Below are 452,172 nucleotides of genomic sequence, written 5' to 3' on the forward strand. Positions count from 1 at the left end.
CTACCTGCCCGAATACAACGCGACGCGTGCGCGCGCCGGCAGCTTCCTCGGTCTCGCGAAGAATCCCGACTACGCGACCGAGGTGACGCTGCAGCCGCTCGAGCGCTTCCCGCTCGACGCCGCGATCCTGTTCTCGGACATCCTGACGATTCCGGACGCGATGGGGCTCGGCCTCGATTTCCAGGTCGGCGAAGGGCCGAAGTTCGCGCATCCGGTGCGCACCGAGGCCGACGTCGCGAAGCTCGCGGTGCCGGACATCGAGGAGACGCTCGGCTACGTGACGGGCGCCGTGCGCGAGATCCGCCGCGCGCTCACCGACGGCCAGGGTCGCCAGCGCGTGCCGCTGATCGGCTTTTCGGGCAGCCCGTGGACGCTCGCGTGCTACATGGTCGAAGGCGGCGGGTCGGACGATTTCCGCACGGTGAAGTCGATGGCGTATTCGCGCCCCGACCTGATGCACCGGATTCTCGACGTGAACGCGCAGTCGGTGGCGGCGTACCTGAACGCGCAGATCGAAGCGGGCGCGCAGGCCGTGATGATCTTCGACACGTGGGGCGGCGCGCTGGCCGACGGCGCGTACCAGCGCTTCTCGCTCGACTACATCCGCCGCGTGGTGTCGCAGCTCAAGCGCGAGCACGACGGCGAGCGCGTGCCGGTGATCACGTTCACGAAGGGCGGCGGGCTGTGGCTCGAAGAGATCGCGGCGACGGGCGTCGACGCGGTCGGGCTCGACTGGACCGTCAACCTCGGCGCCGCGCGCGAGCGCGTGGCCGGGAGTGTCGCGCTGCAGGGCAACCTCGACCCGACGATCCTGTTTGCGCCGCCGGCCGCGGTGCGCGAACAGGCGCGTGCGGTGCTCGACAGCTACGGCAACCATCCGGGCCACGTATTCAACCTCGGGCATGGTATCTCGCAGTTCACGTCGCCCGATCACGTCGCCGAACTCGTCGACGAAGTACATAGCCACAGCCGCGCGATCCGTAGCGGCGCCGCCGACTGAACGCAAGCGCTGTCATGCTGCATTGCGGGGTGACAGCGTTTCGTTGCGCGCACTAAACAGGGCGCAACCCCGCACCGGTTGCCGATTCGGTGCTTGTCAAGACTTGACTTATACACATTTTCCACGTTGCAGCGCGGTAGAGCCCCGTATCGGTCAAATTGTCTCGCTATGGTTTGGTAATTTGAATAGCAGCCTTATGGAATAAGGCTCCGCGGGGCGCTGCAGCAAGCGGCGAAAAACAGCGGAAAGCACGGCCCCGCGCGCGTTGCGGCCATTGGGCGGCGAGTTCTCAACAAAGTTATCCACAGGCTGGGCAGGGTATACGGCGATTCCTAATGCGAATCCAAAACTTAGCGCCGAATCTGACGTTTTACTTTAAGTTCGCCGCCGCGATGCGGGCGCGGATGCAAGCCGCCTGTACTTCGCGTATCGCTGCCGCCGGAGCGCCGCAATGAGCGGCACCTACCTGCGCGTCGCGCTCGACCATCCGCTCGCGACCCTGTTCGACTACCGCTGCGATGCGCAGCCGACACCCGTGCCCGGCACGCTCGTGCAGGTGCCGTTCGGCAAGCGGCAGGCCGTCGGGCTCGTCTGCGAAGTCACGACTCACACCGATGTCCCGCCGTCGCGGCTGCGCGCGGTCGATGCGATCTGCGCCGACCTGCCGCCGCTGTCGGCCGACTGGCTCGCGCTCGTGTCGTTCGCTGCCGACTACTATCAGCGCGGGCGCGGCGAGGTCGCATTGCCGGCGTTGCCGCAGGCGCTGCGCGATGCCGGGCGCTGGGGGCGGCTGCTCGCGCCCGAAGTGCGCTACCGGCCGACCGAAGCCGGCCGTGCGGCGCTGCCCGATGCGTTGCCCTCACGCGGCGCGGCGCTGCGGCGGCTCGCGCAGGCGCTCGTCGATACCGGCTCGCTGACGCTGCCCGACGCGCGCGCGCTTCACCCCAAGGCGGCCGCGACGCTCGACGACTGGGCGGCGCGCGGCTGGGCCGATATCGAGGAAATTGGCTGGGCCGATGCGCCTGTGCCCAAAGCTGTGGATAACCTGTCGACAACCGGTGGACGAACTGTGCCGCCGGCGCTGACCGACCAGCAGGCCGAGGCGCTCGACGGGATCCGCGCGGCGGAGGGCTTCGCGCCGTTCCTGCTGCACGGCGTGACGGGCAGCGGCAAGACCGAGGTTTATCTGCATGCGCTTGCGTCGCTGCTCGACGCGCGGCCCGACGCACAGGCGCTCGTGCTCGTTCCCGAAATCAACCTGACGCCGCAGTTCGAGGCGGCGTTTCGCGCGCGCTTCGCGGGCGCGCTCGCCGACGATGCAATCGTCACGCTGCACAGCGGGCTCGCCGAGGGCGAGCGGGCGCGCAACTGGCTGGCCGCGCACACGGGCCGCGCGCGGATCGTGCTCGGCACGCGGCTCGCGGTGCTTGCGTCGATGCCGACGCTCGCGCTGATCGTCGTCGACGAGGAGCACGAGCCCGCGTACAAGCAGCAGGAAGGGCTGCGCTATTCGGCGCGCGATCTGGCCGTGTGGCGCGCGAAGCAGCTCGGCATCACGGTCGTGCTCGGCTCGGCCACGCCGTCGCTCGAAAGCTGGTGGCAGGCCGAGCAGGGGCGCTACACGCGGCTCACGCTGTCGCGCCGCGCGGTGGCCGACGCGACGCTGCCGACCGTGCGGCTGATCGATCTCGAAGAGGAGCGGCGGCGCGGCCGCGCGTCGATGGGCGGGCTGTCGGGGCCGCTCGTCGCGGCGCTGAAGGCGCGGCTCGAACGCGGCGAGCAGAGCCTCGTGTTCCTGAACCGGCGCGGCTATGCCCCGCAGCTCGCGTGCGACGCATGCGGCTGGGTTGCCGGCTGCCCGCGCTGCAGCGCGTATGTCGTGCTGCACAAGCCCGAGCATGCGCTGCGCTGCCATCACTGCGGCTGGGAATCGCGCATTCCGCGGTCGTGCCCCGAGTGCGGGAACGTCGACATCGCGCCGCTCGGGCGCGGCACCCAGCGTATCGAGGAAGCGCTGGCCGAGGCCGTGCCGGGCGCGCGCGTGCTGCGGATCGACGCGGACAGCACGCGCCGCAAGGGCAGCGCGCAGGCGCTCTTCTCCGACGTGCACGCGGGCGAGGTCGACATCCTGGTCGGCACGCAGATGATCGCGAAGGGGCACGACTTCCAGCGCGTGTCGCTCGTCGGCGTGCTCAACGCCGACACCGCGCTGTTCTCGCACGACTTCCGCGCGAGCGAGCGGCTGTTCGCGCAGCTGATGCAGGTGAGCGGCCGCGCAGGCCGCGCCGGGCTGCCGGGCGAGGTGATGGTGCAGACGCGCTACCCGCGTCACGCGCTGTACCACGCGCTCGGGCGGCAGGATTACGTCGGCTTCGCGAATTCGACGCTCGGCGAGCGCCGCGACGCGCACCTGCCGCCGTTCGTCTATCAGGCGCTGCTGCGCGCCGAAGGGCGCACGCTCGACGCGGCGCTCGCGTTTCTGCTGCAGGCGGCGGCGGCGTTGCCCGGGCTGCCGGGCGCCGATCGCGTGACCGTCTACGACGCGGTGCCGATGACGATCGTCAAGGTCGCGAACGTCCATCGCGCGCAGTTGCTGCTCGAAAGCGCGTCGCGGGCGGCGCTGCAGCATGCGCTGCAGGCCTGGCAGCCGGAGCTGCGCGCGCTGAAGGGCGTGCTGCGATGGAGCGTCGAAGTCGATCCGCTGGATATCTGAGCGGCGCGCTGCCGTATTGAAGACGCCCGGCCCGCCAGGCGCCACCCAACTGTCTGTCGTCGCGCCCGAACCGGGCGCCGCACCCGCGTCTCTCCCCCAGTGCAACCCGTTTTCGGCCGCTTCCGCGCGCGCCGAAGGTTGCACACGCGTGCCGAATCGGCCCGATCAGGGAAAACACCGATCCTCCGACCACGGGCAACCCCTAGGTTGCAACCGCATAAGTGGCTGATTATATTGACTAACCTGTAGGTGCAACCTATCTCGCAATCTGGTTGCACCTTTTTATTGCGTGCCGTAGGATTTCGCGCATCCTCTCACACCCTATTGCCGGGCTCGCACCGGCGCACGAACCCACCATGGCAAGCACGACTCTCGGCGTCAAAGTCGACGACCTTCTCCGCTCGCGCCTCAAGGACGCCGCCGCGCGTCTCGAGCGCACTCCCCACTGGCTGATCAAGCAGGCGATCTTCGCGTACCTCGAGCGGATCGAGCACGGCCAGCTGCCGCCCGAGCTGTCGGGCCACAGCGGCGTGACGGAGCTCGCCGACGGTCAGGCGGCGGACGGCGACGACGACAACTCGCCGCATCCGTTCCTCGAGTTCGCGCAGAACGTGCAGCCGCAATCGGTGCTGCGTGCGGCGATCACGGCCGCGTACCGCCGCCCCGAACCGGAATGCGTGCCGTTCCTGCTCGGCCAGGCGCGCCTGCCGGCCAACCTGCAGGCTGACGTGCAGGCGCTCGCGACGAAGCTCGTCGAGGCGCTGCGCGAGAAGAGCTCGGGCGGCGGCGTCGAAGGGCTGATTCACGAGTTCTCGCTGTCGAGCCAGGAAGGCGTCGCGCTGATGTGCCTCGCCGAAGCGCTGCTGCGCATTCCCGATCGCGCGACGCGCGATGCGCTGATCCGCGACAAGATCAGCAAGGGCGACTGGCGCTCGCACGTCGGCCACGCGCCGTCGCTGTTCGTGAACGCGGCGACCTGGGGGCTGATGATCACCGGCAAGCTCGTGACGACCAACAGCGAAGCGGGCCTGTCGTCGGCGCTCACGCGCCTGATCGGCCGCGGCGGCGAGCCGCTGATCCGCAAGGGCGTCGACATGGCGATGCGCCTGATGGGCGAGCAGTTCGTCACCGGCGAGACGATTTCCGAAGCGCTCGCGAACAGCCGCAAGTACGAAGCGCGCGGCTTCCGCTACTCGTACGACATGCTCGGCGAAGCGGCGACGACCGAAGAGGACGCGCAGCGCTACTACGCGTCGTACGAACAGGCGATCCACGCGATCGGCAAGGCGGCCGGCGGCCGCGGCATCTACGAAGGCCCGGGCATCTCGATCAAGCTGTCGGCGCTGCACGCGCGCTACTCGCGCTCGCAGCAGGACCGCACGATGAGCGAGCTGCTGCCGCGCGTGCGCGCCCTTGCGCTGCTCGCGCGCCGCTACGACATCGGCCTGAACATCGACGCGGAAGAAGCCGACCGTCTCGAACTGTCGCTCGACCTGCTCGAGGCGCTGTGCTTCGATCCGGATCTCGCGGGCTGGAACGGCATCGGCTTCGTCGTGCAGGGCTACCAGAAGCGCTGCCCGTTCGTGATCGACTACCTGATCGATCTCGCGCGCCGCAGCCGTCACCGCCTGATGATCCGCCTCGTGAAGGGCGCGTACTGGGATACCGAGATCAAGCGTGCGCAGGTCGACGGCCTCGAAGGCTATCCGGTCTATACGCGCAAGATCTACACGGACGTGTCGTACCTCGCGTGCGCGAAGAAGCTGCTCGCGGCGCCGGATGCCGTCTATCCGCAGTTCGCGACGCACAACGCGCACACGCTGGCCGCGATCTACCAGCTCGCGGGCCAGAACTACTACCCGGGCCAGTACGAATTCCAGTGCCTGCACGGGATGGGCGAGCCGCTGTACGAGGAAGTCACCGGCCGCGACAAGCTGAACCGCCCGTGCCGCGTGTATGCGCCGGTCGGCACGCACGAGACGCTGCTCGCGTACCTGGTGCGCCGCCTGCTGGAGAACGGCGCGAACACGTCGTTCGTGAACCGCATCGCCGATAAGGCGGTGCCGGTGAAGGAACTGGTCGCCGATCCGGTCGACGAAGCGTCGAAGGTCGTGCCGCTCGGCGCGCCGCACGCGAAGATCCCGCTGCCGCGCAACCTGTACGGCGACGAGCGTCCCAACTCGATGGGCCTCGACCTGTCGAACGAACACCGCCTCGCATCGCTGTCGTCCGCGCTGCTCGCGAGCGCGCACTTCCCGTGGCGCGCGGCGCCGATGCTCGACGACGACACGCTCGCCGACGCACCGGCACGCGACGTGCGCAACCCGGCCGACCAGCGCGACCTGGTCGGCACGGTCAGCGAAGCGACGGCCGAACACGTGAGCGCGGCGCTCGCGCATGCGGTGGCCGCTGCGCCGATCTGGCAGGCGACGCCGGTGGACGCGCGCGCCGACTGCCTGGTGCGCGCAGCCGACCTGCTCGAAGCGCAGATGCACACGCTGATGGGCCTGATCGTGCGCGAAGCCGGCAAGTCGCTGCCGAACGCGATCGCCGAGATCCGCGAAGCGGTCGACTTCCTGCGCTACTACGCAGCGCAGATCCGCGACGAATTCTCGAACGACACGCACCGTCCGCTCGGGCCGGTGGTCTGTATCAGCCCGTGGAACTTCCCGCTGGCGATCTTCATGGGCCAGGTGGCCGCGGCGCTGGCAGCAGGCAACACGGTGCTCGCGAAGCCGGCCGAACAGACGCCGCTGATCGCCGCCCAGGCCGTGCGCCTGCTGCGCGAGGCCGGCGTGCCGGCCGGTGCGGTGCAACTGCTGCCGGGCGACGGCGAGACCGTCGGCGCGGCGCTGGTCGCCGATCCGCGCACGCGTGCGGTGATGTTCACCGGTTCGACCGAAGTCGCGCGCCTGATCAACAAAACGCTGTCCGCGCGCCTCGACCCGGACGGCAAGCCGATTCCGCTGATCGCGGAAACGGGCGGCCAGAACGCGATGATCGTCGACTCGTCGGCGCTCGCGGAGCAGGTCGTCGCGGACGTGATGCAGTCGTCGTTCGATTCGGCCGGTCAACGGTGTTCGGCGCTGCGCGTTCTGTGTCTGCAGGACGATGTCGCGGACCGCACGCTGACGATGCTGAAGGGCGCGATGCACGAGCTGGCGCTCGGCAACCCGGACCGGCTGTCGACGGACGTCGGCCCGGTGATCGACGGCGAAGCGAAGCAGACGATCGACACGCACGTCGCGACGATGAAGGACAAGGGCCACGCGGTCACGCAACTGCCGTCGCCGGAAGCCTGCGCGCACGGCACGTTCGTGCCGCCGACGCTGATCGAGATCGGCACCATCGACGAGCTGAAGCGTGAAGTGTTCGGCCCCGTGCTGCACGTGGTGCGCTACCGCCGCAGCCAGCTCGACAAGCTGCTCGAGCAGATCCGTGCAACGGGTTACGGGCTGACGCTCGGCATCCACACGCGGATCGACGAGACGATCGCGCACGTGATTTCGAATGCGCACGTCGGCAACATCTACGTGAACCGCAACGTGATCGGCGCGGTGGTCGGCGTGCAGCCGTTCGGTGGCGAAGGGTTGTCGGGCACGGGCCCGAAGGCCGGCGGCGCGCTGTACCTGCAGCGCCTGCTCGCGACGCGTCCGTCGGGCCTGCCGCGCTCGCTCGCGCAGACGCTGATCGCGGACGGTGCGGTTGAAGGCGATGCGCGCGGCAATCCGGCGGCGGCACTCACGACGCTGCGCGACTGGCTGATCGAGCAGCGCGAGCCGGCACTGGCGGCACGTTGCGACGGCTATCTGGCACAGGTGCCGGCTGGCGCGACCGCCGTGCTGACCGGGCCGACGGGCGAGCGAAACACGTATACACTCGGCCCGCGCGGCACGGTGCTGTGTGTCGCGGCGACGCCAAGCGGCGCGCGTGCGCAGTTCGCGGCGGTGCTGGCGACCGGCAACCGTGCGCTGTTCGCCGGCGCGGCCGGCGAGGCGCTGGTCGCCGCGCTGCCCGCGTCGCTGAAGGCGCAGGCAACCGTGCGCAAGCAGGCCGACGTGCCGTTCGACGCGGTGCTGTTCGAAGGCGACAGCGACGAGCTGCAGACGCTGGTCAAGGACGTCGCGCAGCGGCCGGGCCCGATCGTGTCGGTGCAGGGCGTGTCGGTGGGCGCGTTCGAGAACGGCGATGCGGAAGATTACGCGCTGGAACGGCTGTTGACGGAGCGCTCGGTGAGCGTGAACACGGCGGCGGCCGGCGGCAATGCGAATTTGATGACGATCGGCTGATCATCCTTGCCGTTCGGATCAAACAAAGGAAGCGGCAAGGCGATCCCGAAGCCGCTCCATTTACCCTGGTACCAAGGAGATGCTATGCAACACACGATGAAAAAGCTGGCAGGCGCGACGTTCGTCGCGGTCATGTCGCTGGCGGGGACGGCCCATGCGGATGACGTGAAGATCGGTTACGCAGGGCCGATGACGGGCGCGCAGGCGCACTACGGCAAGGATATGCAGAACGGGATCGTGCTCGCGCTGGAAGACTTCAACGCGACGAACCCGAAGATCGGCGGCAAGCCGGTGAAGTTCGTGCTGAACACGCAGGACGACCAGGCTGACCCGCGCACGGGCACGACGGTCGCGCAGAAGCTCGTCGACGACGGCATCAAGGGCATGCTCGGCCACTTCAACTCGGGCACGACGATCCCGGCTTCGCGCATCTACGCGAACGCGGGCATTCCGGAAATCGCGATGGCGACGGCACCGGAATACACGCAGCAGGGCTACAAGACGACCTTCCGCATGATGACGTCCGACACGCAGCAGGGCTCGGTGGCCGGTACGTTCGCGTCGAAGGATCTCGGCATGAAGAAGATCGCGATCGTCGACGACCGCACGGCCTACGGCCAGGGTCTTGCCGACCAGTTCGAGAAGGCCGCGAAGGCGGGCGGTGCGACGATCGTCGACCGTGAATTCACGAACGACAAGGCAGTCGACTTCAAGGCGATTCTGACCAAGATCAAGTCGACGAAGCCGGACCTCGTCTACTACGGCGGCGCGGATTCGCAGGCAGCGCCGATGGTCAAGCAGATGAAGACGCTCGGCATCGCCGCACCGCTGATGAGCGGCGAAATGGTGAAGACGCCGACGTTCCTGAAGATCGCCGGCAACGCGGCCGACGGTACGATCGCTTCGCTGGCCGGCCTCCCGCTGGAAGAAATGCCGGGCGGCAAGACCTACGCCGACAAGTACAAGAAGCGCTTCGGCGAAGACGTGCAGACGTACTCGCCGTACGCGTACGACGGCGCGATGGCGATGCTGAACGCGATGAAGAAGGCCGATTCGACCGATCCGGCGAAGTACCTGCCGGTGCTCGCGAAGTCCGACATGGCGGGCGTGACGTCGACGCACGTCGCGTATGACGCGAAGGGCGACCTGAAGAACGGCGGCATCACGATGTACAAGGTCGAGAAGGGCGAGTGGAAGCCGCTGAAGAGCATCGGCGGCAAGTAAGCAGCCTGTCGTGATGTTTTGACGCGCGGGCGGCGGCGAAGGTCGCTGCCCGGTCGCTCATGACAAAAAGCCACCGGGCCGTTGAGGCCGGGTGGCTTTTTCATTGGCGTGTGCAGGCGTCAATCCCGGCGCACGCGCAGCAGGAATTTCTGCAGCTTGCCGGTCGGCGTGCGCGGCAGCGCCTGCGCGAACGTGAACTCGCGCGGGACCTTGTACGCAGCGAGCCGCTCGCCGCAGAACGCGCGCAGCGCATCCGCGTCGGGCGCCGCGTTCGCGCGCAGCACGACGTGCGCGACGACCGTCTCGCCCCAGTCGGGATGCGGGGCGCCGACGACGGCCGCCTCGGCGATGTCCGGGTGCGCGCCGAGCACGTCCTCCACTTCCTTCGAATAGACGTTCTCGCCGCCCGTGACGATCATGTCCTTCAGCCGGTCGACGATGAACAGATAGCCATCCTGATCGATCCGCGCGATGTCGCCGGTGCGATACCAGCCGTCCGGCGCGAACGCGGCGCGCGTCGCGGCCGCGTCGTCGAGATAGCCGAGCATCATGCAGTCGGTCTTCAGCCAGATCTCGCCGGTCTCGCCCGGCCGCGCATCGGCGCCGTCCATCCGCACGACGCGCAGGTCGACGCCCGGGCCGCCCTGGCGGCCGATCGAGCCGGCCTTCGCGATCTGCTCGTCCGGATACAGCGTCGTGCCGGCCGGGCCCGTTTCGGTCATCCCGTACACCTGGAAGAACGCGTGGCTGCGATACGCATGTGCGAGCCGTTCGGCCTGCGCGGCGCCGATCGGCCCGCCGCCGTACAGCCACGCGCGCACGCTCGACAGGTCGAACGCCGCGAAACCGTCGATCGTGTCGAGCGGCAGCGTGTACGACACCGGCGCGCCGAAATACATCGTCACGCGCTCGCGCTCGATGGCCTGCAGGAAGCGCAGCGGATGGTATTCGCGCAGCAGCACGACGGTGCCGCCCGCGAACAGCGTGCCGCCGAACCAGTTGTTCAGCGGCGACGAATGCCAGATCGGCATCGCCATCAGCGTGCGCTCGTTGCGGCCGATGCCGGTCGCGAGCGCCGCCTGCATCGCCGCGAGCGTCACGGTGCGATGACTGTGCACGCAGCCTTTCGGGCGGCCGGTCGTGCCGGACGTGTAGAGGATCTGCGCGATGTCGCCGTCGGCCGGCTCGATGCCCGCGAGGCCGTCCCGCGTCGCGCACATCGTGTCGAAGTTCGGCACGCCGTCGAGCTCGCCCTCGGTCACGATCCGCCGCGCCGGATGCACGAGGCGCTCGACCACCGGCGCGAGCGCCACGTCGAACAGCAGTGCCTTGCTGCGGCTGTGTTCGAGCACGTAGTCGACTTCCGGCGCCTGCAGCTTGTGGTTGATCGGCACGAACGCCGCGCCGAGCCGCCAGGCGCCGAACATCAGGTCGACGAAGGCCGGCGTGTTGAAGCACATCGCGGCGACGCGGTCGCCGGCCGCGACGCCGAGCGCGCTCAGCACGGCCGCCGCACGGTGCGAGCGCTCGCGTGCGGCGGCATACGTGATCGTCGCGGATTCGCTGACGAGGAACGGCTTGTCGGGCGTCGCACGGGCGGCGCGGTCGAGGGCGGCGACGAGGTTCATCGAGGCTCCGGGCAGGACGGGGGGCGGCGCCGATCAGGCCGGGTACGCGCGCTGCAGCAGCGCGGCGACGTCGATCGCATGCGGGTCGAAGCCGCCCGCAACGCGGCCCCAGTCGGGCGCGGCGAGCCGCGTCGCGACGAACGCGTCGGCGACGGCCGCCGGTGCATCGCGGCGCAGCAGGCAGGCCTGCGCGACGAGCGCGAGCCGCTGCGCGAACACGCGGCCCGATGCTTCGAGCGTGTCGGCCGGCGCCGCGAGCATCGCGCGCAGCGCGTCGAGCGCCGCACGGATGCGCGGCTCGCCCGCGCCGAGGCCGGCGAGTTCGTCGAACAGCGCGGCGGCCGCGTCGGGCTCGCGCGATATCGCGCGCAGCACGTCGAGGCACATCACGTTGCCCGAGCCTTCCCAGATCGAGTTGACGGGCGCTTCGCGGAACAGCCGCGCGATCGGGCCGTCGTCGACGTAGCCGTTGCCGCCGAATACTTCCATCACCTCGCCGGTCAGCTCGACCGCGCGCTTGCAGACCCAGAATTTCGCGGCGGGCGTGACGATCCGCTTCCATGCGCGTTCGCGCGGCGAGTCGTCGCGTTCGAACGCGTCGGCGAGGCGCATCGCGAGCGACAGCGCGGCTTCGCTTTCGAGCGCGAGATCGGCGAGCACCGTGCGCATCAGCGGCTGTTCGGCGAGCGCGCGGCCGAACGCGTGGCGCTGGCGCGTGTACGCGATCGCCTGCACGACGCCCTGGCGCAGCATCGCCGCGCTACCGAGCACGCAGTTCAGCCGCGTGTAGGTGGCCATCTCGATGATGGTCGGAATGCCGCGGCCTTCGTCGCCGAGCATGATGCCCCACGCGTCGTTCAGCTCGATTTCGCTGCTGGAGTTGCTGCGGTTGCCGACCTTGTTCTTCAGCCGCTGGATCTCGACCGCGTTCTTCGTGCCGTCGGGCCGCCAACGCGGCACGTAGAAGCACGACGGGCCGCCGGCTTCGGTGCGTGCGACGACGAGGTGCGCGTCGCACATCGGCGCGGAGAAGAACCACTTGTGGCCGCGCAGCCGGTATTCGCCGCCGCGCCCGCCCGCGCCGACCGGCGTGGCGAGCGTCGTGTTCGCGCGCACGTCGGAGCCGCCCTGTTTCTCGGTCATCCCCATGCCGAACCAGATCGCGCGCTTGCCGGCGACCGGGACGTCGCGGGGATCGTAATCGTCGCTGTAGAGCTTGTCGCGCAGCAGGTCCCACAGTGCCGGCTCCTTCTGCAGCACGGGGATCGCGGCCTGCGTCATCGTGGCCGGGCACAGCGTGCCGGCCTCGATCTGGCCATGCAGGTAGAAGCCCGCGGCGGTCGCGGCCCAGCGGCCGCGGCGAGACTCGCGGAACGCGAGCGACACGAAGCCTTCGTGGCGATACTGGCCGAGCAGCGCGTGCCATGCGGGGTGGAAGTCGACGCGGTCGATGCGCCGGCCGCGCCGGTCGAACGTGTTCAGTTCCGGCGGATGGTGGTTCGCTTCGTCGGCGAGCCGCGCGGTGTCGGCGCTGCCGAGCCGCGCGCCGTACGCGTCGAGCTGCGGCACGGCCCAGTCGGCGCCTGCCCGGGCGAGCGCGTCGCGCAGCGCGAGATCCGTCGCGAAGAGGTTATAGTCGACGAGTTCGTCGAACTGGTTCGCGACGGCGTGAGTCGATTCGGTCATCGAGCGTGTCTCCGGTCTCAGGCTTCGCGGGCAGCCGGCGCCATGCCGTACGGACGGCGCGTCGGCGCGGGGTCCGGCGCCCGGTAAAACGTATTCCCTGCTGATTTCAGAGTAGCAAATATGCCGCCGCGACATGTTCAGGTTCCGGCGCCGCCCGGCCAGCCGGCGGCGCAACCCGCGCCCGCCTTGCGTCGCCGGCCGCGCCAGTCGCGCGCGCAGGCGAGTTCCGACGCGCTGCAGCAGGCCTTCGTTCAGCTTTTGCTCGAACGCGGCTATGCAAAGGCGACGATCCGCGAGATCGCGGCCGTCGCGGGCGTCAGCATCGGCACCTTCTACGAGTATTTCGGCGACAAGCAGAGCCTTGCCGCGCTCTGCATCCACCGCCGCGTGCTGGCGCTGGCCGACCGGCTGCGCGACACGGTGCAGCGGTTGCGCGGCGTGCCGCGGGCCGAACTGGCCGCCGCGCTCGTCGATCTGCAGGTCGACGCGATCGCCGCCGACGCGGCGCTGTGGGGCGCGCTGTTCGTGCTGGAGCGGCAGGTGTCGCCGCTGGCCGCGTATCGCCGGCATTACGACGCGTATGTCGCGCTGTGGCGCGACGCGCTGGCCCATACGGCCGATCCGCCGCCGGCCGGGCGGCTCGACGGGCTCGCACGCATGGCTCACGCGATCTGCTACGGCGGCCTGTCGCAGGCGTTGCTGACGCTCGGGCCTGCGCTCGATTTCGCCGCGCAACGCCGCGAACTGCGGGCCGTGCTGCTCGCGTACCTGGCAGCGGTGGATGCGTAGCATTCCGTAGGGGAAATGCCTGATTCGCATGTCAGGCCCGTCGGTCTGCCTTGTCGCTGCGTGCTTCTCTCCTTGAGCCATGAGAAAAATGCATGGCCGCCATGACGAACTTTCGATTGTCCGCCGATATTGGCTGGGGCTAAATCATGCGGCAGATGCAGGGCCGCACACGCCGCGCGGCCCCGCCCGAAGGACATCAGAAGGAGGAGTCATGCGAAGCGCCACCGCGCCCCGTTCGAAACTGCCCGACGTCGGCACGACGATCTTCACGGTGATCGGCCAGCTGGCCGCTCAACACGATGCGTTGAACCTGTCGCAGGGCGCGCCGAATTTCGCGCCCGATCCGGCGCTCGTCGAAGGCGTTGCGCGCGCGATGCGCGACGGGCACAACCAGTACGCGCCGATGGCGGGCGTCATGGCGCTGCGCGAGCGGCTCGCCGAGAAGACGGAAGCGCTGTACGGCGCACGCTATGACCCCGCGACCGAAATCACGGTGATCGCGAGCGCGAGCGAAGGGCTGTACGCGGCAATCAGCGCGCTCGTGCATCCGGGCGACGAGGTGATCCATTTCGAGCCGTCGTTCGACAGCTATGCGCCGATCGTGCGGCTGCAGGGCGCGACGCCGGTCGCGATCAAGTTGTCGCCCGGGCATTTCCGCGTGAACTGGGATGAGGTCGCCGCCGCGATCACGCCGCGCACGCGGATGATCATCGTCAACACGCCGCACAACCCGACCGCGACGGTGTTCTCGGCCGACGATCTCGAGCGGCTCGCGCAGCTCACGCGCGACACGGGCATCGTCGTGCTGTCCGACGAGGTCTACGAGCACGTCGTGTTCGACGGCGCGCAGCACCAGAGCGTCGCGCGCCACCGCGAGCTGGCCGAGCGCAGCGTGATCGTGTCGTCGTTCGGCAAGTCGTTCCACGTGACCGGCTGGCGGGTCGGCCATTGCCTCGCGCCGGCCGAACTGATGGACGAGATTCGCAAGGTGCACCAGTTCATGGTGTTCTCGGCCGACACGCCGATGCAGTTCGCGTTCGCGGAGATCCTCGCGCGGCCGGACAGCTATCTCGGCCTGTCGGCGTTCTACCAGGCCAAGCGCGACCTGCTCGCGCGCGAGCTGGCCGATTCGCGTTTCGAGCTGCTGCCGAGCGAAGGCTCGTTCTTCATGCTCGCGCGTTTCCGCCACTTCTCGGACGAAAGCGACAGCGATTTCGTGCTGCGCCTGATCCGCGACGCGCGGGTCGCGACGATTCCGCTGTCGGCGTTCTATACCGACGGCACCGACGCCGGCGTGATCCGGCTCAGTTTTTCGAAGGACGACGCGACGCTGGTCGAAGGCGCGCGGCGGCTGCGTTCGCTGTAAGAAACCGGCGACGGGCACCCGGCGACGGGCATGTCGCATCGACCAGTCACAGGAGATCACGATGAAGCACACGGCCACCCTGAAACTCGCGTTTGCGCTCGCATGCGCAATCGGCTCCGGCGCCGCGCTCGCCGATACGCAGACGCTGCGTTTCGGCCTCGAAGCGCAATACCCGCCGTTCGAATCGAAAGCGCCGAACGGCGACCTGCAAGGCTTCGACATCGACGTCGGCAATGCCGTCTGCCGGACGGCGAAGTTGTCGTGCAAATGGGTCGAGACGTCGTTCGACGGGCTGATTCCCGCGCTGAAGGGCCGCAAGTTCGACGCGATCAACTCGGCGATGAACGCGACCGAGCAGCGGCGCCAGGCGATCGACTTTACGACGATCGTCTATCGCGTGCCGACCCAGCTGATCGCGCGCACCGGCAGCGGCCTGCTGCCGACGCCCGAATCGCTGAAGGGCAAGCGCGTCGGCGTGCTGCAGGCGTCGATCCAGGAAACCTTCGCGAAGGCGCACTGGGAACCGGCCGGCGTCGCGATCGTCGCGTACCAGGACCAGAACCAGGCGTATGCGGACCTTGTAGCGGGCCGCCTCGACGCGACGCTCGTGCTCGCACCGTCCGGCCAGCGCGGCTTCCTGTCGCGCCCGGACGGCAAGGGCTTCTCGTTCGTCGGCCAGCCGGTGCACGACGACAAGATCCTCGGCAGCGGCATCGCATTCGGCCTGCGCAAGGGCGACGACGCGCTGAAGGCGAAGCTCGACGCGGCGATCGACAAGCTGAAGGCGGACGGCACGGTGAAGTCGCTCGGCCTGAAGTATTTCGGCGATATCGACATTTCGACGAAGTAAGCGGGGCCGCGATGCAGAACCGGGAGACGGTTGCCGCAGGCGGCGAGGCGCGCGGCGATGCGCAGCCGGGCGAGGCGCTCGACGCCGTGCTCGTTGCCGAACTGGGCGACGCGCTCGTCACCCGTGCCGCCGACATCGATCCGCGGTACTTCACCGCGTACAACGAGCCGGCCGGCGTGCGGCCGCGTGCGCTGGTGCGCCCGCGCAGCGTCGACGACGTGTCGCGCACGCTCGCGCTGTGCGCGCGGCTCGGGCAGCCGGTCGTGCCGCAGGGCGGGCTGACGGGGCTCGCGCGTGGCGCAGTCGCGCTCGGCGGCGAGGTCGTGCTGTCGATGGAGCGCTTGGCCGGTATCGAAGCGATCGACGCGGCGGCCGGCACGATGACCGTGCGCGCGGGGACGCCGCTGCAGACGGTGCAGGAAGCCGCGGAAGCGGCGGGGTTCACGTTCGGCGTCGATCTCGGCGCGCGCGGCTCGTGCCAGATCGGCGGCATGCTCGCGACCAATGCGGGCGGCACGCGCGCGATCCGCTACGGGATGATGCGCGAGCAGGTGCTCGGGCTCGAGGCGGTGCTCGCGGACGGCACGGTCGTGTCGTCGATGAACCGGATGCTGAAGAACAACGCGGGCTACGACCTGAAGCAGTTGTTCATCGGCAGCGAGGGGACGCTCGGCGTCGTCACGCGCGCGGTGTTGCGGCTGCATCCGCTGCTCGCCGCGCCGGCCACGGCGCTCTGCCGTGTGCGCGACTACGGCGCGGTGGTCGCGCTGTGGAACCGGGTGCGCACGCTGCCGGAAGTCGTCAGTTTCGAGGCGATGTGGCCGGCGTTCTACGACTACGTCGCGCGTCATACGCCGGGTGTCTCGGCGCCGTTTGTCGGCGAAGAGGGTTTCGCGGTACTGATCGAATGCGCGACGAGCGCACCGGGCGGCGACGCGCACCAGGCGCTGGAAACCGGTCTCGCGGCGGGGTTCGACGCAGGGCTCGTGGACGACGCGGTGCTCGCGGCATCGGAGCGGCAGGCGCGCGACCTGTGGACGCTGCGCGAAGGTCTCGCGATCGATGCGCTGCCGCATCTCGTCAACTTCGACGTGAGTTTGCCGACCGGCGAACTTGGCGCGTTCGCCGAACGCTGCGAGGCGGCGTTGCGGGCGCGCTGGCCGGACGTCACGTGCCTGTTCTTCGGCCATGTCGGCGACGGCAACGTGCATATCGGCGTGTCGCTGGCCGGGATGACCGACGCGGACCTCGATGCGCTCGATCACGGCGTGTACGCGGTGGTGCGCGACATGGGCGGCTCGGTGTCCGCCGAGCACGGGATCGGCGTGCTCAAGCGTCCTTATCTCGCGCATACGCGCAGCGACGCGGAAATCGGGCTGATGCGGCGCCTGAAGGCCGCGCTGGACCCGCGCGGCATTCTCAATCCCGGCAAGGTGCTTTGACAGCGCCGATTCCCGTGACGTGCGGGAATCGACCTGCCTGATGCTTCAGCCGTCCACCCAGCGCAGCGCGCCGATCTTCAGGTGTTCGACGACGCTGCGTGCCCAATCCAGCTCCGCATTGAGCAGCACCAGCGCATGTTCGTTCTGCAGCAGGAACAGGCGCGGCACCTGGTCGGCTTGCGCGGTGGCGCGCAGCGCTTCCAGCCGTTCGCGTTCGGCGTCGAGCCGCGCAATCCGCAGTTCGAGCTGGTGACGGGCATCTTCGGCGTCGAGCAGCGGCAGGAACGCGAGACCGGCGCCGAACACCGGGAATTCACGTGCGGGCTCCGCGAGCAGCGCATGCAGCCACGCCTGCCCCGCCGTATGCCCGGCTTCGGTCAGCGCATACAGCGTGCGCTCCGGAAACGCGCCGTCGCGCTCGGTGTCGTGCACGGCGATCATCCCGTCGCGCAGCAGCCGGTCGATCGTCTGGTAGAGGCTCGTGCGCTGCCGCACGTTGACGACTTCGTCGTATCCGCGGGCCTTCAGTTGCTGCAACATCCCATACGGATGCATGGGCGTTTCGGTGAGCGTCGCGAGGACGGCCAGCGCAAGCGGGGACGGGCGGCTCGTAGGCATGAATAGTTAGAGTATATCTAGTAAGAATATAACTATTCTCAATCAGACTATCTTATTTCACAAGGGTTTCAGCCGAGGTGCGAACGCTTCGCGGCCGGTGCGACGGTTTCCATCGTCGCGAGACCGTGCACGATTCCGCAATCCTCGACCGAATGCTCGCCGACGCACTGGCGGCGCAATTCGGTGAGCTGGTCGCGCAGATGCGTGAGTTCCGCCAGGCGCGCATCGACGTGTCCGATGTGATCGTCGAGCAGCGAATTGATCGAATCGCAGCGGTCGGCCGGCGTGTCGGTGAGCTGCAGCAACGCGCGGATTTCGTCGTGCGCCATGTCGAGCGCGCGGCAGTTGCGGATGAAGCGCAGCCGTTCGACGTGCACGTCGGTGTAGTTGCGGTAGTTCGAGTCGGTGCGCTCCGCATCCGGCATCAGACCCTCTTTCTCGTAGAAACGGATCGTCTCGGGGGTGCAGCGGGCCGCTTTGGCCAGTTCGCCGATCTTCATGCCTTTCTCCCGTGTAAGGGTTGACCTTGTAGTGGCTTCAGGGTGTTAACTCTACACCGTCAAGCCACAAAGGAGGTTGTCATGACCGACGCCAAGCGTACCCACGACCCACGACACCGTCATGCCGGCGGCGCCGATGCGTGCTGCGCCGACCCGCGCGACACGCAGACGGCGACCGTTGCCGACGCGGCGCCGGCGGCCGGCGAGCGCGCGCACGGCGAGGCTGCATCGCGCGGCCGCGACCATGATCACGATCATTCGCACGACGACGGGCATCGGCACGGCGCGACGGGCGCGCACGATCATGCGGCGCACGACGAAGCGGGTCACGATCGTTCACCCGGCGATGCGCATGTACACGGCGCGGCGTGCTCGCACGACCACGCCGCGCACGACCATGCCGGTCACGACCACGACCACGACCACGACCACGACCACGCGGCCGGCGACTGCTGCGCGCCCGCCGCGCTGACGCTCGCGCCGCTGCCGGTCGCGCAGGCGACCGCGTCGGGTCACGTGCGCTCGGCGTTCCGGATCATGCAGATGGACTGCCCGACCGAGGAAACGCTGATCCGCAAGAAGCTCGGCGGGATGAACGAAGTGTCGGCGCTCGAATTCAACCTGATGCAGCGGATGCTGACCGTCGAGCACGTGCCCGGCGCGCAGCCGGCGATCGAAAGCGCGATCCGCACGCTCGGGATGACGCCCGAGGCCGCGACGGCCGGCGCACCGGCGGCGCGTGTCGCGGACGCGCCCGCGAAGCCGTGGTGGCCGCTGGCGCTCGCCGGCGTCGCCGCGATCGCGTCCGAAGGGGCGACGTGGGCCGGGCTGCCGGTGTGGCTGTCGGCGGCGCTCGCGCTCGCCGCGGTGCTCGCATGCGGGCTCACCACGTACAAGAAGGGGTGGATCGCGATCCGCAACGGCAACCTGAACATCAACGCGCTGATGAGCATCGCGGTGACGGGCGCGATGGCGATCGGCCAGTGGCCGGAAGCCGCGATGGTGATGGTGCTGTTCACGATCGCCGAATTGATCGAAGCGAAGTCGCTCGACCGCGCGCGCAATGCGATCCAGGGCCTGATGCAGCTCGCGCCGGATACCGCGACCGTGCAGGACGCGGACGGCTCGTGGCGCACGATCGAGGCCGCGCAGGTCGCGCTCGGCGCGGTCGTCCGCGTGAAGCCGGGCGAACGGATCGGGCTGGACGGCGAAGTCGTCGCGGGCCGCTCGACGGTCAACCAGGCGCCGATCACCGGCGAGAGCCTGCCCGTCGAAAAGACGGCCGGCGACGCCGTGTATGCGGGCACGATCAACGAATCGGGCTCGTTCGAATATCGCGTGACGGCCGTCGCGGCGAACTCGACGCTCGCGCGGATCATCCACGCGGTCGAGGAAGCACAAGGTGCGAAGGCGCCGACGCAGCGCTTCGTCGACCAGTTCGCGCGCGTGTACACGCCGATCGTGTTCGCGGTCGCCTTGCTGGTCGCGGTGGTGCCGCCGGTCGTGATGGGCGGCGCATGGCACGACTGGATCTATCGCGCGCTGGTGCTGCTCGTGATCGCATGCCCGTGTGCGCTGGTGATCTCGACGCCGGTGACGATCGTGTCGGGTCTCGCGGCCGCGGCGCGGCGCGGGATTCTGGTGAAGGGCGGCGTCTACCTGGAAGAAGGGCGCAAGCTTGCCTGGCTCGCACTCGACAAGACCGGCACGATCACGCACGGCAAGCCGGTGCAGACCGACTTCGACGTGCATGCGGACGGCGCCGATGCGGCACGCGTGCGGCATCTCGGCGCGAGCCTCGCGGCGCGCTCCGATCACCCGGTGTCGCAGGCGATTGCTGCCGCGGCCCGCGATGCCGGCACGACGGCATTCGCCGATGTGCAGGACTTCGAAGCGATCGTCGGGCGCGGCGTGCGCGGCACGATCGACGGCACGCGCTACTGGCTCGGCAACCACCGGCTCGTCGAGGAGCTCGAGCGCTGCTCGACGGCGCTCGAAGCGAAGCTCGACGCGCTGGAGCGGCAGGGCAAGAGCGTCGTGGTGCTGGTCGACGAAGCGCGCGTGCTGGGCATCTTCGCGGTGGCCGACACGATCAAGGACACGAGCCGTGAAGCGATCGCCGATCTGCACGCGCTCGGCATCCGCACCGCGATGCTGACGGGCGACAACCCGCATACCGCGCAGGCGATCGCGAAGCAGGCCGGCATCGACGACGCACGCGGCAACCAGTTGCCGGAAGACAAGCTCGCGGCGGTCGAGGAGCTGTCGGCCGGCGGCGCGGGCGCGGTCGGGATGGTCGGCGACGGGATCAACGATGCCCCGGCGCTTGCGCGTGCCGACATCGGTTTCGCGATGGGCGCGATGGGCACCGACACGGCGATCGAGACGGCCGACGTCGCGCTGATGGACGACGACCTGCGCAAGATTCCCGCGTTCGTGCGGCTGTCGCGTGCGACGCACCGCGTGCTGGTGCAGAACATCGGCTTCGCGCTCGGCGTGAAGGTCGTGTTCCTCGGCCTCACGGTCGCGGGGCTCGGCACGATGTGGATGGCGGTGTTTGCAGACGCGGGCGCGAGCCTGATCGTCGTGGCCAACGGCTTGCGGCTGCTGTCGTCCTCCGGGGCGTTCGGCGGTGCACAGGCCAAGCGTTGAGGAGCGGGCGATGAGCTTTCTGAAACGGATCCTGGGCGGCCACGGCGGTGGCCATGGCAGCGGGCACGGCAGCGGTGGGAGCGGTAGCGGTAGCCACGGCGGCGGGCATCACGGCGGGCAGCGCCGCGACGCGCACGGCGGCCACGACGCACGCGGCCGCGATCGCTACGGCTGGGGCTGGCAGGCGCCGGCCGACGCCAGTGCCGGGCACGGCGGCAACGTGCCGCTGAGCCAGCTTGCGTGCGCAGGCTGCGGCGCGCTCAATGCGGCCGATGCGCGCTTCTGCGCGCAGTGCGGCGCGGCGCAACGCAGCCGGGCCTGCAGCCGTTGCCACACGGCGCTGGCGGCCGACGCGCGCTTCTGTCCCGGGTGCGGGACGCAGGCGGCGTAACAGGCGTGCCGCTCATTCGCGCCGGCCGGGCATGACCATCGGCCGGCGCGTGTCGTTTCACGGCCGGCGCACCGGCTCGTCGCTCAGCGCAGCGGCAGGTGAATCTCGGTGCGCAGGTCGGCCGGCGCCGTGTCCATCGGCGTATTGAGGTACAGCTCGAACGGCGGCGCGTCCGCCGCTTCGCGGCCCGAGTGGCGCAGCCAGTCGCCGTAGAGCCACTGGTAGGCCGTCTTCAGGTCCGCATACGGCCCCGTATGCAGCAGCACGGCGTACTCGCCGCCCGCCACCGACGCGCGCTCCACCGGCGGCACGGGTTCGACGTCCGGCGCGTCGTCGGCCGGCATGAAGCAGGCTTTCGCGCGCAACTGCGCTTCGGGCGTCGTGTCCGGATCGTCGTAAAAAATGCCGATCATCTTCGCGCCGGGGCCGATCAGCCCATGCTGCCCGACCCACGCGCCGATCCGCCCGAACGCATCGCCGACCTTCATGTACGCGCCGATATGCGCGACCGCGTAGCCGCTCAGTTCCGGCAGGCGCCGGATCTCGACCTCATGCTTGAACATGTCTTCCTCTCCTCGCTGCAGTGGATAAACCGGCCGGTGCGTGCCCGTGCGCCGGTGCTGCGCGGGCGGCACGCCATAAGCATCGCGAAACGCCCGCACGAACGCGTGCGTCGAACCGTAACCCGCACGCCGTGCGATCTCGTCGATCGGCCGCGCCGTGCACACGAGATCCTCGGACGCGCGCACGATCCGCATCCGCCGCACCGTCAACACGATCGACTCGCCGTACAGCGCGCGGTAGACGCGCTGCCAGTGATACGGCGACAGGCACGCGACTTCGGCGAGCCGGTTCAGGTCGAGCGGGCCGTCGAGATGCGCGCGGATGTATTCGTGAACGCGCGCCACGCTCGCCGCATAGCGGACCCACGCGGGTTTGTCGGGTTTCGTTTCGGCTGTCATCGACGTGTCCGGGCAAGAACCGACGCCACGGTAGCACGGCCCGAATGAACAAATCTTGCGGAAATACGTAGCCGTCATTAATCCGCCCCTTTTTTATATTGCTGAAATGGGGTCTTGTCCCTCTGCGATCAATGACTAAAGTTAAAGACGGTGAAATCGGGTGATCGCGTCATTTTTCTCGGGTAAGTTGCTCGGACGGGGCAGCACGCTTTTCGAAGTACGCAGGTAGTTCGTCGATGTTCAATCGCAACACCACGTTTTTCGGGAGAAGAAGAAATGGATGCTTCCAGCTTCATCACGTCGCTGCAGACCACGCTAGGCGGATACTTGCCCAAGATCGCCGGCGCGATCGGCATCCTGGTGATCGGCTGGCTGATCGCCGTGGCGGTGCGGGCCGGTGCGCTGCGCCTGCTCAACGCGCTGAAGGTCGATCAGCGGATCACCGACAGTACCGGCCAGGGCGCCTGCGTCGAGCGCATCATCGCCGGCGGCCTGTTCTGGCTCGTGCTGCTCGTCACCGCGGTGGGCATCTTCAACGTGCTCAACCTGTATGCGGTCTCCAATCCGTTCTCGCTGCTCGTCACGCACATCGTCAACTACCTGCCGAACCTGATCGGCGGCGCGGCGCTGACGCTGATCGCGTGGCTGATCGCGTCGCTGCTGCGCAGCCTCGCGAACCGCGCGCTGAAGGCCAGCAAGATCGACGACAAGCTGTCCGAAGGCGCCGGCATGCAGCCGATGAGCGGCTATCTCGGCGACGTGCTGTTCTGGCTCGTGATCCTGATGTTCCTGCCGGCGATCCTCGCGTCGTTCGCGCTGTCGGGCCTGCTGTCGCCGGTGCAGGGGATGGTCGACAAGCTGCTCGCGATCGTGCCGAACCTGTTCGCGGCCGCGGTGATCGGCTTCGTCGGCTGGGTCGTCGCACGCGTGCTGCGCGGCCTCGTGACGAACCTGCTGATCGCCGCCGGCGCCGACCGCCTCACGCAGGGCATCGACAGCCCGACGCCCGTGCGCGTGTCGAGCCTGGTCGGCACGATCGTCTACGTGTTCGTGTTCGTGCCGACGCTGATCTCCGCGCTCGACGCGCTGAAGATCGACGCGATCTCGATTCCGGCGACCAACATGCTGAACCAGTTCCTCGGCGCGGTGCCGGACATCTTCGCGGCGATCGTGATCGTGCTCGTCACGTTCTATTTCGCGCGCTTCGTCGCGTCGCTCGCGCAGAAGCTGCTGGAAGCCGCCGGCGCCGACGGGCTGCCGGCCGTGCTCGGCGTCGAGCGCGTGTTCTCGGGCATCCTGCAGCCGTCGGTGCTGGTCGCGCGGTTGATCGTGTTTTTCGCGATGCTGTTCGCGTCGGTCGAAGCCGCGAACCGGCTCGGCTTCTCGCAGGTGCGTGACGTCGTCACGCTGTTCATCGAGTTCGGCGGCCACGTGCTGATGGGCGGCGTGATCCTCGTGATCGGCGTGTGGCTCGCGGGCCTGGCGCGCCGCGTGATCGAGCAGGCCGATCGCGAGCACAGCGTGCTGTTCGCGCGGATCGCGCAATTCGCGATCCTCGGCCTCGTGTTCGCGATGGGGCTGCGCGCGATGGGCATCGCGAACGAGATCGTCCAGCTCGCGTTCGGCCTCGTGCTCGGCGCGATCGCGGTGGCCGTCGCACTGTCGTTCGGCCTCGGCGGCCGTGAAGCGGCCGGCAAGCTGCTCGACCGCTGGTTCAACCAGCGCGGCGGCAGCCAGTAAGTGCCGCCGATCCGGCCGCTTCGTGCGGCCGGATCGCCGTCGCAACGAACGCGGCCGGCGTTTTCGCAAGCGAAACGTCAGCCGCGATCTTTGCCGAATTTCGATAACACGTCGTTTAATGACTCTCTAGCATCGATTCTCAGTCGCGCTGGCCGGCAGGCCCGGCGCCTTTGAGGAGAGAGTCCGATGAAAGCAGAGTCGAATGGCCGGCCCGCCGCCGGCGCCAAGTCGTCCGGCCAGCCCGCGCTGCAGCAGACGCTCGGGACCTGGCAACTGTGGGGCATCGCGGTCGGCCTCGTGATTTCCGGCGAATACTTCGGCTGGAGCTACGGCTGGGCGAGTGCCGGTACGCTGGGCTTCGTCGTCACCGCGCTGTTCGTCGCGGCGATGTACACGACCTTCATCTTCAGTTTCACCGAGCTGACGACGTCGATCCCGCACGCGGGCGGCCCGTTCGCGTATGCGCGCCGAGCGTTCGGCCCGACCGGCGGCTATCTCGCCGGCGCCGCGACGCTCGTCGAGTTCGTGTTCGCACCCCCCGCGATCGCGCTGGCGATCGGTGCGTACCTGCACGTGCAGTTCCCGGGCCTCGAGCCGAAGCATGCGGCGATGGGCGCGTATCTCGTGTTCATGGCGCTGAACATCGTCGGCGTGCAGATCGCGGCGACCTTCGAGCTCGTCGTCACGCTGCTCGCGATCTTCGAGCTGCTGGTGTTCATGGGCGTCGTGTCGCCGGGCTTTGCGTGGAGCAACTTCATGAAGGGCGGCTGGTCGGGCGCCGATCATTTCAGCGTGGGCGCGTTCCACGGGATGTTCGCGGCGATCCCGTTCGCGATCTGGTTCTTCCTCGCGATCGAAGGCGTCGCGATGGCCGCCGAGGAAGCGAAGAACCCGAAGCGCTCGATTCCGATCGCGTACGTGGCCGGGATCCTGACCCTCGTTGCGCTCGCGATCGGCGTGATGGCGTTCGCCGGCGGCGCGGGCGACTGGACCAAGCTCGCGAACATCAACGATCCGCTGCCGCAGGCAATGAAGTACATCGTCGGCGCGAACAGCGGCTGGATGCACATGCTCGTGTGGCTCGGGCTGTTCGGGCTCGTCGCGTCGTTCCACGGGATCATCCTCGGTTATTCGCGCCAGATCTTCGCGCTGGCCCGCGAAGGCTACCTGCCCGAATGGCTCGCGAAGGTGCATCCGCGTTTCAAGACGCCTTACCGCGCGATCATCGCGGGCGGCGTGGTCGGCATCGCGGCGATCTACAGCGACGAGCTGATCCAGTTCGGCGGGCAGACGCTGACCGCGAATATCGTGACGATGTCGGTATTCGGTGCGATCGTGATGTATATCGTGAGCATGGCGTCGCTGTTCAAGCTGCGCCGCTCGCAGCCGAACATGGCGCGGCCGTTCCGCGCGCCGCTGTACCCGGTTTTCCCGGCCTTCGCGATCCTGGCGGCGTTCATCTGTCTCGGTACGATGGTGTACTTCAACGGGCTGGTCGCGCTGGTGTTCGTCGGCTTCCTCGCGCTCGGCTACGCGTACTTCCTCGCGACGCGTTCGCAGCGCGCGAGTGCGCCCGGCGACGCGCTGCTGGAGGAGTGAGCGGGGTGAAGGTGAAGGTGAAGGTGAAGGTGAAAGTGGCAGGCCGTTTCTGACGGCATCCGGCGCGCCCCGTCGAACGGGCGCGCCGTCGGCTTTTGGTTTGGATGGGCAAGGAGGCTCGCACGATGTCCTATACGGAGACGATCGGTCCGCGCACGTACCGCTTCGCGGACCTGAAGACGCTGCTCGCGAAAGCGAGCCCGCTGCGTTCCGGCGACCAGCTCGCCGGTGTCGCGGCGGCGAGCGAGGAGGAGCGCGTGGCCGCGAAGATCGCGCTCGCGGGCGTGCCGCTGAAGGCGTTCCTGAACGAAGCGGTGATCCCGTACGAAGACGACGAGGTCACGCGCCTGATCATCGACGATCACGACGCGCGGGCGTTCGCGGAAATCTCGCACCTCACCGTCGGCGATTTCCGCAACTGGCTGCTGTCGCCCGCGGCCGACGGCGCGGCGCTCGAACGGATCGCGCCGGGCCTCACGCCCGAGATGGTCGCGGCCGTGTCGAAGCTGATGCGCAACCAGGACCTGATCGCGGCCGCCCGCAAGCGCCGTGTCGTCACGCGCTTTCGCAACACGGTCGGGCTCGCCGGCCGGATGTCGGTGCGGCTGCAGCCGAACCACCCGACCGACGACGTGAAAGGCATCGCCGCATCGATGCTCGACGGGCTGATGTACGGCTGCGGCGACGCGATGATCGGCATCAACCCGGCCACCGACAGCCTCGCGGCGATTGTGAAACTGCTCGCGATGATCGACGGGTTCCGCGAACGCTACGGCGTGCCGACGCAGTCGTGCGTGCTCACGCACGTGACCAACACGATCGCGGCGATCGAGAAGGGCGCGCCGGTCGACCTCGTGTTCCAGTCGATCGCGGGCACCGAGAAGGCGAACGCGAGCTTCGGGATCTCGCTCGCGCTGCTCGGCGAGGCGCACGAGGCGGCGTTGTCGCTGCGGCGCGGCACCGTCGGCAACAATCTCATGTACTTCGAGACGGGCCAGGGCAGCGCGCTGTCGGCGAACGCGCACTTCGGCGTCGACCAGCAGACCTGCGAAGTGCGCGCGTATGCGGTCGCGCGCAAGTTCGAGCCGTTCCTCGTGAACACGGTGGTCGGCTTCATCGGCCCCGAATATCTTTACGACGGCAAGCAGATCATCCGCGCGGGGCTCGAGGATCACTTCTGCGGGAAGCTGCTCGGCGTGCCGATGGGCTGCGACATCTGCTACACGAACCATGCGGAAGCCGACCAGGACGACATGGACACGCTGCTGACGCTGCTCGGTGCGGCCGGCATCAACTTCATCATGGGGATCCCGGGCGCGGACGACGTGATGCTGAACTACCAGAGCACGTCGTTCCACGACCAGCTCTACGTGCGCGAGGTGCTCGGGTTGCGCCGCGCACCGGAATTCGAGGAGTGGCTGGAGACGATGGAGATCGCCGACGCGCATGGCGCGCTGCGCGCGGCGACGTCGCGCGTGCCGCTGCTCGCAGGCGCGAACGACTGGATGGGGATTTCGGCATGAGCGACGCCGTCGAAAAGAACCCGTGGGCGCAGCTGAAGTCGTTCACGAATGCGCGGATCGCGCTCGGTCGCGCAGGCAACAGCCTGCCGACCGCGCCGCTGCTCGCGTTCAACCTGTCGCATGCGCAGGCGCGCGATGCGGTACACCAGCCGCTCGATAGCGACGCGCTGCGACGCGCGCTCGATGCGGCCGGTTTCGCGACGCTCGGCGTGCAGAGCGCGGCGCCCGACCGTCAGCATTACCTGCGCCGGCCCGATCTCGGCCGCAAGCTGTCCGACGAAGGGCGTGCGCTGCTGGCCGGCCACGGTGCGGCGCTCGACGATGCGCCCGACGTCGTGTTCGTGGTTGGCGACGGGCTGTCGGCGTTCGCGGCCGCGAAGCAGGCATTGCCGTTGCTGCAGGCCGTGCGGCCGCGGCTCGACGCGGACGGCTGGCGGATCGGCCCGGTGGTGGTGGCGACGCAGGCGCGCGTCGCGCTCGGCGACGAGATCGGCGAGCTGCTGCGCGCGAAGGTCGTCGCGATGCTGATCGGCGAACGGCCGGGGCTCAGCTCGCCGGACAGCCTTGGCGTGTACCTGACGTGGGCGCCGAAGGTCGGCTGTCACGACGCGCTGCGCAACTGCATCTCGAACGTGCGGCCCGAAGGGCTGCCGCACGCGGCCGCCGCGCACAAGCTGCATTACCTGATGACGCATGCGCGCAGGCTTCAGCTGACGGGCGTCGGGCTGAAGGACGACAGCGATGCGTTGCTGCCGCCGGCGGAAGCGGAGCGGATCGGGACGACGTGATTACCTGAACAGCCGTTCGCACAGGAAATCGACGAACACGCGCAGCTTCGGCGACAGCTGCCGGCTCGACGGCCACACGATCGAGAACTGCCCCGGCGCGATCCGGTAATCGTCGAGCACGGTGACGAGCGCGCCCTGTTCGAGCGCGTCGCGCGCGAGGAAGTCGGGCATGTAGCCGATGCCGAGCCCCGCGAGCACGGTGCCGCGCAGCGCCTCCATGTTGTTGCAGGTCATCGCGGTGCGCAGCTTCAGCGGCGTGCCGTCGTCGGCTGCGAGCGCCCAGTCCTGCAGCTTGCCGGTGGTCGGGAAGCAGTAGCGCACGCAGTCGTGCGCTTCGAGATCGTGCGGCGTGCGCGGCGTGCCGGCCTGCGCGAGATAGGCGGGCGTTGCACACAGCACGAACGCGAACGGGCCGAGCCGCCGCGACATCAGGCTCGAATCGGTCAGCGGCCCGCTGCGGATCACCGCGTCGAACCCGCCTTCGACGACGTCGACCATCCGGTCGTTGAAATCGAGATCGAGCTCGACGTCCGGATAGCGCTGCCGGAATTCGGGCAGTACCGGCAGCAGGAAGCGGTAGCCGATCACCGGCAGGCTCACGCGCAGCTTGCCGCGCGGGCGCTGCGCCGACGCCGTCACGGTCGCTTCCGCATCGCGGAAATCCTCGAGGATCCGCTGGCAGCGTTCGTAAAAGTGCCGGCCCTCTTCGGTGAGCGTGACGCGTCGCGTCGTGCGGTTGAACAGGCGCACCCCGAGCGACTGTTCGAGCTTCGCGATCGTCTTGCCGACCGCCGACGCCGAGATGCCGAGCGCGCGGCCGGCCGCGACGAAGCTCAGCGCGTCGGCGGTGCGGACGAAGGCGACGATGCCGGACAGGTTTTCCATCGAATCGAAGAACGTGCGCCGACGCACGCGATTGAGTCAATTGCGGAATTTTAGTCCGTTATATGCGGAAATTTGCGTGGTTTTTCGCGAATTGAATCGGATTTATCTTCTGTCGCTCTGACGGTGCATCCGCGCCGGCTTTTCGAGGAGCGATGATGGATCACCCCGTTTCAGCCGTTTCAGCCCGGTCGGCACGCCGGCGTGCATGGGTGCTGGCCGCCGTGTGCATGGCCGCCGTCGCACTGCCGCTGTCGTTTTCGGGCGGCGCGGTCGCGACGCCGGCGATCGGCCGCGACCTGCACGGCAGCCCGGTCGCGATGAACTGGATCACCAACGCGTTCATGCTCGCGTTCGGCAGTTTCCTGATGGCATCGGGCGCGCTCGCCGATCAGTTCGGCCGCAAGCGCCTGTTCGCGATCGGCGTCGGCGGTTTCACGCTGATGTCGGTCGCGCTTGCGTTCGCGCCGTCGATGCTCGCGGTCGACCTGCTGCGCGCCGCGCAAGGACTCGCGGCGGCCGCGGCGCTCGCCGGCGGCACGGCCGCGCTCGCGCAGGAGTTCGACGGCGCGGCGCGTACGCGTGCGTTCAGCCTGCTCGGCACGACCTTCGGCATCGGGCTCGCGTTCGGGCCCGTGCTCGCCGGCGGCCTGATCGGGCACTACGGCTGGCGTGCGATCTTCGTGACGAGCGCGGTGGCCGGCGTGCTGTCGCTGGTGGTCGGGCTGCCGCGCATGCACGAGTCGCGCGACCCGCATGCGACGGGGCTCGACTGGCCCGGCACGGCCGCGTTCACCACCGCGCTGACGCTGTTCACGTTCGGCGTGATCGAGGCGCCCGCGCGCGGCTGGTCGAGTGCGCTCGTGATCGTGCTGCTGGCCGGCGCCGCGCTGGGCGCGGGCGCATTCGTGATGATCGAGACGCGCGTCGCGCGGCCGATGCTCGACCTGTCGCTGTTCCGCATCGCGCGCTTCGTCGGCGTGCAGGTGCTGCCGGTGTCGACCTGCTGCTGCTACATCGTGCTGCTCGTCGTGCTGCCGCTGCGCTTCATCGGCATCGACGGCTTCAGCGAGATCGACGCCGGCTGGCTGATGCTCGCGATTTCCGCGCCGATGCTGGTCGTGCCGTTCGTCGCGGCGACGCTCACGCGCGGGCTGTCGGCCGGCGTGATTTCCGCCGTCGGGCTCGTGATCGCGGCGGCGGGGCTCGTGTGGCTGAGCGTCGCATTGCGCGGCGGCGCGGGGCCCGCGGCGATCGCGCCGATGCTTGCGATCGGCGTCGGCGCCGGCATGCCGTGGGGGCTGATGGACGGGCTGTCGGTGAGCGTCGTGCCGAAGGAGCGCGCCGGGATGGCGACCGGCATCTTCAGCACGACGCGGGTGGCGGGTGAGGGCATCGCGCTCGCGATCGCCGGCGCGGTGCTCGCGACGCTCGCGCAGGCGGGGCTGCGCGCAGCGTCCGTGGCGGGCGCGACGCCAGAGGCTATCGTCCGTGCGTCCGCCCGGCTCGCGACCGGCGACCTTGGCGGCGCCGCCGCGGTGTGGCCGCAGGCCGGGCGCGCGGTGTTGCAGCAAAGCTACGCGCAGGCGTTCGACCATCTGCTGATCGGGCTGGCCGTCGTCACGTTGCTGTGCGCGGCAGTCGTGTTCGTGTTTCTCGGCGGGCGGCGTGGCGTGGAGTCCGGCGATGCATGCGCGCGGCGAGCCTGACTGACGGGCCGCTGCTCGCGAGCCGACGCGTCGTGCCGGCACCGGCGGCGCGTCGCGTCGCTCGACCGTTGCGCATCGTCGCATTCGCAACTTTCGCTTGATTTTCCTGCATCTGCTCCGAAACTCTAAGACGACCGCGCCACGTACACATCGATCTTTCGGTGAAGGGGATACGCAGCGTCTCGAAGCGCCGTAGAAAGCCACAGGAGAATCGGAATGAATGAGCAAGTCAGTGACGACGTCGTTCAAAACACCATCAACTTTGCGATTTTTCGTGCCGGAGGAGGCGAGGGGGACATCGTGGAGCAGGTGCGCCGCGCATTTCGATCGTTGCAGTTGCTCCGTCGTACGGACAGCCCGAATGACATCAATCTCGCCGCCGCCGAGCACTACATGTACGCCCGGTTCCTGGCGGGGGCGACGGGCGACCCGTTGGTCAAGGCAACGCCGGCGCTTTACGGGGCGAAGAAACGGGTCTATTTCGCGCTCGGCATTCAGGACAGGATGGCGACCAGCGCTGGCAATCCCGTGTTGGCCCCGAACAGGTCGGTCGAACGTTGGGGACTCAAGGGGGCAACGGACGGTTTGCGCGACTACTCGACCGTCAACGACGGACAACGCGCCAACCGTTTCGGCGCGTCGCTCAGCTCGTTGAGCGGGGAAGCATTGCGATACAAGCGAGGCTGATGCGCCACGTGCCGCACGCCGCTGTCCCGAATTGGCACAGCATGACGCGTGCGAACCGCTCAGGGTGTTCCGAATCTGCGCATTCGCCGAGATGGCGCGCGCGCGGCGCGTGCGTGGGCGAGGCCGTGCAAGATGGCACGCATGTTGCGTAAACGGGTGCAGCGCATTCCAACCGGCGCTGTACTCACACAAGCACGATGAACAGGAGACATGTATGAACCCGTTTGACCTGAAGCAACTGGGCCTCGACGTCGAATACCCGTACCGTCAGCAGTACGACAACTACATCGGCGGCAAGTGGGTGGCGCCGGTGAAGGGCGAGTATTTCGAGAACGTGTCGCCGATCAACGGTCAGCCGTTCTGTCGCGTGCCGCGCTCGGGCGCCGACGACATCGAGCTGGCGCTCGACGCCGCGCATGCCGCGCGCCGCAAGTGGGGCAAGACGTCCGTGGCCGAGCGTGCGAACCTGCTGCTCGCCGCCGCCGAGCGGATGGAAAAGAACCTGAAGCTGCTGGCCGTGGCCGAGACGATCGACAACGGCAAGCCGCTGCGCGAGACGATGGCAGCCGACCTGCCGCTCGCGATCGACCACTTCCGCTACTTCGCGGGCTGCATCCGCGCGCAGGAAGGCGGTATCTCCGAAATCGACGACAACACCGTCGCGTACCACTTCCACGAGCCGCTCGGCGTGGTCGGCCAGATCATCCCGTGGAACTTCCCGCTGCTGATGGCCGCATGGAAGCTCGCACCGGCGCTCGCGGCCGGCTGCTGCGTCGTGATGAAGCCGGCCGAGCAGACGCCCGCGTCGGTGCTGGTGCTGATGGAGCTGATCGGCGACCTGTTCCCGGCCGGCACGATCAACATCGTGAACGGCTTCGGCAAGGAAGCGGGCGAGGCGCTCGCGACCAGCAAGCGGATCGCGAAGATCGCGTTCACGGGCTCGACGCCGGTCGGCAAGCACATCCTGCGCGCGGCGGCCGACAGCCTGATCCCGTCGACGGTCGAGCTGGGCGGCAAGAGCCCGAACATCTTCTTCGCCGACGTGCTCGACCAGGACGACGCGTTCCTCGACAAGGCGCTCGAAGGGCTCGCGATGTTCGCGCTGAACCAGGGCGAAGTGTGCACGTGCCCGTCGCGGATCCTGATCCAGGAATCGATCTACGAACGCTTCATCGAGAAGGCCGTCGCGCGGGTCGAACGCATCAAGGCCGGCCACCCGCTCGACCTGCAGACGATGATCGGCGCGCAGGCGTCGCAGCAGCAGCTCGACAAGATCCTGTCGTACATCGACATCGGCCGCGGCGAAGGCGCGCAATGCCTGACGGGCGGCGAGCGCACGGCGCCGGCTGCCGAACTCGGCACGGGCTACTACGTGAAGCCGACGATGCTGCTCGGCAACAACAAGATGCGCGTGTTCCAGGAAGAGATCTTCGGGCCGGTCGCGTCGGTGATGACGTTCAAGGACGAGGCGGACGCGATCGAACTCGCGAACGATACGTTCTACGGGCTCGGCGCAGGCGTGTGGACGCGCAACGGCACGCGTGCGTACCGGATGGGCCGCGAGGTCGAGGCCGGCCGCGTGTGGACCAACTGCTACCACCTGTACCCCGCGCACGCGGCGTTCGGCGGCTACAAGCAGTCGGGGATCGGCCGCGAGACGCACAAGATGGCGCTGTCGAACTATCAGCAGACGAAGTGCCTGCTGGTCAGCTACCAGGCCGAGGCGCTCGGGTTCTTCTGATAGCCGACGCGGGGGCGAAGCGCCGGGGCCGGTGGGGCCCGGCATTTCGCCCCGTTCGATTTCGACATTCGACGCAGGCTGCGCTTGTTGCAGCCTGCGCCGGAAACGATACCGGCAGCCGCGTGCGCGCGGCGGCACGGTGCGCCGATGCGTGCGACCACCCCCAGCATGGCTGAGCAGCCCCGATCCTTTCCGCGCCATCCCGTCTTTCACGCGGGCGAACTCCGAACTCGATTCGCAGCGCCGCTTCGGCGTGGCCGACGAAGCCGAGCGGATGCGTGACGTCGTGACGACGCGCCTGAACATCGGCGTGCGGCAGTTCGTCGAGTCGCAGCCGTTCATGTTCGCCGGCACCACAAGCGGCGCACGCGCATCCGTGACCTGCGACATCGTGCAGAGCCTGCGCGACGCGATCGGCGATCTGCTGCCGGTGGTGCGCGTGATCGACACGAAGACGCTGCGGTTCGCGTTGCCCGCGCATGGCGGCGACGGTGGCCGCATCGACGCGGCCGCGTGCGACGGCAGCGGTATCGGGTTGCTGTTCGTCGATTTCGTGCGCGGGATCCGCTACCGGATCAACGGCCGCGCGACGCTGCGGGCCGATCTGCCGGACGCGAATGCGCAGCCGTGGGCGGCGGGCAGCGCGATCGTGGCGCTGGCGATCGCGCTGGCGTACGGCAACTGCGGCACACGGGGTGCGCGGCCGAAGCCGGCCGGGTAGCCGGTATCCGGGGGCCATCCGCCCGCGGCGGCACATGCGCGGTTGCAGCGCGGCTCGCACCGGCGGCGTGCGCGGCACGCCGCCTTCGGGTGCGCCCGCATGGCGCGCGCCGGCCGGGCAGCGTGGCATGGCGGGCGGTTCGCGGGGCCGGGCGGTTCGGCACGGGACTTGCGTGACAGGCGCGGTTCCGCGCAGGTGAGGGAGGACACGATGGATCAACACGTGGCGTGTATTGAAGAACCGACCGCCGAAGACACGCGGCGCAACGCGCAGGGCGACGACGCACAGGCCGGGCAGGCCGTCGTCAGCGTCGCGCACGATGCCGACGAGCAGGCGCGCAACCTGATCGGCTGGCGGCAGACCTACGACCAGCTCGCGGCCGGCCGCTTCGTCGGCACGCTGACCGAGCTGCCGCTCGACACGATGAAGCTGTTTCGAGAATCGACGAGCCACCTGCTGCGCCAGGCGTGCGAAGTCCGCGGCGATGCGTACTGGTTCGGCATCCCGCTCGTGTGCGACGGCACCGCGCGCGTCGATGCGTGTCGCATCGGGCCCGGCGCCCTCGCATTCCGGCCCGGCAACGTCGAATTCGAACTGGTGACGCCCGCGCAGTTCTCGATCTACGGCGTCGTCGTGCGCGGCGACGTGCTGCGCCGCTATGCCGACGAAGTCGAGCGCCGTGCGCTCGACGAGCGGCTCTTCACACAGCGCGTGATGCAGGTCGGCGATGCGCGGCTCGCGCGCCTGTGCGCGCTGCTCGGCCGCCGCCTCGACGGCGCGGTGGCGGCGGCCGGTCCGCTGCCCGATGCGCAGCGCGACGACCTGCAGGCCGACGTGCTGGCCGCGCTGTTCGATGCGTGCGCGCAACCGGGTGACGACGGCGGCGGCGCCGCGCCGTCGACGCGCCGCTGGATCGTCGAGCAGGCGCGCGACTACGTGCTTGCGCACCGCACGCGCCCGGTCGGCGTGCCGGAGCTGTGCGAGCAGCTGCTCGTGAGCCGGCGGACGCTGCAGTACTGCTTCCAGGACGTGCTCGGGATGGCGCCCGCGACCTACCTGCGCACGCTGCGTCTGAACGGCGCGCGGCGCGACTTGTGCGGCCGCGCGGCCGGTTCGGTGCAGGATGTGGCCGAGGCGTGGGGCTTCTGGCACCTGAGCCAGTTCGCGACCGATTACCGGCGGCTGTTCGGCAAGCGGCCGTCGGAGACGCTGCGCGATCGTGCGGTGCGGGTCGCGGCGGGGTGAGGCGGGTCGCCGGAGGCGGCGCCGCGTCGGCGCTGGCTGCGTGCGCGGCTACGTGTTCGAGCGCTTTGCGGACGGCCGTATCGGGTTTGCTCAGCGGGCCGTCGCCGTTGCCGTCGCCGTCACGTCGCGCGGTGCGGGCCACGCCAGCGCGTCCCAGTCGACTGCGCGGTAAGCTGCTTCAACGGCAGCCAGATCGTCCGGCCGCTCGCTGCGATGGAGTCCGCGCAATTCGGCGGGCAAATCGAGCGCGACCGGCACGCAATGCGGATAGTCGCGCACGCGCAGCGCTGGCGCGATCGTCGTGAAGCATGCGAGCGTCGGCACGTCGAAACCGTCGGCGAGATGCAATGCCGCCGTGTCCGGCGCGAACAGCAGGCTGGCGCCCTTGACCCAGGCGATGAAGCGCGCGGTGTCGGTCGCGTCGCTGCTCACGTCGACGTAAGCGGGATGCGCGACCGGGCCGAAGCCGACCACCGGCAACCCGTAGCGCTGCACGAGCCTTTCCACGAACTCCGCGCGCAGCACAGGCGGCACGCTGCGCACCGCGGTGCTCGCGTTCGGGCAGAACAGCACGTATGGCCGCTGCCACGCGGCCGGCAGCGCTGGCAGCGGCAGCCGCGCGAGCCAGCGGTTGCGCTTCGCGGCGGCCGGCACGGCGGCCGGGTCGACGCCGAGCGCGGCGAGGAAGAAATCGATCATCGGCAGCCGCGAGAACGCGGGCCAGTACAGGTGATTGCCAACGTCGATGCACGGTGCATCGGCGGGCAGCGCTGCCACGGGACACGGCAGCGTGAGCGACGGCGCGACGACGTCGGCCGCGAGCGCATACAACGCGTCAACATAGCGCGGCGCGCGGGTTGGCCGGTACAGCGTGAAGCGCAGGCCCGGATGGGCCGCTCGCAGCGCGGCGAGGGCGGTCAGCCCGATCGCCGAATCGCCGAGCGTGACGCCCATCCCGTTGATCACATGCACATGCCGCGCATCGTCGTAGTCGAGCCGGAACGGCCTGTGTGCGGCATGCAGCAGGCCGAGTGCGGGCGCAGCCGGCACGTGGCCGTCGGCTCGCCCGCCACCGTGCTCGACGTCGTACGGCGCGACGAGCGTGCCGTCCGGCGCGAGCAGCGTGCCGGGGCAGGCCAGCGCATCCTCGTGCGACAGCGCGACGTCAGGCGGCGCGGTGTGCGTATCCACCGCTATCCGCCGCGCGCGCGGCGGCCCTGCTCGCGGATCTGCTCGAGCGTCGCGGCCGGCGTGCTGGCGTCCTGCGGGATGCGGATCTCGATCACCGCAGGCAGCCCGCAAGTCAGCGCGCGTTCGAGCGCGGGCGCGAAATCGGCGGTGCGCTCGACCGTCTCGCCATGCGCGCCGAACGCGCGCGCATACGCGGCGAAATCGGGGTTCGTGAGCCCCGTGCCGTGCACGCGGCCCGGGTAGTTGCGCTCCTGATGCATGCGGATCGTGCCGAAATGGCCGTTGTTGACGACGATCGCGACGATGTTCAGCCCGTACTGCATCGCGGTCGCAAGCTCGTTGCCGGCCATCATGAAGCAGCCGTCGCCCGCGAGCGCGACGACCGCGCGCGACGGGTACAGCGATTTCGCGGCGAGCGCGGCCGGCAGCCCGTAGCCCATCGCGCCGCTGGTCGGGGCGAGCTGCGAACGGAAGTGCCGGTACGCGAAGTGGCGATGCAGCCAGATCGCATAGTTGCCGGCGCCGTTGGTCAGGATCGCATCGTGCGGCAGGCGTTCGCGCAACTGCACCATCACGTCGCCGAGCTGCACGTCGCCGGGCATCGGCAGCGGCGCATGCCATTCGCGGTACGCGCGGTGCGCATCGGCGGCCGCGCCGGCCCAGACGGGACGTTCAGGCGGTTCGAGCGCGGCAAGCGGCGCGGCGATCTCGGGCATCCCCGACACGATCGGCAGGTCGGCCGCATATACGCGGCCGAGTTCATCGGCGCCCTGGTGCACGTGGATCAGCGTCTGGCGCGTCTTCGGGATGTCGAGCAGCGTGTAGCCGCCGGTCGTCGCTTCGCCGAGGCGCGGCCCGATCACGAGCAGCAGGTCGGCGTCGCGGATGCGTTTCGCGAGCGCGGGATTGATCCCGAGCCCGACGTCGCCTGCGTAGTTCGGGTGCGCGTTGTCGATCGTGTCCTGGAAGCGGAAGGCGCACGCGACCGGCAGTTGCCAGCGTTCGACGAAGGTGCGCAGGTTCGCGCAGGCGTCGGGCGTCCAGCCGCTGCCGCCGACGATCGCGAACGGCCGTTCCGCGCGTGCGAGCCGCTCGCGCAGTTCGTCGATCTGCGCGGCCGACGGCGCGGCCGCGATGCGTTTCGCGGCCGGAACGACGGGCTGCGCCGCGCACGCTTCGGACAGCACGTCCTCCGGCAGCGCGAGCACGACCGGGCCGGGGCGGCCGGACGTCGCGACGTGGAACGCATGGCTCAGGTATTCGGGGATACGGCGCGGGTCGTCGATCTGCGCGACCCATTTCGCCATCTGGCCGAACATCCGGCGGTAGTCGATTTCCTGGAAGGCTTCGCGGTCGAGGTGCTCGCGGGCGCACTGGCCGACGAACAGGATCATCGGCGTCGAATCCTGGAACGCGGTGTGCACGCCGATCGACGCATGGGTCGCGCCGGGCCCGCGCGTGACGAAGGCGACGCCGGGGCGGCCCGTCAGCTTGCCGACCGCTTCGGCCATGTTCGCGGCGGCCGCCTCGTGACGGCAGACGACCGTCTGGATGCGCGCGGTGTCGTCCGCCAGCGCATCGAGTACGGCGAGGAAACTCTCGCCCGGCACGCAGAACACGCGTTCGACGTGATTGGCGAGCAACGCATCGACGAGCAGTCGCGCACCGGTGGTGGCGCGCGGCTCGAGATCCTTGGAATGCGACATGGGCTGCCGTCTCCCTGGGTAGCGGGACGTACAGCTTACGCCCGTTGGCGGGGCGCTGAAAAGTGTCGGAACGCTGGGTGGTTCGGGGCACGCGCCAGAACTTCGGTTGGCCGGACGGCCAGCTTGTGCGTGTACGCCCAATGGTGAAAAGTGAGCGCTATGGATGTCGAGCGCGAATCTCCGCCTGCTCACCCGGGCGCAGGCGGGGCAGTGTCCGGAACTGAAAGACTGCGGGGCGGCGCTCACATGAGAATCGATATCCGGGTGGTGCACGATGTACACACATGGATTTACATTGCCCGCTGCATAGTATGATGTACATCCATCGTACATCCGATTGTGGGAGATCGACGTGCATACCACCAGGGTATTTCGGAACGGTAACTCGCAGGCCGTGCGGATTCCTGCGGACCTTGCCTATGAGCGCAGCGACATGGAACTCGAAATCGAGCGGGTGGGCGACGAAATCCGTATTCGGCCCACTCGGAGACCTTTGACCCACGTACTCGAGAAGTTCGCGAACTTCGGGCCGGATTTCATGGCCGAGGGGCGCGGCGATCAGGAGCAGGCCGAGCGCGAGGGCTTGTGATGCCGCGTTACATGCTCGACACCAACATGTGCATCTATCTGATCAAGAATCAGCCGGAGCAGGTCGCGAGACGGTTCGTGCAGTGTTACAGCGGAGATGTCGTGATGTCGGCGATCACCTATGCCGAACTCGAGTACGGTGTCGCGGCGTGCGCGAATCCTGTCCGCGAGCGTCGCAATCTTGCTGCGCTGATCGAGGACATCCCCGTTGCTCCGTTCGACACGGCGGCCGCGCAAGCATACGGCCCGGTTCGGGAAGCGCCGCGCGAGCGGAAGAAGGATCATCTCGACAAACTGATCGCCGCGCATGCGGTGTCGCTCGATGTGGTCCTGGTGACCAACAACGAACGGGATTTTGCGAGTTATCCGGGATTGCGGCTGGAGAACTGGTTGAACGATTGATTCGTGCCAGCCGCCGTCAGGCGGTCATGCGGGACTTCGGAGTGTCCCGCATGACCGCCTGATCCGGTATCAGCACTCGACGATATTGACGGCCAGCCCGCCGCGCGACGTTTCCTTGTACTTCGTCTTCATGTCGGCGCCCGTCTCGCGCATCGTCTTGATCACGGAGTCGAGCGACACGTAGTGCGAGCCGTCGCCGCGCAGCGCCATGCGCGCCGCGTTGACGGCCTTCACCGACGCCATCGCGTTGCGCTCGATGCACGGGATCTGCACCATCCCGCCGACCGGGTCGCAGGTGAGGCCGAGGTTGTGTTCCATCCCGATTTCGGCTGCGTTCTCGACCTGCTGCGGCGTGCCGCCGAGCACGGCCGCGAGCGCGCCGGCCGCCATCGAGCACGCGACGCCCACTTCGCCCTGGCAGCCGACTTCCGCGCCCGAGATCGAGGCGTTGAGCTTGTAAAGAATGCCGATCGCGGCGGCCGTCAGCAGGAAGTCGATCACGCCCTGTTCGTTCGCACCGGGCGTGAAGCGCGTGTAGTAGTGCAGCACGGCGGGGATGATGCCGGCCGCACCGTTGGTCGGCGCGGTGACGACGCGGCCGCCGGCGGCGTTTTCCTCGTTGACCGCGATCGCGTACAGGTTGATCCAGTCGATCATCGACAGCGGATCCTGCAGCGCGCGCTCGGGGCTGCCCGTCAGCGTGCGGTACAGCTGCGGCGCGCGGCGCTTGACCTGGAACGGGCCGGGCAGGTTGCCGTCGGCATCGGGGTTGCCGATCCCGCAACCGCGCGACACGCACGACTGCATCACGGCCCAGATCTTCAGCAGCCCGTCGCGCGTTTCCTCCTCGGTGTGCCACGCGCGCTCGTTGTCCCACATCAACTGCGCGATCGACTTGCCGGTCGATTCGGTCAGCGCGAGCAGCTCCGCGCCGGTGCGGAACGGGTGCGTCATCTGCTCGGCCGCGCTCAGCACCTTCGTGTTCGGCGCGCCGGCCGTCACGACGAAGCCGCCGCCGACCGACAGGTAGGTGCGCTCGACCAGTACCTCGCCGTTCGCGTCGGATGCGCGCAGTTTCATCCCGTTCGGATGCTCGGGCAGCGCCTGGCGGTAGAACGCGATGTTCTCCTTCAGCACGAACGGCACCGGATGTGTGCCCAGCAGCGCGAGTTTCTTCGACTTGCGGACTTCTTCGAGCCGCGCGTCGATGGTTTCGGGATCGACGGTGTCGGGCGCGTCGCCGAGCAGGCCGAGCATCACGCCGCGGTCGGTGCCGTGGCCCTTGCCGGTGGCGCCGAGCGAGCCGTACAGCTCGACCTTCACGTGCGCCGTCGCATCGAGCTGCCCGTCGCGCTCGAGGCCCTGGACGAACATCAGCGCCGCGCGCATCGGTCCGACCGTGTGCGAGCTGGACGGACCGATGCCGATCTTGAAGAGGTCAAATACGCTGACTGCCATTTCGATACCTGCCTTGCTATAAGAATAATGCTAGCGCGCCTGCAATGGCAGGCACGCGGCGAGCCATGCGGGTGGCGTTGGGGAAAGCTGCTGCGCGACGCGGGCATAGCGCCCGTCGAGCCGCGCGGCCAGATGAAAGAGTTCGGTGGCGTTTTTCGGGTCCCACTGCCCCGTGTAGCCCGGCAAGCCGGCCTCGCGGCGCTTCGCGTCGAACGGCACCGGCGAATTCACGAATTCCTCGTGCGTCTTCTCGCCGAGTGCATACGGCACGAGCCAGTCGAGCGCGGCCGCAAGCGTCGCGCCGTTCGCGCCGCGTTCGCGCAGCCAGTTGCGGTTGAAGCGGCGCGCGGCGAGCGCAGCCGTCACCAGCGGCTGCAGATCGTAGACCGCGTAATGCAGAGCATCGCGTTCCTCGAAGTCCCACGTCTTGCCGTCCGGGCCGATGTTGTCGGCGAGATGCTCGACGAACAGCCGCTGCGCGGCGTTCATCATCTTGCGGTCACCGAGCGTGAACGCGGACAGCGCGATCAGCTTGATCCGGTGGCTCTGCCAGTTGTTGCGCCAGGTGCCGGCGAGCGGGCGCGTCTGCGCATCGATCTGCGCGACATAGCCGGCGCCGAGCTTCGCGATGAACGCGGCCGTCGCGTTGCGGGTCTTCACCGGCAGTGCGCTCGCGGTCATGTCGTACGCGATGATCAGGCTGTCGAAGCGCGTCTCGTCGATCGGGTTGAAACTCGGCTGGTAGGTCGCGACCCACGCGGACAGGAAGCGGTCGACGAGCTGCAGGTAGCGCGGCGCGTTCGTCACGCGCCACGCCAGCGCCGCGTCGCGCATCAGGTCGAGATCCTTCAGCGCGGCCGCGCTCTGGTCGTAGATCCCTTCGTGCGGCAGCGTGCCCTCGGTGTGCACGCGCGCCATTGCCTTCGGCTGCTCGCCGATGCGCGCGTCGACACTGCGGATCAGCGCCTGCACGCCCGGTTCGGCCTGCGTCGTCTCGCTCGCCTGCAGCGCCGGCGCCGCGCAGAAATTCATCGCGGCGCGCGCATGGCCGGATGCGCCGAGGCCGGCGGCGGCCAGCGACAGGGAGGCGACGAGCATCGGCACGAACCGGCCTGCGCGCGTGCGCGGCCGCCACTTGACTGCACCATGGCCCGGAAACATCGGACGCACCATGCGGAACTCCTTCATTGGCTGGATCGCGTGTGATGTTAGCCGGATTGGCGGGGGAACGTGAACCGGTTCGCCCGGCGAACGCAAAAACCGCACGCAACCCCGGGTTGCGTGCGGTGCGGTCACCATCGGGCGGCTCCGGGCCTGGCGTGCGTTATGCGTATTCCGACATCGGCACGCACGAGCAGAACAGGTTGCGGTCGCCGTACACGTTGTCCGCGCGGCCGACCGGCGGCCAGTACTTGTTCGTGCCGAGCGATGCGACCGGGTACGCAGCCTGCTCGCGCGAGTACGCGTGCGGCCATTCGTTCGCGGTGACGACAGCCGCCGTGTGCGGTGCGTGACGCAGCGGGTTGTCCTCGCGATCGGCGCGGCCTTCCTCGACTGCACGGATTTCGTCGCGGATCGCGATCATCGCGGCGATGAAGCGGTCGAGTTCTTCCTGCGATTCCGATTCGGTCGGCTCGACCATCAGCGTGCCCGGCACCGGGAAGCTCATCGTCGGCGCGTGGAAGCCGTAGTCCATCAGGCGCTTCGCGACGTCGTCGACGCTGATGCCGCTCGATTCCTTGATCGGACGCAGGTCGAGAATGCACTCGTGCGCGACCAGCCCGCCCGGGCCCGAATACAGCACCGGGTAGTGCGGCGCGAGGCGCTTCGCGATGTAGTTCGCGTTGAGGATCGCGGTTTCCGTCGCGGCGGTCAGGTTCTTCGCGCCCATCATCGCGATGTACATCCACGAGATCGGCAGGATCGACGCCGAGCCGTACGGGGCGGCCGACACCGCGCCGATGCCGTTTTCGTCGCGCGAGTAGCCGGTCGAACGCTGGTTCGGCAGGAACTTCGCGAGGTGCGCGCCGACCGCGACCGGGCCGACGCCCGGGCCGCCACCGCCGTGCGGGATGCAGAAGGTCTTGTGCAGGTTCAGGTGCGACACGTCGCCGCCGAACTGGCCCGGTGCGGTCAGGCCGACCATCGCGTTCATGTTCGCGCCGTCGACGTACACCTGGCCGCCGTGCGCATGGACGATCTCGCAGATCTCGCGGACGTTCTGCTCGAACACGCCGTGCGTCGACGGATACGTGATCATGATCGCCGCGAGGTCCTTCGCGTGCTCGTCGGCCTTTGCCTTCAGATCGGCGATGTCGACGTTGCCCTGTGCGTCGCACGCGACGACCACGACCTTCATGCCGGCCATGTGCGCGGACGCCGGGTTCGTGCCGTGCGCGGATGCCGGGATCAGGCACACGTCGCGATGCGCTTCGCCGCGCGATGCGTGGTAGGCGTGAATGATCAGCAGGCCCGCGTACTCGCCCTGCGAGCCGGCGTTCGGCTGCAGCGACACGGCCGCGTAGCCGGTGGCCGCGACGAGCATCTGCTCGAGCTGGTCGATCATCTCGCGGTAGCCGACGGTCTGCTCGGCCGGTGCGAACGGGTGGATGCCGCCGAACTCGGGCCACGTGACCGGCAGCATTTCCGACGTCGCGTTCAGCTTCATCGTGCACGAGCCGAGCGGGATCATCGAGCGGTCGAGCGCGAGATCCTTGTCCGACAGGCTGCGCAGGTAGCGCAGCATTTCGGTTTCGGAATGGTGGCGGTTGAACACGTGGTGCGTCAGGTACGCGCTCGTGCGCTCGAGGCCGGCCGGCAGCGCGGCGACGCCGGCAAGGCCTGCGTCCAGCGCGTCGACGGCCGGTGCGGTGCCGCCCGCGGCCTGCGCGAACACGGCGAGCAGATCGGCGAGGTCATCGCGCGTCGTCGTTTCGTCGACCGATACGCCGACTTGCGTGTCGCTCACGCGGCGCAGGTTGATGCGCTTGGCCTTCGCGAATTCGTGGACCTGCGCGGTGCGCGCGCCGGTGTCGATCGTCAGCGTGTCGAAGAACGTGTCGTTGGCGGTCGTGAAGCCGAGCTGCTTCACGCCGGCGGCGAGCAGCGCCGCGATGCGGTTCACGCGCAGCGCGATCGTCTTCAGGCCGTGCGGGCCGTGGTAGACCGCGTACATGCTGGCCATGATCGCGAGCAGCGCCTGCGCGGTACACACGTTCGACGTCGCCTTTTCGCGGCGGATATGCTGTTCGCGCGTCTGCAGCGCGAGGCGCAGCGCGGGCTTGCCCTGCGCGTCGACCGTCACGCCGACGAGGCGGCCCGGCATCTGGCGCTTGAATTCGTCACGCACCGCGAGATACGCGGCGTGCGGGCCGCCGAAGCCCATCGGCACGCCGAAGCGCTGCGTGTTGCCGATCGCGACGTCCGCGCCCCATTCGCCGGGCGGCGTCAGCACGGTGAGCGCGAGCAGGTCGGCCGCGACGACCACGTGGCCGCCGGCCGCGTGGATCGCTTCGGTGAGCGCGCGGTAGTCGCGCACGTCGCCGTTCACGCCCGGGTATTGCAGCAGCACGCCGAATGCGTTTGCCTGCGCGGCGTCGGCGGCCGGGCCCGTCTTGACCTCGATGCCGACCGGCAGCGCGCGCGTGCGGATCACTTCGAGCGTTTGCGGCAGCACGTCGTCGGCGACGTAGAACACGTTCGACGCCGGCTTGCCGGTACGCTGCAGCAGCGTCATCGCTTCGGCCGCGGCGGTTGCTTCGTCGAGCAGCGACGCGTTCGAGATCGCGAGGCCCGTCAGGTCGGCGACCATCTGCTGGAAGTTCAGGAGCGCCTCGAGGCGGCCCTGGGAAATTTCAGGCTGGTACGGCGTGTAGGCCGTGTACCACGCCGGGTTTTCGAGCACGTTGCGCAGGATGACGGCCGGCGTGTGCGTGTCGTTGTAACCCTGGCCGATGTACGAGCGGAACACCTGGTTCTTGTCCGCGAGAACCCGCAGCGCGGCGAGGGCTTCGGCCTCGCTCTTCGGCTGCGCGAACGGGCCGAGCGGCAGCGTTTCGGCGCGGCGGATCGAGGCCGGGATCACGGCGTCCATCAGGGCGGCGCGCGACGCAAAGCCGAGCGTGTCGAGCATGGCCTGCTGGCTGGCGGCGTCGGGGCCGATGTGGCGTTCGGCGAACGCGTCGTGCGTTTCGAGCGCGGCGAGCGAGAGGGGCGTGCGATTCATCAGGCGGTCCGGGTGTTCGAGCTTCATGGCGTGACTCTGGTCCCGCGCGGGACGGGGCGGCTGACCGGCCCCGCGCGGTTCGGGTAAGGAAATTAGTCGATCAGCTTGGAGTAGGCGGCAGCGTCGAGCAGGCTGTCGGTCGATGCGCCGGCCGCGAGCTTGATCTTGAACAGCCACGTGTCGTACGCGTCGCTGTTCACCTCTTCCGGCGTGTCGACTGCGTCCGCGTTGATCGCGACCACCTCGCCCGACACCGGCGAATAGATGTCCGACGCGGCTTTCACGGATTCGACGACGCCGATCGCGTCGCCTGCCTTCACCTGCTTGCCGACGGGCGGCAGTTCGAGGAAAACGATGTCGCCGAGCGTGTTCTGCGCGTGATCGGTGATGCCGATCGTCAGCGTGCCGTCGGCTTCAGTGCGGATCCACTCGTGTTCGTCGGTGTACTTCAGATCGGCCGGGACGTTGCTCATCGGATGCTCCTGATAAAAAGGGTTTGTTCGTTTTGCTGGCACGCCGCCGGGGCGCGCCGGATGTGGTTGCGCCGGGCGCCATCTCCCGGCTTACCGGGAGGGGCCCCCCGGCCGTTACGCAGCGAGGACCTTGCCGTTGCGCACGAACGGCAGTTTTACCACGCGCGCGGGAAGATTCTTGTCTCGAATTTGCACCTGGATCAGGTCGCCGATCTGGACGGCGGCCGGCACGCGGGCGAACGCGATCGATTCCTGCATCGACGGCGAGAACGTGCCGCTCGTGATCTCGCCTTCGCCGTGCGGCGTGATGACCTTCTGGTGCGCGCGCAGCACGCCGCCCGCCTTGCCGTTTTCCTTCTGCAGGATCAGGCCGACGAACGCGGCGCGCGTGCCGTTGGCTTCCAGGGCGGCGCGGCCGACGAAGTCGCGCGGCGCAGTGAGGTCGATCGTCCATGCGAGGCCCGCGTCGAGCGGGGAGACGGTGTCGTCCATGTCCTGGCCGTACAGGTTCATGCCGGCCTCGAGGCGCAGCGTGTCGCGCGCGCCGAGCCCGCACGGGCGCACGCCGTTTTGCTGCAGCGCGGTCCACAGCGCTTCGACGTGCACGGCCGGGACGATCACTTCGAAACCGTCTTCACCGGTATAGCCGGTGCGCGCGACGGTGAGATCGCCGAACGGCGTGGCGGCGACCTGCGCGGCGTTGAACGGCTTCAGCTCGCTGGTGGCGGCGCGTGCGGAAGGCACCGTGGCCCACACTTTTTCGCGGGCGTTCGGGCCCTGTACGGCGACGATCGCGAAATCGCGGCGCGGCGCGATCGTGAGGCCGTAGCCGCCTTGCTCGTTCAGCTGGTTGAACCACGCGATGTCTTTCTCGGCGGTGCCGGCGTTGACGACCACGCGGAAGAATTCTTCGGTGAAGTAATAGACGATCAGATCGTCGATGACGCCGCCCTGCGGGTTGAGCAGGCACGAGTAGAGTGCCTTGCCGGGCGTCTTGAGCTTGCCGACGTTGTTCGCGATCGCATGCTCGAAGAATGCGCGCACGCGGCTGCCGGTGAAGTCGACCACGCACATGTGCGACACGTCGAACATGCCGGCGTCGGTGCGCACGGCTGCGTGTTCTTCGATCTGCGAGCCGTAGTTGACGGGCATGTCCCAGCCGCCGAAGTCGACCATGCGGGCATTGAGCGCGCGGTGCGCGGCGTTGAGCGGGGTGTGATTCAGTGCAGTCATCGAGGCCTCAGGCAAGGCGCTTGCGCGCGGATCAGAACGGCCATGTGCCGACCGCCGCGGCCGATGGCCTCAAGCGATCCGGTACATGCCCCTCTGTCCTCGATACCTGAGAGATTGCGCTGCGGGCAAAGCCCGGCGAACGCGCGCCCCTTCGGTGGGCAGCTTGCCCGCGCAGCCAATGCGCTGCGGGCTACTGCCGCTCTCCAGAGTGCGGGGAGTGTGTGGCCCGCGCAATGCGCGGACGCAATTCCCCGACGCGGTCGGTCCTTTTGCCTGAGAGTTTGCGGGTGTGCCCCTTCGGCGGCGCAACCGGTGGCGAAACCACCCGGTCACACGCTCTCCCGACGCGTGCGGGCGACTGTACGCGAGCAGGTGGGCCTTGTCAATTTGGGCAAAAGAATGTCGCTTCGCGACAAGCGGCGGCAGCCGGTGCCGCCGCTTTTCTCCGCGCCGGCCGGCGCCGGCACCGGCGCGTTACTCGCCGATCGCGCGTGCGGCCGTGTCGAGTTCCTGGTTCAGCACGCGCTGCTCGTCGCCGGACAGGCCGCCGTTGTGCTGGGCCGACATGTCGCTCGCTTCCTGGCGGATCACGTCGAGGCGGTGGTGCAGCTGTGCGCCGTACGGCGGCGGGTAGTAGCCGCCGTTCACGCGCGCGTCGATGCGGCGGTGCAGGTTGTCGATCCGGCCCTGGACCTCCTGCATGCGGTCGTTCGCGACGACCTGCGGATTCGGTCGCGGCGGGGGCGGAGGCGCCTGTCGGACCGGCCGCTGCGGCTGCACGATACAGGCCGCGAGCGAGGAAACCAGGACGCAGCATGCTGCTGCGCGAATCAACCGTTGCATCACATTCTCCTGACGGATTGGTGTCGGATCGACTTTTTGAGAAACGCATCAGACCGGGCGACCGCTGACTTTCGTTCCCGCACCATTTGTAACGGAATGTTCGGGACCGTGCCGGCGCGGCGGCTGACGCAGGGCCGCTGCCCGCGTGCGGCGCGGGATGGTGGCAGTGGCCGGGTCGGCACCGACCCGGCCGGCGGCCATCATACGGTGCGGCGCACGAACGGCAGCCGTCGGCCGTCGTGCTCGCTCTGCGCGGCGAGCTCGATGATCGTCATCACGTCGACGGCATCCTGCGCGGTGACAGGGAACGGCGCGCCGTCGCGGATCGACGCGGCGAGCGCGCGGTAGAACTCCGCGTACTGGCCGTCGAGCGTCGGTACCGGGCGTTCGACCTCGACGTCGCCGTCGAGCACGCGCAGCAGGCCGGGCGGGTTGCCGCCGCCGAATTCGACGTCGTCCGCGGTGAGGCCGGCCTTCAGCTGGTCTTCCTGCGTGTCGAGTCCGAACTTCTGGTAGCTGCCGCGCGTGCCGTGCAGCGTGAAGCGCGCGGGCTCGATCGCCGACAGCGCGCTCGCATGCAGCGCGACGTCCTTGTCCGGATAGCCGAGCAGCAGGTGGACGAAATCGGGCGCCGTGCCGTTGTCGCGGCGCGTCTTGACGGTGGCGCTCACCGTTTCCGGCAGGCCGAACAGCGCGAGCGCCTGGTCGATCAGGTGCGGGCCGAGGTCGAGCAGCAGGCCGCCGCCGCGGGCCGGTTCCTCGCGCCAGCGCGTGCGCGGCGTCGGCCGGAAGCGGTCGAAGTGCGACGCGAAGTAGGTGAGGCGGCCGAGTTCGCCCGATTTGACGATGTTGCGCACGGTGAGGAAGTCGCCGTCCCAGCGGCGGTTGTGGAACGGCGCAAACAGCCGGCTGCGCGCGTTCGCGAGGCGTGAGAGCGCGAGCGCCTCGTCGGCGGTGAGCGTGACGGGCTTGTCGACGACCACGTGGCGGCCGGCTTCGAGCACCTGGCGCGCGAGCGTGAAGTGCGTGTCGTTCGGCGTGGCGATCACCACGCACTCGATGTCGTCGAGGCCGAGCAGCGTGTCGAGATCGGGGACGACGCGCGCGCCCGGATACGCGGCCTGCGCGCGATCGGGCTGACCCGTCGCGATCGCGGCGACTTCAGTGCGGCCGCTTGTGGCGATCACCGGCGCGTGGAACGTCGCGCCGGCGAAACCGAAACCCATCAAACCAATCCTGAGCAATGACGACATGGCAATCCCTGGCTGCGAAGGAAACTAAAGGATGGCGCGCCGAAACGGCGCGAAGACGACCGGCTATTTTGGCATGGCGCCGCCGCTTGCACAGACGCGTTGGGCGAAACGCGCGATGCGATGCGGCGCTTGCGCAAGGAACGGCGGCGTTTTGCGCAGGCCCGCGCACCGTGCCCGATATGGCCGCCTGCCCGGGGGCGGACGAACGACCGGCGCGCGGCCATCGAGCCGCGATCGAGCCGCGTCATCCGGCCGCCCGCTGCCGCACGGACGCCGCGACCTGCGCGGCCCACGTCGCGCATGCGGATGCGCCGGGATGAAAGCCGTCGGCGGCCATCAGGTGGCGCTCGAGCGGCAGGTCGACCCGCAGGAACGTGCAATGCGGCTGCGCGCCCGCCCAGCCGGCGAGTGCCGCGTTGAGCCGCTTCGCGCGCAGCCCGAGGTACCACGCGAGCGGCTGCGGCAGCGCCGGGAAGCGCTCCATCGGCGGCACTGCCGACAGGATCGCGTGCCCGACCCGGAAGCGTGCGGCAAGCAGGCGGACCAGCTCGGCCTGCTGCGCCAGCCAGCGTGCCGGCGGCACGCCGCCCGTTACGTCGTTGACGCCGAGCGACGTGACGGCCACGTCGAACGGTTCGGCCGGTTCGGCGGCGAGCCAGTCGACGAGTTCCCGCGTGGTCAGGCCCGTGCGTGCGAGCAGCTTCCAGCTCACGCGGTGCGTGGCCGCCAGCGCGTTCACCAGTTGCCCGGACAGCGCGTCGCGTTGCGTGGCGACGCCGACGCCCGCGGCGGCCGAATCGCCGACCACCAGTACGCGCAGCGGCGGGCCGTCGCCGGCTACGCCGTCACGCGGGCCAGCCGCCTCGGGCAACCGCGGCGTGACGCGGCGCACGTAGCGGCCTTGCGCGAACAGCAGCGGGCCGAGGGCGGCGGTGGCGAACGGGTATCCCATGAGGTCGATCCGGTAGTGGTTCAGGCGAATGAAATCGGGCCGGAGCGGGCGGCGCCGGGGGAAACATATTGTGGCCGATCGGTGCGCGAACGGGGCCGGATTGGCCGGACGGACAGGGCGCGCCCGGCCGGTCGGCCTGCGCGGCCCCGTCCGGCGGCGCTCCCGAAATACGCGCCGCCGACGTGTTAACATGCGCGTCCTGCCCGCGTGTCCGCCTGCTTCGCCAGCCTGCCGCGCACGGCATCCTCCCGGCGCTCCGCCGTCAACCGCAACACCATCCGCCATCATGTCAGCAGGCCTCAATCCCGCTCAGAACGAAGCGGTGCGCTACCTCGACGGTCCCTGTCTCGTGCTCGCCGGCGCGGGCAGCGGCAAGACCCGCGTGATCACGCAGAAGATCGCGCACCTGATCGAAGCCAAAGGCTTCGAGCCGCGCCACATCGCGGCCGTCACGTTCACGAACAAGGCGGCCGCCGAAATGCGCGAGCGCGTGTCGAAGCTGCTCGAGGGCAAGACGCTCACCACGCCCGGCAAGGAAGGCCGCAAGGTGCCCGTCAACCAGCTCACCGTCTGCACGTTCCATTCGCTGGGCGTGCAGATCCTGCGGCAGGAGGCCGAGCACGTCGGGCTGAAGCCGCAGTTCTCGATCATGGATTCGGACGACTGCTTCGGGATGATCCAGGAGCAGCTCGGTACGACCGACAAGGGGCTGATCCGCAAGATCCAGAGCATCATCTCGCTGTGGAAGAACGGTCTGATCATGCCCGACGAGGCGATGGCGATCGCGGCCAACGAGGACGAGCACCAGGCTGCGATCGTCTACCGCAACTACGTCGCGACGCTGCATGCGTACCAGGCGGTCGACTTCGACGACCTGATCCGCCTGCCGGCCGAGCTGTTCGCGAAGAACGAGCAGGTGCGCGACCGCTGGCAGAACAAGCTGCGCTACCTGCTGATCGACGAGTACCAGGACACCAACGCGTGCCAGTACGAGCTGGTGAAGCTGCTCGCAGGCCCGCGCGCCGCGTTCACGGCGGTCGGCGACGACGACCAGGCGATCTACGGCTGGCGCGGCGCGACGCTCGAGAACCTCGCGCAGCTCGGCAAGGATTTCCCGAAGCTGCACTTGATCAAGCTCGAGCAGAACTACCGGTCGACGGTGCGGATCCTGACCGCCGCGAACAACGTGATCGCGAACAACCCGAAGCTGTTCGAGAAGAAGCTGTGGTCCGAGCACGGGATGGGCGATTCGATCACCGTCACGCCGTGCAACGACGAGGAGCACGAGGCCGAATCGGTCGTGTTCCGGCTGTCCGCGCACAAGTTCGAGCGGCGCGCGCAGTTCCGCGACTACGCGATCCTGTATCGCGGCAACTTCCAGGCGCGCATCTTCGAGCAGGTGCTGCGGCGCGAGCGGATCCCGTACGTGCTGTCGGGCGGCCAGTCGTTCTTCGACAAGGCCGAGATCAAGGATCTGTGCGCGTACCTGCGGCTGATCGCGAACGCCGACGACGATCCCGCGTTCATCCGCGCGATCACGACGCCGCGTCGCGGGATCGGCAACACGACGCTCGAGGCGCTCGGCTCGTTCGCCGGGCAGGCGAAGGTGTCGCTGTTCGAGGCCGTGTACATGGGCGGGATCGAGGCGCGGCTGTCGGCGCGCCAGGTCGAGCCGCTGCGGATGTTCTGCGATTTCATCCAGCGCCTGACCGAGCGCGCGGACAAGGAGCCCGCGACCGTCGTGCTCGACGACATGATGGAGGCGATCCACTACGAGGCGTACCTGTACGACGCGTTCGACGAGCGGCAGGCGCAGTCGAAGTGGCAGAACGTGCTCGAATTCCTCGAATGGCTGAAGCGCAAGGGCACCAAGCCCGAGACGGAGGCCGTCGACGGCGAGGCCGAAGGCTTCCACAACGCGGACGGGCTTGCCGATACGGGCAAGAACCTGCTCGGCCTGATCCAGACCGTCGCGCTGATGTCGATGCTCGAGGGCAAGGAAGAGGATCCGGACGCCGTGCGGCTGTCGACCGTCCATGCGTCGAAGGGGCTCGAGTATCCGCACGTGTTCCTGGTCGGCGTCGAGGAGGGCATCATGCCGCACCGAGGCGGCAGCGAGGACGACGGCCCGATCGACAGCGAGCGGATCGAGGAAGAGCGCCGGCTGATGTACGTCGCGATCACGCGCGCGCAGCGCAGCCTGCACCTGAACTGGTGCAAGAAGCGCAAGCGGGCGCGCGAGACGGTGGTGTGCGAGCCGTCGCGTTTCATCCCGGAGATGGGGCTCGACGAAGCGCCGCCGCCGACGCCGGAAGAGGCGCCGATGTCGCCGAAGGACCGGCTCGCGAGCCTGAAGGCACTGCTGCAGAAGTGATGCGGCGGTCCGGTGGACCGGAAAGACAAAACCCCCGCGATGCGCGTGCGTCGCGGGGGGTTTTTACGGATGGCCCGGCGCGGCTACTTCGACGCGTTGACCATGTAGTCGACGGCCGCCTTCACGTCGGCGTCCGACGCGTTCGACCCGCCCTTCGGCGGCATTGCGCCCTTGCCGTGCAGCGCATAGTTGTAGACCGAATCCATCGAGTCCTTCAGGCGCGGCGCCCAGTCCTCCTTGCTGCCGAACTTCGGTGCGCCGAGTACGCCGGCCCCGTGACAGGCCACGCAGGTCGACGAATACAGCGCCTTGCCGGCCGTTGCCGCATCGGCGGCCGGAGCGGCGGCGGGCTTTTCGCCGGCCTTCGGGATCGCGGCGATCGCGGCCATTGCAGCGGCAGCCTGCGCGTTCGACGCGTCGGCGCCCGATGCGGCGGCGCCGGCGGCGGGCGCTGCATTGGCGGCCGGCGCGGCCGGTTCGGGGAAGTTCGCGCCGTCGTTGTTCGCCATGTAGACGATCGCGCGGGCGATTTCATAGTCGCTGACGTCGTCGGGGCTCGTGCCGCCGCGCGGCGGCATCGCGCCCTTGCCCGCGAGGGCCGTCTTCAGCAGCGTGTCGAAGCCTTGCGAGATGCGCGGTGCCCAGTCGTCCTTGTTGCCGAACTTCGGTGCGCCAGCGGCACCCGTGCCGTGACAGGTCACGCAGACAGCCTTGTAGACGTCCTCGCCGGTCTTGTACGTGCGGGGCGCGTTGGCGTCCTTCACGTCGACCTTCGCGAATGGCGCGATCCGCGCGGCGACCTGCTCGTCGGATAGCGCGTCCGTGCCGGCGCCGGAACGGAACGCATGGTTCGCATAGTTGGCGAACAGGACGATCAGGATGATCGGAATCGCGAACGACGCGATGATGACGGCAATCAGCTGCCCGGGTGTTTTGACGGGGGATTCGTGGGGTGCTTCGCTCATGCTTGCCTCGTCTCCATGAATAGGAATTGTGAGCGCGGTGCAACGGCAAAATGGCAGTCCAATGAAGCACGGACGATTATAGACGGAACGTTTACATCACGGCGAGCGGTCCGATGGCGCGTGTTTACCCGCACGCAGCATGGCCCGGCGGCGATTCGTCGGGCAAGGTGGACGCGTCTTGGGAAACCGGGTATCCTTGCCGTCTTGCCAATCGTGGGCGGCCTGTAATATGGGGTCGCTTCACTGTCTCACGCGCCCGTAGCTCAATGGATAGAGTACTGCCCTCCGAAGGCAGGGGTTGCTGGTTCGATCCCAGCCGGGCGCGCCAAGCCTGATCAGGTTTTCAGCGGTTTTCCCCCATCGTCTTGCAGCACCGTTGCAGCTAAATTGCAGCCGGGATCGGCATCGGCTCGGCCGTCAGCGGCGCGACCCATTGCGCCAGATGATCGGCCGACAGGTGCGCGTACCGCTGCACCATTTCCATCGTTTCCCATCCGCCCAGTTCCTTCAACACCTGCAGCGGCGTGCCGCGCTGCACGTGCCAGCTCGCCCAGGTGTGGCGCAGGTCGTGCCAGCGGAAGTCGTGCAGGCCGGCGCGCTGCAGCGCCTTGGCCCAGGCGGCCGTGGCCGTCTGGTGAACCGGCTTGCCGCGATAGACGAACACGCTGTCCGTGCAGTCCGGCGCCCGCGGGGTCGCGCGCTGACGATGCAGCACGGCGATTGCGGTGTCCGACAGCGGCACCGTGATCGCCTTCCTGGCCTTGGCCTGATCGGGATGGATCCAGGCGACGCGCCGCGCGAGGTCGACCTGCGACCACTGCAGCCCGGTCACGTTGGCGCGGCGCAAGCCGGTTTCGAGACTGAAGCGCGCCATGTCGGCGAGGTGCGCGGGCAGTTCGGCGAGCAACCGCTCCGCCTCGGCCGGCGTCAGCCAGCGGATGCGTTTCGAGACGACCTTCGCGCGTTTGGTGACCGGCGCGCGCGCCAGCCATTCCCATTCGACGGCCGCGTTCAGGACGGCTTTCAGCACGCCGATCACGCGGCGCACGGTGGCGTCGCTGACGGGCCGGCCGGTCTCGACGACACCGTGGCGCGTGCGCACCGTGCGCGGCTCGCGACGCTTGGCGAGCGCAATCGCATCGACGCGGCTCCGGTCGATATCGGCCAGCGCGACGCCGGACAGGTGCCGGTCGAGCCAGCGCAGATGGATCTTCGACGTCTCCAGGCTCGCGAGGCCCGAGCGCTCGCCCACGTAACGGACGACCGCATCGTTCCACGAATGGCGCGGCTTCGTGCCGAGCCGCGCCTGGTTCCACAGGTCGACCTTCAGCCGGTCGTGGAATTCCTGGGCCTGCGCTTTGTCGCGGGTGCGAGTGCTTCCCTGTATCGGCGTTCCGCCGCCAGGGGGGTACAGCTTGTATTGCCAGTTCGGGCTGGTTGTTCGTTTGTAGAGCGACATGGGCGGGTTTCCTGTTGCTGTTGCCGATCGTCCTGCGCGGCGCTCGGGAGCCATTCCCCGGCGAGGTAGCGCTGCAGGGCCATGATGGAAAAGATCCAGCGCTTGCCGACCTTGCGGCCCGGCAGCATGCCGGCCCGGGCCTTCAGGCGCACCGTTTCGGGATGCGCGCCGAGCAGGGCCGCGGCGCCGGGCAAGTCGACGGTCGCCGCGTTCGCGTCGTCGGCAGGCCGTGCGCCGGGCTGGCACGCAGCGCAACTCGTGGAATGATGGATGGCGTGTGAAGTGCGCATAACACGTTGATATTCAAGAGATTTGATTGCCATCGGTTGCCATCATTCACGCGTGGCGGCCGCGCCGGACCCGTGGCGCGAAACGGCGGCATCGATCGCGACCGATGGCAGCGCGCGCCCGACTCGTGGTGTGCGATGGCGGCCGGTTGCTGCGGCTTCCGCGTCCTCTTTCTTCTTTTCTTTCAATACTTTGAAGAGAGAAGAAAAGGAGGCCGCCGCGGCCCGCGGGTCAGCCGGACTCATGGCAAAAGCGGTGTGACTCGTGGCGATTGCCGTGCAACGCAAGGCGGCAGTTCCCTCGACAATCAAGGACTTGCGAGCATCGACCGCCGAAATCCACGACTCGCATGCGCTGCCTGCCGGCTCCCCGTCGCATCCGGAGCCCGCCAGCCGGGTTGCCGGGGCGCGGGTCATGCGCGGCCTCCTTGCAGCGCGTCGGTCGCCAGGTCCTCGCGAACCGACACGTGCAGGCCGAATGCGGCCAGGCGCTCGAGCGACACCGGCGTCAGATACGGCACGCGGCGCATGTAGATGCGGCGCTCGACCTCCTTCTCGCCGACCACGACACCGGCGTGCTTGAGCTGCGCCTTGAACACGCGGTCGGACTTCACGGGCAGGCCGTTCCATTTGTCGCGTAGCGCGCTCGTGTGCGCGAGGTGATCCATCACGTGCCCGGTGCGCAGCAGCAGGCAGAACTCGCCGTCGACGGTGTCGAACGTGTACGGATGCTTGTAGTTGCCGCCGTCGATTTCGGACAGCACCGTCTCCATGATCCAGACCCACGGTTCGCGGTCGGCGCTCGTTTCCGCGACGTGGCCGTTCATCTCGGCGATCAGGTCGCGCGGGAAATCGCCTTCGCTCGGGTCCATGCCGGCGAACTCGCACAGGTAGCGCCATGCGAGTCCGACCGCGGCGTAGTTGCCGGCCATGCGCCGCGCGCCGTCGTCCTCGCCGCTGGCGCGGCAGCCGGCCAGCGCCTTGTCGCGCAGCGTCGCGTATTGATCCAGCGCCGCACGCCGGTCGAGCCCGGTCAGGAAGTCGAGCCATTGCCGGACCGGGAAGCGCGGCAGGTCGTCGGGCAGCAGCGGCCCGCGCTTGCCGGTCAGCGTCGTGCGCACGAGCTTGCCGAGCAGGCTGCGCACCGGCACGTCCTCGCCGGCGAGCATCACGGGTGCGCACAGCAGGTATTCGGTCATGTCGGTGCCGCGCCGCGTCACCGTGTACTGGTAGTTCTCCTGCAGCAGCCCGACCGCCTTGTCGATCACGTCCTGCCGGCGGGCCGACAGCTCTTCCCAGCCGACCGGGTGGCTCGTGTGGCCGATGCTGGTCAGCAGCCGGAACTCGGTCTGCAGCGACTGCCCCGAGAACATCGTGAACGCGAGCGAGCGCTCGAGCCGCTTGATGAGCGTCGACTTGCCCGCGCCCTTGTTCGCCTGGATCGTGAGGTGCGGCCAGAAGCCGAGCAGCGCCTTCAGATGGCCGCCGAGCGCCCACACGAGCGGGATCGTCGCGGCGTTCTGCCGGAACGTCGTCTGGTAGGCCGAGATCACGCGGCGTGCATCGCTCACCGGGCCGCCCGGGAACGTCAGGTTGTGGTACGGGCACTGCTTGTCCGCTTCGGTGAAGTAGCAGTCGGGGCCTTCGTTGACGATCAGCCGGCCGTCGCGCCACGCGAGCCCGACGAAGTTCGCGGCGCGGCGCGCGCCCAGGTCGGCGCCGCGCTCCAGGATGTTCACCATCCGCTTGAACGGCGCAGGCGCCCAGATCGGGCCGAACTTGCCCCACTGGTCGACGTTGTGCAGCTGGTCGTCGAGCATCACGCGGCGGATCAGCTGCGCGCCGTGCCGCGGCGCCTGCACCGACACCGCGAAGTAGACGGTGGGCGCCTGGTCGGCGTCGCCCGTCATCGTCGAGGTGGCGCTCGCGACGGCCACGCGGCTGATGCCGGCGATGCGAAAGCCGCACAGATCCGTCGTCACGGGCGTGTCGACGCCCGATTCCTCGTTGCGATCCATCTTGGTGATGTAGCTCGTGAAATCCGGCCGCACGCGAAACCGCCAGTACTGCGCGAAGTCGTGCGGCGGCAGGAAGATGCGCGGCCGGCCGCGGCGCGACGCGTCGCCGGGCAGGCCGGCGACCAGCCAGGGTTCGAGCTGGTCGAGCGCGCGCGCCAGGCCGGCCGGGCCGCGCAGTTGCAGGTAGTCGTTCACGTCGTTGATCGGCGTGCGTGCGGCGTCGCCGTCCGCCAGATCCGCGAGCCAGTCCGACTGGTCGACCAGCACGGCGCTGATGTCGAGTGCCGTCAGCCGTTCGTGAAGAGCCCACGCGGCCTCCGGGCCGGGGCGCTGCCCGGCGCGCGGGTGGCCGTCCGCGAACGGCTCGTCGTTGTCCAGGCAGATCGTGACCTGCTTGCCGCGCAGGAACGTGAAGTCGATGCGCTCGACGTTCGCCAGGCCGCGCAGCGCGAGCGCGGCCGTGCCGGGCAGCGCGCAGGTGTCGATCGACAGCGCGTTGATCGCGCTCTCGACGACGACCACGCGCTTCGCGCGGTCGAGCCGGCGCGCGTCGGCGGTCCACGCGTAGCCGGCCTTGTCGCCCTGGGTCTGCGTCTTGACGTCACCGTTGAGGGCGGGATCGACGTAGCGCATGTCGACGGCGACGACGCGTGCGTCTCCTGGTGCGCGCACGATGAAGGCGGCCGCAGGGCCGCCGTGGCCGACTTCGCCGGCGGCGATCTTCGGGCTTGTCCACGAATTGAAGCCGAGGGTGCGCGCGGCAAGTGCCGCGTCGATCGCCGCGGCGGCAATGCCGCGGCCGCCGAGGTAGTCGCGCACGCGCTCGCGCTCGGCCGCGCACCGGTCGGCGATGTACTCGACGGTCGATTTCTCGCGACGCTCCGCCGGTGCCGGCCGCTCGGACGGGAGGCCGTACGTGTCGTGGAGATAGCGGACGGCGTCGGCGACGGTGCCGCCGCGCGCGTGGATCACCAGGTCGATGCAGGATCCGCCGGCATCGGCGCTGTGGTCGCGCCAGCCGGTGCCGTACTTCGGGTGGTTCGCATAGATCGACAGCGACGGGCTGCGGTCCGCGTGCTGCGGCGAGTGGTAGAGCGCGCGGTCGCCGCCGCGGCCGCGCTTCAGGCCGAGACGGCCCGCCAGGTCGTGCAGGTCGATGTGTCGTTTCAGTTCGTCGATCGAAGCCATCGTCGTCATTGCTGCCGTTCGGGTTGCGGTTGTGCGGGGTGCGCGGGATTGCCCGTCGTGGCCGGTGACGCGGCGAGCGCGCGCAGCGCGGCGGCGGATTGCGGGAAGCCGAGCGCGAGGCGATCGGCGAGCGCCGACACGAAGCGGCCGAGCGTGCGCTGACGCGTGACGCTGCCGGGCGCGTGATCGAAGCACAGCGTGTCGGCGGCCGCCGCGATCGCGGCCCGGAGCGCAACGTCATGCGGTGCGGGTTCGGCGTGGCGGTTCATGCCGGGTGCCTCCGGGCCGCGGCCCGCGCGGTTCGAGATCATGAGGAATCCTTTCAATGGCAAAAGCGATCCCTCGCGCCGTACAGGCACGATGCGAGGGAAGCGGAAGAGGGTGACGGGTTAGGGCGTCAGACGGGCAGCTCGAGCTGCGCGGCGAGGCGTTCGCGCACGTGCGGCGAGAGCGGCAACTGCAACGACAGGTTCGGGATCGCAGACGGCGACAGCGTGCGCGCGAATTCCATGTTGACGACGTACGTGTGGCCGCACTCCGGATTCGAGCACTGGAACGTGATTTCGCGGAAGGTCAGCGACATTTCACGGCTGCTGCGTGCGGTGGCGCGCGTGCGGCAGTGCGGGCAGCGGTTCAGGATGCGCATGAGGGCTCACTCCGGGCGGGAGACCGCGCACGGCCGGTCCGGTCGCGGGGCGTGCGGCCGGCCAGGCTGCAGCGTTGGCCGGACGGCGGATGGATGCGGGCGCTCGCGCAGCTCACAATCGACGCTGCGGGCGCGGACGGTCGGGTGCATTCGAAAGCAGCGGACATGAAGGCGTTCCGGCTCAGTGGCGCGCGCCGCGGGAGCGGGGTGCCGCGATCGCGCGCAGATGGCTGGCGCCGATGCGGATCAGTTCGCGCGCCATGCTCGAGATCGAGCGGTTGCGCTGCGCCGCGAGCTGCTCGAGCTCGCCGCGCTCGACGGGCGTCAGCCCCACGTAGACGGGCTTGTCCGACATCGTGCCGCGCGGCGAACGGCGTGGGCCTTTGGAAGTGGTCATGGTCGGTATACTTTGCGGAGTTAGTCTTGCGTTACGGTGAGGCTAGTCTAATGAGCAAAAAACAGCGCGTCAATTGTTAATGGGTAATTTATGACACAAATCGGGAGTCGCTTGCGGGACGAGCGCTTGCGGATCGGGCTCAGCCAGGACGAGTTTGCGACCGTGGGCGGTGTCGCGAGACGCTCGCAATCGGCGTACGAGTCGGATGAGCGCGCTCCCGACGCGACCTATCTGCTGGCCGTCCGCGCGATCGGCGTCGATATCGGTTACGTGCTGACCGGCGAGCGGCTCGTTGCCGGCGAGGCGGCGACGGAGGCGGGCACCCGTGACGCGGACGAAGCCGACGTGCTCGCGATGTACCGGCAGCTCAACGACGCCGGCAAGGCATCGCTGCACGCGTTCCTCGCGAGCTGCATCAGCACGGGCGCGATGGTGCAGGCCGCGGCGCCACGGCGTGCGAAGCGCGTGCCGGAGAAGCGCCGCGCGGCGCTCGATCAGCGCACGGCGGAAAACGTCGATCGTGCGATGGCCGAAATCGAACGGCTGAAGGCCGAACGCGCGACGAAGCAACCGAAGAAGTAACGCGGCGGCGTGGCGACGCTCCGCAACGCCATCAGGCACGCGTGCACGCGGCGCGACACGCGCGGCCGGCCCCTACCCGATTCAATCCGTTGCATGTACGACGGCAGCGGCGATCCATCTCCCCGTTTCTCGATGCCGCGGCGGCGCCCTCGGCGCACCGCGCAAGGGCATCGGATAAAATCGGACGAAACACTGTATATCCATACAGTATTGGTTTAGCATTCTGAAAGCCGGTGAGCTGGCGGCGGGGCGTTCCGAGGCGCCTCGTCGTGTCAGGCGGCCCCCGGTTGATGACTGAGTTTGCGGAGACCGGAAAAATGGACACCAACAGGAAGCACGACAACGGGACGATCGGCGCGTCGGCGCATGCCGACCATCGCGCGGACGCGCGTGGATTGACGATGGGCCCGCCGCGATATCGTTCGGACCTGACCGACGACGAGCGGGCCGACGCGCACGCCGCGATCGACAACGCGATGCTGTCGGTCGGGCAGGTGCTCGAGGCCGCGCTGCAGGCGATGGCCAATCTGCGCGATGCGCGTGCCACCTTGCAGCAATGCGGCGACGCGCGCGACGTGCGCATGACACTCGGCGGGCGTCAGCAATCGAGCTGAACCGCGACCACCCCTGATCCTCGCAGGCCGGCATTCGCTCCGGCCGCCGCAGCGAATCCGAGCCGCGCCTCCCGCGCGTTGCCTCGCCTCCCATCCCGCCGAAATCCCGAATGCGCCGCCGCGATCGACGACGTGCGATCGCGCATGGCGGCCGTTCCGCCGCCGGCCCGCCGGTCAGCGCTTGCCGGAGCGGGACTGTTTCTTCGGCGCGTCGCGCACTTCGAGTTCGAGCGCGGTCGTGAACCCGCCTTCGCCGATCGTATGCGTCGCTTTCTTCACCAGCCACGGTGTGTTGTCGATGTCCGGCTTGAACCCCGTCACGGTGACGGGCATCTCGGGAAACAGCTCGGGCCGGCCGAGCGCGAGCGTATAGCTCAGCGTCGACTGGCCGCGCTGCGTGCGCGCATAGTCGGCCTGCGCGGCCGCGCGGGCCTCGGCCTCGGTCGCATAATCCTCGGGCAGTACCTTGGCGTTCTTGCCTTTGGCATCGCCGACGACCACCGACAGTCGCTTGGCGCTGCCGTTCGAGTGATAGTGCGCGCGCACCGACGTGTAGCTGTCGCGCTGCGCGACGTGATAGCGATGCTGGTCGCCGCTCGCGCGCGTGATCGCCAGCACGTCGAGCGATTTGCCGCCGGCCGTCTTGCCGCTGCCGATCGGCGTGAACAGCAGGTGCTTGTCCTTCACCGTCATCACCGCGTCGTAGCGCCTGGCGAGGCGCGTCAGGAACGACATGTCGGACTCCTGCGTCTGGTCCACATGGTCGATCCGCGTCGCGGCGAGGGTCGCGTCGACGGCGGCCGTGAGCCCATAGCGTGCGGCGATGGTTCGCACGATTGCGCCGATCGTCTGCCGGTGCCAGCTTTTTTCGCGGCGTTCGTGCATGTCGTTCGTCATCGATGCCGAGCGTGCGCGGATCGTGATGACGTCCGGTGCGCCGCTGTGCTCGACTTCGTCGACCGTGAACGCGCCCTTGTCGACGAGCGGTTCGCCGACCCATCCGATCGACAGCTTGATGCTGGCGCCGCGCTTCGGAATCGCGAACGTGCCCTGTGCATCGTCGAGCACCAGGTCGAGCATGTCGGCCTCGTCCGCGCGCGATTCCGACAGCGACAGGCTGATGAGGTTGGGCGCGATCAGGCGCGACAGGTCGCGGCCGTCGAGCGTGATGCGATAGTCGGCCTGCGGCTGCACGCGGCCCGCGCGGGCCTGCGCGTCGCCCGGCTTGCGTTCCTGCGTGCTCATTGCTCGGCTGCTCCGCTTTCGTCGTCCTGCTGCGCTTCGGCGAGCACGCCGTCGTCGACGCGCTTCAGCGTCAGCGTGAACGCGATCTTGCGCGGAATGCCTTCCTTCGTGTGATACGTGGCCGTTTCGTTGAGGCTGTCGATGACGTATGCGCCGTACACGTTGCCGTTGCCGTCGACGAGCACGTACGCGTCGCCGGCGTCGCCCATGCGGGCGAGCGCGTCGATCGACGCGATCTCGCCGATGCCGTTGTCGGGCGCGACGATGCCGGTGAGCGTGATCGTGTCGTCGCCGGCGCCGGTGAACTGGCTCGCGTCGCGCACGCCGATGCGCGAGCTGGTGCGGTGCTTCCAGTTGCGCTGGCGCTGAAGCTCCTGGTAAGGCGTGGTCGCCAGGCTGAAAACGAACTGGTCGAGCGACATCATCATGGGCGGGTTTCCTTCAACGAACGATCAATCGGACAGGCGCGAGCCGGCGCGCGACGCCTTCGCGCGTTCGGCGCGTTCGAGCTCGGCGCGCACCATGCGCGCGATCTCGGCCGCATCGGCGCCCGGCGGCGGCGCGATGTTGATGGTGACGGGGCCGGCCGCGGGGGCGGCGCTGCTGGCAGCGGCGGCCGGCGTCGTGAGCGGCGGGCGGTAGTCGAGCGACACGCTGTAGCGCGCGAGCGGGGCGGCAGCGGCGATCGCCGGGCTCGCGGCGAACGCGGGCGGGCCGACCAGCGCGGCGGTGGTCGTGAGCGCGGCGGCGGTGCGGGTCATGAGCGACGGGGCGCCGGCGGCTGCGCCTGCCGTGCCGTCGTCGGGCGTGGTCGAAGCCTGCATGCCGAGTTTTTCCTTGACCCAGCCGAGCATCGAACTGCCCAGGCCGCCGACCGTCTCCTTCAGCGCGGCGAAGCGGCTCTTGATGCCATCGACGAGCCCCGACACCAGGCTGGCGCCGATTTCCTGGAAGCGCGTGCCGAGGTCGCCGAACCAGTCGCCGATGCCGCCGAGCGCGGTCTTCACCCACTCGACGGTGGCGTCCCATTTTGCGGTGATCCAGTCGCTGGCCGCGCCGAACGCGTCCTTGATGGTTTCCCACAGCGCGAGGAACTTCGGGCCGAGCGTGTCCCAGTTCTGCCAGACGTAGAGGGCGGCCATGGCGATCAGCGTGATCACGGCCAGCAGCGGGTTCGCCAGCGCGAGCCGGCCGAGCAGCATGAATGCCTGCCCGACAAGCCTGAACGCGCCGACCATCGACGTCGCGAAGCGGAGCACGTTCACCGACCCGAGCACGTTGCCGAAGACGCTTGCCAGCGTGCCGGCAACGGTGAGGACGCCGCTCAGCCCTGCGAAGGCCGTGACGAGGATGCGGGTGGCCGTGCCGTGTTCGCGCACGAACTTCACGATCTTCCCGAGCACGGTGGCCGTGACGTCCAGCGCCGCGTTGTACATCGGCGTGATCTTCTCGCCGATCTCGAGCTTCAGGTCGCGCAACTGCGCGAGCACGGCGAGCTCGCGGCCCGCGGTCGAATCCGCGGCCTTCGCCCGCATTCCGGTGATGCCGTCGGCGGCGGCGCTTTGCCGCTCGGTGTCGTGGATCTGCTCGCGCTGGTCGTACATCGTCGTGAGCAGGTTACCCGCGGCCTTGTCGGGAAACAGTTTCGCCAGCTCGGCCTTTACCTTGTCGGGGCGCGTGATCCCCTTGGCGGCCAGCTTCGGCAGCAGCACCTTTTCGAGCCACTCGAACGGGGACGCCTGCAGCATGTCGCTGCCTGCCAGCGCGCCCGGCTTGAGCCCGCCGATCGCACCGTTCTTCCGGTGCGTGAGCCCTTTCGGATCGACCAGGCCGAGTGCCGCCAGCCGTTGCGCGGCGAGCGCGGTCGCCTTGCCCTCGAGCGCGCTGCCGGACAGCGCGGCCAGGCCTGCGCCGGCCGACTTGCCGCCAAGCTTCTCGATGAGCGGCTGCATCTGGTAATAGAACGCGTCCGTGCGCAACTTCTTCGCCGCGTTACCGCCCGATTCGGCGAAGTTGTTCCACTCGTCGCCGCTGACCTTGCCGCCGGTCGCCGTCTGCATCTTCTGCACGATGTTCGCTTCGGCGCCGAACGCCGCTTCGCTCTTCGTGCCGCCGCGCAGGTCGATCACCTTCAGCATGCTCATGAACTTGTCGACGTTCGCTTTCGCGTCGTCCTTGCCGTACAGCGCCTCGTTCGCAAATTTCATCGAGGACATGAGCGGCAGCGCGACCCGCGCATGCTGTTCGTCGCCGCCGAGCGCGGTCAGCGATTCGCGCATCAGCGCCAGGTTGTCGACGGTCGACTGACCCCGGGCCTGCTGCGCGCGCGCGAACTTCACGGCGTCGGCCGATGCGCCTTGCGCACGCATGCGCAGCGTTTCGCTTTCGGCCTGCTTCGCGGCGTCGAGCGGATCGGACAGCATGCCGAGCATGTTCTTGCCGACGCTTTTGACCGACTCGCCGCGCTTCGCCCACTTCTCGCCGATGCCGCTCAGCGCGTCGATCTTCGCGCGCCTGGCTTCGGCGCGCTTGCGGCGCGCGTCGTCGAACGCGTCCGTGTCGGCCGTCATCTTCGACCTGCGTCGCGCGCTGTTCGTGGCCAGCGCGAATTCGTGCTGGTCGAGATGGCGCGTGTCGATGCCCGCGCCGACGAGCTGGGTGCGCAGTTCGCGGATGCGCGAGACCTGCCTGCCTTGCGTGGCCGTCAGATCCGTGGCGGTGCGTTGTACCCTGGCGAAGTCGTCGATCATCTGGCGCGACGGTGGACCGAACTCGCGCAGCGACACGCGCAGCTCCCCGGCGCGCATCTTCGCCGCCTTGAGGTCGGTCGCCGTTCGCGCCACACCGCTGCGCAGGTCGCGAAACTCGCTGATGCGCTTCTGCGTCTTCGCCATGTCGTCCAGCTCGCGGCGGGTGGCCCGCAGCGAATCGGCCAGCCCCCGGTTGCCGGTCAGCATCATTTGCAGGGGCTTCGTCATGTTGTCGACCATGTCGAACATGACGCGCAGTTTCGTGGTGTTGTCCATCGTCGATCGTTTCGCTCATTGGGCGCCGGCACGCACTCGCGCGCGCTCGCGCCAGTCCATCAGCTCGGCCAGGCTGAAGGCGTCCATCACGGGCGGTGTCCAGCCGAACACCGTCGCGATGTCCGCCATCGGGTCTTCTATGCGGTCTGGGAGGCCAGTCGGGATTTCACGGCCTTCGGCATCAAAAAACCGGCGAAGATGCCTCCCAGTTGCACGAGGTCGGCCGGGTCGATGTTGGCGACGTCGGCTTCGGTCAGCATCGGCGAGCTGATGCGCGGCAGCACCTTCGACAGTGCAGCCACGTCGAGGCTGACGAGGTCGGACAGCGACACGCCGCGCAGTTCGCCCGATTTCGGCTTGCGCAGCGAGATCGACGTGATCGTCTGGTTGCCGCGCACGAGCGGCGTATCGAGCGTGTGGGTGGCCGGATCGTCCTGTTCGGGCGTCGCGGTGGCGGCCACGGCGGGCGCATCGGCCTGCAGGTCGTTCGCGGCGGCGTCGGGTTGCATCGGATTCATGGTGGTCCTGTGTGTGATCTGTCGGGGGGAGGGCGCGGGCCGGCCCGGCCGGCGTAACCGGCCGGGCGGCGGATTACAGCCCGATCGCGTTGCGCAGCGCCGCGAACAGGTCGTTGCCGTTGACCTTCTCGATCATGTTGACGAAGTCGATCTCGATCACGTCCTGGCCGTTCACGGACAGCTTGTAATAGCTGGCGACCGTCGTGACCTTGAACGCGGTGTCTTCCTTCGACTTCGCGGTGCCCGGGTCGATTTCGCTATGGCGGCCGCGGATCACGATCTCGATCGCGTCGACCTGGGTCGAATCCTCGGATTGATAGCCGCCGGCGAAGCGCAGCAGCACGCCGTCGTGCTTCGTGATCGCGTATTGACCGAGCACGGAGCGCATGAAGCCGCCGCAGGTCCATTCGAGCTGGATCCCTTCCTGCCCGAAGTCGATCTTGATCGGACCGCTCATGCCGCCGCCCTGGTAGTCCTCCATCTTGCGCGTGAGCTTCGGCAGCGTGACTTCGACAACCTGGCCGACGAAGTTCTCGCCGTTCTGGAACAGGTTGAATCCCTTGAGTTTGCGAGGCATACCCATCGTGTTTGACTCCTGGTGAGGCCGGTCGTTACGCGCTCACGCGCGCGGCGAAATCGGCGAAATAACGGTCGGTGATGCGCTGGCGCAGCATCAGGTTTTCGAGCGGCGGAACCGGCGTGTATTCGTAGTCGAGATACGCCTTGCCGGACTTCAGCACGTCCGTCGTGTTCGGCTCCGGGTCGTACCAGGCCGAGCCGCCGATCAGGTAGCCCTGCGAGATCCATTCGCGGAACTTGGCGTTGATCGTTTCGATGATGTCGCGCGGCAGCGACGGGTTGAGCGGGCCGTCGATGATGGCCATCTGCGCTTCGGCGATCGAATCGGCGATGACCTGCGCGGTGCGCGTGTAGTTCTCGAACGCGAACAGCGGATCGTCCGAGCACGTGCGCGAACCCCAGAAGCGGAAGCCGTTGCGGTTCACGAGCGTCGTCACGTCCTGCTCGTTCAGGAAGCCCGCGTCCGTCGCCGGATCCTGAAGGTCCCACGACACGTCGGCGCTGATGCCGGTGACGCCGTTCACGCCGACGTTCGACAGCGTCTTGTGCCAGCCCGTGTCGTTGTCGATCTTCGCGCGCAGGCCGGCCGCATACGCGGTGGCCGGCACGACGACGGTCTTGTTGGTCGTGTCGTCCCACGCGAGGAAGTCCGGCCAGACCACCATCAGCTCGCGCTGGCTGAACTGCTTGCGATAGGCGACGGCTTCCTCCTTCGTCTTGGCGCCGTTGGCCGAGACATACGCGAACGCGCGCAGCGATTGCGCGATCGACGCCAGTGCGGCGGCGACGGGTTGCGTGTCGAGGCCCGGCGTCGCGAGGATGCGCGGCTTCACGCCGAAGCGCGCCTGCGCGCCGAGCAGCGCCTTCATCCCGGTGTACTTGCCGTCGGCGGTGACGGCGCCGATCACGTTGGTCGTCGTTTCCGCGGCGTCCTTGCCTTCGGCGACGCGCACGACGATCGTGACGGGCTTGGTCTGCCGGCCGATCGCGTCGAGGGTGCGGCGCAGCGTGCCTTTGGTGCCGGCCTTGCCGAGTGCGGCAACGACGTTGGTCAGAAGAACCGGCGTGTCGAGCGGGAATGCGGTGGCGTCGGCGTCGGACGCCGTGCAGACGATGCCGACGACAGCCGTCGACACGGTGCGGATCGGGCGCGAGCCCTCGTTGATTTCGATGACGCGTACGCCGTGGTGATAATCCTGCGGCATGGTGTGTGGCTCCTTTGTGTGCAGATGAAAGAGAACGGGAGGAATCCCGTGCGGATCAGGCCGCGGGGTCCGCGACCGGAGCTGCAGGTGCGCTTGGCTCGTCCGGCTGGGGCTTCGGCTCCGGCTCCGGCGTCGGCTCCGGTTTCGGCTCGGGCTTCGGCTCGGGCGTCGGCTCGGGCGTCGGCTCCGGCTTCGGCGTCGGCGTCGGCTCCGGTTTCGGCTCGGGCTGCGGAGGCGGTACGTACGGCGAGGGCGTTGCCGGCCACGTCACCGCATCGGGGAACGTGTCGGCCTGGATGACCGAAACGAGCGCCATCTGGTAGGCCGACCAGGCTTTGAAGTAGTAGATGCCTTCGTCGTCGAGCAGGCCTGCCGCGTAGGCATCGGCCTTGCCGGCGTTGGCCTTGCGCGCGGCGTCCAGCCGGCGCTCGAACTCGGCCATCGCGGCGTCGCGTTTCTCGCGCTCGAGCAGCGCGGCGGGGATGACCCACGCGCCGTTGATCCACGCATGGCGAGGCGACGGCTGCGCTTCGGTCGTCAGGCCGAGCTCGTCGGGCGTCTTGCCGGCGGTCGCGATTTCGACGGCTTCACCGGTGTCGGTGCGATAGCAGATCCGGCCGCGGAAGTCAGGCCGCAGCGCCCACGCGCCGTCGCGGTAGAACGGCCAGGTCGTCGGCGTACGCGCCGGCGGCTCGTCGAACGTGGCCCATGACGGAACGAGCCAGCGTTCGGCGTTGCGCGGATCGGCGTCGGGCTGGCTGCTGCTCAGGTATTCGCCGGTCTGTGAGTTGTAGTGGTGAATCAACATAGGTTGAAGTCCGAGAGTTAGTAAGCGCGGATCATCGCGAGCAGCGCGATATTGCGCGGCCGTGCTTCGTTCCCGCCGTCCGCGTTGACGGTGATGGCGTGGCTGTGATTGCCGGCGCCGCCGATGCCGACGTTGTGGCCGTGATTGCCGGCGCCTTCCGTGTTGAATTCGTGGCTGTGACCGCCAGCCGGACTCGTCATCCCCCACACGTTGTCGCCGTCGCTGCTGCCGGAGCCCGTGTTGTTGGCCGCGCCCCAGGTTCCCCATGGCGGGCGGTAGACGGAGACGCTTTCGCCCCACGGCGACACGTGCTGGTGATCGCCCACGCCGGCCGTCCAGCCGTGGTGGCCGTGCCAGCCCTGTGCATCGGTCCATGCGGAGTGCGCGTGGTCGCCGACCGCGGCCGCGCTCGCGCCGTGCGCATGCGATCGGTTCTGGGGGGCCTGATACGTACCGATGGCGCGTTGCGGGTCGATGTCGTCGCGGCCGTCGGCCCAGCAGCGGATGAATTCGCCGCGCAGTTCCGGAAGGCGGAACGTCGTCGAGCCGTCGCCGGTGGAGAAGCAGCCCCAGCGCTCGTTGCGCCATTCGTCGTCCGAGACGAGCGTGCCGCTGGCCTCCGCATACGCCCACAGGGCCGGATAGTCCGCACGATTGACGAGGGTGCCGTTGGCTTTCAGGAAGCCGGCGCGCGGCAGCGTGCGCGGCTCGAATACGATCTGGCCGACCGTCGCCTTCGAGAGGGCGGCCAGCACCCATTCGGTCGTGGCGAGCGAGGTCGAGCGGTCGCCTGCCGCGGGTGTCGGGCCCTTCACGGGCGTCTGGAAGGTCGTTCCGCCCGGCGTGAACGAAACCTGCGGAATGCCGTTGCACGTGACGCCGAACGAACCGTCGTTGATGTGGTACAGGCCGGTGTCCGGCGCGCCGTCGTTGATGAAGGTGAGCGACGGTGCCTGCGCACTGCCTTCGGACAGGTAGATCCGTTTGCCCGGATCGAACCAGAGATCGCCCGACATCGTGCCGCCCTTCGTGCGATCGAGCGGCGTCAGGTTGCCCGAGTGCCATACCGGATTGCCGTTGATGCGGAAGGTGTGATCGTCCAGGATGTACTGGAACGAGTCTGCTTGACCCCACCAGCCGACCGAATGGGCGTTGGCGTAGAAGTGACCGTCGACCGGCCCCAGCCGGATGTGCCCTTCGTTCGTATTCCTGCCAATGGCGAGATCGCCGCCGATGTTCGTCAAGGCCCCGCTGTCGCTGATGCGGACGATCCCGTCGGCGAGCGACCACGCGAACGGGCGGAAATCGTTCCACTGACCTTCCGGATTGCCCTTGTTCGTCGACAGCAGATACACGTTCGTGCCGTCGTTGCGCAGGAAGGCGCCGTAGTCGTTGGAGATCGCACGGAAATGGGCGCCGTTCACGTCCATTTCGCGTGTGGTCAACCCGCCCTTGAAGGCTGCGTTTCCGCCGACCTGGAGCGCGTTCTTGCCGTCGTCGCCGACATCGCCGACGGTCAGACGCTTCGCGACCGAAAACGTCTGGGTGCCGCGGTCGACGCGGAACGCGGAGAACTGCGTGGCGCCGTCGTCCGCAAACGCGTTCAGTCCGAAGTTGTTGCCGCCGTTGCCGCCCGTTGCGACGCCATCGCGCTTGAACAGCGACCAGCGGATCTTGCCGCCGTCGGTAAAGAACAGCGTGGAGAAGTTGCCGGCACCGCCGTCGATCGACGCCGCCTTCGCATAGCTCGTGCCTTCGGCCGCAATATCGCCGCCGACCCGCAGGCGCGAATTCCCGTCGTCGTTCCTGACGTCGCCCACCAGCACGCGGCCGCCGTAGGCGATGCGCAGGGCGCGCGCCTGGTTCGCGTCGACCTGGTTATCGTTGCCGGTACGGTTGAGCCACAGGTCCACGTACTCGCGGCCCCAGGCGCCGTTGTCGAAGCCGGAGCGGATCGTGGCGATCAGGCGCGTCCCGGTATCGGCGTGGTTGCCGCCGAACGTGCCATGCAGGCGTACACGGCTTTCACGGCCGTTCTTGCCCGACGGAGGGCGAACCAACACATGCGCGGTTTCCGGACCCGCATCGAAATCGGTGATGACCGGGCCGGTGAATGTCGCGCCGCTCAACGCCGCGTATCGTGTCGCGGCCGTCTTCGGCGTGACTGCGCGCGTGTCGTCGCTGCCCGCGTTCACTTCCGCCTGCGTCGCCAGCTCGACCACGCCTTGCCGCTCGGTGGTCGCAGGCGGATTGAGGAACGATGCGTCGCCGAACACGAGTTTCGTTGCGTCGATCGCCGTGAACTGCATGTCGGACGACAGCAGCAGCAACGCGGCCGGCGACTTCTCCATGATCGGCGTCGCCTGGCCATACGCGGCCAGCAGCACGCCGTTCTCGAGATAGAGGCCGAACCCGTAGAGCGAGTACTGGTCCGCGGAGTCGTCCTTCAGTGTCGTGTGGATCGTGTCCGGCGCGATGTTGGCGCCGCCGAAGGACTTGATCCGCTTGAGCTCGTTCGGCAGCTTCGTGAGCCCCTTGTCGGCGACGAACGGCGCGTTCGCCAGGCCGATTTCCACGACCTGGTGGGCATTCGTGCCGCCGTTGCCGGCGGCGACGAGCGCGGCACGGCCGGCGTCGGTGATGATGATCTGGGTTGCCATGTGCGATCAGTAGTCGGTGAGGTTCAGGCGGCGATAGGCCGCCACGCGCGCGGCAGCGCCGACCGGTTGTCGGCACCGCATCTCGAAGCCCTGCGTGAACGTGTAGTGCGCCCGGACCGGCTTGGTCCGGTCGATTTCCGCGAGGATGTCGGCAACGTACGCGGCGGTCGGCGGCTCGCCTTCCTGTGCGCTGACCGTCATCACGAGGTCGAACGTGCCGGGCGGGCCCGGCGGGCGCTGCTCGAACCATTCGCGCAGGACGATGTTTCCGCCGAAGGTCGCGACGACTTCGCGCACCGAAGCCGCGGTGCCCTTGCGGCGGGCGATCGGAATCGCCTGGCCGACGCGGGCACGCTTCACGTACTCGGGCCAGTAGTCCTTCCACGCATCGACGCCGAGGTGCCAGGCGAGCCACGGCAGCAGGTCGGACCGGATCGCGTCCGGACTCGTTAGCGTCGCGAGCGGCGTCGGCACGTCGTCGATCCGGGCGTTCGTCGCGGCGAGCCGGCGCTCGAGCCGCGTCGCGTTCGGCGGCAGGATGTCAATCATTGCTGTACACCCCGCCATCGATCAGTTCGATCCCGGTGCAGTAGGGCGCCTGCTGCTTGCTCGCGGGCAGGCCGGCGAGCGGGCTTTCGAGGATCACCTTCTGCACGCCGGCCGCGCGGGCGGCCGCGTAGATCCCGTCGAGCGTGACTTCCATCCCGAGGCGGTGCATCGATTCGGTGTATTGCTTCATCGCGCGGTTGGCTTGCGCGAGCGCCACCGCGCGGTCCGGACCGGCGAAGAACACCAGCCGCGCGCGGACCTGGTAGCGCAGGATTTCGGCGCCGCGCACCGTGACCTTGTCGGTCAGCGGCCGCACGTCGTCGGCCTGCAGCGCCGACGCCACGGCGTCGATCAACGCCGGAGCCGCCGTGCCGTCGCCATCGCGCGCCAGCACCGTGACGAGGACTTCGCACGGGGCCGGGCTGATCGCCGAGGCGTCGAGCACACGGCCGTCCGCATTGCGCGCGTGCGAGACATACGCGCCTTCGGGGCCGGCAACGGAGAAGCTCTGCGGTGCGAGCTGCGTGCGGGCGCGCAGGTCGGTGTCGCTTTCCATCACCGCTGCGAGATCGTGTTCCGGATCGGCGGGCGAGATCGTCAGGCGCCGGATGCCGAACAGCGCCGCGAGGTGGTCGAGGTCCGTGCCGATCGCATACGCGAGCATCACCGCACGCGCGGCGTCGTTCACGCGCTGCCGCAGCACGATCTCGCGATACGCGCTTTCCTGCAGGAGCTTGACGAGCGGCTCCGACTCGAGCGCGAGCGTCGCGGCGATTTCGGCCTGTTCGGCAGCCGGGTAGAGCGACACGAGCCGGGCCTTGCGCGCGGCGAGCAACGTCTCGTAGTCGATCGTGTCGACGACGTCGGGCGACGGCAGCTGGGAGAGGTCGATCGGCGTCACGCTCATGCCGCGCTCCCGTTCGCGACCGGCACGCGGGTCGACACGGCGGTGCCGCTTTCGTTGGTCCAGCCTTCGATGTCGAGATAGAGCGAGCCGGCAGCCGCGTTCGCGTCGTCCGCGGCGAGGACGACGCGGGTCAGTGTCAGGCGCGGCTCCCAGCGCATGAGCGCCGTGGCGACGGCTGCATACAGCCGCGTGCGCACGGTGCCGTTGCCCGGCGCGTCGATCAGGTCGGGCAGCTCGGAGCCGAATGTGCGGCGCTTCACGCACGACGCGAGCGGCGTCGTCACGATGTTGCCGATCGACTGGTAGAAATGGTCCAGGCCCGAGATCGAGCGGCCGGTGTTCGCGTTCATGCCTTTCATTGCGGTGCGCTCACGAGTTGTCCATCGCCTTGTTCGCGATGCGTGTGATGCGGGAGGCTGATGCCCTGGGATGTCACTTCGCGGGTAAAGGTGGCCGCGCCGTCGATCTGCATCGTGGCGCCGCCGCCGGCGCCGCCCGTGCCGGTCATGCCCGATTCGAACGCGAACGGGCCCTTGACCGTCATCGCACCGGTGCAGGTCGTCTGCTGTGCGTCGAGCGTGATGCGCTCGGCCTGCACGGTTGCGTCCCGGGTCTGTACGACGACCGATCCCGGCGCGACGATGCGCAGGGTCGCGCCGGCGGGCAGCTCGGCGGTGAGCGCATGCGCGGCGTGGTCGTACGTGATGCTTGCGCCGTCGGGGTAGACGCGCGCATGGGTATCCGGGCTCGAGGCCGGCGCCGGTGCGGCGTTCGAATAGACGCCGCGCAGCGCGACACCTTGTGCCGGGTCGCCCATCGGGCAGAGCAGCACGACCTGTTCGCCGGGCGTCGGCGGCAGCCAGTCGCGGGTTCCGCCGGCGGTGCCGGCGACCCACGGAATCCAGTTGGTCTGCAGTCCGCTGCCGTCGGATTCGGCGTCGCCGACCGAGACGCGGCACAACGCTGCCGCATGGTCGACCGTGAGGATCGTTCCCTTGCGCACCGCGTTGCGTGCCTGCCGTTGAATTTCATTAGCGTCCATGCATTCATGGTGCCGACCGGGCGCTCGCGGCGCGAGCGATCGCCTGTGTCGTCGCGACGAAGACAGCACGCACCGGATGCCGGCACGAAGACGAGCGTCGACAATCGCAGCACCGGTTTGCGTGAGGATGGAGTCGTGCGTGCCGGCGAGACTGCCGAGAGGCGGGAATGCGTGAGCCGATCGAAGCGGGAACGGAAGGACGTGGCGCGGTGGTCCGGCGGATCGCGTGGACGCGCAGCGCCGACGGATGGTCGGGACGCGTGCCGCATGGCGACGGTGTCGTGGACGTCGCCGTCGGCGACAGGCGCGCCGTCGACGCGGGCTGATTCGCAGGGGAAGCGCGACCGGACGATCGGCGTCTTGATCGCGGCGTGCCGCTCCGTCGCCTCGGGCGAAGCGGCCGGCTGCGACGCGCGGTGGCCGCGGCGGCGAAAGGCGACGCGTGCGCGATTTGCGGCAGGAAGGCGGGCCGGCGCCCGCCGGGTTCATCGGATCTGCGGCAGCGCGACCCAGGTGAGGGTATCGGCCGGATCGACCTGTGTGTCGTCGACGTGCGCGATCACGTGTCGGCCGTCCGGCCCGGTCGTCACGGCGACGCTTTCCGTCAGCGCCAGCCGGATCGACAGGTCGAGCGCCGCCGGGTCGCGGATGCCGACCTCGAAGGTGATGCCGCTTGCCCGCGCGGCCGGGTTCGTCACGAGATCCGGCTGGTTCGCGCGCACCCACTCGACCAGTGCGACGAATACGGGATCGGTGTCGCCGGAGAAGTTCGTCGCGAGGACGTGCGCCGTATACCGGTATTCGAACGACGGCGTCAGCGTGCCGGTCGTCGCGATCGACCCTTGCTCGACGAGCACGGTCAGCGCGCCCGGTTCGGCGGCGAGCGACGGGATGGCGGCGACGAGGGCCCGCCGCAGGCTGTCGGGCTTAATCATGCGGATGCGCTCCGTGGTCGGGAATGGACGTGCCGGCCTGGCACGCCGCGATCATGTCGACGGTTGCCGCGCACGCCGCCCAGGCCGCCTTGGCGAGCGTGAGCGCGCCGTCGAGCTCACCGTTGGTGCGGGGCGCGAGCATCGGCAGCGTGCACGGTGTCACCGTCTGGCACGTGTTCGACATAATCGTCGGCGCCGGCGAGAGCGGGATTGGCTTGCAGGCGGACAACGACATCAGGCAAAGGAGTGTCAGCCCAGGCGCGAAGCGCGGCGTTTTCATCGGTCAATCTCCGGTTTTCAAGTCGAATGGCGTCGAGCTTTGACGCGATCGCGGTGTGTGAGCGGTCGAGCCGCGCCTGCTGCCGCGCGCGGGCGGCGGCATCCTGCTGCAGGCGCGCAATGACGCCGTCGCGCGCGGCGAGCGCCTGTTGCGCATCGACGCGTCGCCGTTGCGCGGTCGCCAGATCCGCACGCAACGCATGCAGGTACAGCGCCGCGACGGCGCACGCGGCCAGCGCGACGCCGCCGGCGGCGAATTTCGCGGCGAGGCCGTTCATGCAAGGCGCGCGGCGCCGGCCGGCCCGGGTGCGGCCTGCGTCGGCGCAGCCGGTTGCGACGCATAGCGGTCGAAGGCGCGCGCGAGCTTGACGTCGTAGAGGTTCGCCGCGTAGTCGGGCCCGTTGTACGCGCGTGCGAATGCGGCCCACTGGCGTGCGCCGAGTGCGCGGCGCAGCGCGTCGTCGGCCGCGATGTAGCGGACGAATGCGTCGAGGTGCTGCGCTTCGCCGCTTTCCATGCAGGCGACGAATTCGTCGATGCCCGCATAGCCGAGGCGTGCCCAGTGATAACCCATCACCTGGAACGATCCCCAGCTCGCGGATTCCCACGCGGCGCCGGCATCGATCGACTCGGCCGCGGCGAGGCGCGTGTATTCCGCGGCACCGCCGCGATAGCCGCCGCGTGTGCGCGAGACGATGTCCGGCTGCCGGGCCGCGAACGGCGCAGGGTCGATGCCGCGCGCCTGCAGCCGCTTCCAGAACACATGACGTTCGAACAGGATGACGGGCCGGCCGTCGGTCAGGAAGCCGGCGCCGCGCGACTCGACCTCGTTGACCGCGCGAATGCACGCGAGCGGCACGTCGAGCGTGCGCGCGGCGCGTTCGAGGTCGGCCAGTGCCAGGTGTTTCGGATCGCGCACGCCGGTCGCCAGCGCGGCATAGGTCTTCGGGCCGGCGATGCCGTCGTCGACGAGGCCGGTCTTGCGTTGCAGCGTGATGACGGCGGCTTCGGTCGCCGTGTCATAGAGGTGCGTGACCGGCACCGCATAGCCGGCGCGGAGCAGCCGGCGTTGCAGCAGGCCCACGTCGTCGCCGTGGTCGCCGAGTCGGCGGGTTTTCATGATTCATTCACTCCTCAGGAGGCGCGCGACGTTGCCGCGCGTGCCGCAGACGAACATCGCCAGGAATACCGAGGTGGCCGCGTCGAAGAAGCCGACGGAGCCGGTGTGCAGCAGCAACTCGATCGACGCGCCGCCGGCGACGGCGACGAGCAGCCACGCGAACCACGATGCGTGGCGCCGGTGCCGCGCGCCGTTGCGTCGATAGGTGAGCACCCGCACGAGCACCGCGACGTGTGCGCAGAGGGCGATCAGCGCGAACGGGAGATGCATGTCATCCCCCTTTGCGGAACAGCGCGAGCAGGTCCAGCGTCTTGATCCGCTCGATCAGCTGCAGCGTGACGGTGATCACGAGCGCGGCCGCGAAGAACGCGGCGACGCCGGTCGAGCGGATCGGCGTGGCGCCGACGATTTCGGGCGCGGCGAGATAGCCCATCACGAGCGAGATCAGCAGGTAGGCGGCACGCCGTGCGACGCCGATCTCCTGCGAGGTGACGACCACGAGCGCGGCGCCCGTGAACGCGCCGATCAACGCGTTGCCGTCGATGCCGGGCGCGAGCCCGGCGACGCCGATCGCGGCGGACAGCATGGCGGCGGTGGTGAGGTTCGGTTCGGCCATGACGGCGATTCCAGGGTCAGTCAAACAGGTGCAGCAACGGCCGTGCGCTCGTCACGGTGTCGAACGGCGGAAGGTAGACGGGCGTGCCGGCGGGCAGCACGACGCCGAGGCTGGCGAGCGCGGTGTTGGCCTCGAGCACGGTCTCGACGGTGCCGTCGGTCCGGCCGTAGTGACGCCAGCACAGCGCGTCGACCGTGTCGCCCTGCAATGCGCGCGCGATCATGGCTGGACCCTCCGGTGCGGAAGGGGCTGGTTGCCGGCGGCGATGCCGGCCGGCGCGCCGCGAAGGCGTGTCGAAGTCGTGCTGCTTGCCATGGCGAGGTCTCGAGCCGTGAGGCGGTGAAGAGGGTTCTCATGGTCGAGCTTCGCGAGGCGGGGTTCAACGAGGTGCGTGCGTGGTTCGCCCGGACACGCAGCGCGGCGCGTGGCGCGACGCGCATCGCGCTTTACGCTTGACGGACTGGCGCGTGATGCTCGCGGGCGGGTGCCATGCGTGCCGTGCAGCGGAATTGCAGCCTGGGTGAGCCGGGGCGGCCTTGATCGATCTTGCGCAGCCTTGGTTTTGCCGTGCGCGTGGCCTGCGGGGCCTTGCCGGGCAAGGGGCGGGCAGGCGTAGGTAAAACTCCGAAGGCAGGGGTTGCTGGTTCGATCCCAGCCGGGCCGTTGCCGCCACGTGAGGGTTCGGCGCGGGCATGCCGGCGTACTTGCCGCTGTGCGAGAATCCCCGTAACGACCACTCCAAGCGTCGATCGCGGCGGCCGTCCGCGCATCGCGCCGACTCCCGATGGCTGCCATTCCGACACCCTCGACCGCAGTCGATGCCTGCGCGCTGACCGATGCGCAGCAGGCGCTGCTCGCGCGTCTGCACGCGTATTCCCCCGACGATCCCGACGCGCCGCTGCCGTACAGCCGGCGCCTCGCCGAAGCCGAAGGCTGGACGCACGACCACGTGCTCGCCGTGATCGACGAATACAAGCGCTTCGCGTTTCTCGCGCAGGCGGCCGGGCATCCGGTCACGCCGTCGGTCGCGGTCGATGCCGCGTGGCATTTCCACCTGCAATACACGCTCGAATACTGGGATGTCTTCTGCGCCGGCGTGCTGCGTGCGCGGCTGCATCACATGCCCGGCACGGGCGCGCCGGACGAGGGCCGCGTGTACGCGCAGCGCTATCGCGACACGCTCGACAGTTATCGCCGGCTGTTCGGCAGCGAGCCGCCGGCATCGATCTGGCCGCGCCCCGCCGACCGGCCGGCCGAGGCCGGAGCACGGCAGGCCGACGCGGATACCGCGGCGGTCGCGGCGCCGCGCCGCGCGTGGCGCAACCTGCTGCCGAAATGCGTGTGGCCGGCGGCTGCCGCGAGCGTCGCCGCGACCTGCGCGTCGGCGCAGGACCTCGACGTGCTGAACTACACGGGCCCGCAGTTTCTCGCGTTCTACGTGCCGGCCTGCGTCGTCGCATTGCTGCTGATCGTCGTGCTCCAGGCCGTCGAATTTCGCGTCCGCCGCTGGGGCCGGCGTACGCGCAAGGGCGCGTCCGACCTGAGCGCCGATGAAGTCGCCTATCTCACCGGCGGCGAAGCACGGGTTGCGCAGGTCGTGACGATGTCGCTCGCGCATGCGGGCGCGGTCGATCTGTGGACCGTTCCGCGGCAGGGCGGCTACGTGAAGATCGCGGATCCGGACCGGGCGGGCCGGCACGACGACCACTGCGCGTGGCTCAAGGAGCAACCGTCCGGCACCGTCCGCTACGGCGTGTTTCGCGAGCGGCTTGCCAGGTACGCGCAGGAGGTCGCCGACGGGATGCGTGCGCAGGGCTGGCTCTGGGCGCCCGGCGAGTTGCGCGTGTCGCGCCTGGCCGCGCGCGCGATCGTGCTGCTCGTGCTCGGCACCGGTGCGGCAAAGCTGGCGGTCGGCCTGAGCCGCGGGCGGCCCGTGCTGCTGCTCGTCATCTGCATGGCCGTGTTCGCGATCGCGTACCGGATCGTTGCGCGGCGGCTGACCGGCTTCGGGCGGGGCGGCCCCACGGCGGCCGGGCGCGCCGCGCTGCTCGCGCGCCGGATCGCGCACGATCCGCGGGCCGGGCGCGATCCGCACCCGGCACGCGACGCGGAGGGAACCCACGGGGCACGTCGTGCCGAGCGCGACGATCCGGACCCGTTGCTCTGGACCGCCGCGCTGTTCGGCGCGGGCGCGCTGGCCGGCACCGCGTGGTCGGCGTATTCGGGCACGGTGCTGGCCGCATCGCGGATGTCGTCGCTCGCCGCGGCGAAAGCGGGCGGCGGTTCGTTCGACGGGTCCGACAGCAGTTGCTCGTCGTCGAGCTGCAGTTCGTCGAGTTCGTGCAGTTCCAGCTCGTGCAGTTCGAGCAGTTGCGGAGGGTGCTCGAGCAACTGACGCCGAGCGAACGGGACGCGGCGCCGTCGATGCGGAAGGCCGGCGGCACGGGGGCGTGGCGCATCCCGCCCGCCGATGCGCGACCGTGCCGGGCCGATCGGCGGAACAGAAGTCAGAACGCCGCTCTTATCCGTTGTCGATCGTTCCCGCGCGCTTTCTATACTGCATCGTCCACGATCGCGGCCGATGCGCTGCGTCGTCTCCCAATCCTGTCCCGGGCGGTCTCGGCATCGAGCCGCTGCGCCGGCAAACCTGCGACCGCATATGAACGTTACGACCTCCGACGACTGTACTGGCGTGCTGTCCGACCATCCGTGGGCGAAGCAATTCATCGTGCTGGGCTACCGGGACGGCGCCTTTTCGGCGATTCCGAACAATTTTTTCCGTAACTGGCTCGATGAGGAGGCGCAGGTCGGTACGTTTCATATCGGCCGGTGCTCGAGCCTCGGCGTGGGCTCGATCGTGAAGTACGACCAGGGGTATCAGAAGCTCGTGGTCGGCAACAACGTGGCTGGCGGCATGCGCCTGCGGTTCCTGCTGAACGGCCAGCACGAGACCCGGACCATTTCCACGACCCTGTTCAGCCTCTACGGGAACGGCCTCACCAATGTGTCGATGCCGCAGTATGCGGATACCGTGATCCACAACGACGTCTGGATCGGCGACGAAGCGTTGTTCCTCGGCGGCAGCCAGATCGAGAACGGCTGCGTGGTCGGCGCGCGGTCCGTCATTCCGCCGAACTTCCGTACCGAAGCCTATGGAATCTATGCAGGGTCGCCGGCGCGCCTGATCCGCTTCCGCTTCACGGAGAAAGTGCGCGAACGGCTGTTGCAGCTCGCGTGGTGGGACATGCCGCTCGACTGGATCAAGCAGCACAACGACGCGTTTCTCGTCGATCTCGCGGCCGACGAAGGGCATGCGCTCGACACGCTCGCCGCACTCCAGGAGGCCAAGGACCGTGCCACGGGCAAGTCCGGCCGCCCGGCCGTCAATCCGGCGGCCGTCTGACCGTCCGTTTGCGGTGCGCGCCGCGCATCGCCGCATGACATGACACCTGCTTCAGACGAAACCGCGCGCGTTCAACACGCCGCGACCCTGTGCCAGAGCGGACAGTTTGACGCCGCGTTGTCGCACGTCGCGCCGCTGCTCGACCGGCCGGCGCCGGCCGTTGCGGCGCTGCATGTCGCGGCCGTGTGCGCGCTCGGCCTGAACCGGCTGGCCGACGCGGAAGCGTGGTGGCGGCGCGCGATCGACGCGATGCCGGCGTTCGATCCGCCGTACGAGGGCCTTGGCGCGCTGCTCATGTCGCAGGGGCGGCTGCCCGAAGCTGACGCGATCGTCCGCCGGCAATTGGCGGCCGTCGCGCCGCTGCGGGCGTCGCATCATCACCGGTCCGGCAAGGTGCTCGAAGCGCTCGGCCGGCTCGACGAGGCCGAACAGGCGTACGGGCAGGCGCTGCTGATCGAGCCGCAGTCCGCCGACGTGCTGAACGATCTCGGCAACGTGTTGCGTGTTCTCGGCCGACCGGCCGAGGCGGAACTCGCGTACCGGCTCGCGATCGCCGTTCGCGCCGACCACACGCTCGCACACGCGAATCTCGGCGCGGTCCTCGTCGACCTGCAGCGGTTGCCGGAAGCGGAAGCGGCCAGCCGGCAGGCGCTCGCGCTGTGTCCGGACCATCCGGAGGCACACTACAACCTCGGCGTCGCGCTGCAGAATCTCGATCGCCTGCCCGAAGCGGAAGCCGCCTATCGCGAAGCGATCCGCTGTCGTCCCGGCCTGCCGCAGCCGCGCAACAACCTGGGCTGCGTGCTGCGCGCACAGGGCCGCCACGACGAAGCGGCGGCCGCGTTTACCGATGCGCTCGCGCTCGCGCCGGACATGGCCGAGGTGCACTACAACCTCGGCACGACCTTCGCGCATGCGGGCCGCCTCGAGGACGCCGAACGCGCATACCGCCGCGCGCTCGACCTGCGCGCCGACTACGACGACGCGCGGTTCGGGCTGGCGACGCTGCTGCTCGGGCTCGGCCGGTTCGAGGAAGGCTGGCGCCGCTACGAATCCCGCTACGAGCAGTCGACCTTCGTGCACCGCCGGACCCGCGAGGTGCTGCGGTGCGCGCAGTGGCAAGGCGAGCCGCTGGCCGGCAAGACGCTGCTCGTCTGGCAGGAGGACGGCCTTGGCGACATGCTGCAGTTCAGCCGCTATTTCACGGCGTTTCGGGCGCGACAGCCCGCGCGCGTGGTCTTTGCGTGCCAGCCTGCGCTGCATCGGCTGATGGAGACGGTCGACGGCGTCGACGCGGTGCTCGACCACGAGACAGCCACGGCGCAGGCCGCACAGTTCGATTACTGGACGAGCCTGTTGAGCGCGCCGATGCACGCGGGCACGACGCTCGACACGATCCCGCCGCCGGCGCGGTTCGCCCCCGACCCGGCGCGCGTTGCGCACTGGGGCACGCGCCTCGATGCGCTGCCGGCCGGCCCGCGCGTCGGCCTCGTATGGAAAGGCAACCCGAAGCATCACAACGATGCGCACCGCTCGCTGCCGTCGCTCGCGTTGCTGACGCCGCTCTGGAGCGTGCCGGGCGTGAATTTCGTGAGCCTGCAGAAGGGGCAGGGCGAGGACGAGGCGCGCCAGCCGCCGGGCGGGCTGCCGTTGCTGCACCTGGGTTCGGAGCTGGACGATTTCGCCGATACGGCCGCGATCGTCGCGCAACTCGATCTCGTGGTGTGCGTCGACACGTCGACCGCACATCTGGCCGCATCGCTCGGCAAGCCTTGCTGGGTACTGTTGCCCAATCAGGACGTGGACTGGCGCTGGATGCACGGCCGCGAGGATTCACCCTGGTATCCGGGCACGGTGCGGCTGTTCCGGCGCGGGCGCGACGACAGCTGGATCCGGCTGGCCGAGCGCGTGCGGGTGGCGTTTGCCGCGCAGTTTGCCGCCGGTTGCATGACGGCGGACGATACGGTGCGTACCGTCTGACCTGACGGCGCACGCCGCGCGGGCGCGGCGACACGGCATACTGCGGGGAACGCGGCGATGCCGCTCCTGCTTTTCAGATCAATCGAGGCCCTCGTGGAAAACATCGTCATCGTCGGCTCGTCCGGTCACGCCAAGGTCGTGATCGACATCGTCGAACAGGCCGGCCGGTACCGGATCGCCGGGCTGATCGATTCGTTCCGGCCCCGCGGCGAGGAAACGCTCGGCTACGCGGTGCTGGGCGCCGAGCGCGATTTGCCGGATCTGGTCGATGCGCACGGCATCGCCGGGCTGCTGGTCGCCATCGGCGACAACCACGCGCGCGAGAACGTGACGGCCGCCCTCGCGACGCTCGTGCCGGGCCTGCCGTGCGTATCGGCGGTGCATCCGGGCGCGCGCGTCGGCAACGCATCGACGATCGGCGCGGGCTCGGTCGTGATGGCCGGCGCGGTGATCAACCCGTGCTGCACGATCGGCGAAGGATGCATCGTCAACACCCAGGCATCGCTCGACCACGACGGCGTGATGGCGGACTTCTCGAGCCTCGCGCCGGGCGTCGTCACGGGCGGCAACTGCCGGATCGGCCACGGCGCGGCGATTGGCCTCGGCGCGATGCTGCGGCACCGGATCGTGGTCGGCGAGCACAGCGTCGTCGGTGCGGGCGCGGTCGTGCTGCACGACGTCGAGCCGTACACGGTCGCGTACGGCAACCCCGCGCGCCGGATCCGCGCGCGCGCGGCCGGCGAGCGCTACCTGTAGGCGCCGCGCGTCAGGCGGCGATCAGCCCGACGATGCGGCGCACCATGTCGTCGGTGAGCGCCGGATAGATCGGCAGGCACAGCACCTTGCGCGCCGCCTCGGTCGCGACGGGCAGGTTGTCGCGGCTCGCGGACGGCAGCCCGCGGTACATCGGGAAATCCGAAATCAGCGGATGGAAGTAGCGGCGCGCGTACACGTCGTAGTCGCGCAGCTTCTGGTACAGCGCGTCGCGGTCGAGCGGATAGTCTTCGTCGACGAGGATCGCGAAATACGCATGGTTCGCGACGGTCTGGCCGCCGAGCGGCACGCAGCGGATGCCGCGCACGTCGGCCAGCAGCGTGCGGTACAGCGTGTCGATTTCGCGGCGGCGCGCGAGTGCGCCGTCGATGTGCTGCAACTGCAGCATCCCGAACGCGGCGTTGATTTCGCTCATCTTGCCGTTGATGCCGGGCGCGACGACCGTGACTTCGTCGACGAAACCGAAGTTCTTCAGGTGATCGATCCGCTGCTTGGTCTTCGCGTCGGGGCAGATGATCGCGCCGCCCTCGAACGTGTTGAACACCTTCGTCGCGTGAAAGCTCAGCACCGACAGGTCGCCGTGGGTCAGCACGCTGCCGGTGGCGTTGCGCACGCCGAACGCATGTGCGGCGTCGTAGATCACGCGCAGGTTGTAGTTGTCGGCGATCTTCTGGATCGCGTCGACGTCGCACGGATTGCCGTAGCAGTGCACGGGCATGATCGCCGTGGTTTGCGGCGTGATCGCCGCCTCGATGCGTGCCGGGTCGAGATTGAGCGTGCCGGGCGCGACGTCGACGAAGACCGGCTTGATGCCGTTCCACAGCAGCGAATGCGCGGTCGCGACGAACGAGTACGGCGTCGTGATGACCTCGCCGGTGATGCGCAGCGCCTGCAGCGCGGTGACGAGCGCCAGCGTGCCGTTCGCGAACAGCGACAGGTGCGGCACGCCGAGGTACTCGCACAGCGCGCGCTCGAACTGCTGGTGGAACGGGCCGCCGTTGGTCAGCGTGCGGCTTTCCCAGATTTTCTCGAGGTACGGCACGAATTCCTCGAGCGGCGGCAGATGCGGTTGCGTGACGTAGATGCGTTCGTGCGGCAGTTGCGCGACGGACGACGCGGGCAGGCTGGCGGTCATGATGGTCTCTCTCGATCTGGCGTGGCGTTCAGGCCTCGGCCGCGGCCTGTGCGGTGGCCGTGTCGTCGAACAGCGGCGTGTCGAATGCGGTGACCGGTTCGTTCGCGCACCAGCGGGCCCACATCGTGCGCAGCGCCGACGACAGCCCGGCCGCGACCACGTCTGGCCGGAACGCGGCCGATTGCGCGCAGCGCGCGCGCAGGCCCGTGCGCAGTGCCTGCAGCGCGGCGGTGTCGTGCCCGAGCGCCAGCGCCTTCGCAACGAAATCGTCCTCGTCCGTCGCGATGTACGCATCGAGCCCGACGTGCTGCAGCCAGCCCGCGCTGCCGCGCCCGGCCATCGTCGCGCCGGGGATCGTCACGGTCGGCACGCCCATCCACAGCCCGTTCAGCGTGGTCGTCGAACCGGTATACGGGAACGTGTCGAGGCAGAGGTCGACACCGTGATGCTGCTGCATGTAGACCGGAATGTTCGAGCGCCGGTGGAACGTCAGGCGATCGACACCGATGCCCGCGGCGGCGAACCATTCGGTCAGCGCGGCCTGATCGCGGTCGTTGCTGATCGCGCCGAGCGCCATGCGCGCGGTCGGGTCGGCATGCAGCACGCGCGCCCAGACCTCGATCACGTGCGGGCTCAGCTTGTTCAGGCGGTTGAAGCTGGCGTAGGTCGTGTAGCCGTTGTGCAGCGCCGGCAGCACGTTGACGGGCGGGCAATTGGGCGGCGGCATGAACGGCGCGATCGCGGGCAGCCGCACGATCTGCTCGACGAACTGGTCGTCGAATGCGCCGTGCGGCGCGACGAAGCGATCCGTCAGGTAGTAGTCCATCTCGGCGAGGCCGGTCGTGGCCGGATAGCCGATCCAGGATGCCTGCACCGGCGCCGCCCGCTGCGCCAGCGCGACGAGGCGGTTGCGGCCCGTATGGCCCGACAGGTCGATCACGATGTCGATCCGGTCGTTGCGCACACGCTCGAGGAAGGCCTGGTCGCTCATGCCGGCGACGTTGCGCCAGGTCGTCGCATGGGCCTTGAAGCGTTCGGACGTGTGATCTTCCTCGAAGTGATTGTGATAGAAGTGCATCGCGATGCCGGGATCGGTCGCGAGCTGCTCGATCACGGGCACCGCGTAGGAGGCGACTGCGTGGCTGAACAGGTCGCCCGATACGAAGCCGATCTGCAGCTTGCGCGCCGGGTCGCGCGAGTTCGAGAACACGGCCGCGCGCTTGCGCTTGTGGTTGTCGTAGCGCTGGCCGAACTTGCGATGTTCGGCGACGAGCGCCTGCGGATCGAAGTCGCTGCTGTGCGCGATGCAGAACAGCATGCTGCTGTGCGTCACGCTGTCGGTCGGGTCGATTTCGATCGCGCGCTTCAACCAGCCCACCGCTTCCTCCGTGGCGCCCTGTTCGAGCAGCACGAAGCCGAGCGTGCTCATCGGGGCGGCCGCGCCCGGCGCGAGTTCGACCGCGCGCCGGCAGGTCGCGAGCCCTTCTTCGATGCGGCGCATCGCGAACAGCACGAGGCCGTGGATCCGCAGTCCCTCGGTGTGATCGGGCTGGAGCTCGAGCAGCCGGCGGCATTGGACGTCGGCTTCCGCGAGCCGGTTGACGGCGCGCAACGTATCGGCGAGCAGGATGCGCACGAGCACTTCGTCCGGCAGCAATTCGACCGTGCGAAAGCCGGCTTCGATCATCTCCGCGAAGCGGCCTTCCCGGTGATGCGACGCGGCCAGCGTACGCCAGCAGGCGCCGTCTTCCGGGTAGTCGGCGACCAGTTGCTTCGCGAGCGCGGTGGCTTCCGCATGCTTGTTCTTGTTGAACAGGGCGGCGTGCTTTTGCAGCAGGGCCTGGTTCGGGCGTCGAACCGGCTTGCCGGCGTCGTTCCGCACGACGGCGGCAGAAGCGGCTTCCAGGACGATCGCCGTTCCGATGCTGCTCGTGGCGACGGGCACCGCCGCGGTCGCAAGCACGATGTCGGGCGATGCCATCTGCCCGATCAGCCCTTCGAGCGCGGGGCCGCGGATGCCGCGCTGCTGCGCGATCTCGACGGCGATCCACGCGGCGGCCGTCTGTCCGCTGCGATGCAGCGCGTGAATGTAGCTGACCCAGTAATAGCCGTTGGCCGGGTTCGCGCCGATGGCGGCTTCGAAATGCGGCACCGCGTCGGCCGGACGGCCCGTATCCACCATCAGCACCGCGAGGTTGTAGTGCGCGTCGGCATGTGCCGGTACCGCGTCGAGAATGGCCTCGTACAGGGCCTGCGCGTCGTCGAATGCGCCGCTGCGCTGGCGCTCGAGCGCGTTGTCCATGACGAGCGCAATGTCCTGCGCAAGCTGCTGTTCGGGCGTGAGCGTGGCGGGGGCGGACAGTTCGAACGAGGGCATGATGAAATCTGCGGAAAGTCGGTCGATACCATTATGGGTAGCGTGCCGCCGCGCCGATGCCGCGAGATGACGGTAAAAGCCCGGTCAGTTTGGGCGATTGAACGGGCGGTCGCGACGCGACCGGCCGCGCGCAAAAAAAACGCCCGCACGAGGCGGGCGGAGGCGAACGAGCACGCCCTCACATCAGCGTGTAGTTCTTGTTGTCGGGTGGGCGCGCGCTTGCGGCGGCGCCAGGGACGGATCAGCGGTTCGCGATGCTCTGGTACTGGCCGACGGCCTGCACGCGGCTCATGGCCGCCTGGTATTCGTCGGTCAGGTCCTGCTGCGCGCGTTGCGCGTCGGCGAAAATGCGGTCGTTGCTGGTCTGCATGCGGCGGATCGCGGCGATGCCGGCCGGCGGCTGGTCGGCCGCGAGCGACGCGACGAGTGTCCAGCGCGCATCGACGAGGCGCACCGCCTCGGTCCAGTCGGCCATCGAGGCTGCGTGCTCGATCGCGTCGGTGAGCGCGTCGAGCTGCGCAATCAGTTCGGTCTGTTCCATCTGGACTCTCCTGTCCGGCTAGCGGTCAGCTCTTGTTGTTCGACATTGCGCCGGCGCTGTTCGCGCCGCCGAACAACTGCGTCAGGTACTGCGAGTTGCTGTTCATCGTCGCCATCAGCGTGTTGAGCGCGGTGAACTGCGCCTGGTACTGGGTGGTCAGCTGTGCGACATAGTTCGACAGGTTCGACTGCTGTTGCGAGACGTTCTTCAGGTCGTTGCTGAGCGCCGTCGTGCGCGCGGCGATCAGCCCGTTCGTCTTCGTGTAGTTCGTGATGTTCGTCGTCAGCTGCTCGCCAATCCCGTTCGTCGAGTTGAACAGCGATGCGACGCCCGTCGGGTTGTTCTGCAGCGCGCCGTTGAGCGCCGTGTTGTCGACCTGCAGCGTGCCGTCGGCCTGCAGCGTGACGCCGATCGACGCGAGGTTGACCGTCGAGCCGTTGCCGTTCACGCCGCTTGCGACGATCGACGCGAGCGCGTTCTTGATCGTGTTCAGCGTGGAGTCGCCGAGCAGCGGGCCTTGCGACGACGCGCCGGACGTGAAGCTCGACAGCGAGCCCATCGTCGTGACGAGCGTGTTGTAGAGCGTAGCGAAGTTGTTGATCGCGGCGGCCTGGGTTTTCGTGTCGGTGGCGACCGTCAACGTTTGCGGCTGCGTTCCGCTGACGGCGGCGCTGGTCAGGTTCAGCGTGACGCCGGTGATCGCGCTCGTCACGGTGTTGCTCGCGCTCGTGCCGGCGATCCCGTTGATCGTGAACGCGGCGTCCTGCGCGGCGGTGCTTTGCTTCCATGCGGCGCTGCCGTTCGCGGACGTGAACGTCGACTGCCCGCCCGTCGTGCTGGGCGTCGACGTGACGCCGAGGCTGGACAGGCCGTTGTCGCCGGCGACGTTGCTGAGCGCGACGCTGATCGTGTTCGCCGCGCCGGTCGGCGTCGAGCTGAGCACGAGGTGCGCGCCGTCGCTGCCGTTGACGACCGACGCGACGATGCCCGGGTTGCCGGCCGTGTTGTTGATCGCGGCGGCGATGCCGGACAGCGTGTTGTTGGTACCGTTCACGTCGACCGTGAACGACTTGCTGCCGAGCGACAGCGTCATCGTGCCGGTGCCGAGCGCCGTCGACGAACCGAACGCGGCCGACGACAGCGACTGCGACGTCGCGATCTGCGTGACGCCGACCGAATAGCTGCCGGCCACCGCGCCGGCGCCCGCGGTCGCGGTGAGGCCGGTGCCGCTCGCGGTGGCGGTGAAGGTGTTCTGCAGCGAGCCGTTCGACAGCGTCGTGATGCTGGCCTGCAGTGCGCTCAGCGCGGCCGAAAGGGCGCCGAACGCGGAAATCTGGGTGTTGTCGCTGCTTTGCTGCGCGCTGAGCGCGGCAGCCTGACCGGCGGTCTTCGCATTGACGAGTGCCGTCACGAGCGAGTTGACGTCCATCGACGAGTTGCCGGTCGAACCGCTGATGATCGATTGGGCAGCCTGCTGCAGCTGGCTGTTGGCCGAGGCGGTGGCGGAATTGACGGCGGAATTGATCGTCGACATCGTGTTGCTCCGTGCGGCGGATGATCCGTGAGATTCTGGATGAAGACCTGGCTGCGGGGCAAGGCCCCGCGCGCCAAGTGCCTGCGGCCGGGCCGCGCGTTACGCGGAGCCCGGCCGTGGGTTGCTACGCGATTACTGCAGGAGCTTCAGGACCTGCTGCGGCAGCGAGTTCGCCTGTGCGAGCACCGAGATGCCTGCTTGCTGCAGCACCTGGTTCTTCGACATGTTCGCGGTTTCCTGCGCGAAGTTCGCGTCGGTGATCTGCGACTGTGCCGACGACAGGTCGGTCGATTCCGCTTGCTGCGCCGTGGCGATTGCCGTGAAACGGTTTTGCGCCGCGCCGAGTGCTGCCTGCAGGTTGTTCACCGTCTGCAGCGCGTTGTCGATCGACACCATCGCGACGTTCGCACCGCTGACCGTGCTGATGTCGAGGGTCGACACGGTGGACGGCTTGTTGACGGCGTTGATCTGCGCAACGGCGTTCGAGATCGCGGTGAGCGATGCTGCCGACATGCTGGAGCTGGTCGCGCCCGCGCTGATCGAGATCTGCGTGACGGCCTGGCCGTTGGACGCGGTACCTGCCGACGTCGTGAAGACTGCCGATGCTGCGGTGCTCGACAGCGTCGAACCGTTCTGGTCGGTGAACGTGAAGCCGCCCTTGCCGTCCGACGTCACGTTGATGGCCGTGATCGTTGCGCCCGACGACGTGTATGCGCCGCTTGCGTTGAGGCTCAGGCCCGTGATCGTGCCGACCGTCTGGCCCGTCTGAACGACGCCGCCGCCGATCTGGGCTGCCGACATGCTTTGGCTCAGGTCCAGCGAGATCGTCTGGCCGACGTTTGCGCCGACCTGGAACGACACGATGCCTGCGTTGCCGTTCAGGATGTTCGTGCCGTTGTACGTCGTTTGCGACGAGATACGGTTCACTTCCTGGATCTGCTGCGCAACTTCCTGTTGCAGTGCGGCCTGGTCGGTCGTGGACATCGTGCCCGTCGACGCCTGGACGGCCAGCTGGCGGATACGTTGCAGGCTGTTCGTCAGCGACGACAGTGCGCTCGATGCCGTTTGGATCATCGACACGCCGTCGTTCGCGTTCGACACGCCCTGGTTCAGACCGTTGATCTGCGTCTGCATCCGGGTCGAGATCGCGAGGCCTGCTGCGTCGTCTGCTGCGCTGTTGATGCGCTTGCCCGACGACAGGCGCGTGATGGCCTGCGACAGGGCGTTTTGCGAGCCGCTGAGGTTCTGCTGTGCAACCAGCGAGTTGATGTTGCTGTTAATTCCGAGCATGGAAATTCTCCTGTTTAAGCCGAAAGCCCTGGAAAGCCGTTTTGGCGTCGGCGGAAGCACTCGTTCATTGCTGGCCGCCTCAGAGCAGGATTTCGGCGCACCAAAACAAAACTTGAGGGGCGCGTTGAGATTCGGCCCGATTTTTTATCCATATTTGTCATTTCAAACGGGCGCGACGCGATGCCGGCATTAACGGGGGCAGAGACCGGCCCGGGCACGCAGTCGTAACGCTGTGCACACGCGACCGACAAAGGGGTGGTTTTGTCTGTGATTCCCTGCTATGATGGCGGGCTGAATTGAGATTTCTGTCAAGCCTCTGCCGTTTTCGGCATGTCTGCTGGCAGTCAAACGCGGCGCTGCACGCGGCTTGTGAAGCGTACTCGCGGTGCTTTCCGCCTCTCATTTCCGGCCTCCGAGGCCGTATTTCCGCTCGTTTCGCCTGTTGTTGGGGGACGCTCGGATGGCCGGTGCGTGGCGCTTGGCCGCTACGTTTTTGACCGTTTAAGCAATTTAGGAACGACATGACGACGATTCTTCTGAAAGAAAACGAGCCGTTCGAAGTGGCGATTCGCCGCTTTCGCCGTGCTATCGAAAAAAATGGCCTGATCGCTGAACTGCGTGAGCGCCAGTCTTACGAAAAGCCGACCGCAGTCCGCAAGCGCAAGAAGGCAGCAGCCGTCAAGCGCCTGCACAAGCGCCTGCGCAGCCAGATGCTGCCGAAGAAGCTCCACTAAGAGCGTCTGACGGTTCGCCGCGAAACGGCGGAGTGTGCCTCGCAAGAGGCCACTCCGCCGTTTTGCTTGTGGGGTCCAGGAAAATCCCGAGGCCGCCGCGGTGCGGCTTTGGCGGGCGTTCCGACTGATCGCCGGCGGCCGCCAACCGCCGGCGCGGCGCTCAGAAGTCGATTTTCGCGCTCAGGCTCACCGTGCGCGGGTCGCCCGGTTTGACGTAGTCCGCGTACTGGTATTCCCAGTAGCGGCGGTTCAGCACGTTGTCGATCGACGCGCGCAGCGTCACGTCGTGGCGGCCGACCCGCGTCAGGTAGCGCGCGCCTGCGTTGACGACCAGAAAACCCGGCGCATCGAGGCCGCCGGCCGCGCGCAGCGGCGTCGCGCCGGTGAATTTCGCGTCGACGCCGAGCGTCAGCCCCGGCACGCCCGGCACCGCATAACCGAGGTCGCCGGCCAGCACGAAGCGCGGCGCGCCTGCAACACGGTTGCCGTTGTTGCCGATCCCGTTCGCGTACCACGCGTCGAGCAGCATCGCGTCGACCCCCGCGTTCCAGTGCGCGCCGAATTTCGCGCGCGCACCGACCTCGATGCCCTGGATGATCGATTCGCCGTCCTGCACGTAGACGTTCGCGGCGTTCGCATATTCGGCGCTGCGCTCGATGCGGAACAGCGCGGCCGTCGCGCTCCCGCGCGCGTGCTCGCTCTTGATCCCGAGCTCGTATTGCTTGCTGCGCAACGGCTTGAGCACCTGGCCCGCGTTCGCGTAGACGTCGTTCACGCGGCTGCCCGGCTCGAGCGATTCGGCGTAGCTTGCGTAGGCCGTGGTCGTCGGCGCGAGCTTGAACATCACGGCGAAGGTCGGCGTCACCACGCCGTTCTGGCGATAGCCGGGGTCCTCGGCGCCGCTCGCCTGGAACGAGCGCTGCTCGTAATTCATGTAACGCACGCCGGCGAGCACCGACCAGCGCCCGGTGAGCTGCACGGTGTCGCTCGCGAACAGCGATTTCTGCACGATCTCGCTCGTGCGGTACTGGATGAAGCCGTGCGGGCTTTCATAGCGGTACGGATTCGGCGCATAGAGGTTGCCGGCGCCGAGCGGCACGAACACGCTGTTCGCCGAGTAGTCGTTCGCCTGCTTCTGCCACGATGCGCCGAGCACGATCTGGTGGCTGAACGGGCCCGTGCGCACCTTGCCCTCGACCATCGCGCGCCATTGGCTGAAGCGGTGATCCTCCATGCCGACGTAGCGGCTGTCGGTGTAGTTCCCGGCTGCGTTCTGCAGGTACAGCGTGCTTTCGTTGCGGCGGCGCGTCGCCTTGCTGTAGCTGTACGCGACGTCGAGCTGCCAGTCGGGCGCGAGCTGGTATTGCAGCCCGGCCGTATAGAGCTGCAGGTTCGTGTTCAGGTACTGGTCCTTGCCGCCGAGGTTCGTCGACCCGCCGCTGATCGTCGCGGGCAGCGCGCCGCCCGGATAGCTGCCGGTAAAGATCGACGGCGTCTGGCCGGTCGTGCGGCGGTCCTGGTACAGCGCGCCGAACGATACCGACAGGTCGCGCGTCAGGTTCGCCTGCAGCGCGAGCGATACGCTGTCGCGGCGGATGTTGCCGTCGTTGTACGTCTTGCCTTCCTCGTGCGTCGCGTTCAGCCGCGCGCCGAACATGTTGTTCGGCCCGAAGCGCTGGCCGAGATCGACGTGTTCGGTCCACACGTTGGTGCTGCGGTAGCCGACGTCGACGCTGCGCACGGGCTCGGCGCCCGGCTGCTTCGTCACGTAGTTCACGACGCCGCCCGGCGTCACGAAGCCGTACAGGAAGCCGCCGAGCCCCTTCAGCAGCTCGACGCGTTCGAGCTGCTCGTACGGCATCGTGATCCCGTACGTGACGAACGGCAGCCCGTCGATCTTGAAGCCGTTCTGCCAGTCGAGCTGCATGCCGCGCACGGTCATGTAGCTTGCCCATGCGCCGTACGCGCCGCTGTTGTCGGACACCGCTGCGTCGTTCGCGAACACGTCGCCGAGCTTGTATGGCTGGCGCGCCTCGAGCTCTTCCTGCGTGACGATCGTCGTCGAGAACGGCGTGTCGAGCTGGCGGCGCGTGCCGAGTGCGCCGGTCGAGATCGTGTCGGTCAGGTGTTGCGGCGAATCGTGCGCGGCCGTGATGTTGAGGGCCGGCAGCACCGCGGCGTCGCCGGGTGAATCGTCCGCGTGCGCGAGCGAGGCGGCAAGGCAGGCGAGGGCGGCGGCCACACGGCGTGGACGGACGGGAGGACGGGCGAGGCTGGCGATCATGACGGGTGAGCAAAAATGCAAGTAAGAATCATTCGCATTGAGTTAAAATGTTGCGCATCGTATCAAAACCCGCCGACCGCGCAACATTTCCACGCCGCGCACAAGGGCATCCGGCCTCGCCTGGGCGCGGCCGGACGGCGCTTGCGCGGCGTTTGACATCACATGACCTGTCTTCCGTCGAACCGGGGCCGCCGCATCTACCGGCCCGCCTTCCTGTCGCTGCGCACGCGATGAATGCGTTCCTGCGACCGTTTTTCGTCCGCCTGCATCGCTGGTTCGGGCTCGCCATCGCGCTGTTCCTGTTCGTCGCGGGGCTCACCGGCGCGCTGATTGCGTGGGACCACGAGCTCGACGCGGCGCTGAATCCGGATTTCTACGCCGCGCGCAGCGGCGCCGCACCGCTTGCACCGCTCGAACTCGCGGCGCGCATCGAGGCCGCCGATCCGCGTGTGCAGGTGACTTATCTGCCGCTCGCGGTCGAACCGGGGCACACGCTGCAGGCGAGCGTGATGCCGCGTACCGATCCGGCGACCGGCCAGCCGTACGCGCTCGGCTTCAGCCAGGTCGCCGTCGATCCCGCGACCGGCGTGGTGCAGGGCCGCCGCGAATGGGGCGCGCTGTCGCTCGCGCGGCTCGACCTGATGCCGTTCATCTACCGGCTGCACTACTCGCTGTTCCTGCCCGAGTACCGCGGGATCGACTTCGGGTTCTGGGCGATGGGTGTCGTCGGCATCGTGTGGGCGGCCGACTGCCTGATCGCGCTGGTGCTCGCGTTTCCGAACCTGAAAAGCTGGCGCAAGTCGTTCGCGTTCCGCGTGCGGCGCGGCGGCTATCCGCTCGTGTTCGACCTGCACCGCTCGGGCGGCGTGTGGGTGTGGGGGCTGCTGCTGGTCGTTGCGGTCACATCGATCTCGATGAACCTCGCCGTTCCGGTCGTGCGCCCGCTGGTCTCGCAGGTTTCGCCGCTCGCCGAGACGCCGTATACGAATCCCGAACATTTTCCGCCGGCCCCGCCGGGCAGCCAGGTGCTGTCGCGCGAGCGGATCGTCGAGATCGCGCGCTCGGCCGGGCGCGACGCGGGGATCACCGCGCCGCCCGGCGCGCTGCTGTTCGCCCCGGCGATGAACGCCTATGCGGTCGGGTTCTTCACGCCCGGCAACGACCACGGCGACGTCGGGCTCGGTAACGCGTGGCTGTACTGGAGTGCGGTGACCGGCAAGCCCGTCGCGGCCCTGGTGCCGGGCCGCGGTTCGGCCGGCGACCTGTTCATGCAGGCGCAGTTTCCGCTGCACTCGGGGCGGATTGCCGGTGTGGCGGGACGGATCGCGGTGAGCGTGCTCGGCGTCGTGATCGCGATGCTGAGCGTGACCGGGATCTGCATCTGGGTGAAGAAGCGCAGCGCGCGCGCGCGGGCCGCGCGAAGCGCGCGGCCGGTCGTACCGGCGTCATCGCGCGCCGCGCGGTAAGCGGGCGGCGCCCCACTGCCGCGAGGCAGCCGTGCCGGATGGGCCCCCGGCTTGCGCCGGCGCCCTCAGCCCGCGTTGCGCTTCCGTGCCGGCTGCTTGCCGCCGAGCGCCGCGCATGGCGCGTGGCACGGGCAGTCGACCTCGTGGTCGTTGACCATGCCGGTCGCCTGCATCAGCGCATAGCAGATCGTCGAACCCACGAACTTGCAGCCGTACGCCTTCAGCGCCTTGCTGAGCGCGTCGGACTGCTCGGTCGACGCGGGCGCGTCGCGGTATGACTGCCACGCATTCTGGACCGGCGTGTTGCCGACGAACGACCACAGGAACGCGGCGAGCGACCCGTGCTCCTCGCGGATGCGCTGCACGGCGCGAGCGTTGGTCACCGCCGATTCGACCTTCGCGCGGTTGCGCACGATGCCCGGATTCTCCAGCAGCTTCTCGATGCGCTTCGGCGTGAAGCGCGCGACGGCGTCGACGTCGAAATCCGCGAACGCTTCGCGATAGCCCGAACGCTTGTTCAGGATCGTCGACCACGACAGCCCGGCCTGCGCACCCTCCAGGATCAGCATTTCGAACAGGTGGCGATCGTCGTGCGACGGCACGCCCCACTCGGTATCGTGATAGTGAGCGTCCGCTTCCGTCTTCACCCAGTTGCACCGCTGCGACATCGTCTACCTCGTTTTCAGTGTCGATTCGATCGCGCCAGCATAGCGGAAGCCCTTTTCGCGGGATAGCAGGCCGAACGGCAGATGGGCGCGCGGCGCCGATCCGGTTAAGCTTGGCGCCTGTTCGAATCAGCAGGATGAAGGCATGGCGGCATTACTTTTTGCGATCGGCATCGACGGCGGCGGCACGGGTACGCGCGCGGTGCTGGCCGACCGGCACGGGCGCGAGCTCGCTCAGGGGCGCGGCGGCCCGTCGGGTCTCGGCCTCGGCATCGAGCGCGCATGGGCGTCGATCGGCGCCGCGTGCGCGGATGCGTTCACGCAGGCCGGCTTTGCGTTCAACTGGCCGCAGTGCGCGCTCGGCTGCGGGCTCGCGGGCGTCAACAACGCGGCGTGGCTGGCCGCGTTCCGCGCGCAGGCGCCGCTCGGCGCGCTCGCGATCGAGAGCGACGCATATACGACCGTCGTCGGTGCGCACGGCGGCGCGCCGGGGCTCATCGTCGCGCTCGGCACCGGCAGCATCGCGGCGGCGCTCGACGCGGCCGGCGCGTGCCGGATCGCGGGCGGCTTCGGCTTTCCGTCCGGCGACGAGGCGAGCGGCGCGTGGCTCGGCGTGCGCGCGCTCGCGTACGCGCAACAGGCGCTCGACGGCCGCGTGCCGCGCGACGCGTTTGCCGATGCGCTGCTCGCGGAAACGGGCGCGCAGGATCGCGACGCGCTCGTCCAGTGGTCGTGCGATGCGAACCAGACAATCTACGCGCGCCTCGCGCCGATCGTATTCGCGCATCGCACGCATCCGGTCGCCGGCGCGCTGATCGCGCAGGCCGGCGACGAGATCGGCAAGATGATCGATGCGCTCGATCCGCAGCAGGCGCTCCCGGTCGCGCTGTGCGGCGGGCTGGCCGACGCGCTCGCACCGGTCGTGCCGGCGCGTCACGCCGCCCGGCTGCGCGCGCCGCTCGACGATTCGGCGCATGGCGCGCTGCGGCTCGCGCTGCAGGCGCTGCGGGCGGCGGAAGGCGGCTGAAGCCGGGATGGGGCGGGGTGGCGGCGCGTCGCAGCAGCCTCGAAGGCGGCACCTGGCGGGGAACCGTCCGGCGCGCCGCCGGGCACGACGTTAAAATGGCGATTCCGCAGAGCCCTGAGCGCCATTCTCCCGTCCCATGTACAAAGTTATCGCCACCGATCTCGACGGTACGCTGCTGAACAGCGACCACCAGCTCGACCCGTACACGATCGACACCGTCCGCCGGCTCGACCGCGACGGCCTGCAGTTCGTGATCGCGACGGGGCGCCATTATGCGGACGTCGCCGGCATTCGCGACGTGCTCGGCATCCGGCCGTACCTGATCACGTCGAACGGCGCGCGCGTGCACGCGCCGGACGACACGACGATCCACGCGCAGGACATCGATCCCGCGATCGTGCGCGGCCTCGTGCAGCCGGACGTCACCGGCGCGCACGGCCGCGTGATCGTCAACCTGTTCACCAACGACGGCTGGCTGATCGACCGCGACGCGCCGCACCTGCTCGATTTCCACCAGGATTCGGGCTTCCGGTACGACGTGATCGACATGGCCGCGCATGACGGCGCCGATATCGCGAAGGTGCTGTATATCGGCGAGCCGGCCGATCTGGCCGTGGTCGCCGAGCAGATGCGCGTGCGTTTCGGCGATGCGCTGTACGTCACGTACTCGCTGCCCGACTGTCTCGAAGTGATGACCGCGAACGTGTCGAAAGGCCGCGCGCTGCGTACGGTGCTCGCGCGGCTCGGCGTCGATACCGGCCACTGCATCGCGTTCGGCGACAACATGAACGACATCGACCTGCTCGAAACCGCCGGTCACGCGTTCATGATGAACAACGCGAACCCCGACCTGGTCGCGCGGCTGCCGCACATCCCGCGGATCGGCAACAACTTCGATGCGGGCGTTGCCCGCCACCTGCGCACGCTGTTCTCGCTCGAGGGCAACGTCGCCGCTTCCTGAGCGCCCAGCCCCGCGCGCGTTTCCCGAGCGGAAATGAAAAACGGGCGCCAGGGGCGCCCGTCGAAATTGCCTGCCTCGATGTTCTTGGACAGCGTGAGGCTCGCTGCTCTGCTCGCTTGACCCCGTAGTGTTTTATTCGCTTGTGCGAGCCGATGCCGGCAGCAGGTCGACGGCGTCGTCACGCCCGGCGACCAGCGGGTAAATGATCCCTGCGAGTACCGCGCCGATCAGCGGCGCCACCCAGAACAGCCAGAGCTGGCCGATCGCGTCGCCGCCGACGAACAGCGCCGGGCCGGTCGAGCGCGCCGGGTTCACCGACGTGTTGGTGACCGGGATCGAGATCAGGTGAATCAGCGTCAGGCACAGGCCGATCGCGATTGGCGCAAAGCCGGCCGGCACACCGCGCTTGTCGGTCGCGCCGAGGATCACGAACAGGAAGAAGCCCGTCATCACGACTTCGCAGATGAACGATGCGGTCAGCGAGTAGTGGCCGGGCGAGCGATCGCCGAAGCCGTTCGTCGCAAAGCCGCTGCCGACGACGTCGAAGCCCGGCTTGCCGGTCGCGATCAGGTACAGCACGAACGCGCCGAGCGTCGCGCCGACGACCTGCGCGACGATGTACGGCGCGAGATCGCGTGCCGGGAAGCGGCCGGCGACCGTCAGACCGACGCTCACCGCCGGATTCAGGTGGCAACCCGAGATGTGGCCGATTGCGAATGCCATCGTCAGCACGGTCAGGCCGAAGGCAAGTGCGACGCCGGCGAAGCCGATGCCGAGGCCCGGAAAGGCGGCAGCCAGCACGGCGCTTCCGCACCCGCCGAGCACCAGCCAGAACGTGCCGAATACCTCTGCAGCGAGACGCTGAGAAAGATTCATGTAAGGACCTCGTCCAAGTGGGTTGAAGACCGCCGGACGACACTGCGGATTTATTCCATCGCCCGGAATTGGTCTGGATTATAGGAAATGAATCGGGTCCGGGAGGGTCAACGATTGTTAAATTTGAATGGCTGACGAATGCCTTTTATTAGAATAAGTCCGCATTCTCGATATAGACGATTCGGTTAAAGATGACAGCATTTATTTCGAAGGGCAGGGCGGCAGTGCGGATGGCGTAACGGATGTTGGTGTCCCGGCCGGATTCGCCGGGGCCGCATCATCGAAAAGGGGAGTCGAAAAATGTCTCAATACGCGAAACTCAAGGCGCAGATCGCCGATCTGCAGGCCCAGGCGGACGACGTACGCCGCCAGGAAGTGGCGGCGGTGATTGCCGACGTCCAGCGAATGATTGCCGAATACGGCCTGACGGCCCAGGACCTGGGGTTCGCGGAGCGGGCACGGCGCGGGCGCCCCCCGAAGAAGGCGCCGCTGCCGCCGAAGTACCGCGATCCGAAGTCGGGTGCAACCTGGAGCGGGCGCGGCAAGCCGCCGAATTGGATCGTCGGGAAAAACCGCGAGCGTTTCGCGATCGAATGACTGAAAGCCAAATAGAAAGAGCCGCATCGACGATGCGGCTCTTTTGTTTTGCGCGCCGATTTCGGCGCGGATTTTACCGAATATTTCGGCGCGGATTTCCGTATCAGGCGCCCGCGACCCGGCGCAATACCGGTTGCTTGGTCGCCGTGCAAAGCGATTCGTAAGTTTCCACATAACGCTGCGCCATTGCCTTCGAGCTGAAACGCGTGTCGAAACGCTGGCGGATCGCGGTGCGCGACAGCGTGTCGATCCGGTGCAGCGCACCGACCGCGCCCTGCACGTCCTCGACGATGAAGCCGGTCACGCCGTCCTCGATCACTTCCGGCACCGAGCCGCGATTGAACGCGACGACCGGCGTGCCGCAGGCCATCGCCTCGATCATCACCAGGCCGAACGGCTCCGGCCAGTCGATCGGGAACAGCAGCGCCTTCGCGCCGGACAGGAACGCAGGCTTCTGCGCCTCGTTGATCTCGCCGATGAACTCGACGTGCGCCTCGCCGAGCAGCGGTTCGATCACTTCCTTGAAATAGTCGGCGTCGGCCTTGTCGACCTTCGCGGCGATCTTCAGCGGCAGCCCGCTTTGCGCGGCGATCCGGATCGCGGTGTCGACCCGCTTTTCGGGGCAGATCCGGCCGAGGAACGCGAGGTATTCGGGCTTCACGCCCGGCTGCGGCGTGAGCAGCGTGTCGGGCAGCCCGTGATACACGGTGCCGGCCCACGCGGCCTGCGGCAGCGGCTTGCGCTGGTTGTTCGAGATCGACACGACCGGCGCGTCCGGGAACGCGTCGAACACCGGCTGCAGCTCCGGCAGGTCGAGGCGGCCGTGCAGCGTCGTCACGTACGGCGTATCGAGGCGCGACATCAGCGGGAACGGCAGGTAGTCGAGGTGGAAGTGCAGCACGTCGAATTCGTGCGCGACCCGGGCGACCTGCTCGAGGAGCCGCATGTGGGGCGCCATCGAATCGCGGATCGACGGGTCGAGCCGCAGTGCGCGCGGCCACGCCGCCTCGAGACGGGCCGACGTGACGGAGTCGCCGCTGGCGAACAGCGTCACGTCATGGCCGAGTTCGACGAGCGCCTCGGTGAGGTAGGACACGACACGCTCGGTGCCGCCGTAGAGTTTCGGCGGAACGGCTTCGTAAAGCGGCGCGATCTGGGCAATTCGCATGGGTGTTCTCCGGTTTCGATCCGTGGGCGCCGTGGCGCCGCTGTGGATCCCATCCAACGTTGCGGAACTCGCCGACGCCCGCGTTTGGCGGAACTCGCCGACGCCCGCGTTTGGCGGTACGTGGCCGGGCCCTGGGCGGGGTGCGCGGGGCGCCGGACGGCAAGCTGCGGGGCGGGCCGGCACGGCTCGCGCCGCCGCCCATTGGAGTCCATTATCGATATCGCCCTGAAGGGTTCGAGTGTTTTTTCAAACACTTAAGGCTTGTTACACGATGAAATACGCGAAAACCCCGAGAAAAAGGGCGCGGAATCGTGAAGCGAGATGGCCGCAACTATTGTTGCGCTATCGTGAAAAAGCACTATAATTTTTACCGATCCGATTGTCGGCAGCCTTGCCGGCAAGCCTTCCGCCACCGCGCGGCGGCCATCGGGCGCCTCGCAACCGAATCCGCGTTGCAACCCGTTTTTCCGATTGCTCCTTTCAATTCGCTTTGTCGGAAAAATTCCTACACGGTTTACAGACAAATCCTGCATGGCATACGCCACTTCGCTGATACCGGCATAAATGCCGTTTGGCCAAAATTCGCCCTGTAAGACTATAAACGAGCCGACCGAGCGCCAAGAGCGCTCCGAACGAGCAAACGTTTTCATAACACGAATGGCCAAAGCAAAGCTCTTTAACGGGGGAATCATGAGCGCTACCAGCGAAATGCTCAGTGAGATCAAAGAGGTCAACCTGTCGTACCTCCTCCTCGCGCAACGACTGCTGCGGGAAGACAAGGCGATGGGCATGTTCCGCATGGGCATTTCCCAGGAACTCGCCGACGTGCTCGCCAACCTCACGCTCGCACAGACCGTGAAGCTGGCTGCGTCGAACCAGATGCTGTGCCGTTTCCGCTTCGATGATCACGCGCTGCTGTCGTCGCTCGCCGACAAGGGCCGCAGCGATGTCGTCGCGCACGCCCACTCGGCCATCCTGATGGCCGGGCAGCAGGTCGAAGGCGTCCGCTGATCCATCCCGCCTTGCGTTGTGTCCCGGCGTGCCGCGCCGGCAGGCAGCGTATTGGCCATCCATCCGAACAACGTCAAGCGGACGGTTATCACCATGGCAAGCAAAAGCGTCGTGATCGAGGTGAAGGAAATCACCCTCGCCATCGAACTGATCGAACTGGGCGCCCGGCTGCAGCTGCTGGAAGCGGAGACGAGCCTGTCGCGGGACCGTCTGATCAAGCTGTACAAGGAACTGAAGGGCGTATCGCCGCCGAAGGGGATGCTGCCGTTCTCGACCGACTGGTTCATGACGTGGCAGCCGAACATCCACTCGTCGCTGTTCTACAACATCTACCGGTTCATGCAGGACCACGGCCGTTGCGAGCCGATCCAGTCGATCGTGAAGGCGTACCGGCTCTATCTGGAGCACGTGAACCTGTCCGGCGACGAGGCCGCGCTGAGCCTCACGCGCGCATGGACGCTCGTGCGCTTTTTCGATTCGGGGATGCTGCAGATGACCCCGTGCACGCGCTGCGGCGGCCACTTCGTCGCGCATGCGCATGATCCGCATCAAGGTTTCGTGTGCGGCCTGTGCCAGCCGCCGTCGCGCGCGGGCAAGACCCGCAAGGCTGCCGCCGCACGCGCCGAACTGGCTGCTGCCGCGGCCTGAGGGCCGCCGGGCGGGGCGCTCAGGCGCCCGCGGGCCGCGCGAATCGTCTGCGAATTGCTGGTAAACACCGTCGGGCCGCCGCCGGGCGGCCGCGAAAGTTTTCCTGCCGACTGCCGTAAACCTGTTTAACGGCGGTCTTCCCGCCGGTCTATCGTGAGGGACAGGCAGTGCTGATTATCGTGGGAACTCTCGTGACGCTGTTGTCCGTCTTCGGCGGTTATGCGCTGGCAGGCGGGCATCTGGGCGCCTTGATCCAGCCCGTCGAGATCCTGATGATCGCGGGCGCCGGCGTCGGCGCGTTCATCCTCGGCAACGGCGGCAAGACCATCAAGGCGACGCTGCGCGTGCTGCCGACGCTCTTCAAGGGCTCGAAGTACACGAAGGACGTCTACATGGAGCTGATGGCGCTGCTCTACGTGCTGCTCGCGAAGGCACGCAAGGAAGGCACGCTGACGCTCGAGGCCGACATCGACGATCCGCAAAAGAGCCCGATCTTCACGCAATACCCGAAGATCCTCGCCGATCATCACATCGTCGAATTCCTGACCGACTACCTGCGCCTGATGGTGGGCGGCAACATGAACGCGTTCGAGATCGAGAGCCTGATGGACGAGGAGATCGAGACGCACCACGCGGAAGGCGAAGGCCCGGCGCACGCGCTGATGCGCGTCGGCGACGCGATGCCGGCGTTCGGGATCGTCGCGGCCGTGATGGGCGTCGTGCACACGATGGCCTCGGCCGACAAGCCGCCCGCGGTGCTCGGCGCGATGATCGCGCAGGCGCTGGTCGGCACGTTCCTCGGGATCCTGCTGTCGTACGGGCTGATCGGGCCGCTCGCGAGCCTCGCGGAGCAGCGCGTCGCCGAGTCGACCAAGATGTTCCAGTGCATCAAGGTGACGATCCTCGCGACGCTGAACGGCTATGCGCCGGCGATTGCGGTCGAGTTCGGTCGCAAGGTGCTGTTCTCGACCGAGCGCCCGTCGTTCTCGGAGCTCGAAGAGCACGTGCGCCGCGTGAAGGCGAAGTGACGCGGAGCGCCCGATGAGCAAGAGCAAGGATCGCGCGATCGTCGTCAAGCGGGTGGCCCCGGCGAAGAAGGGCCATCACGGCGGCGCATGGAAGCTCGCGTATGCGGACTTCATGACCGCGATGATGGCGTTCTTCCTGCTGATGTGGCTGCTGAGCTCGGTCACGCCGGTGCAGCTGAAGGGGATCGCCGAATACTTCAACACGCCGCTGAAGGCCGCGCTGCTCGGCAGCGGCGACCGCAATTCGCAGGACTCCAGCATCCTCAACGCCGGCGGTCGCGACCTGTCGAGCGCCGACGCCGGCACGCTGCGCCGCACCGACGGCACGACGCAGCTCGCCGATCGCATCGCGAAGACCGGCGACAACAACACGCGCTCGCAGGCGCAGGGCGCGCAGGACCGGCTCGAGCAGACGCGCCTGCACGACCTGCAGATCAAGCTGATGGCGGCGATCGAGGCCAACCCGACGCTGCGCCAGTTCAAGCAGCAGATCCGCATCGATTCGACGCTGATGGGGCTGCGCATCGAGATCGTCGATACGCAGAAGCGGCCGATGTTCGCGATGTCGAGCGACCGCGTCGAGCCGTACATGCGCGACATCCTGCGCGAGATCGGCAAGACGCTGAACGACGTGCCGAACCGGATCATCGTCCAGGGCCATACCGACGCCGTGCCGTACGCGGGCGGCGAGGGCGGCTACAGCAACTGGGAGCTGTCGGCCGACCGCGCGAACGCGTCGCGCCGCGAGCTGATTTCCGGCGGCATGGACGAGGCGAAAGTGCTGCGCGTGCTCGGCCTCGCGTCGACGCAGAACCTGAACAAGGCCGATCCGCTCGATCCGGAAAACCGCCGGATCAGCGTGATCGTGTTGAACCGTAAATCCGAAGAGGCGCTGATGCGCGACGACGCAACGACCACGACGCTGTCGGCCGACGCGGCCGGCTCGAAGCAGCTCGCGCAGCAGCTCGGCAGCGCGGCGCCGGCCGTGCGCCCCGCGCTCGCGGCATCCGCCGTCGCCGTACCGAAACCCTGACATCGACAAGACCAGCTTCCGAGACAGACATGATCCGAACCATTCTCGCCATCGACGACTCCGCGACCATGCGCGCACTGCTGCAGGCGACGCTTGCACAGGCCGGCTATGACGTGACGGTGGCGCCGGACGGCGAAGCCGGCTTCGACATGGCCGCAACCGCGCCGTACGATCTGGTGCTGACCGACCAGAACATGCCGCGCAAGAACGGGCTCGAGGTGATCGCCGCGCTGCGCAAGCTGACCGCGTATGCGGACACGCCGATCCTCGTGCTGACGACCGAGGGCAGCGATGCCTTCAAGGACGCCGCGCGCGACGCGGGCGCGACCGGCTGGATCGAAAAGCCGATCGACCCGGCCGTGCTGGTCGACCTGGTCGCGACGCTGTCCGAGCCGGCCGCCTCCTGACATGAACGCGACGAATTCAACCGGTGACCGGGCATGACTCTCGACATCACTCAGTTCTACCAGACCTTTTTCGACGAAGCGGACGAGCTGCTCGCGCAGATGGAGCAGCTGCTGCTGAACCTCGACGTCGACTCGCCCGACCCCGAAGACCTGGCCGCGATCTTTCGCGCCGCGCATTCGATCAAGGGCGGTGCGGCGACGTTCGGCTTTTCCGCGCTGACCGATACGACGCACATCCTCGAATCGCTGCTCGACCGCGCGCGCAACCATGAGCTGACGCTGACCAAGGACATGGTCGACGCGTTCCTGGAAACCAAGGACGTGCTGTCCGACCAGCTCGCGGACTACCGCGCGAGCGCCGAACCGGACGCGGCCGCCGCCGCGACGATGTGCGCGAAGCTCGAGCGGCTGAAGGCCGAGAGCGGCGCGGGGGCACCGGCGGCGGTCGCCGCGCCCGCGCCTGCCGCGCCGGTCGCCGCGCCCGCGCCTGCCGCGCCGGTCGCCGCGGCCGTGGAACCTGCTGCCGGCAGCGACCGCGCGCCCGACCATGTGGTCGAGCAGGCCGTCGCGGCCGCGCATCCGGCGGATGACGCCGGCGGCCCGCACCTGAAGATCACGCTGGTGGGCGTCGACGCGAAGGACCAGGCGCTGCTCACCGAAGAGCTCGGCAACCTCGGCCGGATCGTCGGCCGCGAGGAAGCGGGCGCCGACCTGTCGCTGTGGGTCGAGTCGGACGTGCCGTCCGACGACATCGTCGCCGTGTGCTGTTTCGTGATCGACGAAAGCCAGATCCGCGTTGCGCACGGCACGGCGCCGGCCGCACCGGCGGCACCGGCCGCCGCGCAGGACGCCGCGGCCGTGGCTGCGGAACCGCCCGCCGCCGCGCAACCCGCGCGCGTCGAGGTGTTCGCGCCGCCGGCCGCCGCGCCGCAGCCGGCCGCACCGGCACCGGCACCGGCCGAGCCGGCCGCCGCCGCGCAGCCGCAGCAACACGCTCAACCGCAGCCGGCCGAACACGCCGCACCGGCCGCCGCGCATCACGACGACAAGCGTGCGCGTCCGGCCGCCGCGGCCGCATCGGGCGCCGAAGGCAGCTCGATCCGCGTCGGCGTCGAGAAGGTCGACCAGCTGATCAACCTCGTCGGCGAACTCGTGATCACGCAGGCGATGCTCGCGGAGACCGCGAGCGCGTTCGATCCGGCGCTGCACGACCGCCTGTTCAACGGGATGGCGCAGCTCGAGCGCAACGCGCGCGACCTGCAGGAAGCCGTGATGTCGATCCGCATGATGCCGATGGACTACGTGTTCAGCCGCTTCCCGCGCCTCGTGCGCGACCTCGCCGGCAAGCTCGGCAAGCAGGTCGAGCTCGTCACGTTCGGCCAGGCGACCGAGCTCGACAAGAGCCTGATCGAACGGATCATCGATCCGCTCACGCACCTCGTGCGCAACAGCCTCGACCACGGGATCGAAACCGTCGACAGGCGCGTCGCCGCCGGCAAGGACGCGGTCGGCCAGCTCGTGCTGTCGGCCGCGCATCACGGCGGCAACATCGTGATCGAGGTAAGCGACGACGGCGCGGGCCTGAACCGCGAGCGGATCCTCGCGAAGGCCGCGAAGCAGGGGATGCAGGTGTCCGACAACATCAGCGACGACGAAGTCTGGCAGCTGATCTTCGCGCCGGGCTTCTCGACCGCCGAGACGGTGACCGACGTGTCGGGCCGCGGTGTCGGGATGGACGTCGTGAAGCGCAACATCCAGTCGATGGGCGGCCACGTCGAGATCACGTCGCTGGCCGGCCGCGGCACGACCACGCGGATCGTGCTGCCGCTCACGCTCGCGATCCTCGACGGGATGTCGGTGAAGGTCGGCAACGAGATCTTCATCCTGCCGCTGAACTTCGTGATGGAGTCGCTGCAGCCGTCGACCGACGACATCTACACGGTCGGCAACGGCGAGCGCGTGGTGCGCGTGCGCGGCGAATACCTGCCGCTCGTCGCGCTGCACGAGGTGTTCTCGGTGGAGGACGCGCGCACCGACCCGACGCAGGGGATCGTCACGATCATGGAAACCGAGGGACGCCGCTTCGCGATGCTGATCGACGAACTGGTTGGCCAGCAGCAGGTGGTCGTGAAGAACCTCGAAACCAACTACCGCAAGGTGCACGGCATCTCGGCGGCGACCATTCTCGGCGACGGCAGCGTCGCGCTGATCGTCGACGTCGCGGCGCTGAACCGTGAAACCCGTGCGACGCACGGCGCCCGTGCCGGCGCCGAGCTCGCGATGTTCTGACTCTCGCCATCAACCGATTGGGGGCAACCGTGTCTGCTGAAGTCCAAATGATCAATCCGGCCGCGGCGAACGCGGCAACCAGCCGCCGCGACGCGGCGCAAGGCGACGCGACGGGCCAGGAATTCCTCGTGTTCACGCTCGGCGACGAGGAATACGGGATCGACATCCTGAAGGTGCAGGAGATCCGCGGCTACGACAGCGTCACGCGCATCGCGAACGCGCCGGAGTTCATCAAGGGCGTGATCAACCTGCGCGGGATCATCGTGCCGATCGTCGACATGCGGATCAAGTTCCATCTCGGCCGCGTCGAGTACGACCACCAGACCGTCGTGATCATCCTGAACGTGTCGAACCGCGTGGTCGGGATGGTGGTCGACGGCGTGTCGGACGTGCTGACGCTGCAGACCGACCAGATCATGCCGGCGCCGGAATTCGGCGCGACGCTGACGACCGAGTACCTGACGGGTCTTGGCACGGTCGACGGCCGGATGCTGATCCTGATGGACATCGAGAAGCTGATGTCGAGCCGTGAAATGGCGCTGATCGAGACGCTCGGCGGGTAAGCGCGCCGCGCGCGCAGTAATTTCGGGAGAAGCTGCAATGTTGCATAACTGGTCGATTCGCACGACGCTCACGGCGGTCGGACTCATCCTCGTGTGCCTGGCCGCTGCGGTCGGCGGGCTCGGCCTCTACGCGCTGAATCACGCGAGCCGCTCGCTCGACGAGATTGCGCACGTCGACCTGCCGGCGATCCATACGCTCGACGATACGTCGTCGTACCTGCTGCGCGCACGCGTGTCGCTCGACCGCTTCCGCTCGCTGACGGAAGCCGGCAACACGGCCGAAGCGGCCAAGGTGCTCGACCGTGCGCAGGAGCTGTACACGAAGTCGAACCAGAACTGGCAGGCGTTCCAGTCGACGCCGAAGCTCGGCGTCGAGCAGGGGCTCGTCGACGAGCTCACCGCACGCTATACGACGATCGTGAAGGAAGGCGTCGAGCCCGAGTTCGCGGCCGCGCGCGCGGGCGACATGGCCGGGTACCACGCGATCGCCGACACCAAGATCAGCCCGATGTTCGTCGCGTACGACCAGGCCGCGTCGGCCGTGGTCGCGTCGCTGCAGAAGCGCGCGGAAGAGCGCCAGGCCACGACGCAGTCGCAGATCTCGCTGATGGTCGCGCTGATCGCGGCCGGCATCGCGATCGCGTTCGTCGTCGTGATCGCGATCCGCTTCGCGCTGCGCGGGCTGATCGTGCAGCCGCTCGAGGACGCGATCGCGCACTTCGAGCGCATCGCCGGCGGCGACCTCACGCAGCCGGTGAACGTGTTCAGCACGAACGAGATCGGCCGCCTGTTCGGCGGCATCAAGCGGATGCAGGACGCCGTCACGACGATGGTGCAGGCCGTGCATCGCGGCACCGAGTCGATCGACGTCGGCGCGCGCGAGATCGCGACCGGCAACATCGACCTGTCGCAGCGTACCGAGGAGCAGGCCGCGTCGCTGCAGGAAACCGCGTCGAGCATGGAGCAGCTGACGGGCACCGTGCGGCAGAACGCGGAGAACGCGCGGCAGGCGAGCCAGCTTGCGGTGAATGCGTCGGACATCGCGACGCAGGGCGGCGACGTGGTCGGCCAGGTCGTGTCGACGATGCAGGACATCGCGGCGAGCTCGGGCAAGGTCGTCGACATCATCGGCACGATCGAGGGCATCGCGTTCCAGACCAACATCCTCGCGCTGAACGCGGCGGTCGAAGCCGCGCGCGCGGGTGAACAGGGCCGCGGCTTCGCGGTCGTCGCGGGCGAGGTGCGTTCGCTTGCGCAGCGCAGCGCGAGCGCCGCGAAGGAAATCAAGCAACTGATCGGCGATTCGGCCGGGAAGGTCGAAAGCGGGTCGGCACTCGTGTCGCGCGCGGGCTCGACGATGGACGAGATCGTGCAGGCCGTGCGCCGCGTGACCGACATCATGGGCGAGATCAGCGCCGCGTCGGACGAGCAGTCGACCGGCATCGAGCAGGTCAACCGCGCGGTCGGCCAGATGGATTCGGTCACGCAGCAGAACGCGGCGCTCGTCGAGCAGGCGGCCGCCGCGGCCGCGTCGCTCGAGGAGCAGACGCGCCAGATGAAGGCGATCGTGTCGGGCTGGCGTGTCGCGGGCGGCATCGTGCTCGCGCCGGCGCGCAGTGTCGCGCGGCCGGTCGCGCACGAACCGGCGGCCGCGCCCGCGTTGCCGCTGGAGCCGCGTTACGACGCGGCGCCCGTCGCCGCGCTGCCGGCCCCGCAGGCGGCGGCACAGCCGGCACGCCGCGCCGCGCCGGCCTCGCGTGCCGCTGCATCGGGCGCCAGCCACGAACCGAAGCGCGCGGCCGACACCGCCGCACGCACGCAGAAGGACGCTCCGGCTTCCCGTGGCGCTGCCGCGGGCGGCTATGGCCCGCGCCTCACGAAGTCGGCCGCACCGGCGGACAAGCCGGCGGCGAAGCCCGCGCTCGTGCGCCCGGCGCTGAACGGCGAGAAGCCGGCGCTGGCGGCAGCCGGCACGTCCGACGACGACTGGGAGACCTTCTAAACCATGCCGCACGCGCGCGCGCCGTTTCGACCCGATGCACCGGATGCCTCGCCCCGCGCGGGCGAGCCGGGGCGCGACTTCGCGTTCACGGGCGCGGATTTCGCACGCATCCGCGCGCTGATCCATCAACGCGCGGGGATCTCGCTGTCCGAGCACAAGCGCGACATGGCGTACAGCCGTCTCGCACGGCGGCTGCGTGCGCGCGGCCTCGACACGTTCCGCGACTACCTCGACCTGCTCGAGCAGGAAGACGATCCGCTGGAGTGGGAAGCGTTCACCAACGCGCTGACGACGAACCTGACCGCGTTCTTCCGCGAGTCGCACCATTTCCCGATCCTGTCGGATTTCGTGAAAGGGCGGCCGGCGCCGGTGTCGGTCTGGTGCTCGGCGGCGTCGACCGGCGAGGAGCCGTATTCGATCGCGATCACGCTGATCGAGGCGCTCGGCGACTCGGCGGCACGCGGCGCATCGATCCTCGCGACCGATCTCGACACGCAGGTGCTCGCGAAGGCGGAAGCCGGCATCTATACGTACGACCAGGTCAAGCACCTGTCGCCGGAGCGGCTCAAGCGCTTCTTCCTGAAGGGCACGGGCCCGCAGGCCGGCCGCGTGAAGGTGCGCCCCGAGCTGCGCGCGATGATCCGTTTCGAGCAACTGAACCTGACCGATGCGGACTACGGGATCGCGAAGCCGTTCGACGCGATCTTCTGCCGCAACGTGATGATCTATTTCGACAAGCCGACGCAGGGGCAGGTGCTGTCGCGCTTCGAGCCGCTCGTGAAGCCGGGCGGGCTGCTGTTCGCCGGCCATTCGGAAAACTTCACGTATGTGACGCAGGCGTTCCGGCTGCGCGGACAGACGGTGTACGAACTGACACGCGACGCCGCGCAGGGCATGCGGCCCCGTGTCGCGCAGGCACCTGCGGCGGCCGCGATGCCGTCGCCCGTGCATGCGCGGGCTGCGGGCGCTGCGCCCGCCTATGGAGATCGCGGATGAGCGCACTGCCGATCGCGACCAATCGCTACTTCGACAACCACTTCGGCCTTCCCGGCGTGAAGTTGCTGCCGAACGAGTTCTACACGACGGGCGAGGACATGGTGCTGATGACCGTGCTCGGCTCGTGCGTCGCCGCGTGCCTGCACGATCCGTATGCGCGCATCGGCGGGATGAACCACTTCATGCTGCCCGACGACGGCGCCGATCCGGGCGCGGCCGCGTCGGAATCGATGCGCTACGGTGCATATGCGATGGAAGTGCTGATCAACGAGCTGATCAAGGCCGGCGGGCGGCGCGAGCGCATCGAGGCCAAGGTGTTCGGCGGCGCGGCCGTGCTGGCCGGGATGACGACGATCAACATCGGCGATCGCAACGCGGATTTCGTGCGCCGCTACCTCGCGCTGGAACGCATCCGCATCACGGCGGAAGACCTGCAGGGCGTGCATCCGCGCAAGGTCGCGTTCATGCCGAACAGCGGGCGCGCGATGGTGAAGAAGCTGCGGCTGCAGGTGCCGGGCGTCACCGAGCGCGAAGCCGCGCTTGCCCGCGAGGCCGATCGCGCCCGCGCGGCACGGCCGCGTCCGCAAGTCGAGCTGTTCACGGCGAAGCGGCCGGCGGCGCCCCAGCCGGCGCGACCGCGCATCGAGCTGTTCGGCGCGCGCGGCGCGGCGCCGGCCGGCGGCGTGCGGGCGGCGAGCCCGTATGCCGGGAGCCCGGGCGCGGCGAACCTATCAAGAAAGCAGGAGGCATGACCGCTGTGCAGAAGATCAAAGTATTGTGCGTCGACGATTCGGCGTTGATTCGCAGCCTGATGACCGAGATCATCAACAGCCAGCCCGACATGACGGTGTGCGCGACCGCGCCCGATCCGCTCGTCGCGCGCGAGCTCATCAAGCAGCACAACCCCGACGTGCTCACGCTCGACGTCGAAATGCCGCGCATGGACGGCCTCGACTTCCTCGAGAAGCTGATGCGCCTGCGGCCGATGCCGGTCGTGATGGTGTCGTCGCTGACCGAGCGCGGCTCGGAAATCACGCTGCGCGCGCTCGAACTCGGCGCGGTGGACTTCGTCACGAAGCCGCGCGTCGGGATTCGCGACGGGATGCTCGACTACGCGGAAAAGCTCGCCGACAAGATCCGCGCGGCGTCGCGCGCGCGCGTGCGCCAGGCGCCGCAGCCGCAGGCCGTCGCGCGTGCGGCGGACAGCCCCGCGGCCGCGCCGATGATCAACAACCCGCTCGTCAGTACCGAGAAGCTGATCATCATCGGCGCGTCGACGGGCGGTACCGAGGCGATCCGCGAAGTGCTGACGCCGCTGCCGCCGGATGCGCCGGCCGTGCTGATCGCGCAGCACATGCCGCCGGGCTTCACGAAATCGTTCGCGCAGCGGCTGAACGGCCTGTGCCGGATCGCGGTGAAGGAAGCCGAGCACGGCGAGCGCGTGCTGCCGGGCCACGCGTATATCGCGCCGGGCCACGCGCACCTGTTGCTTGCGAGGAGCGGGGCGAACTATATTGCGCAACTGTCGGACGAGCCGCCGGTGAACCGGCACCGCCCGTCGGTCGACGTGCTGTTCCGCTCGGCGGCGACGCATGCGGGCAAGAACGCGATCGGCGTGATTCTCACCGGGATGGGCCGCGACGGTGCGGCCGGCCTGCTGGAAATGAAACGCGCGGGCGCCCACACGTTCGCGCAGGACGAAGCAAGCTGCATCGTGTTCGGGATGCCGCGCGAGGCGATCGCGCTCGGCGGCGCGGACGAGATCGCGCCGCTCGCCGACATGAGCCGCCGCGTGATGGCGCGCCTGGCGACGATGGGCGACCGCGTGCAGCGCGTTTGAATGGAATGTCACGGGGCGCGTGCCACGATACGCGTCCCGATGGAAACGAATCTGGAAAGGAACGACGATGGACAAGAGCATGAAAATCCTGGTGGTGGACGATTTCCCGACGATGCGCCGGATCGTCCGCAACCTGCTCAAGGAACTGGGCTATTCGAACGTCGACGAGGCCGAGGACGGCCTGGCCGGCCTCGCGCGGCTGCGCGGCGGCGGCTACGACTTCGTGATCTCGGACTGGAACATGCCGAACCTCGACGGCCTCGCGATGCTGAAGGAAATCCGCGCGGACGCGACGCTCACGCACCTGCCGGTGCTGATGGTCACGGCCGAGTCGAAGAAGGAGAACATCATCGCGGCCGCGCAAGCCGGCGCGAGCGGCTACGTCGTGAAACCGTTCACGGCCGCGACGCTCGACGAGAAGCTGAACAAGATCATCGACAAGATGGCGAAAGCCGGGAGCTGACGTGAACGAGCCGATCCATGCGGCGCTCGCCGGCGCGGGGTTCAGCGCCGACAGCCACCCAGAAGGCGCCGATTTCCCGAGCGACCGCATCCTCGCCCGCATCGGCCACGTTACGCGCACGCTGCGCGATTCGATGCGCGAGCTCGGGCTCGACAAGCATGTCGAGCGCGCGGCGGAGGCCGTGCCCGATGCGCGCGACCGGCTGCGCTACGTCGCGACGATGACCGAGCAGGCCGCCGTGCGCGTGCTGAATGCGATCGAGATCGCGAAGCCGATGCAGGAGCGCGTCCAGAACGAGGCCGAGGCGCTCGACGCGCGCTGGGCGCAGTGGTACGCGGCGCCGATCGAGCACGCGGAAGTGCGCGAACTGATGGACGATACGCGCAAGTTCCTGCGCGCGCTGCCGGAGTCGACGTCGGCGACCAGCGCGCAGTTGCTCGAGATCATGCTCGCGCAGGATTTCCAGGATCTCACCGGGCAGGTGATCAAGAAGATCATGGACATGGTCTACCTGATCGAGCAGCAGCTCCTCACCGTGCTCGTCGAGAACATCGCGCCCGAGCGGCGCGAACAGTTCGCGGCGACCGCGGCCGCGCTCGCGGCCGAGCAGATGAGCCCGACCGGCAGCCCCGAGTCGCTGTTGAACGGCCCGCAGATCGCGCCGGAAGGCAAATCCGACGTGGTCCAGGACCAGGGGCAGGTCGACGATCTGCTCGCGAGCCTCGGCTTCTGACCCTGCCGTAGTGCATCGGCGCGCCCCGTCCCGCGGGGTTCCCGATGCGCCCAATTCCCGTTCCCGTCCGGTTTCCCCGTGCGCGCCGCGTCCCGGCGGCGCGGCGCGATCCTGCGCCGGATTGACACTTCGCCACACTCAGCAGGCATACTACGCGTCAGCAGCAACGTAGCGTCATTCGTACGATTCATAAGTTGGCTGACGGCGCGGACCCGACGGCGGCGCCGCCGGCAACGAAGCCAGTCCCTTGGGGGGGAACGTGAAGCTGAAACGCTTGGGCTGGACCGTCGCGCATGCGACGGCTGCAATGGGTGTGCTGTGGGCCGTCCACGCACACGCGGAACTGGGTGGCGCACCGATGTCGCCGCCGGCGGACGACCAGGGCGCAACCGTGCGCGCGCTGCAGCGCGCGATGCGGTCGGCAGACGGCGTGCAGGCGAGCACCGCCAGCTATACCGTCCGCGAAATCACGCTCGGATCGGGCACCGTCATCCACGAATACACGTCGGCCGCCGGCAGCGTGTTCGGCCTCGCGTGGCGCGGGCCGACGATGCCGGACCTCGCGTCGCTGCTCGGCAGCTATTTCCCGCAATACACCGCCGGCGTTCAGGCCGCCCACAAGGCGCGCGGCTGGCGCGCGCCGGTGGCCGTCGACACGAGCGGCCTCGTGATCCGGACGGGCGGCCACATGGGCGCCTTCTCGGGCCAGGCATGGCTGCCGGCGGCGCTGCCTGCCGGCCTGGCCGGCACCGACATCCAGTGACAGCGGGAGAGCGATCTTGAGCATTCATCGTACATTCAAGCGCTGGCTCGGCGTGCTGGGCCTCGCAGCGGCGACGGCCGTGCTCGTGACGGCCTGCGGCGGCAGCGGCAACGGCAACAACTCGGGCAACAACGGCAACAGCGGATCCGACGGCAACAGCGGGAACACGGCCGTCATCACGGTCGGCACCGGCGTTGCGAACGTGATCAACATCCCGACCATCAGCGTGAAGGTCTGCGCGCCGGGCACGTCGAACTGCCAGGTGGTCAGCAACGTGCTCGTCGATACCGCGTCGTACGGGCTGCGGCTCGTCGGCAGCGCGGTGTCGGGCGTGCTCGGCAACCTGCCGCAGGTGACGAGCGGCGGCGCACCGGTGGCCGAGTGCGGCAAGTTCGTGTCGAGCTACACGTGGGGGTCGGTGCGCACGGTCGATCTGTCGATCGGCACCGAGCAGGCGACGTCGCTGCCCGTGCAGATCATCGGCGACCTCGGGACGACGAACGTGCCGAGCTCGTGCACGAACGGCGGCGCGTCGGCCAACTCGGCGAGCGCGCTCGGCGCGAACGGGATCCTCGGCATCGGGCCGGCACCGTACGACTGCGGCACGACCTGCGCGACGTCGACGTCGTCGAGCAACAACTACTACGCGTGCCCGAACGGCAGCAACGCGAATTGCGCCGTCACGCTCGTGCCGCTGGCGCAGCAGGTGGCCAACCCGGTGCATCGTTTCGCGAACAGCGACGGCGTGAGCGTGCAGATGCCTGACATTTCGCCCAATGGGCAGGCGAATGCGACCGGCACGCTGACGTTCGGCCTGCCGAACCTGAGCGGGAAGACGGTGATGACGTCGACCACGACGGGTGACGTCAGCGCGACGTTCCAGGGGCGCAACGTGACCGCGTTCTTCGATACGGGCTCGAACGCGTATTTCTTCAACGATTCGGCGCAGACGGTCTGTTCGCGGAACACGGAGTTCTACTGCCCGGCGTCCGCGACGACCTATTCGGCGACGCTGAGCGGCCAGAACGGCGTGTCGGGCGTCGTATCGATGCCGGTCGCGAACGCCGATTCGCTGTTCTCGAACCCGTCGACGTTCGCGTTCAGCAACATCGCGGGCCCGTTCGGTTCGTCGAGCTGGCTCGACATCGGCATGCCGCACTTCTACGGCAAGACGATCTACTTCGGGATGGACAAGACCGCGAGCGGCGGTGCACAGCCGTTCGTCGCGTTCTGACGACGCGGCGCGGCCGCAGGCAGGAACAAAGGGGGCGATCGATCGCCCCCTTTTTTTATCCAGCCGCCGTGCGTGCGCCTCGAGCGGATTGCCGCCATGCGCCGGCGCAGCGCCTACGATGTAAGACCGGCACCGGTGCCGGCACGATATCGAGGAGACAGCGCCATGAGCCCGCGCATACAACGCATCACGCCGTTCCTGTGGTTCGACAGCGACGCCGAGGTCGCGGCCGGTTTCTACGTGTCGGTGTTCGACAACGCGCGCATCGTGCACGTGGCGCGCTACGGCAAGGCCGGCGCGCACGCTTCCGGGAACGCCGAGGGCGCGGTGATGACCGTCGCGTTCGAGCTTGACGGGCAGGCGTTCGTCGCGCTGAACGGCGGCCCGGTGTTCCAGATCACGCCGGCCGTCTCGTTCGTCGTCAACTGCCGCGACCAGGACGAGATCGACCGCTACTGGGCGCGCCTGTCCGAAGGCGGCGACGAGCGCGCGCAGCAGTGCGGCTGGCTGCGCGACCGTTTCGGCGTGTCGTGGCAGGTCGTGCCCGCGCAGATGGCCGAACTGATGACCGGCGACGCGGCGCGCGCCGAGCGCGTGATGGCGCAGGTCATGACGATGAAGAAGCTCGATCTCGCCGCACTGCAGCGGGCGGCGGCCGGCTAGGCGCCGGCCGGGGCTGGCCGGCGCGCGTCAGGCCGCGCGAACCCGTTCCGGCGGTTCGCCGCGCGTCTCGGCCCAGCGGAACGGGCGAACGACGGAGCCGCGCGGGATCCGGTGGCGATCGGGAATGGCGCAGGGCGGCGCGCCGCGCGCATGGGCGCATTGCCGGCCAGTTAATCGAATGCCGTGCGCTCGCGGCGATTATCGCCGGTGCCGGTTTTCATTCGGTTGTAATCAAACGCTGGATTATCGAGGTCGCGGTTTCTGTCAGGTCTTCAAGATTATTAAAATGACGTGGCATGCAAGCCTGCAGCGCTGCATTATGCTGCAGCAGCCTTTCCCGCGTCGCGCCGGCGTGTCGTGCGAACGGCCTGGCGCGCCGGCCCGCACGCGAAAAGAATTGGAATCCGGGGAAATTCAAACATATAATTCCGGCGTTGTTTCCGGGGTGCCAATATAAAACAGGAGGGTAATAAGATGGGTTTTTCCGAAGCCGTTCGTACCGTACTCAATAAATACGCGACATTCGAAGGCCGTGCGCGTCGTGCCGAATACTGGTATTTCACGCTGCTGAGCGTCATTCTTTCGATCGTGGCCCAGGTCATCGGCGCGGGTGGCCGTGATGGGGGGCTGATCACGCTGCTGCTGCTCGGCATCCTCTGCCTGGTTTCGCTGGCGCTGCTCATTCCGGGCATCGCGGTCAGCGTCCGCCGCCTGCACGATACGGGCCGTTCGGGCTGGTTCCTGCTGATTGCGCTGATTCCGATCGTCGGCGGCATCCTGCTGCTCGTGTGGATGTGCTCGCGCGGCACCGAAGGCCCGAACCGCTTCGGCGCGGATCCGATCCCGGCGGCCTGACCGACGCCTGCCCCGGCGCGCGGCCGTCGCGCCGGGGCCTGAACGTCCCGCCTGTCGTTTCACCGTTTCTCCGCCTCCCGCCGTCGCCGTCCCGCCCGGGACCGACACCTCGCCATTGCGCCGACCGGCACGTTTTTCCGCCGCGCCGCGCGTCGTTCCGCCCCCGATCCAGCCGCGTTTGCGGCGGCTCGCCCGATTCCCCGAAATACCCCCCTTTCCCGGCTTTGCTCGACCGATCGGCGTTTGACGCCTCCATGAATAATCGGTGTCACTGGAAAGCGGCATTCCGCCGTACCCGACTGGAGGCCCCGTGGCAGACGAGAGCGATCTCGACAAGACCGAAGCCGCCACTCCCAGGCGCCGCGAGAAGGCGCGCGAGGAGGGGCAGGTCGCGCGTTCGCGCGAGCTGGCTTCGTTCGCGCTGCTCGCGGCCGGGTTCTACGGCGCATGGCTGCTCGCGGGCCCGTCGGGCGCACATCTGCAGGCGATGCTGCGCGGCGCGTTCACGTTCGATCGTGCGACCGCGTTCGACACGAACCGGATGCTGTCGGCCGCCGGCAGCGCGAGCCTCGAAGGCTTCGCCGCGCTGATGCCGATTCTCGCGCTCACCGGCGTCGCCGCCCTGCTCGCGCCGATGGCGCTTGGCGGCTGGCTGATTTCGCAAAAGACGTTCGAGCTGAAGTTCGACCGCCTGAACCCGATCTCGGGCCTCGGCCGGATCTTCTCGATCCAGGGGCCGATCCAGCTCGGGATGTCGCTCGCGAAGACGCTGGTCGTCGGTCTGGTCGGCGGCATCGCGATCTGGCGCAGCAAGGACGAACTGCTCGGCCTCGCGACGCAGCCGCTCGGCGCCGCGCTGCCCGATGCGCTGCATCTGGTCGCCGTGTGCTGCGGCACGACGGTCGCCGGGATGCTGGTGGTCGCCGCGCTCGATGTGCCTTACCAAATCTGGCAGTACAACAAGAAGTTGCGCATGACGAAGGAAGAAGTGAAGCGCGAGCATCGCGAGAACGAAGGCGATCCGCACGTGAAGGGGCGGATCCGCCAGCAGCAGCGCGCGATCGCGCGCCGCCGGATGATGGCGGCCGTGCCGAAGGCCGACGTGGTCGTCACGAACCCGACGCACTTCGCCGTCGCGCTGCAATACACGGACGGCGAGATGCGCGCGCCGAAGGTCGTCGCGAAGGGCGTGAACCTCGTCGCCGCGCGCATCCGCGAACTCGCGGCCGAACACAACGTGCCGCTGCTCGAAGCGCCGCCGCTCGCGCGTGCGCTGTATCACAACGTCGAACTCGAGCGCGAGATCCCCGGCACGCTGTACTCGGCCGTCGCCGAAGTGCTCGCGTGGGTCTACCAGCTCAAGCGCTTCCGTTCGGAAGGCGGCGCGTTCCCGGCGGTGCCGGTCGATCTCGACGTGCCGGCCGAACTCGACAAGGGCACGTCGGTGGCCGCCGAAGACGAACGCGAAGAAGCCGAAGACACGCTCGGCAAGCAAGGAGCCTCCCGGTGATTAGCCCCCACGCTCACATGCTTGGCATGGGACCGGAGTACGCGCTGAAGCGCTACGCCGGATCGACACGTTCGCGGCTGTCCGAGGGGGCGGCTGCCGTCCACGGCCGGCTTTGCAAAGCCGGCCGGCTGCGCGGGCGCGGAGCGATGCTCCGCGAATTCCCCGCTACGCCCCTTGGGTCGGCCCGGAGGGAGGTGGCATGAGCACCCCGACCGGCCTGTTCGCGAAGCGCCCGAACCTGCTGGCAGGCACGAACCTGCGCGCGCTCGCGGGCCCGATCCTCATCTGCATGATCCTGGGGATGATGATCCTGCCGCTGCCGCCGCTGCTGCTGGATCTGTTGTTCACGTTCAACATCGCGCTGTCGGTGATGGTGCTGCTCGTCAGCATGTACACGATGAAGCCGCTCGACTTCGCGGCGTTCCCGAGCGTGCTGCTGTTCTCGACGCTGCTGCGCCTGTCGCTGAACGTCGCGTCGACGCGCGTCGTGCTGCTCGAGGGCCACACGGGCCCCGATGCGGCCGGCCAGGTGATCGAGGCGTTCGGCCACTTCCTCGTCGGCGGCAACTTCGCGGTCGGCATCGTCGTGTTCGTGATCCTGATGATCATCAACTTCATGGTGATCACGAAGGGCGCGGGGCGGATCGCCGAAGTGTCCGCGCGCTTCACGCTCGATGCGATGCCCGGCAAGCAGATGGCGATCGACGCCGACCTGAACGCGGGCCTCATCAACGAGGAACAGGCCCGCAAGCGCCGCCAGGCCGTGTCGCAGGAGGCCGAGTTCTACGGGTCGATGGACGGCGCGTCGAAGTTCGTGCGCGGCGACGCGATCGCCGGCCTGATCATCATGGCGATCAACGTGATCGGCGGGCTGATCGTCGGGATGGTCCAGCACGACATGAGCTTCGCGGCGGCCGGCACGAACTACACGCTGCTGACGATCGGCGACGGCCTCGTCGCACAGATCCCGTCGCTCGTGATCTCGACCGCGGCCGGCGTGATCGTGTCGCGCGTCGCGACCGACGAGGACATCGGCACGCAGATCACCGGCCAGCTGTTCACGAACCCGCGCGTGCTGGCGATCACCGGCGTGATCATCGTGATCATGGGGCTGATCCCCGGGATGCCGCATTTCGCGTTCCTCGGGCTCGGCGGCGGCGCGATCTGGCTGGCCCGCACGCAGACCAAGCGCGCGGCGGCCCGCAAGGCGGCCGGCGACGTGAGCGACATCGCACCGCCCGCCGTGCTGCCGTCCGACAGCCACGAGGCGACCTGGGACGACGTGCAGCTGATCGACCCGCTCGGCCTCGAAGTCGGCTACCGGCTGATCCCGCTCGTCGACAAGAACAGCGACGGCGAGCTGCTCAAGCGGATCAAGAGCATCCGCAAGAAATTCGCGCAGGAAATCGGCTTCCTGCCGCCGGTGATCCATATCCGCGACAACCTCGAACTGCGGCCGAACGCATACCGGATCGCGCTGAAGGGCGTCGAGATCGGCGTCGGCGAAGTGTTCCCGGGCCAGTGGCTCGCGATCAACCCGGGCCAGGTGACGGCCGCGCTGCCGGGCGCCGTCACGCAGGATCCCGCGTTCGGGCTGCCGGCCGTGTGGATCGACGTCGCGCTGCGCGAGCAGGCGCAGGTGTACGGCTACACGGTGGTCGACGCGAGCACGGTCGTCGCGACGCACCTGAACCATCTCGTCGTCCAGCACGCGGCCGAGCTGCTCGGCCGCCAGGAAGTGCAGGCGCTCGTCGAGCGCACCGGCAAGGACGCACCGTCGCTCGTCGAGGACCTCGTGCCGAAGACGATCTCGCTGACGACGCTGCAGAAGGTGCTGCAGAACCTGCTCGAGGAAGGCGTGCCGATCCGCGACATGCGCACGATCCTCGAGGCCGTGTCCGAGCATGCGGGCCGCGGCGATGCGTTCGAGATCACGGCCGCCGTGCGGCTCGCGCTCGGCCGCGCGATCACGCAGCAGTGGTATCCGGGCGCCGGCGAAATGCAGGTGATGGGCCTCGACGCGAATCTGGAGCGCGTGCTGTCGCAGGCGCTCGCCACCGGCGCGAACCCGGGCCTCGAACCCGGCCTCGCGCACAACCTTCTGACCGGCACGCAGCAAGCGATGCTGCGTCAACAAAATCTTGGGCTGCCGCCCGTGCTGCTCGTGCAGCACGCGCTGCGCGCGATGCTCGCGCGTTTCCTGCGCCGCAGCCTGCCGCAATTGAAAGTGCTGTCGTATGCCGAAGTGCCGGACACACGCACGATCAAAGTCGTTAACGTCATCGGGGGTTCCGCTTGAACATTCGCAAATTCACCGGCGCAACGAGCCGCGACGCACTTCGTCTCGTGCGCGAGGCACTCGGCGCCGACGCGGTCGTGCTGTCGAACCGCACGCTCGATGACGGCAGCGTCGAAATCGTTGCACTCGCCGATTCGGACCTCGCCGCGGTGGCGCCCCCCGCCGCCCGCCCGCGCCTCGCCACGCCGCGCCTGCCGGAATCCGTGCCGGCGGCCGCCGTGCCGGGCATCGTGTCGCGCCCGGGCGCCGTCCCGGCTCGCCCGGCCATCAATCCGTACGCGGCCGGCGAAGGCGGGCTGCCGGACGTGTTCTCGTCCGTGTTCGGCGCGAGCGCTGACGCGGAAGAGCTGGACGCGCATCCTTCGCTGCCCGACGCGGACGCGGCATCGCCGTCGATCGCCGCGCCAGCCGCCGGAGCGCCGGCCGCCGGAGCGCCGGCCGCCGCTTCCGAACCCGCGCCGTGGCTGGTCGAGCACGCGAAGCGCCTGACGCAGCAGCGCGACGCGCTGATCGCGCGTGCGCAGGCGCCTGCCGCGCCGCAGCCCGCACCCGCGCCGCAGGCCGCCGCCAGCACGACGCCGCCCGACTGGGCGCGCGACATCGTGCGCGACGCCGAGCGCCGGATCCCGGCCGCCGCGACTCGCACGCCCGACACGGGCGCCACGTCCGCTGCCAAGGCGGCCGAACGCGCGCGCCTGTCCGCCGATGCGGCCGCCGCGGTGGCCGATGCGGTGAAGTCGCGCATCGAGCGGATCGTCAACGACACGGTGATGCAGGAGCTCGGCGCGCTGCGCGGGATGATGGAAGAGCAGTTCGACAGCCTGAGGTGGCACGACCGCCAGCGTCGCAGCGCCGTGCATGGCGCGCTGACGAAGCACCTGTTTGCGGCCGGCTTCTCCGCGCAGCTCGTGCGGATGCTGGTCGACAACCTGCCGTCCGGCGACGGCGCGCAGACTTTCGAGCAGGCCGCCGAATGGGCGCAGTCGGTGCTCGCGTCGAACCTGCCGGTGCTCGACAGCGAGGATGCGCTGATGGAGCGCGGCGGCGTGTTCGCGCTGATGGGGCCGACGGGCGTCGGCAAGACGACGACCACGGCGAAGCTGGCCGCGCGCTGCGTGATGCGCTTCGGCGCGAGCAAGGTCGCGCTGCTGACCACCGACAGCTACCGGATCGGCGGCCACGAGCAGCTGCGCATCTTCGGCAAGATCCTCGGCGTGCCGGTCCACGCGGTGAAGGATGCGGGCGATCTCGCGCTCGCGCTGTCCGAACTGCGCAACAAGCACATCGTGCTGATCGACACGATCGGGATGAGCCAGCGCGATCGCGCGGTGTCCGACCAGATCGCGATGCTGCACGGCGCGAACACTCCGGTGCAGCGCCTGCTGCTGCTGAACGCGACGAGCCACGGCGACACGCTCAACGAAGTCGTGCAGGCGTACCGCAGCGCGGGCGAGCATCCGCATGCGGCATCCCCGGACCTCGCCGGCTGCATCCTCACGAAGCTCGACGAGGCGACCCACCTCGGCGGCGTGCTCGATACGGTGATCCGCTACAAGCTGCCGATCCACTACGTGTCGACCGGCCAGAAGGTGCCGGAGAACCTGTACGTCGCGTCGACCAAATTCCTGCTGAAGAGCGCGTTCTGTGTGCCGCGCGACGGCTCGCCCTTCGTGCCGCAGGACGAGGACATGCCGACGCTGCTGTCCGCATTGACCGCACGTTCCACTGCCGAGCTGCACGAGGTGCGATTTGGATAAACGGATCATCGATCAGGCCGAAGGGCTGCGGCGCCTGCTCGCCGGGCGCGCGTCGCGCATCGTCGCGGTGACGGGCGGGCCGGCGGGTGTCGGCTGCACGTCCACCATCGTGAACCTCGCGGCGGCGCTCGCATCGCTCGGCAAGGACGTGCTCGTCGTCGACGAACGTGCCGACGTGCACTCGGCCAGCGCGACGCTGGCCGGCGCATGGCTGCGCGACGGCGAACGCACGCGGGTGGCGGCCGGCTTCGGCCTGTGCGCCGCCGCGCGGCTCGCGCGGGCCGGCTACAGCGACGCGCAGCTGAGCGATTTCATCGACGGCCCGGCCGATATCGTCCTCGTCGACGCGCAGCTCGGCGCCGACGGTTCGTTCTCGGCGCTCGCCCGCGAAGCGCACGACGTGCTGGTCGTCACGCGGGTCGCCGCGCAGGCGATCACCGAGGCGTACGCGTGCATGAAGCGGCTGCATTTCGCGCATGCGTTCGCGCAGTTCCGCGTGCTGACCAATCACGTCGGCAGCCATGCGGACGCGAAGACCGCCTTCGACAACCTCGCGGGCGTCGCGAGCCGCTACCTGACCGTGTCGATCGCCGACGCGGGTTGCGTGAGCGCCGATCCGCTCGTCGAGCATGCGCGCGAACTGACGCATGCGGTGGTCGATGCGTTCCCGTCGTCGGCCGCCGCGCGCGACTACCGGCAGATTGCCGCGGACCTGCTGTACTGGCCGATGCGCCCGCGTTCGGGTGCGGGTCGCGCCGTCCACGCGGGTGGCAAGCCGTCGTATGAGGCGGGCGCGGCACACGCCGCGTGAGCGCCTAAGGAGAGAGCCATGATGTACAACGCTCAAGGAAAGATGTCCCAGGCCGACGTGCTCGCGCAATACGCGCCGCTCGTGCGCCGCCTCGGGCTGCAGCTCGTCGCGAAGATGCCGGCGAGCGTCGATCTCGACGACCTGATCCAGGCTGGCATGATCGGCCTGATGGACGCGGCCGGCCGCTACAAGGAAGACCAGGGCGCGCAGTTCGAGACCTACGCGACGCAGCGCATCCGCGGCGCGATGCTCGACGAGCTGCGCAGCAACGACTGGCTGCCGCGCAGCCTGCGCAAGACGTCGCGCGAGGTCGAGCACGCGGTGCACCAGGTCGAGCAGCATCTCGGCCGCTCGGCGAGCGAGACCGAGATCGCGGAACACCTGAACATGCCGCTCGACGAATACCAGGGGATGCTGCAGGACCTGCACGGTAGCCAGCTCATCTACTACGAGGATTTCGACCGCGCGGCCGACGACGAGCCGTTCCTCGACCGTTATCGTGTCGATCACGCCGATCCGCTGTCGGCGCTGCTCGACGAGCACCTGCGCGAGGCCCTCGTCGAGGCGATCGAGCGGCTGCCGGAGCGCGAGAAGCTGCTGATGTCGCTGTACTACGAACGGGGTCTGAATCTGCGCGAGATCGGCGCGGTGCTCGAAGTGAGCGAGTCGCGCGTGTGCCAGCTGCACAGCCAGGCCGTCGCGCGCCTGCGTGCGCGGCTGCGCGAACAGGCGTGGGTCGGCGCGGAATCCTGACCCTTTGCTGACGGCCGCGCGCGCCGACGCCGCGCGCTCGTGCCAGGGTTGCGCGGTGCTTGCGCATTCCGCGCGCCGATTTGCTACAATCCCCTCCGTTTTCCGAGGAGCGTTGCGACGGACATCTGTGTCCGCCAGGCTCGGAAGGCTTCACCAAGCAGCCGTGCGGCGATGTCGCGCCGGCCCCGCTTCCTGAACGGCGCTCACGTCACCAATCTAGAAACTTTTTAGAAAGGAGGGCGTGATGAACGCCATTATCGATTCCAAGGCTTCCCACGATTACGTCGTCGCCGACATGGCGCTGGCCGGCTGGGGCCGCAAGGAACTCAACATCGCCGAGACCGAAATGCCGGGCCTCGTGCAGATCCGCGACGAATACAAGGCAGAGCAGCCGCTGAAGGGCGCGCGCATTGCCGGTTCGCTGCACATGACGATCCAGACGGGCGTGCTGATCGAGACGCTGAAGGCGCTCGGCGCGGACGTCCGCTGGGCGTCGTGCAACATCTTCTCGACGCAGGATCACGCTGCGGCCGCGATCGTCGAAGCCGGCACGCCGGTGTTCGCGTTCAAGGGCGAATCGCTCGACGAATACTGGGAGTTCTCGCACCGCATCTTCGAATGGCCGAACGGCGAATTCGCGAACATGATCCTGGACGACGGCGGCGACGCAACGCTGCTGCTGATCCTCGGCTCGAAGGCCGAGAAGGACCGTTCGGTGATCGCGAAGCCGACCAACGAGGAAGAAGTCGCGCTGTACAAGTCGATCGCGAAGCACCTCGACATCGACGCGACCTGGTACTCGAAGCGCCTCGCGCACATCAAGGGCGTGACCGAGGAAACCACGACCGGCGTGCACCGCCTGTACCAGATGGAAAAGGACGGCCGCCTGCCGTTCCCGGCGTTCAACGTGAACGATTCGGTCACGAAGTCGAAGTTCGACAACCTGTACGGCTGTCGCGAATCGCTGGTCGACGGCATCAAGCGCGCGACCGACGTGATGATCGCGGGCAAGGTAGCGGTCGTCGCGGGCTACGGCGACGTGGGCAAGGGCTGCGCGCAGTCGCTGCGCGGCCTCGGCGCGACCGTGTGGGTCACCGAAATCGATCCGATCTGCGCGCTGCAGGCGGCGATGGAAGGCTACCGCGTCGTGACGATGGAATACGCAGCCGACAAGGCCGACATCTTCGTGACGGCCACCGGCAACTTCCACGTGATCGGCCATGACCACATGAAGGCGATGCGCCACAACGCGATCGTCTGCAACATCGGTCACTTCGATTCGGAAATCGACGTTGCGTCGACTCGCCAGTACCAGTGGGAAAACATCAAGCCGCAGGTCGACCACATCATTTTCCCGGACGGCAAGCGCGTGATCCTGCTGGCGGAAGGCCGCCTCGTGAACCTCGGCTGCGCGACCGGCCACCCGTCGTTCGTGATGTCGAACTCGTTCGCGAACCAGACGCTCGCGCAGATCGAGCTGTTCGTGCGCGGCAACGAGTACGAGAACAAGGTGTACGTGCTGCCGAAGCATCTCGATGAAAAGGTCGCGCGCCTGCACCTCGCGCGCATCGGCGCGAACCTGTCCGTGCTGTCGGACGAGCAGGCTTCGTACATCGGCGTGCAGAAGGACGGCCCGTTCAAGCCGAACCACTACCGCTACTGATGTACGGCCGCCGCCGTGCCGTGCACGCCCCGCTGCGGGGCGTGCGGCGCGGCGGCGGCGATTGATCGTACCGATCGACCACCGAACCGGAGCACTCCATGAGCGTCATCCTCACCTGGGTCATCAACGCGCTCGCGCTGCTGATCATCACGTACCTCGTGCCGTCGATCCACATCAAGAGCTTCGGCACCGCGCTGATCATCGCGGTCGTGCTCGGGCTGATCAACACGGTGATCCGCCCGGTGCTGATCCTGCTGACGCTGCCCGTCACGATCGTCACGCTCGGGGTGTTCATCCTCGTCGTGAACGCGTTGTGCTTCTGGTTCGCGTCGTCGCTGCTGAAGGGCTTCGAGGTGTCGGGGTTCTGGTCCGCGTTCTTCGGTTCGATCCTGTACAGCATCGTGTCGTGGCTGCTGTCCGCCCTGATCTTCGGCCAGCGCGACATCGGCTGAGGGCGGGCGGGCGCAGGCCCAACCCCATCGAATCATGAAACCGATCGAACTCTCGTTTGAATTCTTCCCGCCGAAGACGGCGGACGGTGTCGAAAAGCTGCGCGCGACCCGTGCGCAGCTGCTGCCGCTGAAGCCGAAATTCGTCTCCGTGACGTTCGGCGCCGGCGGTTCGACGCAGCAGGGCACGCTCGATACCGTGCTCGACATGCAAAAGGACGGCCTCGAGGCCGCGCCGCACCTGTCGTGCATCGGCTCGTCGCGCGACAGCCTGCGTGCGATCCTCGACCAGTATCGCTCGCACGGCATCCGGCACATCGTCGCGCTGCGCGGCGACCTGCCGTCGGGGATGGGCGAGGTGGGCGAGCTGCGCTATGCGTCCGAGCTCGTCAGCTTCATCCGCGCCGAGCATGGCGACTGGTTTCACATCGAAGTCGCCGGCTATCCGGAGTACCACCCGCAATCGCGCTCGCCGAAGGCCGATCTCGAGAATTTCGCGCGCAAGGTGAAAGCCGGCGCGAATTCCGCGATCACGCAGTATTTCTTCAACGCGGACGCGTATTTCCGCTTCGTCGACGATGCGCGCAAGCTGGGCGTGGACGTGCCGATCGTGCCGGGCATCATGCCGATCACGAACTTCTCGCAACTGATGCGCTTCTCCGAGATGTGCGGCGCCGAAGTGCCGCGCTGGGTCGCGCGCCGGCTCGAAAGCTTCGGCGACGATCGCGAGTCGATCCGCGCGTTCGGCGCGGACGTCGTCACGGGCCTGTGCCAGCGCCTGATCGATGCGGGCGTGCCGGGTCTGCACTTCTATACGCTGAACGCAGCGACCGCCACGCGGACGATCTGCGAACGGCTCGTCGTGTAAGCGCGGTCACGCGGTTGCATGCGCAAAAGCCCCGCCGGGTTCGCCGGCGGGGCTTTTTTTATCGTGACGCGTGACGCGTGACGCGTGGTGCGTGGTGCGTGGCGCAGGCGCGTGCGCGCGTCAGCGCTGCGCCTGCATCAGCGGCGGGCGGCGGTCGAACCACGGCCGCGCTTGTTCGAGCTGCCGTGCAAGCCTGAGCAGCAGCGCTTCGTCGGCATGACGCGCAGCGAACTGCACGCCGATCGGCAGCCCGCGCGCATTCCAGTAGAGCGGCACCGACATCGCCGGCTGGCCGGTCAGGTTGAACAGCTCGGTGCAGCCGGCCCACGCGAACGCCTTCTCCGACGACCTTGCGAGCATTTCCTTCAGCAGCGGCTTCACCGGCAACGCGGCGAGCAGCTTCATCTGCGCGGATTCGAACGGCGTCGGCTGCAGCTCGCCGATCTTCACCGGCGGCGCCGCGAGCGACGCGCACAGGATCGCGTCGTAGCGCGACACGAGGCCGGAAACCTGCACGGTCAGCTGACGCTGCCATTCGAGTACGTCCGGCAGGCGCGTGCGCGCGAGGCGCCGGCCGACCACCGCCATTGCCCAGGTCGCGGCCTCGAATTCGCCGCGTCGCGGCGTGCGGCCGGTCAGTTCGCGTGCGCCGAGCACCATTTCCTCGGCGATCGTCGCCCACAGCGTGAGGAAGGTTTCGGCCGCGCGCGCGTAGTCGACATGCAGCGTCGCCGGTTCGACGTGATGGCCGAGCGATTCGAGCAGTGCGGCCGCATCGTCGAGCGCCGCGCGCGTGTCGTCGGCGAGTGCCGGCGCGAGCATCGGATCGACGACGAGGCCGATCCGCAGCGGGCCGGGCGGCGTGTCGAGTGCGCCGAGGAACGTGCCGGGCGCGCCGTGCGGCAGCGTCTGGCCGGTTGTCACGTCGAGCAGCAGCGCGCTGTCGCGCACGCTGCGCGATACCGCATGCTGGACGACGAGCTCGCCGTTCGACGGCAGGTCGACGAGCACCGGGTTGCGGCTCGGTTTCAGGCCGAACAGCCCGCAGCACGATGCGGGGATGCGGATCGAGCCGCCGCCGTCGGACGCATGCGCGAGCGGCACGATGCCGGCCGCGACGGCTGCCGCCGCGCCGCCGCTCGAGCCGCCGGGTGTGTGGTCGAGATTCCACGGGTTGCGGCACGCGCCGAACAGCTCGGGTTCGGTGTACGGCATCTGGCCGATTTCCGACGTGTTGGTCTTGCCGAACACGTTCAGGCCCGCCGCGCGGCTGCGCGCGATCACCGGCGAATCGTCGGCCGGCACGAAGTAGCGGTAGTGCCGGCTGCCCATCGACAGCGGCAGCCCGGCCACCGCCGCGCCGAGATCCTTGACGAGATACGGGACGCCCGCGAACGGCGCATCGGCGCCGGATTCCGTTGCGGCGGTCGCGCGCTGGCGCGCGGCTTCGTAGTCCTGCAGCACGATCGCGTTGATCGCGCTATTGACCGCCTCGGCCTGGCCGATCGCGGCGTCGAGCAGTTCGCGCGGGCTCGCCTGGCGGTCGCGCACGAGCGCCGCGAGGCCGATCGCGTCGTGCGCGAGATAGTCCGAGTGCATCGCAGTCACCCCCGTTGTGACGCGTGGCGATGATGGGAGCATAACGCGGACCCGGCGCACCGGGCCCGCAGCCGGGCGCTTTTTACAGGTGCTCGGCGAGGAACGTCAGCGTGCGGCCGTGTGCGAGCGCCGCTGCGCGCTGGTGGTACGACGCGCGGTCCGTGCAGTTGAAGCCGTGCTCGGCGCCCGGATAAACGTGGAAGGACGCGTGGCCGTGGCCGGCGAACGCGGCCTTCACCTGGTCGACGGCCGTGAGCGGGATCCCGTGGTCGTTTTCCGCGTAGTGGAACAGGATCGGCTGCGTGACCTTGTCGGCGAGGTCGAGTGCATTCTGGATGCCGCCGCCGTAATAGGACACCGCCGCGTCGAGCTTGCCGGTCGCGGCCGCACGGTACGCGAGCTGGCCGCCGAAGCAGTAGCCGATCGCGGCGACCTTGCCGGCCACTTCGGGGCGTGCACGCAACGCGTCGGCTGCCGCGCCGATGTCGGCAACCGCGAGACCCACGTCGGTCTTCTTCATCAGTTCGATGCCCTTGTCGCGATCCGCGCCTTCGTAGGTCAGCTCGACGCGCGGCTGCGTGCGCCAGAACACGTCCGGCGCGAGCGCGACGAAGCCGTCGGACGCGTACTGGTCGGCGACCGCACGGATGTGCGAGTTCACGCCGAAGATCTCCTGGATGATGATGACGGCTGGGCCCGTGCCGCGCTTGGGCAGCGCGAGATAGCCGCCGAAGCTGTCGTTACCGGTCGGGATGTCGATCCATTGGGCAGTCACGTTCTGAACTCCTGGCGAACGGGATGCGCGATGCGCACCCCGGGGTGAAAGAGGGCGGCCTAGTGTGCCACCAATCGTCGGGTGATGCAGGGCGCGCGCCCGCTTCTCGCGCAGCGATCGTTTCGATCTCGATTATTCATTTTTCGGCGCTGCGCCGCTTCGATAGAGTCGATGTGCCGGCCTTTACAAAGCGCTTTCGCGCATCGTCATCGAAGGATTCGCCATGTCTGCCCGTCAGTTTTCCACCCCCTTTTCCGAACGCTTCGGCCTGCGCCTGCCGCTCGTGCAGGCGCCGATGGTCGGCGCGACCACGACCGCGATGGTCGCCGCCGCATCGAACGCCGGCGCGCTCGGCAGCCTCGGCGCCGCCGCCTTCGCGCCCGAGCGCCTCGCCACCGAAGTCGACGCCATTCGCGCGGCGACCGATCGCCCGTTCGCGGTCAACCTGTTCGTGCTGCCGGACGCCGCGCCCGATGCGGCGACCGTCGCGCGCGCATTGGCGGCGATCGACCCGCTGAACGCGGCGCTCGGCTTGCCGCCGGGTACGGCGCCTGCCCGCTACGCGCCCGATTTTCGCGCGCAGCTCGATGCACTCGTCGCATTGCGCGTGCCGGTCGCGAGCTTCACGTTCGGCGTGCTCGACGCGGCCGACGTCGCGCGGCTGAAGGCGGCCGGCACCTATGTGATCGGCACCGCGACGCACGTGGCCGAAGGGCTCGCGTGGCAGGCGGCCGGCGCCGACGCGCTGTCCGCGCAGGGTGCCGAGGCGGGCGGCCATCGCGGCACGTTCATCGGTTCCGCCGACGATGCGCTGATCGGCACGCTCGCGCTCGTGCCGCAGCTCGTCGATGCGACCGGCCTGCCCGTGCTCGCCGCGGGCGGCATCATGGACGGCCGCGGGATCGCGGCCGCGCTCGCGCTCGGCGCGCAGGGCGCCCAGCTCGGCACCGCGTTTCTCACCTGTGCGGAAAGCGCGATCGCGGCAGACTGGAAGGCGCGCCTGCTCGCGAGCACCGATACGTCGACGCAGGTCACGCGTGCGATCACCGGCCGCCATGCGCGCGGGCTGCGCAACACGCTGATGGCGCGGCTCGGCGAACACGTGGCCGTCGTCGCACCGTACCCGGTGCAGAACGCGCTGACCCAGCCGCTGCGCCAGGCCGCCGCGCGTGCGAACGACGGCGACTACCTGTCGCTGTGGGCCGGGCAGGGCGCGCCGCTCGCGCGGCGGCGCGGCGATGCGCTGACGACGTCGCAACTCGTCGCCGCGCTCGATGCCGAATGGCGCGCAACGGCCGCTTGAATCGTTCATATCGGACGACGAAACGCGCGTGTTGTCACGCGCGTTTCATTCAATGATCCCGGGCACAAAATACCGAATCGAAATGCCCCGGGAATCTTTTAAAACGACCTTTCGGCGGGTCGCCCTGAATTAGCGGAAACCCTTATCCGGCGGGGCTTGCGGCGATATTCGAGTGGTTGCTCCAAAGTGCGCATATCAGTAGTGTTACCACTACCCCAAAAAAGTCCCACAAATTAATTTGATCACCTACACTTGCGCGCAAGTACGGACGGGTGGCTGCTAAAAGCGGCTGTTTTCACGTGCTTGAGGCCAAGTGCATGAACGATGCAACCGGCGAATCGTCCAGTGATTGCAAACACAGGGATGGCAGCGGGGCACCGGGCGATGGCGTTTATTGGGACCGAAACTGGAGACTTACATGAATATCAAGATGCAAAAGCTGTTGCCGATCACCGCCGCGGCGATGCTGTGCGTTGCAGCTGCAAGCAACGCGGCCGCCGATCAAGTCGTCAAGATCGGCCACGTCGCGCCCTTGACGGGCGGTATTGCACACCTGGGCAAGGACAACGAAAACGGCGCACGTCTCGCAGTCGAGGAGATCAACGCGAAGGGTCTCACGGTCGGCGGCCAGAAGATCACGCTGCAACTCGACCCGCAGGATGACGCCGCCGACCCGCGGCAGGCCACGCAGGTTGCGCAGAAGCTCGTCGACGACAAGGTCGTCGCGGTGGTCGGCCACCTGAACTCGGGCACGTCGATCCCGGCCTCGAAGATCTACAGCGATGCGGGCATCGTACAGATCTCGCCGTCGGCGACCAACCCGGCGTACACGCAGCAAGGCTTCAAGACCACGTACCGCGTGGTCGCGACCGATGCGCAGCAGGGCCCGGCACTGGCGAACTACGCGCACTCGAAGGGCATCAAGAGCGTGGCGGTGGTCGACGATTCGACCGCCTACGGCCAGGGTCTCGCGAACGAGTTCGAGAAGAAGGCGAAGGCGCTCGGCCTGAAGGTGATGTCGCATGACGCGACGAACGACAAGGCGGTCGACTTCCGCGCGATTCTGACCAAGATCAAGGGCGAGAATCCGGACGCGATCATGTACGGCGGCATGGACGCCACCGGCGGCCCGTTCGCGAAACAGGCGAAGCAGCTCGGCCTGCGCGCGAAGATCTTCGCAGGCGACGGCGTGTGCACGGAAAAGCTGGCCGACCTGGCTGGCGATGCGACCGACAACGTCGTGTGCTCGGAAGCCGGTGCGTCGCTCGAGAAGATGCCGGGCGGCGGCGCGTTCAAGGCGAAGTACGAGAAGCGTTTCGGCCAGCCGATCCAGATCTACGCACCGTTCACGTATGACGCCGTGTACATCATCGCCGATGCGATGAAGCGCGCGAACTCGACGGACCCGGCGAAGATCCTCGCGGCCATGCCGGCGACGAACTACACGGGCGTGATCGGCACGACGACCTTCGACTCGAAGGGCGACCTGCAGCACGGCGTGATCTCGCTGTACAACTACAAGGGCGGCAAGAAGTCGCTGCTCGACGAAGTGAAGATGTAACGCAACAAGCGGTCAACAGAAGGGGTGAAAGCGCGCATGCGGCAACGCATGCGCGCTTTCTTTTTGGCCGTTCGGGCCGGCGTGGGCCGGGTGGTCAGATCTTCAGGTGCGCGAGCACCTTCGGCGCGATGGCCGCAACGAGCGCCGCGCACAGCGCGACGACCGACAGGCCGATCGTCAGGTTCGCGGCCTGCGCGACCGCACCGATCACGACCGGACCGAACAGCAGTCCGAAATACGCGAGCCCGGCCACGTGCGCGAGCCCTTCGGCCGCGTGGATGCCCTTCACGCGCGCGGCGGCCGCGAACAGCACGGGCATCATGTTGGCCAGGCCGAGGCCCATCAGCGTGAAGCCGGTCAGCACCGCGACCGGATTCGGCAGCAGCAGCGCGCCGATCATCCCCGCGCATGCGAGCGACGCGCTCGCGAACACGAGCTGCGGCGCGCCGAAGCGCGCACGCACGGCGTCGCCCGCGAAGCGGGCGATGGCCATCCCGCCCGAGAACGCCGCATACGCGACGCTCGCGAGCGCAGGGCTCGCCGCAACGACGTCGCGCATGTAGACCGTCGCCCAGTCGTACATCGCGCCTTCGGCGATCAGTGCAATCAGCGCGATGCCGCCGAGCATCCACAGTGCGGGCGAGCGCCAGCGGTTGCCGCCGCCGTGCGCCTGTTCGTGGTGCGGCACATGCGGCAGCACGGCCGGGCCTGCGGCCACGAGCACCGCGGCGCTCACCGCCGCCGCGAGCGCGAGATGCGCGGCCGGCGCCATGCCGGCCGACAGCAGCGCGCCGCCGGCCGCTGCGCCCGACATCCCGCCGATGCTGAACATCCCGTGCAGCGACGACATGATCGGCTTGCCGAGCGCGATCTCGACCGCGCTGGCCTCGGCGTTCATCGCGACGTCGAGCGTCGCCATCGAAAAGCCGAACAGCGCGAGCACCGCGAGCAGCATCCAGTAATCGGGCACGACGAGGATCAGCGCCGCGCACGCGGACATCACGAGCCCGCCGGCGAGGCACGCGGTGCGCGAGCCGACGCGGGCGATCCAGCGCGCGATGGTCAGCATCGCGGCGATCGAGCCGCCGGCGACCGCGAACAGCGCGATCGACAGCAGGCCGGGGCTCAGCGCGAACTTGTCGCGCACGGTCGGTACATGCACGCCCCATGACGCGTACATCATGCCGGCGACGAAGAACAGCGCCATCGACGCGGTGCGCGCCCGCTGGCGGGCCGGCAGCGGCAGCACGCGGTGCGCGTCGGGCGGCGCGGCGAACGGGGACGACGATTCGGGAGAGGAGGATTCGGACACGGGAAGGCTCGTCAAAAAATGCACGGACGCGCGCGGCGCCCGCCGGAATCGTCCGATTCTATCGAACCGCTTACGATCCTGCCGGACGCCGGACGCCGGACGCCGGACGCCGGACGCCGGACGCCGGACGCCGGACGCCGACCGTTCGGCCGTTCGGCCGATGCGCGGCGCGTTGCGCCGGCGGGTAACATCGAAGCGCGCACGGCAAGCCCGGCGTACCGCCCTTCGACCGCAGGAGTCCTCTTGAACATCGATCCCGCCCTTGCCCTGCATCTGGTGCACCGCTGCGCGCTCGGCACGCTCGCCACCCATGCGCGCGATCCGCAGGGTTTCCCGTATCCGACGGTCGTTCCGTTTGCACCCGATGCAAGCCATCGGCCCGTCATCCTCGTGAGCGGCCTGGCCGAGCACACCCGCAACCTTGCCGCCGATCCGCGCGCGGGCTTCCTCGTCGTCGATGCGCCCGATGGCGACGTCCTGAACGCCGAACGCGCAACGCTGCTCGGCCGGTTCGTGCCGCTGGGAGACGATCCGCACGTCGCGGCGCGCTATCTGCGCTACGAACCGGACGCCGCGCGCTATCTCGCCCTCGGCGATTTCGCGTTCTGGGCGCTCGATGTCGAACGGCTGCGCTATATCGGCGGTTTCGGGCGGATGGGCTGGGTCGACGGCACGCATCTCGATGCACTGCCGTCGCTTGCGTTCGACGACGAACAGGCGCTGTGGGAGGCCTACGACGGGGGCGCGGCACGTCGCGACGGGCTCGATTTGCTCGGTGTCGATCGCCACGGTGCCGACTGGCGTTGCGACGGCCGCCGCGTGCGCACGCCATTCGACGCGCCGTCGGCCGATACCGGGGCGCTGCGCGACCGGCTGATTGCATGCGCACGGGATGTGACGTGACGTCGCGGGTCAGTGATTTGTCCGTTTAGCAAACCGCGTCATGTGGTTTTTGCAAAGCTGTCGTCCGATGAAAGCTTCGATTTTCCCGAATAGAGGGTAATTGCGTATGTTGATAGCCCGAATAGGCAATCACTAATGTCCTAATCTCTGTGTACGCGCGTAAAAATTTGAGAAAAGGCCGCAGCCGGTCAAAATGACATGCGCGAATTACAATGGGTCTCGGGATTTTCATGAATCTCTCTTCTATCAAATCTTTTTTGTGCTAATCTCTGCCTTCGAAAATCCGAGGCACATATATTTCATGAATGGTGAGCTGGCTGCAGACCGGCGCCATTGGTCAGATAGAAAGGGAAACTATGTCTTCTTACAAGGACCTGCTGGCCCAGCGGGAGAAGCTGGAGAAGCAAATCGAAGAAGCAAAGTCGCGTGAATACGCTGAAGTGCTGAATGACGTGAAGCAGAAAATTGCCGACTATGGCTTTTCGCTCGCCGAACTCGGTCTCAGCCGCGCGAAGGCAGGTAAGGTTGGCCGTCCGCGCGCAGGCGTGGCCGCGAAGTACCGCGATCCGGAAACGGGCGCAACGTGGTCGGGCCGCGGCAAGCCGCCGCGCTGGATTGCCGGCAAGAACCGCGAACAGTTTGCGATTTAAACGTTTGTTTAAGTCGCCTGTGCTTCAAAAAAGCCGCGTGTCCGTTCAGGAGCGCGGCTTTTTTGTTTCCGGGCACCGCCGGCGCGCAAACATTGTCATAAAAATGTAAGAATCCGGTGTGAATGAAAATGCGACACGTTCGTATAAGCGGTTGATTTAAATGAGAAATTTGTGGGTATTGGAAGGGGTTGCGGAGCGCTTTTGATAGAATTGCGTATCGCACACCGATATCTCATATTTCATGTCCACCTTTTCCGGCGACGCGCAGAGTGCAGATAAGCACGCCGTTGCGCGCAAGAGCACGCTTGTCAGTATTGTTCTGAATGTCGTCCTGGCGACATTTCAGATCGCCGTTGGTGTGATTGCGCATTCGCAGGCATTGATTGCTGACGGTGTGCATTCGATATCCGATTTGATCTCGGATTTTGTCGTGCTGGTTGCGAATCGCCATAGCGGCGCATCGCCGGATGCCGACCACAATTACGGCCATAGCCGCTACGAGACGGTCGCGTCATTGTTTCTCGGCGCGATCCTGATTGCGGTCGGGATCGGCATGCTCTGGCGCGCCGGCGACCGCCTCGTTAATCTCGAAAACATCCCGGCCGTGCATTTTTCCGCGCTGATTGTTGCGTTGACCGTGCTCGTGTCGAAGGAGGCGCTGTTTCGCTACATGCTGCGCGAGGCGCGGCGCGTGCGCTCGGCGATGCTCGTCGCGAACGCCTGGCATGCGCGTTCGGATGCCGCGTCGTCCCTCGTGGTCGCGATCGGTATCGTCGGCAGCCTGGCCGGCGTGCGGTTGCTCGACCCGATCGCCGCGGCGATCGTCGGCTTCATGGTCGCGCGCATGGGCTGGACGTTCGGCTATGACGCGTTGCAGGACCTCTCGGATCGCGCGCTCGATACGGCCGACACGGCCGAGATCCGCGCGCTGCTCGCCGCGACACCCGGCGTGCGCGATGTGCACGACCTGCGGACGCGCAAGATGGGCGATGCCGCGCTCGTCGATGCGCACATCCTCGTCGATCCGAAGATCTCCGTCTCCGAAGGGCATTACATCGCCGAGACCGCGCGGGCGCGCGTCCTGTCCGACCCGCGCGTGCTCGATGCGCTGATCCATGTCGATCCCGAGAACGACGCGGCGCGCCGTCCGGCGCTCGCGCTGCCGCCGCGCGGCGAGATTGCCGCACGGCTCGAGGCCGCGCTCGCGCGGCGCGGGCTGCGTGCGGCGACGATCAACCTGCATTACCTGAGTACGGGGCTCGAGATCGACGTGACGCTCGCCAGCGATCCGCGCGATACCGACGCGGCGCTGGCCGGCCGGATCGACGTCGGCGCGCTGGAGCGCGAGTTCGGCGCACGCCGGATCGGCTTTACGCGCGCGATGCCCGCGCAGGTGTAACCCGCGGCCGGTAACTGCGAACGCGGCGAACCGGCCGTGCCGGCCCGTGTGTTACAGCGGCAGTTGCGTGTCGAACTTGATTTCGCGCAGCACGACGCTCGTGCGCACCTGCGACACGGCCGGGATCTTGAAGATCCGTTCGTGCAGGAACACGTCGTAGGCCTTGATGTCCGGTGCGACGATCTTGAGGATGTAATCGGCTTCGCCGGTCGTGCTGTAGCACTCGGTGACTTCCGGGCAGGTCGCGATCTCGCGCTCGAACTGCTCGACGCCGCCTTCGTTGTGGCGCGTCAGGTGCACGTGCGCGAGCGCGCAGACGTGCAGCCCGAGCTTCTCGCGATCGAGCAGCGCCGTGTAGCGCTGGATCACGCCCGACTGTTCCATGTCCTTGATGCGGCGCCAGCACGGCGTGCTCGACAGGCCGACCTGGTCGGAGATTTCCTGTACGGAACGGCGCGCGTCGAGCTGCAACAGGCGAAGGATTTTTTGCGAAAAGGAATCGAGCGTCACCTGCGCCTCCATGCGGCAGCAACAACATGCTGAATGTTAGAGGGCCGGGAAAGGAAACGCAATCTGGTGTGGCGCTGCTGAGCGAGATTCGCTAATTTGCCCGCGGATCCGTGGGATTTTGCCCCGCCCCCGCGTTTTCCGACCGATCGGTGTCCGACACGGCGAGGCCCGCGAGCGCGGCCTGCTGCCGGCGCAGGTCGGCGAGCATGTTGCAGAACAGCGCGCCTTGTTCGATCGCGTCGTCGAGCGCGACGTGCGTATGCGGATGGTCGTCGAACCAGTGCTTCGGAAAGCGCGGCTTGATCGCCTTGCGGTACGGCAGGCCGGTCATCGCGAACGCGAGCGTCTTGATGTCGAGTGCCGACCACGAGAACGGGCAGCGTCCCGCGAAGCGCATCATGTACCAGAACATGAACGTGAAATCGAAGCCGGCCGGCATGGCGACGAACACCGGCTTGCCGGGCAGCGCCTCGACCCAGTCGACGTATGCGACCAGCGCCGCCTCCGGCGCCTGCAGGTCGCGCCGGCACGCGGCCCAGGCTTCGGGCTCGGTTTTCCACCAGGCTTCCTGCACCGGGTGCGCCTGCGCGCCGGGCAGCGTCTCGAGGTTCGCCGAGAAGGTCGCGATCAACTGCTTGTCCTCGGTGTAGGCGGCCGATGCGAAGCTCAGCATCGAGTGCGGGCCGGGGATCGGGCCGTCGGCCTCGACGTCGGTGCTGACGTAGATTTCCGGGATGGCAGTCTGGTTCATCCGAACACCTTGTCGGACACGAACGGGTTCGTGCGGCGCTCGTCGCCGAACGTCGACACCGGGCCGTGGCCCGGCACGAACGTGACGTCGTCACCGAGCGGCCACAGCTTTTCCTTGATCGAACGGACGAGATCCTCGTGATTGCCGCGCGGGAAATCGGTCCGGCCGATCGAGCCGGCGAACAGCACGTCGCCGACGATCGCGACGCGATGCTCGCGGCTGAAGAACACGACGTGGCCGGGCGTGTGGCCCGGGCAGTGATAGACCTCGAGCGTCTCGTCGCCGAACTGTACGGTGTCGCCGTCGTTCAGCCACTGGTCGGGCTCGAAGGTGTCGGCGGCCGGGAAACCGAAGCGTTCGCTCTGCATCGGCAGCTTCTCGATCCAGAAGCGTTCTTCTTCCTGCGGCCCCTCGATCGGCACGCCGTAGTGCGTCGCGAGCGTCTTCGCGCCCGCACAGTGATCGATGTGCCCGTGCGTGAGCAGCACCTTCTCGACCTGCACGTTTTGCCGCGCGACTTCCTGCTGGATCCGGTCGAGATCGCCGCCCGGATCGACGACGGCGGCACGACCCGTTTTCTCGCAGACGAGCAGCGAGCAGTTCTGCTGGAACGGCGTGACCGGAATGAGCGTGACTTTCATGAGGGCACCGGCGGCTAAAAGGAGCGATTGTACCGGTCGCGCGCGCCGCCTGCCGCTCGTGCGCCGCGTGCCGAGGCGTGCGGACGAGGGCATTCCCGGAGCATGTCGATTGTTACAGCCATAGTGAGAATCAATGGTCCGCCCGGGGGGCTTTTCGGGACAACGTTTTGATTTATGTATAATGCGCTCCATTGCGCGTGAATTTCACGCCATTCGCTGGTGTTTCGGCCCCGTTAAAAGAGGCGTCCGATTCACCGTCAAGCATCAGCCGCCGGGGAGTCCGGCGGTGTATCCAGCACCGAACATTCGGTGCTCACGTCTTGTCCGGCCGGGTGCTGCGCGCCCGCCTTGCGGCCCTGCTGCCGCGCCGCCGGATGAGGCCTGTGCCGCCGTTCCTGTGCGTTGGTCGTATCGACGCGCGCGAACGTGAAGCCATGTTCGATGGCGGCATGTGGGGTCTGGTCAGGCTGTTGGGGACAGGTTGCGCCAGACGTGAAAACTAATCAGGACGGTTGCGGCATAGACGAAAGCCGCGCCCATGCTAGCCGCCTGCTCGCATCCGAGCGGGGCGTGCACGCATTTGCCGTCCGGGCCGCGTGTCTGCGCAGTAGCGCAGCGTTGTGAAGGAGCGGCCCGAACCAGAAGGCGACACGTCGATGAATTTACGTTTTCCGAGTCGATTCGGGACCATTGCATTGTTTTTTGCGCTGACGGGCTGTGCGGTGCCACCCAGCCAGACCACCAGCAGCGCGAACCAGAAGAAAGCGGTCGACAAGACGGCCGCTGCCGCGAAGGCGGACGACGACAAGCAGCAACTCAATTTCGATTCCGCGCTGGCATCGATGCCGGCGACGGACAGCAAGGACGCGAAGAAATCGTCGCTGGCCGACGCCGAGCCGATCGACGGCAAGGATGTGTCCGACTTCCGCCAGACGGGCCGCGCTTCGTGGTACGGGCGGGATTTCCACGGCCGCCGCACCGCGAACGGCGAGCGCTTCAACATGAACGCGTTCACCGCCGCGCACCGCACGCTGCCGCTGTCGTCGTATATCAAGGTGACGAACTCGTCGACCGGCAAGTGGGTCGTCGTGAAGGTCAACGATCGCGGGCCGTTCAAGCGCGGCCGTGTGCTCGACCTGTCGTATGCGGCTGCCAAGGTGATCGGCCTCGTGCACGCCGGCACGGGCCGCGTGAAGATCGAAGGGCTGTCGCCGCAGGAAGCGCGCGAGGCCCGTGACGAAATGTTCGCGTCGATCTCGGCGAAGTAACGCGGCGGTTCGTCCGCACACGCATCAGGTATCGAGCATCAAGTACAAAGGGCTGCCTTCCGGCAGCCCTTTGTCGTTCCGGCGCGGCGTCGTCCCGCGTCAGCCTTCCTTCAGCGCGAGCGCACGCGCATACAGCGTGTTGCGCGATGCGCCCGTCAGCGCGGCCGCGAGCTTCGCGGCACTCTTCACCGGCACTTCTTCCAGCAGCAGCCTGAGCAGCGCGTCGTGCGCGGTGTCGTCGGCTTCGCCGCTCGCCGCCGGCGCGCCTTCGACGACCAGCACGAATTCGCCGCGCTGACGGTTCGCATCACCGGCAAGCCAGGTCTGTCCTTCGGCCAGGGTGCCCTGGAACAGCTGCTCGTGTAGTTTGGTGAGTTCGCGCGCAATCAGCAGCCGGCGCGCGGGGCCGAACGCATCGGCGAGCGCGGCGACGGTTTCGGCGATCCGGTGCGGCGCTTCGTAAAACACCAGCGCATACGGGTGCGACACCAGCGCCTGCAGCGCGGTTGCGCGCTGCTTGGCCTTCGGCGGCAGGAAGCCCGCGAACGTGAACGCGCCGGCCCAGCCGCCGGCCACGCTCAGCGCGGTCACGGCCGCGCTCGCGCCCGGCAGCGGGATCACCGCGAAGCCGGCGTCGCGCACCGCGTCGACGAGCCGCGCGCCGGGGTCCGAGATGCCGGGCGTGCCGGCGTCCGAGACGTAGGCCACGCGTTCGCCGCCACGCAGCAGCTCGATCACGCGCTGCGCGGCTTCGCGTTCGTTGTGCTCGTGCACGGCCAGGAGCGGCTTCGAGATCCCGTAGCGGGCGAGCAGCTGGCCCGTGTTGCGGGTGTCTTCGGCCGCGATGCGGTCGGCGAGGCCGAGCACGTGCAGCGCGCGCAGCGTGATGTCGGCGGTGTTGCCGATCGGCGTGGCGACCACGTAAAGCGCGGCGTCCGGGTAGTGCTGCGTATGCGCGAGTTCGAGGAGGGCAGTCATGGCAGGCAATGCACGCAATCGCGGCGCAAGCGGAACAAGGTCGGCATTGTGCCACGCGGCGCCGGCCGGCCCGGGCGACGGGCGCGGTTTGCCGCGCGCGGGCGACAACTTTTCCGGCGCGGCGCGATCCAAACCGGTCGGCGCGGCGTTCGAGCAGCGCGCGCGGCAGTTTCTCGAGCGCCGCGGCCTCGGGTTCGTCGCGGCGAACGTGACGATGCGCGGCGGCGAGCTCGATCTCGTGATGCGCGAGCCCGACGGCATGCTCGTGTTCGTCGAAGTGCGTGCACGGCGCAGTGTCCGGCACGGCGGCGCGGCCGCGAGCGTCGGCTGGCGCAAGCGGCGGCGTCTCGTCGCGGCGGCGTTGCAGTTCTGGGCGCGACACGGTGCCGGTGCCGCGTGCCGGTTCGACGTCGTCGCGTTCGAGGCCGGGCGGCTTGCGTGGCTGCGCGACGCATTTCGTACCGACGATGCGTAGCCGCGAGCTGTGACGAGATGTAAAGAGTTCTTGCCGGACCCCCGGAGTGGGTGCCGGAGTACGGTAAACTCGCCGCACCCACGATGTCGCGCGACATGTGCCACGCGCCCAGTTCACCAGGAATCGATGTCAGTCGAACGTATTCAGCAACAATTCCACGACAGCGCCGCGCTTCACGCCGAAGCAGCCGACGCGCTGGCGTTGCCGATCGCAGCCGCGGTCGATGCGATGTTCGCCGCGCTGGCGAACGGCAACAAGATCGTCGCGTGCGGTGACGGCCCGTCGGCTGCCGCCGCGCAGTACCTCGCCGCGTCGCTCGTCGGCGGTTTCGAGCGCGAGCGTCCGGGCCTGCCCGCGATCGCGCTGGCCACCGATGCGTCGCAGGCCGGTCTCATGGGTGCGATGGCCGCCGAGCAACTGTTCGCGCAGCAGGTGCGCGTGCTCGGCCAGACCGGTGACATCCTGCTGGTGCTCGATTCGGGCGGCGCGTCGTCGCGCGTGCTGGCCGCGATCGAAGCGGCGCACGAGCGCGAGATGACCGTCGTCGCACTGACGGGCGGCAACGGCCATGCAGTCGCGGCCGCGTTGTCCGATACCGATATTCCGATCAGCGTGCACGCCGTTCGCGCGGCACGCGTCCACGAAGTCCATCTGCTGACCATCCACTGCCTGTGCGACGGCATCGACGCGATGCTGCTGGGTGAGGATTGAACGAAGGAGAGCCGTCGATGAATCAAAGCCGCGTCAAACAGACGCTCGTCAGAACCACGCTGCTCGCCGCGCTGACGGCGGGCCTCGCCGTGTCGCTGCAGGGTTGTGTGCTCGGGGTCGTGGGCGCAGCGGCCGGCGGCGGCGCGCTGATCGCGACCGATCGCCGTACGCTCGGCGCGCAGACGGAAGATCGCGAGATCCAGGTCAAGTCGCTCACGCAGATCAACAACGGGCTGCCCGACCAGTCGCACGTGAACGTGACGGTGTACAACCGCCGCGTGCTGCTGACGGGCGAGGTGCCGAACGATGCGTCGAAGCAGCGCGCGGAGGAAATCGTGCGCGGCATCAACAACGTGAACGGCATCGTCAACGAGCTGTCGGTCGAGCCGGCGTCGTCGCTGTCGTCGCGTGCGAACGACTCGTATCTCGAAGGGCGCGTGAAGTCGGAACTGATCGCGACGAAGGGCATCTCGGCGAACTACTACAAGGTCGTCAGCGAGCGCGGCAACCTTTACCTGATGGGCCTCGTGACGGTGGACGAAGGCAATCGCGGTGCGGAAGCCGCGAGCCAGGTGCCGGGCGTCGAGAAGGTCGTGAAGGTGTTCCAGTACGTGAAGCCGCAGGACGCGCAGGCGCTGCAGGACGCATCGCCCGCGAGCGGCGCATCCGGCGCGCAGGCTGCCGCCGCGCCGGCGGACAGCGCGACGGTCGGCGCCGTGCCGGACGCGTCGGTGCAGTCCACGCCGCTGCAATCGCCCGCACCGATCTCGAATTCGTCGAGCGTGCATCCGGGCAACCCGAAGGCGAAGGCGCAATGAAGGCCGTGAAGATGACGCAGATGAAACGATGGATCGCGCAGGGCGCCACGGCGGTTGCGCTCGTGGCCGGCACGCTGGGCGCGGCGCACGCGGACGTCGGCGACGGCCTGAAGGTGGCGCGCAGCAACGCATGCATGGGCTGTCACGCGGTCGACCGCAAGCTCGTCGGCCCGTCGTTCAAGGATATCGCCGCCCGCTACAAGTCCGATCCGCAGGCCATCGCGAAGCTGTCGAAGAAGGTGAAGGACGGCGGCTCGGGCGCCTGGGGCGCGATTCCGATGCCCGCGCATCCGCGCATGAGCGACGCCGACGTCCGTTCGGTGGTCGAATGGGTGCTGGCCGGCGCGCCGTCAAAGTGACGCTTCAGGGGGCACGTAACCCCTATTGCCAAGCGCAGAAATGCGTGTGTATGATGATTGACTGATGGGGCGGTAGCTCAGCTGGGAGAGCGTCGCGTTCGCAATGCGAAGGTCGGGAGTTCGATCCTCCTCCGCTCCACCAACGGAATTCGAAAGGCCCGATCGCAAGATCGGGCCTTTTTGTTTTCTGCGGGCCCATAGTCCGGCGGACTAGGTCGCCAACTCGTAGATCACCTTGATCGCCGGCACCGACAACACGGCGAACGCCACCGTGATGGCCGCAAGGATCGCGATCCTCTTCCGCAGCAGCGCGAAGAGGGCGATCGACAGTCCGTAGAACACGCAGGTCAGAATGATGATCCACCAGAGCGCCGCGTAGCCTGCACCGCCTTCGAAATTCGATACGTTCTGCGTGATCCGGGTCGCGGCATAACCCGCAACGGTCATGCTCGCGGGCAGGCACAGCACCGAATACAGGACGAAGACGATGATCTGCCGCGGTGTCGGGTCGGGAGACGTCATGACGAGCGCTTTTCCTTCGGGTGAACGGGGCGCCGAGCCGCCCGCCACGCGGGCCGGCTCAGGCAGCCGGCAGGATGCGGGCGTTTTCCGCGTTTGGCAACAACCGCCCGCCGCCTGCCGCGCTATCACCCGCGCCCGAAACTTGGCCGCTTCGGATCGTACGTCCACCCCGGCACCAGATAGCGCATCGCGATCGCGTCATCACGCGCGGTGCCGCCCACCGCGTTGTACAGCGCATGCGCGGCCTCGACCTGTGCCATGTCGATCTCGATCCCGAGCCCCGGCCGTTCCGGCACGGCCACCTTGCCGCCGACGATCGCGAGCGGTTCGCGCGTGAGCCGCGCGTCGCCTTCCTGCCAGATCCAGTGCGTGTCGATCGCGGTGATCGTGCCGGGCGCGGCCGCGGCCGCATGCGTGAACATCGCGAGCGACACGTCGAAGTGGTTGTTCGAGTGCGAGCCCCATGTGAGCCCCCAGTCGCGACACAGCTGCGCGAGCCGCACCGAGCCCTGCATCGTCCAGAAATGCGGATCGGCGAGCGGGATGTCGACCGCCTGCAGCCGCACGGCGTGATCCATCTGCCGCCAGTCGGTTGCGATCATGTTGGTCGCGGTCGGGATCCCCGTCGCGCGGCGGAATTCGGCCATCACCTCGCGGCCCGAATAGCCGCCTTCCGGCCCGCACGGATCTTCCGCATACGCGAGCAGCTGGCCTTGCCCGCGGCACAGTGCGACGGCTTCGTCGAGCGACCACGCGCCGTTCGGGTCGAGCGTCGCGCGCGCGTCGGGAAAGCGCGCCTTGATCGCGGCGATCGCTTCCATCTCGTCGGCGCCCGCCATCACGCCGCCCTTCAGCTTGAAATCGGTGAACCCGTAGCGCTCGACCGCGGCCTCGGCCTGCCGCGCGATGTCGGCCGGCGTGAGCGCCGCCTCGTTGCGCAGCCGGAACCACGCATCCACTGCGCGCGTCTCGTCGCGATACGGCAGGTCGGTGCGACGCCGCTCGCCGATGTAGAACAGGTACGCGAGCATCGGCACCGCGTCGCGCTGCTGGCCTTCGCCGAGCAGCGCCGCGACCGGCACGTCGAGATACTGGCCGAGCAGGTCGAGCAACGCGGCCTCGATCGCGGTGATCACGTTGTCGAGCCGCAGGTTGATCTCGTGCGGCTGGCGCAGCACCGCAGCCTCGCCAGCCGACGTCACTTCGTGCCGGATCGTGCGGCCCGCACCCGCGTCGGCACCGGACAGCGCCGCGCGCACCGCGTTGAGCGTCGCCTGGTAGCGCCCGATCGGCTGGCCGACCACGCGATCCGTCATGCGCTCGAGCGCGTGGCGGATGCCTTCGCCGCCCGGCACTTCGCCGACGCCCGTATGCCCGCTGCTGTCGTCGAGGATCACGAGGTTGCGCGTGAAATACGGCGCATGCGCGCCGCACAGGTTGAGCAGCATGCTGTCGCGGCCGGCGACGGGAATCACCTGCATGCGCGTGACGCGCGGCGTGCCGGCACGGCTGGGTTCGGACATCGGTTCGCTCCTGGTTCCGGTGGCGCGCGGGCCGCCGGACGCGCCGGCGCGGCCCGCGCCGTTCATTGAAGCTCGACGCGGCGGATCTCGCCGACGACGAACAGGTAGCAGATCACGGCGACGAGCGCGTGCGCGACGACATAGACGAGCGCGCCGTTGAACGAGCCGCTGCGGTCGACGATATAGCCGATCGCGATCGGCGTCGTGATGCTGGAGAGGTTGCCGCACGTGTTGAGCAGCGCGCCGCTCAGCCCCGCGATCTGGCGCGGCGCGGTGTCGGCGTTGACGGCCCAGCCGAGCGCGCCGAGCCCCTTGCCGAAGAACGACAGCGCCATGAACAGCACGACGAGCACGTGCGAATCGGTGTAGTTGCAGACGATCATCGACATCGACAGCAACATGCCGAACACGATCGGCACCTTGCGTGCGACCGACAGCGACCGGCCCTGCTTGAGCAGCGCGTCGGACACGACGCCGCCGAGTATCCCGCCGAGGAATCCGCACACGGCCGGGATCGACGCGACGAGCCCCGCGTTGAGGATCGACATCCCGCGCGCCTGCACGAGATAGACGGGGAACCACGTGATGAAGAAATAGGTGAGCGCGTTGATGCAGTACTGCGCGACGTACACGCCGATCAGCATCCGGTTCCTCAGCAGCGCCTTCACATGATGCATCGACGGGCCGCCGTCGCGTCCGCCGGTCGCCTGGTCGATGTTGACGAGCGCGCCGCCTTCGGCGAGGTAGTCGAGTTCCGCACGGTTGATGTTCGGGTGGTCCTTCGGGTCGTACATCGTGCGGTTCCACACCAGGACGAACGCGAAGCCGAGCACGCCCATCACCGCAAACACCGACTGCCAGCCGAACGCGTGCACGAGCCAGCCCATCAGCGGCGCGAACACGACGGTCGCCGCGTACTGCGCGGCGTTGAAGATCGCCGACGCGGTGCCGCGCTCGGCGGCCGGGAACCACGCGGACACGATCCGGCTGTTGGCCGGGAACGACGGCGCCTCGGCCGCGCCGACCAGGAAGCGCAGCCCGAACAGCAGCGCGAACGCGGCCGCGCCGCCGAAGAAGCCGATCGAGCCCTGCAGCAGCGTGAACAGCGACCAGAAGAAGATGCTGAACGCATAGACGATGCGCGACCCGTAGCGGTCGAGCAGCCAGCCGCCCGGCAGTTGCGCGACCACGTACGACCAGCCGAACGCGGAGAAGATGAAGCCGATCTGCACGTGGCTCAGGTGCAGCGCGCGGGCGAGGCTCGGGCCGGCGATCGCGATCGCCGCGCGATCCGCGTAGTTGATCGTCGTGACCGCGAACAGGACGGTCAGCACGAGCCAGCGCACGCGCGTGCGCCGGGCCGTTGCCGACGCGGACGCCGGCAGCGCGTGAAGCGGATTCATGACTTGTCTCCTCCGAAGGGCGGAAGGTGCCGTCGTGCGGCAGGGGCGTCGATGCGCGCGTTGTGTGCGTGGGTGCCGCCGGTTCGAGGCCGGGCACCGGACGCCGATGCAGGCAGGGCGTCCGGACCATTCTGTCATGTCGAAATTTGCGCTTTCATGCCAATTGCTGACTTGATCGATTCAGCATTTGAATCGATCGGCGAGTCGATCGGTCAGGCGTGCGCGTCGTCCGCGCCGGCACCGTGATGGCGCGCCACGTGTTGCGCGAGAAACTCGACGGCGGCGCGCACGCCGGGCAACTGGCCGCGCCGGTGCGGCATCAGCAGCGTTGTCGTGACGGTGCCCGCGCGCCAGCCGGGCAGCACGCGCACGAGCGCACCGGAGGCGAGCGCGGCGCCGGCGATCCAGTCGGGCAGGCAGGCGATGCCGAGGCCGGCTGTCGCAGCCTGCAGCAGCAGCGTCGATTCGTCGGCCTGCAGGCGGATGCGCGGCGCCACGTCGACGGTGTCGCCCCCGCGCTGCAGCCGCCACGGCTGCTGGCCCGGATGCAGCCCGTCATGCCGCGCGAGATCGGCAGGCTCGTCCGGGATGCCGGCACGCGCGAGATAGGCCGGCGACGCCACGGCGATGATCGGCGAGGCCGCGAGCGGCCGTTGCACGAGCGCGGAATCGGGCAGCGGCGCGAAATGGCTGCGCACCGCGATGTCGAAGCCTTCCTGCGCGATGTCGACGAGGCGGTCGCTCGCATGAATCTGCAGCAGCAGCTTCGGGTGCGCGATCGCCAGCGCCGGCAGGCACGGCGCGAGGATGTGCTGCGCGACCGGCACCGAGCTCGTGATCCGCACGATGCCGGCCGGCTCGGCGGCCTGCCGCAGCACCGCGTCGCGTGCGCTGTCGGCCTCGATCACGGCCGCACGCGCATGCTCGAAGAATTCGGTGCCGACCGGCGTGAGCCGGAAGCTGCGCGACGTGCGATGCACGAGCCGCGCGCCGAGCGTGCGCTCGAGCTCGGCCACGCGCTTGCTGACCGTCGATTTCGGCAGGTCGAGCCGGCGCGCCGCCGCCGACATGCTGCCGGCGTCGACTGCCTGCACGAACAGGTAGAGATCGTTCAGATTCACTTTCAACGTCCACATGAGGAAACGACGGGTTTCAATTTTAGCGGCTACTGCGTCATCGTTCGTCATGGGAGCATGATCGCTCGTTCAACTTATGCGGAATCCTCCGATGTCTCCCATCCTTCTCTACGGCATTCCCGCCGGCTGCTCGTTCGGCTCGATCGTCGCGCTCGAATGGATCGGCCGCCCGTACCGTCTGTCGCGCATCGCGATGCCGAGCGTCGCGACGAGCGACGCGTATCTCGCGCTGAACCCGGTCGCCGAAACGCCGGCATTCGTGACCGCGAATGGCGACGTGCTGACCGAAAGCCTCGCGATCCTCGGCCACATCGGCGCGCAGGCGCTCGACAACGGCCTCGCCTTTCGCCAGGGCAGCACGGATTTCGACCGGCTGAACCGGGTGCTGGCGTGGCTGAACACGACGTTCTTCAACGCGTTCGGCGCGCTCTGGTATGTGTATGAACACGACACCGAGGGCGCCGAGAAAGCGGCGCTGCAGGCGTACGGCCGCGGCAAGGTGCTGAAGGCGCACCGCCAGCTCGAAGCGATGCTCGAGCGCAGCGAAGGCCCGTGGCTGCTGGGCGCGCGGCGCACGCTGGCCGATGCCTACTTCTCCGGGATCGCACGCTGGGCCGACTATCACGCGGTGTTCGAACGCGATGCGTTCCCGCACATCGCCGCGCTGCGCGCACGGCTCGCCGACGATGCGGGCGTGGAGTTCGCGCACGCGATCGAGAAAGAGCTGCCACTGCCGGCGTCGCTGGCGTTCGAAGGGCATGTGTCGCTCGACGACGCGCTGGCAAGCGCACGTGACCTCGCGTTTCCGGCCCGGGTGCTCTGACCGGCGTCGTGGTCGCCCGACGGGGCGGAAGACGGCAACGACAATTTTTACCCGGATAATATTGACATCCAATTAATACCCGGATAAAAATAGCGTCATTCCGATTCCTGCCCACGGGCGACCACGATGACAACTTCTACGCTTTTTCCTTCATACACGGCCTTCGACGGCCACCGGCGGCTCGCGTCAGGCCCGCTCGCGACGGTCGCGCTCGCGGTCCGGCAGGCTGCCGGCGACGCGATGCCCGGCACGATCCTGATCTTCGACGATGCGACGGGCCGCTCGATCGACCTCGACCTGCGCGGCACGGCGGACGACATCCGCACGCGCTACGCGCCGCCGGGCGACGCGCCCGGGGCCGCCGGCGAGCCGGCCGGCGCGGGCGAACAGCGCGGCCGCGGCCGGCCGAAACTCGGTGTCGTGTCGCGCGAAGTCACGTTGCTGCCGCGTCACTGGGAATGGCTCGGCGCGCAGCCGGGCGGCGCGTCGGTTGCACTGCGCAAGCTCGTCGAGGACGCGCGGCGCACGCATGCGGCGGCCGACCGGCACCGCGATGCGCAAACCCGCGCCTACCACTTCATGTCGGCGATGGCGGGCGACTTGCCCGGTTTCGAGGAAGCGGCGCGGGCGCTGTATGCGAACGACGCGGCGCGGCTGGCCGAGCTGGTTGCCGGCTGGCCGGACGACGTGCGCGACCATGCGCTTGCCCTGGCGCGCGGCGACCTGCCGCCGTCTGCCGACGACTGCTGACGGAGCCCCGACGCAATGACCGTATTCGACCTGAACCGCGGCGCGCTCGCGCCGGTCGCCGACGAAACCGATGGCGTCGACCTGCGCGTGACCGGCGCCATTCCGCGCGAACTCGACGGCACGTTGCTGCGCAACGGCCCGAATCCGCCGGGTGGCCGCTTCGAAGGGAGCGACATGCTGTCGTGGTGGCCGGAAGCCGCGATGCTGCATGCGATCGCGTTCGACGACGGCCGCGCGACCGGCTACCGGAACCGCTGGGCGCGCACGCAGCGCTGGGCCGTCGTGCATGCGCCTGAGCAGGTGCCGCATCTGCCCGACACCAATCCGAACGTGAACGTGGTGCAGCATGCAGGCGAATTGCTCGCGCTGGCCGAGGGCGGGGCGCCGCTCGCGATCACCGCCGCGCTCGATACGCTCGGCGCGCCGGCGCGGCACGCGGGCTTCGGCGGCGGGATGACCGCGCATCCGAAGGTCGACCCGGTGACCGGCGAGCTGATCGCGTTCCGCGCGGACTGGCGCGCGCCGTGGCTGCGCTACGGCGTGGCGGATGCGCAGGGCGTGCAACGCGTCGACGTCGAGATCGGCCTGAGCGCGCCGTCGATGATGCACGACCTCGCGATCACCGAAACCCGCAGCCTGCTGCTCGACCTGAACGTCGGCTACGACTTCTCGCTGCTGAAACAGGGCCACCGGATGCCGCTGCGCTGGCACGACGACCGGCCGGCGCGCATCGGGGTGATCGCGCGCCACGGCGGCGACGTGCGCTGGTTCGACGTCGAGCCGTGCTTCATCCAGCACGTCGTGAACGCCTACGACTGCGACGCGTCGTGCATCGTGCTCGATGCGGTGCGCTATCCGTCGTTCCTGCGGCTCGACGCGCGCACGGGCCGCTTCGCCGACAACCCGGTCGGCGAGCTGTGGCGCTACGTGATCGACACGGCGAACGGGCTGATCGACGAAGGGCCGCTCGCCGACGGCGGTATCGAGCTGCCGCGCATCAACGAAAGCCGGACGGGGCGCCGCTACCGCTATCTGTATGCGGTCGAGCAGCCGAACAACGCGGAAATGCGCGGCGTGATGCGCTTCGATCACGTGCGCGGCACGACGATGCACTACGCGGTGCCGGCCGGCGACCAGAACGGCGAGCCGGTGTTCGTGCCGCGTCCGGGCGGCACCGACGAGGACGACGGCTGGCTGCTGGTGATGGTCTACCGTGCGGCGACCGATACGAGCGACGTCGTGATCCTCGATGCGCGCGCGATCGATGCGGGGCCGGTCGCGACCGTGCATCTGCCGCGTCGCGTGCCCGCCGGGTTCCACGGCGCGTGGGTGCCGCGCGCACGCTGAGTCGGGCTGGCCGGCTGGAGGCTTACGAGCCTTGCCGCGTCTTTTCCTGGATCTGGCGCCGGATGACTTCGCAGTAGTTGTCCCAGCTTTGACGGTCGTGGGCCAGATTCAGAAGGTCCAGTGCTCCGGACAGGTTGCCTTGGACCATCTGGTGCCTTGCCTCGTCGGCATAGAACACCGGGTTGCTACTACCCGCGTCGATTTTGGCCATTCGAAGTACGGAGGCTTCCGGGCCGCGCCCCAGTCTTTCGAGGGTATGGATCCGCATGGCGTCGGAGTAGTCGTCCGCGCACTGGCGATCGCCGGCAAGGTCCAGCAACCTCAATGCTTCAGGAGCGTTGTCGTGGTCGAGCTGATACTTGGCTTCGTCGTTATAGAACACGGGGTCGCGGGTGTCGCTGGCAATCGCCTGCTGACGCTGGCGCGACGCTTCGTGTGCGTTGCCGACGAGGCTCAGGCAATCGGCCCGGATGTGATCAACGTGCCCGTCAACCGCCTGCGGATGACGCTTCTGGTGCTCATCGAACCGGCGCAGAAAAGCTTCCGCGCCAGGTTTGCCGCGAGAGAGCAACGCTTTGCCGAGATTGGCCAGATAGGGCGGGAATCCGGGGTGCAGTTCCAGCGCCCGTTCGAAAGCCTGTAACGCTTCGTCGCATGCGTCGCCGCTGGTTACTCGCAGGCATTCTCCGAGAAAACGCAGCGCCTTGTGTTCGCGCGGGTGGATATTGACCAGCAGTTGCAGCACCTCCTGCTGACGGGCGATCGACTCCCCACCGTCACGCCGGCGATGATAAATGGCCCACAGTGCTTCATTGCTCCAGCCGATTTCCTTGCCGGTCAGATGGCCGATCCATTCCTCCATTGCGCCGAGCTCGTTGGCGCAGAGCAGGTGGTAAAAGGCTTCGTTGGCTCGCTGGAAGTTGATCTCTTCCCTCTGGCGGCCGATCTGGCGCTGCCAGCAGCGCGCGATCAATACATGCATATCGGCGACGGCCGGGTCGATGGCATCGGCGTAGTCGATGGCGAGCCCCGAGTCGCGCAGCCCCATTTGCGTCTGGCGCACCCAACTGGCGATGAAGCCGTGCAGGTAGTGATCCCTGTTGTTGTCGAGCGGAAGGAGACCGCGCCCACGCAGCTTTTGCCAGGCATCCTGGACACCGATGCCGTCTTCGAGTCCGTCGGCATGGTCCTGTGGAATCGCCCGGCGGTAAAGCGCAATGACTTTCAGCAGCTTGCGCTCGGCCGTTCCGAGGACCTCGTTGTGCAGGATCCCGAGCAGCCGTTCGTCGAGGCGGTCAATGAGCTCCTTGCGCAGATTCCGATAGACCTGCATGGGCGTGCTGCCCTGCTCTCTGGCGACAGTGGCGAGCAACTCGGCAGCCAGCGTATGGGCCGCGCCTCCATGCCCGCCACCCAGCCACTGGAAGAGGGCCTTGAGATCGGAGCCGGCATATGTCCAGTCGGCCTTCCGATCCGGCGGCGCACTGTTTGCAAGGAGTTCCGCGAGGCCGGCCTTGTCGAGCCCGGGAATTTCGAATGCGGGTGATTCGCTGCCGAAGCTCCCGTCGGCGGGCTTGTCGTTGAACTCGTAGACCCACTTCCAGTTCGGGAAGGCCGCGGACATTGCACGCAGCAGGACTCGAAGCTCCGGGTTGCACCATTGCGCGCCGCTCATCAGCAGGTGCGCGTCGTCGATCCAGACGAACGCTGGCTGGGCATTCGGGTATTGCCGTCTCAGCTCGGCGATCTGCTCCTCGAGCTTGCCGCTGGGCGGGGACGGATCTTCGCGCCGATTCTGCAGCACCCCCAGGAATCTGCGGAAAAACTCGCCGACCACGATCTGGCGGCTGCCGTGCACATCGACGAATTGCATGCCCTGGAATGGCGCGTGCCCGTGCAGTGCCTTGATCAGCGTGGTCTTGCCATTGCCGCTCAGGCCGTGCAGCACCAGGCCGGATTTGTCCTTGAGTCGGGCGACGAGCTGGCCAAGCAGTTTGTCGCGCCCGTACAGCGCTTCTCCGGCCGGACCTGCCGCTTGAGTTGGCGTGGCCGGCGATTGCGAACCGGTCCGGTCCGTGCCTGGCGGCGCGGCGACGAGGTCCGGCGTCAGTCGCACTGACGATTGGAATGGCCACTGCGCCGTCGGCGCATGTTTGGGGACGGGCTGGATCATCCAGCCGCGGTTGTAGCCGAACAGGTGAACCTTGCCTTTGCCGCTCCTCGGATCGAGGTGCACCAGATTGATGCCGAACTGGTCCGGCGTATCGGCGCCTACTGCGCCGGCCGCCAGTTGCGTACAGGCTTCGCTCGTGCGAACCCATGCGGTATGCGTGTGTCCATGCAGCAGGAAATGCAATCCGGTGCTGGCATTCGCATCGGCGTCGTGCTGTTCGGCCGAGTTCAGCCAGTCGAACGGATGATGAATGAGTCCGATCTTCAGGCCGGCGTCGCGCAGCCCTTCGGCCATATGGTTGAACTGCCACTTGCTGGCCAGCCAGATGTGACGATCGTCTTCGTCACCGGCACAGCTCCATGCCGAGTTGAAGCCCGCAATGCCGACACGATATCCGTTCACCTCGAGCGTATGGGCGTACAGATGGAGATCTTCGCGATGCAGTTCGGGGCGGTATTCCTTCACGAACGCACCGTAGTCCTTCAAGCGCTCCATCGCGGAGCGATGGTCCCGAGTGCGATCGGCGAAACGCTGATTGATCGCGTCGACATGAGCGAGCGGGTTGGTCTGCGCCATTTCGAAAAGGCGCGCTTGCTGATCACCCGATATTTCCCTACGGTTCACGTCATGATTGCCGGGCACGATGAACAGCCGATCCTTGGGGAGTTGGCAGCAGGCCAGCAAGTCGTCGAAAAATTGTGCCGCGTCCTTGTATTGCTCGCTGAGCGGGGCGCCGCTGGTTTCGCCGAAGGCGATGTCACCCGTGCAGAACACGAGGTGCGGTCGCGGCAATCCGTTGTCGAACTCGGCACGCAGGAAGTCCAGCAGTTCCCGGCGCGTCGCGTTATCCCTCCACGACGTTTTCGGATGAAAATGAATATCGGAAATGTGCAGCCAGATTAGATCGTTGTTATGTGGCATGACGACTTGCTTGTACGAGAATTGTTTGTGAAGCGCGCTTGATCGACAGCAGGCTTGCAGGTTGGCACCTGATCGAGTTCGATCACCCCGGCTCGCTATCTCGATATTTTGTCACTGCGCGCGCAGCGCGTCGACGATCTTCAGCCGCGCGGCGCGCATCGCCGGCAGGAACCCGCCGACGAGCCCCATCACGAGCGAGAACAGCAGCGTCTTCACGACGATCGCGGGCGTCAGCACGAAGCGGAACGACAGGTCCGCGAAGGTCTGGAAGTTGGTCGTCGAGAACGACGCGAACTGCATCAGCGACGCACACGCGAGCCCCGCGACGCCGCCGACGAAGCCGAGCAGCAGCGCTTCCAGCAGGAACGCGGCGAGCACACTGGTGCGCTTGAAGCCGAGCGCGCGCAGCGTGCCGATCTCGGCCACGCGGTTCGCGACCGACGCGTACATCGTGATCATCGCGCCGATCATCGCGGCGATCGAGAAGATCGTCGACAGCGTGATGCCGAGGATGTTGATGAAGGTCGACAGCGCCTTCGACTGGTCGCCGTAGAAGGTCTGCTCGCGTTTCGCCTCGTCGGTCAGCCGCGGGTCGACGTCGATGTCGGCCTTGAAGCGCGCGAAGCCGTCGGCGCTCGGGATGCGCAGCACCATCGACGAATAGCTGGTGCGCCGGAACGACTGCATCAGCTGGTCGACGTCGCCCCAGATTTCCGAATCGAAGCCGCTGCCGCCCGCGTCGAAGATGCCGACGACGGTCCAGTCGCGCTGCGCGAAATGCAGGCTGTCGCCGAGCTGCGTACCGCTGAAGCCTTTCGCGATCGCGCTGCCGACGATGATCTCCGACGAGCCCGGCGCGAACATCCGGCCGGCCACGAGCTTCACGTGCGGACGCAGCGCGAGCCCGGACTGCGACACGCCGCGGATCACGACGTTCGACGGTTTGCCGGTCGAGGTCTTCACGAGCGAGATCAGCACGACGGCTTCCTTCGACACGAGCGGCCGGCCGTCGGGCCCGAGCGCGACGGCCGGGTGCATCTCGAGCGCGTTGGCCTGCTGGTGGTCGATCGAACTCTGGATCTCGGTCTCGGCGCCCTTGCGGATCACCACCGCGTTGTCGGGTTCGCCGGTCGACACGAGCGTCTGCGTGAGGCCCGCGTCGAGCATCTGCACGGTCGCGAACACGAAGATCACGAGCGCCATCCCGCCGGCGGTCAGCGCGGTGGTGAGCCGCCGGGTCCACAGGTTGCGCGCGATGTAGTTGAGCGGGATCGCCATGTGCAAACCTAACCGATTGCCCTGAGGCCTTCGACCACGCGCACGCGCGCTGCCTGCCACGCCGGCACGATCGCGGCCGCGAGGCCGACCGCGACCGAGCATGCGGCCTGCAGCGCGACCGTCTCCGTCGACACCTTGAACACCGGGAAGATGCCGCCGGCCGCCTGCTTGAACAGGCTCGCGGCGGGCGGCGTCGCGAGGATCCCGAGCCCGCCGCCGGCCACCGCGATCAGGACCGATTCGCCGAACACGATCAGCGCGAGGAAGCCGGGGCCGAAGCCGAGCGCCTTCAGCGTCGCGTATTCGGCCGTGCGCTCGCGCGCGCTCATCGCCATCGCGTTGGCCATCACGGCCATGATGATCAGGATCACCACGTACGACACGAGACGGATCGCCGCGATGATCTGGTTCGACATCGCGACGAAGCCGAGCTGGAACGCCTGCTCGGTCTCGGTCAGCGTCTCGGCGAGCGAGTTCTTGAACACCGCGTCGACGTTGCGCGCGATCGACGCGCCGTCGTCGGGGTTCGCGACGCCGAGCACGAATACCCCGACCTGGTCGGCCTGCTTCGGCGTGCGCTGGCGCACCGTCTCGTTCAGATAGTCCCAGTGGAACACCAGCTGGCGCGTGATCGTCGAGTCGTCGCGGCCGTCGAAGATCCCGCGCACGACGAAATCCCAGGTGCCCGGATAGATCGTGCCCTTCAGCGGGATCACGTCGCCGATCTTGAAGCCGAATTGCGTCGCAAGCTGGCGCCCGACCAGGCAGCCGCGCCGGTCGCGGTTGTAATCGGCGCGCTGCTGATCCGGGACGATGTATTCCGGGTACAGGTCGAGATAGTTGTCCGATACCGCGAAGCTCGCGAAGAAGTTCTTCGGGTCGCGGTAGATGCCGCCGAACCAGTTCGAGCGGACCACGGCCGTCACGCCTTCGACGCCGCGGATCCGGTTCTCGTAGCTGACGGGCAGCGGAAACACGAGCGAGATCGCGTTGCGCGTGACGAGCCGCCCGCTGGACGCGGCGGCCGCGCCCGCGTACCACGCGTCGACCACGGTGTGCAGCAGCCCGAACGCGAGCACGGCGATGGTCAGCCCGAGCACGGTCAGCAGCGTGCGCAGCCGGTGCCGCAGCGCGTTGCGCGCGATCAGCTTCAGCACGTACATCGCGCGCGCTCCCGCCGCCGGTCAGCCGGCGTGCCCATCGATCAGCTCCCCTTTTTCCAGATGCACGAGCGACTGCGCGGCGCCGGCCGCGTGCGCGTCGTGGGTCACCATGATGATCGTCTTGCCGAGCTCGGCGTTCATCCGCTGCAGCATTGCGAGCACATCGGTGGCCGACGCGCGGTCGAGGTCGCCGGTCGGCTCGTCGGCGACGATCAGCACGGGATCGGTGATCAGCGCGCGTGCGATCGCGACGCGCTGCTGCTGGCCGCCCGACAGCTCGGACGGGTAATGGCTGGTCCGGTCGCCGAGGTTCACCATGTCGAGCACGAGTTCGACGCGCTCGCGCCGCTCGCGGCGCGACAGGTGCGTGAGCATCAGCGGCAGCTCGACGTTCTCGAACGCGGTGAGCACCGGCATCAGGTTGTAGAACTGGAAGATGAAGCCGACGTTCGCCGCGCGCCATTCGGCCAGTTGCGCCTCCGCGAGCAGCGAGATGTCGAGCCCGCCCACGCGCAGCTCGCCGCTGTCGGGCCGGTCGATGCCGGCCACGAGGTTCAGCAGCGTGCTCTTGCCGGAGCCGGAAGGCCCCATCAGCGCGACGAAGTCGCCTTCGCCGATGTCGAGCGTGATGTCGGTCAGCACGGGCACGATCTGGTTGCCGCGCCGGTACGACTTCGCGACGTGGCTGAGCTCGACGAGGGGCGGCGATGCGTCGTTCACGCGCGCGCTACTTCTTCGCGACGGTCACTTTCGCGCCGTCCTTCAGCTTCACGCCTGGCGCGAGCACGACCGTGTCGCCGGGTTTCACGCCGCGGATCGCCACCAGTTCGCCGATCCGCATGCCGCGCATCACGGCCACCGCGTGCACGGCGTCGTCCTTCACGACGAACACGACCGGCCGGCCGTCGCGCTCGACCACCGCGCTCGCCTGCACGGCCGTCACGGGCTGCCGGTCCTGCGCCGACACGGGTTTCGACAGGAACGCGATCTTCGCGCTCATGTCGGGCAGCACGCGCTCGTCGCGGTCGACGAAGCGGATCTTCACGAGCACGGTGGCCTTCGACCGGTCGACGGTCGGCACGATGCGCGACACGCGGCCCGCGAAGCGCATGTCGGGCAGCGCGTCGAGCTGGATCTCGCACGGCTGCTCGGCGCGGATCTTCGCGATGTTCGATTCGGCGACGTCGGCCTCGACTTCGAGCGTGTCCATGTCGGCGATCGTCACGACGGCGCCCTTGCTGTCCGACGCGGACGAGAACGGCGTGATGTTGTCGCCGACGTTTGCGTGCTTCGCGAGCACGATGCCGTCGAACGGCGCGCGGATCACCGTCTGGTCGACGGCGACCTGCGCTGCCTGCGCGTTCGCTTCGGCCGACGCGATCGCGGCCTGGTCGCTGCTGAGCGTCGCGCGCGCCTTGTTCACGCGGGCCGTGTCGGTGTCGAGCTGCGCGGCCGGCACGGCGCCGCGCGGCGCGAGCGCGGACGTGCGGCGCAATGCAATCTCGGCGTCCTTCAGCTCGGCCTGTTCGACGCCGAGGTTCGCGCGGGCAACCTTCACCTGCGCGAGCGCCTGCGACAGCGATGCCTCGACGTCGCGGCTTTCGAGGCGCGCGATGATGTCGTCCTTCTTCACGCGCGTGCCTTCGAGCACGCCGAGCCATTCGACGCGCCCCTGGCCCTTCGACGCGACCGCGGCCTTGCGCTGCGGCACGACGTAGCCGGTCGCATTGAGCTGCGTGTCGTTCTGGTACGGGTAGGCGGACGTGACGGACGTGGTTTCGACGGCCGGCCGGCCGGTGAGCGCGAGGCCGGCGACGATCGCGACGACGAGGATCGCGGCGGCCGCCGCATAGCGGACCCACCGGCGCCGGCGGGGCACCGGTGCGATCGGACGCCGGTCGATTTTCAGTTTGTCCAGATTGTGATCGGGCAATTTGAGCGCCTCGAGACGGCGGCGGTCTGGCGACCGGCCGCGATCCGGTTTCCCGGGAAGGGACGGATGGTCGCCAGTATAAGCGTCGCCCCGACGGCGCGCGAGCCGGTTTGCGGCGCCATGCGGCGGCAGTCTGGCCGGGGCGCCGGCGCAGGACGAAGTGCTCGCCCCCGGGGAAACCCGAGGGCGCAAGCAACGTGTCAACTGGCCGCGAAGTCGGCGCGTTATGGAACCAGTGCGTCAGGTTTTGTCGCGACGGAACGGCGAAAGCCGGCCTCGCGGCCTGGGGCTCCGATGCGAATGCCTCGCATCTTTACTTACCGGTACGTTTGATTTTTTCTCCGCTAAAGGAAGAACAATGAAGAAGACGCTCGCTTCGATCATCGCCGCAGCATTCGCACTCGCATCGGTTTCGGCATTCGCACAGGCGTCCGCGCCGGCAGCCGACACGTCGGCAGCAGCTCCGGCACCGGCCAAGAAGGATCACAGCAAGCCGAAGCACACGCTGAAGCACCACGGTTCGGCCAAGGGCAAGGCGAAGGCTGCCGCCGCTTCGGCAGCCGGCACGAACGACGCAGGCGCAGCAAACTAAGCGCTTCGCACCGGGCCGGCACTGCCGGCCACGCGTCGCGGAACCCCGCATGTTTCGGCATGCGGGGTTTTGTTTTTTCAGGCGTCGCGTTCGCCGGGCGGCGGCGGTGGTGCTAGCTGCGTCGGCCGCATCGCGTCGACCACCGCGCGCATGCGCCGCCAGTGCGAGCCTTCCCAGAACACGCGCCGGCACACGTCGCATGCGGCGAAGCGCCGGTGCCGCTGCATGATGCCTGCCGGCACGCGCGGCGCGGCGGCCGCCGCGTCGAGCGGATGCAGCGGCGCATTGCAGCGCAGGCAGAGCCGGAACGGCCGCATGTGCGGCGCGAGATCGAGCCGGTCGAACAGTTCGCGCAACTGGTCGGCCGGCTGCAGCGCATGCAGGTAGCAGCCGCGCACGACTGCGCGCCGCTTGAGCAGTTCGCGGTCGCGCGTCAGCACGATCCGGCCCTCCCGCTCGGCCAGCGCCGCGAGTTCGTCGTCGCGATAATGGTTGTCGTAGCAGGTATCGAAGCCGGCAAGGCGCAGCAATTGCGCGAGGCCACCAAGATGCGCGTCGGCGACGAAGCGCCACCGCGCCGGTTGCGGCGCGGCTGCGCCGTTCGCCGCCGGCTGAGAGCGCTCCGGAAACGCTTCGACGCGGTCGCCGTCGCCGAGCGGCCGGTCGAGTGCGGCCGGCGCGTCGTTCACGCAAAGCCGGCCGATTTCGGTATGCGGGACCCCGAGCGCCTCGATCGCATGCTTCACCGTCGCGTCGCGCGCACACGCGTGCCCGAACGCGCGGTCACGCTGCGCGCGCGGGAGAAAGGCGTTCAGTTCGCCGTGAAAGCGGAAGGTCGCGGTCGCCATCCGTCCAGTATCGCACCGCGCCCGGCCGGCGGCAGGCGCTGCAGGCGGCCGTCATCTGTGGTTAACTCGCGGCTTCACGGAGCGAAGGAGCAGGCAATGGATCTCGGGTTTATCGGGCTGGGCGAAATGGGGCAGGCGATCGCAACGAACTTGCTGAAGGCGGGCCACTCGGTGCGGGTCTGGAACCGCTCGCGCGAGCGTGCCGAGCCGCTCGCGGCGTTCGGCGCGCAGATCGTCGACACGCCGGCCGATGCGTTTCGCGGTGACGCGGTGTTTTCGATGCTCGGCGACGACGCTGCCGCGCGCGCCGTGTTCGACGATGCGCTGCTCGCGCAGGCGCCGCGCGGGCTGATTCACGTGAACATGGCGACGGTGTCGGTCGCGCTCGCCGAATCGCTCGCGCACGCGCATGCGTCGCGCGGCATCGACTATGTCGCCGCGCCGGTGATGGGGCGGCCCGACGTGGCGGCCGCCGCGCGCCTGACGATCATGGCGGGCGGCCCGGCCGAGGCGATCGACCGCGTGCAGCCGCTGTTCGACGCGATCGGCCAGAAGACCTGGCGGTTCGGTTCGCTGCCGCAGCACGCGAACGTTGCGAAGATCGCCGCGAACTTCACGCTCGCGTCGGCAATCGAGACGCTCGGCGAGGCGTCGGCGCTGCTGGGTGCGCACGGCGTCGCGATGCGCGACTTCCTCGACGTGATCACCAACAGCGTGTTTCCGGGGCCCGTCTACGAAGGCTACGGCTCGATGATCGCCGAGCGCCGCTACGAGCCCGCGCGCTTCAAGGCGCGGCTCGGGCTGAAGGACGTCCGGCTCGCGCTGGAAGCCGGCGACGCGACGTCGGTGCCGCTGCCGGTGGCGAGCGTCGTGCGCGACAGCCTGCTCGATGCGCTCGCGCACGGCGGCGGCGACCAGGATTTCGCGGTGCTCGGCGAGGTGGCGCTGCGCCGCGCCGGCCGCTGACGCGCGACAGAAGCGCCGCGCTCACGGCATAATCGGCATTTGGTTTTCCCGACATTCAGGCAGAGGTGGTCATGAACTTGCATACGTGGTGGCTTTTCGTGGCGACGGTGTTCGTCGTATCGGCGATTCCGGGCCCGAACATGCTGCTCGTGATGACGCACGGCGCGCGGCACGGGTTGCGGCGCTCGTCGTCGACGATGGCCGGCTGCCTGACCGCGATGGTGCTGATGCTGTCGGTGTCGGCGGCAGGCCTCGGCGCGGTGCTCGAAGCGTGGCCGGCGATGTTCAACACGCTGCGCTTCGCGGGTGCGGCCTATCTGGTCTACCTCGGCGTGAAGGCGTGGCGCTCGGGTGCCGACGAGGTCCCGGCGGGCGACGCCGAGCCGGCGGCACGCCAGGCGGCCGCCACGTCGCGCTGGGCGCTGTACCGCAACGGCTTCCTGGTGTCGGGCAGCAACCCGAAGGCGATCCTGTTCGCGGCCGCGCTGCTGCCGCAGTTCATCAACGCGGCCGAGCCGACGCTGCCGCAGTTCGGCATCCTCGTCGTCACGTTCGCGGTGATCGAGGTGAGCTGGTATCTCGTCTACGCGTCGTTCGGCACGCGCATTGGCGCAACGCTGAAGAGCCAGAGCGTCGCAAAGGTCTTCAACCGGCTGACGGGCGGGCTGTTCGTTGGCTTCGGCGCGATGATGGCGCTGGTCCGTCACTGATTTCACGCTGACTCCGGCGCGCCGAACGCCCCGTCCCTCGCAAGCGGGCGGGGCGTTCGGTTTTGGGCGGCCGCTTCACGACGCGGCCGCTTACGCCCGCGGGCGCGTCAACGCCGCGGCGCCGATCCGGCGTCCGGCCGCCACCCCGAACACGGCGGCCGCACCTGCGAATGCGAAGCCGACGCCGCACACCGCACCCCATCCGCCCCATGCCCATGCGCTGCCCGCGAGCACCGCGCCGAGCGCGCCACCGACGAAGAACAGTCCGACGAACAGCCCGTTCAGGCGGCCGCGCGCGGCCGGGTTCAGCAAGTTGATCTCGCGGCGGCCGATCGTCTGGTCGACGATGACGCCCGCATCGAGCAGCGCTGCGCCGCCGGCCAGCAGCGCGAGCGCGACACCGCGATGCGCGTGCGCGTCGAAGCCGAACCAGCCGGCACCGGCGATGCCGAGCACGACGAGCGCGGCGAGCATCGTGCCGTGCGCGATCCGCTGCGCGGCCGGGCCGTGGCCACGGTCGCCGGCGCGGCCGGCGAGCGGCGTGACGATTGCGCCGCTGGCGCCGGCGAAGGCGAACAGCGCGATGCCGTGCAGGTCGAGCCCGAACGGCGGTTGCGCGAGCCGCAGCCCGACGGCGGTCCAGAACGCACTGAACGCAGCCATCGCGAGCGCGGCCGACAGCGCATGCCGGCGCAGCACCGGCTCGTCGGAGATCAGGCGCCCCATTGACGCGAGCAGCGCGCGGTAGCCGGCCGTGATCGACGGCGTACGCGACGGCAGGCGCAGCGCGAGGACGACGGCAATCGCCGTGTTCGCGACCGCGGCCAGCAGGTAGAACGCCCGCCAGCCGGCCGAGCCCGCGATCAGGCTCGCGAGCGGCCGCGACAGCAGGATGCCGAGCATCAGCCCGCTCATCACGTTGCCGACCGCGCGGCCGCGCTGCGCTTCGGGGGCCATCGACGCGGCCATCGGCACGAGCATCTGGATCACGCTCGACGCGGCGCCGGCGGCCAGCGTCGCCAGCAGGAATACGGTGCCGGATCGCGTGAACGCGGGCAGCGCGAGCGCGGCCGCACATGCGGCGAGCGTCGCGACGATCAGGCGGCGGTTCTCGAGCAGGTCGACCAGCGGCACGAGCAATACGAGCCCGGCGGCGTAGCCGAGCTGCGGCAGCATCGCGATGAGGCCGGCGAGACCGGGCGGCAGGTGCAGGTCCGCGCTGATCGGGCCCGTCAGCGGTTGCGCGGCGAACAGGTCCATCACGATCACGCCGACCGTCGCGGCGAAGAACAGCGTCATCCCGGCGCTCAGCGCGGGCGGCGCGGCGACAGGCGCGGGAACGGAGGCGGGGCAACGGTTGGCAGGGCAGTTCATCGGAAGCCTGGGAGACGGGTCGAAGGAATCCCCATCGTAGGTGCCCGATGTTTATGCGACAATTGAAATATGTCTAACATGATTATGCGAGTTTGTTTTGAATACGCGTGATCTCCTGGCGTTCGTCGCGGTGGTCGACAGCGGGTCGATGGTCGCGGCGGCCACGAAGCTCCACCTGACGCAGCCGGGCCTGACGCGGCGCGTGCAGAACCTCGAAACGTTGCTCGGCGTGCCGCTGCTCGAACGGCAAAGCAAGCCGCTGAAGCCGACCGCCGCCGGGCGCGACGTCTACACGCTTGCGCGCAACGTGCTGGGCGCGGTCGACGAACTGATGGCGGCGGGCGCGCCGGACAGCGAGCCGTCCGGCGAGCTGCGCATCGGCGTCCCGCCGTTCCTGTCCGAGCTGGCGCTCGAGCGGCCGATCGACCGGCTGCGCGACGCGTTCCCGCGCCTCACGCTGCGCGTGACGGCCGGCTGGTCGCCGGCACTGATGCAGGGCATCGAGCGCGGCGCGCTCGACGTCGCGGCCGTGATGGTGCCGGCCAGTTCGGTGCTGCCCGACGCGTTCACCGCGACGCTGCTCGCCACGCAGCCGACGGTGCTCGTCGCCGCGCGCGATTTCCCGCTGCCGGACGGTCCGCTGTCGCTCGACATGCTGTCGGGCTTTCCGTGGGTGCTGAGCCAGGACGGCTGCGGGATGCGTTCGGCGCTGAGCCGTGCGCTCGGCGCGGCCGGGCTGCCGTTCGACGTCGCGGTCGAGGCGTTCGGCTCGGAGTTGCAGTTGTCGCTGGTCGCGCGCGGCGCCGGCATCGGCATCGCCGCGCCGAATGCGCTGGCGCGCAGCGCGCATCGCGAGGCACTGCGGGTGGTGGAAACGGCCGGGCTGGAAACGCGGATCAACGTGTGGATCGTGCACGGCACGTTGCCGGGCCGGCTGGTGCGGCCCGTCGCGCTGCTGCGCGACGCGCTGGGTGAGGTGCTCGAGCGGGAGAACGGAAGGGGTCAGATGCGGTAATGGCGAACTAGAGGCAGCATTCGAGGGAAAATCCTTATTTTCTCTACGGAAATGTTGCATTGCGGAAACCGATTCGCTATAGTTGCACCTGTCTCCTCCATGTCTCCTCTGATATGGATTCAGCCCGCCTCTTAGGCGGGCTTTTTTTTGCCTGCGATTTTGTCGTGGCTGTCCATTCGCCTGCGCTCGCCGGCGTCAGAACTTGTACGTCATCCCGACGTAGCTGATGATCGGGTCCGCCTTCAGGTCCGATTTCGACTCGGCGAGCACCGAACCGTCGGCCGCCTTGATCGTTACCGTCGACGTCGTCTTCAGCGGAATGTAGGTCACCGACGCAACCAGCCCGAAGTGCTCCGTCATGTTGTACTGCAGGCCCGCGTTGAACACCGGCTGCCATGACGACGACGCCTTCGCCTCCACCGATGTCGTACCCGGCTTGCCCGCGCCCGCCGCGAGGATCGCGCCGAGGTTGTCCTGCGTCTGCTTGATGAAGTTCGTGTTGAGCTGCAGGTCGCTGAACCAGTTGTACGACACGCCGAGACCGAGGAACGGCCGGAACTTCGCGGTGGCCTGCCCGAAGTAGTACTGCAGGATCACCGCGGGGCTCCACTGCCGCACGCTCTTCACGATTGGGTTGACCGACCCCAGCCCGATGTTCTGCGTGCCGAGCGCGCCGGCAGGGCCTGGCGGCTTGATCGTGCCCTGGCCCGACACCTTGAACACCGGCGGCACGCCGGCCACCGACGTGACCGCGATGTGGTCGGTCAGGAAGTGGCTGACCGTCAGGCCGACGGTATCGGCGCCGCTCGTGCGCAGCCCGGTGCCCGGCGACGTGAATGACGGCGGCAGCCGCAGCGGCGTGTTGATCGGCGTCGGCGCGACGTTGGTCGTCATCGGCGTGCTGCTCTGCTGCGGCATCACGTGAAACCAGCCGAGCGTGACGACGTTGCTGCCGGCGCTCTGTGCGTGCGCCGCGAGCGGCGCCAGCACGGCGGCGCCGGCCGCCGCGCAGAGAAGGGTTTTCTTCATCACGGCTTTCCCCTCCGCTTACTGGACGAATGCGCCGATCGTGAAATACGGCGTCGATCCCGCGTTGTCGAGGAAACCGAACACGCCACCCGTGAAGATGAACTTGCCGGTCGGCGACGTGCTGCCCGAACCCGTGTGGATCGTCGTGACCACGCCCGGCACCTTCTGCGTGTAGTCGAGGTCGAGCGCGGTCGCGAGCGATGCCTGCGACGGCTGGAACGGATCGAGCAGCGTGGCCTGGTTGTTGATCAGCGCGGTGGTCCGGTAATTGAACTGGCTGTCGACGCCCACGTACTCGCCGTTCTGCGAACCGGCCGCGATGGCCGTCTGCGGCGCGAGGATCGAGATGCTCGATTCGTCGTCGGCGGTGAGGCCCGGCACGCCGTTGCTGTCGGGCGTCGGGTTCGGGTTCGCGACACCCGTGCGCACGAGGATCGGCACGAGCTGGTTGCGCAGCTTGCCGACGATCATGAAGCCCTTGCCCTGCGGCGTCGCCGACAGCGTCGGCTTCAGCTGGCTCGTGTAGTTGTTCGACTGGAACGCGCCGCTGCCGTCCGCGGACTGCGCGAAGTTCGAGCCCTGCTGCGTGCACGCGCCGCCGGCGAACTGGCCGGTCGAGTCGCACTTGGTCCACGAGCCGTCCGCGTTGATCGTCACCTTCGCGTCGATCGACGCCGGTGCGAAGTTCTGCGACGGCACTTCGCCGAAGCCGACATGGCTGTACGTACCCGCGACCTTCGTGATGTCGGTTTCGATCGACGAGAAGCCGATGAACGGGTAATACGGGAATTTCGTGTCGGGCACCGCGGCCTGGCCGAGCACGCCGTTGAACTGGATTTCCTTGCCGGGGATCGTGCCGCCCGCGACACCTTCGCCGACGAAGATCCGCGCCGGACGCGACGGATCGAGACTCGCGCCGTTCAGCCGGAATGCGCACTGGTTCAGCTTGTTGGTCGGCAGCAGCGTTTCCTGCGTGAGCGTGCCGCTGTCGACGGTGCCCGCGCGGGTCGGCGTGACGGTGCCGGTCGTGCGCGGCACGGCCGATTCCACGTACGTCACCTGCCAGGTCATCTTGGTCGTGTCGAGCTGCACCTTCGCGAGTTCGCCGCTGCCCGCACCGCCCGTAAACACGGTGCTGTAGTCGAGCGAGGCGGGACAGAGCCGGTCTTCGACGAGCGGAGGTGGGTTGTCGCTGCCGCCGCCGCAAGCGGAAAGAAGGGGGGCGGCAAGGGCCGCCGCCAGAATGAGGTTGCGCTTCATGTTGCTCCTCCAGATTTGTCTTGTGCGGCGGCCAGCTCCCTGTCGGCCGCTTCTGTTCGTTGTGCTCGTGCTGCCCGCGCCGTGCCGGACGCCGTCGTTTCGAGCCTTCCCTGCATGCCGCGGCGGCGCATCGTTCGCCGCCGCGTCCTCGACCGTTACTTGCTGATCTGTGCGCCCACGCCGAAGTACGGTGTCGACGAAGTCGTCGAGTTCGCCGACGTCGACGTGACGCCGCCGTTCACCGTGCCCTGGATCAGCGCCGCATAAAGCCCGCCCGTCGCGATCACTACGCCCGATGCCGCCGTGCCGCTCTTCGGTATCGTCGTCGCGTTCAGCAGGCCCGGCGTCGTCTGGCCGTAGTCGAGCGTGAAGCCGTCTTCCTCGGCCTGCGTGGTCGGGTTGATGAACGACGCGTTGCTGCCGCGGATCAGCGCAGCCGTGTACTTGAAGTTCGAGTCCGCGCCCGCGTAGCCGCCGTCGACCGCACCCGACTGGATCGCCGTCGCCGCGCCGAGCACCGCGATGCCCGATTCGTCGTCGACCTTTGCGTCGGCATGCAGCGGCGCCGTGCCGAGGTTCACGTCGCCCGTGCGCACGATCACCGGCACCGTCGCGCCGTTGAGCTGGCCGATCACCATGTGCGCGGTCGCCGACTTGCCGGTCGTGCCGATGAGCGGCAGCGACGTCTGCGGCAGGATCTGCGGTGCCTGCGTGCTGTTGAGATAGCCGCCCGCGGCATTCACCGTCCACGGATTGCCGGTCGTCTGGCAGCTGCCGGAGGTCGACGTGCACGCACCGTTCGCGTCGAACGTCTCGCTCGAGTTGACGCCCTTCGTCGCATAGTTGCCCGACGGCACGAGGTGATAGAGCAGCGCGTTGTACGTGCCCGGCAGCTTCGTGAGGTCGGTCGTCGTGTTCGCGAAGCCGAGGAACGGGTAGAAATCGAAGTGGCGGTTCGGTACCTGACCGACGTTCTTGTACAGCGTGACCGGGCCGAGGGCGATCGTCAGTCCATCGAACTGAACCGTCGCGCCGGGAATGCCGCCGCCCGCGACGCCCATGCCGACCAGCAGCATCGGCGGGTTCGCCGGGTTGAAGTCGGCGGCGGTCGAATACGTCGAGCCGTTCGGCGCGGTACCCGTGCCCGGCGTGAGCACGAACGCGCAGCGCGTCTGTTCGGCGGTCGGCAGCGTGCCGGTCGGCGGATGCATGACCTTGCCGGCGATCGTCGTGCCGACGCGGCTCGGCGTGACCGTGCCGGTCGCGAGCGGAATCGGAGATTCGAGCCACTTGAGCGTGTACGTCATCGCGACCGCGTCGATGTTGACGCTGACGATCTCGCCGCTACCTGCGCCGCCGAGATACGTGCTCTTCACGATGTCGGCATCGGCCGGGCACAGCGCGCCGTTGACGGGCTGCGACGGCGGCGGCCCTTGCGTGCCGCAACTCGATCCGGAACATTGGGGCGCATTGATCGGCGCGGGTGCGCCGCCGTCCCCTCCACCACATGCAACCAGGAAAGGGGCAATGGCAAAGGCCGTTGCCACCCCCTTCGATAAGGCGTGCGACATGCCGCTGTCTCCAATCGTTTAATTGTGCGAGCTAATGTCGCCGCCTTGATTTTTGCTGTCAATTGATGAACCCGTCTAAAAAAGGCGATTGAAACGGGAATCGTGTTTTGAATCCTTGCCGGATAAGGCATTCGGTAAGAATTTAAACGTACGGCAGGCGGCCGGAAGCTGCCGGAGTGGGGGATGTGCGACGCCCGGCACGCTCTCGGAGCGCCTTCCTGCGTATAACGGCAGCGTTTAAAGCGACGGTATCCGGTTTATCCCTATTCGGGATTCACTGGATAAAGGAGGGGTGGGATTAATTCACTGGTAATCGCGCAATGGAAAGCTTGTAAATAATTGTAAATGCGCGATGCGGCCTTTTTTATATATTGCCTGATACGGGTAAATAAAAAGCCGGCCAGTGGCCGGCTTTGCATTGCATGCGATGCTGAATCAGCGTTTGAGACCTGCATCCTCGGCCGCGCCGATGCTCAGGTTCATGCACTGGATCGCGGCGCCCGATGCACCCTTGCCGAGGTTGTCGAGGCGCGCGACCGTGACGAAGCGCTCGGCGTTGCCGAACACGAACAGGTCGACACGGTTCGTATCGTTGTTCGCCTGCACGTCGAAAAAGCCGCCGTCGAGGTTCGCGTCCGCGTCGAACGGGGCGACGCGCACGAAGGCTTCGTCCGCGTAGTACTCGGCGAACACGCGCTGCACGTCCTGCGGCGTTGCGCGCTTCGCGAGCTGCTCGGGCGAGAAGTAGGTCGTCACCGCGAGCCCCTTCAGGAACGGGCCGACGATCGGCGTGAAGATCGGTGCGTTCGCGAGGCCCGTGTGTGCGGCCATTTCCGGCAGGTGCTTGTGCGTGAGGCCGAGCGCATACGGACGCGGGCTCGCGAGCTTGCCGCCCGGCGCCGCATTCTCGTAGTCGGCGATCATTGACTTGCCGCCGCCGCTGTAGCCGGTGATCGAGTAGCTGTGCGCGGCGAACGTCGGCGCGACGATGCCGGCATCGACGAGCGGGCGCATCGCGAGCACGAACGCCGATGCGTGGCAGCCCGGCACCGCGATGCGCTTCGACGTACGAATCTTCTCGCGTTGTGCGCGGGTCAGCTCCGGCAGGCCGTAGGCCCAGTCGGCGCTCGTGCGGAACGCGGTGCTCGCGTCGATCAGGATCGTGTTCGGGTTCTCGACGAGCGAGGCGGATTCGCGCGACGCGACATCCGGCAGGCACAGGAACGTGACGTCCGACGCGTTGATCAGGCGGCGGCGCTCTTCGACGTCCTTGCGCTTCGCTTCATCGATGCGCAGGATCTCGATGTCGCTGCGTGCCGACAGGTATTCGAAGATCTTGAGGCCGGTCGTGCCTTCCTGGCCGTCGACAAAAACTTTGGTGCTCATTTCGCTCTCACTGAATGAAACGCGGGCCCGCGCCCGGAAACCGCCATTTTAAGACGTCATCCGGCGGGCCTGCACCGCGCGCGGCGAAAAAAAGGACGGCCGGCGGGCCATCTTGTGTCCCTTTGACGCCCGCCGGTGCGAGCGCGCGGGCGCAGGGGCGGGCTCAGCGGGCGCCTGCGTCCCAGCGTGCGGCTGCTTCGGCCACGCGCCGGCCGAACGCCTTGCCGGTCTCGAGGTCGCCCGGCAGCGGGCCTTCGTCGGGCGTCGCATCGGCCGGCGATTGCGCGAGCAGGCCCGTGGAGCCGCCGAGGTAGTTGATGTCGTTGCGCGTGGCCGCCTTCGAGTTGGCCGGCATCAGGCTCGTGCCGACCCACACCATCCCATGCTGCATCGCGAGCGTGACGAAATATTGAATCGTCGAGAACTTGTCGCCGTTCATCGTCGCGGAGTTCGTGAAGCCCGCGGCGATCTTGTCCTTCCACTTCTGCGTGAACCACGCTTTCGACGTGGCATCGGCGAATTGCTTGAACTGCGCCGACGGGCCGCCCATGTAGGTCGGCGCGCCGAAGACGATCGCGTCGGCCGCGTCGAGCGCGGCCCAGCCTGCGTCGTCGAGGTCGCCGACGGCGATCAGGCGCACGTTCGCGCCGGCGTCCTGCGCGCCGGCGTGCACGGCCTCGGCCAGTTTCTGCGTGTGACCGTAGCCGCTGTGATAGACGATGACGATGTTCGACATGAAGCGTTCTCCGGAAAGGGACGGGAACGGCGGACCGCAGGCTCGCCGCGTCACGCGTCGCCGGCGGGCGGCGCGACGGATGCGCGGCGGGGGATGCCGCGACCGGTGACGACGAGTCTAGCAAGCCGAAATGACGGGACAACGTGCGCGTGAGACGCACTGAAATTCGCTGCGGCCGGCAATCGCGGCGGCCCAGCCGCCCGGCGGCGCCCGGCGCCCGCTATTGCCCGTACGTGACCGCGAGTTGCGCGGTGCCGATCGCGAGCGTGCCGATCTCGTGTTCGAACATCGGCGCGGGGCGGCCCTGCGACACGCGCAGGTCGGTGCCTTTCAGCGCGTAGACGGTGATCACGTAGCGGTGCGGCTTGCCGGGTGGCGGGCACGGGCCGCCGTAGCCGTCGATTCCGAAGTCGTTGCGCGCCTCGCTCGCGCCGATGCGCCGCAGGAAGCCGGATGCGCTCGCGTCGGCGGGCAGGCTCGTCACGGTGGCCGGGATGCCCGCGACGGCCCAGTGCCACCAGCCGTGCCCGGGCGCGTCGGGATCGAAGAGCGTGACCGCGTAGCCGCGCGTGCCGGGCGGCGGGTTGTGCCAGGTGAGCTGCGGCGAGCGGTTCGCGCCCTTGCAGTCGCCGCGGTCGAATACGTTCGCGGCACGTACGCGAGCGCCGGGCGTCAGGTCGTCGCTCGTCACGGTGAACGGGCCTTCTGCATGCGCGGGCAGCGCCGCGAAGACGGCGGCGCAGAGGAAAACGAAGCGGAGGAACGGAGACGGGCGACCCGATGGCGCAGGCAGAGTGATCCGGCGATCCACTCGCATATGGCGCTTCTCCCGTCACGTGGGCCGGGCCGATGCTCCCGGCGTGGTTGGCGTTGTGCGTTGCCCGTGCCGCTGATGGCGGCGATGGATCAAGTCTAGCATTAGGGTTCGATGAGCGATGCACGCCGCAACCCGCGATTGCGCTCGGTCATCGCGCGGCCGGGCCGAGGCCCGGCGGACGAAAAAAAAGCCGCCTGCGATGAAGCAGGCGGCTTTTTCAGCCAGGACGCCGGCCTGCGGGCCGGCGCGGCGTCAATCCTTCGGGGACGTCGCGCCGCCGTGCGCCGCCGACCACTCGGCCGGTGCGTGCAGGAATTTCTCGACTTCGTCGAGCGTCTTCGTCTCGAAGTAGCCCGAAGCCTTCGCGACGCGCAGCACGTCCCACCACGTCGCCAGTGCATGCAGGTCGACGTCGATGTCCTTCAGGACCGACACGCTTTCCTTGAAGATGTCGTAGTGGAACAGCACGAAGCAGTGATTCACCGTCGCGCCCGCGGTGCGCAGCGCGTTGACGAAGTTGATCTTGCTGCGGCTGTCGGTCGTCAGGTCTTCCACCAGCAGCACGCGCGAGCCTTCTTCCAGATGGCCTTCGATCTGCGCGTTGCGGCCGAAACCCTTCGGCTTTTTGCGCACGTACTGCATCGGCACCATCATCCGGTCCGCGATCCAGGCCGCGAACGGGATGCCGGCCGTCTCGCCACCCGCCACCGCGTCGATCTGCTCGAAGCCGATGTCGCGCGTGATCGTCGTTTCCGCCATTTCCATCAGCGCCCGGCGCACGCGCGGGTACGAGATCAGCTTGCGGCAGTCGATATAGACGGGGCTTGCCCAGCCGGACGTGAAGATGAACGGTTTTTCGGCGTTGAAGTGCACCGCCTGCACTTCGAGCAGGATTTTGGCGGTCGTATCCGAGATCGACTGACGATCGTAGCCTGTCATGGGCATTCCTTGGGTGTTGAGCGAGGAGCGGGCGCGGGCCCGGTGGCGCAGCAAGGGGAACCTGCCCAGGGGGCGGGGGCGCGATCGGAGGGCCAATCGCATCGCTGCGCGCGTAGCCCGCTATTTTACCCGATTCAGGCCGGTTTTCGGCGGAATTCGCGCAGGTTCGCCATGCCGCTCACCACTGGCGAAACAAACGGGGCGCGACCAACCCGACGCTGATGCCAAGGATGCGGCGCTGCACCAACGGACGTCATTTAGGGGGTGTACACTAGGCGACCCTTAGAAATCGTTCAGTACTTTGTACTTTCCTCTTGCCACCCGCCAAGGTTCGATGGCGTGCCGACCCGGCGCGTCGCGTGCCGTCTCGCAGTCGACCATCCCCTCGATCCAAGCAGACGCGGCCGAAGGTGCTGTGTACTGAGCCGTCAATATTTCGCATGTCTCTCGCAGGTCAATCATGGACGAACAACTGAAGCAGGCCGCACTCGCTTATCACCTGAACCCGAAACCCGGCAAGATTTCGGTCACCCCGACCAAGCCGCTGTCGAACCAGCTCGATCTGTCGCTTGCGTATTCGCCGGGCGTTGCCGCTGCGTGCGAAGCGATCCACGCCGATCCGCTCGACGCGCAGAAGTACACGTCGCGCGGCAACCTCGTCGGCGTCATCACGAACGGCACGGCCGTGCTGGGCCTCGGCAACATCGGCCCGCTTGCCGCGAAGCCGGTGATGGAAGGCAAGGGCTGCCTCTTCAAGAAATTCGCGGGCATCGACGTGTTCGACATCGAACTGTCGGAGTCCGACCCCGACAAGCTGGTCGAGGCGATCGCGATGCTCGAGCCGACGCTCGGCGGCATCAACCTCGAGGACATCAAGGCGCCGGAGTGCTTCTACATCGAGCAGAAGCTGCGCGAGCGCATGAAGATCCCCGTCTTCCACGATGACCAGCACGGCACCGCGATCATCGCGTCGGCCGCGATCCTGAACGGCCTGAAGGTCGTCGGCAAGCAGCTGTCCGAAGTGAAGCTCGTGTGCTCGGGCGCGGGCGCAGCTGCGATCGCGTGTCTGGACCTGCTGGTGAACCTCGGCCTGACGAAGTCGAACATCCTCGTCGCCGATTCGAAGGGCGTGATCTACGAAGGGCGCGGCAACCTCGATCCGTCGAAGCAGCGCTATGCGGCGACCACCGACGCACGCACGCTTGCCGACGCGATCGTCGGCGCGGACGTGTTCCTCGGCTGCTCGAGCGCGGGCGTGCTGAAGCAGGACATGGTCAAGACGATGGGCGACAAGCCGCTGATCCTGGCGCTCGCGAACCCGGAACCGGAAATCCGCCCGGAAGACGCGAAGGCCGTGCGCCCGGACGCGATCGTCGCGACCGGCCGTTCGGACTACCCGAACCAGGTCAACAACGTGCTGTGCTTCCCGTTCATCTTCCGCGGCGCGCTCGACGTCGGCGCGACGACGATCACGGAAGAAATGAAGCTCGCGTGCGTGCGCGCGATCGCCGAACTGGCCCAGGAAACCGACCAGAGCGAAGAAGTCGCGAAGGCGTATGAAGGCCACTCGCTCGAATTCGGGCCGGACTACCTGATTCCGAAGCCGTTCGATCCGCGCCTGATCATCAAGATCGCGCCGGCCGTCGCGCAAGCCGCGATGGATTCGGGCGTCGCCACGCGCCCGATCCAGGACATGGACGCGTACCGCGAGCAGCTCGGCGCGACCGTCTACCGCACCGGCATGGTGATGCGCCCGGTGTTCGCGACCGCGAAGCAGAAGCAGGCCCGCATCGTGTTCGCCGAGGGCGAGGACGAGCGCGTGCTGCGCGCCGCGCAGTTCGTGCTGCAGGAAAAGATCGCGAAGCCGATCATCGTCGGCCGTCCGTCGGTCGTCGACATGCGCCTGCAGAAGATCGGCTCGAAGCTGAAGGCCGGCACCGATTTCGAAATCGTCGATCCGGAAGACGATGCACGCTACCACCGCTACTGGCAGGCGTATCAGGAGATCGGCGCGCGTGACGGCGTGACGCCGGAAGTCGCGAAGGCCGCGATGCGCAAGTTCAACACGCTGATCGGCGCGATGCTCGTGCACCTGGGCGATGCGGACGGGATGATCTGCGGGATGATCGACACGTTCCACAGCCACCTGAAGTTCATCGAGCAGGTGCTGGGCCGCGCGAAGGGCGCCGAGCACTTCGCCGCGATGAACCTGCTGATGCTGCCGGGCCGCAACCTGTTCGTGTGCGACACGTACGTGAACGAACTGCCGAGCGCCGAACAGCTCGCCGACATGACGATCCAGGCTGCGGCCGAGATCGAGCGCTTCGGCATCGCGCCGAAGGCCGCGCTGCTGTCGAACTCGAACTTCGGCAGCGCGCCGTCGGCGTCGTCGCGCCGGATGGCCGAGGCCCGCAAGCTGATCGTCGAACGTGCGCCGAACCTGGAAGTCGACGGTGAAATGCACGGCGACGCGGCGCTGTCGGAAGTGATCCGCAAGCAGGCGTTCCCGGGCACGACGCTGTCGGGCGAAGCGAACCTGCTGATCATGCCGAACGTCGAAGCGGCGAACATCGCGTACAACCTGCTGAAGATGGTCGGCGGCGAAGGCGTGACGGTCGGCCCGTTCCTGCTCGGCGCAGCGAAGCCGGTCCACATCCTGACGCCGGCTGCGACCGTGCGCCGGATCATCAACATGACGGCCGTTGCCGCCGCGAACGTGAACACGAAGTAAGTCCACGCCCGCGTGCGCCGCGCTCAAGGCGCGGCGCAATGAAAAACGCCACGGAACCTGCGTTCCGTGGCGTTTTTTTTCGCACGAATCGTAACGGGCGGCGCGGGCGGGGCGTCCTGGCCGCGAACGCCTCGCCCGCCGCGTACCGTTACGCGACCTGCTGGTGCGACTGGCCGCCCGCCGGGGAACGCCACTTCGCGAGCAGCGTGTCCCACTTCAGGCGTACCGCGCGCAGGTTGTTCTCCTTCACGTGGCCGTAGCCGCGAATGCCGTCCGGCAGCGCCGCGAGCTCGAGCGCGAGCGGGCGGTTGGCCGCGTTCAGCTTGGCCATCACCTCGCCGATCAGCGCTTCGTACTCGCCGATCAGTGCGCGCTCGGTGCGACGCTCCTCGGTGCGGCCGAACGGGTCGAGCCCGGTGCCGCGCAGGAACTTCGCCTTCGCGAGCAGCCGGAACGCCGACATCATCCACGGGCCGTACGCCTTCTTCACGAGATGGCCGTGGGCGTCCGTTTTCGCGAACAGCGGCGGTGCGAGGTGGAATTTCAGCTTCCAGTCGCCTTCGAACTGCGCGGTCAGGCGCGCGAGGAACGCGGGGTCGGACTGCAGCCGCGCGACCTCGTATTCGTCCTTGTACGCCATCAGCTTGAACAGGTTGCGCGCGACCGCTTCGGTCAGTTGCTCCTGCACCGTATCGCCGTCCGCCAGCGCGCGCTCGGCGGCGCGCACCTTGTCGACGAACGCCGCATAGCGCGATGCGTACGCGGCGTTCTGGTACGCAGTGAGGAATTCCACGCGCTTCGCGATCAACGCGTCGACCGCCTTCTTCGTGTGCAGCGCGATTACCGTCGCGCCTTGCGCGGGGCGTGCGTCGCCGGCCGCGGCCTGCTTCACGCTGGCCAGGTCGTACGCGGCGCGGCGGCCCCAGTCGAACGCCGCGCGGTTCTTCTCGACCGACACCGCATTCAGCTCGATCGCGCGTTCGAGCGACGCGAGCGTGAGCGGCAGCCAGCCTTTCTGCCACGCGTAGCCGAGCACGAACGGGTTCGTGTAGATCGCGTCGCCGAGCAGCGCGACCGCGAATCGGTTCGCGTCGATGAAGTCGACGGCAACGCCCGCTGCCGCGCGGATGTCGTTCTCCGCGGACAGACCCGGGAACGCCCAGTTCGGGTTCTTGATGAACTCGGCGGTCGGCGTCTGCGCGCTGTTGACGACCACGCGCGTCGTGTCGTGCCGCATCCGCGACGTGCACTCGTCGCCTGCCGTAACGAGCGCGTCGCAGCCGATCACGAGGTCGGCTTCGCCCATCGCGATCCGCGTCGCATGGATGTCGGTCGGCGCGTGCGAGATCTGCACGTGGCTCATCACCGCGCCGCCTTTCTGCGCGAGGCCGGTGACGTCGAGCACGGTCACGCCCTTGTTTTCCAGGTGCGCGGCCATCCCGAGCAGCGCGCCGATCGTGACGACGCCCGTGCCGCCGACGCCGGTGACGAGCACGCCGTACGCGCGGTCGATGTCCGGCAGCGTCGGTTCCGGCATCGGCGGCAGCGCGTTGCCGTCGACCGACACGGCCTTCGGCTTCTTCAGCTGGCCGCCCTCGACCGTGACGAAGCTCGGGCAGAAGCCCTTCACGCACGAGAAGTCCTTGTTGCAGCTCGACTGGTTGATCTGGCGCTTCGTGCCGAATTCGGTTTCCAGCGGCTCGACCGACAGGCAGTTCGATTGCACCGAGCAGTCGCCGCAGCCTTCGCACACCGCGTCGTTGATCACGACGCGCTTGGCCGGATCCGGATACGTGCCGCGTTTGCGGCGGCGACGCTTCTCGGTTGCGCAGGTCTGGTCGTAGATCAGGATCGTCGTGCCTTCGATCTCGCGCAGCTCGCGCTGCACGTCGTCGAGCTGGTCGCGGTGATGGATCGTCACGCCCGGCGCGAGCAGCGCTTTCTGGCTGTCGTACTTCTCCGGCTCGTCGGTGACGATCACGATCTTCTTCGCGCCTTCGGACGCGAGCTGGTGCGTGATCTGCGGCACCGTCAGCACGCCGTCGACCGGCTGGCCGCCCGTCATCGCGACGGCGTCGTTGTAGAGAATCTTGTAGGTGATGTTCGCCTTCGACGAAATCGCCGCGCGCACGGCCAGCAGGCCCGAGTGGAAGTAGGTGCCGTCGCCGAGGTTCGCGAACACGTGCTTCTCGTCCGTGAACGGCGCCTGGCCGATCCACGGCACGCCTTCGCCGCCCATCTGGCTGAAGGTGCTCGTGCTGCGGTCCATCCACACGGTCATGTAGTGGCAGCCAATGCCGGCGATCGCGCGCGAGCCTTCCGGTACGTTGGTCGACGTGTTGTGCGGGCAGCCCGAGCAGAACCACGGCTTGCGCTCGGTCTGCACGTGCGGCTTCGCGAGCGCCATTTCCTTCGCGTTGATCACCGCGAGCCGCGCGGCGATGCGCGCGCGCACGTCGGACGGCAGCTCGAACTTCTCGAGGCGCGTCGCGATCGCCTTCGCGATGATCGCGGGCGACAGTTCGTAGTGCGCGGGCAGCAGCCAGTTGCCCATCGGCACCGACCATTCGCCGCCGGCACCGTCTTTCTCGTCGAACTTGCCGAACACGCGCGGCCGCTGGCCGTCCGGCCAGTTGTACAGCTCTTCCTTGATCGCGTATTCGAGGATCTGGCGCTTTTCCTCGACGACCAGGATTTCGTCGAGGCCGCGCGCAAATGCCTGCGCGCCCTGCGCTTCGAGCGGCCACACGCAGCCGACCTTGTAGAGCCGGATGCCGATCCGCGCGCAGGTTTCGTCGTCGAGGCCGAGGTCGGTCAGCGCCTGGCGCACGTCGAGGTACGCCTTGCCGCCCGTCATGATCCCGAAGCGCGCGTTCGGCGAATCGATCTCGATCCGGTCGAGCTTGTTCGCGCGCACATAGGCGAGCGCCGCGTACCACTTGTAGTCGAGCAGCCGCGCTTCCTGCACGAGCGGCGGGTCGGGCCAGCGGATGTTCAGCCCGCCTTCCGGCACGATGAAGTCGGTCGGCAGCACGATCTCGGTGCGATGCGGGTCGATGTCGACCGACGCCGACGATTCGACGACGTCCGTCACGCACTTGAGCGCGACCCACAGGCCCGAATAACGGCTCATCGCCCAGCCGTGCAGGCCGAAATCGAGATATTCCTGCACGTTGGACGGGAACAGCACGGGCAGCCCGCAGGCCTTGAAGATGTGTTCGGACTGGTGCGCGAGGGTCGACGATTTCGCCGCGTGGTCGTCGCCGGCGAGCACCAGCACGCCGCCGTGCTGCGACGAGCCGGCCGAGTTCGCGTGCTTGAAGACGTCGCCGGTGCGGTCGACGCCCGGGCCCTTGCCGTACCACATGCCGAACACGCCGTCGTGCTTCGCGCCGGGATACAGGTTCACCTGCTGCGAGCCCCACACGGCGGTGGCGGCGAGATCTTCGTTGAGACCGGGCTGGAAGACGATCTGGTGGGCGGCCAGGTGCTGCTTGGCCTTCCAGAGCGACAGATCGAGGCCGCCGAGCGGCGAGCCGCGGTAGCCGGAGATGAAACCGGCCGTATTGAGACCGGCGGCGCGGTCGCGTTCCTGCTGGAGCATCGGCAGGCGCACGAGGGCCTGGATGCCGCTCATGTACGCGCGACCGCGTTCCAGTGTGTATTTGTCATCTAGCGTGACGGACTTCAGCGCGGCTTCTAGCGACGCGCGTTGGCCTGCGTCTAGCGGGGCATTCATTAACTGTCTCCTCCACCCAGTTTGGGATCACCAAAACTCGACTGCTTCGGGCGTCTTGTGGACGCGTCGGCAGTGGCCGGCATATTCGCCGGTTTTAAGCGATGGTAGCACTGGGGCAAACCCGCCGCCCATCGGTTGGAATCCGGGTCAAATTGCGGCGGCGCACCAGAAAACAGGGCGTGATGATGCGTTACATCATGTAAAAGCATGTAAAGCCGCGTCCATCTGCGGGCAATTGCCGTTAATCTTGTCGGCCTGCCGGAGGTGCCCGGTCGCGTTGGTTCGTTTCGACGCAATCGGGGAGGCGCCGGCAGTTTTACAGGAGGTGCAATGAACACACGTCATATCCAGAGTTTTCTGATCGTGTCCGCCGCGTTTTTCGCGATGACCGGCCCGGTGCGCGCGCAAGGTGCGAGCGCACTGGCGGCAGCCGGCGCGCAGATGCGTCAGATCGTGCCGGCCCAGGACGCCGTCGCGCAGCCGTCGGCCGTGCGGCCCGCCGCGTCGAAGGCGAACGCGCGTTGATCCGGTCGCGCGGCCAGCAGGCCGCGCCGGAATGAAAAAAGGGCGGGAATCCTCGGATTCCCGCCCTTTTTCGTTGTACCGCACGGATGATGCGGCCGGCCCGGTTGCCCGCGGCGGCCGCTGGCCGGATGCGTCAGGCCTTGTCCTGCACGACGCCGCGGCGGATCTGGTCGAGTTCGATCGATTCGAACAGTGCCTTGAAGTTGCCTTCGCCGAAGCCCTGGTTGCCCTTGCGCTGGATGATCTCGAAGAAGATCGGCCCGATCTGGTTCTCGGTGAAGATCTGCAGCAGCAGGTCGTCCTGCGCGCCGTCGATCAGAATCTTGCGCTTCTTCAGCTCGTCCAGCGATTCGCCGTGGTTCGGCACGCGGCGGTCGACCAGCTCGTAATACGTGTCGATCGTGTCGAGCAGCTTCACTTCCTTGCCGCGCAGGCCGTCGACCGCCCGGTAGATGTCGCTCGCGCCGAGCGCGATGTGCTGGATGCCTTCGCCGTGATACGCGTCGAGGTATTCCTGGATCTGGCCGGCCGTTTCCGAGCCTTCCTCGTTGATCGGGATGCGGATCTTGCCGCACGGCGACGTCATCGCCTTCGACTTCACGCCCGTCACCTTGCCTTCGATGTCGAAGTAGCGCACTTCGCGGAAGTTGAACAGGCGTTCGTAGAACTCGGCCCATTCCTGCATGCGGCCGCGATGCACGTTGTGCGTCAGGTGGTCGATGTACGTCAGGCCGTGGCCGACCGGGTTCGGGTTCGCGCCGGCGATCGGCTCGAAGTCGACGTCATAGATGCTGATGTCGCCGATCGCGCCCGGCTGCGCGCCGTTCTTGCCGCGCCAGCGGTCGACGAAATAGATCAGCGAATCGCCGATGCCCTTGATTGCCGGGATGTTCAGCTCCATCGGGCCCGTCTTGTTGTCGAAGCCCCACGCGCCGAGGTCGAGCGCGCGCCGGTACGCCTTCGCGGCATCCTGCACGCGGAACGCGATCGCGCAGATCGACGGGCCATGCAGGCGCGCGAAGCGTTGCGCGAACGAATCGGGTTCGGCGTTGATGATGAAGTTGATGTCGCCCTGGCGGTACACCGTCACGTCCTTGTGGCGGTGACGTGCGATCGCGGTGAAACCCATCCGTTCGAACAGTTGTCCGAGCGCTTTCGGGTCCGGTGCCGTGTATTCGATGAATTCGAAGCCGTCGGTGCCGACGGGGTTGTCCCAGTTGGGGATCTGCATGTCGTGTCTCCTGTGCGGGGCGATCGGCCGGGGCGACGTGCGCCTGCCCGACCTGGTTCGATGTCGACGGCCGCGCGTGCGCAGCGAGTCGATACATGCGACAGAGTGTAGCGGGCGGCCGCGAGCGGAAATTTGCGAATTTAATCGCCAGCCCCTACGATGGCGCAATTTCCAGTCTTGAAATAATTATTGGAGGGCAGAAGATGGCGCAAGCCGAATTGGATGCCATCGACCGGCGAATTCTCGCGATTCTTCAGGAGAACGGGCGCCTGTCGAACCAGGAGATCGCCGAGCGCGTGAACCTGTCGCCGAGCCCGTGCCTGCGGCGGATCCGGCGGCTCGAGGAGATCGGCGTGATCACCGGCTATGTCGCGCTGCTGAACCCGCAGAAACTCGGGCTCGACCTGCTCGCGTACGTGAGCGTGCGGCTCGAAAAGCGCGGCGGCCTCGCGCCGGTGCGGGTCGACGAGACGTCGGCGCGCGCGGGCGCGACCCATGCAGAGCTGTTCCGCGCGGCCGTGCAGACCTGGCCGGAAGTGGTCGCGTGTCACGCGATGACGGGGGACATGGATTACCTGCTGCGCGTGCAGGTCGAGGACATGGCGCATTTCTCCCGCTTCGTGCAGGAGCACCTGCTGCATCACCCGTCGGTGATCGACGTGAAGACGAGCTTCTCGCTGGAATGCTTCAAGGAGACGACGGCGCTGCCGATTCGCTCGGTGCGCTAGCGTGGAGGGGAAGGCAGGGGCCGGGCGCGCCACTGGCGCGGCCCGGCTGGCCGATGTTACACCGTCAGCGCGGCAGGCATCAGCGATTCGATGAACTTCGTCGTGCGGCGCGTCTGGCGCTTCATCGCGTAGTCGAACACCGCGGCCTGTTCCTGCAACATCTCGGCGATGATCGTCGAGTGGTCGGCCGGTGGCAGCGACAGGTACGCATCGGCTTCGCCGTACGCGTACTCGATCCGCATCCCGGATTTCTTCGCGATGTGCATCATCGTCGCGTTGCGCGACAGGCAATGCATGTACAGCATCGTCACGCGCGTGTTGCGGCTGCGGATCGCTGCGCGCTCGAACAGCTTCGAGCCGACGCCGCGGCCGCGCGCGCTTTCGAGCACCGACACGCCGAATTCGGCCGTACGCTTGTCGCCCTCGGCCGGCAGGTAGGCCAGGTGGCCGACGCCGATCAGTTCGAGGTCGTGGTCGAACACGCCGAACACGGTGTCGCGACCGAAGTCGATCGTGCGGACGTAGTTCTCGACCACGTGGTCAGGCACCATCTGGCCGAAGCGCAGCAGGCGGTCCTCTTCGTCGAGCGAGAGAAAGTGGGTGAGCATCTGCTCACGGTCTTTGGAAGCCAGTTCCCTGACGAGAACCGGCGCACTACCGGCGTTGCCGACGACATCGGCAGTGCCGTTGAATTGCGTGTTCATCGTGGGTTCCTCAATGTGTGACCGTACAGCGGGTTGTGCAATGCAACAGCATTTTACCCGACTGCGGCCCCTCGGATTGGGGAAAACCCGTATCTCGCGTTGAGGGTGAATTCTAAATCTGCTTAATTATAAGACTATCTATTTGATTTTTAACAGATTTAAAATTCATCATATGAAATGCGCGGCGGGCGGTCGCAGTGTGCCCGTCGCGCAACGCATGCTGCTGCGCGGCAATCAGGCTGCCGTCGACAGCCCGCGCTCGATCAGGTCGATCACCTGCTCGGCGAAGTCGCGGTAGCCGAGACGGCCGCCCGGCTTCAGCCACGTGAAGGTCCAGTTGATCATCCCGAACACCATCATCGTCACCGATGTCTGGTTTTCCTTCGAGATGCGGTCCGGGTACGCGCGGGCGAGCTGCCGCGTGAACGCCGCGACGATGTCGCGCTGGCGGTCGAGCACGATTTCGCGCTGAGCATCCTCGAGATACTTCACGTCGTTGAGCAGCGCGACATGACGGCTGTGCGACGTCTCGTACTCGGCGAGGAACGCGCGCACGAGCTCGGCGAACGCGTCGCGCTCGCTGAGGCCGCGCCGCTGGCTCGCGCCTTCGACCTCGGCGATGATCAGCATCAGCCGTTTCGTGTAGCGGTCGAGCAGGTCGAACAGGATCGCTTCCTTGCTCTCGTAGTAGTGATAGAGGCGTGCCTTCGACGTGCCGCTCGCGGTCGCGAGATCGGACATCGACGTGCTCGGGTAGCTCGTCTGCGCGAATTTCTCGGCGGCCAGATCGAGGATCTGTTCGCGTTGGGATTCGTGATCGGGCGCTCGGGTACGGGCCATGGTCGAATGCGGAAGATTAGCGGTGCGTGGTGGCCGCGCGGGCCGCGCGCACCTGCGTGGAGGAAAGGGCGTCGGGGGTGTCGTCCTGCAGCTCGAGCCGGCCGGCGGCCGCGAGTTCGCGGCAGCGCCACCAGGCGATCGAATCGCTGACGAACAGCCCGCCGCGATCGGCGGCGGCCATGATGCTGCCGACGAGGCGCCGCGCGGGCAGCCAGTCGGTTTCCGCGCGCGCGACGATCAGCGCGTCGAGATCGGCGAAATGGCCGCTCTTGATCGTGTTGCTGACCCAATAACGCAATTCGGCGTTCAGGTGTTTCGCCTCCTGCCATTCGAGCGCGAGGCGGCCGATGCGCAGTACCGAGATCGGCGCGGCCACCGGCCGCTTGCGCGCCAGTTCCGCGGGCGAGAACATCCCGGTCGAGCAGGCCTGGTCGGTGCGCGACAGCGACGCGCGCTGCGCGGTGTCGAGGTCGGCGGCCGACAGCCGCACCTCGTTCAGGCGCTGCGGCACGTTGCGCAGGTGATAGGCGACGCGGCGCAGCAGCAGCTTGTCGCCGACGCTCGGCGCGTGCCACACGACCACCTGGCCCGTATCCATCGCGAGCTGGTCGAGACGCGCGAACTCGCCTTCTATTTCCGCGTTCCAGTCGGGGATCTGGTCGCCGAGCACGTGCTGCCAGAAGGCGGCGCGCGTATCGGGCGTCTCGTCGGCGCCCTTGAGCGGCCCGACGCCGAGATCGTCGAGCAATCCGACGACGTGCTCGTCGCGTCCGGCTTGCGCAAGGGCTTCGCGCAGCGACGCGGCGGCGGTGCCGCCCTGAATCACATGAATGGTACTCATCGGCCTGTCGTCAACAAAAGAAAACCGCCGGCCGGGCGGACGTTGCGACGTCCAGCCGGCCGGCGGCCCCTAGTGTAAGCGAGATGTGTGACGGCGAGAAACCGTCCGGCGCCGCGACGCGATGCCGCTCAACGCTCGTCGTAGCTCACGACGACCTTGTCGCTGATCGGGTGGCACTGGCACGTGAGCACGAAACCGTCCTTCACTTCGTGCTCCTCGAGCGTGTAGTTCTTCTCCATCCGCACTTCGCCTTCGATCACCTTCGCGCGGCACGTGCAGCACACGCCGCCCTTGCACGCGTACGGCAGCGCGAGGCCCGCGCGCAGGCCGACATCGAGCAGGCTCACGCCTTCATACGGCAGGCGCAGCTTGCGCTTCTTGCCGTCGAGCACGATTTCGAGGTCCGCGGCCGGTGTCTGGTCGGTGATTTCGACGACCGGCGTGCCGGCTTGCGGCAGCGGCGTGCCGAAACGCTCGACATGCACCTTCGCCGGCGGCACGCCGGCTGCCTTCAGTGCGGCTTCGGCCGCGTCCATCATCGGCGCCGGGCCGCAGATGAACGCTTCGTCGATCGCGTCGGCCGGCGTCAGCGTGTCGAGGAATTCCGCGCATTTCGCCTGGTCGAGCACGCCGTTGAACAACTCGACGTCCTGCAGGTCGTCCGACAGCACGTGATACAGGACGAAGCGGTTCATGTAGCGGTTCTTCAGGTCCTCGAGCTCCTCCGCGAACATGATCGCGTCGACGCTGCGGTTCCCGTAGATCAGCGTGAACGTGCTGCGCGGCTCGAGCTCGAGCGTCGTCTTCACGATCGCGAGCACCGGCGTGATCCCCGAGCCGCCCGAAAACGCGACGTACTGCTTGCCGTGGTCGGCGTTCAGGTGCGTGAAGAAGCGGCCGTCCGGCGTCATCACGTCGATCGTGTGGCCGGGCTTCAGCGAGTCGAACGCGAAGTTCGAGAAGCGGCCGCCGCGCACGCGCTTGATGCCGATGCGCAGTTCGCCGTCACGGTCGTAGTCCGTCGTGCCGACGCAGATCGAATACGAGCGGCGCGTTTCCTCGCCGTCGATATGGGTCTTCAGCGTGACGAACTGGCCTTGCGTGAAGCGGTACGCGTCGCGCAGCTCGGGCGGCACGTCGAAGGAGACGGTAACGGCGTCGGCGGTCTCGGGTCGCACGTCGCGGATACGCAGCGGGTGAAATTGCGGGGTCGCCATGGTCAATAAGGTTTGAAGTAGTCGAAGGGTTCGCGGCAGTCGACGCAGCGATACAGTGCCTTGCAGGCCGTGGACGCGAATTGCGCGAGACGCTCGGTGCGGGCGGAGCCGCAGCGTGGGCAGGTGGGCGCCGCGACCGGCCGCGGCACGAAACGCACGACGTTTTCCCGCGGCGCGGCGCTGCCGCACTGGCCGACCGGCGGCGCGATACCGTACGCACGCAACTTGTCGCGCGCTTCCTGCGTGATCCAGTCGGTCGTCCACGCGGGCGCGAGCACCGTTTCGATCCGGTGCGGCGGCAGGTCGGCGGCCTGCAGCGCGGCGGCGATGTCCTCCGCGATCTGCGACATGGCCGGGCAGCCTGAGTAGGTCGGCGTGATGACGACTTCGAGCTGGCCGTCGTCCGCGCGGCGGACATCGCGCAGGATGCCGAGCTCGCGGATCGACACGACCGGGATCTCCGGATCGGGCACGGCTTCCAGCACGTCCCACGCGCGGGCGAGCAGCGGATCGTCGTGGCGCACCGCGGATTCGGCGTGGGCAGGGGCAGCGGTCTGGACGGACATCGTCGGGCTCCGTGGCGTGGGCCGGTTACCAGGTCGCGCCGGGATGCTGGCGCGCGAGGCTCTGCATTTCCGCAAGCAGGTAGCCCATGTGCTCCGAGTGCTCGCCCTGCTTGCCGGTCGTCACGTGCTTCACGGGTGCCGGCGGCGTGAGCGTCGCCTCGGCGAGCGCATCGTCCACGTCCGCGCGCCACGCGGCTTCGAGCGCGGCCGGCGCCGGGCCGATGCCCGGCGCGGCGATCGCGTCGTCGATCGCATCGGCCGCGAAGAATTCGCGCGTGTACGGCATCAGGTAGTCGAGCGCGTCCTGCGCACGGCGGTGCGATGCGTCGGTGCCATCGCCGAGGCGCACGAGCCATTCGCGAGCGTGCTGCACGTGATAGCGGGTTTCCTTCACCGACTTCGCGGCGATCGCGGCGAGCTGCGTGTCGGTCGACGTTTCCAGCGCGCTCCACACGTGCAGCATCAGCGCTGCGTACAGGAAGTTGCGCACGATCGTGACCGCGTAGTCCTTGTCGGCGTGCGCGGTGCCGGCGACCGGGCCGTAGTGCGGCAGCTCGGCAAGCGTGAAGTTCGCGAATTCGCGCTCGGTACGGAAGTACGCGTAGTCGTCCTCGGTCTTCGTCGCGCCGTTGAGCTGGCGCTCGAGGTCGGCCGCGTGCGTGTACAGCATGCGCGCCTGGCCGATGAGGTCGAGGCTCATGTTGGTGAGCGCGATGTCTTCCTCGAGGATCGGGCCGTGGCCGCACCATTCGGCGTTGCGCTGACCGAGGATCAGCGCGTTGTCCGCGAGGCGCAGCACGTAGGAGAGGTGTTCGGGCGTGATCGTCATGGCGCGGGCATTACATGTGGTTGACTTCGTCGGGCAGCGTGTAGAACGTCGGGTGACGGTAGATCTTGTCGCCCGCCGGTTCGAACAGTTCGGCCTTCTCGTTCGGGTCCGACGCGGTGATCGCCGACGACGGCACCACCCAGATGCTCACGCCTTCCTGGCGGCGCGTGTAGACGTCGCGCGCCATGCGCAGCGCCATCGTCGCGTCGGCGGCGTGCAGGCTGCCGCAATGCTTGTGGTCGAGGCCCTGCTTGCTGCGCACGAACACTTCCCAGATCGGCCATTCCTTGTTCATCGCTTTCTCCTGATTCCTGAATTCGAGTCTTGCCGCTCAGGCGGCGTGCTGTTCGGCGCGGGCCTGGCGCTTCGCTTCGTGCGCGAGCGCGGCTTCGCGCACCCATGCGCCGTCGTCGTGCGCTTTCACGCGGGTCGCGAGGCGTTCCTTGTTGCACGGGCCGTCGCCGTTGACCACGCGCCAGAATTCGTCCCAGTCGATCGTGCCGTAGTCGTGATGGCCGCGCGCTTCGTTCCATTTCAGGTCGGGGTCGGGCAGCGTCACGCCGAGCACCTTCGCCTGGTCGACCGTCGCGTCGACGAATTTCTGGCGCAGGTCGTCGTTCGAGATCCGCTTGATGCCCCATTTCGCGGACTGGCTGCTGTGGACCGAATCGGCGTCGCTCGGGCCGAACATCATCAGCACCGGCCACCACCAGCGGTCCACGGCCTGCTGGACCATCGCGCGCTGCGCATCGCTGCCTTTCATCATCGACAGCAGCGCGTCGAAACCCTGGCGCTGGTGGAACGACTCTTCCTTGCACACGCGGATCATCGCGCGTGCGTACGGGCCGTACGTGCAGCGGCACAGCGGAATCTGGTTCATGATCGCGGCGCCGTCGACGAGCCAGCCGATCACGCCGACGTCGGCCCAGGTCGGCGTCGGGTAGTTGAAGATGCTCGAGTATTTCGCCTTGCCGGCATGCAGCGCGTCGATCAGCGAATCGCGCGACACGCCGAGCGTTTCGGCTGCGCTGTACAGATAGAGGCCGTGGCCGGCTTCGTCCTGGACCTTCGCGAGCAGGATCGCCTTGCGCTTCAGGCTCGGCGCGCGCGAGATCCAGTTGCCTTCCGGCAGCATGCCGACGATTTCCGAATGGGCGTGCTGCGAGATCTGGCGCACCAGCGTCTTGCGGTACGCGTCGGGCATCCAGTCCTGCGGTTCGATCTTGCCGTCGGCCGCCATCACCGCGTCGAACCGCGCCTGCTCGGGCGACTCGGCTGCGGCGTCGAGCGGCGCGACGTTGCCGGGGATGTCGAGGGATTGCGTGTACATGGCGAGGTTCTCGTCCGGTTGAATGTGTGCGAAGTATAAACCAACCGACCGGTCGGTTAATAAATTTCTTGCGGATTTGCAGTGAGGCTCGGGTAAACGAGAGATGTCGGGGCGCGATCGAGCGGGGCCAGCGTGGTCCCGCACGTGAGTCTCGCGTCTTCTGCGGCACAATGCCCGCTTTCCGATGAGGATTTTGCCGATGTCATTCCGAAGCAGTTTCGCCGCGGCCGTGCTGGGTGCGGTCGTTTTCGTGTCGCCGCTTGCTGCGTCGGCCGCGCCGGCCGGATGGGTTGCCGCGTGGGCAACGGCGCTGCAGCCGATTCCCGACCTTGCTGCGCCGCCGCCGCTTTACCGCGCACCTGACGTGGCCGGGCGGACGGTGCGCCAGATCGTCTATCCGACGGTGTCGGGCCGCGCCGCGCGGATTCGCGTCAGCAATGCATACGGCCGCGCGCCGCTGGTCGTCGAGGCGGCGAGCCTCGCGCGCGCCGGTGAGGGTGCGGCGCTCGCCGGCGGCGCGGCCGTGCCGGTCCGGTTCGGCGGCAAGTCGTCGGTGACGCTCGCGGCAGGGCAGGAGCTCGAAAGCGATCCGGTGGCCATCGACGTGACGTCCGCGCAGCCGTATGCGATCAGCCTCCAGATGGGGCCGAACCAGCGGATGACGGTCTGGCACCGCGTGTCGAACCAGTTCAACTACGTGTCGGCGCCGGGCGATCACGTGAGCGATCCGGGGCCGGCTGCGTTCCGTACCCGTTTTACCCAATATGCCTGGGTGACCGAGCTGGCGGTCGAGGCGGGCCCCGCGCGCGCCAGTGTCGCCGCGATCGGCGATTCGATCACCGACGGCCTGCGCTCCAGCGTGAACCGGAACCGCCGCTGGCCTGACGCGCTCGCGCGCCGGCTGGCGACGTCGGGCGCCGGTTCGATCGGCGTCGTGAATCTGGGTATCAGCGGGAACCGGCTGCTCAGCGATTCCGCGTGCTACGGCACGTCGCTGGCGTCGCGGTTCGAGCGCGATGCGCTGTCGCGTGCGGGCGTGAAGGCGGCGGTCGTGCTGATCGGGATCAACGACATCAACTTCGCGGCGATGCCGCCGCGCGCGGGGCTCGATTGCGACCACCCGCATACGCAAGTCACGGCTGCGTCGCTGATCGACGGCTATCGCCGGTTGATCGAGGCGGCGCACCGCCAGGGCGTGAAGGTCTTCGGTGCGACGCTCACGCCGGCTGCGTTGCCGGCCGGCCGCGAGGCGATCCGGCTCGAGGTGAACCGGTGGATCCGGAGCGGTGGCGGGTTCGATGGTGTGGTCGACTTCGATGCGATGCTGCGCGATCCGGCTCGCCCGAGCGTGCTGCAGCGCCGATACGATAGCGGCGACGGCATTCACCCGAGCGACGCCGGCTACGCGGCGATGGCCGACGCGGTGCCGGTCGAGCAACTGCAGGCTGCCGTGGGCGGCAAGTGACACGCCTCTATATATAGAGGGAAGTGTTGCCGGCGGCGAGGAGGTCAGTGGCGTCACGCGGCCCGCCGAGCCCCAAGCCCCCGTGCGCGGCAGCGCACGGGGGCTTTTTCAAATTTCTTCACAAAGGGGCTTGCGTAGATCGGGGCAGATGCTTAGAATCACGCCTCTTTCGCGCTAACGGAAACGCGGCGCGGGAGGGAAGGGAAGCGGTGCTGTTGAGGTCCGGTGGTAGCGGCCTCGGCGGTGCAGGAAGTTGAGCCCCGCAGTCGCAACGATGTAGTAAAAGAGTTGTTGACGAGCTGCGAAACACGGTTCATAATCTCGCTTCTCTGCTGCTGAAAACGCAGCGCTGCCGGGAAACACGAAGTTCCTCGCAGAAATGCTCTTTAAAAATTAACAGCCGATAAGTGTGGGCGCTTGATGGAAGCGAGCTGATCCTCGGATCAGATAGCGAAAGTATCAAGAGTCTCACACTAAAGTAAGTCAGGTTTATGAAGTGATTCATATTCCTGTCAGCTTTGAGTGAGCGACCGGTTCTTAACCGAACCGAAAACAGTAACAGGTTTAAACTGAAGAGTTTGATCCTGGCTCAGATTGAACGCTGGCGGCATGCCTTACACATGCAAGTCGAACGGCAGCACGGGTGCTTGCACCTGGTGGCGAGTGGCGAACGGGTGAGTAATACATCGGAACATGTCCTGTAGTGGGGGATAGCCCGGCGAAAGCCGGATTAATACCGCATACGATCTACGGATGAAAGCGGGGGACCTTCGGGCCTCGCGCTATAGGGTTGGCCGATGGCTGATTAGCTAGTTGGTGGGGTAAAGGCCTACCAAGGCGACGATCAGTAGCTGGTCTGAGAGGACGACCAGCCACACTGGGACTGAGACACGGCCCAGACTCCTACGGGAGGCAGCAGTGGGGAATTTTGGACAATGGGCGAAAGCCTGATCCAGCAATGCCGCGTGTGTGAAGAAGGCCTTCGGGTTGTAAAGCACTTTTGTCCGGAAAGAAATCCTTGGCCCTAATACGGTCGGGGGATGACGGTACCGGAAGAATAAGCACCGGCTAACTACGTGCCAGCAGCCGCGGTAATACGTAGGGTGCGAGCGTTAATCGGAATTACTGGGCGTAAAGCGTGCGCAGGCGGTTTGCTAAGACCGATGTGAAATCCCCGGGCTCAACCTGGGAACTGCATTGGTGACTGGCAGGCTAGAGTATGGCAGAGGGGGGTAGAATTCCACGTGTAGCAGTGAAATGCGTAGAGATGTGGAGGAATACCGATGGCGAAGGCAGCCCCCTGGGCCAATACTGACGCTCATGCACGAAAGCGTGGGGAGCAAACAGGATTAGATACCCTGGTAGTCCACGCCCTAAACGATGTCAACTAGTTGTTGGGGATTCATTTCCTTAGTAACGTAGCTAACGCGTGAAGTTGACCGCCTGGGGAGTACGGTCGCAAGATTAAAACTCAAAGGAATTGACGGGGACCCGCACAAGCGGTGGATGATGTGGATTAATTCGATGCAACGCGAAAAACCTTACCTACCCTTGACATGGTCGGAATCCTGCTGAGAGGTGGGAGTGCTCGAAAGAGAACCGGCGCACAGGTGCTGCATGGCTGTCGTCAGCTCGTGTCGTGAGATGTTGGGTTAAGTCCCGCAACGAGCGCAACCCTTGTCCTTAGTTGCTACGCAAGAGCACTCTAAGGAGACTGCCGGTGACAAACCGGAGGAAGGTGGGGATGACGTCAAGTCCTCATGGCCCTTATGGGTAGGGCTTCACACGTCATACAATGGTCGGAACAGAGGGTTGCCAACCCGCGAGGGGGAGCTAATCCCAGAAAACCGATCGTAGTCCGGATTGCACTCTGCAACTCGAGTGCATGAAGCTGGAATCGCTAGTAATCGCGGATCAGCATGCCGCGGTGAATACGTTCCCGGGTCTTGTACACACCGCCCGTCACACCATGGGAGTGGGTTTTACCAGAAGTGGCTAGTCTAACCGCAAGGAGGACGGTCACCACGGTAGGATTCATGACTGGGGTGAAGTCGTAACAAGGTAGCCGTATCGGAAGGTGCGGCTGGATCACCTCCTTTCTAGAGCTTCTCGCAAAGTTGAGCGCTCACGCTTATCGGCTGTAAATTTAAAGACAGACTCAGGGGTCTGTAGCTCAGTCGGTTAGAGCACCGTCTTGATAAGGCGGGGGTCGTTGGTTCGAATCCAACCAGACCCACCATTGTCTGGCGGTAGGTACCTGAGGAAATCTGTACTCATGGGGGCATAGCTCAGCTGGGAGAGCACCTGCTTTGCAAGCAGGGGGTCGTCGGTTCGATCCCGTCTGCCTCCACCAATCCTCAATGCTAAGAGTTTGCTGAAAATTCAGCGAGCGCTTTGCATTGGCGATTGAGCCAGTCAGAGGATATCAATAGATATCGGCTGTCGTTCTTTAACAATCTGGAAGAAGTAAGTAATTTGGATAGCGGAAGCGTCTTGAGATGGACGTGAAAACTATCCGGGTTGTGATTGTATCGATGTATCTCAAGATGATTCGAACTCTATGTTTGACTCAATTGGAATACGGCACAAATGCGAGAACTCAACCTGTAGCGACTGTCGACGAGACAGACTCGTTATAGGGTCAAGCGAACAAGTGCATGTGGTGGATGCCTTGGCGATCACAGGCGATGAAGGACGCGGTAGCCTGCGAAAAGCTACGGGGAGCTGGCAAACGAGCTTTGATCCGTAGATGTCCGAATGGGGAAACCCACTCCTTTTGGAGTATCCATGGCTGAATACATAGGCCATGTGAAGCGAACGCGGTGAACTGAAACATCTAAGTAACCGCAGGAAAAGAAATCAACCGAGATTCCCAAAGTAGTGGCGAGCGAAATGGGATGAGCCTTGCACTCTTTATTTGTATTGTTAGCCGAACGCTCTGGAAAGTGCGGCCATAGCGGGTGATAGCCCCGTAGGCGAAAACAGTATGAAAGAACTAGGTGTGCGACAAGTAGGGCGGGACACGTGAAATCCTGTCTGAAGATGGGGGGACCATCCTCCAAGGCTAAATACTCGTGATCGACCGATAGTGAACCAGTACCGTGAGGGAAAGGCGAAAAGAACCCCGGGAGGGGAGTGAAATAGATCCTGAAACCGCATGCATACAAACAGTCGGAGCCTCGTAAGGGGTGACGGCGTACCTTTTGTATAATGGGTCAGCGACTTACGTTCAGTAGCAAGCTTAACCGTATAGGGCAGGCGTAGCGAAAGCGAGTCCGAATAGGGCGTTCAGTTGCTGGGCGTAGACCCGAAACCAAGTGATCTATCCATGGCCAGGATGAAGGTGCGGTAACACGTACTGGAGGTCCGAACCCACTAACGTTGAAAAGTTAGGGGATGAGCTGTGGATAGGGGTGAAAGGCTAAACAAACTTGGAAATAGCTGGTTCTCTCCGAAAACTATTTAGGTAGTGCCTCGTGTCTCACCTTCGGGGGTAGAGCACTGTCATGGTTGGGGGGTCTATTGCAGATTACCCCGCCATAGCAAACTCCGAATACCGAAGAGTGCAATCACGGGAGACAGACATCGGGTGCTAACGTCCGGTGTCAAGAGGGAAACAACCCAGACCGCCAGCTAAGGTCCCCAAATATAGCTAAGTGGGAAACGAAGTGGGAAGGCTAAAACAGTCAGGAGGTTGGCTTAGAAGCAGCCACCCTTTAAAGAAAGCGTAATAGCTCACTGATCGAGTCGTCCTGCGCGGAAGATGTAACGGGGCTAAGCTATATACCGAAGCTGCGGATGCGTGCTTTGCACGCATGGTAGGAGAGCGTTCCGTAAGCCTGCGAAGGTGCGTTGAAAAGCGTGCTGGAGGTATCGGAAGTGCGAATGCTGACATGAGTAGCGATAAAGGGGGTGAAAGGCCCCCTCGCCGTAAGCCCAAGGTTTCCTACGCAACGTTCATCGGCGTAGGGTGAGTCGGCCCCTAAGGCGAGGCAGAAATGCGTAGCTGATGGGAAGCAGGTCAATATTCCTGCACCATTGTTAGATGCGATGGGGGGACGGATCGCGGAAGGTTGTCCGGGTGTTGGAAGTCCCGGTCGCTGCATTGGAGAAGGCGCTTAGGCAAATCCGGGCGCGGAATTCAAGGGTGTGGCGCGAGCTCCTTAGGGAGCGAAGCAATTGGAAGTGGTTCCAAGAAAAGCCTCTAAGCTTCAGTCTAACGATGACCGTACCGCAAACCGACACAGGTGGGCGAGATGAGTATTCTAAGGCGCTTGAGAGAACTCGGGAGAAGGAACTCGGCAAATTGGTACCGTAACTTCGGGATAAGGTACGCCCTTGTAGCTTGATGCCCCTGCGGGCAGAGGGTGAAGGGGTTGCAATAAACTGGTGGCTGCGACTGTTTAATAAAAACACAGCACTCTGCAAACACGAAAGTGGACGTATAGGGTGTGACGCCTGCCCGGTGCCGGAAGATTAAATGATGGGGTGCAAGCTCTTGATTGAAGTCCCGGTAAACGGCGGCCGTAACTATAACGGTCCTAAGGTAGCGAAATTCCTTGTCGGGTAAGTTCCGACCTGCACGAATGGCGTAACGATGGCCACACTGTCTCCTCCCGAGACTCAGCGAAGTTGAAGTGTTTGTGATGATGCAATCTACCCGCGGCTAGACGGAAAGACCCCATGAACCTTTACTGTAGCTTTGCATTGGACTTTGAACCGATCTGTGTAGGATAGGTGGGAGGCTATGAAACCGGAACGCTAGTTTCGGTGGAGCCGTCCTTGAAATACCACCCTGGTTTGTTTGAGGTTCTAACCTTGGCCCGTGATCCGGGTCGGGGACAGTGCATGGTAGGCAGTTTGACTGGGGCGGTCTCCTCCCAAAGCGTAACGGAGGAGTACGAAGGTACGCTAGGTACGGTCGGAAATCGTGCTGATAGTGCAATGGCATAAGCGTGCTTAACTGCGAGACCGACAAGTCGAGCAGGTGCGAAAGCAGGTCATAGTGATCCGGTGGTTCTGTATGGAAGGGCCATCGCTCAACGGATAAAAGGTACTCTGGGGATAACAGGCTGATACCGCCCAAGAGTTCATATCGACGGCGGTGTTTGGCACCTCGATGTCGGCTCATCTCATCCTGGGGCTGTAGCCGGTCCCAAGGGTATGGCTGTTCGCCATTTAAAGAGGTACGTGAGCTGGGTTTAAAACGTCGTGAGACAGTTTGGTCCCTATCTGCCGTGGGCGTTGGATATTTGAAGGGGGCTGCTCCTAGTACGAGAGGACCGGAGTGGACGAACCTCTGGTGTACCGGTTGTCACGCCAGTGGCATCGCCGGGTAGCTATGTTCGGAAGAGATAACCGCTGAAAGCATCTAAGCGGGAAACTCGCCTTAAGATGAGATATCCCTGGGGACTAGATCCCCTTGAAGGGTCGTTCGAGACCAGGACGTTGATAGGTCAGGTGTGTAAGCGCAGTAATGCGTTCAGCTAACTGATACTAATTGCCCGTAAGGCTTGATCCTATAACAAGTCTGCCTTGTAGATGAGCGCCGTGCGATGCACGTGCAGCCATCCGAGAGACTGGTTGGATTCTCGTGTGTGATACACACAACTCAAAATTACTGCTTCTTCCAAGATTGGTTGTGCTGCGAAGCAGCGCAACAACCCTCTTTGCCTGATGACCATAGCGAGTCGGTCCCACCCCTTCCCATCCCGAACAGGACCGTGAAACGACTCTACGCCGATGATAGTGCGGATTCCCGTGTGAAAGTAGGTAATCGTCAGGCTCCCTAAGCCAGAAACCCCCGCCCGAAAGGCGGGGGTTTTTGCATTTGAGCGACGGAAATGTGCGTGCCGGCCACGCGAAATGCGGCCGCGCTACGGCGCCGATGGACCTCGATTCGGACCGAGGTCGCTTCCACGCAATCGGCGCAAATTTACTCCGACGACCTGGGTTGGCCGAGCACCAGCAATTGGTGTTGTCGAGGCTGACATCCTCCCGCCGACTGTTCGAAGTGGTGCCGCTCTCGGTCGGCAACCGGTCTGGTCGAGCGCTCGACCGCCTATCCGCTGCAACTTCCCGCCACGGATTTACGCAATGCCATGCGCGGCCCGGCGTTGTGCGTCCTGCCGCCGGCAATTAGCTATCTCTTCCCATCTGCGCGCGTACTGAGCGCTTCTTCTGCGAAAATTGCCGCTTCCATCCTCTGGTAGCTAGGCGCGCTTTGCGTATCTCGCAACGAGGTTCGCTGCCCGCGTGACGCGCATGCTGCGTTTGGTTTGTCTGAGCTTCGACGTCTGTCGTCGAAGGCGCTGAATGATCGCGGCGCAATGAAACCGCGCGTCAGAATTGCGTCGGATAGAGCGAAGTGGCGCTATTAAACGCCGTTCGTCTCGTAATCTACGAGATATCACTCCCAACCGATTCATCCGAGGCGTAGGGCGCCAGGCCAGGTTCGCCGCAAAGGCAAAGGATGCGACCTCGGTGCAAGTTGAAACGTGTGTGCGCGTCGCCGGGCGGGCGCTTTCAGAAATCCGCGCTGTTCTTTTTGACGAGCATGGGTTGGCCGGCTCGTAGCGCATAGATTTCCTCGATGAGCGAATAGGCCGTGCCGCCGAAGCAATCCCTTCCTTCGCCGATCAGAGCAAAGCGCGCGCCGCTTGCGTCGATGCGGATCGATCGCACCGCGCACGCCGTGCTTGAATCGCTCAGTGCGGAATCGTTGGTTGGCGGAAACCGGCGCGTCGTGTTCCGGCCTTGATCCCGGGTCAGCACGAGCATCGCAGGGCAGCGCATGTCGGACGTCGACGCCGCGGCGTCACAGGCCAGCTTTCCAGCGTCTTCGGAGGGATGCGGCGCGGCGAAAGCGCCCGCATCGAACCCCACGCAGATATTCGCGTTCAACTGAACGAGGCGGGCGTCGTACGGGCATGCAGGATGCCGCGTATACGCGGCGGATTCGCTGCGATAAGCCGACCAGATGCTGACGTTGGCCGGTTTGCACGAAGGGGCGAGGCAATGGGCGCTGCACTGCAGGACGTTCGTCGAGATCGCGGCGCCGAGCTTGTGAGGCAAGCCTGCGCGTGGACGCATATCGTCGCCGAGCAAGGGCTGTAACACGTCCAGGCAGGCCGCGCTGTCGGATATGGTTGGCGGGGCGCCGTCGCCGGCGGCGATGAGGTAGGCGGACGCGTCGTTGAGCAGCCACGCGTAGGCGACCGCGTCCTGATTCATCGGCCGTGCTGCAGGCGAGCTGCTATGTGCCGAGCTCAGGCAGCCGGCATCGAGCGCCGGCTTCAACCTGTCATAAGCAGCGAGCGCTGCAGCTGCCCTTGGACGTCCCTCGGTGCGGCTGTCCTCCAGGGCCTGCTGACGCACTTTCGCAATCGTGCTCGAGCGACACCGGGTGTCTGTCGGTTCGGCCGCATGTGCGGTCAGCGCCGTCAAGGTCGTGAAGGTGATCGCAAGAGCAAGCAGGCGCATGAGGGTTCGTGCGGGAAGATGATGGAAGGCTAGGGATGGTATCGCGACGCCTGCGGAAGTCAGCAGGGGGACACGCTATCGGCACTTCTTCGTGCCTGAGCGGCGGCTCCATTTTCGGGTCCAGCCGCCGGGAGGATCGGAAAAGCCCGCTGCGTACGGCCGGTAGCTCGCGTCAGGCCGGCGCGTCATGGGTAGCGAGAAGCCCCCCTTTCCCGCGAGCAGCGCGAGTCTGAAGCCGCCAAGAACACCGCGGCCGGGGCCGACGAAGTCGTCCGGCACGAAATTTGCGGAATTTTTGCATCTCCCGCTTGGCATAGTGCGAAAGAGGTCGTATGATGGCGGTCTTTCGTTTTTAGCGCAGATGCAGATCGGCGCTAAGGGCGGAGTCTGACGAAGATGTGGCGCCGGTCGGCAACATCTCGCGCTTGCCTTAGCCGGGCAGGGGCGGGGGATCGGTGGTAAAGCAGGAGTCGGGAAGAAAGTGAAAATAATCTTCCGGATGTGCTTGACACGAGTGCGATGCACCCCCATAATCGTCAGTTCTCTACGGAGGGGTGCCCGAGTGGCTAAAGGGGGCAGACTGTAAATCTGTTGGCTTACGCCTACGTTGGTTCGAATCCAACCTCCTCCACCAAGATATCAGCGCAGTGAGCGGTAAGGAATCGTTAGTGGCCCGTGCGGGTGTAGCTCAATGGTAGAGCAGAAGCCTTCCAAGCTTACGACGAGGGTTCGATTCCCTTCACCCGCTCCAGACCGCTAAGTTGAAGCTTAAAGCGCCCATGTGGCTCAGTGGTAGAGCACTCCCTTGGTAAGGGAGAGGTCGGCAGTTCGATCCTGCCCATGGGCACCAGCAGTAAAAAGTCAGTGTCTTGTTTGCGCGCGGCGCAACCTGTGAAATTCCTTTTGGGAGTCGAAAATGGCCAAGGGTAAATTCGAGCGGACCAAGCCGCACGTGAACGTTGGTACGATTGGTCACGTTGACCACGGCAAGACGACGCTGACGGCAGCGATCACGACGGTTCTGACGAAGAAGTTCGGCGGCGAAGCGAAGGCGTACGACCAGATCGACGCGGCACCGGAAGAAAAGGCGCGCGGCATCACGATCAACACGGCACACGTCGAGTACGAAACGGCTAACCGCCACTACGCACACGTCGACTGCCCGGGCCACGCTGACTATGTGAAGAACATGATCACGGGCGCAGCGCAGATGGACGGCGCGATCCTGGTTTGCTCGGCAGCTGACGGCCCGATGCCGCAGACGCGTGAGCACATCCTGCTGGCCCGTCAGGTTGGCGTTCCGTACATCATCGTGTTCCTGAACAAGTGCGACATGGTGGACGACGCTGAACTGCTCGAGCTGGTCGAGATGGAAGTTCGCGAACTCCTGTCGAAGTACGACTTCCCGGGCGACGACACGCCGATCGTGAAGGGTTCGGCGAAGCTGGCGCTGGAAGGCGACACGGGCGAGCTGGGCGAAGTGGCGATCATGAGCCTGGCCGACGCACTGGACACGTACATCCCGACGCCGGAGCGTGCAGTTGACGGCGCGTTCCTGATGCCGGTGGAAGACGTGTTCTCGATCTCGGGCCGTGGTACGGTTGTGACGGGTCGTGTCGAGCGCGGCATCGTGAAGGTCGGCGAAGAAATCGAAATCGTCGGTATCAAGCCGACGGTGAAGACGACCTGCACGGGCGTTGAAATGTTCCGCAAGCTGCTGGACCAAGGTCAGGCAGGCGACAACGTGGGTATCCTGCTGCGCGGCACGAAGCGTGAAGACGTGGAGCGTGGCCAGGTTCTGGCGAAGCCGGGTTCGATCACGCCGCACACGCACTTCACGGCTGAAGTGTACGTGCTGAGCAAGGACGAAGGCGGCCGTCACACGCCGTTCTTCAACAACTACCGTCCGCAGTTCTACTTCCGTACGACGGACGTGACGGGCTCGATCGAGCTGCCGAAGGACAAGGAAATGGTGATGCCGGGCGACAACGTGTCGATCACGGTGAAGCTGATCGCTCCGATCGCGATGGAAGAAGGTCTGCGCTTCGCAATCCGCGAAGGCGGCCGTACGGTCGGCGCCGGCGTCGTCGCCAAGATCATCGAGTAAGCCAGTTATTCGTTGATCGACAGTTTTGGGGCTGGCAACAGCCGGCCCCAACATGGTTTAGGGGTATAGCTCAACTGGCAGAGCGTCGGTCTCCAAAACCGAAGGTTGGGGGTTCGATTCCCTCTGCCCCTGCCAAAAAATAGCCACGTGTCCTACGTGGCATTTGTTTTAAGGTGTTATGGCGAATCCATCCGTCGAAACTGTAAATACCTCCGGCGATAAGCTGATGCTGGCCCTGGGCGTATTGTTGGTCTTGGCCGGATTCGTGGGCTTCTTCTGGCTGGCCAATCAGCAGTGGTATGTCCGCGGTGCCGCGTTGGCGGTAGGTATCATCGCCGGCGTGGCCGTCGGGCTGATGTCCGCCCCTGGCAAGAGCCTCATCGCCTTTGCCAAGGATTCGTACAAGGAAGTCCGTAAGGTCGTTTGGCCCACCCGCAAGGAAGCAACGCAAACCACACTCGTCGTGTTCGGTTTCGTGCTCGTGATGGCGATTTTCCTCTGGTTGAGTGACAAATCGATCGAATGGGTGATTTTCTCGGCGATTCTGGGTTGGAAATGATATGAGCGATACTCCGGCATCCCCGAGCGGAAAGCGTTGGTACGTCGTGCACGCCTACTCCGGTATGGAGAAGAGCGTGCAACGTGCGCTTCAGGAGCGCATCGAACGTGCTGGCATGCAGGACAAATTCGGTCAGATCCTGGTCCCGACCGAAGAAGTGGTCGAAGTCAAAGGCGGCCACAAGGCTGTGACCGAGCGTCGTTTCTTCCCCGGCTACGTGCTGGTGGAAATGGAAATGACGGACGAAACGTGGCACCTCGTGAAGAACACTGCGAAGGTCACCGGTTTCGTCGGCGGTGCGCGTAACCGCCCGACCCCGATTTCCCCGAAGGAAGTCGAAAAGATCATGTCGCAGATGCAGGAAGGCGTCGAAAAGCCGCGCCCGAAGACCCTGTTCGAAGTCGGCGAGATGGTGCGTGTCAAGGAAGGCCCGTTCACGGACTTCAACGGCACCGTCGAAGAAGTCAACTACGAAAAATCGCGCGTGCGTGTGTCGGTCACCATCTTTGGCCGATCCACCCCGGTCGAACTCGAATTCGGCCAGGTCGAAAAAGTTTGATCCCGATTCGGTGGGCAGCCTCGGCTGCCCACCTTCGCGCTTACGGCCCGCGTCATGGCCGTTGAGGAGCGTCAGTAGCCAGCGGCGAACGCGCGTTATTACTCACCGAACGCCTTCTCTGGCGTTCCAATGAGGTTCACAAATGGCAAAGAAGATTATCGGCTTTATCAAGCTGCAGATCCCTGCAGGTAAAGCCAACCCGTCGCCGCCGGTCGGTCCGGCACTGGGCCAGCGCGGCCTGAACATCATGGAGTTCTGCAAGGCGTTCAACGCGCAGACTCAAGGCATGGAGCCGGGTCTGCCGGTGCCGGTGGTCATCACGGCATTCGCTGACAAGAGCTTCACGTTCGTGATGAAGACGCCGCCGGCAACCGTCCTGATCAAGAAGGCGGCGAAGGTGGACAAGGGCTCGAGCAAGCCGCACACCGACAAGGTCGGTTCGATCACGCGCGCTCAAGCCGAAGAAATCGCAAAGACCAAGATGCCGGACCTTACGGCAGCTGATCTGGACGCAGCCGTTCGCACCATCGCTGGTAGCGCACGCTCGATGGGCATCACTGTGGAGGGCGTGTAAATGGCTAAGATCTCCAAGCGCCGTCAGGCATTTGCCGCCAAGGTTGATCGTCAGAAGCTGTACGCGATCGAAGACGCACTGAGCCTCGTGAAGGAATGCGCGAGCGCGAAGTTCGACGAATCGATCGACGTCGCAGTCCAGCTCGGCATCGATGCAAAGAAGTCGGACCAGGTCGTTCGTGGTTCGGTCGTTCTGCCGGCCGGTACGGGCAAGTCGGTTCGCGTTGCTGTGTTCGCGCAAGGCGAGAAGGCTGAGCAAGCACGTGCGGCAGGTGCGGAAATCGTCGGTATGGAAGACCTGGCTGAGCAGATCAAGGCTGGCCAGATGGACTTCGACATCGTGATCGCTTCGCCGGACACGATGCGTATCGTCGGTACGCTCGGCCAGATCCTCGGCCCGCGCGGCCTGATGCCGAACCCGAAGGTCGGTACGGTCACGCCGGACGTCGCAACCGCCGTCAAGAACGCGAAGGCTGGTCAGGTGCAATTCCGTGTCGACAAGGCCGGTATCATCCACGCGACCATCGGCCGTGCATCGTTCGAGCCGACCGCGCTGCGTTCGAACCTGTCGGCGCTGATCGAAGCGCTGCAGAAGGCGAAGCCGGCAACGAGCAAGGGCGTCTACCTGCGCAAGATCGCACTGTCGAGCACGATGGGCGTCGGCGTGCGTGTCGACCAGGCTACGCTGGCAGCACAGTAAGCAAGTATTCGGGCCGCTTCGTTCGCGAAGCGGCCTACATGGGCTTTGGGCGGTTGTTCGTGCAGCAAGGCGAACAACCGGTTATCAAAGACCGTTGGTGGGGCGCAGCAGTCAGGTGATCCCTTAATTCAAGCCAACGCAGATGGCGAACCCGAAAAAGTTTTGCAGTGGTGAAGCCGCAGGCCGTGAAGCGATTCGCGGCGTGAGGTGGAAATACTCCTAACGAGGTCGGACGCCGTTGTTGAACGAGGTACGCGAGGTTTCGTGCCGAACGTATCGTTTCTGGAGGCTAACCGTGCCGCTTAATAGAGAAGACAAGCAAGCCGTCGTCGCTGAGGTTTCCGCGCAAGTCGCGAAGGCCCAGACCGTTGTGCTGGCTGAGTATCGTGGAATTGCGGTTGGCGATCTGACCAAGCTGCGCGCGCAAGCGCGTGAGCAAAAGGTTTACCTGCGCGTGTTGAAGAACACGCTGGCGCGTCGCGCTGTTGAAGGTACGCCGTTTGCTCCGCTGGCAGAGCAGATGACTGGTCCGCTGATCTACGGCATCTCGGAAGATGCAATTGCTGCTGCTAAGGTCGTCAACGACTTCGGCAAGAGCAATGACAAGTTGATCATCAAGGCTGGTTCGTTCGATGGCAAGGTGATGGACAAGGCTGGCGTGCAAGCGCTGGCAAGCATCCCGAGCCGCGAAGAACTGCTCTCGAAGCTGCTGTTCGTTATGCAATCGCCTGTTTCTGGCTTCGCGCGTGCTCTCGCCGCGCTGGCCGAGAAGAAGCAAGCGGAAGCTGCGTAAGCGAACGTGCATCAGCGTTACTGATCGCTGGCTGTATCCGAATTCAATTTAGGAGTATTTCAAATGGCAATCGCAAAAGAAGACATCCTGGCAGCAGTCGAAGGGATGACCGTTCTGGAACTGAACGAACTGGTCAAGGCGTTCGAAGAGAAGTTTGGCGTGTCGGCAGCTGCAGTGGCAGTCGCTGGCCCGGCAGGCGGCGGCGCTGCTGCTGCTGCAGAAGAGAAGACCGAATTCACGGTCGTCCTGGCTGAAGCCGGCGCCAACAAGGTTTCGGTCATCAAGGCCGTTCGCGAACTGACGGGCCTGGGCCTGAAGGAAGCGAAGGACCTGGTTGACGGTGCACCGAAGCCGGTCAAGGAAGGCGTCGACAAGGCTGCTGCTGAAGAAGCCAAGAAGAAGCTGGAAGAAGCAGGCGCGAAGGTCGAAGTCAAGTAAGTTTCGACGCGCTGTGCGAGGGCTGGCGGTATTTTCACCGCCAGCCTTTTTGTGCTTTGTGGGGACGTTATTCTGGCACTCATTCGGGAGCCCGAATAATCGGCCCCAGAAGCCAAAGAAAACCGCCTGATCGTTGCGAACGGTCACTCGCGATTGGCGGTTCTCTTTGTCTTCTGAAGCGACTGCAGAAGGCAAGTTTGGTCGGGTAGCGGGCAACACAGGCATCCGCTGCCGTCAGCCAGCGGTTGGTAGCGGCCAACCACCAAGCTTCTCGGCTCGTTCAAGCCGTCGAACGGCCATCGGGTCTCAGTCGGTGAACACTCGGGTTTGAAACGTCCAGGTATTCCGCCTCGATAGCACCCGCCGTGATTCGGAGATCGTATGCAATATTCCTTCACCGAGAAGAAGCGCATTCGCAAGAGTTTCGCGAAGCGCCCCATCGTTCACCAAGTTCCCTTCTTGCTGGCTACCCAGCTTGAATCATTCAGCACGTTTCTGCAAGCCGATGTGCCGGCGACACAACGCAAGCCTGAAGGTTTGCAGGCCGCGTTCACATCGGTATTTCCCATTGTTTCGCACAACGGTTTCGCGCGCCTCGAGTTCGTGAGCTATGCGCTGTCCTCGCCGGCATTCAACATCAAGGAATGCCAGCAGCGAGGCCTGACGTACTGCTCCGCGCTGCGCGCGAAGGTCCGCCTTGTCATCCTCGACAAGGAATCGCCGAACAAGCCGGTCGTCAAGGAAGTGAAAGAGCAGGAAGTGTACATGGGCGAAATGCCGCTCATGACGCCGACGGGCTCGTTCGTCATCAACGGCACCGAGCGTGTCATCGTCTCGCAGCTGCACCGTTCGCCGGGCGTGTTCTTCGAACACGACAAGGGCAAGACGCACAGCTCGGGCAAGCTGCTGTTCTCGGCACGGATCATTCCGTACCGCGGCTCGTGGCTCGACTTCGAATTCGATCCGAAGGACATCCTGTACTTCCGCGTCGACCGTCGCCGCAAGATGCCGGTCACGATCCTGCTGAAGGCCATCGGCCTGACGCCGGAACAGATCCTCGCGAACTTCTTCGTGTTCGACAACTTCACGCTGATGGACGAAGGCGCGCAACTCGAGTTCGTGCCCGAGCGCCTGCGTGGTGAAGTCGCGCGTTTCGACATCACGGATCGTGATGGCAAGGTCATTGTCCAGAAGGACAAGCGGATCAACGCGAAGCACATTCGCGACCTCGAAGCCGCGAAGACCAAGTTCATCTCGGTGCCGGAAGACTATCTGCTCGGCCGCGTGCTGGCGAAGAACGTCGTCGACGGCGACACCGGCGAAGTGATCGCGAGCGCGAACGACGAAGTCACGGAAAGCGTGCTCGAGAAGCTGCGCGAAGCGGGCATCAAGGACATCCAGACGCTCTACACGAACGACCTGGACCAGGGCCCGTACATCTCGTCGACGCTGCGTGTCGACGAAACGACCGATCGTACGGCTGCGCGCATCGCGATCTACCGCATGATGCGTCCGGGCGAGCCGCCGACCGAAGAAGCGGTCGAGGCACTGTTCAACCGTCTGTTCTACAGCGAAGAAGCGTACGACCTGTCGAAGGTCGGCCGTATGAAGTTCAACCGCCGCGTCAGCCGCGATGAAATCACCGGCCCGATGACGCTGCAGGACGACGACATCCTCGCGACGATCAAGATCCTCGTCGAGCTGCGCAACGGCAAGGGCGAAGTGGACGACATCGACCACCTCGGCAACCGTCGTGTGCGTTGCGTCGGCGAACTGGCGGAAAACCAGTTCCGCGCGGGTCTCGTGCGTGTCGAGCGCGCGGTCAAGGAACGCCTCGGCCAGGCCGAAAGCGAAAACCTGATGCCGCACGACCTGATCAACTCGAAGCCGATTTCGTCGGCGATCCGCGAGTTCTTCGGTTCGTCGCAGCTGTCGCAGTTCATGGACCAGACCAACCCGCTGTCGGAAATCACGCACAAGCGCCGTGTTTCCGCCCTGGGCCCGGGCGGTCTGACGCGCGAACGCGCAGGCTTCGAAGTTCGCGACGTGCACCCGACCCACTATGGCCGCGTGTGCCCGATCGAAACGCCGGAAGGTCCGAACATCGGCCTGATCAACTCGCTCGCACTGTACGCGCACCTGAACGAGTACGGCTTCCTCGAGACGCCGTACCGCAAGGTTGTGGACAGCAAGGTGACCGACCAGATCGACTACCTGTCGGCGATCGAAGAAGGCCGCTACATGATCGCGCAGGCAAACGCCGCGATCGACGAGAACGGCCAGCTGATCGACGAACTCGTGTCGTCGCGTGAAGCCGGCGAAACGATGATGGTCACGCCGGACCGTATCCAGTACATGGACGTGGCGCCGTCGCAGATCGTGTCGGTTGCAGCCTCGCTGATTCCGTTCCTCGAGCACGATGACGCGAACCGTGCACTGATGGGTTCGAACATGCAGCGTCAGGCCGTGCCGTGTCTGCGTCCGGAAAAGCCGGTCGTCGGTACGGGTATCGAGCGCACCTGCGCGGTCGACTCGGGTACGACGGTTCAGGCGTTCCGTGGCGGCGTCGTCGATTATGTCGACGCAGGCCGTATCGTGATTCGCGTGAACGACGAAGAAGCGGTCGCAGGTGAAGTCGGTGTCGACATCTACAACCTGATCAAGTACACGCGTTCGAACCAGAACACGAACATCAACCAGCGTCCGATCGTGAAGATGGGCGACAAGGTCTCGCGTGGCGACGTGCTGGCCGACGGCGCCTCGACGGACCTGGGCGAGCTCGCGCTCGGCCAGAACATGCTGATCGCGTTCATGCCGTGGAACGGCTACAACTTCGAGGATTCGATCCTGATCTCGGAGAAGGTGGTCGCGGACGATCGCTACACGTCGATCCACATCGAAGAGCTGAACGTCGTTGCACGTGACACGAAGCTCGGGCCGGAAGAAATCACGCGCGACATCTCGAACCTGGCGGAAATCCAGCTCGGCCGTCTCGACGAATCGGGCATCGTGTACATCGGTGCGGAAGTCGAAGCGGGCGACGTGATGGTCGGCAAGGTCACGCCGAAGGGCGAGACCCAGCTGACGCCGGAAGAGAAGCTGCTGCGCGCGATCTTCGGCGAGAAGGCTTCGGACGTGAAGGACACGTCGCTGCGCGTGCCGTCGGGCATGAGCGGCACCGTGATCGACGTCCAGGTGTTCACGCGTGAAGGCATCCAGCGCGACAAGCGTGCGCAACAGATCATCGACGACGAACTGAAGCGCTATCGTCTCGACCTGAACGACCAGCTGCGCATCGTGGAAGGCGACGCGTTCCAGCGTCTCGCACGCATGCTCGTGGGCAAGGTCGCGAACGGCGGTCCGAAGAAGCTCGCGAAGGGTACGAAGATCGACCAGGCTTACCTGGAAGACCTCGACCACTACCACTGGTTCGACATCCGCCTCGCGGACGACGAAGCAGCGGCGCAGCTCGAAGCGATCAAGAACTCGATCGAGGAAAAGCGTCACCAGTTCGACCTCGCGTTCGAAGAGAAGCGCAAGAAGCTCACGCAAGGCGACGAACTGCCGCCGGGCGTGCTGAAGATGGTCAAGGTGTACCTCGCGGTGAAGCGCCGTCTGCAGCCTGGCGACAAGATGGCAGGCCGTCACGGTAACAAGGGTGTCGTGTCGAAGATCGTCCCGATCGAAGACATGCCGTACATGGCCGATGGCCGTCCGGCAGACGTCGTGCTGAACCCGCTCGGCGTGCCGTCGCGGATGAACGTGGGTCAGGTTCTGGAAGTGCACCTCGGCTGGGCCGCGAAGGGCCTCGGCTGGCGTATCGGCGAAATGCTGCAGCGTCAGGCGAAGATCGAGGAAATGCGCGCGTTCCTGACGAAGATCTACAACGATTCGGGCCGCCAGGAAGATCTGGAAAGCTTCACCGACGACGAGATCCTCGAGCTCGCGAAGAACCTGCGCGAAGGCGTGCCGTTCGCAACGCCGGTGTTCGACGGTGCGACCGAGGAAGAAATGGGCAAGATGCTCGACCTCGCGTTCCCGGACGACATCGCTGAACAGCTCGGCATGAACCCGTCGAAGAACCAGGTCCGTCTGTACGACGGCCGCACGGGTGAAATGTTCGAACGTCGCGTGACGCTCGGCTACATGCACTACCTGAAGCTGCACCACTTGGTCGACGACAAGATGCACGCGCGTTCGACCGGCCCGTACTCGCTCGTCACACAGCAGCCGCTGGGTGGTAAGGCGCAGTTCGGTGGCCAGCGTTTCGGTGAAATGGAAGTGTGGGCACTCGAAGCGTACGGCGCGTCCTACGTGCTGCAGGAAATGCTGACGGTGAAGTCGGACGACGTGAACGGCCGGACCAAGGTCTATGAGAACCTGGTCAAGGGCGATCATGTTATCGATGCAGGCATGCCGGAATCCTTCAACGTGCTCGTGAAGGAAATCCGCTCGCTCGGTATCGACATCGATCTCGACCGCAATTAATCGGACTACGGAGAGAAAGCAATGAAAGCTCTGCTCGATCTATTCAAGCAAGTCCAACAGGAAGAAGTTTTCGACGCGATCAAGATCGGTCTGGCCTCGCCGGACAAGATCCGTTCGTGGTCGTTCGGCGAAGTGAAGAAGCCGGAGACCATCAACTACCGTACGTTCAAGCCGGAACGCGATGGTCTCTTCTGCGCGAAGATCTTCGGGCCGATCAAGGACTACGAGTGCCTGTGCGGCAAGTACAAGCGTCTGAAGCACCGCGGCGTGATCTGCGAGAAGTGCGGCGTCGAAGTGACGCTGGCGAAGGTGCGTCGCGAACGGATGGGCCACATTGAGCTGGCCTCGCCCGTCGCGCACATCTGGTTCCTGAAGTCGCTGCCGTCGCGTCTGGGCATGGTGCTCGACATGACGCTGCGCGACATCGAACGCGTGCTGTACTTCGAAGCGTATGTGGTGATCGAACCGGGCATGACGCCGCTGAAGGCGCGGCAGATCATGACCGAAGAGGATTACTACAACAAGGTCGAGGAATACGGCGACGAATTCCGTGCCGAGATGGGCGCGGAAGGCGTGCGTGAACTGCTGCGCGCGATCAACATCGACGAGCAGGTCGAGACGCTGCGCACCGAGCTGAAGAACACCGGCTCGGAAGCGAAGATCAAGAAGTACGCGAAGCGCCTGAAGGTCCTCGAGGCATTCCAGCGTTCGGGCATCAAGCCCGAGTGGATGATCCTCGAAGTGCTGCCGGTGCTGCCGCCGGAACTGCGTCCGCTGGTGCCGCTGGACGGCGGCCGTTTCGCGACGTCGGACCTGAACGACCTGTATCGCCGCGTGATCAACCGTAACAACCGGTTGAAGCGTCTGCTCGAGCTGAAGGCGCCTGAAATCATCGTCCGCAACGAAAAGCGGATGCTGCAGGAAGCCGTCGACTCGCTGCTCGACAACGGTCGTCGCGGCAAGGCGATGACGGGCGCGAACAAGCGTCCGCTGAAGTCGCTCGCCGACATGATCAAGGGTAAGGGCGGTCGTTTCCGTCAGAACCTGCTGGGCAAGCGCGTCGACTACTCGGGCCGTTCGGTCATCGTGGTCGGCCCGACGCTGAAGCTGCACCAGTGCGGTCTGCCGAAGCTGATGGCGCTCGAGCTGTTCAAGCCGTTCATCTTCAACAAGCTGGAAGTGATGGGCGTCGCGACGACCATCAAGGCTGCGAAGAAGGAAGTCGAGAACCAGACCCCGGTGGTGTGGGACATCCTCGAAGAGGTGATCCGCGAGCACCCGGTGATGCTGAACCGTGCGCCGACGCTGCACCGTCTCGGTATCCAGGCGTTCGAGCCGGTCCTGATCGAAGGCAAGGCAATTCAGCTGCACCCGCTCGTTTGCGCGGCGTTCAACGCCGACTTCGACGGTGACCAGATGGCCGTTCACGTGCCGCTGTCGCTCGAAGCGCAGATGGAAGCGCGTACGCTGATGCTGGCGTCGAACAACGTGCTGTTCCCGGCCAACGGCGATCCGTCGATCGTGCCGTCGCAGGATATCGTGCTGGGTCTGTACTATGCGACCCGCGAAGCCGTCAACGGCAAGGGCGAAGGCCTGTCGTTCACGGGCGTGTCGGAAGCGATCCGCGCGTACGAGAACAAGGAAGTCGAGCTGGCCTCGCGCGTCAACGTGCGGATCACCGAAATGGTCCGCAACGAGGACACGTCGGAAGGCGCGCCGGAATTCGTGCCGAAGATCTCGCTGTACGCGACGACCGTCGGCCGCGCGATCCTGTCGGAGATCCTGCCGCACGGCCTGCCGTTCTCGGTGCTGAACAAGCCGCTGAAGAAGAAGGAAATCTCGCGCCTGATCAACACGGCGTTCCGCAAGTGCGGTCTGCGCGCGACGGTGGTGTTCGCCGATCAGCTGATGCAGTCGGGTTTCCGTCTCGCGACGCGTGCCGGCATTTCGATCTGCGTGGACGACATGCTCGTGCCGCCGCAGAAGGAAACGATCGTCGGCGACGCCGCGAAGAAGGTGAAGGAGTACGACCGCCAGTACATGTCGGGTCTCGTTACCGCGCAGGAACGCTACAACAACGTGGTCGACATCTGGTCGGCAACGTCGGAAGCGGTCGGCAAGGCGATGATGGAGCAGCTGTCGACGGAGCCGGTGACGGACCGTGACGGCAAGGAAACGCGCCAGGAATCGTTCAACTCGATCTACATGATGGCCGACTCGGGCGCCCGGGGTTCGGCGGTTCAGATTCGTCAGCTGGCCGGTATGCGAGGCCTGATGGCGAAGCCGGACGGCTCGATTATCGAGACGCCGATTACCGCGAACTTCCGCGAAGGTCTGAACGTGTTGCAGTACTTCATCTCGACCCACGGTGCACGTAAGGGTCTGGCTGATACGGCACTGAAGACCGCGAACTCGGGTTACCTGACGCGTCGTCTCGTCGACGTCACGCAGGATCTGGTCGTGGTGGAAGACGATTGCGGCACGTCGAACGGCGTCGCGATGAAGGCGTTGGTCGAAGGCGGTGAAGTCGTCGAAGCGTTGCGCGACCGTATCCTCGGCCGCGTCGCGGTCGCGGACGTCGTGAACCCGGAAACGCAGGAAACGGTGTACGAATCGGGCATGCTGCTCGACGAAACGGCGGTCGAGGAAATCGAACGCCTCGGCATCGACGAAGTGCGCGTGCGCACGCCGCTGACCTGCGAAACGCGTTACGGCCTGTGCGCGGCATGCTACGGCCGTGACCTCGGCCGCGGCTCGCTGGTGAACGTCGGCGAAGCAGTCGGCGTGATCGCGGCACAGTCGATCGGTGAACCGGGCACGCAGCTGACGATGCGTACGTTCCACATCGGTGGTGCGGCATCGCGTGCGGCGGTGGCTTCGTCGGTCGAAGCGAAGAGCAACGGTATCGTGCGCTTCACGGCGACGATGCGCTACGTCACGAACGCGAAGGGCGAGCAGATCGTCATTTCCCGTTCGGGCGAAGCGATGATCACCGACGACTTCGGTCGCGAGCGCGAGCGTCACAAAGTGCCGTACGGCGCGACGCTGCTGCAGCTCGACGGCGTGACGATCAAGGCAGGCACGCAGCTCGCCACGTGGGATCCGCTGACGCGTCCGATCATCACCGAGTACGGTGGTACGGTGAAGTTCGAGAACGTCGAGGAAGGCGTGACCGTCGCGAAGCAGATCGACGACGTGACCGGCCTGTCGACGCTGGTCGTGATCGACGTGAAGCGTCGCGGTTCGCAGGCTTCGAAGAGCGTGCGTCCGCAGGTGAAGCTGCTCGACGCGAACGGCGAAGAAGTGAAGATTCCGGGCACGGAGCACGCAGTGCAGATCGGCTTCCAGGTCGGCGCACTGATCACCGTGAAGGATGGCCAGCAGGTGCAGGTCGGTGAAGTGCTCGCACGTATCCCGACCGAAGCGCAGAAGACGCGTGACATTACCGGCGGTCTGCCGCGGGTGGCGGAACTGTTCGAAGCGCGTTCGCCGAAGGATGCCGGCATTCTCGCGGAAGTCACCGGTACGACGTCGTTCGGTAAGGACACGAAGGGCAAGCAGCGTCTCGTCATCACGGACCTCGAGGGCAACCAGCACGAGTTCCTGATCGCGAAGGAAAAGCAGGTTCTGGTTCACGATGCACAGGTCGTCAACAAGGGCGAAATGATCGTGGACGGTCCGGCCGATCCGCACGACATCCTGCGTCTGCAGGGTATCGAGGCGCTGTCGCGCTACATCGTCGACGAAGTGCAGGACGTGTATCGTCTGCAGGGCGTGAAGATCAACGACAAGCACATCGAGGTGATCGTTCGCCAGATGCTGCGTCGTGTGCAGATCACCGACAACGGTGATACGCGCTTCATCCCGGGCGAACAGGTCGAGCGTTCCGACATGCTGGACGAGAACGATCGCATGATCGCCGAGGGCAAGCGTCCGGCTTCGTACGACAACGTGCTGCTCGGTATCACGAAGGCATCGCTGTCGACCGACTCGTTCATCTCCGCGGCATCGTTCCAGGAAACGACCCGCGTGCTGACCGAAGCGGCGATCATGGGCAAGCGCGACGATCTGCGTGGCCTGAAGGAAAACGTGATCGTCGGCCGTCTGATTCCGGCCGGTACGGGTCTCGCGTTCCACAAGGCACGCAAGGCGAAGGAATCGTCGGATCGCGAGCGTTTCGACCAGATCGCAGCGGAAGAGGCATTCGACTTCGGCACGCCGAGCGCGCCGGCAGAAGAGCCGCAACAACACCCGGCAGCCGAGTAACGGCAGGCGGCGCAAGCCGCCTTGCGTTGCCGACATCGCTGTCACCGAAACCGCCCGGTCCTGCCGGGCGGTTTTTTTTATCCGTCGTTCACGTGCATGACGTGCCTGCACCGCACCGGCGCATGCCCCGCGATCGCTTGCGGAGCGGCCGCGGCAGGCCCGTGATGCACGCGAACGAACCCTGGCCGAACGGCCAACAATGCACGATTGGCCACGCGCCGCGCGAGCGGGTTGTTAAAATCGCGGTCATCGTTTAGCCGTCCCTGTCCTCATTCATGTCCCGCGCCCTCGAAATTCTCGACGAAGTCTTTGGTTATTCCGCTTTTCGCGGCCAGCAGGGCGAGATTGTCGAACACGTCGCCGGCGGCGGCGATTGCCTCGTGCTGATGCCGACGGGCGGCGGCAAGTCGCTGTGTTACCAGATCCCCGCGCTGCTGCGCCGCGAGGCCGGGCAGGGCGCCGGCATCGTCGTGTCGCCGCTGATTGCGCTGATGCAGGACCAGGTCGCCGCGCTGCGTGAAGTCGGCGTGCGTGCGGCCTACCTGAATTCGACGCTGTCGGGCGCCGAGGCCGCGGCAACCGAGCGCGCGCTGCGCGAAGGCGAAATCGACCTGCTGTACGTCGCGCCGGAGCGCCTGATGACGGGGCGTTTCCTCGACCTGCTCGAGCGCGCGAAGATCGGCCTGTTCGCGATCGACGAAGCGCACTGCGTGTCGCAATGGGGGCACGATTTCCGTCCGGAATACATTCAGCTGTCGGTGCTGCACGAGCGCTTCCCGGCGGTGCCGCGCATCGCGCTGACGGCCACGGCCGATGCGATCACGCGCGACGAGATCATCCACCGTCTCGCGCTCGACGACGCACGCGTGTTCGTGTCGAGCTTCGACCGCCCGAACATCCGCTACCGGATCGTCGAGAAGGACAACGCGCGCTCGCAGCTGCTCGACTTCATTCGCGCCGAACATACGAATGCCGACGGCACGACCGACGCAGGCGTCGTCTACTGCCTGTCGCGCCGCAAGGTCGAGGAAACCGCCGAGTGGCTGAAGGCGCAGGGCGTGCGCGCGCTGCCGTATCACGCGGGGATGGAGTTCGAGGTGCGGCAGAAGCACCAGGAGATGTTCCAGCGCGAAGAGGGCATCGTGATGTGCGCGACGATCGCGTTCGGCATGGGCATCGACAAGCCCGACGTGCGCTTCGTCGCGCACCTCGATTTGCCGAAGAGCGTCGAAGGCTACTACCAGGAAACCGGCCGTGCGGGCCGCGACGGGATGCCCGCGAATGCGTGGATGGCTTACGGCCTCGGCGACGTCGTCCAGCAGCGCAAGATGATCGACGAGTCCGATGCGGACGACGCGCACAAGCGCGTGCAGACCTCGAAGCTCGACGCGCTGCTCGGGCTGTGCGAGACGATCTCGTGCCGCCGCGTGCGGCTGCTGAACTACTTCGGCGAAGAGAGCCGCCCGTGCGGCAACTGCGATACGTGCCTCGAGCCGCCTGATTCGTGGGACGCGACGCGCGAGGCGCAGATGGCGCTGTCGTGCGTGTTCCGCGCGCAGCGCGCGAGCGGCTTCAATTTCGGCTCGAGCCACCTGATCGAGATCCTGCGCGGCGGGCGCACCGAGAAGGTGTTGCAGCGCGGCCACGACCAGCTCACGACGTTCGGGATCGGCGCGTCGCTGTCCGAGCCCGAATGGCGCGCGATTTTCCGGCAGCTCGTCGCGTACGGCTACCTGGCCGTCGATCATGGCGGCTTCGGCGCGCTCGTGCTGACCGAGGCCGCGAAGCCCGTGCTGAAGAACGAGGAGAAGGTCACGCTGCGCCGCTACGTGAAGCCGCAGCGCACGCGTCAGTCGTCGAGCCGCAGCGGCACGCGCGTCGACCCGACGGCCGGCATGGGCACGCGCGAGCGCGCGCGCTGGGATGCGCTGCGCGCATGGCGCGCGGAAACCGCCAAGACCGACGGCGTGCCGGCCTACGTGATCTTCCACGACGCGACGCTCGCGGAAATCGCGCGCAACGCGCCGGAGTCGATCGACGACCTGCGCCACATCCCCGGCATGGGCGTACGCAAGCTCGAACGCTTCGGCGACGAAATCATCGACGTCGTCGAATCGGCCTGACACAGATGTTCCGACCCTTCCTGTAAACCGCGCAGTCGACTGGGAAATCACGCAAGCCGTTGACTTAGTTGGCATTTCCGGAATATGATGCTGGGTTCCGGTATTCGGTGGGCCGTGTCGCGTTCGAAAGCTCGCACCCGATTCGCCGGTTCGGAAGTCAACTGTGCGCCGATTCTCGCTTTGCCCGAAATCGATGCGCAGATTTTGTTCAATTTCAGGAATAAACAATGCCAACCATCAACCAACTGGTTCGCAAAGGCCGTCAGTCGGAAACGACGAAGAGCAAGAGCCCGGCCCTGCAGGACTGCCCCCAGCGTCGCGGCGTGTGCACCCGTGTGTACACGACGACGCCGAAGAAGCCGAACTCGGCACTCCGTAAGGTCGCCAAGGTTCGTCTGACGAACGGCTTCGAAGTGATTTCGTACATCGGCGGTGAAGGCCACAACCTGCAGGAACACTCGGTTGTGCTGATCCGCGGCGGCCGTGTGAAGGACTTGCCGGGTGTGCGTTACCACATGGTTCGCGGCTCGCTGGATACCCAGGGCGTCAAGGACCGTAAGCAAGCGCGCTCGAAGTACGGCGCGAAGCGTGCAAAGGCTGCCAAGTAAGCAGTTTTTGATCAGGGATCGCCGCAGGGCGGTCAAGGCGGGAGTGCCGGATTGCCGGTGCTGTCGAGTAAGTGGTCACCCGGCCAAGCTGGTTAGTCGTGAAGATGTGATCGGGTTTGTTGGTGGCCGCGGAGCTGGAACCAGCTCCAACTGAACAAGTAAAGGAAGAATCATGCCGCGTCGTCGCGAAGTCCCCAAGCGGGAAGTGTTGCCGGATCCGAAGTTCGGTAACGTTGATGTTGCCAAGTTCATGAACATGCTGATGCTGTCCGGCAAGAAGTCGGTCGCAGAGCGCATCGTTTATGGCGCATTCGAACAAATCCAGACCAAGGGTGGCAAGGACCCGCTGGAAGTGTTCACGGTTGCGCTCAACAACGTGAAGCCGGTGGTCGAAGTGAAGAGCCGTCGCGTTGGTGGTGCCAACTATCAAGTTCCGGTCGAAGTGCGCCCGTCGCGTCGTATGGCATTGGCGATGCGCTGGCTGCGTGAGGCTGCGAAGAAGCGTAGCGAGAAGTCGATGGCCCTGCGCCTGGCAGGTGAACTCTCCGAAGCGGCCGAAGGCCGTGGCGGCGCGATGAAGAAGCGCGACGAAGTTCACCGCATGGCAGAAGCCAACCGCGCGTTCTCGCATTTCCGTTTCTAAGCGCCTGGCTGGGCTGTTAGCGGAAATAAATTCCGGGCGGGTGCGCTTTTCAGGCGCCTCGCCCGTTTGTGTTGAAGCGTGATGCAGCTGGGCTGCATCACGTCATCCCAGTAGAGGATCAAAGTGGCTCGCAAGACTCCTATCGAGCGCTACCGCAATATCGGTATTAGCGCTCACATCGACGCCGGCAAAACGACGACGACCGAGCGCATTCTGTTTTACACCGGTGTGAACCACAAGATCGGTGAAGTCCACGACGGCGCAGCCACGATGGACTGGATGGAGCAGGAACAGGAGCGTGGCATCACGATCACGTCCGCTGCTACCACGGCCTTCTGGAAGGGCATGGGCGGCAACTATCCGGAACACCGCATCAACATCATCGACACCCCGGGCCACGTCGACTTCACGATTGAAGTCGAGCGCTCGATGCGCGTGCTCGACGGCGCGTGCATGGTGTACTGCGCAGTGGGCGGCGTGCAGCCGCAGTCGGAAACGGTGTGGCGCCAGGCGAACAAGTACAAGGTGCCGCGTCTCGCGTTCGTCAACAAGATGGACCGTACCGGCGCGAACTTCTTCAAGGTCTACGACCAGCTCCGTCTGCGCCTGAAGGCGAACCCGGTTCCGGTCGTGGTGCCGATCGGTGCGGAAGAAGGCTTCAAGGGCGTCGTCGATCTGATCAAGATGAAGGCGATCATTTGGGACGAAGCGTCGCAAGGTACCAAGTTCGACTACGTCGACATCCCGGCGGAACTCGTCGACACGTGCAACGAATGGCGTGAAAAGATGGTCGAGGCGGCTGCAGAGTCGAACGAAGACCTGATGAACAAGTACCTGGAAGCAGGCGAGCTGTCGGAAGCCGAGATCGTGAAGGGTCTGCGCGACCGTACGATCGCGTGCGAAATCCAGCCGATGCTGTGCGGCACTGCGTTCAAGAACAAGGGCGTGCAGCGCATGCTCGACGCCGTGATCGATTTCCTGCCGTCGCCGGTCGATATTCCGCCGGTTACGGGTGAACTCGAAAATGGCGAGAAGACGGAGCGCCGCGCTGCCGACGACGAGAAGTTTGCGGCACTGGCATTCAAGATCATGACCGACCCGTTCGTCGGCCAGCTGATCTTCTTCCGCGTCTACTCGGGCGTCGTCAATTCGGGCGACACGCTGCTCAATGCGACCAAGGACAAGAAGGAACGTCTCGGCCGTATTCTGCAGATGCACGCGAACCAGCGTGAAGAAATCAAGGAAGTTCGCGCTGGCGACATCGCGGCTGCGGTCGGCCTGAAGGAAGCGACCACGGGCGACACGCTGTGCGATCCGGCTCACCCGATCGTGCTCGAACGCATGATTTTCCCGGAGCCGGTGATTTCGCAGGCCGTCGAGCCGAAGACGAAGGCTGACCAGGAAAAGATGGGCCTGGCGCTCAACCGTCTGGCTCAGGAAGATCCGTCGTTCCGCGTGCAGACCGACGAAGAATCGGGTCAAACGATCATTTCGGGTATGGGCGAGCTCCACCTCGAAATTCTGGTTGACCGGATGAAGCGTGAATTCGGCGTGGAAGCGACCGTCGGCAAGCCGCAGGTTGCGTACCGCGAAACCATTCGCAAGTCGGCCGCGGACGTCGAAGGCAAGTTCGTCAAGCAGTCGGGTGGCCGTGGTCAGTATGGCCATGCGGTCATTACGCTCGAGCGCAGCGAACTGGGCAAGGGCTACGAGTTCATCGACGCGATCAAGGGCGGCGTGATTCCGCGCGAATACATCCCGTCGGTTGACAAGGGTATCCAGGAAACGCTGAAGAGCGGCGTGCTGGCAGGCTTCCCGGTCGTCGACGTGAAGGTCACGCTGACGTTCGGTTCGTACCACGACGTTGACTCGAACGAAAATGCGTTCCGCATGGCTGGTTCGATGGCGTTCAAGGAAGCGATGCGCCGTGCCGATCCGGTTCTGCTCGAGCCGATGATGGCCGTGGAAGTGGAAACGCCGGAAGACTTCATGGGTAACGTCATGGGCGACCTGTCGGGTCGTCGCGGCATTATCCAGGGCATGGACGACATGGTGGGCGGCGGCAAGATCGTGCGCGCCGAAGTGCCGCTGTCGGAAATGTTCGGCTACTCGACGTCGCTGCGTTCGCTGACGCAGGGTCGCGCAACGTACACGATGGAGTTCAAGCACTACGCTGAAGCTCCGAAGAACGTTGCAGAAGCGATCATCAGCGCGAAGACGAAGTAATTCGTTATCACAATCGACTATTTTTGAAAGAAGAGAATCATGGCAAAAGGTAAATTCGAGCGGACCAAGCCGCACGTGAACGTTGGTACGATTGGTCACGTTGACCACGGCAAGACGACGCTGACGGCAGCGATCACGACGGTTCTGACGAAGAAGTTCGGCGGCGAAGCGAAGGCGTACGACCAGATCGACGCGGCACCGGAAGAAAAGGCGCGCGGCATCACGATCAACACGGCACACGTCGAGTACGAAACGGCTAACCGCCACTACGCACACGTCGACTGCCCGGGCCACGCTGACTATGTGAAGAACATGATCACGGGCGCAGCGCAGATGGACGGCGCGATCCTGGTTTGCTCGGCAGCTGACGGCCCGATGCCGCAGACGCGTGAGCACATCCTGCTGGCCCGTCAGGTTGGCGTTCCGTACATCATCGTGTTCCTGAACAAGTGCGACATGGTGGACGACGCTGAACTGCTCGAGCTGGTCGAGATGGAAGTTCGCGAACTCCTGTCGAAGTACGACTTCCCGGGCGACGACACGCCGATCGTGAAGGGTTCGGCGAAGCTGGCGCTGGAAGGCGACACGGGCGAGCTGGGCGAAGTGGCGATCATGAGCCTGGCCGACGCACTGGACACGTACATCCCGACGCCGGAGCGTGCAGTTGACGGCGCGTTCCTGATGCCGGTGGAAGACGTGTTCTCGATCTCGGGCCGTGGTACGGTTGTGACGGGTCGTGTCGAGCGCGGCATCGTGAAGGTCGGCGAAGAAATCGAAATCGTCGGTATCAAGCCGACGGTGAAGACGACCTGCACGGGCGTTGAAATGTTCCGCAAGCTGCTGGACCAAGGTCAGGCAGGCGACAACGTGGGTATCCTGCTGCGCGGCACGAAGCGTGAAGACGTGGAGCGTGGCCAGGTTCTGGCGAAGCCGGGTTCGATCACGCCGCACACGCACTTCACGGCTGAAGTGTACGTGCTGAGCAAGGACGAAGGCGGCCGTCACACGCCGTTCTTCAACAACTACCGTCCGCAGTTCTACTTCCGTACGACGGACGTGACGGGCTCGATCGAGCTGCCGAAGGACAAGGAAATGGTGATGCCGGGCGACAACGTGTCGATCACGGTGAAGCTGATCGCTCCGATCGCGATGGAAGAAGGTCTGCGCTTCGCAATCCGCGAAGGCGGCCGTACGGTCGGCGCCGGCGTCGTCGCCAAGATCATCGAGTAACATCGACGATCCGCGGATCCCGACGGGGTCCGCGATTCCGCGGTACGCAGTTGTACCGTCTGAACCGGGTGTCCAGCTTGCGCTGGCACCCGGTTTTGTTTTTCGGCGGCGCGTTGTGTGGCCCGAGAAACTCGCACCACCATTTCAGAATTTCGTGTAGAATCGCGGGCTTAGCAGTGGAAGTACCGTCAGGAACGTGATGTCTCGCTCCCCGCAGGCGTCATGTTTCACGTTCTTTTAGTGTCCGGCGATGCAAGATCGCCTCGCTCTTTTCAAGGAATTGTCATGCAGCAACAGAAAATCCGCATTCGCCTGAAGGCTTTCGACTATCGTCTGATCGATCAATCGGCTGCCGAAATCGTCGATACCGCGAAGCGGACTGGCGCAATCGTCCGTGGCCCGGTGCCGCTGCCGACGCGCATTCAGCGTTTTGACATCCTGCGTTCGCCGCACGTCAACAAGACGTCGCGCGATCAGCTCGAAATCCGCACCCACCAGCGCCTGATGGACATCGTCGACCCGACGGACAAGACCGTTGACGCGCTGATGAAGCTCGACCTGCCGGCTGGCGTCGACGTGGAAATCAAGCTGCAGTAAGGCTTCCAGCGCCGATCGGCTTGCCGGGCGGCGCTAAGTCTTTGATTGCTTGCAGAAAACGTGAGGTCGGGCTATAATGCTTGGCTTTTCGCGTATTCGCGTAAAAAAGTTGGGCCTTGCGTGCCCGGCATTTTGTAAATCAGCCCCGACCAATCGCAGTCGGGAATGGAGAAAATGATGAGCCTTGGACTCGTAGGTCGCAAGGTTGGCATGACCCGTATCTTCACGGCTGAAGGGGATTCGATTCCCGTCACCGTGCTGGACGTGTCGGACAACCGCGTGACGCAGATCAAGACTGTTGAAACCGACGGCTACACGGCCGTGCAGGTTGCATTCGGCTCCCGTCGTGCATCGCGCGTGACGAAGCCGCTGGCAGGTCATCTCGCCAAAGCCGGTGTCGAAGCCGGTGAAATCCTCAAGGAATTCCGCATTGACGCGGCCAAGGCAGCTGAGCTGTCGAATGGCGCCGTGGTCGGTGCTGATCTTTTCGAAGTGGGCCAGAAGGTCGACGTGCAAGGCGTGTCGATCGGTAAGGGCTACGCCGGTACGATCAAGCGTTACAACTTCTCCTCCGGCCGTGCCACGCACGGTAACTCGCGCTCGCACAACGTGCCGGGCTCGATCGGTATGGCGCAGGATCCGGGTCGTGTTTTCCCGGGTAAACGCATGACGGGTCACATGGGTGACGTGACGGTGACGGTGCAGAACCTCGAAATCGCTCGTATCGACGCAGAGCGCAAGCTGCTGCTCGTGAAGGGTGCGATTCCGGGCGCGAAGGGCGGCAAAGTCTTCGTGACGCCGGCCGTCAAGACCAAGGGGGCGAAATAATGGAACTCAAGCTCCTGAACGAAAATGGTCAGGAAGGTGCAGTGGTCAACGCATCGGACGTCGTGTTCGGTCGTGACTACAACGAAGCGCTGATCCACCAGGTCGTCGTCGCTTACCAGGCGAATGCTCGCCAGGGTAACCGCGCACAGAAGGACCGTGAGCAAGTCAAGCACACGACGAAGAAGCCGTGGCGCCAGAAGGGTACGGGCCGCGCTCGTGCCGGTATGTCGTCGAGCCCGTTGTGGCGTGGCGGTGGTCGTATCTTCCCGAATTCGCCGGAAGAAAACTTCTCGCACAAGGTCAACAAGAAGATGCATCGCGCAGGTCTCTGCTCGATCTTCTCGCAGCTGGCCCGTGAAGGCCGTCTGTCGGTCGTCGAGGACATCATCCTCGAAGCGCCGAAGACCAAGCTGCTGGCCGAAAAATTCAAGACCATGGGTCTCGACTCCGTGCTGATCATCACCGACACGGTTGACGAAAACCTGTACCTGGCATCGCGCAACCTGCCGCACGTGGCAATTGTCGAGCCGCGCTACGCTGACCCGCTGTCGCTGATCTACTTCAAGAAAGTGCTGGTCACGAAGGCTGCGGTCGCCCAGATCGAGGAGTTGCTGTCATGAGCGAGATTCGCAAGAACGATCATCGTTTGATGCAGGTCCTGCTCGCACCGGTGATCTCGGAAAAGGCGACGCTGGTTGCCGACAAGAACGAGCAAGTCGTGTTCGAAGTCGCACCGGATGCCACGAAGCAGGAAGTGAAGGCGGCCGTTGAGCTGCTGTTCAAGGTTGAAGTTGATTCCGTCAACGTGCTGGTTCAGAAGGGCAAGCAAAAGCGCTTTGGCCGTTCGATGGGCCGCCGCAAGGACGTGAAGAAGGCGTACGTTTGCCTGAAGCCCGGCCAGGAAATCAACTTTGAAGCGGAGGCCAAGTAATCATGGCAATCGTTAAAGTTAAGCCGACATCGCCGGGTCGCCGCGCGATGGTCAAGGTGGTCAACAAGAACCTGCACCAGGGCAAGCCGTTCGCGGCACTGCTCGACTCGCAGAGCTCGACCGCCGGCCGTAACAACAACGGTCGTATCACCACGCGTCACAAGGGTGGTGGTCACAAGCAGCACTACCGTATCGTCGATTTCCGTCGCACGAAGGACGGCATCCCGGCAAAGGTCGAACGTCTCGAGTACGACCCGAACCGTAGCGCGAACATCGCGCTGGTGCTCTACGCAGACGGCGAGCGTCGCTACATCATCGCCCCGAAGGGCCTGACCGTCGGCCAACAGCTGATGTCGGGTTCGGAAGCGCCGATCCGTGCAGGCAACACGCTGCCGATCCGCAACATTCCGGTCGGTACGACGATCCACTGCATCGAGATGCTGCCGGGCAAGGGCGCGCAAATGGCGCGTTCGGCTGGCACGTCGGCCATGCTGCTGGCACGTGAAGGCGTCTACGCGCAGGTTCGTCTGCGTTCGGGCGAAATCCGCCGCGTGCACATCGAGTGCCGTGCAACGATCGGTGAAGTCGGTAACGAAGAGCATAGCCTGCGCCAGATCGGCAAGGCTGGCGCGAACCGCTGGCGCGGTATCCGCCCGACGGTGCGTGGCGTTGCGATGAACCCGGTTGATCACCCGCACGGTGGTGGTGAGGGCAAGACGGCTGCAGGTCGCGATCCGGTGAGCCCGTGGGGTACGCCGGCTAAGGGTTATCGCACCCGTAGCAACAAGCGCACGACGACGATGATCGTCCAGCGCCGTCACAAGCGTTAAGGAGTAGGCAATGGCACGTTCTGTTAAAAAAGGTCCGTTCTGCGACGCCCATTTGCTGAAGAAAGTTGAGGCGGCTGCAGCTTCGCGCGACAAAAAGCCGATCAAGACCTGGTCGCGTCGCTCGACGATTCTGCCGGATTTCATCGGCCTGACGATCGCTGTTCACAACGGCCGTCAACACGTTCCGGTGTACATCTCGGAAAACATGGTCGGCCACAAGCTTGGCGAGTTCGCACTGACCCGTACGTTCAAGGGTCACGCAGCCGACAAGAAGGCCAAGAAATAAGGGGCAATCAAGATGGAAGTGAAAGCAATTCATCGCGGTGCCCGCATCTCGGCGCAAAAAACGCGCCTTGTGGCTGACCAGATCCGCGGTTTGCCGGTCGACAAGGCGCTGAACGTTCTGACGTTCTCGCCGAAGAAAGCGGCTGGCATCGTGAAGAAGGTTGTGCTGTCGGCAATCGCGAATGCGGAGCACAACGAAGGCGCCGATATCGACGAGCTCAAGATCAAGAGCATCTACGTCGACAAGGCTGCATCGCTCAAGCGTTTCACCGCGCGCGCCAAGGGCCGCGGTAACCGCATCGAGAAGCAATCCTGTCACATCACTGTGACGGTCGGGAATTAAGGAGCCATACGATGGGACAGAAAATTCATCCGACTGGCTTCCGCCTGGCTGTCAGCCGCAATTGGGCTTCGCGTTGGTACGCGAACAACAACAATTTCGCGGCGATGCTGCAGGAAGACATCGGTGTTCGTGAATACCTGAAGAAGAAGCTGAAGAACGCTTCGGTCGGTCGGGTCGTCATCGAGCGTCCGGCGAAGAACGCGCGCATCACGATTTACAGCTCGCGTCCGGGTGTGGTCATCGGCAAGAAGGGCGAGGATATCGAACAGCTGAAGACGGAACTGCAACGCCGCATGGGCGTGCCGGTTCACGTCAACATCGAAGAAATCCGCAAGCCGGAAACCGATGCTCAGCTGATCGCCGACTCGATCACGCAACAGCTCGAGCGCCGGATCATGTTCCGTCGCGCGATGAAGCGTGCGATGCAGAACGCGATGCGTCTGGGTGCTCAAGGCATCAAGATCATGAGCGCGGGCCGTCTGAACGGTATCGAAATCGCTCGTACGGAGTGGTATCGCGAAGGTCGCGTGCCGCTTCATACGCTGCGTGCCGATATCGACTACGCGACCTCGGAAGCGAAGACGACTTACGGGATCATCGGCGTCAAGGTGTGGGTCTACAAGGGCGATACGCTCGGCCGCAACGACGCACCGGTGGTGGAAGAAGTAGCCGAAGACAAGCGTCCGCGTCGCAATGCGCGTCCGGGCGACCGTCGTCCGCGCCGTGACGGCGAAGGCGGCGCTCCGGGTGCTCGTCGTGGCGCACCGCGCCGTGGCGCCGGCAAGCCCGAAGACGGCAAGACTGGAGAATAACGATGCTGCAACCGAAACGCAGGAAGTATCGTAAAGAGCAGAAGGGTCGTAACACCGGCAAGGCGACGCGCGGCAACGCAGTGTCGTTCGGTGATTTCGGCCTGAAGGCGATCGGTCGCGGTCGTTTGACCGCACGCCAGATTGAAGCGGCGCGTCGTGCAATGACGCGTCACATCAAGCGTGGCGGCCGCATCTGGATCCGGATCTTCCCGGACAAGCCGATTTCGCAGAAGCCGGCGGAAGTGCGTATGGGTAACGGTAAGGGTAACCCGGAGTACTACGTCGCCGAGATTCAGCCGGGCAAGATGCTCTATGAAATGGACGGCGTAACCGAAGAACTGGCACGCGAAGCGTTCCGTCTGGCTGCAGCCAAGCTGCCGCTGAAGACGGCGTTCATCGTGCGCCAGCTCGGCGCCTAAGGAGAAAATATGAAGGCTTCCGAACTTCTCCAGAAAGACCAGGCCGCGCTCAACAAGGAGCTGGCGGACCTGCTGAAGGCGCAATTCGGCCTGCGCATGCAACTCGCGACCCAGCAGCTCACGAACACGAGCCAGCTGAAGAAGGTTCGTCGCGACATCGCACGTGTGCGGACCGTCATGACTCAGAAGGCGAACCAGAAATGAACGATAGCGTGAAAACCTCGCTGAAGCGGACGCTGGTCGGTCGGGTCGTCAGCAACAAGATGGACAAGACCGTCACCGTGCTGATCGAGCACCGCGTCAAGCATCCGATCTACGGCAAGTATGTCGTGCGTTCGAAGAAGTACCACGCGCACGATGAAGCGAACACCTACAACGAAGGCGATCTCGTCGAAATCCAGGAAACGCGTCCTGTTTCGAAGACGAAGGCCTGGACGGTGTCGCGCCTCGTCGAAGCCGCTCGCGTCATCTAAGCGGGCAGCGTAGTAGGCAGTAACAGGCACTTCTCCACGAAGTGCTTGAAATCGCAAAGTTTTTGCTTGCGGGACCAGGATTATTTGTTATAATCCTGGTCTTCCCTCTTTATGGGAGCCCCGTCGCGGGCGAAGTTGGTGGGGGAAGCGGACTGGCGCCAGCCTGTCCGAAAGATTCACCGAATTGCGATGGCGGGTTTCGTTTGCCGTCGCTGCTGTTCCAACCCAAGCAGCCGATTGGCTGACGGGACCAAGACTGACCGAGTGCATCATGGTGGTGCATCCGGATTAAGTTGGGAAAGACAAACCATGATCCAGACCGAATCTCGGCTCGAAGTAGCCGACAACACGGGTGCACGTGAAGTCCTGTGCATCAAGGTGCTCGGCGGCTCGAAGCGTCGTTATGCCGGCATTGGCGACATCATCAAGGTGAGCGTCAAAGAGGCAACGCCGCGCGGGCGCGTGAAGAAAGGCGAAATTTACAACGCCGTGGTGGTCCGCACCGCCAAGGGCGTGCGCCGTCAAGACGGCTCGCTGATCAAGTTCGACGGCAACGCCGCTGTGCTTTTGAATAACAAGCTCGAGCCGATCGGCACCCGTATCTTCGGGCCGGTGACGCGTGAGCTGCGTAGCGAACGATTCATGAAGATCGTTTCGCTGGCGCCGGAAGTGCTGTAAGGAGTCGCGATGAACAAGATTCGCAAAGGTGACGAAGTCATCGTCGTCACTGGCAAGGACAAGGGCAAGCGCGGCGTCGTGCTGGCTGTCGGTGCTGAACATGTGACGGTTGAAGGTATCAACCTCGTCAAGAAGCATGTGAAGCCGAACCCGATGAAGGGTACGACGGGCGGCGTGGAAGCGAAGACGATGCCCCTGCATATTTCGAACGTCGCACTGGTCGACGCGAATGGCAAGGCGTCGCGTGTTGGCATCAAGGTCGAGGAAGGCAAGAAGGTTCGCTTCCTGAAGACGACCGGTGCCGTACTGAGCGCCTGACGCAGCGGAGTAAAAAATGGCTCGTTTTCAAGAGTTTTACAAAGAAAAGGTTGTGCCCGGCCTGATCGAGAAGTTCGGTTACAAGTCGGTCATGGAAGTGCCGCGCATCACCAAGATCACGCTGAACATGGGTCTTGGCGAAGCGATCGCTGACAAGAAGATCATCGAGAACGCCGTTGGCGACCTCACGAAGATCGCCGGCCAGAAGCCGGTCGTCACGAAGGCTCGCAAGGCAATCGCAGGCTTCAAGATCCGCCAGGGTTACCCGATCGGCGCGATGGTGACGCTGCGTGGCCAAGCAATGTACGAATTCCTCGACCGTTTCGTGACGGTTGCCCTGCCCCGCGTGCGAGATTTCCGCGGCGTGTCGGGTCGTGCTTTCGATGGCCGTGGCAACTACAACATCGGTGTGAAAGAGCAGATCATTTTCCCCGAAATCGACTACGACAAGATCGACGCACTGCGTGGGCTGAACATCAGCATCACGACGACTGCGAAGACCGACGACGAAGCAAAGGCTCTGCTCGCCAGCTTCAAGTTCCCGTTCAGAAACTGAGGTTACCGTGGCTAAACTGGCACTGATCGAACGTGAAAAGAAGCGCGCCCGTCTGGTCGCGAAGTTCGCAGCAAAGCGTGAAACGCTGAAGGCGATCGTCGAAGACCAAAGCAAGTCGGAAGAAGAGCGCTACGAAGCACGCCTGGAGCTGCAGCAACTGCCCCGCAACGCAAACCCGACCCGCCAGCGTAACCGCTGCGCGATCACGGGCCGTCCGCGTGGCACGTTCCGTAAATTCGGCCTCGCGCGTAACAAGATTCGTGAAATCGCATTCCGTGGCGAGATTCCTGGCCTGACCAAGGCGAGCTGGTAATAGGAGAAACGTAAATGAGCATGAGTGATCCTATCGCCGATATGCTGACTCGCATCCGCAACGCGCAGATGGTCGAGAAGGTATCGGTAGCGATGCCCTCGTCGAAGGTCAAGGTTGCAATCGCGCAAGTCCTCAAGGACGAAGGTTATATCGACGATTTCGCCGTCAAGGCGGAAGGTGCGAAGTCCGAACTGAATATCGCGCTGAAGTACTACGCAGGTCGCCCGGTCATCGAACGCCTCGAGCGCGTGTCGAAGCCTGGTCTGCGCGTGTACCGCGGCCGTAACGACATTCCGCAGGTCATGAACGGCCTCGGCGTGGCTATCGTGTCGACGCCGAAGGGCGTGATGACTGATCGCAAGGCGCGCGCTACCGGCGTCGGCGGCGAAGTCATCTGCTACGTCGCTTAAAGCCGAGGAGAGAGAAACATGTCTCGAGTAGGTAAGAGCCCGATCGCGCTGCAAGGCGCGGAAGTCAAGCTGGCCGACGGTGCAATCACCGTCAAGGGCCCGCTGGGCACCATCACGCAAGCGATCAATCCGCTCGTGAACGTGGCGAACAACGACGGCACGCTGAATCTGTCGCCGGTCGACGAAAGCCGCGAAGCAAATGCACTGTCGGGCACGATGCGCGCGATCATCGCGAATGCCGTGCACGGCGTGACCAAGGGTTTCGAGCGCAAGCTGACGCTGGTTGGCGTCGGTTACCGTGCGCAAGCGCAAGGCGACAAGCTGAACCTGTCGCTGGGTTTCTCGCACCCGGTGGTGCACCAGATGCCGGAAGGCGTCAAGGCTGAAACCCCGACGCAAACCGAAATCGTGATCAAGGGGATCAACAAGCAACAAGTCGGTCAAGTGGCTGCGGAAGTCCGCGGTTACCGTCCGCCGGAGCCCTACAAGGGCAAGGGCGTGCGTTATGCCGACGAGGTTGTGATCCTCAAAGAAACGAAGAAGAAGTAAGGGTGCGCAATCATGGATAAGACTCAATCTCGCCTGCGCCGCGCTCGCCAGACGCGTATCAAGATCGCTGAGCTGCAGGTCGCGCGTCTCGCCGTGCATCGCACGAACACGCACATCTACGCTCAAGTGTTCTCGCCCTGCGGCACCAAGGTGCTCGCCAGCGCGTCGACGCTCGAAGCTGAAGTGCGCGCCGAGCTCGCCGACAAGTCGGGCAAGGGCGGCAACGTTAATGCTGCGACGCTGATCGGCAAGCGTATTGCCGAGAAGGCAAAGGCCGCCGGCATCGAATCCGTCGCCTTCGACCGCTCGGGCTTCCGCTACCATGGCCGCGTCAAGGCGCTGGCTGAGGCAGCTCGCGAAGCTGGGCTCAAGTTCTAAGGAAGGAATTCGTCATGGCAAAGATGCAAGCGAAAGTTCAGGCTGACGAGCGCGACGACGGCCTTCGTGAAAAGATGATTTCGGTCAATCGCGTGACCAAGGTCGTGAAGGGTGGCCGTATTCTCGGCTTCGCCGCACTGACCGTGGTTGGCGACGGTGATGGCCGCATCGGTATGGGCAAGGGCAAGGCGAAGGAAGTGCCGGTCGCTGTCCAGAAGGCAATGGAACAAGCTCGCCGCAACATGTTCAAGGTGCCGCTCAAGAACGGCACGCTGCAGCACGAAGTGCACGGCAAGCACGGCGCTTCGGCCGTCCTCCTCGCTCCGGCGAAGGCAGGTACGGGCGTGATCGCCGGCGGCCCGATGCGCGCAGTGTTCGACGTGATGGGCGTTCAGAACGTTGTGGCGAAGAGCCACGGTTCGACGAACCCGTACAACCTCGTTCGCGCCACGCTGGACGGCCTGCGCAAGCAGTCCACCCCGGCAGACATCGCGGCGAAGCGCGGCAAGTCCGTCGAAGATATTTTGGGCTAAGCCCGGGTGGTCACCATGTCTGAAAAAACTGTCAAGGTTCAGCTCGTCAAGAGCCTGATCGGGACCCGCGAAACGCACCGCGCAACCGTGCGTGGCCTGGGCCTGCGCCGACTCAATTCGGTCAGCGAGCTGCAGGACACGCCGGCGGTCCGCGGCATGATCAACAAGGTTTCGTACCTCGTTAAGGTCATCGCGTAAGCGGCCCTACGGATCAAGGAGTTGATATGGAATTGAATAACCTGAAGCCGGCCGCTGGCGCCAAGCACGCCAAGCGTCGCGTCGGTCGTGGCATCGGTTCGGGCCTCGGCAAGACGGCTGGCCGTGGTCACAAGGGTCAGAAATCGCGTTCGGGCGGCTTCCACAAAGTCGGTTTCGAAGGCGGTCAGATGCCGCTGCAACGTCGTCTGCCGAAGCGCGGCTTCACGTCGCTGACGAAGGAATTCGTCGGTGAAGTGCGCCTGGGCGACCTCGAGAAGCTGCCGGTCGACGAGATCGATCTGCTCGCACTGAAGCAAGCCGGCCTGGTCGGCGAGCTGACGAAGAGCGCAAAGATCATCGCGACGGGTGAACTGAAGCGCAAGATCGTCGTGAAGGGTCTCGGTGCCACCAAGGGTGCGCGCGCTGCGATCGAAGCGGCTGGCGGTTCGTTCGCCGAGTGACACGCGTAGCGCGTCGTCACTTGCATTCATCGGAGAAGGTACTTGGCTAACAGCCCGAGTCTTGCAAAACCCGGTCGAAGCACGGCGAAATTCGGCGATCTGCGCCGGCGAGCGATGTTCCTGCTCCTGGCGCTGATCGTCTATCGCATCGGCGCGCACATTCCCGTGCCGGGCATCGATCCGGATCAACTGGCTAAGCTGTTCCAGAGCCAGGCGGGCGGCATCCTGGGCATGTTCAACATGTTCTCGGGTGGCGCGCTTTCCCGCTTCACGATCTTTGCGCTGGGGATCATGCCGTACATCTCGGCGTCGATCATCATGCAGTTGCTGGCGATCGTTTCGCCGCAGCTCGAGGCGCTGAAGAAGGAAGGGCAGGCAGGGCAACGGAAGATCACGCAGTACACGCGGTATTTCACCGTGGTGCTCGCGACCTTCCAGGCGTTCGGTATCGCGGCTGCGCTGGAAAACCAGCCGGGCCTCGTCACCGATCCCGGCATGCTGTTCCGTCTGACGACGGTCGTGACGCTGGTTACCGGTACGATGTTCCTGATGTGGCTCGGCGAGCAGATTACCGAGCGTGGTCTGGGCAACGGTATCTCGATCATCATCTTCGGCGGGATCGCAGCAGGGTTCCCGAATGCCGTGGGTGGGTTGTTCGAGCTGGTGCGTACGGGTTCGATGAGCATCATTTCGGCGATCATCATCGTCGTTCTGATTGCCGCGGTGACTTACCTGGTCGTGTTCATCGAACGCGGTCAGCGCAAGATCCTCGTGAACTACGCGAAGCGCCAGGTCGGCAACAAGATCTACGGCGGGCAGTCGTCCCATCTGCCGCTGAAGTTGAACATGTCGGGCGTGATTCCGCCGATCTTTGCATCGTCGATCATTCTGTTCCCGGCAACGATTCTCGGCTGGTTCAGTACCGGTCAGCCGACGGGAAGCTGGATTTCCAATACGTTGCATAACGTTGCGGAAGCGCTTAAGCCGGGCCAGCCGGTCTATGTGCTGCTGTACACGCTGGCAATCGTGTTTTTCTGCTTCTTCTACACCGCACTGGTGTTCAACAGCAGGGAAACCGCGGACAACCTGAAGAAGAGCGGCGCGTTTGTTCCGGGCATCCGTCCGGGCGATCAGACCGCACGATATATCGACCGCATCCTCACGCGTCTGACGCTGGCCGGTGCGATCTACATCGTCTTCGTGTGTCTACTGCCAGAGTTTCTGGTGCTGCGCTGGAACGTGCCGTTTTATTTTGGTGGAACGTCGCTGCTGATCATTGTCGTCGTCACGATGGACTTTATGGCGCAGGTGCAGTCGTACGTTATGTCGCAACAGTATGAGTCACTGCTCAAGAAGGCGAACTTCAAGGGCGGCAACATCCCGATGCGTTAAGGACTATGGCCAAAGACGATGTAATCCAGATGCAGGGTGAGGTGATTGAAAACCTCCCGAATGCGACCTTCCGTGTGAAGCTGGAAAACGGCCATGTCGTGTTGGGACATATTTCCGGAAAGATGCGGATGCACTACATCCGCATCCTGCCGGGCGACAAGGTGACGGTTGAGTTGACGCCTTACGATCTGTCTCGTGCGCGGATCGTGTTCCGGGCGAAGTGATTTGAAAAAAGGGTATTATCATGAAAGTGATGGCATCGGTTAAGCGCATTTGCCGCAATTGCAAGATCATCAAGCGCAAAGGCGTCGTTCGCGTGATCTGCAGCTCGGATCCGCGCCACAAGCAGCGCCAAGGCTGACCGCGCGTTTGTTTGCGCTTTTTGTTTGAGGAAAAACAATGGCTCGTATCGCAGGGGTTAACATCCCGAATCACCAGCACACCGAGATTGGCCTGACGGCTATCTTTGGTGTCGGCCGCACCCGTTCGCGCAGCATCTGCGTGGCAGCTGGCGTCGATTTTTCGAAGAAGGTCAAGGATCTGACCGACGCAGACCTGGAAAAGCTGCGTGAAGAAGTGGGCAAGTTTGTCGTCGAAGGCGATCTGCGCCGTGAAGTGACGATGAACATCAAGCGCCTGATGGACCTCGGTTGCTACCGTGGCGTCCGTCATCGCAAGGGCCTGCCGATGCGCGGTCAGCGTACGCGTACGAACGCACGTACCCGTAAGGGTCCGCGTCGTGCAGCGCAAGCGCTGAAGAAGTAAGCGGAACTGACAGTTACAGGAAAACGTAATGGCTAAGGCTTCGAATACCGCGGCGCAACGCGTTCGCAAAAAGGTTAAGAAGAACGTCGCTGAAGGCGTGGTTCACGTTCACGCGTCGTTCAACAACACGATCATCACGATCACCGATCGCCAAGGCAACGCTCTGGCATGGGCGACGTCGGGCGGTCAGGGCTTCAAGGGCTCGCGCAAATCGACGCCGTTCGCTGCTCAGGTCGCAGCCGAGTCGGCTGGCCGCGTCGCGATGGAATACGGCGTGAAGAATCTGGAAGTGCGGATCAAGGGCCCGGGCCCGGGTCGTGAGTCGGCAGTGCGTGCGCTGCATGGCCTCGGCATCAAGATCACCGCGATTTCGGACGTCACCCCGATTCCGCACAACGGCTGCCGCCCGCCGAAGCGTCGTCGTATCTAAGGATGTGCTGGCACGTTCGTGCTAGCGCATTGCCTGTCGCCGCTCAGCGTCGACGGGCGTTGCTTTTTTGATTGACTAAGCCCACCGTTCGCCCCAAAGGGAGCGGACTAGCGCGGATTTCGATCCGCGTGACTGATTGATAAAGGAATGCAAAGTGGCACGTTATATCGGCCCCAAAGCCAAGCTGTCCCGCCGTGAAGGCACCGACCTGTTCCTGAAGAGCGCACGCCGCTCGCTCGCCGACAAGTGCAAGCTCGACAGCAAGCCGGGTCAGCACGGCCGTACCTCGGGCGCACGTACGTCCGACTACGGTACGCAGCTGCGTGAAAAGCAGAAGGTCAAGCGCATCTACGGCGTGCTGGAACGTCAGTTCCGCCGCTACTTCGCTGAAGCCGACCGCCGCAAGGGCAACACGGGTGAAAACCTGCTGCAACTGCTCGAGTCGCGCCTCGACAACGTCGTGTATCGCATGGGCTTCGGCTCGACCCGCGCTGAAGCGCGTCAGCTGGTGAGCCACAAGTCGATCACCGTGAACGGCGTCGTCGCAAACGTCCCGTCGCAGCAAGTGAAGGCAGGCGACGTCGTCGCGATCCGCGAAAAGGCGAAGAAGCAGGCGCGTATCGTCGAAGCGCTGTCGCTGGCCGAGCAAGGCGGCATGCCGAGCTGGGTTGCAGTCGATGCGAAGAAGTTCGAAGGCACGTTCAAGCAAATGCCGGAACGCGTTGAGATCGCAGGCGACATCAACGAAAGCCTGATCGTCGAATTGTATTCGCGTTAATCCGATTGACGGCCGAGGTACCCCGATTGCGATACGCAAGGAGGGGCCTCGGCTGTTTATTTTCTGGTTGTTACCGGTCAGCCTTATCGGTGTAACGAGCCGAGGGTATTGAAAAGGAAAGCCCATGCAAACCAGTTTGCTGAAACCCAAGATCATCGCCGTGGAATCGCTTGGCGAGAACCACGCGAGGGTGGTCATGGAACCGTTCGAACGCGGTTACGGCCATACCTTGGGCAATGCGCTGCGTCGCGTGCTGCTGTCGTCGATGGTTGGCTACGCGCCGACCGAAGTCACGATCGCAGGCGTGGTGCACGAGTACTCGACGCTGGATGGCGTGCAGGAAGACGTCGTCAACCTGCTGCTGAACCTGAAGGGCGTGGTGTTCAAGCTGCATAACCGTGACGAAGTGACGGTTACGCTGCGCAAGGAAGGTGAAGGCGTTGTCACGGCCGGCGATATCGAGCTGGCCCACGATTGCGAAGTCATCAACCCGAATCACGTGATTGCGCACCTGTCGAAGGGCGGCAAGCTCGACGTTCAGATCAAGATCGAAAAGGGTCGCGGCTATGTGCCCGGCAACGTCCGTCGCTACGGCGAAGACACGGCCAAGATCATCGGCCGCATCGTCCTCGACGCATCGTTCTCGCCGGTTCGCCGCGTGAGCTACGCTGTCGAAAGCGCACGTGTCGAGCAGCGTACCGACCTCGACAAGCTCGTGATGAACATCGAGACGAGCGGCGTGATCACGCCGGAAGAAGCGATCCGCCAATCGGCCCGCATCCTGGTTGACCAGCTGTCCGTGTTCGCGGCGCTGGAAGGCACGGAAACGGCAGCCGAAGCGCCGTCGCGTGCACCGCAGATCGATCCGATCCTGCTGCGTCCGGTGGACGATCTCGAGCTGACGGTTCGTTCGGCGAACTGCCTGAAGGCCGAGAACATCTACTACATCGGCGACCTGATCCAGCGCACGGAAAACGAGCTGCTGAAGACGCCGAACCTCGGTCGCAAGTCGCTCAACGAGATCAAGGAAGTGCTCGCTTCGCGCGGTCTCACGCTGGGCATGAAGCTCGAGAACTGGCCGCCGGCTGGTCTCGACAAGTAAGCCCGGTTGTAGCTGTAGTTGGCAAAGATGCGGATTTTCCTTTAAAATCCGCATCTTGCTTTTTTCACTACCGGCCCGTGCACCCGTCGAGGTGCGATAGAAGAGCTGGATCAAAACTTTGAATCAAGGAAACTGAAATGCGCCATCGTCATGGTCTGCGGAAACTGAACCGCACGAGCAGCCACCGTCTGGCTATGCTCCGTAACATGTCCAACTCGCTGATCGAGCACGAAGTCATCAAGACGACGCTGCCGAAGGCGAAGGAACTCCGTAAAGTCGTCGAGCCGCTGATCACGCTCGGCAAGAAGCCGTCGCTGGCAAACCGTCGCCTGGCGTTCAACCGCCTGCGCGATCGTGACTCGGTGGCGAAGCTGTTCGACGTGCTCGGTCCGCGTTTCGCGAACCGTCCGGGCGGCTACCTGCGCGTGCTGAAGTTCGGCTTCCGCGTGGGCGACAACGCACCGATGGCACTGGTCGAACTGCTCGACCGTCCGGAAGTCGACGAAACGGAAAACGTGCAAGAAGCTGAGTAAGCTTCCGGTACGCTGCAGTATCTGAAAGGGGCCGAGCAATTGCTTGGCCCTTTTTGTTTTTGACGCGCCGGCTGCGATCGATTGTCGCAGGCCGGCGCCGGCAGTGTTGCGCGGGCTGCGCTACGATACGGGCAACCGGCGTGATCGGAGGATAGGCAATTCGCGCCGGCAGGAGCCGTTAGACCAGCCAGGAGGGCTCGGATGATAGTGGTGCTGATGCTGACGACGGTGCCGGATGCGGCGACGGCCACGGCCCTCACCGACGGCGCGCTCGATGCGCGGCTGGCCGCGTGCGTGTCGGAGCTCGGTGCGATCAAGTCGCGCTATCACTGGCAGGGCAAGGTCGAAACGGCCGACGAGATCCAGTTGCTGTTCAAGACGAGCCCCGTGCGGGCGCTCGAACTGGAGCGATTTATTCTCGCGCATCATCCTTACGAGACGCCCGAAATCGTCTCGTGGCAGACGACGGCATCGGCCGCGTATGGCCAGTGGGTGACCAGCGAAACTCAACGTCTATTTCATGTTTAACGGTATGGCGCTTTTCGTGCGCGTGCGTGCGCTGCGGTTCCTTGCAGTCCTGTTGTCGTTCGTGTTCGTGCTGGGCGGCCTGTCCGTTGCGCGCGCGGCTGACGATTTCCTCGATCCGTCGGTTGCGTTCAAGTTCAGCGCGAGCGAATCGCCGGGACAGGTGGACATCCGCTTCAAGATCGCCAACGGCTATTACATGTACCGCGAGCGGTTCGCGTTCGCGGTGAAGAGCGGGCAGGCGACCCTCGGCGAGCCGCAATTCCCGGCCGGTCACGTGAAGTTCGACCAGACGTTCCAGAAGAACGTCGAGACCTATCGCGACGAAGTCGTCGTTCACGTGCCCGTGAAGCAGGCGGCAGGGCCGTTCGAGCTCGCGGTGACGTCGCAGGGGTGTGCGGACGAAGGGATCTGCTATCCGCCGGCCGAGCACGTCATGAAGGTCGATGGCGCCGCGCTCGGTGCAGCATCGTCGTCCGGCGGCGACACGGCCGCCGCGGGCAGCTGGTTCGACAAGGTCACGAGCGCCGATTTCGCGCAGTCGCTGCTCGAAGGGCACGGCTTCTTCACGATCGTCGCGCTGTACTTCGTCGCGGGTGTCGTGCTGAGCCTCCTGCCGTGTTCGTACCCGATGATTCCGATCGTGTCCGCGATCATCATCGGCCAGGGCACGCGTGCAACGCACGCACGCGGCTTTGCGCTGTCGCTGACCTATGTGGTCGGCATGGCGCTGGTCTACACGGTGCTCGGCATCGCCGCCGCGCTGGTGGGCCAGAGTCTCGGCGCGTGGCTGCAGAACCCGTGGGTGCTCGGCGCGTTCGGCGTGCTGCTGACCGCGTTCGCGGTGTCGCTGATCTCGGGCAAGGACTTCGCGCTGCCGGCGCGCTGGCAGAACGGCGCGGCGGAGGCTTCGAGCGCACGTCAGGGCGGCCACTTCGCTGCGGTCGCGGCGATGGGCGCGTTGTCGGCGCTGGTTGTCGGCGCGTGCATGACGGCGCCGCTGTTCGCGGTGCTCGCCTTCATCGCGCACACCGGCAATGCGTTGCTCGGTGGGGCGGCGCTGTTCGCCATGGGCCTGGGGCTCGGCGTGCCGCTGCTGGTCGTCGGCGTCGGTGCAGGGACGGTGCTGCCGCGCGCAGGTGCGTGGATGGACGGAGTGAAGGTGTTCTTCGGCATCGTGCTGCTCGCGGCCGCGCTGTGGATCGTGTGGCCGGTGCTGGCGGGCGGCCTGAAGATGGTGCTCGCCGCGTTGTGGCTGCTGATCGCGGCCGCGGCGCTCGGCCTGTTCACGCCGAATGCCGGCGCCGCATCGATCTGGCGCCGCCTGGGCCGTGGCGTGGGCGCCGCGCTCGCGATCTGGGCTGCGACGCTGCTCGTCGGCCTCGCTGCGGGCTCCACCGATCCCGTGAAGCCGCTGGCCGTGCTGGCGGCGCGCACGGTGGCATCCGGCGGGGCCGCGACGGCCGGCGCGGCCGCCGCGCAGGACGGTCCCGCGTTCGCATCGGTGCGTTCCAGCGGCGAGCTCGACGCGCTGCTGAAGACGTCGGGCCAGCCCGTGATGCTCGACTTCTACGCCGACTGGTGCGTGAGCTGCAAGGAGATGGAGCATCTGACGTTCACCGACGCGCGCGTGCAGGCGCGGCTCGCACAGCTCCACCTCGTGCGCGCGGACGTCACCGCGAACAACCCGGACGATCAGGCGCTGCTCAAGCGCTTCAACCTGTTCGGGCCGCCGGGCATCATCTTCTTCGATCGCAGCGGTAACGAGATCGGGCGCGTGGTCGGTTATCAGGCGGCCGAGACGTTCCTGCGCAGCCTCGATCGGGCCGCTGTCCCGACGGTATGACGAACCGGGACGCTCGATACGGCTGCCGCCTCGATCGGCGGTAAGCAAAAAAAACGGCGGAACACCGAAGTGTCCCGCCGTTTTGCATCGTGCCAGCCGGCGCGCGCTCAGCGCTGCGCTTTCAGCAGGCGCGCCGCATCGAGCGCGAAGTACGTGAGCACGCCGTCGGCGCCCGCACGCTTGAACGCGAGCAGCGATTCGAGCACGACCTTGTCGTGGTCGAGCCAGCCGTTCATTGCGGCCGCCTTCAGCATCGCGTATTCGCCGCTTACCTGGTACACGTAGGTCGGGAAGCGGAACTCGTCCTTCACGCGGCGCACGATGTCGAGATACGGCATGCCGGGCTTGACCATCACCATGTCGGCGCCTTCGTCGATGTCGAGGCGCACTTCGCGCAGCGCCTCGTCGCTGTTCGCCGGATCCATCTGGTAGGTCATCTTGTTGCCCTTGCCCAGGTTGGATGCCGAGCCGACCGCGTCGCGGAACGGGCCGTAGAACGCCGATGCGAACTTCGCCGAATAGGCCATGATCCGCGTGTGGATGTGACCGTCGCTTTCCAGCATTTCACGGATCGCGCCGATGCGGCCGTCCATCATGTCCGACGGCGCGACGATGTCGACGCCGGCTTCAGCTTGCGCGCGCGCCTGATCGATCAGGATCTCGATCGTGTCGTCGTTGATCACGTAGCCGTTTTCGTCGAGCACGCCGTCCTGGCCGTGGCTCGTGTACGGGTCGAGCGCGACGTCGGTCAGCACGCCGAGCTCGGGGAAGCGCTTCTTCAGCTCGCGCACCGCGCGCGGAATCAGGCCGTCCGGGTTGGCTGCCTCGCGGCCGTCGGGCGTCTTCACCGACGGATCGATGGCCGGGAACAGCGATAGCACGGGCACGCCGAGTTCGACGCATTGTTCGGCGACGTGCATCAGCAGATCGACGGATACGCGCTCGACGCCGGGCATCGACGGCACCGGCTGCCGTTCGTTGGTGCCTTCGACGACGAACACCGGGTAGATCAGGTCGTCGGTGGTCAGGCGGTTTTCGCGCATCAGGCGGCGGGAGAAGTCGTCGCGGCGCATCCGGCGCGGACGATGAAGCGGATGGAAGCTCATGGGCGATTGGGCAGAAATCAGGGCGGTAAGGACCTTACGGAACCCTTAGGTGATTTTTGGGAGCGTTGGTATATGATAGCGATCGAGCGGCACGCGTAGCGTGCAGCTCCCCGCTTCTCCTCCCTGAGCGGGTGCCTGTCGTTTTTCGATTAGGCTGTTTGACCCGCCGTTTAACGGCGGGTTTTTTTATGAGCCGGCCGAATCCGCAGGCGCCGTCAGGAGCGCGCCGCCGATCCCGGCCGCGCGTTGCCCGATCATTGTGCTACAGGCTCGCTTTTTTCGTCGGCGACCGACGGCCGCAGCCAGCTCTCGATCAGCGCGTGCGCTTCGTCGAGCCCCGTGCGCTTCAGCGCGGAGAACAGCTGGACCGTCAGCTTGCCCTGGACGCCCTGGTCGCGATACGCATCGAGCCCCTTTTGCGTGGTCCGCAGCGCATTGATGCTTTCCTGGCGCGTCAATTTGTCGCACTTGGTCAGCAGCGTGTGGATCGGCTTGCCGGTCGGCGCGAACCACTCGATCATGCGGCGATCGAGGTCGGTCAGCGGACGGCGCGAATCCATCATCAGGATCAGGCCGCAGAGCTGCGAACGCGTCGCGAGGTAGGACGACAGCAGCATCTCCCAGTGCGCCTTGGCGGCGCCGGGCACTTCCGCGTAGCCGTAGCCGGGCAGGTCGACGAGGTTCGCGACGGGCTCGGCGGCCGGGCCGACGGAGAAGTAGTTGATATGCTGCGTGCGGCCGGGCGTCTTCGACGCGAAGGCCAGCCGCTTCTGGTTGCACAGCACGTTGATCGCCGTCGACTTGCCGGCATTCGAGCGGCCCGCGAACGCGATTTCCGGCTGGACCGTCGGCGGCAGGTCGCGCAGATGGTTGACGGTCGTGTAGAAGCGGGCTTGATGGAGCAAAAAGGCCATGGGAACCGGAAGGACGGGCGGCGCGAGCCGCTTGGTGGAGGCGGGGTAGCCCCGATAGGCGCGGGAGCTTTCAACACGATATTGTACAATACGGCGGTTTTACCAAAGGCCACCTGGCGCCTGCCTCGCGCTTTTATGTGGCTTCTGCGGTAGACTGGTCGCCGTCGTTTTTTGCAGAACCTCAAATTCCCACAAGACGAAACAGGGTGTGCGAATGAATCGACTGTGCAAGTCTCTGATGGTGCTTCAGGTTGCAGCAGGGTTCGTAGGTTTCGTAGCGGAGGCAAACGCGGCAGATGCGGCCAAGCCGGATCTCGACCGCGGCAAGGCGATTGCCGGGCAGGTCTGCGCGTCGTGTCACGGCGCCGACGGCAATAGCGCGTCGGGCAGTTTCCCGAAGCTTGCCGGCCAGCATCCCGAATATCTGGTCAAGCAGTTGAACGACTTCAAGGCGCAGCCGGGCGCGAAGGGGCCGGTGCGTAACAACGCGGTGATGGTCGGCTTCGCGAGCGCGTTGAGCGCGGACGACATGCGCAACGTCGCCGCGTACTACGGGTCGCAGACGACGAAGCTCGGTACCGCACGCGATGCGGCGACCGTGCCGGTCGGCCAGAAGATCTATCGCGGCGGCATCGCGGAGAAGGGCGTACCTGCCTGCGCGAGCTGCCACGGGCCGACGGGCCAGGGGATGCCGATCCAGTATCCGCGCCTGTCGGGGCAGTGGGCCGATTACACGGTCGCGCAGTTGACCGCGTTCCAGCAGGGTGCCGGCGCGCGTAACAACAACGAGGCGATGCATCAGATCGCCACGCGCCTGTCGGACAACGAGATCAAGGCCGTCGCGGATTACATCGCGGGCCTGCGTTGACCGGCCGGTCGCGAATGGAATGACCGGTCGCCCGAAGGGCGGCCGGAGTCAGAACAAGAAAAGGGTGGGGCGCCGCACCGTTGCGGCCGCCTTGCCCTTTTTTGTTGGCACTCGCCGGGCCGTCCCGAGCGTGCCGATCGCCCCCTTGGGGGCAGCGAACATAGTGAACGTGGGGGCTGTTTCCCCTGAGTCGGAGTTTGAATGAGCGTTACCACGTCGGGGTTGCAGTCGAAGTCGGGTCAGGGTGCGTCGAAACGCGCGGTCGAGCTGTTGAGCTCGATGCGCTTCGCGATTGCGCTGCTGGTGGTGTTGTCGATCGCGAGCATCATCGGCACGGTCCTGACCCAGGACGATCCGTATCCGAACTATGTGAACCAGTTCGGGCCGTTCTGGGCGGACATCTTCCGCTCGCTCGGCCTGTACAACGTGTACAGCGCGTGGTGGTTCATGCTGATCCTGATCTTCCTCGTCACGTCGATCTCGCTGTGCGTGATCCGCAACGCGCCGAAGATGCTCGCCGACGCGAAGAGCTGGAAGGACAAGGTCCGCGAAGGCAGCCTGCGCGCGTTCCATCACAAGGCCGAGTACACGGCATCCGGTACGCGCCCGACCGTCGCGGCCACGCTCGCCACGTTCGTCACCAAGGCCGGCTACAAGCACGTCGTGCGTGAAACCGACGGCGCGACGCTGATCTCCGCGAAACGCGGCGCGATGACCAAGTGGGGCTATATCTCTGCGCACCTCGCGATCGTCGTGATCTGTATCGGCGGCCTGCTCGACAGCAATCTGCCGATCAAATTCCAGATGTGGATGTTCGGCAAGAGCCCGGTCAACACGAGCGCGACGATCAGCGAGATCTCGCCCGACCATCGCCTGTCCGCGTCGAACCCGACGTTCCGCGGCTACGCGTGGGTGCCCGAGGGCCAGTTCGTGTCGACCGCGATCCTGAACCAGCCGAGCGGCTCGCTGATCCAGGACCTGCCGTTCTCGATCCAGCTCAACAAGTTCATCGTCGACTACTACACGACGGGCATGCCGAAGCTGTTCGCGAGCGACATCGTCGTGATCGATCGCGAGACCGGCCAGAAGATTCCGGCGCGCGTCGAGGTCAACAAGCCGTTCACGTACAAGGGGGTGTCGATCTACCAGTCGAGCTTCCAGGACGGCGGCTCGCAGATGCAGATGACGGCCTACCCGATGACGGGCGGCAATGCGACGACCGTCCCCGTGAAGGGCACGATCGGCAGTTCGGCGCCGCTGCAGGTGCCGGGCGCCGACGGCGACACGATCGAGTTCTCCGATTTCCGCGCGATCAACGTCGAGAACATGGCCGACGCGAGCGGCAAGCTGGACGTGCGCGGTGTCGCGAGGACGAGCTCGCTGAAGGAAGTGTTCGACGAGCGGCTCGGCTCGGGAGCGAAGACGTCGAAGCCGACGCAGCTCCACAACATCGGCCCGTCGGTGCAGTACAAGATCCGCGGCAAGGACGGCCAGGCGCGCGAGTTCAACAACTACATGCTGCCCGTCGACATGAACGGCGAGCGCGTGTTCCTCGCCGGCGTGCGCGCGAGCCCGAACGATCCGTTCCGTTACATGCGGATCCCGGCCGACAGCCAGGATTCGATCGGCGAATGGATGCGCCTGCGCGCCGCGCTGGAGGATCCGGCCGTGCGTGCCGAGGCCGCCGCGCGCTTCGCACAGCGTTCGCTGCCGGGCACCGACGCATCGCTGCGCGGCCGCCTGCAGGACAGCGCATCGAAGGTGCTGACCCTTTTTGCCGCGAGCGACGACAGCGTCGGCCGCGGCGCCGACGGCCAGCCGGTCGGCGGCTTCCAGGCGGTGGCGACGTTCATCGACCGCTCGGTGCCGAAGGCCGAGCAGGAGAAGGCGGCAAGCCTGCTGCTGCGCATGCTCGAAGGCTCGATGTGGGAGGTCTGGCAGATCGCGCGCGAGCGCGCCGGCGAGCCGGCCGCCCAGCAGGGCACCGAGACGATCCGCTTCGTGCAGAACGCGATCAACGCGCTATCCGACAGCTTTTTGTATGGATCGCCGGTCTATTTGCAGCTTGATTCATTCAAGCAGGTGCAAGCTTCGGTATTTCAGTTGACGCGCGCACCCGGCAAGAATCTGGTGTATCTTGGCAGCCTGCTGCTGGTCGCCGGCATCTTCTCGATGTTCTACGTGCGCGAGCGGCGCCTCTGGTTCTGGCTGAAGGACGCCGGTTCGGGCGTCGATGTGGTGATGGCAATGTCCACGGCCCGCAAGACCTTCGATTTCGAGAAAGAATTCGTGCAGACGCGCGACGCGGCCGGTGTCGCCTTGCGCGCCGCACCTCGCGACGCCGCGCCCACCGGTGCGGCTTCGACGGCCCGCCCGCCTGCCGGCAGCGGTTCCGATTCCGAGAATTCCACCCGGTAACATCATGGATCTCACGCAAGTTTCCTCTTCCCGTGCGGCGTCGGCCCAGGCGCCGGTTTCGTCGCCGCTGTTCGACGAACGTCCGTTCTTCGCGCGCCTGTCGCTGTTCGACTGGCTGTTCGCACTGGCGCTCGTGGTAGGCGCGGGCTATGCGCTCGTGCACTACAACGCGCACATGGATTATTACGACAAGGCGGTGATGGTCGGCACCGTGCCGGCGCTGATCGCGCTCGGCTGGCGCTGGAAGCCCGCGCGGCTGATGATGGCGTCGATCGCCGTGCTGTCGCTGCTGTCGATCCAGATCTACCAGGGCGATCTCGCGCGCGCCGATTCGGCGTTCTTCCTCAAGTACTTCCTGTCGAGCCAGTCGGCGATCCTGTGGATGAGCGCGCTGTTCGTGCTCGCGACGATCTTCTACTGGATCGGCCTGCTCGCGCGCTCGGAAACGGGCGCCGCGATCGGCCAGAAGCTCACGTGGGTCGCCGTGCTGATGGGCTTCACGGGGCTGATGGTGCGCTGGTACGAGTCCTACCTGATCGGGGCGGACGTCGGCCATATTCCCGTGTCGAACCTCTATGAAGTGTTCGTCCTGTTCAGCCTGATCACCGCCCTGCTGTATCTGTATTACGAAGGCCACTACGGCACGCGTTCGCTCGGCGCGTTCGTGCTGCTGGTCATCAGCGCGGCAGTCGGCTTCCTGATGTGGTACTCGGTCGCGCGCGACGCGCAGCAGATCCAGCCGCTCGTGCCGGCGCTGCAAAGCTGGTGGATGAAGATCCACGTGCCGGCGAACTTCATCGGCTACGGCAGCTTCGCGCTGTCGGCGATGGTGTCGGTCGCGTACCTGATGAAGGAGCGCGGCGTGCTCGCCGATCGCCTGCCGACGCTCGAAGTGCTCGACGACGTGATGTACAAGTCGATCGCGGTCGGTTTCGCGTTCTTCACGATCGCGACGATCCTCGGCGCGCTGTGGGCGGCCGAAGCGTGGGGCGGCTACTGGAGCTGGGACCCGAAGGAAACCTGGGCGCTGATCGTGTGGCTGAACTACGCGGCGTGGCTGCACATGCGGCTGATGAAGGGCCTGCGCGGCACGGTCGCGGCATGGTGGGCACTCACGGGCCTGCTGGTCACGACGTTCGCGTTCCTGGGCGTCAACATGTTCCTGTCCGGGCTGCACAGCTACGGCAAGCTGTAAGATTCCCGCCGCTCGTCCGACTATCGAACCGCCGGTGCACTGCGTGCCCGGCGGTTTTGTTTTGTAACGGGCGGGCGAACCGGGCGTCGAACGGCGCATGACGGGCCGGGTCGAACGCTCATGAAGCATGCGCGCCGCGCATGCAGGAGGAGCTGCACGATGTGGATCAAACGCCCTTTGCGGAACGTACTGACGGGCGGTGACATTGCGCCCAGCGAGATCACGCCGCGCGCGGTATTCGAGAACCGGCGGCGCGTATTGCAGGCGGCCGGCCTCGCGGCGGCGGGCGGGCTGCTCGGCGGCAGCGGCGCGGCATTCGCCGCCTATGCGTCGCCCGACGCGCGGGCGGCGAAGCTCGCGGCCAGGACGAACCCGAAGTTCGTTGCCGCCGACAAGGTGACGCCGTTCAAGGACATCACGTCCTACAACAACTTTTACGAATTCGGCACCGACAAGAGCGACCCGGCGCAGAACGCCGGCACGCTGCGGCCGCGCCCGTGGCGCGTGAGCGTCGAGGGCGAGGTGCAGCACCCGAAGGTCTTCGATCTCGACGAACTGCTGAAGCTCGCGCCGCTCGAGGAGCGCGTGTACCGGCTGCGCTGCGTCGAGGGATGGTCGATGGTGATCCCGTGGATCGGCGTGCCGCTGTCCGAGCTGATCAAGCGCGTGCAGCCGACCGGCAACGCGAAATACGTGCAGTTCGTCACGCTGGCCGATCCGTCGCAGATGCCGGGCCTGTCGACGCCCGTGCTCGACTGGCCGTATTCGGAAGGGCTGCGGATGGACGAGGCGATGAACCCGCTGACGCTGCTGACGATGGGCGTCTACGGGCAGGTGCTGCCGAACCAGAACGGCGCGCCGGTGCGGATCATCGTGCCGTGGAAGTACGGCTTCAAGAGCGCGAAATCGCTCGTGAAGATCCGCTTCGTCGACAAGCAGCCGAAGACGAGCTGGAACACGTATGCGTCGAACGAGTACGGCTTCTACTCGAACGTGAACCCGAACGTCGATCATCCGCGCTGGAGCCAGGCGACCGAGCGGCGCATCGGCGAGGACGGCTTCTTCACGCCGAAGCGCAAGACGCTGATGTTCAACGGCTACGGAGATCTCGTCGCGTCGATGTATCAGGGCATGGACCTGAAAAAGAACTTCTGAGCGCGACAGTGAGAAACGACATGCCTCCTTCGACGCTCACGCCCGCGCGTGCAGCGGGCGCCGGACCGGCAGCACGCACGACGCGGGCCGGTGCGGTCCGCTCCGCTGCGCCGCGCTGGCTCGCGCCGGCCAAGGTGCTGGTGTTCGCGGCCGGCCTCTATCCGCTCGCGCGTCTCGTGCTGTTCGGGCTGACCGAACGGCTCGGCGCGAATCCGATCGAATTCATCACGCGTTCGACCGGCCTCTGGACGCTCGTCTTGTTGTGCGTCACGCTTGCCGTCACGCCGCTGCGGCGCATGACGGGCTTCGCCGCGCTGCTGCGTTTTCGCCGAATGATCGGGCTGTTCGCGTTTTTTTACGCGACGCTGCACTTCACGACCTACCTGTGGTTCGACAAATGGTTCGACGTGGTCGCGATCCTGAAGGACGTAGGCAAGCGCCCGTTCATCACGGTCGGCTTCGCGGCGTTCGTGCTGCTGATCCCGCTCGCGGCGACTTCGCCGCGCGCAATGGTGCGCCGGCTTGGCCGTCACTGGGCGACGCTGCACAGCGCGATCTACGCGATCGCACTGTTCGGTGTGCTGCACTTTTGGTGGATGCGGGCCGGCAAGCACAATCTTGCGCAGCCGAAGCTGTACGCGGCGATCGTCGCAATGCTGCTCGGCTGGCGGTTGCTCGCGTGGGGATGGCGGCGCGTGCGCGCGTGACGGCGTGGCCCGGAAAAACGAAAGGCGATGACCGGGAAGTCATCGCCTTGTTTCACCAGCCGCGCGGGCGGCGTGGCGTCGTTACTTCGCGGCCGGGCCCGATGCCGGTGCGGGCATGGTCGACGGGCTGCTCGACAGCTCGGGCGACAGCGTGAGCGGCGAACCCGACGTATCGGGTGTATCGTCGGACGACGCGTTTTCATCGGTCGGTTTCACGTCCGACGGCGGCGTATTCTGCTGCTGGAGTGGCTTGGGCATCGGAGGCACGGTGGGCAGATAGAGCGCGCCGCTTTGACCGCAGCCGGCAAGAATCGCCAAAGCCGCTACAATCGCGCTCATCCGGAAAACGACTCGCATGATCGTCCCTGAACAATTGAACCGATAGAGTTTAGCATGTCCGATACCGATTACCTGACCCGTGCCGAGGCCGTGCTGATGGCCGTCGAGCGTACCGTCGACACCGCCAACGACGGCGATCACGACATCGATCTCGAGCGGAACGGCAGCGTCCTGACGCTGACGTTCGAGAACGGCTCGAAGATCATCGTCAACCTGCAGCCGCCGATGAAGGAAGTGTGGATCGCCGCGAAGGCGGGTGGATTCCACTACCGTTTCATCGACGGCGAATGGCGCGATACGCGCACGGGCACCGAGTTCTTCTCGGCGCTCACCGAATACGCGACCCAGCAGGCCGGCCTGCCGATCACGTTCGGCGCGTGACGCGCCGGGGCCCGGATCCCGAGCATCGCAGCCAAAGAAAAAGCGCCCCGCGGGGCGCTTTTTTCATGCCCGGGGCCGGGTGTCAGTGGCCGCGGAACAGGTTCATGATGTCCTGCTTTTCCTGCTCGTCGACGTGCGGCACGGCCTCGTCGACGTTCTGGGCAGCCGGCGCCTGCGGCACGCCGACCGTCGACACGAAGCCGTGGCCTGGCGTGAACTCGGAGAAGTACAGCTCGCCGCCGAGCGATTCGACGCCGTCCGGCACCGTCGGCTTGAACTCGGGCACGCCCTTCAGCGCCGCGCCCATGTACTCGATCCAGACGGGCAGCGACAGGCCGCCGCCGGTTTCGCGATCGCCGAGGCTGCGCGGATTGTCGTAGCCGATCCACGCGATCGCGGCGAGCGTGTGCTGGTAGCCGGCGAACCACGCGTCGTGCGAGTCGTTCGTCGTGCCGGTCTTGCCCGCGAGGTCGGTGCGCTTCAGGATGTTGGTCCGCGCGCCCGTGCCGCGCTGCGCAACGCTTTGCAGCAGGCTGTTCATCACGTATGCGTTGCGTGCGTCGATCGCACGCGGCGCATTCTGCTCGGCGACGAGCGGCTGCGCGCGCGCGACGATCGCGCCGTTCGGATCGGTGACTTCGGCGATCAGGTACGGATTGACGCGGTAGCCGCCGTTCGCGAACACCGAGTACGCGCCGGCCATCTGCAGCGGCGTGACCTGGCCGGCGCCGAGCGCCATCGGCAGGTAGGCCGGATGGCGCTCGGCGTCGAAGCCGAAGCGCGTGATGTACTGCTGCGCGTACTTCGTGCCGATGTGGTTCAGGATCCGGATCGACACGAGGTTGCGCGAGCGCTGCAGCGCGGTGCGCATCGACATCGGGCCTTCGAAGCCGCCGCCGTAGTTCTTCGGTTCCCACGGCTGGCCGCCCGTTTCCGCGGCGCTGAAATACAGCGGGCCGTCGTTGATCACGGTAGCCGGCCCGAGGCCCTTGTCGAGCGACGCCGAGTAGATGAACGGCTTGAACGACGAACCCGGTTGCCGCCACGCCTGCGTGACGTGGTTGAACTTGTTCTTGTTGTAGTCGAAGCCGCCGACGAGCGAACGGATCGCGCCGTCCTGCGGGATGATCGACAGGAACGCGCCTTCAACCTGCGGCAACTGCGTGATCGACCATTTGCCGGTGTCGTTCTTCACGACGCGCACGATCGCACCGGGGCGGATGCGGCGGTTCGGCTGCGCGTTGGCCGACAGCGCGCCCGACGCGAAGCGCAGGTTGTCGCCCTCGATCGTCGCGTTGCTGCCGTCGATGAACGAGACCGTGATCTGGCGCGGGCTCGCGGCCGTGACGACCGCGGCAATCAGCTCGCCGTTGTCGGGATGCTCGAGCAGCGCGTCGTCGATCGCCTGTTCGCGGTCGTCGGCACCGGCCGGCAGCTCGATGAAGCCTTCCGGCCCGCGATAGCCGTGGCGGCGCTCGTAATCCATGATGCCCTTGCGCAGCGCGGTGTACGCGACCTGCTGGTCGGCGGAATCGATCGTCGTGACGACGTTGAAGCCGCGCGTGTAGGTCTCCTCGCGGTACTGCGCGTACATCATCTGTCTGACCATTTCCGCGACGTACTCGGCGTGCACGCTGAAATCGCGGCCCGGGCCCTTGACGACGAGCGGCTGCGCGACGGCTTCGTCGTACTGTTCGCGCGTGATGAAGTTCAGCTCCAGCATGCGCTGCAGGATGTATTCCTGGCGCACCTTCGCGCGCTTCGGATTGACGACCGGGTTATACGCGGACGGCGCCTTCGGCAGCCCCGCGAGCATCGCCGCTTCCGCGAGCGTGATGTCCTTCAGGTCCTTGCCGAAATAGACCCGCGCGGCGCTCGCGAAACCATACGCGCGCTGGCCGAGATAGATCTGATTCATGTAGACCTCGAGAATCTGATCCTTCGTCAGCGCACGCTCGATCCGGTACGCGAGCAGCATCTCGTAGATCTTGCGCGTGTAGGTCTTTTCGCTCGACAGGAAGAAGTTGCGTGCGACCTGCATCGTGATCGTGCTCGCGCCTTGCGACGCGTGGCCGTTCGTCAGCGCGACGAAGCCGGCGCGGATGATGCCGGTGAGGTCGACGCCGCCGTGATCGTAGAAGCGCGCGTCCTCGATCGCGAGGATCGCCTTCTTCAGCGAGTCGGGCACGTCCTTGAAATGGACGACGTCGCGGCGCTCCTCGCCGAATTCGCCGATCAGCACGTGATCGGACGTATAGATGCGCAGCGGCACCTTCGGGCGGTAGTCGGTCAGCGCGTCGAGCGACGGCATGTTCGGCCAGGCGACGACGAGCGCGTAGCCGAGCACGAGGCCGCCGGCCACGACGAGGGCCACGCACATCGCGGCGAAGCCGAGCAGGACTTTTTGCCACCAGGGCCGCTTCTTCGGCTCCGGGGCGGGAGGCGGGGACGTAGGAGTCGTGGATTGCATAGGCATACCGGAAAACAGTCCCGCGATTATAGCTGCCCGGTAAGACCGGTCCTGACGCGGTGGCCGCCCGCGGGAAAGCCGCGGGTTGGCGTGCTGCCAGCATAACCCTTGCGCGGCCGCCGCAAGCCGATGCTGGCCGTTCGGCCGACTGTCGGCCGCGCGCGCCGCTTTGCAGAATCAGGTCTCGGAAACGCGGCATGGGCCGCGACGATTTCGGGAGGCGGGCATGACGGGACGATGGGTGGCGCGGTTCGCGCAGGGCAGGCACCGGTCGACGGGAATCGACGTCGGGGCGAACGAGGTGAGGGTGGCCGTGCTGAGCCGGCGCGGCAGGGACGCGGAGGTGCGCGTCGAGGGGCTCGAGCGGGAGCCGGTCGGGCTGGCGGGCGGGCCGGAAGACGCGCGCTGGGCAGCGGTCGCGCGGTCGCTGGCGGCAGCGGTGTCGCGGTTGTCGGCGGCGGACGTGCGGTGCGACACGCGCGGCGTGATGGCGTTGCACGATGACGAGATGCGTACCGCGACGCTCGACCTGGCCGGGCGGGACGATATCCCGGACGCCGCGCGGCAGGCGGCCGAACGCATCTCGGGGCTGGCGCCGGACAGTCTCGCGTTTGACTGGCGGCACTACGGCGGCGCGCGGTCCGGCGAGATCGCGGTGGCCGTGGCTCCGCTCGTGCTGCTCGGGCGGCGGATCGACGCGGCCGCGCAGGCCGGTATCGACCTGACGGTGATCGATGGCGAGTCGGCCGCCGTGCTGCGGGCGTTGCGCTATGCCGCGCAGTTCGAACTCGATGCGCAGGGCGCCTACTCCGTGCTCTGGTTCTGCGACTCGGGCGTGCGCGCCTGGCGCGTCGAAGGCTCGCTGGCCGTCCCGGTGCTCACGCTGTCCGGCACGCTGCAGGAGGCGCTTCCCGATGCGTTGCGCCAGCGCCCGTTCGGGGCTGTGCGTTGCGTATTCGTCGCCGGGGATGAGCGGTGTATCGCCCGCTTCGAGACGTCCTTCGCCGAGATTGGCGACGTGCTCGGCGCGGCAGTGGTGCCATTCGACTGCACGGGCTGGGACGGGCAGCCGCGCGTGCCTGCCGGCATGCCGGGCGGCCCGGCGTTCGCCGTCGCGTTCGGGCTGGCATTGCGCGGGGTGTGGGAATGATGGCCGGTTGTGCGGCGTCGGCAAGCGTGAGCGACGCGGCTGCGGCCGATCCGGCAGCGCTCGGCGGCTTCAACCTGCTGCCGTACCGCGAGCGGTTGGCGCAGGCGTTGCGGCGTCGCCGGGCCGTGCAGTGCGGCGCGGCGATCCTGCTCGGCGTGCTCGGCACCGGCCTGTGGACGGGCGCTGCCGTGTTGTCGCGGTGGCGGGTGGATGCCGAGCGGTCAAGCGTGGAGGCTCGGCTGCGGCAGTGGCAGCCATTGGTGGCGGCGGCGACGCGTGCCGCCAATGCAGCCGACGCCATCGCGCAGCGCGATGCGCAGGCAACGGCGCTTGCCGCGCCTTACCACCGCGTTGCCGGGCTGTTGGCAACCCTGACGCAGGTGCACACCGATCGTGTCCGGCTTGACGCGCTACGCGTGACATCGACCGGTGCCGTGCTCGATGCGCGCGCCGGGAGTTACCGGGCGGCCGCCCGGTGGCTCGCCGCGGTGGCGCGCGAACAGCGTGGCTGGCGGGTCGATATGGAGGCATTGAAACCTGCTTCGGATACGCCGGCTTCCACGGCCGGGATGCCATTCCGGTTCTCGGTTCAACTGCGCTGGCATGACGCGATGCCGTCGCGGAAGGCGGCGGGAGGTGGCGCATGACGTCGCTGACGCATCAGCCGGCGCTGCGCGGCGACACCCGGCCGGGCGGCAGGCTGCGCGTGTCGCCGGCGGTTGCACATGCCGCCGGTTGCGCACTGGCATTCGCGGCCGTGCTGGCAGGCGGCATTCATCTGGCGAATGCGGCCGACTGGAGCGGGCTGGCGCAGGGTCGCGTGTTGCTGGCCGCCGCGCAGGCGCGTGCGGCCGACGCGCAGCGCGTGCTTGCGTCCGCTGGGCAACGGCGCGACGGACATCGCGCGTCAGCGCGCGACGATCGCTTGCCGCACACGCCGGAGTGGGCCGCGCTGATGCTGGAACTGGCCGATCTCGCTGCGTCGAGCGGGCTGCACGGCGTATCGATCGAGCCGCAGCACACCGATGGCGCGGCGCCGGACGACCGGCGCACCGTGCGCATCGTCGCGGATGGCGGCTTTCGCGCGTTGCTGCATCTGGTTGGCGCGCTGCCGCGCTTCCCGGTACTGGCGGTACCGTCGGCGTTGCGTGTCGAGCGTGGCATGCCGGCGGCGCGGGTGGAAATGTCCGTCGACGTGTTTCCGGCGCTGCCGGCGATACCGGCCGCCGATGGCAACGTGCCGGTTCGCGCCGCTGCGCTCGACGCCGATCCGTTCGGCGAGGCCGGCCAGGTCGAGGCGGCGGGGCGGGCGGCCCGCCTCGCCGGCACGATTCGCGACGCGCATGCCGGTCTTGCGTTGTTCGACGACGGCGACGGCGCGTTCACGGCGATGGTGCCGGGCGAGGTGCTCGGGGCCGCACGCCTGGTGCGTGTCGACCCGGCGGCCGTGACGCTCGCGACGGCGGACGGATCGCGCCGGCTCGTCCTGGACGACGGAGGTCAGCCATGACGAAGCACGGTTGTTGGGTGCTGGCGATCTGGGCCGGCGTGGCGGCGGCCGGAGCCGAAGCATCGTTGCCGCCGCTGCCGACTGCCTGGCCTGCAGGGTCGACGGAGGGGCCGGGTTTGCCGCTGCCGTCCGACGGCATGGCAACCGGTGCGGGAGACGCGGTATCGGATGAAGCCGGCCCGCCGCCGTTCGACTGGATCACCCGCGCGGCCCGTCAGGCGGAAGCCGCTGTGCCGGCCCCCGCGCTGGAGGGGCCGCCGATCCCGCTGGCGCCGCCGGCCCGGATGAGCGACGCCGCGGCGCGCCAACCGGGCGATGCGGACGATGCGCGGCGGATCTCGCTGAATCTGCAGGGCGCCGGGCTCGCGGCCGCGTTCGACGCGTTCGCACGGTTCACGGGGCTCAATATCGTCGTCGGCGAGCAGGTGCGCGGCACGGTGACGTTACGTCTGAACAATGTGCGCTGGCGCGAGGCCTTCGACACGCTGCTCGACACACACGGGCTCGCGATGTCCCGGCGAGGTAACGTGATATGGGTCACACCGGCGGCCGATCTGGCCGCGCGCGAACGCGAGCGCTTCGAAATGCATGCGCGGGCCGCCGATCTGGAGCCGCTCGCGAGCCGGACGTTCGCGCTGCACTATCCGCGCGCGCAGGACGTGCAACGGCTGCTGGCCGGCGCGACCGGCCAGCGCCTGCTGTCGAAACGCGGCGCCGCGGCGGCTGATCCGCGCACGAACCTGCTGTTCGTCACCGATCTTGCGCCGCGCATCGCGCAGATCGCGGGTCTGATCGACGCGATCGACCGGCCGTCCCGTCAGGTCCGGATCGAGGCCCGCATCGTCGAGGGCGAGCAGGGCTTCTCGCGCAACCTCGGCGCTCGAGTCGCGCTGCGTGCGCAGGGGCGGCCGTCGTCGGGCGAGAGCGCCACGTTCACGGCCGACGCGCGCAACGCACTCGACCTGGCCGCGCGTCCGCTCGGCGGCTTCGACGCGGCGACCGCCGGCTTCACGCTGTTCGCCGCGCCGCTCAGCCGGGTACTCGACGTCGAATTGAGCGCGCTGGAGGCGCAGGGGCGGGGCCAGATCGTGTCGCGTCCGCGCGTGGTGACGGCCGACCGCGTCAAGGCCATCGTCGAGCAAGGCTCCGAGCTGCCGTATCAGGCGAAGGTGGGCAACGGCATGAGCGGCGTGCAGTTCCGCCGCGCGACGCTCAAGCTCGAGGTCGAGCCCCAGATCACGCCGGACGGCCGCGTGGTGCTCGATCTCGACGTGACGAAGGACAGCGTCGGCGAGCCGACCGCGGCCGGCCCCGCCATCCATACGAAGCATGTCCAGACGCGCGTCGAGGTCGAGAATGGCGGGACGGTCGCGATCGGCGGCATCTATGAGCAACTGAACCGGAACGATGTGACGCGCGTGCCGCTCTTGGGCAAAATACCGTTTCTGGGCGCGCTTTTCCGGCACCGCGCGCAGCGCGACCAGCGCAACGAACTGGTCGTGTTCATCACGCCGACCGTCGTCGATGCGCGCTGCGATGCGCGCGGCGCGGGCGACGCGGACGCCGATAAAACGGGGCCGGAAGCCGCCGGCGCAGGCTCGACAAGGCAGCCGCTTTGCCAGTAAGCTGCGCCACACACCAGCAAGATTCAAGCAGAGGAAGCCGTTGCAAGCGCGGGACCCACATGCAAACGTATTTTTCGTCGGCCTTATGGGAGCGGGTAAGACCACCGTGGGCCGTGCGGTCGCGCGTCGTCTCGACAGGACGTTCTTCGACTCCGACCACGAAATCGAGGCCCGCACGGGCGCGCGCATTCCCGTGATCTTCGAGATGGAGGGCGAGGCCGGGTTTCGCGATCGCGAAACGCAGGTGATCGCCGATCTCACGCAGCGCGAGAACATCGTGCTTGCGACGGGCGGTGGCGCGGTGCTGCGCCCGGAAAATCGCGACTGCCTGAAAAGCAACGGCATCGTCGTCTACCTGCGCGCCAATCCGCACGATCTGTGGCTGCGCACGCGCAAGGACAAGAACCGCCCGCTGCTGCAGACCGAAGATCCGAAGGGGCGTCTCGAAGCGCTGTACGAAGTGCGCGACCCGCTGTACCGCGAATGCGCGGATTTCGTCATCGAGACCGGCCGTCCGTCGGTCAACGGTCTCGTCAACATGGTGCTGATGCAACTCGAACTGGCGGGCGTCATCGCCAAGCCTCTACAAGCATGATTACTGTCAACGTCGATCTGGGCGACCGCGCCTATCCGATTCACATTGGTGCCGGCCTGATCGGCCGCACCGAGCTGTTCGCGCCTCACATCAAGGGTTCGTCCGTCACGATCGTCACGAACACGACGGTCGATCCGCTCTACGGCGACGCGTTGCGCGCGGCGCTCGCGCCGCTCGGCAAGCGCGTGTCGACGGTCGTGCTGCCGGATGGCGAGGCGTACAAGAACTGGGAAACGCTGAACCTGATCTTCGACGGCCTGCTGACCGATCACGCGGACCGCAAGACGACGCTCGTCGCGCTCGGCGGCGGCGTGGTCGGCGACATGACGGGCTTTGCCGCCGCGTGCTACATGCGCGGCGTGCCGTTCATCCAGGTGCCGACGACGCTGCTGTCGCAGGTCGATTCGTCGGTCGGCGGCAAGACGGGCATCAACCACCCGCTCGGCAAGAACATGATCGGCGCGTTCTACCAGCCGCAAGCCGTGATCGCGGACATCGGCGCGCTGACGACGCTGCCCGATCGCGAACTGGCGGCGGGCGTCGCCGAGATCATCAAGACCGGCGCGATCGCCGATGCGGCGTTCTTCGACTGGATCGAGGCGAACGTCGACGCGCTGAACCGTCGCGAGCCGGCGGCGCTCGCGCACGCGGTGAAGCGTTCGTGCGAGATCAAGGCGAGCGTCGTCGCGGCCGACGAGCGCGAAGGCGGCCTGCGCGCGATCCTGAATTTCGGCCACACGTTCGGCCACGCGATCGAGGCCGGGCTCGGCTACGGCGAGTGGCTGCATGGCGAGGCGGTCGGCTGCGGGATGGTGATGGCCGGCGACCTGTCGGTGCGGCTCGGCCTCTTCGACGAAGCATCGCGGCAGCGTCTCGACGCGGTGATCGCGGCTGCGCACCTGCCGACCCGAGCGCCCGCGCTCGGCGACGCGCGCTACATGGACTTGATGCGCGTCGACAAGAAAGCCGAGGCCGGCGCGATCAAATTCATCCTGTTGAAGCGATTCGGGGATACGCTGATCACGCAGGCGCCGGACGAAGCCGTATTCGCTACACTGGCGCAGACGACCCGCTAACGGCGGCCCGGATGCCCCGGCGCCCCTGACATGGAGGAGACGTGAGCGAGACATCCAGCAGCACACTGCCCGAAGCCAGCCGCGCATCCGCTGCGCCGGTGGCCGAGCCGCCGACGCTGGCGGCGCTGGAAGCCCATCTCGCTCCGTACGCCGCACACGCGTCGCAGTCGCGCGGCCGCCGCCATCCGGAAACCCCGCCGGCGGCGCGCACCGAATTCCAGCGCGACCGCGACCGCATCGTCCATTCGACCGCGTTCCGCCGCCTCGAATACAAGACGCAGGTCTTCGTCAATCACGAAGGCGACCTGTTCCGCACGCGCCTCACGCACAGCCTCGAAGTCGCGCAGATCGCGCGCTCGGTCGCGCGCAACCTGCGGCTGAACGAGGATCTCGTCGAAGCGATCTCGCTCGCGCACGATCTCGGCCACACGCCGTTCGGCCATGCCGGGCAGGACGCGCTGAATGCGTGCATGCGAGACCACGGCGGCTTCGAGCACAACCTGCAGAGCCTGGCGGTCGTCGACGAGCTCGAGGAGCACTACGGCGCGTTCAACGGGCTGAACCTGTGCTTCGAGACGCGCGAAGGCATCCTGAAACATTGCTCGCGCGAGAATGCGCGCAAGCTCGGCGCGCTCGGCGAGCGCTTCCTGCAGGGCCGCCAGCCGTCGCTCGAAGCGCAGCTCGCGAACATCGCCGACGAAATCGCGTACAACAACCACGACGTCGACGACGGCCTGCGTTCCGGCCTGATCACGATCGAGCAGCTCGCGGAAGTCGAGCTGTGGCAGCGTCACTACGAAGCGGCGCTCGCCGAATTCCCGCACCTCGAAGGCCGCCGGCTCGTGCACGAGACGGTGCGGCGCATCATCAACACGCTGATCGTCGACCTGATCGACGAAACCACGCGCCATCTCGCGCGCGTCGCGCCCGCGTCGCTTGACGACGTGCACGCCGCGCCGCCGCTCGTGTCGCACAGCGAGACGGTCGCCGCACAGGCGGCCGCGCTCAAGCGCTTCCTCTTCAAGAACCTGTATCGCCACTACAAGGTGATGCGCATGGCGAGCAAGGCGCAGCGCGTCGTCACGGGGCTGTTCGACGCGTTCATCGACGATCCGCGCCTGCTGCCGCCGCCGTACCAGTCGGAAGACGCGGCACATCAGCCGCGTCTCGTCGCGCATTACATCGCCGGCATGACCGACCGCTTCGCGCTGAAGGAATATCAGCGCCTGTTCGTCATCAGCGACAACTGACTGTCACAAACGATCACTAGACTTCGCCGGTTCAATGGCGACGGGAATGTTGCACACGCTGTTGGTAACGTTTTCATAGGAGAAGGGTCGATGAAGAAGAAGCCTGCGGGGACACTGGTTCGCTCGATCGCGCTCGGCGGCGCGCTGATGTTCGGGGTGCAGCACGTGGCGCTCGCCGCGACGGAAATTCAGTTCTGGCATGCGATGGAGGCCGCGCTCGGCGAGCGGGTCAATGCGATCGCCGACCAGTTCAACGCGTCGCAAAGCGACTACAAGATCGTGCCGGTCTTCAAGGGCACCTACGACCAGGCGCTCGCGGCCGGCATCGCCGCGTATCGCAGCGGTAACGCGCCGGCGATCCTCCAGGTGTACGAAGTCGGCACGGCCACGATGATGCAGGCGAAGAAGGCCGTCGTGCCGGTCTCCGACGTGTTCAAGCAGGCCGGCGTGCCGCTCGACGAAAAGGCGTTCGTGCCGACCATCGCGAGCTACTACAGCGACGCGAAGACGGGCCATCTCGTATCGATGCCGTTCAACAGCTCGACGCCGGTGCTGTACTACAACAAGGACGCGTTCAAGAAGGCCGGCCTCGATCCGAACCAGCCGCCGAAGACGTGGGCCGACGTGAAGGCCGATGCCGAGAAGCTGCGCAAGTCGGGGATGGCATGCGGCTTCACGACCGGCTGGCAGGGCTGGATCCAGCTCGAGAACTACAGCGCGTGGCACGGGCTGCCGTTCGCGAGCCGCAACAACGGCTTCGACGGCACCGACGCCGTGCTCGAATTCAACAAGCCGCAGCAGATCGCGCACATCGCGTTCCTGCAGCAGATGGCGAAGGACGGCACGTTCACGTATGCGGGCCGCAAGGATGAAGCGTCGGCGAAGTTCTACAGCGGCGACTGCGGGATCATGACGACATCGTCGGGCGCGCTCGCGAACGTGCAGAAGTTCGCGAAGTTCAGCTACGGCACCGGGATGATGCCGTACGACGCGAACGTGAAGGGCGCACCGCAGAACGCGATCATCGGCGGCGCGAGCCTGTGGGTGCTGGCCGGCAAGGATCCGGCGACCTACAAGGGCGTCGCGAAATTCCTCGCGTACCTCGCTTCGCCGGCGGTCGCCGCGAAGTGGCACCAGGACACGGGCTACCTGCCGGTCACGACCGCCGCGTACGACCTGACGCGCCAGCAGGGCTACTACGCGAAGAACCCGAGCGCCGAAACGGCGATCAAGCAGATGCTGAACAAGCCGCCGTTGCCGTACACGAAGGGGCTGCGCCTGGGCAACATGCCGCAGATCCGCACGGTCGTCGACGAAGAGTTCGAACAGGTCTGGGCGCAGAAGAAGTCGCCGAAGGACGCGCTCGACTCGGCCGCGTCGCGCGGCGACGAACTGCTGCGCCGCTTCGAGAAGTCGGGCGGCTGAGCACGCGTCGCTTCGTGCCGCCGGCGGCGCCGCGCGTGAGCGCGTGCCGTCCGGCGGCGCGGTTTCCTTTCCGTTTCGCCTGACCGGATCTCCGCGATGCAATCCCGTTCCCGTTTCGGTACGAGCCTGGTGCCGTACCTGCTGATCGCGCCGCAGCTCGCGATCACGGCCGTGTTTTTCCTGTGGCCGGCCGGCGTCGCGCTGTGGCAGTCGACGCAGATGCAGGACGCGTTCGGCACGTCGAGCGAATTCGTCGGCTTCGCGAACTTCACGCACCTGTTCGCCGATCCGCTGTATCTCGATTCGTTCCGCACGACGCTCGTGTTCAGTTCGCTCGTCACGGTGAGCGGGCTCGTCGTGTCGTTGCTGCTCGCCGCGTGCGCCGATCGCGTGATCCGCGGCGCGCGCGTGTACCGCACGCTGCTGATCTGGCCGTATGCGGTCGCACCGACGATCGCGGCCGTGCTGTGGGCGTTCCTGTTCAACCCCAGCATCGGCCTGATCACCTATGCGCTCGCGAAGAGCGGCATCGTGTGGAACCACGCGCTGAACGGCGGGCAGGCGATGTTCCTGGTCGTGCTGGCGTCGGTGTGGAAGCAGGTGAGCTACAACTTCCTGTTCTTCTACGCGGGCCTGCAGGCGATCCCGCGCTCGCTGATCGAGGCGGCGGCGATCGACGGCGCCGGGCCGGTGCGGCGCTTCTTCAACATCGTGCTGCCGCTGCTGTCGCCGACGAGTTTCTTCCTGCTGGTCGTAAACCTCGTCTACGCGTTCTTCGACACCTTCCCGGTGATCGACGCGGCCACCGGCGGCGGCCCCGCGCAGAGCACGAAGACGCTGATCTACAAGATCTTCGCGGAGGGCTTCCAGGGGCTCGACATCGGCAGTTCGGGCGCGCAGTCGGTCGTGCTGATGATCATCGTCGTCGGGCTCACGGTGATCCAGTTCCGCTTCGTCGAACGCAGGGTGCAATACGCATGATCGAAAATCGCAAGGGCTTCGACCTGTTCTGCCACGCGGTGCTGATCGCGGGCGTCGTGCTGATCGTGTTCCCCGTCTACGTCGCGTTCTGCGCGGCGACGATGAACGCGCAGGAAGTGTTCACGGTGCCGCTGTCGCTCGTGCCGAGCACGCACCTGTTCGAGAACGTCGCGTACATCTGGGGGCACGGCAGCGGCGGTACGACGGCGCCGTTCGGCCGCCTGCTCGTGAACAGCTTCGCGATGGCGCTCGGCATCGCGGTCGGCAAGATCGCGGTGTCGATCCTGTCCGCGTACGCGATCGTCTATTTCCGCTTCCCGTTCCGCAACACGGCGTTCTGGCTGATCTTCATCACGCTGATGCTGCCGGTGGAAGTGCGGATCTTTCCGACCGTGCAGGTCGTGTCGACGCTGCACCTGACGAACACGTACGCCGGGCTCACGATGCCGCTGATCGCGTCGGCGACCGCGACGTTCCTGTTCCGCCAGTTCTTCATGACGCTGCCCGACGAACTGATGGACGCCGCGCGCATCGACGGCGCGGGGCCGCTGCGTTTCTTCTGGGACGTCGTGCTGCCGCTGTCGAAGACGAGCATCGCGGCGCTGTTCGTGATTACGTTCATCTACGGCTGGAACCAGTATCTGTGGCCGATCCTGATCACGACGGAAGCGTCGCTGTCGACGGCGGTGGTGGGCATCAAGACGATGATCGCGAGCGGCGACGCCGCGACCGAATGGCAATACGTGATGGCGGCGACGCTGCTGGCGATGATCCCGCCGCTCGTCGTCGTGCTGGCGATGCAGCGCTGGTTCGTGCGCGGCCTCGTCGATTCCGAGAAATGAACCACGGACGGTAACCGGGAGAAGGACCAGGTATGGCTGCGCTGAGCTTGAAGGGCGTCAGGAAATCCTACGACGGCAAGCAGCACGTGCTGCATGGCATCGACGTGGAGATCGCGGACGGCGAATTCATCGTGCTGGTCGGCCCTTCGGGCTGCGGCAAGTCGACGTTGCTGCGGATGATCGCGGGGCTCGAGTCCGTGACGGACGGCGAGATCGCGATCGGCGAGCGCGTCGTCAATACGCTCGAGCCGAAGGATCGCGACATCGCGATGGTGTTCCAGAACTATGCGTTGTACCCGCACATGACGGTCGCGCAGAACATGGGCTACGGGCTGAAGATCCGCGGAATCGAACGCGCGACGATCGATTCGCGGGTGGCCGCGGCCGCGAAGATCCTCGAACTGGAGCCGCTGCTCGCGCGGCGGCCGCGCGAGCTGTCGGGCGGCCAGCGGCAGCGCGTCGCGATGGGGCGTGCGATCGTGCGCGAGCCGTCGGTGTTCCTGTTCGACGAACCGTTGTCGAACCTCGACGCGAAGCTGCGCGTGCAGATGCGGCTCGAGATCCAGCGGCTGCATGCCCGGCTCGGGACGACGAGCGTCTACGTGACGCACGACCAGATCGAGGCGATGACGCTCGCGCAACGCGTGATCGTGATGAACCGCGGCTACGCGGAGCAGATCGGCGCGCCGGTCGACGTGTACGAGAAGCCGGCGACGGTGTTCGTCGCGGGCTTCATCGGCTCGCCGGCGATGAACCTGATGAACGGCCGGCTGTCGGAAGACGGCACGACCTTCACGGTCGCGGGCGGCGGCCCCGCGCTGCCGGTCGCCGGCGCGCCCGGCATCGGCACGGAGATCGCCACCGGGCGCGACTGGGTGCTCGGCGTGCGTCCCGAGCACATGACGCCGCAGCCGGGCGTCGCGCAGGCGACGCTGCCGGTCGACTCGTGCGAGCTGCTGGGCGCGGACAACCTCGCGCACGGCCGCTGGGGCGATCACGACGTCGCGGTGCGCCTGCCGCACGCGGACCGTCCTGCGCGCGGCACGGGGCTGGCGGCCGCACTGCCCGCGCACCGGCTGCATTTCTTCGATCCCGAAACCGGCAAGCGTGCCGGCTGACCCTGTTGTACTTGCCGAGAGACCGACGATGACCCTCCGCACCGACTGGCCCTATCCGCGCGTCGTCGCCCATCGCGGCGGCGGCACGCTCGCGCCGGAGAACACGCTAGCCGCGCTCGACGAAGGCGCGCGGCGCGGGCACCGGATGGTCGAGTTCGACGCGAAGCTGTCGGCCGACGACGTGACGTTCCTGCTGCACGACGACACGGTCGACCGCACGTCGAACGGGCAGGGCGCGGCGGCGGGCATGCGTTATGCGGCGCTGGCCGCACTCGACGCGGGCGCATGGCGCGACGCGCGCTTCGCGGGCGAGCGGATGCCGACGCTCGAGGCGGCGGCGGCGCGCTGCATCGCGCACGGGCTGGCCGCGAATGTCGAGATCAAGCCGTGTCCGGGGCGCGAGCGCGAGACCGGGCAGCGCGTGGCGGCCGACGCGGCCACGTACTGGCGCGACGCCGCGGTGCCGCCGCTGCTGTCGTCATTCTCGTTCGATGCGCTGCAGCAGGCGCGCGCGACCGTGCCGGCGCTGCCGCGCGGGATGCTCTACGAAGCCGTGCCGGACGACTGGCATGCGCAGGTCGTCGGCGCGCTTGGCTGCGTATCGTTGCATGCAGACCACAAACGGCTCGACGAACCGCTCGTGCGCGCGATCAAGGCGGCCGGGCTGCGCATCCTGGTGTACACGGTGAACGACCTCGAACGGGCGCGCGAACTCGCGCGCTGGGGTGTCGATGCGGTCTGCACGGACCGGATCGACCTGATCGCTCCCGATGCGCTGGACGACATCGCCGTGGTCTAGCGGCCAAGGCAGCGCTCGGCGCGGCCTTTTCGGGAGCGTGCCTGATGCAAAAAAACAACGCCCCGGTGGAATTTCCGCCGGGGCGTTTTGCATCGTGGAGACGTTACGTCAGGAAAAATCCGCTACAAATTGCAGCAGGATTAACCATTCCCCAAATATTCGACTACGCTTAGAAGCGGTAGCCGACGTTGAGGTACGTCACGATCGGGTTCAGCGAGATGTGGGCCTTCGACGTTTCCGTCAGCGTCCCGACCGGCGTCCGGCGGGCCGTCGTGAAGGTCGCGGTCACGCTGACCGGGATGTACGACATCGAGAAGCCGGCGAACCAGTGCTTCGTGAAGTTGTACGTGAAGCCGGCGTTGAACACGGGCGCCCACTGGTTGCTGGTCTGCGCGCTGGTCGGGCCGCCGAGCACGCCGTTCTCGAACGCGCTGTTCGTGATCTTCGCGCCGGTAAACCAGATATACGTTGCGCCGACGCCGACATACGGACGGAACTTCGCATTGGCGTCGTTGAAGTAGTACTTGAGGAGGAGCGCGGGGCTCCACTGGTACGCGCGGCCGAGCGTGCCGAAACTTGAGAACTGGCCCTTGCCGGTGATGTCGAACTTCGGCGGGATGCCGGCGATGAACTCGGTGGCGATGTGGTCGGTCACGAAGTAACCGGTCGCCAGCGCGAGCGTGTCGGCGTCGCTGATGCCGGCACCGGTGTTGGGAACCGACTGGTTGATGGGCGTGCCGCCTACGCCGTACAGGAACAGCGGGTCGCTGCTGTCCTGCGGCGCAAGGTGCAGCCAGCCGGTGCTGACGTAGAAATCACCTGCGGATTGTGCATGTGCCGTACCGCCCGCAAACGTGAATGCGAGCGCTGCGGCCCCCGTAATGGCCAGTTTTCGTTTCATTGTGTCTCCTCCGATCAAAGGCGTGCTCATTATGACGACTGCGTTTAAAACCAAACAAGCTCGTAAGTTAGAGTTTTCTCCCTAGGATTCGTACGACCGTACGCTTTCGCGCCCCGCGAGGACAGGCATTCTACGCAGGTGCGCATTTTCGGACCTCCGGGTATTTCCTAACGCGTTCAAACGGACATTCAGCATGGCACGGTTAGCACGACTCTACGTTCCCGACCAGCCGCAGCACGTGATACTGCGCGGCCTGGATCAGCAACCCGCGTTCGTCGACGACCAGGACTACGAACTCTTCATCGATTGCCTGAAGGCCGCCGCACGCGATCATCACCTGTCGGTGCATGCCTATGTGCTGCTGCCGCGCCAGGTGCAACTCCTCGTGACGCCGAGCGACGAAGCCAGCCTGCCGAAAGCGATGCAGGCCGTCGGTCGCCGCTACGTCGCGCATTTCAACCGGCGCTATTCGCGGCGCGGCACGCTGTGGGAAGGCCGCTATCGCGCGACCGTGATCGAAGGCGAGCGCTATTTCCTGCTCGCGAGCCGGGTAGTGGAGATGAGCCCGGTGCGTTCGCAGCTCGTCGCGACGCCCGAGGCCTATCGCTGGTCGAGCTACCGGCATCACGTCGGGCTCACCGTCGACAGCCTGATCACCGACCATCCGCTCTACTGGGCGCTCGGCAATACGCCGTTCGACCGTCAGCGCGCGTACAAGGAGCTGTGCGAGCAGCCGCTCGACGAGCGGCAGGCCGACCAGCTGCAGCAGGCGACGCTCAAGGGCTGGGTGCTCGGCGGCGAGCATTATCGCGAGTGGGCGGCGCGGACCGCGAACCGGCGCGTCTCGCCGCTGCCGCGCGGACGCCCCAGAAAGGTGCGTGAGAACACGCCGCCGATCCAGCAGTAATCCCGGCAAGGCGAGTCAGGAAGCGGCGCTGCGGGCGCCGCTTCTTTTTGCACCAAATCGATGCGGCCCCAATAAAACGGCACCAGATCGATGCATCCGTTTAATTGGGGTTCGATCAAGCGGTTTTTGTTGCTATTCCTTTGATTCGTCGCGTATATTCCGAATTCCGGTGGCCCGGGCGAAGCATGCCCAACCACTGTCGGCCGCGCCGTCTCCCGTCGGGAGCGGGATCGACGGCAACAAGAAAACGGTTCAACGGCCTCCAGGCCCCCTTTACGACGGTGTCCCCATGAACGACCACCAGCAGCCGCTCGCCGCGGTGCCCGCCGCACAAGGTCTGTACGACCCGCAAAACGAACACGACGCCTGCGGCGTCGGCTTTGTCGCTCACATCAAGGGCAAGAAGAGCCACGAGATCATCCAGCAGGGTCTGAAGATCCTCGAGAACCTCGATCACCGTGGCGCGGTCGGTGCCGACCCGCTGATGGGCGACGGCGCGGGCATCCTGATCCAGATTCCGGACGCGTTCTATCGCGAGGAAATGGCCAAGCAGGGCGTGAATCTGCCGCCGGCTGGCGAATATGGGGTCGGGATGATCTTCCTGCCGAAGGAGAACGCATCGCGTCTCGCGTGCGAGCAGGAACTCGAGCGTACGGTGAAGGCCGAGGGCCAGGTTGTGCTCGGCTGGCGCGACGTGCCGGTCGACCATGCGATGCCGATTTCGCCGACCGTGAAGGCGAGCGAGCCGCTGATCCGCCAGATCTTCATCGGCCGCGGCAAGGACATCATGGTGACGGACGCGCTCGAGCGGAAGCTGTACGTGATCCGCAAGACGGCGAGCCACCGCATCCAGGCGCTGAAGCTCAAGCACGGCAAGGAATACTTCGTGCCGTCGATGTCGGCGCGCACGGTCGTCTACAAGGGGCTGCTGCTGGCCGGCCAGGTCGGCGTGTACTACCGCGACCTGCAGGACGCGCGCGTCGTGTCGGCGCTCGCGCTCGTGCACCAGCGCTTCTCGACCAACACGTTCCCGGCGTGGGAACTGGCTCACCCGTACCGGATGATCGCGCACAACGGCGAGATCAACACCGTGAAGGGCAACGTGAACTGGCTGAACGCACGGACCGGCGCGATCGCGTCGCACGTGCTCGCCGACGACCTGCCGAAGCTGTGGCCGCTGATCTACCCGGGCCAGTCGGATACCGCGTCGTTCGACAACTGTCTCGAGCTGCTGGTGATGGCCGGCTACCCGCTCGTACACGCGGTGATGATGATGATCCCGGAAGCGTGGGAACAGCACACGCTGATGGACGAGAACCGCCGCGCGTTCTACGAATACCACGCCGCGATGATGGAGCCGTGGGACGGCCCGGCCGCGATCGCGTTCACCGACGGCCGCCAGATCGGCGCGACGCTCGACCGTAACGGCCTGCGCCCGGCGCGCTACATCGTGACCGACGACGACCTCGTCATCATGGCGTCGGAAGCCGGCACGCTGCCGATCCCCGAATCGAAGATCGTCAAGAAGTGGCGCCTGCAGCCGGGCAAGATGTTCCTGATCGACATGGAACACGGCCGCATCATCGACGACAAGGAACTGAAGGACAACCTCGCGAACGCGAAGCCGTACAAGAGCTGGATCGACGCCGTGCGCATCAAGCTCGACGAAATCGAGCCGAAGGCCGAGGAAGTCGCGGCCGGCCGTACGCAGGGCGCTGCGCTGCTCGACCGCCAGCAGGCGTTCGGCTATACGCAGGAAGACCTGAAGTTCCTGATGGCGCCGATGGCGCAGCAGGGTGAGGAAGCCGTCGGTTCGATGGGTAACGACTCGCCGCTCGCGGTGATGTCGAACAAGAACAAGACGCTCTATCACTACTTCAAGCAGCTGTTCGCGCAGGTCACGAACCCGCCGATCGACCCGATCCGTGAAAACATGGTCATGTCGCTCGTGTCGTTCATCGGCCCGAAGCCGAACCTGCTCGACACGAACAACATCAACCCGCCGATGCGGCTCGAAGTGTCGCAGCCGGTGCTCGACTTCAAGGACATCGCGAAGATCCGCGCGATCGACCAGTACACCGGCGGCAAGTTCAGCGCATACGAACTGAACATCTGCTACCCGGTTGCCTGGGGCAAGGAAGGCATCGAGGCGCGTCTTGCATCGCTGTGCGCGGAAGCCGTCGACGCGGTGAAGTCGGGCTACAACATGCTGATCGTGTCGGACCGCAAGACGGACGCCGAGCACGTCGCGATTCCCGCGCTGCTCGCCACGTCGGCGATCCACACGCACCTCGTCCAGCAAGGGCTGCGCACGAGCACGGGCCTCGTCGTCGAGACGGGCTCCGCGCGTGAAACGCACCACTTCGCGCTGCTCGCGGGCTACGGCGCGGAAGCCGTGCACCCGTACCTCGCGATGGAAACGCTCGCGAAGATGGCCGAAGGCCTGCCGGGCGACCTGTCGCCGGAGAAGGCTGTCTACAACTTCACGAAGGCGGTCGGCAAGGGCCTGCAGAAGGTGATGTCGAAGATGGGCATCTCGACGTACATGTCGTACACGGGCGCGCAGATCTTCGAAGCGCTCGGCCTGTCGAGCGACCTGGTCGAGAAGTACTTCAAGGGCACGGCGTCGAAGGTCGGCGGCATCGGCCTGTTCGAAGTCGCGGAAGAGGCGATCCGCCTGCACCGCGACGCGTTCGGCGACAGCCCGGTCCTGCGTGACATGCTCGACGCCGGCGGCGAGTACGCGTACCGCGTGCGCGGCGAAGACCACATGTGGACGCCGGATTCGATCGCGAAGCTGCAGCACGCGACGCGCAGCAACTCGTACCAGACGTACAAGGAATACGCGCACCTGATCAACGACCAGACCAAGCGTCACATGACGTTCCGCGGCCTGTTCGAGTTCAAGGTCGAGCCGACCAAGGCGATCCCGATCGACGACGTCGAATCGGCGAAGGACATCGTCAAGCGCTTTGCGACGGGCGCGATGTCGCTCGGTTCGATCAGCACCGAAGCGCACGCGACGCTTGCGATCGCGATGAACCGGATCGGCGGCAAGTCGAACACCGGCGAAGGCGGCGAGGACCAGAAGCGCTACCGCAACGAACTGCGCGGCATTCCGATCAAGTCGGGCGAGACGCTGAAGTCGGTGATCGGCGACGAGATCGTCAGCGACATTCCGCTGAAGGACGGCGATTCGCTGCGCTCGAAGATCAAGCAGGTCGCGTCGGGCCGCTTCGGCGTCACCGCCGAGTACCTCGCGTCGGCCGACCAGATCCAGATCAAGATGGCGCAGGGCGCGAAGCCGGGCGAAGGCGGTCAGCTGCCGGGCCACAAGGTGTCGGAATACATCGGCAAGCTGCGTTATTCGGTGCCGGGCGTCGGCCTGATCTCGCCGCCGCCGCACCACGACATCTACTCGATCGAGGATCTGGCGCAGCTGATCCACGACCTGAAGAACGTGAACCCGAGCTCGAGCATCTCCGTGAAGCTCGTGTCGGAAGTGGGTGTCGGCACGGTCGCGGCCGGTGTGGCGAAGGCGAAGGCCGATCACGTCGTGATCGCCGGCCATGACGGCGGCACGGGCGCATCGCCGCTGTCGTCGGTCAAGCATGCCGGCACGCCGTGGGAACTGGGTCTCGCCGAAACGCAGCAGACGCTGGTGCTGAACCGCCTGCGCGGCCGGATCCGCGTGCAGGCCGACGGCCAGATGAAGACGGGCCGCGACGTCGTGATCGGCGCGCTGCTCGGCGCGGACGAATTCGGCTTCGCGACGGCGCCGCTCGTCGTCGAAGGCTGCATCATGATGCGCAAGTGCCACCTGAACACGTGCCCGGTCGGCGTCGCGACGCAGGATCCGGTGCTGCGTGCGAAGTTCCAGGGCCAGCCCGAGCACGTCGTGAACTACTTCTTCTTCGTTGCCGAAGAAGTGCGCGAGATCATGGCGCAGCTCGGCATCGCGAAGTTCGACGACCTGATCGGCCGCGCCGACCTGCTCGACACGCGCAAGGGCGTCGAGCACTGGAAGGCGAAGGGCCTCGACTTCTCGCGCGTGTTCTACCAGCCGGAAGAATGCGAGGACGTCGCGCCGCGTCACGTCGACGTGCAGGATCACGGCCTCGAGCGCGCGCTCGACCACGTGCTGATCGAGAAGGCGAAGGCCGCGATCGAGAACGGCGAGCATGTGTCGTTCATCCAGCCGGTGCGCAACGTGAACCGGACGGTCGGCGCGATGCTGTCGGGCGTGATCGCGAAGAAGCACGGCCATGACGGCCTGGCCGACGACGCGGTGCACATCCAGCTGAAGGGCACGGCGGGCCAGAGCTTCGGCGCGTTCCTCGCGAAGGGCGTGACGCTCGACCTCGTCGGCGACGGCAACGACTACGTCGGCAAGGGCCTGTCGGGCGGCCGGATCATCATCCGTCCGACCAACGACTTCCGCGGCAAGTCCGAGGAAAACATCATCTGCGGCAACACGGTGATGTACGGCGCGATCGAAGGCGAATCGTTCTTCCGCGGCGTCGCGGGCGAGCGCTTCTGCGTGCGTAACTCGGGCGCGACGGCGGTCGTCGAAGGCACGGGCGACCACGGCTGCGAATACATGACGGGCGGCACGGTCGTCGTGCTCGGCGAGACGGGGCGCAACTTCGCGGCCGGCATGTCGGGCGGCCTCGCGTACATCTACGATCCGGATGGCACGTTCGCGGCGAAGTGCAACAAGTCGATGGTCGCGCTCGAGCCGGTGCTGCAGCAGGCCGAACAGGAGCGTACGGTCGACCGCGCACTCTGGCACGCAGGCACGACGGACGAAGCGCTGCTCAAGGGGCTCGTCGAGCGTCATTTCCAGTTCACGGGTTCGCCGCGCGCGAAGTCGCTGCTGGAAAACTGGGACGCGGCGCGCCGCCAGTTCGTGAAGGTGTTCCCGCACGAATACAAGCGCGCGCTGGGCGAGATCGGTGCGAAGAAGGCGGCGAAGGAAGTGCTGGCCGCCTGAGCGACGAACGACATAGCGAATGCCGCGCGCGCCTGACGGCCGCGCGCGGCTCCCCCACCCGATACACCGAACAGAAGAGCACCTTATGGGCAAGGCAACCGGTTTTCTGGAGTTCGAACGCCGCCACGAGGCGTACGAAGCACCGCTCACGCGCGTGAAGCACTACAAGGAATTCGTCGCGGCACTGACCGACGCGGACGCGAAGGTCCAGGGCGCGCGCTGCATGGATTGCGGCATCCCGTTCTGCAACAACGGCTGCCCGGTCAACAACATCATCCCGGACTTCAACGATCTCGTGTACCGCCAGGACTGGCAGCAGGCGATCGAAGTCCTGCACTCGACCAACAACTTCCCGGAATTCACGGGCCGCATCTGCCCGGCGCCGTGTGAAGCGGCGTGTACGCTCGGGATCAACAACGACCCGGTCGGCATCAAGTCGATCGAGCACGCGATCATCGACAAGGCCTGGGCGGAAGGCTGGGTGAAGCCGCAGCCGGCCGAGCACAAGACGGGCAAGAAGGTTGCCGTCGTCGGTTCGGGCCCCGCGGGCCTCGCCGTCGCGCAGCAGCTCGCGCGTGCCGGCCACGACGTGACGGTGTTCGAGAAGAACGACCGTGTCGGCGGCCTGCTGCGGTACGGGATCCCCGACTTCAAGCTCGAGAAGTGGCTGATCGACCGCCGCATGCGCCAGATGGAAGCGGAGGGCGTGACGTTCCGTACCAGCGTGTTCATCGGCAAGGACCCGCTGCCCGAGTCGATCGGCAGCCTCGCGAAGGAAACCATCTCGCCGGATACGCTGAAGGAAGAATTCGATGCCGTCGTGATCGCCGGCGGCTCGGAAACGCCGCGCGACCTGCCGGTGCCGGGCCGCGAGCTCGCGGGCGTCCATTTCGCGATGGACTTCCTGCCGCAGCAGAACCGCGTGAACGCGGGCGACAAGCTGGTCGACCAGCTGCTCGCGAAGGGCAAGCACGTGATCGTGATCGGTGGCGGCGATACGGGTTCGGACTGCGTCGGCACGTCGAACCGTCACGGCGCGAAGCAGGTCACGCAGTTCGAGCTGCTGCCGCAGCCGCCGGAAGAGGAAAACAAGCCGCTCGTGTGGCCGTACTGGCCGATCAAGATGCGCACGTCGTCGTCGCACGATGAAGGTTGCGAACGCGACTGGGCGGTCGCGACGAAGCGCCTCGAAGGCAAGAACGGCAAGGTCGAGAAGCTGGTCGCGGTGCGCGTCGAGTGGAAGGACGGCAAGATGCAGGAAGTGCCGGGTTCCGAGTTCGAGATGAAGGCCGATCTCGTGCTGCTCGCGATGGGCTTCACGCAGCCGGCGGCGCCGGTGCTCGACGCGTTCGGCGTCGCGAAGGACGCACGCGGCAACGCACGCGCGGCGACCGAAGGCGATCGTTCGTACTACACGTCGGTCGACAAGGTGTTCGCGGCAGGCGACATGCGCCGCGGCCAGTCGCTCGTGGTATGGGCGATCCGCGAAGGCCGCCAGTGCGCGCGCTCGGTCGATGCGTACCTGATGGGCCACACGGAACTGCCGCGCTGAGCTGAATACCGCGAGCGGGTTTCGATGAAAACCGGGCGTCCGACAGGGCGCCCGGTTTTTTTACGTGCACGGCAAGCGGGTTGCCGCTTAGCATGCGCGGAACAAGGCGAAGGGCACGGGCCCGATCGACGGCAGGTTTCTGCGTCGACCACGAGCGCGGCTTGCACACCATGTCTCGAGAAAACGCCCCGGAAGTCACCCGACCGTGCTTTGCGGCCGACGGCCAGCAGGTTCGGCTGGCGGAAATCGTTGCGCTGCTGCTTTCACACGGGCGGGGCCTTCACGTCGAAGACCATGCCTTCGTCGCGCAGCAGCGGCAGATCGACGTCGACGCGCACGTTACCGATTCGATCGGCGCGCGGATGACGCTGGAAGGCTTCGCGCAGTTCACGCCGGCCGACGACGTGCGAAGCACCTTTCCGCTTGCCGCGCTGCGCGACATGGTGACGAGCCTCGTGCAGGCCGGCATTCCGCCGGTGTTCGCTTCCGTGTGCGACGAATTCTGGCTGACCTACTGGCGGCTGCAGAAGCCCGACGTGCTGCCCACGGCCTGCCTGCGGCTTGAGAGGATCGCCAAGCAGATTCTGCAATACGCGCAATTCGCGGCGGTCGACCCCGCCAGGGCGCATTTTGCGCGCGTCCTGCTCGCAAGCGGGTTGTCAGGGCTGGTCTTCGACATCCCGGCCGAGTGGCGGCTTCCCTGACGCGTTGAAGGCGCAGTCACCCGGCGCGCCGATCCGGCGGGATCATCGATAGCCAGCGACGGGATCGGCCGCGCGCGGTTCGATGCCGGCAAACGAATGGCCTCGCGGCATCGGCCCGGCCGGTTCGGGCGGCAGCATTTGAAACTTCCCGAAGCCCGTGACGCGGCGCCCGTAATCGATCGTGGCGACGTAGCGTGCTTCGCCCGACTTCAGGTCGAAGCTCCACCAGCCGAACCTGTCGGCGTGATAACGCGGCATGCCGACGAACCCGATTTCGTCCGGGCGCATGCCGCGCGCTGCGGCGAACGCGAGAATGCTTGCCGCGAGTTCCGCGAGTTCCGCGAGTTCCGCGAGTTCCGCGAGTTCCGCGAGTTCCGCGAGTTCCGCGAGCGGCGCGTCGGGGCAATAGCCTGCGTCGGGCGCGTATCTGGAAATCACAGCGACGGCAAGCAACAGCGGGAAGAGTGCGATGGCTGCCGTGACGACAATCGGCGCGAGACGGCTGGCGAAGCGAATGACGGTTGGGATCGTGAGGGCGTGCGGAAACGTCCCGGGTCGGTGACGTTGCATCCCCTTGCGTCCGGTTCGGGCACGCCGGAAGGTCTCCGGACTGGTGTTGGGCGAGCGGCATTCGCAAGACATGTCGACGCCCGGATTTTCCTGCGGTGCGTACTTGAACCTGTTTCCCGACCCCCTGGACCGTCGCGGCAGTGCCCCCGCATTTTCGCGAAGCGTCGTCTAACCTGATGACATCCAGCCACGATTTCTCGCCATCTCAATTCCTTTCGTTTTGTAATAATTATTGAAAACTGTCATATCATGTCGCCCCTCGGGCCGCATTTGCGGTGGCTGCATGTGACTGACCCTATTTACAAGGACTCTGGATGGAAGCATTCGTGCAAGGGCTGATCGAAGCCGTCAACGGCGTGCTGTGGAACTACGTGCTGATCGCGCTGCTGCTCGGCGCCGGCGCATGGTTCACGTTGCGGTTCCGGATGATCCAGCTGAAGGCGTTGTTCCTCAGCATGAAGCTGGTCGGCAGCAAGGGTGAGCCGGGCAGCATCTCGTCGTTCCAGGCGTTCGCGACCGGGCTCGCGAGCCGCGTCGGCACCGGCAACATCGCGGGCGTCGCGGTCGCGCTGACGGTCGGCGGGCCGGGCGCGATCTTCTGGATGTGGATGACCGCGCTCGTCGGGATGTCGTCCGCGTTCGTCGAGGCGACGCTCGCGCAGATCTTCAAGGTGTCGCACCCGGACGGCAGCTTCCGCGGCGGCCCCGCGTACTACATCCAGACGGGCCTGCGCTCGCGCGGCTTCGGCGTGCTGTTCTCGCTGTCGCTGATCCTCGCGTTCGGCTTCGTGTTCAACGCGGTGCAGGCCAACGCGATCGCCGATGCGTTCCATACGTCGTTCGGCTGGAGCCGCGAGACGGTCGGCCTCTGTCTCGTGCTGCTGAGCGCACCGATCATCTTTGGCGGCATCCGCCGGATCGCGATGGTCGCGCAGGTGATCGTGCCGCTGATGGCGATCGGCTACCTCGCGCTCGCGGTCTACGCGGTCGCGACGCACATCGCGCTGGTGCCGGGCGTGATCGTATTGATCGTGAAGAGCGCGTTCGGCCTCGAGCAGGCGGCGGGCGGCCTGACGGGCTATGCAGTCAGCCAGGCGATCGCGATCGGCGTGAAGCGCGGGCTGTTCTCGAACGAAGCCGGGATGGGCAGCGCGCCGAACGCGGCCGCGACCGCGAGCACGCGGCACCCGGTCACGCAGGGGCTGATCCAGATGCTCGGCGTGTTCGTCGACACGATCGTGATCTGCAGCGCGACCGCGTTCGTGATCCTGCTGTCGGGCCAGTACGAACTCGGCACCGGGATGGAAGGCGCGGCGCTCACGCAGCGCGCGATTTCGAGTCACGTCGGCGACTGGGGCGGCATCTACATGGCCGTCGCGATCTTCTTCCTCGCGTTTTCGTCGGTGATCGGCAACTACGCGTATGCGGAAGGCAACGTCGAGTTCATCACGAAGCGGCGCGGCGTGCTGCCGTTGTTCCGCGTCGCGGTGCTCGCGATGGTGATGTTCGGCAGCGTCGGGCAACTGCCGCTCGTGTGGGCGATGGCCGATACGAGCATGGGGCTGATGGCGATCATCAACCTGATCGCGATCCTCGCGCTCGGCAAGTACGCGCACGCCGCGTGGGCCGACTATCGCCGCCAGCGCGCGGCAGGCGTTGCCGATCCGGTGTTCACGCGCAATACGATTCCCGAACTTGCGCGCGTGCTGCCGGACGACGTGTGGGGCGAGCACGGCCCGTTGCCGCAGCGTCCCGTGGCTTCGCCTGGCGCGTCCAGCGCGCCGCGCGGCGCGGTGCGCGAGTCATGAACGGCGACCGGCTCCGTGCGTTCGTCGCGCTGATGCCCGATGCGGCGTCGCGCGATGCGCTGCACGCGTTGCCGGTCACCCGTGGCGCGCGGCGCACGCTGCCCGCGCAACTGCACATGACGCTCGCGTTCATCGGCGCGATCGAACGGGAACGTTGCGACGCGCTGGCCGCGCACCTGCCCGCGCTCGCGGCCGTGCATGCGTTGCCGTTGCTGCCGGTCGAGCGGATCGCGTGGTGGCCGAGCCTGCCGCGCGCGAGGCTGATCGTCGCGGAGCTGGCGGCCGATCCGGCGTGCATCGCGCTGAATGCGGGGTTGTCGGCACTGCTTCGCGAACTGGGCGTGCCGGCCGACCGGCGGCCGTTCCGGCCGCATGTGACGCTCGCGCGGCTGCCGCACGATGCAGTCGGTCAGCCCGCACACGGTGGCGCGCCCGGGCGACAGGTCGTGCTGCGCGTTGAAGCGCTGACGCTGTTCGAAAGCCGGCTGTCGCATGAGGGCGTATCGCATCGGCCGATCGTGTCGGCGCCGATCGCCTGGGCGGAAGGCCGGGCAGCGGGTTGAGCGTTTTTCGCGACGCACCGCGGTGGCCGCGCACGGTGCACTCGCGCCCGCGCATTGCGTCGACAGCGTTGCCCGGTGCCGAGCCTACCGGCCGTAGCGCGCGAGCGTCAGGCCCGACAGGTCGATATCCGGCTCGCGCCCGGTGACGAGATCCGCGAGCACCTTTCCCGAACCCATCGACATCGCCCAGCCCGTCGAGCCGTGGCCCACATTGAGCCAGAGCCCGTCGATCCCGCTCGCGCCGAGCAGTGGCGGCCCGTCGGGCGTCATCGGCCGGCGGCCGACCCAGAAGCGCGCCGACGCGCGATCGGCCGCGTGCGGGAACCAGTCGTCGAGCACCTTCATCAGCGTATCGAGCGCCTGCTGCCGCAGCGCCGCGTGCCGGTTGCCGAGCTCCGCGGTGCCCGCGACGCGCAGCGTCGGGCCGAAGCGCGTGATCGCCGTCTTCAGCGATTCGTCCATCAGCGCGGCGCGCGGCGCTTTTTCGTCGTCGACGACCGCGAGCGTCGCCGAATAACCCTTCACCGGATACAGCGGCACGTCGATTCCGTAAGGCCGCAGCAGGCCGGCGCTGTCGACGCCGAGCGCGACGACGATCGCGTCGGCGGCGAGCAGGGCGTCACTTCGTGCGGTATCGCCCGCTTCGCGCGAATCGACCCGCACGCCGCGTACCGTGCGGCCCGCGACATCGAGCGCGCGGATCCCGGTGCGAAAGCGGAACGTCACGCCGTGCGCCTCGCACAGCGCACGGAGTTCGCGCGTGAAGCGGGCGCAGTCGCCGGCTTCGTCGTCGGGCAGGTAGATGCCGCCGACGGGGGCCTGCCGCGCCCAGCGCAGGCCCGGTTCGATCGCCGTGCAGCCGGCCGCGTCGAGTTCGCGAAACGCGATGCCGGCATCGCGCAGCACGTGCAGTGCGGGCTGCACCATCTCGACGTCGAATGGGCCGCGCAGCAGTTGCAGGTAGCCGCGGCTCGCGCCATAGTCGAACGGATAACGCTCGCGAAACGCATGCAGGCACGCGCGGCTGTAATACGCGATGCGCTGCATCCGCTGCTTGTTCACGCGGAACCGCTCGAGCTCGCATTCGCGCAGCCAGCGCGCGATCCAGCGCCACTGCGCGGCATCGAGCGTCGGCCGGAAGATCAGCGGCGACGCGGGCTTGAACAGGTACTTGAGGATCTTGCCGGGCATCCCGGGCGCGGCCCACGGCGTCACGTAGCCGGGCGCGATCACGCCCGCGTTGCCGAGACTCGTCGCCTGTGCGACGTCGGCCTCGCGGTCGATCACGGTGACGTCGCAGCCTGCTTCGCGCAGGTGCCAGGCGGTGGTGACGCCGATCACGCCGGCGCCGAGAACGATCACGTGCATGCGGGTTCCGAAACGAAGCGGTGGCTCACGATCACGACGCGACGGCCGGATCGTCGACGAGCGACTTGCCGCGCGTCTCCGGCAGCACGAGCGCGGCGACGATCACGAGCAGGTAGCCGCCGCCCGCGACGAGGCCGATCGCCTTCACGAGCGACATCGACTGCGACAGCGAGCCGACGAGGATCGGAAAGAACGAGCCGAGCCCGCGGCCGAGGTTGTAGCAGAAGCCCTGGCCCGAGCCGCGGATCGCGCCCGGATACAGCTCCGACAGGTACGCGCCGATACCGGCGAAGATCCCCTGCACAACGATGCCGAGCGGGAAGCCGAGCAGCAGCATCGCGGTATCGGTGATCGGCAGCATCGTGTACGCCATGCCGAGCGCGAACGAGCCGATCGCGAACAGGATGAACGACGCGCGGCGGCCGAGCCGGTCGGACAGGATCGCGCCGACCACGTAGCCGACGAACGAGCCGACGATCAGCACGACGAGATAGCCGCTCGTGTTGAACACCGACAGGTGGCGGACGGTTTTCAGGTAGGTGGGCAGCCACGTCGTGATCGCGTAGTAGCCGCCGAGCATCCCGGTGCACAGCGCGCTGCCGAACAGCGTCGCGCGCAGGTGCGGCGGCGAGAAGATCTCGAGGAAGTGACCGGACACGCGGCCTTCGTCGCGCGCGCGGCGCGTGGCCGTGTAGATGTCGGGATCGCTGACGTTGCGGCGGATGTACAGGATCCACAGCGCGGGCGCGATGCCGATCCAGAAGCACGCGCGCCACGCGACCTGCTCGGGCAGCAGCGCGAAGAACGCCCAGTAGAGGATCGCGGCCGCGGCCCAGCCGAACGACCAGCTGCTCTGCACGGTGCCGACGGCCTTCGCGCGATGCTCGGGCGAGCGGATCGTCTCGGCCATCATGATCGTCACGACCGACCATTCGCCGCCGAAGCCGAAGCCCTGCAGCGTGCGGGTGGCGAGCAACTGCCAGAACGAATGCGTGAAACCGGACAGGCACGTGAACAGCGCGAACGTCGCGATCGTCCACTGCAGCACGCGCACGCGGCCGTAGCGGTCGGCGAGGATGCCGGCGGCCCAGCCGCCGATCGCCGACGAGATCAGCGAACTCGTCGCGATCATCCCGGCCTCGCTCTTCGACATGCCCCACGTGGCGATCAGCGTCGGGATCAGGAACGAATAGATCATGAAGTCGAACGCATCGACCGCGTAGCCGCCGAAGCCGGCGTACAGCGTCCGGCGCTCGCGCGTCGACAGTTCGGTGAACCACTGGAATGCCTGCATGCTTGCCGCCCCCTCTCGTCTTGTCTCGTCTTGCGCTGCCGCGTGGCGGCTATTTTACGGGCGCGATCCCGCGCGCCAAAAAGGCGGATGCAGGTTCGTGCGGGCAAGCAGGAAAGAGGGGGAGACGCGTCAGAGCGTCAGGCCGCCGTCGACGTGAATGACCTGGCCGGTGATCTGGCGGGCCGCGTCCGACAGCAGGAACGCGATCAGCGCGGCGACGTCGTCGGGCTCGGCGATCCTGCCGAGCGGTGTCGCCTGTTCGGCCTGCGCCCACGCGGCGGCGTTGCCGGCGCTCGGGCCGTGGTCCTTGCGCGTGAAACCCGGCGCGACCGCGTTGACGGTGATGCCGTGCGCGGCGAATTCGGCGGCGGCGGTACGCACGAGCGATTCGAGCGCGGCCTTCGCGGCGGCGGTCGCCGCGAACGGCGCCGCGGCGCGGTAGCGGTGCGCGACGAACGAACTGACCGCGACGATTCGCGGGGCGGCTGACGCTTCGAGCAGCGGCCGCGCGCGGCCCGCGAGCGCGGAGAACGCGCCGGGCATCGCCGCGAAGGCGGCCGCAAGCGCGTCCGCGGAAAGGCCGGAAAAGGATTGCCGCGCGGCGAAGCCGGCGTTCGCGACGAGCTGGTCGAGCCCGCCGAAGCGCGTCGCGGTGGTATCGACCAGCGCGGCGGCAACGCCCGGTTCGCCGAGATCGCCGGTCAGCGTGATGCATGCCGCACCGGCCGCCGTGCACGCTTGTGCGACTTCGGCGAGCCGCGCCCGCGCCGCATCGTCCGCGCCGCGCGCATGCAGCGCCAGCGCGATGCCGGGCGCCGCAATCCGCCGCGCGAGCGCCGCGCCGATCCCCGAGCCTGCGCCGGTGATCAGCGCGATGCGTTCGACGTGCGCGGCGCGTGCGCTCACGCGGCGACCTTGTCGCCGGCGTTCGCGCGTTCGACGTTGATCGTGCCGACGTGGAACGCAGCCAGCGACTCGCGGTGCGCGATGCTGACGATCGCGGCCTTCGGCAGCCGTTCGGCGAACAGGTGATAGAGGCGTGCCTCGTTGTCGGCGTCGAGCGCGCTGGTCGCTTCGTCGAGGAACAGGAAATCCGGCTTGTGCAGCAGCACGCGTGCGCCGGCAAGGCGCTGCTGCTCGCCCGGCGACAGCACGCGCGTCCAGTGCGCGGTCTCGTCGAGGCGCTCGACGTAATCCTCGAGGCGGCACGCACGCAGCGCATCGCGGCAGGCTTCGTCGCTGAACGTGTCGGGCGTCGCCGGATAGGTGAGCGCGGCCTTCAGCGTGCCGATCGGCAGATAGCTCGTCTGCGGCACGAACATCATCCGCGCGCCGACCGGTGCATCGATCGCGCCGTCGCCGAACGGCCACAAGCCCGCGAGCGCGCGCATGAACGTGCTCTTGCCGGAACCCGACTTGCCGATCACGAGCCAGCGCGAGCCCGGCTCGATCGTGACGCTGCCGATGTTCGCGAGCGCGTTGCCGTTGGGCAGCGCGAGCTTCAGCGACGACGTCGACAGCTTCGCGCCGTCGATGTAGTGCAGGTTGATGCCGCCGTGCTCGGTCGCGGGCGACAGGCTTTCCTTCAGGTGCGACGTGCCCATCACGCGCTTGAATTCGCGCAGACGGTTGACGGTGGCGCGCCATTCGACGAGGGTCGAGTAGCTGTTGATGAACCACGAGAACGAATCGCTGACGGTGCCGAACGCGGACGAGATCTGCATCAGCACGCCGAACGAGAACGCCCCCGCGAAATAGCGCGGCGCGGCGACGACGAGCGGGAAGATGATCGCGATCTGCCCGTAGAAGCTCAGCACGAACGTGAGCCGCTTCGTGTACTTCATCACGCGCCACCAGTTGTCGCGGATGCGCATGAAGAGGGTCTGCGCGTTGCCGGTCTCGGTCTTCTCGCCGTCGTAGAACGCGATCTGCTCGGCGTTCTCGCGCACGCGGATCAGCCCGAAGCGGAAATCGGCCTCGACGCGCTGCTGCTGGTAGTTGATCGACACGAGCGGATGGCCGACCTTCTGGATGATCAGCGAGCCGATCACCGCGTACAGCGCGGCTGCCCACACCATGTAGCCGGGAATCGAGATCGGCGTCGCGCCGAGCGTGAACGTCAGCGCGCCGGCGAGCGACCACAGGATCGTGATGAACGACACGAGCGTGACGACCGTCGACAGCAGGTCGAGCGACAGCGCGAGCGTCGTGGTCGCGAACGACTGGAGGTCGTCGGTGATCCGCTGGTCGGGGTTGTCCGCGAGGCGATCGCGTTCGATCCGGTAGAACGCGCGATCGCCGAGCCACTGGCCGAGGAACCGGTCGGTGAGCCACTGGCGCCAGCGGAAGCCGAGCATCTGCCGCAGGTAGCGGCCGTACACGGCGAGGATGATGAACGCGAAGGCGAGCGCGGAGAACTGCATCAGCAGGTTCGGGAAGTCGTGGACGTCCTTCGACTGCAGCGCGTTGTAGAACTGCGCGTTCCACTTGTTCAGCCGGACGTTGATCCAGACCACGCAGAGGTTGATCGCGATGATCGTGACCAGCAGGCCCCACGCGATTTTCCATTCGGACGATACCCAGTAGGGCTTGATGAGGCTCCATGCGGATACCGGGCGCTCGTCCTGCGGCGCGTCGGAGGCGGAGCGGACGGGATCGATCGATTGGGTCATGTGCTTCCTGATGAGTAGCCGGCGCGCGGGCCGGGCGAAGCCGGGCGCGCGCCGCGATACGGCATGCCGGGGCGCGGCGCCGACTGACGGCGGGCGCACGGATGGTCGCCCGCGCGTCTTAAACGGCACTTAAGGGCCGGCGGTGACGCGGCAACCGGCCGCTTGCGGCGGCCGGCCTGCGGGCATTGTGCCAGAGCGGCGCGGGCCGACGGCGAATTTGCCCCGCCGGTGACAGTTTGCGGCGCTTTCCGCTTTTATGGTCTAATGACCGACGACGAAACAGGGGTGCTTTGTGGCGTGGCCGGCGAATGTTCCGGGCAGCGCGGCGAGGCTGAGAAAAACCCTTTGCACCCGATCCGGGTAATACCGGCGAGGGAAGTTTCTGATCCCGCCGGGTCGCGCTGGCTGCCATCCCACATGGTCAGCGCCCGAGTCCGCCCGGCCGGCCTTTGCTGCCGGTTTCGTCCTTTTGGGTACGCGCATTGCGCGTTACGGAAGGAATGATGACCGCACAATCTTCAGTCTTTTGCTTGATTCCCGGCCCGATGTCGCGTGCGTTCGCACGTGGCGGCGCGGGTGCGTCGACGTTCGTCGTGCGCGCTCCCGAGGAGGGCGCGCGATGAACGTTCAGGATGCACGGCCCGATTTCGCAGTGCTCGGCGGCGGCCTCGTCGGCCGCCTGATCGCGTGGCGGCTCGCGGGCGACCGGCATCGCGTCGCGCTCTACGAGCGCGGCGGCCCGGACGGCGAGCAGTCGGCCGCGTGGATCGCGGCCGCGATGCTCGCGCCGCTCGCGGAAGCGGCGAGCGCGGAGCTGCTGATCACCGAGCTCGGCGCCGCGTCGCTCGCGCGCTGGCCGCAATGGCTCGCGGAACTGCCCGAACCCGTTTTCTTCCAGCATCACGGCACGCTCGTCGTCTGGCACCACGCGGATCGCGCGGAGGCGCCGCTGTTCGAGCGGCGCGTGCGTGCGAACGCGCCGGCCGACCTGTTCGACGGCGGCTTCGTGACGCTCGCCGGCGCGCAGGTCGATGCAGCCGAGCCGACGCTCGCGGGCCGTTTCGCACGCGGCCTGCTGCTGCCGCGCGAAGGCCAGCTCGACAATCGCCAGGCGCTGCGCGCGCTCGCGGCGGGCCTTGCCGAACGCGGCGTCGACCTGCACTGGCACGTCGCGATCGACGATGCGAACCTGCCCGCCGCCCATTTCACGATCGATTGCCGCGGGCTCGGCGCGAAATCCGCGCTGCCCGCGCTGCGTGGCATCCGCGGCGAAGTCGCGCGCGTGCATGCGCCCGGCATCGGGCTGACACGGCCCGTGCGGCTGCTGCATCCGCGGTACCCGCTGTACATCGCGCCGAAGCAGGACGATCTCTATGTAATCGGCGCGACCGAGGTGGAGGGCGAGGACATGTCGCCCGTCAGCGTGCGCTCCGCGCTCGAACTGCTGAGCGCGGCGTTCTCCGTGCATCCGGCGTTCGGCGAGGCGCGCATCCTCGAACTCAATGCGCAGTGCCGGCCGACGCTGCCCGATCACCGCCCGGCGGTGATCTGGGACGGCGCGTCGACGCTCGCCGTCAACGGCCTGTACCGGCACGGCTTCATGATCGCGCCGGAAGTCGCGCAGGCGGCCGTCGCGTTCGCGCAAGCCGCGCTCGGCGGCGCGTTCGCTGATGCCGACGCGTTCGCCGCGTGGCGCGACGCCGCTCGCTGGCCGACGCTCCTTCATCACCGTAACGACGCGCGCCAGCCGGCCTGACGCGCGCGCCGACCGAATCCGACCGAGCCTCATGGATATCCAGATCAACCAACAGACCCTGACGCTGCCCGACGGCGCGACGGTGGCCGACGCGCTCGCCGCGTACGGCGCGCGTCCGCCTTACGCGGTCGCGCTGAACGGCAACTTCGTCGCGCGCACGCAGCATGCGGCGCGCGCGCTCGCGGCGGGCGACAAGCTCGACGTCGTGCACCCCGTCGCGGGCGGCTGATCGCCGCCGGTTCGTCCCCGCTCTTCCAGGAAAACGACATGACGTCCCTCACATCCGCCGACGCGCTGACGCTGTACGGCGAAACCTTCGCAAGCCGCGTGCTGCTCGGCACGTCGCGCTATCCGTCGCTGCAGTCGCTGTCCGATTCGATCGCCGCGTCGCGCCCCGGGATGGTGACGGTCGCGCTGCGCCGCCAGATGACGGGCGGCACGGCCGAAGCCGGCTTCTTCGACCTGCTCAAGCGCCACGCGGTGCCGCTGCTGCCGAACACGGCCGGCTGCCAGACCGTCGCCGAGGCCGTGACGACCGCGCACATGGCGCGCGAGGTGTTCGGCACCGACTGGATCAAGCTCGAGCTGATCGGCGACGACTACACGCTGCAACCCGACCCGGTCGGGCTGATCGAGGCCGCCGCGCAGCTGGTCAAGGACGGTTTCAAGGTGCTGCCGTACTGCACCGAGGATCTCGTGATCGGCCGGCGCCTGCTCGACGCCGGCTGCGAGGCGCTGATGCCGTGGGGCGCGCCGATCGGCACGGGCAAGGGCGTCGTGAATCCGTACGGCCTGCGCGTGCTGCGCGAGCGGCTGCCGGACGTGCCGCTGATCGTCGACGCGGGGCTCGGCGTGCCGTCGCACGCATGCCAGGTGATGGAGTGGGGCTTCGACGGCGTGCTGCTGAACACGGCCGTGTCGCAGGCCACGCACCCGGAGATCATGGCGCGCGCGTTCGCGCAGGGCGTCGAGGCCGGCCGTGCCGCGTATCTGGCCGGGCCGATGGATGCGCGCGAAACCGCGCACGCGAGCACGCCGGTTGTCGGGATGCCGTTCTGGCACCAGGACGGGGGCGGCGCATGAGCGCGCGCTTCGCCGATGCATTCTGGCCGCCGGCCGACGAACTGGCCGAAGCGGCCGAACGGATTCGCGCCCGCCTCGGCGACTGGCCGGCCGGCGCGGCGCCGTGGCGGCTCTGCGTGGCGGCGCCCGGCGTGCCGGCCGACGGCGACGTGCTGATCGTGTCGTCCGGCGACCGCGCCGCGCAGGCGCGCGCGTCGGCCGCGTCGCGGCCGGCCTCGCCGGGCGCGGTCGCGATCGAATTCGACGAGCAGGGCGCGGTGCTGCATGCGGCGGGCGCGCGTTACGCGCTCGAAGCCGCGCATCCGCTCGCGGACGACTGGATCGCGGCGCTCGCGGCATTCCTCGATTGCGGCTTCGCGCCGGTCGACGCGCTGGTGCTCGCGCTGGCGTGGCGCGACGGCGACGAGACGCGCGCCGACGACGCGTGGCCGGTCGACGCCGCGCGGTTCCCCCGTGTTGCCGGGCTGCCGCCCGCGCCGGAGCCGGCGTTTGCGCCCTGCCCCGCGCAACTCGGCCTCTATCCGGTCGTACCGGACGCCGAATGGGTCGAACGCGTGCTCGATGGCGGCGCGCGGACCGTGCAACTGCGCGTGAAAGGCGCGACGCCGGACGCGCTGCGCCGGGAAATCGCGCGTGCGGTCGCAGCAGGGCGCCGCTATCCCGATGCGCGCGTGTTCATCAACGATCACTGGCAGATCGCGGTAGATGAAGGCGCGTACGGCGTTCATCTGGGTCAGGAAGACCTCGAAACGGCCGATCTGGCGGCGATCGCGCGCGCGGGCCTGCGGCTCGGACTTTCGAGCCATGGTTATTACGAGATGTTGCGGGCGTTGCACGAGCGCCCGAGCTACCTCGCGCTCGGCCCCGTATACGCCACCGCCACCAAGGCCGTCGCCGCGCCGCCGCAAGGACTGGCGCGGATCGCCCGCTACGCGCGCTTCGCGGGCGCGCGGGCGCCGCTCGTCGCGATCGGCGGGGTGGGGCTCGATGCGCTGCCGGCCGTGCTGGAGACGGGCGTCGGCAGCGTCGCGGTGGTGAGTGCGGTCACGGGCGCCGCCGACTATCGGGCTGCGCTTATTGCGCTGCAGCAATGTTTTGCCGGACAATTTGACAATCATTGACCGCAGGGCCTGGAACGGCGTCACGACATCATTCCAATGCAGGCCCTATAATTCGGCGTTCTGCGTAAAAGGACTGCCAGCTCCGTGAGCCCCACTCCTACCGAGACCCTGCTGGAACTTCGCGACGTCGACTTTGGCTACGGCGACCGCCTCGTCCTGTCCAACCTGAACCTGCGCTTCGGGCGGGGGCAGGTCGTCGCGGTCATGGGCGGGTCGGGTTGCGGCAAGACCACCGTGCTGCGCCTGATCGGCGGCCTCGTGCGCGCGCGTCGCGGCCAGGTGCTGTTCGACGGCGCCGATGTCGGCACGCAATCCCGCGACGGCCTGTATGCACTGCGCCGCAAGATGGGCATGCTGTTCCAGTTCGGCGCGTTGTTCACCGACATGTCGGTGTTCGAGAACGTCGCATTCGCGCTGCGCGAGCATACCGACCTGCCCGAAGACCTGATTCGCGACCTCGTGCTGATGAAGCTCAACGCGGTCGGGCTGCGCGGCGCGCGCGACCTGATGCCGTCCGAGGTGTCGGGCGGGATGGCGCGCCGCATCGCGCTGGCGCGTGCGATCGCGCTCGATCCGCAGCTCATCATGTACGACGAGCCGTTCGCGGGCCTCGACCCGATCTCGCTCGGCATTACGGCGAACCTGATCCGCACGCTGAACCAGGCGCTCGGCGCGACCTCGATCCTCGTCACGCACGACGTGCCGGAATCGTTCGCGATCGCCGATTACGTGTACTTTCTGGCCAACGGCGGCGTGCTCGCGCAGGGGACGCCCGACGAGCTGCGCGCGTCGACCGATCCGAGCGTGCGGCAGTTCATCGACGGCGCGCCGGACGGCCCGTTCAAATTTCATTACACGAGCCCGCCGCTCGCAGCGGATTTCGGGCTCGGCGGAGGGCGCGCATGATCAGCGCGATCGGACGTTACGTCATCGGCGGCCTCGAGCGCGCGGGCTACGGCACGCGGCTGTTCGTGCGCCTCGTGCTGGAATTCTTTCCGCTGCTGCGCCGGCCGCGGCTGGTCACGAAGCAGATCCACTTCCTCGGCAACTATTCGTTCGTGATCGTTGCCGTGTCGGGGCTGTTCGTCGGCTTCGTGCTCGGCCTGCAGGGGTATTACACGCTGAACCGCTACGGTTCCGAGCAGGCGCTCGGCCTGCTGGTCGCGCTGTCGCTCGTGCGCGAGCTCGGGCCGGTCGTCACCGCGTTGCTGTTCGCGGGCCGCGCGGGCACGTCGCTCACGGCCGAGATCGGTCTGATGAAAGCCGGTGAACAGCTCACCGCGCTCGAAATGATGGCGGTCGACCCGATCAAGAACGTGATCGCGCCGCGCATGTGGGCCGGCATCATCGCGATGCCGCTGCTCGCCGCGATCTTCAACGCGGTCGGCGTGCTCGGCGGTTACTTCGTCGGCGTCGTGCTGATCGGCGTCGATCCGGGCGCGTTCTGGTCGCAGATGCAGGGCGGAGTCCAGGTCTGGGCCGACGTCGGCAACGGCGTGCTGAAGAGCATCGTGTTCGGGTTCGCCGTGACCTTCATTGCGCTGTATCAGGGGTATGAAGCGAAGCCCACGCCGGAAGGCGTGTCGCGCGCGACCACCAAGACGGTCGTGTTCGCGTCGCTCGCCGTACTCGGCCTCGATTTCCTGCTGACCGCGCTGATGTTCAGCTAAGCCTCAGCCAAGCCAAATTTTGGGATGACGATGAAAAAGACTGCTCTCGACTTCTGGGTCGGCCTGTTCGTGGTGGTGGGCTTCCTTGCGGTGCTGTTCCTGGCGCTGAAGGTCGGCAACATGAGCTCGCTGTCGTTTCAGCCGACCTATGCAGTGAAGATGAAATTCGACAATATCGGCGGATTGAAGCCGCGCGCGGCCGTGAAGAGTGCCGGCGTCGTGGTCGGCCGCGTGAAGTCGATCGGCTTCGACACGAACACCTACCAGGCGCTCGTGACGATCGATGTCGACGGCCAGTACCCGTTCCCGAAGGATTCGTCGGCGAAGATCCTGACGTCGGGCCTGCTCGGCGAGCAATATATTGGTCTCGATCCGGGCGGCGACACGGAAATGCTGAAGGCCGGCGATACGATCACGATGACGCAATCGGCGATCGTGCTCGAGAACCTGATCGGCCAGTTCCTGTACAGCAAGGCCGCCGATGCGGGCGGTGCGAAGCCGGCAGCCGGTGCATCGGCTGCGCCGGCACCGGTGGCGGTACCGGCGTCGGCGGTGTCCGGCGCGGCGGCCCAATAACCACACGAGAGAAAACAAGAGGGTAATGACCATGCAGACGATCCGCATCAGGCACGCAGCGCTGGCGGTAGCGGCAGTCGCCGCGTTGAGCGGCTGCGCGACCGTGCAGACGCCGACCAAGGGCGATCCGCTCGAAGGCTTCAACCGGACGATGTACAAGTTCAACGACACGGTCGACACGTACGCGCTGAAGCCGGTCGCGCAGGGCTACCAGTACGTGGTGCCGCAGCCGGTGCGCGACAGCGTGACGAACTTCTTCTCGAACATCGGCGACGTCTACATCGCGGCGAACAACATCGTGCAGCTGCGGATCGCGGACGGCGTCGGCGACATCATGCGCGTCGTGATCAATACGGTGTTCGGCGTGGGCGGCCTGTTCGACGTCGCGACGATCGCGAAGCTGCCGAAGCACACGGCCGACTTCGGGGTCACGATGGGCCGCTACGGCGTGCCGTCGGGCCCGTACCTCGTGCTGCCGCTGCTCGGCCCGAGCACGCTGCGCGACACGGCCGGCCTCGGCGTCGACTACGTCGGCAACCCGCTCACCTACGTGAAACCGGATGGCCTGAGCTGGGGCCTGTTCGGCGTCAACCTCGTGAACACGCGTTCGAACCTGCTCGGCGCGGGCGACGTGCTGGATGCCGCGGCGCTCGACAAGTACTCGTTCGTGCGCAATGCGTACCTGCAGCGCCGCCAGATGCTGATCAGCAACGCGCGCGGCGAGGCGGCCGCGACGTCGGGCAACGACGCGCTGCCGAAGTACGACCTGCCGGAAGACGGCGCGGCACCGGCGGCGGCCGGTACGGCGGGCGCAGCGGCGCCGGCCGGCGCATCGGGCGCGGCGGTTGCGTCGCCGGCCTCGGGCACGGCCGAATCGCCGAATCCGGCCAGCGAAACGAACGTGCCGGCGATGCAGGTGGCGCCGCCGTCGCCGGGCGGGTTCCGTTTCCCGAGCATCCGGCTGCACTGACGGATTTACATTCGTTACAGCCGGAAACGATTCATTCGGTAGCGTACGCGAACTTGCGCGTAAGCTACCTGCTCCAAACTTTGCATCGACTCATTCATGCAGGTCACTATGATGAAAAAACTGTTCCTGATCCCCGTTTTCGCGGCGCTGTTCTCGTTCGGCAGCGCAGCTCACGCGCAAGTCGACCAGTCGAACCCGCAGGCGCTGATCAAGACGGCGACGCAGCAGGTGCTCGACGAAGTCAAGCAGCAGACGATCAAGCAGGGTGATACCAACCGCATCATCACGATCGTCAACAAGGACATCCTGCCGTACACCGATTTCCGCCGCACCACGCAGCTCGCGATGGGCCGCAACTGGCGCACGGCAACGGCCGAGCAGCAGCAGCAGGTTCAGGAGCAGTTCAAGCTGCTGCTGATCCGCACGTACTCGGGTGCGCTGGCGCAACTGAAGCCGGACCAGCAGATCCAGTACCCGCCGTTCCGTGCCGACCCTGCCGATACCGATGTCGTGGTCAAGACGGTCGCGATGAACAACGGCCAGCCGGTCCAGATCGATTACCGTCTGTACAAATCGGCGAGCGGCTGGAAGGTGTATGACCTGAACGTGCTCGGCGCGTGGCTGATCCAGACGTACCAGCAGCAGTTCAACGAGAAGATCCAGCAAAGCGGCGTGGACGGCCTGATCCAGTTCCTGACGCAGCGCAACCAGCAACTTGCCGCTGGCAAGCAAGCGTCGTGAGCGGCTTCGAAGCCGGTTCCTCGCTGACCGTCGCGAGCGCGAAGTCCGCGCTCGCGGACGGTCTTGCGCGCATCGGCGCGGGCGCTACCGCCGTCGATTGCGCGGCGCTGACGCAGTTCGACTCGTCCGCGCTCGCCGTGCTGCTCGCATGGCAACGTGCCGCCAAGGCGCGTGGCGCGACCCTCGACATCCTCAATCTCCCTCCGAAGCTCGCCAGCCTCGCGCGCGCCTACGGCGTCGACGCGCTCATCGAAGGCACCGGGCGACATTGACCCTGTCCGACCGGAGCCTGCCGCGCCAGCCGGCGTGCGCATGCTTCAGGCCGCGCGCCTCCGGCGCCGGCTCCACCAGCCGGTTTGCCCTATAATCAAGCGTTTTGCGGGGCAGTCAATCGGCGTCCGGCCCCCATTTTCATTCGCAGCAAGCACAGAATAGGCGTCGCGGCCCTTGCGTCGCGCACAGTCATGTCAGCCATAGAAATCCGTCACGTCAAGAAGCGCTACAAGTCGCTTCAGGCGCTCAAAGGCGTCAGCCTGTCGGTCGAGGAAGGCGAGTTTTTCGGTCTGCTCGGCCCCAACGGCGCAGGCAAGACCACGCTCATCAGTATCCTCGCCGGACTCGCCCGGGCCGACGAAGGCAGTATCTCGGTGCGCGGCCACGACGTCGTCAAGGACTTCCGTGGCGCACGTCGCGCGCTCGGCGTCGTGCCGCAGGAACTCGTCTTCGACCCGTTCTTCTCGGTTCGCGAGACGCTGCGGATCCAGTCCGGCTATTTCGGGCTGCGCCGCAACGACGACTGGATCGACGAAGTGATGGCCAATCTCGACCTCACCGAGAAGGCCGACGCGAACATGCGCGCGCTGTCGGGCGGGATGAAGCGCCGCGTGCTCGTCGCGCAGGCGCTCGTGCACCGGCCGCCCGTGATCGTGCTCGACGAGCCGACCGCCGGCGTCGACGTCGAATTGCGCCAGACGCTGTGGAAATTCATCTCGCGCCTGAACCGCGAGGGTCACACGATCGTGCTGACCACCCATTACCTCGAGGAAGCCGAGTCGCTATGCGACCGCATCGCGATGCTGCGCCGTGGCGAAGTGGTCGCGCTCGACCGCACCGATGCGCTGCTGCGCCGCTTCGCGGGGCTGCAGCTCTACCTGCGGCTCGCGACGGGCGCGCTGCCGGCCGAGCTGCGCGGGCTGGAGTCCGATCCGGCCGCGCGCGCGCCGGGCGAGCACCTGCTGCGCCTCGCGAGCTACGACGATGTCGAACGCATCCTCGCGCAATGCCGCGCGGCGGGCTGCTCGTTCGACGAGATCGAGGTCCGCAAGGCCGACCTCGAGGATGTGTTCGTCCAGGTGATGAACGGGGCCGAGGTGATCGAGGGATTGGCATGAGCGGGTTTCAAACGCTGTTCCACAAGGAACTGCTGCGCTTCTGGAAGGTGTCGTTCCAGACGGTGCTGGCGCCGATCGTCACGGCGCTGCTGTATCTGACGATCTTCGGCCATGCGCTGTCGGGCCGCGTCGAGGTCTATCCGGGCGTCGAGTACGTGAGCTTTCTCGTGCCGGGCCTCGTGATGATGAGCGTGCTGCAGAACGCGTTCGCGAACAGTTCGTCGTCGCTGATCCAGTCGAAGATCACCGGCAACCTCGTGTTCATGCTGCTGCCGCCGCTGTCGTACCGCGACATCTTCGGCGCGTACGTGCTCGCGTCGGTCGTGCGCGGGCTCGCGGTCGGCACCGGCGTGTTCGTCGTGACGATCTGGTTTATCCCGATGCATTTCGCGGCGCCGCTGTTCATCATTGCGTTCGCGCTGCTCGGCTCGGCGATCCTCGGCACGCTGGGCCTGATCGCCGGGATCTGGGCCGAGAAGTTCGACCAGCTCGCCGCGTTCCAGAACTTCCTGATCATGCCGCTGACGTTCCTGTCCGGCGTGTTCTATTCGACGCACTCGCTGCCGCCCGTGTGGCGCGAGATCTCGCGTCTCAATCCGTTTTTCTACATGATCGACGGCTTCCGTTTCGGGTTCTTCGGCGCGTCCGACATCAACCCGTTCGCGAGCCTCGCGATCGTCACCGGTTTCTTCGTGCTGCTCGCGCTGATCGCGATGCGGCTGCTCGCGACCGGCTACAAACTGCGTCATTGATATCGACAGGCAGCGGCCGCCCCCGGGGCGGCGCGCGCCGACAGGAGCCTTACACCATGTTGCCGACTCCCGAACAGGTCAAGCAATACATCGCCGGCGGTCTCGCCTGCACGCATCTGGAAGTCGAAGGCGACGGCCAGCATTTCTTCGCGACGATCGTGTCGGCGGCCTTCGAAGGCAAGCGGCCGATCCAGCGGCACCAGCTCGTCTACGCGGCGCTCGGCGATCGCATGAAGCAGGAAATTCACGCGCTCAGCATGAAGACGCTGACGCCCGCCGAATGGCAGAACGCATAACCGGAAATCACTGAGTGCAAGTCACCGTCAACGAGCGCGACGCCGTCAAGAGCGTCGCCACGGCACACCCGGCCGCCAATGGGGAATCGCAGGGACAGGGGATGGACAAGCTCGTGATCGAAGGCGGCAAGCGCCTGTCCGGCGAGATCGTCGTGTCGGGCGCGAAGAACGCCGCGCTGCCGATCCTGTGCGCGGGGCTGCTCACCGCCGATCCGGTCGACCTCGACAACGTGCCGAACCTGAAGGACGTGCGGACCACGCTGAAGGTGCTGAACCAGATGGGCGTGAAGAGCGAGACCGACGGCTGCCGCGTGCAGCTCGACGCGTCGCGGGTCGACAACCTCGTCGCGCCGTACGAGCTCGTGAAGACGATGCGCGCATCGATCCTCGTGCTCGGGCCGCTGCTCGCGCGCTTCGGCGAGGCGAAGGTGTCGCTGCCGGGCGGCTGCGCGATCGGCGCGCGCCCGGTCGACCAGCACATCAAGGGCCTGCAGGCGATGGGCGCCGAGATCAGCATCGAGCACGGCTTCATCGAAGCACGCGCGAAGCGCCTGAAGGGCGCGCGCATCGTGACCGACATGATCACGGTGACGGGCACGGAAAACCTGCTGATGGCCGCGACGCTGGCAGACGGCGAGACGGTGATCGAAAACGCCGCGCGCGAACCGGAAGTGAGCGATCTCGCGCACCTGCTGGTCGCGATGGGCGCGAAAATCGACGGCATCGGCACCGATCGCCTGGTGATCCAGGGCGTCGAGCGGCTGCACGGCGCGCGCCATTCGGTGATCCCCGACCGCATCGAGGCCGGCACGTTCCTGTGTGCGGTCGCGGCGGCCGGCGGCGACGTGATGCTGACGGGCGTGCGCCCGCACATCCTCGACGCGGTGATCGACAAGCTGCGCGAAGCCGGCGTGTCGATCGAGGAAGGCGACAGCTGGCTGCGCGTGAAGATGGACCGCCGCCCGTCGGCGGTGACGATCCGCACGTCGGAATACCCGGCGTTCCCGACCGATATGCAGGCGCAGTTCATGGCCCTCAATACGGTCGCGACGGGCACCGCGCAGGTCGTCGAAACCATTTTCGAGAACCGCTTCATGCACGTGCAGGAGCTGAACCGGCTCGGCGCGAACATCACGATCGACGGCAACACGGCGCTCGTGACGGGTGTCGAGAAGCTGTCGGGCGCGAACGTGATGGCGACCGACCTGCGTGCATCGGCGAGCCTCGTGATCGCCGGGCTGCGCGCCGACGGCGAAACGCTCGTCGACCGCATCTATCACCTGGACCGCGGTTACGACCGCATGGAAGCCAAACTGACCGCCGTCGGCGCGAACGTGCGCCGCCTTTCCGGGAGCCAAGCATGACCGCGCCGCTGACCCTCGCCCTGTCGAAGGGCCGGATTTTCGAGGAAACCCTGCCGCTGCTGGCCGCAGCCGGCGTGCAGGTGGCCGAGGATCCGGAAACGTCGCGCAAGCTGATCCTGCCGACGACCGATCCGAACCTGCGCGTGATCATCGTGCGCGCGAGCGACGTGCCGACCTACGTGGAATACGGCGCGGCCGACTTCGGCGTGGCGGGCAAGGACGTGCTGGTCGAGCACGGCGGCTCGGGCCTGTACCAGCCGATCGATCTGAACATCGCGCGCTGCCGGATGTCGGTGGCCGTGCCGGCCGGCTTCGACTATGCGAACGCGGTGCGCCAGGGCGCGCGCCTGCGCGTTGCGACGAAGTACGTCGAAACGGCGCGCGAACACTTTGCCGCGAAGGGCGTGCACGTCGACCTGATCAAGCTGTACGGCTCGATGGAGCTCGCGCCGCTGGTCGGGCTGGCCGACGCGATCGTCGATCTCGTCAGCTCGGGCGGCACGCTGAAGGCGAACAATCTGGTCGAGGTCGAGGAGATCATGGAGATCTCGTCGCGCCTCGTCGTGAACCAGGCCGCGCTGAAGTTGAAGCGCGCAGCGCTCAAGCCGATCCTCGACGCGTTCGAACGCGCGTCGCAGAATGGCGGTTGAGCGCATCACCGTAACGGAACTCCCATGTCCATCACCATCCGCAGGCTCGATTCGACGAACGAAGGCTTCGGCGCCGCGCTGCGCGCCGTGCTCGCATTCGAGGCGAGCGAAGACGAAGCGATCGAGCAATCGGTCGCGCAGATCCTCGCCGACGTGAAGTCGCGCGGCGACGCCGCGGTGCTCGAGTACACGAACCGCTTCGACCGGCTGAGCGCGAACAGCGTCGCCGCGCTCGAACTGCCGCAGGACGCGCTTCAGACGGCGCTCGACGGTCTCGCGCCGAAGGCGCGCGCCGCGCTGGAAGCTGCCGCGGCGCGGGTGCGCGCGTACCACGAGAAGCAGAAGATCGAGTGCGGCACGCATAGCTGGCAGTACACGGAAAGCGACGGCACGGTGCTCGGCCAGAAGGTCATGCCGCTCGATCGCGTCGGCCTGTACGTGCCGGGCGGCAAGGCCGCGTATCCGTCGTCGGTGCTGATGAATGCGATTCCCGCGCGCGTCGCGGGTGTCGGCGAGATCGTGATGGTCGTGCCGACGCCGGACGGCGTGAAGAACGACCTCGTGCTCGCCGCGGCGCTGCTCGGCGGCGTCGATCGCGTGTTCACGATCGGCGGCGCGCAGGCGGTCGGCGCGCTCGCGTACGGCACGGCGACGGTGCCGGCCGTCGACAAGATCTGCGGCCCCGGCAATGCGTATGTCGCGTCGGCGAAGCGCCGCGTGTTCGGCACGGTCGGCATCGACATGATCGCCGGGCCGTCGGAAATCCTCGTGCTGTGCGACGGCACGACCGATCCGAACTGGGTCGCGATGGACCTGTTCTCGCAGGCCGAGCACGACGAACTCGCGCAGTCGATCCTGCTGTGCCCGGACGGCGCGTTCCTCGACCGCGTCGCGAAGGCGATCGACGAGCTGCTGCCGTCGATGCCGCGCCAGGACGTGATCCGCGCATCGCTCGAAGGCCGCGGCGCGCTGATCAAGGTGCGCGACATGGCTGAAGCGTGCCGGATCGCGAACGACATCGCGCCGGAACACCTGGAAATCTCGGCGCTGGAGCCTCAGCAATGGGGCCAGCAGATCCGCCACGCCGGCGCGATCTTCCTCGGCCGCTATACGAGCGAGAGCCTCGGCGACTACTGCGCAGGCCCGAACCACGTGCTGCCGACGTCGCGCACCGCGCGCTTCTCGTCGCCGCTCGGCGTGTACGACTTCATCAAGCGTTCGAGCCTGATCGAAGTCAGCGCGGAAGGCGCGCAGACGCTCGGCGAGATCGCTTCCGAGCTCGCGTACGGCGAAGGGCTGCAGGCGCACGCGAAGAGCGCCGAGTTCCGGATGAAGAGCTGACGGGGCGGGGCCGGGGCGGGCGCCGATGCGCCGGCGCCGGCTGCATCCCCCCGGGGCTGGAGACGAGTGCAGGGCGGCAGCCGCCGCCTTGCCGACCATTTGATGCCGGCGCGACGCACGCCGGCTTGAGACCATGACGACGCCACAAGACATCATCCGCCGCGACGTGCTCGCGATGACGAGCTACCCGGTGCCCGACGCGAGCGGGTTCGTGAAGCTCGACGCGATGGAGAACCCGTATCCGCTGCCCGAAGCGCTGGCGGCGGCGCTCGGCGAGCGTCTTGCGCAGGTCGCGCTGAACCGCTACCCGGCGCCGCGCCCGGCCGCGCTGCTCGACAAGCTGCGCCACGCGATGCGCGTGCCGGCCGGATGCGACGTGCTGCTCGGCAACGGTTCCGACGAAATCATCAGCATGATCTCGGTCGCGTGCGCGCAGCCGGGCGCGAAGGTGCTCGCGCCGGTGCCGGGCTTCGTGATGTACGAGCTGTCGGCGAAGCTCGCGCAGCTCGAATTCGTCGGCGTGCCGCTGAAGGCCGACCTGACGCTCGACGTCGACGCGATGCTCGCGGCGATCGCCGAGCACCGGCCGGCGATCATCTATCTCGCGTATCCGAACAACCCGACCGGCACGCTGTACGACGATGCCGACGTCGAACGGATCATTGCCGCCGCGCGGCACAGCCTGATCGTGATCGACGAGGCGTACCAGCCGTTCGCCGAGCGTTCGTGGCTGCCGCGCGCCGCCGAGTTCGACAACGTCGTCGTGATGCGCACGGTGTCGAAGCTCGGCCTCGCGGGCATCCGCCTCGGCTATCTCGTCGGTTCGCCCGCGTGGCTGAACGAATTCGACAAGGTGCGCCCGCCGTACAACATCAACGTGCTGACCCAGGCGACCGCCGATTTCCTGCTCGACCACCTCGGCGTGCTCGATGCGCAGGCGGCCGAGTTGCGTGCGGAACGCACGCGTCTCGCGCAGGCCGTGGCCGCGCTGCCGGGCGCGACGGTGTTCCCGAGCGCCGGCAATTTCCTGCTGGTGCGGGTGCCGGATGCGGCCGCCGTGTTCGATGCGCTGCTCACCGAGCGGGTGCTGGTCAAAAACGTGAGTAAAATGCATCCATTGCTGGCCGAATGTGTGCGGCTGACCGTCGGTTCTCCCGACGAAAACGCCCGCCTGCTGGCCGCCTTGAAACTCGCGCTGCCCGGTTGAGCCCAGGGCGCGGCGCGCGACGATCAATCCCCATTTACATCAGACTCAATCAAGGAATTGCCATGCGTGTGGCGGAAGTCGTTCGCAATACCAGCGAAACGCAGATCCGTGTGAAGCTCGATCTCGACGGCACCGGCCAGCAGAAGCTGGCCACCGGCGTGCCGTTTCTCGACCATATGCTCGACCAGATCGCGCGACACGGTCTGTTCGATCTCGAGGTCGAAGCGCATGGCGACACGCATATCGACGACCACCACACGGTCGAGGACGTCGGCATCACGCTCGGTCAGGCCGTCGCGAAGGCGATCGGCGACCGCAAGGGCATCCGCCGCTACGGCCATTCGTACGTGCCGCTCGACGAGGCGCTGTCGCGCGTCGTGATCGACTTCTCGGGCCGGCCGGGCCTCGAATTCCACGTGCCGTTCACGCGGGCGCGGATCGGCACGTTCGACGTCGACCTGTCGATCGAATTCTTCCGCGGTTTCGTGAACCACGCGGGCGTCACGCTGCACATCGACAACCTGCGCGGGATCAACGCGCACCATCAGCTCGAGACGGTGTTCAAGGCCTTCGGCCGTGCGCTGCGCGCGGCGGTGGAGCTGGACGAACGTGCGGCGGGGCAGATTCCGTCGACCAAGGGCAGCCTCTGAACTTCCGAACGGACGGACGCTAAGGACAACCTCACGGCTTCGGCGCGCGGCGCCGGCTTGCGATGGATCTGCTCAAATCGTTCATTTCGCTGCTGGCGCTGATCAATCCGGTCGGTGCGGTGCCGTTCTTCCTGAGCCTGACGGCGCAGCAGACGGACGACGAGCGGCGTCGCACGATCCGGATCGCCGCGGTGTCGGTGTTCTGCGTGATGACGGTGACCGCGCTGCTCGGGCAGCAGATCATCAACTTCTTCGGCATTTCGGTCGGGTCGCTCGAAGTGGGCGGCGGGATCATCATGCTGCTGATGGCGATCAACATGCTGAACGCGCAGATCGGCAACACGCGATCGACGCCGGAGGAGCGCCACGAGGCCGAGCTGAAGGACAACATCGCGGTCGTGCCGCTGGCGATACCGCTGCTCACGGGCCCCGGCTCGATCAGCACGGTGATCATCTATGCGGCGAACGCGCATCACTGGTATGAACGGGCCGGGCTGGTCGCGATCGGCGCGGTCCTGGCTTTTCTGTGTTTCGTCGCGATGCGGCTCGCCGAGCCGATCGCGAACTGGATCGGCCGCACGGGCATCAACATCGCCACGCGGCTGATGGGTCTGATGCTGTCGGCGCTGGCGGTGGAATTCATCGTCAATGGACTGAGGGCGCTACTGCCTGCACTGAGATGAAAACTTCGATTGCGATTGTGGATTATGGGATGGGCAACCTGCGCTCGGTCGCGCAGGCGCTCAAGAAGGCCGAACCGGCCGCCGACGTGGCGATCGTCGACACGCCGGCTGCGATTCGCGCGGCCGACCGCGTCGTGCTGCCCGGCCAGGGCGCGATGCCCGACTGCATGCGCTGTCTCGGCGAATCGGGCCTGCAGGAGGCCGTGATCGAGGCGTCGCGCACGAAGCCGCTGCTCGGCGTGTGCGTCGGCGAGCAGATGCTGTTCGACTGGAGCGCGGAAGGCGACACGAAGGGCCTCGGCCTGTTGCCCGGCAAGGTCGTGCGCTTCGAGCTCGACGGCCGCCTGCAGGACGACGGCTCGCGCTTCAAGGTGCCGCAGATGGGCTGGAACCGCGTGCGCCAGTCGCAGCCGCACCCGCTGTGGGACGGCGTGCCCGACGACGCCTATTTCTACTTCGTGCACAGTTATTACGTGACGCCGGACAACCCGGCGCATACGGTTGGCGAAACGGCATACGGCGCGCCGTTTACGTCCGCGGTCGCGCGGGATAATCTCTTCGCGACCCAATTCCACCCCGAGAAAAGCGCGGAGGTCGGGTTGCGTCTGTATCGCAACTTCGTACACTGGAAACCGTGAACGTCGCGTGCGTGCCACAGTTGGCGGGCTGGAAAGGCCTGTCGCACGGGGCTCACACGAGGGCCTGTTCCCGCCGATAACGGGCTTGCGCTGGCCGCCAGAAGGGCCGAGCGCAAGGATTGCGACGAAGCGAATACTCGACGTATTCGCGACGAGTATGACGCGGCGATCGGCCTTCTGGCGGCCAGCCCCAAGAAGGATTTTGTTGAATTGCGGGAACGTGCGTTGCCGGCCGTATTGCGGCGTCGATCGTCGCTTGTTTGGCTCGGCCAAACGGCGCTCCTCACTCGTTGCACGACGACCGGCAACGCACGTTCGCAAGCCCGTTATTGGCGGGAACAGGCCCTAAGCGCCGAAAGAGTTGTACTAAACTAGCGAGACGGCGCGGTACCGGATTGGCCGGTACGCGCCGGATTCTTTTCTTTTTCCACGACGACACCCGATTGCTATGTTGCTGATTCCGGCCATCGATCTCAAAGACGGTCAGTGTGTGCGCCTTAAACAGGGCGATATGGACCAGGCCACGATTTTTTCCGAGGACCCGGCGGCGATGGCCCGCAAGTGGGTTGATCTCGGCGCCCGGCGGCTCCATCTGGTCGACCTGAACGGCGCATTCGCCGGCAAGCCGAAGAATCTCGAGGCGATCGAAGCGATCCTCGACGAAGTCGGCGATGAAATCCCCGTACAGCTCGGCGGCGGCATCCGCAGCCTCGAGACGATCGAGAAGTACCTCGATGCGGGCCTGTCCTACGTGATCATCGGCACGGCGGCCGTGAAGGACCCGGGCTTCCTGCAGGACGCGTGCACCGCGTTCGCCGGCAGCATCATCGTCGGCCTCGATGCGAAGGACGGCAAGGTCGCGACCGACGGCTGGAGCAAGCTGACCGGCCACGAAGTGATCGATCTCGCGAAGAAGTTCGAGGACTACGGCGTCGAATCGATCGTCTACACGGACATCGGCCGCGACGGCATGCTGCAGGGCATCAACATCGATGCGACCGTGAAGCTCGCGCAGGCGGTCGGCATCCCGGTGATCGCCAGCGGCGGCCTGTCGAACCTCACGGACATCGAGAACCTGTGCGAAGTGGAAGAGCACGGCGTCGAAGGCGTGATCTGCGGCCGTGCGATCTACTCCGGCGATCTCGATTTCGCGGCCGCGCAAAAGCGCGCGGACGAACTGAACGGCGAACTCGACAACGCGTAACGCGGTTGTCCCGTTCGCCGGGGCTGCCCGCAGGCGGCCCCGACCGGAAGCCTCGCGCGAGGCTTCCGCAACCGGCCGTCCCAGCGCGGCATTTGGCGCAACATCATGGCTCTAGCTAAACGCATCATCCCCTGCCTGGACGTGACAGCCGGGCGTGTCGTCAAGGGCGTCAACTTCGTCGAGCTGCGCGATGCCGGCGATCCCGTCGAAATCGCCCGCCGCTACGACGACCAGGGTGCCGATGAACTGACGTTCCTCGACATCACCGCGACGTCCGACCAGCGCGACCTGATCCTGCCGATCATCGAAGCCGTCGCGTCGCAGGTGTTCATTCCGCTGACCGTCGGCGGCGGCGTGCGTGCCGTCGAGGACGTGCGGCGCCTGCTGAACGCGGGCGCGGACAAGGTCAGCATGAATTCGTCGGCGGTCGCGAACCCGCAGCTCGTGCGCGACGCGGCCGACAAGTACGGTTCGCAGTGCATCGTCGTCGCGATCGACGCGAAGCGCGTGTCGGCCGACGGCGAGACGCCGCGCTGGGAAGTCTTCACGCACGGCGGCCGCAAGAACACGGGCCTCGACGCGATCGAATGGGCGCGCAAGATGGCCGAGCTCGGCGCGGGCGAGATCCTGCTCACGAGCATGGACCGCGACGGCACGAAGTCGGGCTTCGACCTCGCGCTCACGCGCGGCGTGTCGGACGCGGTGCCCGTGCCGGTGATCGCATCGGGCGGCGTCGGGTCGCTGCAGCATCTGGCTGACGGCATCAAGGACGGCCGCGCCGACGCAGTGCTGGCCGCGAGCATCTTCCACTACGGCGAGCACACGGTCGGCGAGGCGAAACGCTTCATGTCCGACCAGGGCATCCCGGTGAGGCTGTGATGAATACGGAAACGAAATCCCTGCCCGCGTGGCTCGACAAGGTCCGCTGGGACGACAACGGCCTCGTGCCGGTGATCGCGCAGGAAGCGTCGACGAACGACGTGCTGATGTTCGCGTGGATGAACCGCGAGGCACTCGCGAAGACGATCGAGACGCAGCGCGCGGTCTACTATTCGCGCTCGCGCAAGCGGTTGTGGTTCAAGGGCGAGGAGTCGGGCCACGTGCAGCACGTGCACGAGGTGCGGCTCGATTGCGACGAGGACGTCGTGCTGCTGAAGGTCGAGCAGGTGTCGGGCATCGCATGCCACACCGGCCGGCATTCGTGCTTCTTCCAGAAATTCGAAGGCACCGTCGACAACGGCGACTGGGTCACGGTCGAACCGGTGCTGAAAGATCCCGAACACATCTACAAATGACGCAATCGACTCAAGACACGCTGCTGCGCCTCGCGGCCGTGATCGATGGCCGCAAGGGCGGCGACCCCGACCAATCGTACGTATCGCGCCTGTTCCACAAGGGCGACGATGCCGTGCTGAAGAAGATCGGCGAAGAGGCGACGGAAGTCGTGCTGGCCGCGAAGGACGTGCGCCAGGGCGGCGCGCCGACCGCGCTCGTCAGCGAGGTGGCCGACCTGTGGTTCCACTGCCTCGTGATGCTGTCGCACTTCGACCTGAGCCCGGCCGACGTGATCGCCGAACTCGAGCGCCGCGAAGGCCTGTCGGGCATCGAGGAAAAAGCGCTGCGCAAGCGCCGCGAGCGCGAGGAAAACGGCGGGTGACAGGCGTTGCCCCGCCGCGGTGGCGACAGTGCGGTAAGCTGTAAGAATTGTCATCTAACGGGGGTAGCATCATGAACGATACGTCGAACCAGTTTCCGACGCCTGCGGTGCCGGGGGCGGCGGATGCCGAGCGCCTGAACGGGCTGCGCACGCTGACTCACGTGCTCTACGGCCTTTATGCATTTCACTGGCTGACGGGCGGCGTCACGGGCATCATCGCGATCATCATCAACTACGTGAAGCGTGGCGATGTGGCCGGCACGCCGTACGCCGATCACTTCGAGTGGCAGATCCGCACGTTCTGGCGCGCGCTGATCGCTTACGTGATCGGGTTCGCGCTGGCGTTCGTGGTGATCGGATTTGCAGTGATGTTTGTCACATGGATCTGGACGCTGTACCGTATCATCAAGGGTTGGCTGTACCTGAACGACAACAAGACGCTCGATCCGCAGGCGTGGTTCTGACCGGCCGCGCGCGGGTGTCTGCAGGAGCAACATGAGTCACGATCCGAATTGCCTGTTCTGCAAGATCGCGGCAGGCGAGATCCCGAGCACGAAAGTGCACGAGGACGACGAATTCGTCGCGTTCCGCGACATCCGCCCGGCGGCCGAGACGCACGTGCTCGTGATTCCGCGCCGGCATCTGCCGACGCTGTCGGCGGCGGGCGAGGCCGATGCGCCGATGCTCGGCCGGCTGATGCTGCTTGTCGCGCGTCTTGCCGACCAGCTCGGCGTCGCGTATACGGGCGGCGAAACCGGTTTTCGCACGGTGATCAATACGGGTCCGGGTGGCGGGCAGGAGGTATACCACCTGCACGCGCATATCCTGGCCGGCCCGCGCCCCTGGCAGCGGATGGGTTGACGACGCGGGGCGTTTCCCCGCATCCGATAGTCGAAGCCGGCGCGTCGCCGGCGATTTGCGCCGCGTAGCGGCGTGGTTGAGGAGAGGTTTCATCATGGGTGGATTGAGCATTTGGCACTGGCTGATCGTGCTGCTGATCGTCGCGCTGGTATTCGGTACGAAGAAACTGCGCAACATCGGCAACGATCTCGGCAGCGCCGTGAAGGGTTTCAAGGACGGCATGAAGGAAGGCGAAACGCCGGCCGACGCGCAGCAACTGCCGCGCACGGGCTCGGTCGACGTCAACGCGAAGGAAACGACGCGTTCCGATTCGAACAAGGCGTAACGCCGGCACGCTGACAGGCATTCGCGATGCTGGATCTCGGTCTTTCCAAGATGGCGCTGATCGGCGTCGTCGCACTCGTGGTGCTCGGCCCCGAGCGCCTGCCGCGCGTCGCGCGTACGGCAGGCGCGCTGTTCGGCCGTGCGCAGCGGTACATCAACGACGTGAAGGCCGAGGTCTCGCGCGAAATCGAACTCGACGCGTTGCGGACGATGAAAACCGATTTCGAATCGGCCGCGCGCAATGTCGAGACGACGATTCACGACAACCTGCGCGAGCACGAGAAAGACCTGAACGACACGTGGCATTCCGCGGTCGGCGGTCTTGACGGGGCTTCCGGCGACGCCGGGTCCTACGGTTCCGGCGCCCCTGCGGCGCCGTCGTGGCGCGGCAGTACGGCCGCGCTTGCGCCGAAGCGCCGCAACTGGCGCGTGAAGCAGGCGGCGACGCCTGTCTGGTACAAACGCACGACCACCCGCCGTACGCATGTGCAGTCGGGCGCCGCGCGTGTCGCGCGCCACCAGCCGGCCAGCCTGCGCCGGCCGACGCGCTTCTTCTGAGCCGAGCGCATGCTCGCTCGTCAATCCTACCGAGGGCCGGCGTGAGCGACCCCCAGCAGAACCCGGGCGACGCCCCGGAAGAAACCTTCATTTCCCATCTCGTCGAGCTTCGCGATCGCATCATTCGCGCGGGCCTGGCCGTGATCGTCGTGTTCCTCGGGCTCGTCTACTGGGCGCCCGACATCTTCCGGCTGCTCGCGCGGCCGCTGATGGAGAACCTGCCGAAAGACGGCAAGATGATCGTCACCGACGTCACCGGCTCGTTCTTCGTGCCGATGAAAGTCACGATGCTCGTCGCGCTCGTGATCGCGCTGCCGGTCGTGCTGTACCAGATCTGGGCGTTTATCGCGCCGGGGCTGTACCAGCACGAGAAGAAGCTCGTCACGCCGCTCGTCGGCAGCAGCTACGTGCTGTTCCTGTGCGGGATGGCATTTGCGTACTTCCTCGTGTTCCCGACGATCTTCCGCGTGATGGCGCACTACAACGCGCCGCTCGGGGCCGAGATGACGACCGACATCGACAACTACCTGAGCTTCGTGCTCGGGATGTTCATCGCGTTCGGGGTGACATTCGAGGTGCCGATCGTCGTCGTGCTGCTCGTCCGGATGGGCGTGCTGTCCTTGAAGAAGCTGAAGGAGATGCGGCCCTACGTGATCGTCGGCGCATTCGTGGTCGCGGCGGTCGTCACGCCGCCGGACGTGTTCTCGCAACTGATGCTCGCGCTGCCGCTGATCGTGCTGTTCGAGATCGGGCTGCTGGCCGCGCGGTTCTTCGTGCCGAAGAAGCCGGCCGAAGAGAGCGAGGCGGGGAACGGCGAAGCCGCGAGTTGACGGCGGCGCGCCGGGTGGCGGGCTGGCCTTCCGGTCAGGCCTGAGCGGCCCGGCGGCGCCGTCAGCCGCCAAGCGTGTGGTGACCACGTTCCCGGCAACGCGAATCGATCGACGCAAAGCAAAAGGGCAGCCGACCGGCTGCCCTTTTTCATTTCCACCGACGGCAACGCGCGTGGTGTCGCGCTGCCCGTCTGTCGACCCTCATTCGGTATCGCTGTCCTGCTCGTCGAGCGCCTGCTTCGGCGGCGGCGGGCGCTTGCCGATCACGACGTTCACGTCCAGCTCCTTGCCCTTGCGCACGACGTGCACCTTGGTCGGCGTGCCGGGCTTGATCTGCGCGACGGTGTTCAGCAGCTTCGTCGTGTCGGTGATCTCCTCGCCGTTCACACTCACGAGGATATCGCCCGGCTTGATGCCGGCCTTGTCGGCCGGGCCGCCCTGCAGCACGCCCGCGACGATCGCGCCCGATTTCTGCTGGAGCCCGAACGACTCGGCGATCTCCGGCGTGACGTCCTGCGGCTCGACGCCGATCCAGCCGCGCGTGACCGAGCCCGTCGTGATGATGCTTTCGAGCACCGTGCGCGCGGTCGACACGGGAATCGCGAAGCCGATGCCGAGCGAGCCGCCCGAGCGCGAATAGATCGCCGTGTTGATCCCGAGCAGGTTGCCGTTCACGTCGACCAGCGCGCCGCCCGAGTTGCCGGGGTTGATCGGCGCATCGGTCTGGATGAAGTTCTCGAACGTGTTGATGCCGAGGTGATTGCGGCCGAGCGCGCTGATGATCCCCATCGTGACCGTCTGGCCGACGCCGAACGGGTTGCCGATCGCGAGCACGACGTCGCCGACCCGCGACTGGTCGGAGCGGCCGAGCGTGATCGTCGGCAGGTTCGTCATGTTGATCTTCAGCACGGCGAGATCGGTCTCGGGATCGCTGCCGATCACCTTCGCGGTGGCCGTACGGCCGTCGGCGAGCGCAACTTCGATCTGGTCGGCGCCGTCCACGACGTGCTGGTTCGTTAGAATGTAACCTTCAGGGCTCACGATAACGCCCGAGCCAAGGTTGGCTGCCGGTTCGTCCTGCTGCTTGCGGGCGTTGCGGTCGCCGAAGAAGTAGCGGAACAGCGGATCTTTTGCGCGCGGGTCGGGCGGCAGCGAGCCGTCCTTGCTGGAGAACACGTTGACGACGGCCGGCATCGCCTTCTGCGCAGCTTCGGCGTACGACGTGGTCGCCGGTGCGCCGCCGATGCCCGGCGCGACTTCCCGCAGCGCAACGATCGGCGTGGCGAGCTGCTTGCCGAGCTGTCCTTGCCGTTGCAGCCATTGCGGCTTGAGCGTCACGACGATGAACATCAGCGCGAGCAGCACGGTAACCGCCTGCGCGAAGAACAGCCAGAAGCGTCTAAGCATCTGAATGGATTAGAGGTTTATATGGATCGGATCGAACTTGAATTGTACTTGAACAATACCCTTGAAACCGCGCGCTTCAAGGACTATTGCCCGAACGGCCTCCAGGTCGAGGGGCGCCGCAAGATCGAGAAGATCGCCACCGGCGTGACGGCGTCGGTCGCGTTCCTCGAGGCGGCGCTCGAATGGGGGGCAGATGCCGTGCTCGTCCATCACGGCTATTTCTGGCGCAACGAGGCGCCGCAGATCACGGGCCGCAAGTACCAGCGCCTGAAGCTGCTGCTCGCGAACGACCTGAACCTGTTCGCGTTCCACCTGCCGCTCGACGCGCATCCCGAATTCGGCAACAACGCGCAGCTCGGCGACAAGCTCGGGCTGATCGGCGAGCAGCGTTTCGGCGAAGGCGATCTCGGCTGGATGGCGACGCTGCCGATGCCCGTCACGCTCGAGCACTTCGTCGCGAAGGTCGAGCGCACGCTCGGCCGCACGCCGCTCGTGCTCGGCGACCCGGAGATGCAACTGCGCCGCATCGCGTGGTGCACGGGCGCCGCGCAGAGTTATTTCGACGCGGCGATCGACGCCGGCGCGGACGTGTACCTGACCGGCGAGGTGTCCGAATACGTGACGCACACGGCGGCCGAGAGCGGCGTCGCGTTCGTTGCGGCGGGGCACCATGCGACCGAACGTTACGGAATCCAGGCACTTGGCGCCCACTTGTCCGAAGAATTCGATCTCGAACACCTTTTTATCGATATCCATAACCCGGTCTGAACGGCGGATTTGCGGCGGTGCATCGAAATTTCGCAATGAAGCGGTCGCTTAAAAGCGAAATGATTTAATCGCTCCGATAGTGGGGGATAACCCTTAACTATCAATCACTTCGAAGGGATTTTCATCTCCGGGCCTTGTAAATGGCGACTCCATTCGAGCAAACTAGCGGCGGAATGGAAAGTCGTGACGGAAAATCCAACTCAGAAGTGGGGCGTGTGATGCGAGACAAGGAAGAGAAACGCGTCGACAGCGGCCGCCGTACCTGGCTGATTGCGACATCCGTAGCAGGTGGCGTAGGAGGCGTAGCCACCGTTATACCTTTCGCGGCGTCGCTGGCGCCGTCCGCGAAAGCGAAGGCGGCCGGTGCACCGGTCGAGGTCGATATCAGCGGCCTGAAACCCGGCGAAATGGTCACCGTGCCGTGGCGCGGCAAACCCGTCTGGATCCTGAACCGCACCGATTCGATGCTGTCCGACGTGGTCAAGGCCGACAAGGAAGTGGCCGATCCGACCACGAAATCCCCGTATTCGATGCCGTTGCCCGCGTATTGCGCCAACGAATATCGCTCGCGGGCCGATCGCAAGAACATTCTCGTCGTGATGGCCGTGTGTACGCACCTCGGCTGCACGCCTAGCCAACGCTTCACGCCTGGTCCGCAGCCGAACCTGCCGGACGACTGGCCGGGCGGTTTCCTGTGCCCGTGCCACGGTTCGACCTACGACCTCGCCGGCCGTGTGTTCAAGAACAAGCCGGCGCCTCAGAATCTCGACATCCCGCCCTACATGTTCACGTCGGCGACGACCCTCGTGATCGGCAAGGACGAGAAAGGAGAAGCGTGATGGCTGCCGACAACAAAGAAGTCTCCACGACAGGTCTCACCGGCTGGATCGACCAGCGCTTCCCGCTCACGTCCACCTGGAAGAAGCACGTTTCCGAGTACTACGCGCCGAAGAACTTCAACTTCTGGTACTTCTTCGGCTCCCTCGCGCTGCTGGTTCTGGTCAACCAGATCGTCACGGGCATCTTCCTGACGATGAACTACAAGCCCGACTCGACGCTCGCGTTCGCGTCGGTCGAGTACATCATGCGCGAGGTGCCGTGGGGCTGGCTGATCCGCTACATGCACTCGACCGGTGCATCGATGTTCTTCGTGGTCGTCTACCTGCACATGTTTCGCGGCCTGCTGTACGGGTCGTACCGCAAGCCGCGCGAGCTCGTGTGGATCTTCGGTTGCGCGATCTTTCTGTGCCTGATGGCCGAGGCGTTCTTCGGCTACCTGCTGCCGTGGGGCCAGATGTCGTTCTGGGGCGCGCAGGTGATCGTGAACCTGTTCTCGGCGATCCCGTTCGTCGGCCCGGACCTGTCGCTGTGGATTCGCGGCGACTATGTCGTGTCCGACGTCACGCTGAACCGCTTCTTCGCGTTCCACGTGATCGCGATTCCGCTCGTGCTGGTCGGCCTCGTGGTCGCGCACCTCGTTGCGCTGCACGAAGTGGGGTCAAATAACCCGGACGGTATCGAGATCAAGGCGAAGAAGGACGAGAACGGCATCCCGCTCGACGGCATCCCGTTCCATCCGTACTACTCGGTGCACGATTTCCTCGGCGTGTGCGTGTTCCTGATGGTGTTCGCACTGATCGTGTTCTTCTCGCCGGAGATGGGCGGCTACTTCCTCGAGGCGAACAACTTCGTCCCGGCGAACCCGCTGCAGACGCCGCCCGAGATCGCGCCGGTCTGGTACTTCACCGCGTTCTACGCGATGCTGCGCGCGACCACCGACCCGTTCAAGATCGTGCTGATGATCGTGATCGCGCTGCTCGGCGTGCTGGCGCTGATCCGTGCGCGCGGCAAGTGGAAGGCCGGGCTGCCGGTGCTGGCCGCGGCGATCGTCGTGTTCATGTACCTGACGGAGTCGAAGTTCTGGGGCGTCGTCGTGATGGGTTCGGCGGTGATCACGCTGTTCTTCCTGCCGTGGCTCGACCGCAGCCCGGTGAAGTCGATCCGCTACCGGCCGCTGTTCCACAAGGTGTTCCTCGGGATCTTCGTCGCGGCGTTCCTGACCCTCGCGTTCCTCGGCACGCGGCCGCCATCGCCGGCGGCGACGCTGATCGCGCAGGCTTGCGCGCTGATCTACTTCGCGTTCTTCCTCGGCATGCCCGTCTGGACGCCGCTTGGCACGTTCAAGCAGCCGCCGGAGCGGGTGAGCTTCAAGCCCCATTAACGTGAGCGAGGAGAGAACGACATGAAGAAACTGCTTTCGACACTCGCGCTGATCGGGGCGACCGCGTGTGCGCTGCTGGTGGCGCCGGCCGTGCGGGCGGAAGGTAATTTTCCGCTCGACCGGGCGCCCGATAACACGGAAAATCTCGTTTCGCTTCAGCACGGCGCGCAATTGTTTGTAAACTATTGCCTGAACTGCCACAGCGCGAACCTGATGCGCTACAACCGTCTGACGGATCTGGGCATATCCCAGAAGGAGATCGAATCGAATCTCCTGTTCACGACCGACAAGGTCGGGAACACGATGTCCGTCGCGATGCGGCCCGAAGACGCGAAGAACTGGCTCGGCACCTCGCCGCCCGACCTGTCGGTCGAAGAGCGCGCGCGCGGCCGCGACTGGCTGTATACGTATCTGCGGAGTTTCTACCGCGACGATACACGGCCGACCGGCTGGAACAACGCGGTGTTCGAGAACGTCGGCATGCCCCATGTGTTGTGGCAGCTGCAGGGGCAGCGCATTGCCAAATTCGAAGACAAGACGGACGAGGAGACGGGCGAGAAGGTCCACACGCTCGTCGGCTTCCAGCAGGTCACGCCGGGGACGCTCTCGTCGCCCGACTATGATGCTGCGGTTGCCGACCTGGTGGCCTATATGACATGGATGTCCGAGCCGGCCCAGCAGACCCGCAAACGCCTCGGCGTGTGGGTGCTGATCTTTCTCGGTGTCCTGACTTTCCTGGCCTGGCGGCTCAATGCCGCGTACTGGAAAGATATCAAGTAAACACGCCTGACCGGCGTGGGGCCGGCGCAAGGCGGAACCCGTGAAAGGGGCTCCGCCGCGTGCCGGCCCTCGGCTTTTTTGAGGAAATGCAAATATGATGGTTCTGTATTCCGGCACAACTTGCCCGTTCTCCCAGCGTTGCCGGCTGGTGCTGTTCGAGAAGGGCATGGACTTCGAAATCCGCGACGTCGACCTGTTCAACAAGCCGGAAGACATTTCGGTGATGAACCCGTACGGTCAAGTGCCGATCCTGGTCGAGCGCGACCTGATCCTGTACGAATCGAACATCATCAACGAGTACATCGACGAGCGCTTCCCGCATCCGCAGCTGATGCCGGCTGACCCGGTGCAACGCGCACGTGCGCGCCTGTTCCTGCTCAACTTCGAGAAGGAGCTGTTCGTCCACGTCAGCACGCTCGAAAACGAGAAGGGCAAGGCAGCAGAGAAGAATCACGAGAAGGCACGCCTTGCGATCCGCGATCGCCTGACGCAGCTCGCGCCGATCTTCGTGAAGAACAAGTACATGCTCGGCGAAGAGTTCTCGATGCTCGACGTCGCGATCGCACCGCTGCTGTGGCGCCTGGATCACTACGGCATCGAGCTGTCGAAGAACGCCGCGCCGCTGATGAAGTACGCCGAACGGATCTTCAGCCGTCCGGCCTACATCGAAGCACTGACGCCGTCCGAAAAGGTCATGCGTCGTTGATGATGCAATGAAGGCAAGACGGAGCGGGTGGCGCGGCGTGCCGCGCGCCCGCTCCGGGTTCGAGGATTGTGATGCAAGAGATTTCAACGAAGCCTTATCTGCTGCGTGCGTTGTACGAGTGGTGCACCGATAACGGTTACACGCCGCACATCGCGGTGAGAGTCGACAACTCGACGCGCGTGCCGCGTCAGTTCGTGCGTGACGGCGAGATCGTGCTCAACATCAGCTTCGAGGCGACGAGCCAGTTGCAGATGGGCAACGAGTGGATCGAGTTCACGGCCCGGTTCTCCGGGAAGGCGCACAAGATCGAGATTCCGGTGGCCAACGTGCTCGCGATCTATGCGCGCGAGAACGGGCAGGGCATGGCGTTCCAGGTCGATGCGGTCGCGGGCGAAGGTGCGGATTCGGGTGCGTTCGACGAAGAAACGCCAACCGAAGACGTGCAGCGTGACGAGCCTGCGTCGCCGTTGACGCCGGTCGCCGACAGCGGCGCGAACGAGGAACCGTCCGAAGGTGCCGACGAACCGCCGAAAACTGACGGCGACGGCTCGAAAGGCGGCAGCAGACCTCGCCTCAAGATCGTGAAATGAGGTAGAATCTCGCGCTTACGCCGGCTTAGCTCATCTGGTAGAGCAGTTGATTTGTAATCATCAGGTGGCGGGTTCGAGTCCTGCAGCCGGCACCATATCCAGCAAGGGGTTACGCGATGTTTGCGTAGCCCCTTCGCGTTTTCAATACCCCTTGGCATTTCCAATCAACATTAGCCAACAGGCTTGTCAGAGTTGCGTGTCATGTGCGTAGCGTGTCTTCAAGCAAAGGACAGCTATGTTGCAAAGGGCGTCGCCTTGCCATTAATTCTTCGTCGGTCGTCGGACGGGCAAGACGCTCCGAGTGGACATACTAGGATCCAAGATCAACAGGCCGGATAGAACAAAAGCCGTTGTGACGACCCTCTACGGGTAATACATGACGCAGCGTCGAGAAGATCACGATCTGATTCCTCATGAAGTTGTCAGCGCAACGGTCGACGGGGCGACGCCGCTGCGCGCGTGGCGCGAATATCTCGGGCTGACGCAGACCGAAGTCGCGACGCGGCTCGGCATCAGTAAGTCCGCCTATGCTCAACAGGAGAGCAGCGAGAAACTGCGCAAGTCGACGCGCGAGAAGATCGCCGCAGCGCTTGGCATCACGGGCACGCAGTTCGACGTCTGACGAGCTGTTGCCGCAGCAGAAGACCGCCTGACACTTCGGTGCCGGGCGGCTTTTTTTCGCCTGTACTAGTGAACGACGTCGGCGAGTTCCGACGCCCTCAGATCGGCCGGCAACCGGCTCGCGAGGGCAGGTTCATCAGCACACAGCATGCCCGTGGCGGGGCTGCTCACGCGTGGTAGGGGCGGCCCCAGGAGGAGGATCGATCCTGGAAAAGTCTGGCTTGGATCCAGCGCGGGCAGTTGTAGCCCCGCCCCATCTGGCCGCAAAAACGAGTGGTTTTTATGCACGCATGCACCGGCCACTCAGGGCCGACCAGCACGGGCCGCGCGGAACTCGACGGGCCGATTTCGTTAAGCAGTTTTACGCGCTTTGGTTATGCGGTCTATCCACCAAAGTGCTTGATGGAGTTTTCCAGACCCGATGCGAGCGAGATTGCCGTGTTCATTTCTGAATCGTAGTCCTGCTGGGAGATGGTTCCGGATGCCAACAGTTGAACGAGCGATGCCATCAGATTTTTGATGTCCGATAGCCGAATCTCGAGCGCATTGAGCGCGGACTCGATCGCTTGGCGATGCGCAACGGCGCCCGGACTGTTCAGGTCGAGAACATGACTAGCGAATGTTCCGGTAGGAGAGTGCGCGTAAACCTGTCCGGCCGTGTATCGCAAGTGCGAAAACATCACGTGATCACACGGATTCGGAATGAACTCCCCGTTGCGTTGCTGAGACCGGGTCGGCCAGAAAGCTCCCTTATTCGTATTGCATGTTGCGCAGGCGTAATAAAGGTTTTTGTAGTCACACCCTAGGCCCGGAAACTGCGATTTCGGCCGATAGTGCTCGACCGCATAAGTATGTTTGAGGCCAAGATCCGGCGTACGGCAATACACACACTTGTTGCCGAATTCCAATCGAAGGGCGTCCTTGTACGTCTGGTACCGTTTGTACGGCCCCGGCGTCAGGGTCCGACTGTGTTTGACCTTCGGGTAGCTAAATGGAGTCACGCAAGACCGAGCCGCCGCTTCATGGCTTCGATTTCCGCAGATGCGCCCTCGATTGTGTCAGCCGCCACTTTGAGGGCGTTCACTGACTCCGCGGTGACCCGAGGAGCAAGTCGACGTAGCCTGGCAGTGAGCAGTTGCAATCTTGCCTCGTCTTCGTACGAGGTCTCATTTTCAAACTTCGCCACGAGTAGCCGCAAACGGCGGTCTCGAACCGTTTCAACTTCCGTAGAGGCGTTTTCGAGATGTTGTTCGGTAAAGGAATCGGTGCTGGGAGGAGCTTGCAACTCGCTTGACGTCAACGACGTAGCTTGGCGCCGCACTGATCTGGTAACAGCCTCAGAAACTACGAACGGAGTCAGATCAGTGTACGTAGTACGCGGACTAGCCGACGGTATCGGCGTAGTAACGGTCAGATTCATAGCGCGCGATACATTGAGCGGTGTCTGATCACTCGCCGATTGCAAAGAAGTCATGTCTGAGTCCCCGAATCCGTTTGTAAGTATTCGCGTGCCTTGTCACCAAGCGCCCAACTGAACAACGAGAATTCCAGTTCGTGAAGCTTACGAACAGTATCCATCGCTTCGGATACATCCACATCTTCTCGATATAGGTCAAAGTCGAGAATGTAGCTTCGGCTGGCCTGATTTCTTGCTTCGACACCGATTCCGTGCTGGAACAGAAATCCGCCCAGATACGTTTGTCCCCGTGTCTGCTGCCAGTGTTCGCTGACATCTCCGAATACGTTATCGGCTAGAGGGCGCGACAACGAATCGTTCAACCATCCGCCAATCTCATCGATCTTGCACGGGAGCCTGTTGATGTAGCGTAGCCCAACGCGAGTAAAAAAGTCACTATCGATTGTCCGCTCTGCAGCGTCGACGACAATTTTTAGCTGCTGCTCAAACTCGTCGAAGGACGTATAGCGTGACGTCTCGAGCGTGATCGCGGACGGTCGCAGCACGGCTACCCATCGACCTTGCTTGGATCGAAACTGGTGAGCGTTTACCTGGACTACCGAGCTGGGACCGACGTTCACATTGTTGAGAACGTCATGGAGGGGGAAGCTTTGCTTTATTGCCTTCCAGAACATTGCCGGCGGTTTGCGATCCTCGATCTCGAAGATGGTGGGAAAGCGCAATTCGCAGACGGCTTGTCCGATCAGGTTGCGTGGATAGTGCGTTTTGGCAGCAGGCGGGACGTTCAGCACCCGCCTTCCGCTTGGCACGTTCTGCAGATCGTCGATTTCTTCCACTGAGGGATCCTCGTTCATCGGCAACTGCAAGTTCAATCGTCGCGCAATTCTGCCACGTATCTATGATGCGCGAAATCTGCATCTGGGGCTGCACGGCTCGAATGTGTCGACAATTTATAGGGCTCGATTCAAGGGTGACTGGATGTCGCGTCCATTTCGTCGATGGCGAATGGCTATCAAAATTGATAATTGATTGTCGTGATCTATGGAAGATCCAGTCAGGAACGGCAGCGTGTAGTTGGCGGGGTATCGAATGAGCCGGCGTAGATCGGTAGCCACTACGGCTCTGCCGATGACGCGCCCATGCATAATCGCTGCCCCTAAATTTCATCTGAAGAATGCCGATATGCACTGTATCTATGTTAGATGGGGGCATGGTGATATGAGTAGAGGCAACGGTGATGACGGATTGTTCTGGCTGGTCGCGATTGCCGTCTTGGGCGTCGGAGCTTGGGTTTATGTTCAGGTAAAGGCGTTCGCAACATGGGCTGGCTTGGACATGGATTCGACATGGTCTTTGCTCTTGAGAGGCGCGGTGCTGATTATCTTGTTGGGTGTAGCCTGGTGGGGCGGCTGGCTTCGCAAGGCGTCACCTTATGTGCCTTGCGCGTTGGTGGTCTGTCTGAAACCTGCTCTGGACTACTGGTCCGTTAACGTGGTTGACGGCATGGCGATGAGCGAACCTGCTTGGTACGGGCAGACGTGGATTCAGGTGATGGCATTTGTGGGGCTGGCGGCCGTAGGATTCCTTGTTTCGAGGCAGTTCGACTCGTAACCCCCTCTATGAAAAATGGGTTGTGGCAGGCTGCAATCGGACAGATCCTTCGCCGCAGTACCAGACCGTTCGGCGTTTCCAATTCGGCACCGTGGCTTGCCAGATAAGCCTCTGGGAACCGTGAATGTGGCAGTTTCGGAAACGTAAAAATCACATACGTGATTGATATATAAGGAAATTACGGAGGCTTTGTAATCATCAGGTGGCGGGTTCGAGTCCTGCAGCCGGCACCACGTTGAACGAAGGGCCGGGAGATTGATTCTCCCGGCCCTTCGTCTTTTCTGCGCGCGCTTTTCGGTCGAGCGGATTGTTGCCGTGCCGCACGCCAACCCCGATCACATCTGCCTGAACAACCCCGCATACGCACGACTGACCGGCAGCATCTCCCGCTGCCCGTGCACGCGAATCCGCAGCCTGCCCAGCAAGTCACGCTCGACGCGATCGATCGCTGCGTACGCAACGATCACGCCGCGATGCACCTGCGCGAACCGCTCCGGATCGAGCCGCTGCATCAGTTCCTTCAACGGCGTGCGAATCACGAGCCGCTCGCTGGCCGTGACGATTTCCGTGTATTTCTCCGATGCCTGGAAGTACAGCACGTCGTCGACCGACACGAGCCGCGTCGCGTCCTTCACGCCGACGGTCAGCCAGCGGATCGGCGCGGCATCTCGCGCTTGCGCTGCCAGCGCCAGCGCATCCGCATGCGCGACGGCCGGCCCGCCGCGCTGAAGCTTCGCGATGCAGCGCAGCAGCCGCTCGTCCGTCACCGGTTTCAGCAGGTAGTCGACTGCCGCGCGATCGAACGCATCGACCGCATATTCGTCGTAGGCCGTGACGAACACGACATGCACGTCCGGCGCGAGCGCAGCGAGCTTCAGCCCGTCGATGCCGGGCATCCGGATGTCGAGAAACGCGATGTCCGGGCGCGGCGGCGCGTTCAGTGCGGCCAGCGTTTCGACGCCATTGCGCGGCATCGCGACGATCTCCAGTTCGGGCCAGACCTGCCGCAACCGCTGCGCGAGCGAGGCGGACAGGTTCGGTTCGTCGTCGGCGATGAGGGCGGTCGGCATGTCAGTCGATCGGAATCAGCAAGGTGGCGGTGACGCCATGCGCGGCATTGGCGTTCGTTTCGACGGCGACGCGGCCGCGCTCGCCGTGCAGTGCGCGGATGCGCGCGGCGACGTTGGCGAGCCCGACGCCGCCGTGCAGGCTCGAGCCGCCCTTGCCGAGGCCGACGCCCGTGTCGATCACGTTCAATTCGAGCCTGTCGCCGCGCATCCTGCCGCGAATGACGATCACGCCGCCGTCGATCGACGGCTCGATCCCGTGCAGCAGCGCATTCTCGACGAGCGGTTGCAACAGCAGCGGCGAGAACGGCAGCGCGTGCAACTCCGGCGGCACGTCGATCGTATAGGACAGCCGCTCGCCGAGCCGGATCGACGCGATTTTCAGCAACGCGTCGACGAGGTCGAGTTCCTCGCCGAGCGTCGACGTCGCATCGCGCGTGCGCCGCAGGCTGGCGCGCAGATAGCGGTTCAGGCTGTCGAGCATCGTCGATGCACGGGCCGGATCGCGCTCGATCAGGCTTTGCACGTTCGCGAGCGTATTGAACAGGAAGTGCGGCTCGATCTGCGCCTGCAGCAGCGCAAGGCGTGCGGCCGTTTCGGCCTGGCGTGCTTCGGCGGCTTCGCGTCGCTCGGTTTCGAGCGTCGCGCGCATGCGCATCGACTGCAGGAACAGCGACACGCAGACGAACAGCACGGCCGACACGAGGAACGACGGACCGTAGTTGTCCCAGGTTCCGATGCGGGTGTGCCCGAACACGTGCGGCACGTTCCCGTTGACGATGAGCGCTGCGATCTCGAAGCCGGCGAACACGCTGACCGGTGCAATCACGACGGCCTTCAGCACGAGCCCCGGCTTGCGCGGCAGCAGCCGGTCGGCGGCGCGGCTGAGCAGCAGCGCGCAGAAACCGATCGTATTGGCGACGACGACGTAGGGCAGCAGCGGTTCGCCGACATGGATGACCCAGAAGCCCAGGCCGACGACCGAGTTGAAGCAGGCGAACGCGAGCAGCGCGACCGGATCGCGCAGCAGCCGCGGCGCGGCGCCGGCAGGCGGCGGGATCGGCGAAGGGTCGGAGGTGGCTCGCATGGTGTCGGATGAGTATGGGCGCGCGATACGCATGGCGTGACCTTAGCGCCCGATCGGCCGGCGGCACGCGCGTTGCGACGAACGGCGCGCGGCTTCGACGAAGCGCTTTGGCGGACGACGGACGGCCGGCTTCCGTCACGAGTGTAGTGGAACGGGGGGCGGAAGGACACCGGGCGGCGCCGGCTTCGCGTCGTGCCGGATGCGGCGCACGGCCATCGCCGCGATGTGCCACTCGTCCGCGAATTCCGGCCGCTCGTCGCAAGCCGTGCCGTATGGCGCAACCGCGCAGTACGGTGTCGCCGTGTCCACTCCGATCAGGCGACCTCGACCATGTCCGCGCTCCTTCACCTGAAGTCTTACGTGTACGTGATGTTCTGCGTGCTGCTCTATATCGGCATCAAGCGCTGTTTCCCGCGCGAGGTGCCGGCCGCGCGGCCGTTGATCTCGCCGGTCGCGTTCGGGATGCTCGGCATCGTCAGCCTGAACGGGCTTTTCCCGCATGCCGGCATCGACGCGAACGCGATTGCGCTCGCGGCCGTCCTGGGCGGCGCGTCGCTGGGCTGGCTGCACGCGAGCCGGTGGCGGCTCGCGTACCGTGCGGTACCGTCCGGCCTGCGCGTGCGCCTGCCGGGCGACGCGAGCCTGCTCGTCACGCTGATGCTGACCTTCGTCGCCGAAACCTGCATGCATTACGCGGTCGCCGCGCGCGCGCCGTGGGCGGCCACGAGCGGCTTCGTGATGCTGTCGTTCGCGGTATGGGGCGTGCTCGTCGGGATGACGCTCGGGCGTGCGGTGAACGTGGTCGTGCGCTGCATGCGTCACGCGAGCGGATCGGGGGACGGCGGTTTCCCGTATTCGGTCGACCCGCGATGACGCAGGCGAGCGCGATGCAGTCCGGCGTCGATCGGAGCCACATAGGATGACAACGGCGTATCGCGCACGTCGGTTTGCCCCTGTTTTGCTGTCACGGCCGCGTCACGAGGCGCCCCTAAGGTTGCACGTTCCCATCGCGGCGGCATCGCAGGATCGGGGCCGCGCGCAACCTGCTTTCGACGACGTGCCCGCGTCGCGGGCAAGGCAACCGGGATCTCGCTCCCGGCGGCGCAGCGGTCATGCATCGCGCCATTTCATTCGAAAACACGATCGACGCCGGTTCGAACCGGATCGCGGACGATCAGGAGACAGGGACCATGCTGAGCCCGCATGAATTCTCGATGCTGTTGCGCATTGCGCGTGCGCCGGACAGTGTCGATCAATCGAATCCGGCTTTCGCCGTGCTGGTGGAGAAGCGGCTGGTCGACGCGTCGCAGTCGCGCATGAATGCGGTGGCCGCGCGCCCGGCGCTGACGCCGATCGGCGAGATGCTGCTGGCGCGCTTCGACGAAGCGGCCTGAGGCGGCGCGTCACGCCTTCGTCGACACGAAGGGCGTGACGCGTCGTAACGGCAGACCGGGTCGCTTACTGCGCGACCGGCACCGTCACGTCGCTGCCGAACCAGTGCATCGAGATTTTCTTCAACGAGCCGTCCTTGCGCAGCGAATCGAGCGCATCGTTGATCGCCTTCTCGAACTTCGGGTTGCCCTTGCGGAACGGGATCGCCATTTCCTGCTTGCCGCCGTTCAGCACCGCACCGGCGCGCAGCGGCAGGTTCGACGTCTTGATCATGTACGGCAGCATCAGGCGGTCGTCGAGCGTCGCCTCGATCCGGCCCGCGGCGAGGTCGCGCAGCTTCTCCGGCGCGCCCGGATACGTCTGCACCTCGATGCCCGGCACGGTGCGCGCCATCTGGTCGTAGTTGGTGCCGAGCGTCACGCCGAGCTTCTTGCCCTTGAAGTCGTCGAGCGACTTGAAGTTGCGCGTGTCGTCCTTGCGCTGGATCAGCTGCGCGGCCGAGTACGTGTACGGCTCGCTGAAGTCGAGCGCTTCCTTGCGCTGCGGCGTGATCGTGACCTGGTTGACGATCACGTCGAACTTGCCGGCCTGCAAGCCGGCGATGATGCCGCTCCATTCGGTCGGGATGAACTGCGTCTTCACGCCGAGCTTGCCGGCGACCGCATTCGCGACGTCGACGTCGAAACCCTCGAGCTGGCCGGACGTGCCGCGCGAGTTGAACGGCGGATACGTGCCTTCGAGGCCGACGCGCAGCACGCCGGCTTTTTTCACGGAATCGAGCAGGTCGTCCGCGTGCGCGGCGACGGCCGTGAAGCCGAGGGCCGACGCGAGCAGCAGGCCCGACAGCAGGAACTTCGAACGTTTCATCGCAGATCTCCAGTGTTCAGTGTCGTCGTGATGAGCGCCGGGTATCGGTCGAACCCCGGGGGTGGCCGGAATACGGGCACGTAGACACTACTCGCAACCGCGCTGCGCCGAAAGTCGAATTGGCCCTGATTGCAATCGATTTCACCGGAAACCGGTGACGTGCCGGCGCATGCGGAATAATCTGATGAAAGCCGTCTACCGGACGGCGTCGAAGCCGTCAGGCCAGGAGCAGACCGCCATGGATTTCAGGTTTTTCGCCGACGTCGCGACCTACGCGTTCGAGGACGGCGTGCACGTCGTCGGTCTCGCGGATCGCGATCCGCCGGCGAACTACGTGATCCTGCAGCGTGGAACCGAAGACGACGAACAGGGCGAGGCGCTCGGCCTCGACACGTACTACATGGAAGTGTGCGAGAACGGTGTCGCGGGCTATGGCGGTGTCGAATCCGTATCGCTGCGCGGCGAAATGCTGAATATCGAACTGGCGCCGGATGCGGGATGGGCGCAAGGGCTGAGGCTGGTCACGATCGTGGTGCGCGCGACCGGCGACCTGGAGCGCGTGAAGCAGGGGCTGGCGGCGGTTTTCGCGGGGACTCCGGCGAGGCTGCGCATCGACTGACGTGTGCCGGGAGGCGGGCGGGCGAGGAATTGGCATAATCACGGCCTGCCGCGGAAGTCGCGCGGCCGATGCAACGCAATCAATCCGGATACCACCGCAATACCCATGTCGCTCGATTCCACGACCGCAGTGCCGCTGCACCATATTCTCGAACGCCCCGGCGATTTCTCCGGGTGGCTTTACCTGCCGCCGATGCCGTGGACGCTCGATACGGAGGGCGCATTCTCCGACGACACCGACGGCGACGCAGACGCCGCGGTACCCGCCATCGCCCGGCAACCCGGCTGGCGGGTCACGCTGGACGGCGCGACGATCGAGGACATCGTGATCAACGCGCATGACCAGATCGACGAGCCGAGCATGGCCCAGCTGTTCGATGCGTTCGTGTTCTACATCGAAAACGACGCATTCATTCTGTTCTGACGCGATGCCGGCCGCTCGCCGGCGGCATGCCATGTTCAATCGAGAGGGGGCGATGCACGACGTGAATCTGACACCGCTCGCCGAAGCGTTGCGCGATCGCGATTTCGACGAGATCCACGTCTATGCCGGCCATTCCGACGATGGGCCGGTCCACGAGGCGCTTCCGGCTTGCGAGGTCGAGCCGGGCGTTTACGCGCTGCTGGCGTCGCCGGGCCTGACGCTGAATCTCGCACGGGGTGACGTCATTCGCATCGACGACCCCGATCGCCCGGCGACCGTGCTCCGGCGCGGCGGAAACTACTGTATCCAGATCTACGGCGACGTGATTCCGGCCCATGAAATCGACCGGCTCGAACGTGAGGTCGGGAGCGCGCTGGGCGGAGCGCTCGATGGCCGCCACGGCGGTTCGCTGGCGCTATCCGTGCCGGCGAGGGTGGGCGGCGAGCGGATTCGTGCCGTGTTCGACGGCTTTACCGCACGCACCGGGATCGCGTGGTACTACGCGAACATCTACCGGAATTTCGAAGATCCGGACGATGAAACGCTGCTCGACTGGTGGCGCGAATGCGAACCACGAAAGTGATCGAGGAAACCACCGTCGGCACCCGTTCGCACGTGACCGAAGCGCCATGTGACGACACCGCGCAAGTGATCGCGGCCGTCAAAAGACTGAATGGCATCGATCGCTCGACACTCGTTTTCGATGCGAGCGACGCAACGGTCATGACGATCGGCGGCGGCAACGACGGCCGGTATGTCGTCTTCATCGCATCGGAGATCGATGCCGTCCTGCTGAACCTGGCAACGCCGGAAGCGCCGGCCGACGAAACGATCGAACTCGTCACGGGTGGCCAGCGAGGCGGCTATCCGGCGCAGCAGTGCGTCGATCGCGCGACTGCGACGCAGGCTGCCGTCTATTTCGTGTCGACCGGCGGAGCCGATCCACGGCTATGCTGGCAAACCGGTTGACTCGCCGCATGACAGGAAGGGAAATGAACATGGCAGACGATCCCGCGACGCTGCGTGCGCAACAGGAAGCCATTTGCGCGCGATATGGCCTGCATGCCGTCGAGCCTGAAGACCGGGTCGCTGTCGCGATATCGACGCTCGGGCGCATGCCTGTCTACGGCACGCGCATCTCGCTGTCCGAGGGCGAGAACGTCAGCTGGTTCTTCCATTGCGGCGAATACGCCGACGCCGTCGATTTTTATCAACCGCTGCATGCCGCGCATCTGTCGACTTACCTGCCGTTGGTTCTGCCGTATCTGCGGTTGCCGGCCGGTACGCGTTTCATCATCGACGATGCGGGTTATGAAGACGTCTGGATCGAGTGACGTATTGAAACGCGCGCCAATAAAAAAGGACCGCCCGGCGGTCCTTTTTCCATGAAGCAGCGTTAGAACGACGCGCGCTTCTTACGGCAGCGAAATCGTCAGATTGGCCGATTCCGGCCCGACCTTGATGACCTGCGAATAAGGGGCAAGCGCCTGCAGCGTCTTGTCCTTCAGGTACGTGTTGAGCCCGAGAAAACCGAGCAGCGCAACCAGCGCGAACACGGTCCCGATCGCCCAGACCGGCACCTCGCGCTTCAACCGGTGCGCGATCTGATCCGGCAGCGGCCAGTGGGGCGCGAACGGCGCGCGCTTGCCCTTCATGTGCGCGATCTCGTCGCCGAGCCGGGCCGTCAGATACGCGAGCTTCTCCGGCCCTTCGAGCAGATACTTGCCCTGGAACCCGAGCAGCAGGCACATGTGAAACACCTCGAGCGACTGCAGCCGCGCCGCGCCTTGCGCACGCCCCTCCTCGAGATACTGGTAGAACTTCTCGCCCGCGAGCTGCTCGCCGAACAGCACGAGCTGCAGCGGCCGGCGTTCCCATTCGGTCCGGATCTTGAACTGCGACGACAGCACCATTTCGTCGATGGCCGCGCAAAACGCGAACTTCGCGCTGTAGACATCCTCGGCGGCGATATTCAGCTTCTTCGCGCCGCGTTCGAAATCCGACAGGAATTCCTGGATCCGCGTGCTGAATTCGCTGGCGCTGTCCGGCTCCCGCCCGTTCTTGAGCAGGAACAGCATGAAGAAACCGTCGTACAGCAGGTCGAGCAGCGAGCGGGCCTGGAACGCGGAGTCCGTCGACGCCGGGGTATGCAGGGGGGGCGGCGCGTTGTCGCCGAACAGGGAAGGCGCGTAGCTCATGATGTGACCGCGATCAGTTCGAACTTCAGGTCATTGATGCCAGTCGGCGCGTAGATCATCGCGGACTGGGCCTGCAGCATGCGCTCGTACAGCGGGCTGCGCGAATCGAGCGCGAAGTAGCACGCGCCGGGCCGCACGGGAATCGCGGGCGGTACCTGCGGCGTGTACGACAGCCGCACGCCGGGCATGGCCGACAGCACGAGCTTGTCGACGTCGTCGGGCGCGCCGACCTTGAAGCGGGCCGGCACCGCATCGACGAGCTCGACGCTCGGCATGTCTGCCGACACGGCCAGGTAGAACTCGGTCTTGTCGTCGATCTTGCCGGAATCGAGGCGGCCGAGGTGGAACGACGGACGCACCTCGTCGAGCGTGATCGCGAAGTAGCGCGTCGAGATCACGGTGTCGAGCAGTTCGCGCAGCATCAGGTCGAGACGCGCAAAGCTCGGGCCCGGATCGTCGTGGCGGTACACGGGCAGGTCGGCGAGCGCATAACCCTTCGAGAAGGTCATCAACTGGCCGGCAAGGCGCAGCAGTTCCTGGAACAGCCGCTCCGGATGCAGCGCGGCGTGCTGGTGCAGGTGCGCGAGCGTCGCGAACGCGGCATTCGCGGTGTGCAGCAGCCAGAACGACGCGATGTCGCCCGAGCGGAACTCGATGATGTTCTTCGACGGCTCGCGGTGGAAGCCGTACAGCGCGTTCACCTTCGCCTGCAGTGCGTCGATCAGCTGGCGCAGCCGCTGGTGCAGGATCGGCGATGCGTCGATCGCGAGGCACGGCGGCACGAAGCTGTCGTCGATCTCGAAACCGGACGTCGCGGTGCGGCGCACGCGCACGAGCGGTACCGACAGCAACTGGTCGCGCGGTTCGCTGTGCGCGATCAGCTTGACCTGCGTCTTCAGGAACGTGATGTCGGCTTCGGCGGCGTCGGTGAAGTTGTCGGCGACGCTCGTCTGCTCGCTGGCGAAACGCGTCATGAAGCCGGCGGCCGGATCGTCGCTGTAGTTGGTGCCGTTCTCGCGCAGCGGGTGCAGCGCGAGATAGAACACGAATTCGTTGATGCCCTCGGGCAACGTGTCCAGCGCGATCGGCGGCGGCAGGTCGTCGGCCTGCGGCGCGGCATACAGTGCGCCGTCCGGGAACACGAGCGCGAGTTCGGCGACCCGCAGCACGTTGCTGCCGAGCGCGTCGCGGTCGATGCGCACCGAGCGCACGCCCCAGTTGTACGGCTGGATCGCCTGGATGGACTCGAACAGGCGCGCCTCGTGGTACGCGTCCTGCCGCTGAAAGTGTTGAGGCCGGAGGAACAGCCCTTCCCCCCACAGCACCTTGGCCGAATAACTCATGTCAAATCCGGTTAATGTCGCGTTGCGATGTAATCGATTTGTTCGTGCCCGAATTAAATCGCCAATTGTTAACTCTTGTTAATTGACATTCGTGCGTCATGTTTAACCGCAGGACACCGAAGAAAGCAAATTCAGCGGTTGCGAAGGCGCGCCCTGTTGCGGTGCGATGACCGTGCCGTCGGTGACCGTCATCGCGCAATTATGCAGGCCGATGATTATGCCGGATTTCTCCGACTTCACCGGATCGAACGTCAGTTTCCATCGTTGCAGTGCGGGATCGCGGAACAGCGCGACGATCCCGAATGCCTGCGCTTCGCGCGAAACCTTCTCGGTTGCGGTATAGCGCTGGCCGGGAATCAGCGTGATTTCACGCACATTCAGCAGGTCGGCGCCGAGTGCGGCCTTTTCTTTGGCCGGATCGGTAAAAGCGTCGAACGGCGCCTGCTGGAACGAGGTCGGGTCTTTCAGCGCATAGAGCCGGACAACGAGCGCGAGCGGCTTGTTGTCGGTCGCGGCATTCAGGTTCGGCGCGGCGGCCAGCGTGAGCCCGAGATTGCGCGGCGGCTTCTGCGCGTCCGGCAACTCGGGCTTGCCGATGCCGGCCGCGGACATCACGGCGCTCGCGGCCGAGCCGAGCAGCGGAGCGGCCGCGCATCCGGCCAGAAGGGCGCACGCAACCAGCGGCAGCGCGTAGCGAATCATGGACGATCTCATCGTGTTTCCGGCGTGCCGCCTTTATCCCTGTCAAAACTGCCGGGTATTCCGCGTTCGCTGCGTATCCCCGACTTTGCACTGTTCAACTATTAAGCACGCCTCCTTCGTGGCAGGCGTCCGGAAATTTTTTCCGCCGTCCGGGCGGGGCGTCGTGCGATCAGTAAAACTTGCGCATTCCAGCCGTGAGAAAAACCGCTGCGAGCCTGTAGCGAGAGGCCATTCGAGGGGGTAGCGCACGGATTTAAAAGGAATTACTCTTCACACGACGATTGAATTATGAAAAATTGATCGGTACTATACCCGCGCGCTTCTAGCAAAGCAAAAGAACCAGATTCTCAACGATTTAAAACTCACGCGCCGGTGGATATAACGATGAAAGACCGTCTCTTCGCAAAACTGTCTGGGGTAGTGGTGGCTTGCGGCGTGATCGCCGGCTGTGCGAGCCAGCCTCCCGCGCCGCCGACTGCGGAAGTCTTCAACAAGTCGCTGGCCGATGCAGACGCAGTCGCGAAGGCGGGTGACCAGGACAAGGCCCTCGGCCTGTATCAGCAACTCGCGAAGTCGGATCCGACGCGCGAGGAACCGTGGTCGCGCATCGCGCAAATCCAGTTCGCACAGAACCACTACGGCCAGGCGATCGTGGCCGCCCAGGAAGCGCTGCAGCGCGACGCGACCGATCGTCAGGCGAAGAGCGTGCTGGCCGTTGCCGGCCTGCGGATCGCGACGCAGTCGCTTGGCGAACTGCGCCAGGATTCGTCGCTCGCGGGCGACGCGAAGTCCGATGCACAGGCGCTCGCGAAGCAGTTGCGCGACACGCTGGGCGAATCGGCGCTGTTCCCGCCGGAAACGAAGGTGCAGCCGAAGAAGTACACCCGCCGTCCGGTGCATCGTCCGAAGGTCGCGGCAGGGGCCGCGGCAGCCGAGGCGGCCGCAACCACCACGCCGACGCCGCCCGCGGCGCAAAAGGGCGGCGCTGATCCGTTCGGGGCACTGCGCAACTGACCGCACCTGACCCGCAACTGACGCGATAACCACAACTAACCTGGGAGCCGTCGAGATGGCCAAGAAAGAAAGCATTCAGAAAAGCTTGCAGAAAATACGGCCGCCGCGCGTCCAGCTGACCTACGAGGTCGAGAAGGGCGATGCGATCGAGGTGAAGGAACTGCCGTTCGTCGTCGGGGTCGTTGGCGACCTGGCGGGCCAGTCCGAAATCGAGCAGCCGAAGCTGCGCGACCGCAAGTTCGTCAACATCGACCGCGACAACTTCGACGACGTGATGAAGGCGATCGAGCCGCGTGCCGCGTTCCAGGTGGAAAACCGCCTGAGCCCGGAAGGCGGCAAGTTCGCCGTCGACCTGAAGTTCCGCTCGCTGTCGGATTTCAGCCCGGACGAAGTCGTCGAACAGGTCGAGCCGCTGCGCCGCCTGCTCGAGGCGCGCTCGAAGCTCGCCGACCTGCGCAACAAGCTCGCCGGCAACGACAAGCTCGAGGATCTGCTGTCCGAGGTGCTGAAGAACACGCAGCAGCTGCAGGAGCTCGCGAAGGGCACGGGCAGCGACAAAGACGGCGAATGACGACGGAGTATTGAGATGAACCAGCAAACGGCTGCGGCCCAAGCGAGCGGCGCGGAATACGCCGCCGGGACCTCGCTGCTCGACGACATCGTCGAGAAGAGCAAGGTCGCGAAATCCGATTCCGAGCATGCGCGTGCGAAGGACCTGATCGGCGAACTCGTGCACCAGGTGCTCGACGGCACGGTGATCGTGTCGGACAACCTGTCGGCCACGATCGATGCGCGCGTCGCGGAACTCGACCGCCTGATCTCCACGCAGCTTTCCGCCGTGATGCACGCGCCGGAATTCCAGCGCCTCGAGAGCACGTGGCGCGGGATGGACTATCTGGTCAAGGAAAGCAATACGGGCCAGACGATCAAGATCAAGGCGCTGCACGCACCGAAGCGCGACCTCGTGCGCGATTTCAAGGGCGCGAGCGAGTTCGACCAGAGCGCGCTGTTCAAGAAGGTCTATGAAGAAGAATTCGGCACGTTCGGCGGCTCGCCGTTCGGTGCGCTGATCGGCGATTACGAGATCTCGCGCCAGCCGGAAGACATGTACTTCATCGAGCAGATGTCGCACGTCGCGGCGGCCGCGCATGCGCCGTTCATCGCATCGGCGTCGCCGGAGCTGCTCGGCCTCGAGTCGTTCTCCGACCTCGGCAAGCCGCGCGACCTCGGCAAGGTGTTCGATACCGTCGAATATGCGAAGTGGAAGTCGTTCCGCGACGCCGAAGATTCGCGCTACGTCGGCCTGACGCTGCCGCGCTTCCTCGGCCGCCTGCCGTTCAATCCGAAGGACGGCCAGACCGCGGAGAACTTCAATTTCGTCGAGGACGTCGACGGCACCGACCACGACAAGTACCTGTGGTGCAACGCGTCGTGGGCATTCGCGGCACGCCTGACGGCCGCGTTCGACGACTTCGGCTGGTGCGCGGCGATCCGCGGCGTCGAAGGCGGCGGCCTGGTCGAAGACCTGCCGACCCACACGTTCAAGACCGACGACGGTGAAGTCGCGCTGAAGTGCCCGACCGAAATCGCGATCACCGATCGCCGCGAGAAGGAGCTGAGCGACCTCGGCTTCATCCCGCTCGTCCATTGCAAGAATTCAGATTACGCCGCGTTCTTCGCTGCGCAGTCGGTGCAGAAACCGAAAAAATACAGCACCGACAGCGCGAATGCGAACGCCGTCCTGTCCGCCCAGCTTCAGTACATCTTCTCGGTATCGCGCGTGGCGCACTACCTGAAGGCGATGATGCGGGACAAGATCGGCAGCTTCGCATCGGCGCAGAACGTGGAGACTTTCCTCAACCGGTGGATTTCGCAATACGTCCTGCTCGACGACAACGCCTCGCAGGAACAGAAAGCGCAATTCCCGCTGCGTGAGGCATCCATACAAGTGTCGGAGATTCCGGGCAAGCCGGGCTCGTATCGTTCGGTCGCGTTCCTGCGTCCGCACTTTCAGCTCGACGAACTCTCGATTTCTCTGCGACTTGTCGCTGATCTGCCCAAACCGGCAAATTCATAAGCGAGTAAATCGCCCGGGCGGGCCGCCTGGGTAGGACGTTAAAACCACCTCTTTGGGGAGTCGAAGGGCCATGTTACATATGCACTTGCAGTTTGGTAGTCCGGCGGTGAAGGGCGAATCCGCGGACAAAGACCATCAGGGCTGGATCGAACTGAAATCGTGGGATCACTCGATCGTTCAGCCGCGTTCGGCAACCGCATCGACCGCTGGCGGTCACACGATGACGCGTTGCGAACACGGCGACATGATCTTCACGAAGGAAATCGATTCGTCGAGCCCGCTGCTGTACCAGCACGCTTCGGGCGGTACCACGTTCGATGAAGTGACGGTCCATTTCTCGCGCGCAGACGGTGAAGGCAAGCGCGTGCAGTATCTGGAAGTCAAGCTCAAGTACGTGATCATCTCGAGCATCGCCCCGAGCGTTCGCGAGGAAGGTCTGCCGCTCGAGACGTTCTCGCTGAAGTACGCAGCCGTGCAGTGGAAGCAAACCCAGCAGAAGATCGGCGGCAACCAGGGCGGTAACACGCAAGGCGCCTGGAGCCTGACGAAGAACGACAAGACCTACGCGGTCTAAGGTCGGTTGCGGCAACGGGGCGCGTTGCGTCCCGTTGCCGTTTTCGCTGTGCACACCGGCCGATGAAACGATTCGAACCCAGTTTTCTCGACAAGCTGTTCGACGACGAACCGCACCTGCCGGCCTCGGCAGCGATGCGGCAATTGTCGCTGGACGAGCTCAAGAACACGGTCGCCCGCGATGTCGAGGCGATCCTCAACACCCGTATCGCGCACACCGAGAACGAACTGGCGACGCTGCCCGAATGCCAGAAATCGGTGCTGACCTACGGGCTGAACGATTTCGCAGGGCTGAGCCTCGCGAGTCACTACGACCGCGCGTTCATCTGCAAGTCGATCCAGCAGGCCATCGCGCGCCACGAGCCGCGCCTGCAGCAGGTGCAGGTGACGTTCGAGCTGAACGAGCAGGCCACCAACGCGCTCTATTTCGCGATCCAGGCGCTGCTCGTCGTGCACCCGGCCGAGGAGCCGGTGAGTTTCGACGCGATGCTGCAGCCGTCGACGCTGCAGTATTCGGTCACGCGCGCACGCGCCGCGAGAATGCAGTAAATCAAGCCGCCGAGCGGGCCGGACCGCCCGGTGGTAGATCAGGTCCGGCAGGAAATATTGAGGTTCGGGGTCGTCGATGGAAGAATTGCTGCCGTATTACGAGCGCGAATTATCGTTTTTGCGGCGCTATTCGCGAGATTTCGCCGAACGCTATCCGAAAATCGCGGCACGGCTCGCGCTGTCGGGCGAGCATTGCGAGGATCCGCACGTCGAGCGGATGATCGAGTCGTTCGCGCTGCTCGGCGCGCGCATCAACAAGAAGCTCGACGACGACTATCCCGAATTCACGGAAGCGCTGCTGGAAGTGCTGTATCCGCACTACCTGCGGCCGTTCCCGTCGTGCTCGATCGCGCAGTTCACGCCGGCGTCGCCCGGCCAGCAGACCGAACCGGTCGTGATCGACCGCGGCACCGAGCTGAAGAGCCGCCCGATCCGCGGCGTGCAGTGCCGGTTCCGCACCGCCTACGACGTGACGCTCGCGCCGATCCGCATCTCGGAAGCCCGCTACACGCCGGTCGCGCTCGCGCCGAGCGCGACGGTGCTGCCGTCGAACGCGACGGGCGTGATCTCGATCACGTTCGAATCGCTGGCCGCGCAGCTCGATCTCGGCGCGCTGAAGCTGTCGACGCTGCGCGCGCACCTGCATGGCGAGCAGTCGTTCGTCGCCGCGCTGACCGATTGCCTGTTCGTCAACGTGCTCGGCGCGTATGTCGAGCCCGAGCGCAACGGCCGCTGGACCGCGCTGCGCAAGCTGCCGATCGCGCAGGCCGGCTTCAGCGAGGACGACGCGCTGATCGACTATCCGGCGAAATCGCATCCCGCATACCGCCTGCTCACCGAATATTTCGCGTTCCCCGACAAGTTCGATTTCGTCGATTTCGACCTCGCGGCGATCGCGCGCGCGTCGGGCCGCTGCCAGCGTGCGACGCTGCATCTCGTGCTGCAGGACGTGCGCAACGATTCGCACGTCGCGCGCCTGCTCGAGCTGCTGACGGCGAGCCATTTCCGGCTGTTCTGCACGCCGATCGTCAACCTGTTCCGCCAGCACGGCGAGCCGATTCGCATCACGCACCGTGCGGTGTCCTACCCGGTGATCGCCGAGGCGCGCCGCGCGTTCGCGTACGAGGTGTACTCGATCGACTCGGTGAAGCTCGTCCGGCAGCAGGCGCATGAGGAATCGGTGATCGAGTTCCGGCCGTTCTATTCGCTGCATCACGGCGAAGCGGCGCGGATCGGCCACTACTGGTTCGCGCGGCGCAACGACTGGGTCGCGCAGAAGAGCCCCGGCTACGAAACCGAGATCTCGATCGTCGACATCGATTTCGAGCCGACGTCGCCGCAAACCGACACGCTGAGCCTCGACCTCACCTGTACGAACCGCGACCTGCCGGCGATGCTGGCATTCGGCCTCGAAGGCGGCGACCTGTTCCAGGAGGGCGGGGCGCAGACGAGCGGCATTTCGCTGCTGCGCCGCCCGACGCAGAGCGTGCGCTTCGAGCGCGGCCGCGCCGCGCACTGGCGGCTCGTGTCGCATCTCGCGCTCAACCACGTGTCGCTCGTCGCGCATGGCCTCGCACCGCTGAAGGAAATGCTGACGCTGTATGACCTGCGCCGCACGGCCGTGTCGATGCGCCAGATCGACGGCCTCGCCGGCGTCGAGCAGCGCGGCGCCGTGCAATGGCTACCCGGCAAGCCGTTCGCGACCTTCGTGCGCGGCATCGAGATCCGGCTGACGATCGACGAGGAGCATTTCGTCGGCGCGAGCCTCGCATCATTCGTGCGCGTGCTCGACAGCTTCTTCGGGCTGTACGTCCACCTCAACAGTTTCGTTCAACTAGTCGTCGTGTCGAAGCGCACCGGCGAGGAGATCATCCGATGCAAGCCCCGGACCGGCGAATCGATCCTGGCGTAGTCGACGCGCTGCTCGACGAGCCGCACCGCTTCGAGTTCTTCCAGGCGGTGCGCGTGCTCGAAGGGCTATTCGCGCGGCAGGCGTCGGATGCGCCCGGCGCGTGGCGGCAGGGCGACGTCGTCGCGCAGCGCATCGAATTCCGCAACACGCTGTCGCTCGGCTTTCCGCCGAGCGAGATCGAGGGCGCGCGTTCGTTCGACGATGACGGCACGCTGCTCGATTCGGGCGAGCAGCGCGGCGCCGCGCTCGCGGCCGGCGAACTCGGCCACGTCGAGCTGACGCCCGCGTTCTTCGGGCTGCTCGGCGGGCAGGGCGCGCTGCCGCTGCACTACACCGAGCAGATCGTCGCGCGCGAGCACCTGCGGCGCGACCACGCGGCTCGCGCGTTCTTCGACGTGTTCTCGAACCGCGCGACCGCGCTGTTCTATGCGGCGTGGAAGAAATACCGGCTGCCGTTCCATTACGAGCTCGACCGCGACGAGCGCTACCTGCCGCTGCTGCTCGCGATCGCGGGCGTGCCGAGCGACGAAGTGCGCGACAGCCTCGCGGCGGGCGTGGGCGGCGTGCTTGACGAAGCCGTGGCCGGCTATGCGCTGGCCGCGCGGCACCGGCCGATGTCGGCCGCATACCTGCAACGCACGCTGTCCGATTACTTCCGCGTACCGGTGAAGATCGACCAGTTCGTCGGCAAGTGGTACGACGTGCCGCCCGATCAGTTGAGCGTGCTCGGCGAAGTCAACGCGGTGCTCGGCGCAACGGCGCTCGTCGGCGAGCGCGTGTGGCAGCGCGACATGCGCGCGCGGCTCGTCGTCGGCCCGCTGTCCAAGCGCGACTACGAGGCATTCCTGCCCGGCGGCGCGCAGGCCGTCGCGCTCGAGCGGATGCTGACGCTGCTAGCCGGCGTGACGCTCGAGTACGAGGTGAAGCTCGTGCTGAAGCGCACCGAGGTCGGCGCGAGCGTGCTCGGCGCAGGCTCGCGGCTCGGCTGGGACGCGTTCCTCTGCACGCGCGACACGGTCGAGGATCGCTCGGACGCCCGCTACGAGCTGCACGTGATTCACTGATTCCGAACGACAACAAACACGCAATCGAACCTGAGATCGACGCCATGAGCACGCCTCTGAAGACCCTGATCACGAAACTGAACCCGCTGTGCCGCCACGCGACCGAGCGTGCGGCGAGCGCGTGCCTGGCGCGCGGCCATTACGAGGTCGATCTGGAGCACCTGTTCCTCGCGTTGCTCGAGGAAGCGACGGGCGACCTGCCGCTCGCATTGCGCGCGAGCCGCGTCGATCCGCACGCGCTGCGCGCCGATCTGGAGCGCGAACTCACGCGCCTGAAGACGGGCAACACGCGCACGCCGGTGTTCTCCGTGCATCTGATCGCGCTGTTCGAACAGGCGTGGCTGATCGCTTCGCTCGACTCGCAGCTCGGCCGAATTCGCTCCGGCCACCTGCTGCTCGCGCTGCTGACCGCGCCCGATCTCGCGCAGTTCGCGCAACGGATGTCGTCGCAGTTCGCGGAAATGAACGTGACGGACCTGAAGCACAAGTTCGACGAAATCATGGCCGGCTCGAGCGAAGCCGAGCCGCGTCAGGCGGACGACGAGGGCAGCGACGTCGCGCCGGCCGCCGATGGCATGGCACCGGCCGCCGGCCCGTCGAAGACGCCTGCGCTCGACACGTACACGACCAATCTCACGCAGCGCGCGCGCGACGGCAAGATCGATCCGGTGATCGGCCGCGAAGCCGAGATCCGCCAGGCGATCGACATCCTGATGCGCCGCCGCCAGAACAACCCGATCATGACCGGCGAGGCCGGCGTCGGCAAAACGGCGGTCGTCGAAGGGCTCGCGCTGCGGATCGCGGCCGACGACGTGCCGCCCCCGCTGCGCGGCGTCGCGCTGCATGTACTCGACATGGGGCTGCTGCAGGCCGGCGCGAGCGTGAAGGGCGAGTTCGAGAACCGCCTGAAGAGCGTGATCGACGAGGTGAAGAAGAGCGCGCATCCGATCATCCTGTTCATCGACGAGGCGCACACGATCATCGGCGCGGGCGGCCAGGCCGGCCAGAACGACGCGGCGAACCTGCTGAAGCCGGCGCTCGCACGCGGCGAGCTGCGCACGATCGCTGCGACGACGTGGAGCGAATACAAGAAGTATTTCGAGAAGGATGCGGCGCTCGCGCGCCGCTTCCAGGTCGTGAAGGTCGAGGAGCCGAGCGAGCCGCTCGCGGCCGCGATGCTGCGCGGGATGTCGGGCCTGATGGAGAAGCACTTCAACGTGCGGATCCTCGATGATGCGATCACCGAGGCCGTGCGCCTGTCGCACCGCTACATCAGCGGCCGCCAGCTGCCGGACAAGGCGATCAGCGTGCTCGACACCGCGTGCGCGAAAGTCGCGCTCGCGCACAGCGCGACGCCGGCGGCGATCGACGACACGAAGAAGCGCATCGAGCGGATCGACGCGGAAATCGCATCGCTGGAGCGCGAGGCGGCGGGCGGCGCGCCGCACGACGAGCGGCTCGGCGAATTGCGCGGCGCGCGCGATACGGCCCTTGAACAACTCGCGAAGGACGAAGCGCGCTACGAGGCGGAGCGCGTGATCGTCGCCGAGATCGCCGGACTGCGCGACACGCTCGACAAGGCGCGCGGCCCGTCGGAAGACGGCCAGCCGGTCGACGTGCAGGCGACCCGCGACACGCTCGCGGAGCGCGTCGCAGCGCTGCATGCGCTGCAGGGCGGCGAGCCGATGGTGCCGCTGCAGGTCGACGGCCACGTCGTCGCCGAGATCGTCGCCGCGTGGACGGGCATTCCGCTCGGCCGGATGGTGAAGGACGAGATCGACACCGTGCTGAACCTGCAGCCGCTGCTCACCGCGCGCGTGATCGGCCAGGACCATGCGCTCGACGCGATCGCGCAGCGCGTGCGCACGGCCACCGCGAACCTCGAGGATCCGAACAAGCCGCGCGGCGTGTTCATGTTCGTGGGGCCGTCGGGTGTCGGCAAGACCGAGACGGCGCTGGCGCTGGCCGACGTCCTGTACGGCGGCGAGCGCAAGATGGTCACGATCAACATGAGCGAGTATCAGGAAGCGCACAGCGTGTCGGGCCTGAAGGGCTCGCCGCCGGGCTATGTCGGCTATGGCGAGGGCGGCGTGCTGACCGAGGCCGTGCGCCGCAATCCGTATTCCGTCGTGCTGCTCGACGAGGTCGAGAAGGCGCACCCGGACGTGCTCGAGATGTTCTTCCAGGTGTTCGACAAGGGCGCGATGGACGATGCGGAAGGGCGCGAGATCGACTTCCGCAATACGCTGATCATCCTGACGTCGAACGTCGGATCGGCGGCGGTGATGCAGGCCTGCCTGAACAAGCCGGCCGAGGAGCTGCCCGACCCGGACGCACTCGCCGAGACGCTGCGACCGCAGCTGTACAAGACCTTCAAGCCCGCGTTCCTCGGCCGGATGAAGGTCGTGCCGTACTATCCGATTTCCGACGACGTGCTGGTCGAGATCATCGAGCTGAAGCTCGAACGCATCCGCCGCCGGATCGAGGCGAACCACAAGGCCGCGTTCGAATGGGACGAGTCGCTCGTCGAGGCGGTGCTCGCGCGCTGCACCGAGGTCGACTCGGGGGCCCGCAACGTCGACCATATCCTGAACGGCACGCTGCTGCCGGAGATCGCGGGCCACGTGCTCGGCCGGATCGCCGACGGCGCGGCCATCGCGCGCATCGCGGTGCGCGCGGACGAGGCCGGCGAATTCACGTACACCGTCGAATGAGCGCGGCCGCGCAACGCCCAAGCATTGATGAACTGACCGAACCATGCCGATCAATCTCCCCGAGCTGCTGACGCCGATCAGCGATGCGTCGCCCAGCGGCGGCGACCTGCTGTTTTCGAACGAATTCGACGCGATCCAGGACGCGCGGCGCTACGACGACCCGACGCTCGACCAGGGCGAATGGGTGACCGAGATCAAGGAGGCCGACTGGGGCTTCGTCGTCGACCATGCGGGTGAGTTGCTGCGCACGCGCACGAAGGACCTGCGGCTCGCCGTGTGGCTGACCGAGGCGCTCGCGCTGGAGGACGGCATCACCGGTCTCACCGAAGGCTATGCGCTGCTCGAGGGCCTGTGCCGGGAGTTCTGGGACACCGTCCACCCGCTGCCCGAAGACGACGACACCGAGCACCGGCTCGGCAACGTCGCGTGGCTGTCCGGCCGCACGGCCGAGCTGCTGCGCGCGGTGCCGATGACGGACGGCGCGTCGAACGCGTTCAGCACGCTCGACTGGGAAGTGGCGCAGCACGTCGCGCAGTCGATCAAGCGCGACCCCGAACACGCGGACGACATCGCGCGCGGCAAGCCGTCGATCGAGCAGATCGACGCGTCGCGGCGCGTGACGCCGATCGCGTTCTACACGGCGCTGCTGGCGAACCTGAAAGCGTTCGAATTCGCGCTCGATGCGTTCGAGGAGCGACTCGTCGAGCGCGCGGGCGATTCGGCGCCGAGCTTCCGGCAGGCGCGCGACGCGTTCGAGACCGTCTACCGGCTCGCCGAGCGCTTTGCGCGCGAGCAGGGCTATACGGGCAGCGCGCCCCACACGCAGGCAGCGCAGCAGGCGCAACCCGAGCGTATCGAGCCGGTATTCGGCCATCCGGTCCAGACCGAGGAGACTCACGTGCAGCAGCAGACCGCTTCGCGTCCGCCGGTGACGCAGATGATCGCCGGCATCCAGAACCGTGCGCAGGCCGTCGACCAGCTGCGGGCGGTGGCGCGCTATTTCCGCCAGACCGAGCCGCACAGCCCGGTCGCGTATCTCGCCGACAAGGCGGCCGAATGGGCCGACATGCCGCTGCACAAGTGGCTCGAGAGCGTCGTGAAGGACGACGGCTCGCTGTCGCATATTCGCGAGCTGCTGGGCGTGCGCCCCGACGAGCAGTCGTAAACGCACGACGGGCGGCGCATTGCTGCCGCCGCCCGTCGTGTGCCGCGCCGCGCCGCCACGGAGCGGCCGGCCGGTCCGCCGTTACTGCCCCACGCGGAATTCGATCCGCCGGTTCCGGGCCCGCCCGTCGGCCGTATCGTTCGGCGCGATCGGTTGATCCGGCCCGACGCCCGTCGTCGTCATCTGCTGCGGCTGAATGCTCTTCGTGATCAGGTAGCCCTTCACCGCGTCCGCGCGCGCCTGGCTCAGCGCGATGTTCGACGTCCGGTTCCCCGAGTTGTCGGTGTGACCGATGATGTCGACCGTGCGGTTCTGCATCTTCGCGAGCGCGGCCGCCATCTGGTCGAGGATCAGCCGGCCCTGCGGCGTCAGCGTCGCGCTGCCGGTCTCGAACTCGATCGTCCGGTTCGCGAGCGTCTGGTCGAGCACCCCCTGCTCGGACGCCGACACGCGCAGCCCGTTCTTGATCGTATACGTCGGGTTCAGCGTGTTCGCCATGTCGCTCGCGAGCTGCTGGCGTTGCGCCTCGTTGTGTACCTCGCCCTTCACCTCGATCTGCGTGCCGTTGATCTTCAACTGGCCCTTGCTGATCTGCTTGAGCTGCGCGCCGAGCAGCTTCTGCACGTTCGCGCTCCAGTTCGGCGGCGTCGCGACGTCGCCCACCTCGATCTGGTCGACGACGTTGGCCGCGCCGTAGGTATCGCGCAGCTTCTGCAGCACGGCGGCCTTGGTCGCCTCGTCGGGTACCTTGCCGCCGGCCACCACCTGGCCGGGTGTCGCGTTCGCGGGCGGCGGCGTGATCGTGCCGGCCGTGCCGTGCACCACCGCGCCGGACGCGGCGCCGGCGTTCGGGTTCGCCTGCGGCAGCGTGGTCGTCGCGACCGTGCCGTTGCCGACCGGCGTGACGGTCGCGCCGGTGTTTTGTGCGAAGGCCGCGCCGCTTGCGACGAGGCCGGCGGCGAACAGGGCGGCGAGGGCGGGCGAGACGGCGGCCGAAAAGCGTGCGCGCCGGACGTGAATCGTGCGATGCATCCCGTCAGCCTCCGATGAACGCTTCGCGGAACGCGTCGATGGCGACGCGCAGCGAGAGTTGCGGTTGGTCGAGGTAGCTGACGAGCTTGCTGATCTGGTGATCGTTTTGCGCATGGGCGTCGATCCACTCGGGATCGTCGATGTCGATGTTGTGGGCGGCGTAGGTCTGCGGGTCGACGACGCTCAGCAGCGTCTTCGCCGACGCGCCGTTGAAGCCGATGACGAGCCGTTCGCGTTCGGCGATCGTGCCGATGAAGATCGCGAGCTCGAAGTCGGCCTGCGCGACGAACGGCGCGATCAGTTCGAGCCAGAACGCGGCGACGAGGCTGCGGTAGAACGGATCGACCGGCAGCGGCAGCGTGAGGCCGCGTTCGATGTGCGACGAGCCGCTCTGCATCACCGGCCGCAGCAGCGAGCCGAGCGCGAGCATCGCGCCGCGCAGCCGCACCGGATGACCGCTTTCGAGCAGCATCTCCTGCAGGCCGTACAGCGACTGGTGTTCGATGAAATCGTTGAAGGTGCCGTCGTGCGACGTGCCGGGGCCGCCGACGTCGATCGGCACCTGCGTGTCGCCGAGCGCCTGCAGCGCGCCGGGCGGCTCGTCCTTGCCGAGCAGCGGCGGGATCTGCGTGGCGACGCGCGACCACAGCCGCGCGAACGCGAGCGGGCTGCGCGCGAGGAACGCGAGTGGCCGGTCGACCTCGAGCGCGGTTGCGCCGAGGAACGGGAAGCGGCGCATCGACACGTCGTGGCTCGCGACCATGTGGCCCGCGATCGCGAGCTTGCTGCGCGAGCCGAGGAACGCGAAATGCATCGGCTTCGCATCCTCGTAGACGATCTTCCAGCGCGGATCTTCCGCGAGCAGCTCGAGCGCCTGCGCAATCCAGCGATCGAGCGTCTGCAGCAGCTGCGGATTGTGCGCGCTCTTCACGAAGTCGCCGCGCGACGGAATCTTGCCGAAGTAGGCGATCTGCGCCTGTACGGTTTGCGTCATTGCGCCCCCTGTGCATTCGTTGCGTTGGCGGCCGCGACGGCCGGCGCTGCGGCCGGCGCGCCCGTGCCGGCGGACTGGGTCGCGTTCTGCGCGGCGCCCGCGCTCGCGTCGGCGACCGACGACGGCAGTTGCAGGCCGCGCAGGCTTTGCTGCTGCGGCTGGTCACCGCCACCGCCCGACGGCTGCGACGTGCTGATGATGCGCATCGTCACCGACACGTTCACGCTGCCTTGTACCCACGTCAGGTCGAAGGTGCCGTCCGGACGGCGCTTGCGTTGCGCCGAGTTGATCAGCTTCTCGAGACCGTAGCGGCCCGGCTCGTTGACGAGCTGCACCGTGCGGCCGTCGAAGGTCGTCGCGGACAGCGTCGCGCCCGGCGAGCCCTGCGGGTTCGGCCACACGAAGTTGGTCCACTGCGGCGGCGTGTTGCGGTAGCGCAGTTGCTGGCCGTCGATCGCGATCGTGTATTCCGTCGTGCCCGTGCTCGGCTGCGGCAGGATCTGGAACACGGTCTGCGGCTCGGACGACGCGGCCGCGCTGCCGGCGGCACCGCCCGCGAGCGGGGCGACCCAGCGCGCGAAGCCGTTCGTGAAGTCCGGCGTGAGCCCGATGCCCATGTCGCCCCACGTGCGGGCGGCGAGCGTGTCGCCGCGGCGCACCGCGAGCGGCCCGAGCGTCGTGCCGACGAACTTCGCGATCGAGCCGTCCGGACCGAACACCTGCGCGATCTCGCCGGCGCCGGCCTCGACCTTCGCGCTGGCCGCGAACGGGTACTTCGTCGCGAGCGAGTTCTGGAACGGCTGGTAGACCTGCGCGTTCCACACCTTGTTGACTTCGGTGCTGGCCGGCTGGATCACGACCGCGAACGCCTGCATCAGCGGCCGCACGAGCAGCGGACGCAGCGACTTGCGTTGCGAATCGGTGAGGCCCGTCAGCATCTGCTCGTCGACGAGCTTCAGCGAATCGGCGAGTTCCGAACCGTTGCCGTCGAGCGTCTGCTGCATCAGCTGGCGCGCGCCCGGGCCCGGGTCGCCCTGGTTCTTGATCACGTTGAAGCGCGTGCGGACCTTCGACAGCGAATCCATGTAGCCCTTGAGCATCGACGTGCCGTCATGCGTCGCGACGATCCGCGCGAGCCCGACGAACTCCTGGCCGATCGGACCCATCGGCACCTCGGCCGGATTGCCGTTGATGTCGATGTTGGCGGCCGCCACCTGGCCGGCCTGCGAGCGCGAGAACAGCTGCTTGACCCAGTTCACGACGCCGGTCTGCGCCTTCTTGATCGTCACGTTCGCGAGCGACGGGTTGTCCCACGACGTCTGGTCGTACGCAGTCTCGAGGATCTTGCGGATCGGCGAATCCTGCGGGTCGCCGAGGCGGTTCATCCCGTCGACGGCCTGGCCGAAGCTGCTGAAGCCCTGCACCGCGATGCCCTGCATGAACTTCTGCCAGTGCTGCGCGTACTCGGTCTTGTACATGCCGACGAGCGTCTTCTGGATCTGCTCGGGGCTGCCCTCGAGCGTCAGGTCGTCCTGCGTCGACGTGTTCAGCACCCAGTCCTTCGCCTGCAGTTCCTTGGTCGCCGCATCGCGGATCGCCGGCTGCACGTAGTCGAACCACGCTTCGCGCGTGAACGTGCCCGGAATCGCGTAGCTGCCGGCCACGAGCCCCTGGTTGCCGTCGCCGACGATGCGCGCGATGGTCATCGGCGCGAAGCGGGTCGACGCGCGTGCCTTGATTTCCTCGTAGACGCGCTGGCGGGCCGGCATGCCACGCACGACGCGGCGCAGGTTCTCGCGGGTCTGGTCGACGAGCGCGAGGTTCGCGTCGATCATCGGCCAGTCGTTGTCGTTCACGCGGGACAGGTAGAACGAGATCATGCGCTCGGCGCTCTTGATCATCTCGTCACGCGGCATGTTGCCGCGATTCGTCTCGAGCCAGCCGCGCCAGAAGCGGGCGAGCTGGTCGGTCAGATGCGCCTGTTCGACGTGACGTTTGTCGGACAGCATCAGGTACGTCTTCAGCGCGTTGTACGCGTCCTGCACGTTGGTCGGCGATGCATCGCTGTAGAGGCCGCCCTGCGGTGCGGCAGCCTGTTGCGGAGCGGCGGCCGGCGTGGTGCCGGACGCGGCCAGCGCGGCGCCGGCCAGCGGCGCGGCGCCTGCCGCGTTCGTCGAGACCGGCAGCGTGCCGCCCTGTACCGCGCCCGATTCGGGCGGGCGCGTCATCGGCACGAGCTGCTCGGGGTGCGCGTTCACGTCCTTCATGAACGACGCGAGGTTTTGCGACACGGGGACCAGCAGGATCTGGCGCACGCCGTTGTAGTACTCGGTCAGCAGGTGCTGCTCGAGACGGTCGCCCTGGTACAGGCCGAGCGACACCGACAGCGGCTTGTCGCGGCGGAACTGTTCGAGCTGTTCGATCCGGTCTTCGAGGATGTCCATCGCCTGCAGGCGCGACTGCAGGTCGTTGCGGCCCTGCTGCAGGCGCGTGACGTTGTCGAGATCGGCCTGCACGTTCGAGACGAGCTGCTGGTTGCCGATCGTCGACCAGGTCCAGCCGCCGAGCGCGATCGCGAGCGCCGCGACGAAGCCGAAGAAGGTCGCGTAGCGCAGCCGCGTCTTGGTCGGGCTCGCGAACTGGCGCACCGTTTGACGGTCGGCGAAGATCACCTTCGAGAACAGGTCGCGCAGGAAGAAGCCGTTCTTCGAGAACGCGCTGTGCGGTTTCGGCAGCGCGTTCCCGTCGAGGCCGAAGCGGTGCGCGATGCGCTGCGCGGCCGTGCTGTTGGTTTCGCCTTCCTGCAGCGCGCTGGTGAAGTAGAAGCCGCGGAAGATCGGCTTGTACTGGAACGGGTTGTTCTCGAACAGCGTCGCGAGGAACGCGCGCAGCGACGGCTTGATCGTCGAGAATTCGAGCGGGAAGCTCAGCTGGCCCGGCGACAGCTGGTTGCCGCGCGACAGCGACAGCTGCGCGACGCTGATCTCTTTCAGCCCTTCGTAGAGCTCCTCGAAGTGCGTGTCGAATTGCGCGACGACGTCACGCTTGTCGTCGGGCTCGTAGGGCAGGGTGGCGCCCCACACGCGGTCGTACTCGTGCTTGTCGCTGCTGCTGAAGAATTCGGTGAAGCCGGTGATCAGGTCGGCCTTCGTGAACATCACGTAGACGGGCGCGAACACTTCCAGCTTTTCCGTCAGCTCCTGAACGCGCTGGCGGAGGTTCTTCGCGAGGTTGATCGCGAACTCGGGGCGGTTGCCGGTGAGTTCGGCGATGCTCGCGGTGACGATGATGCCGTTGATCGGCGCCTTCGGACGATAGCGCTTGAGCAGGCCGAGGAAGCCGAGCCACTCGCTGCGGTCTTCTTCGTGCACCGAGTAGCGGCCGGCCGTGTCGAGCAGGATCCCTTCGGTCGTGAAGAACCAGTCGCAGTTACGCGTGCCGCCGATGCCGTGGATCACGGCGCTGTTCTTGTCCGCGAACGGGAACTGCAGGCCGGAATTGAGCACGGCGCTGCTCTTGCCCGCTGCCGGGTTGCCGATCACGATGTACCACGGCAGTTCGTACAGCGCGGAGCCGCCCGATACCTGGCCGATCTTCGACGTCTTGATCGTCTTCACCGCGTCCGACAGGCGCGTGCGCAGCACGTCGAGGTCGGCCGTCTTCGCGTCGGGCGCGAGCGCGGCGGCGGCGGGCGCGGTGATCTTGCCGGTTTCCGCCTGCTCTTCCAGTACCTGGCCGAGCTGCTGGTTCGCACGCTTCACGCGCCAGCGGCGCCACAGCGCGACGATGAGCCACAGCGCGAGGATCGCCGCAAAAGCCATTGCCGCCCACAGGAGCGGCAACTGCAGCATGTCGGCGACGATGAAGAGAATGGCCGCTAGCGCGACGATCCCGACAATCGAGAGCGTACGCGGATGAGTCAGCACGTTGAGGATGCGTTGCATAGGACGTTCAGGTTCCGGTGCGATTCGGTGAGGCGACGCAGGCGCGCCGAGCGGCAAGGGTGGCGCCGCGATGTGTCGCCATGCTGTCAAACGGGATGAAGGGGGCTGGCATCAATGCGCCCGCGGCATCGGAGAAGGCGCGCGCATTAATGAAAGGACGCTGTGAGATTTAAAACGGAAGCGGCGGCCGGAAAAAATCGCGCACCGGAATGCCCGAGTTTCTGCGTCGCCCATATCGTTTCCTGCCGGGATATTAAAAAGCCCCATGCCGCCCTCATTATTTCCTGTCCGGCAGCCCTGGCTAGCTGCCGCGTCCCAGTTTAAAACCGGGTTTATGGTATTCCACGTGCCCGAGATCCATCATTTTCCATCGGCCGCCCCAGGTCAGGCCGACTTGCTCGGCGACCTGGCCGTACAACTGATAGCCTCGCATCGCCCACGGATCTTTCTCGGAAATGACCAGCTTGCCGTCGCGCAGGAATGCGTTATCGGCCGCCAGCCCGAATTGGTGATAACTCTGGAAGGCTGCCGCGTTGGTCACGTTGCTGCCCATCTGCGCCAGCCGGTTCTGCCGATCCGGGCTCCGGTAACCTTCCAGCAGCGCCATTTCATAACCGTATTGTTCGTGCATGATCTTGTAGACCAGCAGCAAACGCGTACGGAAATCCGGGTCCAGCAGGTTCCAGTCGCGGCTCGCATCCTTCAGCGCCGGACGGATCTGTTCGACTTCCTTGGTGGCGAAGACTTCCGGCGGCAGCGGCGGGGGCGGTACGAGTTGTTCGCCCTGCAGCAGCGCGGCGATTTTCTCGTCGGGCACGCGCGCCGTGTCGTCGTACTGGAACAATTGCCGGCCGCGTAACGCAATGGCGACCAATGGCGGCGTCGCAAGAATACCTGCCGATACCATAATCATCAAGCGCCGCCGGATCAGTAAATTTTGCACATCGCTTAATGCGCCGCGCGTAACGCTTGCCGATTTAACAATCTGACTCCGCGTCCGGGCGGCGCGATCGTTCGCACGGCGCGTAAGACGGCCGTGAAACTGGGCAACGGATTCGAAAACGGTCGCGCGGATACCCGGTAAAAGCAACAGTGCCGCAACCGCGACGGCAAGGGCGAAATAGGCGACGAGTGCGACGGCAATCAAAGAAATCCCCGGAAATTGGAATTGATTGTGTTTTGCAATGCTTGCTCTTAGAATCAGGCTGCTTCGAGAGGCCGGGCTATATTATCGCGGTGAATTAAACCAGGATTCAATGAGACGCTGAATGAGTGCGCCGGAAAATTCAAATTCGAAAACTCCGCCCAGCCTGCTGTCCGATACTAAACCGGCAGGCGAGGGAGGACCTCGGCAGTCGCGCATTCTCGCGGATCTGGAAGGACGTGTCACGCCGCCCGCCGAGCCGCCGCGCCGTTCGCTGAAGGCGCCGATCGCGGCCGTCGTTGCTTTGGTGGTGGCCGTCGGCGGCTGGGGCGCATGGCGCATGCAGCAGCCGTCGGGCGAGCAACCCGCTGCCGTCGCGGCCGTGACGCCGCCCGCAGCGGCTGCGCCGGCCAAGGCCGCACCGGCCAGCGATACGGCCGTACAGGTCGCGCAGAATGGCGCGTCCGCCGCATCCGCTGTGCAACCGGCCACGATCGTCAACGACGATGCAGCCTCCCAGGCCGTTGCATCCGCATCCGCTTCGTCCGCGTCTGCCGCGGACGGCAGCCGCCTGTCGCGCGCACTTGCCAATGGCGCCGATGACGCGTCGGGCGCGGCCACGGCCGGTGCGGCCGAAACTGCCGCGGCCGCCGCAGCCGCGACGACCAAGGCCGCGAAGGCCGACGCCGCGAAGAGCGCGAAGGTCGCCGCGCACGGCAAGGCCGACACGAAGGCCGATGCGAAGGCGGAAGCCCGCAAGCATCACAAGGAACAGCAGGCCGAACTCGCGCAGGCGAAGAAGCGTCGCGATGCGACGCCGGCCCGTACCGCGAAGGCTGGCGGGAAGGACGATCCGGATGCCGATCTGCTCGCGGCGCTCGTCGCGCGCACGAAGCCGGCCGACAAGAAACTCGCCGCCCAGAAGGGGCAGGCCGTGCCGACCAAGGCGGCCGCGGCGACCGGCGGCTCGCTGGGGGCGCGCGTGAAGGAGTGTTCGGAGCGCGGTTTCTTCGAGGATCAGCTGTGCCGCTGGCGCGTGTGCGACGGCCACTGGGGCAAGGATCCCGCGTGCCCGAGCGCCGCCCAGTCGGAGACGCGGCAGTAACGCGTCCTGCGCATGCCGCCCGGTCTTGTCCGCGCCGCCCGTTGGGCGGCGCGTTGCTTTGGGGGGCGGGGAAGCTGCCGGTATGATGCGGCCTGAGACTGTCACGCGTGCGTCACGCCCGTCGGGCATACGTCTCCTTTCCTTTCCCGGCGCGGGCTCGCGACCCGCGATGCGCGGCGCGGCGCGCGCCGCACGACCTTCGACACGATGGACCTGATCGTACAGACTTACGGCGCGGATACGTCCGGCATGGTGTGCGGATTCCGCTTCGTTCCGGGCGGATCCGGCGCGATGCTCGATGCCGACGCGGCCGCCGCGTGGCTGCGCACGTGCCGCGAGCACGGCGCGGGCGCATCGGGCGATTTCGTCTGGCTGCACTTCAATCTCGCGCACGGCGCGAGCGAGCGCTGGATGCGCACGCATCTCGGGTTGCCCGACAGCTTCTTCGAATTCCTTCACGAAGGCTCGCGTTCGACACGCATCGAGCAGGAAGACGGCGCGTTGCGCGCGATCGTCAACGACGTGATGTTCAACCTCGAGCTGACGCCGTCGGAGATCGCGACGCTGTTCGTCCACGTCGAGCGGCGCATCATGGTGACCGCACGGCTCAAGCCGTTGCGTTCGGTCGACACGCTGCGCGCGTGCGTGCGCGACGGCGAGCAGTTCCGGTCGCCTGCGGAACTGCTCGTGCATCTGCTGCGCGACCAGGCCGACCTGCTGAGCCAGATCATGCGGCGCACGAGCGTCGACGTCGACCGCATCGAGGATCGCTTCCTGTCGCAGCGGCTCACGTCGAGCCGCATCGAACTCGGCGCGATGCGCCGCACGCTGACGCGCCTGCAGCGCATGCTCGCGCCGGAGCCCGGCTCGATCTTCCGGCTGCTCGCGAAGCCGCCCGCGTGGCTGCATATGGAAGACGTGCAGGAGCTGCGCGAATCGACCGAAGAGTTCTCGCTGGTGCTCGCCGATCTCGCGGGACTCAACGAGCGGATCAAGCTGCTGCAGGAAGAGATCGGCTCGCGCCTCGACGAGCAGAACAACCGGACGCTGTTCACGCTGACGCTCGTGACCGTGATCGCGCTGCCGATCAACATCGTCGCCGGCTTCTTCGGGATGAACGTCGGCGGCGTGCCGTTCTCGGAGAACAAGCACGGCTTCTGGATGATGGTGCTGCTCGTTGCGGGCTTCACGGCGCTGGCCGCATGGTGGGCGTTCCGGCGCCGCAACGACCGCTAGCGCAAGCGCCGCATCACCGTATCAACGCAGCAACGCGATCGCGCGTTCGCCGATCACCATCCCGAGCAGGCCGACGAGCGCAACGAGCGGCGGGGCCGGCGAGCGCACGTGCAGCAGCGCGTACAGCACGCCGACGCCGAGGCCCACCGCGAGCGAGGTCACGTAATCCATCATGGCGGTCTCCCGTGCGGTCCGGCGTCAGGGCTTGAGGATCACGCGCTCGCGCGCGCCGGCCAGCACCGCGCGGTAGGCGTCGTGCGCGCGCTCGAGCGGGTACACGTAGTCGTCGCCGATCGGGAACGGACGCAGCGTGCCGTTGCCGAAGCCGGGCGCGAGCGTGTCGAGGATCTGCGCGACCGCGTCGCCGCCGAGCTGCAGCGAATCGATCCCCACGAACGTATGCTGGCCGCGATAGAACGCGAAGATGTCGAACGGTACGCTGCGGTCGATCGTCGAGATGAAGATCTGCCGCGCGCCGATCGCCATCGATGCGTTCGCGGCTTCGAAATACGGGCTGCCGACCGTGTTGTAGACGATGTCCGCGCCGTGGCCGCCGGTGGCCGCGCGTACCGCGTCGGTCACCTGTTCCTTCGACGCGTCGATCATGTGCACGTCGCCCGACGCGTGGCCGCGATAGCCGCCGGCGCTGCGCTCGACGCCGATCACGGTCGCGCCGCGCGCGCTCGCGAGCTGGATCGCGGCCTGGCCGACCTTGCCGTTCGCGCCGAACACGAGCACGACGTCGCCGGCCGCCGGCATGCCGGCGCGGCGCAGGCCCTCGTACGCGGTGACGAACGGCACGCCCACGCCGGCCGCTTCGTCGAGCGTCAGCACGGCCGGCTTGCGGCGCACGTGTGCGGCATCCAGCACGAGCCATTGCGCGTGCGAGCCGTCCCGCCCGACGCCGAGATCGCCGCCCGAACCCCACACCGGCGCGCCGATCCAGCCGTCGGGGCCGCTGCGCACGATGCCGGCCCAATCGCGCCCGGGCGTACGCGGCCACACCGCGTGCGGCATGCGGCCGAGCGCGGCCTTCACGTCGCTCGGGTTCACGCCGGCCGCGCGCACCTCGATCAGCATCTGGGCGCCTGCCGGTACGGGCGTGTCGATTTCCCGGACCCGGGCGTCGAGCGACTCGATGTCGGCGGCGGGGGTGTCGAAGCGGATGCTGCGCATGATGATCTCCGTGACGGATGGCTGCCGCGCGGCCCGGCAGGCCGGCGCGTGCGGCGGATGAAAACGATGCATGCAGTCTAGTAGGCCCGGTTTGACGCGGAAACGTGCAAAGGTGGATGATTGTTTTGCGTTTTCCGCATAGCCCAAACCGAAGGTCACGAATGGACGACTTCCTTTCCCCGCACCTGGCGCTGTTCGTCGACGTGGTCGACCAGCAGAGTTTCTCGGCGGCGGCGCGCCGGCTCGGCGTCGCCGCGTCGTCGGTCACGCGGCGCATCGATCGCCTCGAAGCGCAGCTCGGCATCCGCCTCCTGCATCGCACCACGCACGCGCTGCGGCCGACCGAGGCCGGGCAGCTGCTGTACGGGCGCGCGACGCGCATGCTGGCCGAACTGCGCGGCCTGCAGGAGGATCTGCACAGCCAGCACGACGAGCCGGGCGGGCTGCTGCGCGTCGACTGCCCGGCGCCGTTCGGCCGGCGGCACCTGATGGCCGCGCTGGCCGCGTTCATGCAGCGTCATCCGGCGCTGCAGGTCGACCTGGTGCTGACCGACAGCATGGTCGACCTGCAGGGCGCGCGGCTCGGCTCCGACGTTGACCTCGCGGTGCGCATCGGCCCGCTCGAGGACACGCGCTTCGTCGCGACGACGCTGGCGCCGCAACGGCGCGTGCTGTGCGCGAGCGGTGCGTACCTCGCGCGGCGCGGTGCGCCCGCATCGCCGGACGCGCTCGCCGGTCACGACTGTCTCGCATGGCATGGCACGCCGCCGCCGGGCGCGTGGCGCTTCGGCGAGCGTCGCCACGTGCCCGTGCAGCCGCGGTTTCGCAGCAATCACTCGGAGGCGTTGCTCGAAGCGGCGATCGACGGGCTCGGACTCGCGCACCTGCCGACCTGGCTCGCCGGGGACGCGCTGCGAGACGGACGGTTGCATGCGGTGCTGCCGCAGTACGCAGCGGCGCCCGAACCGGCGACGATCCACGTGTTGCGCCAGCAGGCGCGCGGCAGTGCGCGCACCTCGCGGCTCGTCGCGTTTCTCGCCACGTGGTTTGCGCAGCCGGCGTGGGACGCCGCGTGGGCGTGACGGCGAGCGGGCGCCGCGCGGAAATAAAAAATGGCCTCGCATGCGAGGCCCGTCAAAGGTCGGAGAAGCCGGTACGCCGGCCGGCGCCGCGGGCTGCGCGGCACCGGCCGGAGGCGCACCGTTACTGCGTCACTACCTTGCGCGGCTTGAAGACGCCCTGATAGTGCAGTGCCGGGCGTTCCTTCGTCGTCAGCTCGACGCCGCCGAAGGTCGGCGTCTGGCGCAGCTTCATCGCGGCCGGCGAAGCGACCGAGCCGATCGACGTCGAGCGCGAGGCCGGCGCGAGGTTGTTCGCGACGAGCAGCGCGGCTTCGCTCTTCAGGTTCGACAGCAGCACCGGATCGGTCGAGCCGTTGACCTGCGTGAGCAGCCCGCTCCAGGCCGCGTCGCTGTAGTTCACGACGTAGTAGTCGAGACCGCTCGGGTCGGCGACCACGCCCGTGCAGCCGTCGATCCGCGTCTGCGTCTGCGTGTCCTTCAGCGCGAGCGTCGTGCGTTTCGCGAGACCCTGGCCGTACGCGAGCGTGATCGGCACCGTCCACTGCACGCCCGGATACGCGTTCTTGTTCGGGAACGGCTGCTGTTTCAGCGTGATGACCGTCTGGTTCTTCGTCAGGTCGCACTGCGTGTCGAGCGAGATCAGCGGCACGCCGGTCTGGCGCACGAAGCTGTCGCCGATCGGGCCGATCGCCTGGCCGCTTTCCTTCGACAGGGCATCCCACAGGCGCTTCGGCGTACCGTTGCCGAACGAGTAGTCGACCAGGTACTGCTGCAGGCCCTTGCGCAGCGTCTGCTCGCCGAGATAGTTCTCGAGCGTCTTCAGCACGTGGCCGCCCTTGTCGTACGTGAACGCGCTGGCGCTCAGCACGAAGTCGTTCGACGCCCAGCCGTTGAAGTTCGGCGCGACCGGGAATGCGTTCGGGCCGATGTCACGATTGATCACGCGGTACTTGTTCTTCACCTGGTCGAGCCAGCTGAACTCGTTGGGGAAGAACTGGATCGTCGTCTTCGTCTCGAAGAACGTCGCGAACGACTCGTTGAGCCACACGTTGTCCCACCAGTCGGCCGTGACGAGATCGCCGAACCACTGGTGCGCGACTTCGTGCGTCAGCACCTCGTTGCCGTAGTGCGACATCGGCTGGCCCGGCTGCGGCAGGATGTCGTCGGCGAACTCGAGAATCGATCCCCAGTTCTCCATCCCGCCGAAGTTCAGGTCCTTCTGATCCTTGAACGCGTCGTTCGCGGCCACCGTGTCGAACTTCGTCAGCGGCAGCGCGATGCCCGTGTAGCGGTAGTAGAAGTCGAGGGCCTGCTTGGTGCGATCCATCGCCGGCTTCGCCCAGTCGCTCATGCCCGGCGGCGTGAACACGCGCAGGTGCAGGCCGCCCTTGCCGCCCGGCAGCGGGCTCGTGAAGTCGTCCTCGTAGGTGTCGAACAGGCCGCCGCCGAAGAACAGCAGGTACGACGGCATCGGCGGGGTCTTGTCGAACTGCACGAGCTTGTAGCCGCCGCCGACGTTGGTCGACGGCTTCTCGGCCGCGTTCGACACGACACGCCAGCTCTGCGGCACTTCGGCCGTCACTTCATAGGTCGGGCGGAAGGCCGGCTCGTCCCAGCCGGGGAACCACTGGCGCGACAGGTTGGTTTCGCCCTGGGTCAGGATCGCGCCGCTCGTCTTGCCGTCGGTGCCTTTCAGGTCGACGCGGAAGATGCCTTCCGCGGCCGAGCAGCCCGGATACGGATCGTCGCCGCAGCTGCCGCCCGTCTTCGCGACCGGATCGTCATACGACTTGAAGTTGATGATGCCCGACCACTCCATGTGCAGCGAATAGTTGCCCGGCGAGATCGTGCCGCTCACGGGGCGCAGCTGATAGAAGTCGCCCTTGTCCTGCGGGGTCGCGATCAGCTGGATGTTGCCCGGCTGCAGCGTGATGCGGCCGTTCGTGAACTTGATCCGGTGGCCGGCGATCACGATGTTGTTGACCGGCTTCAGCACCTTGATTTCGACATCGGCGCGGCCGTCGAACGCGTTCAGCGCTTCGTTCGGGCGGAACCACAGCCGGTAGTTCACGGGCACCACGGTGTCCGGCAACTCGACAGGCGACACGCTCTTGTCGACGTTGGACGCGCTCGGCGGCGCGGTGACGGCGGGCGACGAGCCCGTATGCGGCGCGCCGGCGGAGCTGAGCGCGGAAGCGGAGCCTGCACCGCCGTCGTCGCCGCCGCACCCGGCGAGTGCCAGTGCGGCGACGAGCGGCAGATAACGCATCTTGCGAATATGAATCGACATGACTGAAACCTCGATTGTAGAAAGAATCGTTCAGTGCTGCGAAAACGCCGGCAAAAGCAATCCCCTCGCCGTTAATCGACGGCGAAAAAATGGCAATGACGGATTATTCGAAAAGACGGTAGCCGACTACGTGTAGGTAATCATGGCTTACTGCCCCCTCTGGATTTCCGGATATTGGTTAACTTGCCGGTTCAAAATGGCCGGACGCGTGTTGTACTGAATTGATTTCGCGCGCACGACACCGGGCCGCACGCCCGGCGCGGGCGCGCGATCCCTTTGAACCGACGACCTACGGGGCTGGCCGGGCCAGTCCGCAGGACGGAAGGAAGGCGTGTCGCCGTTCCGTAAATTCGCCGTCATGCGGCTTCAAGGTTTGTCGGCTTGCTCCAAGGATGCGTAAATATACTTGATGGTTTTGGGTAAAGGAAACGAAAAATTTAGAAAGAGCATCTATCGAATTCTCCGCGCTTCATTGAATGCTGGAAGTCATTAATTCGCTTTCCGTTTAGCTGGCGATTTCGTAGTTTTAATCTATTAACGATCTGGCGTCGCGGCGAAAACTACGAAATCCGGCGTGAGGCGGCATGCTCGGTACAATGCCTCGACGACCCGCTCACCGATCGCCGCGAGGAGGCCTTCCCATGCCACGTGCCCTGTTCCGTATCGCGCTGCTGCGCGCCATGCCGCTGCTGTTCACCGCCGTGTTCCTGCTCGGCGGTTGCGCGGGGCTGACGCGCGCGCCGTTGAGCGTGACGGTCGTCGGGCTCGACCCGCTCGTCGGGCAGGGGCTCGAGATGCGTTTCAGCCTGAAGTTGCGCGTGCAGAATCCGAACGATGCCCCGATCGACTATGACGGCATTTCGGTCGCGCTCGACCTGAACGGCACGCCGTTCGCGAGTGGCGTCAGCGATCGAACGGGCACCGTGCCGCGTTTCGGCGAGGCCGTGCTCGACGTGCCCGTTTCGGTATCGGCTTTCGCCGCCGCGCGGCAGGCGTGGAACCTGCCCGGCGCGGCCGCGAACGGCGAGCTGCCGTATGCGCTGCGCGGCCGGCTCGCCGGCGGCGTGCTCGGTACCGTGCACTTCAACGACGCGGGCACGCTGCGTCTGCCGGCGATGCCGGGGTGGGGCGGGTAGTTCGTGCGGTCGCGGTCAACATCGGCCAAATATTGCCGAAAATTGACTAATTGACGGTCTTCAACGTTCATTCTGATGCGATCTCGATTTTCTCCGACGATGCCCATAGACTGGCCGGTGTCCGAGGGCCGGACATTCTTCCAGGAGAAAACCATGGCGGCAAAATTCGAGATCAAGCAAGCCACGAACGGTCAGTACTACTTCCACCTGAAGTCGGCGAACGGCGAGATCATCCTCGCGAGCGAGCGGTACCAGGAGAAAAGCGGCGCGAGAAACGGGATCGCGTCCGTGCGTGAAAATGCACAGCTGGACCATCGTTACGAGCGCAAGCTCGCCCACAACGGTGAGCCGATGTTCAACCTGAAGTCCGCGAATCACCAGGTCATCGGTACCAGTGAAACCTACTCGAGCGTGCAAGCACGCGAGAACGGCATTGCGGCCGTCAAGCGCGATGCGCCCGTTGCGGAAGCGTTCGATCTGGCCTGATCGCCGGTTGCGCCGCGACGGGCGCCTTCGGGCCCGCGTCGCGGCGCCTGTTTTGCCGGGTCGGGCAAAGCGCGGTATGGTGTGGTCCGCGCGGTGAATTCCCGCCGCCGTTGAAGCCAACCGTAACCGAGTTCGCGTGACCGATTTCCCCGTTTTCCACTGGGCCGACGCCGACGGCGCCGATCATGCCGTGCGCTGGCGCTCCGAAGCCGGCGTGCAACCGCCGAAGCGTGCGGTGCCCGCCGACGACCGCCTCACGGCCGACGTGGCCTACCGCCTTGCATGCGAGGGCACCGCGCTCGTCTGGCAGGGCGATTTCCAGAATGCGCGCCAGCTCGTGCAGGCGATGGCGCGCCGTGTCGAACGCAAGCCGAAGAAGGCGAAAACCGCGGCCGGCGTCGATGCATTCAACCTGCATCGCCTCGCGCAGTCGCAGCGCGCCCGTACGCTCGGCATGCTGCTGATCCCGCTCGACGCCGATTACACGGTCCCGCTGCGCCGCGCGCCCGACGTGCGCGCCGCCTGCGAGGAAGCGTACGGGCCCGGCGGCGCGCCGTCGGTCGTGTCGCTGCGCGAACTGCTCGGCCTCGTCGGCGCGCATGAGTGGCGCAAGAAGGGGGTGCCGATCCCGGCGCTCGGCGGTGCGCCGATTCACCCGCACTACGGCGTGTTCTCGCCGGTGCGCGGCGAATACGTCGAACTCGTGGCGCGTGCCCCGCTGCCGGCGACGTCGCTCGCGTTCGACATCGGTACCGGCACGGGCGTGCTGGCGGCCGTGCTCGCATCGCGCGGCGTCGCGCGCATCGTCGCAACCGACCAGGATCCGCGCGCGCTGGCCTGCGCGCGCGAGAACGTCGCGCGGCTCGGTCATGCCGGCCAGGTCGACGTCGTCGAGGCCGATCTCTTTCCGGCCGGCCGTGCGCCGCTCGTGGTCTGCAACCCGCCTTGGGTGCCGGCCCGGCCAAGCGCGCCGATCGAATACGCGGTCTACGACCCCGACAGCCGCATGCTGCGCGGCTTCCTCGCGGGGCTCGCCGCGCACCTCGAGCCGGGCGGCGAAGGCTGGCTGATCCTGTCCGATTTCGCCGAACATCTCGGCCTGCGGCCGCGCGACACGCTGCTGCAATGGATCGACGAAGCGGGCCTCGTCGTGCTCGGCCGCGACGACATCCGTCCCGCGCACCCGAAATCGACGGACGCCGACGATCCGCTGCACGCGGCGCGCCAGGCCGAGGTCACGTCGCTGTGGCGGCTCGGCGCGCGAGTCCGAGCCTGACCGCGCATTTTCGGTAAACTGTCGCCATTCCTCACGAATTCCCGCCGCCGGGCCGTGGTCGACCGACCGTGGCCCGGCGCCGCATCACGATGTCGAACCAGACCCACGAAATCCGCCCGGAGCAGTCCGTCGAACTGCTGAAGGAACTGCACATCCTGACCCGCGACGGCAAGCTGAACCAGGACAGCCGCCGCAAGCTGAAGCAGGTCTATCACCTGTTCCAGTTCATCGAGCCGTTGCTCGCCGGCGTGCAGGCCGAAAAAAGCAACGTGACGCTCGTCGATCACGGTGCCGGCAAGTCGTATCTCGGCTTCATCCTGTACGACCTGTTCTTCAAGCAGCAGTCGGGGCACGGCACGCCGGCGTTCGCGTCGCACGTGTACGGGATCGAGACGCGCGAGGCGCTCGTCACGCGCTCGATCGAGCTGGCCGCGCGGCTCGGGTTCGACGGCATGTCGTTCCTGAACCTGTCGGTCGCCGATTCGATCACGTCGCCGCAGCTACCCGAAACCGTCGATGTCGTCACCGCGCTGCATGCCTGCGACACGGCGACCGACGACGCGATCCGCTTCGCGCTCGCGAAGCGCGCGCAGCACATCGTGCTGGTGCCGTGCTGCCAGGCGGAAGTCGCAGGCGTGCTGCGCAAGAACAAGGGCAAGTCGCTCGCGAATGCGCTGACCGAGGTGTGGCGGCATCCGCTGCATACGCGCGAATTCGGCAGCCAGATCACCAACGTGCTGCGCTGCCTGCAGCTCGAAGCGCACGGCTACCAGGTCAGCGTGACCGAACTGGTCGGCTGGGAGCATTCGATGAAGAACGAGCTGATCGTCGCGCAGTACAAGAACCTGCCGCGCCGGCGGCCCGGCGAGCGGTTGAACGAGATCCTCGGGATGTTCGGCCTCGCCGAACTGAACGAGCGCTTCTTCGTGGCGCAAGCCGCGGCAGCGGGCGGCGACGCCGTCGAGCCGGCCGAAGGCTGACGCGCAGCCCGCGCGCCCGCGCAGCGCGTCAGACGTCGTCGCCCGGCCGGCGCATCCATTCGCGCCAGCCGTCGTGGCCGAGGCGGCGCAGTGTTTCCTGATTCTTTTCGTAGATCGCGGACGCGTCCGGGAACGCGTCGACCGCGCGCGCGATGCTGTCTTCGCGCAGCAGGTGCAGGATCGGGTACGGCGCGCGGTTCGTGTAGTTCTCGATGTCGTCGGGCCCGGTGCCTTCGAACCGGTATTGCGGATGGAAGCTCGCGATCTGCAGCACGCCGTCGAGCCGCAGTTGCTGCACGAGCCGCTCGGCAAAGAACAGCGCATCGTTGTAGTCGACGAAATCGGCGAACGCATGCGGGAAGATCACGAGCGTCGTGTCGACCTGCTGCGGGTCCGCTGCGTCGAGCGCGCGTAGCTCGGTTTCGAGTTCGGCGAGTGCGTCTTCCAGCGTCGTCGCTTCGCTGATCGCGTAGCGCACCTGTTCCTTCACATAGACGCTTTTCGCGAACGGGCACAGATTGAGCCCGATCACCGCGCGCGCGAGCCAGTGCCGCGTGGCGGCGAGGATGTCGTCGTGCGATTCGGGGCGGGTATCGGTCATGGTGAAACCAGTCGGGCGGAGGAGCGGCGAGGGCCGCATTGTAGCGGGCCCGCCGCGCTCGGGCGCATGCGCCCGGTCAAGCGCACGCGGCTTCGATCAACTGCGTGACGAGCGCCGGCGCGGTGCCGATCGGCGTTTCGCCGTGCCGGTAGGTCTGGCTCGCCGCGTAGATACCTTCGACCACCAGCGCGAGCGCGTCGGCCAGCGCCTTCGGTTGCCGCGCGCCGGCGCCCTCGCATAGCGCGACGAGCCGCTTCATCAGCTGTTCCTTGTTCTGCGCGACGCGCTCGCGCGCCGGGTGCGACGCGTCCGGAAATTCGGCGGCGACGTTGACGAACGGGCAGCCGCGATAGTCCTTCTGCGTCGCGCGCTCGGCAAGGTCGACGAAATACTGGATCAACTGCGCCTTCGGCTGGCCCGGATGTTTCGCGGCGCTCGTATCGAGGCGCTCGAAGAAACACGCATCCATCCGCTCCAGATACGCGAGGATCAGCTCGTCCTTCGACGAAAACTGGCGGTACAGGCTCATCTTGTTGACGCCCGCGCGCTCCACGACGGCCTCGACGCCGACCGTGCGAACCCCTTCCTTGTAAAACAGCTCCTCGGCGGCGCGCAGCAGGTGCTCCTGCGCGGTGGCGCCGTCCATCGGCCGGCGCGTGCGGCGCGCCAGCGGTTTGGCGATCTCGATGCCCGACATGATGACCCTCGGCTGCATAGTGAATTGCTTGACATGTTACCGACTGGTAACTACGATCGCAACACACTTGTGACCGGTCGGTAACAATCGCGGCCGGATCAACAGACAAATGCCAAGCGTCGGCCCGGGTCAGCCGATGTTGAAATGTGCGGCGGAGGTGGCCTGGTTGGGGCGGAGCGGGCGCGATGGCGCCGGAACCGCCAACTGGAGAACGCGAAGATGAACTGGGCAGTGACACGAATCGGCGGGCGCTTCCATTACGGATGGCTCGCGGCGGCGGTGGTATTCCTGATCCTGCTGGCGGCAGCCGGCACGCGCGCGACGCCGAGCGTGCTGATGGTGCCGCTCGAGCGCGAGCTCGGCTGGAGCCGGGCGGCGATTTCGCTGGCGATTTCGGTGAACATCGCGCTGTATGGCCTGACGGGCCCGTTCGCGGCCGCCGCGATGCAGCGCTTCGGGCTGCGTCCGACGATCCTCACCGCGCTCGTGACGATGAGCGTGGGTGTCGCGCTGTCGTCGATGATGACGCAGAGCTGGCAGATGGTCGTGATCTGGGGCCTGATGGTTGGCTGCTCGACGGGCGTCGTCGCGCTGACGCTGTCCGCGACCTTCGTCACGCGCTGGTTCCATGCGCGGCGCGGCCTCGTGATGGGGATCCTGACCGCGAGCACGGCCACCGGCCAGCTCGTGTTCCTGCCGATGCTCGCGGCGATCGCGCAGCACCACGGCTGGCGGCCGGTCGTGCTGGTCGTCGCGGTGGCGGCTGCGATCGTGATTCCGCTCGTTGCCTTCCTGCTGCCCGAGCGGCCGGCCGACGTGCAACTGCGCCCGTACGGCGAACCGGCCGATGCGCCGGCCGCGCCGGACGCGTCGAAGGAGAACCCGCTCGCGGTTGCGTTCCGCACGCTGTTGATGGCGAGCCGTTCGCGCGATTTCTGGCTGCTGTTCTTCAGCTTCTTCATCTGCGGCGCGAGCACCAACGGTTATGTCGGCACGCACCTGATCGCCATGTGCAGCGACTACGGGATGACCGAAGTGCAGGGCGCATCGCTGCTCGCGGCGATGGGCGTGTTCGACCTGTTCGGCACGACGCTGTCGGGCTGGCTGTCCGACCGCTACGACAACCGCGTGCTGCTGTTCTGGTACTACGGGCTGCGCGGCCTGTCGCTGATCTACCTGCCGCATGCATTCGGGATCGACTTCTTCGGGCTGCCGCTGTTCGCGATGTTCTACGGGCTCGACTGGATCGCGACCGTGCCGCCCACCGTGCGGCTCGCAACCGACGTGTTCGGCAAGGCCGCGGCGCCGGTCGTGTTCGGCTGGATCGTCGCCGGCCACCAGCTCGGCGCGGCGTTCGCGGCGCTCGGCGCAGGGCTGCTGCGTGCGAGCCTCGGCACCTACACGATCGCATCGATGATCTCGGGCGGACTGTGCATCGTCGGCGCGCTGATCGTGCTGCGGATCAACCGCGGTCCGTCGCGCGCGGCTGCGCAGGCAGCCTGACCACGATGAGCCCGGCCGGCCGCACACGCTGCGGCCGGCCAATGCAGGCACGCAGATTTGCATAGCGCGGGAGGATCGGGCGCGCAGCCGCTCAAGCGGGTATGCTTGCGGTTCGCCGGGCGTTCGCGCCCCTTCATCGATGTCAGCGAGGAACCGCATGTCCGTCAAACCTGCTCCCACCACTGTTTCGATTCACGATCTGATCGCAGGCCGCTGGAGCCCGCGCGCCTATTCGGACGAGCCCGTCAGCGCCGGCGATCTGCACGCAGTACTCGAAGCCGCGCGCTGGGCCCCGTCCGCGTATAACGCACAGCCCTGGCGTTTCGTCGTATTCGATCGCGCGCAGGACGAAGACGCATTCAAGCGCGCGTTCGCGACGCTGGTGCCGTTCAACCAGGGCTGGAACGCGCCGGCGCCCGTGCTGATCGCGGTGACCGCGCACACGCTGACGCCGAAGGGCGAGCCGGCGCCGACCGCGTCGTACGACGCGGGTGCCGCCGCGATGTCGCTGGTGCTGCAGGCGCACGCGCTTGGCCTCGCCGCACACCAGATGAGCGGTTTCGACGCGAAGGCGTTTCGCGACGCGTTCGCGATTCCGGCCGACGTCGCGATCCTGTCGATCATCTCGCTCGGCCACTACGGCAACGTCGACAAGCTCGATCCGGTGCTGCGCGACCGCGAAAAGGCGCCGCGTACGCGCCATGCGATCGGCGAAGTTGTCTATGCGGGCGCGTGGAAGAAGAGCTTCGACGCGGCAGCCTGACCGCGCAAGCGGGCGGGCTGCATCGTGCATCCCGTTCGCATGTGTCCCCGGCGCGCCGCACCGCGCGCCGTCGCCATCGGCGCGCGTCGAGCGGCACCGGTGGCCGGCCCCGGTTGTGATCCCGCGGGCTTCATGTTAAAAAGCCCGTCCTTTCCGTTTTCGCGCCGGCCCTGCTGCGGCAACTTCCCATGACTTACTGCGCGATCGATTTCGGCACGTCCAATTCCGCCGTGGCGCTGCCCGACGGCGACGGCATGCGCCTCGCGCCCGTCGAGGGCGACCACCTGACGCTGCCCACCGCGATCTTCTTCAACAACGACGAAGAGACGGTCGAGTACGGCCGTGCGGCGCTGGCTTCCTATATCGACGGCTTCGACGGCCGGCTGATGCGCTCGATGAAGAGCATCCTCGGCTCGCCGCTCGCGGAGACGACGACCGATCTCGGCGACGGCAGCGCGATCGCGTACACCGAAATCATCGCGCGCTTCCTGACGCACCTGAAGCGCAAGGCCGAAGCGCGCGCGGGCGCGCCGATCGGCCGTGCAGTGCTCGGCCGGCCCGTGTTCTTCGTCGACGACGATCCGCGCGCCGACCGCCTCGCGCAGGATCAGCTCGAGGCGGCCGCGCAATCGGTCGGCTTCGCGGACGTGCACTTCCAGTACGAACCGATTGCCGCCGCATTCGACTACGAATCGCGCCAGCAGGCCGAGCGCCTCGTGCTGGTCGCCGACATCGGCGGCGGCACGTCCGACTTCTCGCTGGTGCGCGTCGGGCCCGACCGGATGGCGCGGCTCGAGCGCAAGGACGACGTGCTGGCACACCACGGCGTGCACGTCGCGGGCACCGACTACGACCGGCGTGTCGAACTGGCGGCGATCCTGCCCGCATTCGGCTACCGTTCGCTCGATCCGGAAGGGCGCGAGTTGCCGAACAAGATCTACTTCGATCTCGCGACCTGGCACCTGATCAACACGGTCTATACGCCGAAGCGGGCCGGCGAGCTGACGCTGATGAAGCACCTGTACCAGGACGTGCGGCAGTACGACCGGCTCACGAGCGTGGTCGAGCAGCGGCTCGGGCACGCGCTGATGGCGCGCGCGGAAGAAGCGAAGATCGGTGTTGCGGCGGGCGGGGAGACGATGATCAACCTGAACGACGTGGAAGAAGATCTGCTGATCGCATTCGACTCGGACCGTCTCGTCGATGCGAGCCGCGACGACACCTCACGCATCGTCGACGCCGCGCGCGAGACGGTGCGGCTCGCGGGCGTTGCGCCGCGCGACGTCGGCGCGCTGTATTTCACCGGCGGTTCGACCGGGCTCGCGTTCCTGTCGGGCGCGCTCGCCGGCGCATTCCCGGATGCGCAGCCGGTATTCGGCGACCGCCTCGCGAGTGTCGCGACGGGGCTCGGTATTCACGCACAGCGATTGTTCGGCTGAATGGCGGTCGGCGGTATGGCGTAGCCGCCATGCCGCACCGACGCCCGAAAACAAAAAAGCCCCGCCGAAGCGGGGCTTTTTTACACGAATTATCGCGCCAAGCTTAGACCGGACGGATGTTCGCAGCTTGCAGACCCTTCGGGCCCGTCTTCACTTCGAATTCAACCTTCTGGTTTTCTTGCAGCGTCTTGAAGCCTTCGACGCGGATTTCCGAGAAGTGCGCGAACAGATCGTCGCCGCCGCCTTCCGGGGTGATGAAGCCGAAGCCCTTTGCGTCATTGAACCACTTGACGGTACCGGTTGCCATGTTACTTGTTCCTAAAAAGATAAAACGGGGCCGAGGCCCATGGGGTGCGGAAAATCAAGGAAGGGGTAATAGGACCAACCGGAGTACCGTTGATGGGCGAACTACGAAAGAACCAATTCACTCGCCACTTGAAATCCTGCGAAGTCCTTTATACGGCCAATCGCGTTCATGGTCAACCGTATTCCCATACTCTCAGGGTTATTGCGGAGATCGGGTTTACAAAGCTTGCAAGCGATGCGAATTTTTTGTAGGGGCCGAACGATTTTGGCGGCACGTTTGAGGTGCAACCGTTAAACTACGCGCCGCGTGGACGGGTTGCCCTGATCGGGTGACGCGTCCCCCCAAGAATGCGTGCGCGGTGCTGTCCGAGCCGATCCCGGACCGCAGGCCGACCATGCTTTTTGAGACACAGGAGAGGATGTGAAGAGTTCTATTCAACGGAACATCGGCCCGTTTGCATTGATGCTGACGGGACTGGGTTCGATTATCGGCTCGGGCTGGCTGTTCGGCGCCTGGAAAGCCGCGAAGATCGCCGGTCCGGCGGCGATCTGTGCATGGATTATCGGCGCGGTCGTGATTCTCGCGATTGCACTGACGTACGCGGAACTGGGCGCGATGTTCCCTGAGTCGGGCGGGATGGTGCGCTATGCGCGCTACTCGCACGGTTCGCTGGTGGGCTTCATCAGCGCATGGGCCAACTGGATTGCGATCGTATCCGTGATCCCGATCGAGGCCGAGGCGTCGATCCAGTACATGAGCACGTGGCCATATCCATGGGCGCATGCGTTGTTCGTGAACGGCGAGTTGACCACACCAGGCCTGTTGCTGTCGGCCGTGCTGGTCGTCATCTACTTCCTGCTGAACTACTGGGGCGTGAAGGCCTTTGCGCGTGCGAACACCGCGATCACGATCTTCAAGTTCCTGATCCCGGGCGCCACGATCCTCGGCCTGATGCTGACGAGCTTCCATTCGGAGAACCTCGGCACCGCATCGAATGCGGCCTTCGCGCCGTACGGCTGGTCGGCGGTGCTGACCGCGGTCGCGACGAGCGGCATCGTGTTCGCGTTCAACGGTTTCCAGAGTCCCGTGAACCTGGCGGGCGAAGCGCGCAATCCGTCGCGCAGCGTGCCGTTCGCGGTGATCACGTCGATCCTGATCGCGCTCGTGATCTACGTGCTGCTGCAGATGGCGTACATCGGCTCGGTGAATCCGGCTGACGTCGCGAAGGGCTGGGCGCACTTCAACTTCTCGTCGCCGTTCGCGGAACTCGCGATCGCGCTGAACCTGAACTGGCTCGCGATCCTGCTGTACGTCGACGCGTTCGTCAGCCCGAGCGGCACCGGCACGACCTACATGGCGACGACCACGCGGATGATCTACGCGATGGAGCGCAACAACACGATGCCGAAGATGTTCGGCAACGTGCACCCGATCTACGGTGTGCCGCGCCAGGCGATGTGGTTCAACCTGCTCGTGTCGTTCATCTTCCTGTTCTTCTTCCGCGGCTGGAGCTCGCTCGCAGCCGTGATCTCGGTCGCAACGGTGATCTCGTACCTGACCGGCCCGATCAGCCTGATGGCGCTGCGCCGCGCGGCGACCGACATCGAGCGTCCGCTGTCGATTCCGCTGATGAAGCTGATCGCACCGTTCGCATTCGTGTGCGCGTCGCTGATCCTGTACTGGGCGAAGTGGCCGCTGACGGGCGAAATCATCCTGCTGATGGTCGTCGCACTGCCGGTGTACTTCTTCTTCCAGGCGAAGTCGGGCTGGAGCGGTTGGGGTGCCGACCTGAAGGCGGCATGGTGGCTGGTTGCGTACCTGCCGACGATGGCCGTGCTGTCGCTGATCGGCAGCAAGGAATTCGGCGGTCACGGCTACCTGCCGTACGGCTGGGACATGCTGGTCGTTGCGGCGATCGCGTTGGTGTTCTACTTCTGGGGCGTGAATACCGGCTACCGGACCAAGTATCTCGACGAGCGCGAGTCGCACGACGAGATCCTCGAAGGGATCGGTGCCTGACGCCTGACCTGTTGCCGGATTCGGCGGCGGCAGGATGCAACAACGAAAAGCCCGCCCGAGCATCGCTCGGGCGGGCTTTTTGTTGGCGTCGACGATTGCGTCGCGGCTCAGGCGTCGGCGCTTGCGAACACGTAGTTCGTCATCGCGAGTACGCGCTGGTAGGTGCCGAGCGACTGGATGCCGAGCTGGTAGTCGTCGTCGGCCGCGCCGAGCGCCGTGAAGACCGGCAGCAAATGCTCGTCGGTCGGATGCATCAGCGCCGCGTGCGGCGCCTGCCGGCGGTAGTCGAGCAGTGCATCGACGTCGCGTGCGGCGAGCTTCGCCTCGAACCAGTCGGTGAATTCCGCGACACGCGGGTCCGCATCCTCGGGTGCGGCGCCGAAATCGGCCGCGCGCAGGTTGTGCGTGATCTGGCCCGAGCCGATCACCATCACGCCTTCGTCACGCAGCGGTCGCAGCGCCCGGCCGAGCGCGAAGTGATGCGCGGCGTCCGCGCGCGGCTGGATCGACAGCTGCGCGACCGGCACATCAGCCTCCGGGAACATCAGCAGCATCGGTACCCACGCGCCGTGGTCGAGGCCGCGCTCCGTCGTCGCGGTCGCGATGCCGGCCGCGTCCAGCAGCGTGGCCGCGCGCTCGGCGACATCGGGCGCACCCGGAGCCGGATAGCGGATCTCGTACAGCGCCTGCGGGAAACCGTAGAAATCGTGGATCGTTTCCGGATGCGCGGTGATGCTCGCGACCGGCCGTTGCGTGCCCCAGTGTGCGGACAGCATCAGCACCGCGCGCGGGCGCGGCAATTCGGCGCCGAGGTGCGTGAATGCGCCGGACGGCAGCGTCGGGTCGATCGGCAGCGTCGGGGCGCCGTGGGACAGGTACAGCGAAGGCAAGCGGTTCATGGTGGTGGCCTGCGAAAAGGGTTTGCCTGTGACTATAGGCGTGCACCGTACATTGATAAATCGGCATCCATGAATTTGATTGGTGCCTGTTTGTTGATAATCGGCGCAATGCAATGCCTGTCGGCGCGGGTGGCCGTCAGTGTGCTGGAAATCGAATGAATTGCCGTTTGAATCGGCGAAGATGCGCGAAGAAGGGGGCTGATGCCGCTTACTGCGCGTGCCGGATACCGGCCCACGGTGTCGTCTGCGGGGCGCTGAGCGCGAACAGGTCGAGCACGCGCGTGACGGTCTGGTCGACGAGTTCCTCGATCGTCTTCGGCATCGCGTAGAACGCGGGCAGCGGCGGAAAGACGATGCCGCCCATTTCGGTGACGGCGGTCATGTTGCGCAGATGCGCGAGGTTGAACGGCGTTTCGCGCACCATGAGCACGAGACGGCGGCGTTCCTTCAGCGTGACGTCGGCTGCGCGCGTGATCAGGTTGTCGGACAGCCCGTGCGCGACGCTCGCGAGCGTCTTCATCGAGCAGGGTGCGATCACCATCCCGTCGGTCGCGAACGAGCCCGACGCGATCGTCGCGCCGACGTCGCGCACCGAGTGCACGACGTCCGCGCGGCTTTCGACATCGGCTTTCGGCAGCTTCAGTTCATGCTGGATGTTGAGCCAGCCGGCGTTCGAAATCAGCAGATGCGTCTCGACGCCGCCAGCGGCGCGCAGCAGGTCGAGCAGCCGCACGCCGTAGATCGCGCCGGTGGCGCCGGTGATCGCGACGATCAGCCGGCGTGGCGGCGCGCTGGGAGATGCCATCGACAGGGGGGCGTTACGCGGCGGCGAACAGTTGCTGCAGTTCGCCCGACTGGTACATCTCCATCATGATGTCCGAGCCGCCGACGAATTCGCCCTTCACGTAGAGCTGCGGGATGGTCGGCCAGTTCGAGAACTCCTTGATGCCCTGGCGGATTTCGTCGTCCTCGAGCACGTTGACCGTCTTGAACTGGTCGACGCCGCAGGCTTTCAGCACCTGCACGGCGCGGCCCGAGAAGCCGCACATCGGGAATTGCGCGTTGCCCTTCATGAAGAGCACGACCTGGTTTTCGTCGACGATTTGCTTGATACGTTGTTGGGTGTCCATGACTGACCTTGCGTTTGCGGGGCGTTAGATCGAAATGATAGCGGATTTCAACCGGGCGGGCCGGGCATCAGCCCGGCAGGCGGCCGCCGGTCGTGCGTTCGATGGCGGCGAGATCGGCGAGCGATTCGACCGCGACGAAGCCGTGCGACGCGAGGATCGCACGGACGGCTTCGGCCTGATCGTAGCCGTGCTCGATCCAGAGCGTGCCGCCCGGTTTCAGACAGGTGCCGGCGCCCGCGACGATCGTGCGGATCGCGCTGAGGCCGTCGGCATCGTCGGTGAGCGCGCCGCGCGGCTCGAAACGCAGGTCGCCCTGCGCGAGGTGCGGATCGTGCTGCGCAATGTACGGCGGGTTGCTGACGATCGCGTCGAACACGAGCGCCGGATCGAGCGCCGCGTACCAGTCGCTTTGCAGCCACTGCAGCGGGCCGCCGGGGCGACGTGCGTCGAGCAGCTTGTCCGCGTTGCGTTGCGCGACGGCGAGCGCGGCCGGCGAACGGTCGAGCGCCCACACCCGCGCATCGGGACGTTCGGCCGCGATCGACACGGCGATCGCGCCGCTGCCGGTGCCGAGATCGAGCACGGCCGGATGCGGCAGTCCGTCGATCGCATCGAGCGCGGCTTCGACGAGCAGTTCGGTTTCGGGGCGCGGGATCAGCACGTCGGCGGTCACGTCGAACGGGCGGCCGAAGAACTCGCGCATCCCGACCAGCTGTGCGACGGGCTCGCCGGCGACACGGCGCGCTTCGAGCGCGCGGTAGCGCTCGACCGCGGCCGCATCAAGCGGTGCGTCGCCGCGCGTGATCAACTGCGTGCGGGTCCAGCCGAGCGCATGCGCGAGCAGCACGCGCGCATCGACCGCGTCGAGCGGCGACGCGCGCAGCAGGTCGTCGGCGGTGGTGTCGGACATCGCGGCCTCAGTCGGCTTCGCCGAGCGACGCAAGCAGCTCGGCTTGGTGCTCGGTGACGAGCACGCCGATCAGTTCGTCGAGATCGCCGTCCATGATCGCCTCGAGCCGGTACAGCGTCAGGTTGATCCGGTGGTCGGTCATCCGGCCTTGCGGGAAGTTGTACGTGCGGATCCGTTCGGAGCGGTCGCCGGAGCCGATCAGGCTCTTGCGCGTCGCGGCTTCCTTCGCATGCTGTTCGTGATACTGCTTGTCCTTGATGCGCGCGGCGAGCACCTTCAGCGCGCGATCCTTGTTCTTGTGCTGCGAGCGGTCGTCCTGGCATTCGACGACGATCCCGGTCGGGATGTGCGTGACGCGCACCGCCGAATCGGTCTTGTTGATGTGCTGGCCGCCGGCGCCGGATGCGCGGAACGTGTCGATGCGCAGATCGGCCGGATTGATCTCGACTTCGCCGATTTCGTCGGCTTCCGGCATCACCGCGACCGTGCATGCGGACGTATGGATGCGCCCCTGCGTCTCGGTGGCCGGCACGCGCTGCACGCGATGGCCGCCCGATTCGAACTTCAGGCGCGAGTACGCGCCCTGGCCCGCGATCCGCACGATCACTTCCTTGTAGCCGCCGAGATCCGACGCGCTCTCCGACATCATTTCGACCTGCCAGCGCTGGCGTTCCGCGAAGCGCAGGTACATGCGCAACAGGTCGCCCGCGAACAGCGCCGATTCGTCGCCGCCGGTGCCCGCGCGGATTTCGAGGAAGATGTTGCGGTCGTCGTTGGGATCCTTCGGCAGCAGCATTTTCTGCAGCTCGGTCTCGAGGCGCGCCATGCCGTCACGCGCACTGCGGATCTCGTCTTCCGCGAAGTCGCGCATCGACGGATCGGCGAGCAGCTCCTGTGCGGCCGTCTCGTCGCTGCGCGACTGGCGCCACAGCGCGTACTGCTCGACGACCGGGCCGAGTTCCGCATGTTCACGCGTCAGCTTGCGGTATTGGTCGAGGTCGGCCGTGACGTTTTCGCGGCTCAGCAGATCGTTCAGTTCGGCCAGCCGTGTGGACAGCTGGTCGAGCTTGCGTTGCATGCTCGTCTTCATGGTGTGGAGCGGCGCTCCCGGGCAAAGGGGTATTCGGAAAGGATAGGCCGGCTCGCGGCCGGCGGCAGGGCGACCGGGCGGCGCTAGTGGCCGGACTGGTCGTTCGAGCGCGGCGCGTGCTGGTAGAAGCCGCGCATCAGGTCGATCAGCGAATCGCGATCGGCGCCGTTCACGCGGTTGAGCGCGCTCGTCGGGCCGTGGATCAGCTTGTTGGTCAGCGCCTGCGACAGGGCTTCGAGTACGGCAGCCGGATCATCACCGCGTGCGAGCAGTTTCTGCGCCTTGTCGACTTCGGCCCGGCGCAGCGCATCGGCCTGCGTATGCATGTGACGGATCACGGGCACGACGCTGCGCGTGTCGAGCCATTGCATGAAATTCTGCACGCGCGTCTCGATGATCGCTTCGGCCTGTGCAACCGCGGCCTGGCGCGACGCGTTGCCTTCGCGCACGATCGCGCCGAGATCGTCGACGGTGTAAAGGAACACGTCCTTCAGCTTGCCGACTTCGGGCTCGATGTCGCGTGGCACCGCGAGGTCGACCATGAAGATCGGCCGGTGGCGGCGCGCCTTCACCGCGCGCTCGACCGCGCCGAGGCCGATGATCGGCAGCGTCGACGCGGTGCACGACACGATGATGTCGAATTCGTGCATGCGGGTGGGCAGGTCCGCCAGCGGCATCGCGCGGCCGTTGAAGCGTTCGGCGAGCCGCTGGCCGCGTTCGGCCGTGCGGTTCGCAACGACGAGCTCACGCGGGCTTTGCGCGGCGAAGTGCGTCGCGCACAGCTCGATCATTTCGCCGGCGCCGATGAACAGCACACGCTGATCGGACACCTTTTCGAAGATCCGCTGCGCGAGGCGAACTGCAGCGGCGGCCATCGACACCGACTGCGTGCCGATTTCGGTCGTGCCGCGGACTTCCTTCGCCACTGCGAACGTGCGCTGGAACAGCTGGTTCAGATAGGTGCCGAGCGCGCCGGCTTCCGTCGCGGTGCGGACGGCATCCTTCATCTGGCCCAGAATCTGCGTTTCGCCGAGCACCATCGAATCGAGGCCGGATGCGACGCGGAACGCGTGACGGACCGCTTCCGACTGCGGCAGCGCATAGACGTGCGGCGCGAGCTCGTCGACCGGAATCCGGTGATACTCCGACAGCCAGCGGACCGCCCCTTCGCGGGCCGCACGGTCGTCGGTCGCGCAATACAGCTCGGTGCGGTTGCAGGTGGAGAGGATCGCCGCTTCAGGCGTATTGGGTGCCTGGGGGCCGAGAAACACGTTCTTGAACGTGACGAGAGCCGGCTTGATTTGCTCGAGCGGAAACGCCACGCGTTCGCGCAGGGCGACAGGCGCAGTGTGGTGGTTGATTCCGATCGTGAGGAGTTGCATATCGAGGGCTATCGTTTAGCCCCATATTATAGCGTTTCAGCGATTTCCTCACTCGACGCATACCGGGCATCGGCGTGGCGGGGCCGCGAATTTGGGGGTTCGATCGGCACGCGGTCGAGCTGATAACCGAAGCCGTAGATCGGCAGCAGCCGGTAGCCGCGCTCGGGAAGCAGCTGCAATTTGCTGCGCAGCCGCGACGCGTGCGTGTCGAGCGTGCGCGACTTCATGTCGCGGCGGCGTGCCCACACCGTTTCGAGGATATGGGCGCGGGATATGGGGCGCGACAGGTTCGCGAACAGCAACTGCGCGAAGCGGAACTCCTTCGGCGTGAGTGAAACGATTGCGTCGCCGAAGCGCACGAGGCAATGTGTGGCATCGAATGCGTATTCTCCATACGTTTCGCGCGAGCGGGTCGGCGGCCGGCGTACGCCGGCGCGCCGGCTCAGCGCGTTGACGCGCGCGAGCAGCTCGGGCCCGCTCACGGGGCGCACCAGGCAATCGTCGGCGCCTGCGTGCAGGCACGAGACGATTTCGCTCTCTCGCGGCGATTGCATCACGGCGATGGCCGGCAGGCCGGGCAGGACTGCCTGTGCGCGCGGAATGACTTCCTGGGCTGGCTGGTCGCCGGCCCAGTGGCCGGTGACCAGCATGTCGCAGGTGTTGTCGGCGGCGAGCCACTCGAAGAATGCGGTGCTGGACGGAAACGCGTGGCACACGTGACCGCCCGCGAAGAGCAGGCGGTTCAGGAGTGCGACATGACGCGATTCCGGATCGATCAGAGCGATTCGCATGAGAATTTCTTCAATATGGCAGCCGGTGTGCGCTTGCCATAACGTCGAGTCGGCCCCTACACTCGAATGTTCGCGGCGCCCGGCTGGTCTCGGGTTCGATGGATGAGTCGATGCTAGCCGCTGGCAACGTTCACGCCTATGGGACGAATCTGAATTTATAGAAGGCGTCGAATGAACTGGTTTGGAATCCTTGTCCTGGGAGCGGCCGTCGGGCTGTTCGGCCGCTGGCTGCATCCGATGCGGCGCACGGGCCGGCCGGCGTGGTGGATCGCGGTGCTCGCCGGCATCGTCGGGGCGGTCGCCGCCCGCATGGCCGGCAATCTCTCTGGACTGTTTTACGATGGCGAGACGCTCGAATGGCCGGTCTGCACCGGCGTCGCGTTCCTCGCCGTAGCCGTGACGGTCGCGCTGTCGGCCCGTCGCTGAATGCCCTCAGGTGAAATCATGAATGCCCGTCTTCCCGAAGTCTCGCCGGTGCCGGCCCGCCTCGCGCTGCTGCGCGACGCCATGGCCCGCGAGGACCTGGCCGCCTATCTCGTGCCGTCCGCCGATCCCCATCTGTCCGAATACCTGCCCGAACGCTGGCAGGCGCGCCGCTGGCTGTCCGGCTTCACGGGCTCGGTCGGCACGCTGGTCGTGACCGCGGATTTCGCGGGGCTGTGGGTCGACAGCCGCTACTGGGTGCAGGCCGACGCCGAACTGGCCGGCACGGGGGTGCAACTGATGAAGATGACGGGCGGGCAGCAGAGCGCGCCCCACGTCGACTGGCTCGCGCAGAACGTGGCCGCGGGTGCGACGGTCGGCGTCGACGGCGCCGTGCTCGGCGTCGCGGCCGCGCGCGGGCTGACGGCCGCGCTGAGCGCGCGCGGCATCGCGCTGCGGACCGATCTCGACCTGCTCGATGCGATCTGGCCCGAGCGGCCGGGGCTGCCCGGCGACGCGGTGTTCGAGCACGTCGCGCCGCAGGCCGACACGACGCGGGCGAGCAAGCTGGCCGATGTGCGCCGCGCGATGCACGCGCAGGGCGCGCAATGGCATTTCGTGTCGACGCTCGACGATCTCGCGTGGCTGTTCAACCTGCGCGGCGCCGACGTCAACTTCAATCCCGTATTCGTTGCGCACGCAATGATCGGTGCCGATCGCGCGACGCTGTTCGTCGCCGATGGCAAGGTGCCGCCGGCGCTGGCCGCGTCGCTTGCCCAGGACGGCGTCGACGTTCGCGCATACGACGCCGCGCGCGCGTCGCTCGCGGCGCTGCCCGACGGCGCGACGCTGCTGATCGATCCGCGCCGCGTGACGTTCGGCACGCTCGAGGCCGTGCCGGCCGGCGTGAAGCTCGTCGAGGCCGTGAATCCGTCGACGTTCGCGAAGTCGCGCAAGACCTCCGCCGAGATCGAGCACGTGCGCGTGACGATGGAACACGACGGCGCCGCGCTCGCGGAGTTCTTCACGTGGTTCGAGCAGGCCGTGAACCGCGAGACGATCACCGAGCTGACGATCGAGGAAAAACTCACGGCCGCGCGCGCCCGGCGGCCCGGCTATGTGTCGGCGAGCTTCGCGACGATCGCGGGCTTCAACGCGAACGGCGCGATGCCGCACTATCACGCGACGCGCGAGTCGCACGCGACGATTGCCGGCGACGGCCTGCTGCTGATCGATTCGGGCGGCCAGTACGTGACGGGCACGACCGACATCACGCGCGTCGTGCCGGTCGGCACCGTCAGCGACCTGCAGCGGCGCGATTTCACGATCGTGCTGAAGTCGATGATGGCGCTGTCGCGCGCACGCTTCCCGCGCGGCATCCGCTCGCCGATGCTCGACGCGATCGCGCGCGCGCCGATGTGGGCGGCCGGGCTCGACTATGGGCACGGTACCGGGCATGGCGTCGGTTACTTCCTGAACGTGCACGAAGGCCCGCAGGTCATCTCGCACTACGCGCCGGCCGAGCCGTACACGGCGATGGAAGAGGGCATGATCACGTCGATCGAGCCGGGCGTGTACCGCCCGGGCAAGTGGGGCGTCCGGATCGAGAACCTGGTCGTGAATCGCGCGGCCGGGAAGACGGAATTCGGCGATTTCCTCGCGTTCGAGACGCTGACGCTGTGTCCGATCGACACGCGCTGCGTGCTGATCGAGATGCTGCACGACGACGAGCGGGCGTGGCTGAACACGTATCACGCGACGGTGCGCGAGCGCGTCGGCCGCCACCTGAGCGGCGATGCGAAGGCGTGGCTGGACGCGCGCACGCAGCCGATCTGACGCAACATGCGATAACGGCCGGACCACGGCCGAACGACAAAACCGAGGGCAGCCAATGACGGACACCGCAGTGATCGTGATCGACATGCAGCGCGGGCTGGTGGAGCGGGCGCAGCCCGCCTACCGGCTCGACGACGTCGTGTCGGGCATCAACCGGCTGACGGCGACAGCGCGCGCGGCGAACGCGCCCGTCTGCTTCGTGCAGCACGACGGCGATGCGGACGACGACATCGTCCCCGGCACGCCGGGCTGGGAGCTGCATGCGGGGCTGGTCGTCGGCACCGACGACTGGCGCGTGCGCAAGCAGATGAGCGATTCGTTCCACGACACGCCGCTCGCGGCGCAGCTCGACCGCCACGGCATCCGTTCGGTGCTGATCTGCGGTTATGCGACCGAGTTCTGCGTCGATTCGGCTGCACGCCGTGCCGCGCTGCTCGGCTACCGGACGACCGTCGTGTCCGACCTGCACACGACGAACGAGCGCGCGCACCTGTCGGCCGCGCAGATCGTCGCGCATCACCACTTCATCTGGAACAACAACTCGCTGTCGGGCAACGCGGTGACGCCGCGTCCGCTCGCGGAAGTACTGACTGTGGAGTTCGCATGACGATCAAGGCTGTGGTGTTCGATTTCGGCGGCGTGCTGATCGACTGGAGCCCCGAGTACCTGTACCGTGAACTGATTCCGGACGACGCCGAGCGTCGCTGGTTCCTCACGCACGTCTGCGCGATGGACTGGGTGATCCGCCAGGACGGCGGGCAGACGATCGAGGAAGGCACGGCCGAGCTCGTCGCGAAGTTTCCGGCGCACGAGGCGCCGATCCGCGCGTTCTATGCACGCTGGCACGAGATGATCGGCGGCGTGCTCGAGGAGGGCGCCGCGCTCGTCGACCGGCTGGAGGCGCAGGGGATGCCGCTGTTCGGTCTGACGAACTGGTCCGCGCAGACGTTCCCGTATGCGTGGGACAACTTCCCGGTGTTGCAGCGCTTCAAGGAGATCGTCGTGTCCGGCCGCGTGAAGCTCGTGAAACCCGATCCCGCGATCTATCACGAGATGCATGCGCGGATCGAACCGCACCTGCCGGGCATCGCGCCGCACGAGCTCGTGTTCATCGACGACAACCCGAAGAACGCGGCAGCCGCGACGGCGCTCGGCTGGCACGGCATACACCACACGAGCGCGGCGTCGACCGAGGCGCGGCTGCGCGAACTGGGCGCGCTCGCGTAAGCGTCGGGCCGGGGCCGCGCAGATAAAAAAAGCGGGCCATTGGCCCGCTTTTTCCTTGTACCGCTCCGGAAGCGGCCCCTTCGGCATCCGGCCCCGCGTTGCCGCAGTGCCGGGCGCCCGGGCCGCGCCGCTCAGCGGCTGATCGGCTTGTAGCGCAGACGCTTCGGCTTCGCGGCTTCCTCGCCGAGGCGCGCACGCTTGTCGGCCTCGTACTCCTGGTAGTTGCCGTCGAAGAACGTGACCTGCGAATCGCCTTCGAACGCGAGGATGTGCGTCGCGATCCGGTCGAGGAACCAGCGATCGTGCGAGATCACCATCACCGAGCCCGCGAATTCGAGCAGTGCGTCTTCCAGCGCGCGCAGCGTTTCGACGTCGAGGTCGTTCGACGGTTCGTCGAGCAGCAGCACGTTGCCGCCCGAGATCAGCGTCTTCGCGAGGTGCAGACGGCCGCGCTCGCCACCGGACAGGTTGCCGACGATCTTCTGCTGGTCGCCGCCCTTGAAGTTGAAGCGGCCGATATACGCACGCGACGGCGTTTCGTACTTGCCGACCGTCAGCACGTCGGCGCCGCCCGAGATTTCCTCGAACACCGTCTTCGAGCCGTCGAGCGCATCGCGGCTCTGGTCGACGTACGCGAGCTTCACCGTCGGGCCCATCACGACTTCGCCCGAATCCGGTTGCTCCTTGCCCGTGAGCATCCGGAACAGCGTCGACTTGCCGGCGCCGTTCGGGCCGATGATGCCGACGATCGCGCCGGCCGGAATCTTCAGGTTCAGGTTGTCGATCAGCAGGCGATCGCCGAACGCCTTGCTGACGTTCTTGAATTCGATCACTTCATTGCCGAGGCGGTCGCCGACCGGAATGAAGATTTCCTGCGTTTCGTTGCGCTTCTGGTATTCCTGGCTGCTCAGTTCCTCGAAGCGCGCGATACGTGCCTTCGACTTCGCCTGACGGCCCTTCGGGTTCTGGCGCACCCACTCCAGTTCCTTCTTGATGGCCTTCTGGCGAGCCGATTCCGACGCTTCTTCCTGCTTCAGGCGCTCTTCCTTCTGGTCGAGCCAGCTGCTGTAGTTGCCCTTCCACGGAATACCGTGGCCGCGGTCGAGTTCGAGAATCCACTCGGCGGCGTTGTCGAGGAAGTAGCGATCGTGCGTGACGGCGACGACGGTGCCCGGGAAGCGCACCAGGAACTGCTCGAGCCAGTCGACCGATTCGGCGTCGAGGTGGTTGGTCGGTTCGTCGAGCAGCAGCATGTCCGGCTTTTCGAGCAGCAGCTTGCACAGCGCGACGCGGCGCTTTTCGCCGCCGGACAGGTGTTCGATCTTCGCGTCCCACGCCGGCAGGCGCAGCGCGTCGGCCGCCACTTCGAGCTGCTGCTCGGGGCTGCCGCCGTCGCTCGACGCGAGGATCGCCTCGTACTTCGCCTGTTCGGCCGCGAGCGCGTCGAAGTCGGCGTCCGGCTCCGCGTAGGCCGCGTAGATTTCTTCCAGTTTCTTGTTGGCCTGGAACAGGTCGCCGAGGCCTTCCTCGACGGCTTCGCGCACGGTCTTCGTCGGATCGAGCTGCGGCTCCTGCGGCAGGTAGCCGATGTTCAGGTTCGGCATCGGCGTGGCTTCGCCTTCGATGTCCTTGTCGACGCCCGCCATGATACGGATCAGCGTCGACTTGCCCGAGCCGTTCAGGCCGAGCACGCCGATCTTCGCGCCGGGAAAGAACGACAGCGAGATGTCCTTCAGGATCTGGCGCTTGGGCGGCACGATCTTGCCGACCCGGTTCATCGTGAAAACGTATTGGGCCATTTCGGTGTGAAAGTCAGAAGTGGTTGAGACGGCCGCGCAGCGCGCGGGCGTGGCGGCGTCGGGGGATTCGGTACGGAGCGTGCCGCGCGGGGCGCGGCGGCGTCGCCGCGTGTCGGCGGCGCGAGCGGGTATTGTACTTCGCCGCCGGCTGCCGCTGGCGCGGCGCAGCCATCCGGATGCGCCGCGTTACAGCCACGCGGCGACGCCGCCATGCCCCGAGCACGTGCCGCGCCGGTGGCGGCTGAAGCTGTACGTGCCGTCGCGGCAGCGCGCACTCGCGCCGTCCGGCACGCGGCCCGATTTCGAATGCGCGGGCGCATGCACGGTTTCGCCGTCGCGGTTGCGATACGTGTCGTGACGGTCGAGATCGGCTTCGTTGCCGTAGCCGGGTGACGTGCGATAGGCGTGCGCAGCATGGGGCAACGCGGCGCACGCGACGAAGAGCGCGGCGGACAGGGCCGCGATGTGCGTCGCGCGGCGGAGCAGGGCAGGCATGGTCTCTCCCGGTCGGTCTGTTGTTATCGATGCCGGGCCGATGGCCCGCGCCGCATGTTAGCGGATCGGCGCCGGACAGCCAGGCGACACTACGCCGCGCCGGTCATCGACGCCGCGCCGTCGGCCTGCGCGGCGTCGAGGATCCACCGGCGGAACGCCGCGACCTTCGGCCGTTCGGCGTGATGCGGCGGATAGACGAGGTAGTACGCGAAATCGTCGAGCCACGCGACGTCGGCCAGCTGCACGAGCCGGCCGCTGGCCAGTTCGCCGCGCACCATCGCGGCCGGCAGCAGCCCGGCGCCCTGGCCGGCGACGATCGCCTGCAGCAGCAGGCCCGAGTCGTCGAACGCGGGGCCGCGCGGCGGCCCGAAATCGTCGATCCGCTGCGCGCCGAACCAGATGTGCCAGCCCTTGCGCTCGGCGTCGTGCAAGTGCGGCCAGCCGACGAGGTCGGCCGGCGTCGCCGGCATGCCGAGCCGCGCGACGAGATCGGGCGCCGCGAGCGCGACGATTTCCACCGTCAACAGGCGCTCGCCGCACAGCCCGATGTAGCGCCCGAGGCCGTGGCGGATCGCGACATCGACGCCGTCGCGCGAGAAATCGGCCAGTGCGTGGCTCGTGACGACCTGCAGGTCGACGTCCGGACACGCGTGCCTGAACTGCGCGAGGCGCGGGACGAGCCACGCGGACGCGAAGAACGGCGTGACGCTCACCGTCAGCACGCCGCTGTCGGCGGCGCCCGATACACGCTGCGACGCGTCGGCGATCTGCCGGAATGCGTTGCGCACCGGCGGCAGGTAGTCGCGGCCGGCGGCCGTCAGCAGGATGCCTCGGTTCACGCGCTCGAACAGCTGCACGCCGAGGTGTGTCTCGAGCGTGCGGATCATCTGGCTCACCGCGCCGGGCGTGACCGACAGCTCCTCGGCGGCCGACTTCACCGACAGGTGGCGGGCGGCCGCTTCGAACGCGCGCAGTGCATTGAGCGGCGGCAGGCGGGAACGATTCATTTAGTTTTTCTAAAGCGAAAGGCCGACGAAATATCGTTTGAGGCGATGCATGTGCGCGAGTACCGTTGACGTATCGAGTCGCGTGCTGCGTGGCCGTCCTTTGACGGCCGATGCGATCAACATAGTTCATCTATATCCATGAGGCAATCCGGACGCCGCCCGGCGGCCGGTCGAACCTGAGAGGAGCATCGTCATGAACCGCCCGGGCGCCTCGCGCCTCTTCTACGGCTGGTACGTGGTCGCGGCCGCGTTCGCCGTCACGTTCGTCGGGTTCGGCAGCGCGTATACGTTCAGCGCGTTCGTCGAGTCGCTGCAGCGGGATTTCGCCGCGTCGCGCGGGCAGATCTCGCTCGTGTTCTCGCTCGCCGGCTTCCTGTATTTCGGTTTCGGCATCGTCAGCGGGCCGCTGGCCGATCGCTTCGGCTCGCGGCGGCTCGCCGTCGCCGGGATGCTGCTGACGGGCGCCGGGCTCGCGGCCGCCGGCGCCGCGCAGTCGCTGCTGCAGGTGTATGTCGCGTACGGTCTCGGCGTCGGTCTCGGGGTCGGCTGCGCATACGTGCCGGCCGTCGGCGCAGTGCAGCGCTGGTTTGTGCGGCGGCGCGGCTTCGCGTCGGGGCTCGCGGTCGCGGGGATCGGCGTCGGCACGCTCGTGATGCCGCCGCTCGCGTCCGCGTTGATTGCGCATGTCGGCTGGCGCGGTGCGTATTTCACGCTGGCCGCAATCGCTGTCGTGCTGGGCGCCGGCATGTCGCTGCTGATCGAGAACGACCCGCGCGGGCGCGGATTGTTGCCGGACGGCGATGTCGCCGGCGACGGTGGCCGGCATGCCCGTGCTGCGTCGGCCGGCGCGAACGTGCGGGCCGGCGCGACGGTGCGCGAAGCCGTCACGTCGCGGCCGTTCGCGAGTCTTTATGCGGCTTGCCTCGTCTGCTCGTTCGGCGTGTTCGTCCCGTTCGTCCACCTCGTGCCGTATGCGCTTGATCATGGCGTCGCGCCATCGACGGCCGTGCTGCTGCTCGGCGCGATCGGCGTCGGCAGCACGGCCGGCCGCTTCTTCCTCGGGGGGCTCGCCGACCGCTTCGGCCGCCGCGCGTCGCTGCTCGCGATGTTCGCCGGCATGGCCGTGGCGCTCGTCGCGTGGGCGGGCGCCGGCACCGTCGCGACGCTGGCCGCGTTCGCGCTCGTGTTCGGCGTGTTCTACGGTGGCTGGGTCGCCGTGCTGCCGGCCGTCGTGATGGACTACTTCGGCGGGCGCAACGTGAGCGCGATCATCGGCATCCTGTACACGAGCGTCGCGTTCGGCACGCTGATCGGGCCGGCGGCCGCCGGCTTCATCTACGACGCAGGCGGCGGCTATCTGGTGCCGATCCTCGCGAGCGCCGTCGCGAATGCGATCGCGTTTGCGATTGTCGCGACCACCGGACGGGCGCCGGCGGCCGCGCGCGCAACCGGCGGATAGGCGCACCCGACTGGGCGCATCGTGCGATTTCCGGTAGGGTGGCCGGACCGTCAACCATCGGCGAACGGTCGGGGAGGCATCGTGACATTCGACGAAGTCCGGCAGATCGCGCTCGCGTGGCGCGGTGTCGAGGAGGGCACGTCGTACGGCACGCCCGCGCTCAAGGTGAAGGGCAAGATGCTCGCGCGGCTGCGCGAGGACGGCGACACGCTCGTCGTGAAGGGTGTCGGTCCCGACGAACGCGCATGGCTGATCGAATCGGAACCCGGCGTGTATTACGTGACCGATCACTATGCCGGCTGGCCGATCGTACTGGTGCGCCTGTCGGCCGCGCATCCCGACGCCGTGAAAAGCCTGCTTCTGCGAGAATGGCACGCGATCGTACCTGCGAAGTGGCGGGACGAAGCCGCACGCGACGCGAACTGAGTGCCCTGCGCGCAATGCGGCCGGCATGCCCGTGACGAGCGCACCGGCGCGCGAGCCGTCGCCGAACCGCAGCAAGCGTTGCATCGTTTCGCATCGATGCAACAAGTGGTTCCATCGAAATTCTTCAATTGGTTCTTAGTGAAGAACCGTTTGATGCTTACACTCCTTCGCTTCGAAGGCGGCTGACGACAGCCGACGGAAAGGGCGTACGCGATGCGCCGGCGCCCGGTGCGCTGCATCGCACCCGCAGCTTCGCAGACTGCGCGGGCACACCGATCCGAACGGCCCCATCCGGCCTCATGCCCGCGTGCGACGCACGCGCGGTCGCAGCCGGATTCAAGAACGACAACTCCCCGCGCCGCCTTCACGCGACACCCGGTCGTACCGGAACCGTTTTTTGGAGAGAGACAGATGAGTGGAAGCAACACAGGCCTCGGCACGGGCCTGAAGCAGCGTCACGTGACGATGATGTCGATTGCCGGCGTCATCGGCGCGGGCTTGTTCGTCGGCTCCGGCCACGCGATCGCGGAAGCCGGGCCGGCATCGATACTCGCGTATGCGATCGCGGGCGTGCTGGTCGTGCTGGTGATGCGCATGCTCGGCGAAATGGCCGTCGCGCATCCTGACAGCGGGTCGTTCTCGACCTATGCCGATCGCGCGATCGGCCATTGGGCCGGCTTCACGATCGGCTGGCTGTACTGGTGGTTCTGGGTGCTCGTGATCCCGATCGAGGCGACGGCCGCCGCGACCATCCTCAATGCGTGGTTCCCGGGCATCGCGACCTGGATCTTCGCGCTCGGCATCACGCTGCTGCTCACGATCACCAACCTTTTCTCGGTCAAGAACTACGGCGAATTCGAATTCTGGTTCGCGCTGATCAAGGTCGTCGCGATTGTCGTGTTCCTGTGTATCGGCGGGGCGGCGATCGTTGGAATCATCCCGGCGCCCGCCGTATCGGGGGTGTCGAACCTGTTCGCGCATCAGGGCTTCATGCCGAATGGCGCCGGCGCGGTGCTGGCGGCGATGCTGACGACGATGTTTTCGTTCCTCGGCACCGAGATCGTAACGATCGCGGCCGCCGAATCGGATAACCCGCAGCGCCAGATCGTGCGCGCGACGAATTCGGTCATCTGGCGTATCACGCTGTTCTATCTCGGCTCGATCCTGATCGTCGCGGCCATCGTGCCGTGGAACGATCCGCTGCTGCCGAAGCACGGCTCGTATCAGCGTGCGATGGAACTGATCGGCATCCCGAACGCGAAGGCGATCATCGACGTGATCGTGCTCGTGTCGGTCGCGAGCTGCCTGAATTCGGCGCTGTACACGGCGTCGCGGATGCTGTTCTCGCTGTCGAAGCGCAAGGATGCGCCGGCATTCCTGCATCGCACCGATTCGACCGGCACGCCGCGTGCGGCCGTGCTCGCGTCGACCGCATTCGGCTTCGTGACCGTGATCGCGAACTACCTGATGCCGGAACAGGTGTTCGGCTTCCTGCTCGCAACGTCGGGTGCGATCGCACTGCTCGTGTATCTGGTGATCGCGATCTCGCAACTGCGGATGCGCAAGACGCTCGAATCGACCGGCGCCGACCTGACGCTGCGGATGTGGCTGTTCCCGTGGCTCACGTGGCTCGTGATCCTGTTCATCTGCGGCACGCTGACCGTGATGTTCGTCAGCGAGGATCACCGGATGGAGGTCGGTGCGACGGCCGTGCTGGCGTTGATCGTGCTGTTCGCGTCGTGGCTGAACAAGCGCGGTCGCGATGCGCAGGCGAACGCGGGGCGGCGGGTGTCGGCAACGTGATGCAGTAACGTGACAGCGGGGCGGGGAGCCCCGGTCATGAAAAATGGCCCGATCGGCGTTTGCCGGTCGGGCCATTTGTCTTTTTGCGGTGCGGATGTCGTTGCGGGGGGAGGACGGCGAGATAGGGGCGAAATTTAAGGGCGAAGAATCGAACTCGTCTGATTTCATTGTCGACGGCCCCTGCATACATTGACCACTTCGACAGCCGGAGTGAATCGATGGCGCAATCGATTTGGTGGGCTTTGTTGTGTGCTCAAGTTTCGAAGCGAGCCAAGTTGTGCGTCATCGCACATGACGCACGTCCCTGCCCCGGTGCATTGAGGTCCGGGCAATGACCGGACAACCGACTGCCCGGGTACGTGTCGAGTTTCACGCCGTTGACGGGTACGCGCTTCGAGGAACCTATTTTCCGGCGGAGGCCGGTTCCCGCTCTCCCGTACTCGTCTGTCCTGCTACCGGATTGCGTCAGTCCTTCTATTTCGCATTCGCGGAGTGGCTACGCAATGGTGGTTATCCGACATTCGTATTCGACTATCGGGGGATGGGTGCGTCGCTGAATGGCTGCCACGTCCGTCGATCACGCGTCCGCAAACAGGATTGGGGGCAGCTCGACATGCCTGCCGCGCTCGATTGGCTCCTTGGCGCAACCGATGCGCGTGATGCCCATCTGATTGGGCACAGCGCGGGGGCGCAACTGGTCGGCCTGATGCCGAACCACGCATCGATCCGTTCGCTATGCGCAATATCAGCTTCATCTGGATACGTCGGCAACATCCGGGGGGCGACGCGCATTGCCGCGCTGTTGCTGGCTGATCTCTACGTTCCGGTGACCGCTCGCCTGCTTGGCTATGTCCCCGCCAGGGTGCTCGGCTGGGGCGAGGATCTGCCTGCGCGCGTCGGGCTTCAGTGGGCTCGGTGGTGCCGAAGCCCCGGATACATGGCGAACGAGTTCGGGGTCGGCGTTGCGCATCACTACTACAACGAATTCTCTGCTCCTGTCACGGTAGTCGCAGCGACCGATGACCCCCTTGCGACGCTGGCCAATATCGAGGACTGGCTGCGGTGGTTGCCGAACGCCAGCCGCCACGTCCATTTCATCAGCCCGGAAAACTGTGATGGCCGGGCAATCGGTCACGTCGGCATGTTCCGCCGCACGCATTCGTCGCTGTGGCCGGAACTCACCAGAGGATTGCAGGGTTGACGCTCGGGCGTGCTCGCGTCCTCGTATCAGGAGACCTGGATGGACGATTCAATCGATATGAAAGCGCGTTTCAAGGCAGTGCGAAATGAGGCGAAGGAGACACGCGCGTCGCTTTACCACCTCACGAATCAATGCAATCTACGCTGCAAAGGGTGCTGGTTCTTTGAGAACGCGTTCGACGTCGCATCGGATGAGTTGAACGATTCGTCGCGGCTGGAGGCTCGTGTGCAGGACGAGGCCGCACGCGGAATCAATGCGCCATTGCTGATAGGTGGCGAGCCTGCACTGTTTCTCGATCGGATCAGGATATTCCGGAAGCACATGCCGAAGGTGTCCGTTTCGACGAACGGTCTCCGTCGAATTCCTTTCGAGGGTTTCGAAGATATCACCATCGCGATCTCCGTATTCGGCGGCGGGCCGCTCGATGACGAGTTGCGCGCGATTGGCCCGAACGGAAAGCGTTTCACAGGTCTGTTCGACAAGGTACTTGCGAATTATCGCGACGACGAGCGGGCTGGTTTCGTCTATGCCGTCTCGATCGACGGCATTGCCTATATCGAAGAAACGGTACGCAGGATTCGGGATAACGGAAATCGGCTGCTGTTCAATTACTACAGTGCCTACGATGTTGCAGGACCCCTTCGCCGGCAAGGTGAGGAACAACTCCTGAATGTATTGCTCGAATTGCAGGCGAAATACCCGGAAACCGTGGTGAGCCATCCGTACTATCTGGCCGCACTCATGCGTGGCGAGACCCACTGGGGAACATTCGGTCATGCGAGTTGCCCGAGTGTCAGCGAAGATCATCCGGGGAACGAGGCGCGGTTCGCTTCGGGATGGCCCGCGTTGCCGAAATTCAACGCGTATCGCGCGGACTTCCAGACGCTGGCGCGCTGTTGTACTTCAGGAGAGTGTACGAAGTGTCGCGACAGCCAGGCCGTGATGTCATGGTTGCTGGTCAACGCGAGACACGTGCTGCAGGAAGACGGTGGGCTCAGGACCTGGACCGAAGTGGCAGAGAGCTACTTCAGTCAGTTCGTCTGGTCGAGTTACCATCCACGCAACCGCGCCGGGCACATGCTGGATTGCCAGGTGCAGTGACGCGATGCGGTCGCCGGAATAAAAAAGGTTCATCGCAGGAAACCGTGGAGCCTTGAAGAGCGATTGCGTAACCTGACGCCTGACTTTATGGAGGTCAGGAGGCAGAATTGCTCGATCGCAAGGCACTTCAGGCACTGGGTTGCTGGACAGGCTATCGGCTGGAGCGGGTGGAGTGGCCGCAGGGCGATAGCCGCACGCTGTCGCTGTACTTGAAGCCGGTCAGCAAGGTCATGTACTGCGAGCAATGCGGAGCGCGTTGCCAGCAAATCCACGAGACGACGGTTCGTCGGGTGCGCGATCTGCCGCTGTTCGAGTACCGGGTGGTGTTGCATGTGCCTCGTCGCCGGGTCTGGTGCGAACGCTGCGGCGGGCCGAGGCTGGAGAAGCTGGACTGGCTGGGACGCTACCAGCGGGTGACGGAGCGATTCGCCAAGGCCTGCGAGAAGTTGCTGCAAGCGGCCAGCGTGCAAGCGGTAGCGGCCTTCTACGACCTGGGCTGGCATACGGTCAAATCGATCGACAAGATGCGCTTGCGCGCACGCGTGGCCGAGCCGGACTGGTCAACGATCCGCTATCCAACGATCCGCTATCTGGCGATGGACGAGTTCGCGCTACATAAAGGCCATCGCTACGCCACGGTGGTGGTCGATCCGATCGGCCGGCAAGTGCTCTGGATCGGACAGGGGCGCTCTCGCGAGACGGCCAGGGCCTTCTTCGAACAACTTCCCGCGGGCGTCGCCGAGCGCATCGAAGCGGTCGCGATCGACATGACCACGGCCTACGAGTTGGAGATCAAGGCGCAGTGTCCACAAGCCGAGGTGGTCTACGACCTGTTCCACGTCGTCGCCAAGTACGGGCGCGAGGTGATCGATCGGGTACGGGTGGATCAGGCCAATCAGCTACGCCATGACCGGCCGGCCCGGAAGGTTCTGAAGTCCAGTCGTTGGCTGCTGCTGCGCAACCGCCGCAACCTGAAGCAGGAACAGGCCGTGCATCTGAAGGAACTGCTGGCCGCCAATCAGCCGTTGCTGTGCGTCTACGTGCTACGCGACGAACTCAAGCGGCTCTGGTTCTACCAGAAGCCAGCTTGGGCGCAAAAAGCCTGGGAGCAATGGATCGAGCAAGCCCGGCAAAGCGGGATTGCCGCGCTGCAACTGTTTGCGCAGCGTCTGCAGGGTTACTGGCACGGAATCCTCGCCCGCTGCCGCCATCCGCTCAATACCAGCGTCGTCGAAGGCATCAACAACACCATCAAGGTCATCAAACGCAGGGCCTACGGGTACCGCGACGAGGAATATTTCTTCCTCAAGATCCGCGCCGCGTTCCCCGGTAATCCTCGATGAACCATAAAAAAGCCCGCGAGTGCGGGCTTTTTGAATGCGTATCGAAGCAACACTACACGTTGAACAGGAAGTTCATCACGTCGCCGTCGTGCACGACATATTCCTTCCCTTCGGCGCGCATCTTGCCGGCTTCCTTCGCGCCTTGCTCGCCCTTGTACGTGACGTAGTCGTCGAACGCGATCGTCTGCGCGCGGATGAAGCCGCGCTCGAAGTCGGTGTGGATCACGCCGGCCGCCTGCGGCGCCGTGTCGCCGATATGGATCGTCCACGCGCGCACTTCCTTCACGCCCGCGGTGAAATACGTCTGCAGGCCGAGCAGCTTGAAGCCCGCGCGGATCACGCGGTCGAGGCCCGGCTCTTCCATGCCCATGTCGGCGAGGAACGCTTCCTTGTCCGCGTCGTCGAGATCCGCGATTTCCGCTTCGATCGCCGCGCACACGGCGACCACCGGCGCGTTTTCGCTTTCCGCGTACTTGCGCACCACATCGAGGTGCGGGTTGTTCTCGAAGCCGTCGTCCTTCACGTTGGCGACGTACATCGTGGGCTTCGCGGTGATCAGGCAGAACGGCTTGAGCAGCACCTGTTCGTCGTCCGACAGCGCGAGGCCGCGCACGGCCTTGCCCTGGTCGAGCTGCGCGCGCACTTTCTCGAGCACCGCGACGAGCTTCGCCGCTTCCTTGTCGTTGCCCGACTTGGCAGCCTTCGAATAGCGCGTGAGCGACTTCTCGACGGTGCCGAGGTCGGCCAGCGCGAGTTCGGTGTTGATCACTTCGATGTCGTCGATCGGGCTGACCTTGCCGGCGACGTGAATGACGTTCTCGTCTTCGAAGCAGCGTACGACGTGCGTGATCGCGTCGGTTTCGCGGATGTTCGCGAGGAACTGGTTGCCGAGGCCTTCACCCTTGCTCGCGCCTGCGACGAGGCCCGCGATGTCGACGAACTCGACGACGGCCGGCACGACACGCTCCGGCTTGACGATCTCCGAGAGCGCCTTCAGGCGCGTATCGGGCACTTCGACGACGCCGACGTTCGGCTCGATCGTGCAGAACGGGTAGTTCTCGGCGGCGATGCCGGCCTTGGTCAGCGCATTGAACAGGGTGGACTTGCCGACGTTGGGCAAGCCGACGATGCCGCATTTGAGACTCATGGAATCCTTCGGACGGGTAAGGCGGCGCGGCCGGACAGGGCACGGCGGCGCGGGAAAAAAGGGCGGCCGGCGCGGGGAGCGCGGCGGGCCGACGGTCAAAGACGCTATTGTACCGTGCCGGCGCCCCGGATTCCGGGGTTGCGCCGAACGGCCGATGCGGCGGGCCGCCGCGCCGCATCGGCCGCCTGCGATTCTGCTGATTTCCCGCAAAGTCCGGCCGCGTAAGGGTTTGGCCCCGCGGCTATAATGCCCGCCATGACTGCCCACCACACCTTCGACGTCGCCGTGGTCGGCGGCGGGCTCGTCGGCAAGACGGCCGCGCTCGCGCTGACCCAGTCCGGCTACAAGACTGCCTTGCTCGCCCAGCCGGCCACGCCGCGCCCCGCCGATCTCGCGTTCGACACGCGCGTCTACGCGCTGTCCTCCAGTTCGCAGGCGCTGCTCGAGCGGCTGCGGGTCTGGCAGGCGCTCGATCACAGCCGGCTCGCGCCCGTCTACGACATGCGCGTGTACGGCGATGCGCACGCGGAACTGCATTTCTCCGCTTACCAGGCCTCCGTGCCGCAACTTGCATGGATCGCCGAATCGTCGCTGGTCGAGGCGTCGCTCGATGCCGCGCTGCGGTTCCAGCCGAATCTCACATGGTTCGAGGCGCGCGCCCAGGGCTTCGACGTGCGCGACGACGCGGCCGTCCTCACGTTGTCGTCGGGGCAGGTGCTCGAAGCCGACCTGATCGTCGGCGCCGACGGCGCGCATTCGTGGGTACGATCCCAAATGGGGGCCAAGGTCGAACGGCGCGATTACCGGCAGACGGGCGTCGTCGCGAACTTCAAGGCGTCGCTGCCGCACCGCGAGACGGCCTGCCAGTGGTTCCACGAAGGCGAGATCGTCGCGCTGCTGCCGCTGCCGGACGGCCACGTGTCGCTCGTGTGGTCCGCGCACACTGCGCATGCCGATGAATTGCTCGCACTCGATCCGGCGCAGCTCGCGGCCGAGGTCGAGCGCGTGTCGCACGGCCAGGTCGGCACGCTCGAATGCGTGACGCCGGCCGCCGGCTTCCCGCTGGCGCTGCAGACGGTCGACAAGCTGATCGCGCCGCGCGTCGCGCTGGTCGGCGATGCCGCGCATCTGATCCACCCGCTCGCGGGGCAGGGGATGAACCTCGGGCTGCGCGACGTTGCGGCGCTCGCCGACGCGATCGCGGGCAAGGAAAGCTTCCGCAACCTCGGCGATACGGTGCTGCTGCGCCGCTACGAGCGTTCGCGCCGCGAGGACATCCGCGCGCTGATGGTCGCGACCGACGGCCTGCAGCGGCTGTTCGCGGTGCCGGGCTCGCTCGCGAAGGCGGTGCGCAATGCGGGCATGGCCTTCGTCGGCGCGCAGCCGTTCGTGAAGCGCTGGCTCGTGTCGGCCGCACTCGGCTGATCGAACCTTCTGCCGCTTCGCCGGTCGGAGTCGGTTCCGTTACGGCGTACACTGTGCCGTGGACACCGATTGAGCTGAAGGAAGATTTCGATGAAAAAAACGATCCGCATCGCGTCGCTGGCGCTGGCCGTCACGATGGCGACGCTTGGCTGCACCGCCCAGGCCGACCAGACCACCGACAAGCTGAAAGCCACGCTGCAAGCCCGTCTCGGCAACGACGCGCCGATCAAGAGCGTATCGAAGTCGCCGGTCGCGGGCCTCTACGAAGTGAACCTCGGCTCGCAGATCATCTATAGCGACGCGGCAGGCGATTACGTGCTGCTCGGCGATCTCGTCGACACCAAGACGCACAAGAACCTGACCGACGCACGCCTGTCCGAAATCAACAAGATCGACTTCGCGAGCCTGCCGTTCGCGAATGCGATCAAGGTCGTCAAGGGCAACGGCGCACGCAAGATCGCGGTGTTCTCCGATCCGAACTGCCCGTACTGCAAGAAGCTCGAGACGACGCTGCAGTCGATCGACAACGTCACCGTCTACACGTTCCTGTACCCGGTGCTGTCGCCGGATTCGACCGTGAAGTCGAAGGCGATCTGGTGCGCGACCGACCGTGCGAAGACGTGGGAGGGCTGGATGCTCGACCACCGCGCGCCGTCCGGTGCCGGCACCTGCGATACCAGCGCGCTCGACAAGAACCTCGCGCTCGGCCGCGGGATGAACGTCACGGGCACGCCGACGATCTTCCTGCCGGACGGCCGCCGCCTGCCGGGCGCGGTCTCGGCCGACCAGCTCAACCAGGCGCTCGCCTCGAGCAAGTAACCGACCGATACGCCGGGCCGCATGGCCCGGCCAGCGAGGGGCGCCCGCATGATCTGCCGGCGCCTCTCTTCGTTTTCGCCGCCGTATTCGACCGACCGATTGCCACGATGACCCAGCCGATTCGCTATTCGATTGCCCCGAAAGATCTTGCCGCGCACCTGTTCGAAGTGTCGGTGACGGTTACCGATCCCGATCCCGAAGGCCAGCGCTTCTCGCTGCCGGTGTGGATTCCGGGCAGCTACCTCGTGCGCGAGTTCGCGCGCAACATCGTGACGCTCGGTGCGTTCAACGACGCGGGCCGCAAGGTGCGCGTCGCGAAGACCGACAAGCACACGTGGCAGGCCGCGCCCGTGACCGGCGCGCTGACGCTGCGCTACGACGTGTACGCGTGGGACCTGTCGGTGCGCTCCGCGTATCTCGATGAGTCGGGCGGCTTCTTCAACGCGACGGCCGTGTTCCTGAGCGTCGCCGGGCGCGAGGATGCGCCGTGCGAAGTCGACATCGCTAAACCGGCCGGCGCGGCGTTTCGCACGTGGCGCGTCGGCACCGCGCTACCCGAGGCGCGCGGTACGAAGCGCTACGGTTTCGGCGCGTATCGCGCGGCCAACTACGACGAGCTGTCCGATCATCCGGTGACGATCGGCGAATTCGCGCTCGCGACGTTCGACGCGCACGGCGTGCCGCATGACATCGTGGTCGCGGGGCGCGTGACGCAGCTCGACATGGAGCGGCTGCGTACCGACCTGAAGCGCGTATGCGAAGCGCAGATCGCGCTGTTCGAGCCGAAGTCGAAGAAGGCGCCGATGGACCGCTACGTGTTCATGACGCTCGCGGTCAGCGACGGCTACGGCGGTCTCGAGCATCGCGCGTCGACTGCGCTGATCTGCAACCGCACCGACCTGCCGGTGAAGGGGCGGACGGAAACGACGGAAGGCTATCGCACCTATCTCGGTCTCTGCAGCCACGAGTACTTCCACACATGGAACGTGAAGCGCATCAAGCCGGCGGCGTTCGTGCCGTACGACCTGACGCGCGAGAACTACACGTCGCTGCTGTGGCTGTTCGAAGGTTTCACGTCGTATTACGACGACCTGATGCTGGTGCGCAGCGGGCTGATGTCGCAGGACGAATATTTCACGGCGCTGGGCCGCACGGTCGGCGGCGTGCTGCGCGGTACGGGCCGGCTCAAGCAGAGCGTCGCGGAAAGCTCGTTCGACGCGTGGATCAAGTACTACCGTCAGGACGAGAACGCGACCAACGCGATCGTCAGCTATTACACGAAGGGTTCGCTCGTCGCGCTCGCGTTCGATCTCGCGATCCGCGCGCAGACGCGCAACCGGAAGTCGCTCGACGACGTGATGCGCCTGCTGTGGCAACGCTACGGCCGCGATTTCTACCGCGGCAAGCCGGCCGGCGTCGAGGAGAACGAAGTCGACGCGCTGATCGAAGAGGCGACGGGCGTCGCGCTCGGCCGCCTGTTCACCGACGCCGTGCACGGCACGCGCGACCTGCCGCTCGCCGAGTTGCTCGCGCCGTTCGGGGTGACGCTCGCACCCGATGTCGCACTCGGCGCGGCCGCGAAGCCGACGATCGGCGCGCGCCTGCGCGGCGGCGCGGACTGCACGTTCGCGGCGGTCTACGAAGGCGGCGCCGCGCATCGCGCGGGGCTGTCGGCCGGCGACACGCTGATCGCGGTCGACGGGCTGCGCGTGACGGGCACGAACCTCGATGCGCTGCTCGCGCGCTACCGGCCGGGCGACAAGGTCGAGGTTCACGCGTTCCGCCGCGACGAGCTGCGCACCGCGAAACTCAAGCTCGACGGCCCGGAAGTCACGCGCTACCGGCTGACGGCGGCCGCGAAGCCGGCGGCGGTCGCGAGGGCCCGGGAAGCCTGGCTGAAGGGGTGAACGTAAGGAAGCGGGTATCGGGGCGCGATCGAGTATTGTTCTGCTGCTGCAACAATCCGTCGCCCTGAACCCGCTTTTTCGCGGTCATGCGGCCACGCACAATGGGGTCACTCGCGCTACCGAAGCGCAACCCTACTGGAGCCTGACATGACGACCATTCTGCAAATCAATTCCGCTGCACGTTCGCAAGGTGCGCAATCCACGCTGCTGGCTAACGAACTGACGGCAAAGCTGCAACAATCGAATCCCGGCGCGAACGTCGTGGTTCGCGACTTGCTGGCCGATGCGCTGCCGCACCTCGACGAATCGGTGCTCGGCGCGTTCTTCACGCCGGCCGACAACCGCACCGCGGAGCAGAATGCGATCGTCGCGAAGAGCGACGCACTGATCGCCGAGCTGCAAGCCGCCGACATCATCGTGATCGGCGCGCCGATGTACAACTTCGGCATCTCGTCGCAACTGAAGACGTACTTCGACTGGATCGCCCGTGCCGGCGTCACGTTCCGCTACACCGAGAACGGTCCGGAAGGCCTGATCAAGGGCAAGAAGGTTCACGTCGTGACGGCCCGCGGCGGCAAGTACGCCGGCACGCCGAACGACAGCCAGACGCCGTATCTGCGCACGTTCCTCGGCTTCGTCGGCATGACCGACGTGAGCTTCATCTTCGCGGAAGGCCTGAATCTCGGCCCGGATGCGCAAAGCGCCGCGCTGGCCAGCGCACGCGAAGCGATCGCCGCCGCGTAAGGTCGATGCGGGTGCGACGCACCTGCAGCATCGCCCGATAAAAAAACGCCGCGCCCCCGAAAGGGGCGCGGCGTTTTTTGCATGTCGTCCGGATCCGGGGAAGGAACCGGCGCGGCGCGTTACGCGAGCGTTTCGGCTACGTCCGGTAGGCGCCAGTCGATCGGTTCGCGGCCTGCATCGACCAGATAATCGTTCGCGAGCGCGAAATGGCGGCAGCCGAGGAAGCCGCGATGCGCGGACAGCGGCGACGGATGCGGCGCCTCGAGCACGCAATGCGCGTTCGCGTCGAACAGCGCGCGCTTCGCCTGCGCGTGTGCGCCCCACAGCATGAACACGAGCCCGCGATGGCGGCCGGCGAGTTCGCGGATCAGCGTGTCCGTGCATTGCTCCCAGCCGCGCTTCGCGTGGCTCGCGGCCGCGCCGCGCTCGACCGTCAGCACGGTGTTGAGCAGCAGCACGCCCTGGCGCGCCCACGTGTCGAGACAGCCGTGACGCGGCGTGTCGTGACCGAAGTTCGCGGCGATTTCCTTGAAGATGTTGCGCAGCGACGGCGGCGTGCGAACGGCCGGCGGCACCGAGAACGCGAGCCCGTGCGCCTGCGGCGTGCCGCGATCGTCGCCGTGGTACGGATCCTGGCCGAGAATCACGATCTTGACGTCGTCGGGGCTCGTCAGGCGCAGCGCACGGAACACGTCGGTCGGGTAGACCGTCTTGCCGGCTGCGCGCTCGTCGTCGACGAAGCGGCACAGCGGCGCGTACGCGTCGCTGTCGGTGAACGGTTTCAGCACGTCGCGCCAGACGGTCGGCAGCGCGTCGAATTGCGCGGCGAGATGCGGCACGTCGGCGGCAGCGGGCCGTGGCGGTACTGCGGCGGCTGGGGCCACCGGTTCAGCCGCTTTCTTCGCGGGTTTGCGTCCGGCCGCGGGCGCTTCGGGGGCCGGGGACGGCGTATCGGCCGGTGCCGTTTCCGGCACGGGATCGTCGAACAGCGACGCCTGTTGCGGCGCGCGGGAAGTCTTGCGGGTTGCCATGCGTGATGCGTGTTTATTGCGCGCGCAGCCGATAGCCGCGCTGCGCCTTGCTGATGTTTTCGGGAACGAGGCCCGGCAGCGCTTGCTGCAGTTCGGCGGCGAGCGTCGCGAGCGCCGCTTCCGGGCCGTCGATCAGTTCGAGTTCGATTTCGCTGATCGGTTCGCGGCGCGTTTCGTGTTCCGCCTGGACGACGATCTCGCCGAGGTCCACCGCGGCTTCGACGGTTGCGCCGCCGATTGCGATGCGCCACAGCGTACGCGAAAAATCCGTGCGGAACAGCGCAGATAGCGCGCCGGCCGCATCTTTCAGCGCGGCGGCGGCTTCCGGCACGTCGCAGGCCGCGACGAGCGCGTCGATTTCGAGCGCGTCGCCGGCGACCGGCAGTTCCCATTCATGGCGGCGATGCAGGCCGCCTTCCGCGCTGCCGACCGTCTTGAACGTCTGCAGCCAGCCGTGCGGCGCGCGCCGCACGCGCACTGCGCTCTTCGAGCGTGCCAGCGCCAGATCGGGCGTGTCGTAATAGACGTTCGCGAGCGTGATGTCGTGACCGGGTTCGCCGGTCAGTGTCTCGAAGAAGTGTCGCGCGGCGTCGGCCTGGCCGGCCGGCAGCGTGAGCTTGATTTCCTTTTCGATCGCCATCAGAAGAACATCCGCGCGAGTTCCTCGCCCGGCTGCTCGGCGCGCATGAACGCTTCGCCGACGAGGAACGCGTTCACGTTCGCCGCACGCATCGTGTCGACGTCGGTGCGCGACAGGATGCCCGATTCGGTCACGACGATGCGGTCCGCCGGAATCATGTCGAGCATGTCGAGCGTGGTCTGGATCGACGTCTCGAACGTGCGCAGGTTGCGGTTGTTGATGCCGAGCAGCGGCGTCTTCAGCGTCAGCGCCTGTTCCATCTCGTTGCGGTCGTGCACTTCGACCAGCACCGCGAGGCCGAGCGAGTGCGCGTAGGCCTCGAGATCCTGCATCAGCGGCGTGTCGAGCGCGGCGGCGATCAGCAGGATCGCGTCGGCGCCCATCGCGCGTGCTTCGAGGATCTGGTACGCGTCGACGATGAAGTCCTTGCGCAGCACCGGCAGCGTGCAGGCCGCGCGCGCCTCTTCGAGGTAGCGGACGCTGCCCTGGAAGAACTGTTCGTCGGTCAGCACCGACAGGCACGCGGCGCCGTGCGCCGCATACGAGCGCGCGATGTCGGCCGGCACGAAATGCTCGCGCAGCACGCCCTTCGACGGGCTGGCCTTCTTGATTTCGGCGATCACGGCGGCGTCGCCGGCCGCGTGCTTCGCACGCAGCGCGCCGACGAAGTCGCGCAGGTCGCGCGCCGATGCGTCCAGCTTCAGCGCCTCGAGCGGCGTGCTGCGCATGGCCGCCGCGACTTCTTCGCGCTTGACGGCGATGATTCGGTCGAGAATGTCGCTCATGTGGGTTCCTGCTTGATTCGTAAGGGGAGTCAGCGCTTGAATTGCTGCGTGAAGCGCACGAGTTCGTCGACCTTCGCGCGCGCCTTGCCGCTCGCGATCGCTTCGCGGGCGAGCTGGATGCCGTCCGCGATCGACTCGGCGACGTTCGCCGCATAGAGCGCGGTGCCCGCGTTCAGCGTGACGATTTCGCGTGCGACGCCCGGCTGGTTGTCCAGCGCGCCGAGCAGCATCGTGCGCGATTCGTCGGCATTTTCGACCTTCAGCGTGCGGTTCGACACCATCTGCAGGCCGAAGTCTTCCGGATGGATCTCGTATTCGTGCACCTTGCCGTCGCGCAACTCGCCGACGAGCGTCGCGGCGCCGAGCGACACCTCGTCCATGCCGTCCTTGCCGTACACGACGAGCACGTGCTGAGCGCCGAGGCGCTGCATCACGCGCACCTGGATGCCGACGAGGTCGGGGTGGAACACGCCCATCAGCTGGTTCGGCGCGCCGGCCGGATTGGTCAGCGGGCCGAGGATGTTGAAGATCGTGCGCACGCCGAGCTCGCGGCGCACGGCCGCGATGTTCTTCATCGCCGGGTGATGGTTCGGCGCGAACATGAAGCCCATGCCGGTTTCGGCGATCGACGCGGCGACCTGCTCCGACTGCAGGTCGATGTTCACGCCGAGCGCCTCGAGCACGTCGGCGCTGCCGGATTTGCTCGACACGCCGCGATTGCCGTGTTTCGCGACCTTCGCGCCGGCCGCGGCCGTGACGAACATGGACGCGGTCGAGATGTTGAACGTGTGCGAGCCGTCGCCGCCGGTGCCGACGATATCGACGAAGTTCGAGTTGTCCTGCACCTCGACGTGGTGCGCGAATTCGCGCATCACGGTCGCGGCGGCGGCGATCTCGCCGATCGTCTCCTTCTTCACGCGCAGCCCGGTGATGATCGCGGCCGCCATCACGGGCGACAGGTCGCCGCGCATGATGAGCCGCATCAGGTGCAGCATTTCGTCGTGGAAGATCTCGCGGTGTTCGATCGTGCGCTGCAGCGCTTCCTGCGGGGTAATCGTCATCGTGAGGCTCCCGTCAGGCGGCTTGCGCGGCCGCGGCGCGGGCCAGCTTCAGGAAATTCTCGAGCAGCGCATGGCCGTGCTCGGACAGGATCGATTCCGGGTGGAACTGCACGCCCTCGATCGGCAGCGTCTTGTGGCGCACGCCCATGATTTCGCCGTCGTCGGTCCAGGCGGACACCTCGAGGCAGTCGGGCAGCGATTCGCGCTCGATCGCGAGCGAGTGGTAGCGCGTGACGTCGAAATGCTTCGGCAGGTCGGCGAACACGCCGAGGCAGTCGGTTTCGATCCGGCTCACCTTGCCGTGCATGATGGTCGTCGCGCGCACGACGCGGCCGCCGAACGCTTCGCCGATCGCCTGATGGCCGAGGCAGACGCCGAGGATCGGCTTCTTGCCCGAAAACTCACGCAGCACGTCGAGCGTAATGCCTGCGTGTTGCGGATTGCTCGGGCCCGGCGACAGGCAGATCGCGTCGGGATTCAGGCGCGCGATCTCGTCGAGCGTGATTTCGTCGTTGCGGTAGGTACGCACGTCCTCGCCGAGTTCGCCGAAGTACTGGACCAGGTTGTAGGTAAACGAGTCGTAGTTGTCGATCATGAGCAGCATGGTCAGTCTCCGGTCAGAAGTCGCTATCGAGGCCGTCCTGGACCTGTTCGGCCGCACGCAGCACCGCACGCGCCTTGTTCTCGGTCTCTTGCCATTCGGATTCGGGCACCGAATCCGCGACGACGCCGGCCGCCGCTTGCACATACAGGTTGCCGTTGTGGATCAGGCCCGTGCGGATCGCGATCGCGAGATCCATCTCGCCCGAGAACGACAGGTAGCCGACCGCGCCGCCGTACAGCCCGCGCTTGACCGGTTCGAGCTCGTCGATCAGCTCCATCGCGCGCACCTTCGGCGCGCCGGACAGCGTGCCGGCCGGGAACGTCGCGCGCAGCACGTCGTAGTTCGTCATGCCGGGCTTCAGCTTGCCTTCGACCGAGCTGACGATGTGCTGCACGTGCGAGTACTTCTCGATCACCATCTTGTCGGTCACCTGCACCGAGCCGATTTCCGCGATGCGGCCGACGTCGTTGCGCGCGAGGTCGATCAGCATCACGTGCTCGGCGATTTCCTTCGGATCGTTGAGCAGCTCGGTCGCGAGCTCCGCATCGCGCTCGGGCGTGTTGCCGCGCGGGCGCGTGCCGGCGAGCGGACGGATCGTCACGATCTGGTCTTCGCCGCGCTTTTCCTGGCGCACCAGGATTTCCGGCGACGCGCCGACCACGTGGAAATCGCCGAAGTTGTAGTAGTACATGTACGGCGACGGGTTCAGCGAACGCAGCGCGCGATACAGCGACAGCGGATTGTCGCGATACGGCTTCGTCAGCCGCTGGCCGACCTGGATCTGCATCAGTTCGCCGGCCGCGATGTATTCCTTCGCCTGGCGTACGGCGGCCAGATAGTCGTCCTTCTTGAACTCGCGGAACGTCTCGGTGCGCACGCTCGCCGACGTGACGGGCGGCTGCACGGTCGTGCGCAGGCGCTGCTTCAGCTCACGCAGGCGGTGTTTCGCCTTCGCATACGCTTCGGGCTGGCCCGGGTCCGCGTAGATGATCAGGTACAGCTTGCCGGCGAGGTTGTCGATGACCGCGACTTCCTCGGTCAGCAGCAGCTGGATGTCGGGCAGGCCGAGATCGTCGCGCGGCGCGGTGTTCGCGAGCTTCTTCTCGATATAGCGCACCGCGTCGTAGCCGAAGTAGCCGGCGAGACCGCCGCAGAAGCGCGGCAGGCCCGGGCGCTGCGCGACCTTGAAGCGCCCCTGGAACGATTCGATGAACTGGAACGGGTCGCCGTCGTGCGTCTCGACGACCTGGCCGTCTCGCACGACTTCCGACACGCCGTTGCGGGTGCGCACGAGCGTACGGGCAGGCAGGCCGATGAACGAGTAGCGGCCGAAGCGTTCGCCGCCGACAACCGATTCGAGCAGGAACGAATTGGCGCCCGCGCGTTCGGGCTGGGCCAGCTTCAGGTAGAGGGACAGCGGCGTTTCGAGATCGGCGAGGGCTTCCGCGATCAGCGGGATGCGGTTGTAGCCTTCGTTCGCGAGCGATTGGAATTCGAGTTCGGTCATGTTCCGGTCCTGTTCGGGACGAGCGGCGCGTGCGCCAGGGATCACGTGACGCTGCGCGGGTTGCCGTCGGCGAAAGGGCGGTCGATCGAGAAGTGCCTGTTGCCGGCCGGCACTCCGGGCGTGAACGTCGCGAGCCTGCGGCCGATCCTGAACGCAAGCGTTCGGGCGCGGTGGAACTCGAGGTGGTGCGACGGTCGGCGCGCGGATGCGCAGCGAGATAAAAAACGGCGCTGAAGACGTGCTTCAGCGTACCTCATCGAAGAGGTTAGCGCGACCAGCGACGCCAGGGCCAGGCTCCCCGGTCGATGCTGCTCAGACTCCGTTTTTTATTCAGAAACATGCAGATGGAAGAAATAATCAGAGGGTTGGCCGGCCGGCGTTGTGCGTGGAAATGGCGCGAGCCGCGACCAGCAACGAATCGACTATACCATCCGAATTTATCGTTTGTATAGCTTTGCCGTGGTTGTAGCCATACGGCACCGTCAGCGTCGCCATCCCGGCCGCGCGGCCTGCCAGCGCATCGTTTTCCGAGTCGCCGATCGCGACCGCCACGTCCGGTGCGACGCCGAGCGCATCGCAGGCCGTCAGCATCGGCAGCGGATCGGGCTTCTTGCGCGCGACGCTGTCGCCGCCCAGCACGACGCCGAAGCAGCCGGCCAGCCCGTATTGCTCAAGCAGTTCCACCGCGAAGCGGTGCGGCTTGTTCGTCACGCACGCGAGCCGGATGCCGGCCTCGCGCAGCGCGTCGAGCCCGGCTGCCACGTCCGGATAGAGGCGCGTGTGGCGGCCGTTGATCTTCGCGTATTCGGTCTGGTAGATCGCCAGCGCGTCGTCGAAGCGCGCATGCGCTTCGTCGGCCGGGAAGCGCGGCTTCAGCACGCTCTGGATCAGGTGCTCGGAGCCCTTGCCGACGTAGCCGATCACCTCGTCGCGCGACGTGGCCGGCACGCCGAGCTGCGCGAGCATTCCGTTCAGGCCGGCCGTGAAATCGTCGGCCGTGTCGACCATCGTGCCGTCGAGGTCGATCAGCGCCGCGTCGATGCGCGGTGCGGCGAAGCGGATCGGGGCGGCCCCGGCCGGCGCGTGGCCGGCGAACGACGATTCGGCCACGGCGTCAGCTCCGCTCGACGGTGGCGAGCGCGGCGCGCATCTCGTCGATCACCTTGCGATAGTCGGGCTTGCCGAAGATCGCCGAACCTGCGACGAACGTGTCGGCGCCGGCCGCCGCGATTTCCGCGATGTTGTCGGTCTTCACGCCGCCGTCGACTTCGAGCAGGATCTCGCGGCCCGTGCGCTCGGTGTACGCGTCGATGCGTGCACGTGCTTCGCGCAGCTTGTTCAGCGTCTCCGGAATGAACGACTGGCCGCCGAAGCCCGGGTTGACCGACATCAGCAGCACGAAGTCGAGGCGATCCATCACGTGGTCGAGATAGTTCAGCGGCGTGGCCGGGTTGAACACGAGGCCGGCCTTGCAGCCGTGGTCGCGGATCAGCGACAGCGTGCGGTCGATGTGATCCGAGCCTTCCGGGTGGAAGCTGATCAGGTTCGCACCGGCCTTCGCAAAATCGGGCACGATCCGGTCGACCGGGCGCACCATCAGGTGCACGTCGATCGGCACCTGCACGTGCGGGCGGATCGCCTCGCAGACGAGCGGGCCGATCGTCAGGTTCGGCACATAATGGTTGTCCATCACGTCGAAGTGGATCCAGTCGGCGCCGGCGGCGACCACGTTGCGGACTTCTTCGCCGAGCCGTGCGAAATCGGCCGACAGGATGCTGGGAGCGATGCGGAATTGAGTCATGACAGGGGACCGGGGACGGTGCGGCGCAAAACCGCCATTCTACCGTCCGGCGACCCGGTGCGCGGCGGCAGGCCGTGCGGTTGCGGCCCGATTGCGCATAGAATGCCGAACCAATGCGGCGCGCCCGCGGCCCGGCCGCTCGAGTCGGCGCGCGCGGTTACCTACAGCGGAAACACCATGAGTCAGTATCAGTTCACCGTTTCGGTGAAAACCAGCTACTTGCCGGAACAATCCGACCCCGATCACCGTCAATACGCATTCGCGTACACGCTGACCATCCGCAACACGGGGCAGGTCGCGGCGCAGTTGATCGCACGTCACTGGATCATCACGGACAGCGAAAGCCATGTGCAGGAAGTGAAGGGGCTCGGCGTCGTCGGGCACCAGCCGCTGCTGCAGCCGGGCGAGCACTTCGAATACACGAGCTGGGCCGTGATCGCGACGCCGGTCGGCACGATGCGGGGCGCCTACTTCTGCGTGGCGGAGGACGGCGAGCGTTTCGAGGCGCCGGTCGACGAGTTCGCACTGCACATGCCGCGCACGCTGCATTGAGCGTGCGAAGCGCGTCAGCGCGGCTGGCGGTCGTTGTTGCTGCGGGCGTGCTTCTTTCTGCCCGACGACGTCCACACGACGATGAAGATCAGCAGGGCGAGCGCTACGAAGGCTTCGAGCGCGAAGATGAGCATCGGATATTGGTCGAGAAAATCTGACATGGCGGTTTCCATCAAGAACGGACATTGTATGTGGTTTGGGCCCCGGTTGGCCGGGTGGGTGGCGGCGGCTGCTGCGGCGGCGCTGCTTGCCGCGTGCGGCAGCGCACCGACGCGGACGTCGTCGCTGAAGCCGCCGACCGGCGCGGCGATCGTGCCGGGGCAGATCGCCGCGAAGCGGCTCACGCCGGTCGCGTGGCAGCAGGTGCCGGGCTGGCAGGACGATGCGCTGATCGGTGCGACAGCCGCGTTGCGGCAGAACTGCGTGCGGCTCTCGCGCCAGCCGGCCTGGGCGCGCGCCTGCGCGGCTGCCGACCGGCTCGACGAGCTCGACGTCAGCAGCGCCCGCGCATTCTTCGAAACGTATTTCACGCCGTTCCAGCTCGCGAATACCGACGGGACGCTCGACGGGCTCGTGACCGGCTATTACGAGCCGCTGCTGCATGGTTCGCGCGTGCGCCGCGGCCCGTATCAGTACGCGCTCTATCGCTGGCCTTCCGGCTATCGCGCGGGCGCCGCGCTGCCGGTACGCGCGCAGCTCGAGCGCGCGGGCATTCTGAACGGCAACGAACTCGTGTGGGTCGACGACCCGATCGAGGCGTTCTTCCTGCAGGTGCAGGGCTCGGGGCGCGTGCTGCTCGACGACGGTTCGGTGATGCGGGTCGGCTTCGGCGGCACCAACAACCAGCCGTACCGTTCGATCGGCAAGTGGCTGCTCGATCGCGGCGAGCTGACGCCCGCCCAGGCGACGATGCAGGGCATCAAGGCGTGGGCGAAGGCGAACCCGACCCGTGTCGACGCGTTGCTCGACACGAATCCGCGGTTCGTGTTCTTCCGCGACATGCCGACCAAGGAAGATGCGCCGCATGGCGGCGCGGACGGTCCGATCGGCGCGCTTGGCGTGCCGCTGACGCCGGAGCGTTCGATCGCGGTCGATCCGTCGTCGATTCCGCTTGGTACGCCCGTGTTCCTGCAGACCACGCGTCCGCTGACGAATACGCCGATGAACCGGCTCGTCTTTGCGCAGGATACGGGTTCGGCGATCAAGGGCGGCGTGCGGGCCGACTATTTCTGGGGGCTCGGCGACGACGCGGGCGACCAGGCCGGCCGGATGAAGCAGGTCGGCCGGATGTGGCTGCTGTTCCCGAATTCGTGATGCACGGCGGCTGTGTTGGCCGCCCGCGTGCCGCAGCGCAGGTGGTCGAAGTGCAGTAACTGACGTGATGCGACGGGGCCATGCCCGAAACGAAACAGCCCGACCGGTTTTGGCCGATCGGGCTGTTTTCATTGGGTGCGGCGGATTGGCCGGCTTCGCGCGGGCGATGCCGGGCGTCAGCCCTTGCGCTTGTCGACGACGCGGCGCGCCTTGCCGACCGAGCGCTCGATCCCGTTGACGGGCAGCACGTCGATCACGGCCGTCACGCCGATCAGCGACTTGATGTCGTACGCGAGCGCCTGTTTTGCCGCATGGATCGCCGCGGTATCGGGCGCGGTCTCGGGGCAAGGCTCGACGTTGAGCGTCAGCACGTCGAGCGGGCCTTCCTTCGTCAGCACGATCTGATAGTGCGGCGCGAGCGCACGCTGCTTGAGCAACTGCTCCTCGATTTGCGTCGGGAACACATTGACGCCGCGCACGATCATCATGTCGTCCGAACGGCCGGTGATCTTTTCCATCCGGCGCATCGTGCGGGCGGTGCCCGGCAACAGGCGCGTGAGGTCGCGGGTGCGGTAGCGGACGATCGGGAGCGCTTCCTTCGTCAGCGACGTGAACACGAGCTCGCCAAGTTCGCCGTCCGGCAGCACTTCGCCGGTTTCAGGATCGATGATTTCCGGATAGAAGTGGTCTTCCCAGATGGTCGGGCCGTCCTTGGTCTCGACGCATTCGGACGCGACGCCGGGGCCCATCACTTCGGACAGCCCGTAGATGTCGACGGCATCGATGCCCATGCGCTGTTCGATCGCGACGCGCATGTCGTTGGTCCACGGCTCCGCACCGAAGATGCCGATGCGCAGCGAACTCTGCACCGGGTCGAGGCCCTGACGTTCGATTTCATCGGCGATCGACAGCATGTAGCTCGGCGTGACCATGATGATGTCGGGCCGGAAATCCTGGATCAGTTGCACCTGCTTTTCGGTCTGGCCGCCGCCGAACGGGATCACGGTCAGCCCCGCGCGTTCGGCGCCGTAGTGCGCGCCGAGCCCGCCGGTGAACAGGCCATAGCCGTAGCTGATGTGCACCTTGTCGCCGCGGCGCGCACCGGCGGCGCGGACCGAGCGCGCGACCAGATTCGCCCACGTGTCGATGTCGCCGGCCGTATAGCCGACGACTGTCGGCTTGCCGGTCGTGCCCGATGACGCGTGGATGCGCGAGATCTGGTCCTGCGGCACCGCGAACATCCCGAACGGGTAGCTGTCGCGCAGGTCGCCTTTCGTCGTGAACGGGAAGCGCGACAGGTCGGCGAGCGTCTTCAGGTCGTCCGGATGCACGCCCGCGTCGTCGAACTTTCGGCGATAAACGGGCGAATGGTCATACGCATGCCGGAGCGACCACTTGAGGCGCTCGAGCTGCAGCGCGGTCAGCTCGTCGCGTGAGGCGGTCTCGATCGGCTCGAGCGGTAGCGGGGTAGTCATGCCTGTCTCCAGTGTTTGTTATGTGCGAGCAGTCGACGTCAGCGGTCTTCCGGGATGACCGTGCCCTTGATCTGGGCGGATTTGCCGCGAAACATCGCGACCGTTTCGCCCGTCTGATTCGTGACGCGGATGTCGTAGATGCCGTGGCGGCCGGCGCGCGCCTGTTCGATCGCCTCGGCCGTCAACTCGTCACCGCCGTGCACCGGGCGCAGGAATTCGATCGAGCAGCCGGCTGCGACCGTATTCAGGTTGTACGAATTGCATGCGAATGCGAACGTCGAATCGGCGAGCGTGAAGATGATCCCGCCGTGGCAGGTCTGGTGTCCGTTCAGGAATTCGGGGCGCACGCGCATCTGCAAGCGGGCGTAGCCGGCGCGGACTTCGGCGATTTCCATGCCGAACGCGCGACTGCAGGCGTCGGCGTCGTACATGGCCTGCGCCGTGGCGCGGGCCAGCGAATCGGGATCGAGCGTGGCGGTGGCGTTCGTCATGTCAACGCCCCTCGAAGCGCGGCGCGCGCTTCTCGATGAATGCCCGCACGCCTTCCGCGTAGTCGTGCGACTGGCCGAGCTTGCGCTGAAGGTCGCGTTCCTGGTCGAGTTGCTGGTCGAGCGTGTTCGTGACGCTGTCGCGCATCGATTGCTTGATCGACGCGATCGCGAGCGTCGGCTGCTGCGCGAGCTGGGTAGCGAGCTGACGGACCGTCGCGACGAGCGCGTCGTCGTCGACCGCGCGCCAAATCAGGCCCCATTGCTCGGCCTGTTCGGCACCGAGCTTGTCGCCGGTCAGCGCGAGCCCCAGCGCGCGTGCCATGCCGACGCGTTGCGGCAGGAACCACGTGCCGCCTGAATCCGGTACGAGCCCGATCTTGACGAAGGCCTGGATGAAACTGCTCGAGCGGGCGGCGAACACGAGATCGCAGGCGAGTGCGAGATTCGCGCCGGCGCCGGCCGCCGTGCCGTTGACGGCGGCGATCACCGGAATGGGCAGACGCTGCAGGCGGCGGATCAGTGGATTGAAGTGCTCGTCGATCAGCGTGCCGAGGTCGGTGGACGCGCCTGGCGTGAAGTCGAGATCGGCCAGGTCCTGGCCTGCGCAGAAGCCGCGCCCCGCACCCGTCAGAATCAGCGCGCGTGCGCCGGCTGCTTCGACTTCATCGAGCGCCGACTGCAGTTCGCGATGCATCGCCCGCGTGAAGCTGTTCAGCTTGTCGGGGCGGTTGAGGGTGATCGTGGCCACGCGCGCGGCCTGATCGATATCCAGCTGAATCGCCTGATAGGACATGCAGTGTCTCCTTCATGACTTCGTTATAGGCGCGCGGCGCGTCGGTTACACACGTTCGATCGCGATCGCGATGCCCTGGCCGACGCCGATGCACATCGTACAGAGCGCAAAGCGGCCGCCCGTACGCTCGAGTTGATGAAGCGCCGTGGTCACGAGCCGTGCGCCCGATGCGCCTAGCGGGTGACCCAGGGCAATGGCGCCGCCGTTCGGATTCACGCGCGGGTCGTCGTCGGCGACGCCCAGCATGCGCAGCACGGCGAGGCCCTGCGACGCGAATGCCTCGTTCAGCTCGATCACGTCGAACTGGTCGATGGTCATGCCGAGCTGGCGCAGCAGTTTCTGTGTGGCCGGCGCGGGGCCGATGCCCATCACGCGCGGCTCGACGCCGGCGGTTGCCATGCCGACGACACGCGCGCGACGGCGCAGGCCATACTGGTCGGCGGCCTGCGCATTGGCGAGCAGCAGCGCGCACGCGCCGTCGTTGACGCCCGATGCATTGCCGGCCGTGACCGAGCCGTCCGGTCGCACGACGCCCTTCAGCTTCGCGAGTGCTTCGAGCGACGTCTCGCGCGGGTGTTCGTCGCGCGACACGACGATGGCGTCGCCTTTCTTCTGCGGAATCGTGACCGCGACGATTTCGTCGGCCAGCGTGCCGTCCTGCTGTGCCCGCGCGGCATTCTGCTGGCTGCGCAGTGCGAACAGGTCCTGGTCGGCACGGCTGATGTTGTGGTCGACCGCGACGTTCTCGGCCGTTTCCGGCATCGAGTCGACGCCGTACAGCTGTTTCATCAGCGGATTGACGAAGCGCCATCCGATCGTCGTATCGAAGATGTCGGCCTGGCGTGCGAATGCGCTCGCGGCCTTGCCCATCACGAACGGCGCGCGCGTCATGCTCTCGACGCCACCCGCGATCATCAGGCGCGCTTCACCCGCCTTGATCGCGCGCGCGGCCGTGCCGACCGCGTCCATCCCGGAGCCGCACAGCCGGTTCAGCGTCGTGCCCGGCACGTCGGTCGGCAGGCCCGCGAGCAGCGCCGACATGCGCGCGACGTTACGGTTGTCCTCGCCGGCCTGGTTCGCGCAGCCGTAGATCACGTCGTCGATCGCCGCCCAGTCGACGTTCCGGTTGCGCTCGATCAGCGCCTTGAGCGGCACCGCGCCGAGGTCGTCGGCGCGGACGTCTTTCAGGGCGCCGCCGTAGCGGCCGATGGGGGTGCGAATCGCGTCGCAGATGTAGGCGTCTGTCATGGGCGTATCGATGAGCAACGAACCCGCCGGGTGGCGGATTCGTTCATGGTAGAGAACGTGGCGGCGTTTGCACGTCGGCCATTCGGGTTATGCCGTCTGGCCAGCTTCCGCAGGGACTGCCTTCGGGGCAACATGGACGCGGCTTTGCACCACACGGAACCGGTTGGCGACGAACGCCGGGTCGGCTAGCGCCGCGTTGGCCGCCGGGTTTGCACCGGTGCCGTGGAAATCGGAGAACGCGGCCGACTGGTTGACGAATACGCCGCCCGTCAGGTTGATCGACAGCGCGACACCGCCGCGCACCGCTGCGTCGTGTGCAGCGTCGACGATTGCGTCGTCGGTGCTGTAGACGGAGAGGGTCAGCGCGCCATGTTCTGCCGCGACTTCACCGGCGAGATCGAGCGACTGCGCTGTCGAATCGGTCGCGATCACGAACGAGATCGGGCCGAACCACTCCTGCGTGAATTTCGCGCGGTCGGCCACGTCGAGTTGCAGCACGAGCGGTGTGCGCACGCGGGCATCGGGGAAGGCCGGGTGCTGGAGCGTCAGGCTGTCGGTGAGCACGCGACCAAGCTTGCGCGCGTCGTCGATGCGCGCGGACACGCCTTCGTTCTGGATCGCGCCGATCAGCTCGACCGAGCGTGCCGGGTCGCCGGTAAGCTTTTGCACGGCAACCGCGATGGCTTGTGCGACTTCGTCGAAGCTCGCATGGCCGTCAGCCGTGCGGATGCCGTCGCGGGGCACGTAGATGTTTTGCGGGGCCGTACACATCTGGCCGGAGTACAGCGCCAACGAGAACGCGATGTTCTTGGCGGCGGCCTTCAGGTCGTCGGTCGAGTCGATCACGATCTGGTTGACGCCTGCCTTCTCGGTGTAGACCTGTGCCTGATGGGCATGGCGTTCGAGCCACGTGCCGTTCTGCGTGCTGCCGGTGAAGTCGATCAGCTTGATCTCGGGGCGCAGCGCGAGATCCTGGACGAGGGCGCCGTCGTTGGGTTCGGTCGCGAGGAGCGTGACGACGTTCGGGTCGAATCCGGCTTCGCGCAGCACGTCGCGGGCGATCCGGACCGTGATGGCGAGCGGCAGGATCGCGCCCGGATGCGGTTTGACGATCACGGTATTACCGGTTGCCAGGTCGGCGAACAGGCCCGGGTAGCCGTTCCAGGTCGGGAACGTGCAGCAGCCGAGCACGAGGCCGGTGCCGCGCGGCACGATCGTATAGCGCTTGTGCATCGCGAGCGGCGGGTTCTTGCCTTGCGGTTTTTCCCAGTGCGCATCGGCCGGGATGCGGCGCAGTTCGTCCCATGCATAGGCGACCGCCTCGAGCGCGCGGTCCTGCGCGTGCGGGCCGCCGGCCTGGAACGCCATCATGAAGGCCTGCCCGGTGGTGTGCATCACGCTGTAGGCGATTTCGAAGCTCGCACGATTCAGGCGCGCGAGGATTTCGAGGCTGACACCGACCCAGGCGCTCGGGCCGGCTTCGCGCCACGTGCGTTGCGCGGCCGCTGCGGCAGCGATCAGCGCGTCGGGCGCCGACTTCGGATACTGGATGCCCAGGGCGATGCCATACGGCGAGCGCTCTGCGCCGATCGTTTCACCGGACGCCGGCTGGTCGAGCACGAAGGTCTTGTCGAGGTGCGACTTGAACGCGGCTTCGCCGTCTGCGCTTGCGCTTTCCCCGTACACTTTGGGACTCGGCATTTCGGCGAACGGGCTCCAGTACCCGCGGCTCTCGATGGCGGCGAGTGCGTGCTTCAGCGTGTCTTCGTGCTTCGTGAACAGTGCATGGGTCATGGCGGCAGCCTGATGAACGTTGAGAGGGATCGGATCGATTAATTAACCGACCGGTTGGTCGGAGAATGGTAGCATCAAACTATTCGCATGTGCGAGGCGTTTCTCATTTCATTGATCGAGGAGAAATAGATGGCTTACGAGAACATCCTGGTGGAGACCCGGGGGCGTGTCGGTCTGGTGACGCTGAACCGTCCGAAGGCGCTGAATGCGCTGAACGATGCGCTGATGGACGAGTTGGGTGCTGCGCTGAAGGCGTTCGATGCGGATGACGGCATCGGCGCGATCGTCGTGACCGGGAGCGAGAAGGCGTTCGCTGCGGGCGCGGATATCGGCATGATGGCGACCTACTCCTATATGGATGTTTACCGGGGCGACTACATCACGCGCAACTGGGAGACGGTTCGCGAGATCCGCAAGCCGATCATTGCTGCGGTATCGGGCTTTGCCCTGGGTGGCGGCTGCGAACTCGCGATGATGTGCGACATCATCTTCGCGGCGGACACGGCCAAGTTCGGCCAACCGGAAATCAAGCTGGGCGTCATGCCGGGCGCAGGCGGTACGCAACGTCTGCCGCGTGCGGTGTCGAAGGCGAAGGCGATGGACATGTGCCTGACCGCGCGCTTCATGGACGCCGCCGAGGCCGAGCGTGCAGGACTCGTGTCGCGGGTGCTGCCGGCCGACAAACTGCTCGACGAGGCGATTGCCGCTGCGACGACGATCGCCGAGTTTTCGCTGCCGGCGGTCATGATGGTCAAGGAGTCGGTGAACCGGGCGTACGAGACGACGCTGGCCGAGGGCGTTCACTTCGAGCGCCGGCTGTTCCATTCGCTGTTCGCGACCGAAGACCAGAAGGAAGGGATGGCGGCATTCGTCGAGAAGCGGAAGCCGGAGTTCAAGCACCGTTGATTGTGCAGTGTGGCGGTAGGCGCCTGGCGATTGGTTGGCGGCGGATGCCAGCATGATCGCCGGGCCCGTCGAGCCCCAAGCCCCCGTGCGCGTGAGCGCACGGGGGCTTTTTCAAATTTCTTCACAAAGGGGCTTGCGTAGATCGGGGCAGATGCTTAGAATCACGCCTCTTTCGCGCTAACGGAAACGCAGCGCGGGAGGAAGGGAAGCGGTGCTGTTGAGGTCCGGTGGTAGCGGCCTCGGCGGTACAGGAAGTTGAGCCCCGCAGTCGCAACGATGTAGATGTAAAAAGTTGTTGACGAGCTGCGAAACACGGTTCATAATCTCGCTTCTCTGCTGCTGAAAACGCAGCGCTGCTGAGAAACACGAAGTTCCTCGCAGAAATGCTCTTTAAAAATTAACAGCCGATAAGTGTGGGCGCTTGATGGAAGCGAGCTGATCTTCGGATCAGATAGCGAAAGTATCAAGAGTCTCACACTAAAGTAAGTCAGGTTTATGAAGCAATTCATATTCCTGTCAGCTTTGAGTGAGCGACCGGTTCTTAACTGAACCGAAAACAGTAACAGGTTTAAACTGAAGAGTTTGATCCTGGCTCAGATTGAACGCTGGCGGCATGCCTTACACATGCAAGTCGAACGGCAGCACGGGTGCTTGCACCTGGTGGCGAGTGGCGAACGGGTGAGTAATACATCGGAACATGTCCTGTAGTGGGGGATAGCCCGGCGAAAGCCGGATTAATACCGCATACGATCTACGGATGAAAGCGGGGGACCTTCGGGCCTCGCGCTATAGGGTTGGCCGATGGCTGATTAGCTAGTTGGTGGGGTAAAGGCCTACCAAGGCGACGATCAGTAGCTGGTCTGAGAGGACGACCAGCCACACTGGGACTGAGACACGGCCCAGACTCCTACGGGAGGCAGCAGTGGGGAATTTTGGACAATGGGCGAAAGCCTGATCCAGCAATGCCGCGTGTGTGAAGAAGGCCTTCGGGTTGTAAAGCACTTTTGTCCGGAAAGAAATCCTTGGCCCTAATACGGTCGGGGGATGACGGTACCGGAAGAATAAGCACCGGCTAACTACGTGCCAGCAGCCGCGGTAATACGTAGGGTGCGAGCGTTAATCGGAATTACTGGGCGTAAAGCGTGCGCAGGCGGTTTGCTAAGACCGATGTGAAATCCCCGGGCTCAACCTGGGAACTGCATTGGTGACTGGCAGGCTAGAGTATGGCAGAGGGGGGTAGAATTCCACGTGTAGCAGTGAAATGCGTAGAGATGTGGAGGAATACCGATGGCGAAGGCAGCCCCCTGGGCCAATACTGACGCTCATGCACGAAAGCGTGGGGAGCAAACAGGATTAGATACCCTGGTAGTCCACGCCCTAAACGATGTCAACTAGTTGTTGGGGATTCATTTCCTTAGTAACGTAGCTAACGCGTGAAGTTGACCGCCTGGGGAGTACGGTCGCAAGATTAAAACTCAAAGGAATTGACGGGGACCCGCACAAGCGGTGGATGATGTGGATTAATTCGATGCAACGCGAAAAACCTTACCTACCCTTGACATGGTCGGAATCCTGCTGAGAGGTGGGAGTGCTCGAAAGAGAACCGGCGCACAGGTGCTGCATGGCTGTCGTCAGCTCGTGTCGTGAGATGTTGGGTTAAGTCCCGCAACGAGCGCAACCCTTGTCCTTAGTTGCTACGCAAGAGCACTCTAAGGAGACTGCCGGTGACAAACCGGAGGAAGGTGGGGATGACGTCAAGTCCTCATGGCCCTTATGGGTAGGGCTTCACACGTCATACAATGGTCGGAACAGAGGGTTGCCAACCCGCGAGGGGGAGCTAATCCCAGAAAACCGATCGTAGTCCGGATTGCACTCTGCAACTCGAGTGCATGAAGCTGGAATCGCTAGTAATCGCGGATCAGCATGCCGCGGTGAATACGTTCCCGGGTCTTGTACACACCGCCCGTCACACCATGGGAGTGGGTTTTACCAGAAGTGGCTAGTCTAACCGCAAGGAGGACGGTCACCACGGTAGGATTCATGACTGGGGTGAAGTCGTAACAAGGTAGCCGTATCGGAAGGTGCGGCTGGATCACCTCCTTTCTAGAGCTTCTCGCAAAGTTGAGCGCTCACGCTTATCGGCTGTAAATTTAAAGACAGACTCAGGGGTCTGTAGCTCAGTCGGTTAGAGCACCGTCTTGATAAGGCGGGGGTCGTTGGTTCGAATCCAACCAGACCCACCATTGTCTGGCGGTAGGTACCTGAGGAAATCTGTACTCATGGGGGCATAGCTCAGCTGGGAGAGCACCTGCTTTGCAAGCAGGGGGTCGTCGGTTCGATCCCGTCTGCCTCCACCAATCCTCAATGCTAAGAGTTTGCTGAAAATTCAGCGAGCGCTTTGCATTGGCGATTGAGCCAGTCAGAGGATATCAATAGATATCGGCTGTCGTTCTTTAACAATCTGGAAGAAGTAAGTAATTTGGATAGCGGAAGCGTCTTGAGATGGACGTGAAAACTATCCGGGTTGTGATTGTATCGATGTATCTCAAGATGATTCGAACTCTATGTTTGACTCAATTGGAATACGGCACAAATGCGAGAACTCAACCTGTAGCGACTGTCGACGAGACAGACTCGTTATAGGGTCAAGCGAACAAGTGCATGTGGTGGATGCCTTGGCGATCACAGGCGATGAAGGACGCGGTAGCCTGCGAAAAGCTACGGGGAGCTGGCAAACGAGCTTTGATCCGTAGATGTCCGAATGGGGAAACCCACTCCTTTTGGAGTATCCATGGCTGAATACATAGGCCATGTGAAGCGAACGCGGTGAACTGAAACATCTAAGTAACCGCAGGAAAAGAAATCAACCGAGATTCCCAAAGTAGTGGCGAGCGAAATGGGATGAGCCTTGCACTCTTTATTTGTATTGTTAGCCGAACGCTCTGGAAAGTGCGGCCATAGCGGGTGATAGCCCCGTAGGCGAAAACAGTATGAAAGAACTAGGTGTGCGACAAGTAGGGCGGGACACGTGAAATCCTGTCTGAAGATGGGGGGACCATCCTCCAAGGCTAAATACTCGTGATCGACCGATAGTGAACCAGTACCGTGAGGGAAAGGCGAAAAGAACCCCGGGAGGGGAGTGAAATAGATCCTGAAACCGCATGCATACAAACAGTCGGAGCCTCGTAAGGGGTGACGGCGTACCTTTTGTATAATGGGTCAGCGACTTACGTTCAGTAGCAAGCTTAACCGTATAGGGCAGGCGTAGCGAAAGCGAGTCCGAATAGGGCGTTCAGTTGCTGGGCGTAGACCCGAAACCAAGTGATCTATCCATGGCCAGGATGAAGGTGCGGTAACACGTACTGGAGGTCCGAACCCACTAACGTTGAAAAGTTAGGGGATGAGCTGTGGATAGGGGTGAAAGGCTAAACAAACTTGGAAATAGCTGGTTCTCTCCGAAAACTATTTAGGTAGTGCCTCGTGTCTCACCTTCGGGGGTAGAGCACTGTCATGGTTGGGGGGTCTATTGCAGATTACCCCGCCATAGCAAACTCCGAATACCGAAGAGTGCAATCACGGGAGACAGACATCGGGTGCTAACGTCCGGTGTCAAGAGGGAAACAACCCAGACCGCCAGCTAAGGTCCCCAAATATAGCTAAGTGGGAAACGAAGTGGGAAGGCTAAAACAGTCAGGAGGTTGGCTTAGAAGCAGCCACCCTTTAAAGAAAGCGTAATAGCTCACTGATCGAGTCGTCCTGCGCGGAAGATGTAACGGGGCTAAGCTATATACCGAAGCTGCGGATGCGTGCTTTGCACGCATGGTAGGAGAGCGTTCCGTAAGCCTGCGAAGGTGCGTTGAAAAGCGTGCTGGAGGTATCGGAAGTGCGAATGCTGACATGAGTAGCGATAAAGGGGGTGAAAGGCCCCCTCGCCGTAAGCCCAAGGTTTCCTACGCAACGTTCATCGGCGTAGGGTGAGTCGGCCCCTAAGGCGAGGCAGAAATGCGTAGCTGATGGGAAGCAGGTCAATATTCCTGCACCATTGTTAGATGCGATGGGGGGACGGATCGCGGAAGGTTGTCCGGGTGTTGGAAGTCCCGGTCGCTGCATTGGAGAAGGCGCTTAGGCAAATCCGGGCGCGGAATTCAAGGGTGTGGCGCGAGCTCCTTAGGGAGCGAAGCAATTGGAAGTGGTTCCAAGAAAAGCCTCTAAGCTTCAGTCTAACGATGACCGTACCGCAAACCGACACAGGTGGGCGAGATGAGTATTCTAAGGCGCTTGAGAGAACTCGGGAGAAGGAACTCGGCAAATTGGTACCGTAACTTCGGGATAAGGTACGCCCTTGTAGCTTGATGCCCCTGCGGGCAGAGGGTGAAGGGGTTGCAATAAACTGGTGGCTGCGACTGTTTAATAAAAACACAGCACTCTGCAAACACGAAAGTGGACGTATAGGGTGTGACGCCTGCCCGGTGCCGGAAGATTAAATGATGGGGTGCAAGCTCTTGATTGAAGTCCCGGTAAACGGCGGCCGTAACTATAACGGTCCTAAGGTAGCGAAATTCCTTGTCGGGTAAGTTCCGACCTGCACGAATGGCGTAACGATGGCCACACTGTCTCCTCCCGAGACTCAGCGAAGTTGAAGTGTTTGTGATGATGCAATCTACCCGCGGCTAGACGGAAAGACCCCATGAACCTTTACTGTAGCTTTGCATTGGACTTTGAACCGATCTGTGTAGGATAGGTGGGAGGCTATGAAACCGGAACGCTAGTTTCGGTGGAGCCGTCCTTGAAATACCACCCTGGTTTGTTTGAGGTTCTAACCTTGGCCCGTGATCCGGGTCGGGGACAGTGCATGGTAGGCAGTTTGACTGGGGCGGTCTCCTCCCAAAGCGTAACGGAGGAGTACGAAGGTACGCTAGGTACGGTCGGAAATCGTGCTGATAGTGCAATGGCATAAGCGTGCTTAACTGCGAGACCGACAAGTCGAGCAGGTGCGAAAGCAGGTCATAGTGATCCGGTGGTTCTGTATGGAAGGGCCATCGCTCAACGGATAAAAGGTACTCTGGGGATAACAGGCTGATACCGCCCAAGAGTTCATATCGACGGCGGTGTTTGGCACCTCGATGTCGGCTCATCTCATCCTGGGGCTGTAGCCGGTCCCAAGGGTATGGCTGTTCGCCATTTAAAGAGGTACGTGAGCTGGGTTTAAAACGTCGTGAGACAGTTTGGTCCCTATCTGCCGTGGGCGTTGGATATTTGAAGGGGGCTGCTCCTAGTACGAGAGGACCGGAGTGGACGAACCTCTGGTGTACCGGTTGTCACGCCAGTGGCATCGCCGGGTAGCTATGTTCGGAAGAGATAACCGCTGAAAGCATCTAAGCGGGAAACTCGCCTTAAGATGAGATATCCCTGGGGACTAGATCCCCTTGAAGGGTCGTTCGAGACCAGGACGTTGATAGGTCAGGTGTGTAAGCGCAGTAATGCGTTCAGCTAACTGATACTAATTGCCCGTAAGGCTTGATCCTATAACAAGTCTGTCTCGACAGCCGTTAGCGCTTCAGCGCTTACGGATGTCGAGCGTCGAGTGCAGCGCACTCGACGTACAGCGGTTGAAGTACCGCATATGTGTGAGATACAACCTCACAACCCAACCAAATTACTGCTTCTTCCAAGATTGGTTGTGCTGCGAAGCAGCGCAACAACCCTCTTTGCCTGATGACCATAGCGAGTCGGTCCCACCCCTTCCCATCCCGAACAGGACCGTGAAACGACTCTACGCCGATGATAGTGCGGATTCCCGTGTGAAAGTAGGTAATCGTCAGGCTCCCTAAGCCAAGAACCCCCGCCCGAAAGGCGGGGGTTTTTGCATTCCAGCGACGGAAATGTGCGATGCCGGACACGCGAAATGCGCCCGGCGCTGCCAACGTCACCTTCCCGCCAATGCTATCAAGCAATAGCGGCGTCGAATTCTCTCCATTGCCGCTATCTTTCGCGATTCAATCGATTATTGATCGCATCTTCGATTAAGACCGCAACTCCTTCCCCGTAGACCACCGGCAAACGCAATCGTGTGACCAGCTTTTCGCTCGCCATGACCCGCTGTTTCCTCCACTGGATCTTCGGTCAGAGAACCGGGAATCGACGCGAAATGAGCGCTTTATTCGGCGCGTCCACGTAAAATTTGCGAACCCCCATCTCTGCATTCAAAACGATGAACGCCGCCATTCAGGTAGCCCGGGCCGTCTGCCCGCATGATTGTCCGGACACGTGCGCAATGCGTGTGACCGTCGAGAACGGCAAGGCGATCAAGGTCACGGGCGATCCCGACCATCCGCCGACGCAAGGCGTGTTGTGCACGAAAGTCAGCCGATATGCGGATCGCGTTCATCATCCCGATCGCCTCACTGTCCCGCTCAAGCGCGTCGGCGCGAAGGGCGAAGGGCGCTTCGTGCCGATCAGCTGGAGCGAGGCACTCGACGAGATCGGACGCCGCCTGGGTGAAATCGCTGCGCGTTCGCCGGAAGCGATCGTGCCGTACAGCTACGCGGGAACGATGGGGCTTGTGCAGGGCGAGGGCATCGCCCAGCGGTTCTTCCACAAGCTCGGCGCATCGCGGCTCGAGCGTGCGATCTGCGCGGCAGCCGGCGCGGCAGGGCTGCGATACACCTATGGCGGCAGCCTCGGCATGCACCTCGAGCACTTCGAGGAAAGCGAGCTGATTCTGATATGGGGCGCGAATCCAATCGCGTCGAGCCTGCACTTCTGGACGCGCGCACAGGAAGCGAAGCGCCGTGGCGCGCGGCTTGTCGCGATCGACCCGTATCGTTCGCTGACCGCAGAGAAGTGCCATCAGCACATTGCACTGAAGCCCGGTACCGATGGCGCATTTGCGCTCGGCATGATGCATGTGCTGATCACCGAAAACCTGCTCGATCACGACTACATCGCGGACCACACGCTTGGTTTTGATGCGCTGAAGGCCCGCGCGATGTCCTATCCGCCGGAACGCGTTGCGCAGATCTGCGGCGTCGACGCGTCGGAGCTGATCGATCTTGCGCGCCGCTATGGGGCGACCCGCAAGGCATCGATCCGTCTCAACTACGGCATGCAGCGCGTTCGCGGCGGCGGTAATGCCGTGCGCGCGATTGCGAGCCTGCCTGCGTTGACGGGGGCGTGGCGGGACCGGGCCGGCGGGGTGTTGCTGTCGTCGTCGGAGTCCGCGCCGGTCAACCAGGCTGCGCTGTTGCGTCCGGATCTGATGCCGGGCTGGCCACACAAGCTGCCGCGCATCATCAACATGAACGCGATCGGTGACGCACTGCTGCATCCGGGTGACGCGACGTTCGGGCCGAAAGTCGAAGCGGTGATCGTGTACAACTCGAATCCGGTCGCGGTCGCGCCGGATTCTTCGAAGGTTGCAGCCGGTTTTGCACGTGACGACCTGTTCACCGTCGTTCTTGAACATTTCAAGACAGATACGGTCGATTTCGCCGACCTTGTGTTGCCGGCGACCACGCAGCTCGAACACCTGGATGTCCATAAATCGTACGGCCATACCTACGTGATGGCGAACCTGCCGTCGATTCCGCCGGTCGGCAAGGCGCGGCCGAATACGGAGATCTTCCGTGGCATCGCGCGCAGCATGGGGCTCGACGAGCCCGCGCTGTATCACAGCGACGAAGAGGTCGCGCGTGCGGCGCTTCGCTGGGACGATCCGGCGCTCGATAGCGACTGGGACACGTTGAAGCGGGAAGGTTGGCTGAAGCTCAAGCTGCCGGAGGCGCCGTTCGCGAATGGCGGTTTCCGTACGCCATCGGGCAAGTGCGAGTTCTACAGCCCGCGGCTCGAGCAGATGGGCATCGACCCTGTTCCCGACTACCTGCCGCCGTTCGAATCGGCCGAAGCGGCGCCCGAGCTCGCCGCACGCTATCCGCTCGCGATGATTTCGCCGCCGGCCCGGCACTTCCTGAACAGCACGTTCGTGAACGTCGACAGCCTGCGGACGACGGAAGGGGAACCGCATCTCGATATGCACCCGTCCGACGCGGATGCGCGCGGCATCGCGGAGGGCGACGTCGTCCGCATCTTCAACGACCGCGGCTCGATGCAGGCGCTCGCCCGGATCACCGATCGCGCACGTGTAGGGCTCGTCGTCGGGCTGTCGATCTGGTGGAAGAAACTGTCGCCGGACGGCAGGAACGCGAACGAGGTCACGAGCCAGGCGCTGACCGATCTGGGTAATTCGGCGACGTTTTACGATTGTCTTGTGGAAGTTGAGCGAATTTGATCGAATATCACCGTATGATCAGACAAATCGACGCGGAAGTTCGAAGTGGACATCTAACCCTGTTGTCTCGGGGCGGGGGAGCCGTTACGATGCGTTTTAGCACGACCATTCGAAAATCTGTGAGGAGACGCGCAGTATGGACAAAATTTGGCTGAAATCGTACCCACCCGGCGTTCCAGCCGAAATTGACTCGTCTCCTTATCCCTCTGTCCCGGACCTGCTCGACGAGAGCTTCCGGCAGTATCGCGACCGTACCGCGTTCGTCTGCATGGGCAAGGGCATCACGTACGGCGAACTCGACAAGCTGTCGCGCCAGTTCGGCGCCTGGCTGCAATCCCGCGGTCTGGCCCGCGGCGCACGCGTCGCGATCATGATGCCGAACGTGCTGCAGTACCCGGTGACGATCGCCGCGGTACTGCGTGCCGGCTACACCGTCGTCAACGTCAACCCGCTCTATACGCCGCGCGAGCTCGAGCATCAGCTGAAGGACAGTGGTGCCGAGGCGATCGTCATCCTCGAGAATTTCGCGTCGACGCTGCAGGCCGTCATCGCCAATACGGCTGTCAAGCACGTCGTCGTCGCCTCGATGGGCGACCTGCTGGGTATCAAGGGGTGGCTCGTCAATTACGTCGTGCGCAACGTGAAGAAGATGGTGCCCGCGTGGCAGTTGCCGTCGTTCACGCGCTTCAAGGCTGCGCTGTCGGAAGGCGCGCGGCAGACGTTCAAGCCGCAGAATATCGGCCCCGACGACGTCGCGTTCCTGCAATACACGGGGGGTACGACGGGTGTTGCGAAGGGCGCGACGCTGCTGCACCGGAACATCGTGTCGAACGTGCTGCAGGCTGGCGCCTGGCACCATCCGGCGCACGAGAAGTACCCGGACGTGAAGCAGTTCGTGACGGTTGTCGCGCTACCGCTGTATCACGTGTTTGCGCTGACCGTCTGCGGCTTCCTGACGATGCGCACGGGGGGCATGGGCATCCTGATCCCGAACCCGCGCGACATCGCCGGCATGATCAAGGAGCTGAAGGGCTACCAGATCTCGACGATTCCGGCGGTCAACACGCTGTACAACGCGCTGCTGAACCATCCCGAATTCAATCAGCTCGACCTGTCGAAGCTCGTGATCGCCAATGGCGGCGGCATGGCGATCCAGGAGGGCGTCGCGAAGCGCTGGTATGAAAAGACCCGTACCGCGATCATCGAAGGATACGGGCTGTCCGAAACGTCGCCGGTGGCGACCTGCAACCCCGTGACGGCAACCGAGTACAGCGGGACGATCGGCCTGCCGCTGCCGTCGACCGAAGTCGCGATCCGCGACGATGCCGGTAACGACGTTGCGCTCGGCGAGCCGGGCGAGATCTGCATCCGCGGGCCGCAGGTGATGGCCGGCTACTGGAACCGGCCGGACGAGACCGCGAAGGTCATGTTCCCGGACGGCTTCTTCAAGACGGGCGATGTCGGCGTGATGGACGCGCGCGGTTACGTGAAGATCGTCGACCGGAAGAAGGACATGATCCTTGTGTCCGGCTTCAACGTGTATCCGAACGAAGTCGAGGACGTCGTGGCGTCGCATCCGGGCGTGTTCGAGGTGGCGGCGGTCGGGGTGCCGGACGAGCATTCCGGCGAGGCAGTGAAGCTGTTCGTCGTGAAAAAGGATCCGGCGCTGACCGACAAGGACATCCTTGCCTACTGCAAGGAGCGGCTCACCGGGTACAAGCGGCCGAAGCTGGTCGAGTTCCGCACGGAGTTGCCGAAAACGAACGTCGGCAAGATCCTGCGGCGCGAATTGCGCGACGGTCGCGCGTAACGAAGACGGTTGAACGAAAAAAGCCCGGTAGAAGCCGGGCTTTTTTGTTTGCGGCTACCGGCGGGTGTCCGGGAGCGGTTGCTTCCCTTCCTGCGGAGATCGGCAGCCTTGCATTTCAATCTGATGGCGGTCGCAGCGCGCATGCGCTGCGACCTGCCGACCTGCCGACCTGCCGACCTGCCGACCTGCCGACCTGCCGACCTGCCGACCTGCCGACCTGCCGACCTGCCGACCTGCCGACCTGCCGACCTGCCGACCTGCCGACCTGCCGACCTGCCGACCTGCCGACCTGCCGACCTGCCGACCTGCCGACCTGCCAACCCGCCAACCCGCCAACCCGCCAACCCGCCAACCCGCCAACCCGCCAACCCGCCAACCCGCCAACCCGCCAACCCGCCAACCCGCCAACCCGCCAGCCCGCCGGCGTTGCCGCCACTCCGGAAAAGAAAAAGGCGCCCGAAGGCGCCTTCAATATGCTGCGGCTTGTCAGGCAAGCTGATTAGAACTTGTGACGGATACCGACGCGCGCTGCGACCTGGTTGGCGGAGCTCGAACCTGCGAGACCGTTGATCGCTGCGGTTGCCTTCAGGACGTTGCCGTCCGCGTCGAGCACGCTGCCCGAAGCGTGTTGGTACACGCCGATTGCGTAGACGTCCGTGCGCTTCGACAGGAAGTAGTCGACGCCCAGCGAGCCTTGGTGGTACTTGGCTGCCGAGTTGCCGTCGATCTTGCTGCCTTGCGTGTAGTCGTACGCTGCGCCGAGAATCAGCGCCGGGGTCAGCTGATACTTGAAGTTGATTTCGCCGTTGTTGAACGTCGCGGTCTGGTTCACGAACGGGCCTGCCGAGAAGCCCTTGAACTTCGTGTTCGAGTACGTCGCGCCGATCGTTGCTGCGCCGAACGTGTAGGCGCCGCCTGCACCGATGACCTGGTACGTGTTCGCGTTGTTCGCGTACGCGCCGTAGATCGGCGACGAAACCGACGACGATGCCGAGCCGTTGTTGAACATGCCGCCGAACTGGTTCGGCGTACGTGCGTTCAAGTAACCGACGCCGAGGACCAGCGGGCCGTTGTTGTAGCCTGCGCCGAGCGACCAGACCTGATTCTTCGAGAACTGGCCTGCCTGGCCGCCGAAGCTGTACAGACCGCCGAACGTGATGCCGCCGTAGCTCTGGCTCGTGAACTTGACCGCGTTGTTCACGCGATACGCGTTGTTGAAGTTGTCCAGGTCGCCCGGGTGAGCGGCGATGTAGCCGCCCCACTGGTCGCCTGCCTCGAGCGGGCCGACGAAGTCGACGACGGAGTCGTACTGGCGACCCAGCGTGACCGTGCCGTACGGGCTCGACAGGCCGACGTAAGCCTGACGACCGAACATCAGGCCGCCCTGACCGAGCTTGCCGCTGTTCACGTCAAAACCGTTTTCGAGAGTGAAGATCGCCTTCAGGCCGCCACCGAGGTCTTCGGTGCCGCGCAGGCCGAAGCGGCTGCCTTGCATCACGCCGCTTGCCATGCTGTAGAGGTGCTTGCCGCCTGCGTTGTTGTTGAAGAGCAGGCCTTCATCGATGATGCCGTAAAGCGTCACGCTGCTTTGCGCTTGGGCAGCGCCAGCGAACGCGCCCAGCGCGACGAGCGCGAGAAGCGACTTTTTCATTAACGGATCTCCAAGAATCACTGAATTTTTTTGGCGGGGCAGATAGTTATGTTCTGTTGACGGGCCCCATCAACTTCGCAAGAAGTCGGACGTAATGTAGCAAAACCGTTTTTTGCCACAAAGCGAAATGCCGCAGCTCAAGGCCGCCATGTTTCCTTTATGCAACAATGGTTAAAATCACGGGTTAACCGCAATTTCCGCTGAATAATCAAGTCGGTTACGCAGCGGACTCGTGCCCTTGCCGCTCGCGGCGGCACCAGCAGCCAGGAGAACAGGAACGTGTTGGATGAACTGATCAGCGAATTCGATCGCGGCTTGCGATCGCTGACCGGCATTAGCCGGATGAGCCGCCCGGTGCCCGCGCCGGCCGTGGTGCCGGACGTCGAGCTGACGCCCGCGGAGCGCACGCATGCCGCCGGGCTGATGCGCGTGAACCACGTTGGCGAGGTCTGCGCGCAGGCGCTTTACCAGGCGCAGAAACTCACTGCGCGCACGGCGTCGGCGAAGGCGATGTTCGAGGAGGCCGCGCGCGAGGAGGAAGATCACCTCGCATGGACCGCGCATCGCCTGAAGGAGCTCGACTCGCGCCCGAGCCTGCTGAACCCGCTGTGGTATGCCGGCGCGCTCGCGATCGGCGTGGCGGCCGGCACGCTTGGCGACAAGGTCAGCCTCGGCTTCATGGCCGAGACGGAGCGGCAGGTCGAGAATCACCTGGAAGGCCACATGTCCGAGCTGCCGGCGACCGACGCCGCGTCACGCGCGATCGTCGACCAGATGCGGATCGACGAGGTGAAGCACGGCAAGGCCGCGACCGATGCCGGCGGAATCGAGCTGCCGCTGCCCGCGCGGATGCTGATGCGCGCCGCGTCGAAAGTCATGACGAGCACTGCGTACTATCTCTGAGATTTGCGCCGGGGTGGCGTGGGACGCCGCCCCGGTCCGCCACCCCCGATACCGCCCGCGTACTCCTCGTTTTCCCGCCCCCGAAAGCCCCGTCCGCACGCCTGTCTGGCTCGTCTTTCTCACGTATCACCTTCACAAGTTGCACTAGCTCATTCATTTATAACGGTTTTTGGAATGAGGGGCCGCATGAGCATGTGCGCGTAAGTCCTTGTTCTAACTAACAAAATTCGTCAAAAAAGCGGGCCGCTCCCTTGACCGTGCCACACCCTTCCTCTAAAGTGGGAGACAGTGTGAGAAAGTGTATTTTTGTGTGATTTAGCGGGCTGTTCCGGCTAAATTCTCAGCATTGAGCGGGTGCTTCGGTGCCCTGAACGGGAGAGCGGAAAGTGTTCCAAGGGGCGTCGGCGCTGACGCTCGATGCGAAAGGGCGGATGTCGGTGCCGGCTCGCTATCGCGAAGCGCTGCAAGGACAGGCAGAAGGACGGGTGACTGTGACCAAGCACCCGGACGGCTGCCTGTTGCTGTTTCCGCGCCCCGAATGGGAAGTATTCCGCGCCAAGATCGCCGCGCTGCCGATGGACGCGCACTGGTGGCGGCGAATTTTTCTCGGCAATGCGATGGATGTCGATCTCGACAGCGCGGGCCGGATTCTTGTATCGCCCGAGCTGCGCATGGCAGCCGGACTGGAAAAGGAAGTCATGTTGTTGGGAATGGGTAGTCACTTCGAGCTGTGGGATTCGCAAACCTACAACGCGAAGGAGCAGGCGGCGATGGCGCAGGGCATGCCCGACGCGCTGAAGAATTTCACGTTCTGATTGCGGTGACGGAGACGCCCGCGATGGGAAATGAACTGCGGCATCGGACGGTGCTGTTGGATGAGGCGGTCGAGTCGCTCGTGACGCGGCCGGACGGCGTGTACGTCGACGGAACGTTCGGGCGGGGTGGTCATAGCCGCGCGGTGCTCGCGCGGCTGGCGTCGGCCGGACGGCTGATCGCGTTCGACAAGGATCCGAGGGCGATCGAGACGGCGCAGGGCATCGAGGATGCGCGCTTCTCGATCGTGCATGACAGCTTTGCATCGATGCGCGACGCGCTTGCGGCGCGCGGCGTCGAGAAGGTGTCGGGTGTGTTGCTGGACCTGGGCGTGTCCTCGCCGCAGGTGGACGATCCGGCGCGCGGCTTCAGCTTCCGCGCCGATGGTCCGCTGGACATGCGAATGGATCCGACGCGTGGCGAGTCGGCGGCCGAATGGCTCGCGCGGGCGTCGGTGCAGGAATTGACGGAGGTGATACGGGATTATGGGGAAGAACGGTTTGCTTTTCAGATTGCAAAGGCGCTTGTTGCTCGCCGGGCAGAGTCCGACCGTCTTGGGCCTCTCGACACCACGGGCGAGCTTGCCCAAATCGTGGGTCACGTCGTCAAAACCCGTGAGAAGGGCAAGGATCCGGCAACCCGCACCTTTCAGGCTATACGGATTCACGTCAATCAAGAGCTTGCGGACCTGCAAGTCGTACTAGGCGCGGCACTGTCGTTGCTGGAGCAAGGGGGGCGGCTGGTGGTCATCAGCTTTCATTCACTCGAGGACCGGATCGTCAAGCGATTCATGCAGGCGCACGCGAGTGCGCCTGCGGTCGATCGCCGCCTGCCGATCCGCGCCGTCGACCTCCCGAGCCCGCCGCTCAAGATCATCAGCCGCCAGTTTCCGAGCGACGCGGAAGTCGCGGAGAATCCGCGCGCCCGCTCGGCCGTGATGCGCATCGCGGAGCGCGTCACGCCATGAGCCGCTTCAATATCTTCCTGCTGATCATCGTGATGGGGTGCGCGCTGTCGGTCGTCAACTCGACGAACCAGCAGCGGCAGATCTTCATCCAGCTGCAGCGCGCGCAGTCGCAGGAGCGTCAGCTCCAGCAGGACTACGCGCAGCTTCAATATCAGCAGAGCGCGCTGTCGAAGACGTCGCGCATCGAGCAGCTCGCGAACGATTCGCTGAAGATGCAGCCGATCTCGACCGGCCGCACGCAATACCTGACGCTGGCGCCGGGCGCCGCGAAGGCGATCGACGCGCCGATCCCGGCTTCGGCCGACACGGCAGGCAAGGGCAAGGGGGGCGCGCGATGAAGCCATCCCAGAAGCGCCAGAACGTGAAGTTCTCGTCGAGTCCCGTGCTGGGCGTGCATCTGCCGATGTGGCGCTCGAAGTTTGTCGTGTTCCTGCTGTTCATGGCGTTCGTCGCGCTGGCCGCGCGGGCGTTCTGGATCCAGGGGCCCGGCAACGCGTTCTACCAGAAGCAGGGCGAGAGCCGCTACCAGCGCACGCTCGAGCTGCCCGCGACGCGCGGCAAGATCCTCGACCGTAACGGGCTCGTGCTCGCGACGAGCCTGCCCGTGCGCGCGATCTGGGCGATTCCCGACGCGGTGCCGGACGATCTCGACGCCGACAAGGTCAACCAGCTCGGCAAGCTCCTCGGCATGACGCCGAAGGAACTGCGCGTGAAGCTGTCGGAAGACAAGGGGTTCGTGTACGTGAAGCGCCAGGTGCCGCTCGACGTCGCGGACAAGGTCGCTGCGCTCGACATCCCCGGCATCTACCAGCGCAACGAATACAAACGTTTCTATCCGGAAGGCGAGATCACCGCTCACCTGATCGGCTTCACGAACGTCGAGGACGAAGGGCAGGAAGGCGTCGAACTCGGCGACCAGAAGATGCTGTCCGGCACGTCGGGCGTGCGTCGCGTGATCAAGGACCGGATGGGGCACATCGTCGAGGACGTCGCCGAGCAGATCCCGCCGCACAACGGCACCGACGTCGACCTGTCGATCGACAGCAAGATCCAGTACATCGCGTACGCGAACCTGAAGGCCGCCGTCGAGAAGTTCAAGGCGAAGGCCGGCGCGGCGATGGTCGTCGACGTGCGTACCGGCGAAGTGCTCGCGCTCGTCAACTATCCGACGTACAACCCGAACGACCGCTCGCGCATGACGGGCGAGCAGCTGCGCAACCGGATCATGACCGACGTGTTCGAGCCGGGCTCGATCATGAAGCCGTTCACGGTGTCGCTCGCGCTCGACCTGCATCGCGTGACGCCGAACACGCTCGTCGAAACGGGCAACGGGCATTTCGTGCTCGACGGCGCGCCGATCACCGACGACGCGGGCTTCGGCACGCTGACGGTCGGCGGCGTGATCCAGAAGTCGAGCAACATCGGCGCGACGAAGATCGCGATGACGATGCGGCCCGAGGAAATGTGGAATATGTATACGAGCATCGGCCTCGGCCAGGCGCCGAAGGTCGGGTTCCCGGGCGCGGTGGCCGGCCGCCTGCGTCCGTGGAAGAGCTGGCGCCGCATCGAGCAGGCGACGATGTCGTACGGCTACGGCCTGTCGGTGTCGCTGTTCCAGCTCGCGCGTGCATACACGGCGATCGCGCACGACGGCGAACTGATGCCCGTGACCATTTTCAAGACCGACCCCAATCAGCCGATCGTGGGTACGCAGGTGTTCAACCCGACTACCGCGCGCGAAGTGCGCGCGATGCTCGAGACGGTGGTCGCGCCGGGCGGCACGTCGCCGGATGCGGCCGTGCCGGGCTATCGCGTCGGCGGCAAGAGCGGTACCGCGTACAAACATGAAGGTCACGGCTATACGCGCAAGTACCGCGCGTCGTTCGTCGGGATGGCGCCGATGCCGAATCCGCGCATCGTCGTTGCGGTGTCGGTCGACGAGCCGACCGCCGGCAGCCACTTCGGCGGCCAGGTGTCCGGCCCCGTATTCTCGGCGATCGCCGGCGACACGATGCGGGCACTGAACGTGCCGCCGAACATGCCGATCAAGCAACTCGTCGTGTCTGACGATTCGCCGGCAGCGCCGACCGCAACCGGGCCGCAAAAGCTGGCCGCGGGGAGCGGTGCGAAGCATATGATCGTGTCCAGCACGACGCGTAATTCACCAGGAGTTGTTCGATGAGCGCCGCCCGCAGTTCCCATCCGGCGCATCAGCAGATCGCAGCCGCACTTGCGTGGCTGCGTCAGCATGTGACCCCCGCGGCGCACCTGCATGCCGACACGCGCAGCCTCAAGGCGGGCGACGTGTTCGTCGCGTATGCGGTCGACGGGGCAGACAACCGCGCTTTCATCGGCGACGCCATCGCACAAGGTGCGGCCGCCGTGCTGTATCAGCCGGAAGGGCTGGCCGCCGCGCCGGCCGCGCCCGTCGCGTTCGCGGTGCCGGCGCTCGACCAGCTCGCCGGCGAGATCGCCAGCGGCTGGTACGGCGATCCGAGCGACAGCCTGCTCGCGGTCGGCGTCACCGGCACGAACGGCAAGACGTCGTGCACGCAATGGATCGCCGCCGCGCTGACGGCGCTGCACCAGCCGTGCGCGCTGATCGGCACGCTCGGCACCGGCATGCCGGGCCATCTCGTGCCGACCGGTTTCACGACGCCCGACGCGTCGCAGCTTCAGCGCAGCCTTGCGCAGTTGCGCGACGCGGGCGCGAAGGCCGTGGCGATGGAAGTGTCGTCGCACGCGCTGCATCAGGGCCGCGTGAACGGCACGTCCTTCGATATCGCGGTGTTTACGAACCTCACGCAGGATCACCTGGATTATCACGGCACGTTCGATGCGTACGAAGCCGCCAAGGCGAAGCTGTTCGCGTGGCGCGGCCTGCGCGCGGCGGTGATCAACCGCGACGATGCAGCCGGCCGGCGCCTGCTCGAAAAGCTGGCCGGCCGCGTGCGCACGATCGCATACGGAATCGGCGACGCATCGGCGCCCGAGGCCGATCGTGAGCTGACTGCGCTCGACGTGCGCGCCACCGCGACCGGCACGGCGTTTCGCCTGCGTTCGTCGTGGGGCGACGCGGACGTCGAAGTCGGTACGCTCGGCACGTTCAACGTCAGCAACCTGCTTGCCGTGCTCGGCTCGCTGCTCGCGGCCGACGTGCCGTTCGATGCGGCGCTCGCCGAGATCGAGCGGCTCGAGTCCGTCAACGGCCGGATGCAGCGGCTCGGCGGCCGGCTGCAGAACGACGAGCCGCTCGTCGTGATCGACTACGCACACACGCCCGACGCGCTCGAAAAGACGCTCGACGCGCTGCGCCCGATCGCCACGGCGCGCGGCGGCCGGCTCGTCTGCATGTTCGGCTGCGGCGGCGATCGCGATGCGACGAAGCGCCCGCTGATGGGCGCGATCGCGGAACGGCTCGCCGATGAAACCGTCGTCACCAGCGACAACCCGCGCAGCGAGGATCCGCAGCGCATCATCGACCAGATCGTCGCGGGCATGACCGCGCCCGGTCACGCACGCCGCATCGAGGATCGCGCGAGCGCGATCCTGCAGGCCGTGCGCGGCGCCGCACGCGAGGATGTCGTCGTGCTGGCCGGCAAGGGCCACGAGGCCACGCAGGAAATCATGGGCAAGAAGCGTACGTTCTCCGACCAGGATCACGCGCGGCTCGCGCTGGCAGCGCGCGCAACGCACGGCAAGGGAGGCGGCGAATGACGATGCTCGGTCTCGGCGAAGCCGCCCGCCTGATTCCCGGCGCCACCGTCCACGGCGACGCGGGCGTCACGTTCGACCGCGTGTCGACGGACAGCCGCACGGCCGGCCCGGGCGACCTGTTCGTCGCACTGAAAGGCGAGCGCTTCGACGCGCACGACTTCCTTGGCGACGTCGCCGCGCGCGGCGCTGCCGCGGCGCTCGTCTCGCACGTGCCGGCGGGTGTCGCGATGCCGATGATCGTCGGCGGCGAAACGCGTGCCGCGCTCGGCGCGCTCGCACACGGCTGGCGCATGCGATTTCCGCTGCCGCTCGTCGCGGTGACGGGCAGCAACGGCAAGACGACCGTCAAGGAAATGATCGCGTCGATCTTCGCGGCGGCGGTCGGTGCCGATGCGCGGCTCGCGACGGCCGGCAACCTGAACAACGATGTCGGCCTGCCGCTGACGCTGCTGCGCCTGTCGGCCCAGCATCGTCTCGCGGTGATCGAGATCGGGATGAACCACCCGGGCGAGACCGAAGTCCTCGCGCGCCTCACGGCGCCGACGGTCGCGCTCGTGAACAACGCGCAGCGCGAGCACCAGGAATTCATGGCGACGGTCGAAGCCGTCGCGCTCGAACACGCGGCCGTGATTCATGCGCTGCCGCCTGACGGCGTCGCAGTGTTCCCGGCCGACGATGCGTACGCGGGCATCTGGCGCGTCGCGGCGACCGGCAACCGGATCCTCGATTTCGCGCTGCACGACGCCGACCGGCAGAACGACGCGCAGGTCATCGGCCGCCTGCACGGCGGCGAACTCGCGATCGACACGCCGGCGGGCGCCGTCACGGTGCGGCTGCGCGCGCTCGGCGAGCACAACGCACGCAACGCGCTGGCCGCGACGGCCGCGGCGCTCGGCGCCGGCGTCGCGCTGCCGGCGATCAGGCAGGGTCTCGAATCGTTCGAACCGGTCAAGGGCCGGCTGCAGGTGAAGCAGGCGATTGCCGGCGGCCTCGCGGGCGCGACGGTCGTCGACGATACGTACAACGCGAATCCCGATTCGATGCGGGCCGCGATCGACGTGCTCGCTGCACATCCGGCGCCGCGCGTGCTGGTGATCGGCGACATGGGTGAAGTCGGTGACGAAGGGCCGGCTTTCCATCGCGAGATCGGTGCCTATGCGCGCGATCGCGGAATCGACGCGCTGTTCGCGCTCGGCGACGCATCGCGCGACGCATGCACGGCGTACGGCGCAACCGCCCGTCACTTCGACGACGTCGGTGCGCTCGTGCCGGCGCTGCTCGCGGCCGGCTACGACGCGCAGGCGACGGTGCTCGTCAAGGGCTCGCGGTACATGAAGATGGAGCGCGTGGTCGACGCGCTGACGAACCAACCCGCGGCGGGCACGGCGCCCGCGGCACACTGAGTAGAAGGAAGGAAGCATGCTGCTGGCGCTGGCGCAATGGCTGCAAGGAGACGCAAGCTTTTTGCGCTTGTTCACGTACCTCACGTTCCGGGCGGTGATGGCCACCATCACCGCGCTCGGGATCGGGCTCGTGTGCGGACCGTGGGTGATCCGCAAGCTGACGCAGATGAAGGTCGGGCAGGCCGTGCGCAAGGACGGCCCGCAGACCCACCTCGTCAAGTCCGGCACGCCGACGATGGGCGGCGTGCTGATCCTGATCGGCATCGCGGTCGCGACGCTGCTGTGGGGCGACCTGACGAACCGTTTCATCTGGATCGTGATGCTCGTCACGTTCGGCTTCGGCGTGATCGGCTGGGTCGACGATTACCGCAAGGTCGTCCACAAGGACCCGCGCGGGATGTCGTCGCGCGAGAAGTATTTCTGGCAGTCGGTGATCGGGCTGTTCGCGGCCGTCTACCTGGCCTTCAGCGTGTCCGAGGCGAACAACGTGCGCGTGTTCGACCTGTTCATGGCGTGGGTGAGGAGTGGGCTGTCGATGGGGTTGCCGGCACGCGCCGACCTGATGCTGCCGTTCCTGAAGTCGATCAGCTACCCGCTCGGCGTATGGGGCTTCATCGTGCTGACCTATTTCGTGATCGTCGGCGCGAGCAATGCGGTGAACCTGACGGACGGCCTCGACGGCCTCGTGATCATGCCGGTCGTGCTGGTCGGCGCGTCGCTCGGTGTGTTTGCGTACGTGATGGGCAGCGCGGTCTATTCAAAATACCTGCTGTTTCCGCACATCCCGGGCGCGGGCGAACTGCTGATCTTCTGTTCCGCGATGGGCGGGGCAGGGCTCGCGTTCCTCTGGTACAACACGCACCCCGCGCAGGTGTTCATGGGCGACGTCGGTGCGCTGGCGCTCGGCGGCGCGCTCGGCACGGTCGCGGTGATCGTGCGCCAGGAAATCGTGCTGTTCATCATGGGCGGCATCTTCGTCGCGGAAACGCTGTCGGTGATGCTGCAGGTTTCGTGGTTCAAGTACACGAAGAAGCGTTACGGCGAAGGGCGGCGCCTGCTGAAGATGGCGCCGCTGCATCACCATTTCGAATTGTCCGGCTGGAAAGAAACGCAGGTGGTCGTGCGTTTCTGGATCATCACGCTGATGCTGTGCCTGTTCGGTCTGACCACCCTCAAGCTGCGGTAAAGGAAAGGTAACAAGGATGTCTGGCGAGATGTTTGGAGATCGGCAACGGCCGATGGTGCTCGTACTGGGGCTCGGTGAATCGGGTCTCGCGATCGCGCGATGGTGCGCGAGGCACGGGTGCCGGCTGCGTATTGCCGATACCCGCGAGGCGCCGCCGAACCTTGCCGCACTGCAGGCCGAAGGCATCGATGCGGAATTCGTCGGCGGGGCGTTCACGCCCGCGCTGCTCGACGGCGGTGTCGAACTCGTCGGCCTGAGCCCCGGCCTGTCGCCGCTCGAACCGGCGCTCGCGGCGCTGGTCGCGGCCGCGCACGAGCGCGGGATCGCGGTGTGGGGCGAACTGGAATTCTTCGCGCAGGCGCTGCGCGCGCTCGGCACGAGCGGCTACCAGCCGAAGGTGCTCGCGATCACCGGCACCAACGGCAAGACCACGACGACGAGCCTCACGGGCCTGCTGTGCCAGCGCTCGGGCAAGAAGGTCGCGGTCGCCGGCAACATCAGCCCGGCGATGCTCGACCGGCTCGCGAACGCGATCGACGAAACCGCGCTGCCCGACGTCTGGGTGCTCGAACTGTCGAGCTTCCAGCTCGAGACCGCGCGCACGTTTGCGCCCGACGCGGCCGCGATCCTCAACATCACGCAGGACCACCTCGACTGGCACGGCAGCTTCGACGCGTACGCGCAGGCAAAGGGCCGGATCTTCGGCGCGACGACGACGCGTGTGCTGAACCGCGACGATTCGGCCGTGATGAAGTTTGCGCCGGCGGCCGGCGCGGCCGATGCGCCGCGCACGGTCACGTTCGGCCTGAACGAACCGGTGCAGGACGGCGACTACGGGCTGTCGCGCGACAACGGCATCGCATGGCTGGTGGAAGCCGTCGATCGCGACGCGCCCGATGAAGTGACGACGACCCGCCGCCGCAAGCGCGACGCCGCGCATACGCCCGACATCGCGCAGAAGCGCCTGATGCCGGCCGACGCGCTGCGGATTCGCGGGCTGCACAACGCGGCGAACGCGCTGGCCGCGTTCGCGCTCGCACGCGCGATCGACCTGCCGGCCGCACCGCTGCTGCACGCGCTGCGCGAATACCGCGGCGAAGCGCATCGCGTCGAAGTGATCGCGACGATCGACGACGTCGACTACGTCGACGACAGCAAGGGCACCAACGTCGGCGCGACGGTAGCCGCGCTCGACGGGCTCGCCCAGAAGATCGTGCTGATCGCGGGCGGCGACGGCAAGGGGCAGGATTTCGCGCCGTTGGTCGCGCCGGTCGCGCGCTGGTGCCGTGCAGTGATGCTGATCGGCCGCGACGCGCCGGCGATCCGCGACACGCTTGCCGAAACGGGCGTGCCGCTCGCCGACCACGCGACGCTCGAAGGCGCAGTGCACGCGGCGGCCGGTCTCGCGGAGCCGGGCGACGCGGTGCTGCTGTCGCCCGCGTGCGCGAGCCTCGACATGTTCAGGAACTACGCCCATCGCGCGGATGTGTTCCGCGCGGCGGTCGACGAAATCGCCATCGACAAAGGAGCGACGCCATGAGCTGGTCCGATCGCCTCGTCTCCCGTTTCAACGACCGGCGCGACACCGGCGGCAATGCCGCGGGCGGTCGCGTCGCGTCGGCCACGCGCGCCGCGACGGGCGGCCTCGCGAGCGTCGTCAACGGCGTGCGCCCGAGCCGTTCGCGGATGCTCGACTTCGACTACTCGCTGTTGTGGGTCGCGATCGCGCTGCTCGGGCTCGGCGTCGTGATGGTGTATTCGGCGTCGATCGCGATGCCCGATTCGCCGAAATACGCGTCGTATCACGATTACGCGTTCCTGATGCGCCACTGCATCTCGCTCGCCGTCGCGTTCGTCGCGGCGGTGATCGCGTTCCGCGTGCCGGTGTCGACGTGGGACAAGTACGCGCCGCATCTCTTCCTGATCGCGCTCGTCGGCCTCGTGATCGTGCTGATCCCGCACGTCGGCAAGGGCGTGAACGGTGCGCGCCGCTGGATTCCGCTCGGCATCACGAACATGCAGCCGTCGGAAATCATGAAGCTCGCGGTGACGATCTACGCGGCGAACTACACGGTGCGCAAGCAGGAATACATGCAGAGCTTCGCGAAGGGCTTCCTGCCGATGGCGTTCGCGGTCGGTCTGGTCGGCGCGCTGCTGCTGCTCGAGCCGGACATGGGTGCGTTCATGGTGGTCGCCGCGATCGCGATGGGCGTGCTGTTCCTCGGCGGCGTGAACGGCAAGCTGTTCGGCGGTCTCGTCGCGACGGCGGTCGGCACGTTCACGATGCTCGTGTGGCTGTCGCCGTGGCGTCGCGAGCGGATCTTCGCGTATCTCGACCCGTGGGACGAGCGCTACGCGCAGGGCAAGGCATACCAGCTCACGCACTCGCTGATCGCATTCGGCCGCGGCGAGTGGTTCGGCGTCGGTCTCGGCGGCAGCGTCGAGAAGCTGAACTACCTGCCGGAAGCGCATACCGACTTCATCCTCGCGGTGATCGGCGAGGAACTCGGTTTCGTCGGCGTGCTGGTCGTGATCCTGCTGTTCTACTGGATCGTGCGCCGCGCGTTCGAGATCGGCCGCCAGGCGCTCGCGCTCGACCGCACGTTCGCGGGCCTGATGGCGAAGGGCATCGGCATCTGGTTCGGCGCGCAGACGTTCATCAACATGGGCGTGAACCTCGGGCTGCTGCCGACCAAGGGCCTGACGCTGCCGCTCGTGAGCTACGGCGGCTCGGGCATCCTGCTGAACTGCGTCTCGCTCGCGGTGCTGCTGCGGGTCGACTACGAAAACCGGGTGCTGATGCGCGGAGGGAAGGTATGACCGCGTCGCAACGCACGCTGATGGTGATGGCAGGCGGCACCGGGGGCCACGTGTTCCCGGGGCTCGCGGTCGCGCACCGGATGGAAGCGGCGGGCTGGCGCGTCGTATGGCTCGGCAATCCGGCCGGGATGGAAGCGACGCTCGTGCCGAAGCACGGCATTCCGATGGAATACGTGCGGTTCGGCGGGCTGCGCGGCAAGGGCCTGAAGACCAAGCTGACGCTGCCGGTCAACCTGCTGCGCGCATGCTGGCAGAGCCTCGGCGCGCTGCGCCGCGTGCGGCCGGACGTCGTGCTCGGGATGGGCGGCTACATCACGTTCCCGGCGGGCGTGATGACCGCGCTGTCGGGGCGTCCGCTCGTGCTGCATGAACAGAATTCGATCGCGGGCCTGACGAACAAGGTGCTCGCGAAACTCGCGAAGCGCGTGCTCGTCGCGTTCCCCGGCGCGCTGCCGCACGCGGAATGGACGGGTAACCCGATTCGCGCGGAACTTGCGCACACGGAGCCGCCCAAAGCACGCTATGCGTCGCGCAGCGGCCCGTTGAACGTGCTGGTCGTCGGCGGCAGCCTCGGTGCCGCCGCGCTGAACGAAGTCGTGCCGCGCGCGCTGGCGCTGCTGACGCCGGGCGAGCGCCCGCGCGTCGTGCACCAGGCCGGCGTGAAGCACATCGAAGCATTGAAGTCGAATTACGAAGCGGCCGGTTTCGCGGCCGGCGAAGACGTGCGGCTCGTGCCGTTCATCGACGACATGGCGGCCGCGTATGCGGCGGCGGATCTGGTGATCTGCCGGTCGGGTGCGATGACGGTGTCGGAGATCGCGGCGGTGGGCGTGGCGGCGCTGTTCGTGCCGTTCCCGTACGCGGTCGACGATCACCAGACGACCAACGCCGCGTTCCTCGCCGATGCGGGCGCGGCCGTGCTGGTGCAACAACGCGACCTGTCGGCGGAACTGCTTGCCGACTGGTTGCGCGGCCAGTCGCGGGCGTCGCTCGCGGACATGGCGGAACGTTCGCGCTCGCTGGCGAAGCCCGAGGCCACCGACGAAGTCGCGCGCGTGTGCGCGAAAGCGGCCGGCGCGAACCTGGAAACACTGCAATGAAACACATCGTCAAACACATTCATTTCGTCGGGATCGGCGGCGCGGGCATGAGCGGCATCGCCGAAGTGCTCGTCAATCTTGGCTACGAGGTCAGCGGCTCGGACCTGTCGCGCAATGCGGTGACCGATCGTCTCGAGGCGCTCGGCGCACGGATCGCGATCGGCCACGACGCGGCGAACATCGCGGGCGCGAACGCGGTCGTCGTGTCGACGGCCGTGCGTTCGGACAACCCGGAAGTGCTCGCCGCGCGCCACCAGCGCGTGCCGATCGTGCAGCGCGCGGTGATGCTCGCGGAACTGATGCGCCTGAAGCAGGGGATCGCGATCGCCGGCACGCATGGCAAGACCACGACGACGAGCCTCGTCGCGAGCGTGCTCGCGGCGGGGGGCCTCGATCCGACCTTCGTGATCGGCGGCCGGCTGATCAGCGCCGGCGCGAATGCGCGACTCGGCACGGGCGACTTCATCGTCGCCGAGGCCGACGAGTCGGACGCGTCGTTCCTGAACCTGTATCCGGTGATCGAAGTCATCACGAACATCGATGCCGACCACATGGACACCTACGGCCACGATTTCGCGCGGCTCAAGCAGGCGTTCATCGAATTCACGCAGCGCCTGCCGTTCTACGGCAGCGCGGTCGTGTGCGTCGACGATCCGAACGTGCGGCAGATCATCCCGTTCATCTCGAAGCCGGTCGTGCGCTACGGCCTGTCGCCGGACGCGCAGGTGCGTGCGGAAGACATCGACGCGCGCGACGGCCGGATGCACTTCACGGTAGTCCGCGAAGGGCGTGCGCCGCTCGCGATCGTGCTGAACCTGCCGGGCCTGCACAACGTGCAGAACGCGCTCGCGGCGATCGCGATTGCGACCGATCTCGGCGTGGCGGACGACGCGATCCAGCAGGCGCTCGCGGAATTCAACGGCGTCGGCCGGCGCTTCCAGCGCTACGGCGAGGTGCCGACCGCGGACGGCGGCCAGTACACGCTGATCGACGACTACGGCCATCACCCGGTCGAGATGGCCGCGACGATCGCAGCCGCGCGCGGCGCGTTCCCGGGCCGTCGCCTCGTGCTGGCGTTCCAGCCGCACCGCTACACGCGCACGCGCGACTGTTTCGACGATTTCGTCAACGTGCTGTCGACGGTCGATGCGTTGGTGCTGACGGAAGTCTACGCGGCCGGCGAGGCTGCGATCCCGACGGCGAGCGGCGACGCGCTGTCGCGTGCGCTGCGCGCGGTGGGCAAGGTTGATCCGGTGTTCGTCGCGACGGTCGACGACGTGCCGGCTGCATTGGCGAAGGTCGCGCAGAACGGCGACGTGGTGATCACGATGGGTGCGGGCTCGATCGGCGGCGTGCCGGCGAAGCTCGTGCAACACATTCAACAGAAGGCATGACATGAGCGGGATCGATCCGAAACGTTTCGGCAAGGTGGCGGTGTTGTTCGGCGGCGAATCCGCCGAGCGCGAGGTGTCGCTCACCTCGGGCCGCCTCGTGCTGCAGGGCCTGCGTGACGCGGGCGTCGATGCACATCCGTTCGACCCGGCCGAGCGGCCGCTGTCGGCACTGAAGGATGAAGGCTTCGTGCGCGCGTTCAACGCGCTGCACGGCGGCTACGGCGAGAACGGCCAGATCCAGGGCGCGCTCGATTTCTACGGCATTCGCTACACGGGCAGCGGCGTGCTCGGGTCCGCGCTCGGCCTCGACAAGTTCCGCACGAAGCTCGTGTGGCAGCAGACGGGCGTGCCGACGCCGCCGTTCGAGACGGTGATGCGCGGCGACGACCTGGCCGCACGCGCGACCGACATCGTCGCGAAGCTCGGCCTGCCGCTGTTCGTGAAGCCGGCGAGCGAAGGCTCGAGCGTCGCGGTGCTGAAGGTGAAGACGGCCGACGCGCTGCCGGCCGCGCTCGAGGAAGCCGCGACGCACGACAAGATCGTGATCGTCGAGAAGAGCATCGAAGGCGGCGGCGAATACACCGCGTGCATCGCCGGCGATCTCGACCTGCCGCTGATCAAGATCGTGCCGGCGGGCGAGTTCTACGACTACCACGCGAAGTACGTCGCCGACGACACGCAGTACCTGATTCCGTGCGGCCTGCCGGCCGAACAGGAAGCGGAACTGAAGCGCATCGCGCGCCGTGCGTTCGACGTGCTCGGCTGCACCGACTGGGGCCGGGCGGATTTCATGCTCGACGCGGCCGGCAATGCGTATTTCCTGGAAGTGAACACGGCCCCCGGGATGACCGATCACTCGCTGCCGCCGAAGGCCGCGCGCGCGGTCGGCATCAGCTATTCGGAGCTGGTCGTGAAGGTGCTGTCGCTCACGCTCAACGACTGACGCAGGAACGGAACGACGTATGTGGAACAACGTTCGCCAACTCAACCTTGCCGCCAGCGCGTTGTACGCGCTGCTGCTGCTCGTGTTGGCGGCGGCCGGTTGCTACTGGCTGATCCAGCGCCCGACGTTCGCGCTGCGGGAAATCCGGATCGACGGCGACACCGAGCACATCAACTCGCCGACGGTGCGCGCGGGCGTGGTCGGCCGGCTGAAGGGCAATTTCTTCACGGTCGATCTCGATACGGCGCGCGCCGCGTTCGAGCAGATGCCGTGGGTGCGCCATGCGAGCGTGCGCCGGGTGTGGCCGAATGCGCTGGCTGTCACGCTGGAGGAGTACAAACCGCTCGGGACCTGGGGCAGCGACCAGCTGGTGAGCGTCGATGGCGAGCTGTTCACCGCGAACCAGGGCGAGCTGGAGCAGGAGCTGCCGGCGTTCGACGGCCCGGAAGGCAGTGCGAAGGAAGTCGTCACGCGGTATCGCGACTTCGGGAAATGGTTTGCGCCGCTAAAGGCGGCGCCGGAAGAAGTGACGCTGTCGGCGCGGTACGCGTGGACGGTGAAGCTGTCGAACGGCATGCAGGTCGAGCTGGGCAAGGAACGCAACAGCGACACATTGCATGACCGGAGCCAGCGCCTGGTCGCCGCGTGGCCGGCCGTCACGGAGCGTTGGGGCAACGACATCGAGTACGCGGACCTGCGTTATCCGAACGGATTCGCGATTCGTGCGGCAGGCATGCGGTTCCTGACCGATACCGACAAGCGCAAGAAGTAACGAGAGATCACACGCAAGAGCACTTTATGAGCAAAGACTACAAGGATCTGCTGGTTTCCCTCGACATCGGCACGTCGAAGGTGGTGGCCATCGTCGCCGAGCTGAAGGGCGAGGGTCACTACGAGGTGATCGGTCTCGGCCAGAGCGAGTCGAAGGGTCTGAAGAAAGGTGTGGTGGTCAACATCGAGGCCACCGTGCAGTCGATCCAGCGCGCGCTCGAGGAAGCCGAGCTGATGGCCGACTGCAAGATCACCAACGTGTTCACGGGGATCGCCGGCAGCCACATCCGCAGCTTCAACTCGAGCGGGATGGTCGCGATCAAGGACAAGGAAGTCACGCAGACGGACGTCGCGCGCGTGATCGAGACCGCGAAGGCGATCAACATCCCGACCGACCAGCAGGTGCTGCACATCCTCACGCAGGAATTCATCATCGACGGCCAGGAAGACGTGCGCGAGCCGATCGGGATGAGCGGTATCCGCCTCGAAGTGAAGGTCCACATCGTGACGGGCGCGGTGAGCGCCGCGCAGAACATCGTCAAGTGCGTGCGCCGCTGCGGGCTGGAAGTGAACGACCTGATCCTGCAGCCGCTCGCGTCGTCGCTGGCCGTGCTGACGGAAGACGAAAAGGATCTCGGCGTGGTGCTGGTCGACATCGGCGGCGGCACGACGGACATCGCGATCTTCGCCGAAGGCGCGATCCGCCACACCGCGGTGATTCCGATCGCCGGCGACCAGATCACGAGCGACATCGCGATGGCGCTGCGCACGCCGACGCCGGATGCGGAAGACATCAAGGTCGGTTACGGGATCGCGAAGCAGGCGCTCGCCGATCCGGACGAAATGGTCGAAGTACCGGGCCTCGGCGAACGCGGCCCGCGCACGCTGTCGCGCCAGGCGCTCGCAGCCGTGATCGAGCCGCGCGTCGAGGAGCTGTTCTCGCTCGTGCAGCAGGTCGTGCGCGAATCGGGTTACGAAGAACTGTTGAGCTCCGGCGTGGTCATTACCGGCGGTGCGTCGATGATGCCCGGCATGGTCGAGCTCGGCGAAGACATTTTCCTGAAACCGGTGCGCATCGGCGCGCCGGAATATGCAGGCGGCCTCTCCGACGTCGTGCGCAATCCGCGCTACTCGACGGCGATGGGGCTGCTCGTCGAAGGCAGTGCCCAGCGCATGCGCGGCCGCAAGGTCGCCGTGCAGTCCGGCAACGCGGGGCAGGTGTTCTCGCGGATGAAGGAATGGTTCCTGAGCAACTTCTGACGTAACGAATCGAAATTCGCGCCGGTGCCGGCGGCTGGCGCGCGACAGGGGGTTGCCCGATCTCCTGCCGAATAACGGCCGAGTAGTAGTCATTCTCTTGACGGAGGCAACAATGGAATTCGAAATGCTGGAAACCGAAACCAACGGCACCATCATCAAGGTGGTCGGCGTTGGCGGCGCTGGCGGCAATGCCGTCCAGCACATGATCAACCGCGGCGTGCAGGGCGTCGACTTCATCGTGATGAACACGGACGCTCAAGCGCTGTCGCGTTCGCGTGCATCGTCGGTGATCCAGCTTGGCAACACGGGCCTCGGCGCCGGTGCGAAGCCGGAAATGGGTCGTGCGGCAGCGGAAGAAGCGCGTGAGCGCATCGCCGACGCACTGCGCGGCGCGCACATGGTGTTCATCACCGCCGGCATGGGTGGCGGCACGGGCACGGGCGCGGCACCGGTGGTCGCGCAGATCGCGAAGGAGATGGGCATTCTGACGGTGGGTGTCGTCAGCAAGCCGTTCGAGTTCGAAGGCGGCAAGCGCATGCGCGTCGCTGAAGCAGGTTCGCAGCAACTGGAGGATCACGTCGACTCGCTGATCGTCGTTCTGAACGACAAGCTGTTCGACGTGATGGGCGACGACGCCGAGATGGACAAGTGCTTCCAGTGCGCAGACGACGTGTTGAACAACGCGGTTGCAGGCATCGCGGAAATCATCAACGTCGATGGCCTCGTGAACGTCGACTTCGAAGACGTGAAGACGGTGATGGGCGAGCAGGGCAAGGCGATGATGGGCACGGCGACGGTCGCCGGCGTCGATCGCGCGCGCCTCGCGGCGGAACAGGCCGTGGCGAGCCCGCTGCTCGAAGGCGTCGATCTGTCGGGCGCGCGCGGCGTGCTGGTCAACATCACGTCGAGCCGTTCGCTGCGCCTGTCGGAAACGCGCGAAGTGATGAACACGATCAAGAGCTACGCGGCGGAAGATGCGACGGTGATTTTCGGTGCGGTGTACGACGACGCAATGGGCGATGCACTGCGCGTGACGGTCGTGGCAACGGGTCTGGGCCGTGCGGCGAAGAAGCAGCAATCGGCACCGATGACGCTGCTGCGCACGGGTACGGACAACCAGCCGGTCAGCGCGGTGTCGCACGGCTATGCACCGGCCCATCACGTCAGCACGGCAGACTACGGCGCGCTGGATACGCCGGCAGTGTGGCGCAATTCGCGCGAAACCGCGGCATCGCACGTGCAGGCGCTGCAGGAGAAGGGTGTCGACACGTACGACATCCCGGCTTTCCTGCGCAAGCAGGCTGACTGACGCAAACACAGGCGAAGCCGCGGCGACACTGCCGCGGTATCGCCGGCGTGACGGATGCTACGGACCACGACAGGCCGCGTCGGCTGCGACGCCGGGCCGGGAAACGTGCCCTCTTCGCTTAGGCGGGGCGGGATGGGCCGTGCTGTCCGCGACACGCTGAAAAACCGTATCGCTATGAGGGACCAGCCATGATTCAAGTGGGCGACGCGCTGCCCGACGCGCAACTGTTCGAGTTCATCGACGACGCGCGCGAAGGGTGCACGCTGGGGCCAAATGCCTACAGCGTGCGCGACCAGGTTGCGGGAAGGCGTGTGGTGATCTTCGGATTGCCGGGCGCTTTCACGCCGACCTGCTCGGCGCAGCATGTGCCGGGCTACGTCGAACACGCCGAGCCGTTGCGCGCGGCGGGGATCGACGAGATCTGGTGCGTGTCCGTCAACGACGCATTCGTGATGGGCGCATGGGGACGTGATCTGCACACCGCGGGCAAGGTGCGCATGATGGCGGACGGCAGCGCGGCTTTCACTCATGCGCTGGGGCTGACGCAGGATTTGTCCGCGCGTGGCATGGGAATTCGTTCCCTGCGCTACGCGATGGTGATTGACGGCGGTGTGGTCAAGACGCTGGCCGTCGAGGCGCCGGGCAAATTCGAAGTGAGCGATGCGGCGAGTGTTCTCGCGACGTTGACGTCCTGATCGTGCGGTGCGCCGTTGCCTTCCGGCAACGTTGCTCACCGGCCTCAGGGCAGTTGTAACACGGGCTGATGACCGGAAACGCCTCCGTTCCGGGCATCGGCCCGTCCCGTATCGGCGTGGGTAAACTGTCGAAACAGATTGATACGCAGTTTCAAACAGCGTTGAATAGGGAATTACGCTATAATCCCGTCTATCGAATATAACTCCTGATTGATATCTTCAATCAAGACGAAGAACACCATGTTGAAGCAGCGCACCATCAAATCCATCGTGAAGACCGTGGGTATCGGTGTCCACTCGGGCCGCAAGATCGAGTTGACGCTCCGTCCCGCCGCGCCCGGCACGGGCATCGTCTTTTCACGCGTCGACCTGCCCACGCCCGTCGACATTCCCGCATCGGCGATGTCGATCGGTGACACGCGGCTTGCATCGGTGCTGCAGAAGGATGGCGTGCGCGTGTCGACCGTCGAGCACCTGATGTCGGCGTGCGCGGGTCTCGGCATCGACAACCTGTATGTCGACGTGACGGCCGAGGAAATCCCGATCATGGACGGCAGCGCGGCTACGTTCGTGTTCCTGATCCAGTCCGCCGGCATCGAGGAGCAGAACGCGCCGAAGCGCTTCATCAAGGTGAAGAAGCCGGTCGAAATCCGCGATGGCGACAAGTTCGCGCGTCTCGATCCGTATTTCGGCTTCAAGCTGAAGTTCTCGATCGACTTCCGCCACCCGGCCGTCGACAAGACGGGCCAGGAGCTCGAAGTCGATTTCGCGACCACGTCGTACGTGCGCGAGATCGCGCGTGCGCGCACGTTCGGCTTTGCGCACGAAGCCGAGATGCTGCGCGAGATCGGCCTGGCACGCGGCGGCAGCATGGACAACGCGATCGTGCTCGACGAGTACCGCATCCTGAACAACGACGGGCTGCGCTACGACGACGAATTCGTGAAGCACAAGATGCTCGACGCGATCGGCGACCTGTACGTGATCGGTCATCCGCTGCTGGCGTCGTACACCGCGTACAAGTCGGGCCACGGCCTGAACAACGCGTTGCTGCGCGAACTGCTCGCGCATGAAGACGCGTACGAGATCGTGACGTTCGACGATCCGCAGGCGGCGCCGAAGGGCTTCGCGTTCGACGCGCAGACGGCCTTCGCGTGACCGGCGTTCAGCGCAAGCGATGAAAAAAGCGGCCTTCGGGCCGCTTTTTTGTTGACTGGCCGCCGCCGGGGGCGCGTGCCGGTCAGCGCGACTTCGCGCCGTGCCGTGCCGCCATCCGCGCGAGCGCGTCCTGCAGCGGTGACGGTTCGAGGTGTTCGGCGAGGTCGCGCAGTGCGGCGGCGCCGACCGAGGTCATCCGCGCCTGCTTCACGTGCGGCGGCTCCGGCGCGTCCTTCGGACGCACGCGCACGCGCAGCGTGGTCACGGGCCAGCCGCGCTTCTGGAGATCGCCGAGCAGGCGCGGCTCGACCTGCCGCAGCCGGGCGGCCAGCGCATTGTGCGCGGCAAAGAGGGTCAGGGTGCCGTCCTTGATGAAGCCCGGCTCGATGTGATTGGCCAGGTAGTCGGGCAGGAACTCGCCCAGGTCGCGTTGCAGCGACGCGATCTGCTCGACGCCGGCGCGCAGCGCCGCGAACGCGTCGGTGCGACCGAGCACTTCGGACACGGGTTGCGGGCGATAGACGGCGAGCGGGCCGAAACGCTTGGAAAATCGGTTCATCGAGGCATTCTTCGGGCGCGCACGCGCGCGGACGTTGCTGCCGATTGTACCCGCGCCTGCCCGTGCCCGGGCGGCTTTCGCCCCGCCAGCCCGGCCGTCGGCGTGCAGCGCCCGTCCCGCGGAGACACGGGCGCATGCTTCCCCGCGTGCTAAAATTCGACGTTTGAGTCCACTAATTCGCTAAGCCGCCGAGGCTCGGGCGCCGGGGCGCGCAACACGCGCCGGGCGCCGGTGCTGCGACGCAGGATCCGATCCGATGACAACCGGTTTTCTCCAGAAAATTTTTGGCAGCCGCAACCAGCGGCTCGTCAAGCAATACCAAAAGACCGTCACGACGATCAATGCGCTCGAAACGCAGATCGAGAAGCTGACGGACGACCAGTTGCGCGGCAAGACGGACGAATTCCGCCAACGGGTCGCGGCCGGCGAGTCGCTCGACAAGCTGTTGCCCGAGGCGTTCGCGGTCTGTCGCGAGGCGAGCCGTCGCGTGCTGAAGATGCGGCACTTCGACGTGCAGATGATCGGCGGCATGGTGCTCCACTACGGCAAGATCGCGGAAATGCGCACCGGCGAGGGCAAGACGCTCGTCGCGACGCTGCCCGTGTACCTGAATGCGCTGGCCGGCCGCGGCGTGCACGTCGTGACCGTCAACGACTACCTCGCACAGCGCGACGCCGAATGGATGGCGCGCCTCTACAACTTCCTCGGTCTGTCGGTCGGCATCAACCTGTCCGGCATGGAGCACGACCAGAAGCAGCAGGCGTATGCCGCGGACATCACGTACGGCACGAACAACGAGTTCGGCTTCGACTACCTGCGCGACAACATGGTCTACGAGACCGATGCGCGCGTGCAGCGGGCACTGAATTTTGCAGTCGTCGACGAAGTGGACTCGATCCTGATCGACGAGGCGCGTACGCCGCTGATCATCTCGGGTCAGGCCGAGGATCACACCGAGCTGTACGTGCGGATGAACGCATTGCCGCCGCTGCTCGAGCGCCAGATCGGCGAAGAGAAGGCCGACGGCACGGGCGTCGAGAAGCCGGGCGACTACACGCTCGACGAGAAGGCACGCCAGGTGTTCCTGACGGAATCGGGCCACGAGAAGGCCGAGCGCCTGCTCGCCGAGTGGGGCCTGATCGGCGAGGGCGAGAGCCTGTACGCACCGCAGAACATCACGCTGATGCACCACGTGTACGCGGCGCTGCGCGCACACACGCTGTTCCACAAGGATCAGCATTACGTCGTGCAGAACGGCGAAGTGGTCATCGTCGACGAATTCACGGGCCGCCTGATGGCCGGCCGCCGCTGGTCCGACGGCCTGCACCAGGCGGTCGAGGCGAAGGAGCACGTGAAGATCCAGAGCGAGAACCAGACGCTCGCCTCGATCACGTTCCAGAACTACTTCCGGATGTACGCGAAGCTGGCCGGCATGACCGGTACCGCAGACACCGAAGCGTACGAATTCAACGAGATCTACGGTCTCGAAACGGTCGTGATCCCGACCAACCGTCCGCCGAAGCGGATCGACAAGCAGGATCAGATCTACAAGACGGCCAAGGAGCGCTACGACGCGGTGATCCGCGACATCCGCGACTGCTACGAGCGTGGCCAGCCGGTACTGGTCGGCACGACGTCGATCGAGAACTCCGAACTGCTGTCGCACCTGCTGAAGCAAGCGGGGCTGCCGCACGAAGTGCTGAACGCGAAGCAGCACGAGCGCGAAGCGGCGATCGTCGCGGAAGCCGGCCGTCCGAACCGCGTGACGATCGCGACCAACATGGCCGGTCGCGGTACCGACATCGTGCTCGGCGGCAACGCCGAGAAGCAGGCTGCGTTCATCGAGGCCGACGATGCGATTCCGGCCGACGAAAAGGCGCGCCGCATCCAGCAGCTGCACGACGAGTGGGAAACGCTGCACGAGCAGGTGAAGGCCGCGGGCGGCCTGCACATCATCGGCACCGAGCGTCACGAATCGCGCCGGATCGACAACCAGCTGCGCGGCCGTGCGGGCCGCCAGGGCGATCCGGGCTCGTCGCGCTTCTACCTGTCGCTCGACGATCCGCTGCTGCGCATCTTCGCGGGCGACCGCGTGCGCTCGATCATGGATCGCCTGAAGATGCCGGAAGGCGAGGCGATCGAGGCGGGCATCGTCACGCGCTCGATCGAATCGGCGCAGCGCAAGGTCGAAGCGCGTAACTTCGACATCCGCAAGCAGCTGCTCGAATACGACGACGTGTCGAACGACCAGCGCAAGGTGATCTACCAGCAGCGTAACGAGCTGCTCGAAGCGCACGACATCACCGAGACGATCACCGCGATGCGTCATGGCGTGGTGACCGAAGTCGTCCGCCAGTTCGTGCCGGAAGGCAGCATCGAAGAGCAGTGGGACGTGCCCGAGCTCGAGGAAGCGCTGCGCAACGACTGGCAGCTGGATCTCGCGATCCAGGAAATGGTGAACGAGTCGTCGTCGATCACGGCCGAGGAAATTCTCGACGCCGTGATGACCGCTGCCGACGAGCAGTACGAAGGCAAGGTCGCGATGGTCGGCCGCGAATCGTTCAGCGCGTTCGAGCGCTCGGTGATGCTGCAGACGGTCGACCGCCTGTGGCGCGAACACCTCGCGGCGCTCGACCACCTGCGCCAGGGCATCCACCTGCGCGGCTATGCGCAGAAGAATCCGAAGCAGGAATACAAGCGCGAGGCGTTCGAACTGTTCGCCGCGATGCTCGAGGCGATCAAGCAGGAAGTCACGCGCGTCGTGATGAACGTGCAGATCCAGTCGCCCGAGCAGCTCGAGGAAGCGGCCGAGCAGATCGAGGAGCGCGGCGCCGGTCATCTCGAGAACGTCGAGTACCAGCACGCCGACTACGCGGAATCCGGTGCGCCGGTGGCGAACGTCGCGGTTGCCGCGGCCGCCACGGCGACGGCCGACATGGTCGGCAGCGCGATGACCCACAGCGGCCCCGGCGGCGAGATGCCGAAGGTCGGCCGCAACGACCCGTGCCCGTGCGGCAGCGGCAAGAAGTACAAGCAATGTCACGGGAAGCTGTCATGATCGACGGCGGCGCGCATCGCGCGTGCCGCTTCGTTCGCAGTTTCAAGTCAGTGACGTGAGTTGCGGCGGCCCGCGCGTGCGGCCGCCGGTTCTTCCAATCGATGCCGGCGCATGCCGGCATTTTCCATCCGGCAGGTGTGCCCCATGGCTGTCAATTTTCCGTCGATCGATCCCGCCCAACTGCATCCCGTCGCCGGCGTCACGCTCGGCTGGGCGGAAGCGAACATCCGCAAGCCGAATCGCAAGGACGTGCTGGTCATTTCCGTCGACGAAGGCGCGACGGTCGCGGGCGTGTTCACCGAAAACCGTTTCTGCGCCGCGCCGGTCACGGTCTGCCGCGAGCATCTGGCGAAGGTGCGTGCGGGCGGCGCGGGCATTCGCGCGCTCGTCGTGAATACGGGCAACGCGAACGCCGGCACCGGCGAGCCGGGCCTCGTGAACGCACGTGAAACCTGCACGGAACTCGCGCGCCTCGCGGGCATCGAGCCGGCGCAGGTGCTGCCGTTCTCGACCGGCGTGATTCTCGAGCCGCTGCCGATCGACCGCCTGAAGGCCGGCCTGCCTGCCGCGCTCGCGAACCGCAAGGCCGCGAACTGGTTCGACGCCGCGCAGGCGATCATGACGACCGACACGCTGCCGAAGGCCACGTCGCGCCAGGTGACGATCGACGGTCACACGGTCACGCTGACGGGCATCAGCAAGGGCGCGGGCATGATCAAGCCGAACATGGCGACGATGCTCGGCTTCCTCGCATTCGATGCGAACGTCGCGCAGCCGGTGCTCGACACGCTCGTGAAGGAAGTCGCCGACCGCTCGTTCAACTGCATCACGATCGACGGCGATACGTCGACGAACGATTCGTTCATCCTGATCGCGTCGGGCAAAAGCACGCTGCCGGCCATCACGTCGACCGATTCGCCGGCCTATGCGGCGCTGCGCGACGCGGTGACGGAAGTCGCGCAGGTGCTGTCGCAACTGATCGTGCGCGACGGCGAAGGCGCGACGAAATTCATGACAGTGCAGGTCGAAGGCGGCAAGAGCGTCGCGGAATGCCGCCAGATCGCCTATGCGATCGGTCATTCGCCGCTCGTGAAGACGGCCTTCTACGCATCCGACCCCAACCTCGGCCGGATTCTCGCGGCGATCGGCTATGCGGGCGTCGCGGATCTCGACGTCGGCAAGATCGACCTCTATCTCGACGACGTGCTCGTCGCGAAGGCGGGCGGCCGCAACCCGGCCTACCAGGAAGAGGACGGCCAGCGCGTGATGAAGCAGAGCGAGATCACGATCCGCGTGCTGCTCGGCCGTGGCGACGCGCAGGCGACCGTCTGGACGTGCGACCTGTCGCACGATTACGTGAGCATCAACGCGGACTACCGCTCCTGATCGGGGGCGCTCGAACGACATGGACAAGCTTGAACAGTTTCTGACGCGCGCCGAAGCGCTGCTCGGCCGTCTCGAGGGGATGCTGCCGCCCGCACCGGCGGCCATCGACTGGAACGCCGCCCACGCGTTCCGCTGGCGCAAGCGCCAGGGGCGCGGCTATCTGCAGCCGGTGCCGGCCGTGTCGTCGATCACGCTCGGCGACCTGCACAACATCGATCGCCAGAAAGGGCTGATCGACCAGAACACGCGGCAGTTCGTGCAGTGCAAGCCGGCGAACAACGTGCTGCTGACCGGCGCGCGCGGCACCGGCAAGTCGTCGCTGATCAAGGCGTGCCTGAACGCCTATGCGAACGACGGGCTGCGCCTGATCGAAGTCGACAAGGACGACCTGCACGATCTCGGCGACATCGTCGACCTGATCTCGCAGCGTCCGGAGCGGTTCATCGTGTTTTGCGACGACCTGTCGTTCGAGGACGGCGAATCGGGCTACAAGGCGCTGAAGGTCGCGCTCGACGGTTCGATCGCCGCGCAGTCGGATAACGTGCTGATCTACGCGACGTCGAATCGCCGTCATCTGCTGCCGGAGTACATGAGCGACAACGAGTCGTACAAGCATCTTCCGGACGGCGAGATTCACCCCGGCGAAGTCGTCGAGGAGAAAATTTCGCTGTCGGAGCGTTTCGGCCTGTGGGTCAGCTTCTATCCGTTCAAGCAGGACGACTACCTCGACATCGTCGGGCACTGGCTGCGTCACTTCGGTTGCCCGGACGCGGAGATCGAGACCGCGCGCGGCGACGCGCTCGTGTGGGCGCTCGAGCGCGGTTCGCGGTCGGGCCGCGTGGCGTGGCAGTTCGCGCGTGACTGGTCGGGCCGCAAGGAGCAGGCATGAGCGCGGATCTCGCACAAGGCGCCGTGCACGCGCCGGACGGCCGCAAGGTGACGGAAGTCGCGGTCGGCGTGATGGTGCAGCCGGACGGCCGGTATCTGCTCGCGCAACGCCTGAAGGGCAAGCCGTATGAAGGTTACTGGGAATTCCCGGGCGGCAAGCTGGAGGCCGGCGAAAGCGTCGAGGATGCGCTGGCGCGCGAGCTGCACGAGGAGCTCGGCATCGAAGTCACGGCCAGCCATCGCTGGCACACGCTCGAGCACGACTATCCGCATGCGTACGTGCGGCTCTATTTCTGCAAGGTGACGGGCTGGACGGGCGAGCCGCACAGCAAGGAAGGGCAGGCGTTCGTGTGGCAGCAACTGCCGGTCGACGTCGCGCCGCTGTTGCCGGCGGCGCTGCCGGTGCTGGAGTTGCTCGAGAAGGAAGCGGCGTCGAACTGACGCCGTGACGGCCTGCCGGAAAGGCGGGCCATATCGCTTATCGCCGGCGAGCGGTGCTGCGCGCCGCTCAGCTGTCGCGGCGGCCGTCCGTGCCGTCTTCTTCCGACGAAGGGCCTTCGTCGGAGGCTCCCCCGATCCGGTACTTTTCCGCGGCCCATGCGCCGAGGTCGAGCTGCTTGCAGCGGGCCGAACAGAACGGGCGGAACTGATTTTCAGGCGTCCAGCGCACATCGGCGCCGCACGACGGGCATTTCACAACGGTAGTCATACGAAAGCGATCCGGCACGCGGCCGTTACAGATTGCACAGTGTCAAATGGAACGGCACGTCGATGTCCACCGCGCGCGGCCGTACATCGCCGTCCTGCATGGTGAACCGTACCCACAGCATGTATTTGTTGGCGCTCGCTTCGGGAATGACGCGCAACTCCGGCGGCACGCGTACCTGCATCAGCTGGTAGGTGCGGCCCGACAGCATCTGCTGGTAGCTGCCCTGCATCGCCATGACCTTCGACGCCTGACCCGATTCGCGCGCGAGCCGCAGCACGATCGCCGCGGCGTCGCGCAGCGGCAGCATCGGCAGGATCCACTTCGCGATGTCCTGACGGCGCTGCTCCGCAGGCCATTGTTGCCACGCATAGTACGACGGCAGGTCGAACTTGCACGTGCCGCCGGGAATCACCGCACGGCTGCGGATGCTGGCGAGCCACTCGTTGTCGACGAGGTGCTGGCCGGTCTTGCCCTGCATCTGCGCGAGATTCGCGAGCGTCTGCTCGATTTCGCCGAGCACGGCTTCGAGCGCGTTCTGCTCGATGCCCGGATTGCCGCGAAAGGGGGCGAGCGTCTGGCGTTGACGTTCGAGCTCCTTCATCAGATCCGATTTCAGGTCCGCGCGGCCCGTTACCTCGGCGATTTCGAACAGCGTCGTCAGCGCGACGTGGTGTTCACGCGGGTCCTCCTGAGCCAAAAAGAACGCAAAGCGCTCGAAGAGATCTTCGAGGCGCAACAGCGTGCGAATTCGCTCGTTGAACGGATACTCGTAAAGAATCAAGCGCGCTCGCCTCTTGGGTAGGGATTGAAACAATGCAGGACATTCTAATGCCCACTCTCTACCCTAGCAACGCGCCAATTTCGTACACCATCACGATCGGGCGCGAGTCTCAGTGTGCGGCGGCCGCGAATCCGACATAGCGTTGGTGCAGTGCATCGACCTGCGCGGCGAGCGCGCCGGGCGTGACTGCGTCGTTGACGATCACGTCGTCGGCCGCCGCGAGGCGCGCTTCGCGCGTCGCCTGTCGCGCGATGATCGCTTCGACCTGCTCGCGCGTGAAGCCGTTGCGCCGCATCACGCGTGCGATCTGCGTTTCGACCGGGCAATCGACGACGAGCACGCGATTGCTGCGCGCCTTCCAGTTGCCTGACTCGACGAGCAGCGGCACGACGAACATCACGTACGGGCCCCGCGCCTCGCGGGCCTCGCGATCGGTTTCCGCCCGGATCAGCGGGTGCGTGATTGCTTCGAGCCGCCGGCGTGCAGCGTCGTCGCTGAAGATCAGCGCGCGCATCTTCGCGCGATCGAGCGAGCCGTCGGCGGCAACGAAGTCGCGGCCGAACGCCTGTTCGACTGCCGGCATCGCGAGGCCGCCGGGGGCGGTGATGCGGTGGGCGATCAGGTCGGTATCGACGAGCGACGCGCCGCGGGCGCCGAACAGGTCGGCGACGGTCGTCTTGCCGCTGCCGATGCCGCCCGTGAGTCCTACTGCGAACATGTCAGCCTCCGAGCGCCGAATAGAAAGGGGTGCCGAAAAACAGTGTCGCGACGCCGCCGGCCGCGAGGAACGGGCCGAACGGAATCGGCTCCTCGAAGCGCATGCGGCCGCGCCAGGTCGCGACGAGCCCGACGAGCGCGCCGCTCACCGCGGCGAACAGCACGACTTGCGGCAGCGCGGCCCAGCCCATCCACGCGCCGAGCGCGGCAAGCAGTTTCAGGTCGCCGAAGCCGATGCCCTCGATGCCGCGCAGCCACTTGAACAGCCAGTAGATCGACCACAGGAACAAGTAGCCCGCCATCGCACCGATCACGGCCGAGCGCAGCGACGTGAACGTGCCGCCGAGGTTCAGCACGAGCCCGGCCCACAGGAGCGGCAGCGTCATCGAGTCGGGCAGGTAGCCGGTGCGGATATCGATCGCGCTCATCGCGAGCAATGCCGCGCACAACGCAAACGCGGCGAGCGCGGCGACGGTCGGGCCGAATGCCGCGAGCGAGCCGGCGGCGAGCAGCGCGCAGGCGATCTCGACGAGCGGATAGCGGATACCGATCGCGTGGCCGCAGCGCCGGCAGCGCCCGCGCAGCACCAGGTAGCTGACGAGCGGGATGTTTTCCCATGCGCGCAACACGTGGCCGCAATGCGGACAGGCGCTGCGCGGGCGCCACAGATCGTAGCGCGGCGGATAGCCGTCGTCGGGCGCGGCAGCAGCGTTGCCCGTCGCTTCGGCGATGTCGGCGTGCCACGCGCGCTGCATCATCACGGGCAGCCGGTGCACGACCACGTTCAGGAAGCTGCCGACGCACAGGCCGATGACGACCGCGAACGCGTACTGCACCGCGAGCGGCAGCATTGCCAGCGCGAGCAGCGTGCTCTCGGGCGAATCGGGAACGGCGGACAGGGGCGCTGGCGTCATGAGGCTCACGGTTCGGACTAAAAGGCGACAGAATCGGTTGCGATGCTACACCACGTTGCCGAGCTGAAGGATGGGCAGATACATCGCGATCACGAGGCCGCCGACGAGTGCGCCCAGGACGATCACGATCAGCGGTTCGCCGAGCGCGGCGAGCGTATCGAGCCGCGCGTCGAGCTGGCGTTCACACAGTGCGGCGATGTCGGCAAGCATCGTGTCGAGCGTGCCGGTTTCCTCGGCGACGGCGATCGGTTGGACGACGTCATCCGGAAAGCAGCCGGCCGAGCGCATCGCATCGGCGAGACGCACGCCGCGCAGCACGCGTGCTGCGATCTGCGCGGTGGCGTGCGCGAACACCGGATGACCGGCCGTGCGCTCGAGTGTGGCGAACGCATCGGCGAGCGGCACGCCGGCGCCGAGCAGTGTTGCAAGCGAGCGGCACCAGCGTGCGGCCGCGTACTGCTCGATCGCGCTGCCCGCGAGCGGCGCATGCAGCAGGTGTCGTGCGGCCGCATGGCGCAGCGGTGCCGAGCGTCGAAGCGCGTGTTGCACGGCGAGCCCCGTTGCGGCGGCCGCTCCCGCGAGCATGCCACCCCACGCCGACAGCGCTGAGGACAGGGCAAGCAGCACGCGGGTCGGCGCCGGCAGGGCGGCGCCGAAGCCGTCGAAGATCTGCCGGAACGTCGGCACGACCCACACCATCAATGCCGCCGAGATCGCCAGTGCGAACAGGATGACGGCAGCCGGATACGCGAGGGCGGCGCGCAGCTTGCGCCACTGTGCGTCGGCGCGCTCGCGGTGCTCCGCGACCCGTGTCAGCACGATGCCGAGTGAACCTGACGCCTCGCCGACCTCGATCAACTGGCGATACAGCGTGCCGAACTGCGCCGGATAGCGTGCGAGCGCGTCCGCGAAGCGGCAGCCGCCGACGATCTCGCGGGCGAGGCCGGCGGCAATGCGCGGCACGCCGTCGCGCGTACGGGTGCGCGCGAGCATTTCGAGTGACGGTGCGAGCGGCAGCCCGGCCTGCAGCAGGCTTGCGAGCTGGCGCGTGAAGCGTGTGATGTCCCGGGCGCCGGCTGCCGGCGGCCGGGCCGGCCCGCGGACGTCGAGCGACAGCACCGCGGTGCCGTCGCGCGCGAGCGCGGCGCGCGCGGCCGAGGCGTCGAACGCGACGACTGTCCCGCGGCACGGCGCGCCATCGCGACGGCGGCCGCGCCAGGCGAAGCGGGTTTCGCGCGGCGGCATGGGCATGTTCACGCGGCGGGCGTGGCGGAGATGGCTTCCGCGATGCTCGTCGTACCGTCCAGGACGCGCGCGAATGCGGCGTCGCGCAGGTTGCGCACGCCCTCGGCCGCCACGCATCGCGCGAGCTCGCCGACGCTTGCCCGCGCGACGATGCGCTCCGCCAGCGCGCGCGATACCGGCATCGTCTGATGCAGCCCGATGCGGCCGCGATAGCCGATCCCGTGACAGGCGGAACAGCCGCGCGCGACGAACGGCCGCCACCCGGCTGCCAGGGCCGCCGGGTCGCAGCCGGCTTCCCGCAGCGTGCGCGCCGGTGCATCCGAGTGCGCGCGGCAGGTGACGCACAGGCGCCGGACGAGACGCTGCGCGGTGACGAGGTGCAATGCGGCCGCGAGGTTGTACGGTGCGACGCCGATGTCGAGCAGTCGCGCGACGGCGGCCGGCGCGTCGTTCGTATGCAGCGTCGACAGTACGAGATGGCCGGTCTGAGCGGCCTTGATCGCGACGTCGGCTGTCTCCGCATCGCGAATCTCGCCGACCATGATGATGTCCGGATCCTGCCGCAACAGCGCACGCAGCGCCGTCGCGAACGTGAGCCCGGCCTTGTCGGCGACCCCGACCTGGTTGATCCCGTCGAGCTGGATCTCGGCGGGATCCTCGACCGTGCAGACGTTGTGCGCGTCGCGATCGAGCATCTGCAGCGCGCAGTAGAGCGACAGCGTCTTGCCGCTGCCGGTCGGGCCCGTGACGAGCACGAGGCCGTGCGGTGCGCGGATCGCGGCCTCCATCGCGGCCGCCTGCTGCGCGTCGAAGCCGAGGCGGGCGAGCGTGAGATCGGGCGGCAGCGTTTCGAGGCGTCGCAGCACGAGCTTTTCGCCGAACAGCGTGGGCAGCGAACTGACGCGGTAGTCACCGCGCGTGCCGCCGTCGATCGCGATGCGCAGCCTGCCGTCCTGCGGGAGCCGCCGCTCGGCGATGTCCATGCGCGCGAGCACCTTGATTCGCGTGACGAGCGCGTCGCGCAGGTGCAGCGGCGGCCGCGCGTGTTCGTGCAGCACGCCGTCGATGCGCAGGCGGATGCGCCAGCCGGCTTCGAACGGCTCGACGTGGATGTCGGACGCGTCACGCACGCGCGCCGCGTGCAGCGTGTCCGTCAACAGCCGCACGGCCGGTGCGTCGTCGAGTTGAGCCGCATCGAGTGCGTGGGGCGCGGCGGCAGGCGGCGCGTCGGAGCGGGTGGGTGACGACTGCGTGCGCAGCGGCGCCCCGGAGGGAGGGAAATGCATGTGAGCCGGCACGCGGGCCGCCTGTTGACGTGACCGGCAGATGATCACGCGTCGCGGGCGGCGCCGGCAGTCGGCCGTTCGGCTAGCGCGTCGTGGTGCGTGCGGTGCGCGTGCCGCGCGGCTTGAAGAGCTTGACGGTGCGCACGGCCTGATCGTCGCTGCGCATCACTTCGAGCGTCACGTCGCCGATCTTCAGGCACACGTCGTCTTCCGGAATTTCCTCGAGGATTTCGAGCACGAGTCCGTTCAGCGTTTTCGGCCCGTCCGTCGGCAGCTTCAGATGCAGCCAGCGGTTCAGCTCACGCAGCGGCATGCTGGCCGAGACGATACATTCGCCGTTCTCGTCCCAGCCGCCCGCACGTTCGCTGCGCGGCATCGACGTCGTGAATTCGCCGATCAGTTCCTCGATGATGTCTTCCGGCGTCACGAGCCCTTCGAGCTCGCCGTACTCGTTGACGACGAGCGCGGTGCGCTGCCGCGTTTCCTGGAAAAACTGGAGCTGCTGGACCACCGGCGTGCCCGACGGCACGTAGTACGGCTCGGCGAGCAGCGTACGCAGCGTCTCGCGGTCGAACTCCTGGTTGTGCAGCGCGGTGAGCGTCTTGCGCACGTGCAGCACGCCGAGCACCTTGTCGATGTCGCCTTCGTAGACGACGAGCCGGTTGTGATAGCAGGTTTCGAGCTGGTGCAGGACGTCGTCGAGCGGCGCGTAGAAGTTGAGCGACTCGATCTGGCGGCGCGGCACCATCACGTCGTCGACCGTGATGTTCTCGAGGTCGAACAGGTTGAGCAGGATGCTGCGGTGCTTGGTCGGCATGAAGCTGCTCGATTCGAGCACGATGGCCCGCAGCTCGTCGGCGGACATCCGCTGGTCGCGGCCCTTCTTCGTGTTGATGCGCAGCACCCACAACACGCCGTTCGCGAGCGCGTTGACGAACCAGACGACCGGCTTGAACACGCGCATCAGCGGTGCGATCACGAGGCTCGCGGGCAACGCGATGCGTTCGGGGAAGGTCGCGCCGACGATCTTCGGCGCGATTTCCGCGAACACGATGATCAGGAACGCGACGATGCCGGTCGCGATCGACAGCGCGAGGTTGTTGCGGCCGAACGTATGGAGCGCCAGCGACGTCGTCAGGACCGGGATGATCGTGTTGAACAGGTTGTTGCCGATCAGGATCACGCTGAGCAGCAGGTCAGTGCGCGTGAGCAGGCCTTGCGTGGTTTTCGCGCCGAGCGCGCCCTGGCCGGCGAGATGCTTCAGCCGATGGCGGTTGAGCGCCATCATCGCGGTCTCGGAAATCGAAAAGAAGCTGGAACAGAGGAGAAGCAGGAAGACGGCGCCGATTTGCGCCCATAAGGGAATTTGGTCCACGCGTCGGAATGGGCAGTGAAGGACAGGAATGGAGGGAATATAGCAGAGGCCGGCGACCGCGATGTGTCGTGCGCGACACGCGGGGCCTGCGGCGGCCGGGCAAAAAAAAACCGTGCACATGGTGCACGGTTTTTTACAAATCTGGTCGGGGTGAGAGGATTCGAACCTCCGGCCTCTACGTCCCGAACGTAGCGCTCTACCAGGCTAAGCTACACCCCGATTTGGACTCTTCCGATTTCGCAGTCTTCTTCAAGACCGCTGCGTCGTCGAGCAAGAACATAACTATAACGACGTTTCTTCAGAAAGGGAAGACCTTGGAGAAGAAAATTTTCGAGACAGGTGATTTTCCCGTGTCGAACGTGCGTCGTCGCAGTCTTGGCGGCGACACACGACATGCACTTACGACTGTCGCGACGTCGAATACGAGCACAGCGCGAGCAGGCTCTCCTTGTAGATCGAATCGGGGAATGCCGCGATTGCAGCCGCAGCGGCCTGCGCTTCCTGGCGTGCGCATTCGAGCGTGTGATCGAGCGCGCCCGAGCGCGTGATCGCTTCGAAGATCGTGTCGAAGCGATCGGTGCCGCCCTGTTCGATCGCCTCGCGGGCGAGCGCCGCCTGTTCGGGCGTGCCGCGTTCGATCAGATAGATGAGCGGCAGCGTCGGCTTGCCTTCGCGCAGGTCGTCGCCGGCGTTCTTGCCCATGGCCTCGACGGTGCCCGCGTAGTCGAGCCAGTCGTCCATGATCTGGAATGCGGTGCCGATCCGGCGGCCGTATTCGGCGGCGGCGGCCTCGGTCGGCGCATCGGCGCCCGCGAGTACCGCGCCCAGGCGGGCCGACGCCTCGAACAGCTTGGCCGTCTTGTAGCGGATCACCTGCATGTAGCGCGTTTCGTCGACGTCCGCGTCGTGCATGTTGAGGAGCTGCAGCACCTCGCCCTCGGAAATGATCGTCGTTGCTTCGGACAGGATCTCCATCACGCGCATCTTGCCGACGCCGACCATCATCTCGAACGAGCGCGAGTAGAGGTAATCGCCTACCAGCACGCTCGCCGCGTTGCCGAACAGCGCATTGGCGGTCTGGCGGCCGCGGCGCAGCTCGGATTCGTCGACGACGTCGTCATGCAGCAGCGTGGCCGTGTGGATGAACTCGACGACGGCGGCCAGCACGTGCCGCTGGTGCGACGTTTCACCGAGCGCGCCGGCGACGAGCAGCAGCAACGCCGGACGCAGCCGCTTGCCGCCCGCGCCGATGATGTACTCGGCGATCTGGTTGATCAGCAGGACGTCGGACGCGAGGCTTTGCCGGATAACGCGATTCACCTGCTCCATGTCGCTGGTGATCGGAGCGAGCAGGTGGGCGGCGCTGAGGGTGGGGGAGGCGGTGGACGACGACATGATGATGGAATTGGGTGATGCCGCGGATTATAAGTCGAATCCGCGAAATCCCGGTCTGTCAGACGCGCCGCAGCGCGATTTTGGCCGTTCGGCCGAGGCCCGCGCGCGGCAATCGTCGATCGGTTTTGACTTCGGTGCTAACCCCATGTATAATCACGTGTTTTCCGCGCGTGGTGTGCGGAAAATTTGGATCCAGAGTGAGGTTCTCAATGTACGCGGTCATAAAAACCGGCGGCAAGCAGTACAAAGTTGCCGTTGGCGAAAAACTCAAAGTAGAACAGATACCGGCTGACATTGACGCTGAAATCACGCTCGACCAGGTTCTCGCAGTGGGCGAAGGCGAATCGATTAAGTTCGGTACGCCGCTGGTCAGTGGGGCTTCCGTCAAGGCCACCGTTGTGTCGCACGGTCGTCATGCCAAGGTCACCATCTTCAAGATGCGTCGCCGGAAGCACTACCAAAAGCACGGCGGCCACCGCCAGAACTACACTGAGCTGCGCATCGACGCGATCAACGCGTAAGCGCCTCGGTAAAGGAGCAATCAGATGGCACACAAAAAGGCAGGCGGCTCTTCCCGGAACGGCCGCGACTCCGAGTCGAAACGTCTCGGCGTGAAAGTGTACGGCGGCCAGGCAATCAATGCCGGCGGCATCATCGTGCGTCAGCGCGGTACGCGCATGCACGCAGGCGAGAACGTCGGCATGGGCAAGGATCACACCCTGTTCGCGCTGGTTGACGGTCACGTCAAGTTCGCGACCAAGGGCGCGGACAAGAAGCATCTGGTCATCGTCGTCCCGGCGGCTGCCTAAGTCAGGCACCCACGGGCTTCGTAGCCGAAAGGCCCCGCAGTCTTCGCGGGGCCTTTTTTTATTTGGTCGCCGGGCGCAGGTGCGTGCCGGCGACCCTCGCGCAACCGGCGTACGATCGGCCGAATGGCAGATTGTTCAAGCGTGCCGGCGCGCGGCACAATAGCGGAAATACTGGGCGGAGTGACGAATGAAGTTCATTGACGAAGCACGAATCGAAGTCATCGCCGGAGACGGGGGTGATGGCAGCGCGTCGATGCGCCGCGAGAAGTTCGTCCCGTTCGGCGGGCCGGACGGCGGCGACGGCGGCCGGGGCGGCAGCGTCTACGCGATCGCCGACCGCAACATCAACACGCTGATCGACTACCGATACGCGAAGAAGCATCTGGCGCGCAACGGCGAGAACGGCCGCGGCTCGGATTGCTACGGCAAGGGCGGCGACGACGTCACGCTGCGCATGCCGGTCGGCACGATCATCAACGACATGGATACCGGCGAGCTGATCGCCGACCTGACCGAGCACGACCAGCAGGTGATGCTCGCGCAGGGCGGCTCCGGCGGCCTCGGCAACCTGCATTTCAAGTCGAGCACGAACCGTGCGCCGCGCCAGAAGACGGACGGCAAGCCGGGCGAGCGGCGCATGCTGAAGCTCGAGCTGAAGGTGCTCGCCGACGTTGGCCTGCTCGGCATGCCGAACGCAGGCAAGTCGACGTTCATCTCGTCGGTGTCGAATGCGCGGCCGAAGATCGCCGACTACCCGTTCACGACGCTCGCGCCGAACCTCGGCGTGGTGCGCGTGGGCCCGAGCAAGAGCTTCGTGATCGCCGACATTCCGGGGCTGATCGAGGGCGCGGCCGAAGGCGCGGGCCTCGGGCATCAGTTCCTGCGCCACCTGCAGCGCACCGGCGTGCTGCTGCATCTGGTCGATCTCGCGCCGTTCGACGAAACCGTCGATCCGGTCGCGGAAGCAACCGCGATCGTCGGTGAGCTGCGCAAGTACGACGAAGCGCTGTACGAGAAGCCGCGCTGGCTCGTGCTCAACAAGCTCGACATGGTGCCGGAAGACGAGCGCGAGGCACGCGTTGCCGATTTCCTCGACCGTTTCGGCTGGAACGGCCCCGTGTTCGAGATTTCGGCGTTGACGGGCCAGGGCTGCGAAGCGCTGTGCTACGCGATCTACGATTACCTGTCCGAACATTCGGACGCGCACCGTGCGGCGGAGGCGGAAGATCTCGCGGCCGACGTGCGATTCCGCGATGCGCCGCCGGCGAAGGGCGATGCGGTGCCGGGCGACGACGCCTGAGCGGTGCCGTCATGCGCCGGGCGTGCCGCCCGGCGTCGGCGTTCAATCGCGCCCGGCCGGGCAGGCATCAGATACAGGAGACAGTGCAGGATGCGTTCGATCATCGCGGATTCGAAGCGATTGGTGGTGAAGGTGGGTTCCAGCCTCGTGACCAACGACGGCAAGGGGCTCGATCATGCTGCAATCGGCCGCTGGGCAGCCCAGATCGCCGCGTTGCGTGCGCAGGGCAAGGAAGTCGTGCTCGTCAGTTCGGGCGCGATTGCCGAGGGGATGCAGCGGCTCGGCTGGAGCAAGCGGCCGCGGGAAATCGACGAGTTGCAGGCCGCTGCGGCGGTCGGCCAGATGGGGCTCGCGCAAGTCTACGAGAGCCGCTTCACCGAGCATGACATCCGCACCGCGCAGATCCTGCTCACGCATGCCGACCTGGCCGATCGCGAGCGCTACCTGAATGCGCGGTCGACGCTGCTCACGCTGCTGCGGCTCGGCGTCGTGCCGATCATCAACGAGAACGACACCGTCGTCACCGACGAAATCAAGTTCGGCGACAACGACACGCTCGGCGCGCTCGTCGCGAACCTGATCGAAGGCGATGCGCTGATCATCCTGACCGACCAGTCGGGGCTGTTCACGGCCGATCCGCGCAAGGATCCGAACGCGACGCTCGTCGCCGAGGCCAATGCGGGCGCGCCCGAACTCGAGGCGATGGCCGGCGGTGCCGGTTCGAGCCTCGGCCGCGGCGGGATGCTGACGAAGATTCTCGCGGCGAAGCGTGCGGCACATAGCGGCGCGAATACCGTGATCGCGAGCGGCCGCGAATCCGACGTGCTCGTGCGCCTGGCGGCTGGCGAGGCGATCGGCACGCAGCTGATCGCGCGCACTGCGCGGATGGCGGCGCGCAAACAATGGATGGCCGATCATCTGCAGGTGCGCGGCCATGTCGTGATCGACGCCGGCGCGGTCGAAAAGCTGACGGATGGCGGCAAGAGCCTGCTGCCGATCGGCGTGATCGACGTGCAGGGCGCGTTCGCGCGCGGCGAGGTGATCGCGTGCGTCGGGCCTGACGGGCGCGAAGTGGCGCGCGGGCTCACGAACTACAGCAGCGCGGAAACGAAGCTGATTCACCGCAAGCCGAGTGGCGAGATCGAGACCGTGCTCGGCTACATGCTGGAGCCCGAACTGATTCATCGCGACAACCTCGTGCTGGTGTGATCGCCGGCCACGGTATCGGCAGTCCCGGCAGTCCAATAAAAAAGCCCGCGTGATGCGGGCTTTTTTCATGCGGCGGGACGATGCGGGCGACCCGCATCGCGCACCGTCAGCGCAACTGCGTCATCGCGGTGCGATGGAACCGGATGTTTTCCAGGATTTGCCGGGTCGAGCCCTGCGGCATCTTGTTCGCGCAGAAGTAGTCCTGATAGAGCGCCGAGTGATAGGCGTTCAGCTCGCCGTTCTCGATGCGTCGCCAGTCGTTCTCGACCGTGCGGTCCCAGCCGTTGTGATCGGAGTCCAGGCCGGCGTACTGGCGCCATTCGTACGTGTCGCAGCGAATGCCTTCGTAGTTTACGTTGCGCGCGCCGGCCGGGCTCGTGATGACGACTGCGTAGCGCACGACGCCGTCGGTGCCGACGTCGAGCGACTTCGCGTCGACGAAGAACTTGAGCGGTGTGTTCTGCGATACGTTGAACGGCAGCAGGTCGCCCGTTTGCGGCAGCGGCGGCAGCGTGTCGACCGTGTTTTCCTTCCAGGTCCCCTGGCGGTCGAGCAGGTACACGAATTCGCTGTCATCCTTGTTGGACGGCGCTTTCGAATTCGCGCAGCCGGCCAGGGCAGCCATCGCGGCGATCGATGCGAGCGCGAGAGCAATCGCTTTCAATATGCATTCCTCGTAAAAAAAGGGCGCGACACCAAGGTCGCGCCCGGTCATGCAGTCCGACTCGTCATTTGCCGACGATCACGTGGGGCGGCATCTCGTCGAGCGTGCCCGCTTCCACTTCGATCTCCGAACAGACTACCGATGTGTCGACAATCGTCAGCGTCTGCTGGGCCTGTACGCCAATGACGCGCGGATAGCGCGACATTCGCGGCCCGCGCGGCTTCTCGGCTCGCTGCGCCGGGCGGCGCAGGAAGCGCGACAGTTCCGTCAGCGCCAACTGATAGACATCCCGCTTGAACTCGATCACCGCATCGAGCGGCACCCAGTACTCGTTCCAGCGCCACGCATCGAACTCCGGGTGGTCGGTCGCGCGCAAGCAAATGTCGCAATCGCGTCCAACCATCCGCAGCAGGAACCAGATCTGCTTCTGGCCGCGGTAATGACCGCGTACTTCGCGTTTAATGAACTTGTCAGGCACCTCGTAACGCAACCAGTCGCGAGTGCGGCCGATTATCTTGACGTGTTCCGGATGCAGGCCCGTTTCCTCGTGCAACTCCCGGTACATCGCCTGCATGGGGGTCTCGCCATACTTGATCCCACCTTGAGGAAACTGCCAGGAATGCTCGCGGAGCCGCTTGCCCCAAAACACCTCGTTGCGCGCGTTCAAGAGGATGATGCCGACGTTCGGGCGAAAGCCTTCACGATCCAGCATACAACCACCTTCGAATCCTTTAAAATTGCTTTGATTATAAACAGATAACGGGCGCTGCGCACCGTGACGGAGCGAATCCGCGCGGGGTACACCGGCTGAATTGTCCCTGATTAGTCTGCTACGTCATCTGCGCCATCGTCGTTCGTCGCGCGCAGCTTTTTCACCTTGAAACTTTTTCGGGCGCCCCGCCTGGGGGCGCCGTTTTTGGAACCGTCCGCATGAAAGCTTCCCGTTTCTTTATCGGCACCCTGAAAGAAGCTCCCGCCGACGCAGAGATCGTCAGCCACAAGCTGATGGTCCGCGCCGGCATGATCCGTCGCGTCGCCGGCGGCATCTATAACTACCTGCCGGTCGGCCTGCGTTCGATTCGCAAGGTCGAGGCGATCGTGCGCGAGGAAATGAACCGGGCGGGCGCCATCGAGCTGCTGATGCCAGCCGTGCAGCCGGCCGAGCTGTGGCAGGAATCGGGCCGCTGGGAACAGTACGGCCCCGAGCTGCTGCGCTTCAAGGACCGCAAGGACAACGACTTCGTGATCGGGCCGACGCACGAGGAAGTCATCACCGACATCGCGCGCAACCAGATCAAGAGCTACCGGCAGATGCCGGTGAACTTCTACCAGATCCAGACGAAGTTCCGCGACGAGATCCGTCCGCGCTTCGGCGTGATGCGTGGCCGCGAATTCATCATGAAGGACGCGTATTCGTTCGACAAGGACGCGGCCGGCCTGAACGAGTCGTATCGCAAGATGTACGACGCGTACGTGCGCATCTTCACGCGCCTCGGCCTCGAATTCCGTGCGGTCGCGGCCGACAGCGGCTCGATCGGCGGCAACTTCTCGCACGAGTTCCACGTGATCGCCGATACCGGCGAGGACGCGATCGCCTACTGCCCGACCTCCGAGTTCGCAGCGAACATCGAGGCGGCTGAAGCGCTGCCGCTGACGCCCGAGCGCGCGGCGCCGGCCGAAGCGATGGAAAAGGTCGCGACGCCCGGCAAGGCGAAGTGCGAGGCCGTCGCCGAACTGCTGGCGATCCCGCTCGAGCGCACGATCAAGTCGATCGTGCTCGCGACCGACAACGAAGGCGCCGAGCCGACCATCTGGCTGGTGATGCTGCGCGGCGACCACGACCTGAACGAGATCAAGGTATCGAAGCTGCCGGGCCTGAAGAACCACCGCTTCGCGACCGAGCAGGAAATCGTCGAGTGGTTCGGCACGCCGCCGGGCTACCTCGGCCCGGTCGGCACGAAGAAGCCCGTGAAGGTGATCGCGGACCGCACGGTCGCGAACATGAGCGATTTCGTCGTCGGTGCGAACGAGGTCGACTATCACATCGCCGGCGTGAACTGGGGCCGCGACCTGCCGGAACCGGACGTCGCCGACGTGCGCAACGTGAAGAAGGGCGACGCGTCGCCGGACGGCAAGGGTGTGATCGACATCTGCCGCGGCATCGAAGTCGGCCACGTGTTCCAGCTCGGCACCAAGTACTCGGAAGCGATGGGTGCGACGTTCCTCGACGAGTCGGGCAAGCCGCAGCCGATGCTGATGGGCTGCTACGGCGTCGGCGTCACGCGCATTCTCGGCGCGGCGATCGAACAGAACTTCGACGACAAGGGCATCATCTGGCCGGAGTCGATCGCGCCGTTCGAAGTCGTGCTGTGCCCGATGGGCTATGACCGCAGCGAGATGGTGCGCGAGACTGCCGACAAGCTGTACGCGGAACTCGTCGCGGCCGGCATCGACGTGATCCTCGACGATCGCGGCGAGCGCCCGGGCGTGATGTTCGCCGACTGGGAGCTGATCGGCGTGCCGCACCGCCTCGTGATCGGCGAGCGCGGCCTGAAGGAAGGCAAGATCGAGTACCAGGGCCGCCGCGACGCCGAAGCGACGCTGCTGCCGGCCGACGCGGCCGCGGCGACGGTCGCGGAGAAGATCCGCGCCGCGCTCGCACGCTAAGCACGGCGACCGGGGGACACGATGGAATACACGTTCCTGTCGGCCACCGTGCTCCTGGTGCTGATCACCGATCCGCTCGGCAACATCCCGCTGTTCATTTCGGCGATGCGGGATGTGCCGCGCGAGCGGCGCGTGAAGCTGATCCTGCGTGAAGTGGGGATCGCGTTCGTGATCCTGCTGTTCTTCATGGTGGTCGGCGACCGCTTCCTGCGGATGATGAACCTCACCGACCTGTCGCTGCGGCTCGGCGGCGGGATCGTGCTGTTCCTGATCGCGCTGCGGATGATCTTCCCGCACCCGGATGGCGCACTCGGCAGCGATCCGCGCGCGGGCGGCGAGCCGTTCATCGTGCCGCTCGCGATTCCGGCGCTCGCCGGGCCGTCCGCGCTGGCGACGGTGATGCTGCTGACGTCGCAGGCGCCCGGCAAGATGCTCGAGTGGGTTGGGGCGCTGACGGTCACGATGATCGTCTGCGCGATCACGCTGGTGCTGGCCGAACGGATCCAGCAGTGGCTCGGCGAGCGGACGGTCGCGGCGTTCGAGCGGCTGATGGGCCTCGTGCTCGTCGCGATCTCGGTCGAGATGCTGCTGGCCGGCATTCGCGCGTTCGTGCACCAGTTATAGGGCGGGCGGCGTACGCACAAAAAAAGCGGCGCTCCGGGAAACCGGAGCGCCGCTTTTCCTATATAGCGGGCAGGGCGGCGATCAGACGTGGGTGGTCAGCGCGCGGATCGTCGGCAGGTTGCGCCAGTAGCCCTTTGCGTCCATCCCGCAGCCGAACACGTAGCGGTCGGGCACCGAGAAGCCGCAGAAGTCGGGGTGCAGCGGCTTCGCCTTCGCGAGCGTCTTCTCGCACAGCACGGCCGACATGAAGCGTTGCGCGCCCATGTCGAGGATGCGGTCGCGGATCGCGGCCATCGTCTCGCCTTCGTCGAGGATGTCGTCGAGCACGAGCACGATGCGATCCTTCACCGATTCGCGCGGCGCGACGCGCCAGTGCATTTCCGGGCTGCCCTGCGTCGTGTTGCGGTAGCGGGTCAGGTGGATGTAGTCGAATTCGAGCGGGAAATCGAGATGCGGCAGCAGCATCCCGGTAAACACCGCGGCGCCGCCCATCACCGAGAGAACGAGCGGAAACGCGTCGCCGATCTCGGCGCGGATCGCGTCGGCCATCTTGGAGATCGACGCGTTGACGGCATCCGCCGACACGATCTCTTCGGAGTGGTTGAAAATGTGGAGGGCTTCTTCGCGGTTCATGTGTTCTGGCGGGCAGTCGGTATACAAATAAGAATGAAGCAGAACGGCAGGCGCGCGCTACAGCAAAAACCCGCGCGCCGGCCGACGGGCGGAATCAGCGCATGCCGGGCATCATGCCCTTCAGGCCGCGCATCATCTTCTGCATGTTGCCGCCCTTCAGCTTCTTCATCATCGTACGCATCTGGTCGTACTGGTTCAGCATCCGGTTGACTTCCTGCACCGGCACGCCCGCGCCGGCTGCAATGCGGCGCTTGCGCGTCGCCTTGATGATTTCGGGTTTCGCACGCTCGGCCGGCGTCATCGAGCTGATGATGCCTTCCATCCGGCGGATCTGCTTCTCGGCCTGGCCCATGTCGGCGCCGGCGGCCGCCTGCTGGAATTGCGCGGGCAGCTTGTCCATCAGCGACGACAGGCCGCCCATGTTCTTCATCTGCGAGATCTGCGCGCGGAAATCGTTCAGGTCGAAGTCGCCGCCTTTCTTGACCTTGTCCGCGAGCTTCTGCGCAGCTTGAACGTCGACGCCGCGCTGCGCCTCCTCGACGAGCGCGAGAATGTCGCCCATGCCGAGGATCCGGTTCGCCATCCGGTCCGGGTGGAACACTTCCAGGCCGTCGAGCTTCTCGGCGACGCCGACGAACTTGATCGGCTTGCCCGTGATGTGGCGCACCGACAGCGCGGCGCCGCCGCGCGAGTCGCCGTCGAGCTTGGTCAGCACGACGCCGGTGAGCGGCAGCGTGTCGTTGAACGCCTTCGCGGTGTTGACCGCGTCCTGGCCGAGCATCGCGTCGACGACGAACAGCGTTTCCGCCGGCTTAAGCGTGCCGTGCAGCGCGGCGATTTCCTGCATCATCGCCTCGTCGATACCGAGGCGGCCGGCCGTGTCGACGATCAGCACGTCATGGTAGTGGCGCTTCGCCCAGTCGACGGCCGCGATCGCGATGTCGACGGGTTTCTGGTCCGGCGTGGACGGGAAGAAGTCGGCGCCAACCTGTTCGCTCACCGTTTTCAGCTGCATGATGGCGGCCGGGCGATACACGTCGCACGACACCGTCAGCACCTTCTTCTTGTACTTCTCGCGCAGCAGCTTCGCGAGCTTGCCGGCGGTCGTGGTCTTGCCCGCGCCCTGCAGGCCGGCCATCAGGATCACGGCAGGCGGCGTGACTGCCAGGTTCAGCTCGGCGGCCTTGCCTTCGTAGTCGCCGCCGATCACGGCGGTCAGTTCCTTCTGGACCACGCCGACGAGCGCCTGGCCCGGCGACAGGCTGCTGATCACTTCTTCGCCGAGCGCCTTTTCCTTGACCTTGGCGATGAATTCGCGGACGACCGGCAGCGAGACGTCGGCCTCCAGCAGCGCGAGACGCACCTCGCGGAGCATCTCCTGGGTGTTCGCCTCGGTAAGCCGGGCCTCGCCGCGCAGCGTCTTGACGACGCGCGCCATCCGTTGAGTGAGATTGTCGAGCATGGGGAGCGTTGGACAGTGGGGCCCGAAGACGCGGCGGAACCGAACAAAGGGAGCCGTCGCGGGAAGGGGGCCTAGTGTAAACTTCGAACATGGATATTGTACTGTATGCCCTCACCGCATTCCTGTACGGCGGCCTCGCCGTCGCAGGCTGGCGCACGCATCGCCAGGGCGCGACGCCGCTCGTCGCGAGCGTGCCGGCCGTGCCGGTTCCCGCGTCCGCCGCGTCCGGGATGAGCGGGGCCGGCCGCGCGCTGCTGTTCGCCGCGCTCGTCGCGCACGGCGTACTGCTCCACATGACGATCTTTCCGAACGACTCGATGGTGTTCGGCTTCGCGTTCGCGCTGTCCGCGATGTTCTGGCTCGGTGCCGGCATCTACTGGATCGAGAGCTTCTTCTTCCCGCTCGACAGCCTGCGCCTGCTGGTCCTGCCGCTCGCGTGCGGCGCGTCGCTGCTGCCGCTCGTGTTCGGCGGCGTGCGGGTGCTTCCTTATGCCGCAGCACCGCTGTTCAAGCTGCACTTCCTGATCGCGAACATCGCATACGGGCTGTTTGCGATCGCCGCGCTGCATGCGGTCCTGATGCTGATGGTCGAGCGGCGGCTGCAGTCGCTGAGGAGCGGCGGGCGCGACGGTTCGACGGGCTGGATCGCGAGCTGGCTCGAAACGCTGCCGCCGCTGCTCACGCTCGAGAAGCTGCTGTTCCGCCTGATCGGCGCCGGCTTCGTGCTGCTCACGCTGACGCTCGCGTCGGGCATCCTGTTCAGCGAGCAGGTCGACGCGCGCGCGCTGCGGCTCGACCACAAGACCGTGTTCGCGATCCTGTCGTGGCTGATGTTCGGCGGCCTGCTGGTCGCCCGCAAGACGTCGGGCTGGCGTGGCCGCGGCGCCGCGCGCTGGGTGCTCGTGTCGTTCGCCGCGCTGCTGCTCGCGTATGTCGGCAGCCGGTTCGTTTTCGAGGTGCTGCTGCACCGTTCCGTGGTTTGAACGCAGGTTTCCGATGCGACAGATTCTTCTCCTGATTCTTCTCTTCTTCGCGGGTTCGTGGCTCGCACGCAAGCTGCGCCAGGCGCAGGAGCACGCGCAGGCGCGCACCGGCCGCGGCGCCGGTCACGACGGCGCGCCCGGTGCCGGCGGCCCCGGGGCTGCGCGGCCGAACGGCGACATGCGATCGCTGCCCGAGCCGATGGTGCGCTGCGCCGAATGCGGCGTGCATGCGCCGAAGGGCGATGCGGTCGCCGCAGGCGGCGAATACTTCTGCAGCGCCGAGCACGCGCAGCGCCACGCCGCACGTGCAAGCGGTCGCGACGCGCGATGAGCGACGCGCGGGTGTTGTCGGTCGACGCAAACGGCTGGGTGCGCGAAGCGCGCCATGCGCCGTCGCCGAACTTCGAGATGCGGCCCGCGGGTGCGGTGCCGACGCTCGTGGTCGTCCACAACATCAGCCTGCCGCCCGGTGAATTCGGCGGCGACGCGATCGAGTCGCTGTTCCTGAACCGCCTCGACTGCGATGCGCACCCCTATTACCAGAGCCACCTGCGCGGCGTGCGCGTGTCCGCGCACTTCCTGATCCGCCGCGGCGGCGAGCTCGTGCAGTTCGTGTCGTGCGACGAGCGCGCGTGGCACGCGGGTTCGTCCGAGTTCTTCGGCCGGACGCGCTGCAACGACTTCTCGATCGGCATCGAACTCGAAGGCGCCGACGACGTGCCGTTCGACGATGCGCAATACGCGGTCCTGGCTGCGCTCTCCCGCGCGCTCGCGGCGCGCTATCCGGTCGACGCATTCGCGGGGCACTCGGACGTCGCGCCGGGCCGCAAGACCGACCCGGGCCCGCACTTCGATTGGCAACGCTTCGCGAGCGATGCCGGTTTTTCCGGCGAATACTTTCCTTTCCGTCAGCACTGATCGCGGGGTTTTTGAGCCGGGAAAAAAATTTTTTCCGACCAATGCCTTGTCACGTCTGAGCCTGCGCGGGGCGGGGGTGATGTCAATACCTTCAGTGCAAATTATCCGTTTGGACGTCCTCCGAATGTCCACTATACTTGGTGCCAGTTGAGCGGTTCTGCACTAGATATAGTGTGTGTCGCAGGGGAAACCCGAGCGGCACCGGCCGGCGGGCAACGCCGGCGGACAGGGTTCTCAGGGCGGCGCGTCAGGCCGGGCGGTCCGGGCGTCGCGACCAGCGCAGCGAACATCGACGGGGCAGGGGATACATGACGAAGCACACGACCGGCCAGGTTGTCGCGCATCGACCGAACCGGCTTCCCCGGCGCATCGCTCGCCTCTTACCGCTCGCGCACCGCATTGCGCAGCGTTCGTTTTAATCCGCGGTTCTCTCCGCACCATCCAACACCAGGAGCTTTGCACATGCAAACCACCGACAACGCGACGTCCCAGTACGAGAGCGCCTCGAGCCGTCCGCTCGGCGGGACCGAACAGGGCGCGAAGGCGCTCGCGCCGCAGGCCACGTTCGCCGACTACAAGGTGATCCGCCGCAACGGCAGCGTCGTGTCGTTCGAACCCTCGAAGATCGCGATCGCGGTGACCAAGGCTTTCCTGGCCGTCAACGGCGGGCAGGGCGCGGCATCGGCGCGCGTACGCGAGCAGGTCGAACAGCTGACGCACAACGTCGTCCGCGCGCTCGTGCGCAGCCGCCCGAACGGCGGTACGTTCCAT

The 452,172-nt window shown here is 66.2% G+C and carries 421 protein-coding genes, 12 tRNA genes, 6 rRNA genes, 1 pseudogene and 4 riboswitches (2 of these 444 cut by a window edge); of the genes and pseudogenes, 282 read left to right on the forward strand and 158 right to left on the reverse strand.

Going from position 1 to position 452,172, the window contains the following annotated elements; all coding sequences use genetic code 11:
- The 4 genes from hemE to ACWMMN_RS00550 all read left to right on the forward strand — a co-directional run.
- A protein-coding gene (hemE, locus tag ACWMMN_RS00535; RefSeq protein WP_486422883.1) for a uroporphyrinogen decarboxylase crosses the window boundary here: on the forward strand, positions 1-1,000 show its 3' portion. The gene continues 95 nt to the left of window position 1, outside the view; the window shows 1,000 of its 1,095 coding nt (coding positions 96-1,095); its start codon lies beyond the left edge, outside the window; the stop codon is at positions 998-1,000.
- 451 nt (positions 1,001-1,451) lie between these two features.
- Positions 1,452-3,713 carry a primosomal protein N' gene (locus tag ACWMMN_RS00540; protein WP_486422884.1) on the forward strand — a complete coding sequence of 754 codons (2,262 nt, stop codon included), beginning with the start codon at positions 1,452-1,454 and terminating at the stop codon, positions 3,711-3,713.
- Between the two features lie 356 nt (positions 3,714-4,069).
- The gene (gene putA, locus ACWMMN_RS00545; RefSeq protein WP_174993430.1) at positions 4,070-8,002 is read left to right on the forward strand and encodes a trifunctional transcriptional regulator/proline dehydrogenase/L-glutamate gamma-semialdehyde dehydrogenase; all 3,933 of its coding nucleotides are present in this window, start codon (positions 4,070-4,072) and stop codon (positions 8,000-8,002) included.
- 84 nt (positions 8,003-8,086) lie between these two features.
- The gene (locus tag ACWMMN_RS00550; protein ID WP_166963881.1) at positions 8,087-9,226 is read left to right on the forward strand and encodes a branched-chain amino acid ABC transporter substrate-binding protein; all 1,140 of its coding nucleotides are present in this window, start codon (positions 8,087-8,089) and stop codon (positions 9,224-9,226) included.
- A 119-nt stretch (positions 9,227-9,345) separates the two neighbouring features.
- Here ACWMMN_RS00550 and ACWMMN_RS00555 read toward each other — a convergent pair whose 3' ends face one another.
- Positions 9,346-10,854 (reverse strand): class I adenylate-forming enzyme family protein, encoded by a 1,509-nt coding sequence (locus ACWMMN_RS00555; RefSeq protein ID WP_486422885.1) that lies wholly within the window; start codon positions 10,852-10,854, stop codon positions 9,346-9,348.
- Between the two features lie 33 nt (positions 10,855-10,887).
- A complete protein-coding gene (locus ACWMMN_RS00560; protein ID WP_174993428.1) occupies positions 10,888-12,540 on the reverse strand; it encodes an acyl-CoA dehydrogenase family protein in 1,653 nt (550 codons plus the stop codon).
- 120 nt (positions 12,541-12,660) lie between these two features.
- Between ACWMMN_RS00560 and ACWMMN_RS00565 the strand changes: the two genes are divergently transcribed.
- From ACWMMN_RS00565 to ACWMMN_RS00580, 4 genes are all read left to right on the forward strand, one after another.
- On the forward strand, positions 12,661-13,329 hold the full coding sequence (locus ACWMMN_RS00565) for a TetR/AcrR family transcriptional regulator (RefSeq protein WP_486422886.1): 669 nt from the start codon (positions 12,661-12,663) through the stop codon (positions 13,327-13,329).
- A 211-nt stretch (positions 13,330-13,540) separates the two neighbouring features.
- A complete protein-coding gene (locus tag ACWMMN_RS00570) occupies positions 13,541-14,695 on the forward strand; it encodes a pyridoxal phosphate-dependent aminotransferase (RefSeq protein WP_059232785.1) in 1,155 nt (384 codons plus the stop codon).
- A 61-nt stretch (positions 14,696-14,756) separates the two neighbouring features.
- Positions 14,757-15,545, forward strand: coding sequence for an ABC transporter substrate-binding protein (locus ACWMMN_RS00575; RefSeq protein WP_059232784.1), 789 nt, complete (start codon positions 14,757-14,759; stop codon positions 15,543-15,545).
- Between the two features lie 11 nt (positions 15,546-15,556).
- A complete protein-coding gene (locus ACWMMN_RS00580; RefSeq protein WP_174993426.1) occupies positions 15,557-16,987 on the forward strand; it encodes an FAD-binding oxidoreductase in 1,431 nt (476 codons plus the stop codon).
- A 45-nt stretch (positions 16,988-17,032) separates the two neighbouring features.
- On the opposite strand, the gene ACWMMN_RS00585 is transcribed toward ACWMMN_RS00580, so the two are convergent.
- Entirely contained in the window at positions 17,033-17,605 is a 573-nt protein-coding gene (locus ACWMMN_RS00585; RefSeq protein ID WP_174993425.1) for a PadR family transcriptional regulator, read from the reverse strand.
- 68 nt (positions 17,606-17,673) lie between these two features.
- Positions 17,674-18,105, reverse strand: coding sequence for a Cd(II)/Pb(II)-responsive transcriptional regulator (gene cadR / locus ACWMMN_RS00590; protein WP_011546785.1), 432 nt, complete (start codon positions 18,103-18,105; stop codon positions 17,674-17,676).
- Positions 18,106-18,186: 81 nt separating this feature from the next.
- On the opposite strand from cadR, the gene ACWMMN_RS00595 reads away from it, so the two are divergent.
- Positions 18,187-20,757 carry a heavy metal translocating P-type ATPase gene (locus ACWMMN_RS00595; protein ID WP_486422887.1) on the forward strand — a complete coding sequence of 857 codons (2,571 nt, stop codon included), beginning with the start codon at positions 18,187-18,189 and terminating at the stop codon, positions 20,755-20,757.
- Between the two features lie 10 nt (positions 20,758-20,767).
- Positions 20,768-21,148 carry a zinc ribbon domain-containing protein gene (locus ACWMMN_RS00600; RefSeq protein WP_059232780.1) on the forward strand — a complete coding sequence of 127 codons (381 nt, stop codon included), beginning with the start codon at positions 20,768-20,770 and terminating at the stop codon, positions 21,146-21,148.
- Positions 21,149-21,231: 83 nt separating this feature from the next.
- Here ACWMMN_RS00600 and ACWMMN_RS00605 read toward each other — a convergent pair whose 3' ends face one another.
- A complete protein-coding gene (locus tag ACWMMN_RS00605) occupies positions 21,232-22,110 on the reverse strand; it encodes an AraC family transcriptional regulator (protein WP_486422888.1) in 879 nt (292 codons plus the stop codon).
- A gap of 276 nt (positions 22,111-22,386) precedes the next feature.
- Here ACWMMN_RS00605 and ACWMMN_RS00610 point away from each other — a divergent pair, with 276 nt between their 5' ends.
- From ACWMMN_RS00610 to eutC, 4 genes are all read left to right on the forward strand, one after another.
- Positions 22,387-23,850, forward strand: coding sequence for a mechanosensitive ion channel (locus tag ACWMMN_RS00610; RefSeq protein WP_059232778.1), 1,464 nt, complete (start codon positions 22,387-22,389; stop codon positions 23,848-23,850).
- A 186-nt stretch (positions 23,851-24,036) separates the two neighbouring features.
- Positions 24,037-25,449, forward strand: coding sequence for an ethanolamine permease (gene eat, locus ACWMMN_RS00615; protein WP_486422889.1), 1,413 nt, complete (start codon positions 24,037-24,039; stop codon positions 25,447-25,449).
- 125 nt (positions 25,450-25,574) lie between these two features.
- The gene (locus ACWMMN_RS00620) at positions 25,575-26,972 is read left to right on the forward strand and encodes an ethanolamine ammonia-lyase subunit EutB (protein ID WP_256085426.1); all 1,398 of its coding nucleotides are present in this window, start codon (positions 25,575-25,577) and stop codon (positions 26,970-26,972) included.
- Positions 26,969-27,760, forward strand: coding sequence for an ethanolamine ammonia-lyase subunit EutC (gene eutC / locus ACWMMN_RS00625; RefSeq protein WP_059232776.1), 792 nt, complete (start codon positions 26,969-26,971; stop codon positions 27,758-27,760). Before ACWMMN_RS00620 ends, eutC begins: the two co-directional genes overlap by 4 nt.
- On the opposite strand, the gene ACWMMN_RS00630 is transcribed toward eutC, so the two are convergent.
- A complete protein-coding gene (locus ACWMMN_RS00630; RefSeq protein ID WP_059236531.1) occupies positions 27,761-28,645 on the reverse strand; it encodes a LysR family transcriptional regulator in 885 nt (294 codons plus the stop codon).
- A gap of 155 nt (positions 28,646-28,800) precedes the next feature.
- Between ACWMMN_RS00630 and ACWMMN_RS00635 the strand changes: the two genes are divergently transcribed.
- The 5 genes and pseudogenes from ACWMMN_RS00635 to ACWMMN_RS00655 all read left to right on the forward strand — a co-directional run bounded on the left by ACWMMN_RS00635 (position 28,801) and on the right by ACWMMN_RS00655 (position 34,745).
- Entirely contained in the window at positions 28,801-30,351 is a 1,551-nt protein-coding gene (locus ACWMMN_RS00635; protein WP_059232775.1) for an MFS transporter, read from the forward strand.
- Between the two features lie 216 nt (positions 30,352-30,567).
- Complete coding sequence (locus tag ACWMMN_RS00640) at positions 30,568-31,038, forward strand: hypothetical protein (protein ID WP_174993421.1); 471 nt, start codon at positions 30,568-30,570, stop codon at positions 31,036-31,038.
- Between the two features lie 214 nt (positions 31,039-31,252).
- Positions 31,253-32,779, forward strand: coding sequence for an acetaldehyde dehydrogenase ExaC (gene exaC, locus ACWMMN_RS00645; protein ID WP_174993420.1), 1,527 nt, complete (start codon positions 31,253-31,255; stop codon positions 32,777-32,779).
- Positions 32,780-32,947: 168 nt separating this feature from the next.
- Positions 32,948-33,500 (forward strand): annotated as a pseudogene (locus ACWMMN_RS00650) (hypothetical protein).
- Positions 33,501-33,710: 210 nt separating this feature from the next.
- Positions 33,711-34,745, forward strand: coding sequence for a helix-turn-helix domain-containing protein (locus tag ACWMMN_RS00655; protein ID WP_059232772.1), 1,035 nt, complete (start codon positions 33,711-33,713; stop codon positions 34,743-34,745).
- Positions 34,746-34,835: 90 nt separating this feature from the next.
- Here ACWMMN_RS00655 and ACWMMN_RS00660 read toward each other — a convergent pair whose 3' ends face one another.
- Positions 34,836-35,942 carry a glycosyltransferase family 9 protein gene (locus tag ACWMMN_RS00660; RefSeq protein WP_486423212.1) on the reverse strand — a complete coding sequence of 369 codons (1,107 nt, stop codon included), beginning with the start codon at positions 35,940-35,942 and terminating at the stop codon, positions 34,836-34,838.
- Positions 35,939-37,642, reverse strand: a complete 1,704-nt coding sequence (locus ACWMMN_RS00665; protein ID WP_174993419.1) for a thiamine pyrophosphate-binding protein — start codon at positions 37,640-37,642, stop codon at positions 35,939-35,941. Before ACWMMN_RS00665 ends, ACWMMN_RS00660 begins: the two co-directional genes overlap by 4 nt.
- 352 nt (positions 37,643-37,994) lie before the next feature.
- Here ACWMMN_RS00665 and vapB point away from each other — a divergent pair, with 352 nt between their 5' ends.
- Positions 37,995-38,231 (forward strand): type II toxin-antitoxin system VapB family antitoxin, encoded by a 237-nt coding sequence (gene vapB, locus ACWMMN_RS00670; RefSeq protein ID WP_059236527.1) that lies wholly within the window; start codon positions 37,995-37,997, stop codon positions 38,229-38,231.
- The gene (locus ACWMMN_RS00675; RefSeq protein WP_340623696.1) at positions 38,231-38,632 is read left to right on the forward strand and encodes a type II toxin-antitoxin system VapC family toxin; all 402 of its coding nucleotides are present in this window, start codon (positions 38,231-38,233) and stop codon (positions 38,630-38,632) included. Before vapB ends, ACWMMN_RS00675 begins: the two co-directional genes overlap by 1 nt.
- Before the next feature lie 69 nt (positions 38,633-38,701).
- On the opposite strand, the gene ACWMMN_RS00680 is transcribed toward ACWMMN_RS00675, so the two are convergent.
- From ACWMMN_RS00680 to ACWMMN_RS00715, 8 genes are all read right to left on the reverse strand, one after another.
- The gene (locus ACWMMN_RS00680; RefSeq protein ID WP_059232769.1) at positions 38,702-40,090 is read right to left on the reverse strand and encodes an L-serine ammonia-lyase; all 1,389 of its coding nucleotides are present in this window, start codon (positions 40,088-40,090) and stop codon (positions 38,702-38,704) included.
- Positions 40,091-40,120: 30 nt separating this feature from the next.
- A complete protein-coding gene (locus tag ACWMMN_RS00685; RefSeq protein ID WP_486422890.1) occupies positions 40,121-41,263 on the reverse strand; it encodes an alginate lyase family protein in 1,143 nt (380 codons plus the stop codon).
- A gap of 151 nt (positions 41,264-41,414) precedes the next feature.
- Positions 41,415-44,342, reverse strand: coding sequence for an aminomethyl-transferring glycine dehydrogenase (gcvP, locus tag ACWMMN_RS00690; RefSeq protein WP_059232768.1), 2,928 nt, complete (start codon positions 44,340-44,342; stop codon positions 41,415-41,417).
- A 65-nt stretch (positions 44,343-44,407) separates the two neighbouring features.
- Positions 44,408-44,788, reverse strand: a complete 381-nt coding sequence (gene gcvH / locus ACWMMN_RS00695) for a glycine cleavage system protein GcvH (RefSeq protein WP_059232767.1) — start codon at positions 44,786-44,788, stop codon at positions 44,408-44,410.
- A gap of 114 nt (positions 44,789-44,902) precedes the next feature.
- The gene (gene gcvT / locus ACWMMN_RS00700) at positions 44,903-46,021 is read right to left on the reverse strand and encodes a glycine cleavage system aminomethyltransferase GcvT (RefSeq protein WP_486422891.1); all 1,119 of its coding nucleotides are present in this window, start codon (positions 46,019-46,021) and stop codon (positions 44,903-44,905) included.
- Between the two features lie 83 nt (positions 46,022-46,104).
- Positions 46,105-46,238, reverse strand: a riboswitch (glycine riboswitch).
- Between the two features lie 34 nt (positions 46,239-46,272).
- Positions 46,273-46,375: riboswitch (glycine riboswitch) on the reverse strand.
- Between the two features lie 120 nt (positions 46,376-46,495).
- Positions 46,496-46,864, reverse strand: a complete 369-nt coding sequence (locus ACWMMN_RS00705) for a hypothetical protein (protein ID WP_059232765.1) — start codon at positions 46,862-46,864, stop codon at positions 46,496-46,498.
- Positions 46,865-47,064: 200 nt separating this feature from the next.
- Positions 47,065-48,117: an oxidoreductase gene (locus ACWMMN_RS00710; protein ID WP_059232764.1), complete on the reverse strand. Its 1,053-nt coding sequence runs from the start codon at positions 48,115-48,117 to the stop codon at positions 47,065-47,067.
- Between the two features lie 244 nt (positions 48,118-48,361).
- A complete protein-coding gene (locus ACWMMN_RS00715) occupies positions 48,362-49,069 on the reverse strand; it encodes an SGNH/GDSL hydrolase family protein (protein ID WP_059232763.1) in 708 nt (235 codons plus the stop codon).
- Between the two features lie 286 nt (positions 49,070-49,355).
- Here ACWMMN_RS00715 and ACWMMN_RS00720 point away from each other — a divergent pair, with 286 nt between their 5' ends.
- Positions 49,356-51,443 (forward strand): UvrD-helicase domain-containing protein, encoded by a 2,088-nt coding sequence (locus ACWMMN_RS00720; protein ID WP_059232762.1) that lies wholly within the window; start codon positions 49,356-49,358, stop codon positions 51,441-51,443.
- 83 nt (positions 51,444-51,526) lie between these two features.
- Here ACWMMN_RS00720 and ACWMMN_RS00725 read toward each other — a convergent pair whose 3' ends face one another.
- Positions 51,527-52,408, reverse strand: coding sequence for a c-type cytochrome (locus ACWMMN_RS00725; protein ID WP_342703361.1), 882 nt, complete (start codon positions 52,406-52,408; stop codon positions 51,527-51,529).
- 252 nt (positions 52,409-52,660) lie between these two features.
- Here ACWMMN_RS00725 and ACWMMN_RS00730 point away from each other — a divergent pair.
- Positions 52,661-52,736: transfer RNA gene (locus tag ACWMMN_RS00730), tRNA-Arg, on the forward strand.
- A 54-nt stretch (positions 52,737-52,790) separates the two neighbouring features.
- Here the strand turns inward: ACWMMN_RS00730 and ACWMMN_RS00735 are convergent.
- The 7 genes from ACWMMN_RS00735 to ACWMMN_RS00765 all read right to left on the reverse strand — a co-directional run bounded on the left by ACWMMN_RS00735 (position 52,791) and on the right by ACWMMN_RS00765 (position 58,403).
- Positions 52,791-53,822: a tyrosine-type recombinase/integrase gene (locus ACWMMN_RS00735; protein ID WP_486423213.1), complete on the reverse strand. Its 1,032-nt coding sequence runs from the start codon at positions 53,820-53,822 to the stop codon at positions 52,791-52,793.
- Positions 53,735-54,190 carry a helix-turn-helix domain-containing protein gene (locus tag ACWMMN_RS00740; RefSeq protein WP_340623700.1) on the reverse strand — a complete coding sequence of 152 codons (456 nt, stop codon included), beginning with the start codon at positions 54,188-54,190 and terminating at the stop codon, positions 53,735-53,737. The genes ACWMMN_RS00735 and ACWMMN_RS00740 overlap by 88 nt, the downstream gene beginning before the upstream one ends.
- Before the next feature lie 9 nt (positions 54,191-54,199).
- Complete coding sequence (locus ACWMMN_RS00745) at positions 54,200-54,571, reverse strand: hypothetical protein (protein WP_174993415.1); 372 nt, start codon at positions 54,569-54,571, stop codon at positions 54,200-54,202.
- A complete protein-coding gene (locus tag ACWMMN_RS00750) occupies positions 54,568-57,360 on the reverse strand; it encodes a toprim domain-containing protein (protein ID WP_486423214.1) in 2,793 nt (930 codons plus the stop codon). The genes ACWMMN_RS00745 and ACWMMN_RS00750 overlap by 4 nt, the downstream gene beginning before the upstream one ends.
- A gap of 5 nt (positions 57,361-57,365) precedes the next feature.
- Positions 57,366-57,629 carry a hypothetical protein gene (locus ACWMMN_RS00755; RefSeq protein ID WP_342704354.1) on the reverse strand — a complete coding sequence of 88 codons (264 nt, stop codon included), beginning with the start codon at positions 57,627-57,629 and terminating at the stop codon, positions 57,366-57,368.
- 128 nt (positions 57,630-57,757) lie between these two features.
- Entirely contained in the window at positions 57,758-58,006 is a 249-nt protein-coding gene (locus ACWMMN_RS00760) for an Ogr/Delta-like zinc finger protein (RefSeq protein ID WP_006485448.1), read from the reverse strand.
- Between the two features lie 181 nt (positions 58,007-58,187).
- Positions 58,188-58,403 carry a hypothetical protein gene (locus ACWMMN_RS00765; RefSeq protein WP_059232740.1) on the reverse strand — a complete coding sequence of 72 codons (216 nt, stop codon included), beginning with the start codon at positions 58,401-58,403 and terminating at the stop codon, positions 58,188-58,190.
- Between the two features lie 162 nt (positions 58,404-58,565).
- Between ACWMMN_RS00765 and ACWMMN_RS00770 the strand changes: the two genes are divergently transcribed.
- Both ACWMMN_RS00770 and ACWMMN_RS00775 read left to right on the forward strand, forming a co-directional pair.
- Complete coding sequence (locus ACWMMN_RS00770) at positions 58,566-58,985, forward strand: hypothetical protein (protein ID WP_059236517.1); 420 nt, start codon at positions 58,566-58,568, stop codon at positions 58,983-58,985.
- A 317-nt stretch (positions 58,986-59,302) separates the two neighbouring features.
- Complete coding sequence (locus ACWMMN_RS00775) at positions 59,303-59,599, forward strand: hypothetical protein (protein WP_059232739.1); 297 nt, start codon at positions 59,303-59,305, stop codon at positions 59,597-59,599.
- 174 nt (positions 59,600-59,773) lie between these two features.
- On the opposite strand, the gene ACWMMN_RS00780 is transcribed toward ACWMMN_RS00775, so the two are convergent.
- The 13 genes from ACWMMN_RS00780 to ACWMMN_RS00840 form a co-directional block, all read right to left on the reverse strand.
- Complete coding sequence (locus ACWMMN_RS00780) at positions 59,774-60,844, reverse strand: phage late control D family protein (RefSeq protein ID WP_486422892.1); 1,071 nt, start codon at positions 60,842-60,844, stop codon at positions 59,774-59,776.
- Complete coding sequence (locus tag ACWMMN_RS00785; protein ID WP_059232737.1) at positions 60,841-61,272, reverse strand: phage tail protein; 432 nt, start codon at positions 61,270-61,272, stop codon at positions 60,841-60,843. The genes ACWMMN_RS00780 and ACWMMN_RS00785 overlap by 4 nt, the downstream gene beginning before the upstream one ends.
- 24 nt (positions 61,273-61,296) lie before the next feature.
- On the reverse strand, positions 61,297-63,870 hold the full coding sequence (locus tag ACWMMN_RS00790; protein WP_486422893.1) for a phage tail tape measure protein: 2,574 nt from the start codon (positions 63,868-63,870) through the stop codon (positions 61,297-61,299).
- A gap of 15 nt (positions 63,871-63,885) precedes the next feature.
- Entirely contained in the window at positions 63,886-63,999 is a 114-nt protein-coding gene (locus ACWMMN_RS00795) for a GpE family phage tail protein (RefSeq protein ID WP_006484104.1), read from the reverse strand.
- Between the two features lie 8 nt (positions 64,000-64,007).
- Entirely contained in the window at positions 64,008-64,388 is a 381-nt protein-coding gene (locus ACWMMN_RS00800; protein ID WP_059232735.1) for a phage tail assembly protein, read from the reverse strand.
- Between the two features lie 73 nt (positions 64,389-64,461).
- Entirely contained in the window at positions 64,462-64,971 is a 510-nt protein-coding gene (locus ACWMMN_RS00805; protein WP_059232734.1) for a phage major tail tube protein, read from the reverse strand.
- Between the two features lie 28 nt (positions 64,972-64,999).
- Entirely contained in the window at positions 65,000-66,172 is a 1,173-nt protein-coding gene (locus ACWMMN_RS00810) for a phage tail sheath protein (RefSeq protein ID WP_486422894.1), read from the reverse strand.
- A 55-nt stretch (positions 66,173-66,227) separates the two neighbouring features.
- The gene (locus ACWMMN_RS00815; RefSeq protein ID WP_486422895.1) at positions 66,228-66,980 is read right to left on the reverse strand and encodes a tail fiber assembly protein; all 753 of its coding nucleotides are present in this window, start codon (positions 66,978-66,980) and stop codon (positions 66,228-66,230) included.
- Between the two features lie 17 nt (positions 66,981-66,997).
- On the reverse strand, positions 66,998-69,640 hold the full coding sequence (locus ACWMMN_RS00820; RefSeq protein ID WP_486422896.1) for a phage tail protein: 2,643 nt from the start codon (positions 69,638-69,640) through the stop codon (positions 66,998-67,000).
- Between the two features lie 6 nt (positions 69,641-69,646).
- On the reverse strand, positions 69,647-70,189 hold the full coding sequence (locus tag ACWMMN_RS00825) for a phage tail protein I (RefSeq protein WP_059232730.1): 543 nt from the start codon (positions 70,187-70,189) through the stop codon (positions 69,647-69,649).
- Positions 70,182-71,096 (reverse strand): baseplate J/gp47 family protein, encoded by a 915-nt coding sequence (locus ACWMMN_RS00830; RefSeq protein ID WP_059232729.1) that lies wholly within the window; start codon positions 71,094-71,096, stop codon positions 70,182-70,184. The genes ACWMMN_RS00825 and ACWMMN_RS00830 overlap by 8 nt, the downstream gene beginning before the upstream one ends.
- Positions 71,093-71,455 (reverse strand): GPW/gp25 family protein, encoded by a 363-nt coding sequence (locus tag ACWMMN_RS00835; protein ID WP_174993408.1) that lies wholly within the window; start codon positions 71,453-71,455, stop codon positions 71,093-71,095. The genes ACWMMN_RS00830 and ACWMMN_RS00835 overlap by 4 nt, the downstream gene beginning before the upstream one ends.
- The gene (locus ACWMMN_RS00840; protein ID WP_486422897.1) at positions 71,452-72,138 is read right to left on the reverse strand and encodes a phage baseplate assembly protein V; all 687 of its coding nucleotides are present in this window, start codon (positions 72,136-72,138) and stop codon (positions 71,452-71,454) included. The genes ACWMMN_RS00835 and ACWMMN_RS00840 overlap by 4 nt, the downstream gene beginning before the upstream one ends.
- 167 nt (positions 72,139-72,305) lie before the next feature.
- On the opposite strand from ACWMMN_RS00840, the gene ACWMMN_RS00845 reads away from it, so the two are divergent.
- Positions 72,306-72,464 (forward strand): hypothetical protein, encoded by a 159-nt coding sequence (locus ACWMMN_RS00845; protein ID WP_486422898.1) that lies wholly within the window; start codon positions 72,306-72,308, stop codon positions 72,462-72,464.
- Between the two features lie 159 nt (positions 72,465-72,623).
- Here ACWMMN_RS00845 and ACWMMN_RS00850 read toward each other — a convergent pair whose 3' ends face one another.
- Genes ACWMMN_RS00850 through ACWMMN_RS00880 form a run of 7 tightly spaced genes read right to left on the reverse strand, consistent with a single transcriptional unit; the run spans position 72,624 to position 75,311 of the window.
- On the reverse strand, positions 72,624-73,073 hold the full coding sequence (locus tag ACWMMN_RS00850) for a phage tail protein (RefSeq protein ID WP_486422899.1): 450 nt from the start codon (positions 73,071-73,073) through the stop codon (positions 72,624-72,626).
- On the reverse strand, positions 73,066-73,308 hold the full coding sequence (gene lysC / locus ACWMMN_RS00855) for an Rz1-like lysis system protein LysC (protein ID WP_226196743.1): 243 nt from the start codon (positions 73,306-73,308) through the stop codon (positions 73,066-73,068). The genes ACWMMN_RS00850 and lysC overlap by 8 nt, the downstream gene beginning before the upstream one ends.
- Positions 73,190-73,630 carry an Rz-like lysis system protein LysB gene (gene lysB, locus ACWMMN_RS00860; RefSeq protein ID WP_486422900.1) on the reverse strand — a complete coding sequence of 147 codons (441 nt, stop codon included), beginning with the start codon at positions 73,628-73,630 and terminating at the stop codon, positions 73,190-73,192. Before lysB ends, lysC begins: the two co-directional genes overlap by 119 nt.
- On the reverse strand, positions 73,627-74,472 hold the full coding sequence (locus ACWMMN_RS00865) for an N-acetylmuramidase domain-containing protein (protein ID WP_486422901.1): 846 nt from the start codon (positions 74,470-74,472) through the stop codon (positions 73,627-73,629). The genes lysB and ACWMMN_RS00865 overlap by 4 nt, the downstream gene beginning before the upstream one ends.
- A 3-nt stretch (positions 74,473-74,475) precedes the next feature.
- The gene (locus ACWMMN_RS00870; protein ID WP_486422902.1) at positions 74,476-74,742 is read right to left on the reverse strand and encodes a phage holin family protein; all 267 of its coding nucleotides are present in this window, start codon (positions 74,740-74,742) and stop codon (positions 74,476-74,478) included.
- Position 74,743: 1 nt separating this feature from the next.
- Positions 74,744-75,088 carry a putative holin gene (locus ACWMMN_RS00875; RefSeq protein ID WP_059232721.1) on the reverse strand — a complete coding sequence of 115 codons (345 nt, stop codon included), beginning with the start codon at positions 75,086-75,088 and terminating at the stop codon, positions 74,744-74,746.
- 16 nt (positions 75,089-75,104) lie between these two features.
- A complete protein-coding gene (locus ACWMMN_RS00880) occupies positions 75,105-75,311 on the reverse strand; it encodes a tail protein X (protein WP_486422903.1) in 207 nt (68 codons plus the stop codon).
- Between the two features lie 561 nt (positions 75,312-75,872).
- Between ACWMMN_RS00880 and ACWMMN_RS00885 the strand changes: the two genes are divergently transcribed.
- The 4 genes from ACWMMN_RS00885 (at position 75,873) to ACWMMN_RS00900 (ending at position 81,227) form a co-directional block, all read left to right on the forward strand.
- Positions 75,873-77,483: a TIGR04222 domain-containing membrane protein gene (locus tag ACWMMN_RS00885; protein WP_486422904.1), complete on the forward strand. Its 1,611-nt coding sequence runs from the start codon at positions 75,873-75,875 to the stop codon at positions 77,481-77,483.
- A gap of 264 nt (positions 77,484-77,747) precedes the next feature.
- Complete coding sequence (locus ACWMMN_RS00890) at positions 77,748-78,491, forward strand: LbetaH domain-containing protein (protein ID WP_059232718.1); 744 nt, start codon at positions 77,748-77,750, stop codon at positions 78,489-78,491.
- A 39-nt stretch (positions 78,492-78,530) separates the two neighbouring features.
- Positions 78,531-80,471, forward strand: coding sequence for a tetratricopeptide repeat protein (locus ACWMMN_RS00895; RefSeq protein ID WP_059232717.1), 1,941 nt, complete (start codon positions 78,531-78,533; stop codon positions 80,469-80,471).
- 93 nt (positions 80,472-80,564) lie between these two features.
- Positions 80,565-81,227: an acetyltransferase gene (locus ACWMMN_RS00900; protein ID WP_059232716.1), complete on the forward strand. Its 663-nt coding sequence runs from the start codon at positions 80,565-80,567 to the stop codon at positions 81,225-81,227.
- Positions 81,228-81,237: 10 nt separating this feature from the next.
- Here ACWMMN_RS00900 and vioA read toward each other — a convergent pair whose 3' ends face one another.
- The 5 genes from vioA to ACWMMN_RS00925 all read right to left on the reverse strand — a co-directional run bounded on the left by vioA (position 81,238) and on the right by ACWMMN_RS00925 (position 88,122).
- Entirely contained in the window at positions 81,238-82,380 is a 1,143-nt protein-coding gene (gene vioA, locus ACWMMN_RS00905; protein ID WP_059232715.1) for a dTDP-4-amino-4,6-dideoxy-D-glucose aminotransferase VioA, read from the reverse strand.
- Between the two features lie 28 nt (positions 82,381-82,408).
- Positions 82,409-84,757 carry a tetratricopeptide repeat protein gene (locus ACWMMN_RS00910; RefSeq protein ID WP_059232714.1) on the reverse strand — a complete coding sequence of 783 codons (2,349 nt, stop codon included), beginning with the start codon at positions 84,755-84,757 and terminating at the stop codon, positions 82,409-82,411.
- 241 nt (positions 84,758-84,998) lie between these two features.
- Positions 84,999-85,298: a flagellar protein FliT gene (gene fliT / locus ACWMMN_RS00915; protein WP_059232713.1), complete on the reverse strand. Its 300-nt coding sequence runs from the start codon at positions 85,296-85,298 to the stop codon at positions 84,999-85,001.
- A gap of 25 nt (positions 85,299-85,323) precedes the next feature.
- Positions 85,324-86,832, reverse strand: a complete 1,509-nt coding sequence (fliD, locus tag ACWMMN_RS00920) for a flagellar filament capping protein FliD (protein ID WP_059232712.1) — start codon at positions 86,830-86,832, stop codon at positions 85,324-85,326.
- 132 nt (positions 86,833-86,964) lie between these two features.
- Positions 86,965-88,122 carry a flagellin gene (locus tag ACWMMN_RS00925; RefSeq protein ID WP_059232711.1) on the reverse strand — a complete coding sequence of 386 codons (1,158 nt, stop codon included), beginning with the start codon at positions 88,120-88,122 and terminating at the stop codon, positions 86,965-86,967.
- Here ACWMMN_RS00925 and ACWMMN_RS00930 point away from each other — a divergent pair.
- The gene (locus ACWMMN_RS00930) at positions 88,121-88,315 is read left to right on the forward strand and encodes a hypothetical protein (RefSeq protein ID WP_155627096.1); all 195 of its coding nucleotides are present in this window, start codon (positions 88,121-88,123) and stop codon (positions 88,313-88,315) included. The genes ACWMMN_RS00925 and ACWMMN_RS00930 overlap by 2 nt on opposite strands.
- Positions 88,316-88,643: 328 nt before the next feature.
- Positions 88,644-88,856: a 30S ribosomal protein S21 gene (rpsU, locus tag ACWMMN_RS00935; protein WP_006401410.1), complete on the forward strand. Its 213-nt coding sequence runs from the start codon at positions 88,644-88,646 to the stop codon at positions 88,854-88,856.
- Positions 88,857-89,016: 160 nt separating this feature from the next.
- On the opposite strand, the gene ACWMMN_RS00940 is transcribed toward rpsU, so the two are convergent.
- Entirely contained in the window at positions 89,017-91,140 is a 2,124-nt protein-coding gene (locus ACWMMN_RS00940; RefSeq protein ID WP_486422905.1) for a TonB-dependent siderophore receptor, read from the reverse strand.
- A 230-nt stretch (positions 91,141-91,370) separates the two neighbouring features.
- Here ACWMMN_RS00940 and ACWMMN_RS00945 point away from each other — a divergent pair, with 230 nt between their 5' ends.
- Positions 91,371-92,606, forward strand: a complete 1,236-nt coding sequence (locus ACWMMN_RS00945) for a PepSY-associated TM helix domain-containing protein (protein ID WP_059232709.1) — start codon at positions 91,371-91,373, stop codon at positions 92,604-92,606.
- Positions 92,607-92,671: 65 nt separating this feature from the next.
- Here the strand turns inward: ACWMMN_RS00945 and ACWMMN_RS00950 are convergent, their stop codons facing one another.
- Positions 92,672-93,274 carry a DNA-3-methyladenine glycosylase I gene (locus ACWMMN_RS00950; RefSeq protein WP_059232708.1) on the reverse strand — a complete coding sequence of 201 codons (603 nt, stop codon included), beginning with the start codon at positions 93,272-93,274 and terminating at the stop codon, positions 92,672-92,674.
- Positions 93,275-93,416: 142 nt separating this feature from the next.
- Between ACWMMN_RS00950 and ACWMMN_RS00955 the strand changes: the two genes are divergently transcribed.
- Both ACWMMN_RS00955 and ACWMMN_RS00960 read left to right on the forward strand, forming a co-directional pair.
- Positions 93,417-94,298, forward strand: a complete 882-nt coding sequence (locus ACWMMN_RS00955) for a glucosamine kinase nucleotide-binding domain-containing protein (RefSeq protein WP_059232707.1) — start codon at positions 93,417-93,419, stop codon at positions 94,296-94,298.
- A gap of 136 nt (positions 94,299-94,434) precedes the next feature.
- Positions 94,435-95,259 (forward strand): Cof-type HAD-IIB family hydrolase, encoded by an 825-nt coding sequence (locus ACWMMN_RS00960; protein ID WP_059232706.1) that lies wholly within the window; start codon positions 94,435-94,437, stop codon positions 95,257-95,259.
- A 132-nt stretch (positions 95,260-95,391) separates the two neighbouring features.
- On the opposite strand, the gene aqpZ is transcribed toward ACWMMN_RS00960, so the two are convergent.
- The gene (gene aqpZ / locus ACWMMN_RS00965; protein ID WP_006477345.1) at positions 95,392-96,135 is read right to left on the reverse strand and encodes an aquaporin Z; all 744 of its coding nucleotides are present in this window, start codon (positions 96,133-96,135) and stop codon (positions 95,392-95,394) included.
- A gap of 300 nt (positions 96,136-96,435) precedes the next feature.
- Here aqpZ and ACWMMN_RS00970 point away from each other — a divergent pair, with 300 nt between their 5' ends.
- Positions 96,436-96,732 carry an H-NS histone family protein gene (locus tag ACWMMN_RS00970; RefSeq protein ID WP_059232705.1) on the forward strand — a complete coding sequence of 99 codons (297 nt, stop codon included), beginning with the start codon at positions 96,436-96,438 and terminating at the stop codon, positions 96,730-96,732.
- A 103-nt stretch (positions 96,733-96,835) separates the two neighbouring features.
- Here ACWMMN_RS00970 and ACWMMN_RS00975 read toward each other — a convergent pair whose 3' ends face one another.
- Together ACWMMN_RS00975 and ACWMMN_RS00980 are read right to left on the reverse strand one after the other, a co-directional pair.
- Positions 96,836-97,900 carry a glycosyltransferase family 4 protein gene (locus tag ACWMMN_RS00975; protein WP_059232704.1) on the reverse strand — a complete coding sequence of 355 codons (1,065 nt, stop codon included), beginning with the start codon at positions 97,898-97,900 and terminating at the stop codon, positions 96,836-96,838.
- A gap of 254 nt (positions 97,901-98,154) precedes the next feature.
- Positions 98,155-98,592 carry a hypothetical protein gene (locus ACWMMN_RS00980; RefSeq protein ID WP_226196786.1) on the reverse strand — a complete coding sequence of 146 codons (438 nt, stop codon included), beginning with the start codon at positions 98,590-98,592 and terminating at the stop codon, positions 98,155-98,157.
- Between ACWMMN_RS00980 and flhD the strand changes: the two genes are divergently transcribed.
- The 25 genes from flhD to metF all read left to right on the forward strand — a co-directional run bounded on the left by flhD (position 98,591) and on the right by metF (position 124,538).
- Positions 98,591-98,911, forward strand: coding sequence for a flagellar transcriptional regulator FlhD (flhD, locus tag ACWMMN_RS00985; RefSeq protein ID WP_011350590.1), 321 nt, complete (start codon positions 98,591-98,593; stop codon positions 98,909-98,911). The genes ACWMMN_RS00980 and flhD overlap by 2 nt on opposite strands.
- A gap of 93 nt (positions 98,912-99,004) precedes the next feature.
- Positions 99,005-99,559: a flagellar transcriptional regulator FlhC gene (gene flhC / locus ACWMMN_RS00990; RefSeq protein WP_034209584.1), complete on the forward strand. Its 555-nt coding sequence runs from the start codon at positions 99,005-99,007 to the stop codon at positions 99,557-99,559.
- Between the two features lie 167 nt (positions 99,560-99,726).
- On the forward strand, positions 99,727-100,587 hold the full coding sequence (motA, locus tag ACWMMN_RS00995) for a flagellar motor stator protein MotA (RefSeq protein ID WP_006482649.1): 861 nt from the start codon (positions 99,727-99,729) through the stop codon (positions 100,585-100,587).
- 13 nt (positions 100,588-100,600) lie between these two features.
- Positions 100,601-101,620, forward strand: coding sequence for a flagellar motor protein MotB (motB, locus tag ACWMMN_RS01000; RefSeq protein WP_059232703.1), 1,020 nt, complete (start codon positions 100,601-100,603; stop codon positions 101,618-101,620).
- 29 nt (positions 101,621-101,649) lie between these two features.
- Complete coding sequence (locus tag ACWMMN_RS01005) at positions 101,650-102,027, forward strand: response regulator (RefSeq protein WP_034188085.1); 378 nt, start codon at positions 101,650-101,652, stop codon at positions 102,025-102,027.
- A gap of 33 nt (positions 102,028-102,060) precedes the next feature.
- Positions 102,061-104,316: a chemotaxis protein CheA gene (gene cheA, locus ACWMMN_RS01010; protein WP_486422906.1), complete on the forward strand. Its 2,256-nt coding sequence runs from the start codon at positions 102,061-102,063 to the stop codon at positions 104,314-104,316.
- A 47-nt stretch (positions 104,317-104,363) separates the two neighbouring features.
- Complete coding sequence (gene cheW, locus ACWMMN_RS01015) at positions 104,364-104,879, forward strand: chemotaxis protein CheW (protein WP_059232701.1); 516 nt, start codon at positions 104,364-104,366, stop codon at positions 104,877-104,879.
- Between the two features lie 37 nt (positions 104,880-104,916).
- Positions 104,917-106,881 carry a methyl-accepting chemotaxis protein gene (locus ACWMMN_RS01020; protein WP_059232700.1) on the forward strand — a complete coding sequence of 655 codons (1,965 nt, stop codon included), beginning with the start codon at positions 104,917-104,919 and terminating at the stop codon, positions 106,879-106,881.
- Between the two features lie 3 nt (positions 106,882-106,884).
- A complete protein-coding gene (locus tag ACWMMN_RS01025) occupies positions 106,885-107,877 on the forward strand; it encodes a CheR family methyltransferase (RefSeq protein WP_059232699.1) in 993 nt (330 codons plus the stop codon).
- Complete coding sequence (gene cheD / locus ACWMMN_RS01030; protein WP_059232698.1) at positions 107,874-108,629, forward strand: chemoreceptor glutamine deamidase CheD; 756 nt, start codon at positions 107,874-107,876, stop codon at positions 108,627-108,629. Before ACWMMN_RS01025 ends, cheD begins: the two co-directional genes overlap by 4 nt.
- Entirely contained in the window at positions 108,626-109,717 is a 1,092-nt protein-coding gene (locus ACWMMN_RS01035) for a protein-glutamate methylesterase/protein-glutamine glutaminase (RefSeq protein ID WP_059232697.1), read from the forward strand. The genes cheD and ACWMMN_RS01035 overlap by 4 nt, the downstream gene beginning before the upstream one ends.
- Positions 109,718-109,784: 67 nt before the next feature.
- Positions 109,785-110,180 (forward strand): chemotaxis response regulator CheY, encoded by a 396-nt coding sequence (cheY, locus tag ACWMMN_RS01040; RefSeq protein ID WP_006485893.1) that lies wholly within the window; start codon positions 109,785-109,787, stop codon positions 110,178-110,180.
- A 1-nt stretch (position 110,181) separates the two neighbouring features.
- A complete protein-coding gene (gene cheZ, locus ACWMMN_RS01045) occupies positions 110,182-110,913 on the forward strand; it encodes a protein phosphatase CheZ (protein ID WP_059232696.1) in 732 nt (243 codons plus the stop codon).
- A 259-nt stretch (positions 110,914-111,172) separates the two neighbouring features.
- Entirely contained in the window at positions 111,173-111,676 is a 504-nt protein-coding gene (locus ACWMMN_RS01050; RefSeq protein WP_059232695.1) for a DUF2844 domain-containing protein, read from the forward strand.
- A 16-nt stretch (positions 111,677-111,692) separates the two neighbouring features.
- Positions 111,693-112,910 (forward strand): DUF3443 family protein, encoded by a 1,218-nt coding sequence (locus ACWMMN_RS01055; protein WP_486422907.1) that lies wholly within the window; start codon positions 111,693-111,695, stop codon positions 112,908-112,910.
- A 165-nt stretch (positions 112,911-113,075) separates the two neighbouring features.
- A complete protein-coding gene (locus ACWMMN_RS01060) occupies positions 113,076-113,573 on the forward strand; it encodes a VOC family protein (RefSeq protein ID WP_486422908.1) in 498 nt (165 codons plus the stop codon).
- Between the two features lie 474 nt (positions 113,574-114,047).
- Positions 114,048-114,428, forward strand: coding sequence for a DUF805 domain-containing protein (locus tag ACWMMN_RS01065; protein ID WP_059232692.1), 381 nt, complete (start codon positions 114,048-114,050; stop codon positions 114,426-114,428).
- 310 nt (positions 114,429-114,738) lie between these two features.
- Positions 114,739-115,938: a flagellar biosynthesis protein FlhB gene (gene flhB, locus ACWMMN_RS01070; protein ID WP_059232691.1), complete on the forward strand. Its 1,200-nt coding sequence runs from the start codon at positions 114,739-114,741 to the stop codon at positions 115,936-115,938.
- A gap of 199 nt (positions 115,939-116,137) precedes the next feature.
- Positions 116,138-118,237, forward strand: coding sequence for a flagellar biosynthesis protein FlhA (gene flhA / locus ACWMMN_RS01075; protein WP_059232690.1), 2,100 nt, complete (start codon positions 116,138-116,140; stop codon positions 118,235-118,237).
- A complete protein-coding gene (flhF, locus tag ACWMMN_RS01080; RefSeq protein WP_486422909.1) occupies positions 118,234-119,994 on the forward strand; it encodes a flagellar biosynthesis GTPase FlhF in 1,761 nt (586 codons plus the stop codon). The genes flhA and flhF overlap by 4 nt, the downstream gene beginning before the upstream one ends.
- On the forward strand, positions 119,987-120,805 hold the full coding sequence (locus tag ACWMMN_RS01085) for a nucleotide-binding protein (RefSeq protein ID WP_059232688.1): 819 nt from the start codon (positions 119,987-119,989) through the stop codon (positions 120,803-120,805). Before flhF ends, ACWMMN_RS01085 begins: the two co-directional genes overlap by 8 nt.
- An 18-nt stretch (positions 120,806-120,823) precedes the next feature.
- A complete protein-coding gene (locus tag ACWMMN_RS01090; RefSeq protein WP_059232687.1) occupies positions 120,824-121,558 on the forward strand; it encodes an RNA polymerase sigma factor FliA in 735 nt (244 codons plus the stop codon).
- A gap of 98 nt (positions 121,559-121,656) precedes the next feature.
- Positions 121,657-121,770: riboswitch (S-adenosyl-L-homocysteine riboswitch) on the forward strand.
- 32 nt (positions 121,771-121,802) lie between these two features.
- Positions 121,803-123,221 carry an adenosylhomocysteinase gene (ahcY, locus tag ACWMMN_RS01095; protein WP_059232686.1) on the forward strand — a complete coding sequence of 473 codons (1,419 nt, stop codon included), beginning with the start codon at positions 121,803-121,805 and terminating at the stop codon, positions 123,219-123,221.
- 98 nt (positions 123,222-123,319) lie between these two features.
- The gene (locus tag ACWMMN_RS01100) at positions 123,320-123,673 is read left to right on the forward strand and encodes a phage holin family protein (protein ID WP_006477367.1); all 354 of its coding nucleotides are present in this window, start codon (positions 123,320-123,322) and stop codon (positions 123,671-123,673) included.
- Positions 123,674-123,707: 34 nt separating this feature from the next.
- Positions 123,708-124,538 carry a methylenetetrahydrofolate reductase [NAD(P)H] gene (metF, locus tag ACWMMN_RS01105; RefSeq protein WP_059232685.1) on the forward strand — a complete coding sequence of 277 codons (831 nt, stop codon included), beginning with the start codon at positions 123,708-123,710 and terminating at the stop codon, positions 124,536-124,538.
- A gap of 120 nt (positions 124,539-124,658) precedes the next feature.
- On the opposite strand, the gene ACWMMN_RS01110 is transcribed toward metF, so the two are convergent.
- Both ACWMMN_RS01110 and ACWMMN_RS01115 read right to left on the reverse strand, forming a co-directional pair.
- A complete protein-coding gene (locus ACWMMN_RS01110) occupies positions 124,659-126,137 on the reverse strand; it encodes an amidase (RefSeq protein ID WP_174994495.1) in 1,479 nt (492 codons plus the stop codon).
- An 82-nt stretch (positions 126,138-126,219) separates the two neighbouring features.
- On the reverse strand, positions 126,220-126,912 hold the full coding sequence (locus ACWMMN_RS01115) for a dienelactone hydrolase family protein (protein ID WP_059232683.1): 693 nt from the start codon (positions 126,910-126,912) through the stop codon (positions 126,220-126,222).
- Positions 126,913-127,135: 223 nt separating this feature from the next.
- Between ACWMMN_RS01115 and ACWMMN_RS01120 the strand changes: the two genes are divergently transcribed.
- Positions 127,136-128,215 (forward strand): NAD(P)H-dependent flavin oxidoreductase, encoded by a 1,080-nt coding sequence (locus ACWMMN_RS01120; RefSeq protein ID WP_486422910.1) that lies wholly within the window; start codon positions 127,136-127,138, stop codon positions 128,213-128,215.
- Between the two features lie 418 nt (positions 128,216-128,633).
- Positions 128,634-129,776: a branched-chain amino acid ABC transporter substrate-binding protein gene (locus ACWMMN_RS01125; protein ID WP_059232681.1), complete on the forward strand. Its 1,143-nt coding sequence runs from the start codon at positions 128,634-128,636 to the stop codon at positions 129,774-129,776.
- Between the two features lie 94 nt (positions 129,777-129,870).
- Here the strand turns inward: ACWMMN_RS01125 and ACWMMN_RS01130 are convergent, their stop codons facing one another.
- Complete coding sequence (locus ACWMMN_RS01130; protein ID WP_486422911.1) at positions 129,871-131,088, reverse strand: MFS transporter; 1,218 nt, start codon at positions 131,086-131,088, stop codon at positions 129,871-129,873.
- A gap of 243 nt (positions 131,089-131,331) precedes the next feature.
- Here ACWMMN_RS01130 and ACWMMN_RS01135 point away from each other — a divergent pair, with 243 nt between their 5' ends.
- From ACWMMN_RS01135 to ACWMMN_RS01145, 3 genes are all read left to right on the forward strand, one after another.
- Positions 131,332-131,991: a HugZ family pyridoxamine 5'-phosphate oxidase gene (locus tag ACWMMN_RS01135; protein ID WP_486422912.1), complete on the forward strand. Its 660-nt coding sequence runs from the start codon at positions 131,332-131,334 to the stop codon at positions 131,989-131,991.
- Between the two features lie 356 nt (positions 131,992-132,347).
- The gene (locus ACWMMN_RS01140; protein WP_006491875.1) at positions 132,348-132,641 is read left to right on the forward strand and encodes an H-NS histone family protein; all 294 of its coding nucleotides are present in this window, start codon (positions 132,348-132,350) and stop codon (positions 132,639-132,641) included.
- A gap of 241 nt (positions 132,642-132,882) precedes the next feature.
- Complete coding sequence (locus tag ACWMMN_RS01145) at positions 132,883-134,040, forward strand: cation diffusion facilitator family transporter (RefSeq protein WP_174994498.1); 1,158 nt, start codon at positions 132,883-132,885, stop codon at positions 134,038-134,040.
- Between the two features lie 51 nt (positions 134,041-134,091).
- Here ACWMMN_RS01145 and ACWMMN_RS01150 read toward each other — a convergent pair whose 3' ends face one another.
- The 3 genes from ACWMMN_RS01150 to ACWMMN_RS01160 all read right to left on the reverse strand — a co-directional run bounded on the left by ACWMMN_RS01150 (position 134,092) and on the right by ACWMMN_RS01160 (position 135,942).
- Positions 134,092-134,562: an Lrp/AsnC family transcriptional regulator gene (locus ACWMMN_RS01150; protein ID WP_006477376.1), complete on the reverse strand. Its 471-nt coding sequence runs from the start codon at positions 134,560-134,562 to the stop codon at positions 134,092-134,094.
- A 79-nt stretch (positions 134,563-134,641) separates the two neighbouring features.
- The gene (locus ACWMMN_RS01155) at positions 134,642-135,301 is read right to left on the reverse strand and encodes a 3'-5' exonuclease family protein (RefSeq protein WP_027788625.1); all 660 of its coding nucleotides are present in this window, start codon (positions 135,299-135,301) and stop codon (positions 134,642-134,644) included.
- A complete protein-coding gene (locus ACWMMN_RS01160) occupies positions 135,298-135,942 on the reverse strand; it encodes an MBL fold metallo-hydrolase (RefSeq protein ID WP_059232678.1) in 645 nt (214 codons plus the stop codon). Before ACWMMN_RS01160 ends, ACWMMN_RS01155 begins: the two co-directional genes overlap by 4 nt.
- A gap of 656 nt (positions 135,943-136,598) precedes the next feature.
- Between ACWMMN_RS01160 and ACWMMN_RS01165 the strand changes: the two genes are divergently transcribed.
- Positions 136,599-137,210 (forward strand): septal ring lytic transglycosylase RlpA family protein, encoded by a 612-nt coding sequence (locus ACWMMN_RS01165; RefSeq protein ID WP_059232677.1) that lies wholly within the window; start codon positions 136,599-136,601, stop codon positions 137,208-137,210.
- 99 nt (positions 137,211-137,309) lie between these two features.
- On the opposite strand, the gene rsmI is transcribed toward ACWMMN_RS01165, so the two are convergent.
- Positions 137,310-138,188 (reverse strand): 16S rRNA (cytidine(1402)-2'-O)-methyltransferase, encoded by an 879-nt coding sequence (rsmI, locus tag ACWMMN_RS01170; protein WP_059232676.1) that lies wholly within the window; start codon positions 138,186-138,188, stop codon positions 137,310-137,312.
- 46 nt (positions 138,189-138,234) lie between these two features.
- Between rsmI and ACWMMN_RS01175 the strand changes: the two genes are divergently transcribed.
- From ACWMMN_RS01175 to ACWMMN_RS01195, 5 genes are all read left to right on the forward strand, one after another.
- A complete protein-coding gene (locus ACWMMN_RS01175) occupies positions 138,235-138,663 on the forward strand; it encodes a YraN family protein (protein ID WP_174994509.1) in 429 nt (142 codons plus the stop codon).
- 126 nt (positions 138,664-138,789) lie between these two features.
- Positions 138,790-139,374 (forward strand): SIS domain-containing protein, encoded by a 585-nt coding sequence (locus ACWMMN_RS01180; RefSeq protein ID WP_174994499.1) that lies wholly within the window; start codon positions 138,790-138,792, stop codon positions 139,372-139,374.
- A gap of 17 nt (positions 139,375-139,391) precedes the next feature.
- Positions 139,392-140,192, forward strand: coding sequence for a BON domain-containing protein (locus ACWMMN_RS01185; protein WP_059232673.1), 801 nt, complete (start codon positions 139,392-139,394; stop codon positions 140,190-140,192).
- Entirely contained in the window at positions 140,189-140,551 is a 363-nt protein-coding gene (locus ACWMMN_RS01190) for a c-type cytochrome (protein ID WP_486422913.1), read from the forward strand. The genes ACWMMN_RS01185 and ACWMMN_RS01190 overlap by 4 nt, the downstream gene beginning before the upstream one ends.
- Positions 140,552-140,617: 66 nt before the next feature.
- Positions 140,618-140,693, forward strand: a tRNA-Ala gene (locus ACWMMN_RS01195).
- 68 nt (positions 140,694-140,761) lie between these two features.
- On the opposite strand, the gene ACWMMN_RS01200 is transcribed toward ACWMMN_RS01195, so the two are convergent.
- From ACWMMN_RS01200 to ACWMMN_RS01215, 4 genes are all read right to left on the reverse strand, one after another.
- Positions 140,762-141,241 (reverse strand): hypothetical protein, encoded by a 480-nt coding sequence (locus tag ACWMMN_RS01200; RefSeq protein WP_486422914.1) that lies wholly within the window; start codon positions 141,239-141,241, stop codon positions 140,762-140,764.
- On the reverse strand, positions 141,199-142,596 hold the full coding sequence (locus ACWMMN_RS01205) for an enolase C-terminal domain-like protein (protein ID WP_174994526.1): 1,398 nt from the start codon (positions 142,594-142,596) through the stop codon (positions 141,199-141,201). Before ACWMMN_RS01205 ends, ACWMMN_RS01200 begins: the two co-directional genes overlap by 43 nt.
- 62 nt (positions 142,597-142,658) lie before the next feature.
- A complete protein-coding gene (locus ACWMMN_RS01210) occupies positions 142,659-143,999 on the reverse strand; it encodes an MFS transporter (protein WP_059232658.1) in 1,341 nt (446 codons plus the stop codon).
- A gap of 212 nt (positions 144,000-144,211) precedes the next feature.
- Entirely contained in the window at positions 144,212-145,186 is a 975-nt protein-coding gene (locus ACWMMN_RS01215) for a LysR substrate-binding domain-containing protein (protein WP_340623725.1), read from the reverse strand.
- A 40-nt stretch (positions 145,187-145,226) separates the two neighbouring features.
- Here ACWMMN_RS01215 and ACWMMN_RS01220 point away from each other — a divergent pair, with 40 nt between their 5' ends.
- From ACWMMN_RS01220 to ACWMMN_RS01230, 3 genes are all read left to right on the forward strand, one after another.
- Positions 145,227-145,958, forward strand: coding sequence for a glutathione S-transferase family protein (locus ACWMMN_RS01220; protein WP_486422915.1), 732 nt, complete (start codon positions 145,227-145,229; stop codon positions 145,956-145,958).
- 126 nt (positions 145,959-146,084) lie between these two features.
- Positions 146,085-146,708, forward strand: coding sequence for a DUF2239 family protein (locus tag ACWMMN_RS01225; RefSeq protein ID WP_059232655.1), 624 nt, complete (start codon positions 146,085-146,087; stop codon positions 146,706-146,708).
- A 15-nt stretch (positions 146,709-146,723) separates the two neighbouring features.
- On the forward strand, positions 146,724-148,055 hold the full coding sequence (locus ACWMMN_RS01230; RefSeq protein ID WP_486422916.1) for a carotenoid oxygenase family protein: 1,332 nt from the start codon (positions 146,724-146,726) through the stop codon (positions 148,053-148,055).
- A gap of 22 nt (positions 148,056-148,077) precedes the next feature.
- Here the strand turns inward: ACWMMN_RS01230 and ACWMMN_RS01235 are convergent, their stop codons facing one another.
- The 5 genes from ACWMMN_RS01235 to ACWMMN_RS01255 all read right to left on the reverse strand — a co-directional run bounded on the left by ACWMMN_RS01235 (position 148,078) and on the right by ACWMMN_RS01255 (position 155,523).
- The gene (locus tag ACWMMN_RS01235; protein ID WP_059232653.1) at positions 148,078-151,149 is read right to left on the reverse strand and encodes a metallophosphoesterase; all 3,072 of its coding nucleotides are present in this window, start codon (positions 151,147-151,149) and stop codon (positions 148,078-148,080) included.
- Between the two features lie 111 nt (positions 151,150-151,260).
- Positions 151,261-152,427 carry an ABC transporter permease gene (locus ACWMMN_RS01240; protein ID WP_340623728.1) on the reverse strand — a complete coding sequence of 389 codons (1,167 nt, stop codon included), beginning with the start codon at positions 152,425-152,427 and terminating at the stop codon, positions 151,261-151,263.
- A gap of 8 nt (positions 152,428-152,435) precedes the next feature.
- Positions 152,436-153,590, reverse strand: coding sequence for an ABC transporter permease (locus tag ACWMMN_RS01245; RefSeq protein WP_059232651.1), 1,155 nt, complete (start codon positions 153,588-153,590; stop codon positions 152,436-152,438).
- 21 nt (positions 153,591-153,611) lie between these two features.
- On the reverse strand, positions 153,612-154,310 hold the full coding sequence (locus tag ACWMMN_RS01250; protein ID WP_486422917.1) for an ABC transporter ATP-binding protein: 699 nt from the start codon (positions 154,308-154,310) through the stop codon (positions 153,612-153,614).
- A gap of 7 nt (positions 154,311-154,317) precedes the next feature.
- A complete protein-coding gene (locus ACWMMN_RS01255) occupies positions 154,318-155,523 on the reverse strand; it encodes an efflux RND transporter periplasmic adaptor subunit (RefSeq protein WP_059232649.1) in 1,206 nt (401 codons plus the stop codon).
- Between the two features lie 358 nt (positions 155,524-155,881).
- Between ACWMMN_RS01255 and ACWMMN_RS01260 the strand changes: the two genes are divergently transcribed.
- Positions 155,882-156,115 carry a hypothetical protein gene (locus ACWMMN_RS01260; RefSeq protein ID WP_059232648.1) on the forward strand — a complete coding sequence of 78 codons (234 nt, stop codon included), beginning with the start codon at positions 155,882-155,884 and terminating at the stop codon, positions 156,113-156,115.
- A 77-nt stretch (positions 156,116-156,192) separates the two neighbouring features.
- Here ACWMMN_RS01260 and ACWMMN_RS01265 read toward each other — a convergent pair whose 3' ends face one another.
- A complete protein-coding gene (locus ACWMMN_RS01265) occupies positions 156,193-156,963 on the reverse strand; it encodes a Mut7-C RNAse domain-containing protein (RefSeq protein WP_486422918.1) in 771 nt (256 codons plus the stop codon).
- Between the two features lie 96 nt (positions 156,964-157,059).
- Here ACWMMN_RS01265 and ACWMMN_RS01270 point away from each other — a divergent pair, with 96 nt between their 5' ends.
- Together ACWMMN_RS01270 and ACWMMN_RS01275 are read left to right on the forward strand one after the other, a co-directional pair.
- Positions 157,060-157,929: an NAD(P)-dependent oxidoreductase gene (locus ACWMMN_RS01270; protein WP_059232646.1), complete on the forward strand. Its 870-nt coding sequence runs from the start codon at positions 157,060-157,062 to the stop codon at positions 157,927-157,929.
- A 71-nt stretch (positions 157,930-158,000) separates the two neighbouring features.
- Positions 158,001-158,639, forward strand: a complete 639-nt coding sequence (locus ACWMMN_RS01275) for a LysE family translocator (RefSeq protein WP_059232645.1) — start codon at positions 158,001-158,003, stop codon at positions 158,637-158,639.
- Between the two features lie 90 nt (positions 158,640-158,729).
- Here ACWMMN_RS01275 and ACWMMN_RS01280 read toward each other — a convergent pair whose 3' ends face one another.
- Entirely contained in the window at positions 158,730-160,013 is a 1,284-nt protein-coding gene (locus ACWMMN_RS01280; protein WP_059232644.1) for an MFS transporter, read from the reverse strand.
- Between the two features lie 97 nt (positions 160,014-160,110).
- On the opposite strand from ACWMMN_RS01280, the gene ACWMMN_RS01285 reads away from it, so the two are divergent.
- Complete coding sequence (locus ACWMMN_RS01285; RefSeq protein WP_226196776.1) at positions 160,111-161,028, forward strand: LysR family transcriptional regulator; 918 nt, start codon at positions 160,111-160,113, stop codon at positions 161,026-161,028.
- Between the two features lie 195 nt (positions 161,029-161,223).
- On the opposite strand, the gene ACWMMN_RS01290 is transcribed toward ACWMMN_RS01285, so the two are convergent.
- The 7 genes from ACWMMN_RS01290 to ACWMMN_RS01320 form a co-directional block, all read right to left on the reverse strand.
- Entirely contained in the window at positions 161,224-162,057 is an 834-nt protein-coding gene (locus tag ACWMMN_RS01290; protein WP_059232642.1) for an OmpW/AlkL family protein, read from the reverse strand.
- 18 nt (positions 162,058-162,075) lie between these two features.
- Positions 162,076-163,317, reverse strand: coding sequence for a DUF2957 domain-containing protein (locus ACWMMN_RS01295; RefSeq protein ID WP_059232641.1), 1,242 nt, complete (start codon positions 163,315-163,317; stop codon positions 162,076-162,078).
- 155 nt (positions 163,318-163,472) lie between these two features.
- Positions 163,473-164,888, reverse strand: a complete 1,416-nt coding sequence (locus tag ACWMMN_RS01300) for a DUF2957 domain-containing protein (RefSeq protein WP_059232640.1) — start codon at positions 164,886-164,888, stop codon at positions 163,473-163,475.
- Between the two features lie 435 nt (positions 164,889-165,323).
- Positions 165,324-166,274, reverse strand: coding sequence for an N-acetyl-gamma-glutamyl-phosphate reductase (gene argC / locus ACWMMN_RS01305; protein WP_059232639.1), 951 nt, complete (start codon positions 166,272-166,274; stop codon positions 165,324-165,326).
- Positions 166,275-166,437: 163 nt separating this feature from the next.
- On the reverse strand, positions 166,438-167,010 hold the full coding sequence (locus ACWMMN_RS01310) for a flavodoxin family protein (protein ID WP_059232638.1): 573 nt from the start codon (positions 167,008-167,010) through the stop codon (positions 166,438-166,440).
- A gap of 220 nt (positions 167,011-167,230) precedes the next feature.
- A complete protein-coding gene (locus ACWMMN_RS01315) occupies positions 167,231-167,827 on the reverse strand; it encodes a YbhB/YbcL family Raf kinase inhibitor-like protein (protein ID WP_256085469.1) in 597 nt (198 codons plus the stop codon).
- A 252-nt stretch (positions 167,828-168,079) separates the two neighbouring features.
- Entirely contained in the window at positions 168,080-168,766 is a 687-nt protein-coding gene (locus ACWMMN_RS01320; protein ID WP_059232636.1) for an orotate phosphoribosyltransferase, read from the reverse strand.
- A gap of 460 nt (positions 168,767-169,226) precedes the next feature.
- Between ACWMMN_RS01320 and ACWMMN_RS01325 the strand changes: the two genes are divergently transcribed.
- Complete coding sequence (locus ACWMMN_RS01325) at positions 169,227-171,497, forward strand: NADP-dependent malic enzyme (RefSeq protein WP_059232635.1); 2,271 nt, start codon at positions 169,227-169,229, stop codon at positions 171,495-171,497.
- A 148-nt stretch (positions 171,498-171,645) separates the two neighbouring features.
- On the opposite strand, the gene ACWMMN_RS01330 is transcribed toward ACWMMN_RS01325, so the two are convergent.
- Positions 171,646-175,236, reverse strand: coding sequence for an indolepyruvate ferredoxin oxidoreductase family protein (locus ACWMMN_RS01330; RefSeq protein WP_486422919.1), 3,591 nt, complete (start codon positions 175,234-175,236; stop codon positions 171,646-171,648).
- A gap of 330 nt (positions 175,237-175,566) precedes the next feature.
- On the opposite strand from ACWMMN_RS01330, the gene ACWMMN_RS01335 reads away from it, so the two are divergent.
- Complete coding sequence (locus tag ACWMMN_RS01335; protein ID WP_256085471.1) at positions 175,567-175,761, forward strand: hypothetical protein; 195 nt, start codon at positions 175,567-175,569, stop codon at positions 175,759-175,761.
- A gap of 133 nt (positions 175,762-175,894) precedes the next feature.
- On the opposite strand, the gene hppD is transcribed toward ACWMMN_RS01335, so the two are convergent.
- A complete protein-coding gene (gene hppD, locus ACWMMN_RS01340; RefSeq protein ID WP_059232632.1) occupies positions 175,895-176,992 on the reverse strand; it encodes a 4-hydroxyphenylpyruvate dioxygenase in 1,098 nt (365 codons plus the stop codon).
- A 203-nt stretch (positions 176,993-177,195) separates the two neighbouring features.
- Here hppD and ACWMMN_RS01345 point away from each other — a divergent pair, with 203 nt between their 5' ends.
- Positions 177,196-177,720: an Lrp/AsnC family transcriptional regulator gene (locus ACWMMN_RS01345; RefSeq protein WP_059528294.1), complete on the forward strand. Its 525-nt coding sequence runs from the start codon at positions 177,196-177,198 to the stop codon at positions 177,718-177,720.
- Between the two features lie 56 nt (positions 177,721-177,776).
- Here ACWMMN_RS01345 and ACWMMN_RS01350 read toward each other — a convergent pair whose 3' ends face one another.
- The 8 genes from ACWMMN_RS01350 to paaA all read right to left on the reverse strand — a co-directional run bounded on the left by ACWMMN_RS01350 (position 177,777) and on the right by paaA (position 184,047).
- Positions 177,777-178,424 carry a GNAT family N-acetyltransferase gene (locus ACWMMN_RS01350; protein ID WP_486422920.1) on the reverse strand — a complete coding sequence of 216 codons (648 nt, stop codon included), beginning with the start codon at positions 178,422-178,424 and terminating at the stop codon, positions 177,777-177,779.
- A 234-nt stretch (positions 178,425-178,658) separates the two neighbouring features.
- Positions 178,659-179,264, reverse strand: a complete 606-nt coding sequence (locus tag ACWMMN_RS01355; RefSeq protein ID WP_006482923.1) for a TetR/AcrR family transcriptional regulator — start codon at positions 179,262-179,264, stop codon at positions 178,659-178,661.
- Positions 179,265-179,280: 16 nt separating this feature from the next.
- On the reverse strand, positions 179,281-180,105 hold the full coding sequence (locus ACWMMN_RS01360) for a DUF1835 domain-containing protein (RefSeq protein WP_059232629.1): 825 nt from the start codon (positions 180,103-180,105) through the stop codon (positions 179,281-179,283).
- A gap of 128 nt (positions 180,106-180,233) precedes the next feature.
- On the reverse strand, positions 180,234-181,322 hold the full coding sequence (gene paaE / locus ACWMMN_RS01365; RefSeq protein WP_059232628.1) for a 1,2-phenylacetyl-CoA epoxidase subunit PaaE: 1,089 nt from the start codon (positions 181,320-181,322) through the stop codon (positions 180,234-180,236).
- Positions 181,323-181,324: 2 nt separating this feature from the next.
- Complete coding sequence (gene paaD, locus ACWMMN_RS01370) at positions 181,325-181,888, reverse strand: 1,2-phenylacetyl-CoA epoxidase subunit PaaD (RefSeq protein WP_174994513.1); 564 nt, start codon at positions 181,886-181,888, stop codon at positions 181,325-181,327.
- Between the two features lie 25 nt (positions 181,889-181,913).
- On the reverse strand, positions 181,914-182,717 hold the full coding sequence (gene paaC / locus ACWMMN_RS01375) for a 1,2-phenylacetyl-CoA epoxidase subunit PaaC (RefSeq protein ID WP_059232626.1): 804 nt from the start codon (positions 182,715-182,717) through the stop codon (positions 181,914-181,916).
- A gap of 10 nt (positions 182,718-182,727) precedes the next feature.
- Complete coding sequence (gene paaB, locus ACWMMN_RS01380; protein ID WP_034188015.1) at positions 182,728-183,012, reverse strand: 1,2-phenylacetyl-CoA epoxidase subunit PaaB; 285 nt, start codon at positions 183,010-183,012, stop codon at positions 182,728-182,730.
- Between the two features lie 36 nt (positions 183,013-183,048).
- Complete coding sequence (gene paaA / locus ACWMMN_RS01385) at positions 183,049-184,047, reverse strand: 1,2-phenylacetyl-CoA epoxidase subunit PaaA (RefSeq protein ID WP_059232625.1); 999 nt, start codon at positions 184,045-184,047, stop codon at positions 183,049-183,051.
- Positions 184,048-184,246: 199 nt separating this feature from the next.
- Between paaA and ACWMMN_RS01390 the strand changes: the two genes are divergently transcribed.
- From ACWMMN_RS01390 to rrf (ACWMMN_RS01415), 6 genes are all read left to right on the forward strand, one after another.
- Positions 184,247-185,512: an SGNH/GDSL hydrolase family protein gene (locus ACWMMN_RS01390; RefSeq protein ID WP_486422921.1), complete on the forward strand. Its 1,266-nt coding sequence runs from the start codon at positions 184,247-184,249 to the stop codon at positions 185,510-185,512.
- A gap of 566 nt (positions 185,513-186,078) precedes the next feature.
- Positions 186,079-187,611, forward strand: a 16S ribosomal RNA gene (locus ACWMMN_RS01395).
- A gap of 63 nt (positions 187,612-187,674) precedes the next feature.
- Positions 187,675-187,751: transfer RNA gene (locus ACWMMN_RS01400), tRNA-Ile, on the forward strand.
- 38 nt (positions 187,752-187,789) lie between these two features.
- Positions 187,790-187,865 (forward strand) — tRNA-Ala (locus ACWMMN_RS01405).
- 286 nt (positions 187,866-188,151) lie between these two features.
- Positions 188,152-191,033 (forward strand): 23S ribosomal RNA (locus tag ACWMMN_RS01410).
- Positions 191,034-191,184: 151 nt separating this feature from the next.
- Positions 191,185-191,297: ribosomal RNA gene (gene rrf / locus ACWMMN_RS01415) — 5S ribosomal RNA — on the forward strand.
- The 16S, 23S and 5S rRNA genes sit together here with 2 tRNA genes alongside, the layout of an rRNA operon.
- A 740-nt stretch (positions 191,298-192,037) precedes the next feature.
- On the opposite strand, the gene ACWMMN_RS01420 is transcribed toward rrf (ACWMMN_RS01415), so the two are convergent.
- Positions 192,038-192,994: a hypothetical protein gene (locus tag ACWMMN_RS01420; protein ID WP_342703426.1), complete on the reverse strand. Its 957-nt coding sequence runs from the start codon at positions 192,992-192,994 to the stop codon at positions 192,038-192,040.
- 548 nt (positions 192,995-193,542) lie between these two features.
- On the opposite strand from ACWMMN_RS01420, the gene ACWMMN_RS01425 reads away from it, so the two are divergent.
- The 49 genes from ACWMMN_RS01425 to dsbD all read left to right on the forward strand — a co-directional run bounded on the left by ACWMMN_RS01425 (position 193,543) and on the right by dsbD (position 231,590).
- Positions 193,543-193,628 (forward strand) — tRNA-Tyr (locus tag ACWMMN_RS01425).
- Positions 193,629-193,671: 43 nt separating this feature from the next.
- Positions 193,672-193,745 (forward strand) — tRNA-Gly (locus tag ACWMMN_RS01430).
- Between the two features lie 24 nt (positions 193,746-193,769).
- Positions 193,770-193,844: transfer RNA gene (locus ACWMMN_RS01435), tRNA-Thr, on the forward strand.
- 66 nt (positions 193,845-193,910) lie between these two features.
- The gene (tuf, locus tag ACWMMN_RS01440; RefSeq protein WP_011350666.1) at positions 193,911-195,101 is read left to right on the forward strand and encodes an elongation factor Tu; all 1,191 of its coding nucleotides are present in this window, start codon (positions 193,911-193,913) and stop codon (positions 195,099-195,101) included.
- A 59-nt stretch (positions 195,102-195,160) separates the two neighbouring features.
- Positions 195,161-195,236, forward strand: a tRNA-Trp gene (locus ACWMMN_RS01445).
- Between the two features lie 43 nt (positions 195,237-195,279).
- Positions 195,280-195,660 (forward strand): preprotein translocase subunit SecE, encoded by a 381-nt coding sequence (gene secE / locus ACWMMN_RS01450; protein ID WP_006482892.1) that lies wholly within the window; start codon positions 195,280-195,282, stop codon positions 195,658-195,660.
- Position 195,661: 1 nt separating this feature from the next.
- The gene (gene nusG / locus ACWMMN_RS01455) at positions 195,662-196,219 is read left to right on the forward strand and encodes a transcription termination/antitermination protein NusG (RefSeq protein WP_006400672.1); all 558 of its coding nucleotides are present in this window, start codon (positions 195,662-195,664) and stop codon (positions 196,217-196,219) included.
- Between the two features lie 142 nt (positions 196,220-196,361).
- Positions 196,362-196,793, forward strand: a complete 432-nt coding sequence (gene rplK, locus ACWMMN_RS01460) for a 50S ribosomal protein L11 (protein ID WP_006477201.1) — start codon at positions 196,362-196,364, stop codon at positions 196,791-196,793.
- The gene (gene rplA / locus ACWMMN_RS01465; protein WP_006482906.1) at positions 196,794-197,492 is read left to right on the forward strand and encodes a 50S ribosomal protein L1; all 699 of its coding nucleotides are present in this window, start codon (positions 196,794-196,796) and stop codon (positions 197,490-197,492) included.
- A 295-nt stretch (positions 197,493-197,787) separates the two neighbouring features.
- Positions 197,788-198,285, forward strand: coding sequence for a 50S ribosomal protein L10 (gene rplJ / locus ACWMMN_RS01470; RefSeq protein WP_059232621.1), 498 nt, complete (start codon positions 197,788-197,790; stop codon positions 198,283-198,285).
- A 63-nt stretch (positions 198,286-198,348) separates the two neighbouring features.
- The gene (gene rplL, locus ACWMMN_RS01475; RefSeq protein WP_006477198.1) at positions 198,349-198,723 is read left to right on the forward strand and encodes a 50S ribosomal protein L7/L12; all 375 of its coding nucleotides are present in this window, start codon (positions 198,349-198,351) and stop codon (positions 198,721-198,723) included.
- A 381-nt stretch (positions 198,724-199,104) separates the two neighbouring features.
- Positions 199,105-203,211, forward strand: a complete 4,107-nt coding sequence (rpoB, locus tag ACWMMN_RS01480) for a DNA-directed RNA polymerase subunit beta (protein ID WP_174994248.1) — start codon at positions 199,105-199,107, stop codon at positions 203,209-203,211.
- Between the two features lie 21 nt (positions 203,212-203,232).
- Positions 203,233-207,477, forward strand: coding sequence for a DNA-directed RNA polymerase subunit beta' (gene rpoC, locus ACWMMN_RS01485; protein WP_059232618.1), 4,245 nt, complete (start codon positions 203,233-203,235; stop codon positions 207,475-207,477).
- 275 nt (positions 207,478-207,752) lie between these two features.
- The gene (gene recQ, locus ACWMMN_RS01490) at positions 207,753-209,600 is read left to right on the forward strand and encodes a DNA helicase RecQ (RefSeq protein ID WP_059232617.1); all 1,848 of its coding nucleotides are present in this window, start codon (positions 207,753-207,755) and stop codon (positions 209,598-209,600) included.
- A gap of 227 nt (positions 209,601-209,827) precedes the next feature.
- Complete coding sequence (rpsL, locus tag ACWMMN_RS01495) at positions 209,828-210,208, forward strand: 30S ribosomal protein S12 (protein ID WP_006400662.1); 381 nt, start codon at positions 209,828-209,830, stop codon at positions 210,206-210,208.
- 172 nt (positions 210,209-210,380) lie between these two features.
- Positions 210,381-210,851, forward strand: a complete 471-nt coding sequence (gene rpsG, locus ACWMMN_RS01500; protein ID WP_006477195.1) for a 30S ribosomal protein S7 — start codon at positions 210,381-210,383, stop codon at positions 210,849-210,851.
- Positions 210,852-210,974: 123 nt separating this feature from the next.
- Positions 210,975-213,077, forward strand: coding sequence for an elongation factor G (fusA, locus tag ACWMMN_RS01505; RefSeq protein ID WP_059232616.1), 2,103 nt, complete (start codon positions 210,975-210,977; stop codon positions 213,075-213,077).
- A gap of 39 nt (positions 213,078-213,116) precedes the next feature.
- On the forward strand, positions 213,117-214,307 hold the full coding sequence (tuf, locus tag ACWMMN_RS01510) for an elongation factor Tu (RefSeq protein ID WP_011350666.1): 1,191 nt from the start codon (positions 213,117-213,119) through the stop codon (positions 214,305-214,307).
- Positions 214,308-214,592: 285 nt separating this feature from the next.
- Complete coding sequence (rpsJ, locus tag ACWMMN_RS01515) at positions 214,593-214,904, forward strand: 30S ribosomal protein S10 (RefSeq protein ID WP_004199280.1); 312 nt, start codon at positions 214,593-214,595, stop codon at positions 214,902-214,904.
- Between the two features lie 177 nt (positions 214,905-215,081).
- Positions 215,082-215,732: a 50S ribosomal protein L3 gene (rplC, locus tag ACWMMN_RS01520; protein WP_006482922.1), complete on the forward strand. Its 651-nt coding sequence runs from the start codon at positions 215,082-215,084 to the stop codon at positions 215,730-215,732.
- On the forward strand, positions 215,732-216,352 hold the full coding sequence (gene rplD, locus ACWMMN_RS01525; protein WP_011350675.1) for a 50S ribosomal protein L4: 621 nt from the start codon (positions 215,732-215,734) through the stop codon (positions 216,350-216,352). Before rplC ends, rplD begins: the two co-directional genes overlap by 1 nt.
- Positions 216,349-216,663: a 50S ribosomal protein L23 gene (gene rplW, locus ACWMMN_RS01530; RefSeq protein ID WP_004199275.1), complete on the forward strand. Its 315-nt coding sequence runs from the start codon at positions 216,349-216,351 to the stop codon at positions 216,661-216,663. Before rplD ends, rplW begins: the two co-directional genes overlap by 4 nt.
- A 2-nt stretch (positions 216,664-216,665) precedes the next feature.
- Complete coding sequence (gene rplB, locus ACWMMN_RS01535) at positions 216,666-217,493, forward strand: 50S ribosomal protein L2 (protein WP_006482900.1); 828 nt, start codon at positions 216,666-216,668, stop codon at positions 217,491-217,493.
- A gap of 10 nt (positions 217,494-217,503) precedes the next feature.
- Positions 217,504-217,779 (forward strand): 30S ribosomal protein S19, encoded by a 276-nt coding sequence (gene rpsS / locus ACWMMN_RS01540; RefSeq protein WP_004199273.1) that lies wholly within the window; start codon positions 217,504-217,506, stop codon positions 217,777-217,779.
- 12 nt (positions 217,780-217,791) lie between these two features.
- Entirely contained in the window at positions 217,792-218,121 is a 330-nt protein-coding gene (gene rplV, locus ACWMMN_RS01545; protein WP_004199272.1) for a 50S ribosomal protein L22, read from the forward strand.
- Positions 218,122-218,132: 11 nt separating this feature from the next.
- Positions 218,133-218,933, forward strand: a complete 801-nt coding sequence (gene rpsC / locus ACWMMN_RS01550; RefSeq protein ID WP_006482899.1) for a 30S ribosomal protein S3 — start codon at positions 218,133-218,135, stop codon at positions 218,931-218,933.
- A 2-nt stretch (positions 218,934-218,935) separates the two neighbouring features.
- Entirely contained in the window at positions 218,936-219,352 is a 417-nt protein-coding gene (rplP, locus tag ACWMMN_RS01555; protein WP_006752927.1) for a 50S ribosomal protein L16, read from the forward strand.
- 9 nt (positions 219,353-219,361) lie between these two features.
- Complete coding sequence (gene rpmC, locus ACWMMN_RS01560) at positions 219,362-219,556, forward strand: 50S ribosomal protein L29 (RefSeq protein WP_006400652.1); 195 nt, start codon at positions 219,362-219,364, stop codon at positions 219,554-219,556.
- Positions 219,553-219,825, forward strand: coding sequence for a 30S ribosomal protein S17 (gene rpsQ, locus ACWMMN_RS01565; RefSeq protein ID WP_006477189.1), 273 nt, complete (start codon positions 219,553-219,555; stop codon positions 219,823-219,825). The genes rpmC and rpsQ overlap by 4 nt, the downstream gene beginning before the upstream one ends.
- A gap of 309 nt (positions 219,826-220,134) precedes the next feature.
- A complete protein-coding gene (gene rplN, locus ACWMMN_RS01570; RefSeq protein ID WP_006482918.1) occupies positions 220,135-220,503 on the forward strand; it encodes a 50S ribosomal protein L14 in 369 nt (122 codons plus the stop codon).
- A 9-nt stretch (positions 220,504-220,512) separates the two neighbouring features.
- Positions 220,513-220,821 (forward strand): 50S ribosomal protein L24, encoded by a 309-nt coding sequence (gene rplX / locus ACWMMN_RS01575; RefSeq protein WP_006477187.1) that lies wholly within the window; start codon positions 220,513-220,515, stop codon positions 220,819-220,821.
- A gap of 16 nt (positions 220,822-220,837) precedes the next feature.
- Positions 220,838-221,377, forward strand: a complete 540-nt coding sequence (gene rplE, locus ACWMMN_RS01580) for a 50S ribosomal protein L5 (RefSeq protein ID WP_006477186.1) — start codon at positions 220,838-220,840, stop codon at positions 221,375-221,377.
- A gap of 7 nt (positions 221,378-221,384) precedes the next feature.
- Positions 221,385-221,690, forward strand: coding sequence for a 30S ribosomal protein S14 (gene rpsN, locus ACWMMN_RS01585; protein ID WP_059232615.1), 306 nt, complete (start codon positions 221,385-221,387; stop codon positions 221,688-221,690).
- Positions 221,691-221,704: 14 nt separating this feature from the next.
- Positions 221,705-222,100, forward strand: coding sequence for a 30S ribosomal protein S8 (rpsH, locus tag ACWMMN_RS01590; RefSeq protein ID WP_006477185.1), 396 nt, complete (start codon positions 221,705-221,707; stop codon positions 222,098-222,100).
- An 18-nt stretch (positions 222,101-222,118) separates the two neighbouring features.
- Entirely contained in the window at positions 222,119-222,649 is a 531-nt protein-coding gene (rplF, locus tag ACWMMN_RS01595; protein ID WP_006477184.1) for a 50S ribosomal protein L6, read from the forward strand.
- Positions 222,650-222,661: 12 nt separating this feature from the next.
- The gene (rplR, locus tag ACWMMN_RS01600; RefSeq protein WP_006477183.1) at positions 222,662-223,027 is read left to right on the forward strand and encodes a 50S ribosomal protein L18; all 366 of its coding nucleotides are present in this window, start codon (positions 222,662-222,664) and stop codon (positions 223,025-223,027) included.
- A gap of 14 nt (positions 223,028-223,041) precedes the next feature.
- Positions 223,042-223,560, forward strand: a complete 519-nt coding sequence (gene rpsE, locus ACWMMN_RS01605) for a 30S ribosomal protein S5 (protein ID WP_006752931.1) — start codon at positions 223,042-223,044, stop codon at positions 223,558-223,560.
- Positions 223,561-223,575: 15 nt separating this feature from the next.
- Complete coding sequence (rpmD, locus tag ACWMMN_RS01610; RefSeq protein ID WP_050454145.1) at positions 223,576-223,758, forward strand: 50S ribosomal protein L30; 183 nt, start codon at positions 223,576-223,578, stop codon at positions 223,756-223,758.
- A gap of 26 nt (positions 223,759-223,784) precedes the next feature.
- Positions 223,785-224,219, forward strand: a complete 435-nt coding sequence (rplO, locus tag ACWMMN_RS01615) for a 50S ribosomal protein L15 (protein ID WP_006482880.1) — start codon at positions 223,785-223,787, stop codon at positions 224,217-224,219.
- A gap of 42 nt (positions 224,220-224,261) precedes the next feature.
- Positions 224,262-225,611: a preprotein translocase subunit SecY gene (secY, locus tag ACWMMN_RS01620; RefSeq protein ID WP_006482915.1), complete on the forward strand. Its 1,350-nt coding sequence runs from the start codon at positions 224,262-224,264 to the stop codon at positions 225,609-225,611.
- Positions 225,612-225,616: 5 nt separating this feature from the next.
- Complete coding sequence (gene infA, locus ACWMMN_RS01625) at positions 225,617-225,835, forward strand: translation initiation factor IF-1 (RefSeq protein ID WP_004521905.1); 219 nt, start codon at positions 225,617-225,619, stop codon at positions 225,833-225,835.
- A 20-nt stretch (positions 225,836-225,855) separates the two neighbouring features.
- Positions 225,856-225,972, forward strand: a complete 117-nt coding sequence (rpmJ, locus tag ACWMMN_RS01630) for a 50S ribosomal protein L36 (RefSeq protein ID WP_004199844.1) — start codon at positions 225,856-225,858, stop codon at positions 225,970-225,972.
- 38 nt (positions 225,973-226,010) lie between these two features.
- The gene (gene rpsM / locus ACWMMN_RS01635; protein WP_006477178.1) at positions 226,011-226,376 is read left to right on the forward strand and encodes a 30S ribosomal protein S13; all 366 of its coding nucleotides are present in this window, start codon (positions 226,011-226,013) and stop codon (positions 226,374-226,376) included.
- 28 nt (positions 226,377-226,404) lie between these two features.
- Complete coding sequence (gene rpsK / locus ACWMMN_RS01640) at positions 226,405-226,806, forward strand: 30S ribosomal protein S11 (protein ID WP_004197937.1); 402 nt, start codon at positions 226,405-226,407, stop codon at positions 226,804-226,806.
- A gap of 154 nt (positions 226,807-226,960) precedes the next feature.
- Positions 226,961-227,584 (forward strand): 30S ribosomal protein S4, encoded by a 624-nt coding sequence (gene rpsD, locus ACWMMN_RS01645; RefSeq protein WP_047899585.1) that lies wholly within the window; start codon positions 226,961-226,963, stop codon positions 227,582-227,584.
- Between the two features lie 124 nt (positions 227,585-227,708).
- Positions 227,709-228,686, forward strand: coding sequence for a DNA-directed RNA polymerase subunit alpha (locus ACWMMN_RS01650; protein WP_006477176.1), 978 nt, complete (start codon positions 227,709-227,711; stop codon positions 228,684-228,686).
- Positions 228,687-228,823: 137 nt separating this feature from the next.
- Entirely contained in the window at positions 228,824-229,219 is a 396-nt protein-coding gene (gene rplQ, locus ACWMMN_RS01655) for a 50S ribosomal protein L17 (protein ID WP_006477175.1), read from the forward strand.
- A 201-nt stretch (positions 229,220-229,420) separates the two neighbouring features.
- Entirely contained in the window at positions 229,421-229,747 is a 327-nt protein-coding gene (cutA, locus tag ACWMMN_RS01660) for a divalent-cation tolerance protein CutA (protein ID WP_059232614.1), read from the forward strand.
- Positions 229,740-231,590, forward strand: coding sequence for a protein-disulfide reductase DsbD (gene dsbD, locus ACWMMN_RS01665; RefSeq protein WP_174994249.1), 1,851 nt, complete (start codon positions 229,740-229,742; stop codon positions 231,588-231,590). The genes cutA and dsbD overlap by 8 nt, the downstream gene beginning before the upstream one ends.
- Positions 231,591-231,697: 107 nt before the next feature.
- Here the strand turns inward: dsbD and hemB are convergent, their stop codons facing one another.
- Complete coding sequence (gene hemB / locus ACWMMN_RS01670; RefSeq protein ID WP_174994250.1) at positions 231,698-232,696, reverse strand: porphobilinogen synthase; 999 nt, start codon at positions 232,694-232,696, stop codon at positions 231,698-231,700.
- A 254-nt stretch (positions 232,697-232,950) separates the two neighbouring features.
- Entirely contained in the window at positions 232,951-233,610 is a 660-nt protein-coding gene (gene yihA, locus ACWMMN_RS01675; protein WP_059232611.1) for a ribosome biogenesis GTP-binding protein YihA/YsxC, read from the reverse strand.
- Positions 233,611-233,824: 214 nt separating this feature from the next.
- On the opposite strand from yihA, the gene ACWMMN_RS01680 reads away from it, so the two are divergent.
- From ACWMMN_RS01680 to msrQ, 5 genes are all read left to right on the forward strand, one after another.
- On the forward strand, positions 233,825-234,478 hold the full coding sequence (locus ACWMMN_RS01680; protein ID WP_059232610.1) for a c-type cytochrome: 654 nt from the start codon (positions 233,825-233,827) through the stop codon (positions 234,476-234,478).
- Positions 234,479-234,679: 201 nt separating this feature from the next.
- The gene (locus ACWMMN_RS01685) at positions 234,680-236,896 is read left to right on the forward strand and encodes a cytochrome c biogenesis protein ResB (RefSeq protein ID WP_059232609.1); all 2,217 of its coding nucleotides are present in this window, start codon (positions 234,680-234,682) and stop codon (positions 236,894-236,896) included.
- 4 nt (positions 236,897-236,900) lie between these two features.
- Positions 236,901-238,091, forward strand: a complete 1,191-nt coding sequence (ccsB, locus tag ACWMMN_RS01690; protein ID WP_059232608.1) for a c-type cytochrome biogenesis protein CcsB — start codon at positions 236,901-236,903, stop codon at positions 238,089-238,091.
- A gap of 159 nt (positions 238,092-238,250) precedes the next feature.
- Positions 238,251-239,246 carry a protein-methionine-sulfoxide reductase catalytic subunit MsrP gene (gene msrP, locus ACWMMN_RS01695; protein WP_059232607.1) on the forward strand — a complete coding sequence of 332 codons (996 nt, stop codon included), beginning with the start codon at positions 238,251-238,253 and terminating at the stop codon, positions 239,244-239,246.
- Positions 239,247-239,266: 20 nt separating this feature from the next.
- Complete coding sequence (gene msrQ, locus ACWMMN_RS01700) at positions 239,267-239,953, forward strand: protein-methionine-sulfoxide reductase heme-binding subunit MsrQ (RefSeq protein ID WP_059232606.1); 687 nt, start codon at positions 239,267-239,269, stop codon at positions 239,951-239,953.
- An 81-nt stretch (positions 239,954-240,034) separates the two neighbouring features.
- On the opposite strand, the gene lptM is transcribed toward msrQ, so the two are convergent.
- Entirely contained in the window at positions 240,035-240,310 is a 276-nt protein-coding gene (lptM, locus tag ACWMMN_RS01705; protein WP_059232605.1) for an LPS translocon maturation chaperone LptM, read from the reverse strand.
- Positions 240,311-240,346: 36 nt separating this feature from the next.
- On the opposite strand from lptM, the gene cyaY reads away from it, so the two are divergent.
- Entirely contained in the window at positions 240,347-240,673 is a 327-nt protein-coding gene (gene cyaY / locus ACWMMN_RS01710) for an iron donor protein CyaY (protein WP_059232604.1), read from the forward strand.
- A gap of 82 nt (positions 240,674-240,755) precedes the next feature.
- Here cyaY and ACWMMN_RS01715 read toward each other — a convergent pair whose 3' ends face one another.
- Positions 240,756-243,143, reverse strand: a complete 2,388-nt coding sequence (locus tag ACWMMN_RS01715; RefSeq protein WP_155627089.1) for a penicillin-binding protein 1A — start codon at positions 243,141-243,143, stop codon at positions 240,756-240,758.
- Between the two features lie 226 nt (positions 243,144-243,369).
- On the opposite strand from ACWMMN_RS01715, the gene ACWMMN_RS01720 reads away from it, so the two are divergent.
- The 12 genes from ACWMMN_RS01720 to ugpQ all read left to right on the forward strand — a co-directional run bounded on the left by ACWMMN_RS01720 (position 243,370) and on the right by ugpQ (position 255,514).
- Positions 243,370-244,293, forward strand: coding sequence for a type IV pilus biogenesis protein PilM (locus tag ACWMMN_RS01720; protein WP_059232602.1), 924 nt, complete (start codon positions 243,370-243,372; stop codon positions 244,291-244,293).
- The gene (locus tag ACWMMN_RS01725; RefSeq protein ID WP_059232601.1) at positions 244,293-244,940 is read left to right on the forward strand and encodes a hypothetical protein; all 648 of its coding nucleotides are present in this window, start codon (positions 244,293-244,295) and stop codon (positions 244,938-244,940) included. Before ACWMMN_RS01720 ends, ACWMMN_RS01725 begins: the two co-directional genes overlap by 1 nt.
- Positions 244,937-245,803, forward strand: coding sequence for a pilus assembly protein (locus tag ACWMMN_RS01730; RefSeq protein WP_486422922.1), 867 nt, complete (start codon positions 244,937-244,939; stop codon positions 245,801-245,803). The genes ACWMMN_RS01725 and ACWMMN_RS01730 overlap by 4 nt, the downstream gene beginning before the upstream one ends.
- Positions 245,800-247,428, forward strand: coding sequence for a type IV pilus secretin PilQ (locus tag ACWMMN_RS01735; protein ID WP_059232599.1), 1,629 nt, complete (start codon positions 245,800-245,802; stop codon positions 247,426-247,428). The genes ACWMMN_RS01730 and ACWMMN_RS01735 overlap by 4 nt, the downstream gene beginning before the upstream one ends.
- Positions 247,429-247,468: 40 nt before the next feature.
- Complete coding sequence (gene aroK / locus ACWMMN_RS01740) at positions 247,469-248,023, forward strand: shikimate kinase AroK (RefSeq protein WP_059232598.1); 555 nt, start codon at positions 247,469-247,471, stop codon at positions 248,021-248,023.
- Entirely contained in the window at positions 248,020-249,099 is a 1,080-nt protein-coding gene (gene aroB / locus ACWMMN_RS01745; RefSeq protein WP_059232597.1) for a 3-dehydroquinate synthase, read from the forward strand. The genes aroK and aroB overlap by 4 nt, the downstream gene beginning before the upstream one ends.
- Before the next feature lie 41 nt (positions 249,100-249,140).
- Positions 249,141-250,349 carry a deoxyguanosinetriphosphate triphosphohydrolase gene (locus ACWMMN_RS01750; RefSeq protein WP_486422923.1) on the forward strand — a complete coding sequence of 403 codons (1,209 nt, stop codon included), beginning with the start codon at positions 249,141-249,143 and terminating at the stop codon, positions 250,347-250,349.
- Positions 250,350-250,439: 90 nt separating this feature from the next.
- Positions 250,440-251,774 (forward strand): sn-glycerol-3-phosphate ABC transporter substrate-binding protein UgpB, encoded by a 1,335-nt coding sequence (gene ugpB / locus ACWMMN_RS01755; RefSeq protein ID WP_059232595.1) that lies wholly within the window; start codon positions 250,440-250,442, stop codon positions 251,772-251,774.
- Between the two features lie 96 nt (positions 251,775-251,870).
- Positions 251,871-252,755 (forward strand): sn-glycerol-3-phosphate ABC transporter permease UgpA, encoded by an 885-nt coding sequence (gene ugpA / locus ACWMMN_RS01760; RefSeq protein WP_340623743.1) that lies wholly within the window; start codon positions 251,871-251,873, stop codon positions 252,753-252,755.
- Positions 252,752-253,597, forward strand: coding sequence for a sn-glycerol-3-phosphate ABC transporter permease UgpE (gene ugpE, locus ACWMMN_RS01765; protein ID WP_059232593.1), 846 nt, complete (start codon positions 252,752-252,754; stop codon positions 253,595-253,597). The genes ugpA and ugpE overlap by 4 nt, the downstream gene beginning before the upstream one ends.
- Before the next feature lie 32 nt (positions 253,598-253,629).
- Positions 253,630-254,715: a sn-glycerol-3-phosphate import ATP-binding protein UgpC gene (locus tag ACWMMN_RS01770; RefSeq protein WP_059232592.1), complete on the forward strand. Its 1,086-nt coding sequence runs from the start codon at positions 253,630-253,632 to the stop codon at positions 254,713-254,715.
- A 28-nt stretch (positions 254,716-254,743) separates the two neighbouring features.
- Positions 254,744-255,514 (forward strand): glycerophosphodiester phosphodiesterase, encoded by a 771-nt coding sequence (gene ugpQ, locus ACWMMN_RS01775; protein ID WP_486422924.1) that lies wholly within the window; start codon positions 254,744-254,746, stop codon positions 255,512-255,514.
- A gap of 169 nt (positions 255,515-255,683) precedes the next feature.
- On the opposite strand, the gene ACWMMN_RS01780 is transcribed toward ugpQ, so the two are convergent.
- Positions 255,684-256,415 (reverse strand): OmpW/AlkL family protein, encoded by a 732-nt coding sequence (locus ACWMMN_RS01780; RefSeq protein ID WP_059232590.1) that lies wholly within the window; start codon positions 256,413-256,415, stop codon positions 255,684-255,686.
- A gap of 193 nt (positions 256,416-256,608) precedes the next feature.
- Between ACWMMN_RS01780 and ACWMMN_RS01785 the strand changes: the two genes are divergently transcribed.
- From ACWMMN_RS01785 to ACWMMN_RS01800, 4 genes are all read left to right on the forward strand, one after another.
- A complete protein-coding gene (locus tag ACWMMN_RS01785) occupies positions 256,609-257,322 on the forward strand; it encodes a transposase (protein ID WP_034189835.1) in 714 nt (237 codons plus the stop codon).
- 289 nt (positions 257,323-257,611) lie between these two features.
- Positions 257,612-262,315, forward strand: a complete 4,704-nt coding sequence (locus ACWMMN_RS01790) for a glutamate synthase-related protein (protein WP_059232589.1) — start codon at positions 257,612-257,614, stop codon at positions 262,313-262,315.
- 85 nt (positions 262,316-262,400) lie between these two features.
- The gene (locus tag ACWMMN_RS01795) at positions 262,401-263,867 is read left to right on the forward strand and encodes a glutamate synthase subunit beta (protein ID WP_486422925.1); all 1,467 of its coding nucleotides are present in this window, start codon (positions 262,401-262,403) and stop codon (positions 263,865-263,867) included.
- Between the two features lie 161 nt (positions 263,868-264,028).
- The gene (locus tag ACWMMN_RS01800; RefSeq protein WP_155627088.1) at positions 264,029-264,571 is read left to right on the forward strand and encodes a hypothetical protein; all 543 of its coding nucleotides are present in this window, start codon (positions 264,029-264,031) and stop codon (positions 264,569-264,571) included.
- A 42-nt stretch (positions 264,572-264,613) separates the two neighbouring features.
- Here the strand turns inward: ACWMMN_RS01800 and ACWMMN_RS01805 are convergent, their stop codons facing one another.
- On the reverse strand, positions 264,614-265,141 hold the full coding sequence (locus ACWMMN_RS01805; RefSeq protein WP_486422926.1) for a hypothetical protein: 528 nt from the start codon (positions 265,139-265,141) through the stop codon (positions 264,614-264,616).
- Positions 265,142-265,455: 314 nt separating this feature from the next.
- Between ACWMMN_RS01805 and ACWMMN_RS01810 the strand changes: the two genes are divergently transcribed.
- Entirely contained in the window at positions 265,456-266,949 is a 1,494-nt protein-coding gene (locus ACWMMN_RS01810; protein ID WP_174994260.1) for an alanine/glycine:cation symporter family protein, read from the forward strand.
- The gene (thpR, locus tag ACWMMN_RS01815) at positions 266,946-267,512 is read left to right on the forward strand and encodes an RNA 2',3'-cyclic phosphodiesterase (protein WP_174994261.1); all 567 of its coding nucleotides are present in this window, start codon (positions 266,946-266,948) and stop codon (positions 267,510-267,512) included. The genes ACWMMN_RS01810 and thpR overlap by 4 nt, the downstream gene beginning before the upstream one ends.
- A gap of 84 nt (positions 267,513-267,596) precedes the next feature.
- Here thpR and ACWMMN_RS01820 read toward each other — a convergent pair whose 3' ends face one another.
- The 4 genes from ACWMMN_RS01820 to ACWMMN_RS01835 form a co-directional block, all read right to left on the reverse strand.
- Positions 267,597-268,880, reverse strand: a complete 1,284-nt coding sequence (locus ACWMMN_RS01820; RefSeq protein WP_486422927.1) for a D-amino acid dehydrogenase — start codon at positions 268,878-268,880, stop codon at positions 267,597-267,599.
- Positions 268,881-268,911: 31 nt separating this feature from the next.
- Positions 268,912-270,174, reverse strand: coding sequence for an MFS transporter (locus ACWMMN_RS01825; RefSeq protein WP_256085487.1), 1,263 nt, complete (start codon positions 270,172-270,174; stop codon positions 268,912-268,914).
- 129 nt (positions 270,175-270,303) lie between these two features.
- The gene (locus tag ACWMMN_RS01830; RefSeq protein ID WP_256085488.1) at positions 270,304-271,080 is read right to left on the reverse strand and encodes an SDR family NAD(P)-dependent oxidoreductase; all 777 of its coding nucleotides are present in this window, start codon (positions 271,078-271,080) and stop codon (positions 270,304-270,306) included.
- Positions 271,077-272,846, reverse strand: coding sequence for an ABC transporter ATP-binding protein/permease (locus ACWMMN_RS01835; RefSeq protein ID WP_059232580.1), 1,770 nt, complete (start codon positions 272,844-272,846; stop codon positions 271,077-271,079). The genes ACWMMN_RS01830 and ACWMMN_RS01835 overlap by 4 nt, the downstream gene beginning before the upstream one ends.
- A gap of 271 nt (positions 272,847-273,117) precedes the next feature.
- A riboswitch (TPP riboswitch) is annotated at positions 273,118-273,241 on the forward strand.
- Between the two features lie 224 nt (positions 273,242-273,465).
- Here ACWMMN_RS01835 and ACWMMN_RS01840 point away from each other — a divergent pair.
- From ACWMMN_RS01840 to tatC, 29 genes are all read left to right on the forward strand, one after another.
- On the forward strand, positions 273,466-274,602 hold the full coding sequence (locus ACWMMN_RS01840) for an FAD-dependent oxidoreductase (protein ID WP_486422928.1): 1,137 nt from the start codon (positions 273,466-273,468) through the stop codon (positions 274,600-274,602).
- Between the two features lie 31 nt (positions 274,603-274,633).
- Positions 274,634-274,831 (forward strand): sulfur carrier protein ThiS, encoded by a 198-nt coding sequence (gene thiS, locus ACWMMN_RS01845; RefSeq protein ID WP_027783340.1) that lies wholly within the window; start codon positions 274,634-274,636, stop codon positions 274,829-274,831.
- A 38-nt stretch (positions 274,832-274,869) separates the two neighbouring features.
- The gene (locus ACWMMN_RS01850) at positions 274,870-275,685 is read left to right on the forward strand and encodes a thiazole synthase (RefSeq protein WP_059232578.1); all 816 of its coding nucleotides are present in this window, start codon (positions 274,870-274,872) and stop codon (positions 275,683-275,685) included.
- Positions 275,682-276,806 (forward strand): thiamine phosphate synthase, encoded by a 1,125-nt coding sequence (gene thiE / locus ACWMMN_RS01855; RefSeq protein ID WP_063805242.1) that lies wholly within the window; start codon positions 275,682-275,684, stop codon positions 276,804-276,806. Before ACWMMN_RS01850 ends, thiE begins: the two co-directional genes overlap by 4 nt.
- A gap of 84 nt (positions 276,807-276,890) precedes the next feature.
- On the forward strand, positions 276,891-277,712 hold the full coding sequence (locus ACWMMN_RS01860; RefSeq protein ID WP_059232577.1) for an ABC transporter ATP-binding protein: 822 nt from the start codon (positions 276,891-276,893) through the stop codon (positions 277,710-277,712).
- Complete coding sequence (gene mlaE, locus ACWMMN_RS01865; protein WP_486422929.1) at positions 277,709-278,476, forward strand: lipid asymmetry maintenance ABC transporter permease subunit MlaE; 768 nt, start codon at positions 277,709-277,711, stop codon at positions 278,474-278,476. Before ACWMMN_RS01860 ends, mlaE begins: the two co-directional genes overlap by 4 nt.
- Positions 278,477-278,506: 30 nt before the next feature.
- Positions 278,507-279,052, forward strand: coding sequence for an outer membrane lipid asymmetry maintenance protein MlaD (mlaD, locus tag ACWMMN_RS01870; RefSeq protein WP_059236507.1), 546 nt, complete (start codon positions 278,507-278,509; stop codon positions 279,050-279,052).
- Between the two features lie 31 nt (positions 279,053-279,083).
- Complete coding sequence (locus ACWMMN_RS01875) at positions 279,084-280,022, forward strand: MlaA family lipoprotein (protein WP_059232576.1); 939 nt, start codon at positions 279,084-279,086, stop codon at positions 280,020-280,022.
- Between the two features lie 111 nt (positions 280,023-280,133).
- Positions 280,134-280,763, forward strand: coding sequence for an MlaC/ttg2D family ABC transporter substrate-binding protein (locus ACWMMN_RS01880; protein ID WP_059236505.1), 630 nt, complete (start codon positions 280,134-280,136; stop codon positions 280,761-280,763).
- Positions 280,760-281,035: an STAS domain-containing protein gene (locus ACWMMN_RS01885; protein WP_027788544.1), complete on the forward strand. Its 276-nt coding sequence runs from the start codon at positions 280,760-280,762 to the stop codon at positions 281,033-281,035. Before ACWMMN_RS01880 ends, ACWMMN_RS01885 begins: the two co-directional genes overlap by 4 nt.
- A gap of 192 nt (positions 281,036-281,227) precedes the next feature.
- On the forward strand, positions 281,228-282,154 hold the full coding sequence (locus ACWMMN_RS01890) for an ABC transporter ATP-binding protein (RefSeq protein ID WP_059232575.1): 927 nt from the start codon (positions 281,228-281,230) through the stop codon (positions 282,152-282,154).
- On the forward strand, positions 282,151-282,906 hold the full coding sequence (locus tag ACWMMN_RS01895; protein WP_059232574.1) for an ABC transporter permease: 756 nt from the start codon (positions 282,151-282,153) through the stop codon (positions 282,904-282,906). Before ACWMMN_RS01890 ends, ACWMMN_RS01895 begins: the two co-directional genes overlap by 4 nt.
- A gap of 56 nt (positions 282,907-282,962) precedes the next feature.
- Complete coding sequence (locus ACWMMN_RS01900) at positions 282,963-283,202, forward strand: BolA family protein (RefSeq protein ID WP_006477131.1); 240 nt, start codon at positions 282,963-282,965, stop codon at positions 283,200-283,202.
- Between the two features lie 101 nt (positions 283,203-283,303).
- On the forward strand, positions 283,304-284,566 hold the full coding sequence (murA, locus tag ACWMMN_RS01905; protein ID WP_264168526.1) for a UDP-N-acetylglucosamine 1-carboxyvinyltransferase: 1,263 nt from the start codon (positions 283,304-283,306) through the stop codon (positions 284,564-284,566).
- Positions 284,563-285,216 (forward strand): ATP phosphoribosyltransferase, encoded by a 654-nt coding sequence (gene hisG / locus ACWMMN_RS01910; RefSeq protein WP_059232572.1) that lies wholly within the window; start codon positions 284,563-284,565, stop codon positions 285,214-285,216. Before murA ends, hisG begins: the two co-directional genes overlap by 4 nt.
- A gap of 24 nt (positions 285,217-285,240) precedes the next feature.
- Entirely contained in the window at positions 285,241-286,557 is a 1,317-nt protein-coding gene (hisD, locus tag ACWMMN_RS01915; RefSeq protein ID WP_059232571.1) for a histidinol dehydrogenase, read from the forward strand.
- 133 nt (positions 286,558-286,690) lie between these two features.
- Positions 286,691-287,764 (forward strand): histidinol-phosphate transaminase, encoded by a 1,074-nt coding sequence (hisC, locus tag ACWMMN_RS01920; RefSeq protein WP_486422930.1) that lies wholly within the window; start codon positions 286,691-286,693, stop codon positions 287,762-287,764.
- A 62-nt stretch (positions 287,765-287,826) separates the two neighbouring features.
- Complete coding sequence (hisB, locus tag ACWMMN_RS01925; protein WP_059232569.1) at positions 287,827-288,414, forward strand: imidazoleglycerol-phosphate dehydratase HisB; 588 nt, start codon at positions 287,827-287,829, stop codon at positions 288,412-288,414.
- A 62-nt stretch (positions 288,415-288,476) separates the two neighbouring features.
- Positions 288,477-289,097 (forward strand): YchE family NAAT transporter, encoded by a 621-nt coding sequence (locus ACWMMN_RS01930; protein WP_059232568.1) that lies wholly within the window; start codon positions 288,477-288,479, stop codon positions 289,095-289,097.
- Positions 289,094-289,735 (forward strand): imidazole glycerol phosphate synthase subunit HisH, encoded by a 642-nt coding sequence (hisH, locus tag ACWMMN_RS01935; protein ID WP_014898304.1) that lies wholly within the window; start codon positions 289,094-289,096, stop codon positions 289,733-289,735. The genes ACWMMN_RS01930 and hisH overlap by 4 nt, the downstream gene beginning before the upstream one ends.
- Positions 289,736-290,183: 448 nt before the next feature.
- Positions 290,184-290,939: a 1-(5-phosphoribosyl)-5-[(5-phosphoribosylamino)methylideneamino]imidazole-4-carboxamide isomerase gene (gene hisA, locus ACWMMN_RS01940; RefSeq protein WP_059232567.1), complete on the forward strand. Its 756-nt coding sequence runs from the start codon at positions 290,184-290,186 to the stop codon at positions 290,937-290,939.
- Positions 290,940-291,044: 105 nt separating this feature from the next.
- Positions 291,045-291,818 carry an imidazole glycerol phosphate synthase subunit HisF gene (hisF, locus tag ACWMMN_RS01945; RefSeq protein WP_006751800.1) on the forward strand — a complete coding sequence of 258 codons (774 nt, stop codon included), beginning with the start codon at positions 291,045-291,047 and terminating at the stop codon, positions 291,816-291,818.
- Positions 291,818-292,234 (forward strand): phosphoribosyl-AMP cyclohydrolase, encoded by a 417-nt coding sequence (gene hisI, locus ACWMMN_RS01950; protein ID WP_175847162.1) that lies wholly within the window; start codon positions 291,818-291,820, stop codon positions 292,232-292,234. The genes hisF and hisI overlap by 1 nt, the downstream gene beginning before the upstream one ends.
- On the forward strand, positions 292,231-292,596 hold the full coding sequence (locus ACWMMN_RS01955; RefSeq protein ID WP_059232565.1) for a phosphoribosyl-ATP diphosphatase: 366 nt from the start codon (positions 292,231-292,233) through the stop codon (positions 292,594-292,596). The genes hisI and ACWMMN_RS01955 overlap by 4 nt, the downstream gene beginning before the upstream one ends.
- Before the next feature lie 71 nt (positions 292,597-292,667).
- Positions 292,668-293,060, forward strand: a complete 393-nt coding sequence (locus ACWMMN_RS01960; RefSeq protein WP_059236499.1) for a DUF4870 family protein — start codon at positions 292,668-292,670, stop codon at positions 293,058-293,060.
- Positions 293,061-293,091: 31 nt separating this feature from the next.
- Entirely contained in the window at positions 293,092-293,457 is a 366-nt protein-coding gene (locus tag ACWMMN_RS01965) for a histidine triad nucleotide-binding protein (protein WP_256085490.1), read from the forward strand.
- Between the two features lie 94 nt (positions 293,458-293,551).
- Entirely contained in the window at positions 293,552-293,782 is a 231-nt protein-coding gene (tatA, locus tag ACWMMN_RS01970; RefSeq protein ID WP_059232563.1) for a Sec-independent protein translocase subunit TatA, read from the forward strand.
- Between the two features lie 26 nt (positions 293,783-293,808).
- Positions 293,809-294,339 (forward strand): Sec-independent protein translocase protein TatB, encoded by a 531-nt coding sequence (gene tatB / locus ACWMMN_RS01975; protein ID WP_174993766.1) that lies wholly within the window; start codon positions 293,809-293,811, stop codon positions 294,337-294,339.
- 41 nt (positions 294,340-294,380) lie between these two features.
- On the forward strand, positions 294,381-295,169 hold the full coding sequence (gene tatC / locus ACWMMN_RS01980; RefSeq protein ID WP_059232561.1) for a twin-arginine translocase subunit TatC: 789 nt from the start codon (positions 294,381-294,383) through the stop codon (positions 295,167-295,169).
- A gap of 201 nt (positions 295,170-295,370) precedes the next feature.
- On the opposite strand, the gene ACWMMN_RS01985 is transcribed toward tatC, so the two are convergent.
- Complete coding sequence (locus ACWMMN_RS01985; protein ID WP_059236494.1) at positions 295,371-296,576, reverse strand: Do family serine endopeptidase; 1,206 nt, start codon at positions 296,574-296,576, stop codon at positions 295,371-295,373.
- Between the two features lie 21 nt (positions 296,577-296,597).
- On the opposite strand from ACWMMN_RS01985, the gene ACWMMN_RS01990 reads away from it, so the two are divergent.
- The 8 genes from ACWMMN_RS01990 (at position 296,598) to ACWMMN_RS02025 (ending at position 302,263) form a co-directional block, all read left to right on the forward strand.
- On the forward strand, positions 296,598-297,344 hold the full coding sequence (locus ACWMMN_RS01990) for a Nif3-like dinuclear metal center hexameric protein (RefSeq protein ID WP_059236492.1): 747 nt from the start codon (positions 296,598-296,600) through the stop codon (positions 297,342-297,344).
- A 218-nt stretch (positions 297,345-297,562) separates the two neighbouring features.
- Positions 297,563-298,183: a ubiquinol-cytochrome c reductase iron-sulfur subunit gene (gene petA, locus ACWMMN_RS01995; RefSeq protein ID WP_059236490.1), complete on the forward strand. Its 621-nt coding sequence runs from the start codon at positions 297,563-297,565 to the stop codon at positions 298,181-298,183.
- Complete coding sequence (locus tag ACWMMN_RS02000) at positions 298,183-299,565, forward strand: cytochrome b (RefSeq protein WP_256085492.1); 1,383 nt, start codon at positions 298,183-298,185, stop codon at positions 299,563-299,565. The genes petA and ACWMMN_RS02000 overlap by 1 nt, the downstream gene beginning before the upstream one ends.
- Before the next feature lie 21 nt (positions 299,566-299,586).
- The gene (locus ACWMMN_RS02005; RefSeq protein WP_059236487.1) at positions 299,587-300,345 is read left to right on the forward strand and encodes a cytochrome c1; all 759 of its coding nucleotides are present in this window, start codon (positions 299,587-299,589) and stop codon (positions 300,343-300,345) included.
- Positions 300,346-300,439: 94 nt separating this feature from the next.
- Positions 300,440-301,051, forward strand: coding sequence for a glutathione S-transferase N-terminal domain-containing protein (locus tag ACWMMN_RS02010; protein WP_006400565.1), 612 nt, complete (start codon positions 300,440-300,442; stop codon positions 301,049-301,051).
- A 71-nt stretch (positions 301,052-301,122) separates the two neighbouring features.
- Positions 301,123-301,641, forward strand: coding sequence for a ClpXP protease specificity-enhancing factor (locus ACWMMN_RS02015; protein ID WP_059236485.1), 519 nt, complete (start codon positions 301,123-301,125; stop codon positions 301,639-301,641).
- A 19-nt stretch (positions 301,642-301,660) separates the two neighbouring features.
- Positions 301,661-301,736: transfer RNA gene (locus ACWMMN_RS02020), tRNA-Thr, on the forward strand.
- A 281-nt stretch (positions 301,737-302,017) separates the two neighbouring features.
- Positions 302,018-302,263, forward strand: coding sequence for a helix-turn-helix domain-containing protein (locus tag ACWMMN_RS02025; RefSeq protein WP_486422931.1), 246 nt, complete (start codon positions 302,018-302,020; stop codon positions 302,261-302,263).
- Positions 302,264-302,645: 382 nt separating this feature from the next.
- Here the strand turns inward: ACWMMN_RS02025 and ACWMMN_RS02030 are convergent, their stop codons facing one another.
- Entirely contained in the window at positions 302,646-303,170 is a 525-nt protein-coding gene (locus tag ACWMMN_RS02030; RefSeq protein WP_486422932.1) for an HNH endonuclease, read from the reverse strand.
- A 562-nt stretch (positions 303,171-303,732) separates the two neighbouring features.
- Positions 303,733-304,533 carry a TIGR04255 family protein gene (locus tag ACWMMN_RS02035; protein ID WP_486422933.1) on the reverse strand — a complete coding sequence of 267 codons (801 nt, stop codon included), beginning with the start codon at positions 304,531-304,533 and terminating at the stop codon, positions 303,733-303,735.
- Positions 304,534-304,924: 391 nt separating this feature from the next.
- Here ACWMMN_RS02035 and ACWMMN_RS02040 point away from each other — a divergent pair, with 391 nt between their 5' ends.
- On the forward strand, positions 304,925-305,290 hold the full coding sequence (locus ACWMMN_RS02040) for a hypothetical protein (RefSeq protein ID WP_486422934.1): 366 nt from the start codon (positions 304,925-304,927) through the stop codon (positions 305,288-305,290).
- A gap of 335 nt (positions 305,291-305,625) precedes the next feature.
- Here ACWMMN_RS02040 and ACWMMN_RS02045 read toward each other — a convergent pair whose 3' ends face one another.
- Positions 305,626-306,360 (reverse strand): LytR/AlgR family response regulator transcription factor, encoded by a 735-nt coding sequence (locus tag ACWMMN_RS02045; protein WP_059236481.1) that lies wholly within the window; start codon positions 306,358-306,360, stop codon positions 305,626-305,628.
- Between the two features lies 1 nt (position 306,361).
- Entirely contained in the window at positions 306,362-307,444 is a 1,083-nt protein-coding gene (locus ACWMMN_RS02050) for a sensor histidine kinase (protein ID WP_486422935.1), read from the reverse strand.
- A 330-nt stretch (positions 307,445-307,774) separates the two neighbouring features.
- On the opposite strand from ACWMMN_RS02050, the gene ACWMMN_RS02055 reads away from it, so the two are divergent.
- Together ACWMMN_RS02055 and ACWMMN_RS02060 are read left to right on the forward strand one after the other, a co-directional pair.
- Positions 307,775-308,317: a hypothetical protein gene (locus ACWMMN_RS02055; RefSeq protein WP_059236934.1), complete on the forward strand. Its 543-nt coding sequence runs from the start codon at positions 307,775-307,777 to the stop codon at positions 308,315-308,317.
- A 317-nt stretch (positions 308,318-308,634) separates the two neighbouring features.
- Positions 308,635-308,838, forward strand: coding sequence for a hypothetical protein (locus ACWMMN_RS02060; protein WP_059236932.1), 204 nt, complete (start codon positions 308,635-308,637; stop codon positions 308,836-308,838).
- A gap of 64 nt (positions 308,839-308,902) precedes the next feature.
- On the opposite strand, the gene ACWMMN_RS02065 is transcribed toward ACWMMN_RS02060, so the two are convergent.
- Complete coding sequence (locus ACWMMN_RS02065; protein ID WP_059236476.1) at positions 308,903-309,703, reverse strand: transporter substrate-binding domain-containing protein; 801 nt, start codon at positions 309,701-309,703, stop codon at positions 308,903-308,905.
- A 238-nt stretch (positions 309,704-309,941) separates the two neighbouring features.
- Between ACWMMN_RS02065 and ACWMMN_RS02070 the strand changes: the two genes are divergently transcribed.
- The 5 genes from ACWMMN_RS02070 (at position 309,942) to ACWMMN_RS02090 (ending at position 312,079) form a co-directional block, all read left to right on the forward strand.
- Positions 309,942-310,322 carry an Imm10 family immunity protein gene (locus tag ACWMMN_RS02070; protein ID WP_486422936.1) on the forward strand — a complete coding sequence of 127 codons (381 nt, stop codon included), beginning with the start codon at positions 309,942-309,944 and terminating at the stop codon, positions 310,320-310,322.
- Between the two features lie 105 nt (positions 310,323-310,427).
- Entirely contained in the window at positions 310,428-310,745 is a 318-nt protein-coding gene (locus ACWMMN_RS02075) for a DUF7716 domain-containing protein (RefSeq protein ID WP_059236473.1), read from the forward strand.
- 4 nt (positions 310,746-310,749) lie between these two features.
- Positions 310,750-311,328: a DUF4265 domain-containing protein gene (locus ACWMMN_RS02080; protein WP_486422937.1), complete on the forward strand. Its 579-nt coding sequence runs from the start codon at positions 310,750-310,752 to the stop codon at positions 311,326-311,328.
- Complete coding sequence (locus ACWMMN_RS02085; protein WP_486422938.1) at positions 311,310-311,714, forward strand: Imm1 family immunity protein; 405 nt, start codon at positions 311,310-311,312, stop codon at positions 311,712-311,714. Before ACWMMN_RS02080 ends, ACWMMN_RS02085 begins: the two co-directional genes overlap by 19 nt.
- Positions 311,696-312,079 carry an immunity protein Imm33 domain-containing protein gene (locus ACWMMN_RS02090; RefSeq protein WP_233464301.1) on the forward strand — a complete coding sequence of 128 codons (384 nt, stop codon included), beginning with the start codon at positions 311,696-311,698 and terminating at the stop codon, positions 312,077-312,079. The genes ACWMMN_RS02085 and ACWMMN_RS02090 overlap by 19 nt, the downstream gene beginning before the upstream one ends.
- 81 nt (positions 312,080-312,160) lie before the next feature.
- On the opposite strand, the gene icmH is transcribed toward ACWMMN_RS02090, so the two are convergent.
- The 3 genes from icmH to tssJ all read right to left on the reverse strand — a co-directional run bounded on the left by icmH (position 312,161) and on the right by tssJ (position 315,000).
- Positions 312,161-312,943, reverse strand: coding sequence for a type IVB secretion system protein IcmH/DotU (gene icmH, locus ACWMMN_RS02095; protein WP_059236467.1), 783 nt, complete (start codon positions 312,941-312,943; stop codon positions 312,161-312,163).
- The gene (gene tssK / locus ACWMMN_RS02100; protein WP_059236465.1) at positions 312,940-314,286 is read right to left on the reverse strand and encodes a type VI secretion system baseplate subunit TssK; all 1,347 of its coding nucleotides are present in this window, start codon (positions 314,284-314,286) and stop codon (positions 312,940-312,942) included. The genes icmH and tssK overlap by 4 nt, the downstream gene beginning before the upstream one ends.
- Positions 314,287-314,388: 102 nt before the next feature.
- On the reverse strand, positions 314,389-315,000 hold the full coding sequence (gene tssJ, locus ACWMMN_RS02105) for a type VI secretion system lipoprotein TssJ (RefSeq protein WP_059236462.1): 612 nt from the start codon (positions 314,998-315,000) through the stop codon (positions 314,389-314,391).
- A gap of 372 nt (positions 315,001-315,372) precedes the next feature.
- On the opposite strand from tssJ, the gene ACWMMN_RS02110 reads away from it, so the two are divergent.
- The 9 genes from ACWMMN_RS02110 (at position 315,373) to tssA (ending at position 326,056) form a co-directional block, all read left to right on the forward strand.
- The gene (locus tag ACWMMN_RS02110; RefSeq protein WP_059236460.1) at positions 315,373-316,002 is read left to right on the forward strand and encodes a tetratricopeptide repeat protein; all 630 of its coding nucleotides are present in this window, start codon (positions 315,373-315,375) and stop codon (positions 316,000-316,002) included.
- Positions 316,003-316,057: 55 nt separating this feature from the next.
- The gene (gene tssB, locus ACWMMN_RS02115) at positions 316,058-316,573 is read left to right on the forward strand and encodes a type VI secretion system contractile sheath small subunit (protein ID WP_027783377.1); all 516 of its coding nucleotides are present in this window, start codon (positions 316,058-316,060) and stop codon (positions 316,571-316,573) included.
- A gap of 15 nt (positions 316,574-316,588) precedes the next feature.
- Positions 316,589-318,079 (forward strand): type VI secretion system contractile sheath large subunit, encoded by a 1,491-nt coding sequence (tssC, locus tag ACWMMN_RS02120; protein WP_059236457.1) that lies wholly within the window; start codon positions 316,589-316,591, stop codon positions 318,077-318,079.
- A 70-nt stretch (positions 318,080-318,149) separates the two neighbouring features.
- Entirely contained in the window at positions 318,150-318,653 is a 504-nt protein-coding gene (locus tag ACWMMN_RS02125) for an Hcp family type VI secretion system effector (protein WP_006477093.1), read from the forward strand.
- Positions 318,654-318,715: 62 nt separating this feature from the next.
- Positions 318,716-319,201, forward strand: coding sequence for a type VI secretion system baseplate subunit TssE (gene tssE, locus ACWMMN_RS02130; protein WP_021161818.1), 486 nt, complete (start codon positions 318,716-318,718; stop codon positions 319,199-319,201).
- A gap of 76 nt (positions 319,202-319,277) precedes the next feature.
- Positions 319,278-321,113 carry a type VI secretion system baseplate subunit TssF gene (gene tssF, locus ACWMMN_RS02135; RefSeq protein WP_059236455.1) on the forward strand — a complete coding sequence of 612 codons (1,836 nt, stop codon included), beginning with the start codon at positions 319,278-319,280 and terminating at the stop codon, positions 321,111-321,113.
- Positions 321,077-322,177, forward strand: coding sequence for a type VI secretion system baseplate subunit TssG (gene tssG / locus ACWMMN_RS02140; protein WP_174993773.1), 1,101 nt, complete (start codon positions 321,077-321,079; stop codon positions 322,175-322,177). The genes tssF and tssG overlap by 37 nt, the downstream gene beginning before the upstream one ends.
- Positions 322,178-322,221: 44 nt before the next feature.
- A complete protein-coding gene (gene tssH / locus ACWMMN_RS02145; protein ID WP_174993774.1) occupies positions 322,222-324,891 on the forward strand; it encodes a type VI secretion system ATPase TssH in 2,670 nt (889 codons plus the stop codon).
- Between the two features lie 43 nt (positions 324,892-324,934).
- Entirely contained in the window at positions 324,935-326,056 is a 1,122-nt protein-coding gene (gene tssA / locus ACWMMN_RS02150) for a type VI secretion system protein TssA (RefSeq protein ID WP_059236448.1), read from the forward strand.
- 81 nt (positions 326,057-326,137) lie between these two features.
- Here tssA and ACWMMN_RS02155 read toward each other — a convergent pair whose 3' ends face one another.
- From ACWMMN_RS02155 to ACWMMN_RS02170, 4 genes are all read right to left on the reverse strand, one after another.
- The gene (locus tag ACWMMN_RS02155; RefSeq protein WP_059236446.1) at positions 326,138-327,088 is read right to left on the reverse strand and encodes an OmpA family protein; all 951 of its coding nucleotides are present in this window, start codon (positions 327,086-327,088) and stop codon (positions 326,138-326,140) included.
- A gap of 4 nt (positions 327,089-327,092) precedes the next feature.
- Positions 327,093-328,082 carry a type VI secretion system-associated protein TagF gene (tagF, locus tag ACWMMN_RS02160; RefSeq protein WP_059236444.1) on the reverse strand — a complete coding sequence of 330 codons (990 nt, stop codon included), beginning with the start codon at positions 328,080-328,082 and terminating at the stop codon, positions 327,093-327,095.
- On the reverse strand, positions 328,079-332,026 hold the full coding sequence (gene tssM / locus ACWMMN_RS02165; protein WP_486422939.1) for a type VI secretion system membrane subunit TssM: 3,948 nt from the start codon (positions 332,024-332,026) through the stop codon (positions 328,079-328,081). Before tssM ends, tagF begins: the two co-directional genes overlap by 4 nt.
- Before the next feature lie 301 nt (positions 332,027-332,327).
- Positions 332,328-333,173 (reverse strand): M15 family metallopeptidase, encoded by an 846-nt coding sequence (locus ACWMMN_RS02170; RefSeq protein ID WP_059236440.1) that lies wholly within the window; start codon positions 333,171-333,173, stop codon positions 332,328-332,330.
- A gap of 121 nt (positions 333,174-333,294) precedes the next feature.
- Between ACWMMN_RS02170 and ACWMMN_RS02175 the strand changes: the two genes are divergently transcribed.
- Both ACWMMN_RS02175 and ACWMMN_RS02180 read left to right on the forward strand, forming a co-directional pair.
- A complete protein-coding gene (locus tag ACWMMN_RS02175) occupies positions 333,295-334,275 on the forward strand; it encodes a phage tail protein (RefSeq protein ID WP_486422940.1) in 981 nt (326 codons plus the stop codon).
- A gap of 207 nt (positions 334,276-334,482) precedes the next feature.
- The gene (locus ACWMMN_RS02180) at positions 334,483-335,511 is read left to right on the forward strand and encodes a transporter (protein ID WP_059236436.1); all 1,029 of its coding nucleotides are present in this window, start codon (positions 334,483-334,485) and stop codon (positions 335,509-335,511) included.
- Positions 335,512-335,532: 21 nt separating this feature from the next.
- Here ACWMMN_RS02180 and ACWMMN_RS02185 read toward each other — a convergent pair whose 3' ends face one another.
- Together ACWMMN_RS02185 and ACWMMN_RS02190 are read right to left on the reverse strand one after the other, a co-directional pair.
- Positions 335,533-335,685, reverse strand: coding sequence for a DUF1427 family protein (locus ACWMMN_RS02185; protein ID WP_081051886.1), 153 nt, complete (start codon positions 335,683-335,685; stop codon positions 335,533-335,535).
- A 24-nt stretch (positions 335,686-335,709) separates the two neighbouring features.
- Positions 335,710-336,687 (reverse strand): quinone oxidoreductase family protein, encoded by a 978-nt coding sequence (locus ACWMMN_RS02190; RefSeq protein WP_486422941.1) that lies wholly within the window; start codon positions 336,685-336,687, stop codon positions 335,710-335,712.
- 161 nt (positions 336,688-336,848) lie between these two features.
- Between ACWMMN_RS02190 and ACWMMN_RS02195 the strand changes: the two genes are divergently transcribed.
- Positions 336,849-337,769: a LysR family transcriptional regulator gene (locus ACWMMN_RS02195; RefSeq protein WP_486422942.1), complete on the forward strand. Its 921-nt coding sequence runs from the start codon at positions 336,849-336,851 to the stop codon at positions 337,767-337,769.
- A 121-nt stretch (positions 337,770-337,890) separates the two neighbouring features.
- Here ACWMMN_RS02195 and ACWMMN_RS02200 read toward each other — a convergent pair whose 3' ends face one another.
- A complete protein-coding gene (locus tag ACWMMN_RS02200) occupies positions 337,891-340,059 on the reverse strand; it encodes a M1 family metallopeptidase (protein ID WP_059236432.1) in 2,169 nt (722 codons plus the stop codon).
- A 641-nt stretch (positions 340,060-340,700) separates the two neighbouring features.
- Here ACWMMN_RS02200 and ACWMMN_RS02205 point away from each other — a divergent pair.
- The 4 genes from ACWMMN_RS02205 (at position 340,701) to ACWMMN_RS02220 (ending at position 343,937) form a co-directional block, all read left to right on the forward strand.
- The gene (locus tag ACWMMN_RS02205; protein WP_059236430.1) at positions 340,701-341,195 is read left to right on the forward strand and encodes an LEA/WHy family protein; all 495 of its coding nucleotides are present in this window, start codon (positions 340,701-340,703) and stop codon (positions 341,193-341,195) included.
- Between the two features lie 153 nt (positions 341,196-341,348).
- The gene (locus ACWMMN_RS02210; protein ID WP_486422943.1) at positions 341,349-341,681 is read left to right on the forward strand and encodes a YegP family protein; all 333 of its coding nucleotides are present in this window, start codon (positions 341,349-341,351) and stop codon (positions 341,679-341,681) included.
- 136 nt (positions 341,682-341,817) lie between these two features.
- Positions 341,818-342,957: a methyltransferase gene (locus tag ACWMMN_RS02215; protein WP_486422944.1), complete on the forward strand. Its 1,140-nt coding sequence runs from the start codon at positions 341,818-341,820 to the stop codon at positions 342,955-342,957.
- Positions 342,958-343,046: 89 nt separating this feature from the next.
- Positions 343,047-343,937 carry a class I SAM-dependent methyltransferase gene (locus ACWMMN_RS02220; RefSeq protein WP_486422945.1) on the forward strand — a complete coding sequence of 297 codons (891 nt, stop codon included), beginning with the start codon at positions 343,047-343,049 and terminating at the stop codon, positions 343,935-343,937.
- Between the two features lie 28 nt (positions 343,938-343,965).
- On the opposite strand, the gene ACWMMN_RS02225 is transcribed toward ACWMMN_RS02220, so the two are convergent.
- Positions 343,966-344,538, reverse strand: a complete 573-nt coding sequence (locus tag ACWMMN_RS02225) for a DUF1415 domain-containing protein (protein ID WP_059236425.1) — start codon at positions 344,536-344,538, stop codon at positions 343,966-343,968.
- A gap of 76 nt (positions 344,539-344,614) precedes the next feature.
- Positions 344,615-345,235 carry a TetR/AcrR family transcriptional regulator gene (locus ACWMMN_RS02230; protein ID WP_256085516.1) on the reverse strand — a complete coding sequence of 207 codons (621 nt, stop codon included), beginning with the start codon at positions 345,233-345,235 and terminating at the stop codon, positions 344,615-344,617.
- Between the two features lie 219 nt (positions 345,236-345,454).
- On the opposite strand from ACWMMN_RS02230, the gene ACWMMN_RS02235 reads away from it, so the two are divergent.
- From ACWMMN_RS02235 to ACWMMN_RS02245, 3 genes are all read left to right on the forward strand, one after another.
- On the forward strand, positions 345,455-346,738 hold the full coding sequence (locus tag ACWMMN_RS02235) for an MFS transporter (protein WP_059236421.1): 1,284 nt from the start codon (positions 345,455-345,457) through the stop codon (positions 346,736-346,738).
- Between the two features lie 157 nt (positions 346,739-346,895).
- Positions 346,896-347,501, forward strand: coding sequence for a nitroreductase family protein (locus ACWMMN_RS02240; protein ID WP_059236419.1), 606 nt, complete (start codon positions 346,896-346,898; stop codon positions 347,499-347,501).
- A gap of 188 nt (positions 347,502-347,689) precedes the next feature.
- The gene (locus ACWMMN_RS02245) at positions 347,690-348,940 is read left to right on the forward strand and encodes an Hsp70 family protein (RefSeq protein WP_256085517.1); all 1,251 of its coding nucleotides are present in this window, start codon (positions 347,690-347,692) and stop codon (positions 348,938-348,940) included.
- A gap of 103 nt (positions 348,941-349,043) precedes the next feature.
- Here the strand turns inward: ACWMMN_RS02245 and ACWMMN_RS02250 are convergent, their stop codons facing one another.
- On the reverse strand, positions 349,044-349,247 hold the full coding sequence (locus ACWMMN_RS02250; RefSeq protein WP_006477070.1) for a cold-shock protein: 204 nt from the start codon (positions 349,245-349,247) through the stop codon (positions 349,044-349,046).
- Between the two features lie 420 nt (positions 349,248-349,667).
- Between ACWMMN_RS02250 and ACWMMN_RS02255 the strand changes: the two genes are divergently transcribed.
- Positions 349,668-351,266, forward strand: coding sequence for an APC family permease (locus ACWMMN_RS02255; protein WP_059236415.1), 1,599 nt, complete (start codon positions 349,668-349,670; stop codon positions 351,264-351,266).
- 107 nt (positions 351,267-351,373) lie between these two features.
- Here the strand turns inward: ACWMMN_RS02255 and ACWMMN_RS02260 are convergent, their stop codons facing one another.
- The 7 genes from ACWMMN_RS02260 to ACWMMN_RS02290 form a co-directional block, all read right to left on the reverse strand.
- A complete protein-coding gene (locus ACWMMN_RS02260; protein ID WP_059236413.1) occupies positions 351,374-352,165 on the reverse strand; it encodes a DODA-type extradiol aromatic ring-opening family dioxygenase in 792 nt (263 codons plus the stop codon).
- A 208-nt stretch (positions 352,166-352,373) separates the two neighbouring features.
- On the reverse strand, positions 352,374-352,970 hold the full coding sequence (locus ACWMMN_RS02265; RefSeq protein ID WP_059236411.1) for a UbiX family flavin prenyltransferase: 597 nt from the start codon (positions 352,968-352,970) through the stop codon (positions 352,374-352,376).
- A 13-nt stretch (positions 352,971-352,983) separates the two neighbouring features.
- A complete protein-coding gene (gene grxD, locus ACWMMN_RS02270; protein WP_006753626.1) occupies positions 352,984-353,295 on the reverse strand; it encodes a Grx4 family monothiol glutaredoxin in 312 nt (103 codons plus the stop codon).
- A 67-nt stretch (positions 353,296-353,362) separates the two neighbouring features.
- Positions 353,363-354,205, reverse strand: coding sequence for a peptide chain release factor N(5)-glutamine methyltransferase (gene prmC / locus ACWMMN_RS02275; protein WP_059236924.1), 843 nt, complete (start codon positions 354,203-354,205; stop codon positions 353,363-353,365).
- Between the two features lie 7 nt (positions 354,206-354,212).
- The gene (gene prfA, locus ACWMMN_RS02280) at positions 354,213-355,295 is read right to left on the reverse strand and encodes a peptide chain release factor 1 (RefSeq protein ID WP_059236409.1); all 1,083 of its coding nucleotides are present in this window, start codon (positions 355,293-355,295) and stop codon (positions 354,213-354,215) included.
- A gap of 83 nt (positions 355,296-355,378) precedes the next feature.
- Positions 355,379-356,677, reverse strand: coding sequence for a glutamyl-tRNA reductase (gene hemA / locus ACWMMN_RS02285; protein ID WP_059236407.1), 1,299 nt, complete (start codon positions 356,675-356,677; stop codon positions 355,379-355,381).
- 26 nt (positions 356,678-356,703) lie between these two features.
- Entirely contained in the window at positions 356,704-357,468 is a 765-nt protein-coding gene (locus ACWMMN_RS02290) for a response regulator transcription factor (RefSeq protein ID WP_059236404.1), read from the reverse strand.
- A 171-nt stretch (positions 357,469-357,639) separates the two neighbouring features.
- Between ACWMMN_RS02290 and ACWMMN_RS02295 the strand changes: the two genes are divergently transcribed.
- The 4 genes from ACWMMN_RS02295 to ACWMMN_RS02310 are packed head-to-tail and all read left to right on the forward strand — an operon-like array spanning position 357,640 to position 360,954.
- Complete coding sequence (locus ACWMMN_RS02295) at positions 357,640-357,894, forward strand: DUF1129 domain-containing protein (RefSeq protein ID WP_059236402.1); 255 nt, start codon at positions 357,640-357,642, stop codon at positions 357,892-357,894.
- 18 nt (positions 357,895-357,912) lie between these two features.
- Positions 357,913-359,727, forward strand: coding sequence for an aminopeptidase P family protein (locus ACWMMN_RS02300; RefSeq protein ID WP_059236400.1), 1,815 nt, complete (start codon positions 357,913-357,915; stop codon positions 359,725-359,727).
- A 55-nt stretch (positions 359,728-359,782) separates the two neighbouring features.
- Positions 359,783-360,334, forward strand: a complete 552-nt coding sequence (locus ACWMMN_RS02305) for a cysteine hydrolase family protein (RefSeq protein ID WP_486422946.1) — start codon at positions 359,783-359,785, stop codon at positions 360,332-360,334.
- The gene (locus ACWMMN_RS02310; protein WP_059236397.1) at positions 360,331-360,954 is read left to right on the forward strand and encodes an HAD family hydrolase; all 624 of its coding nucleotides are present in this window, start codon (positions 360,331-360,333) and stop codon (positions 360,952-360,954) included. Before ACWMMN_RS02305 ends, ACWMMN_RS02310 begins: the two co-directional genes overlap by 4 nt.
- 131 nt (positions 360,955-361,085) lie before the next feature.
- Here ACWMMN_RS02310 and ettA read toward each other — a convergent pair whose 3' ends face one another.
- From ettA to gcvA, 3 genes are all read right to left on the reverse strand, one after another.
- Complete coding sequence (gene ettA, locus ACWMMN_RS02315; protein ID WP_059236395.1) at positions 361,086-362,753, reverse strand: energy-dependent translational throttle protein EttA; 1,668 nt, start codon at positions 362,751-362,753, stop codon at positions 361,086-361,088.
- A 186-nt stretch (positions 362,754-362,939) separates the two neighbouring features.
- Positions 362,940-363,248: a DUF3761 domain-containing protein gene (locus ACWMMN_RS02320; protein ID WP_059236393.1), complete on the reverse strand. Its 309-nt coding sequence runs from the start codon at positions 363,246-363,248 to the stop codon at positions 362,940-362,942.
- 89 nt (positions 363,249-363,337) lie between these two features.
- On the reverse strand, positions 363,338-364,255 hold the full coding sequence (gene gcvA / locus ACWMMN_RS02325; RefSeq protein ID WP_059236391.1) for a transcriptional regulator GcvA: 918 nt from the start codon (positions 364,253-364,255) through the stop codon (positions 363,338-363,340).
- A 193-nt stretch (positions 364,256-364,448) separates the two neighbouring features.
- On the opposite strand from gcvA, the gene ACWMMN_RS02330 reads away from it, so the two are divergent.
- The 6 genes from ACWMMN_RS02330 (at position 364,449) to ACWMMN_RS02355 (ending at position 371,588) form a co-directional block, all read left to right on the forward strand.
- Positions 364,449-365,714, forward strand: coding sequence for an MFS transporter (locus ACWMMN_RS02330; protein ID WP_059236389.1), 1,266 nt, complete (start codon positions 364,449-364,451; stop codon positions 365,712-365,714).
- 81 nt (positions 365,715-365,795) lie between these two features.
- A complete protein-coding gene (locus ACWMMN_RS02335; protein ID WP_174993788.1) occupies positions 365,796-366,140 on the forward strand; it encodes an MmcQ/YjbR family DNA-binding protein in 345 nt (114 codons plus the stop codon).
- A gap of 411 nt (positions 366,141-366,551) precedes the next feature.
- The gene (gene gabP, locus ACWMMN_RS02340) at positions 366,552-367,943 is read left to right on the forward strand and encodes a GABA permease (protein WP_059236385.1); all 1,392 of its coding nucleotides are present in this window, start codon (positions 366,552-366,554) and stop codon (positions 367,941-367,943) included.
- Between the two features lie 331 nt (positions 367,944-368,274).
- Positions 368,275-369,144, forward strand: a complete 870-nt coding sequence (locus tag ACWMMN_RS02345; RefSeq protein ID WP_342703511.1) for an alpha/beta hydrolase family protein — start codon at positions 368,275-368,277, stop codon at positions 369,142-369,144.
- A 39-nt stretch (positions 369,145-369,183) separates the two neighbouring features.
- Positions 369,184-370,245, forward strand: coding sequence for a radical SAM protein (locus tag ACWMMN_RS02350; RefSeq protein ID WP_486422947.1), 1,062 nt, complete (start codon positions 369,184-369,186; stop codon positions 370,243-370,245).
- Between the two features lie 107 nt (positions 370,246-370,352).
- Positions 370,353-371,588, forward strand: a complete 1,236-nt coding sequence (locus ACWMMN_RS02355; protein ID WP_486422948.1) for an ISL3 family transposase — start codon at positions 370,353-370,355, stop codon at positions 371,586-371,588.
- Between the two features lie 52 nt (positions 371,589-371,640).
- Here ACWMMN_RS02355 and ychF read toward each other — a convergent pair whose 3' ends face one another.
- On the reverse strand, positions 371,641-372,735 hold the full coding sequence (gene ychF / locus ACWMMN_RS02360; RefSeq protein WP_256085522.1) for a redox-regulated ATPase YchF: 1,095 nt from the start codon (positions 372,733-372,735) through the stop codon (positions 371,641-371,643).
- 246 nt (positions 372,736-372,981) lie between these two features.
- Here ychF and ACWMMN_RS02365 point away from each other — a divergent pair, with 246 nt between their 5' ends.
- The 4 genes from ACWMMN_RS02365 (at position 372,982) to ACWMMN_RS02380 (ending at position 377,630) form a co-directional block, all read left to right on the forward strand.
- Entirely contained in the window at positions 372,982-374,160 is a 1,179-nt protein-coding gene (locus ACWMMN_RS02365; protein WP_174993792.1) for a UbiH/UbiF family hydroxylase, read from the forward strand.
- A gap of 90 nt (positions 374,161-374,250) precedes the next feature.
- Positions 374,251-374,979 (forward strand): DsbC family protein, encoded by a 729-nt coding sequence (locus tag ACWMMN_RS02370; RefSeq protein ID WP_059236377.1) that lies wholly within the window; start codon positions 374,251-374,253, stop codon positions 374,977-374,979.
- A gap of 107 nt (positions 374,980-375,086) precedes the next feature.
- Entirely contained in the window at positions 375,087-376,886 is a 1,800-nt protein-coding gene (locus ACWMMN_RS02375; RefSeq protein ID WP_256085524.1) for a M61 family metallopeptidase, read from the forward strand.
- Positions 376,887-377,033: 147 nt separating this feature from the next.
- Positions 377,034-377,630, forward strand: a complete 597-nt coding sequence (locus tag ACWMMN_RS02380) for an FMN-dependent NADH-azoreductase (RefSeq protein ID WP_059236373.1) — start codon at positions 377,034-377,036, stop codon at positions 377,628-377,630.
- A 119-nt stretch (positions 377,631-377,749) separates the two neighbouring features.
- Here the strand turns inward: ACWMMN_RS02380 and ACWMMN_RS02385 are convergent, their stop codons facing one another.
- From ACWMMN_RS02385 to rpe, 8 genes are all read right to left on the reverse strand, one after another.
- On the reverse strand, positions 377,750-378,661 hold the full coding sequence (locus ACWMMN_RS02385) for a uracil-DNA glycosylase (RefSeq protein WP_486422949.1): 912 nt from the start codon (positions 378,659-378,661) through the stop codon (positions 377,750-377,752).
- Between the two features lie 13 nt (positions 378,662-378,674).
- On the reverse strand, positions 378,675-379,301 hold the full coding sequence (locus ACWMMN_RS02390; protein ID WP_059236369.1) for a CYTH domain-containing protein: 627 nt from the start codon (positions 379,299-379,301) through the stop codon (positions 378,675-378,677).
- A complete protein-coding gene (gene trpC / locus ACWMMN_RS02395; protein WP_059236368.1) occupies positions 379,301-380,086 on the reverse strand; it encodes an indole-3-glycerol phosphate synthase TrpC in 786 nt (261 codons plus the stop codon). The genes ACWMMN_RS02390 and trpC overlap by 1 nt, the downstream gene beginning before the upstream one ends.
- Positions 380,087-380,115: 29 nt before the next feature.
- Positions 380,116-381,147 (reverse strand): anthranilate phosphoribosyltransferase, encoded by a 1,032-nt coding sequence (trpD, locus tag ACWMMN_RS02400; RefSeq protein ID WP_059236366.1) that lies wholly within the window; start codon positions 381,145-381,147, stop codon positions 380,116-380,118.
- Positions 381,148-381,160: 13 nt separating this feature from the next.
- A complete protein-coding gene (locus tag ACWMMN_RS02405) occupies positions 381,161-381,751 on the reverse strand; it encodes an aminodeoxychorismate/anthranilate synthase component II (RefSeq protein ID WP_059236364.1) in 591 nt (196 codons plus the stop codon).
- Between the two features lie 13 nt (positions 381,752-381,764).
- Positions 381,765-383,258, reverse strand: a complete 1,494-nt coding sequence (trpE, locus tag ACWMMN_RS02410) for an anthranilate synthase component I (protein WP_174993796.1) — start codon at positions 383,256-383,258, stop codon at positions 381,765-381,767.
- 357 nt (positions 383,259-383,615) lie between these two features.
- Complete coding sequence (locus ACWMMN_RS02415) at positions 383,616-384,368, reverse strand: phosphoglycolate phosphatase (RefSeq protein ID WP_486422950.1); 753 nt, start codon at positions 384,366-384,368, stop codon at positions 383,616-383,618.
- A gap of 4 nt (positions 384,369-384,372) precedes the next feature.
- A complete protein-coding gene (gene rpe / locus ACWMMN_RS02420; RefSeq protein WP_011883156.1) occupies positions 384,373-385,059 on the reverse strand; it encodes a ribulose-phosphate 3-epimerase in 687 nt (228 codons plus the stop codon).
- Between the two features lie 177 nt (positions 385,060-385,236).
- Here rpe and apaG point away from each other — a divergent pair, with 177 nt between their 5' ends.
- On the forward strand, positions 385,237-385,611 hold the full coding sequence (gene apaG, locus ACWMMN_RS02425; RefSeq protein WP_006477037.1) for a Co2+/Mg2+ efflux protein ApaG: 375 nt from the start codon (positions 385,237-385,239) through the stop codon (positions 385,609-385,611).
- Between the two features lie 81 nt (positions 385,612-385,692).
- Positions 385,693-386,925: a murein transglycosylase A gene (mltA, locus tag ACWMMN_RS02430; protein ID WP_059236922.1), complete on the forward strand. Its 1,233-nt coding sequence runs from the start codon at positions 385,693-385,695 to the stop codon at positions 386,923-386,925.
- Positions 386,926-387,101: 176 nt separating this feature from the next.
- Here the strand turns inward: mltA and paaK are convergent, their stop codons facing one another.
- From paaK to paaN, 5 genes are all read right to left on the reverse strand, one after another.
- Positions 387,102-388,400, reverse strand: coding sequence for a phenylacetate--CoA ligase PaaK (gene paaK, locus ACWMMN_RS02435; protein WP_486422951.1), 1,299 nt, complete (start codon positions 388,398-388,400; stop codon positions 387,102-387,104).
- Between the two features lie 38 nt (positions 388,401-388,438).
- A complete protein-coding gene (paaI, locus tag ACWMMN_RS02440) occupies positions 388,439-388,891 on the reverse strand; it encodes a hydroxyphenylacetyl-CoA thioesterase PaaI (RefSeq protein WP_174993799.1) in 453 nt (150 codons plus the stop codon).
- Between the two features lies 1 nt (position 388,892).
- Complete coding sequence (gene paaG, locus ACWMMN_RS02445) at positions 388,893-389,684, reverse strand: 2-(1,2-epoxy-1,2-dihydrophenyl)acetyl-CoA isomerase PaaG (RefSeq protein WP_059236353.1); 792 nt, start codon at positions 389,682-389,684, stop codon at positions 388,893-388,895.
- 45 nt (positions 389,685-389,729) lie between these two features.
- A complete protein-coding gene (gene pcaF / locus ACWMMN_RS02450; RefSeq protein ID WP_486422952.1) occupies positions 389,730-390,932 on the reverse strand; it encodes a 3-oxoadipyl-CoA thiolase in 1,203 nt (400 codons plus the stop codon).
- Between the two features lie 87 nt (positions 390,933-391,019).
- Positions 391,020-392,726 carry a phenylacetic acid degradation protein PaaN gene (paaN, locus tag ACWMMN_RS02455; protein ID WP_486422953.1) on the reverse strand — a complete coding sequence of 569 codons (1,707 nt, stop codon included), beginning with the start codon at positions 392,724-392,726 and terminating at the stop codon, positions 391,020-391,022.
- A gap of 129 nt (positions 392,727-392,855) precedes the next feature.
- Here paaN and ACWMMN_RS02460 point away from each other — a divergent pair, with 129 nt between their 5' ends.
- The 8 genes from ACWMMN_RS02460 to ACWMMN_RS02495 all read left to right on the forward strand — a co-directional run bounded on the left by ACWMMN_RS02460 (position 392,856) and on the right by ACWMMN_RS02495 (position 403,729).
- A complete protein-coding gene (locus ACWMMN_RS02460) occupies positions 392,856-393,632 on the forward strand; it encodes an enoyl-CoA hydratase (protein ID WP_059236348.1) in 777 nt (258 codons plus the stop codon).
- A gap of 570 nt (positions 393,633-394,202) precedes the next feature.
- A 16S ribosomal RNA gene (locus ACWMMN_RS02465) occupies positions 394,203-395,735 on the forward strand.
- A 63-nt stretch (positions 395,736-395,798) separates the two neighbouring features.
- Positions 395,799-395,875, forward strand: a tRNA-Ile gene (locus ACWMMN_RS02470).
- Positions 395,876-395,913: 38 nt separating this feature from the next.
- Positions 395,914-395,989, forward strand: a tRNA-Ala gene (locus ACWMMN_RS02475).
- A 286-nt stretch (positions 395,990-396,275) separates the two neighbouring features.
- Positions 396,276-399,157 (forward strand): 23S ribosomal RNA (locus ACWMMN_RS02480).
- Between the two features lie 186 nt (positions 399,158-399,343).
- A 5S ribosomal RNA gene (gene rrf / locus ACWMMN_RS02485) occupies positions 399,344-399,456 on the forward strand.
- Positions 399,457-399,843: 387 nt separating this feature from the next.
- Entirely contained in the window at positions 399,844-401,919 is a 2,076-nt protein-coding gene (locus tag ACWMMN_RS02490) for a molybdopterin-containing oxidoreductase family protein (protein ID WP_486422954.1), read from the forward strand.
- A gap of 136 nt (positions 401,920-402,055) precedes the next feature.
- Positions 402,056-403,729 (forward strand): long-chain-fatty-acid--CoA ligase, encoded by a 1,674-nt coding sequence (locus tag ACWMMN_RS02495; RefSeq protein ID WP_486422955.1) that lies wholly within the window; start codon positions 402,056-402,058, stop codon positions 403,727-403,729.
- Positions 403,730-404,228: 499 nt separating this feature from the next.
- Here the strand turns inward: ACWMMN_RS02495 and ACWMMN_RS02500 are convergent, their stop codons facing one another.
- Positions 404,229-405,380 carry a porin gene (locus tag ACWMMN_RS02500; protein WP_174993302.1) on the reverse strand — a complete coding sequence of 384 codons (1,152 nt, stop codon included), beginning with the start codon at positions 405,378-405,380 and terminating at the stop codon, positions 404,229-404,231.
- Positions 405,381-405,659: 279 nt separating this feature from the next.
- Between ACWMMN_RS02500 and coq7 the strand changes: the two genes are divergently transcribed.
- The 18 genes from coq7 to lpxC all read left to right on the forward strand — a co-directional run bounded on the left by coq7 (position 405,660) and on the right by lpxC (position 425,819).
- Positions 405,660-406,283 (forward strand): 2-polyprenyl-3-methyl-6-methoxy-1,4-benzoquinone monooxygenase, encoded by a 624-nt coding sequence (gene coq7, locus ACWMMN_RS02505; RefSeq protein ID WP_059236340.1) that lies wholly within the window; start codon positions 405,660-405,662, stop codon positions 406,281-406,283.
- Between the two features lie 386 nt (positions 406,284-406,669).
- Positions 406,670-407,098, forward strand: a complete 429-nt coding sequence (gene mraZ / locus ACWMMN_RS02510; protein ID WP_006487094.1) for a division/cell wall cluster transcriptional repressor MraZ — start codon at positions 406,670-406,672, stop codon at positions 407,096-407,098.
- A gap of 23 nt (positions 407,099-407,121) precedes the next feature.
- Complete coding sequence (gene rsmH, locus ACWMMN_RS02515; RefSeq protein WP_486422956.1) at positions 407,122-408,063, forward strand: 16S rRNA (cytosine(1402)-N(4))-methyltransferase RsmH; 942 nt, start codon at positions 407,122-407,124, stop codon at positions 408,061-408,063.
- A complete protein-coding gene (gene ftsL / locus ACWMMN_RS02520) occupies positions 408,060-408,401 on the forward strand; it encodes a cell division protein FtsL (RefSeq protein WP_059236336.1) in 342 nt (113 codons plus the stop codon). Before rsmH ends, ftsL begins: the two co-directional genes overlap by 4 nt.
- Complete coding sequence (locus ACWMMN_RS02525; RefSeq protein ID WP_059236334.1) at positions 408,398-410,245, forward strand: peptidoglycan D,D-transpeptidase FtsI family protein; 1,848 nt, start codon at positions 408,398-408,400, stop codon at positions 410,243-410,245. The genes ftsL and ACWMMN_RS02525 overlap by 4 nt, the downstream gene beginning before the upstream one ends.
- Positions 410,242-411,780, forward strand: a complete 1,539-nt coding sequence (locus ACWMMN_RS02530; RefSeq protein ID WP_486422957.1) for a UDP-N-acetylmuramoyl-L-alanyl-D-glutamate--2,6-diaminopimelate ligase — start codon at positions 410,242-410,244, stop codon at positions 411,778-411,780. The genes ACWMMN_RS02525 and ACWMMN_RS02530 overlap by 4 nt, the downstream gene beginning before the upstream one ends.
- Entirely contained in the window at positions 411,777-413,183 is a 1,407-nt protein-coding gene (locus tag ACWMMN_RS02535; protein ID WP_486422958.1) for a UDP-N-acetylmuramoyl-tripeptide--D-alanyl-D-alanine ligase, read from the forward strand. Before ACWMMN_RS02530 ends, ACWMMN_RS02535 begins: the two co-directional genes overlap by 4 nt.
- Before the next feature lie 16 nt (positions 413,184-413,199).
- Positions 413,200-414,369: a phospho-N-acetylmuramoyl-pentapeptide-transferase gene (gene mraY, locus ACWMMN_RS02540; protein ID WP_006477019.1), complete on the forward strand. Its 1,170-nt coding sequence runs from the start codon at positions 413,200-413,202 to the stop codon at positions 414,367-414,369.
- Positions 414,370-414,397: 28 nt separating this feature from the next.
- Positions 414,398-415,909: a UDP-N-acetylmuramoyl-L-alanine--D-glutamate ligase gene (gene murD / locus ACWMMN_RS02545; protein ID WP_059236326.1), complete on the forward strand. Its 1,512-nt coding sequence runs from the start codon at positions 414,398-414,400 to the stop codon at positions 415,907-415,909.
- The gene (gene ftsW, locus ACWMMN_RS02550; RefSeq protein ID WP_059236324.1) at positions 415,906-417,189 is read left to right on the forward strand and encodes a putative lipid II flippase FtsW; all 1,284 of its coding nucleotides are present in this window, start codon (positions 415,906-415,908) and stop codon (positions 417,187-417,189) included. The genes murD and ftsW overlap by 4 nt, the downstream gene beginning before the upstream one ends.
- Positions 417,186-418,289, forward strand: a complete 1,104-nt coding sequence (murG, locus tag ACWMMN_RS02555) for an undecaprenyldiphospho-muramoylpentapeptide beta-N-acetylglucosaminyltransferase (RefSeq protein WP_059236322.1) — start codon at positions 417,186-417,188, stop codon at positions 418,287-418,289. The genes ftsW and murG overlap by 4 nt, the downstream gene beginning before the upstream one ends.
- Entirely contained in the window at positions 418,286-419,683 is a 1,398-nt protein-coding gene (murC, locus tag ACWMMN_RS02560) for a UDP-N-acetylmuramate--L-alanine ligase (protein ID WP_174993297.1), read from the forward strand. Before murG ends, murC begins: the two co-directional genes overlap by 4 nt.
- A gap of 1 nt (position 419,684) precedes the next feature.
- Positions 419,685-420,626, forward strand: a complete 942-nt coding sequence (locus ACWMMN_RS02565) for a D-alanine--D-alanine ligase (RefSeq protein WP_059236317.1) — start codon at positions 419,685-419,687, stop codon at positions 420,624-420,626.
- A gap of 19 nt (positions 420,627-420,645) precedes the next feature.
- Positions 420,646-421,398 (forward strand): cell division protein FtsQ/DivIB, encoded by a 753-nt coding sequence (locus ACWMMN_RS02570; protein ID WP_006477014.1) that lies wholly within the window; start codon positions 420,646-420,648, stop codon positions 421,396-421,398.
- Positions 421,399-421,424: 26 nt separating this feature from the next.
- On the forward strand, positions 421,425-422,657 hold the full coding sequence (gene ftsA / locus ACWMMN_RS02575; protein WP_006487138.1) for a cell division protein FtsA: 1,233 nt from the start codon (positions 421,425-421,427) through the stop codon (positions 422,655-422,657).
- Positions 422,658-422,769: 112 nt separating this feature from the next.
- Positions 422,770-423,966: a cell division protein FtsZ gene (gene ftsZ, locus ACWMMN_RS02580; RefSeq protein WP_021159911.1), complete on the forward strand. Its 1,197-nt coding sequence runs from the start codon at positions 422,770-422,772 to the stop codon at positions 423,964-423,966.
- 188 nt (positions 423,967-424,154) lie between these two features.
- Entirely contained in the window at positions 424,155-424,661 is a 507-nt protein-coding gene (locus tag ACWMMN_RS02585; protein WP_340623778.1) for a peroxiredoxin, read from the forward strand.
- A 240-nt stretch (positions 424,662-424,901) separates the two neighbouring features.
- Positions 424,902-425,819: a UDP-3-O-acyl-N-acetylglucosamine deacetylase gene (lpxC, locus tag ACWMMN_RS02590; protein ID WP_006487145.1), complete on the forward strand. Its 918-nt coding sequence runs from the start codon at positions 424,902-424,904 to the stop codon at positions 425,817-425,819.
- Between the two features lie 82 nt (positions 425,820-425,901).
- On the opposite strand, the gene ACWMMN_RS02595 is transcribed toward lpxC, so the two are convergent.
- On the reverse strand, positions 425,902-426,378 hold the full coding sequence (locus ACWMMN_RS02595; RefSeq protein WP_059236310.1) for a DciA family protein: 477 nt from the start codon (positions 426,376-426,378) through the stop codon (positions 425,902-425,904).
- A 256-nt stretch (positions 426,379-426,634) separates the two neighbouring features.
- Here ACWMMN_RS02595 and secA point away from each other — a divergent pair, with 256 nt between their 5' ends.
- From secA to ACWMMN_RS02615, 4 genes are all read left to right on the forward strand, one after another.
- Positions 426,635-429,436: a preprotein translocase subunit SecA gene (secA, locus tag ACWMMN_RS02600; protein WP_059236308.1), complete on the forward strand. Its 2,802-nt coding sequence runs from the start codon at positions 426,635-426,637 to the stop codon at positions 429,434-429,436.
- Between the two features lie 144 nt (positions 429,437-429,580).
- On the forward strand, positions 429,581-430,822 hold the full coding sequence (gene argJ / locus ACWMMN_RS02605) for a bifunctional glutamate N-acetyltransferase/amino-acid acetyltransferase ArgJ (RefSeq protein WP_006496770.1): 1,242 nt from the start codon (positions 429,581-429,583) through the stop codon (positions 430,820-430,822).
- Between the two features lie 19 nt (positions 430,823-430,841).
- Positions 430,842-431,711 (forward strand): ATP-binding protein, encoded by an 870-nt coding sequence (locus ACWMMN_RS02610; protein WP_059236306.1) that lies wholly within the window; start codon positions 430,842-430,844, stop codon positions 431,709-431,711.
- Positions 431,708-432,151 (forward strand): NUDIX domain-containing protein, encoded by a 444-nt coding sequence (locus tag ACWMMN_RS02615; RefSeq protein WP_059236304.1) that lies wholly within the window; start codon positions 431,708-431,710, stop codon positions 432,149-432,151. Before ACWMMN_RS02610 ends, ACWMMN_RS02615 begins: the two co-directional genes overlap by 4 nt.
- 67 nt (positions 432,152-432,218) lie before the next feature.
- Here the strand turns inward: ACWMMN_RS02615 and ACWMMN_RS02620 are convergent, their stop codons facing one another.
- From ACWMMN_RS02620 to ACWMMN_RS02660, 9 genes are all read right to left on the reverse strand, one after another.
- Positions 432,219-432,419, reverse strand: a complete 201-nt coding sequence (locus ACWMMN_RS02620) for a DNA gyrase inhibitor YacG (RefSeq protein WP_059236301.1) — start codon at positions 432,417-432,419, stop codon at positions 432,219-432,221.
- Between the two features lie 25 nt (positions 432,420-432,444).
- Complete coding sequence (zapD, locus tag ACWMMN_RS02625) at positions 432,445-433,200, reverse strand: cell division protein ZapD (protein WP_027783465.1); 756 nt, start codon at positions 433,198-433,200, stop codon at positions 432,445-432,447.
- A 109-nt stretch (positions 433,201-433,309) separates the two neighbouring features.
- Positions 433,310-433,918 carry a dephospho-CoA kinase gene (coaE, locus tag ACWMMN_RS02630; protein WP_059236299.1) on the reverse strand — a complete coding sequence of 203 codons (609 nt, stop codon included), beginning with the start codon at positions 433,916-433,918 and terminating at the stop codon, positions 433,310-433,312.
- Position 433,919: 1 nt separating this feature from the next.
- The gene (locus ACWMMN_RS02635) at positions 433,920-434,831 is read right to left on the reverse strand and encodes a prepilin peptidase (protein WP_059236297.1); all 912 of its coding nucleotides are present in this window, start codon (positions 434,829-434,831) and stop codon (positions 433,920-433,922) included.
- Between the two features lie 45 nt (positions 434,832-434,876).
- Entirely contained in the window at positions 434,877-436,082 is a 1,206-nt protein-coding gene (locus ACWMMN_RS02640; protein ID WP_059236294.1) for a type II secretion system F family protein, read from the reverse strand.
- 2 nt (positions 436,083-436,084) lie between these two features.
- Positions 436,085-437,362, reverse strand: coding sequence for a GspE/PulE family protein (locus tag ACWMMN_RS02645; protein WP_059236292.1), 1,278 nt, complete (start codon positions 437,360-437,362; stop codon positions 436,085-436,087).
- Between the two features lie 82 nt (positions 437,363-437,444).
- Positions 437,445-438,737 carry an HlyC/CorC family transporter gene (locus tag ACWMMN_RS02650; RefSeq protein ID WP_059236290.1) on the reverse strand — a complete coding sequence of 431 codons (1,293 nt, stop codon included), beginning with the start codon at positions 438,735-438,737 and terminating at the stop codon, positions 437,445-437,447.
- 142 nt (positions 438,738-438,879) lie between these two features.
- A tRNA-Pro gene (locus tag ACWMMN_RS02655) sits at positions 438,880-438,956 on the reverse strand.
- 180 nt (positions 438,957-439,136) lie between these two features.
- Positions 439,137-440,132, reverse strand: coding sequence for a polyprenyl synthetase family protein (locus ACWMMN_RS02660; protein ID WP_059236288.1), 996 nt, complete (start codon positions 440,130-440,132; stop codon positions 439,137-439,139).
- A gap of 209 nt (positions 440,133-440,341) precedes the next feature.
- Between ACWMMN_RS02660 and rplU the strand changes: the two genes are divergently transcribed.
- From rplU to proB, 4 genes are all read left to right on the forward strand, one after another.
- Positions 440,342-440,653: a 50S ribosomal protein L21 gene (gene rplU / locus ACWMMN_RS02665; RefSeq protein ID WP_006025184.1), complete on the forward strand. Its 312-nt coding sequence runs from the start codon at positions 440,342-440,344 to the stop codon at positions 440,651-440,653.
- A 24-nt stretch (positions 440,654-440,677) separates the two neighbouring features.
- A complete protein-coding gene (gene rpmA / locus ACWMMN_RS02670; protein ID WP_006476999.1) occupies positions 440,678-440,941 on the forward strand; it encodes a 50S ribosomal protein L27 in 264 nt (87 codons plus the stop codon).
- Positions 440,942-441,128: 187 nt separating this feature from the next.
- Positions 441,129-442,241 carry a GTPase ObgE gene (gene obgE, locus ACWMMN_RS02675; protein WP_174993294.1) on the forward strand — a complete coding sequence of 371 codons (1,113 nt, stop codon included), beginning with the start codon at positions 441,129-441,131 and terminating at the stop codon, positions 442,239-442,241.
- Between the two features lie 90 nt (positions 442,242-442,331).
- On the forward strand, positions 442,332-443,450 hold the full coding sequence (gene proB / locus ACWMMN_RS02680) for a glutamate 5-kinase (protein ID WP_059236283.1): 1,119 nt from the start codon (positions 442,332-442,334) through the stop codon (positions 443,448-443,450).
- Between the two features lie 106 nt (positions 443,451-443,556).
- Here proB and ACWMMN_RS02685 read toward each other — a convergent pair whose 3' ends face one another.
- Both ACWMMN_RS02685 and ACWMMN_RS02690 read right to left on the reverse strand, forming a co-directional pair.
- Entirely contained in the window at positions 443,557-444,165 is a 609-nt protein-coding gene (locus ACWMMN_RS02685) for a CNP1-like family protein (protein WP_059236281.1), read from the reverse strand.
- Between the two features lie 13 nt (positions 444,166-444,178).
- Positions 444,179-444,826 (reverse strand): RNA pyrophosphohydrolase, encoded by a 648-nt coding sequence (locus tag ACWMMN_RS02690; protein WP_059236279.1) that lies wholly within the window; start codon positions 444,824-444,826, stop codon positions 444,179-444,181.
- A gap of 218 nt (positions 444,827-445,044) precedes the next feature.
- Between ACWMMN_RS02690 and ACWMMN_RS02695 the strand changes: the two genes are divergently transcribed.
- Together ACWMMN_RS02695 and ACWMMN_RS02700 are read left to right on the forward strand one after the other, a co-directional pair.
- Complete coding sequence (locus ACWMMN_RS02695) at positions 445,045-446,781, forward strand: proline--tRNA ligase (protein ID WP_059236277.1); 1,737 nt, start codon at positions 445,045-445,047, stop codon at positions 446,779-446,781.
- Positions 446,782-446,802: 21 nt separating this feature from the next.
- On the forward strand, positions 446,803-447,405 hold the full coding sequence (locus tag ACWMMN_RS02700) for a MarC family protein (RefSeq protein WP_059236275.1): 603 nt from the start codon (positions 446,803-446,805) through the stop codon (positions 447,403-447,405).
- A gap of 81 nt (positions 447,406-447,486) precedes the next feature.
- Here ACWMMN_RS02700 and ACWMMN_RS02705 read toward each other — a convergent pair whose 3' ends face one another.
- On the reverse strand, positions 447,487-448,038 hold the full coding sequence (locus ACWMMN_RS02705) for a hypoxanthine-guanine phosphoribosyltransferase (protein ID WP_059236272.1): 552 nt from the start codon (positions 448,036-448,038) through the stop codon (positions 447,487-447,489).
- A gap of 94 nt (positions 448,039-448,132) precedes the next feature.
- A complete protein-coding gene (gene ffh / locus ACWMMN_RS02710; protein WP_034186376.1) occupies positions 448,133-449,500 on the reverse strand; it encodes a signal recognition particle protein in 1,368 nt (455 codons plus the stop codon).
- A gap of 89 nt (positions 449,501-449,589) precedes the next feature.
- On the opposite strand from ffh, the gene ACWMMN_RS02715 reads away from it, so the two are divergent.
- From ACWMMN_RS02715 to ACWMMN_RS02730, 4 genes are all read left to right on the forward strand, one after another.
- Positions 449,590-450,483: a cytochrome C assembly family protein gene (locus ACWMMN_RS02715; RefSeq protein ID WP_059236271.1), complete on the forward strand. Its 894-nt coding sequence runs from the start codon at positions 449,590-449,592 to the stop codon at positions 450,481-450,483.
- A gap of 13 nt (positions 450,484-450,496) precedes the next feature.
- Positions 450,497-450,814, forward strand: coding sequence for a PP0621 family protein (locus ACWMMN_RS02720; RefSeq protein ID WP_059236269.1), 318 nt, complete (start codon positions 450,497-450,499; stop codon positions 450,812-450,814).
- On the forward strand, positions 450,811-451,401 hold the full coding sequence (ampD, locus tag ACWMMN_RS02725) for a 1,6-anhydro-N-acetylmuramyl-L-alanine amidase AmpD (RefSeq protein ID WP_174993292.1): 591 nt from the start codon (positions 450,811-450,813) through the stop codon (positions 451,399-451,401). The genes ACWMMN_RS02720 and ampD overlap by 4 nt, the downstream gene beginning before the upstream one ends.
- A gap of 462 nt (positions 451,402-451,863) precedes the next feature.
- Positions 451,864-452,172: the 5' portion of a ribonucleoside-diphosphate reductase subunit alpha gene (locus tag ACWMMN_RS02730; RefSeq protein WP_059236265.1), read on the forward strand. Its footprint extends 2,685 nt past the window's final position; only the first 309 of its 2,994 coding nucleotides appear in the window; the start codon lies at positions 451,864-451,866; its stop codon lies off the right edge, out of view.

Source organism: Burkholderia cepacia complex sp. TUM26381, assembly GCF_057439935.1.

Coding starts and splice junctions, on each gene's coding strand:
- ACWMMN_RS00540 (WP_486422884.1), top strand. CDS start 1,452: ATGAGCGGCACCTACCTGCGCGTCGCGCTCGACCATCCGCTCGCGACC.
- putA (WP_174993430.1), top strand. CDS start 4,070: ATGGCAAGCACGACTCTCGGCGTCAAAGTCGACGACCTTCTCCGCTCG.
- ACWMMN_RS00550 (WP_166963881.1), top strand. CDS start 8,087: ATGCAACACACGATGAAAAAGCTGGCAGGCGCGACGTTCGTCGCGGTC.
- ACWMMN_RS00555 (WP_486422885.1), bottom strand. CDS start 10,854: ATGAACCTCGTCGCCGCCCTCGACCGCGCCGCCCGTGCGACGCCCGAC.
- ACWMMN_RS00560 (WP_174993428.1), bottom strand. CDS start 12,540: ATGACCGAATCGACTCACGCCGTCGCGAACCAGTTCGACGAACTCGTC.
- ACWMMN_RS00565 (WP_486422886.1), top strand. CDS start 12,661: ATGCCGCCGCGACATGTTCAGGTTCCGGCGCCGCCCGGCCAGCCGGCG.
- ACWMMN_RS00570 (WP_059232785.1), top strand. CDS start 13,541: ATGCGAAGCGCCACCGCGCCCCGTTCGAAACTGCCCGACGTCGGCACG.
- ACWMMN_RS00575 (WP_059232784.1), top strand. CDS start 14,757: ATGAAGCACACGGCCACCCTGAAACTCGCGTTTGCGCTCGCATGCGCA.
- ACWMMN_RS00580 (WP_174993426.1), top strand. CDS start 15,557: ATGCAGAACCGGGAGACGGTTGCCGCAGGCGGCGAGGCGCGCGGCGAT.
- ACWMMN_RS00585 (WP_174993425.1), bottom strand. CDS start 17,605: ATGCCTACGAGCCGCCCGTCCCCGCTTGCGCTGGCCGTCCTCGCGACG.
- cadR (WP_011546785.1), bottom strand. CDS start 18,105: ATGAAGATCGGCGAACTGGCCAAAGCGGCCCGCTGCACCCCCGAGACG.
- ACWMMN_RS00595 (WP_486422887.1), top strand. CDS start 18,187: ATGACCGACGCCAAGCGTACCCACGACCCACGACACCGTCATGCCGGC.
- ACWMMN_RS00600 (WP_059232780.1), top strand. CDS start 20,768: ATGAGCTTTCTGAAACGGATCCTGGGCGGCCACGGCGGTGGCCATGGC.
- ACWMMN_RS00605 (WP_486422888.1), bottom strand. CDS start 22,110: ATGACAGCCGAAACGAAACCCGACAAACCCGCGTGGGTCCGCTATGCG.
- ACWMMN_RS00610 (WP_059232778.1), top strand. CDS start 22,387: ATGGATGCTTCCAGCTTCATCACGTCGCTGCAGACCACGCTAGGCGGA.
- eat (WP_486422889.1), top strand. CDS start 24,037: ATGAAAGCAGAGTCGAATGGCCGGCCCGCCGCCGGCGCCAAGTCGTCC.
- ACWMMN_RS00620 (WP_256085426.1), top strand. CDS start 25,575: ATGTCCTATACGGAGACGATCGGTCCGCGCACGTACCGCTTCGCGGAC.
- eutC (WP_059232776.1), top strand. CDS start 26,969: ATGAGCGACGCCGTCGAAAAGAACCCGTGGGCGCAGCTGAAGTCGTTC.
- ACWMMN_RS00630 (WP_059236531.1), bottom strand. CDS start 28,645: ATGGAAAACCTGTCCGGCATCGTCGCCTTCGTCCGCACCGCCGACGCG.
- ACWMMN_RS00635 (WP_059232775.1), top strand. CDS start 28,801: ATGGATCACCCCGTTTCAGCCGTTTCAGCCCGGTCGGCACGCCGGCGT.
- ACWMMN_RS00640 (WP_174993421.1), top strand. CDS start 30,568: ATGAATGAGCAAGTCAGTGACGACGTCGTTCAAAACACCATCAACTTT.
- exaC (WP_174993420.1), top strand. CDS start 31,253: ATGAACCCGTTTGACCTGAAGCAACTGGGCCTCGACGTCGAATACCCG.
- ACWMMN_RS00655 (WP_059232772.1), top strand. CDS start 33,711: ATGGATCAACACGTGGCGTGTATTGAAGAACCGACCGCCGAAGACACG.
- ACWMMN_RS00665 (WP_174993419.1), bottom strand. CDS start 37,642: ATGTCGCATTCCAAGGATCTCGAGCCGCGCGCCACCACCGGTGCGCGA.
- ACWMMN_RS00675 (WP_340623696.1), top strand. CDS start 38,231: ATGCCGCGTTACATGCTCGACACCAACATGTGCATCTATCTGATCAAG.
- ACWMMN_RS00680 (WP_059232769.1), bottom strand. CDS start 40,090: ATGGCAGTCAGCGTATTTGACCTCTTCAAGATCGGCATCGGTCCGTCC.
- ACWMMN_RS00685 (WP_486422890.1), bottom strand. CDS start 41,263: ATGGTGCGTCCGATGTTTCCGGGCCATGGTGCAGTCAAGTGGCGGCCG.
- gcvP (WP_059232768.1), bottom strand. CDS start 44,342: ATGAAGCTCGAACACCCGGACCGCCTGATGAATCGCACGCCCCTCTCG.
- gcvH (WP_059232767.1), bottom strand. CDS start 44,788: ATGAGCAACGTCCCGGCCGATCTGAAGTACACCGACGAACACGAGTGG.
- gcvT (WP_486422891.1), bottom strand. CDS start 46,021: ATGACTGCACTGAATCACACCCCGCTCAACGCCGCGCACCGCGCGCTC.
- ACWMMN_RS00705 (WP_059232765.1), bottom strand. CDS start 46,864: ATGCAACGGTTGATTCGCGCAGCAGCATGCTGCGTCCTGGTTTCCTCG.
- ACWMMN_RS00710 (WP_059232764.1), bottom strand. CDS start 48,117: ATGTCGTCATTGCTCAGGATTGGTTTGATGGGTTTCGGTTTCGCCGGC.
- ACWMMN_RS00715 (WP_059232763.1), bottom strand. CDS start 49,069: ATGGGATACCCGTTCGCCACCGCCGCCCTCGGCCCGCTGCTGTTCGCG.
- ACWMMN_RS00720 (WP_059232762.1), top strand. CDS start 49,356: ATGTCAGCAGGCCTCAATCCCGCTCAGAACGAAGCGGTGCGCTACCTC.
- ACWMMN_RS00725 (WP_342703361.1), bottom strand. CDS start 52,408: ATGAGCGAAGCACCCCACGAATCCCCCGTCAAAACACCCGGGCAGCTG.
- ACWMMN_RS00740 (WP_340623700.1), bottom strand. CDS start 54,190: ATGGCAATCAAATCTCTTGAATATCAACGTGTTATGCGCACTTCACAC.
- ACWMMN_RS00745 (WP_174993415.1), bottom strand. CDS start 54,571: ATGACCCGCGCCCCGGCAACCCGGCTGGCGGGCTCCGGATGCGACGGG.
- ACWMMN_RS00750 (WP_486423214.1), bottom strand. CDS start 57,360: ATGGCTTCGATCGACGAACTGAAACGACACATCGACCTGCACGACCTG.
- ACWMMN_RS00755 (WP_342704354.1), bottom strand. CDS start 57,629: ATGAACCGCCACGCCGAACCCGCACCGCATGACGTTGCGCTCCGGGCC.
- ACWMMN_RS00760 (WP_006485448.1), bottom strand. CDS start 58,006: ATGCGCATCCTGAACCGCTGCCCGCACTGCCGCACGCGCGCCACCGCA.
- ACWMMN_RS00765 (WP_059232740.1), bottom strand. CDS start 58,403: ATGACCACTTCCAAAGGCCCACGCCGTTCGCCGCGCGGCACGATGTCG.
- ACWMMN_RS00775 (WP_059232739.1), top strand. CDS start 59,303: ATGGACACCAACAGGAAGCACGACAACGGGACGATCGGCGCGTCGGCG.
- ACWMMN_RS00780 (WP_486422892.1), bottom strand. CDS start 60,844: ATGAGCACGCAGGAACGCAAGCCGGGCGACGCGCAGGCCCGCGCGGGC.
- ACWMMN_RS00785 (WP_059232737.1), bottom strand. CDS start 61,272: ATGATGATGTCGCTCGACCAGTTCGTTTTCAGCCTGGCGACCACGCCT.
- ACWMMN_RS00790 (WP_486422893.1), bottom strand. CDS start 63,870: ATGGACAACACCACGAAACTGCGCGTCATGTTCGACATGGTCGACAAC.
- ACWMMN_RS00795 (WP_006484104.1), bottom strand. CDS start 63,999: ATGGCGGACATCGCGACGGTGTTCGGCTGGACACCGCCCGTGATGGAC.
- ACWMMN_RS00800 (WP_059232735.1), bottom strand. CDS start 64,388: ATGAATCCGATGCAACCCGACGCCGCCGCGAACGACCTGCAGGCCGAT.
- ACWMMN_RS00805 (WP_059232734.1), bottom strand. CDS start 64,971: ATGGGTATGCCTCGCAAACTCAAGGGATTCAACCTGTTCCAGAACGGC.
- ACWMMN_RS00810 (WP_486422894.1), bottom strand. CDS start 66,172: ATGCCGCAGGATTATCACCACGGCGTACGCGTCATCGAAATCAACGAG.
- ACWMMN_RS00815 (WP_486422895.1), bottom strand. CDS start 66,980: ATGTTGATTCACCACTACAACTCACAGACCGGCGAATACCTGAGCAGC.
- ACWMMN_RS00820 (WP_486422896.1), bottom strand. CDS start 69,640: ATGGCAACCCAGATCATCATCACCGACGCCGGCCGTGCCGCGCTCGTC.
- ACWMMN_RS00825 (WP_059232730.1), bottom strand. CDS start 70,189: ATGATTGACATCCTGCCGCCGAACGCGACGCGGCTCGAGCGCCGGCTC.
- ACWMMN_RS00830 (WP_059232729.1), bottom strand. CDS start 71,096: ATGAGCGTGACGCCGATCGACCTCTCCCAGCTGCCGTCGCCCGACGTC.
- ACWMMN_RS00835 (WP_174993408.1), bottom strand. CDS start 71,455: ATGAAAGGCATGAACGCGAACACCGGCCGCTCGATCTCGGGCCTGGAC.
- ACWMMN_RS00840 (WP_486422897.1), bottom strand. CDS start 72,138: ATGGACGCTAATGAAATTCAACGGCAGGCACGCAACGCGGTGCGCAAG.
- ACWMMN_RS00845 (WP_486422898.1), top strand. CDS start 72,306: ATGCGTGAGCCGATCGAAGCGGGAACGGAAGGACGTGGCGCGGTGGTC.
- ACWMMN_RS00850 (WP_486422899.1), bottom strand. CDS start 73,073: ATGATTAAGCCCGACAGCCTGCGGCGGGCCCTCGTCGCCGCCATCCCG.
- lysC (WP_226196743.1), bottom strand. CDS start 73,308: ATGTCGTTGTCCGCCTGCAAGCCAATCCCGCTCTCGCCGGCGCCGACG.
- lysB (WP_486422900.1), bottom strand. CDS start 73,630: ATGAACGGCCTCGCCGCGAAATTCGCCGCCGGCGGCGTCGCGCTGGCC.
- ACWMMN_RS00865 (WP_486422901.1), bottom strand. CDS start 74,472: ATGAAAACCCGCCGACTCGGCGACCACGGCGACGACGTGGGCCTGCTG.
- ACWMMN_RS00870 (WP_486422902.1), bottom strand. CDS start 74,742: ATGCATCTCCCGTTCGCGCTGATCGCCCTCTGCGCACACGTCGCGGTG.
- ACWMMN_RS00875 (WP_059232721.1), bottom strand. CDS start 75,088: ATGGCCGAACCGAACCTCACCACCGCCGCCATGCTGTCCGCCGCGATC.
- ACWMMN_RS00880 (WP_486422903.1), bottom strand. CDS start 75,311: ATGATCGCGCGCGCATTGCAGGGCGACACGGTCGACGCGCTGTGCTGG.
- ACWMMN_RS00885 (WP_486422904.1), top strand. CDS start 75,873: ATGGCTGCCATTCCGACACCCTCGACCGCAGTCGATGCCTGCGCGCTG.
- ACWMMN_RS00890 (WP_059232718.1), top strand. CDS start 77,748: ATGAACGTTACGACCTCCGACGACTGTACTGGCGTGCTGTCCGACCAT.
- ACWMMN_RS00895 (WP_059232717.1), top strand. CDS start 78,531: ATGACACCTGCTTCAGACGAAACCGCGCGCGTTCAACACGCCGCGACC.
- vioA (WP_059232715.1), bottom strand. CDS start 82,380: ATGACCGCCAGCCTGCCCGCGTCGTCCGTCGCGCAACTGCCGCACGAA.
- ACWMMN_RS00910 (WP_059232714.1), bottom strand. CDS start 84,757: ATGCCCTCGTTCGAACTGTCCGCCCCCGCCACGCTCACGCCCGAACAG.
- fliT (WP_059232713.1), bottom strand. CDS start 85,298: ATGGAACAGACCGAACTGATTGCGCAGCTCGACGCGCTCACCGACGCG.
- fliD (WP_059232712.1), bottom strand. CDS start 86,832: ATGTCGACGATCAATTCCGCCGTCAATTCCGCCACCGCCTCGGCCAAC.
- ACWMMN_RS00930 (WP_155627096.1), top strand. CDS start 88,121: ATGGAAATTCTCCTGTTTAAGCCGAAAGCCCTGGAAAGCCGTTTTGGC.
- ACWMMN_RS00925 (WP_059232711.1), bottom strand. CDS start 88,122: ATGCTCGGAATTAACAGCAACATCAACTCGCTGGTTGCACAGCAGAAC.
- rpsU (WP_006401410.1), top strand. CDS start 88,644: ATGACGACGATTCTTCTGAAAGAAAACGAGCCGTTCGAAGTGGCGATT.
- ACWMMN_RS00940 (WP_486422905.1), bottom strand. CDS start 91,140: ATGATCGCCAGCCTCGCCCGTCCTCCCGTCCGTCCACGCCGTGTGGCC.
- ACWMMN_RS00945 (WP_059232709.1), top strand. CDS start 91,371: ATGAATGCGTTCCTGCGACCGTTTTTCGTCCGCCTGCATCGCTGGTTC.
- ACWMMN_RS00950 (WP_059232708.1), bottom strand. CDS start 93,274: ATGTCGCAGCGGTGCAACTGGGTGAAGACGGAAGCGGACGCTCACTAT.
- ACWMMN_RS00955 (WP_059232707.1), top strand. CDS start 93,417: ATGGCGGCATTACTTTTTGCGATCGGCATCGACGGCGGCGGCACGGGT.
- ACWMMN_RS00960 (WP_059232706.1), top strand. CDS start 94,435: ATGTACAAAGTTATCGCCACCGATCTCGACGGTACGCTGCTGAACAGC.
- aqpZ (WP_006477345.1), bottom strand. CDS start 96,135: ATGAATCTTTCTCAGCGTCTCGCTGCAGAGGTATTCGGCACGTTCTGG.
- ACWMMN_RS00970 (WP_059232705.1), top strand. CDS start 96,436: ATGTCTCAATACGCGAAACTCAAGGCGCAGATCGCCGATCTGCAGGCC.
- ACWMMN_RS00975 (WP_059232704.1), bottom strand. CDS start 97,900: ATGCGAATTGCCCAGATCGCGCCGCTTTACGAAGCCGTTCCGCCGAAA.
- flhD (WP_011350590.1), top strand. CDS start 98,591: ATGAGCGCTACCAGCGAAATGCTCAGTGAGATCAAAGAGGTCAACCTG.
- ACWMMN_RS00980 (WP_226196786.1), bottom strand. CDS start 98,592: ATGATTCCCCCGTTAAAGAGCTTTGCTTTGGCCATTCGTGTTATGAAA.
- flhC (WP_034209584.1), top strand. CDS start 99,005: ATGGCAAGCAAAAGCGTCGTGATCGAGGTGAAGGAAATCACCCTCGCC.
- motB (WP_059232703.1), top strand. CDS start 100,601: ATGAGCAAGAGCAAGGATCGCGCGATCGTCGTCAAGCGGGTGGCCCCG.
- ACWMMN_RS01005 (WP_034188085.1), top strand. CDS start 101,650: ATGATCCGAACCATTCTCGCCATCGACGACTCCGCGACCATGCGCGCA.
- cheA (WP_486422906.1), top strand. CDS start 102,061: ATGACTCTCGACATCACTCAGTTCTACCAGACCTTTTTCGACGAAGCG.
- cheW (WP_059232701.1), top strand. CDS start 104,364: ATGATCAATCCGGCCGCGGCGAACGCGGCAACCAGCCGCCGCGACGCG.
- ACWMMN_RS01020 (WP_059232700.1), top strand. CDS start 104,917: ATGTTGCATAACTGGTCGATTCGCACGACGCTCACGGCGGTCGGACTC.
- ACWMMN_RS01025 (WP_059232699.1), top strand. CDS start 106,885: ATGCCGCACGCGCGCGCGCCGTTTCGACCCGATGCACCGGATGCCTCG.
- cheD (WP_059232698.1), top strand. CDS start 107,874: ATGAGCGCACTGCCGATCGCGACCAATCGCTACTTCGACAACCACTTC.
- ACWMMN_RS01035 (WP_059232697.1), top strand. CDS start 108,626: ATGACCGCTGTGCAGAAGATCAAAGTATTGTGCGTCGACGATTCGGCG.
- cheY (WP_006485893.1), top strand. CDS start 109,785: ATGGACAAGAGCATGAAAATCCTGGTGGTGGACGATTTCCCGACGATG.
- ACWMMN_RS01060 (WP_486422908.1), top strand. CDS start 113,076: ATGAGCCCGCGCATACAACGCATCACGCCGTTCCTGTGGTTCGACAGC.
- ACWMMN_RS01065 (WP_059232692.1), top strand. CDS start 114,048: ATGGGTTTTTCCGAAGCCGTTCGTACCGTACTCAATAAATACGCGACA.
- flhA (WP_059232690.1), top strand. CDS start 116,138: ATGAGCACCCCGACCGGCCTGTTCGCGAAGCGCCCGAACCTGCTGGCA.
- ACWMMN_RS01090 (WP_059232687.1), top strand. CDS start 120,824: ATGATGTACAACGCTCAAGGAAAGATGTCCCAGGCCGACGTGCTCGCG.
- ahcY (WP_059232686.1), top strand. CDS start 121,803: ATGAACGCCATTATCGATTCCAAGGCTTCCCACGATTACGTCGTCGCC.
- ACWMMN_RS01100 (WP_006477367.1), top strand. CDS start 123,320: ATGAGCGTCATCCTCACCTGGGTCATCAACGCGCTCGCGCTGCTGATC.
- metF (WP_059232685.1), top strand. CDS start 123,708: ATGAAACCGATCGAACTCTCGTTTGAATTCTTCCCGCCGAAGACGGCG.
- ACWMMN_RS01110 (WP_174994495.1), bottom strand. CDS start 126,137: ATGCACTCGGACTATCTCGCGCACGACGCGATCGGCCTCGCGGCGCTC.
- ACWMMN_RS01120 (WP_486422910.1), top strand. CDS start 127,136: ATGTCTGCCCGTCAGTTTTCCACCCCCTTTTCCGAACGCTTCGGCCTG.
- ACWMMN_RS01125 (WP_059232681.1), top strand. CDS start 128,634: ATGAATATCAAGATGCAAAAGCTGTTGCCGATCACCGCCGCGGCGATG.
- ACWMMN_RS01140 (WP_006491875.1), top strand. CDS start 132,348: ATGTCTTCTTACAAGGACCTGCTGGCCCAGCGGGAGAAGCTGGAGAAG.
- ACWMMN_RS01145 (WP_174994498.1), top strand. CDS start 132,883: ATGTCCACCTTTTCCGGCGACGCGCAGAGTGCAGATAAGCACGCCGTT.
- ACWMMN_RS01150 (WP_006477376.1), bottom strand. CDS start 134,562: ATGGAGGCGCAGGTGACGCTCGATTCCTTTTCGCAAAAAATCCTTCGC.
- ACWMMN_RS01155 (WP_027788625.1), bottom strand. CDS start 135,301: ATGAACCAGACTGCCATCCCGGAAATCTACGTCAGCACCGACGTCGAG.
- ACWMMN_RS01160 (WP_059232678.1), bottom strand. CDS start 135,942: ATGAAAGTCACGCTCATTCCGGTCACGCCGTTCCAGCAGAACTGCTCG.
- ACWMMN_RS01165 (WP_059232677.1), top strand. CDS start 136,599: ATGAATTTACGTTTTCCGAGTCGATTCGGGACCATTGCATTGTTTTTT.
- rsmI (WP_059232676.1), bottom strand. CDS start 138,188: ATGACTGCCCTCCTCGAACTCGCGCATACGCAGCACTACCCGGACGCC.
- ACWMMN_RS01180 (WP_174994499.1), top strand. CDS start 138,790: ATGTCAGTCGAACGTATTCAGCAACAATTCCACGACAGCGCCGCGCTT.
- ACWMMN_RS01185 (WP_059232673.1), top strand. CDS start 139,392: ATGAATCAAAGCCGCGTCAAACAGACGCTCGTCAGAACCACGCTGCTC.
- ACWMMN_RS01190 (WP_486422913.1), top strand. CDS start 140,189: ATGAAGGCCGTGAAGATGACGCAGATGAAACGATGGATCGCGCAGGGC.
- ACWMMN_RS01205 (WP_174994526.1), bottom strand. CDS start 142,596: ATGTCCGAACCCAGCCGTGCCGGCACGCCGCGCGTCACGCGCATGCAG.
- ACWMMN_RS01210 (WP_059232658.1), bottom strand. CDS start 143,999: ATGAATCCGCTTCACGCGCTGCCGGCGTCCGCGTCGGCAACGGCCCGG.
- ACWMMN_RS01215 (WP_340623725.1), bottom strand. CDS start 145,186: ATGACGAACGATGACGCAGTAGCCGCTAAAATTGAAACCCGTCGTTTC.
- ACWMMN_RS01220 (WP_486422915.1), top strand. CDS start 145,227: ATGTCTCCCATCCTTCTCTACGGCATTCCCGCCGGCTGCTCGTTCGGC.
- ACWMMN_RS01225 (WP_059232655.1), top strand. CDS start 146,085: ATGACAACTTCTACGCTTTTTCCTTCATACACGGCCTTCGACGGCCAC.
- ACWMMN_RS01230 (WP_486422916.1), top strand. CDS start 146,724: ATGACCGTATTCGACCTGAACCGCGGCGCGCTCGCGCCGGTCGCCGAC.
- ACWMMN_RS01235 (WP_059232653.1), bottom strand. CDS start 151,149: ATGCCACATAACAACGATCTAATCTGGCTGCACATTTCCGATATTCAT.
- ACWMMN_RS01240 (WP_340623728.1), bottom strand. CDS start 152,427: ATGGCGATCCCGCTCAACTACATCGCGCGCAACCTGTGGACCCGGCGG.
- ACWMMN_RS01245 (WP_059232651.1), bottom strand. CDS start 153,590: ATGTACGTGCTGAAGCTGATCGCGCGCAACGCGCTGCGGCACCGGCTG.
- ACWMMN_RS01260 (WP_059232648.1), top strand. CDS start 155,882: ATGAAGAAGACGCTCGCTTCGATCATCGCCGCAGCATTCGCACTCGCA.
- ACWMMN_RS01265 (WP_486422918.1), bottom strand. CDS start 156,963: ATGGCGACCGCGACCTTCCGCTTTCACGGCGAACTGAACGCCTTTCTC.
- ACWMMN_RS01270 (WP_059232646.1), top strand. CDS start 157,060: ATGGATCTCGGGTTTATCGGGCTGGGCGAAATGGGGCAGGCGATCGCA.
- ACWMMN_RS01275 (WP_059232645.1), top strand. CDS start 158,001: ATGAACTTGCATACGTGGTGGCTTTTCGTGGCGACGGTGTTCGTCGTA.
- ACWMMN_RS01280 (WP_059232644.1), bottom strand. CDS start 160,013: ATGAACTGCCCTGCCAACCGTTGCCCCGCCTCCGTTCCCGCGCCTGTC.
- ACWMMN_RS01290 (WP_059232642.1), bottom strand. CDS start 162,057: ATGAAGAAAACCCTTCTCTGCGCGGCGGCCGGCGCCGCCGTGCTGGCG.
- ACWMMN_RS01295 (WP_059232641.1), bottom strand. CDS start 163,317: ATGAAGCGCAACCTCATTCTGGCGGCGGCCCTTGCCGCCCCCCTTCTT.
- ACWMMN_RS01300 (WP_059232640.1), bottom strand. CDS start 164,888: ATGTCGCACGCCTTATCGAAGGGGGTGGCAACGGCCTTTGCCATTGCC.
- argC (WP_059232639.1), bottom strand. CDS start 166,274: ATGAGCACCAAAGTTTTTGTCGACGGCCAGGAAGGCACGACCGGCCTC.
- ACWMMN_RS01310 (WP_059232638.1), bottom strand. CDS start 167,010: ATGTCGAACATCGTCATCGTCTATCACAGCGGCTACGGTCACACGCAG.
- ACWMMN_RS01315 (WP_256085469.1), bottom strand. CDS start 167,827: ATGCGAGTGGATCGCCGGATCACTCTGCCTGCGCCATCGGGTCGCCCG.
- ACWMMN_RS01320 (WP_059232636.1), bottom strand. CDS start 168,766: ATGACAGGCTACGATCGTCAGTCGATCTCGGATACGACCGCCAAAATC.
- ACWMMN_RS01325 (WP_059232635.1), top strand. CDS start 169,227: ATGGACGAACAACTGAAGCAGGCCGCACTCGCTTATCACCTGAACCCG.
- ACWMMN_RS01330 (WP_486422919.1), bottom strand. CDS start 175,236: ATGAATGCCCCGCTAGACGCAGGCCAACGCGCGTCGCTAGAAGCCGCG.
- ACWMMN_RS01335 (WP_256085471.1), top strand. CDS start 175,567: ATGAACACACGTCATATCCAGAGTTTTCTGATCGTGTCCGCCGCGTTT.
- hppD (WP_059232632.1), bottom strand. CDS start 176,992: ATGCAGATCCCCAACTGGGACAACCCCGTCGGCACCGACGGCTTCGAA.
- ACWMMN_RS01345 (WP_059528294.1), top strand. CDS start 177,196: ATGGCGCAAGCCGAATTGGATGCCATCGACCGGCGAATTCTCGCGATT.
- ACWMMN_RS01350 (WP_486422920.1), bottom strand. CDS start 178,424: ATGAACACGCAATTCAACGGCACTGCCGATGTCGTCGGCAACGCCGGT.
- ACWMMN_RS01355 (WP_006482923.1), bottom strand. CDS start 179,264: ATGGCCCGTACCCGAGCGCCCGATCACGAATCCCAACGCGAACAGATC.
- ACWMMN_RS01360 (WP_059232629.1), bottom strand. CDS start 180,105: ATGAGTACCATTCATGTGATTCAGGGCGGCACCGCCGCCGCGTCGCTG.
- paaE (WP_059232628.1), bottom strand. CDS start 181,322: ATGGCGACCCCGCAATTTCACCCGCTGCGTATCCGCGACGTGCGACCC.
- paaD (WP_174994513.1), bottom strand. CDS start 181,888: ATGTCCGTCCAGACCGCTGCCCCTGCCCACGCCGAATCCGCGGTGCGC.
- paaC (WP_059232626.1), bottom strand. CDS start 182,717: ATGACGATCACGCCCGAACACCTCTCCTACGTGCTGCGCCTCGCGGAC.
- paaB (WP_034188015.1), bottom strand. CDS start 183,012: ATGAACAAGGAATGGCCGATCTGGGAAGTGTTCGTGCGCAGCAAGCAG.
- paaA (WP_059232625.1), bottom strand. CDS start 184,047: ATGTACACGCAATCCCTCGACATCCCCGGCAACGTCGCGCCGCTCGAC.
- ACWMMN_RS01390 (WP_486422921.1), top strand. CDS start 184,247: ATGTCATTCCGAAGCAGTTTCGCCGCGGCCGTGCTGGGTGCGGTCGTT.
- ACWMMN_RS01420 (WP_342703426.1), bottom strand. CDS start 192,994: ATGCGCCTGCTTGCTCTTGCGATCACCTTCACGACCTTGACGGCGCTG.
- tuf (WP_011350666.1), top strand. CDS start 193,911: ATGGCCAAGGGTAAATTCGAGCGGACCAAGCCGCACGTGAACGTTGGT.
- secE (WP_006482892.1), top strand. CDS start 195,280: ATGGCGAATCCATCCGTCGAAACTGTAAATACCTCCGGCGATAAGCTG.
- nusG (WP_006400672.1), top strand. CDS start 195,662: ATGAGCGATACTCCGGCATCCCCGAGCGGAAAGCGTTGGTACGTCGTG.
- rplK (WP_006477201.1), top strand. CDS start 196,362: ATGGCAAAGAAGATTATCGGCTTTATCAAGCTGCAGATCCCTGCAGGT.
- rplA (WP_006482906.1), top strand. CDS start 196,794: ATGGCTAAGATCTCCAAGCGCCGTCAGGCATTTGCCGCCAAGGTTGAT.
- rplL (WP_006477198.1), top strand. CDS start 198,349: ATGGCAATCGCAAAAGAAGACATCCTGGCAGCAGTCGAAGGGATGACC.
- rpoB (WP_174994248.1), top strand. CDS start 199,105: ATGCAATATTCCTTCACCGAGAAGAAGCGCATTCGCAAGAGTTTCGCG.
- rpoC (WP_059232618.1), top strand. CDS start 203,233: ATGAAAGCTCTGCTCGATCTATTCAAGCAAGTCCAACAGGAAGAAGTT.
- recQ (WP_059232617.1), top strand. CDS start 207,753: ATGTCCCGCGCCCTCGAAATTCTCGACGAAGTCTTTGGTTATTCCGCT.
- rpsL (WP_006400662.1), top strand. CDS start 209,828: ATGCCAACCATCAACCAACTGGTTCGCAAAGGCCGTCAGTCGGAAACG.
- rpsG (WP_006477195.1), top strand. CDS start 210,381: ATGCCGCGTCGTCGCGAAGTCCCCAAGCGGGAAGTGTTGCCGGATCCG.
- tuf (WP_011350666.1), top strand. CDS start 213,117: ATGGCAAAAGGTAAATTCGAGCGGACCAAGCCGCACGTGAACGTTGGT.
- rpsJ (WP_004199280.1), top strand. CDS start 214,593: ATGCAGCAACAGAAAATCCGCATTCGCCTGAAGGCTTTCGACTATCGT.
- rplC (WP_006482922.1), top strand. CDS start 215,082: ATGAGCCTTGGACTCGTAGGTCGCAAGGTTGGCATGACCCGTATCTTC.
- rplD (WP_011350675.1), top strand. CDS start 215,732: ATGGAACTCAAGCTCCTGAACGAAAATGGTCAGGAAGGTGCAGTGGTC.
- rplW (WP_004199275.1), top strand. CDS start 216,349: ATGAGCGAGATTCGCAAGAACGATCATCGTTTGATGCAGGTCCTGCTC.
- rplB (WP_006482900.1), top strand. CDS start 216,666: ATGGCAATCGTTAAAGTTAAGCCGACATCGCCGGGTCGCCGCGCGATG.
- rpsS (WP_004199273.1), top strand. CDS start 217,504: ATGGCACGTTCTGTTAAAAAAGGTCCGTTCTGCGACGCCCATTTGCTG.
- rplV (WP_004199272.1), top strand. CDS start 217,792: ATGGAAGTGAAAGCAATTCATCGCGGTGCCCGCATCTCGGCGCAAAAA.
- rpsC (WP_006482899.1), top strand. CDS start 218,133: ATGGGACAGAAAATTCATCCGACTGGCTTCCGCCTGGCTGTCAGCCGC.
- rplP (WP_006752927.1), top strand. CDS start 218,936: ATGCTGCAACCGAAACGCAGGAAGTATCGTAAAGAGCAGAAGGGTCGT.
- rpmC (WP_006400652.1), top strand. CDS start 219,362: ATGAAGGCTTCCGAACTTCTCCAGAAAGACCAGGCCGCGCTCAACAAG.
- rpsQ (WP_006477189.1), top strand. CDS start 219,553: ATGAACGATAGCGTGAAAACCTCGCTGAAGCGGACGCTGGTCGGTCGG.
- rplN (WP_006482918.1), top strand. CDS start 220,135: ATGATCCAGACCGAATCTCGGCTCGAAGTAGCCGACAACACGGGTGCA.
- rplX (WP_006477187.1), top strand. CDS start 220,513: ATGAACAAGATTCGCAAAGGTGACGAAGTCATCGTCGTCACTGGCAAG.
- rplE (WP_006477186.1), top strand. CDS start 220,838: ATGGCTCGTTTTCAAGAGTTTTACAAAGAAAAGGTTGTGCCCGGCCTG.
- rpsH (WP_006477185.1), top strand. CDS start 221,705: ATGAGCATGAGTGATCCTATCGCCGATATGCTGACTCGCATCCGCAAC.
- rplF (WP_006477184.1), top strand. CDS start 222,119: ATGTCTCGAGTAGGTAAGAGCCCGATCGCGCTGCAAGGCGCGGAAGTC.
- rplR (WP_006477183.1), top strand. CDS start 222,662: ATGGATAAGACTCAATCTCGCCTGCGCCGCGCTCGCCAGACGCGTATC.
- rpsE (WP_006752931.1), top strand. CDS start 223,042: ATGGCAAAGATGCAAGCGAAAGTTCAGGCTGACGAGCGCGACGACGGC.
- rpmD (WP_050454145.1), top strand. CDS start 223,576: ATGTCTGAAAAAACTGTCAAGGTTCAGCTCGTCAAGAGCCTGATCGGG.
- rplO (WP_006482880.1), top strand. CDS start 223,785: ATGGAATTGAATAACCTGAAGCCGGCCGCTGGCGCCAAGCACGCCAAG.
- infA (WP_004521905.1), top strand. CDS start 225,617: ATGGCCAAAGACGATGTAATCCAGATGCAGGGTGAGGTGATTGAAAAC.
- rpmJ (WP_004199844.1), top strand. CDS start 225,856: ATGAAAGTGATGGCATCGGTTAAGCGCATTTGCCGCAATTGCAAGATC.
- rpsM (WP_006477178.1), top strand. CDS start 226,011: ATGGCTCGTATCGCAGGGGTTAACATCCCGAATCACCAGCACACCGAG.
- rpsK (WP_004197937.1), top strand. CDS start 226,405: ATGGCTAAGGCTTCGAATACCGCGGCGCAACGCGTTCGCAAAAAGGTT.
- ACWMMN_RS01650 (WP_006477176.1), top strand. CDS start 227,709: ATGCAAACCAGTTTGCTGAAACCCAAGATCATCGCCGTGGAATCGCTT.
- rplQ (WP_006477175.1), top strand. CDS start 228,824: ATGCGCCATCGTCATGGTCTGCGGAAACTGAACCGCACGAGCAGCCAC.
- cutA (WP_059232614.1), top strand. CDS start 229,421: ATGATAGTGGTGCTGATGCTGACGACGGTGCCGGATGCGGCGACGGCC.
- dsbD (WP_174994249.1), top strand. CDS start 229,740: ATGTTTAACGGTATGGCGCTTTTCGTGCGCGTGCGTGCGCTGCGGTTC.
- hemB (WP_174994250.1), bottom strand. CDS start 232,696: ATGAGCTTCCATCCGCTTCATCGTCCGCGCCGGATGCGCCGCGACGAC.
- yihA (WP_059232611.1), bottom strand. CDS start 233,610: ATGGCCTTTTTGCTCCATCAAGCCCGCTTCTACACGACCGTCAACCAT.
- ACWMMN_RS01680 (WP_059232610.1), top strand. CDS start 233,825: ATGAATCGACTGTGCAAGTCTCTGATGGTGCTTCAGGTTGCAGCAGGG.
- ACWMMN_RS01685 (WP_059232609.1), top strand. CDS start 234,680: ATGAGCGTTACCACGTCGGGGTTGCAGTCGAAGTCGGGTCAGGGTGCG.
- ccsB (WP_059232608.1), top strand. CDS start 236,901: ATGGATCTCACGCAAGTTTCCTCTTCCCGTGCGGCGTCGGCCCAGGCG.
- msrP (WP_059232607.1), top strand. CDS start 238,251: ATGTGGATCAAACGCCCTTTGCGGAACGTACTGACGGGCGGTGACATT.
- msrQ (WP_059232606.1), top strand. CDS start 239,267: ATGCCTCCTTCGACGCTCACGCCCGCGCGTGCAGCGGGCGCCGGACCG.
- lptM (WP_059232605.1), bottom strand. CDS start 240,310: ATGCGAGTCGTTTTCCGGATGAGCGCGATTGTAGCGGCTTTGGCGATT.
- cyaY (WP_059232604.1), top strand. CDS start 240,347: ATGTCCGATACCGATTACCTGACCCGTGCCGAGGCCGTGCTGATGGCC.
- ACWMMN_RS01715 (WP_155627089.1), bottom strand. CDS start 243,143: ATGCAATCCACGACTCCTACGTCCCCGCCTCCCGCCCCGGAGCCGAAG.
- ACWMMN_RS01720 (WP_059232602.1), top strand. CDS start 243,370: ATGACGGGACGATGGGTGGCGCGGTTCGCGCAGGGCAGGCACCGGTCG.
- ACWMMN_RS01725 (WP_059232601.1), top strand. CDS start 244,293: ATGGCCGGTTGTGCGGCGTCGGCAAGCGTGAGCGACGCGGCTGCGGCC.
- ACWMMN_RS01730 (WP_486422922.1), top strand. CDS start 244,937: ATGACGTCGCTGACGCATCAGCCGGCGCTGCGCGGCGACACCCGGCCG.
- ACWMMN_RS01735 (WP_059232599.1), top strand. CDS start 245,800: ATGACGAAGCACGGTTGTTGGGTGCTGGCGATCTGGGCCGGCGTGGCG.
- aroB (WP_059232597.1), top strand. CDS start 248,020: ATGATTACTGTCAACGTCGATCTGGGCGACCGCGCCTATCCGATTCAC.
- ugpB (WP_059232595.1), top strand. CDS start 250,440: ATGAAGAAGAAGCCTGCGGGGACACTGGTTCGCTCGATCGCGCTCGGC.
- ugpA (WP_340623743.1), top strand. CDS start 251,871: ATGCAATCCCGTTCCCGTTTCGGTACGAGCCTGGTGCCGTACCTGCTG.
- ugpE (WP_059232593.1), top strand. CDS start 252,752: ATGATCGAAAATCGCAAGGGCTTCGACCTGTTCTGCCACGCGGTGCTG.
- ACWMMN_RS01770 (WP_059232592.1), top strand. CDS start 253,630: ATGGCTGCGCTGAGCTTGAAGGGCGTCAGGAAATCCTACGACGGCAAG.
- ugpQ (WP_486422924.1), top strand. CDS start 254,744: ATGACCCTCCGCACCGACTGGCCCTATCCGCGCGTCGTCGCCCATCGC.
- ACWMMN_RS01780 (WP_059232590.1), bottom strand. CDS start 256,415: ATGAAACGAAAACTGGCCATTACGGGGGCCGCAGCGCTCGCATTCACG.
- ACWMMN_RS01785 (WP_034189835.1), top strand. CDS start 256,609: ATGGCACGGTTAGCACGACTCTACGTTCCCGACCAGCCGCAGCACGTG.
- ACWMMN_RS01790 (WP_059232589.1), top strand. CDS start 257,612: ATGAACGACCACCAGCAGCCGCTCGCCGCGGTGCCCGCCGCACAAGGT.
- ACWMMN_RS01795 (WP_486422925.1), top strand. CDS start 262,401: ATGGGCAAGGCAACCGGTTTTCTGGAGTTCGAACGCCGCCACGAGGCG.
- ACWMMN_RS01805 (WP_486422926.1), bottom strand. CDS start 265,141: ATGCAACGTCACCGACCCGGGACGTTTCCGCACGCCCTCACGATCCCA.
- ACWMMN_RS01810 (WP_174994260.1), top strand. CDS start 265,456: ATGGAAGCATTCGTGCAAGGGCTGATCGAAGCCGTCAACGGCGTGCTG.
- thpR (WP_174994261.1), top strand. CDS start 266,946: ATGAACGGCGACCGGCTCCGTGCGTTCGTCGCGCTGATGCCCGATGCG.
- ACWMMN_RS01820 (WP_486422927.1), bottom strand. CDS start 268,880: ATGCACGTGATCGTTCTCGGCGCCGGCGTGATCGGCGTCACCACCGCC.
- ACWMMN_RS01825 (WP_256085487.1), bottom strand. CDS start 270,174: ATGCAGGCATTCCAGTGGTTCACCGAACTGTCGACGCGCGAGCGCCGG.
- ACWMMN_RS01835 (WP_059232580.1), bottom strand. CDS start 272,846: ATGACCCAATCGATCGATCCCGTCCGCTCCGCCTCCGACGCGCCGCAG.
- ACWMMN_RS01840 (WP_486422928.1), top strand. CDS start 273,466: ATGAACGTTCAGGATGCACGGCCCGATTTCGCAGTGCTCGGCGGCGGC.
- thiS (WP_027783340.1), top strand. CDS start 274,634: ATGGATATCCAGATCAACCAACAGACCCTGACGCTGCCCGACGGCGCG.
- ACWMMN_RS01850 (WP_059232578.1), top strand. CDS start 274,870: ATGACGTCCCTCACATCCGCCGACGCGCTGACGCTGTACGGCGAAACC.
- thiE (WP_063805242.1), top strand. CDS start 275,682: ATGAGCGCGCGCTTCGCCGATGCATTCTGGCCGCCGGCCGACGAACTG.
- mlaE (WP_486422929.1), top strand. CDS start 277,709: ATGATCAGCGCGATCGGACGTTACGTCATCGGCGGCCTCGAGCGCGCG.
- mlaD (WP_059236507.1), top strand. CDS start 278,507: ATGAAAAAGACTGCTCTCGACTTCTGGGTCGGCCTGTTCGTGGTGGTG.
- ACWMMN_RS01875 (WP_059232576.1), top strand. CDS start 279,084: ATGCAGACGATCCGCATCAGGCACGCAGCGCTGGCGGTAGCGGCAGTC.
- ACWMMN_RS01880 (WP_059236505.1), top strand. CDS start 280,134: ATGAAAAAACTGTTCCTGATCCCCGTTTTCGCGGCGCTGTTCTCGTTC.
- ACWMMN_RS01890 (WP_059232575.1), top strand. CDS start 281,228: ATGTCAGCCATAGAAATCCGTCACGTCAAGAAGCGCTACAAGTCGCTT.
- ACWMMN_RS01895 (WP_059232574.1), top strand. CDS start 282,151: ATGAGCGGGTTTCAAACGCTGTTCCACAAGGAACTGCTGCGCTTCTGG.
- ACWMMN_RS01900 (WP_006477131.1), top strand. CDS start 282,963: ATGTTGCCGACTCCCGAACAGGTCAAGCAATACATCGCCGGCGGTCTC.
- murA (WP_264168526.1), top strand. CDS start 283,304: ATGGACAAGCTCGTGATCGAAGGCGGCAAGCGCCTGTCCGGCGAGATC.
- hisG (WP_059232572.1), top strand. CDS start 284,563: ATGACCGCGCCGCTGACCCTCGCCCTGTCGAAGGGCCGGATTTTCGAG.
- hisD (WP_059232571.1), top strand. CDS start 285,241: ATGTCCATCACCATCCGCAGGCTCGATTCGACGAACGAAGGCTTCGGC.
- hisC (WP_486422930.1), top strand. CDS start 286,691: ATGACGACGCCACAAGACATCATCCGCCGCGACGTGCTCGCGATGACG.
- hisB (WP_059232569.1), top strand. CDS start 287,827: ATGCGTGTGGCGGAAGTCGTTCGCAATACCAGCGAAACGCAGATCCGT.
- ACWMMN_RS01930 (WP_059232568.1), top strand. CDS start 288,477: ATGGATCTGCTCAAATCGTTCATTTCGCTGCTGGCGCTGATCAATCCG.
- hisH (WP_014898304.1), top strand. CDS start 289,094: ATGAAAACTTCGATTGCGATTGTGGATTATGGGATGGGCAACCTGCGC.
- hisA (WP_059232567.1), top strand. CDS start 290,184: ATGTTGCTGATTCCGGCCATCGATCTCAAAGACGGTCAGTGTGTGCGC.
- hisF (WP_006751800.1), top strand. CDS start 291,045: ATGGCTCTAGCTAAACGCATCATCCCCTGCCTGGACGTGACAGCCGGG.
- hisI (WP_175847162.1), top strand. CDS start 291,818: ATGAATACGGAAACGAAATCCCTGCCCGCGTGGCTCGACAAGGTCCGC.
- ACWMMN_RS01955 (WP_059232565.1), top strand. CDS start 292,231: ATGACGCAATCGACTCAAGACACGCTGCTGCGCCTCGCGGCCGTGATC.
- ACWMMN_RS01960 (WP_059236499.1), top strand. CDS start 292,668: ATGAACGATACGTCGAACCAGTTTCCGACGCCTGCGGTGCCGGGGGCG.
- ACWMMN_RS01965 (WP_256085490.1), top strand. CDS start 293,092: ATGAGTCACGATCCGAATTGCCTGTTCTGCAAGATCGCGGCAGGCGAG.
- tatA (WP_059232563.1), top strand. CDS start 293,552: ATGGGTGGATTGAGCATTTGGCACTGGCTGATCGTGCTGCTGATCGTC.
- tatB (WP_174993766.1), top strand. CDS start 293,809: ATGCTGGATCTCGGTCTTTCCAAGATGGCGCTGATCGGCGTCGTCGCA.
- ACWMMN_RS01985 (WP_059236494.1), bottom strand. CDS start 296,576: ATGCTTAGACGCTTCTGGCTGTTCTTCGCGCAGGCGGTTACCGTGCTG.
- ACWMMN_RS01990 (WP_059236492.1), top strand. CDS start 296,598: ATGGATCGGATCGAACTTGAATTGTACTTGAACAATACCCTTGAAACC.
- petA (WP_059236490.1), top strand. CDS start 297,563: ATGCGAGACAAGGAAGAGAAACGCGTCGACAGCGGCCGCCGTACCTGG.
- ACWMMN_RS02000 (WP_256085492.1), top strand. CDS start 298,183: ATGGCTGCCGACAACAAAGAAGTCTCCACGACAGGTCTCACCGGCTGG.
- ACWMMN_RS02005 (WP_059236487.1), top strand. CDS start 299,587: ATGAAGAAACTGCTTTCGACACTCGCGCTGATCGGGGCGACCGCGTGT.
- ACWMMN_RS02010 (WP_006400565.1), top strand. CDS start 300,440: ATGATGGTTCTGTATTCCGGCACAACTTGCCCGTTCTCCCAGCGTTGC.
- ACWMMN_RS02015 (WP_059236485.1), top strand. CDS start 301,123: ATGCAAGAGATTTCAACGAAGCCTTATCTGCTGCGTGCGTTGTACGAG.
- ACWMMN_RS02025 (WP_486422931.1), top strand. CDS start 302,018: ATGACGCAGCGTCGAGAAGATCACGATCTGATTCCTCATGAAGTTGTC.
- ACWMMN_RS02035 (WP_486422933.1), bottom strand. CDS start 304,533: ATGAACGAGGATCCCTCAGTGGAAGAAATCGACGATCTGCAGAACGTG.
- ACWMMN_RS02045 (WP_059236481.1), bottom strand. CDS start 306,360: ATGCCGACCGCCCTCATCGCCGACGACGAACCGAACCTGTCCGCCTCG.
- ACWMMN_RS02050 (WP_486422935.1), bottom strand. CDS start 307,444: ATGCGAGCCACCTCCGACCCTTCGCCGATCCCGCCGCCTGCCGGCGCC.
- ACWMMN_RS02055 (WP_059236934.1), top strand. CDS start 307,775: ATGTCCGCGCTCCTTCACCTGAAGTCTTACGTGTACGTGATGTTCTGC.
- ACWMMN_RS02060 (WP_059236932.1), top strand. CDS start 308,635: ATGCTGAGCCCGCATGAATTCTCGATGCTGTTGCGCATTGCGCGTGCG.
- ACWMMN_RS02065 (WP_059236476.1), bottom strand. CDS start 309,703: ATGAAACGTTCGAAGTTCCTGCTGTCGGGCCTGCTGCTCGCGTCGGCC.
- ACWMMN_RS02070 (WP_486422936.1), top strand. CDS start 309,942: ATGGATTTCAGGTTTTTCGCCGACGTCGCGACCTACGCGTTCGAGGAC.
- ACWMMN_RS02075 (WP_059236473.1), top strand. CDS start 310,428: ATGTCGCTCGATTCCACGACCGCAGTGCCGCTGCACCATATTCTCGAA.
- ACWMMN_RS02080 (WP_486422937.1), top strand. CDS start 310,750: ATGCCGGCCGCTCGCCGGCGGCATGCCATGTTCAATCGAGAGGGGGCG.
- ACWMMN_RS02085 (WP_486422938.1), top strand. CDS start 311,310: ATGCGAACCACGAAAGTGATCGAGGAAACCACCGTCGGCACCCGTTCG.
- ACWMMN_RS02090 (WP_233464301.1), top strand. CDS start 311,696: ATGCTGGCAAACCGGTTGACTCGCCGCATGACAGGAAGGGAAATGAAC.
- icmH (WP_059236467.1), bottom strand. CDS start 312,943: ATGAGCTACGCGCCTTCCCTGTTCGGCGACAACGCGCCGCCCCCCCTG.
- tssK (WP_059236465.1), bottom strand. CDS start 314,286: ATGAGTTATTCGGCCAAGGTGCTGTGGGGGGAAGGGCTGTTCCTCCGG.
- tssJ (WP_059236462.1), bottom strand. CDS start 315,000: ATGAGATCGTCCATGATTCGCTACGCGCTGCCGCTGGTTGCGTGCGCC.
- ACWMMN_RS02110 (WP_059236460.1), top strand. CDS start 315,373: ATGAAAGACCGTCTCTTCGCAAAACTGTCTGGGGTAGTGGTGGCTTGC.
- tssB (WP_027783377.1), top strand. CDS start 316,058: ATGGCCAAGAAAGAAAGCATTCAGAAAAGCTTGCAGAAAATACGGCCG.
- tssC (WP_059236457.1), top strand. CDS start 316,589: ATGAACCAGCAAACGGCTGCGGCCCAAGCGAGCGGCGCGGAATACGCC.
- ACWMMN_RS02125 (WP_006477093.1), top strand. CDS start 318,150: ATGTTACATATGCACTTGCAGTTTGGTAGTCCGGCGGTGAAGGGCGAA.
- tssE (WP_021161818.1), top strand. CDS start 318,716: ATGAAACGATTCGAACCCAGTTTTCTCGACAAGCTGTTCGACGACGAA.
- tssF (WP_059236455.1), top strand. CDS start 319,278: ATGGAAGAATTGCTGCCGTATTACGAGCGCGAATTATCGTTTTTGCGG.
- tssG (WP_174993773.1), top strand. CDS start 321,077: ATGCAAGCCCCGGACCGGCGAATCGATCCTGGCGTAGTCGACGCGCTG.
- tssH (WP_174993774.1), top strand. CDS start 322,222: ATGAGCACGCCTCTGAAGACCCTGATCACGAAACTGAACCCGCTGTGC.
- tssA (WP_059236448.1), top strand. CDS start 324,935: ATGCCGATCAATCTCCCCGAGCTGCTGACGCCGATCAGCGATGCGTCG.
- ACWMMN_RS02155 (WP_059236446.1), bottom strand. CDS start 327,088: ATGCATCGCACGATTCACGTCCGGCGCGCACGCTTTTCGGCCGCCGTC.
- tagF (WP_059236444.1), bottom strand. CDS start 328,082: ATGACGCAAACCGTACAGGCGCAGATCGCCTACTTCGGCAAGATTCCG.
- tssM (WP_486422939.1), bottom strand. CDS start 332,026: ATGCAACGCATCCTCAACGTGCTGACTCATCCGCGTACGCTCTCGATT.
- ACWMMN_RS02175 (WP_486422940.1), top strand. CDS start 333,295: ATGAGTGCGCCGGAAAATTCAAATTCGAAAACTCCGCCCAGCCTGCTG.
- ACWMMN_RS02180 (WP_059236436.1), top strand. CDS start 334,483: ATGGACCTGATCGTACAGACTTACGGCGCGGATACGTCCGGCATGGTG.
- ACWMMN_RS02185 (WP_081051886.1), bottom strand. CDS start 335,685: ATGATGGATTACGTGACCTCGCTCGCGGTGGGCCTCGGCGTCGGCGTG.
- ACWMMN_RS02190 (WP_486422941.1), bottom strand. CDS start 336,687: ATGCGCAGCATCCGCTTCGACACCCCCGCCGCCGACATCGAGTCGCTC.
- ACWMMN_RS02195 (WP_486422942.1), top strand. CDS start 336,849: ATGGACGACTTCCTTTCCCCGCACCTGGCGCTGTTCGTCGACGTGGTC.
- ACWMMN_RS02200 (WP_059236432.1), bottom strand. CDS start 340,059: ATGTCGATTCATATTCGCAAGATGCGTTATCTGCCGCTCGTCGCCGCA.
- ACWMMN_RS02205 (WP_059236430.1), top strand. CDS start 340,701: ATGCCACGTGCCCTGTTCCGTATCGCGCTGCTGCGCGCCATGCCGCTG.
- ACWMMN_RS02210 (WP_486422943.1), top strand. CDS start 341,349: ATGGCGGCAAAATTCGAGATCAAGCAAGCCACGAACGGTCAGTACTAC.
- ACWMMN_RS02220 (WP_486422945.1), top strand. CDS start 343,047: ATGTCGAACCAGACCCACGAAATCCGCCCGGAGCAGTCCGTCGAACTG.
- ACWMMN_RS02225 (WP_059236425.1), bottom strand. CDS start 344,538: ATGACCGATACCCGCCCCGAATCGCACGACGACATCCTCGCCGCCACG.
- ACWMMN_RS02230 (WP_256085516.1), bottom strand. CDS start 345,235: ATGTCGGGCATCGAGATCGCCAAACCGCTGGCGCGCCGCACGCGCCGG.
- ACWMMN_RS02235 (WP_059236421.1), top strand. CDS start 345,455: ATGAACTGGGCAGTGACACGAATCGGCGGGCGCTTCCATTACGGATGG.
- ACWMMN_RS02240 (WP_059236419.1), top strand. CDS start 346,896: ATGTCCGTCAAACCTGCTCCCACCACTGTTTCGATTCACGATCTGATC.
- ACWMMN_RS02245 (WP_256085517.1), top strand. CDS start 347,690: ATGACTTACTGCGCGATCGATTTCGGCACGTCCAATTCCGCCGTGGCG.
- ACWMMN_RS02250 (WP_006477070.1), bottom strand. CDS start 349,247: ATGGCAACCGGTACCGTCAAGTGGTTCAATGACGCAAAGGGCTTCGGC.
- ACWMMN_RS02260 (WP_059236413.1), bottom strand. CDS start 352,165: ATGAACCGCTTGCCTTCGCTGTACCTGTCCCACGGCGCCCCGACGCTG.
- ACWMMN_RS02265 (WP_059236411.1), bottom strand. CDS start 352,970: ATGGCATCTCCCAGCGCGCCGCCACGCCGGCTGATCGTCGCGATCACC.
- grxD (WP_006753626.1), bottom strand. CDS start 353,295: ATGGACACCCAACAACGTATCAAGCAAATCGTCGACGAAAACCAGGTC.
- prmC (WP_059236924.1), bottom strand. CDS start 354,205: ATGTCCGACACCACCGCCGACGACCTGCTGCGCGCGTCGCCGCTCGAC.
- prfA (WP_059236409.1), bottom strand. CDS start 355,295: ATGAAGACGAGCATGCAACGCAAGCTCGACCAGCTGTCCACACGGCTG.
- hemA (WP_059236407.1), bottom strand. CDS start 356,677: ATGCAACTCCTCACGATCGGAATCAACCACCACACTGCGCCTGTCGCC.
- ACWMMN_RS02290 (WP_059236404.1), bottom strand. CDS start 357,468: ATGCGAATCGCTCTGATCGATCCGGAATCGCGTCATGTCGCACTCCTG.
- ACWMMN_RS02295 (WP_059236402.1), top strand. CDS start 357,640: ATGAACTGGTTTGGAATCCTTGTCCTGGGAGCGGCCGTCGGGCTGTTC.
- ACWMMN_RS02300 (WP_059236400.1), top strand. CDS start 357,913: ATGAATGCCCGTCTTCCCGAAGTCTCGCCGGTGCCGGCCCGCCTCGCG.
- ACWMMN_RS02305 (WP_486422946.1), top strand. CDS start 359,783: ATGACGGACACCGCAGTGATCGTGATCGACATGCAGCGCGGGCTGGTG.
- ACWMMN_RS02310 (WP_059236397.1), top strand. CDS start 360,331: ATGACGATCAAGGCTGTGGTGTTCGATTTCGGCGGCGTGCTGATCGAC.
- ettA (WP_059236395.1), bottom strand. CDS start 362,753: ATGGCCCAATACGTTTTCACGATGAACCGGGTCGGCAAGATCGTGCCG.
- ACWMMN_RS02320 (WP_059236393.1), bottom strand. CDS start 363,248: ATGCCTGCCCTGCTCCGCCGCGCGACGCACATCGCGGCCCTGTCCGCC.
- gcvA (WP_059236391.1), bottom strand. CDS start 364,255: ATGAATCGTTCCCGCCTGCCGCCGCTCAATGCACTGCGCGCGTTCGAA.
- ACWMMN_RS02330 (WP_059236389.1), top strand. CDS start 364,449: ATGAACCGCCCGGGCGCCTCGCGCCTCTTCTACGGCTGGTACGTGGTC.
- gabP (WP_059236385.1), top strand. CDS start 366,552: ATGAGTGGAAGCAACACAGGCCTCGGCACGGGCCTGAAGCAGCGTCAC.
- ACWMMN_RS02345 (WP_342703511.1), top strand. CDS start 368,275: ATGACCGGACAACCGACTGCCCGGGTACGTGTCGAGTTTCACGCCGTT.
- ACWMMN_RS02350 (WP_486422947.1), top strand. CDS start 369,184: ATGGACGATTCAATCGATATGAAAGCGCGTTTCAAGGCAGTGCGAAAT.
- ychF (WP_256085522.1), bottom strand. CDS start 372,735: ATGAGTCTCAAATGCGGCATCGTCGGCTTGCCCAACGTCGGCAAGTCC.
- ACWMMN_RS02365 (WP_174993792.1), top strand. CDS start 372,982: ATGCCCGCCATGACTGCCCACCACACCTTCGACGTCGCCGTGGTCGGC.
- ACWMMN_RS02370 (WP_059236377.1), top strand. CDS start 374,251: ATGAAAAAAACGATCCGCATCGCGTCGCTGGCGCTGGCCGTCACGATG.
- ACWMMN_RS02375 (WP_256085524.1), top strand. CDS start 375,087: ATGACCCAGCCGATTCGCTATTCGATTGCCCCGAAAGATCTTGCCGCG.
- ACWMMN_RS02380 (WP_059236373.1), top strand. CDS start 377,034: ATGACGACCATTCTGCAAATCAATTCCGCTGCACGTTCGCAAGGTGCG.
- ACWMMN_RS02385 (WP_486422949.1), bottom strand. CDS start 378,661: ATGGCAACCCGCAAGACTTCCCGCGCGCCGCAACAGGCGTCGCTGTTC.
- ACWMMN_RS02390 (WP_059236369.1), bottom strand. CDS start 379,301: ATGGCGATCGAAAAGGAAATCAAGCTCACGCTGCCGGCCGGCCAGGCC.
- trpC (WP_059236368.1), bottom strand. CDS start 380,086: ATGAGCGACATTCTCGACCGAATCATCGCCGTCAAGCGCGAAGAAGTC.
- trpD (WP_059236366.1), bottom strand. CDS start 381,147: ATGACGATTACCCCGCAGGAAGCGCTGCAGCGCACGATCGAACACCGC.
- ACWMMN_RS02405 (WP_059236364.1), bottom strand. CDS start 381,751: ATGCTGCTCATGATCGACAACTACGACTCGTTTACCTACAACCTGGTC.
- trpE (WP_174993796.1), bottom strand. CDS start 383,258: ATGACCGAACTCGAATTCCAATCGCTCGCGAACGAAGGCTACAACCGC.
- rpe (WP_011883156.1), bottom strand. CDS start 385,059: ATGACTCAATTCCGCATCGCTCCCAGCATCCTGTCGGCCGATTTCGCA.
- apaG (WP_006477037.1), top strand. CDS start 385,237: ATGAGTCAGTATCAGTTCACCGTTTCGGTGAAAACCAGCTACTTGCCG.
- mltA (WP_059236922.1), top strand. CDS start 385,693: ATGAAGATCAGCAGGGCGAGCGCTACGAAGGCTTCGAGCGCGAAGATG.
- paaK (WP_486422951.1), bottom strand. CDS start 388,400: ATGACTACCCCGCTACCGCTCGAGCCGATCGAGACCGCCTCACGCGAC.
- paaI (WP_174993799.1), bottom strand. CDS start 388,891: ATGACGAACGCCACCGCCACGCTCGATCCCGATTCGCTGGCCCGCGCC.
- paaG (WP_059236353.1), bottom strand. CDS start 389,684: ATGTCCTATCAGGCGATTCAGCTGGATATCGATCAGGCCGCGCGCGTG.
- pcaF (WP_486422952.1), bottom strand. CDS start 390,932: ATGACAGACGCCTACATCTGCGACGCGATTCGCACCCCCATCGGCCGC.
- paaN (WP_486422953.1), bottom strand. CDS start 392,726: ATGACCCATGCACTGTTCACGAAGCACGAAGACACGCTGAAGCACGCA.
- ACWMMN_RS02460 (WP_059236348.1), top strand. CDS start 392,856: ATGGCTTACGAGAACATCCTGGTGGAGACCCGGGGGCGTGTCGGTCTG.
- ACWMMN_RS02490 (WP_486422954.1), top strand. CDS start 399,844: ATGAACGCCGCCATTCAGGTAGCCCGGGCCGTCTGCCCGCATGATTGT.
- ACWMMN_RS02495 (WP_486422955.1), top strand. CDS start 402,056: ATGGACAAAATTTGGCTGAAATCGTACCCACCCGGCGTTCCAGCCGAA.
- ACWMMN_RS02500 (WP_174993302.1), bottom strand. CDS start 405,380: ATGAAAAAGTCGCTTCTCGCGCTCGTCGCGCTGGGCGCGTTCGCTGGC.
- rsmH (WP_486422956.1), top strand. CDS start 407,122: ATGGGAAATGAACTGCGGCATCGGACGGTGCTGTTGGATGAGGCGGTC.
- ftsL (WP_059236336.1), top strand. CDS start 408,060: ATGAGCCGCTTCAATATCTTCCTGCTGATCATCGTGATGGGGTGCGCG.
- ACWMMN_RS02525 (WP_059236334.1), top strand. CDS start 408,398: ATGAAGCCATCCCAGAAGCGCCAGAACGTGAAGTTCTCGTCGAGTCCC.
- ACWMMN_RS02530 (WP_486422957.1), top strand. CDS start 410,242: ATGAGCGCCGCCCGCAGTTCCCATCCGGCGCATCAGCAGATCGCAGCC.
- ACWMMN_RS02535 (WP_486422958.1), top strand. CDS start 411,777: ATGACGATGCTCGGTCTCGGCGAAGCCGCCCGCCTGATTCCCGGCGCC.
- mraY (WP_006477019.1), top strand. CDS start 413,200: ATGCTGCTGGCGCTGGCGCAATGGCTGCAAGGAGACGCAAGCTTTTTG.
- murD (WP_059236326.1), top strand. CDS start 414,398: ATGTTTGGAGATCGGCAACGGCCGATGGTGCTCGTACTGGGGCTCGGT.
- ftsW (WP_059236324.1), top strand. CDS start 415,906: ATGAGCTGGTCCGATCGCCTCGTCTCCCGTTTCAACGACCGGCGCGAC.
- murG (WP_059236322.1), top strand. CDS start 417,186: ATGACCGCGTCGCAACGCACGCTGATGGTGATGGCAGGCGGCACCGGG.
- murC (WP_174993297.1), top strand. CDS start 418,286: ATGAAACACATCGTCAAACACATTCATTTCGTCGGGATCGGCGGCGCG.
- ACWMMN_RS02565 (WP_059236317.1), top strand. CDS start 419,685: ATGAGCGGGATCGATCCGAAACGTTTCGGCAAGGTGGCGGTGTTGTTC.
- ACWMMN_RS02570 (WP_006477014.1), top strand. CDS start 420,646: ATGTGGAACAACGTTCGCCAACTCAACCTTGCCGCCAGCGCGTTGTAC.
- ftsA (WP_006487138.1), top strand. CDS start 421,425: ATGAGCAAAGACTACAAGGATCTGCTGGTTTCCCTCGACATCGGCACG.
- ftsZ (WP_021159911.1), top strand. CDS start 422,770: ATGGAATTCGAAATGCTGGAAACCGAAACCAACGGCACCATCATCAAG.
- ACWMMN_RS02585 (WP_340623778.1), top strand. CDS start 424,155: ATGATTCAAGTGGGCGACGCGCTGCCCGACGCGCAACTGTTCGAGTTC.
- lpxC (WP_006487145.1), top strand. CDS start 424,902: ATGTTGAAGCAGCGCACCATCAAATCCATCGTGAAGACCGTGGGTATC.
- ACWMMN_RS02595 (WP_059236310.1), bottom strand. CDS start 426,378: ATGAACCGATTTTCCAAGCGTTTCGGCCCGCTCGCCGTCTATCGCCCG.
- secA (WP_059236308.1), top strand. CDS start 426,635: ATGACAACCGGTTTTCTCCAGAAAATTTTTGGCAGCCGCAACCAGCGG.
- argJ (WP_006496770.1), top strand. CDS start 429,581: ATGGCTGTCAATTTTCCGTCGATCGATCCCGCCCAACTGCATCCCGTC.
- ACWMMN_RS02610 (WP_059236306.1), top strand. CDS start 430,842: ATGGACAAGCTTGAACAGTTTCTGACGCGCGCCGAAGCGCTGCTCGGC.
- ACWMMN_RS02615 (WP_059236304.1), top strand. CDS start 431,708: ATGAGCGCGGATCTCGCACAAGGCGCCGTGCACGCGCCGGACGGCCGC.
- ACWMMN_RS02620 (WP_059236301.1), bottom strand. CDS start 432,419: ATGACTACCGTTGTGAAATGCCCGTCGTGCGGCGCCGATGTGCGCTGG.
- coaE (WP_059236299.1), bottom strand. CDS start 433,918: ATGTTCGCAGTAGGACTCACGGGCGGCATCGGCAGCGGCAAGACGACC.
- ACWMMN_RS02635 (WP_059236297.1), bottom strand. CDS start 434,831: ATGACGCCAGCGCCCCTGTCCGCCGTTCCCGATTCGCCCGAGAGCACG.
- ACWMMN_RS02640 (WP_059236294.1), bottom strand. CDS start 436,082: ATGCCCATGCCGCCGCGCGAAACCCGCTTCGCCTGGCGCGGCCGCCGT.
- ACWMMN_RS02645 (WP_059236292.1), bottom strand. CDS start 437,362: ATGCATTTCCCTCCCTCCGGGGCGCCGCTGCGCACGCAGTCGTCACCC.
- ACWMMN_RS02660 (WP_059236288.1), bottom strand. CDS start 440,132: ATGTCGTCGTCCACCGCCTCCCCCACCCTCAGCGCCGCCCACCTGCTC.
- rplU (WP_006025184.1), top strand. CDS start 440,342: ATGTACGCGGTCATAAAAACCGGCGGCAAGCAGTACAAAGTTGCCGTT.
- rpmA (WP_006476999.1), top strand. CDS start 440,678: ATGGCACACAAAAAGGCAGGCGGCTCTTCCCGGAACGGCCGCGACTCC.
- obgE (WP_174993294.1), top strand. CDS start 441,129: ATGAAGTTCATTGACGAAGCACGAATCGAAGTCATCGCCGGAGACGGG.
- proB (WP_059236283.1), top strand. CDS start 442,332: ATGCGTTCGATCATCGCGGATTCGAAGCGATTGGTGGTGAAGGTGGGT.
- ACWMMN_RS02685 (WP_059236281.1), bottom strand. CDS start 444,165: ATGACCGGGCGCGACCTTGGTGTCGCGCCCTTTTTTTACGAGGAATGC.
- ACWMMN_RS02690 (WP_059236279.1), bottom strand. CDS start 444,826: ATGCTGGATCGTGAAGGCTTTCGCCCGAACGTCGGCATCATCCTCTTG.
- ACWMMN_RS02695 (WP_059236277.1), top strand. CDS start 445,045: ATGAAAGCTTCCCGTTTCTTTATCGGCACCCTGAAAGAAGCTCCCGCC.
- ACWMMN_RS02700 (WP_059236275.1), top strand. CDS start 446,803: ATGGAATACACGTTCCTGTCGGCCACCGTGCTCCTGGTGCTGATCACC.
- ACWMMN_RS02705 (WP_059236272.1), bottom strand. CDS start 448,038: ATGAACCGCGAAGAAGCCCTCCACATTTTCAACCACTCCGAAGAGATC.
- ffh (WP_034186376.1), bottom strand. CDS start 449,500: ATGCTCGACAATCTCACTCAACGGATGGCGCGCGTCGTCAAGACGCTG.
- ACWMMN_RS02715 (WP_059236271.1), top strand. CDS start 449,590: ATGGATATTGTACTGTATGCCCTCACCGCATTCCTGTACGGCGGCCTC.
- ACWMMN_RS02720 (WP_059236269.1), top strand. CDS start 450,497: ATGCGACAGATTCTTCTCCTGATTCTTCTCTTCTTCGCGGGTTCGTGG.
- ampD (WP_174993292.1), top strand. CDS start 450,811: ATGAGCGACGCGCGGGTGTTGTCGGTCGACGCAAACGGCTGGGTGCGC.